Genomic DNA, 454,246 nt, shown 5'->3' on the forward strand with positions numbered 1-454,246 from the left:
AAAGCGAGTCTGAATAGGGCGCTAAGTTCGACGTATGACGACCCGAAACTAGGTGATCTATCCATGAGCAGGATGAAGGTAAGGTAACACTTACTGGAGGTCCGAACCCGTGAATGTTGAAAAATTCTGGGATGACTTGTGGATAGGGGTGAAAGGCCAATCAAACCTAGACATAGCTGGTTCTCCGCGAAATCTATTTAGGTAGAGCGTCCGACGAATTCCTCAGGGGGTAGAGCACTGGATGGTTGCGGGCTGCGCGAGCGGTACCAATACTAACCAAACTCCGAATACCTGAGAGAACTATCGGGCAGACACACGGCGGGTGCTAACGTCCGTCGTGAAAAGGGAAACAACCCTAACCATCATCTAAGGCCCCCAAGTACTGGCTAAGTGGGAAACGATGTGGGATTGCTTTGACAATCAGGAGGTTGGCTTAGAAGCAGCCATCCTTTAAAGAAAGCGTAACAGCTCACTGATCAAGCGATCCTGCGCGGAAAATGTAACGGGGCTCAAGCCAGTCGCCGAAGATATGGGTTCACGTAAGTGAGCGGTAGCGGAGCGTTCCGTAAGCCGGTGAAGGTCAGGCGTGAGCCTGGCTGGAGGTATCGGAAGTGAGAATGCTGACATGAGTAACGACAAAGAGTGTGAGAGACACTCTCGCCGAAAGACCAAGGGTTCCTGCGTAAAGCTAATCTGCGCAGGGTTAGTCGGCCCCTAAGGCGAGGCTGAAAAGCGTAGTCGATGGGAAGCAGGTAAATATTCCTGCACCAGCTGGAAGTGACGGATGGCGCAACTTGTCAGGGCTTATTGGATTGTCCTGGCAGGGAAGTTGTCCCTGGAAATAACTCCAGCAGAGACCGTACCCGAAACCGACACAGGTGGTCAGGTAGAGCATACCAAGGCGCTTGAGAGAACTGTGCTGAAGGAACTCGGCAAATTGCACGCGTAACTTCGGAATAAGCGTGACTCTGCTAAGGGCAACCTCTGCAGAGTGGCACAAGCCAGGGGGTAGCGACTGTTTAGCAAAAACACAGGGCTCTGCGAAGCAGCAATGCGACGTATAGGGTCTGACGCCTGCCCGGTGCCTGAAGGTTAAAGGGAGATGTGAAAGCGTCGAACTGAAGCCCAGGTAAACGGCGGCCGTAACTATAACGGTCCTAAGGTAGCGAAATTCCTTGTCGGGTAAGTTCCGACCTGCACGAATGGCGTAACGACTTCCCCACTGTCTCCAGCACAGGCTCAGTGAAATTGAATTCCCCGTGAAGATGCGGGGTTCCCGCGGTCAGACGGAAAGACCCTATGAACCTTTACTATAGCTTCGCCTTGGCGTTAGCGACCGTATGTGTAGGATAGGTGGGAGGCTATGAAACCGGGGCGCCAGCACCGGTGGAGCCATCCTTGAAATACCACCCTTACTGTCGTTGACGTCTAACCGAGGGCCGTTATCCGGTCCCGGGACATGGCGTGGTGGGTAGTTTGACTGGGGCGGTCGCCTCCTAAAGTGTAACGGAGGCGCGCGATGGTGGGCTCAGACCGGTCGGAAATCGGTCGTCGAGTGCAATGGCATAAGCCCGCCTGACTGCGAGACTGACAAGTCGAGCAGAGACGAAAGTCGGCCATAGTGATCCGGTGGTCCCGAGTGGAAGGGCCATCGCTCAACGGATAAAAGGTACTCTAGGGATAACAGGCTGATTTTGCCCAAGAGTCCATATCGACGGCAAAGTTTGGCACCTCGATGTCGGCTCATCACATCCTGGGGCTGGAGCAGGTCCCAAGGGTTCGGCTGTTCGCCGATTAAAGTGGTACGTGAGCTGGGTTCAGAACGTCGTGAGACAGTTTGGTCCCTATCTGCCGTGGGTGTTCGAAGCTTGAGAGGATCTGTCCCTAGTACGAGAGGACCGGGATGGACATACCTCTGGTGGACCTGTCATGGCGCCAGCTGTGCAGCAGGGTAGCTAAGTATGGAATAGATAACCGCTGAAAGCATCTAAGCGGGAAACTAACCTCAAAACAAGGCTTCGCTGAGGATCGTGGAAGACTACCACGTTGATAGGCCAGGTGTGGAAGTGCGGCGACGCATGAAGCTTACTGGTACTAATAATCCGATCGGCTTGATCGTTTCTCAGCAAAACTCATTCGATCTTTTGATCACCGACAATGTCTTCTCGACATTCTTCTTTGGCCTCACGCGCGTTCGCGCTGCGCGAGCCCAAGGATCTGCATATCCGCTCGGTTGACCTGGTGGTTATGTCGGAGGTTCCCCACCCGATCCCATCCCGAACTCGGTCGTTAAGCCCTCCAGAGCCAATGGTACTATGTCTCAAGGCATGGGAGAGTAGGTCGCCGCCGGGTCTACCCAGCGGATATGCAGATCAAGAACGAATGCCTCTCTCGAACGTCTTCCTTCACCCTACCGTTCGCCGCGGGATGGAGCAGCCCGGTAGCTCGTCAGGCTCATAACCTGAAGGTCGCAGGTTCAAATCCTGCTCCCGCACCCAAACAACATAAAGCCCCGCCGCCCAGTGCCGCGGGGCTTTCTGTTGCCTGCGACGCGGGGATCCAAGCGAACGTCACGACGCTTCCCCTACCTCATCTCACGCGCCCTGAACGCGCCGGGGCGCAGGCCGTGGCGGCGGAATTTGTCGTAAAGGGTCTTTCGCGGAATCCGCAGGGCCTCGGTGATGGCGACGATGTCGCCGGCGTGGCGATCCAGGGCCTCTTCCAGAACGGCCTTCTCGAACCGTTCGAGCCGTTCGGTCAGTCCTGCCGTACCCTCCTCCACCGATCCCCCGCCCGCCGGTGCGTCGATGTCGAGCGCGATCCGGTCGGCGAAATGGGCCAGCTCGCGCACATTGCCCGGCCAGTTATGCTCCATCAGGGTGCGGCGCACGGCCGTGCTCATCGGCGGCGGCGTGCGCTGATGCTCGCCCGAGGCGCGGGCCAGGAAATGGGCGAACAACAGGGGCACGTCGTCGCGGCGTTCGCGCAAGGGAGGCACCCTGAGCTTCATCACGTTGAGCCGGTAGTAGAGGTCTTCGCGGAAAGCCCCGCGCGAAACGGCTTTCTCCAGATCGATCTTGGACGAAGCCAGAATCCGCAGGTCCAGCTGTTTCGGACCGGAGGCGCCCAAGGGCTGGATCTCGCGTTGTTCCACCACGCGCAGCAGGGCGATCTGCGCCGACATCGGCATGCTCTCAATCTCGTCGAGAAACAGGGTGCCGCGATGGCTCTGTTCGATCAGGCCGACGCGCCGCTTCACCGCGCCGGGGAAGGCGCCGGGCTCATGGCCGAACAGCTCGCTCTCGATCAGGCCGGCGGGCAGGGCGCCGCAGTTGACCGGCACGAAAGGATGCACGCGCCGCCGTCCGCTGTTGTGCAGGGCGCGGGCGACGACCTCCTTGCCGACCCCGGTCTCGCCCTCGATCAGGACGTCCATCCCGGCGTCGGCGACCTGTTCGATGACGGTCCGCAGGCGGGCGATGGAGGGGCTAGAGCCGAGCAGAGGCAGGTCGGGCGTCACCCGCGACACGGCCGCCGACAGGGCGCGGTTGTCGAGCACCAGGCCGCGCTTCTCCAACGCCCGGTTCAGACTGTCGGCGAGGCGGCCGAAGTCGAACGGCTTGGCCACGAAGTCGTAGGCGCCGTTGCGCAGCGCATCGACCGCGTCGGCGATGTCGCCGTGGCCGGTGATCATCACGACCGGCAGACCCTCGTCCAGCGCCTGAAGCCGGGTCAGCAAGCCACGGCCATCCATGCCGGGCATGCGCAGGTCCGAGACCACGACGCCCGGATAGTCGGCGGTCAGCACCTTCAGCGCCGCCTCGGCCGAAGCGAAGGCCTGGACGTCCAGATTCTCGAGCTGAAGCCGTTCCAGAAGGGCGTCGCGGAAATCGTTGTCGTCGTCGATCAGGGTGACGCAGCGGGGGCGGGAGAAGTTCACGACGCGGGCCTCAGGGAGATGACGAACCGGGCGCCGGTCGCGGACGGTCTCAGCGCCAACTCGCCGCCGAAGCCGGCGACGATGTCGCGACAGATGACGAGGCCCAGACCCAGCCCCGCCGACTTTGTGGTGACGAACGGGGTGAACAGCGCGGCGGCGACGGCGGCGTCCACGCCGGGCCCGTTGTCGGCGATGACGATCTCGATCCGGCGACCTTTCCTGGCGATGTCGATGGTCAGGGTCGGGGAGGGCGTGCCGGCCTCCGTCATCGCCTCGAAGGCGTTCTGGACCAGGTTGACGACGACCTGCTCCAGACGGATCGGCTCGGCCTGGACCTTCAGGTCGGGATCGCCGGTCCGCACCAGTTCGACCCCGCCTTCGCGCAACCGCCCGCCGATCAGCAGCAGGGCGCCGTCGATGGCGGCGGCGGGGGAGACAGGGGTGTTTCCTTGCGTGCTCTTGCGGGAAAAGGCGCGGAGTTCGTCGGTGATGACGCCGATTCGGCCAGTGAGTTCGGCGACGCGGACCAGGCTGCGGCGAGCGGCCTCGGGATCATTGCGATCCAGATAGGCGTTGGCGGTGTCGGCGTGGGTGCGGATGGCGGCGACGGGCTGATTGATCTCGTGCGCCACGCCCGCCGCGATCTGGCCCAGCGTCGCCAGTTTGTTGGCCTGGACCAGCTCTTCGCGAAGGATCTCCCGGCTGGCCTCGGCGCGGCGGCGTTCATCGATTTCTCGGCTCAACTGCCCGTTGGCGGCGCGCAGTTCCTGTGTCCGTTCGTCGATGCGTTGCTCAAGCTCGGCGCGCGCCTGTTCCTCCGCGATCGCCCTGGCCATGGCCTGCTGGCGGCGACGCAGCAGGACGCCCGCGCCGACGGCCAGCAGGGTCACCAGAAGGCCCGCCACGGCGCGCGCGCTCATGACATTGGCGACGATGGCTCCGCCGATCGGGTCGAGCAGGTGAAGGGTCCAGCCGGGGGTGTCCGTGGATGTGTGCGAGAGAATCCAGTCGCTGGGCGATCCGCCCGCCGCCGTGCGGACGATGCGCCCGGCGCCCGTCGTCTCGCTGTCGAAGGGCAGGGGCGCCAAGGCCTGGCCGGTCAGGGTCTGGTCCTCCAGGATGGCGGCGCGCTCGGCGGCGGTCAGGGTGCGGCTGCGGCGGAATCGCCATTCGGGGACGCTGGTGACCAGGACGACGCCCCGGGAATCGGTGACATAGGCGGGCTCTCCGGAGCTGCGCCAATCAGCCTCCAGGGCGTCGAATTCGACCTTCACCACCACGACGCCGAGGGGCTGATCGCGCGGGCCGATGCGGCGGGCGAGGTAGAGGCCGGGCCGTCCGCTGACGGTGCCCAGCGCAAAGAACTCCGCCGCCTCGTTCTGCATCGCGCCCCGGAAATAAGGGCGGAAGGCGTAGTCGGAGCCGACGAAGCTCGTGGGCTGGCGCCAGTTGCTGGCCGCCCGCGCGACGCCCGTCCGGTCCAGCACATAGATGGCGGCGGCGCGGGTCTGGCCGGCCAGGGTCTCCAGCTTGGCGCTGACGACGTCGGCGTCACCGCGCCCGGCGCCGGCGAGCAGGGCGACGACCTCGGGGTCCTGCGCCAGGACAACGGGCAGAGACCGGTGCTTCTCCAGTTCGCTGCGCAGGACGGCGGCGTGCAGGGCGGCGGCGGCGTCCGCCTGACGCGCCAGATCGGCTTGGGCGTCGCGACGCGCGATCTCTCCGGCGGCCGCCATCCCCAGAATGGCGACGACCAGCCAGCCGAGGACGAGGGCGATCCACGGCCTCGCCGACGGGTTGGAACCCCGGCCGGCGAGTCGATGCAGGCGTTGTGCGAACATCATTCGAGTATGCGGAAATCCGCACACTTTGGCCATATCGACGGCCGAAACTTCGGACATCGAGAGACGAAAAGTAAGCAAAACGCAGCATAATCAATCATTTGAAATCGACGAAACCTCGCTTTGTCCTCGCTCGCATCGCGGCCAGAATAAGGTTCTGGGACACGGCGTCAGACCGTGGGGAAACCGCGCCACGGGCGCCGGGGAGGTCGAGTGCAGCTTTCGGGCGATCACGGTCATGCGTCGGGCGCGCCGCGCGCCTGGTACCGGCACCTGTATGTCCAGGTCCTGGGCGCGATCTTGCTTGGCGGTCTGATCGGCCACTTCTGGCCCGAGTTCGGCGAGAGCCTGAAGCCGCTGGGCGACGCCTTCATCAAGCTGGTGAAGATGGTCATCGCCCCGGTGATCTTCCTCACCATCGTCACGGGCATCGCCGGAATGCGCGACCTGGGCCGCGTCGGCCGCGTCGCCGCCAAGGCCTTCGCCTACTTCCTGACCTTCTCGACCCTGGCCCTGATCGTGGGCCTGGTGGTCGGCAATCTGATCCAGCCGGGTCGCGGCCTGAACATCGATCCCGCGACGCTCGACGCCGGGGCTGTCGCCCAATATTCGACCGCCGCCCATGAGACGACGATCATCGGCTTCCTCCTGGGCATCATTCCGGACACGGTGGTCAGCGCGTTTTCGACCGGCAACATCCTTCAGGTCCTGTTCGTCTCGGTCCTGTTCGGCATCGCGCTCGCTTCCATCGGCGACATCGGCAAGCCAGTCCTGAACTTCCTGGAATCGGTCAGCGCCGCCTTCTTCAAGCTGGTGGCCATCGTGATGAAGGCCGCGCCCATCGGGGCGTTCGGCGCCTTCGCCTTCACCATCGGCGCCTACGGCATCGAGACGATCGGCAACCTGATCGCCCTGATCGCCACCTTCTATCTGACCGCCGCCATCTTCGTGGTGGGCGTGCTGGGCGCGGTCGGCATCGCCAACGGCTTCTCGGTCTTGAAGCTGATCCGCTATCTGAAGGAAGAGCTGCTGCTGGTGCTCGGCACCTCGTCGTCCGAAGCAGCCCTGCCGAGCCTGCTGCAGAAGATGGAGCGGGCCGGGGCGTCCAAGTCGGTCGTCGGCCTCGTCGTCCCGACCGGTTATTCGTTCAACCTGGACGGCACCAACATCTACATGACCATGGCGGCCCTGTTCATCGCCCAGGCGCTGAACATTCAGCTCACGCTCGAGCAGCAGGTGCTGCTGCTGCTGGTCGCGATGCTGAGCTCCAAGGGGGCCGCGGGCATCACCGGCGCCGGCTTCATCACCCTGGCCGCCACCCTGGCCGTCGTGCCGACCGTGCCGATCGCCGGCATGGCCCTGATCCTCGGCATCGACCGCTTCATGTCGGAGTGCCGGGCCCTGACCAACTTCATCGGCAACGCCGTGGCGACCATCGTCGTGGCGCGCTGGGAGGGCGAGCTGGATCGCGACGCCCTCAAGGACGCCCTGAACGGAACGCCCCGCCCTCTGGCGGCCCAGCCCGACCCCGCCGCCGGACCCGGCGACGACCTGGCCCTCGCCCGCGACTGACCCTTTTCACGTGCCGGAAAACAAAAAAGACTTTGGGAGGATGAACATGAACACCAAGAAGACCGCGATGCTGGCGACCACCGCCGCAGCCGCCCTGCTGAGCCTGGCGCCCGCCGCCTTCGCCCAGACCCAGAGCTCGGGCCAGACGCAACAGACCCCGGCGCCCGTCCCCTCCACGACCCAGCTGTCGCAGGCCTCCCAGGCCATCGCCGACCAGGCCGAACAGGACGGCTCGCAGGTCGACGACATCGTCGTCGTCGGCTCCCAGATCCGGGGCGCGGACGTCACCGCCGCCCTGCCGGTCACGGTGCTGTCGGAAGAGCAGATCCTGGCCACCGGCGCGGTCAACGGCGACGACCTGCTTCGCTCCATCCCCCAGATGGGCGACGTCCTGTTCTCGGCCGCCAACAACCCCCAGACCTCGAACGCGGCGCGCGGCGACGTCAACTCGGTCAACCTGCGCTCGCTGGGCGTCGGCAACACCCTGGTCCTGCTGAACGGCCGCCGCATCGTGCAGCACCCGACCAGCCAGGGCACGACCGACACCGGCACCGTCCCGGTCCTCTCCTACAACTCCAACGCCATCCCGGTGACGGGGCTGGAGCGTCTTGAGGTCCTGCTGGACGGCGCGGCCGCCATCTACGGCGCCGACGCCGTGGCCGGGGTCGTCAACACCGTGCTTCAGGACGACTTCGACGGCCTGAAGATGAATGCCCAGTATGGCGGCGCAGAGGGCACCCATCTGCGCGAGTTCAACCTCGGCATCTTCGCCGGTAAGGACTTCGACCGCGGGAATATCTCGGCCTACATCGACTATACCGACCGCTCGGCGCTGCGGGCCGAGGACCAGGAGTTCACCGCCACCGACAACCTGCGCTTCCTGTTCGCGGGCGACCCGACCTTCGCCTCCAGCCTGACGCCGGACTTCCGCAATACGCGCGGGCCTTGGGCCAACCTCGCCGTTGTCGGCGCCACGACCGCGATCCGGCGCGGCACGACCGCCCTGACCACGGCCGCCGGCGCTTTCCATATCCAGCCCAGCACCCTGACGGGCTGTCTGGCGCCCACGAACGCTGACGCCAGTATCTGCCTGGGTTCCGGCGCGCTTACCTTTAACGGGGCCCAGCGCGACCTGCGCTTCGACACGGCGCCGGGCACCACCATCCAGCCGGACACCCAGCGCCTCAACGTCTTCCTGCAGGGCCACTACGACATCAACGACACGGTCACCGCCTTTGGCGAACTGGGCTACTACACCGCCGACACCCAGCGAATTCAGCCGCCGGTGATCAATCTGAACACCCTGACCATCCCCACGACCAACTACTGGAACCCATTTGGGCCGGTCACCTTCGCCGACGGGCGGGTGAATCCGAACCGCCTCTCGGGGCTGACCAACGTGCCGGTCCAGGGTCTGGCCATCACCCTGAACCAGTACCGCTTCGTCGACGCTGGCTTCCAGAAGGTCGATGTCACCAACTACCAGGCCCGTGCTCTCGGCGGCCTGCGCGGCGAGTGGCGCGGATGGGACTGGGAGACGGCGCTGCTGTATTCGGAAGCCGAGGCGGTCGATAAATCTCTCGCCGTCAACAGCACCGCTCTTCAGGCGTCGCTGGCCCTGTCCACAACGGACGCCTACAACCCCTTCAGTGGCGGCTGCCTGAGCAACACCAGCGTCGGCGATTGCTCGCCCAGTTCCCAGGCCGCCATCGACGCCATCACCTTCACCCTGAAGCGTGAGAGCCGCACCACCCTGACGCAGTACGACTTCAAGGTCTCGCGCGGCGACCTTTTCAGCCTGCCCGCCGGCGACGTCGGCCTCGCTTTCGGCTTCGAGGCCCGCAAGGAAACGCAGAACGACGACCGCGATTCCAATCTGGACGGCTCGAACCCGTTCCGTGACTCGGTCACCGGGGCGACCCAGTTGTCGAACGTCATCGCGGTCAGCCAGAACCCCGACACCCACGGCGAGCGCACCGTGACATCGGCCTATATCGAGTTCGCCGTGCCCGTCGTCTCGCCCGAGATGAACATTCCGCTGGTGCATAATCTGGAGTTCCAGATCGCCGGTCGGGCCGAGCACTATTCGGACTTCGGCGATGTGGCCAAGCCCAAGATCGCCGGCGCCTGGGACATCTTCGACGGCCTGCGGATCCGGGGCTCGTACTCTGAAGGCTTCCGCGCTCCGAACCTGGAACAGACCAACGCCGCCACCTATGGTCGCCTGTCGACCAACCCGGACTACATCCGCTGCGAGGCGGACCTGCGCGCCGGCCGCATCGCCACCTTCGGCGCCTGCTCGCGCTCGATCGGCGCGTCTCTGCTGGTGTCCGGCAATCCGGACCTGCAGCCGGAAGAGAGCAAGAACCAGTCCTACGGCGTGGTCTTCCAACCCCAGTTCATTCCCGCCGAGTGGGGCGACTTCACCTTCACCGTCGATCGCTGGCGGATCCAGCAGGAACAGATCGTCGGTCTGTTTGGCGGTCCGAACGCCGTCATCCTCGACTACGCAGAGCGCGTGCAGGGACGCTCCAACCCGCTGGTCACGCGTGCGGCTGTAAACGCCGACGACATCGCCACTTTCGCTGGCACCGGCATCACACCGGTCGGCGTCATCACCTCGATCTCGGACCGGTTCGTCAACCTGCTGCCGCAGGACGTCGAGGGGCTGGACATCGGCTTCAACTGGCGGCTTCGGAACACGCCGCTGGGCAGCTTCCGCGTCAACATCGACGCCGCCAAGCTGATCAAGTTCTCACGCGAGGCCGGCCCCCAGGTCGACGCCCTCTACGCCGCCCGCGCTGCCGGCGTCATCAATGCCGCGACCCCTCTGCCGGAATCATCGAGCCTGCTGGCGCAGAACGGCCGCCCGGAATGGCGTGTGTCAGGCTCCCTGACCTGGAGCCAAGGCCCCTGGCAGGTCGGCGCCTTCACCCAGTACATTTCAGCCGTGGACGAGACCGGCTTCCTCGATACGGCCGGCAACCCATGGGAGGTCGAAAGCCAGGTCACCGGCAACCTCTATGGCCAATATGAGTGGGAAGAGAACAACGGCTTCATCTCCAACAGCCGTATCCGCTTCGGCGCTCGCAACATCACCAACGAGCGTCCGCCCTTGGCGTCGACTGGCTATCTGGGTTCGCTCTATCGCCCGTACGGCCGCTACTGGTACGTGTCGATGGCCAAGGAGTTCTGATCGACTTGCGACGGAGAGGGACGATGCGTTCAGTCATTTCGATCTTGACCCTCGCGGGCGCGATCTGGGCCGGGGCGGGCTTCCATGACCTCGTTTCGGCTCAGAGCGAGTCACTGACAATCTCCCCGGAACCCGCCGATTGTCCCGACAGCCTGCCCCAGGGCACGGTCTGTCATTCGGGGCGGTCGGCGGATGGGGCCTGGTTCTGGACGGCCTATCCGCGCGACTGGAACGGCACCCTGATCGTCCACGCCCACGGCGGCCCGCGCACCGCCGAGCCCCAGCGCAACGATCCGGTCGAGGATCTCGAACGCTTCTCCGTCATGGTGTCGGAGGGCTACGCCTGGGCCGGCTCGACCTACCGCCGTGGCGGCTACGGCGTGCGCATGGCCGCGGCTGACACCGATGCGCTCCGCCAGATCGTCTGGGACGCTTTCGGCAAGCCCAAACGCACGATCCTTCACGGCCAATCCTGGGGCGGCAACGTCGCCGCCAAGGCTGCCGAACTCTACGCCGTCTCCGCCAACGGCGAACGCAACTACGACGGCGTCATCCTGACCAGCGGCCTGTTGGCCGGCGGGTCACAGGGTTACGGCTTCCGCGCCGACCTGCGCGCCGTTTACCAATTCTACTGTCACAACCATCCCCGCGCGACTGAGACCCAGTACCCGCTGTGGCAGGGCCTACCCGAGGGCGCCGCCATGACCCGCGCCGAACTGACCGCTCGTGTCGAGGAATGCACCGGCCTGAGCCTTGCGCCCGAGGCCCGCAGCCGCGCCCAGGCCGATGCGCTCCGGAATATCCTTTCGGTGGTCGGCGTCACCCAGGACAATCTGGTCTCCCACCTCGCCTGGGGCACCAACCTGTTCCAGGACATGGTGTGGAAGCGTCTCGACGGTCGCAATCCGTTCTCCAACGCTCACACCACCTACCAGGGCTCCGACGACGACGTCGCCCTGAACCAGGGCGTCGAGCGCTTCGAGGCCGACCCCGCCGCCGTCGCCGCCCTGGCCTATGACGCGGACCTGACAGGCAACATCGTGCTGCCGACCCTGACGATGCACGCCCGCTACGATCCCACCGTCTTCGTCTCGCATGAGGCGGCCTACGCCCGCACGGTCGCCGACGCCGGCCGCTCGAATCTGCTGAGCCAGGTCTTCACCACCGAGGCCCTGCACAGCCAGCTCAGCCTTCCCCAGTACGCCGGCATGCTGATCGCCATGACCCACTGGCTGGATACGGGGGAAAAGCCGGACGCGGACGACGTTCTGGCGGCCTGCCGCACGCGGGCGCAGACCTATGGCCAGCCCTGCCTCATCGATCCGGAGTTCGTGCCCCAATAACCCTCTCCCGCTAGGGGAGGGTCTAGAACACGAATTTATTCCTCTAAGCGGTTTGCGCCGACGGCATCACGCCGCCACGTCCCGCATCCGGTCTTTGACCGTCAGCCCATTTCACGACCCGGCGGTTTCCCCGGACTCTGTTTTTCGAGTCCCGACTAACCGACCGACCCGCCCCGGTTCTTCACCAGATCATCGACCACCGACGGATCGGCCAGCGTCGACGTATCCCCCAGCGAGCCCAGATCGTTCTCCGCGATCTTCCTCAGGATCCGCCGCATGATCTTGCCGGACCGGGTCTTGGGCAGACCCGGCGCCCACTGGATGACGTCGGGCGCGGCGATCGGCCCGATCTCGTGGCGGACCTGGGCGACCAGCGCCTTCTTCAGGTCGTCCGTCGGCTCCACACCCCTGTTCAGGGTGACGTAGGCATAGATCCCCTGACCCTTGATCTCGTGCGGGAAGCCGACGACGGCGGCCTCGGCCACATCCTCATGCAGGACCAGGGCGCTCTCGACCTCGGCGGTCCCCATCCGGTGGCCCGAGACGTTGATGACGTCGTCCACCCGGCCGGTGATCCAGTAGTAGCCGTCCTCGTCCCGACGGCAGCCGTCGCCGGTGAAATACTTGCCTGGATAGGTCGAGAAATAGGTGTCGAAGAACCGCTGGTGATCGCCCCAGACCGTCCGCATCTGACCCGGCCAGCTGTCGGTGATGCACAGGTTGCCGGACACAGCCCCCTCCAGCACCCCGCCTTCGGCGTCGACCAGTTGCAACTCCACGCCCGGCAGAGGCTTGGTCGCCGACCCTGGCTTTAGTTCGGTCGCGCCGGGCAGGGGGGCGATCAGGGCGCCACCCGTCTCGGTCTGCCACCAGGTGTCGATGATAGGCAGGCGGCCCTCGCCGACCACCTCGTGATACCAGCGCCAAGCCTCGGGATTGATCGGCTCGCCGACCGTGCCCAGCAGCCGCAGCGACTTGCGGCTGGAGCTTTTCACCGGCTCATCCCCGTCCCGCATCAGGGCTCGCAGCGCCGTCGGCGCCGTGTAGAAGATCTCGACCTGATGCTTGTCCACCACCTGCCAGAAGCGGCGGTTGTCCGGATAGTTGGGCGCCCCCTCGAACATCAGCGTCGTCGCTGCGTTCGCCAGCGCGCCATAGACGACATAGCTGTGCCCGGTCACCCAGCCCACATCAGCCGTGCACCAGAAGACCTCGCCCGGCCGGTAGTCGAACACCAACTCATGGGTCCACGACACCCAGAACAGATAGCCGCCGGTGGTGTGCAGCACGCCCTTCGGCTTTCCCGTCGAGCCCGAGGTGTAGAGGATGAACAGCGGATCCTCGGCATTCATCGCCTCGCACGGACAGTCATCCGACACTTTCGCCACCGCCTCTTCGAACCGCACGTCCCGGCCCTCGACGATGGGCACATCCGCCCCGGTATGGGCGATGAGCAGAACCTTCTCCACGGAGACCTTGGTCAGGGCTTCGTCGACATTGGCCTTCAGCGGGATGGTCTTTCCGGCCCTCAGGCCCTGATCCGCCGTGATGACGACCTTCGACCCGCAATCCTCGATCCGGCCGGCGATGCTGTCGGGGCTGAAGCCGCCGAAGACCACCGAATGCACCGCTCCGATCCGTGCGCAGGCCAGCATGGCCACCGCCGCCGCCGGGATCATCGGCAGATAGATGGTCACCCGGTCGCCCTTCGCGACGCCGAGACCCTTCAGCACGTTGGCCATGCGACAGACCTGCCGGTGCAGCTCCGCGTAGGTGATCGCGCCGGACACCGATGGATCGTCCCCCTCGAACAGGATCGCCGTCTGGCCGGCGCGCTCGGCCAGATGCCGATCAATGCAGTTGTACGCGACGTTCAGCACCCCGTCGGCGAACCAGCGGATGCGGAAGTCGTCCTTGTCGAAGGACACGTCCTTGATGACCGTCGGCGGCGTCGTCCAGTCCAGCCGCTTCGCCTGCTCGGCCCAGAAGGCGTCGGGCGTCTCCCGCGCCGCGCGCCGGGCGGCCTCGTAGCCGGCGGCGTCCATATGGGCGCGGTCGGCCCAGTCGGCGGGGACGGGATACAGGTTTTGATCGGTCATGCTCGGTCTCCTGCGTCGACCCTATCGAAGCGGCATGGTCCGCGCCAAGGCGCAAGGGAGCCAATCCCGCAGAACGGAGTTAACCTTGAGCATTCACCGGGGATCGACATGAGCCTGAATCGCCTTCTCGCCGCCGCCGTCATCGGCGCGATGTCCGTGTCCGCCTGCACCCGCGAGGCCGAGGCGCCCGCCGAGCCGGTGAACCAGACACCCCCCGTCGCCCAGCCCACGCCGACCGCGCCCGCGATCGGCTACGCCTGTGAGAGCGGCCAGACGGTGACGGTCCAGTATCCCGACACGGCCACGGCCAGCGTCGTCTACAAGGGCCAGACTTATGCCCTGCGGCTCGTTCCGTCCGGCTCGGGAGCCCGCTATTCCGGCTCGGGCCTGGAGTGGTGGATCGCCGCGCGCGAGGGCCAGGAGAATGCGACCCTCAGCCGTCTCGGCCCCAACGACGACGTTGGCGTCGCCGTGCTCGAGCGCTGCAGCCGCCCGTCCGCCAACCCGAACCTCCCCGTTCCCGGCCAGCCGACGACGCCCCAGCCCACGCCGGGCGGGGTCCTGCCCGCCTCCACTCCCTGCCGCGCGGCCAATCTGCGTCTGAGCACCGATACGGCCGATGCCGGCATGGGCGGCCGGACCCAGGTCCTCGCCTTGACCAATGCCGGAACCACGCCGTGCAGCGTGTCGGGCTATCCGTCGGTCAGCCTGCTGGACAGCCAGGGGCGCGGGCTGACCGCCGTCCGATCGGATCAGAACCCCAACACCGCGATGCCGGTGAACATCCCGGCGGGCGGCAAGGCCTATTTCGACATCCACTGGTCGGTGATCCCGAATGAGGGCGCGGGCGAGCGGACCTGTCCGACGGCGGCGCGGGTGCGGGTCCTGATCCCGGGAGACACGGCGGCCCTGGCCGTTCCGCTCGGCCTGACCGCGTGCGGGGGCCGCATTCGCGTCAATCCGTTCCGGGCTGGCGTCGAGCCCGGCGCGGCGCCCGCTGCGGTTCCGGCGGCTTCGTCCACCTGACCGTCGCAGAGGTGGAAACCGTCTTCGAAAGGGCGTAGTCCGCCGCCATGCAAACGACAGCCTTCCACGACCGCGTCGCGGCCGAGCTTTCCGACATCGACGCCCAGGGGCTGACCAAGCCCGAGCGTGTGATCGAATCCCGCCAGGGCCCGGTGATCGAGGTTGGGGGCCGCAGGGTTCTGAACTTCTGCGCCAACAACTATCTGGGGCTCGGCGGCGACGACCGCGTCGTCGCGGCGGCCAACGCGGCGGCGGAGAGCCGGGGCGCCGGGACCGCATCGGTTCGTTTCATCTGCGGCACGCTCGACATCCACAAGCAGCTGGAACGGGCCATCGCCGACTATCTCGGCTTCGAGGATTCGATTCTGTTCGCCGCGGCCTTCGACGCCAACGGCGGCCTGTTCGAGCCCCTTTTCGGGGCCGAGGACGCCATCGTCTCCGACAGCCTGAACCACGCCTCGATCATCGACGGTGTCCGCCTCTGCAAGGCCAAGCGCTACCGGTTCGCCAACTCGGACATGGCCGATCTGGAAGCCCAGCTGAAACAGGCTCGGGCCGACGGCGCGCGCGACATCATCATCGCCACCGACGGCGCCTTCTCGATGGACGGCTATATCGCCAAGCTCGATGAAGTCCGGACCCTGGCCGACCGATACGGAGCCCTGATCATGGTCGACGATTGCCATGCGACCGGCTTCCTCGGTCCGCAGGGGCGCGGCTCCTACGCCCACCATGGGGTCAAGGTCGACTTCGTCACCGGCACCTTCGGCAAGGCCCTGGGCGGCGCCATGGGCGGCTTCATCTGCGCCACCGCCCCGGTGGTGCAGCTGCTGAAGCAGCGGGCGCGGCCCTATCTCTTCTCCAACGCCATCGCGCCCTCGGTCTGCGGCGCCTCTCTGGAAGCCATCCGCATCGCCCAGGGCGAAGAGGGCGACAGACTCCGGACCCAGCTGTTCGCCAACGCCGCCCGCTTCCGGGCTGCGATGACCGAGGCCGGATTCGACCTCCTGCCCGGCGAGCATCCGATCGTCCCGGTCATGCTGGGCGACGCCAAACTGGCCCAGACCATGGCCGCGCGGATGCTGGAGCTCGGCGTCTACGTCATTGGCTTCAGCTTCCCGGTCGTGCCGCGCGGCCAGGCCCGCATCCGCACGCAGATGTCGGCAGCGCACACCTTCGAACACATTGATCAAGCGGTCGCGGCGTTCACGACGGCCGGCAAGGAATTGGGAGTGATCAAATAATGACCGACACCATGAAGGCGCTGGCCAAGACCCAGCCCGGCATCGGCCTCGAGCTGATCGATGCGCCGATCCCCGTGGCCGGACCGGAAGACGTTTTGATCAAGGTGCATCGCACGGCCGTCTGCGGCACCGATATCCACATCTGGAACTGGGACGAGTGGTCCCAGAAGAACGTGCCGACCCCGATGATCACCGGCCACGAATTCTCCGGCGAGATCGTCGCCATCGGCTCGGAAGTGAACCGCCCCCTGAAGATCGGCCAGCGCGTCTCGGCCGAGGGTCACGTCATCGACCTCAACTCCGAAGCGGCCCGCGCCGGCCACTTCCACCTCGACCCGCACACGCGCGGCATCGGCGTGAACCGTCAGGGCGCCTTCGCCGAGTTCGTTGTGGCCCCGGCCTTCAACGTGATCGAGTTGCCCGACGACGTCTCGTACGAGGTCGCCTCGATGCTGGATCCGTTCGGCAATGCCGTTCACACGGCCCAGCAGTTCGACCTCCTGGGCGAGGACGTGCTGGTCACTGGCGCCGGCCCCATCGGCATGATGGCGGCGGCCGTTGCTCGTCACGCGGGCGCGCGGACGGTGGTCCTGACGGACATCAACGACTTCCGTCTGGAGCTGGCCCAGAAGGTCGCCCCGGGCGTCCGCACCGTGAACACGATGAACGAGGACCTTCGCGACGTCATGAAGGAGCTGGGCCTCAAGGTCGGCTTCGACGTGGCGCTGGAGATGTCGGGTTCGCCCGTGGCGTTCAAGCAATGCGTCGACACCCTGATCATGGGCGGCGGCATGGCTCTGCTGGGCATTCCGTCCAAGCCGATGGAGACCGACTGGGGCTCGATCATCCTCAAGGCCCTGACCATCAAGGGCGTCTACGGCCGCGAGATGTTCACCACCTGGCGCAAGATGCTGGGCCTGTTGAAGGCCGGGCTGGACCTGGAGCCCCTGATCACGCACCGTCTGGCTTACGACCGTTACCGCGAGGGATTCGACGCCATGAAGTCGGGTCAATCGGGCAAGGTCATCCTCGACTGGGACAAGGCTGCATAAGAGGGGGGCCGCCAGAGCTGAGCGGCCATAGGGGCTGAATGAGCGCGCTCGTCGACTTCCTGAAGGGTGCGGGAACCGACGGCGCGGGCCGCACGGTCTTCGAGGTCGTGGCCATGAGCGACCGGGACATCGAAGAGAACCACGACTTCATCCAGTGGCTGTTTCCCCTGACCGAGCCGTCCGGGGCCAACCGGCGTGCGCCGGTGCTGACCGCCGAGGACGTGGCGGAAGTCCATGCCTCGGGGCTGGCCCAGATCGCTCTGGCGGCGGGCACCGACCGCATGGCCTTCTTCTACCAGCGCAACAGCCACTGGCTGACGGCCTACGACCACAATCATCTGCGGATCACCCGCATCATCAAGTCGCTGAGGCTCTTGCGCGGGCCGGGGGAGGCCGACGATTTCCGCCGGATCGTGCTGAGGCGCGACGAAGAGGCCGGCAAACCGATCAGCGCCGGCAGCCGCCAGCACTGGATCGAGGCCTAGCCTTTCAGCACCTTGATCAGGGCGGGCTCGAACCCCTTGGTGTCCGAGCCCGGAAGGACCTCGCCGATCTTGCCGCTCTCATAGAGTTCGAACACCGCCGGGTGGACATAGGAGCTCCGGCACACCGTAGGCGTATTGCCCAACAGTCCCGCCACGGCCTTGACGCAGACCGTGATCTTCCGTTTCGCATCGGTGGGCGAGGTCGGCGCCTCCATATCCCGAAGCGCCCGCGCCGCTGACACCGTCCCGGCCCAGGTGCGAAAGTCCTTGGCCGAGAACTGTTCGCCCATGGCGTCGCGGATGTAAGCGTTCACATCGTCGGAGGTGATGGGACAAAGGTCGCCGTCCGCGTCGCGATACTTAAACAGATGTTGGCCGGGCAACTCTCGCAGCGAGCGGACGACGGTGGCGAGGCGACGGTCCCGAACATTGACCTTGTGGTCCACGCCGCTCTTGCCGCGAAACGAAAAGCTGAGCGCAGCGCCGTCGATGTCGAGGTGGCGCTTGTGCAGCGTCGTCAGGCCATAGCTGCGGTTCTGTTTCGCATACTGGGCGTTGCCGACGCGGATCAGCGTGATCTCGAGAAGTCGAACAGCGGTGGCCAGGACCTTGTCCCGCGTAACGCCCCGCTTGCCCAAATCCGCCTCGACCCTTGCGCGCAGGCGCGGGAGGGCCTTGGCGAAGGCCGACATCTTGTCGAACTTGTTGCCGGACCGATGGGTGCTCCAGTCGTTGTGGTAACGGTACTGCTTGCGGCCCTTCACGTCCCGGCCGGTGGCCTGGATGTGCCCGGTGGCCTGAGGGCAGATCCAGACGTCGGTCCAGGCCGGCGGAATGGCCAGCATGCGGATGCGGTCCAGGACCTTGGCGTCCTTCACGACCTTTCCGTGGGCGTCGCGGATCGAGAAGCCTTTGCCGGCCTTGACGCGGGTCAGGCCGGGGTGGGCGTCGCTGCAGTAGGTCAGGCCCTGCGGGACCTCGTGCTCTGCGACGAAGGCGTGGCTGCCGTCAGGCATCGGTCTTCTCGAGCTTGGCGTGAAGGCCCTCGACCCATGATCGACCCGCATCGCCGCCCCACAGCAGCCAGGCGATATAACCGGCCGAGGGCTTTTCCTTGTCCGCCCAGTTCTTCCCGCGCTTGTCGACGTCGTGGCGCGCGAAATAGGAGTACATCGACTTGATGTCGCGTTGGGAGACGGCCTCGCGGTTCTTCAGTTGGTTGGCGCGGCGACGACCGACCTCGGTCCCGCCCCGGCCATGCTGCTCGCGCAGTTTCAGACCCTTTTCCGCCTCCTTGGCGACGGCCGCCGGAGGCGTACGCTGCTTTTCCGTCAGGGACGAGGCGCTCACCTCAGGGCACCAGACCGGTCTGCGGACCCACGCCGTTTTCAGGGATGTTGTCTTCGTCCGGGATGGTCCCGTCGCGTTCGGCTCGCTCCTCGAGGGCGTCCGCCTCGTCTTCCAGCGTCTCGATTTCTTCAGGGGTCGGCGTGTTCGTGTCGGGCATGATCGTCTCCAGTCTGGATGCTGAAGTCGTGGGCGGGGCAGGGCGTTCCCTCTTGACCCGCACTGTCTGGAAGGACACGGGACGACATGAACTATCGCCACAGCTTCCACGCCGGAAATTTCGCCGATCTGGTCAAGCATGCGCTCGTCCTGTGGCTGCTGAAGACGCGGCAGGCGGCCGGGCCGGTGGTCGTGCTGGACACCCACGCGGGGGCGGGGCTCTACGACCTGACCGGCGACGCGACGCGGTCGCGCGAGGCCGAGGCCGGGGTCGAACGACTGATGGCGGCAAGCCGTCGACCGACCTTGATCGAGGCCTTGGCGGCCGAGGTCGCGGCGCTGAACCCGGGCGGCGGGGTGCGCTTCTATCCCGGCTCGCCGGTGCTGGTCTCCCGCCTGCTGACGGCCGCCGACGCCTACGTCGGTTTCGAACTCCGCGAGGAAGTCGCCGGCTTGCTGCGCCAAAGCCTGTCGGGCTTCGCCAGCGCGCGGGGTGAGATTGGCGACGGCTATGAGCTGGTGCTGGCCGAGGCAAAGCAGGCGCGCGGATCGCTGGTGCTGATCGATCCGCCGTTCGAGCGGCCCGACGATTATCTGCGCGCGGCGGACACGGGCGCAGCGATCGTGAGGGCCGATCCGTCAGCGGTCGTCGCCATCTGGACGCCGCTGAAGGATCTGGAGACCTTCGACGGCTTCCTGCGTCGGCTGGCGTCTAGCACGAAGGCTCCGACCCTGGTGGCCGAGGCGCGGCTCAGGCCGCTGACCGATCCGATGAAGATGAACGGCTGCGCCATGGTGGTGGTCAATCCTCCCGACGGCGCGGACGCGGCGGCGACGGAAATCTGCGGCTGGGTCGCCGACACGCTGGGCGACGACGGCGCGAAGGCCGAGGTCTGGCGGGCGTGACCTACTCGATCACCTCGCCGGCCTCGTAGAGATTCGGCTCGAATGTGGCGATGGCCATGATCGGCAACATGGCGTTGGAGACGGCGTCGGTGCGCGTCATGGCCTTCCAGTCCTCGACCGAGCGCCAGACCGCCTGATTGACGACCGTCTTGCCGTTGAGGCCGCGATGGAGGGTCGCCGACACGAAGCCGGGCAGGCCGACCTGGGCGCGGGTCAGGGCCGCCAGAAGCTCCAGCAACTCGTCCTGCTTGTCGGGCTGCACCTTGAAGGTGTTGATCAGCACCACCGGGGCGTTGTCGTCATCGCTCATGGGCGGCGCTGTAGCTTGTTTGCCCTTGTCCCGCCATCTCAGTCCGGTCCCTATGGCCGGATGAAACCGATCGCGATCCTGGAAACCGGCAAGCCGCCCGAGGCGCTGAAGGATGCGTTCGACGACTATCCGGCGCGGTTCCGGGCCCTGCTGGGCGAAAGCGTCAAGACGGTGCGGTTCGACGTCCAGGCCGGACGGCTGCCCGACGACCCGGGGACGTTTCAGGGCGCCATCGTCACGGGGTCAGCGGCGGGCGTCTACGACGACTTGCCGTGGATCGCGCGCCTGATCGACTGGCTGCGTTCGGCGCGCGGCAAGACGCGGTTGGTCGGCATCTGTTTCGGCCATCAGGTGATGGCTCAGGCCTTCGGCGGCCATGTCGCCAAGTCCGACAAAGGCTGGGGCGTCGGCCTGCATCGCTATCAGGTGATGAGCGAGGAGCCGTGGATGTTCCCGCGCGCGTCCAGCATCGCCATCCCGGTCTCGCACCAGGATCAGGTGCTGGTCCCGCCCGCAGACGCCCGGATCATCGCCGCCAGCGATTTCACACCGTTCGCGGGCCTGGCCTGGGACGACGCGATGTCGTTCCAGTGCCACCCGGAGTTCCAGCCGGAGTACGCCGCCGCCCTGGTCGAGAGCCGGCGGGGAACGCGCATTCCCGAGGCTCTGGCGGACGAAGCCTTGGCCAGTCTGGCGAAGTCCAACGACCGCGCTGTTCTGACGGCGTGGATCCGCGCCTTCCTGATGCTGACGCCACCGCCGGTCGAGGGCGAGGGCAGCGGGATTTAGGTCCCTCGTCATCTCTCCATCGCGCCAGGCGAGGGAGAGGTGACGTTACCCGCCTAAGGCCACTTCACCACCGGCGGCATCGAGCTGAGGATGGAATCGACGTTGCCGCCGGTCTTCAGGCCGAACATCGTGCCGCGGTCGTAGAGCAGGTTGAACTCGACGTAGCGGCCGCGACGGACCAGCTGTTCCTCCCGCTCTTCCGGCGTCCAGGCCTCGGTCATGCGGCGGGCGACGATGTCGCTGTAGGTTTGAAGAAAGGTCTCGCCGACATCGCGGGTGAAGGCGAAGTCCTTCTCGTAGTCGCCCGAGTCATGATGGTCGTAGAAGATGCCGCCCGTGCCGCGCGGCTCGTTCCGGTGCGGCAGGAAGAAATAGTCGTCGCACCAGGCCTTGAATTTCGGATGCCAGGTCGGGTCATGGCGGTCGCAGGCGGCCTTCATTCCGGCGTGGAAGGCGATCGTATCCGGCGCGTCCTGGGTGCGGTCGACGTCGAGCACCGGCGTCAGGTCGCCGCCGCCGCCAAACCAGCTCTTGGTCGTGGCGATGAAGCGGGTGTTCATGTGTACGGCCGGAATGCGCGGACTGACCGGGTGGCAGATCAGGCTGATGCCGGTGGCGAAGAAACGCGGGTCTTCCTCGGCGCCGGGGACCGTCCGCGCATAGTCGGCTGGGAACTCGCCGTAGACGGTGGAGACGTGGACACCGACCTTCTCGAACAGGCGGCCGTGCATCATGCCCATGACGCCGCCGCCGCCCGCCGGCCGGTCCCAAGCCGTGCGCACAAAGCGGCCCGGCTCGCCGGGGAATAGGTCGGCGGGGGCCGCGTCCTCCAGCGCCTCGAACCGCGCGTGGATACGGTCGCGCAGGGCCTCGAACCAGGCTCGGGCCTCGACCTTCTTCAGGTCCAGGGGGGAAGGAGTCGTCGCGTCGCTCATGGCGCGGCTTGAAGCATATCCGGCGCCCCGTCGCCATCTGCGGATGAACCCCAAACGGCGGGGGCCGTTTGCACTGCAAGCTGTTGGAGAGTTTGCGATGCGATCCATATTGATCCCCACACTGACGGTCGGCCTGCTGACCGCCGGAACCACATCGGCGCAGGAGACGAGCGTCTTCCGGGAGGCCGACTCGGGCCTGACTTGTGCGCAGATCGGCGACGAGGCGGCGCAACTGAGCCAGGCCATGGGCGATGCGACGCCCCAGGGCGGCTGGCTGAGTTCTCTCGGCAATCTGGCAAAGACCGGCGCGTCTTTGATCATTCCCGGGGCGGGGTTGGCGGTCGCCGGCGCCGACGCCGTGCGGCAGCCGGGTCGAGAGCGCGCGGAGGCCGAACAGGCCGCGATCCAGAACCGCTGGTACTATCTGAACGGCCTGCACGCCGGGCGGGGCTGCCGCGAGCAGGCCGCTGCGGAGCCCGCCGCCATGCAGGCCCCGGCTCCGGGCCCGGGGCCTGGCGTTCAGACGCCCGACCTAAGCGCTCCGGTCCGCAGCGACCGCTAGACGGCGACGGATCGCCGCTTTTCCTCCAGAGCCGGCGTCTGCCACTGTAGGCGCTCACCCTTCGGAGGCCGTCCATGATCCGCTCCTGCCTGCTCGCCGCATCCCTGCTGGCCCTGACCCCGCCGGCCGCCGTCCAGGCCCAGACGGATGACGGCTTGGCGAGGGTGGGCGAGATCCTGCGGGCCACGCCGCTGATCGACGGCCACAACGACCTGCCCTGGGCCCTGCGTCAGGGGTTCGGCAACGACCCGCGCGCGGTGGATCTGGCGACCGATCTGGATGCCTCCACGCCCCTTCACACCGACATTCCGCGCCTGCGGGCCGGGGGCGTAGGCGGACAGTTCTGGTCCGTCTATGTGCCCGCGACCCTGCCTCCCACCGAGGCCGCGCGCGAGACCTTCGAACAGATCGACACCGTCCGCCGCATCGTCGCCGCCCATCCCGACGTCTTCGAACTGGCCGCCACGGCCGACGACGTCGAGCGCATCCACAGGGCCGGCAAGATCGCCTCCCTGATCGGCATGGAGGGAGGCTACTCGATCGACGATTCGCTGGGCCTGCTGCGCGAGTTCCATCAGGCGGGCGCTCGCTACATGACCCTTACGCACTCTAAGACAACGACCTGGGCCGACAGCGCGACCGACGCGCCGAAATGGGGCGGGCTGTCTCCGTTCGGTGAGGCGGTGGTCCGCGAGATGAACCGCATCGGCATGATGGTCGACCTCAGCCACGTCTCCGAAGAAACCATGGTCGACGCCATCCGGGTGTCGGAGGCGCCGGTGATCTTTTCCCACTCCTCGGCGAGGGCGGTGACGGACCATCCTCGCAACGTCCCCGACAGCGTCCTGGCTGCCATGGCGGACGATGGCGGCGTGGTGATGGTCACTTTCGTGCCGGGCTTCATTTCAGAGGCGGTGCGGAACTGGAACGCGGATCGGGCGGCGGAGGCGGCGCGGCTTCTGGCCCTGAACCCTGGCGACCCGGCGGCGGTGACCTCGGGCACGGCGGCCTGGGACACGGCCCACCCCCAGCCGACGGCCGGGATCGACGACGTCGTCGCCCACATCCAGCACGTGCGCGAGGTGGCGGGCATCGACCACGTCGGCCTGGGTGGAGATTTCGACGGCGTGACCAGCCTGCCGACCGGCGTGGACGGCGTCGACGCCTATCCGCGCATCCTGTCGGCCCTGATGGCGGCCGGCTGGACCGAGGCCGATATCCGCAAGCTGGCCGGCGAGAACGTCCTGCGCGTCATGCGGGCGGTCGAGGCCGTGGCGGCGTCGAAGGCCGGCGAGCGGCCTTCGCTGGCCATGATTGCGACAGCCGCTTCGCCGGATTAGGGTTCAGCCGCGCGTGGCTGACCCCGCCCCGCCGGTCTGTCTCAGCCCCTCGAACAGGCCGATCCCCGCGCTGACCGACAGATTCAGCGACCGCGCCTCCGGCAGGATCGGGATGAAGACCCGCGCATCGGCCGCTGCGTGGACGAAGTCGGGCGCCCCCGAACTTTCCGATCCGAACAGAAGCGTGTCGTCCGGCCGAAAGACGAACTCCGTCAGCGGCGTCGCCCCCTTCGTCGTGAACAGACAGAGCCTTCCCGGCCCCCGCGCGGTCTGAAACGACGCCCAATCCCCATGACGCGTCATGTGCGACAGGGGGCCGTAGTCGAGCGCCGCGCGCTTCATCGCCCGGTCGTCGAACAGGAAGCCCGTGGGCTCGACAATGTGCAGCTCGACCCCGAAACATGCGGATAGCCTGATGCAGGCGCCCACGTTCTGGGGAATGGCCGGTTGAAAAAGGGCGAGACGCATTCTAAGGCCCTCCATACGCGCGGGCAGGGGTCTTGTCGCGGTCAGTGTTGCGAGCGGTTCTCAAGTAACCTCAGCACCTTGTGGCGATCCGCCGCAAATCCTGACCGGGCCGAAATCTCTTCATCGCGCTAAGGACATTTCCTCGATAGCGGGCCGTCTTCCCACGGGCCGCGATGCGAGTTTTACAGAGGTGAGACGTGGCCGAATCGGTCGTGACTGAACATCCCGAGGGCGACGCCACTCGCCGGGACTTCATCCATATCGCGGCCGGCGCCGCGGCCGCGGGCGCCGGCGTCATGGTGGTGTGGCCGCTGGTCAACTCCATGAACCCGGCCGCCGACACCCTGGCGCTGTCGACCGTCGAGTTCGACACGTCGAAGGTCGCCGAGGGAATGCAGATCGTCATCACCTGGCAGGGCAAGCCGGTGTTCGTGCGCAACCGCACTCCCGCTGAGCTGCAGCGCGTGATCGCCGACAACAACGCCTCGGACCTTAAGGAACCGCAGACAGACCAGGAACGCACCAAGGAGGGCCATGAGCCCATGCTGGTCGTGATCGGCTCCTGCACCCACCTGGGCTGCATCCCCACCTTCGGTTCGGGCGACTTCGGCGGCTGGTTCTGCCCCTGCCACGGTTCGCACTACGACGCCTCGGGCCGCATCCGTAAGGGTCCGGCGCCGAAGAACCTGGTGGTGCCGGAATACGAATTCACCGCCGGCTCCACCATCCGGATCGGGTAAGAGACACCATGAGCGGACACGAATCCACCTACGTTCCCAAAACCGGCATCGAGAAATGGCTCGACACCCGGCTTCCGATCGTGCGCTTCGGCGCTGACTACCTGTCGCTGCCGACGCCCAAGAATCTGAATTACTGGTACACCTTCGGCGGCATTCTGACGCTCTGCCTGGTCGTGCAGATCGCCTCGGGCATCTTCCTGGCGATGAACTACACGCCGAACACGGCCCTCGCCTTCGCCTCGGTCGAGCGCATCATGCGCGACGTCAACGGCGGCTGGCTGATCCGCTACGTCCACGCCAACGGGGCGTCGATGTTCTTCATCGCCGTCTACATCCACATGCTGCGCGGCCTCTACTACGGCTCCTACAAGGCGCCGCGGGAGATGATCTGGATCCTGGGCTGCGTGATCTTCTTCCTGATGATCGCCACGGCCTTCCTGGGTTACGTCCTGCCGTGGGGCCAGATGTCCTACTGGGGCGCCGAGGTCATCACCAACCTGATCGGGGCCATCCCGGTTGTCGGCGAGCCGGTCCTGATCTGGCTGCGCGGCGGCCCGGCCATCGACAACGCCACGCTGAACCGCTTCTTCTCGCTGCACTATCTGCTGCCGTTCGTGATCTTCGGCGTCGTGGTGCTGCACCTGTGGGCCCTGCACACGGCCGGCCAGAACAACCCCGTCGGGATCCTGATCCCCAAGGAGCGTGAGGCCAAGGACACCATCCCGTTCCACCCCTACTACACGGTCAAGGACGGTTTCGCGGTCATCCTGTTCCTGATGCTGTTCGCCGTCTTCGTCTTCTTCATGCCGAACGCCCTGGGCCACGCCGACAACTACATTCCGGCCAACCCGCTGCAGACTCCGGCCCACATCGTGCCCGAGTGGTACATGCTGCCCTTCTACGCGATCCTGCGCGCCATCCCGGACAAGTTCGGCGGCGTGGTGGCGATGTTCGGCGCCATCGGCGTCCTGTTCATCCTGCCCTGGCTGGACACCTCCAAGGTTCGCTCGATGCGCTATCGCCCGACGATGAAGGTCTTCTTCCTGATCTTCGTGGCGGTAGGCCTGATCCTGGGCTGGTGCGGCGCCCAGCTGCCCGACGCCCCGGTGGTTCCCGGCATGCCGAGCTTCACCCTGATCGACGGCAAGCTGAACAGCTATCTGTGGCTGACCCGTCTGGCCACGCTCTACTACTTCGCCTTCTTCTTCGTCATCATGCCCTTCGTGGGCCTGAAAGAGACGCCGTTGAAGATCCCGGCCTCGATCTCCGAGCCGGTCCTCTCGGGGCCGGCCGTGATGAGCGGCGCCGTTCCTGCCGACGCCGAAAAGAAGGGCTGATCGCGATGTCGATTTCTATTCGCAACCTGGCCCTGTCGCTGGCCGCCGTCGCGGCGGTCGGCGTGGCCTCCCCGGCCCTGGCCGAGGGCGGCGCCCATCACCCGCGTTCGGGCGGTTTCTCGTTCGAAGGTCCGTTCGGCACCTTCGATCAGGGCCAGCTGCAGCGCGGCTACAAGGTCTATCGCGAGGTCTGCGCGGCCTGCCACTCGATGGACCTGATGCACTTCCGCACCCTGGGCGAAAAGGGCGGTCCCTTCTACGACCCGCACGCCGAAAACCCGGCCCAGAACCGCTACGTGCGCGCCCTGGCCGCGGAGATCGAGGTCGCGGACATCGACACCGAAACCGGAGAGGCGATCCGTCGCCCGGCGACCGCGGCGGACAAGTTCCCCAACCCCTATCCGAACCGCACGGCCGCGGCCGCCGCGAACGGCGGGGCGGCTCCGCCCGATCTGTCGGTCATGGCCAAGGCCCGTCACGGCGGCGCCGACTACATCTACTCGCTGCTGTCGGGCTACGAAGCCCCGCCGGCCGGCCTGCGGATGACGGCGACCCAGCACTACAACCCATATATGGCGGGCGACATGACCCCGTTCTGGGACGGCGACCCCGAGCACGTTCCGGCCGGCGGCTTCATCGCCATGCCCGCGCCGCTGACCTCCACGGGTCAGGTCACCTACGACGACGGCACCGAGGCCACGGTCGACCAGATGGCCAAGGACGTCGCCGCCTTCATCGCCTGGTCCTCGGACCCCAAGGCGACCGAGCGGAAACAGTCGGGCATCGGCGTCCTGGCCTTCCTGGCCATCTTCGCCGGCATCACCTACGCCAGCTACCGCCGCATCTGGAAGGGCGTCGCCCACTAGGGTTTCGCGCTCCTCTGCGAACGAGAGCAGCCCGCCGGGTCCGCCCGGCGGGCTTTTTCGTGCGCACAGGGGGGCCTTGCCAACCCGGCCGAAGCGAAGCGAAGAGCCGGGACGGGACCTAACCACGGCATCCCGGCCCCGGAGCGCGCAGCTCATCCGGGGCATTGGCTGGGCTCTCTCCATCTCCCCTGTTCAGCCCAGCGGGCTGACCGCGACGAAATCGGTCAAGGCCGAGCGTCCCCGATCTCCGCTTCGCTTCGTCGGGGATGAAAAGGTGATCCTCGGCACAACCAGGATTCCTGTCGAAGATAAAAATCAATTCGACAGTCGCAAGCACGGCCCTGTCTGCTCCAGATGCCTGTTTCGACCGACTTGTTAGCCCTGGTGTCCGGGCGCCCTCCAATGGCGACTTCGGTTCGCGCAGAGAGCGGACACCGGTGTGTTTCGTCCTTTTCGTCACCTTTCGTCACGTTGCGCGCGTCATGACGAACCGGACGAACCAGCCCGTCTCACGGAAGAGGAGACACGATTGACGACGTTCTCCGAAAGTGCTTTGTAACGCAAAGTATATTGGGAGACCGCCATGACTGTTCCTACCGCCGCTGCCTTCGCCGCCTTGTCCTTGGCTTTCACGGCTGCGCCGGCCCTGGCGCAACAGACCGATCCCGCCGTCGTCGCCGCCCAGCGCCAGCACCTCTCGCAACTGGACTGGATGAACGGCGAGTGGACCGGGACCGCCGAGGTCATGGTCGGCATGGGCCAGACCCGCACGCTGCGCCACACCGAACGGATCGGCCCGATGCTGGACGGGGTCATCAAGGTCATCGAGGGCCACAGCTACGAAGCCGACGGCTCGACGGGCTTCAACGCCTTCGCCGTCCTGTCCTGGAATCAGGAACACGACCGCTACACGATGCGCTCCTATACCGGCGGCATGGCGGGCGACTTCCCCTTGGAGATCACCCCGACCGGGTGGCGCTGGTCCACTCCCGCGCGCGGGGGCGAGATGCTCTACGAGACGGTCCATACTCCCGACAGCTGGGTCGAGACCGGCGACTTCATCATGCCGGGCCGCGAGCCGATGCGGGTCATCACCCTGCGCCTGACCCGCAAGGGCGACACCGACTGGCCCGCCGGCGGAGCCGTAGCGCCCGGCGAATGAGCGCTGCACACTCTCGCCCATGACCGAGACGCCCAAGCTGGAAATGGCCCGCAGGCTCGACGCCTTCGTCGACGCCGCCTTCGCCTTCGCCATCACCCTGCTGGTCGCGGGCGGCGGCGACCCGCCGACGACCCTGGTCGAGATGCGGACGATGTTCCTGAGCGCGCCCTCCTATCTCGCCAGCTTCGCCCTGATCGTGATGTTCTGGCTCAGCTACCGTGACCTCGGCCGGCTCTGGCCGCATCGCGACGGCTTCTCGACAGCGCTAAGCCTCGGCGTCGTGTTCGTGGTCCTGCTCTACGTGTTCCCGCTCAGGCTGATGATGGCCTCGGCGCTTCACGCCATGTCGGGCGGAGCCCTACCCGGCGGCGATCTCATCGAGACGACCGACGACCTTCGCTTCCTCTACGTTGCCTATGGCGGCGGATGCCTGACCCTCTCCATGCTGTTCGCGGGGCTCTACCGCCACCACCTGAAACAGGGCGAGGCCAGCCCGACCCAGGCGGTCAGCGCGCGCATCTGGATCCAGAACTGGATCATCCTGTCCCTCGCATCGTTGGCCTCGATCCTCATCGCCTTGACCGCGCCGGAAGGAATCGCCGACTGGGGCGGCGGCCTCGTCTACATGAGCGTGCCGGTGATGATCGGGATCGCGTCGGTCTTGCATGCGCGCGCCATGTCGCGGGCGGCTGTGATCGACAGCAGGGCCACCGGCCCCTAACCTTCGCCGACATTCGTTCAGTCGAGGGTTCCATGCGTACGTTCACCGCCGCCGCCGCGCTCGTCGCGGGCTTGTCCCTGACCCCCATCGCCTGGGCTCAGGATCACACCGCGTTCGATGCAGCCCGTCTGTCCGAACATATCCAGACACTGTCCGGCGACGCCTTCGAAGGGCGCGGCATCGCCACCCCGGCCGAACAGAAGGTCATTGACTACGTCTCGCAGCAGTTCCAGGCGGCGGGGCTGGAGCCCGGCGGCGACAGCGGGGGCTGGACCCAGGCCGTGGCGCTGAACCGCTTCACCGCCTCGGAGATTCGGGCCCAACTGACGGTCGGCGACTGGACTCAGCCCCTGGCCCAGGGCGAGCAGATCGTGATCTCCAGCCGCCGCCCGGGCGAAAGCCATGTGATGCTGATGGACGCGCCCCTGGTCTTCGTCGGCTACGGCATCCACGCACCCGAGCGAAACTGGGACGACTTCAAGGGCCAGGACATGACCGGCAAGATCCTGGTCGTTCTGGTCAACGACGCGGACTTCGAGGAGCCCGCCCTGAACACCTTCGGCGGCCGGGCGATGACCTACTACGGTCGCTGGACCTACAAATATGAGGAGGCGGCGCGACGGGGCGCGGCGGGCGTGATCATCGTCCACGAGACCGAGCCGGCCTCCTACGGCTGGACCACGGTGAAGAACAGCTGGTCGGGCGCTCAGTTCGATATCGTCCGCGCCGATGCCGACGAGCGCGTTCCGATGGAAAGCTGGATCCAGCGCGATGTCGCCGTCCAGTTGTTCCAGCAGGCCGGCCTCGACTTCGAAGCTATGAAGGTTCAGGCGCGCAGCCGCGACTTTCAGCCGGTGCCGCTCGAAGGCGCCGAGATGGACGTCATGTTTGACGTAGCCTCCGAGCGGGTCGAGACCCACAACATCATCGGCCGCCTGCCCGGCGCGACGCACCCGGACGAGACCTTCCTCTACACAGCGCACTGGGATCACATCGGCGTCGGGACGCCGGACGCCAACGGCGACGCCATCTTCAACGGGGCCATCGACAACGCTTCGGGCATCGCCGGCCTGATCGAACTGGCGCGCGTCTATGCGGCGGGTGAGCGGCCGGAGCGGTCGATCGTCTTCATCGGCTTCGCGGCCGAGGAGAGCGGTCTTCTGGGCTCCGAATACTACGCCGCCAACCCGATCTATCCTCTGGCGACCACGGTCGGCGGGGTGAACATGGACTCGGCCAACGTCTATGGCCGCACGGCCGCCTTCGGCGTCGTCGGCTACGGCCAGTCCGACTTCGACGAGCGGATGGCCGCCATCGTCGAGGCGCAGCGGCGCGTGATACAGCCCGACGGCAACCCGGCCTCGGGCACCTATTTCCGCTCCGATCACTTCCCCCTGGCCAAGCGCGGCGTGCCGATGGCCTACGCCAAATCGGCCGGCGACTTCGTCGAGGAGCCGATCGCCGACCGTTTGGCCGCCCGCGCCGCCTACACCGCCAACCGCTATCACCAGGCGGACGATGAGTGGTCGGCCGATTGGGACTATTCGGGCCAGATCCAGGATCTCGAGGTGTACTGGTCGCTGGGTCACACCTTGGCCAACAGCCGTGACTGGCCGGAGTGGAAGGAAGGCTCGGAGTTCGGACCCGCACGGGCGGAGAGCGCGGCGGAAAGAGACTGACCCCTCTTTCCAGACCGGGGGCCTTCATGACGAATCCGTAATGAGCGCCCTTGGGCGGTCGCTTCTATGGTCCCGCGCAAATGGCGAGGAGAGCCCTGATGTTGCGTGCGTTGTTCGGTGGTGCGGCCGCCATGACCCTGATCCTGTCGGCCGGTCTGGCCCAGGCTCAGGACTTCTCCGCCGAGCGGATATCCGATGAGATCCGCCACATCTCGTCCGACGGCTTCCAAGGTCGCTATCCGGGCACCGAAGGCGAGCGGATGACCTTGGCCTGGCTTCAGGCCCAGTATGAGGCAATGGGCCTCGAGCCCGGCGGCCCGAATGGTCAATGGCTGCAAGACGTTGTTCTGAACCGGTTCACTCCGGTCGCGGGCTCAGCTTCGGCCAGCTGGACTGGACCCGACGGAACCGCACATCCGATGACGATCGGCACAGACATCTTGCTGCGGTCCGCCACCAATGACGGCAAGGCGGATGTGGAAAACGCCGGCCTCGTCTTCGTCGGCTACGGCATTCATGCGCCGGAACGGAACTGGGATGACTGGGGCGACATCGACGTGCGCGGCAAGGTCGTCATCGTCATCGCCGGAGAGCCCAACACGCCCGCCGTCGCCGAACGCTTCAACGGCGCCTATCCGACCGCCTACTCGAACGGCTGGTACAAGAACGACGAGGCGTTCAAGCGCGGCGCCGTGGGCGTCATCACCTTGAACATGGTTCCGGCCACCGACGCGGGCTGGCTGCGCGGCGCCCAGTTCGCCAACCGCCAGCGCACCCTGACGCCGGGCGCGGCGGATCTGGAGTTCACCGGCTCGATCAACCACGACGTCGCCTTGGCCTGGGCCCAGGCGGCCGGTCTCGACATGGCGGCTATGGCCAACGTCGACAGCGGAGACTTCGAGGCTGTGGCCCTGACTGGCGTCACTCTGTCGGTCGCCAACGAGGAGGCCATGGATACATTGGTCACTCACAACCTGCTGGCCAAGATCCCCGGTACGGAACGCCCGAACGAGACCATCATCTATTCGGCGCACTGGGACCACGTCGGCGTCGGCGCGGACCACGTCAGCCCGGTCTCGACGACCGAGGACAACATCTACAACGGCGCCTGGGACAACGCCTCGGGCACCATCGGCATCCTGGAGATGGCGCGCCAGATCAAGGCCGCTCCGCGTCCAGAACGCACCATCGTCTTCGCTCATATGGCGGCCGAGGAAATGGGCCTGCTCGGCTCCTACGGCTACGCCGCCAACCCGGTCTATCCGCTGGAGACCACCGTCGCCGACATCAACATCGACATGCTGCCCTTGTCGCCTCCGACCCGCGATGTCGCCATCTTCGGCAAGGGCCAGAACACGCTCGAGGACGATCTGGCGGTGCTGGCGGCGGCCGAAGGTCGGGTGATCACCGACGACCGCCAACCGGAGCAGGGCTTCTACACACGCTCGGACCACTTCCCCTTCGTCCGCATGGGCGTCCCGGCTCTGATGACCTGGCACGGCGTGGACTGGGACGAGGGCGGCGTCGAGGCTGGCCAGGCCGCCTGGGACGCCAAGTTCGGCGCGGACTATCACAAGCCGTCGGACGAATGGTCGGCGGACTGGGATTTGCGCTCGGCTGTCGAGAACCTGACTTTGCTGTACCGTCTGGGCCTGCAACTGGCCAACAGCGACGAGTGGCCTACGTGGAAGCCGACTTCGGAGTTCGGCGAGCGCCGCGCGGCGAGCAACAGCGCCCGCCGCTAGGTCCAACCCCGGGACGCTGGAGGGGTGGCGATGACGGGATCGCCGCCCTTCTTCATGTCAAGAACCTTGGCCGTGTTTTGGGCGTTGGGTTCAGATGACTCCGATCTTCCGCACCTTCGCCCTTACGGCCTGCGCGCTGGGACTGTCCGCCTGTGGTGAGAGCGGTCCCGTTAATCCGCCCACCGAGCCGGCGGCCCCGGTCGCGGGCCAGGATCCCTCCGCCGTGCCCGCCGCAGGTCAGACCTCGATGCTGCCGGGACGCGGTCCGACCAGCTTTGTCGGGCGCTGGGCGGCGAACGTCAGCTGGTGTGCGACCCCGCAAGGCGAACGGCGGCCGATCGAAATCAGTTCGACCCGGTTTGAGGGCTACGAGAACTCGTGCGAGATCGCGGCGGTCGAAGAGGTGGCCGACGGCTACGTCGCCACCCTGGCCTGTGTGGCCGAGGGTGCGGCCAACTCCGAACGCGTCCGGTTCCAGGTCATCGGGAATGACATGCGCATGACCTACCTCGATCGCGCGGGCGACCCGGTCGAACTGCACAAGTGCACGACGCTCACGGACACGGCGGTGAAGCCTCCCGCCGTTCCGTGAGGGGATCTAGTTGAAGAGGAAGTTCATCACGTCGCCGTCCTTGACGACATAGGACTTGCCTTCGGCCCGCAGCTTGCCGGCCTCGCGGGCCTTGGCCTCGCCCTTGAAGGCGACATAGTCGTCGTAGGCGATGGTCTCGGCGCGGATGAAGCCCTTCTCGAAATCGGTATGGATGACGCCGGCCGCTTGCGGGGCCGTGTCGCCGATGTGGATGGTCCAGGCTCGAGCCTCCTTTGGCCCCACCGTGAAGTAGGATTGCAGGCCCAGCAGGGCATAGGCCTCGCGGATCAGGCGGTTCAGGCCCGGCTCTTCGAGCCCGAGGCCTTCCAGGAACTCGGCCTGCTCCTCGGCGTCGAGGACGGCCAGTTCGGAATCGATCTTGGCCGAGATGACCACCGACTTGGCGTTGTCAGCCGCGGCGCGCTGCGCGACCAGATCCGACAACTCATTGCCCTTGTCGGCCGAGCCCTCGTCGACATTCGAGACGTAGAGGGCCGGAAGCGACGTCAGGAGCTGGAGCATGGCCCAGGGCTTCTGGTCCTCCTTGGAGATTTCGGCGGTACGCGCGGGCTTGCCGGCGCGCAGCTTCTCCAGCGCCAGATTGATCAGGCGGAGCGTCACCTGCATGTCCTTGTCGCCGGTCTTGGCGCGCTTCTCGACGTTGGCGTAGCGCTTCTCGAGGCTTTCCAGGTCGGCCAGCATCAGTTCGGTCTCGATGATCTCCAGGTCCGAGATCGGATCGATGCGGTTCTCGACGTGGGTGATGTCGTCATCCACGAAGCAGCGCGCCACGAAGGCCACGGCGTCACAGTCGCGGATGTTGGCCAGGAACTGGTTGCCCAGACCCTCGCCCTTCGACGCGCCGCGCACCAGGCCGGCGATGTCCACGAAGGTGATGCGCGAGGGGATGATCTCCTTGGAGCCGGCGATCTCGGCCAGGACGTCCAGACGCGGCTCCGGCACGGCCACGTCGCCGGTGTTCGGCTCGATGGTGCAGAACGGATAGTTGGCGGCCTGGGCCGCCGCCGTCTTGGTCAGGGCGTTGAACAGGGTGGACTTGCCGACGTTGGGCAGGCCGACGATCGCGACTTTAAGGGCCATGGGTCTCGGGAGCTTTCAATGAGCGCGAGCCTTTAGCCGGTTCGCACCGGTTTGTCAGGCTCGTGCTTCATGGGCGGTCAGGCGGCGGGTTGTCCCACGGTCGCCCTGACCTCGACCGGCGCGGCGTTGGCGAAGGCCAGGGTCAGAGGCACGGTGTCGCCGGTCTTCAGCGGCTCGGTGACACCCATCAGCATGATGTGGTTGCCGCCCGGGGCCAAGGCCACGGCCTGACCGGCCGGAAGGGGCAGACCCGCCTCCAGCTCGCGCATCATCATCATATTGCTCTCCATCCGCATCTCGTGGACCTGCGCCAGGGCGGCGACGGGAGAGCTGACCGACACCAGGGTATCGGCGTCGGGCGCGGTCAGTGTCAGGTAGCAGCCGGTGACCTGGCGGCCCTTCGGCGTCGGGCGGCAGATGGCGTCGGCGACGGCCACCGGTCCGGCGGCCTCCGACTTGCCGGACGAACCGGACTGACCGCAGGCGGCGAGGGTCAGGGCGGCCAGGGTCGCCAGGACGGGAAGGGATTTCATCGAGGCGGTCCTTTCAGGAGGCGAGGCTGCGGGGTCGGTTCAGGAACCAGACCAGTCGATCCAGCCCGACCGCGACGATCAGGCTGAGACCCGTCAGGGGATACAGGATGGCGAGGGGCAGGACGATGGCGAGAACGGCGGCTTTCGCCCGCGGACTGGGCGGGGCGACGGGCGCCGCCAGCCGACCCTTGGGCCGTCGCTTCCACCACATGACCACGGCGCTGATCCCCAGCAGCCATATGGCGAGGCAGCCGCCCAGCATGACGAAGCGGTTGATCTGGCCGTACTGGGTGCCCTGATGGGCGGCGATGCCCCATTCGATCGCCTTCGCGCCCGGGCCGAAGGCGGCGTATCCGATATCGGCCTTCACCGCGCCGGTCGCGCCGTCGATGTAGAGCGACCGGGTGTCCTCGACATGTGAGACCTGGCGCGAGGCAGTGAAGGCCAGGGTGGGATCTGCGGGGATCGAAATCTGATAGGGGCGGGCCAGACCTTCGTGCTCGGCTGCGGCGATCACGGTGGAAAGGCGCGCCGGGGCGGGATGGTCGGCGGCCATGACCATGCCCTCCATCGTCCAGCCAGTTCCCGATGGCGCATCGGCGGGGTGAGCGGCGTGGGCCCAGGGACTGGCGGCGACGGGCGCGGGCGGCCGGCCGAGGCCGCTGGACTTGACCCAGTCCCCGACCTGTTCGCCCCAGACCACCGACCACGGCATGCCGGTCACGGCCAGGAACAGGATGACCCCGCCGGCGTAGAGCCCGGTGACGGCATGCAGGTCGCGCCAGAACGGACGGCGCGCCGTGTCGGTCGTGGACAAGGCCACGACCCCCACCGCCCGGCCGCGCGGCCACCACAGGAAGACGCCGGTCGCCACCAGAATGATGGCCCAGCCGGCCACGATCTCCACCACGACGTTGGCCCAAGACCCGAACAGGACGAGGCTATGCAGCCGTTTCACCGGCTCCATCACCCCGCCGAAGCCGGTCACCCCGGTCACGCGGGCCGTGGCCGGATCGACGAAAACGGTGCGCTTCTGGCCATCCTCGCGGGTGATGCCGACACGGACAGCGCGGTCGGACCGTTCCGGGAGTAGCACGGTCGTCGCCCTCCCGCCTCCGGCTGTCTCTGCCGCAGCGCGCCACTCGTCCGGCGGAGCGTGGGCCGTCGAGGGCGCGACGGCCGCCATCGGCCGGTAGACGGCGTCGTCGATCTCGCCCTTGAACAGATAGAGGGCGCCGGTCAGGGCCATCAGCATCAGCACCGGCAGGACCAGCAGCCCCGCGTAGAAATGCCACCGCCAGACGGTGCGATAGGCGTCCGAGAGAAGGCCGGAAGCGGGCGAAGGCGCCCCCGGTTCGATGCGTCCGGACATCAGTAGGCCACCCGAATGCCGACGAAGCCGGAGCGCCCCTCGCCAGGCCAGAACACCGCCGTCGACGCCGTTCGGGCGTCGGTCACGGCGCTGAAGTTCGAGACATAGCGTTCGTCGGCAAGATTGCGGGCGTCGACGAAGAGATTGATCCGTTCATCCAGTCGCCAGCCGGCGCCCAGATTCACCACCGTATAGCCCGGCGCCCTCAGGGTGTTCATGTAGTCGACCCAGCTGTCGGACGGCGTCCATTCGACCTGCGGGGCCACGAACCAGCCCGCCGGGTTATCATAGCGCAGTTCGGCCCGGTACATGTGCGGTGGAACCAGGGGCAGGTCGCGGTCACCGTAGACCTTGTCTCCATCGAAGTGAAAGTCCGACAACGTATAGGTCTGACGCAGACGCCAACCGGTTGCGAAACGCCAGTCCAGTCCAGCCTCGACGCCCTGATGGACCGTGGGTCCGGCGTTGAAGGTCGCCGCCGGAATGCCCAGCGTCGGGTTGACCACGAAGTTCAGCAGCTCGTTGTCCAGCTCCGCCCGATAGACTGCGACGTCCCACGAGAACGCATCCGTCCGGCCGCGCAAGCCGGCCTCGTAAGTCCAGGCTTCCTGCGCCTCGATCGGGGCGAAGCCGCCGGCGGTGGGCGACACGGAACCGAAGTTCGGCGGCTCGATCGACCGGGTGACGTTGGCAAAGGCCTGAGCGCCCGACGGCCCCTCCCAGAGAATGCCGATGCGTGGAGCGAACCAGTCGTAGTCCTTCTCGCGCGTCAGATCGAAGGTCGAGGCGACGCCCGGCAGAGCGAAGCTCTGATAGTCCCGCTCGGCCCTGCCGAACGTCCCGCCGGCGACCAGGGCGATGTGGTCGGTGACGAACAACCGGCCCTCGGCGAAGACGTCCAGAGCCTTGGCGTTCTGGCGGCTCTTGGCCGTGCGGCGTCCACTCGATCCGATGACGTTGACGAACTGCTGGGCGTCCAGATCCCCCACACGGTACCAGGCCCCGCCGAAAGCGTCTGCGCGCAGGCCGAACAGCGTCCCTTCCCAATCGAACCGGCCGAAGGTGCCGTAGTTGCGGCTCTGCTGGTCGACGACCTGGAAGATGGGGTGATGCAGGTCCTTCCAAGTGCCGTAGACGGCGCCCTCGAACACCAGGCCGTCGTTCAGCCGCCAACGGGTCGAGAGCGTGCTGCGCACGGAGGCGTAGTCGCGCTGATAGGCGCTGGCGACGTTGGCGGCGGCGGCCATGACCGGCGTCGTCAGCGCTTGGGTCAGGGTCAGGGAGCCGGGGATTTCCTGGTGAATATAGGCGCCCTGGACCGTCAGTCGGACTTCGCGGTCGTCGCCGAGCGATCGGCCGACGTTGGCGGTGATGTACTGTTGCTGACCGTCGGACTGCCGGCGCCAGCCCTCGGCCGTCGCGCCGGTCAGACCCAGATAACCGTCCCAGTCGCCCCGGGATCCACCGACCTCGGCATGCAGTCGGGCCGTCTCCCACGAGCCGAAATCGACGCGCGCGCTGGCGGTCTCGGTGATGTTCGAGCCATTGGGGGTCACCAGGTTGACCGCTCCGCCCAACAGCGAGCCGCCGAAGCGAAGCGCATTGCCGCCCTTGTAGACCTCGGTGAACCGAGCCAGCAGGGGATCGACCATCTGCACGTCGCCATAGCCGTCGGCCTCGTTGAACGGAATTCCGTCCTGCGACACGAAGAGGCCGCGCAGGTGGTTGGGATTGCCGATGCCGGAGCCCCGGATCGAGATGCGAACATCGCCGCCCCACTTCTTCTGGGCGTAAACGCCAGGCACGTCGCGCAGCACGTCTGCGATGTTGGGGGCGAAGCGGGTTTCGAGGCTTTCGGCGGAGACGACCGCGACGGCGCCCGGCGTGCGGGACAGGCGACGCCGGGCCTCGGCGACCGAAGGGGCGTCTTCCGGGTTCGGGGCGGCGGTGACGATGACTTCGCCAAGGTCGACCGAATCCTGTGGAGTGGTCTGGGCGAAGGCTGGGGCGCTCGCGCCGGCGAGCAGCAGCGCCAGCGGCGCCGCGGTGATCTTCAACATGGGATTTCCTGAACAGTGACAGGCGAGCGCGGCCCTGGTCAGGGGCGCGCAGGCGAAGGATCGGTCTGGTTCAGGCGTGGGGAGGAGCGGTTGAAGGCGGACGGGGGGGACCGCGCGCGGGCGGCGGCGCGGCTTCGTGCTGGGCGACGAACACCGTGGCCGGGCGGACGGTCGCGCCGCGCAGAGGCGTGAGGCGCGGCGGATCGGGCAGGGCGGCGGCGAAGGCCAGGACGCAGGCGGCGCATTTGGCTCCGACCATCCCCTTGCCGGAGTCTTGACCATCCATGCCGATGGAGATGGTCTGAGGCCCCTCGGTGGAGCAGATGACCATGGGGCGGCCCGGCGTCGAGGCCGCCAGCGCCGCGAACGGCATCAGGCTTCCGAACACGATGGCGAACGTCGCGGCCAGGAAGGCCAGCGAGCGCAGGGTCGACCAGGATTCGGCCTGCGGACGGGTCACGGGGCGGCGATAGCCGACGTCTGGTCTGCTGGAAAGCCTATTCGCCTTTCGCCGCGTGCGCGGCCTGTCGCGGACTGAATTTCGGCGCGGGGGCCAGGCGCATGACCTCGCCCTGATAGCGTTCGTCGTCGCCCCTGACCGCGAAGGGCAGGGCGTCGGCGCAGGCGTTCAGCATCGCCTCCAGCCACGGCTGCTCGGCCTTGTGGAAGTCGCCCAGCACGTGGGGCATGACCAGGTGCGGCTCTCCGGGGTGGCCGATGCCCATGCGGGCGCGGCGGAAGTCGGCGCCGAGTTGGCTGATCAGGCTACGGACCCCGTTCTGGCCGGCCGCCCCGCCGCCCGTCTTCATGCGGAAGCGGCCGGGGGCCAGGTCGATCTCGTCGTGGAAGACGATGATGTCTTTTGGCGGGATTTTGTAGAAGCGCGCCGCCTCTCCGACGGCGCTGCCGGAGTTGTTCATGAAGGTCTGAGGCTTCATCAGGAGAATCTTCTGACCCTCGATCTCGCCTTCGCAGATCACCGACTGGAACTTCGCCCGCTCCGAGCCGAAGCGCCACCGGCGCGCGATCTCGTCCACGGCCAAGAAGCCGACGTTATGGCGGTTCTTCTCGTATTTGGGCCCGGGATTGCCGAGGCCGGCGATGATCAGCATGGCGCTATCCGCAAATGAAAACGGCCCCGTCCGTCGCCGGAGGGGCCGTTTCCGAAATCAATGATCCGAAGATCAGCCTTCCGACTTGTCGCCGTCTTCCGAGGCGTCTTCGTCGCCCTGTTCGGTGGCGGGAACTTCGTCCGCAGCGGCTTCTTCAGCGGCGGCGGCCTGTTCCTCGGCGATCGCTTCTTCGATCTCGTCAGCGGCCTTGGCGGCCGAGGAGGTCTTGATCGAGGCGATCACGAAGTCGCGGTCGGTGATGGTGGCGTCGACGTCCGAGGGGACCTTGACATCCGACCAGCGGATGATGTCGCCCAGCTTGTGGCCGGCCAGATCGACGATCAGGTCTTCCGGGATGTGGTTGGCCTTGACCATGATCTCGACCGAGTGACGGACGATCTCCAGCGAGCCGCCCTGACGGAAGGCCTTGCACTGGTCTTCGTTGATGAAGTGGATCGGCACTTCGATCTTGATCGTCTGGTTCTCGTCGACGCGCATCAGGTCGAAGTGCAGCGGACGATCGGTGACTGGGTCGAATTGCACGTCCTTGGCGATGACCGGCTGGCTCTCGTCGCCGTATTTCAGGGTCACCAGATGGCCCAGCAGCTTGCCGGTATAAAGATTTTTGCGGAAGTCCTTCTCGTTGACCGAGATGGCGACCGGGGCCTTGTCGCCGCCGTACAGGATGCCCGGGACCGAGCCGGCGCGACGGGCCGCACGAGCGCCGCCGGTGCCCACGCCTTCACGGACGTCCACGTTCAGAATGATCTCGGCCATCTGGCTCGCCTCAACAACAAAAACGCCTGCGCCAACCCTGTGGCTCGCGCGGCGGGGTCACGGACCCTCGAATTCAAGAGCGCGGGTCATTACACGCAAGCGCCCGCGTGTGCAACCGGCCTTGAACGCGAGTTTCAGTTGGTTGCGGGCGCGGTCGCCGTCAGGGATGCGCTGGTCGCCTCGACCGCCACCGGACTGACCACGGCGGTGGCCGTGACCGGGGTCGCCGGAACCGGAACCGTCGCCGCTGTCGCGCAGGTGGCCAGGTCGCGGATGACGTGGCGGCCCAGACAGAACATGTCCTCATAGCTGGGGCGCGCGGCCGCCAGACACTGGAAAAGGTTCAGCTTCGACATGTCCAGACAGAACTGGGCGTTGGTCTCGACCGACAGGGCCTCGGTGTTGGCGCGGGCGTCGTCGCCGGCCGCGCCCATGGCCGCCAGGGCGGCGATGGCCAGGGCATTGACCACGGCGGGCGTGTAGGGCGGGGCGTTGCGGGCGGCGGGCAGATTCAGGCCCGTACCGCTGTTGGCGGCGGTGAACAGCCGCATCGATTCCTCGGCTGAGGGCAGCATCTGGCCGGCGGAGATGCTCTTGATCGATTCCAGGCGAACTTCGCGGCTGGCGATCGGGGTCGTGGCCCAGCGGCGGCGCGGGTCGCGGCGTTCCTGGATCGTATAGGCGTCCGCTTCCACGCCGTCGGCGATAGCGGTCAGGGAAGCGATGTCCTGGCCCAGGGTCGAGATGATCAGGCCGGCGGCCACGTCGGCTCCGGGCAGGTTCGCCGCATAGGCCGGGTCGCGAATGATGTTGGCGACGACGTCGGCGCGCGCCTGAGGGTCATTGACGTAGCTGCGCACGCCCTGGACGAACTCCGGCGACTGCAGGGCCAGGATGGAGGCATAGGCGATCATGCCGCGCGACAGGGTGGCCGGGTCGTAGGCCGCGCCCTTGCGCATGGCGGCCTGGATCGATTCGGCGTCCTGGAAGCCGCCGGCCTGGATTGTGCCGACGTCGCGGATGAAGGTGACGTAGATCGAGGCGGCCTGGGCCACGCCTTCGTTCAGGGTCACGGCCGGGGGCGGCGGCGGGGGCGGAGGAGGCGGCGGCGGGGGCGCCGGAGGCTCGGGCGTGCTGCATGCAGCCAGAACGGCGGCGGCGGCGACGGAAGCGATGGCGAGGCCGCGGCGCGAAAGGCCCAGACGCATGATGGATTCCCCATAGGACGATAGGGCGCTCTCCGGCGCCGCGTCGGTATGGCGTTATAAGCCTTCGCTAAGGTTTTCCGACCGTTAATCCGCGCCGCGCCGTTCAACTCTCCGGCGCCCAAGTTACAGCCTCAGTTGTTCGGGCCCGAGTTCAGCCTCTGTGTCGGCGACTGCTCCGGCCGTGGGGTGGCGGTGGAGTATCCAGCGGGGGCGGAAGGCGTAATCGGCAAAGGCGTCGGCGTGATGGAGGGCGCGGGCGTCGGCTGCTCTAGGGTCCGAGGCGCGATCGCGGGCGAGCGTTCCGGGGCGGCGCTGCGGCTCTGGGTCGGGTTGCCCACGGTGATGATGGCGGCCGGCAGGGCGGCGCCCCGCGCACAGGTCGACAGGTCGCGGATCACGTGTCGGCCCAGGCAGAACATGTCCTCATAGGTCGGACGGGCGGCCGCCAGACACTGGAACAGGTTCAGCTTGGAGCTGGCCAGACAGTCCTGGCTGGCGCGGTCGTACTGCAGGGCGTCGGTGTTGGCGCGAGCGTTGTCACCGGCCGCGCCCAGGGCGGCCAATGCAGCCATGGCGATGGCGTTGGTCACCGACGGCGCATAGGGCGGGCGGCGCAGGCGGCCGGCCGTGACGCCCAGGCCCGAACCGCTGTTCGAGGCGGCGTACAGGCGGGCCGCCTCCGACCCCGACGGGGCGATGGGGCGGCTCAGGTCCTTGATGGTCTGCAACCGGCCTTCGCGGTCCGCCGGGGTGGCGCGACCCCAGACGTTCCGCTGATCGCCGGTGTACTGAATGTTGTACGCGTCGCTCTCGACGGAGTCGGCGGCGGTCGACAGGGCGACGATGTCGGCTTCCAGCACCGACATGACCAGGCTGGCGGCCGCTTCCGCGCCGGGCAGGGTCGAGGCATAGGAGGGGTTTGCCACGATCCGATCGATGATCTGGCGCCGCGCCTCAGGCTCCGCGCCCGCCTGACGCACGCCCGACACGAACTCCGGCGACTGCAGCGCCAGGATGGAGCCGTAGGCGACCAGGCCGCGCGAAATCTGGTTCGGGTCGTAGGACGCCCCGCGGCGCAAGGCCTCCTGCACCTGAGCCGGGCTGGCGAAGCCGCCCCGGATCGTCGCCATGTCGCGGGTGAAGGTCAGATAGACGGCGGCCGACTGGGCCACACTGTCGTTCAGAGCCACGGGCGGCGGCAGGCGGGCGGCAATGGCGGCCGCTTCCTGGGCCGCGACGATGGCGGCCACGCGCGCTTCCTCGGCCTGCAGTTCGGCGCGACTCGGACCGCAGCTGTTCAGCACGGCCGCGACGGCGATGGCGACCAGGGCCGGGCCCCGGCTACGGAAATTCAGACGCATGGTGGTTCCCCGAAAGCTTCGTTCGACTGAAACGTCCAGTCCGGCGGTTTTGAGGCGGGTCGTCCGACGTTTTCGTGATCAGTCGAACAACTTCGACACCGACTCTTCGTTGGCGATCCGACGGATGGCCTCGCCGATCAGGGGAGCGACCGGCACGGTGCGGATCTTCACGCAGTTCAGGACCTCGTGCGGCTGCTCGATCGAATCGGTGATCACCAGCTCCTTCAGCGGGCCGTCCGTAACGCGCTGCACCGCAGGGCCCGACAGAACGCCGTGACTGATATAGGCGGACACGTCCGTGGCCCCGGCCGCGATCAGGGCCTTGGCCGCGTTCACCAGGGTGCCGCCCGAATCGACGATGTCGTCGAACAGGATGCATTCGCGGCCCGAGACGTCGCCGATGATGTTCATGACCTCCGATTCGCCGGCCTTGGGACGGCGCTTGTCGACGATGGCCAGGTCCACGTTCAGGCGCTCGGCCAGCGAGCGGGCGCGCACCACGCCGCCGACGTCAGGCGACACGATCATCAGATTGCCGCGCTGGTAGTTTTCCTTGACGTCCTGGGCCAAAACCGGCGTCGCCACCAGATTGTCGGTCGGGATGTCGAAGAAGCCCTGAATCTGGCCGGCGTGCAGGTCCATGGTCAGGACACGGTCGGCGCCGGCGCGGGTGATCAGATTGGCGACCAGCTTGGCCGAGATCGGAGTACGACCGCCGGTCTTCCGGTCCTGACGCGCGTAGCCGAAATAGGGAACGACCGCCGTGATCCGACGCGCCGAGGCCCGCACAAGGGCGTCGATGCAGATCAACAGCTCCATCAGGTTGTCGTTGGCCGGATAGGAGGTCGACTGGATGACGAAGACATCCTCGCCGCGGACGTTCTCCTCGATGACCACGAAGACCTCGTTGTCGGCGAAGCGCTTCACCTGGGCCTTGGTCAGCGGCATGTCGAGGTGGTCGGCGATGGCCTGGGCGAGTTGCCGGTTCGAGTTGCCAGCGAGCAGCTTCATCCGGTCATCCTTTCGCCGTCATCGGACCGCCAATGACGTCAGTTCTGTACTGGCGCGCTCTTTAGCAGCGCGTCGGCCCGTATCAAGCCGTGATCGCCCTTATCCGGCGCATGGCGCGTTGCGAGCGCCGATGTTAGAGAACGCGGTCTTGATACCCTGGCGGCCCCTCACGGCGTCCGGGCGGCGTGTGATGAGGTTCCAGGTTGCCGACTTCCTTCCAGTCTTCGTCCGTTCTGCGCCGGGGCGGCGTTCTCCTGATGGCGACCGCCGTCGTGCTGACCATGTCGGCCTGTGCGGGCCAGAAAAATCGCCCCCGCCTGGCCTATGAGGAGCGGCCGGTCGAGCTGCTCTACAATACGGGCTACGAGCGGCTTCAGCGTCACCGCTGGTCCGACGCCGTGGACTATTTCCAGGAAGTGGAGCGTCAGCACCCGTATTCGGAATGGTCGCGTCGCGCGATCCTGATGCAGATCTACGCCTACTACCAGAATGGAAATTACGAGGAATCGATCGCTGCGGCGGACCGGTTCATCCAGCTGTTCCCGGGCAGTCCGTCGGCCGCCTACGCCTTCTACATGCGGGCCACCTGCCACTTCGAGCAGATCGTGGATGTGGGTCGGGACCAGAATCAGGCCGAGCAGGCCTTGGCCGGTCTGCGTGACGTGGCCCGCCGCTATCCCGGGTCGTCCTACGCCACCGACGCGACCGTCAAGATCGACATGGTCAACGACCAGCTGGCCGGCAAGGAAATGAACATCGGTCGATACTACCAGCGCGCCAATCAGCCGCTGGCGGCCATCGGCCGCTACAAGGCCGTCATCGACAACGAGGCCTTCCAGCGCACCTCGCACACGCCCGAAGCCCTGTATCGTCTGGTCGAGGTCTATCTGACGCTCGGCCTCAAGGACGAGGCGGAGCGCAACGGCGCCGTGCTCGGCTACAACTACCCGGGCAGCCCCTGGTATGCCGAGGCCTATGCGCTTCTGACCGAGGGCGGCCGCCAGCCCGAGACCGCCCCGACCGCCCAACGCGAAAGCTGGCTGCGCCGGATCATTCCGGGCTAACCGTTCCCGGCCTGTTCTGGTCTAGAGTGTCGGCGATGCCGAATCGAAGCGCCCCATGCTGACCAGTCTTTCGATCCGCGACGTGGTGCTGGTCGATGTCCTCGATCTGGAGGTCGACGAGGGCCTGACCGTGCTGACCGGGGAGACCGGGGCCGGCAAGTCGATCATCCTTGACGCCTTGGGCCTCGCGCTGGGCGGGCGAGGGGAGGCGGGTCTGGTCCGCTCCGGCGCCAGACAGGCCGTGGCCACCGCCGTCTTCACCGCCCCCGACGACGCGGACCTCCTGGCGCTGATCCGCGAGAAGGGCTTCGACGTCACGCCCGGCGAGGACCTGATCCTGCGCCGGGTCCTGTCCGCCGACGGCCGCAGCCGGGCCTATGTCAACGACCAGACCGCAGGCGTCGCCGCCCTTCGCGAGATCGGCGCCCGCCTCGTCGAGGTGCACGGCCAGCATGAGACCGTGGGCCTGCTGGACTGGAAGACTCATCGCGGCCTGCTCGACGCCTATGGCGGTCTGGCGCCCCAGCTCGGCGGTGTCGCCGCCGCCTCGGACAAGTTGAAAGCGGCTGAGGCGAAGCTGGAAGGCTTGCGCGCCGCCGCCGCCGACGCCGCCGCCCGCACCGAGGAGATCACCCTCAACCTCGCCGACCTCGACGCCCTCGACCCACGCGAAGACGAGGAGACCGAACTGGCCGGCGAGCGCGCCGTCTTGGGCGCTGCGGAAAAGGCCGTCGCCGACCTCGCCGACGCCCGCACGAACCTCGGCGGCGACAAGCTGAGCCAGAAGCTCTCTGCCGCCCTGCGCGCCGTCGAACACGCCCGCCAGCGGGCCAGCCAGGCCGGCGTCGAAGCCGATCACCCTGTCCTGATCCGCCTGACCTCCGCCGCCGAGGCCATCGACCGCACCATGGTCGAGGCCGCCGAGGCCATCGCCGAGGTCGACGCCGCCGCCAACGCCTTCGACTTCGAGCCGGGCCGTCTGGACAAGGCCGAGGAGCGGCTGTTCGCCCTGCGCGCCGCCGCCCGCAAGCTGAACACCACCGTCCACGCCCTGCCGGCGCTGCGCATCTCCCTGCGCGAACAACTCCGGCTGATCGAGGACGGTGCCGAGGCCATGACCGTCGCCGCCCGCGACGTCGCCGTGGCGCGCGAAAACTACGACATCGCCGCCTCCTTGCTCAGCTCGGGCCGCGAAGCCGCCGCCGACCGGCTGGCCAAGGCGGTCATGGAAGAGCTCGGCCCGCTGAAACTGGACCGCGCCCGCTTCCGCGTCGCCCTGGAGCCCGTCGCCGAGGGCCGTCGCGGTCCTCTGGGGGTCGAGACCGCTCGGTTCGAGATCGCCACCAATGCCGGCACGCCCTTCGGGCCACTGGACGCTATCGCCTCGGGCGGCGAACTGGCCCGTTTCGCCCTGGCCATGAAGGCGGCTCTGGCGGGCCGCGAGGACCAGCGCCAGCCCGTCATGATCTTCGACGAGGTCGATCAGGGCGTCGGCGGCGCCGTGGCTGAGGCCGTGGGCCAGCGCCTGAAACGCCTCTCGACCGGCGCCCAGGTCCTTGTCGTCACCCACAGCCCCCAGGTCGCCGCGCGCGGTCACGCCCACTGGAAGGTGCGCAAGGCCGACGCCGCTGGGGTCACCACGACCACCGTGGATGCGCTCTCGGACGCCCAGCGCCAGGAAGAGATCGCCCGTATGCTGTCGGGCGCGACCATCACCGAGGAAGCCCGCGCGGCCGCCCGATCCCTGATCGGCTAGTCCCGGTTCGCCTTGATGAAGTCCACGAAGGCGCGCAGCGGCGCCGGGACATGGCGTCGGCCGGGATAATAGAGAAACGGCCCCGAAAACTCCTGCCACCAGTCCGCCAGGACCGGCTCAAGGATTCCGCTGTCCAGATGCGGCCTCAGCCAGTCCTCGAACAGGAAGATCACGCCGGTTCCGGCGAGCGCGGCCTGGACGGTCACCTCCGTCCCGGCGCCCAGATTGACGATCAGCGGGCCCGGCGGGTCGATCATGACGATCTCGCCCTCGCGTTCGAATTCCCACGGCAGCAGAGCCCCGCTGGAGCCCCGGCCGCGAAGACAGTCGTGCTGCAACAGGTCGCGCGGATGCTCGGGTCGTCCGCGCCGATCAAGATAGGCGGGCGCGGCGGCGGCGGCGAACCTCTGGCGGCGCGGACCTATGGGGACCGCGATCATGTCCTGCTCCAGCCTTTCCTCGTAGCGGATGCCCGCATCGCAGCCCGCCGCCAGGACATCGACGAACCGCTCGTCCACCACCAGCTCCAGAACGATGTCCGGATAGGCCTCCAGGAAGGCGGGCACGATCCGGGGCAGGACCATGAGAGCCGCCGAGACCGGCACGTTCAGCTTCAGCGTCCCCGCCGGCCGGTCGCCAAGTCCCTTCACGGTATCCAGCGCCGCCTGGACCTCGCCCAGCGCAGGCGTCAGCCGGTCCAGTAGCCTCTGCCCGGCCTCGGTCGGCGCCACGCTGCGGGTCGTGCGGTTCAGCAGACGCACGCCGAGCCGATCCTCCAGCCGCCGCACCGTCTCGCTTAGGGCCGAGGCGCTGAGCCCCGTGGCCCGGCCCGCCTGTCGAAAGCCGCCCGCCCGCGCCACGGCGACGAAGGCGTTCAGGTCGCCCAGATCCGCAGCCATCGTTCGCTTTTCCGCACGGCCTGTTTCGATTGTATCGGCTTATCGCACGGAAGGGACGGGCGCACATAGGCCTGAACCAAGGAGACCGATCATGACCGACATCTCGAAAGCCGGAACCTTCACCCTGGGCGACCGCACCGTCCGCCGCATGGGCTATGGCGCGATGCAACTTGCCGGACCCGGCGTCTTCGGTCCGCCGCGCGACCGTCAAGCCGCCGTTGCCGTCCTGCGCGCCGCCGTCGACGCCGGGGTCAACCACATCGACACCAGCGACTTCTACGGCCCCCACGTCACCAACCAGATCATCCGCGAAGCCCTCCATCCCTATGGCGACGACCTGACGATCGTCACCAAGATCGGCGCCCGCCGCGACGGGACCGGAGCCTGGCTGCCCGCCATGTCCCCCGCCGAACTGACCAGGGCCGTCCACGACAACCTGCGCAATCTCGGCCTGAAAGCCTTGGACGTCGTCAACCTCCGCATCATGGGTGCGGCGGACGGCCACGGCCCGGCCGAAGGCTCCATCGCCGAACAGTTGGGAACGGTGGTCGAGCTCCAGGCGCAAGGCCTGATCCGTCACATAGGCCTGTCGACCGTCACCCCGACCCAGATCGCCGAGGCGCGCGGCATGGCCGAGATCGTCTGCGTCCAGAACCTCTACAATGTCGCCCACCAAGAGGACGACGCCATGGTCACGGATCTGGCCGAGGCCGGCATCGCCTACGTCCCCTACTTCCCGCTGGGCGGCTTCACCCCGCTACAGTCCGACGCCCTGTCAGAGGTCGCGGCCGAACTGGGCGCCACGCCGATGCAGGTCGCCCTGGCCTGGCTGCTCCAGCGGTCGCCCAACCTCCTCCTGATCCCCGGCACCTCGTCGGTCGGGCATCTGCGCGAAAACCTGGCGGCCGCCGACCTCGCCCTGCCGCCCGAGGCCGTCGCCCGTCTGGACCGGATCGGCGTCCGACGGCCGGATTTCAAACTTTGACTTGCGAAGGCGGGGCGACGGCGCTTTGTGTGGGGCCTGCTTCTGGCGTCCGGGTGTCGTTGTCTTGCTTTCCCTCCGATTGAACCGCGGCCTTCAGCCGGACAGCTATCGCCCCGTCTTCAAGAGCCATCGCCGCCTGCATATCCCCGGCATCCTCGACGCCGCCTCCGCCGCCGCCCTTCACGCCCTGGTCGCCGGACCGAACGAATGGACCCGCTCGGTGCATCTGGCGGCGGGCCAGGACGTCGACATTCTGGTCTCCGAACTGGAGGCCCTGACCCCCGAGCAGCGGGCGGAGTTCGAACGGTCCCTGGTCGATTCCAGCTCCGAGAGCCTGAAATACGTCTTCGACACCGTGCGGATCTCGTCGGAGCTGGACGGCGGCCGGCCGGTCTCGGCGCCGATGCGGTCCCTGCACGACTTCGTCAACGGCCCGGCCTTTCTGGACTTCTTCAGGCGGCTGACCGGAGACGACCGCGTGGCCTTCGCCGACGTCATGGCGACCCGCTATCTGCCGGGCCATTTCGCCGGCGCGCATGGCGACCACATCCCGGGGCAGCATCGCCTCTATGCCTATGTGCTGAACCTGACGCCGGACTGGCGCGCCGACTGGGGCGGGGTCCTGATGTTCCAGGACGAGGACGGCCATATCGCCGAGGGCTATACGCCGAAGTTCAACGCACTGAACGTCTTCGCCGTACCCCAGACCCACGCCGTCTCGATGGTCACCCGCCTGGCCCGCGCGCCCCGCCTGTCGGTGACCGGCTGGATCCACGCACGAGACTGAGGGGCCGCTCAGACCCCCAGGATCCAGCCTTCTTCGTTCTCGACCTGGGCGATCAGGGCCTCGTCGGCTCCCTTCTTCGGACCGAAGGCGGCGGACAGTTCGCCGCGCTCGTCCATCAGGGCGAAATGCTCGGCCGTGGCCCGGACCTGGGCCTGGTCCTTGAACTCGCCTTCGGCCACGGTAATGGGCCACATCGACGGCCAGACTTCGGCGATCAGGACCGACAGGGGCTCGACGTCTACGGCGTCCAGCGCCCGCCAGCCGGTGCCAAGCGGCCAGACGGCGCCCGACGGCCCCAGGCTCTCAAGCAGACGACGCACCATCGGGATGCCGACCAGGGTCTGCCCCCCGACCGCGCCCGCACCGTGCATCTGCCAGTTCGACTTGGGCTGCAACTTGCCCCTGCGCACGGCGCTCTCGGTCGCGCGGTATTCGGGGATGTCGCCCGAGCCCTGCGGCGGCTTGGTCGTGGTCAGCCAGCGCTGCGCCTGCTTGGTCGGCGCGCCCCAAAGCGGCCAGGCCTCGTCGGTCATCAGCCGGTTCATCTTGGCCGCGACCTGATAGCGGTTGTTGGTGTTGTCGGCCTTGTCGACGATGTTGGACGCGACGAATTTCCACATCGCGGTCCAGGCCGGCGTGCCCGTCAGTTGCAGGCGCGCGGCCGTCCCGACCGGATAGCCCAGCGAGAAGTCGAAGCCGAGGAAGACCTTGTCGCCGCGCTTCTTGTGATCGGCCAGGATCGACTGAATCAGGGCCTCGCCCTCGGCCCGCGTCGCGACATTGTGGGTCTCGGTGTAGAGGCGGAAGCGCACGTCGCGCTTGGCCACGCCGATCCACACCGAGTTTTCGCCCAGCTTCTTGCCCTCGGCGGCGGTCCAGTCGGCGATGACATAGGCGTCGAACAGGCGGGCCACGGCGGGCTCCTTCTAAGAGATACGCGAAACAGAGGTGAGGGCTTCTAGCGCCGGGCGGCGCTCGCCGAAAGGGCGATCAGCCTTTCAGCAACGCCTCGAGGTGGCTCAGCCACCGCCGGCCCAGCCGCATGGCCTCGGGCGGAGAGCCTGCATGGCCCGGCGCCATGGCGTTCCACAGCGCCAGTTCGAACTCCGGATAGCGCGCATCCGCGAACAGCAGCCGCAGCGTCACCAGTTCCGCATCGGGCGCCATGACATCCAGCGCCTTCCTCTGCTCGCCGCGCCGGACCCGCGCCACCACATGGCCGTCGACGATGATCTCCCCGCCCTCGACCTCGTCAAAACTGTAGACCAACCCGTGCGCCCCGCGATCCCACAGGACGGCGATCTGGCCGCCTTCGAAATCCAGAGCCGCAGCCCGACCCTCGTGCGCCGAAATCGCCTCGGCTTCGGCCACGGCGCCCAGTGACTTCAGCATGGCGCGACGCAGGCGGCGCTCCGGCTCCATCCACCAGTTCAGCGTCAGGGCGGCGGTGGTCAGGGCGGCGGCGGCCAGCGAAACCAGCAGGATGACGCGCAGCGCCTCGCCCATCTCAGTCGGCCAGCTCGATCACGACCGGCACGTGGTCGGAGGGCTTCTCCATATCGCGCGCGTCACGATGGGTCTCGACGCTGACGAACCGGTCGGCCGCCTGGGGCGACAGCAGGTGGAAGTCGATGCGGATGCCGTGGTCCCTTTGCCAGGCGCCGGCCTGATAGTCCCAGAAGGTATAGGTCCCCGGAGGCTGTTTGCCGAGTTCGCCCGCCTCGTACAGGCCCAGCCCTTTCAGCGCCCGGAAGGCGGCGCGGCTTTCGGGCTGGAACAGGGCGTCGTTGACCCAGGCGGATGGGTTCTTCGCGTCCTCGGGCAGGGGAATGACGTTGTAGTCGCCGCACAGGGTGAAGGCTTCTTCCAGCGCGAGCAGCGAGCGGGCATGGGCGTTCAGCCGCGCCATCCAGCGCATCTTGTAGTCGAACTTCTCGGTCCCGATCGGATTGCCGTTGGGCAGGTAGAGGCCGCCGACGCGGACCGGTCGGGGCCCTTCGATCACCGCCTCGATATACCGGGCCTGATCCTCGGCGCCTTCGGTCAGCAGGTCCTCGCCCGGCAGGCCGCGCCGCACGTCGGAGACCGGATATTTCGAAAGCAGGGCCACGCCGTTGTACGACTTCTGCCCATGGACCTCGACATTGTAGCCGAGGCTCTCGAACGGCTCCCTCGGGAACTTCTCGTCGACCGTCTTGATCTCCTGGAAACAGACGACGTCGGGCTGAGCCGCCCCCAGCCATGCGAGCACGGTCTCCAGGCGGGCGTTGACGGAGTTGACGTTCCAGGTGGCGATGCGCATCGCGCGGACGCTAAGCGGCGTCGGTCACCTCGGCAAGACGGTGCGGACTACTGAGGCGCAGCCGCCACCGTCGTCAGCCGGCACCCGCCGCCGATGCGCTGCGCCTGTTCGCAGGGATAGATGTTCAGCGGCTCGAAGCGGGGGGAGAACAGGACGACGAACCCGTTGCCCGCGCCGCATTTGGCCTCATAGACCCGGTTGCCGCCGGTGGAGCCCATGTAGCGGCTCGCCGCCACGTCGCAGGCCGAGGCCGCACTGCCCGCCAGCCGCGCCTTGAGAGTCGCGGCGGCCTCCTCAGGCGTCGAGAATCGGCAGGTCGAGTTCTGGCTGGCGACGATGGCGCATTCGGTGGTGGACCAGCCCGTCGCGGTCTTCTCGATGCGGTAGCCGTCCAGGCCGTCGCAGCCGACCTCGTACATCAGGGTGTTCTCGGCGGTCCGGCCGATCGCGGCGCCTTCGTCGACCGTGCAGGTGATGCCGGCCTCGGCGGCATAGGCGGACACGGCCCGGGCGACATCCCTGTTCTGGGGGATGACGCATTGGACGCCGACATCGGCGTTGGGATCGGCGGCGCGGTTCGCCTCGGCCTGCCCGGCCAGAAGGATGCAGTCGCGCACCTCGGGCGGCACGGAGTTTACGAAGATGTAGCCGGGGCCGGCAGCGCAGGCGACCTCATAGGTGATGCGCTGTCGGTCGGTGGTTTGGCCGATGACATTGGCCTCGGTCACGCGACAGGGATTTCCGGCGGCGGTCGCGATCCGCTGCGCCACGGCGATGGCGCCGGGGCCGGACATCGCCAGCGGCGGGGCCCGGTTGGGCGTTTCGGGCGCGACGGGCGCCGCCCCTGGGTCCTGCGGCATAGGGCTGCCCGCGTCCTGGGCGAAAGCCGGGAACGCCGTTGTGGCGAGGCCGATGACGGCGGCGAGGGCGGCGATGAAGGAGGGTTTCAACACGGCTGCAAGTCCTGATGGCAGGAAAAAAGACCGGCGAGCCGAAAGCCCGCCGGTCTGACGTTCAGCTTACTGCTGCGCCGCCGGAGCGGGCTCGACGGCCGGGGCGTCCGGCACGATGGTCAGGCGGCAGCCCCCGCCGATGCGCTGAGCGGTCTCGCAGGGATAGACCTGCTGTACGGCGTACTGCGGGTTGAAGCGCACGATGACGCCGTTGCCCTCGCCGCACTTGGCTTCCCAGAAGGCGCCGTTGGCGTTTGAGCCCATGTAGCGGCCCTCGGTCACGTCGCACGCGGCGGCTTCGGAGCCGACCAGACGGCTTTTGAAGGTGGCGACCTGTTCGGCGACCGTCGAGAAGCGGCAGGTGGCGCTTTCGGTGGTGACGATGGCGCATTCGGTGGCCTTCCAACCGGTTGGCAGCTTTTCGATCCAGTAGCCGTCCAGGCCGTTGCAGCCGACTTCATAGATCAGGTTGCCCGCGCCCGACTTGCCGATCGAGGCGGCCTGGTCGACCGCGCAGGGCACCCCGGCCTCGGTCGCATAGGCCGAGATGACGCGGACGACGTCGGTGTTCTGGGGGATGACGCACTGGGTGCCGACGTCGGCGGCGGGATCGCGGGCGCGATCAACCTCGGCCTGACCGGCCAGGAGGACGCAGTCCACGGCCATCGGCGGGGTCGTGCTGATCAGGATATAGCCCGGGCCGGTGGCGCAGGCGGCTTCATACGACTTGGCGCCTTCGGCGGTCTGGCCGAGGAAGTTCGCCTGGCTGACCTGGCACGCGACGGAGGCCGAGGTCGCTATGGCCTGGGCCGCCTGGATGTTTTCTTCGGGGGTCGGCTCGGCCGGGCGGCTGTTGCGGTTGGGACGCTGGACGCGGCCGGTGCGTCCGCCGATTTCCGGTTGGACCTGGCGGTCCCGAAGACCGTCGCGGGTCGCGTCACTCGCGTCCTGCTGCTGGTTTTGTTGCTGATCCTGGGCATGGGCCGGCGCGACCACGGCGGTCGAAAGGGCGAACACCGCGCCGAGGGCGGCGATCAGGGGCGATTTGAACACGACTGGTCTCCTGGACCGCTATTGCGATGCCAGAGCCTTGGCGAGGTGTCGGTGCGAGGTCAAGGCCGTCGCGTGGCGGAAGCTGGACGCGCGACGTGTTCGCGGCCTATGGTGGCGCGTTGCATTTGGAGACGGACTTGGCGGACGGCGTCATCACCTTGGAGGGCGAGATCGAGCCCGGCGCCGACACCCTGCGCGGCCTGACCTATCCGCTCGGCGCGCCTCCGGCCCCCGGTGAGGCCATCCAGGCGGCGCCCGGCGTCCTGTGGCTGCGCCTGCCCCTGCCGATGCAGCTCAATCACATCAACGTCTATGCGATCGAGGACGGCGACGGCTGGGCCGTGATCGACACGGGCATTCGCACGCCCGACTGCATCGAGGCCTGGGAGACGGCGCTGGCGGGTCCGCTCGGCGGGAAGCGGATCACCCGGGTGATCTGCACCCATATGCACCCCGACCACATCGGCTTGGCCGGCTGGCTGTGCGAGCGGTTCGACGCGCCGTTGCTGATGACCCAGCTGGAATACATCACCGGCCGGATGCTGGTCGCCGACACCGGCCCGGCCCCTGAAAGCGGCGCGGTCTTCTGGAAGGCGTCCGGCTGGACCGAAGCCCAGGTGGAAAACTACCGCGCGAGCTACGGCCGCTTCACCAAGGGCGTCTGGCCCATGCCCATGAGCTATCAGCGCGTGCGGGAGGGCGATGTCCTCTCCATCGGCGGCGAGGACTGGACCATTGTCGTCGGCAACGGCCACAGCCCCGAGCACGCCTGCCTGTGGAGGAAATCGGACGGCGTCTTCCTCTCGGGCGACCAGATCCTGCCGCGCATCTCGTCCAACATCTCCGTCTGGCCGACCGAGCCCCTGGCCGATCCGCTCGACGACTGGATGCGGTCGCTCGACAAGCTCGGCGACCTTCTTCCGGCCGACCTGCTGGTCCTGCCCGGCCACGGCGAGCCGTTCACCGGCGTCCTGCCGCGCATCGAAGCCCTGAAGCGCGGTCACGCCGTCTCGCTCAAACGCCTCGAACGGACCCTGCGCGAGCCCAGGCGCGCCGTCGACATCTTCGCGTCCCTGTTCGCCCGCCCCGTGAGCGACGGCATCCTGGGCATGGCCACGGGCGAGGCGATCGCCCACCTCAACTATCTGGCCGGTCAGGGCCGCGTGCGCCGCGAACGCGACGCCGACGGCGTGGACTGGTGGACCCTCAACGAACCGGAGCCCGCCGCATGAGCGACCCCATCCGCACCGACCTCGCCGACGGCGTCCTGACGGTCACCTTCGCCCGCGCGGACAAGAAGAACGCCATCACCCAGGCCATGTATGCCCTGCTGGCCGAGGCGACGAACCGCGCCCGCACCGACGACGCCGTCCGCGTCCTGCTGTTCAAGGCCGAGGGCGATAGCTTCTCGGCCGGCAACGATATCGCCGACTTCATCTCCATCGCCCAGTCCGGCGGCGGCCAGGTCACCGACGCCCCGGTCTTCCAGTTCCTCAAATCCCTCGCCGAGATGGACAAGCCGGTGGTCGCCGCCGTGCGCGGCCGCGCCGTCGGCATCGGCCTGACCCTTCTGCTTCATTGTGACATGGTCGTCGTGGCCGAGGACGCCCTGCTGTCGGCGCCCTTCATCAACCTCGCCCTCGCGCCCGAGGCCGCGTCATCCCTGCTGCTGCCCATGACCATCGGCCACCAGCGCGCCTTTGAGATCTTCGCCCTCGGCGAGCCCATCGACGGCAGGACCGCGCTGGCCTGGGGCCTCGCCAGCCGCGCCGTGCCTGCCGCCGAGGTCGATGCCGCCGCCGACGGCCTGGCCGCCAAGCTCGCCGCCCGCGCCCCCAACTCACTGAAGAAGACCAAGCGTCTGATGCGCGACGCCGAACAGCTCTGGACCCTGATGCAGCGAGAGGGCCAGGCCTTCGGCTCCCAGATGACCAGCCCCGAGGCCATGGAAGCCTTCATGGCCTTCACACAAAAGCGGGCCCCGAACTTCGCGCCGTAAAGCTGTGCCTTGATCCGGCCCCGCATTGGCCCTATCGGCCCGCGCCATGAGCGCCGAGCCCATCCCGTCCACCTTCCGGATCCTTCCGGAGACCGACGCCGACCGTGAAGAGGTCGACGCCTTGGTCATGGCCGCCTTCGGCCCGGGCCGGTTTGCCAAGACCGCCGAGCGCATTCGCGAGACCGCCCGCATGACCGCCGCCTTCGTCGCGCGCGAGGATGGCCGGATGATCGGCTCGGTGCGGCTATGGGCGATCACGATTGACGGCCTCGACGCCCTCTTCCTCGGCCCCATCACGGTGGCGAAGGACGTCCGCAGCGGCGGCCTCGGCGCCGATCTGGTCGGTGCCTGCATCGGAGAGGCCCAGAACCGGGGCGTCGCGGGCATCCTCCTCGTCGGTGACCCGCCCTATTTCCAGCGTTTCGGATTCCAGCCCGCCCCGGACGTGACCCTGCCGGGTCCGGCCGACCCGCGCCGTGTCCTGTGGCTGCCGATCGCCAGCTCGGCGCCGTCGGGGCTGACTGTGGCGGCCTGAGCTCCACATCCGTGCACCCCAGCGATGGCTGGGGTTTAGATCACGGGGCCAGACGGTTCGGACGACCCACCGGGACCGCATCGTCGCCGTCGGAGTTTTCCATCTGGACCCCAGCCTTCGCTGGGGTGCACGGTGAAGAGTATGACCGAGGAATCGAGCAAAGGCCTCGCCGGCATCACCGCCGCCGCCAAACAGGCGCCCGGTCGCGGTCTGCCGCCCGTTCACCTGTGGCGCCCGGCCCATTGCGGCGACATCGACATCGTCATCCGGCGTGACGGCGTCTGGATGCACGAGAACTCGCCCATCGGACGGGCCGAGCTGGTGCGGCTTTTCTCCACCGTTCTGCGCAAGGACCCCGACGGCTATCACCTCGTCACGCCGGTCGAGAAGATGCGCATCGAAGTCGAGGACTTGCCGTTCCGCGCCGTGACGATGACCCGCGACGGCGACGACCTCGTCTTCACCACCGACGTCGGCGACGAGACCCGCGCCGGGCCCGATCACCCTATCATCGTCGAGACTGACCCCGCGACCGGCGAACCCGCCCCCCGCGTCCACGTCCGCGCCGACCTGGAGGCACGCATCGCCCGCACGGTCTTCTACGATCTGGTCGAGATGGCCGAGGTCCGCGACGGACAACTCGCCGTCCAGTCTGGCGGCGTCTGGTTCCCGCTCGGCCCGCCGGGAGCCGGCGTCGAATGAGCCATCAGACCCTGAAGGACCGCCTGACCGAACGCCTCGCGCCGGTGCACGACTGGCGAGCGGAGACCCGCGCCGTCCGCTCCGACTTCGACCTCAACCCCGGCATGACCTCTTGGGCGAAGGGCCCGCTGAAGCCCGCCGCCGTCCTGATTCCGATCATCGCCAATCCGAACGGCGCCTGCGTCCTCCTGACCCGCCGCGCCGACAGCCTGGCGCATCACACGGGTCAGGTCGCCTTCCCGGGCGGCCGCCTCGACCCCGGCGAGACCGCCGTCGAGGCGGCGCTTCGCGAGGCGAGGGAGGAGGTCGATCTCGACCCCGCCGCCGTCACCGTGCTCGGCCTGTCAGACGCCTACGAGACGGGCACCGGCTATCTGGTCACGCCGGTGATCGGCTGGATCGACGCCCTGCCGCCGCTGAAGGCCTCGCCGGACGAGGTGGCCGAAATCTTCCAGGCGCCATGGGACTTCCTCATGGACCCGGCCAACCACACCCGCGACCATCTGGATGCGCCCGAGGGCGTCAAACGCTGGTTCTGGTCCATGACCTGGGGCGAGCAATACATCTGGGGCGCCACCGCCGGCATCATCCGGGCGCTGCGCACGCGCCTGTACGGCGACGAGGCCAACGTGCCGGCCTCGGCCGCCGAGGACGCCGCGTGACCCGGCTGGAGGGTCAGGATTGGCTGACCAGTCCGGCCACCGCCGCCGTCTTCGATGCGCTGGAGGCGGTTGGCGGCCCCGACTGCGCCCGCTTCGTCGGCGGCAGCGTGCGCAACGCCTTGGTCGGTCGCCCCGTCGACGACTTCGACATCGCCACCCGGCTTAGGCCCGAGGACTCCATGGCCGCCCTCAAGGCCGCCGGCATCAAGGTCGTCCCCACCGGCCTCGCGCACGGCACGGTCACCGCCGTCTCGGAAAAACGACCCTACGAGGTCACCACCCTGCGCAAGGACGTGGAGACCGACGGCCGCCACGCCGTCGTCGCCTTCACCGACGACTGGGCCGAGGACGCCGCCCGGCGCGACTTCCGCCTGAACGCCCTCTACGCCGACCGCACTGGCGCGATCTTTGACCCGACCGGGCAGGGGGTTGAGGACGCACTGGCCGGTCGCGTCGTCTTCGTCGGCGATCCGAACACTCGCATCGAAGAGGACTACCTTCGCATCCTCCGCTTCTTCCGCTTCTTCGCCTGGTATGGCCGATCGGAGCCCGACCCGGAGGGCCTCGCCGCCTGCGCCGCCCATGCCGAGGGCCTGACACGACTGTCGGCCGAGCGAGTGTCCAAGGAACTGTTGAAACTGCTCGCCGCCCCCGATCCGCGGCCAGCGGTCCATGCCATGGCCGAGGCTGGGGTGCTGATCCGCCTCTTCCCCGCTGTCCCCGACCTGGCCCCCTTTGACGCCCTCTGCGGGGCGAGCGACGACCCGGTCCTGCGCCTGTCCGCCCTGCTGCCTGACGACCCGGCCGCCGTCGCCGAAATCGCGCGCGTGCTTCGCCTGCCCAAGGCCGTCGAACGCCGCCTCGCCGAGGCCGCCGTCGGGCCGCTTGATCCGGCGACCGACCCGTGCACCCTCCGCGCCCTGATCTATCGCGAGGGCGCCCAGGCGGTTCATGACCGCATCCAGCGGGGCGCGGCCGTTCGTCCTGGCTCGAACGCCGCCCCCGCCCTGACCCTGATCCAAACCTGGCCCGCGCCCCGCTTGCCCGTCGGCGGCCGTGATTTGACGAAACTCGGCATCGACCCCGGCCCCGAGCACGGCCGCATCCTGAACGCCTTCGAGGCCGAATGGATCGCCGACGACTTCCCCGCCGACGGCCACGCGGCAAGGCTCAGCCGGCTGGCGCGGCCCTGACGAAGCGGGTGATCACCGGCCGGTGGTCCGACCCCGTCGGCCGCCCCAGCCTGCGATCGACGACCGCCAGTTCCGGCGAGCGATAGACCTGGTCGATCGTCATCCCGGCAAAGGCGGGCAGGGGGCTCGGCCAGGTCCCCGGCCAGCCCGGCGCAGGGATCAGGCCGCCGTCGATCCGGATGATCTTGCCGATCCGGGCGCCCGCCACGCTGTTGAAATCCCCCGCCGCGATCACCGGCCCCTCGACCGAGGCCGCCCAGTTTGACAGCCCCTCGGCCTGACGGATCTGCTCCCACTGCACCTGATAAGGCCAGGGCCGAGTGAAGTGGACCCCCGCGATGGTCACCGGCCCCAGCGGCGTCTCCGCCACCGCCCCCACGACGTGCAGCACCGGAATTCTCAGCTCGATATCCCGCAACGGCCGTCGCGACGCGATCAGCGACAGCGCCGGCCCGTCCGGTCGGTCCAGCCGCCCGGTCACGACCCGATACGGATATCCAACCAGGATCCTGTCGATCGCCGCCCTGGGCGCGTTCCCGACCTCGACCAGCACGACGACATCGGCGTCGGCAGCGGCGATGGAGGCGGCCATCGCCGCCACATCGATGTTCCGGACATAGAGGTTGGCCGAATAGAGGGTGAAGCCCGGCGATCCGGCCTCGGCCTTTCCTCGCGGCGGCGCCCACTGGCTCCACCCCGCCGCCAGCGTTAGGACGCAGACCCCTGCCGCCGCCACGATCAGTCCGCGCACCCGCACCAACGCCGCTGCCGCCAGTCCCACGATGGCCGCGGCCAGCGCCGGTCCCGTGAACTGGGCGAGGATGTCCACCCAACGGTGACCGATCCCGCTCAATCCCGCCAGCGCGATTCCCAGCGGGGCCAGCAAGGCCAGCCCCACGACCCCGGCCGCGAACAATCGCACAGGCGACACTCTGTCAGACACGAAGACTTGCTATCCTGGGTGAACGCGGGTCGATGTGGGGCGTTGACCACTCGCTTGGAGGGCGAAATGGCGAAACGGTCGATCGGGGATATCGAGAAGATCTGGTCCAATGTCGAGGGCGTCAAGAAGCTCTCCGACCGGGCCATCGGCCTGGGCCCATTTGGCATCGGCATGGACGGCCTGCTGACCTGGATTCCCGTCGTCGGCACCGTCTATTCGGTCGGCGCGGGCGGCTGGCTGCTGATGCAAGCGGTGCGCGCCAAGGCGACGCCCTACACCCTCGCTCGCATGGCTGGATATCTGGGTACGGACGCCGTGACCGGAAGCGTGCCGGTGGCCGGCAGCGTCGTCGACTTCTTCTTCCCCGGTCACCTGATGGCGGCCAAGGCGCTGCAGAAGGACATCGAGACCACCCATTGGGTCGAGGCCAACGAGCGCGAGGCCCGCGCCTCCGGCGATCACGACCGCCACGTCGCGGCGATGAAGGCCGACCCTAAGAAGCGACGGATCGTCTACCTGCACGACTAACGGTCCTGTTTTGCTTGACGGATTAGCCGGGGCCACGCCAAGTCAGCCGACCGACACCGCGCCCGGACTTGCCCGATGACCCCCATGCTGACGCGAGACGAACTGGCCGCGGCCCTCGGCGAAGCGGGCGGCGGCGACCGCGCCGCCTTCAAAAAGGTCTATGAGGCGACCTCGGCGAAACTGTTGGGAGTCTGCCTGCGTATCTTGTCCGACCGCCAGTTGGCCGAGGACGTCTTGCAGGACACCTATCTCACAGTCTGGAGGAAGGCCTCGACCTTCGACCCCTCGCGCGCCAGCCCGATCACCTGGCTCGTGACGATCGCGCGCAACCGGTCGATCGACCGCCTCCGCTCGGGCGCCCCCATGCGCAAGACCACGCCGGTCGAGGAAGCCTACGGTCTGGCCGACGCCGCTCCCCTGGCCTCGGACGTCGTCGAGACGACCGACGAGGTGGGTCGCCTGAACCGCTGCCTCGACACCCTGGAGGACAAGGTGCGCGGCGTGATCCGCACCGCCTTCATGGAGGGCGTGACCTACGACGCCCTGGCGACGCGCGAGAACGTGCCGCTGGGCACGATGAAGAGCTGGATCCGGCGGGGGCTGTTGCGGCTCAGGAGCTGCCTCGAATCATGACCGACCCCATCGCCCCCGAAGAGGAAGACCGCGCGCTCGCCGGCGAGCTTGCCCTGCGCGTCCTGCCGCCCGCCGAAGAGGCCGCCGCCCAGGCCCGCGAGGCCTCCGACCCCGCCTTCGCCCGCGAGGTCGAGGTCTGGAACGAGCACTTGGCCGGCTTCATCGCCGAAATCCCCTCGGTCCAGCCCTCGCCCCAGGTCTGGCCCCGTGTCGATGCGGGCATCTCCACGCCCGCCGCTGCCCCCATGGCTGCGAACGACAATCGCGCCAGCTTCTGGCGCGCCTGGGCCCTCGGCTCGACGGGCCTTCTGGCCGCCAGCCTCGTGGCCGTCGCCATTCTCGTCGCTCGTCCGGCCCCCCTGCCGGTGATTGAGCCGGCCCCCGTGGTCGGCGTCACCCGCGTCGCCACCATCGCCATGACCGACGGCGGCACGCCCGTAGTCGCCCTGGCCTACGACACCGCTACTGGCCGTCTGTTCGTCGCCCCCATGGGCCAGATGGGCGCCGGCGCGGCCGTCCCGCACCTCTGGCTGGTCAAGCCTGACGAGGCCGGGGTCCAACTGATCGGCGCCATCGACGGCTCGGCCGCCTCCCAGCATCAGCTGGACGCCGTCCTGGCCTCCACAGCGGGTCAGGCGGTCGCCGTCGCCATCTCCATGGAGACGCCCGGCCACACGCCCGCCTCCGACAAGCCCGACGGCCCTGTCGTCGCGGCCGGCGAGCTGAAAGCGCTTTAGAAACTGCATCCAACCTCGCGCCGCCTTCGTAACTCGATGCGATCGGGTCGGCATCGCCGCCGCCTTGCGCGACGTCGTGGGTCCTGACAGCCGCGACCCGGTCAGCGGGGAGACCGCCCAGCCCTTCCAATGGTCTCCCCGCACCCCGTATGGGCCGATACCCATCAACGGATCGCCCTAGGACCTCAATGAAAACAACGGTCGGCATTATTTAAAGCCATTATCCGCGCCCCCCTCCGGAGCGCCCGCACACTGATCTCCGCTTTCACACGGAGATCGAAATGCCCTCGAACCAGAGCGCGCGCCTGGACCTGCCCTATCTCGCGGCGGGCCAGCTTCAGAAGCACGTCACCCTAAACCAGGCCCTGACCCGGCTGGACGCCCTGGCCCAGACGGCCGTGGTCAGCCGCAGTCTCGCGGCCCAACCTGCAGCCCCCGAAGACGGCGACCTCTACATCCTGCCCGCCGGCCCCACCGGCGCCGTCTGGTCCGCCTGGGCCGAGGGCGACCTCGTTCGCGCCGAGCTCGGGGGCTGGACCCGCGTCCCGGCGCCGGAGGGCGCGCTCGCCGTCGTGCTCGACGAAGGCGGCCTGGTCGTGCGCGGCGAGGACGGCTGGAGCCCGTTCCCGGCCCGGCTCCAGTCTCTCGAACGGCTCGGCCTCAACACCGCGGCCGACGCCGACAATCCCTTCGCCGCCAAGCTGAACAAGGCGCTGTGGACCGCGCGCTCGACCGGCGACGGCGGCGACGGGAGCTTGCGCTTCACCTTCAACAAGGACACGGCGTCTGACGTTCTGTCCCTGCTGTTCCAGAGCGGCTACGGCGGCCGGGCCGAACTGGGCCTGATCGGCGACGACGACCTCCGCCTCAAGGTCAGCTCTGACGGCGGGACCTGGCGCGAAGCCCTGCGCATCGACAAGGACGACGCCCGCGTCTGGTTCGCCAACGGCGCTGTCCGCGCCGAGACCGTCCGTCTGACCGCGAGCGGCGACTTCATCCCGCCCGATTGGGCCCGCCTGCTGATCGTCACCGCTGTCGGCGGCGGAGGCGGCGGCGGCGTCGGAGCCTTCGGGGCCGGCGGCGTGCGTCAGGGCGGCGGCGGGGGCGGTGGCGGCGGCCTGTCCCAGGCGATCTGGCGGGTCGAGGACCTGCCCGGCGACCTGACCGTCAGCCTCGGCTCCGGCGGAGCTTCCGCCGCGGCCGGCGGGGACACCACCATCACCGCGTCCGGCGCGACCCTCCTGACCGCGCGCGGCGGCCAGCCCGGCGCGAACGGCTCGGCGGGCGGAGCAGGGGGCGCCTCGGGCGCCGGCCTCGACGGCGGCAATCCCGGCGGCGCGGCCTCGACCACGGCCACGGCCGCGACGGGCGCCAGCCTGACCAGCCCCGGCGCGTCCGGCGGCGGCGGGGGCGGCGGCGGCCTCGACGCAGGCGGCGTGGCCCGCGCGGGCGGACCCGGCGGCGACGGCGGCGTCCTGGCCTCTCCCGCTCCGGGGGGCGCCGGCGGAAGCTCGGCCGCCGGCTCGGTGGGATCGACGCCCGCGACTCTCGGCTCGGTCTCGGGTGGCGGGGGAGGGGGCGCGGGGGCGGTCACGTCAGGCGCGGGCCTGTCCGGCGGAGCGGCGGGCGGCCATGGCGCGGGCGGCGGCGGGGGCGGCGCGGGCGTGTCCGCGGGCGGGGCGGGCGGCGCCGGTTCGGCCGGTGTGGTCGTCATCCTGATCCAGGGCTGAGGCCGATGCTGCATCCGCCCCAGCCCCACGCCCCCGATCCCTTCTTCGACGGCGACGAGCCGCTGCTGGATTTCGACGCCGTCGAAGACGCGTTCGCCGCGCCGCGCCGCCTGTCCCGCGAGGAGAGCCGTGTCGCCATCGGCCCGGACTGGGCCTGGACCCACCTGACTTCCGACGAGGAGACCGCCGATGACTGACGACAATCCCCAGACCCCACCGCCGCTTGCGGAAGCCAAATGGCTGTGGCGCAGGCTCTATGTCTTCGCCGCCAGCTTCGCATTGTGGCGAACACTGTCCGCCATCGTGGATCGCACCCAGCCCGTCGCCCTCCCGGCCGTGGCGTCCGGCCTGATGTCGCTGCTGGCCCTGACGCTGGTCCTCTATCTGGTGGCCCCCACGGCCCAGCAGCTCGCCGCCCTTCTGGCCGATCTGCGTCTGCGTCTTGGAGGCCTGAAATGAGCTTCCGCCTTTCCGCCCGCTCGCGCGGCCGGCTCAAGGGCGTGCATCCCGCCCTCGTCGGCGTGATCGAGGCGGCCATTCTGACCACTCCGGTCGATTTCATGGTCACCGAGGGTCTGCGCTCGAAGGACCGTCAGGCCGGCCTCGTCCGCGCGGGCGCCAGCCGCACCCTGAACTCGCGCCACCTGACCGGCCACGCCGTTGATGTCGCCGCCGTCGTCGACGGCGCCATCCGCTGGGACTGGCCGCTGTATCCCCGCATCGCCGAGGCCATCAAGGCGGCGGCGAAGGCCAGGAGCGTGGCCCTGGTCTGGGGCGGCGACTGGCCCCGCCTTCGCGACGGCCCCCATTTCGAGCTCGACCGCAGGGTGTTCCCGTGACGCCCCCATTCCTGAAGACCCTGACGCCGCTGGGCTGGCTGGCCGTCGGCGTCGCCGGCCTCGCCGCAGCCGCCGTCGTCCTGGGCGGCCTCGGCTTTCGCTGGGATCCGTTCGATCTGAACCGACGGCGGCTCGACCGAGCCGAACAGGTCGCCGCCTCAGCCTTGGCCGAGGCCGCCGCCCGATCCGCCGAGGCCGAGGGGCAGGCGGGTCAGGTCGCCCGGCTCGACGCCGCTGTCCGCTCCACCGTGGCGCTCGAACGCGTCACCGCCCACTCCATCCAGATCGCGAGAAGCGCCGATGACTCTTCCATTCCCTTGCCGAACGATCGTGCTGATCGCCTGCGCGCTCATGACCGCGAACTGTGCCGGCTCGCCCCCGACCTCGTCGGCTGCCCTGCCGCGCCTGACCCTGCCGACCCGGGCGAGCCGCCCGTGTGAGCTGCACCGCCTGCCCGAGGGCCCGACCCTGGGCGACCTCGAAGCCGGTTACATGACGCGCGGGCGCCAGATCGCCGACTGTGACACCGCCCGTCGCCTGGCCGTCGAGACGCTGCTGGCGGAGCGGGCGGCGGGGGAGGCGGCGCGCGTGCAACGACGCTGACTTCGTCCGTCTCGTCATGGAGTCTTTTGTCCGGACGAGGCGGACCACCCGGCAAAACCTGCCGGGCGCCCGGCACTTCCTGCCGTCCGGTGCTGGAAGCGGCAAAACCTGCCGGGTGTTGAGCGTGGTTAAGGCAAGGTAACGCAACGATTTCAAGACGATGGCTGCGTGTCGAAATAACGGCGGTTGGCCCGACGATTGCTTCTGAGGCCTCCGAGCAAAACGCTCCCGTCTGCCAAAATGGCGGCCGGAACCTTGAAAATAAGGACTTTCGTCATGGCGCTGAACAGCGTGAACACGAACTCGGGCGCTCTGGTCGCCCTGCAGAACCTGCAAAACACCAACGCCGAGCTGGCCACCGTCCAGTCGCGCATCAACACCGGCAAGAAGGTGAACTCGGCCAAGGACAACGGCGCCATCTGGGCTATCGCCCAGGGTCAGCGTTCGGAAATCTCGGCCATGAACGCCGTCAAGGACAGCCTGGATCGTGGATCTTCCGCCATCGACGTCGGTCTTGCCGCTGGTGAGTCCGTTTCGGACCTGCTCGTTCAACTGAAGGAAAAGGCCCTGGCCGCGACCGATAAGTCGCTGTCGACGGCTTCGCGCAAGGCCCTGAACGAAGACTTCAAGGCCATCCGCGATCAGATCACCACGGTGGTCAACAACGCCTCGTTCAACGGCGTGAACATGATCAAGGACGCGACGACCAGCGCCGCCTTCAAGGCGCTGTCGAACACTTCGGGCACCACCATCGACGTCAAGGCTCAAAACCTGGCTCTCGGCGGCGCGAACGTGACCGTCACGGCTGCGATGACCATCGGCACCTCGACCCTGGCGACGACCGCTCTGGCCGCCGTCAACGCCTCCATCGACAACGTGTCGTCCGCCCTGGCTCGCCTGGGCACCGGCGCCAAGTCGCTCGACACGCACCGCGCCTTCGTCGGCAAGCTCTCCGACGCCCTGGAAAATGGTGTGGGCAACCTGGTTGACGCGGATCTGGCGAAGGAAAGCGCTCGACTGCAGTCCCTGCAAACCAAGCAACAGCTGGGCGTGCAGGCTCTGTCGATCGCCAACCAGTCGACCTCGATCCTGCTCGGCCTGTTCCGATAAGCCAATGGAAGGGCGGGACTTCGGTCCCGCCCGACCGTTCCCAAGGGACGCCGGCGATCCCGGCGTGAGGAGCCATGGACACGAATGCAAAACCCGTAACCCTGACTGTTGTCCCCGTCGCCGCCGTTCCGGTCGTCGCCGAACAGTCCGAGATCGCCGTCCCGCCCGTCGCGGTTTCGGTCGACACGGGCAGGACGTCGGACAAGAGCCGCGCTCAGCAACAGGCCGAAGACGCCGCTCGCTATCGCCTGGTCATCGAGGAAGGGCCGACACAAGGGACCTTCGTCTACAAGACCCTGGACTCGACGACCGGTGAGATCGTCCGCCAGTTCCCGCGAGAGCAGGTCATGCGAATGGCTGAAAGCGGAAGCTACTCGGCCGGGGGCCTGATCGACACCAGCGCCTGATTTATCGGCCGCCGGCTGAACCCTGGAACCGCTCGGGCTGGCCCGACGCGGTTAATCGTCGTGGTTTATCGCCGTTAACCATACGGGAACCGTTACAGCCCTAGCCTCTCGGCGAACATCCCGGGGCTAGAAGACCTATGACGACGAACAGCGTTCACACCAATGCCGCCGCCGCAGTCGCGCTGCAGAACCTGTCCCGCACCAACGACAATCTGACCGGGGTCCAGAACCGCGTCTCCACGGGCCTGAAGGTCCAGGGGGCCAAGGACAACGCCGCCATCTGGGCTATCGCCCAGGGCCAGCGCGCCGATCTCGGGGCCTTGTCGGCCGTCAAACAGAGCCTCGACCGCGCCACCTCCATCGCCGACGTGGCCATGGCCGCCGGCGAATCGATCTCCGACCTCCTGAACCAGCTCAAGGAAAAGGTCGTCGCGGCCAAGGACGTCTCCCTGAAGACCCAGTCGCGTCAGCTTCTGGACGCCGACTTCAAGGCCCTGCTGCGCGCCATCAAGTCGGCCGTCGACAACGCCTCCTTCGACGGCGGCAACATCCTGAACGGCTCCCTGACCAACGGCCTGAAGTTCCTGGCCAATGCCGGCGCGACCCAGTTCGTGACCCTGTCGAGCAAAAATCTTTCGCTCTCGGGTTCGATCATTTCGCTCAGCCTGACCGACAGCCTGCTGACGGTGACGGGTTCGACCCAAGCCCTGACGCGGCTCGACGCCTCGATCACCAACCTGAACAAGTCGCTGGGCGACATCGGGGCCCAGGCCAAGCAGATCTCGGCCCACAACACCTTCGTGTCCAAACTCACCGACACGATCGAGTCGGGCATCGGCAATCTGGTCGACGCCGACCTGGCCAAGGAAAGCGCGCGCCTGCAGGCCTTGCAGGTGCAGCAGCAGCTGGGCGCTCAGGCTCTGTCGATCGCCAACCAGGCGCCGCAGATCATCCTCAGCCTCTTCCAGGGCTAGCCTTAAGAGCGGCCGGCGCTGGTGTGGTGGCCGATCACGACGGGGGCAGGGCGGCGGCGCTGAAGGTGTGAGCGGTCTCCGAACCCGTACAGGGCCAGCAGGGACTGAATAAGCGACTTCGGGAAGATCATGGCCTCGCTCCTGTCTGGACGAGAGCACAACACGATTCGCATTCCATCGTTCCCTGCCCGGACGTTAATCTCTTGAGGCGTTAATCTCGCATTGAGCCCGCCGGCCTACTGTCCCGCCCGGAGGATTGTGCGTGGCCGCGATCAACAACAGCTATCTTCTGGGTCTGTACGGCGGGTCATACGACGCCTCGTCGTCGTCCGCCCTGACGACGGCGCTGGCCAAGAAGGCCCAGCCGACCGCGCCCTGGACCTCCGCCGCCCAGGCCACGGCGCCCAAGCCCGACGCCCTCGTGCGCGCCGCGCTTGGAGGCCGGCCGTTCGTCAATGAAGACGCTGCCCAGCTGGACGTGAAGGGCGCGTCGGCCGACTACAGGAAACTGTTCGCGCTCTACCAGGGCCTCGAGACGCTCAACGCCCTGGCCAACCGCGCTTCGGTGAAGGGCTTGACCTCCACCGACCTCGCCCTGACGCAGAAACGCTTCGCCTCGGGCCTGGCCGAGATCGCCGCCTATCTCGGCACGGCTGATTTCGACGCCTTGCGCCTGGTTCAGGGTACGTCGTCGGTCACCTCCAAGACCACGGCCGCCGTGCCGCGCGACAGCTCCAACTCCGTCACCGGCGCCGTCCACGAAGGCTCGCTGGACACCCCCGTCGCCGCCTTCCAGGGCGACACGAGGTTCAACATCACCATCAACGTCCCGGTCGGTCTGTCGACCCAGACCACCGCCGTGCCGATCGACCTCGCCGAGATGGGCTCGACGCCCCGGACGATGGACAACGTGACCGGCTTCATCAACGGCAAGCTGGAGGCCGCGGGCTTCCAGACACGCATCGGCCGCGACCAAATCAGGTCCACGCCCCAGACGGTTCAGGTCGCGGGCAAACCCGTCACCCTCCCAGCCGGCCCCGACAAATGGGCCTTGGCCATCCGTGGCGTCTCGACCGAGACCGTCGGCTTCACCGCGCCCGACACCTCCGACGCCGTCTATGTCGTCCAGTCGGCGGGCGCTCCGGCCACGACCGTGACGACGACCGTCAACGGCGTGACCACGACCAGGACCACGGTCGCCGCCACCACCACCAACCAGATCCTGAAGTTCCAGAGCGACGGCGGCGCGGCCGCCGAGCCCACGGGCGGCAACGTCGGCGAGACCCAGTGGGTCGAGGGCCGCCTGTCGCAAGAAAAGATGCCCGAAGGCGTCTCGGCCGTCCGCGCCAGCGCGGTCGGACCGGACGGCTCCCTGTGGATCGTCGGCGACGTCACCACCGGCGGCGACCACCAGCCGATCAAGGGCCTCCAGGACGTCGCCCTGATGAAGTACGATTCCGCCGGCCGCCTGGTTGCGACCCGCACCTTGGGCGCGGCCTCGACCGCCAGCGGTTACGCGATCGCCATCGACGACAACGGCGACGTCGCCGTCGCGGGCTCCGTCACCGGCGCGCTGAACACCTCGACCACGGACGCGGGCAAGACCGGAGAGGTCGCCGACGTCGCCGACAGCTTCGTGACCGTCTTCAACAAGGACGCCGAAGAGCTCTGGACCCAGCGTCGCGGCGCCCGCGCGGCCGACGAGGCGACCAGCGTGACCTTCGGCGAAGACGGCCTCGTCTACGTCGGCGGCCGGTCCAAGTCGGCAATGACAGGCGCGGTCTCCATCGGCGGCTGGGACGGCTATGTTCAGGCCTTCAAGGCGGGCGAGCCCTATCCGACCGCCGGCATACAGGCCAAGGCCGTGGGCCAGACCCAGTTCGGCACGGGCGCCGACGACACCGTCGACGCCATCGCCATCGACGGTTCCAACCTCTACACGGCGGGCGTCGAAGACGGCCGCGCCGTCGTGCGTCGCTTCACCCTGGACGCGGCGGGCGTCCCGACCTTGGCCGCGACCCGCGACCTGGGCGTGATCTCGGGCGACATCGCCGGCCTGTCGATCTCCAACGGCAAGGTCATCCTGACCGGGACCAGCCGCGACAGCGGCCTCAGCGCCGGCGCCACGACTACGGCCCACTCCGGCGGCACGGACGTGTTCGTCGCGGCGCTCTCCACCGACCTGACCGCCGCCGGGACCGACCGTCTCAGCTGGTACGGCGACGCGGGCGACGACACGGCCGCCGACGTGAAGGTCCACGACGGCAAGGTCTGGATCACCGGCATCGCCAACCGCGATCCGGGCGCGCTCGCCACCGATCCGACCAAGGCCTATCTGACCCGGCTCGATCCCCTGACGGGCGCGGTCGAATACACCCGCACCTGGTCCGGCGACGGCGATCAGGCCAAGCCCATAACCCTGGCGGTCGCCTCGGGCGGCGCCAGCGTGCTCGACCGGCTGGGCCTGCCCCAGGGCGAGATCGACCAGAGCGACTCCAAGCGGCTGGTCGACGCCACCTCGCTGCGCGCTGGCGATCGGTTCTATGTGCAGTCCGCCGCCGGCGGCCGGGCTCAGGCCGTGACCATCGAGGCCAAGGACACCCTGGCGACCCTGGCGCGAAAGATCAGCGTCGCCTCGGGCGGCCGGCTGAAGGTCACTGTCTCCTCGGAAGGCGGCGCGGTCACTGGCAAGGACGGCGAGACCACCACCACGACCGGCGGCTTCCAGAAGCTGTCGATCATGGCCAAGGACGGCAAGACAGGCGCCGTCATCACCTCGGGCGAGACGGGCAGGGACGCGCTCCTCGGTCTCGGCATGTCGGCGGGCTACGTCGGCATGGCGGCCTCGGACACCAGCGTGAAGACGTTCGGACTGGGCCTGCCCAGCAATCTGACGCTCAACGGCGCGGCCGCGATCACGGCCGCCGGCGAGAAGATCCAGAACGCCCTGAAGGTGATCCGTGACGCCTATCGCGGCCTTGCGCCCGAGGACAAGTCGTCGTCCGCCTCTGGTCCGGTCCCGGCCTATCTGACCAATCAGCTCGCCAACTACCAGGCGGCCCTGGCGCGGCTGACCGGATAACCGGGCGCCGATTTCGCTTGGCGGTTGACGCCTTGGGGCCGTGCGGGGTTATTGAGCCCATCAAGGCCCGACGCCGCGCGAGCTCCGCTTCATGCAACTGCCCAACGACAATCGCGTCATCATAGCCATCGGCGTCGGCCTCGCCGTGCTGGCGGCCGTGGTGCTGGCCCTGATGTTCAGCGGCGGCCGCGAGCCCGCCGCGCCCAAGACCCCCGAAACCGACGAAGGCCCCGGCGCGCTCCAGGTCGATCTGGCCGATGCGCCGTCGCTGGAGCCGACGCGCGAACTGCGCTGCTTCGTCGACGGCCAGTTCATCGGCATGGCGACCCTGGCCGACTGCGCCCAGCGTAACGGCCTGGCCACCGACGCCCTGGATGTCGGTCTGGACGAGAGCGGCAATCTCGCCGCCGCGCCGACCGCCTCCTTCGCCCCGCCGCCGACCGTTCCGACGGCCATCGAGACGGCGGATGGCGACTTCGACAACGCCCCCTTGCCCGAAAAGCCCCAAACCCAGCCTGAGCCGCGCGTCGAGCGGGCGTCCGGCGCGCCCTGCCTGCGCTACACGGGTTCGGACTGGCGCGAACTGGGCCGAATGAGCCTGAGCCAATGCGTCAACGCCCTCTACTCGGGCGTCTGCGTGCGTCCTGGCGACGCCCAGTACGGCCGACATGGCAATCTGACCTTGCGTCTGGTGCCCCGTCGCGTCGAACAGTCCAACGACAACACCAGCTTCCGCATCCTGGCCGACCAGGATCGCAGCTGCCAGTTCCCGAGCCTGAACTGATGATCCGTCCGCTTATGATCGCCGCCGCCCTGGCCCTCCCGGTCCTGGCCGGTTGCAACGGCTCGGTGAAGGCGCCCACCGACACCGGCGTCTGCTACGCCGTCGAGACGCCGGAAGGCGAGCCGACCTTCAACGTCGTCGCCCGTGACCAGGCCCAGATCGAGATGTGCGCCGCGCGCCTCGAGGAGATGCGCCTGCGCTTCCGCGGCCTCGGCTCGACGCGCCAGGAAGTCACCGGCGCCTACCAGGGCCAGTTCATCTTCGTCGATCGTCGGGGGGTGTCGTTCGCGCGCACCTTGACCGGCGCGCGGTTCTTCGCCCTGGCGCGGACCGGGGACGGTCGTCTGGCGGTGCCGGGCGCCATCGAGCGCGAGGCGGGCACCAAACTGGGCACTGTCATCGAGGAACGGCCGGCGCCGACCTTCCCGGGACAGTAGAACAAAGTCGGAACATGTGTTAACGGTTTCGCGGGCCTCGCCCGCGGGCCGGGATTTCAGGCCCCGCTCGCAAAGCGGCCGGGCGCTATTCAGAGAGAGAATTTCATCATGGCGGGCAGCGTCAACAAGGTCATCCTCATCGGTAATCTGGGTCGCGATCCGGAGATCCGTTCCATGCCGAACGGCGACCGCATCGCCAATCTGTCGATCGCCACCTCGGAGCAATGGCGCGACAAGGCCTCGGGCGAGCGCAAGGAAAAGACCGAGTGGCACCGGGTCGTCATCTTCAACGACAACATCGTAAAGGTCGTTGAAAATTATGTAAAAAAAGGCACCACTGTCTACATCGAAGGCGCGCTCCAGACGCGCAAATGGACCGACCAGCAGGGCGTCGAGAAATACTCGACCGAGATCGTGGTCGGCCGCTTCAAAGGCGAACTGACCCTTCTGGGCGGGCGCGGCGACGGCGCGGGCCAGGGCGGCGGCTACGGCGGTTCGGGTGGTCGCTCGAACGACGACGACTACTCGTCGGGCTTCTCCACCGGCGGGGCCAACAAGCCCTCGGGTCCCAAGGAATCCTACGACCTGAACGACGACATTCCGTTCTGACGAAACGCCTGCAAGGACGCCGTCAGTCCCAGACGGCGTCCTTGAAGTGGGCGCGGATCTTTTCGTCGCTAGTCACCAGCTTTGTCCGGTCGGCCATAGCGTTTGCGACGATCAGTCGGTCGAACGGGTCACGCGTCCATCCGATGGTCAGCGACTTTGCGACAATGTCGGACAGGCTGGCTTGTGACTGGATGACAGGGCCGAAACTCTCGGCGATCTCGCTTATCACAGCATCCAGATCGGGTGCATCTACGCGCCCTCGCTCAATTAGCATGTCGATTTCCATTGCGACCAGCGGGCTGATGCAGAGTGATGGACTGCGACTGATGGCGGCGGCGGCGCGCTTCGACAGGCGATGACCCGAGCCGTTGAAGATCCAGACCACGATCTGGGTGTCCAAGTGGATCAAGGCTTGAGAAGGTCCTTGAACTTCTTCTCGGGATCCCACTCCCAGTGGCTGGTGTCTGAGGGATCGTAGTTGGAGTTTTCCGCGCCTTGACGTGGCCCCTTGGCCATCCAACGATCGAACCGCTCTTGGGGAGTCATGTCCGCCGCCGACTTTCCAGCAGTGGCGGGTTTGAGCGTGATGCTCCGACCCCGTCGAGACACGCGCAAGGACTCGCCGGTCCTCTCCACCCGATCCAGGATGTTGAACAGGTCTTTCCTGAGGTCCGTGGCGGTGACTTCGATCATGCGTACATATTCTGCCTCCGATATGTACATGTCAACGGAAACGCCCCGTCACCGACTGTGACGCGCGCCCGTCGCCCAACCGTGCGATAGACCCCGCGTGCCCATGACCTCCGACAAGCCCCACAGCCCGCTGAGCCTAATGGAGATCGGCGCGATCGCTGCGATCGTCATCATCTGGGGCGCCAACAACGCGGCGGCCAAGGTGGCGACCGAGGTCATGCCGCCTCTGCTGGTCGGGACCCTGCGCTTCGCCATCGCCGCGGTCTGTCTGATCCCCTTCGTGCGGCCGCCCTTTCCGAACTGGAAGAGCCTGTTGCTGATCGTGACCCTGGGCGGGCCCATTCACTACGGACTTCTGTACCTGGGTTTCTCGCTGGCCCAGGACGTCAGTCCGGCCGCCGTCGCCTCCCAGTTGTGGATCCCGTTCACAGCCCTGTTCGCCTTCCTCCTGCTCGGCGAACGGCTGTCGATCCACGCGATGATCGGGCTGGCCGTCGCCTTTCTGGGAGTCGTCTGGATGTCGGCGGACCCGCATGCCTTTCATGACTGGCCGGCCATCCTTCTGGTCGCCGCGGCCTCGGCCTTCTGGGCCATCACCACCGTGATCGCACGCCGCACCACCTCCATTCCGCCGCTGAAGATGCAGGGCCTTCTCGCCTTCGTCGCCCTGCCGACCCTGGCCTTCGCCTCGGCCATGTTCGAGACCGGCCAGGTCGAGGCCGTGCGATCCGCCACCCCCCTGATCTGGGTCTGCCTTCTCTGGGCCGGTGTGGTGTCCTCGGTCTTCGCCACCTCCATGGTCTTCTGGCTGGTGCAGAAGCGCGAGGCCGGACGGGTGACGCCCTATTTCCTCGTGACGCCGGTCGTCTCCATGGCCATCGGCTGGGGCTTCATGGGCGATGTCCTGACCGTCCAGATCCTGACCGGCGCGGCCCTGACCATGGGCGGCGTCGCCGTCGTGGCCCTGGCCGAGCGCGGTCTCAGGGCAGGGGCGGCCAAGGCCTGACCCGCTTCAAGTCGCGCGACCCCGCGCGATTGGCGACTAGGAAGCCAGCGCGCCCTCGTTCTGGCGCCGGACCACCTCCGCCGCCTCGTCGTGCATGAAGGGCAGGAAGGCGAAGCGTTCGCCGCGCGTCACCGCCGTCGCCTCGTGCAGCACCGAACAGGAGAAGACGCAGGCCCCGCCCGGCGGCGGGCGATAGGTCCTCGGCCCGAACTCGGGAAATCTCAGGTCGCCGCCCTCGTAGTCGTCGTTCAGATTGATCGAGACCGCGAACCGCCGGTGCTTCGTGGCGGCCGTGGTGTTGTCCCGGTGCGGTCGAAAGAAGCCGCCGGTCTCGGCGTCGTAGCGCGCGACCAGATAGCGTTCGATCCGCGTCGGGGCGAACGCGAAGGCCTTCTCGATCTGCGGCGCCAGTCTTCGCGCCAGCCGCGCCACCACCGCCTGCTTCAGGCCCGCGTCCTCGAGGATGACATCGCTGCGCCGCTTGAAGTCCGGGCTCATCACCAGCCGGGTCTGATCGCCGACCTGACGCATCACCCCCGACGGCTCGCCGCCTTTCTGGCGATAGGCCTCGATCAGCATCTGACAGAACTCGGGCTCGAAGATGCGCGGCGTCATCAACACCGGCGCGTGGGCTTCGAACCCGCCGTGCGAGCGCGGGGGCGGCAGGCCCGCGACCTGATCCGCGATCCATCCGGCCTGGTCCGCGCGTGCGATCGCCATCAGATGCAGCGCCGGGTCGATCAGGAACCAACGGTCCTCCGCTCCCGAGCCATAGAGAGCGGCGACCGCCCCGTCGGCATCGAAAAGGTGCCTCAGGCCGGGGATGCGGTCGCGCCGCGCCTCCCGCTCCGGATCGTCCCCGATCACCACGATGAAGGCGCTGCCCTGTACGTCGTCGAACGCGCCTCCACGCGCCCTCACTACCGCCGCCGCCGCCGCCGTGCTCTCGGACCGGACGAAGGCGACCAACAGGTACCGCCCTGCGGCGCTGTCGAAGGTGAAGCGCGGCGTGCTGACCCCGGGCAGGGTGAATTTCGGAACCGGATCGCCGGGAAGAAGCGCCATCGCCGCACGATGGACGACGGCGCTCCCCTCGATCAAGGGCTTCGGCGCGGTTCTACTGGCCGGTAACCGTGGCCGGCGCCTCGAACACGCCGCAGGCGATGCGGTCACCGGCCCCGCCGATCGGCTGCGAGACATGGTCGTCGCGGTTGGCATGGACCAGGAAGGAGGTCCCGTCTCCGCCCAGCAGGGTCAGCTCTCTCGTCGGCGCATAGACCTCGGCCCGCACCTTGCCGTCGGCGTCGGCGTGGACATTCTGCAGGTCGCCCAGGTCAGGACCGCCTTCAGCGTTCAGCAGGCCATGCTTCAGCTTGTTCGGATCGGCGTGGTTCTCGTGAGCACCGGCCGAGGTGAAGCCCGGGCCCTCGCAGGTCCCCACGGCGTGCAGATGGACGCCGTGCCAGCCCTCGGGCCAGTCCTCGCCCTCGACGGAGAACAGATAGCCGGACGGCCCCTCATAGGCCGCGACGACGCCCAGGTTCACGCGCTCCGGCGACCACAGGGTGGCTACGGCGACGATCGGAGGCGGCGGTGCGGGGGCGGGCGGGGCCGCCGGCGCGGCCGTCTGGGCAATGGCGCAACCGGCGCTCAGCAATGAACCGGCGATCAAGGCGAAGGCGAGGGGCGAGGAACGCATATTCAGTCCTTTCACGGATCGCGTCGCGGCCAGCGTTAACTTTGCCTCCCGACGCCTCGGATGCTAGAAAACCGGACAGCGGATCACGTTCCGATTCCGGCCATCTAAAGCCCAGATTCCTTGACCGACGACAGCTACGACAACGCCGCACCCCCTCCGGTCGGCGGCTCGGACATTTCGACCATCACGATCGAGGACGAGCTGAAGCGCTCCTACCTCGATTACGCCATGAGCGTGATCGTCAGCCGTGCGCTGCCAGACGCCCGTGACGGCCTGAAGCCCGTTCATCGCCGCATCCTCTATTCGATGCACGACCTGAACATGACGCCCGAGCGGTCGTATTCGAAGTGCGCCCGCGTCGTCGGCGACGTTCTGGGCCGCTTCCACCCGCACGGCGACGCCTCGGTCTATATGGCCCTGGTCCGTATGGCCCAGCCCTTCTCTATGGGTCTGATGCTGGTCGACGGTCAGGGCAATTTCGGCTCGGTCGACGGCGATATGCCGGCCTCGATGCGATACACGGAGGCGCGCATGGCGCCGGCGGCCGTGGCTCTGCTCGCCGACATCGACAAGGACACGGTCGATTTCCAGCCGAACTACGACGAGAAGGAGCTGGAGCCGGTCGTCCTGCCGTCTCGCATCCCGAACCTGCTGGTCAACGGCGCGGGCGGCATCGCCGTCGGCATGGCGACCAACATCCCGCCGCATAACCTCGGCGAGGTCGTCGACGCGGCCGTGGCCCTGCTGGACGATCCGAACATCTCCGATGACGCCATCCTGGACATCGTGCCGGGACCGGACTTCCCTACGGGCGGCGAGATCCTGGGTCGCACCGCGCCCCGCAACGCCCTGCGCGAAGGGCGCGGCTCCGTCGTGGTGCGCGGCATCGCCTCGGTCGAGACCATCCGCAAGGACCGCGAAGCCATCGTGGTCACCGAGCTGCCGTTCCAGGTCAACAAACAGACCCTGATCGAACGCATCGCCGAGATGGTCCGCGAGAAACGCCTCGAAGGCATCTCCGACGTCCGCGACGAATCCGACCGTTCGGGCATGCGGATCGTCATCGAGCTGAAGCGCGACGCGTCCGGCGACGTCATCCTGAACCAGCTGTGGCGCTACACCGCCATGCAGTCGTCGTTCGGCGTCAACATGCTGGCCCTGAACCACGGCCGCCCGGAGCAGATGGGCCTCAGGAAACTGCTCGAGGTCTTCCTCGACTTCCGCGAAGAGGTCGTGGTCCGCCGCGTCAAGTTCGAACTGGCCAAGGCCCGCGACCGCGGCCACGTCCTGGTCGGTCTGGCCGTCGCCGTCGCCAACATCGACGAGGTCATCCACATCATCCGCTCCTCGGCCGATCCGGCCGAGGCTCGCGAGCGCCTGCAGGCCAAGGCCTGGCCCGTCGGCGACATGATGGCCCTGGTCGAGCTGATCGCCGACCCACGCACCGTCCTGGTCGAGGGCGACAAGATCAAGCTGACCGACGAACAGGCCCGCGCCATCCTGGGCCTGACGCTCAGCCGGCTGACCGGCCTCGGCCGTGACGACATCTTCGGCGAGGCGAGGGGATTGGCCGACACCATCCAGGGCCATCTGACCATCCTGTCGGACCGAGCCAACATCCTGGCCATCATCCGCGAGGACCTGCTGAAGGTCCGCGAAGAGTTCGCCGTCCCCCGCCGCACCCAGATCGGCGAGGGCGACTACGAGCTGGAAGACGAGGACCTGATCCCGCGCGAGGACATGGTCGTCACCGTGACCCACGGCGGCTACGTCAAGCGCGTGGCGCTGAACGCCTATCGGACCCAGCATCGCGGCGGCAAGGGCAAGTCGGGCATGACGATGAAGGACGAGGACGCCGTCGTCGGCGTCTTCTCCGCCTCGACCCACACGCCGGTGCTGTTCTTCGCCACCAACGGCAAGGCCTACAAGCTCAAGGTCTGGCGCCTGCCGCTGGGCGCCCCGACGTCGCGCGGCAAGGCCTTCGTCAACCTGCTGCCGATCGAGCCGGGCGACTCGATCATGAACGTCCTGCCCCTGCCCGAGGACGAGACGACCTGGGGCGACTACGACATCATGTTCGCCACCCGCTCGGGCGACGTGCGCCGCAACAAGCTCAGCGACTTCGCCACGGTCAACCGCGCCGGCAAGATGGCGATGAAGCTGGAAGACGGCGACCACATGGTCGGCGTGGCGCTCTGCACCGGCGAGGATGACGTTCTTCTGACCACGGCGCTCGGCCGCGCCATCCGCTTCAAGGCCGACGACGTCCGCGTCTTCAAGGGGCGGGACTCCACTGGCGTGCGCGGCGTCCGTCTTCAGGACGGCGACGAGGTCATCTCCATGGCCGTGCTGAGCCGCGTCGACGCAACGCCGGAAGAACGCGCCGCCTACGTCAAGCATGCCAACGCCATGCGTCGCGCCACGGAAGGCGAAGACGACACCGCCGTGGTCGAGACGGACGATGAGGGCGAAGGCTCGGGCGACGCCGCCCTGTCGATCGAACGCATCGCCGAACTGGGCGCGTCGGAGCAGTTCATCCTCACCGTCACCGAGACGGGTTTCGGCAAGCGGTCCTCCGCCTACGAATATCGCCGCACGGGTCGTGGCGGTCAGGGTCTGACGGCTCATGGCCTCGGCGGTCGCGCCGGCACGCGCCTCGCCGCCGCCTTCCCGGTGGAAGAAACCGACGACCTGCTGCTCGTTACCTCCAGCGGCCAGATGATCCGCACCCGCGTGGGCCAGGTCCGGATCGTCGGCCGCTCCTCGCAGGGCGTGACCATCTTCAAAACGGCCGCCGGCGAGAAGGTCGTGTCGGTGGAACGTCTGGCTGACAGCGGCGGTGATGACGCCGCTGAGGTCGAGAACACGAACGGCGACGAGGGTGGCGAGGACTGATCCTTCCTACACCCACAGGGAGAGGGAAGGATGACCGACCTCCTCATCGACGGCCTTCCGCCGACCGACGACGACCTTCGCTATCTGGCCTTGGTCAACTACGGCGCCTACACCTCCTTCCGCGTGGAGGAGGGCGGCGCTCGCGGCCTCGACCTGCATCTGGCCCGCCTGACCGCCAACGCCGTCGAACTGTTCGGCCACGCCCCTGACGAGTCCGACCTCCGCGGCCTCGTGCGCACTGCCCTTGGCGACCGTCGCGACGCCTGGCTCCGCATCAGCCTGTTCTCGCCCGAAATCTGGGCCCGCCTTCCGTCCGCCCGCGTCCAGCCGAAGGTGATGACCGCCGTCTCGCCCCCGCCGCCGCCTTTGGCGACCCGCCTCCGCGTCCAGCTCCAGACCTATGTCCGCGACGCCGCCCATATCAAGCACACGGCGACCTTTCCCCTCATCAGAGCCCGCCGTCTGGCCCAGGACGCGGGCTTCGACGACGCCCTCTTCGCCGACGCCGACGGCCTGATCTCGGAGGGCAGCCTCTGGAACCTCGGCTTCGCCTCCGGCGACACGGTCGTCTGGCCGGAGGCGCCGATGCTCCAAGGCGTGGCCCAGGCCCTGATCTCCAGCGGTCTCTCCGATACCGGCCTGAAACAGCGCAGCGTCCGCATTCACTTCGCCGACCTCGCCGCCTTCGACGCCGCCTTCCTCTGCAACAGCGCCACGCCTGCCTGTCCGATCACCGCCATCGGGGATCGTGTTTTCGCGACCTCGCCCGAGCACATCGACCGCATCGCCGCCGCCTGGGCGTCGAACCCGGTCCAAATCATCTGATCTCCCTCGCCCTAGGCGAAGGTGGTCGGAGCGAAGCGGAGACCGCGTGGGCCGGCAAGGCAGGACCGCACAGACAGGTCGTCGCTTGGTCGCCCGTCCGCCCCACCCCGTCGCTTCGCGACGACCCTCGCCCAAGTGGGAGGGAGAAGACATCGCGAACGACCGCTGCTAATCACACCGCACAGGCGGGGAGAAATCGCTTTGCGCATCGGGCTCTACCCGGGGACTTTCGACCCCGTCACCAATGGCCACATGGACATCATCGGCCGGGCCGTGAAGCTGGTCGACCGGCTGGTCATCGGCGTGGCCCAGAACGACGACAAGGGTCCGCTCTTCTCGACCGCCGAGCGCGTCGAGATGGTCAAGGCCGAGGTCGCCCGCCTGAACGCCGACATCGAGGTCCACCCCTTCTCGACCCTCCTCATGCATTTCGCCGAGAGCTTGGAGGCGAACGTCATCGTGCGCGGCCTGCGCGCTGTGGCCGACTTCGAATACGAGTTCCAGATGACGGCGATGAACCAGCGCCTCAATGACGACATCGAGACCGTGTTCCTGATGGCTGATCCGCGCCACCAGGCGATCGCCTCGCGACTGGTCAAGGAAATCGCCCGGCTGGACGGAAACATCGACAGCTTCGTCAGCCCCGCCGTCGCCGCCGCCGTGCGGAACCGCGTCAAACGCTAGAACCGGACTCTCTCGTTGAAGATCACGCCTCTCGTCCTCGCCGCCGCCCTGTCGGTTCTGGCGCCCGTCGCCTCCGCCCAAAGTGCTGCAAGTCCGGCCGCCGCCGCGGCTCCGGCTGCGTCCGACTGGCGCACCATCGCGCCCCAGAATCTGCTGGTCATCGACACCTCGAAGGGTCGCATCCTGGTCGAGATGGAGCCCCGCGCCGCCCCGCTCCACGTCGAACGCCTGACCACCCTGGCCAACCAGGGCTTTTACGACGGCCTCAAGTTCCACCGCGTCGTCACCGGCTTCATGGCCCAGACGGGCGATCCGCAAGGGACGGGGCAGGGCGGTTCGGACCTGCCCGACCTGGCGCCCGAGTTCGGCTTCCGTCGCGGCCGGGACGCCCAGTTTGCTCCGGTCCAGGGGGGCGCGCCCAACGGCATCGTGGGTCTGGTCGGCTCTCTGCCGGTCGCGACCCAGCCGGACGCCCAGATGATGGTGACGGCGGACTTCAAGGTCGACGCCGTGGGCCTGTTCTGCACGGGCGTGGCGGGCATGGCCCGCGCCGGCGCGCCCAACAGCGCCAACTCCCAGTTCTATCTGATGATGGCCACCAATCCGGTGCTGAACGGCCAGTACACGCCCTGGGGCCGGATCGTGTCGGGGCTCGAGGTCCTCAGCGCCCTGAAGGCCGGTCCCGACGGCGGCGTGATCGTTGATCCCGACACCATGACCCACGTCCGCACTGCCTCGGCGATGCCGGAAGGCGAGCGTCCGACGGTGCGCGTTCTGGACGCCCGCTCGGCCGCCTTCGCGGCCCATGTCGAACAGGTCCGCGCCGCGAGCGGCGCACAGTTCTCGGTCTGCGACGTTCAGCCGGTGGCGGAGGTTTCGGGGGGATGACGATGCGGTTGAAAGCTCTGACGATCGGTCTGGTTCTGGCGGCCGCGCCCGCCGCCCAGGCCCAGGAAACGGCGGCCACCGCCCCGGTCGCCGCTCCGGCCCAGGCCCCGGCCCAGGCCTCTGCGGACTGGCGCACCGTCCCGGCCGACAACCTGATGATCATCGACACCAACCGGGGGCGGATCCTGGTTGAACTGGCGCCCGAGGCCGCGCCGCTGCACGTCGAGCGGATGCGGCTTCTGACCCGCCGTAACTTCTTCGACGGCATCACCTTCCACCGCGTCATCGACGGCTTCATGGCCCAGACCGGCGATCCGCTCGGCAATGGCGAAGGCCAGAGCCCCTATCCCGACATCAAGGGCGAGTTCACCTTCCGGCGCGGGCCGGAGACGCCCTTCACCCCCGTCGCCTCGCCCGCCGGCGCCATGCTGGGCTTCATGAACAGCCTGCCGATCCAGACCCAGCCGACCTCGCTGATGGCCACGACCGGCGATCACAAGGTTCACGGCTGGGGCGCCTATTGTCCGGGCGTCGCCGGCATGGCCCGCGACGACAACCCCGACAGCGCCAACTCCCAATTCTTCCTGATGCGCCAGCCCTATCCGGCGCTGGACAAGCGCTACACCGTCTGGGGCAATGTGGTGTCCGGCCTCGACGTCGTGCGCGCCATCAAGGTGGGCGACGGCGACAACGGCGCGGTCACGGCCGATCCGGATCGCATGATCCGCGTCCGCATCGCCTCGGACCTGCCCGAAGCAGAGCGACCGGTGGTTCAGGTGCTGGACCCGGCATCGGCCGCCTTCCGCACCCTGGCCGACGGCGTGCGCGAGGCGAGGGGCGCCGACTTCTCCATCTGCGACATCGTCCTGCCGGTTCAGGTCTCCGGAGCGCCCGCCCCGGCGCTCTGACCGCGGCCGCGACCACGCCCCCGCCGCCGCTTCTGAGGCTTCCGGGCCTCGCGCATCTGCTGCAGCAAGAGGCCTTCTCGCAGACCCCGGTCGGCGACCCGCACCCGCTCTGAGGGCCAGGCTCGCTGCACGGCGTCCAGGATCGCGGCCCCCGCCAGAACGAGATCGGCCCGGTCCGGCCCGATACAGGCCTCCGCCGCCCGTCCCTTGGGCCCCATGGCCTTCAGCCGATCCGCCGCCGCGTCGCACTCGGCCCGCGTCATCCACAGCCCGTCGACCCGATCCCGTTGATAGCGCCGAAGGTTCAGGTGCACCCCCGCCAGACTGGTGATCGCCCCGGACGTTCCGACCAGATGCCCCCGGTTCGCAGCGAACAGCCGTCGGAACTCCGCATCGTCGAACTGACCCGCCGCCAGGGCCGCGCCCATGTCCGCGACCATCGCCTCGTACCAGTCTTCTCCCGAGCCCTCCGGCTCCGGATGCCGCTCGGCCAGGGTCACGACGCCCAGCGGCGCGGACATCCAGGCCACGGTCTTCATCTCCGTCCCCGACTTCCTCAGCCAGGACAACTCCGTCGAACCCCCGCCGACGTCGATGACCAGCACGGCCTCGGCCCTCGGGTCGAACAAATTCAGGCAGCCTTCGACCGACAGCCGGGCCTCTTCCGCGGGGTCGATGATCCGCAGACGCAGACCCGTGCCCTTGCGCACCCGGTCGATGAATTCCTGACCGTTCTCGGCCTGACGACAGGCCTGGGTCGCCACCGCGCTCAGGCGGACCGAATCGACGCCGCGCCGCACGACCCGCTCGGCGCAAAGCGCCAGGGCGTCATAGGCCCGGTCCATCGCCGCGTCGTCCAGCCGCCCGGTCCGCGACAAACCTTCGCCCAGCCGGACGATGCGGCTGAAGCTGTCGACCACGCGGAAACCGGCTCGCGCCGGACGCGCGATCAGGAGCCGGCAATTGTTGGTCCCCAGATCCAGTGCGCCGAACACGGGCGCGTCGCGACCCGACGCATCCCGATTAGACGCCCGTTGAACCCGGGACCGCTCGTCGCGCCGCCTTGGCGCGCCGTCGGGGTCCGGCATGGGCCGTGCTTTCATGTGGGCGCAACCGAGACGGGCGCCCGTCCTGATCAACCTAGCCTTGGAAGTCCATCCGCGCCAAGCCTGTCTGACACGAAGATGAACGAAACCACGGGCATATTGCTCAGCCTACGGGTCGTATCTTTCCGGCATGACTCGTTCCCACACCGCGAAATTCGGCCTCGGCCAGATCGTGCGTCACCGCGAGGCGTCCTTCCGCGGCGTCATCGTCGACGTCGACGCCGCCTATGCCGGTCCGGACGGAGAGCCCGGACCGGACGACCGCGATCAGCCCTTCTATCGCGTCCTGGCCATGGGCGAGAGCGCCGGCTTCCTGATCTACGCCGCCGAGGACGTGCTGGAGCACGACCCCGACATCGCTCCCCTGTCGGAGGATGAACAGGCGCGCTGGTTCGCCATGGACGGTCTCGGCCACATCGCGCCCCGCGCCCAGCCGATCCACTAGCCCCCGACGCGGCCCGCCTCTAGACTGGCGCTCAAGGAGCCCGTCATGTCTGATTTCGAACACGTCTTTGAATCCCCGCCCGAAGGCGCGGCCGCCGACTGGACGATTTCTCAGAACTGGCGCGCCTATACCGAGGTCGAGCATGACACCTGGGACACGCTCTACGCCCGCCAGATGGAGATCCTGCCCGGCCGCGCCTCCAACGCCTTCATGAAGGGCTTGCAGGCGCTCGACCTCAACACCGGCGGCATCCCCGACTTCGCCATCCTGAACCCGAAGCTGAAGGCCCTGACCGGCTGGACCGTGGTCTGCGTGCCGGGCCTCGTTCCCGACGAGGTCTTCTTCGACCACCTGGCCAACCGCCGCTTCCCTTCGGGCCAGTTCATCCGGAAGCCGGACCAGCTGGACTACCTCCAGGAGCCGGACATCTTCCACGACGTCTTCGGCCACGTCCCGATGCTGACCGACCCCGATTTCGCCGACTACATGCAGGCCTACGGCAAGGGCGGCCAGCGCGCCCAGAGCCTGGGCATGCTCAAGAATCTCGCGCGCCTGTATTGGTACACAGTCGAGTTCGGCCTGATGGACGAGGGCGAGGGCCTGCGCATCTACGGCGCCGGCATCGTCTCCTCGGCGACCGAGAGCGTCTTCTCGCTCGAGGATCCGTCGCCCAACCGCATCGCCTTCGACCTGGAGCGGATCATGCGGACCGACTACCGCATCGACGACTTCCAGCAGGTCTATTTCGTCATCCCCTCGATCGAGGCCCTGAACGACGCCACGCTCGAGGACTTCGGCCCCATCTACGAGCGTCTGAAAGGCGCGTCGGACATCGGCATCGAAACCATCCTGCCCTACGACCGGGTCATCACCCACGGCACCCAGGCCTATGCCCACAAGGGCGGAAGGTTCGCGGCATGACGCGCATCTTGACCCTCGTCCTGATCGCCTGGGTGGGAATCGCTGCCACCGCCTGCACGGAATCCAAGCGCGCCCGCAACGCCGCGACCTGGGGCGACAAGCCCGCCGACATCACCTGCTGGACCTACGGGACCGAGACTTTCTCAGGCCGTTCGACCGGCAAGGTCGAATACAGCGACGAGGGTCGCCTGGCCTTCGTCGATGCCTCGAACGGCCGCTATACCACCGTCGATGGCGAATGCCGCGTGGTCTATCTGAACGAGGGCGACGAGGCAGCTCCGACCGCACCGGCGGCTGCGCCCGCAGCGCCCGCGCCAGCGACCCCCGCCAACTAGAGGGTCTGGTTCCAGATCGGGGCGATCTTGACGAGCGTCAGGACGACCAGCAGTCCCCATTGCAGCCGCCGTGCGCTTGCGAAGATCAGGGCTGCGCAAATCGCGACCGGCGCCAGCGTCATCAGGACTTGGGCCCAGTGCTCGAGCATCAACCGCATCGTCAGACCGTATCCGACCCCCAGGTAGATCCAATGGATCAGATAGGACGCATGGAACAGGGCCATCACGGTCCAGATGTAGCCATGCGACCGCGCGTAGTAGGCCGTCAGATCCCAGCCGCCCGGTTCCGAAAGCTCGCTCTCGTCTGGGAGGCAAGCCGCCGCTGCCAGGAACAGCAGAAACATCTCGATCAGCAGCGTCAGGTAGAACAGGAACCCGCCGGTCCCCGTGAAATCGCGCAGCGACCAGATATTGTACCAAATCCAGACCATGGTGACGGCCGCGAAGGCTGCGGTAGCCATCGCTAGACCATCCCACCGGACACGGCTGCGGTGCTTGATCAGGCGGTGCAGGCTGATGGCGATATCGGCGAGGCCGAGACCGACGATGAGGGACACCAGGCCGATCAGATATTCGAACCGGTCCATCTCAATCCTCTGCGATCAGGCTTCTCGACTTGGTATCCCGCATCAGGACATAGGTGATCAGCGACACCCCGATCATCCCGGTGACGTACCAGAAATACAGGCTCTCGCGCCCGTCCAGCTTGAACCACAGGGCGACGTATTCCGCCGTCCCGCCGAACGCAGCATTGGCGATGGCGTAGGGCAGGGCGACGCCAAGTGCGCGGATATGAGCGGGGAACAACTCGGCCTTCACCACGGCGTTGATCGAGGTGTACCCGCTGACGATCACCAGGGCCAAAAGCGACAGGCCGAACGCCGCCGTCGGATGGGTCGTCACCGCCAGGGTCGACATGATCGGCACGGTCAGCAACAGCCCCAGCACCCCGAACGCGATCATCACCGGCTTCCTGCCGATCCTGTCCGACAGCGCCCCCACCAACGGCTGCAGCAGCATGAAGATGAACAGGGCCGCCGCCGAGATCTCGGTCGCCTGGGCCTTGGAGAAGCCCGAGGTGTTGGTCAGAAATTTCTGCAGATAGGTCGTGTAGGTATAGAAGGCGAGCGTCCCCCCGGCCGTCAGGCCGATGACGATCAGCGCCTCCTTCGGGTGCCTCAGCACCAGCTCCAGCGCGCTGGATTTCGGCGCCGCCCGCGTCTCCTCCGCCTGGAAGGCCCGCGTCTCGTCCAGCCTGCGACGCAGCCAGAAGACGATCACCGCCAGCGCCGCCCCGACGAAGAAGGGAATGCGCCACGCCCATTCCGACAAGGCCGCTTCGCCCAGCGTCCGCTGCAACACGATCAGCAACGCCAGCGCCAGCAGCTGCCCCGAGATCAGCGTCACATACTGGAAGCTGGACCAGAAGCCGCGATGCTTCGCCGTCGCCATTTCCGACAGATAGGTGGCGCTGGATCCGTATTCTCCGCCGACGCTCAACCCCTGCATCATCCGCGCGATGAGGAGCAGGGCAGGGGCCGCGATGCCGATGGTCGCATATCCGGGCGTGCAGGCGATGATCAGCGACCCCGCGCACATCAGGCTGACCGACAGGGTCAGCCCGGCCTTGCGCCCCTTCCGGTCCGCATAGACCCCCATGACCCAGGCCCCCACGGGCCGCATCAGGAAGCCGACCGCGAAGATGGCCGCCGTCGCCAGCAACTGCGCCGTGTCGTCGCCCTCAGGGAAGAAGACCGGCGCGAAATACAGGGTGAAGGCCGCATAGGCGTACCAATCGAACCACTCGACCAGATTGCCGGCCGACCCGCCGATGATGTTCCGCAGGCGGCGGCCCGGGCTCATTGGGGGTGGGGTCATCTCGGCGGTCGCTTCGGTCATGACCTTTGCGTATCAGTCGATGATCGACTTGCCCATGCGGACGAGCGGCACAGGCGCCCCGCCGCGATCGTCCTCGAACCGCTCGATCTCTTGATATCCGGCGGTGAGATACAGCGGCTCCCCGCCCAGGGTCGCCACCAGCTCGACCCGGTCGTAGCCCTCGGCCCGCGCCGCCGCCTCGCAAAGGTCCAGGATCATCCGGCCGATACCGCGTCTGATAAAGTCGGGATGCGTGTACATGGCCCGCACGCGTGCCGCATCGACGCCGGGCGTCAGCGGCTCGGGCGCGCGTCCCGGCGTGTGATCGCCCCCATAGGTCGTAATCCGCCGGCTCCAGCCGCCGCAGGCGGCCGGCGCCCCGTCCGCCTCGACGATGAAATAGGTCCGGTCCGCGATGATCTGGCTGTCCAGCCCCATCAGTACCCGGCTGGCGGCGATCTGCTCGGGCGACAGGAATTTCGCCAGCGGCCCGGAGATGGCGAGGTCCATCAAGGCGACCAGCGCCGGAATGTCGGCTTCGGTGGCGATACGATGCGTCAGCACGGTCATGGCCCTTGGGTATCAGCCCGATCACCCCTTGCCCATGGCGGGATCGCGGCGTTTACGCTATCGCAATCGACCTAAGGTTGTATGAGGTCCGGCTGCACAGGGCGGTCGCAGGATCGCTCCGTGACCGATATCGATCAGACCTTCGCCGCCACCCAGGCTCCTCCCAGCCTGCGGCGCGACGCCGTCTCGGCCTGGTGGCGCACCGGCATGGCCGCGCGTCTGAAGCGCCGCCGCATCGAGATCATGGGCCGTCATCTGGGCGTCGATTTCTTCGACGGCCCCGGCCTGTCGATCATTGATGTAGGCTGCGGTTCGGGCAAGGACTTCATCCGCCCGCTCGCCGGCACGCCCCACCGCCTGACGGGGGTGGATATCGTCGACGTCGACCTGCACCAGCCGAACTTCAACTTCATCCAGTCCGACGCCGCCCGCATCGACGTTCCCGACGGCCTCTACGACCTTGCCGTCAGCTTCGGCGTCCTCGAACACATCGAGCCGATGGAGCATCTGTGCGAGGTCGTCTCCGAAATCCGCCGCATCTCGAAACGGTTCGCAGTGGTCGTCCCCTGCGTCTCCACCCGGCTGGAGCCCCACGTCCTCAAGTTCGGCTGGCCGCTCCAGCCGGTGCGCGAACGCATCGACATCAACTACCTCTCCGACCAGGCCTGGCTGAAGTTCGCAGGCTTCTCGCAGGCCAGGACCCACCGCTTCGACTACGTCCCCGGCCTGATCACCAACCTGATGATCGTGGGCTGAGCCTGATCCAGAAAGGTGTCGGCGGTTCTCCGACAAGATGAGGCTCGAATATCAAGTTCGCTGGAACGGATAGAACCCGGACCCCAGTCCCAGAATGCCGGTCAGCTCATCCAGCGCGCCCCGGCTCTCGTCGATCAGGGCCGGATCGGCCAGGTCCTTCGGCGCCAGGACGTCGCGATACCAGGTCGCCGCCCAGATGCTCAGCGCCCCGTGCAGTTCCTCGGTCAACCGCATCTCCGCATGGGTGGCCGCCAACTCCTCATCCGTCAGCACGACCCGCAGCCTCAGACACGCCGGCCCGCCGCCGTTCCGCATCGACTGGCGCACATCGACATACTCGACCCGCCCGATGGGCCCGTTCGACGCGATCAGTCCCTGCGCCACCGCATGGCTTCGCGCATTGTCCCGGGTCTCCGTCGGACAGATCAGCGTCAGCCGATCCTCGCCCGGCAGGCTGACCAGCATGGAGTTGAACAGATAGCTCGAGATCGCATCAGCCAGCGGCAGGTCCGCCTCCGACACCTCCACGAAAACGGGCTCGAACCCCTTCGCCGCCACCCGGATCGCCGCATGGGTCCCGGCCGTATCCTCGAAAGCCAGCTCATGATGGAACAGGGTGTCCAGCGCGCCCACGCAGACCACGTCGTTGTGGAAGGTCCCGCCGGCGATCGCCGCCCGCGACTGCTGGCTCAGCACCGCCCCCGCCGCCCCATGCCGCCGCGCGATCGCCTCCGACGCCTGCCGCGTCTGCCGGGCCGGGTAGGGGCCGTCCCACGGCTCAAAGGCGTCCCGCCCCCAGACCAGCAGGTTCACCCCCTCCGCCCCATGCTCGGCGCACAGCCGCACATGATTGGCCGCCCCCTCGTCCGCCAGATGCGCCACCGGCCACAGGGCGTCATGCACGGCGAAGCGGGTCGGATCGGGGAACAGCGCATCCAGCGCCCGCTTCGTCTGCCGATGCTCCAGCGACCGATGCAGGTTCGTATGCAGGTTCGCCGGCGTGAAATGCACCCGCCCGTCGGCGCTGTCCGCTGACGGCGTCACGGTCGCCGCATTCGCCGCCCACATCGGCGAGGCCGAACAGGCCGCCGCCGCGAAGGTCGGCGCGTCCTTCCAGGCTTTCTCCAGCACGGCGGCGTCCGAGCCCGTGATCCCCAGCCCCCTCAGGAACGGGATGTCCGGCCGCTCGTGCGGCGGCAGGACGAACTGCGGCAGGCCCAGGTCCGCCAGACGCTTCATCTTGTCGAGGCCCTGCAGCACGGCCGCGCGTGGATTCGACGCCTGCCCCGCGTTCAGGCTCGCCGCCAGATTCCCCGGGCTCAGCCCCGCATAGGAATGCGTCGGCCCGATCAGCCCGTCGGCATTGGCCTCGACGGCGCTCAACGAAGCCCCCGAATTTCGCCCTCGATGTTCTTCACCGCGCCCGCCTCGAAACTGGCGACCGGATAGGCGCAGTAGTCGGCGGCGTACCAGGCGCTCGGCCGGTGGTTGCCGCTGTCGCCCAGCCCCCCGAACGGCATGTCGCCCGCCGCCCCGGTCGTCGGCCGATTGAAGTTCACCACCCCCGCCCGGATCCGCCGGATGAACACGTCCCAGTTCTTCGGATCATCGCTGACCAGCCCCGCCGACAGCCCGTACCGCGTCGCATTGGCCTCTTCGATCGCATCCTCGAACGAGCCCACCCGCGTCACCGACAGGAAGGGCGCGAACATCTCTTCGTCCGGCACGTCGACGCCGGTCACGTCGATGATGGCCGGCTTCACGAAGGCTCCCGGCAGATTCCCTACCGGCCCCGACCCCCGGATCACCCTGGCCCCCCGATCGATCCGCTGCTGCAGCGCCGCCAGCGCCTGCTCCGCCGCCCGCTGCGAGATCAGCGGCCCGCCGTACGGCTCCGGCGTCTGGTCCCAGGCCCCGAAGATCAGCCGGTCCACCAGCGCATCCACCGCCGCCACGATGGCGTCGCCCTGAGCCCCTTCCGGCACGATCAACCGCCGCGCGCACGAACACCGCTGCCCCGTCGTCACGAAGGCCGACTGCACCACGATCCCGGCCACGGCCTCTGCGTCCGCTGCATCCCAGACCACCAGCGGATTGTTGCCGCCCAGCTCCAGCGCCAGGATCACATGCGGATTGTCGGCGAACTTGCGTCGGAAATGCGCGCCTGCCGCGCCCGACCCGGTGAACATCAGCGCATCGATCGGCTGGTCCAGCAGGGCCGCGCCGAGGTCGCGTCCGCCCTGCACCAGGTTGAACACCCCGGCCGGCAGCCCCGCCTCCTCGAAGCATTCCGCCATCAGCTGACCCGTATGCGGCGTCTCCTCCGACGGCTTGAACACGACCGTGTCCCCCGCCAGCAGGGCCGGCACGATATGGCCGTTCGGCAGATGGCCCGGAAAGTTGAACGGTCCCAGCACCGCAGCCACCCCGTGCGGCCGATGCCTCAGCGTCGCCGACCCGAACGCCGTCTCCGCCGTCCGTTCGCCGGTCCGCTCGTCATAGGCGCGGATAGAGATGTCGACCTTGCCCGCCATCGACCCCAGCTCGGCGGTGGTCTCCCACAGCGCCTTGCCGGTCTCGCGGCTGATCGCTTCGGCCATCGCCGGCGCCCGCTCTTTCAAGACGGCCTGATACCGTTTCATTGCCGCGATCCGCTCGGCGCGCGGTCGGTCGGCCCAGTCTGGGAAGGCGGCCCGCGCCGCCTCGACCGCCGCCGCCACCTGCGCTCCCGACGCCTCGTTCCCGCGCCAGACCCGCGCCTCGGTCGCCGGATCGAAGGAGGCGAACCCGTCGCCCCCGCCCTCGACCCAGGCGCCGTTCAGATAGAGTTTGCCGTCGCTCATGACTTCACCCGCACCACATCGCCGTCCCGCACCTTCAGCGCCGCCGCCGTCTCGGGCGACAGATGCACGGTCTCCCCCTCGATCAGCGCCTTGGCCCTGACGGCCCGGAAGGCCTCCACGCTGTCGGTCGAGACCAGCGCCGGCAGCTCCGCCTCGAACTCTTCCGTCACCACGACCTCCAGCCGCCGCGCATCCCGCACTGTCCGGATGTGATCCCGGGGACAGGTCACCGTCGGCCCGGCGTCGAAGATGTCCACCAGCCCGTTCGGCCGGAACCCTTCGCTTTCCAGCAGCGCCATCGCCGCCACCCCTTGCGGATGCACCTTGCCGATCACCGCCCGCGCCGGCTCGGGCAACAGATCGACATAGATCGGATGGCGCGGCGCCAAATCCAGGATGAATTGCTTGTCCGTCGACCCCGTCATCATGTCCGCCTGGTCGAAGGGCATGGGGAAGAATTTGTGCGCCACATGATCCCAGAACGGACAGGCGCCGTCCGGCGTGAACACCCCCCGCAGCTCGGCCAGCACCGTCTCGGCGAAGAGCGCAGGCTCGGCCCCGATCAGCATGTAGCGCGACTGCGACAGCAACCGCCCAGCGCCGCCCTTGCGCCGATCCGCCTTCAGGAACAGCGACCCCACCTCGGTCCATCCAGAGCACTCGTTGACCAGCGTCAGCGTCTGGTGATCCAGCCGGATTCCCAGCGACGGCGACTGCGCCGGATTGTTCGAGATCCGGAACGAGAAGAACGGCCGCTTCAGCCCGACCGTCGCCTTGACGCTGGCGATCCCGTCGACGTCGCCGGTGTCGGTCTCCTCCATCATCAGGGTGAACCAGCGCTCCTGCACGGGCAGGCCGCCGGTGAAGCTGTCGCGGCTGACGTCCAGCCGCTCCGACAACTGGTCCGGATCTTCGGGCAGGCTGGTGAACCCCGGCCCCGACAGGATGGCCAGTTCCAGCAGATGATCGAGGTCGGCGGGGCCGGCGGGACGAACGACGAGCATGCTTACAGGGTCTCCAGACGCAGCCGTTTCAGCCGCTCCGCATCGATCTCGCCCGACGCGATCTTGCACAGCATCAGACAGGACAACGACGCCCGCTCGACGAAGCTGTCGGGCCAGGCGAACTCTTCCGACGAATGGATCAGCCCGCCGCGCACGCCCAGCGTATCGATGTTGGGCAGGCCCGCCGCATGCAGATTGTTGCCCTCGCACACCCCGCCCGACGGGGACCAGGCGATGGCCTGACCCAGCAGCGCGCCGGTCTCCCGCACCGCCTCGAACAGGGCCGTCTGCGACGCATCCATCGGCTTGGGCGCCCGCGTCATCCCGCCGTGCAGGTTCAGGCTCAGCCCCTCGAACGGCGGCGCGGCGACGATCTCCTGGATCGCATCGACGACCCAGGCCGCGCTCTGCGCATCAGGAACCCGCACATTGAAACGCACGACCGCATTGTCGGCCACGACGTTCAGAGGCCCGCCGCCGGCGATGCGCGCCACATTGACCGTCACCCCCTCGCGCCGCCCATTGAGCCCGTGCAGGGCCGCCGCGATCATCGCCGCGCCCGCGACCGCATTCGCCCCCTCGTGGAAGGCCCGGCCCGCATGGGCCGCCTTGCCAGTGACGATCAGGTGGAAATTCCCGCTGCCCTTACGCGCCCCCGCCAGGGTCCCGTCCGCCAGCGCCGGCTCATAGGTCATCCCCACATGCCCGCGCGCGCCGAGTTCGGCCAGCAGCGGCGCCGAGGCCGGCGACCCGATCTCCTCGTCCGGCGAAAGCAGCACGGTCCAGCCGACCCGCTCGCGTTCCGGATGGGTCTCGAACGCCGCCAACGCCCCCAGCATCACCGAAATCCCGCCCTTCATGTCGGCGATCCCCGGCCCGTTCAGGGCCCCGTCGGGCCGCGTCGCCACGCTCTGAAACGCGCTGTCCGCCGAATAGACGGTGTCATAGTGCCCGGTCAGCACGACCTGGATCGGCGCCTCCGGCCGCGCCGTGATCTTCAGCGCATCGGCCCGCGCCTGAGGCTTTACCGCCCCGTCGTCACCGACCGTCGAGAACCCCTGCGTCGGAATGCGCCGGACCTCGGCCGGCAGTGTCGCCGCCTCGGCCTCCAGCAGTCCCAGCATGGTCTGGAGCCCATCCGCATGATCGCTGCCGGAGTTGACGTTCGCCCACCGCACCGCGCGGTCGATCAGATCGGCCTCGCCCCGCCCGACCAGGTCGAGGGCGGCCTGATCCTGTGGGAGAATCCGCATCCCGGGATGTTTAGCCGTGCCGGGCGGAAAGGTGAAGCGGTCACCCTCCCGGCGGGAGAGGGTTGTCTGCGCCATACCCATCAACGGACACCCGAATTCGACCAACGAATTCAACGCCCGGCTCTGATTAAGGCCTTTATCGCAGGCGCCCTGGATTCCTCCGTTACACTGCTCGCATCCCGTCGTTGGGGAAGGCGTCCTGGGCCCAGGACCCGGACGTGCGGCGGGGCCGATCGTAGCGGGTAGTAGTGGAGGGAGCCAACGATTTGGCTCCCGAAGCGAATGTCCGAGGGGCGTGAAACCTCGGAGCCCGGCGGGCCTGAGCCCGCCGCCCGTCGCGGGCCTATCGCCTGAGGGTCCAAAGGACCCGGGACCTGTGCCGACCTTCGCCGAGGCGGAGAGACCGGCCCTCCCGGGGTGTCCGTACACCCGCTGGGGGACGCTCGCGGACCCGGTCGGGGACGGAGCCTCGGCGCGAGCCGAAAAACATTTCATCGGTCCCCGTAACGCGAAAGCAGGGGGCCACCTCGGTTCCGGGCGACCGCCCAGGCTCCGTCGACTTCCCCAACCCGTTCGCAGCGGAGGAGCGATGAGGCGTGTCTGAACATCAGTATCTCCCTCCCCCTCGGGGGAGGGTGGCCGGAGCGGAGCGGAGGTCGGGTGGGGACGGCAAGGCAAGGCTCACGTACAGCCCGTCGCCGCGTGACCCTTTCGCCCCCACCCCCTCGCTGCGCGAGGACCCTCCCCGCCGTGGGGAAGGGAGAAGGATCGAACCGTCGCAGTTGCACACGCCTTCCACCCATGTAAAACTCACTTGTCATCTTGGAGGAACGACACATGAGCTGGCTGAAAGCGATGAACCCCTCGACCCCGATCACGACCGAGGCCGAGGCCGAACGCGCGGCGAAGGCCAGCGCGATCTCGATCATGATCGGCGTCGTCGTCGGCCTGGTCGGCCTGGCCTGGACCTTCGCCAATCCGCAGATCATGCAGGACGCCATGGCCAACGCCGGCGGCGGCGAACTGGGCCAGGCCCAGATGCAGGCCGCCAGTCAGATCGCCATGTACACGGCCGGCTTCATGGTCCTGCTTCAGGTGATCTTCGGCTTCGTCCAGTGGCGCCGTCCGGGCAAGTTCATCGCCATCCTGTTCCTGGTCCTTCTGGCCTACGGGATCGTCTCGACCGCCGCGACGCCGCTTCTGGCCGGCTCCATGCCGAACATGCCGCACATCCCGGCCTGGCAGATCGCCCTGTCGCTGGTGATCATGGTCATCCAGGTCGTGCTTCACGTCACCGGCCTGAAGGGCATCAAGGCGCTGGACCGCATCCAGATGGAGCAGGCGCGCTAGTCGGCATCCTGATCTGACCGATTGGGCCGTCGGTCCTGTGCGCCCGTGCCGGGCACGCGGGATTGGCGGCGCCAGCGGATCGACAAGGTGGCGTCGCCCTGTCCGCCGAACTCGGAGCTGATGGCCAGGTTCCTGCGGACCTGCCACTCCACGTTCACCGCCGCCCCGCCTTCGCCGCCGCCGATGATCTCCAGGTAGACGTCGTCGGTGATGTAGCGCCCGCCGGCCACCGTCAGGGCCGAGGCCTCGCCCCCGAACGACAGCCGGTCCAGGCCGGCCAGTTCGCGCAAGTTTCCGATCACATCGAACCCGCCGCCGCCCGCCAGGGACGCGACGCCCGCCGCCAGCTGAGCCGCCTCGAAAGGCGACAGCTGGGACGCCGAGCGGCCGAACAGCACCTGCGACAGGATCTCGTCCTGGGGCAGGGCAGGGGTCGAGGTCAGCAGGATTTCGGGCCGCGCCGCCGTCCCGGTCACCCGGATCGTCGCCGTCAGGGCCGGATCCTCGCGCACCGCCGACAGGTTCAGCCGGATACGGTTCGGATCGGTCGACAGCGAGACCGAGCCCCGGTCGTCGAAGACGAACCGCTTGCCGGCGAACTCGTAGTCGCCGCGCACCACATTGGCGGTCCCGGTCAGTTGCGGCTGGGCGATCGTGCCCCGGACCCGGGCGTTCACATTGAGGAGGACATTCAGGCCCCGACCCGCGACCTGCACATTGCCGCCCCGCGACCGCAGGCGGATGTCCATGCCGATCTGCGGCCCTCGACTGCGGCTGTTGTCTTCGGCCTCGACCGGATCGCCGCCTGGGCGGTTGATCTCGACGACGTCCATGCCGACGATGCCGCTCGACCCCGGCGGATTGGCCTCGATCCGGGCCTCGTCGATGACGATCTCGCCGGCCAGCTGAATGTTGCCGTCGGCGGCGCGGACCACGGTCAACGGACCCGACGCCCGACCTTCGGCGATGTCGTTGTCGATGATCTTGAAGCGCGTCAGGGCCAGCTCGAAATTCGACCCCGACCCTTCGCGCAGTCCGATCCGGCCGTCGCCCGACACCGTCCCGCCCGACCCGTCGGTGGCGGTGAAGGTCTGGATCAGGGCCGTCGTGTCGTCGAACCGGCTGTTCAACGTCATGTCGTCGAGCGTCAGCCCAACCCCGTTGTCGCGGAACCGTCCGTTCTCCAGGTTCAGCCGCCCGTTGATGAGGGGCGCGGCCAGGGTCCCGCCCAGCGTCGCCGACCCGTCGACCTGTCCGGCCAGGGTCCGCTCGCCGCCGAAGAAGACGTCCCAGATCGGCTGGATCTGGCCCTGCACATCGACCTCGCCCGACATGGGCCGGGTTCGGGCGATGGCCAGCCGCAGCGGCGCGGCCGACGCCTCGACCGGCAGGGTGACATCGGCCGTGGCCCTGACCGCATCGGTCCCGGCCGCATTGGCCTGGATCCGCAGCGTGTCGTTGACCAGGGTCGCGGTGACCGCGCCATCGACCGACAGCCCTCTCGGCGCATCCACGCTGCGCAACTGGGCCAGGTTGACGTTTGCCGACCCCGACAGGTCGTCGCCCGACCCCCGCAGCGAGATGCGGCCGGTGACCCGCCCCCTCAGGTCCGGCGCGATGGAGCCCAGTTCGACGCTGGTCAGGTCGGCCTGGATCACGGCGGCGTCGGAATCCTGACGCACCTCGCCCATCAGCACGCCGCCTCCGACCGACAGGTCCAAACGGGCCACCCGTCCGTCTCCGGCCAGGGCGATCACCGCCGGATTACGGGTGGAGAAGGCGACGTCCCGCACCTTGCCGGCCCCGCTCAGGGTCACGCTCTGGGCCTCGCCCCGGCGCGAGTAGACGCCGGATCCGTCGAACGACACCGGGGTTCCGCCGCCCACATCGGCCTTCACCGTGAACGGCAGCCGGTTCAGCGTGCCGCGGCCGTCCAGCTCAATCGTCCGGATCACGTAGGTCGATCCGGCCAGGCGGATGTTCGAGCCGGTCACATCGACGATGGCCGTGTCGCCCGCCCCCTCCGTCAACCGGATGCGCCCATCCGCCGTCCCTGAGGCCAGGAAGGCGCCCGGTCTGGCGGTGAAGGTCAGGTCGGCGCTCGACGGCGTATTGTTCGCCAACGCCAGTGCTCCCTGCGCCGTCACGCCACCGGCGTTCAGGTCCACATCCGAAAGCCGGATCTGGTTGCCGCCGAGGAAGAAGTTCCCTGCCGCCCGGGCCGGTCCGTAGTTCGACCCGGCGGTCATCACGACCCGCCCGTCCGAGGCGTCGGCGCCCTTGCGGAAGCTCAGCACCAGGTCGGCGTCGGTCAGGGTCAGCGGCCCCGCCTTCACGCTGCCGAAGGCTGCGGTCAGGTCGATACGCGGCTGAGCGAGGGTGCCGGTCAGGGCGCCTTCGCCGGTCATGGCCCCGTCGATGGCCACCGGCCCGACGCCGAAGGGACCGCGGGCGTTCCAGTCCAGGGCCAGCCTCAGACGCCCCTGCGGCTCGATCAGTCCCCGGGCCGAGGCCGTGCCCGCCGCTCCCGTCAGGACGCCCTGCTCGATCGCGATCTTGCCGCCGTCGAGGTTACCCGCGAGCTGCAACCGGGGCGTGGCGCCCAGCAGCCGGTCCAACTCAGCCATGCCGGTGGCCAGCCGTCCGCCTCGCCCGTCGAAGGTCAGGACCCAGGGCGCGCCGCTGCGAGCCGAGGACGCCTGGATCGGTCCGCCGAAGGTCCCACGGGCTCCAGGCCGGATGCGACCCACGTCGGTGATCTCGGCCCGTCCCCGGAAGCCTAGCCCGCCGGTCAGTCCGCGTCCGCCGGAGCCGTTCAGGATCAGGGCCTGACCCTTCACATCGATCTTCCGCAAGAGGATCGCGCCGTCCGTCAGGCGCGACGCCTCGAACGCGAGGCGCGGCGCGGCCCCGAGGAGAGCGCCCACGATGCCCTCGCTCCGACCGCCCGCGACGCTCAGATCGCCCGCCAGCCCGATCCGGCCCCGGTCGGCGGAGATGTCGAGCGGCCCCGCGATCGCTCCGGCGACGTAGCTGGCGAGGTTGGCGTTCGCGATTCGGACGTCGCCGTCCAGCTTCCACCGCGCGGCGTCGCCGGTGAAAACGCCGGCATAGATCGCCGCCCCGCCGCTGGTCGCGCCGACCAGCCGGGTGACCGACCCGGTCGAGACCGACAAGGCCACGCCGTCGGGCGCACTGCGGTCGGTCATGTCGATCAGGCCCTGGGCGGTCGACTGCAGGTTCTCGGACGTCAGCTGCCACGCCATGCCCTGAACGCCTTTGCGGTCGGAGGCCGGGATCGTAGCGAAGCCGAACCGGGCCGTGCGACCGATGCGCTCGACGAACGGCGCGAGTAGATCCGAGCCGCTGAAATCGAAATAGCCCGAGATGCGCGACCCTTCCGGGCCATAGCGACCCCGGACAGTCAGGGGCGTGAACTCGCCCGTCCGCACCACGGCGTTGACGATGTCGCCGTTGACCAGGGCCGAGGCGAAGAAGGGCCGGTCGGGCGAATAGCCAAGTGATCCCGCCAGCGGCCCGCCCTGGGCCTCGCTGGCCCGCAGGTTCAGACGCAGGTCTTCCGGCTTGGCGCCCAGGGTCGCGGCCACCCGCAGGAAGTCGCCGGGCCGATTCAGGCTGTAGGCGCTGACGTTGACGCCCTTGTTCCCGGCGCGGGGGACCAGGGCGTCGCCGGTCAGCCGCCAGCGGCCGTACTCCTTGGAGAAGCCTTCCAGCAGTTCGATGTCGGCGGTGAACCGGTCGATGTCGATGCTGATCGGCATCGGCTGGGGCGGCTTGCCGTCCGGCGGTTCGACCTCGGGGCGGCGGATCAAACGGATCGACTTCGCCGTGATCTCGCTGGCGTGGAACCGGCGCGTGACCAGCGGCCAGTAGCTCCAGTCGACACGGACGTCGCGGGCCTCCAGCCAGACGCCCTTTTCATCGGTGATCGTGACGCGGCGCAGTGTGAAGTCGTCGAACAGATCGCCCTGCAGACCTTCGACATTGATGCGGCCATAGCGGCTGATCTTCTTGCCGGCGACGAAGCTGGTGACCAGTTCGCGCCCTGGTCCGGAGACCAGATACATCCGCCCCCCGAACACCAGAACCAGTGTCAGCACCAGCAGCCCGATAAGGGCGAAGCCGCCGAAGAAGGCCACGGCCTGCAGCCTTGTGGGACGGCGCTTCTCGGCCTTAGCGGGTGTCTCGATCCCGGCGGCGATTTCCTCAGGCGCGATGATCTCGACCGGCTTCTTCTTGCGGACCGACGGCAGTCGCCGGGGGGGCTTGGGGGTCGGATCGGTCAAAACGCCTGGCCGATGCTGACATAGACCTGAAAGTTGGAATCGCCCTCGCGCTTGTCGAGCGGGAAGGCGATGTCGGCGCGGATCGGGCCGAAGGACAGGTTGTACCGGGCCCCGATGCCCACGGCGTAACGCAGGTTGGAGAAGTCCGGCGTCTCGGCGAACCCGATGGCGCCGGCATCGACGAATCCGACCACGCCGAAGCCCTTGCCAAGGTCGTGGCGCACCTCGCCCGAGACCTCGAACAGGGAGATGCCGCCGCGTGGCGTATTGTCAGGCAGGCGTGGGCCGACGCCCTGATACTGGTAGCCGCGCACCGAACCGCCGCCGCCCGAATAGAAGAGGCGATCCGACGGCACGCTGAGCTCGCCACCGCCGATGATCGAGCCCAGCCGCATCCGACCGGCCAAGACCGTGCGGGCGTTGTCTTGCACCGGCATGTAGGCGGTCCCTTGAGCCTCGGCGCGGAGGAACAGGATGGTGTCCTCGCCGGTCACCGCTGTCGGCTGGACATTGACCGTCACCCGCCAGCCGGTGGTCGGGTTCAACGGGTCGTTCGACTGGTCGATATAGGCGCTGCCCCGGCCGGTCAGGATGGCGAGGTCGCGGTCGAAGCTGATCGGCGCCTGGGTGATCGGATCGAACCGGTTCTCGCTGTAGCGGCCCGCGTCGAGACCCAGGCCATAACTGTAGTACGAGGTCTTGCCGATGCGCTGGCGCAGGTCGGCGGACAGGACGCCGGCGGTGCGGATGTAGGCGTCTGTGTCCTCGTTCACAACGGCGGCGGACAGGGCCAGGGTTTCGCCGGGCGTCCGCCAGTGCGGCAGGCTGAGATCGGCGCCGATGCGGCTGTCGATGGTCGCCAGACGGGCCTCGAACCGCAGGGTGTCGGCGCGGCCGAAACGGTTGTACCAGGTCCACAGCCCGTTCACGCCGGACCCGTCGGCGGTCGAGAAGGTGGCGCCCGCTTCAAGGATGCGGCGCGGCCGGTCGGTCAGGGTTACGACGACGGGGCGGTTGCCCTCGGGCGTCGTCTGGTCCGCCGGCGTCAGAGCCACGGCGACGCCGTCGTAGACGCCGGTCTCCAGCAGCCGCCGTTCCAACTCGGCCACCTGTTCGGGATCGTAGCGCTGGCCCTTATGCCAGGGCGCGAGACCCATGACCCACTGCGGATTGGTCGGGCCGCGCGTCTCGACGTGGACCCCGTCCAGGCGGACCAGAGGGCCGGAGTTGATATTGAAGGTTGGGGCGACGGTCAGGGCGGCGTGATCGACGACGACCCGACGCGGCTGAGTCACGGCGTCGGGATAGCCTTCCCGCGCCAGGCTGGCGATGATCCGGCCCTCGCCGGCGATGACATCGGCCGCGCGTCCGGGATCGCCGGGCTCAAGCTTGAGTTCGGCCTGGGCGGTGCGGATGACGTCGGGTTCCGGTTCCGGCGCGACCCACTGGATCGTCGGGGCCGTGAGGACGAAGCGAGGCCCGGGCGTGATCTCGACGATGGCGACAGGGTTCTCATCGCCCTCGACGATATCGGTCAGGATCGGCTGGTAGTAGCCCTCCGACCGCAACAGGGCTTCAGCCGAGGTCACGGCGGCGCGGGCGCGTCTGCGGGCGTCGAAACCGTTGGTCGGTGGCCCGTCCGTCTCGCCGATGGCTCTGACGAGGGCCGTGCGCAGGTCGGCGTCGAGGTCGCCCCGGATTTGGGCGCGCGGGTCCGCCGAGGCAGCACTCGCCGCGCCGACGGCGAGGGCCGCCGCGGCGAGCGCGGGCGGGATGCGGTGGAAGGGAATGAGCCTCGACGTCAATATTCAACCCTGATCGGCGATACGGTCCCGGCTGGACCGGGCTCGCCTGAGGCCCCCCTCAAACAGCGAATCGGGACGGCCTTGCGGCCGCGTCTCAGTAGAACAGGGTTTCGCTTTCGGGCTGAACCGTCTGTTCGGACGACCGATTCTCGGGCGGCAGCGTGTTGGCCGGCGGCGTGTCCGTGGGGGCTGCGGTGTCGGCGGCTGGAACGCCCTGATCGGCGGCGGCGGGCGCGACGGGCTCTTCCATCGGCGGCGGCGCGGTTTCGACTTGCTGCTGATCAGGCTCCTCGCAGCCGGCGACGGCCATGGCCATGGCCAGGGCCGCGGCGCCGAGGGCCGCCAGTACGATCGAACGCTTCATTTCAGGTCTCCCCCGGAGTGCGGCGGCGAAACGCGCCGTGGACAGGCCTGTTCCATAGCCGGTCACATCTCACCGGTCACGTCATCACAGCGTTCTAGCAACCAATCCTTCGTCTATTGCCGCGACAATCCGTCCAACGGGAGGGCTCACGAATGACGGCGAACGGCTACGCCATGATCGCCCAGGTGCGGTTTCGCGAACTAAAGACGCGGATCGGCCTGGCGGCGTTCATCGCCGTGACGACCTGGTTTCTGACGCACACAGTCTGGCCGGCTGTCTGGTTCGGCGCCGTCGTGGCCACCCAGGCCCTGGACTGGATCGCGTTCGGGCCCCTGCGCCGGCAGCCCGAAGTCGCACCCTCGACCGCCTACAAGGCCGTCCTGTGCGCCACAGCCTCGATCAATGTGATCGTCTATTCCGCAATCGCCGCCTATCTTTGGACGGCGGGCGGCGACGCCGGCCGGCTGTTCGCCATCATCCAGGTGGCCGGCGGCCTGCTGCATGTCAGCCTGCACATGCATCACGTCCGGCCGCTGCTGTTCGCGGCGGTGGTTCCGCACAGCCTCTATTTCCTCGGCATGCCCATCGTCGGAGCGATCGTGGACGGCAAACCGCAGGAGATGCTGATCGCGGTCGGCGGCGTGCTCTACATGATGCACCTGATCGTGGCCGTGCGTCAGAGCTCGATGACCACCAAGGCCTTGCAGGCCGCCAATGCCGAGGCCCTGGCGGAGCGTGAGAAGGCCGAGATCGCCAGCGCGGCCAAGTCGGAGTTCCTGGCCGTCATCAGCCACGAGATCCGCACCCCCATGAACGCCGTCATCTCGGCAGCCAACCTGCTGCGGCGAACGCGACTGGACCGGGAGCAGCGCGAGCACGTCTCGATGCTGCTGGACGGCGGCGACGTTCTCGTCAGCCTGCTCAACGATGTGCTGGACCTGTCGAAGATCGAGGCCGGCAAGATGCAGCTTGAATCCTCGGTCATGGACCTGCGCGAAAAGCTGGGATCGCTGGGCCGGCTGTGGGAGCCCAAGGCGGCCGCCAACGGGGTCCGCCTGAAGATAGAGATCGACCCGGGCGTGCCTGACTGCGTCCGGACCGACCCGCTGCGGTTGCAGCAGATGCTGTTCAATCTGCTGTCCAATGCAGTGAAGTTCACCGACGACGGATCGATCACGGTCTCGGTGGATTGGCGGGCGGAAGACCGGCGCCTGATCATGGCGGTCAGCGACACCGGGGTGGGCATTCCGGCCGACCGGCTGGCCCGCATCTTCGACAGCTTCGAACAGGTCGACGCGGGGACCACGCGGAAATACGGCGGCACGGGCCTGGGGCTGGCGATCAGCCGACGTCTGGCCGAGATCATGGGCGGCCGCCTGACCGCCGAGAGCGTCGTCGGCGAGGGGTCGACCTTCGTGCTGAGCCTTCCGATGGAGCCGGTGGCCAAGCCCGCGGCGGAGACGCGGCGTCGTTCGGTCCAGCAGGCCGGCCTGGAGGGCAAGGTCATCCTGGCCGCCGACGACCACGCCGTGAACCGCCGCATCCTGTCGCTGCTGCTGGAGCCGCACGGCTGCGAAATCATTCTGGTCGAGAACGGGGCCGAGGCCGTCGAGGCGGCGAAGAGCCAGCGGTTCGACGCCATCCTGATGGACATGCAGATGCCGGTCATGGACGGGCTGGAGGCTTCGGCGCAGATCCGGGCCGGCGGACTCAACCGGAAGACGCCGCTCATCGCCCTGACCGCCAACGCCATGGATGTGCACCGGGCGGCGTGGGACGCGACGGGGGTTCACGCCTTCCTGACCAAGCCGATCGATCCGGTCCTCTTGGCCGCGACCCTGGCCGAAGCCTGCGCCCAGCCCGTCGAGGACGAGGCGGCGCGGGTGGCCTAACCCCAGCGCGTCAGGGCTTCGTCGAGCGACAGCGATCCCGCCGGTTCGATCGGGGCGACCTGGCCGTCGAAGCGTGGCGCGGGCCTGGGCTGGAGCGGCGATCCGGCGAGGGTGCCGCGATCCCGGTTGTGCGGATGGTCGGCGGCCTCGGCGAAGCTCAGGACCGGGGTGACGCAGGCTTCGGTCCCGGCGAAATGGGCGGCCCAGTCGTCGCGGGTTCGGCTGGCGAAGAGGGCGGCGAATTTCGACTCCAGCACCGGCCACTGGCTGACCGGCATCTGGGGCGCTTCGACCGGATCGAGGCCGAGACCGGCGAGGAGGGCGGCGTAGAAGCGGGGCTCCAGGGCGCCGACGGCGACGAACTTCCCGTCCGAACAGGCGTAGCAGCGATAGAAGGGCGCGGCCCCGTCCAGCAGGTTCGAGCCGCGCTCGCCCCAGTGGCCGCCGGCCGCCATCGAGAAGAAGAGGGCGGACAGGAGCGCCGCGCCGTCGGTCATGGCGGCGTCGACGACGCGGCCCTTGCCGGTGGTGCGGGCCTCGATCACCCCGGCGAGGACGCCCGCGACCAGCAGCATGGCCCCGGCGCCGTAGTCGCCGACGAGGTTCAGCGGCGGGACGGGCGGACGACCGGCCTCGCCCATGGCGTGGAGCGCCCCGGTCAGGCCGATGTAGTTGATGTCGTGGCCGACGGTCTGGGACAGAGGCCCGGTCTGGCCCCAACCGGTGACCCGGCCGAAGACCAGTTTCGGATTGCGGGCGGCGCAATCTTCGGGGCCGAGACCCAGCCGCTCCAGCACGCCGGGGCGAAAGCCTTCGATGACGGCGTCGGCGGTCGCGATCAGGTCGAGGACGCGGTCGCGGTCCTCGGGCGATTTCAGATCGACCACCACGGCGTTGCGGGCCCTGTGCATCACGTCGTTGCCGACGTCGCCGAAGGCGCCGGCCGCGGCGCGGCTGAGACGCAGCACATCGGCCCCCAGATCGGCCAGGACCATGCCGGCGAAGGTCACGGGACCCAGGCCGTCGAACTCGATGATACGCACGCCGGAAAGAGGTTTCATGGGGGCTTGCTAGCGCCCGTCGCGGCCTTGGTCGAGTTCACCCGAGGGAAGGTCTCGCGCCGACAGGAGCGGGAAAACGATGGTACGTCCTCTCGGGCTCGAACCGAGGACCCTCTGATTAAAAGTCAGATGCTCTAACCAACTGAGCTAAGGACGCACATCGCTGTCGCAAACGGCTGGGCCGTTTCGCGGTTGCGCCTTCTGGTTCATCGGACCGTTCGGGTCAAGGGCTGCGGAGCGCCTTCCTTTCCTGATCTTGCGGTTTCGCTTCGTGGACTCCCGAGGAAGCCCCGGTATGGTGCCGCATCATCGAGAGGGGACGGGCATGCGGAACATCGGGATCATGGCGGCTTCGGTCGCGGTCATCGGGCTGACGGCCTGCACCCAGCCTGAGGGCGGTACGACCGCCGCACCGGTCACGGCGGCCCTGGCAGGGCCGCAACCCAGCGAGACGATGGCCCAGACCTTCAGGGGCTGCACCTGGGGCGAGGTGACGGGCGGGGGCCTGTCGGTTTGGAGCTATGACTGCCCCGCCGCCTCGGGCGATTTCCGAATGGCGTATGACGCCAACCTTCCCGGCTTCGTCATGACCGGAAACTCGGATGGAGAAGCCTGGCGGAATGCGGCGATCGTGATCTTCAAGAAGGCCGCCGAGGCGCCGATCGATTCCATCCTGGCCGAGGTCCGGGCCAAGTCGCCGGGACCGCATTCGGCGACCTGCGTGCTTTCCACCATCCCGAGCCCCGAGGGCGATGTCGCAGGCTTCGAGCCGACCGGATCGGTGAAGACCCAGTGGGACGCCTTCGCATCCGGCGCGGAGGGCGCCGAGCCGATGGATGCGCCGTGTGGCGACATGGGTCCGCAGATGTCGGGCGACCGGGGCTTCCGCGTGCTGGCCGACGATCCGACGACGGTGGTGTTCATCGAGTACGGCAGCGAGATTCAGCCGTTCGATCCCGCGACGGTCCGCAAGGCCGGCTGAGGCGCGTTTCAGGTGGTGTTGCGTGGCGTACTGATCCTTTCGTGTCTAGCCCTCGTGGGCGGCTGTTCGGCTGCCCGGCAGGTGGGCGCGGGGCTCGGCGATGCGGCGACGCAGCCGCTGGTCGATCTGAATGTGCGACGGGACCAGATCCCGACGGTGCTGTTGCAGGCCCAGGCCAATCCGTACGACCGGAGGAATCTGAACCAGTGCACGACCATCGGGGCCGAGGTGGCCCGTCTGGACGAGGCGCTGGGGCCGGACCGGGACGAGCCGCCGGCGCCGAACAGCCCGACACTGAATGAACGGGCCCAGGAGGCGATCGCCGAGGCCATGCTGGATGCGATCCGGGACGCGGCGACAGACTTCATTCCCTATCGCAGCTGGGTGCGGCGACTGACGGGGGCGCAGGCGCGGTCGAAGACGGTGCAGGACGCGGTCGAGGCGGGGCGGTTGCGGCGAGCCTTTCTGAAGGGGCTGGGGATGCGGGCGAACTGTGCGCCGCCGGCGTCTCCGGCGTGGTTCCGACCGACGGGGAGGTCGCAGAGCTAGCGGCGGGGAAAAGTGCATCACGGCGAGCACGGCGGCGGTACGGAGGACACGGCGGGACCGAGCGGACGGCGAGAGCATCGATCACGGCACTCAGCGGCAGGGCGGATCGCGGCTGCGCCGCATGGAAGTCGGGCAACGCGTCCGGCCTTAAGCTCGGGTCGCTCCGAGGGTAGGCGAGCTTTCCGTTTGCTCGGTCTCTCCGTGCCCTCCGTGTCGTCGCTGTGCTCGCCGTGATGATCAGCTTCGGGCGTCAGTTGGACGTGTGGCGGGCGTGGAAGTCGCGGCGGAATTGTTCGAAGCGGCCGTGGGCGATGGCGTCGCGCATGGCGGCGGTCAGGGCCTGGAAGAAGGCGATGTTGTGCCAGCTGAGCAGGATCTTGCCGAGGATTTCGTCGGCCCGGATCAGATGATGCAGATACGCCTTTGAATAGGTCGAGGATGGGCCTTCGATGGCCGGATCGAGCGGGTCCTGGTCCTCGGCGAAGCGGGCGTTCTTGAGGTTGATGGGGCCGTCCCAGGTCCAGGCCTGGCCGTGGCGGCCGGCCCGTGTGGGCAGGACACAGTCGAACATGTCGACGCCGCGATAGACCGCCTCGACCAGGTCGATCGGCTTGCCGACCCCCATCAGATAGCGGGGACGGTCGGCGGGCAGCATTTCGGGAGCGTAGTCCAGCACCTCGCACATGGCCTGATGGCCCTCGCCCACGGCCAGGCCGCCGATGGCGTAGCCGTCGAAGCCGATCTCCTGAAGCTGTTCGGACGACTGGCGGCGCAGGTCCTCGAAGGTCGAGCCCTGCTGGATGCCGAACAGGGCCTGGGTCTCGCGGGTCCCGAAGGCGGCCTTAGAGCGGGCCCCCCAGCGGATGGAGAGGTCCATGGCCTTCTTCGCCGCGTCCTTTTCGGCCGGATAAGCGACGCACTGGTCGAGCTGCATCGAGATGTCGGCGCCGATGCGATCGGCCTGGATCTGGATCGAACGCTCGGGCGACAGGACGTGCTTGGAGCCGTCGATGTGGCTGGAGAAGGTGACGGCCTCTTCCTTAACCTTGGAGATGCCGGCCAGGGACATGACCTGGAAGCCGCCCGAGTCGGTCAGGATGGGTTTGTCCCAGCCCATGAACTTGTGAAGGCCGCCCAGCGTCTCCATCCGCTCCGGGCCCGGGCGCAGCATCAGGTGGTAGGTGTTGCCCAGGATGATGTCGGCGCCGGTTTGTTTGACCTGATCCACCGTCATCGCCTTGACCGTGGCGGCGGTGCCGACGGGCATGAAGGCGGGGGTGCGGATGTCGCCGCGCGGGGTCTTCAGGACGCCGGTGCGGGCGCGGCCTTCGGTGGCGTGGATGTCGAACGGGAAGGGCAAGGGCGGGGTCTCGGAAAGGGGAGGGCGGCCTATAGGCCCGCGGGCCCGTCGTGGCCAGACATGGGGGCACGCTCCTCCGCTGCGAACGGGTTGGGGAAGTCGACGGAGCCTGGGCGGTCGCCCGGAACCAGGTGGCCCCCTGCTTTCGCGTTACGGGGACCGATGAAATGTTTTTCGGCTCGCGCCGAGGCTCCGTCCCCGACCGGGTCCGCGAGCGTCGCCCAGCGGGTGTACGGACACCCCGGGAGGGCCGGTCTCTCCGCCTCGGCGAAGGTCGGCACAGGTCCCGGGTCCTTTGGACCCTCAGGCGATAGGCCCGCGACGGGCGGCGGGCTCAGGCCCGCCGGGCTCCGAGGTTTCACGCCCCTCGGACAACCCCGCTACGATCGGCCCCGCCGCACGTCCGGGTCCTGGGCCCAGGACGCCTTCCCCAACGACGGGATGCGAGTAGTGTAACGGAGGAATCCAGGGCGCCTGCGATAATGGGCTTAATCGGAGCCGGGCGTTGAATTCGTTGGGCGAATTCGGGTGTCCATTGATGGGTATCGACCAAAATCGCCCCGTGCACCCCAGCAATGGCTGAGGTCCAGGTCGCGGCTTGAGGCGGCTGGGATGGTCGCAACGGTGGAATCCTCCCTCCGGACCCCTGCCTTCGCTGGGGTGCACGGAGAGGGCGGCGGACGCCCCGCAGGCCCTCTCCGACACGGGGAGAGGGATTTCGAGGGATGCCTCGAAATCGTCGGCCACCCACTCTATATGCGCGCGATGACGCTCATTGAGCCCCACTGCGCGATCCCGGACATCGCCCCCCTGTCGTCTCCGGCCGAGCTGGATGCGGCGGTGGAAAGCGCGCGGCTGGCGGTCGGGCTGCCGGTCGGATCGCGAGTGGTCGCGGCGATGTCGGGCGGGGTGGACTCTACCGTGGTGGCGGCCTTGCTGCACAAGGCCGGGTACGATGTCGTCGGCGTGACGCTGCAGCTCTACGACCACGGGGCGGCGCTGAAGAAGAAGGGCGCCTGCTGCGCGGGGCAGGACATCCACGACGCGCGGCTGGCCGCCGAGATGTTGGGCATTCCGCACTATGTCCTCGATTACGAGAGCCGGTTCCGGGACGCGGTGATCGACCAGTTCGCCGACAGCTATCTGAAGGGTCAGACGCCGGTTCCTTGCATCCGCTGCAATCAGACGGTGAAGTTCCGCGACCTGCTGGATGTGGCGCGCGACCTGGGCGCCGCGGCCATGGCGACGGGCCACTATGTCGGCCGCGCCGTGGGCGACGACGGCCGGGCGCAGATGAGAAAGGCCATCGATCCGTCGCGCGACCAGTCCTATTTCCTGTTCGCCACGACGCGCGATCAGCTTGACTATCTGCGCTTCCCGCTGGCGGGGCTGGAGAAGCCGGCGGTGCGGGGCATGGCCCAGTCGCTGGGTCTGAGAATCGCGACCAAGCCCGACAGCCAGGACATCTGTTTCGTGCCCTCCGGCGACTATCGCACCCTGATCGACCGGCTGCGGCCGCAGGGACGCGAGGCGGGCGAGATCGTGCACATGGACGGGCGGGTGCTGGGTCAGCATGCCGGCATCACCGACTACACCATCGGCCAGCGCCGGGGGCTGAACGTCGCGGTGGGCGAGCCGCTGTTCGTGACGAAGCTGGACCCCGACAATCGCCGCGTGATCGTGGGGCCGCGCGAGGCCCTGCTGACCGCGTCGCTGACGCTGGACGAGACCAACTGGCTGGGCGACGAGGCCTCGATCCAGACGGCGGCGCAAGCCGGGGCGCCGGTGCTGGCGCGGGTGCGGTCGACGCGGCCGCCGTCACTGGCGCGTCTGGCGATGGCGGACGGCGTCGTGTCGGTGGTGTTCGCGGAAGGCGAGGAGGGCGTGGCGCCGGGTCAGGCGTGCGCGCTGTACGATCCCGCCGATCCGGATCGCCTGCTGGGCGGAGGCTTCATCGCCACGACGACGGCGGTCGCCCTTGTCTGACCATCTGCACGCCCGGTCGGGCCTGCCTCAGGACTACCGCTATCTGGTTCAGGCGCTGCCGCGCGAGCGGTGGCACGGGGCGGAAGTGGCGGCCATGGCGCGGTTCTGGCTGCAGATGCACTCCGGGTTCCGACGCGAGGTCGCGGCGATGGATGCGCTGACCGGTCAGTGGCGTTCGGGCGGACTGGCCTTGCCGGACCTGCACCGTCGCCTGATCCCGACGCTGCAGCAGTTCCTCCAGCACCTGGACGGGCACCACAATATCGAAACCCACCACTATTTCCCGACCATGCGTCAGGTGGAGCCGAGGATCGGGGCGGGGATCGACCTGCTGGACCGGGATCATGACGTTATCCACGGGCATCTTGACGCCCTGTTCCAGACGGGGTTGGCCTTCCATCAGGGCGTGGCGGGGAATGGGCCCGGCGCGGCGGATGCGGCGTCGCGGCTGGCCGATGCGCTGGATGCGGCGGGACCTGCGCTGGGGCGGCACCTGGAGGACGAGGAAGACATCGTCGTGCCCCTGATCACGCGGCACGCGGATGTGTTCAAAGGCTGAGGCCTAGACGGGCGACATCGGTCCGCGCATGGCCCGGCCGCCGTCGTGTGAGCGTTCGGCCAGGATGTAGCCGTGCTCGGCCATCACGGCGGGCTGGTCGGCGAGCCGGGTGGTCATGAAGGCGAGGGCGACCGCGTTCAGCCGCTTCATCGGGGTGTCGGTCTCGACCCGGTTCAGCCAGACGGCCAGCTTCGGCCAGCGGGCGGCGTCGATCTCGGTCCCGACGACGCGGGCGTTGAGGAAGGCGGGGGCGAGGCTGAAATCGGCCAGGCCCGGCGAGGCGCCGAACAGGTAGCCCTCGGTCGGCATCAGCGTCTCGAGGTAGTCGAAGGTCTCGGGGATCTCGACGGCCTTGGCGTGCTCGACGGCGTCGCGGTCCATCGGCTCCTTGAGGATGCGGGGCTTGATGGCGATCTGGAAGAACAGCTTCCAGCCGAGGACGTCGAACAGGCGGGTGTCGGCGTATTCCTCGATCCAGCGGGCGCGGGCGCGGTCCTTGGGATCGGCGGGCAGGATGGACGGTTGGGGCCGGGTGTCCTCGATATACTGGGCGATGATCGAGCTGTCGCAGAGGGTGACGCCGTCCTCGATCCAGACGGGGATGCGGCGCAGGGGGCTGATGGCCGAAAAGGCGTCGTCGCCGCGGAAGGGGGTGATCGGGTCGATGGCGACCTCGATCCCTTTCATCGCGCAGATCGCCAGGATCTTGCGGACGTAGGGCGAGACCGGATTGCCGATGACGGTGACCGGCGGGGTGGTCACGCGGCCTCTTCGGAAGCGGCTTCCTTGGGCAGGATCTCGGCGACGGTCGGGCGGTTCTTGTGGAAATGGATCTCGGTGTCGCGGCGCTTCACGATCTCGCCGCAGCAGGAGCAGGCGACGCGAGGCTTGAGCTCGGCGCCGCAGGTCTTGTGGGTGAAGGTGACGCCGGAATCGGCGTCGCCGTACAGATGCTGAGAGCCCCAGCCGTGCATGACGATCAGGACGTCGGACAGGGCGCGGCCCTTGGCGGTCAGGACGTATTCGTTGCGGGGCGGGCGTTCGGAGTAGAGCATGGGCTCCAGCACGCCGTGCTGGACCAGGGTCTTCAGACGGGCGGCCAGGACGTTGCGGGCGACGCCCAGCCGCTCCTGCCACTGTTCGAAGCGCTTCACGCCTTGAAAGGCGTCGCGGATGACCAGCAGCGTCCACGGATCGCCGATGACCTCGAGCGTCGCGGCGATGGAGCAACTTTGTTTGGAGTAGTCGGCTGTGCGTCCCATGGTGTGAAAGTGACCTTGCGTCAGCAGTTTGGCAAGAGGGTTGCCAAAAGGAACGCAGTCAGTCAGTCTTGTTTGGCTACGGACAAGGCGAGCAGCCCTCGCGGCGTTCCTGCATTCCCAGACTTTGCGGGCGGGGGCGGCGCTTCCGCCCGTTTCTTTGAAGTGTCAGAAGACCCGGCATGATCGAACAGACCATCGAACAGGCGCTGACGCTGACGCCGGGCCGGAACGGCGAGCTGATCGCGGACCTGCACGGGGATTTTTCCAACGGGCCGCTGAACGCGCCGCCGGAGCGGGGCTTTCCGTTCGGCGGGCTGATCGCGGCGCTGAGCGCGTCGGCGATGCAGCAGGGGCTGGAGATCACGGCGCCGCTGCGGAGCCTGTCGGTGCAGTATATGGCGGCCGCCCGGTTCGGGCAGACGCTGGCCTTTCGGCCCCGGATGCTGCGCGGCGGGCGCGGGGCGAGTTTCGCCCAAGTCGATGTGATCCAGGGCGACCGGCTGACCAGCCACGCCAGCGCGACCTTCGGCGATGATGCGACGGGGCCGGCGATGACGCCCCTGATCGCGACGCCGCCTCTGGCGGTGCTGGAGACCGGGCGGAACATGGAGGGGCCGCTGGCGCCGCGGTTCAGCCAGCATGTCGATTATCGGTTCGACGCGGACGGGCCCTACATCCTGAAGCCCGTCGAGGGACGGGCGGCGATGGAGCGGTGCTGGATGAAGATCCGGGGCGACCGGCCGCTGGACGCGATCGGGCTGAGCTATCTGCTGGATGCGCTGTATCCGCCGGTGTGGACCGCGCTGGAGCGGGCGATGGGGATGGCCACGGTCGATCTGCGCTACGACATCCTGACCGATCCGACGCCGGAGCTGTGCCCGGACGGCTGGGCCTTCTTCGAGTTCCGGATGCTGGATTTCGGGGCCGGCTGGACTGTGGACGAGGCGACGGTCTGGGGCGCGGACGGCACGCCGTTGGCCTTGGCGCGCCAACGCAGAAAGCTGGCGCCGGTGCGGCCAGAGCGCGCTCCGCGATAGCCCAAACAACAACGGCCGCTCCTGCGAAGGAGCGGCCGTCGTCTGCGTCTCGGGAGGGGAGACTTAGGAGCGGTAGTTCTGGATGCGCGTGGTGCGCAGGCCCTGCATGCCCCATTTGTCGATCGCCTTCTGCCAGGCCAGGAACTCCTCGGCCGTCAGACGGTAGCGCAGCAGCGCGTCGTCCAGGCTGAGCAGGCCGCCGCGAACGGCCGCGACCACCTCGGCCTTGCGGCGGATGACCCAGCGGTCGGTGTTTTCGGGCGGCAGGTCGCGCATCGTCAGGGGCGTGCCCGTCGGACCGACGACATATTGTTCGCCCTGCTTGTTCACTCGACGTTCTTGCAACATGGGCTTTTGCCTCATTCACCACCACCAATTGATCGTGAATGTAACGAGGCGCCGCTAAAGCCGAGTTTAGCGTCGTGGTGTACGAATGGATAAAATCCGCTCCGTCCCCGAACGCCGCTTCGGCGAGTTGTTGGGTAAGTCTTCATCTAGTTGAACGCCGCGTTACCTGAGGATCAGCGTTTGATGCTGATGAGTTCGGCCAACATCTCATCTGCAGTGGTGATGATCTTGGACGAGGCGGAATAGGCGCGCTGGGTCGTGATCAGGCCGGTGAACTCCATCGACAGGTCGACCGTGGAGGCCTCCAGCTGGGAGGCGCCGATGAGGCCCGCCCCGCCGCCGCCGGGAGCCTTGAGGTTGTAGGTGCCGGAGCCCTGGCTGACGCGATAGGCATTGGCGTTGGCCACCGTCAGGCTGTCAGGGCTGACGAAGGTGGCCAGGGCCACCTGGGCGACGCGGCGGGTGACGCCGTTGTCGAAGTTGGCCGTGACATAGCCTTCCTCGTCGATCTTGATGTCCGACAGATTACCGAAGGCCGTGCCATTGGTCGTGACGGCCTGGACGATGGAGTCCGAGTCGTACTGGGTCAGGCCGCCGGCCGAGGCCGAGAGATCGAAGGTGATCGTCTGGTCGTCGATGCCGAGGCTGTCGCGCCACTGCGGAGCGGCGGCGGTGCCGACCGAGGCGGGGTTCGAGGCGCCCAGGGTGATGGAGGCCGCCGAGGGGTCCGCAAACAGCATGGAGCCCGGGGTAGCGACTTCGCGCGCCTTCATGGCGTCGACGTCGAGCCGGCCGTCCTGGGTGAACAGGATCAGGCCCGACTTCAGGATTCCGTTGGCGGGGGCCGAACCGTTCTCGACATCCGTGGCCGGAATGACGTGGACCTCGGCGAGCCATTCGTTCGGGTTAGCGGTCTTGAGGAAGGAGTAGGCGATGGTGCGCTGGCCGCCCTTGGAATCCGAGGCCGGGATGGTGATCTGGAAATCGGGCTTGAAGCCCGTACCGGCCTCGGGGTCGTACATCGACATCGACTTGGTCGCGGTGCTGTAGGTCGCGATGTCGGCCGAGACCGGCTGCGAGGAGCGCAGGTTGGCGTTGAGCTGGGCGCGGGTGGTGGCCTCGGCCGTGCCGCCGACGGAGCCGACGTTGATCGACTGCAGCTTGTTCAGGTCCGACGGGTCGCGATTGATATTGCCGTTGGAATCAACCGGCCAGCCCTGGAGGTACAGACCGGCGGTGTTCTTCAGATAGCCGTACTCATCGACGCGGAAGGCGCCGGCGCGGGTGAACAGGCGGGCGTCGCCGGCGTCCAGGCCCTCGGCCTTTTCGGTCGTGACGAAGAAGCCCTGGCCGGCGATGCCGAGATCGGTCGAGGACGTCGTGCGCTGGAGCTGGCCCGACTGGGAGATGTAGTTGCGGGTGTTGGCCAGGACGCCGCCGGCCGAATAGCCCGTGCCCTGGCTCTGGGCGTTGACGACGGTCGAGAACTCGGCGGCGGTGCGCTTGTAGCCGACCGTGTTCACGTTCGCGATGTTTTGCGAGATCGCGGCCAGGGCGGCGGAGTTCGCGGTCAGGCCGGACACGCCGGCCAGAAGGGCGGAATTGATGCTCACGGCGTGGGCTCCTTAGGAAATCAGTTTGAGGGGGTTCAGGGCGGAGGCGATCCGGGCGGCGAGGCTGGCCTCGCCATCGTCGGTGGCGGTTTCGGTGGCGGCGTGCTCTTCCAGTCCGATCACGCTGGACACGGGCACGATGGAGTTGCCGATCGTCAGGTAGGGAACGCCGTCGTACATCTCGACGCCGGTGACCCGGCCGCGGGTCAGCACCTGGGACTCGACGGGGCTGGTTCCGTTCTTGGCCGTGACCTTCAGCGAGTAGACGCCGCCGTCGGGCAACTGACCGCCGGCGGTGGTCTTGCCGTCCCAGACGAAGTCGTGGGTCCCGCTGGTGCGGTCTGGCGCGGCGCCGGTCCAGACGACCTTGCCCGACGAGTCCAGCACCTGCAGCGTGGCTTCCGAGGCCGAGGCGCCGAGTTCGTAGGACCAGGTGGCCGCGCCGTCTTCCAGCTTCGTGACGGCCCAGGCGGCGGTGGCGTCCTTGCCGATGTAGTTGGCGGCGCCGTTCAGACCCGCGCCCTGCTGGGCGGCCAGGAGACTGGTCAGCAGGTCGTTGGTCAACAGCTGCTGCTCCACGCCCGTCATCTGGGTCAGCTGGGCCGTGAATTCGTTGGAATCGAGCGGCGACAACGGATCCTGGTTCTTCAGCTGAGCGGTCAGCAGGCTGAGGAAGGTCTCGAAGTTCGAGACCAGGCTGGCGCGGCTCGTGCCGGTCCGGCTGGCGGCGTCTGTGGCGCTGATGGCGTCGACCATGGGGTCAGACCTTCATATCGACGCGGTCGGGCGTCAGGGTGAGAGGGATCCATCGGCTCGCCACGGCCCTGTCGGCGTCGGCGGAGAGCCGCGCGCCGACGCCGAAGGCGCGGGCGTTGCGGGGGTCGGGCCGGCGGTCGAAGGCGGAGCCGCCCTGCTGGCCGGCCGAGGCGTCGCGTTCGGCGAAGGACAGGGCGTCGTCGGCGACGGTGAAGCCGGCGTCCTGAAGCTGGCGGCGGAGCTCGTCCACGCGGCCGCGCAGCTCGGTGGCGGCCAGCGGATTGTCGAAAGCCAGGCGGGCGACCAGCTTGTTGTCGGCGTCGATGTCCAGGCTGACGTCGACCTGGCCGAGGCCGTCGGGGGCCAGGGCCATTTCGAAGCGGGTCGACCTGCCTTCCAGCTTCTTGACGATCTGGGCGGCGATTTGGGCCGTGGTCTCGATCGTGGCGTGGGAGACGGTGGACAGGGCCAGGGAGACGGCGGTCTCGACAGGGCGGGCTTCGACCAGGACGGCGGCGGCGGCCAGCGGGGCCGTGGCCCGAGTTTCGATCTCGGCTGGGATCGGGGCGGCGGCCAGCGGGGCGGCCGTGGCCGGGCGCGGCGTGGCGGTGGGGGCGGAGCCGGCGGTCGGGGCGGCTTCGAGCGCGGCTTGCGACGCCGAGGCTTCGGGAGCGGCGGCGAAGGCCTGGGCGTCGGCGCGGACCGGGTGGGCGCGCTCGATGATGTCGCGGGGGCGCGGGGCGTCGGGCGGGGCGGCAGGGACGGCGGGCGCCGGGGCGGCGACCGGAGCGTCTTCTGTGGGCGCGACCTCGGCGGAGGTCGAGGCTTCGCCAGGGATCGAGACTTCGACGGCGGCGTTGGCCGGGCGCGGCGCGGGCGGCGCGACGCCGACAACCGCAGCGGCGGCTGCGGCGGTGGAGGGGGCGGCGATCGGGGCCGGAGCGGCGGCCCTGGCCTGTTCGGCCTGTTTTGCGGCGAGATCCAGCACCTCGGCCGGTTCGGGCGCCTGAGCCAAGCTCGGTCCAGTGATCGGGGCGGCGGAGGTTGTCGGGGCAGGCAGACGGGCGTCGGGCGCAGGCGCGGCGTCGTTCGCGGCGACGGGTGCGGTAGGGGGCGCCGATGGAGCGGCGGCTTCGGCGCCGGCATCCCCCTGGGGCGCCGGGGCTTGCGGCGAGGCGATCGCTCCAGCGGGCGCCGGCGAGGCCTCGGCCATTGGAGCTTCTGCGACGGGCGGAGCGGGGGCGGCTTCGGTCGGGGCGACCCCGGCGGCGCCGGGCGGAAACGGCGCGGGGACGATCAGCGGGGCCGGGGCGGCGAGAACGACGTCATTGGCGACGGGCGCGGCGTCCGGGGCAGCCTCGGGGGCGGCGTCTTCGGTCGGGGCGTCTTCGGCGGCGGCGGCGGTCTCCGGCGCGTTTCTCGAGGCTGCGGGCGCGGGGGCTTTGACCGGCGCTTCCGGCGCGGCGGCGTCGTCCAGGACGGACGCGAAGTCGGCGTCATTCGTCGTCGCGGCGCGCCGGGGAGCGGCGACGGGACCCGGGGAGGGCGCGACAGCGAGGGCGAAGACGGGGAGGGACATGCGGGTGCAGGCGACTTCGTGACTGAGGACTGGAAGGCGGAGGCGCCTGCTGCGCCGGAAACATTCGGTCACCCCTCCGCAAGGCTCGGGCCAAGGGCGAGTGCAGACGTCAAGTGTCCGAAAACACGAGGAAAAAGCGCGCAGACGCCGGAAGGTCGACGGCGCGGGTCACGACGTTTCTTGCCGCGCGACGTCGCTTTTTGCCCGGCGCCTTTCCAAGACCTTTCCGAGGGGATCGGCGATTGGCCCGGCGCTTGCGCGCCTCGTCGACCATGATCCAGTCGCGTTCAGTGATGTTCAAGAAAAACAAGGCGTTGCCTGCGCCGTGTATGCGCGCGGCTGGGCAATACGCGCAGCCTGCCGGGCAGGGCTTGCCGGGCGGAGGGTTAATCGGATGAGCCTGAACACCATCCTGAACATCGCCAACTCCGGGCTGCAGGCGGCTCAGACCCAGTTGCGCGTGGTCTCCGACAACGTCTCCAACGTCAATACGCCCGGGTATGTCCGCAAGGTCGCCGAGCAGGTGTCGCTGACGACCCAAGGCGTCGGCACCGGCGTCGAGGTGGCGCGCGTCCGCCTCGCCACCGACCGGTTCCTGCAGGCCGCGTCGCTGAGCGCCGGAGCCGAGGCCAGCCGCCAGGGCGTGCGCTACGAACTGTTCGACCGCATCCAGTCGCTGTTCGGGGATCCGGGCGGAGACACCGGCTTCTTCTCCCAGATCGACGACGTCTTTTCGTCCTTCGCCGTGGCGGCCGAGGATGCGGTGTCCGGCCCCCGCCGCCAGGACGCCCTGTTCAAAACCCAAGCGATCTTCGACGAGGCGACGCGCATCTCGAACCAGATCCAGGCCGTGCGCGAGGACGCCGACGGCCGCATCCAGAGCGCGGTCGAGAAGGCCAACAGCCTGCTCCAGCAGATCGAGACGCTGAACATAGACATCGCCAAGGCCACGGTGCTGAACGGCGACGCCTCCGGCGCCCAGACCCAGCAGGCGCGGCTGATCGACGAACTGTCCAGCCTGATGGACGTTCAGGTGTCCCAGCGTTCGGTCGGCGGAGTGTCGATCCGCACCGCCGCCGGCGTGCAGCTGGCGGGCGCGGGCGCGGCGACCCTGCAGTACAATCGCGCGGGCACGGTCAATGCCGAGACCAGCTTCAACGAAATCTGGATCACCGAGCCCGGGGGAACCCGGCGCGCCTTTGCGGACGGTCTCAAGTCGGGCGAGATCAAGGGTCTGCTGGAGCTGCGAGACGTCGATGCGCCTCAGACGGCCCAGCGTCTGGCCGAACTGGTGGCCCATGTCGCAGACGAGCTGAACCGGGCGCACAACGCCAACTCCGCCGTGCCGCCGCCCACGAGCCTGACCGGCAAGACTGTGGGGCAGGATCTGACGACGGCCCTGACCGGCTTCACCGGCGGGACGACGGTCGCCGTGGTCAATCCGTCGACGGGCGTGATCGCCACGCGGCTGGACCTGGTCTTCTCGGGCTCGACCTTCACGATCAACGGCGGCGCGGCCCAGCCGATGTCTAACTTCCTGGCCGGCGTGAACGCGGCGCTGGGCGGGTCGGCGACGGCCAGCTTCGTCGACGGCAAGCTGAGCTTCGCCTCATCGACCTCGAACGGCATCGCCATCGCGGACAGCGCCACGTCGCCGAGTTCGAAGGCTGGTCGCGGCTTCTCCCACTATTTCGGCCTGAACGACCTGGTCTCGAGCGACCGGCCGGCGGTCTATGACCTCGGGCTGACCGCGACCTCGAACCACGGCTTCACGGCCGGGGAGACGCTGACGTTCCGCTTCACCGGAGAGAGCGGGGCGAAGATCCGCGACATCGAGGTTGCGGTTCCGGCGGGGGGAACGGTCGGCGACCTGCTGACGGCCCTGAACAGCCCCATCACGGGCGTGGGCCGGTACGGCTCCTTCGCCCTGGATGCCAGCGGTGAGATGAAGTTCACGGCGTTCGGCGATCCGGCGCCGCGCATGAGCGTGGTGGAAGACAAGACGACCCAGGTCCCCTCGGGCGTGTCGGCGACCGAGCTGTTCGGGCTGGGCGGCGGGGTTCGGGCCTCGCGCTCGGACGGGTTCAAGGTGCGGACCGACATCCAGCAAAGCCCATCGAAACTGGCGCTGGCGCAGCTGAACCTGGCGGCGGCGACGGGGACGGCGGCCCTGAGTTCCGGCGACGGACGCGGCGCCCTCTTGCTGGCCGACGCGGGCCAGAAGACGGTCCGGTTCTCGGCGGCCGGGGAAAGCCCCGGCGGCAATCTGTCGGTGTCGCGCTATGCATCCGAACTCTCGGGCGAGATCGGCGGGCGGGCCCAGGCGGCCAAGTCGCGCCAGGAAAGCGCCCAGGCCCTGTCGACCGAGGCCGATGCGCGCCAGGCCAACTACGAGGGCGTGAACCTGGATGAGGAGCTGGTCCTGATGACCACCTATCAGCAGGCCTTCAACGCCTCCGCCCGGATGATTCAGGCGGCCAAGGACATGTACGACACGCTTCTGGGGATGATCTGATGAGCCGCGTCTCGACGAACGGAAACTATCAGTCCGCCCTGCTGAACCTGATGCAGGCGCAGCAGAGCCAGAACCAGGCGGGCGAGCGGGTGCAGACCGGCAAGGTCGCCACCGACATGACCGGCTTCGGGCGCGGGTCCGAGACGCTGACGGCCCTGAAGGGCGCGGCGGCGCGCGTTCAGGGCTTCCTCGATACCGGCGAGGCCGTGGCCGCGCGGCTGGACGCCCAGGACCTGTCCCTGAACGTGGTGGTCGACGGCCTGGCCGGAGCGCGGGAGGCGATCGGCAGCGTGCTGGCGTCGGGATCGGCGGCCAACCTGATGCTGGACCTGGAAGGCCAGTACCAGTCGGTGGTCAACGGCCTGAACTATCGCCACCAGGGCGGCTATCTGTACTCGGGCGCCAACACGACCAATCCGCCGGTGACGGCCGGAAACCTGGCGCAATTGGTCGCTGCGCCGACGGTGGCCGACGTGTTCGACAACGACCAGATCAAGTCCGCCTCGCGGATCGCGGAGGGGACGACGGTGGAGACCGGCTACCTGGCCGACGGGTTCAAGTTCACCGAGGCCGACGGGGTCACGCAAAACCACATTTTCCAGATTTTCCGGGACATCAAGGCCTACAATGACGACCCGGCGACCGGTCCCCTGACCGGCAAGCCGACCGAAGCGCAGAAGACGTTCCTGACCGCACAGCTGAAGCGTCTGGATGCGGCCTCCTCGGCGGCGATCGACGCGACCGCCCGGAACGGGGCCCTGGCCAAGCGGGTGGAACAGGTCTCAACCAGCCACAAGGCCCAGCAGATGTCGCTGGACGACCTGGTGGCGAAACGCACCAACGTCGACCCGTTGCAGGCCGTGACCGAGCTGCAGCTCAGTCAGGTGGCGGTCCAGGCCTCGGCGCAGGTGGTGGCGCAGCTTAGCGAAGTCTCCCTGCTCAACTATCTGAGATAAGTCGGACAACCGACTCGCCCACGGCCACGCTGGACCCTGTTCGCAACAGGGAACATAATGGCAACATGGCTCAGCTGGATCTCAGAAGGAAGCTGTCGGTTCTGGCCGATGCGGCGAAATACGACGCCTCGTGTTCGTCGTCGGGGACGTCCAAGCGCGACAGCCGGGGCGGCAAGGGGATCGGATCCACCGAGGGAATGGGAATCTGTCACGCCTATACCCCGGACGGGCGGTGCGTTTCCTTGCTGAAGATCCTGCTGACGAACTTCTGCATCTACGATTGCGTCTACTGCATCAACCGCGTGTCCTCGAACGTGCAGCGGGCGCGGTTCAGCGTGGACGAGGTGGTCGAGCTGACGCTCAACTTCTATCGCCGCAACTATATCGAGGGCCTGTTCCTGTCGTCGGGGATCATCCGGAGCGGCGATTATACGATGGAGCAGATGGTCTTGGTGGCCAAGAAGCTGCGCGAGGAGCACGACTTTCGCGGCTACATCCATCTCAAGCTGATCCCCGAGGCCGATCCGAATCTGGTGGAGGAGGCGGGGCTTTATGCCGATCGGCTATCGGCCAACATCGAACTGCCGCGCGATGAGGCCATGGGCCGGTTCGCGCCGCAGAAGGACGTCGGCGTCATCAAGCAGGCGATGGCGAACGTCCGGCTGAAGGTCGAGGCGGCCAAGCCTCAGAAAAAGGATCGCGTCAAGCCGCCGAAATTTGCACCGGGCGGGCAGTCGACGCAGCTGATCGTCGGTGCGGACGGGGCTCCGGACACGGAGATTCTGGACCGGTCGGCATCGCTGTACGGCGGGTATGGGTTGAGGCGGGTCTATTATTCGGCCTTCTCGCCGATCCCGGATTCGAGCTCGGCCCTGCCGCTGTCGAAGCCGCCCTTGATGCGGGAGCACCGCTTGTATCAGGCAGACTGGCTGATGCGGTTCTACGGGTTTTCGGCTCCGGAGATTTCTGAGGCCTCGACCGGCGGGATGCTGGATCTGGCGATCGACCCGAAACTGGCCTGGGCGCTGAATCAGAGGGCGCAGTTTCCGGTCGATGTGAACACCGCGCCGCGCGAGATGCTTTTGCGCGTGCCGGGGCTGGGCGTGAAGTCGGTGAACCGGATGATCTCGGTGCGCCGGTATCGGACGCTGAGGCTGGAAGATGTGGCGCGGCTGTGCCGGGGGATCGACAAGGTGCGGCCGTTCATCACGACGCTGGACTGGACGCCGGGCGGGCTGACGGACGCGGTCGATCTGCGCGAGCGGCTGGTGGGGCAGCCGAAGGTCGAGCAGCTGAGCCTGTTCTGATGCCGACGGCGGAGCTGGCGCACGAGATCGATTTCGAGGGGTGGCGCAAGGCTGCGCGAGCGTTCCGGCTGTCCGGGGTGGAGCCGGCGGACGCGCGGTTCGTGGTGGCGGGGGGGGAGGGGACCGGGTCGCTGTTCGATACCGCTCATGCCGGCGAAAGCGAGCGCCCGGCGCTTTCGCGAGAGACGGCGTCGGGGACCGAGGTCAATGTTGAATCCGGTGTGGATGGCGGCTCTAGAGAACCGGGTCCCCGCACTCGCGGGGAGGAGCGGAAGGAAGAACGTTTTTCCGTCCCCAAGGCGTTCGTCGACATCGCGCAGGAGGTGATCCTGCATCGGTCGCCGGACCGGTTCGATCTGATGTATCGGCTGCTGTGGCGGCTGAGGGACGAGCCGGACCTGATGAAGGTGGTGTCGGATCGCGACGTGGCCGACGCGATGGAGCGGGCGAAGAACGTCTCCAGAGCCGCACACAAGATGAAGGCCTTCGTGCGTTTTCGTCTCGTCGAGGAAGCCGAAGTCGAGACCTATGTCGCCTGGTTCGAGCCGGCGCATAGGGTTCTGGAAAAGACCTCCGGCTTCTTCGCCCGGCGGTTCACGACCATGCGGTGGTCGATCCTGACGCCGGACGGGTCGTGCTTCTGGGACGGGAAGACCTTGACCTTCGGGCCGCCGGCGAGCGCCGAGGATGCGCCGAAGGACGACGAGGTCGAGGAGTTCTGGAAGACCTACTACGCCTCGACCTTCAATCCGGCGCGGCTGAAGACCCAGACCATGCAGGGGGAAATGCCCAAGCGGTACTGGAAGAACCTGCCGGAGGCGTCGCTGATCCCGGAACTGGTCGCGGCCTCGCACGCGCGCACCGAGACCATGGTCTCCGCCCAGCCCTCCGAACCGAACGCCCGCCTGGCCAAGGCCATCGCCCGGTCGGTGCGTGACGGGTCGTGGGAGGAGGGGTTCGTGGCCTCCGATCTGGAGGAGTTGGGGCACGGGGTTCAGGCGTGCCGTCGGTGCCCGCTTTATCGGGACGCGACGCAGGGCGTGTGCGGCGAGGGACCGGGCAGGACGGCGAAGCTGATGATCGTCGGCGAACAGCCGGGAGATCACGAGGATCTGGCCGGTCGGCCCTTCGTGGGACCTGCGGGGCAGGTGCTGGACGCGGCCCTGGCCGAGGCGGGCATAGACCGCAGCGAGGTCTACGTCACCAACGCAGTGAAGCATTTCAAGCACGAACCGCGCGGCAAGAGGCGGCTGCACAAGACGCCGAACCAGTCCGAGGTCAGCGCGTGTCGCTGGTGGCTGGATCAGGAGCGTCGGCTAGTGCGGCCGAAGGTCACCTTGGCGTTGGGCGGGACGGCGGCGTTGGGCGTGCTGGGCCGCAAGGTGGCGGTGACTCAGGAGCGCGGGGAACCTTTGCCGTTGTCAGACGGTTCCACGGCCATGATCACCGTTCACCCCTCCTATCTGCTGAGGCTCCCCGAGGAAGACGCCAGGGCGAGGGAGCGTCTGGCGTTCATCCGGGATCTCAAGCGCGTCCGCGATCGGCTCTGATCCGTTCTTGCCTCTGTTGCCCAATGATAACGACGGTCGCCTGATGCGCGTATTGTCCGCGTACGGGCCATGTTCGATTCGTGACGGCTCGGCTAAGGACGAGGCATGAAGACGGCCGACTTCCAGATCGAGGACGCCAAGGGCGACGCGACCGTGCTCAAGCTCACGGGCGATTGGACGACCATGTCGCTGGGCAAGGCGGCGATACGACTGGGCGACAGTCTGGAAGGCCACAGCATCGAGCGCGTCGATCTGTCGGAACTCGGCAAGTTCGACACCGCCGGCGCCCTGGCCCTGGTTCAGGGCTCCAACTTCGCCATGCCGGCCGACGCCTTCGCCAGCCGGCCGGAAGCCGGTCGCATCTATGCGATGGTGGAGACGCTGGAGCGACGGAGCGCGGAGCCGCCGAAGCGCCCGTCACCCTTCATCCGCATCTTCGCCCGCATGGGCCACGGCGTCCACGACGCGGCCGCCGAACTGATGCTGTCGATGGCCTTCCTCGGGCGGCTGATGGGGGCGACCGGCTATGCCCTGCGCAGACCGGGCGCGATCCGCTGGCCCGCCTGGGTCAGTCAGGCGGAGCGGTCGGGGCTGGACGCCCTGCCGATCATCGCGGTGACCAACTTCTTCATCGGCGCGGTCATCGCCTTCCTGGGCGCGAACCTGCTGACCCAGTTCGGGGCCGGGGTGTTCACGGTGCAACTGGTCGCCGTGGCCGTGCTGCGCGAACTGGCCGTGCTGATCACCGCCATCCTGCTGGCCGGGCGGTCGGCGTCTTCGTTCGCGGCCGAGATCGGTTCGATGCGAATGAACCAGGAGGTCGACGCCATGCAGGTCATGGGCGTCAACCCGTTCCAGGCCCTGGTGATCCCGCGCCTGGCGGCCATGCTGGTGATGATGCCGCTGTTGACCTTCGTCGGCATGCTGGCGGGCTTCATCGGCGGCGGTCTGGTGACCTGGAGTCAGCTGGACTACGGCCCCGCCTTCTTCATCCAGCGGGTCAGCGAGGACCCGATGATGGGGACCCACCTGATGGTCGGCCTGGTCAAGGCGCCGGTCTTCGCCGTCGTGATCGCCGCCATCGGCTGCCGCCAGGGGATGGCGGTCGCCGGAGATGTGGAGAGCCTGGGCCGTCGGGTGACCGCCGCCGTGGTGCAGGCCATCTTCGCCATCATCTCTCTGGACGCCGTGTTCGCCCTGATCTTCCTGGAGCTGAACCTGTGACGGCGCCCGCGAACGAAGCCGAGACGACGTCCGAAAATCTCATCGAGGTGCGCGGCCTGCTGAGCCAGTTCGGGGATCAGGTGATCCACCGCGATCTGGATCTGGATGTCGTGCGCGGCGAGGTGCTGGGCGTCGTCGGCGGATCGGGGACGGGCAAGACGGTTCTGTTGAACTCCATCATCGGGCTGAAGGAGCCCGAGGGCGGGACGATCAAGATCTTCGGTCACGACGTGGGCGGGGCGACCGATGCAGAGCGCGCCGACATCGAACGCCGGACCGGCGTGCTGTTCCAGCAGGGCGCCCTGTTCAGCTCGCTGACGGTATTGGAAAACGTGGCCGCGCCCATGGTCGAGCACACCAGCCTGCCCCGGGACACGATCCGCGAGCTGGCCGAGATGAAGATCGCCATGGTCGGTCTGAAGCCCGAGAGCCATCACCAGAAGCCGGCCGAGCTGTCGGGCGGGATGAGAAAGCGGGTCGGCCTGGCCCGCGCCCTTTCGCTGGACCCGGAGCTGATCTTCCTCGACGAGCCGACGGCGGGACTGGACCCGATCGGGGCGGCCGCGTTCGACGATCTGATCCGCAAGCTGTCCGACGACCTGGGCCTGACCGTCTTCATGATCACCCACGACCTCGATAGCCTCTACGCGATCTGCGACAAGGTGGCGGTGCTGGCGGACAAACATGTGATCGAAAAGGCCACGGTGCAGGAGCTGGAGAAATCCGATCACCCGTGGATCAAGGAATACTTCCTGGGGCCGCGCGGTCGCGCTGCCCACGGTTCGGACAAGTCCGAACCGGAAGATGTTAAATGAACGCGCGACGGGCGACGAAACCGGCGACCACTTCCGCCTGTCGCGCGTTCGAGGCGGCTTAGGACGAGACCGAGATGGAAAGAGACGCACATTACGCCGCCGTGGGCATAGCCACCGTCGCCCTGCTGGCGGCGCTGGCGGTGTTCGCCATCTGGCTGGCCCGACTGCAGTTCAACGACGACTACGACATCTACGACATCGTCTTCTACGGACCGGTGCGCGGGCTGTCGGAGGGCGGCGAGGTGCACTTCAACGGTATCCGAGTGGGCGAGGTCACCGATCTGAACCTGGATCCCGCCAAGGGCGACCAGGTCATCGCGCGGGTTCGCCTGAACGGCACGACGCCGGTGCGGGTCACCTCGCGCGCCCAGCTGGAGCCGCAGGGCATCACGGGCCTCAACTACATCCAGATCACGGCCGGCACCGACGGCAGCGCCCTGCTGAAGACCCAGTACCCGGACAATGTGGTGCCGGTGATCCAGTCGCAGCCGTCGCCGATCGCGGAACTGCTCAGCGGCTCCGGCACGGTGCTGGCCCAGACCGTGGACGCATTGAACCGGATCAACCGGGTCCTGTCCGACGACAACATCCGCAGCTTCTCGACCAGCGTGAAGAACGTCGAGGCCCTGTCCACCGAACTGGAGGCCCGCAAGGGCATGTTCGAGGACCTGGAGAAGGCGCTGGAGAACGCCAACGGAGCCATCGCCGAATACCGGGCCCTGGGTGTCGATGCGCGTCGTCTGGTCAACACCGACGGCCAGCAGGCCATCGCCAACATCAACGCCGCCACTGCCGACGCCCGCACGGCCATCGCCTCGATCAACCGCACGGCCAACGCCATCGAGGGACCGGCTGGGGAGTTCGCCACGACGGGCGTGCCTCAACTGCTGGAAGCCATCCAGGGTCTGCAGGAGGCGACGCAATCCCTGCAGGGACTGGTGGACGACGTCCGCTCCAGCCCGCGCGACTTCATCGGACGGCCGCCGTCCCAGGAACTGGAGGTCCAGCCGTGATCCGTTCGCTCGTTCTCGCCGCCGTCGCCGCCGTCTCCCTGTCGGGGTGCGCCCTGCTGTCGTCGCCGGACCCGATCCAGCTCTACCGTTTCGGCGATCCGACGGGGATGGCCACGACCGCCGTCGCCGAGCCGGTGCAGGTCAAGCTGAGGACCGTGGAAATGCCGCAGGCGTCGCAGGGCGACCGTCTGCTGGGCGTGACCGGGGCAGAGGCGGCCTACATCAAGGGCGCACGTTGGGTCTCGCCGGCCATGATGCTGTATTCGGACGCGCTGGAGGCTTCGTTCGCTTCGCAGGCGCGGGCGGTGCGGCTGATCGGACGGCGCGAGCTGACGCCGACGACGCGGCTGCTGGACGTCGACCTGCGGGCGTTCGAGACGCGGTACGACTATGAGGGCGCGGCGCCGGCGGTGGTGATCACGGCGCGGGCGCGGCTGCTGCGCTTCCCCGAACGGACAGTGGTGGCGGAACGGACCTTCACCGTCAGCCAGCCGGCCGGCGAGAACCGGGTCTCGGCCATCGTCGCGGCCTATGATCAGGCGACGCGGGACCTGAACACCCAGATCGTAGGCTGGACCGACGCCAACGCGGTCGGCGACTAGGCGGCGAGCGACACGTTCGCGCGGGCCTGAGTCGTCCGGGCCTCGAGCTCGGCGCGGCGCGCCTGGGCCGCCGCCAACTCGCGGTTTGCGGACTGAATTCGGTCGGTCAGGGCGGTCGAGGCTTCGGACAAGCGAACTCCGTCGGGTCGGATCGTCTTCGGCCGCTTGACGGCCAGTCCCAGGGCGTCCTGCCAGTCGATGCGCCAGGCCTCGATTCCGTCGCAGATGTGTTTGAGCGCGGCCGGGACGCGGGAATCGGCGTTCTGAGCCGCCCGCAGCAGGGGCAGGCGGCCGATGGCCGTGGCGCTGACGGCCTCCAGCGCGGCGAGACGGGTCGCCAGCGGATGGGGCAGGGTGGCGACCGGCGTGGGTTGCGGGGCCGGTGCTGCGGAGACTGCGACGACCTCGTCTTCGGCGGGCGGCGTCGCCTGCGCCTCGACGGCGTCAGGCCCGGTTTCGACAGGCGCAGCGTCTTCGGCGGGAACGGAGGCGACCTCGGATTCAACCTCAGCTGCGGGCAGATCGACCGGTTCCGCCTCGCTCGTCGGCTCAATGATCTCCCCCTCGGCGGTCGCCTCAGGATCGGCGGCGGCCTCGACGGGAGTCGGGTCCTCGTCGGCCGCCGAGGGGGTTTCTTCGACCGGTTCCGGCGCGTCGATAGCGACGACCGTCGCAGCGGCGACCTCGTTGGCCAGCCAGCCGCGGGCGGCTGCGATGTGTGCGTCGAGTTCGGCGATGGCGTCGCGGGTCTCCGACCACAGGGTTTCCAGCGCCACGCCCTTGCGCGACAACGCGCCGGCGCGGTCGCCGATGTCGGCGGCCGACTGGGCCACGGCGGCGGCGGCCGAGGCATAGGCCGCGCGGAAGGTCTTCAGCCGCTTGCTTCGGCTGTCGAAGAGGCCGGCGAGGCCTGTGCGGGGCTGGAGCCGAGCCGGGTCGAGGCCGGCCACCCGGTCGTGGACGTGGTCCAGCAAGAGGCTGCACTCGCCGAGGTCGCCGGTGCGCGTCTCGGCCAGGGTGCGTTCGTTGAGCGAAGCGAGGTTGGCGCGAATGCTCTCCCCGAAGGCGGCGCAGGTCTCGGGCTCGTCCACGATGGTGTAGCGGATCGTGGCCACGCGCTCGGGATCCGGCTTCGGCGCGCCGCCCGGCGGACTGATCGATCCCGCAACGCCCATGTCAGCCCTCCGTCGCGGCCTCGTCAGGCCCCTTCGGGTTAACTATGCCGCAGCTTTCAGGGATTGGGAAACGGTGTAGCTGGCCTCAGTCTTCTCGGCGACTTCCTCCAGCGTGACGCCATCGGCCAGTTCGATCAGCTCCAGGCCCGCGCCGTCCGCCTTGACGTCGAAGACGGCGAGGTCGGTGATAATCCGACTGACGACGCCGGCGGCCGTGAGGGGCAGGGTGCAGGACTTCAGGACCTTGGACTGGCCGTGCTTGTTGGCGTGTTCCATGACGACGACGACGCGCTTCACGCCCGCGACCAGGTCCATCGCGCCACCCATACCCTTCACCAGCTTGCCCGGGATCATCCAGTTGGCGATGTCGCCGTTCTCGGCCACTTCCATGGCGCCCAGGATGGACAGGTTGATGTGGCCGCCGCGGATCATGGCGAAGCTGTCGGCCGAGCTGAAGTAGGACGACTCCGGGATCTCGGTGATCGTCTGCTTGCCGGCGTTGATCAGGTCGGGGTCGACGTCCTCGTCATAGGGGAAGGGGCCCATGCCGAGCATGCCGTTCTCGGACTGGAGGGTGACCTCCATCCCGGCCGGAATGTAGTTGGCGACCAGGGTCGGGATGCCGATGCCCAGGTTCACATAGAAGCCGTCCTGAAGCTCCTTGGCGGCGCGTTCGGCGAGCTGTTCGCGGGTGCGGGGCATCAGTTTTCTCCGGAAGTGGGCAGGGGGCTGACGCCCCGTTCGGCGAAGACGCGTTTGGCGACGCGCATGGCGTTGGTGGCGGCAGGGAAGCCCGCATAGATGGCGACCTGCATCAGGGCCTCGACGATCTCGCGCGGCGTGACGCCGACCGAGAGGGCGCCGTTGATGTGGCCCTTCAGCTGATCGACGGGATGGCCGAGGGCGGCCAGCGCCCCGAGGGTGACGAACTGGCGGCTCTTGGGGTCGAGGCCCGGGCGGCTCATCATCTCGCCGTAGCCGAACTCCACCATCATGTCGGCGAATTCAGGGGCGATGGGAGCCATGCCCTTGCGCAGGGCGGCTTCGAGGCCGGGGTCCAGGGTCGCCATATAGGCCGCGCCGCGTTCGGCGCGTTCGTTCGACACCTCAGGCGTCCGCGTGCTGGCGGATGGTGCGTTGTTCGATGCGTTTCTCGAACGTGCCGACGAACAGGCGGTCGACATAGACGCCAGGGGTGTGGATCTGGTCGGGGTCCAGCGAGCCGGTCGGGACGATCTCCTCGACCTCCACGACGGTGACCTTGCCGGCCGTGGCCATCATCGGGTTGAAGTTGCGGGCCGTCTTGCGGAAGACCAGATTGCCGCGCTCGTCGGCCTTCCACGCCTTGACGATCGACAGGTCCGCGACGAGGCCGGTTTCCATGACGTAGTCGCGGCCGTCGAAATTGCGCACCTCCTTGCCCTCGGCGACCAGGGTGCCGACGCCGGTGGCGGTGAAGAAGGCCGGGATGCCGGCGCCGCCCGCGCGGATGCGCTCGGCCAGGGTGCCCTGCGGGTTGAACTCCAGCTGCAGCTCGCCGGCCAGGTACTGGCGCTCGAACTCCTTGTTCTCGCCGACGTAGGACGAGATCATTTTCGCGATCTGGCGCGTCTCCAGAAGCTGGCCGAGGCCGAAGCCGTCCACTCCCGCGTTGTTGGAGATGACCGTCAGGCCTGTCACGCCAGAAGCCTTGAGCCCGGCGATCAGGTTCTCGGGGATGCCGCAGAGGCCGAAGCCGCCGGACATGACGGTCATGCCGTCGAAGGTCAGGCCTTCGAGCGCCGCAGTGGCGTCGGCGTAGATCTTGCGCATCGCTTCCTCGCTTATTTCACCGATGGATGAATATCGGCGTGTTTGACCGCTGCATACGGCGGTCGGGACGCGAGGGCAAGTTAGCGGGGCTCAGCGCGATGCGCCAACAGTAACAGGATGGGACGGCGGCTTGTCGCGCTCGCGGTATTTCGCGCCCTTCAGCATGCCTTTCGCCGCCTCCCAGTGGATTCCCCACATGACCTTCCACGTCAGGAGGGGATGGGTGATCCAGGCGCGAAGCAGTTCTGGGTCGGTCAGGGGGCGGCGCCGGCCGGCAAAGGAGGCGGTGAGGATGGGCTGGTCGCCACGGCGGACGGCGACGACGACGGAGACGGCCTCGCCCGGCGGCCGGACGGTGAAGTCGTAGGTCAGGTCCATGTCCATGAACGGGGAGACGAAGAAGGTCTTTTCCGTCGTCTGGCGGATGGGTCCGGGACCGGGCTCCGAGGGCAGGGCGACGAGGTAGGAGTGGCGCTCGTGGAAGGTGTTCGTGACTTCGTAGAGCAAGGCGGCCAGCGTCCCGTCGACGTGGCGGCAGAAATAGACGCTCAGCGGATTGAAGCCGTAGCCGAGAATGCGCGGCATGGTCATGAGCGAGATGGGGCCGCCGTGCAGGTCGATGCCGGCGGCGGCGAGGTGGATATCGATCTGCTGGCGGAGGGGGGTGGTCGAGCGGTCGCCGTGGTCGCGCGGCGAATAGCTCATCAGGCCGAAGCGGCCGCTCGTCAGCCAGCGCAGGGGGCGGATGCGGGCCTCTGCGGCGTCGATGTCGAGCAGCAGCATGTAGAGGCGGTAGCGCAGGGTATGGTCGAAACCGTAGACGCGGCGGTGGGTGACCTCGCCGACGTAGAGGGCTGAGGCGTCGGCCCTCGTCACGCCGCCTCGGAAAGCGGCGCGGTCGCAACTGGACCGACGACGATCCGGCCGCTTTCGTTCTCGACGGACCAGGGACGACGGACGCCGCCGAGATGTTCCGCGACGGCGAGGCCGGCTTGCAATCCGTCCTCGTGGAAACCCGATCCGAACCAGGCGCCGGCGAACCAGACGCCGCCCTCGCCCTGAAGGGACCAGAGCTCGGACTGGGCGCGGACGGCGGCGACGTCGAAGACCGGGTGCTCGTAGTCCCACTCGCCGAGAATCAGGGACGGGTCGGGCTCGCGCGCGGGGTTGAGGCTGACGAACAGGGGCGGGCCGGACAGGGACTGAAGCTCGTTCATCCAGTAGGTGACGCCGCCTTCGCCCGCGCGGTCGGAGTAGCCCTGGTGCGTCCAGGCGGCCCAGGCCTTGCGCCGCTTGGGCATCAGAGCGACGTCGCGGTGGAGGACCGCGCGGTTGGGACGGTAGCGGATGGCGCCGAGAAGGCGCTCTTCGTCCGAGGTCGGTTGTTCGAGAAGGCGCAAGGCTTGATCCGAATGGGTGGCGAGGACGACCGCGTCGAACCGCTCGATACGACCATCGTCGAAGCGGATGGCGGCGCCCAGCGGGTCGCGGGCGACGCCATGGATGGCGGCGGCCAGGACCGTGCGACCGGCGAAGTCGGCGTGGAGGCGTGTCACATACTCGCGACTGCCGCCGTCGACCGTGCGCCAGGTCGGCTCCAGGTCGTAGGTCAGGAGGTTGTGGTTCATGTAGAACCGCACGAAGGAGGCGGCCGGGTAGCCGGTCATCTGATCGAGCGTCGAGGACCAGATGGCGGCGGCCTGGGGCAACAGGTGGGCGTCGCGGAACAGGCGGCCGTAGCGGTTGCGATCGAGGTATTCGACCAGGGTCTCGCCGGTGCGCTCCATCTCGGCGAGGTCGCGCGGGGCCTGTTTCTGGAAGCGCAGGATGTCGGCGATCATCCGCCAGAACTTCGGGCTCGCCCAGTTTCGGCGCTGGGCGAACAGGGCGGGGATGCCGTGGGTCGAATATTCGAACGCGCCGTCGTCCAGCGTCACCGCGAAGGACATGTGGGCGGGCTTGGTCGGGACCGACAGGTGATCGAACAGAGCGACCAGGTTCGGATAGTTCGGCGGGTTGTAGACGATGAAGCCGGTATCCACCGCGACAGGGGCGGATGGGGTCGGGGCCTGGACGGTATTGGAGTGGCCGCCGATACGGCTGTCGGCCTCGAACAGGGTGACGTCATGCGCCTTCGACAACAGCCAGGCGCACGACAGGCCCGCGATGCCAGAACCGACGACGGCGATGCGCTTCCCGTGAGCCGGATGCGAGGCGACGAGGTGGGCAGACATTCGAGCTCCGACTCAGCGTTATGTGGCTCAGCTACGGGGCGTTGTGTCGACTGGATGACTCATCCAAGGCAAGGCTTGGGACGTATTTGAGACGCACAGCTCAGGATCGCTCCAATGAATCTCGCCAATGTCGCCATCCGCCATCTGCAGGACGCGCCGTTTCCGGACTTCGTGACGCGACCGGCGATCGCCAGCCTGGTGACCGAGGCGCGCAAGAAGCTGGATCGCGAGGGGCCGCACGACAGCGCAGCCTTCGCGCGCGAGATGGCGGAGCGGGCGATCGCCGAGCATACGGATGCCGCCAACGATCAACATTACGAGCTGCCGCCCGAGTTCTTCCGCATTTGCCTGGGGGAGCGGTTGAAATATTCGTGCTGCCTCTATCCGACGGCGATAACGACGCTGGACGAGGCTGAGGAGCTGGCGCTGGCGGAGACGTGCGAGCACGCGGGTCTGGTCGACGGTCAGACGATCCTGGAGTTGGGTTGCGGCTGGGGGTCGCTGAGCCTGTGGATGGCGGAGCGATATCCGAACAGCCGCATCACAGCGGTGTCGAACAGCCATGGGCAGCGCGGCCATATCGAGGCGCAGGCGAAGGCGCGGGGGCTGACCAATCTGCTGGTCATCACCTGCGACATGAACGACTTCCGCCCGCCGATGGCGAACGGGGAGAAGTTCGACCGGATCGTCTCGGTGGAGATGTTCGAGCACATGGCCAACTGGCGGGCGCTGCTGACGCGGGCGCGCAGCTGGCTGAAGGACGACGGACGGATGTTCGTCCACATCTTCACGCACCGGGACGCGCCTTATCGCTTCGACCACAACGACAACGGCGACTTCATCGCCCAGCATTTCTTCACCGGCGGCGTGATGCCCAGCCGAGGACTGATGCGGGAGTTTCCGGACCTTTTCGCGGTCGAGCAGGAGTGGACCTGGAACGGCGAGAACTACGCCCGGACGGCCGAGGACTGGCTGGCGAACATGGACGAGAACGAAGACCGGGTTTTGGAGTTGATGCGCCAGACCTATGGCGACGCCAACGCGAAACTGTGGGTGCGTCGCTGGCGCCGGTTCTATCTGGCGACGGCGGGTCTGTTCGGAAACGACGGCGGCCGGACCTGGGCCGTCAGCCACTATCGCCTGAAGCCGGTTTGAGGATCGCCAAATGCTGAAATGGATCGCCGCCTATGTCGGCTCGGGCGTGGCCTTCGCGGCCGTGGATTTCGTCTGGCTGTCGACCATGACCGACCGGCTCTACAAGCCGGTGATCGGGCCGATCATGAGCCCGAAGCCCGACATGTTCGCTGCGGTCGCCTTCTATCTGATCATGATCGGCGGGATCGTCTTCCTGGCCATCGCGCCGGCGCTGAGGGAAGGCGCCTGGACGCGGGCGGCGCTGAACGGGGCGGTCCTGGGCTTCGTGGCCTATGCGACCTATGACCTGACCAACCAGGCGACCTTGGCGGCTTGGGATGTGAAGCTGACGATCCTGGACCTGATCTGGGGGACCTTCCTCACAACGGTCGCTGCGTCGGCAGGATATTTCGCGGCGGTCGCGGTCGCGGGACGCGCGGCCTGACGATTTCCGACGACCGGTTGTCTTCGCCGGATCGATGATCTCCTATGCCTGCGAAAGCGAGGGGCTTTCGGGGGGACTTTGAAATGCGGATCATTCTGGCGCTGGGCGCACTGGCGATCGTCGGCCTGTCGGGCTGCGTCGAGGACCCCTACGGCTATGGCTACGGACCGGGGTCGGCCTATGGCGGGGGATCATACAGCGGCGGCTACGGCGCGCCCGACCCGAGCGCGCGAGCCAACTACGGCGAGGAATATCTGAGCTCAGGCTTCGACGACGATCCCCGCACGGTGTCGCTGACATCGGGCGGAGAGCTGGACGCCGCCAGCCTGGGCGGCGACTGTGTCGGGATGATCTCGCGGGCGCCCGACTTCCAGCTGACCTACGACGCCGGCGACCTGCCGCTGACATTCGGGGTGTCGAGCTATGAAGATGCGACCCTGGTTATCAACGGGCCCGACGGGCGCTGGTACTGCGACGACGATTCCGGGGGCGGGACCGATCCTGAGGTGACCTTCAACCGTCCGCAGTCTGGGGTGTACGACATCTGGGTCGGAGCCTACGATGGCGAGTCGGGCGACGCTGACCTGTTCATCACCGAACGGAGATAGGCCTGACGGTTGTCTTTCGCGAAGCCTTGATATCTCATTGCCGAGGCGGGCGTCCTCATTCGTCTTGATGACGCGCCGTCACGGGGGTCAGGGCAGGGTCGCGTCCCTGAGTGGAGCGCGACCTATCGAGGAGTGGGACGATGAAGACCGGTTTCGGCTTGGCGATGATGGCGTGCGGCGCTCTGGCGCTGACGGGCGAGGCGGCGTTGGCGGAGTCTGCGGGCGTGCAGAAGGGCGGCCAGAAGAACCAGACGCCGACGGTCGACATCAGCCAGAACGCCACCTTCGGTTCGGTCAGCCTGAGCTCGGGCTTCACGCCGGACCCTTACCGCGTGGACATGTACTCGGGCGGGGACGTGGACGCGACAACCATCGCGGACGGCTGCGTCGGCATGGTGGCGCGGGCGCCGGACTTCCAGCTGACCTACAACGCCGGCAGCCTGCCGCTGATCTTCGGCGTGACCAGCGAGAACGACACGACCCTGGTCATCAACGGGCCGAACGGTCGCTGGTACTGCGACGACGACTCGGGCGACGGCACAAATCCGCTGATGTCGATCCCGGAGCCGCAGTCGGGCGTCTATGACGTGTTCGTCGGCGCATACGGCGGCAACGGCGCGGCGGCGCAGCTCTACGTGACCGAGCTCAACAGCAACGCCTCGGGCGGGGGCGATAGCCAGAGCAACTATGCCGGGGCGGTGGATCCGTTCGAGGCGGCCAACTATGGCACGGTGACTCTCAGCGCGGGCTTCACGCCCGATCCGACCCGGATCAACATGCGCGCGGGCGGCTCGATCGACGCCCAGAACATCGCTTCGCATTGCCGCGGGTTCGTGACCCGGGCGCCGGATGTCGAGCTCAGCTACTCGGCCGGCAGCCTGCCGCTGATCCTGAGCGTGGATAGCTCCAGCGACACCACTCTGGTCGTCAACGGGCCAGACGGACGCTGGTACTGCGACGACGACGGAGGTAACGGCAGCCTGAACCCGGCGCTGCATATCACCAATCCGATGAGCGGGACTTACGACATCTGGGTCGGGACCTACAGCGCCGGCCAGAGCCAGCCGGCGCGTCTGGACATCAGCGAGCTCTACTCCGATTAACCTTTACGCTCGTGCGTGGCGCGTACGCCATGGCGGGGAGGGTTGCGGTCGCGCTATGTCCGAGGCTTGAACTTGCCGGGTCGGGGTGGAGCGTTTGCGCGCGGGTATCAATGCAGTAACGGCGGCTCTGGTCGTCGGGGTCGTGATCGGGCTCGCGCTGACGCCGGACGGTCGCGGCTGGCTGCGTCATCCGACCCTGATGCTGGGTGGTGTGGCCAGCGCCGCGGCGTCGCCTGAGCCGATCGCGCCCGCCGCCGTTCCTGTCGCCGCAGCGCCGGTCGCCCCCACGCTGACCCCGCTGGCCGAGCGGGCCGCGCGGGGACAGCTGAGGATCGGAGTGTTTGGGGACTCCATGGCCGACGGCCTGTGGACCGGCCTCTATCGCGAGATGCGCGGCCATCCGGGCGTGACGGTGACCAAGTTCAGCGAGGTCTCCACCGGCCTGAGCCGCTACGACTACGTCGATATCCAGGCCAAGACGGCGCGCCAGATCGCCGAACAGCCGGTGGATGCGGCGGTGATCCTGTTCGGCACCAACGACGCCCAGGGCATCAGCCTCGACGGCGAGATCCACGACTTCGGCACCGAAGGCTGGAAGGCCGCCTACGCCAAGCGGGTCGACGACCTGGTGGCCCTGCTGCGGGACCAGAACATCGCCGTCTACTGGGTCGGGCTGCCGACGATGAAGCGGGCGAGCTTCGACGCCAAGATGACCCTGATCAACGAGGTCGTGTCGGCGCGGATGGCGGCCCTCGGCGTGCCCTATCTCGAGACCGAGACGATCACGCGGAACGCCGAGGGCGAATACGACGCCTACCTGCCGGAGACGGGTACGGGACGGCGCAGGCTGATGCGGGCCAATGACGGGATTCACATGTCGACGGCCGGCTATCTGCGGATCACCGAACCGGTGGCGGCGCGGCTGAAGCGGGACGCGGGGCTGACGGCTCCGGTCGCAGACCCGGCGGCGTGATCCGGGCGCTGGCCCTCGTCGTCGGATTCGCGCTGGCGGGCTCGGCCGCTGCGCAGGAACGGCCCTACGTCGCCCTGCCGTCGCCGGTGAGCGCGACCTGTCCGGGGGGCCTATGCCAGCCGAACGGTCTGCAAGCCTTCTTCGGCGCCTTGCATCGACGCGGCCCGGTCGAGATCGTGCAGTTCGGCGACAGCCACACGGCGGGGGGTGACATCGCTCGTTCCCTTCTTTGGCGATTGCAGGCGCGCTTCCAGGGGCTTTCGATAAATCTGCATCTGCATGGCGTTGTCGGCGCGACGCTCAACGATCTGGCTGAACGCCAGCCGTTGTTCGATCCAGGGGAGGAAAGCCCGGACCTGGTCGTGATCGCCTATGGCACCAACGAGGGGTTCGACGACCGCGTGACCCCTCGCGCTTACGAAGCGATGCTGCGAGATCAGATCGCTCGGGTCCGAGCGACGGCGCCCACGGCCTCCATCCTGATTCTCGGCGCACCCGAGGCGATGCGGGGCGACGGGGGCGGGCGCTGCCCGGGCGACGCCGATCATCGCTGGAAGGCGCCCGACATGCTGGGCGTGGTGCGGGATGTGCAGCACCGGGTCGCGGCCGAGAATGGCGTCGCGTTCTGGGACTGGAAGGGTCGCATGGGGGGAGACTGTTCGGCCTTCGCCCTGACGCAGGGGGATCAGCCCCTGATGCGCGGCGACCATGTGCATTTCACCTTCGCGGGCGGCGACTGGATCGGGTCGCTGCTGGCCGCAGACCTGATCGCTGCCTACGACCGACGCAGGGACTGACAGGTGTTGTTCCCGACGCTGGCGTTCGGCGTGTTCTTCCTGTTCGTCTATTTCACCGCCTGGTCGCTGGATCGAGAGAACGGGCGGCGCAAGCTGTTCCTCTTGCTGGCCAGCTGGTTCTTCTACGCCCAGTGGGACTGGCGGTTCGTCGGTCTGCTGATCGCCTCGGCCGTGCTGAACTGGGGTGTGGCGGTCCTGATCAACCGCTCGGATGAGCAGGCCAAGCGCAAGTGGCTGGTGGGGCTCGGCGTCGCCTGCAACCTGCTGATCCTGGGCTTCTTCAAATACTACGGCTTCTTCGTCGAACAGGCGGGGGACTTGCTGACCCGGTTCGGGTGGGAGCGCGACCTGCCGCTGCTCCAGATCGTACTCCCGGTGGGGATTTCCTTCTTCACCTTCCAGGGCATTTCGTACGTCGTCGACGTTCATCGCGGCAAGACGCCGGTCGCGAGGTCGCTGCTGGACGTCATGCTGCTGATGAGCTTCTTCCCGCATCTGGTGGCAGGGCCCATCGTGCGGGCCTCGGACCTGTTGCCGCAGTTCGACCGGGCGCCGCGCCTGACGCGGGAGATGGCGACGCACGGCCTGCTGCTGATCTGCTGGGGGCTGTTCAAGAAGACGGTGATCGCGTCGGAGCTGTCGGTGGGGCTGGTCGATCCGGTCTTCTTCGATCCGTCGTCGTACGGGACGCTGGATCTTCTGGCGGCGGTCTATGGCTATGCGGTCCAGATCTATTGCGACTTCTCGGCCTATTCGGACATGGCGATCGGGATCGCGGCCTTGCTCGGCTATTCGTTCCCGCGGAATTTCGACCAGCCTTATCGCGCCAGTTCGATGCAGGACTTCTGGCGGCGCTGGCATATCAGCCTGTCGAGTTGGCTGCGGGACTACCTCTATGTGCCGCTGGGCGGCGGCAAGAAGGGGCTGGTCCGGTCGTGCCTGAACGTCTTCATCACCATGCTGCTGGGCGGGCTGTGGCATGGGGCGGCCTGGACCTTCGTCGCCTGGGGCGCGCTGCATGGCGGGGTGCAGGTTGTGGAGCGGATCGGTAGATCGATCATGGGAACTGAACGGGGTTTGCCGGTCTGGATCACGACGCTCGTCACCTTCCATATCGTCTGCCTGGGCTGGATCCTGTTCCGGGCCGAGACCTTCCCGATGGCGATGGAGGTGCTGATTGGTCTGGGGCGGTTCGAGCCTGCGACGCTCGTGACGCCCTTCCTGCTGGCCCTGATCGTCGGCGGGCTGGCCATGCACTGGCTGCCGCCGCGCGCCGTCGAGGGGATCGCGACCTGGATGAAGCCGGCGCCGTCGCTGACGATGGGGCTGCTGATCGGGGCGGCCATCCTGCTGGTCGAGGCCGTGCGTCCGGACGGCGTCGCCCCCTTCATCTATTTCCAGTTCTAAGCGGGGCGAGATGAGCGACCACCCCGACGAACCGGACATCCCGCTGGCGCCCTTCCCGACGGCGATCCCGACCAATCCCTTCCCGCCGCTGGAGGGAGAGGCGGCCGAGCCCTGGCTGGACGACCCGGTCGAGGACGTGACCCAGGATCCGCCCAGCGACTGGATCGAGGCGGCGGACGCGCACGACCTCCCTACGGCTTCGCCGGAGTCCGTGAATCCGCTGCTGGCTCTGGGCCGGTTCGCCTTCCCGCCCGGAGAGCCGCCGGATGAGGAGGGCGTGGCCGCGCGCGACCGCCGCTGGACCAGCCGGATCATCGTGGTGGCGACGGTCTTCCTGCTGATCTTCAACGCCGCCTCGATCCAGAACTGGTCGCGGCAGCAGGCGCCGGGCTGGGTGACCACGACCGTGCGCCGTCTGGCCGACGTCTGGTCCGAACAGATGGCGCAGCTGGGCGCGGACCAGCCTCGTCAGACCGTGCGGGACGGCTACGAAGCCGCGCGCGACGCGGACTGGCCGGGCGAGGCTATAGGAAGCCCAGACCCCGGCTGACCATGTTCTTCAGGTTGGGGAAGATGAGGTCGAGGTTGGTTTCCGACACCCCCAGCCAACGGCCCATTGTGGCGGCGTACTGATCCACGGAGGTCGTCGGAATGAAGTAGGACGAGGTCATGTCCGGGTTCTTGAAGCCCGTCTGGTCCATGCCGATGGTCGGGAACTGGCCGTAGATGTCGCCGCCCTTCACCGCTCCGCCCATCACCAGATGGTGGCCGCCCCAGGCGTGGTCGGTGCCGTCGCCGTTGGTGGTGAAGGTGCGCGAGAAGTCCGAGGCCGTGAAGGTGGTCACAGCCTCGCGCATGTTCACCCCGCCGAGGTTGGCCAAGGCCTCGTCGAAATAGGCCAGGGCGGTCGCGACCTTCGAAAGGTTGTTGGGCTGGGCGACGTTCTGGACGTCGTGGCTATCGTAGCCGCCGATGGCGACGAAGAAGACCTGACGCTTGACGCCCAGGGTCGGGGCGGAGGCGATCATCCTGGCGACAGTCTGCAGCTGGACGGCCAGGGAGTTGGTCTCGGTCGCTCCGGTGATCGGGTTGCGATAGGCGGGCGCGGCCAGGACGCCTGTCACGCCGGGAGAGGCGAAGGCGGCGTTCAAACTGGTCGCCGCGCCGATCGAGCGGCTAGTGGTGGTCGCATAGTCGGAGGCGAACAGGCTGGCGGCGGAGGTGTCGCGCACGATCTCGCGCACGCGGCCGGGGGCGGTGGCGGAGCCGAACAGGCTGGTCCCGGCCTGGCCGTTGATGACGACGGCGGGCTGGGCGCCCGTGCTCATCTGGTACTGGACGACGTCCTTGCCGGACAGGAAGACGGCGTTGCCCGAGGTGGAGACGGCGGTGAACAGGGCGCTGGTCCCGTTCATCCCAGTCAGAAGATCGCCGAACGCGCCGCCCCAGCCGGTCTGGGCGCCCTCGGTGCGGCCCGCCTGCCAGGTCGACTGCTGGTCGTTGTGCGAGAACAGATTGGTCGGCAGGGCGACGCTGCGGGCCTCGTACTGGGCGCGGGTCACCGGGCGGACCAGAGTGCCGATGTTGGCGACCACGGCCAGGCGACCAGCGTCGAACAGGGTCTTGGCCGGTCCCATGTGCGGGTGCAGGCCGAAGGTGCGGGTGCCGGAGCCGGTGGGAATGGTCTGTATGGTGCGCGGAACGATGGGCAGGACGCCGCCCCAGGCCTCGGGGCGGGCGGCGGCCGAGACGCGGCCGGTCAGGGTGTTGGTCGCGCCGATGGGCGTCGGCGCCATCCCGGCGGGCATCAGGGCGATGGGGTCGGCCCCGGTGTTGCGGGCGGTGAAGTAGCGGTTCCAGCTGTCGGTGTCGGTCGCCAGCACCATGTTGTTGGCGTCATTGCCGCCCAGCATGAAGACGCAGACCAGAGCCTTGTAGTCCGGCGCGCTCTGTCCCACGGCCGAACCGGCGGCGGCGAGCTGGGCGGCGAAGGGCGCGGCCGCGCCGAGCATCGACAAGCCGCCGCCGATCCGCAGCAGCTGGCGGCGAGTGTGGGTTCCGTGGCTCATCGCTGCACCAGATATTCGGGCGAGACCATCGTCATGTAGATGGCGAGCTTCGCGCGGTTGAGTTTGGCCGTGGCGATGGTCGCCTGGTTCGTCGCGGTGGGCTTCGGGATCACCACGCCGTTCAGGCTGTCGATGATGCGGACGCGGAGCGCGTCGCTCATCTGGCCCGAGAGAAGCAGGAGATTCATGCGGTCTACCAGAGCATTGGCATCGTCGGCGATGGCGACCTCGTTCACATAGGCCGAGCGCACGTCGGACCCCGAGCCGATGCCCGAACCGATGACCGTCTGCATGGTGTTGGCATAGCCGGCGACCGTGACCTCGTCGACGATCTGGAACTCCGGCGCGGTCAGGTTCTGGTCGCCCAGGCGCGTATTGGGCGGGACGTAGCCGGGGCGGTAGAAGTTGAACACCGACGGCGAGCTGAGCGGCGACTGGCCCAGGGAGGTGTTCGCACTGGTCGAGGTGATCAGATAATTGCCGCTGATCGAGGCGGCGCCGAAGGCCCGCATCCAGTTCGTCACCCGGATCAGGGGCTCGCGCAATTTGCCGTAGGTCGGAGTGGCGGCGAGGGCCGAGTTGCGCGCCTCCGGATCTAGCAGGATGGCCTTGACCACGGCCTTAAGGTCGCCGCGCACGCCCGCGCCGTTGTTGATGAAGGCGGCCGAGCAGCGGCTGATGTAGCCCGGCGTCGGGTTAGATGTGACAAGCCGCTGGATCAGCCGCTGGCACATGAACGGCGGCACATTGGGATGGTTGAAGATCGTATCCAGGGCGGTCTTCAGATCGTTCGGACCGTTGGCGGCGCCGGCCGGAAGGGTTACGCCGAGGAAGGTCTTCTCGCTGATCGAATGGTAATTCGCGTAGTATATCATCGGCCGGACGGCGGCGTCGACGTTGCGGTTACCGCCGGCGAAGGTGGTGTTGGTCGGCGTCGGACTGTACCAGCTGTAGCCGGTGAAAACCTTGGCCAGGTTCGAGATGTCGGAGGCGGTGTAGCTGGGCAGGGGCTGGCCTGAGCCGTCGCGCCGGATCGTGCCGTCGTCGTTCAGCATATAGGTGCCGATCGACATCAGCTGCAGCACTTCGCGGGCGAAGTTTTCGTCGGGCTTGCGCCCCGAGGCCGTGTCTTCCTTCTGGTTGCCCAGGTGGGTCAGATAGCGGCCCATCTGGGGATGCAGGGAGACCTGTTCGAGAAGGTTGCGGTAGTTGCCGAAGGCGTTGTCGCCCAGCATGTCGTAGTAGGAGGCCGCGCCTCGCGCATCGATGGCGCTGTCCAGCAGGGAAATGACGAAGATCTCCGACAGAGCCAGCTTCATCCGCTCACGCAGCTGCGCCTGACCCGTCGCCGCGTAGAGCCAGTAGCTTTCGTAGAACTGGTTGGCGCCGACGGTCGCCGACGGATTGGTCAGCTTCATCTGGGCCAAACGATTGTCCATGTAGGCCAGATGCGAGGCGGAGACGGCGCTGAGCTGTCGATCCAGATAGGCCTCATAGCCGATGGCCAGCACAGTCTTAATGTCGGCGTCTGTGGGCCCGAAGGTGGCCTGGGTCAGGAAGCGCGCCGCTGTCTGCGCATTAGCGGGCGTCGTGTCGAGCGGGGTCGTGCCCTCGTGCGATCCACCCAGCCCGGCGAAGACCTGTCCGTCACCGCACGACGACAGGCCGACCGCAAGCGCGACGGACAGGGCAAGAAACCGCAGTTTCTTTATCATGATCTCGTTCACGCCAGGTCCCCCGACCAGCTTCACTATACTTTGGTGAAACGCTGCTTGCTGAGAGGTTTACACCGACACGGTGAATTGTTCCCTCGGAGTGACTTCACGAGTTCGTGCGCGGCTTGGCTGTGAGGGGCGGCTCTCGCCAAAGCGCGGCCACCTGCCTACACATGTGGGCGCCGAGTGTTGGGGGATGTCGAATGTTGATCCGTGTCGTGTTGAGCGCCGTCGTGGGCTTGTCCGCGGCGAACACAGGGTGGGCCCAGACGGCCGCGCCGCCCGCGCCCGCCGTCACCGCCGCCGCCGCCCCGACCGAGGCCGACGAGGCGCCGAAGTGGGACGTGCAGAACCCGCCGGGTCCGTCGACCGAGGCGGCGATCGACGTCACCGAAGGCACCTGGATGGCGCTGGACGTCAGTCCGGACGGACGCGAGATCGTCTTCGACCTGCTGGGCGACATCTATGTCATGCCGAGCGGCGGCGGGCAGGCGCGGGCCATTGCTTCTGGGGTCGCCTGGGACATGCAGCCGAAATACTCGCCGGACGGGACGAAGATCGCTTTCACCTCCGACCGCGACGGCGGCGACAACATCTGGGTCATGGACCGCGACGGCTCGAACCCGACGCAGGTGTCGGACGAGAGCTTCCGCCTCTTGAACTCGCCCGACTGGTCGCCGGACGGCGAGTTCATCGTAGGTCGCAAACACTTCACCTCGTCCCGGTCGCTGGGGGCCGGCGAGATGTGGATGTATCACCGCAGCGGCGGAGGCGGCGTGCAACTGACCACGCGCCGGACGCCGCAGAAGGATTCGGGCGAGCCCGCCTTCTCGCCGGACGGCCGCTATCTGTATTTCTCCGACGACAACACGCCGGGCGACACCTTCCAGTATTCCAAGGACGTCAACGGCGAGATCTACGTCATCCAGCGGCTGGATCGCGAGACGGGCGAGGTCGAGGAGTTCCTGGGCGGGCCGGGCGGATCGATCCGGCCGACACCCTCGCCGGACGGCAAGTCCCTGGCCTTCATCCGGCGCGTTCGCTACCAGTCGACCCTGTTCGTGATGGACATCGAGAGCGGGCGCGAGACGGCGATCTATTCCGGTCTCGACCGCGACATGCAGGAGACCTGGGCGATCCACGGCGTCTATCCAGCCATGAGCTGGACGCCGGACAACCGCTCGATCGTCTTCTGGGCCGGCGGGCACATCAACCGCATCGACGTGACCTCGCGCGAGGTCACGAATATCCCGTTTCACGTCGCCGACACCCGCCGCGTGACCGAGGCCGTGCGGTTCCCGGTCGACGTCGCGCCCGACACCTTCGACGTGAAGATGGTGCGCTGGGCCCGGACCTCGCCGGACGGTTCGCGCGTCGTCTATGAGGCGCTGGGCAATCTGTGGATCAAGGATCTGCCCGATGGGACGCCACGTCGCCTGACGCGCCAGACCGATCATTTCGAGCTCTATCCCAACTGGTCGCGGGACGGCCGATCGATCGTCTACACCACCTGGGACGACCAGGACCTGGGGACCGTGCGGGTCATCCCGGCCGGCGGCGGCGAGGGGCGGGTCGTGACCCGCAACCCCGGGCACTATATCGAGCCGAGCTTCTCTCCGGACGGCCGGACCATTGTCTATCGCACGGTCGCCGACGGAACCCTGACCTCGGGCCTGTGGAGCCGCGAGCCGGGCATCTATCGCATCCCGGCGGCGGGCGGGGAGGCGACCTTCGTCACCGACGACGGAACGACGCCCCAGTTCGGCGCCTCGAACGACCGCATCTATTTCACCGGCCGCGAGGACGGGAAGGCGGCGCTGAAGTCGTCGGACCTGAACGGCCATGACGAACGCACCCACCTGCTCAGCGAATGGGCGGCGGACTTCGTTTTGTCGCCGGACGAGCACTGGATCGCCTGGACCGAGCGGTTCAACGCCTATGTCGCGCCGTTTACGCGCACGGGGCGGCCGGTGACCCTGTCGGCGGACGGCAAGGCCTTGCCGCAGACGCGCTTCACCCGCGACGCCGGGGACTGGCTGACCTGGTCGGGCGACAGCTCCAGCCTGAGCTGGTCGCTGGGGCCGCAGCTGTTCAGCCGCCCGCTGAACCAGGGCTTCGCCTTCGTCGAGGGCGCGCCGGACGACCTGCCCAAGCCGCCGGAGACGGGGATCAACCTCGGCTTCACTCAGGCCGCCGATCGTCCCGAGGGTCGTCTGGCCCTGACCGGCGCGCGCATCGTCACCATGAACGGCGACCGCGTCATCGAGGACGGGATCATCGTCACCAACGGCAACCGCATCGAGGCCATCGGTCCGCGTAGCGAGGTGACGGTCCCGGCCGGCGCCGTCGTCGTGGACGTGGCCGGCAAGACCATCATCCCCGGCATCGTCGACGCCCACTGGCACGGCTCCATGGGGTCGGACGAGATCATCCCTCAACAGAGTTGGGTCGACTACGCGGCCCTGGCGTTCGGCGTGACCACGATCCACGATCCGTCGAACGACACGTCGGAGATCTTCGCTCACTCCGAACTGGCCCGCGCCGGTCGGGTCGTGGCGCCGCGCATCTTCTCGACGGGAACCATCCTGTATGGCGCCAACACGCCGTTCACGGCGGTGGTCAACGATCTGGACGACGCCCTGTCGGCCCTGCGCCGCCAGCAGGCGGTCGGCGCCTGGAGCGTCAAGAGCTACAACCAGCCGCGCCGCGACCAGCGCCAGCAGATCATCGAGGCGGCGCGCCAGCTGCACATGAACGTCGTGCCCGAGGGCGGGTCCCTCTACCAGCACAACATGACGATGATCGTGGACGGTCATACGACGATCGAACATTCGATCCCGGTGGCCCACCTGTACGACGACGTCCGCGACCTCTGGCGTCAGTCGCAGACCGCCTACAACCCGACTCTGGTCGTGGCCTATGGGGGGTCGTCGGGCGAGAATTACTGGTACCAGGAGAGCGAGGTCTGGAACCATCCGATCCTGACCCAATATGTGCCGCGTCGTCTGCTGGACGCCCGCGCGCGACGCCCGGTGACCCAGCCGGCCAACGAGTGGAACCACATTCAGATCGCCGAACAGGCCAAGGCGCTGAACGACCTCGGCGTCGTCGTCGAGATCGGCGCCCACGGCCAGCGCGAGGGGCTGGGCGCGCACTGGGAAATGTGGATGCTGCAACAGGGCGGCTTCACCCCGATGGAGGCTTTGCGCGCCGCGACCCTGAACGGCGCGCGCGCCCTAGGAATGGATCGCGACGTGGGCTCGCTGGAGGTCGGGAAGCTCGCCGATCTCGTGGTGCTCGACGCCAATCCCCTGGAGAGCATCCGCAACACGACGTCGATCCGCTACACCCTGGCCAATGGACGCCTCTACGACACTCGCATGAACGAGGTCGGGCTGCGCGAGCGGGCCCGGAAGCCGTTCTGGTTCGAGAACGAGAGCGACCAGGGCTTCGCGGTCGGGGCGACCGACGCCGAAGGGCACGGGCACGGGGGCGACTGAGGCAGCGAATGAGATATGAACAATCACGTCATTTGACGCCCGTTCCGAACGCCGCGACCGCGTCGGCCGAGGACGGTCAGCGGATCGTCCTGCCCAGCCGGAGGCGCCGGCGAACACCGTCATCGCGGCCGCCGGGCGCCGGTCTGACAAGCGGAACCGTTGGCCACGCCCGGACTTATCTTCGGGATCGAACGTCGCCGACGGAGCCCTTGATGCCTCGCTATTTCTTCCGCCTCAGCAACGGCGACGTGCTGCGGGACGAAGATGGCGAGGAACTGCCGGATAACGGTGCGGCCTGCGCGGCGGCCCTGGACGTGTTCGCCGAGACTATCCCGTCGAAACAAACGGATTTGATGGACGGCGGGGAGTACGAAGTCATGGTCACCGACGCGGACGACCGTCAGATCTACAGCATCACCGCCCAGGGACGTCGCTTCGTATGAGCGTTTCGGACAGGGATCCCGACGGGAATCGGCTGTGGGCGCAGATGTCGGCCGACGACAAGGCGGCGTTGCGCCCGTTCATGACCTTGAGGCACCTGCCCCAGGGCGACGTCGTCACGCAGACGGGAGAAGAGGTGAAGGTCGTCTATCTGCCCGTGTCGGCGGACGTGGCCAACGTCATCAGTTTCGAGGACGGGCGATCGGGCATGGCCACCAATGTCGGGCGCGAGGGCGTGACGGGCCTGGCCGCCTTTCTCGCCGACGAACCGTGCGGCTGGGACGTGGAGGTCCAGATCGCGGGCGACGCCTGGGCTCTGCCGGCCAGCGCTCTGAAGGCCCGCGTCATGGACAGTCCTCCCCTGCTGCGGCTGCTGATGCGTCTGACCCACAACAACCAGATCGAGGCGGCTCAGAACGCGGTCTGCAACGCCGTGCACACGGTGACGCCGCGACTGGCGCGCTGGCTATTGACCATCCAGGATCGGACGGGGCGAGACGAGTTCCACCTGACCCAGGACGATCTGGCCACGACGATGAGCGTGCGGCGCACCACGGTGAATGCCTCCTGGCAGGAGCTCAGCAAGCTTGGCGGAATCAAGAGTCGACGCGGCGTCGTGAAGATCGTCAGCCGAGACATTCTCGGGCATGCGTCCTGCGAATGCTACGCCGCGCTGCGACAGCGAACTGCGCCCATGGACTAAGACGCCGCGATCGTGCGCTCAGATCCGGCCCCCCCTCGCTCCGCCGGGCGTTTCAAATGCTTCAGCGATGCGCTGCCGAGCCCATCGGCGACAAGCGGTCGGATTTTGGCATGCGTCATCAAGGGCTGGCCCACGACCGCCGGCTCGAGAGAGAGCCTGCGTGGGCTAGACAGAGAGGCGATCGCGAGGAATCCGCAAGGTCACGGTCAGCCCCTCGACGTCCCAGTCGTATTCCGCAGCGCCTGAAAACTGATGTTTGAGAATGCGATCCAGGAGTCCGCTGCCGAACCCGCGGGTCGGGCTCGGCCTGCAAACAGGCGGACCCCCGCGCTCAATCCAGACGATCTCCACAACCTCGTCCTGGAGCTGGCTCGAGACATCGAGCAGCCCGGTGTCGGATGACAGGGCGCCGTATTTGACCGAGTTGGTGGCCAGTTCGTGCAGGACGAGAGCGAGGTTTGTCGCCGCCGTTTCGCCGATGGTCAGGCGTGGAACGGCGACGCGGACCCGTCCCTGGAATGCGCCGGTCGCGTCGTACGGTGTCAGCAGAACCGAAAGCAGATCGCCGAGGAGGGCGCTGGTCTGGGGCTCGCCGGCTCTCGGGCGGACAAGATCGTGGGCCCGTCCGAGCGCTGCGAGACGCTGGGTCAACTCGCGGGCCATGTCCTCGGTGGACGCCGTGGACTTCGAGGTCATGGACGCGAGCGCGCCCGCGATGGCGATCAGGTTCTTGACCCGATGGCTCATTTCTCCGGCAAGAAGCTCATGAGCCTCCTCGGCCCGCTTGCGGCCTGTGACGTCGAGGAAGACGCCGAACATGACGCGGCCGACGATGCCTTCGTCGTCGCCTCGACCTCTCGCCGAAACCCAGTGGATGTCGTCGGAAATCATGATCCGGAAGTCGATTTCGTAGGGACCGACGATCCCGCGCGTCGCGGTGAAGGCGGTGCGCACCCGGTCCCTGTCAGCGGGGTGGATCCGTTCCGACAGATCCTCGAATGAAACCTCGTCCTCTGTTTCGAGACCCCACAGACGGTAACCGATGTCGTCCATGGTCAGCCGATCCGTGTCGACGTTCCAGGACCACAGGGCGATGCCTGCAGCCTTGACGGCAAGGCGAAGGTGGATCTCGTTCCAGACAGGCGCGACGGGTTGGGTCTCGACGGGGCTCAACGCAAACTCACCCAAACAGCAGAACAGGCGCAACAGTATGAGCCGGGGACGATAGCTTACAAGAAAGTTCACCGTCAGTCGTGAACCGGACCTGACGGATCGAGTTGTGGGGTGATGCGGACCTCAACCATGCCCTACGCCCTGGCGGTCGACGATGACGCCATCATCAGGCTGGACGCGTGCCAGATACTCGAGGCCGCCGGGTTCAGGTGCGTTGACGCGGGATCCGGCGACGAGGCCCTTGGGGTTCTCTCTGCGGATCCGGATCGTTTCACTGTGCTTTGCACCGATGTCGAGATGCCGGGCTCGACGGACGGCTTCGCCTTGGCTCGGCGCGTCGCTCAGCATTGGCCGCATATCGAGATCGTGGTCTCCAGCGGTCGCGCCAAACCCACGCCGGAATGCCTGCCGAGCAAGGCGGTCTTCATTCCGAAGCCTTTTTCAGCTGAGATCGTCCACAGCGAGCTGCGTCGACTTCTGCCGGACGGGAAAAAGCCGACACCTTTGTGAAACCCGGTCTGACGCTGCCGCGGCTCCGCGCTTTCCTCGGCTCCCGCGGTTCTTTCACTCGGGCGAGGTCATCGCGATCGCGATCTCCGCTGTGGTCGCCTAGCGGTCACCCGCCGCTCGCCAGCCGTTCTTGATCGTCATCGGGATTCAGCTCTCCAGATGCTTTTGTTCGAACCTACGACCCGCTGATTGTGAGCTCTGCCGTAACGGAGTTGGCGCAGAGGCTAGCCCGCGGAATCGCGGACCCGCGCATCTGGATGCGTTAAGGCCACGGATAGTGACCGTTTGTCAGCCTTGGCCTGAGTCTCGTCGAGATGCAGATGTTAGCGAGGCTTATGTGACCGTCGTCCCGCAGAACCGGATATGGCCCACCCATGCTCGAGGGGATGACCTGCGGTCGATGCGCAAGCTGAGCCAATCTTCCATTCCGCCAGACGGATTGTCGCTGTGAGGTTATTCGGAAGCGTCGATGTGGTATGGATGCTGCGGCAAAACCGAGACGCGCCGGTCCCCCGGGCGCTAGGTTGATGCGGAGGTCCGACGGATGACCCCCCTAACCATGAAGCTGGAGCAGTGCACGGCTTTGAGCGAGGCCGAGCGTCGCCGTCTCGATCGATTGTCCGAGTTTCCCGCAAAGCATTTCGACGCCGGTGACGTGATCCTCGCGGAAGGCCAACGGGTGGATCGAATCCATCTTGTGACCGATGGCTTCGCCGCACGGGTGAAGTCGCTGCCTGACGGGTTGAGACAGATCGTCGCCTTCATGATCCCGGGTGACCTCTGCGACCTGGAAGTGTTCGTGCTCGAGCGTATGGATCACGACATCATCGCCATGGCTCCGACCCGGTGCGCCCTGATCCCCATGCAGGAAATCACCGAACTGCTGACTGAGGTCACGACCCTGACCAAGGCCCTGTGGTGGTCAACCATGACGGACCTTGCCGTGCTTAGAAATCGCATCGTCGATCAGGGGCGACGTGAGGCGCCGGAGCGTCTCGCGCACCTCTTCTACGAACTGTTGATCCGCTATCGCATGATCGGAATGGCGGCGGACAATTCCTACCCCCTGCCGCTTTCCCAGACCGGTCTGGCCGATGCGGCGGGAATCTCTCCGGTCCATGCAAACCGCAGCCTGAGCCTGCTCCGCGCTGAACGACTGGTCGAGCTCGATCGGGGGGTGGTGACCGTCCTGAATCCAGCCGGGCTCAAGCGCATCGCCGGCTTCGAGGCCGGCTACCTTCATATGGCGCGCACCGAGCACCCGACGAATGTCTCTCACCGGGCGGAGGACCTGATCTAGATCGGGAACCAGAACAAGGCGCGGATGGGGCTGCTTAACATAGTATAATGCGACCTTCACCGTTATCCGCCAACGCCGAGGCATGGTTGGAAGGTCTAAGGCCGGTGAGTCGGCGTCTACAGCGGAGCTGCGTTTTGGCGAGTTCCTGCAGCTGACGACAGAGGCGCGTGAGTTCCTCGCCAATCTGTTCGGGCCGCCGCAAAGCCTGGCTCGACAGCATGTGCTGCGGCATGACGGAGACCCGCCCACCCACCTTTACCTGCTGGTGGAGGGATGGGTCTCAGCCTCGCTTGCGGTGACATCTGGCAAGCAGCAGACGGTCAAAATTCATCTTCCCGGAGACGTTCTCGGTGCGCCGAGCCTGCCGGTCGCACGGGCGGCGGAGGCGCTGACGGCCCTGACTCCGGTCGTGGTGCGCTCTGTCTCGCGCGCCGACTTCATGACGGCCGTTGCGCGATGTCCGCGCTTCGCCGTGTCGGTGTTCCTGAGCGCGCAAAAGGAGAGGCTTGCGCTGATGAGCACGCTGGCGCTGGTGGGGCAGACTGAGGGCGGTTCGCGCATCGCCGGGATGTTGATCGATCTCTACGACCGTCTGACGGTGTTGGGCCGGACGGAAGGCGGCCACATGCCTCTGCCGCTGACCCAGCATCAGATCGGGGAGCTGGTCGGACTCAGCCCCGTCCACGTGAACCGGAAGATTCGCGAGTTCGAGCAGGCGGGTCTGATCCTGCGGGAAACGCGGACGGTCCAGTTGCTGGACATCGACAAGTTGCGCGAGATGGCGGGCCTCACCGCGCATGAGTATCTGCGCGACCCGGAATGGATTTCCCTTCCGTGAGCGCCGGCCAGAGCAAATGGTCAGGCCTTGGCGAGCATGGCCGACGGCTCGCGCACCGTGATCCGGCTGCGGGAATAGGCGATCTGCTTCTCTCGCTTCATCTCCTTCATCACCGCGCAGACGGTGGTGCGCTGCAGGCCGGTCAGACGCGCGATATCGGCTTGAGTGATCTGAAGGGGCGACTGACCCGTCTGCATGTCGCCGAGGCGAGAGAGCAGCCACTGGACACGTTTCGCGGCGCTATCCTGCAGATTGGCGATGGCGCGGTCGCGGGTTTCTTCTACGGTCTGGACGAGCCAGGACATGACCGCGCCCGAGAAGTCGTGGGAACGCGCGAGCAGCGCGGTGACGAAGGCGCGCTGGACGAGGAAGGCGCGGCCCGGAACCTCGATGATCCATGTCGCAGGCCTGACTTCCTCGTTGACCGTCTCGAACAGCCCGACGACCCCGCGCCGGTCGACCCACCCGCCCAGCAGGCCGGAAGCGCGGCATTCCATCCGCACCACAGCGCACAGCGGGAACCAGAGAAGCCCGTCGGACGGATCCAGGAGATCGCCCGCACTGAGCACCACCGTCTTGCCCGGCAAAAGATCGGCGCCCGCCGCCGCGAGGAGGATGTTCGGCGATGGCGGGGTGATCGGCAGCGCGCCGTCGGAGCTCACGACCGGTCTCCTTCGCGACCGAGCATGGCGACTTCCTTCTCGTCGAGATAGATGCGCGCCGCGCGCGCGCTGGCGTGATCTCTCAGAAGGCGCTGCGCCTGCGCCTTGGCGTCCTCAACAGACGCCACGTCCAGCGGCTCCATATGCGGCGTGCTAGACCCCGCCAGCTCGATAAAACAGAAATAGGTCACACGACCTCCCGGTCCATTCAGGCGGGAGTGTACGGCGTGCGGCGCCGATTTCTTCCAATGATGTGCGCCTGACAGCTTAGCACGTGATCAAAGAAGACTAGCAGCTACAGCAGCGCTGTCGTTATCATATGTTGTCCTTGTGAGAATGAGTTGTGTAATGCAAAGCTTGTCGCCGGGCGGGTCAAGCATCCCAGCTAAGCTTGAAATGCGAGGGAAGTAGAGCTTGGTCGTGAATGGAGAACTCACATTATCGCATCCGCGACGGGCGCTTCCCCCGCGCGTTCTTGTGGATTGAAGCTGCGGAGCGTTGAACCCGCGAGATCGAATCTCAACAGCGCTCCACTCACACAGTGGAGCTTCGCCACTTAAGCGCCGCGTAGCATTCGCAGACCTGATCCTGCAGCCTGTCCCGATCGATGATTGTGATCACGCCGCGGGAGTGTCGGATGGCGCCTGCATCTCGCAGGCTCTGCCAGGCGGCGTTCACAGTCGTCCGCCTAGCGCTCACGAGGACCGCGACATCCTCCTGTGTCACCGCGAAGGCGTCGCCGCCGGTCCGGTCTTGTAGAGTCAGGAGCCAGCGCGCGATCCGGGGAACGATCATGTGACTGGTGTTGCACACGGCGTTCTGGGCCGCCTCGATCTGATTGAAATGGGTCAGGCCGAGCAGGAGGCGGAGAAGCGGCTGGCTGGCCTTGATCTGACGGCGCAGGACCCTGCTTTCCAACGCCCATGCCGCTCCTTCGATTTGAACTTGGATGTCCCATCCGCAGGGCTCATCGGCGAGGAAGGCGGCAAGGCCGGAGACGCCCTCGCGCCCGACGTTCGTCGCCATACCCGAGCGTCCGTCGCTGAAGCGAATGACGTTGGCCAAATCGGCCGTCACAGGGAAGTAGACGATCTCGACCGGCTGCCCGGCTTCCGTGACCACATCCCTGAGGGGGAGGTGGCGGAGTTTCATCGATGGACGGAGCGCGGCCTGGTCGTCCGGCCGCATCGTCGCCCACAGCCGGTTGTTCTCCAGAGCCGTCGTGTCGGAAATCGCTGTCACAGCCGTCGGCCTTGAGCAGTGACGCTGAATAGCGGCGTTTCATCCTCTCTCAGGACCATCACCTCGTAGTCGCCTCCTTTGCCAAGGTGGTCGGCCTTACCCCCAACCGTTTCGGCGAACACCTCTACGGCGGTCTGGCGCGCACGGCCGTCGTCGGCAAGTTCCTCACCCTCGTGATCCGGCACGACGCTCCCGTCCCTCAGGCGAAAATAGTATCGCGGCATCGGAATCCCTCATTCAGGTCACCCGGTCGATCAAGGCGAGCGACCCGCCCCGCTCACCGGATCCGCGACGCGGTCGCCCGCAATGCGATACGGTTGTTCAACCGTTTCCAACCGCCGGGCGACCGGCTCGTTCCTGAGTCGCAAGGGTGACAAAGGACCCCTCGTCAGGCCGCTGCCAGCTCCACGAGGATCGCTTCGATGAAGGCCTGGTCGTGGGGTTCGGAGTCATTGGCTTCGACGATCAGCCGATCGTTAGACCAGCGTCGATCCGGCGAGGCTGCGGCGGCTTCGCCAAGCGCCTTGGCCGCCGCAGGGGTGACCGAGAATGCGGTCGCCTTGGGCCCGGAGGTGACTTCCGTAACACCGGCGGCGAGGGCCAGGGCAGTCATCCGGGCGCTCGACATCAGGGTGGCAGCGTCCTCTGGAAGAGGACCGAACCGATCCTCGACCTCTTCGCTAAAGGCATCGATGTCTTCAAGAGTCACGAGGCGCGCCAGACGAGCGTACAGATTGATCCGCGTGGCGGCGTCCGGGACATACTCCGAGGGCAGGCTGCCGCCGGTCGCCAGGGCGAACTTCGGAGGTACGGGATCGCCGGCGTCCTCGCCGCGCGCCACCTTCAGCGCCCGCGCTAGAACGCGCTGATACAGGCTGGCCCCGATCAGGCGGATGTGACCCGCCTGTTCCTCGCCCACCAGATCTCCGCCACCGCGAAGATCGAGATCGCGCGCACTGATGGCGAAGCCGGAGCCGAGGCGGTCCAGGGCCTCCAGCGTATGCAGTCGCGAGAGCGTGTTCTCCGAGAGCGGGGCGTCGGGGTCGCTGAGCAGATAGGCGTAGCCCTGACGACGTCCGCGCCCGACACGACCGCGCAGCTGGTGGAGCTGGGCCAGTCCGAACCGGTCCGGTCGCCAGACCAGCATGGTGTTGGCGCGGGGCACGTCCAGACCGTTCTCGATGATGTTTGTGGCCAGCAGGATGTCGCCGTCGCCGGCCGCGAAGCCGGTCATCACCGCGTCCATGTCGTCGGACGCCAGTTCGCCGTGGGCGATGACCACCTTCAGCTCGGGGACGAGTTTGGCGAGCTTCACCTGAAGCGATACCAGGTCCTCGATACGCGGCGCGACGACGAAGCTTTGCCCACCCCGCGACGCCTCGCGCATCAGGGCGATCCGGACGGAGCCGGGATCGAAGTCGGTCAGGAAAGTGCGGATCGGTCGCCGCCGCGCGGGCGGGCTGGCGATGACGCTGACGTCCTGGATCCCGACCATGGCGCTCTGCAGCGTGCGGGGGATGGGCGTCGCCGAGAGGCTGAGGACATGCGGGGCGCGGTCGGCCAGGTCAGCTTTCATCCTGGCGCCGAACCGGTGCTCCTCGTCGATCACGACCAGGGCAAGGTCTGCGAAGGACACGCTGGTTGAAGCCAGGGCCTGGGTGCCGACAACGACCAAGAGCGACCCATCGGCCAGACAGGCCTTGACCCGCTTGGCCTCAGCCGTGTCCGTGATGCGAGATAGATGACCAACCTCGATGCCGGCCTCTGCGAACCTTCGCTGGAACAGCTCGAAATGCTGCCGCGCCAGGACCGTTGTGGGCGCGACGATCATCACCTGACGGCCCGCCAGCGCGACGGCCGCCGCAGCGCGCAGGGCCACCTCGGTCTTGCCGAAGCCCACGTCGCCGCACACCAGCCGGTTCATCGGAGCACCGGAGCCAAGGTCGGCCATGACAGCGTCGATCGCTGCGCCCTGGTCGATGGATTCCGGGAAGGGAAAGCCGGCGGCGAACCGCTCGTAGGCGGCGCGGGGAGGACTTATGGCCGGGGTGGTGACGGCGGCGCGGGCCCGCGCCTGTTCGACCATGGCGGCGGCCGTGGCGTCGATCTGCGCGCTGACTTCGGCGCGTCGCTTGATCCAACCCGAGGTGTTCAGGCGATCGAGGGTCACGGCGCCGGCTTCAGATCCGTATCGCCAAATGCGGGCGAACTCCTCGACCGGCGCCAGGACGGTGGCGCCGCCATGGTATTCAAGTCGAAGCACATCGCGCGCCACGCCGTCGGCCTCGATCGACTCCAGCGCCTGGAGCACCCCCAGGCCGTGTTCCTCATGGATGACGACGTCGCCGACCCGCAGTTCTGTCTCGCCAAACGGATTGGCGGAGGCGGACGTGCTCCGGGCGATCCGTCCGCCAGTCACATCGGAGGGTGTGATCACCGTGACGTCCGCTATCCCGTCGGTGAAGCCGGCGTCGAGGTCGGCGGTGAAGGTCGCAAGATCGCCCGTCTCGGCGTCTCGCACGTCGCGCCAGGCCGCGAGCGATCGCGCCGGCTCGACGCCCCCGCGTTTCAACATGCGGGCGACGACCCGCTGCTCGTGGGGCTGACCGGTGAGAACCACCCGTCGGCCGGCCTGACGTTCGGTTGCGATGAAGGTCTTGAGTGCGCGGCCCGGCGCGCTCTCACGCGCAAACCTCGGCGTCGGCGAGAGGTCCGTCGTATCCACGGTCCGCGCTTCGGTCAGGCGGCCGGTCCACTCGTCCTGTGAAAGATAGAGCGCCTCGGGACGAGATGGGCGCCAGCCGTCGACATCGCCGAACGTCTTGCGGGCCTCGAACGCCTCCTGGATCTGGCGGGTGAGTTTGCGGGCTCTCTGCGGAACCTCGGCGTCCTGCAGAATGGCGGCCGCGGGAAGGTAGTCGAACAGGCTGGCCAGGGCTTCGTACCGTTCGGCCAGCCGATGCTCGGCGCCGGTTGCGTCGGAAGCGTCGCCTTCCGAGGCCGCGCGTTCGGTCGCCGGCCCGAGACGCAAGGTCGCGACCTCCTCGCCGCTTCTCTGGGTGACGGCGTCGAACGTCTTGATCGAGGTGACCTCATCGTCCTCGCCCAGGATGATCCGGAACGGGCCGGACGCGGCCGGCGGATAGACGTCGACGACTTCGCCCATGATGGCGATCTCACCAGGCTCGTCGATCCGGTCATCGGTGACGTAGCCCCATGTCGTCGCAAAGGCGTCGAGGGCTGCGCGGTCGAGAGCCTGACCGACGGAGACGCCAAAGCCGGCGCCCACGACATCCCTGGGAGGTACGCGCTGGATCGCCGCGTCGGGGCAAGTGATCACCCATCGGCCGGCGGCGGACGCCGGCCTCGACAAGGCTTCCAGAACGGCCATCCGTCGCCCCATGCTCTCGCGTGAGGGCGCGGCGCGGTCATAGGGCAAACAGTCCCAGGGTGGCATGACCAACACCTCCGGACCGTTGACATCGCGGAGGGCGCCGAGGGCGGCCGCGATCTCGTCGGCGCGTCGCTCGCTAGCGGCGACGAAGAGAACCGTCTCGCCCTTCTTGAGGCGGCGGGCGATCAGACGCGCGGCGATACCGGCCGGAGGCGCCTTTCGCGGGGGTGACGAGTCCGCCGGTATCGGGCCTTCAACGAGAGACAGCTCTCCAGTGATCGTCGGGGTCGGCTTGCGCGCCATTCTGTCTCACAGCTTCGGAGGGGTGGATGCCCGCAGCCGAACGGGCCGACGCGCCGACCGGCACGCGGCCGCGCGGGCAGCGAGTAGGGGTATGCTCCCGGCTCCGGGATCACTTGTCATGCTGGCCAAGAAGCTTCGGCTGCCGTCGCCGGTTCCTATGACGCCTAGGTGACAGAGATCGAGGCAGGCGATGCGCGCACCTCGCCTGTCTCGATCAGCGAACCCGTGCGCTGTTTCTTGAACGTCTCGCCGATCACGGACGGCCGGGGTCGTCTCGCGCCTGCCGACGGCCTTCACCGCCTTCGATGATATCGCCGGATCCGGTTTGCCGCCGGGGTTCGCGCCGTTGGCCTCTCGGCCGTCGCTCTGTTTGTCAGCCTTATTCGGTCTCCGGTGGCGCGGGGGCCGAGGCCGCCCCTGACGTGAACGGAGCCGGCTCGGCGTAACGTCGCATGACAACTCTCCCAATAATCGCTCTCGAGAGCGTGCTGGGCTGCTCGTCTGAAGCGCCAGTTTCTAAGTCATGTTGCCGACTTATTGTCCCCGCCCTGTAGACAACAACAATCAACGGCCGACTGCCAAAGTCACCTTCACGACAGTCTGGGATATATTGAATAACTTCGGAACGAAGGCGGTGGGGTGATCTTATGTCGGGGCAACAAGACGAAGTCAGGATCGCATCATGTTCATGCACAACAAGAAGCTTATGTATACCGTCCGGGTGGCCGAGCCGAACCCCGGCCTCGCTACCCTCATGCTCGAACAGTTCGGGGGGCCGCAGGGTGAGCTCGCCGCCGCCATGCGCTACTTCACCCAGGCGCTGGCGGACGAGGATCCGGGCCGCAAGGACATGCTGCTGGACATCGCCACGGAAGAGCTCAGCCACCTGGAGGTGATCGGTTCGATCGTCTCGATGCTGAATCGGGGCGTCAAAGGCGAGCTGGCCGAAGGCGCGCTGGAAGAGGCCGATCTCTACATGTCGCTGAACGACGGTGGCGAAAGCCACACGACCTCGATCCTCTACGGCGGCGCACCGGCTCTGGTGAACTCCGCGGGCGTGCCATGGACGGCGGCCTATATCGACTCGATCGGCGATCCGGCCTGCGATCTACGCTCGAACATCGCGGCGGAATCGCGCGCCAAGATCGTCTACGAGCGGTTGATCAACGTCACCGACGACGCGGGCATCAAGGACGCTCTGACCTTCCTGATGACTCGAGAGATCGCGCACCAGAAGTCGTTCGAGAAGGCGCTCTATGCGATGCAGCCGAACTTCCCGGCCGGCAAGCTGCCCGGTCACCCAGACTTCGCCGACAAATACTACAGCCTGTCCCAAGGCGACGGCGAGGCGCGCGGTCCCTGGAACGAGGGCGAGCAGTGGGAATATGTCGACGACCGCGCCGAGCAGGCGGCGGTCGATGGCGGCGACGGCACGGCCCAGGTCGTCCTGTCGGCGGACGAGCTGGAGACCGTCGAGGCCCTCGCGGCGCGGACGGCGTCCGATCCCCAAGCGAACCCGGTCACGGGAGCGGACCTCGGCGCGGGCCCCGGCGCCGGCAAGACCACGACCCTGGTGGAATAGCACTTCCGGGACGCGCAGCCGCAGGCGGCGCGTCCCGATCCGCCGCGACGCCCATGCCGCTTTTCCAAATGACAATCTTCAGGGGTGCGACCGCCGTCTCGACAGAGTCTGTGCGCGCCGTAACGGCCGAGCAAGCCCGGACACATCTGCGGCTCCGACTTGCTCGATGCCAGCCTGGCGAGACCGTGGTGCTCTCACGGGATGGCCTTGAGCTGGGTCGGATAGGCCCAAGGCGCGTTTGACCCTGACACGTTTCCCGAAGGAACACTGATGGCCGCTGTCCCCCACCATCCCAACGAAGAGGGCGCCTGGACGCGGCTGGAGGGCGCTGTCGGCGTGGCTCTGTGGCAGCGCGAGCGGACCACCTTCGCCCCAGTCACCATGTACTATGTGATCGCCCCGCCCCGGCAGACGGAGATCCTCTACGACCTGGCCAAGGCGCGGGAGCGGTATGAGATCCTCGCGGCCGGACGATAAGGCATACGAAATGCAAGGCCCGCCGGCGATCTCGCCGGCGGGCCTTATCGTGCAGGCGATCAAACCACGCCCACCGTCAAAGGGCGCCCGCTGCGGTGTCGGTCTTGGTCGCACGCGATGCAGCAGCGGTCGGACGGGGCATCTTGCGATAGGTCGCCAGCGCCTGACCCACGACCTGGTCCATGTTGTAGTAGCGGTAGGTCGCCAGACGTCCGGCGAACACGACGTCGCTGCGACCGGCGGCGAGTGTTTCGTACTGTTTGAACAGCGCCTGATTTTCCGGCCGGGGGATCGGATAATAGGGGTCGCCCTCGGCGGTCGGAAACTCATAGGTGACGCTGGTCTTGGGATGCGTCTGGCCCGTCAGGTGCTTGTACTCGGTGACCCGGGTGTAGGGCGTCGCCTCATCGGGCGAGTTGACCGTCGCCACCGACTGGAACCGTTCCTGATCGAGCGTCTCGTGCTGAAAGCGCAGCGAGCGGTAGGGCAGGGGACCGTGGCAGTGGTCGAAGAACTCGTCGATCGGGCCGGTGTAGATCAGCTGGTCGAAGGTCACCTCGTCGACGATGTCGCGATAGTCCACACCGGTCTCGACGCGGATGTTCTCGTGGTTGAGCATCCGTTCGAACATCTTGGTGTAGCCCTCCAGCGGCATCGCTTGGAAGGTGTCGGTGAAGTAGCGGTCGTCGGTGTTGGTCCGGGTCGGCACGCGGGACGTCACCGACTTGTCGAGCTCCGACGGATCGAGACCCCACTGCTTGCGGGTATAGCCCTGGAAGAAGGTCTCGTAGAGCTCGCGACCGACGGCGGAGACGACGACATCCTCGCTGGTCCGCACCTTTTCGACCGGTTCCGCGCGCGCGGCGAGAAACTCGGCGGCGTCCTCGTCGGTCTGCAGGTCCAGATCGTAGAGCGTGTTCAGCGTCGTGCGGTTGATCGGCATCGGCACCAGTTTGTCGCCGACCTCGGCCAGGACGCGGTGTTCGTAGGGCCGCCAGCGGGTGAAGCGCGAGAGATAGGCGAACACGTCAGCCGAGTTGGTGTGGAAAATGTGTGGCCCGTACTCGTGGATCAGCACGCCGGCGTCGTCGAGACGATCATAGGCGTTGCCGCCGATGTGGGGGCGACGATCGACCACCAGCACGGTCAGGCCCGCATCGGCCGCCAGCCGCTCCGCCAGCACCGCGCCGGCGAACCCTGCGCCGACGACCAGAGCGTCATAGTGGGGCCTGCGGCCGCCGCGCGGCTTGCGCGAGGGTGCGGCGGCCTTGCGGGCGGTCGCAGCGCGATCGACCAGGGTGTTCATGCGGACATGGGTCTGGTCCCAGGACAGATCGGCCAGAGCTTTGTCAGCCTCGGTCAGCCATGACCCGCCCGGGTCGGCTGCAAGAGCCAAGGCGGCGTCGCAGGCGGCGACGAAGGCATCGGCGTCCGGGGCGATGGCCACCGCCTCCAACGCGCCGTAGTGGCGAACCACGTCGCGGATCGGGGTGGAGACGACCGGTCGTCCGCCGGCCAAATATTCCGGTGTCTTGGTCGGGCTGATGAACTGGGTGGAGTCATTGATGGCGAACGGCATCAGGGCGACGCGCCAGCGACCGAGCTCTCCGGGCAGCTCATCGTAGGAGCGCGCGCCGAGATACTGGATATTCGCGCGGCGCGGCAGGTCGTCTTCGGAAATCTTCACCACAGGGCCGACCATGACGATCGTCCAGTCCGGCCGCGCATCGGCGACGGCGGCGATGAGCTCGAGGTCCATGCGCTCGTCGATCACGCCGTAGAAACCTAGCGTGGGCGCATTGTCCGGCGCGATCTGGCGGGCCTTGGCGAAATGGGCGCGATCGACGCTGGACGGGAAGGGATGGATGTTGGCGTGCAGGTGCGCCTTGGCCTCGTACAGGCTGTAGCCCCCCGTGAAGACCACATCGGCCGTGGCGATCAGTTCCTGCTCCAGCGGTCGCAGCTCAGGCGGCGCAAAGCGGAAGTTCGCCAACTCGTCCATGCAATCGTAGATGACGGCGGCGGCTTCCAGATGCCGGGAGAACGGCAGCATCATCGGTGTGTAATACCAGAGCACAGGACTTGTGACGGCGTGCTCCGAGAGCAGATCATCAAGCAGTGACTTGAGGGACGCCGCCTTTTCGCCGTCGGACAGACCATGCGGCAAACGCGGCGTCGCGATGATCACGCCGCTGACCGGGCAGGCGCGCGTCTGGACCCACGAGAGCTGGCCGTCGTCTGGCAGGGGCTCTTCGAAATAGATCACCGTTCGCGACTGGGCGAAGCGCGTCATCAGGTGTTGCGGGCGCTGGAACACGAAGTCCCAACGCAGGTGCGAGAAACAAACCACCGGATCGCGCGGACTCGCGGCTGCAAGGTCGATGACCTTTGCAGGCAGGGCTTTCGGTTCAGCGGGGATCGTGGCCACGGGCGTTCCTTCCGGTCGGGTGCACCGAGCAGACGTCAGGCCTGCGTGTGTTCCCGGGTGTTGCAGTTGACAGCGCTTCTGCGCCTTGGGTTCGGGCCGAGCCTGATCGGGTCATGCGGCCAAAGGCGCATTCGCGGCATCCCCCCGCTCGGGATGGAAGCACCGACGATCGTCTCTGGACCACCACCCGTCGCCAGAGGGCGCGCCGTCCTTGTCGCTCCGCCGATCCGCCAGACCTTTCAGCCAGGTTGCGAACTCTCTAGCGACCGGAGCGCCCGACGAGATATCGAAAGCGCCCGGCTCGTAGTGGTCCTGTCGACATGTCAGAAGGCTGTCCCAATCGACCGCGCCCAGCAGAGACCAGGCCGTGACCGCCTCGACCGGCACGCCTTCTTCGGTCAGGTCGCAGACCGCTCGCCAGCATTCGTCGAACCACCGGATCTGTTCGTGAGGATCGGACCCCAGGTGGCATTCGGTGACAGCGAGGGGCAGGCGATACCGCGACCAGAGCGTGGTGAGATGGTCGCGCCACCCTCCGAGACGGTGTTCCATCGCCCGGACCGCCTCGACGTCGGCGTAAGCCATCTCGCCGTTCGAGCCGTGCGTATGCTCCGGGTATCGCTCCAGCCGGTGGTCGAGGAACCGGTCGCTGGTGACATAGTGGTTCATCCCGATCACGTCGGGCGGGCACGGATCGGCCGCTATGACAGCCAACCTCTCCTCGAAGCCCAGTCCGGCAAGGCGTTCGAACAGGGCGTGGCCCGGCCGAACCCGGCCGCACAGGAGATCCCAGGTCATCAGACGTCGGTCGTTCTCGAACCGCGCCTGCGATGCGCAAGCGTCGGTGCCGTAGGTCGCGCCGAAGTCCTCGGTCTGGATCAGGCGTGCGTTAGGCACGACCGATCGTATGGCTCGCATCGACAGCCGTGTGGCGTCGATCTGGTTCAGCAGGGCCAGCCAGAAGTCATGCTCATCGCGCAGATGCGGATACCAGTGGCCATACAGGGCGCTGAAGCGGGCGGTGGTCAGCGGCTCGTTGACCGGCGTCCAGTCGCGGACCCACGGATAGCGTTCCGCCGTGCGCCGGGCGTGTTCGGCCAGACCCTCCGCGAAGCCGGGGTCAAGCAGGTCGGTCCAGGCAGGACCGGAGCCGTGATGGATCAAGCCGATGATCGGTCGAAGGCCCAGGGTGCGCAGTCGGATCAGCCGCAAGTCCGACCACGTCCAGTCCCATTGGCCGCGCGTCGTCTCCGTGCGCTCCCACAGCACTGGATAGCGAATGGCTTGAAGACCCAGGTCGGCGAAGCGATCGATGTCGTAGATGCGATCATGGTGACCCGTCAGCCGCGTCTGGTCGCTCCAGACGTCGCCGATCCGGTTCACGGTGCATTCATGCCCGCCCCACAGCACCGGCCGGGGCGCGCTCATGCCGCAGCCGGCAGCGTGGTGATGCCGCCGAAACGTCGGTTCAGTCTCCATGCCACCGCCGTGTCGACGATGGTCTGAAAGTCGGAAATCTCTGGCTTCCAGGTCAATCTCTTCATCGCGCGTGCGGGATCGGCGACCAGGATCGGCGGATCTCCGGCACGGCGGTCCCCAACCGAGTAGACAGGAGGCCGGCCGCACGCCTGTCCAACGGCCTCGATGACCTCCAGCACCGACGTGCCCTGTCCCCGACCCAGGTTCATCGCCTCGAAGCCCTGATCCACGGTGGATAGGCCCAGCGCCAGGACGTGCGCCCGCGCCAGGTCCGCCACGTGGATGTAGTCCCGCACGCAGGATCCGTCGTCCGTCGGGAAGTCTCGCCCGAACACCGTCAGCGGACGGGAGCCGGTAAGCGCCGCCTCTATGGCCAGAGGGATCAGGTGCGTCTCGGGATCGTGCGCCTCGCCGAGTTCACCGTCAGGATCGGCCCCAGAGGCGTTGAAGTATCTCAGCGCGACCGCCTCCATGCCGAAGGCGGCGCAGTTGGCGGCGATCATCCGCTCGCCCGCCAGCTTGCTGTCGCCATAGGGATTGATCGGGTTCAGCACGTCGGTTTCGGACAGGGCCGAAAGGCCGGCGGGCGTTCCATAGACCGCCGCCGTCGACGAGAAGATCAGCCGAGCCACGCCGTTGTCCCGCATGGCGGACAGCACGGCCGCGACGCCGTTGACGTTGTGATCCCAATACAAGTCAGGACGGTGCATCGACCGTCCGACCTCGATCAGCCCGGCGAAATGGATGACCCCGACGACCTTGTGGTCGCTCATCGTCCTGGCCAGCCGCTCCCGGTCCCGAACATCGCCCTGGACCAGCGGACCCCATTTCACGGCCTGGGCGTGACCATTGCTGAGGTCGTCATAGACAACGGGTTCGAGCCCGGCCTGGGCCAAGGCCTTGCAGGTATGGGAGCCGATATAGCCGGCGCCGCCCGTCACGAGGATTGTATCGCCCACCGTGTCAGCTCCAGCCGCAGGTGGAGGGGGTCGAGGGGGAACCCAGCGGACGACACTCCAGGATGGCTCGCCTGGACATCAGCCCACGTACCGCTGGTATTCTTCGGCATAGCGCAGCGTCAGTCTTTCCTGATCCTCGGCCTTCTCGCGCAGCTCCAGGAACCAGCCTGATTCTTCTTCATACATGTGGGTCAGGACCGCACCCTCGATATGCTCCCACTTGTCGAGCCAGGCTTCGTCCGACGGAGGAATACGCTCCAACTCGGCCATCTGGTTCTTGGCAACGGTCTGTTCGAGATACGCCTGCGCCGCGTGAGCCTTTTCGTCAGCGTGGCCGAGGGCGGGATACAGGACGATCTCTTCGGCGAGCGAATGCCCGTTGAGCACGAGAGCCAACGTCTTCATGGCCGCAGTCCGGTCGGCGGCGCGCTTGGCGAGCTTGCCAGTCGTGAAGGCCTCGCGGATTTGGTCGTGGTGATCGATGACAAGGCTCAACCAGTCGCCCGGCGCCGCCGCGGCGCGCGCTTCCGCCGTCGCTTCCGCCCGCTTGTCTTCGTCGGGTTGGGGCGTGACGGCGGCGGCGATCTTGTCGATGATGGACATGGATTTTTCCGATGAGCTGAGGCCGAGAGAAGCCCGCGGAACCACGATCGTTCCTCTGTCACGGAGCCGACTTTGTGCGCTGCAGCGCCGCTGTGGCGACTGCCCGACCTGAGGCTTGGGCAGCGTGGACGGGGCTTGATGGCCTGTCGGAACTTTGGCTCATCCAGCTGCCCGTGGCGGCTGTGTCGACCTCGAGACTTAGGAACGGCGCTGTCGCCCGCCTCGTTGTTCGCGTGGAAGGAGACACTCATGTCAGACGACAAGACCCGCTCGGGCGGCCTGGATCGAAAACTCATCAGCCTTTCGGAGGATTATGAGGTCCGGGACTGGGCCGCCAAATTCGGAGTAACCGAAAAAGCGCTTCGGGATGCGGTCGCGCGCGTCGGCGCCCGGGCCGAGGACGTCCAGCGCGAGCTCGGAGGGGGGCGCTGATGGACGGGGCATGGGAGGCTTGGCCCTGGGGCCTCGTCATCATTGGCGGTCCCCTCCTGCTTGGCGGGGTGCTGGCCTGGGTCAAGCTGCGAAGCGCCAAGGCTCCGGACGCGGACCCCGGCACCCCGTCGAACGATCCCTCCAAGGGGATGACCGGACATGACTAACCCTCGTGACCAAGGCGGCCCCCAAGGCGACCCCGGCGAGGCCAACCGAGGCATCGGCCAGGAGAGGGTCGGGGAACCGTCTCCCTCTCCGCGTCAGCGCGCGACGCTCGCTGGGACGGCCGGGGGGCCGGGCTCAGGGGCCGGAGAAACCCGCGCGCCTGACGACGACGGGGCTCCGGCTACGGAGGAGGAGCGCGCGGTTCGGGATCACGGTCGACCCTAGAACGCCTGAACCGTCGCCACCAGCAGCATGAAGGCAGTTTTGAAGGAGGCTTCGATGAGCGTTGCCGACCCCGGCAAAAATCGGATCTCAAACTCAGGCCAAGTCTCGATTACGCCTGAGCGGTGGTCTGAAACCGCCCGAACTAAAGGGGCGTCCGCGCCTCGCGAGGAGCGATCGTTCGCGCCGAATATCGACCTTGGGCGCAAACCTGTCCCTAAGAGCGAATGTCTTTCGCAGATGCGGCGTCGAGGGACCGCCTGATGGTCTCCTTGGCCCGCAAACGATGACCCATCCCATCAGCCCGCCGCAGGCGCGAGGTCCCCGCAACGGCGACCTGCCGGCCTATGTCGGCAACGGCCTGGTGGGACTTCGCGTCCGAGAGCAGCCCTTGCAGGCGGGAATGATGATCGTGAGCGGCTTCGCGGGCGAGCATCCGGAACGGCGGATCGAGGCCGCGGCTCCGGCGCCCTACCCACTGGCCGGGGATCTAGCCCTCGACGGCGTCTGGCTCAGCGACCAGCCGACCGGCGTATCCGACCTGCGCCAGAGTTACGACTTCGCCACCGGCGAACTCACCAGCAGCTTCCGCTTCGAGGCGGCCGGAACGACGGCCGAGGTGACTGTCCTGACCTTTGCCAGTCGCACCGCGCCGTCGATCGTTCTGCAGGAGGTCTCCGTGCAGCCCGATAGGCCTTGCGATGTCGAGCTCCGAGCGGTGATCGAAACGGCGGGCGTGCGAGGCGGGGTCGTCCGCCGTCGGACCGATACCCCGGGGGAGCCGGACCCCGTTTGCGACGGGTCCATGCTCTGGGCGTCGGAGGGCGGCCTGAGCAGCTGCGGCCTCGCCCTCGTCACGCAGATTCTTGGCGGCGAGGCCGAACGGAGCGTGCGGACCTGGGATGTGACGGGTCCGATCCGCACCGACTATCGGGTGCGCGGGCGCTCGGACCGCCCGATCCGGCTCCGCCAAATGGCGGGTGTGGCGCCCTCGGTTATCCATGAACGCCCGGACGAAGAGGCCGTGCGGCGTGTCGCCCGAGCCAGGGCGACCGGGTTCGACTGTCTCAGAGAACGCAACCGCGCGGCCTGGGCGGACCTCTGGGACGGTCGGATCGTCGTCCACGGGGCGACGGCCGAACATCAGGCGATCATCGATGCGGCCGTCTTCTATCTGAACTGTTCGACCCACCCGGCGTCACCGGCCGCGACGTCGATCTTCGGCCTCGCGACCTGGCACGACTACACATACTATTTTGGGCACGTGATGTGGGACATCGACGCCTTCTGCGTCCCGCCCCTGCTTTTCCTCCAGCCGGAGGCGGCGCGGGCCATGCTGGACTTCCGGACGCGGGGTCTGGAGGCGGCGAGGGGCAACGCGCGCCTGTCGGGCCGTCGGGGACTGCAGTTTCCGTGGGAGGCCGCCCCTCTGTCAGGGGAAGAGGCCTCGCCGGGCGGCGGCGACGGGGCGGCGCACGAGGATCATGGCTCCTTGCACACCGCGCGAGCCTTTGGTCTCTACGCCGATGTGACGGGCGACCCCGCCTTCCTGGACGAAGACGCCTGGCCGGTTCTGTCGGGCGTGGCGGACTGGATCGTCAGCCGTGTTACGCGCACCGACCGGGGTTTCGAGCTTCTGAGGGCGACCGGGCCTGCCGAGGTGCCGGAACCACCGGACAACGACGCCTTCACCCTGATGGCCGCCGGATGTGTCCTCCGCCGCGCTATCCGGGCCGCCGAACAGACGGGACGGGCGGCGCCCGAAGCCTGGCGTCGGGTCGAAGAGGCGCTCTACTTGCCCGTGCGCTCGGACGGCGTCATCGCCGCGCATGACGGGTTCAGGATCTCCGAGCCCAAGGGAGCGACGCCGTCGCCGCTGGCGGGTCTCTTCCCCTATGACCATCCGGCCGGCAGTCGTGAGAGTCAAAGCACGCTCGACTTCTATCTGGAGCATTGGTCCGAATATGTGGGCGCCCCGATGTTCCCAGCCTTCTACGCCACCTGGGCCGCAATGGCGGGCGATCGCGACCTGGCGCTTAAACTCTTCGAAGAAGGATACGCGGCCTACGATCAGGGCCGGTTTCACCAGTGTCTGGAGTACCGGCCGGACCATCCGGACAGCGCGGTCAGGGCCGGGCCCTTCTTCGCCAATCTGGGCGGGATGCTGATGGGCCTGATGTTCGGCCTGCCGGGCATCCGCGTCGACGACGGCGATCCCCGCGAATGGGCGCACCGCCCCGTCGTCCTGCCTCGCGGCTGGACCGCCATCGAGATCGGTCGCGTGTGGATCCGGGGCAGGCCGATGCGCCTCGTCGCCCGGGACGGGGCGGACCGCGCGGAGCTGATCCCGCTTTGATGCCGTGGCTCATTGGCCCGAACCCCGAATAGCAATCGGCGATCAACCGAGGCGGAGGCAAGGCCAGACAAATGCGCTCACGGCCATGTCGTTCTTTCAGTCGGACGACTGGGTTTTGGGGCCGTCGCCGACTGCGACGGTCTTTTCTGCTCCTGCCCATTTCCCGGCGAGACCGGGCACTTCCTCAAGCTGGCGCACCTCGTCAAATCGACCGCGCTCCTCGCGATACCGCACGATCTCGAAGCCATGGCCCTGGAGCTCAGGAACGGAGTCCAGATCGGCGGCGCTGGCGGTGTTTAGATCGATCATTTCTTTTGATCCCTGTCTGTGGTTCAGCCCCGAAAAATGGTTGGAAGAAAGCGCTTCAGCGACGTCATGTTCCTTGGGGACCTTCGTCGCCGACGATGGCGCTGCGACGCCAACAACGTGAACCCGCCGCGATTGAGCGAGTTTCAGGAGGATGGCCATGCTCGATCCCCAGACCTGTCGACGCGCCCTGCGGGAGATTGGCGAGATCGCCGCCGTGGCGGTCCTGGACGGCAGCCAGATGACCGAGCAGGAGGCGCTTCAGACGATCGCCGCGATCGCCGAGTGGGTGCGGGAAGAGGCGCCGGTGGACGGGGCCCCGTGCACCGAGACCGTGCGTTCGCTCAACGCCCTGACCGTCTCCCGCGATTTTGACACCATGAGCGATTGGGAAGCGATGAAGCTGTTCGGCGCCGTGCTGGACGCTCTGCATCAATCGGATGCAACGGCTATGCCCGCAGCCGTCTGACCCTTCGTCGGTCAGGCCTGCGAAAGGTCCGCGACGGCCGGACGCAGGGCGGCGATCACGTGGGGTGCGAGATTGCGGGCGATGATCTCGATGCCGCGCGCATTGGGGTGGATCCGGTCCGCCAGGCTGAGCATCGGGTTCAAAGCCACACCCTCAAGCAGGAAGGGATAGAGCGCCACGCCATGTGCGCGGGCGGCGTCGTGAAAGACGGCGTCGAAGGCTTGGGCCCGGGCGCCGAGCCAGGGCGGAGCACGCATTCCGCACAGTAGCACGGGGATCGACCGAGCGCGGAGGCGGGCGAGAATGGCGTCGAGGTCCGCTCGCATTCGCTCGAGCGGGATCGACTGCATCAGATCGTTCGCGCCGAGCGCCACGACGCACAGCGTGGTCTCTTTGGCCACGGATCGATCCAGCCGCCTCAAGCCGTCGCGTATCGCATCGCCGGAGACGCCGGCCCCGACGACCTTGATGTCCACACCGCACGCCGCCACCGCCGCCTGCAGTCTGACGGGCAGGGCCTCGCTCGCGCGAAGCCCGTAGCCCGCGGAGATGGAATCGCCGAGGAGGGTGACGATAGGGCGAGTCATGACTGCGCTGGGCTCACGAACGCACGACTGAGGTAGGGCGAGCTCGGCCGGCCGAACCGCCACGGGGTCGCTGCGCCGTGCCGGATGCCGATGCGAGGTCCGCTCACGACAGGCTCCCGCGCGCCCGAGGTCAGGGAGAAGGGCGGTTCGTCGATCGGCAGTCCGTTCAGCGCGCTGGTGACGCCGAGCGCCTGACACAGACGTCCGGGGCCGGCGCAGAGCTGGTTGGTTGGGCGACTGCCTCGGCGCTCCAGCATCATCTCCAGTCCCTGAAGGGGCTGGAGGGCGCGGATCAGGACAGCGCTGCCAGCCGCCTTGGAATTGCAGACGATGTTGAGACACCAGTGCAGACCGTAGATCCTGTAGACATAGGCCCGGCCGATCGGGCCGAACATCGGGGCGTTTCGAGGCGTCGGCCCGCGAAAGCTATGGGAGGCCGGATCGAGACGGTCGTAGGCTTCGGTCTCGACGATGATCCCGCCCACCCCGTCCACGAGAAGGGTCGCGCCGATCAGGTCGCGCGCCGCCTGCGGGGCCGGCTTCGCCAGGACATCGGACAGGCTTTTCACCACCTCTAGTCGGCCGCCTCGATCGTGGCGCAGATTCGCGCCAGAACGATCGGCAACTGGTCCGGAAGCTCTCGCGCCAGAAAGCCGAGTGGAGCCCCGGCGGCGGCCAGTGCGGCCCCGGCCTCTGCATGAAGGACGACGCCCCAGAGGGCGGCGACGACCGGAGCCGCGCCGCGCGCCAGAAGGCCGCCCACGGCCCCTGCCAGGACATCGCCGGATCCGGACGTTCCAAGGCCCGCGACACCGCCTTCATGACGCCACGCGGTCCCATCCGGAGAGATGACGTAGGTGGTCGCCCCTTTCATCACCATGACCGACTGGAACATCGAGGCCGACTCTCGACCTGCGGCCAAAGGGTCGGCTTTGATGGCTTCCTTGTCGCATCCGAGCATCGACGCCATCTCGCCGGCGTGCGGCGTCAGGACGATGCGGCCCCTGGCGATCCCGGCGAAACGCCCGGCTTCGCGCCGGACGGGCAATGCGCCGGCATCGACGACGGCGGGCACGTCGCCAGCGTGACTCAGAAGGCGGACGGCCAACCGCCTTTCAGCGTCGCCGGTGTCCATGCCCGGGCCCAGCACCAGAGCGGAGGCGGAGGCGGCAGGCGTCATCAAGGGGGCGGCTATCCTCGACGCGGAGACGACAATCCTCGCTTCCGGGACCGTCGTCGCCATGGCCGCAGCGGCTGTGCGATCGGCTCGAATCTGAAGCTTGCCGGCCCCGACGCGCAGGGCCGAGACGCCCGCCAGGATGGAGGCGCCGGCCATGACCATGTCCCCGCCGACCACAAATACGGCCCCCCGATCCTCCTTGTCGCCGGCGACCGGCAGCCGGGGGAGGGGATGAGCGGCCAAGGCGGCGATGTCGAGGACGGCGGTCACCGGGCAGCCACCTTGGCGTCCGGAGCCGTCGTCACCGGCGCGCCCTCCTGCACCAAGGGCGCGACGAAATTGTAGCCTTCGAGTTCAAGCCCGCCGTCGGGCTTGCGGGCATAGGTGGTGACGCCGCAGTTGGCGACGTCGCCTTCGGCGTCGATGGCGAGAATCTGGGCCTCGGTCAGTCCCTCCAGCAGATAGCGGAGGCACAGGACCACCACCTGATGGCCGACGATGAGAACCCTCTCGTCGCGATGGTGCAGGCTCAATGTATCGAGTGCGGCCCGCAGACGAAGGATGACGTCACACCAGCTCTCTCCGCCCGGCGGACGATGGTAGAACTTCCCCAGTCGCCGTCGCGCTTCGGCCTGCTCGGGATAGCGCGCTTCGATGCCGGCGGTGGTCAGGCGATCGAGGATGCCGAACTCGCGTTCCCGCAGACGTTCGTCGATGCAGAAGGCGAGGTCGTCGCGGGCCAGACCGCCGGCCTCGGCGATGGCGGTCGCCGTCTGTTGGGCGCGCAGATAGGTCGAGGTCAGGACGACGGTCGGACGTTCGTCGCGAGGCAGGCCAGCGAACCATTTGCCAAGCGCCTCCGACTGTTCGTGGCCGAGGTCGCTGAGGGGAACATCGACGTCCCGGATGTCGAGATCGATCTCTCCAAGCCCGGCCGCATGGGCGCGGTCTCGGGCGACGTTGCCGGCGCTTTGTCCGTGGCGGACAATCCAGAGGCGATCAGGCCAGGGTGAGGTCATCTCAGGCGCTCCCGACAGCAAGACCAGACCAACGCTCGCGGACTCACTTCGAGCCGTGGCCAGAGGCCGGCGGCCTCTGCGCGCCGTCGCCGGGAACACCGGAGTCCCCTCCAGCCCTAACGTCGTGTTCTATTCGCCCGGCCTCGACCTCGGCACGCGAGAACACCTCTTCCTGGCCGTCCTCAAGCAGTTCGTCGTCGACGCCGCTTAATCCGCCTACCACGAGACCAGAAGATGCAGGTGTTTTGTCAGCCATGGAGAGCAAACACGCTTGGCGCGTCCGGGGTCCAATGTCGCTTTCGGAACAGACCAAAGAGCCCAAGCCGCTGTCATCCAAGGCCAAGCTAGAACGGCAAGCGTGTTCTGAAACCGAAGAAGCTTTTGGAGATCAAAGGGACGATGGTGGGTGATGTAGGGTTCGAACCTACGACCCGCTGATTAAGAGTCAGCTGCTCTACCAACTGAGCTAATCACCCGTACCATCGTCGCGCGGGCGTCAGGGACGTCCGGCGAAGGGGGCGGAGATAGAGACATCGGCTGTGGGATGCAAGGCTTTTCCGCCCGGTGTTTCGGATCGTCGCAGGGCGGTCTAGGGTTCGCCCGGAATCGGCCCGGCAAGGGTCATCGGGGAGCGAGTGAATGGCCTTCTGGAACCGGCGCAAGTCGATCGATGCGATGCACCAGCCTTCGGACGGGCCAAGGCTGAAGGCGACGCTCAGCTGGCCCCACCTGCTGGCATTGGGCGTCGGGGCCATCGTGGGGACCGGCATCCTGACCCTCATCGGCGTCGGCGCCGGACTGGCCGGACCGGCAGTGCTGATCTCCTTCGCACTGGCGGGTCTGGTCTGCGCCTGCGCGGCCTTGGCCTATGCCGAGCTGTCGACCATGATGCCGCAGGCGGGCAGCGCCTACACCTACTCCTACGCCGTGCTGGGCGAACTGATCGCCTGGGTCGTGGGGTGGAGCCTGATCCTCGAATACTCGCTGGTGGTGTCGGCCGTGGCCGTGGGCTGGTCGGGGTATGCGGTCGGCTTCCTGACCGGCTTGGGTATCGACCTGCCGATGGCGCTAACGACCGGACCTCATGTCGAGGGCGGGCTGATCAATCTGCCGGCCGTGGCGATCATCGGCGTGGTGACCGGTCTGTTGCTGCTGGGCACCCGAGAGAGCGCGACGCTCAATGCGGTGCTGGTGGTGATCAAGGTCGTGGCCTTGATCGTCTTCGTGGCCATCGCGCTTCCGGCGTTCGATCCGGCTCACTTCACCCCCTTCATGCCCAACGGCTTCGGGTCTCCGACCCTGCCGTTCCAGGAGGCCCTGACCGGCCAGCCGGTGGTGCAGACCGGCGTCATGGCGGCGGCGGCGATCATCTTCTTCGCCTTCTACGGCTTCGACGCCATCTCGACGGCGGCGGAAGAGACCAAGAAGCCCGAGCGCGACCTGGCCATCGGCATCGTCGGTTCGATGCTGATCTGCACGGCCCTCTATCTGGTCGTGGCGGCCGCGGCGATCGGCGCGCGTCCGGTTGAAAGCTTTGCGGCCAGCCCCGAACCTCTGGCTCTCATTCTGCGCGAGATGGGGCAGGGAACGGCGGCGCAGTGGATCGCCGCGAGCGCGGTGATCGCCCTGCCGACCGTGTTGCTGGCCTTCCTGTTCGGCCAGAGCCGCATCTTCCTGGGCATGGCGCGCGACGGCCTGTTGCCGACCTCACTGGCCAAGATCTCGTCGCGTGGCGTGCCGGCGGTGGTGACGGTCTTCACCGCCATCGTGGTGGCGGCGCTGGCGGGAGTGATGCGTCTGGACGAGCTGGCGTCGCTGGCCAATGCCGGGACACTGGCGGCCTTTGCGGCGGTAGGGGTCAGCCTGATCGTCCTGCGCCTGCGCGAGCCGAACCGGGTGCGGACCTTCCGGGCGCCGGTCTGGTGGCTGGTCGGAGCGATCACGGTGATCGGCTGCATCGTCTTCTTCTTCAGCCTGCAGCCCAGGACCCAGTTGTATTTCCTGTATTGGAACCTCGGCGGCCTGCTGGTCTATTTCCTGTGGTCGGCGCGGAATGCGCGTTTGGCCAAGAACCCTGACCAGGCCGCCTGATGTCCCGTCGCGACCTGTCGGGCGCTGTCGACTTCGCCGTGCTGGACGCGGTGACCGGCGGCGACGACGGGGTCGCGGAGGAGATCCTCGGCCTGTTCGTGCAGCAGGCCGAGATGTGGTCGCAGATGCTGGACGCCCGGATCGAGGGCTGGCGCGACGCCGTGCACACGATTCGGGGCGCGGCGGCGGGGATCGGGGCCGGACGGCTGGCGGAGGTCTGCGCCGACGCCGAGGCGGCGGAGAATGCCGTGGCGCCGGCCAAGTTGGATCACGTTAGGGACGCGATGGATCAGGCACTCGCCGATGTGGCGGCCTGGCGGCACGAGCTCATGCTACGGAGCCTGAAAGGCTAGGACTGGAACCCGTCGACCAGAAAGACGCGCGACGTCGAGGCGGCTTCGCGAATCCGGAGAGCGGCCTGGTATTCGGGCGAGGCGCGCCAGGCGACGGCCGTCTGTCGATCCGGGAACTCAAGAATGACCACGCGGGCGGCCGGGGCTTCTCCGGCGATGGCCGTCCCGTTGCCGCCGCGCACGATGTAGCGGCCACCGTGGGCAGCGACCGTCGGAGCCGCCAGTTTGGCGTATTCGGCGTAGGCCTCCGGATCGGAGACGACGATTTCGTGGACTTCGTAGGCGAGGGGCATGGCGGACCTCAGCTGCGCGTGCGGTCGTAGACCGAGAACTCATGGGCGATGCAGCGGTCGATCAAGAGGCGCCAGACCGGCTCGGCGATGTCGGGCGACAGGTGGTGGGCCTCGGCGCTGACCAGCACTTTCGAGACCACGTCCTCGATGCGGGCCTGATCGTGGACGGCGTCGCGGTTGGGTTTGATGCGGGCGGCGGCGTCCATGTAGCGCTGGCGCTCGGCGAGCAGGGCGACGAGGGCGCGGTCCAGGGCGTCGACGCCCTGACGGACCTCGACCATGGTGGTGCAGGCGGCGGGATCGACACGGGCGTCGACGGCCACGATCTGGGGGTGGTGTTCAGCCGACAAAGGCGCGCTCCAGAACATAGTCGCCGGGCTCTGCGTTCGAGCCCTCTTTCAGGCCGAAGCCTTCGAGCAGTTCGGCGGTATCCTTGATCATGGCCATGGAGCCGCACAGCATGACCCGGTCGCGCTCTGGCGAGAAGCCGTGGGGCAGGCCGAGGTCGGTGAAGATCGCACCGGACGCGATGCGGTCGGTAATCCGGCCGGGCGTCTCGAAGTCCTCGCGGGTGACGGTCGGATAGTAGGTCAGCTGAGCCTTCGCCTCGTCGCCGATCAGGGGATCGTCGTGGATGCCCGAGGTCAGGAAGTCGCGGTAGGAGAGGTCGGCGATGTTGCGGACCGTGTGGCAGACGATGACGCGGGCGAAGCGGCTGTAGGTGTCGGGGTCGCGGGCGACGCTGAGCCAGGGGGCCAGACCCGTGCCGGTCCCGATCAGCCACAGGGTCTCGCCGCCGGTCAGGGCGTCCAGCACCAGTGTGCCGGTCGGCTTCTTGCCCATCAGGACCTTGTCGCCGGGCTGGATGTTCACCAGACGCGAAGTCAGGGGGCCGTCGGGCACGGCGATCGACAGGAACTCCAGTTCCTCGTCCCACGACGGGCTGGCGATGGAATAGGCGCGCAGCACCGGCTTGCCGCCAGCTTCGCCCGGCAGGCCGATCATCACGAACTCGCCGGAGCGGAAGCGGAAATCCTCTGGGCGGGCGACGCGGAAGCTGAACAGCTGATCGGTCCAGCGATGGACCCACTGAACCTCGAGCTCGTGGAAGGCGGAGGGCTTGGGAGGCGGCGGGGAGAGGGCGGCGTCGGTCATTGCGGGGTGTAATAGGGGCTCGGCGGGGTTCGCGAAAGGCGGTGCGACGTCGGGGGATGACGGCGCCGATTTCTGAGACTAGCGTCCGCGCCCATGCGCACAGTTCTTCTTGCTTCCGTCTTCGCCCTGACGGCCGGTTCGGCCTACGCTCAAGCCAATCCCGCCGTGCTCACGCCGGAGCGGGTGTTCGCCAATCCCAGCCTGAACGGCCCGGTGGCCCAAGGGGTCAGCCTGTCACCGGATGGAGAGCTGGTCGCCTTCCTGAGAGCGCGCGACGACGACGTCTCGGTGCTGGACCTGTGGGCCGCGCCTACGGGGCAGGGGGAGCCGTTCAAGCTGATCGACGCGCGCGCCCTCGTGCCCGACGCCGGCGAGCTGTCGGAGGCCGAGAAGGCCCGGCGCGAGCGGATGCGGATTTCGCAGCGCGGCGTGGTCGAATATTCGTGGGACGAACAGGGGCGCTACATCCTCGCGCCGCTGGAGGGCGACATCTTCCTGGCCAACCGGGAAGATGGCTCGGTGCGCCGCCTGACCGAAACCGAGGCCGACGAGATCGACGCCAAGGTCAGCCCCGAAGGCAACTACGTCAGCTTCGTGCGGGATCAGGATCTGGTGGTGATGAACCTGAGCTCGGGCGACGAGCAGGCGGTCACCACGGACGGCGACGGCCTGATCACCTGGGCGACGGCCGAGTTCATCGCTCAGGAAGAAATGGATCGCGACACCGGCTACTGGTGGAGCCCGGACGAAAAATACATCGCCCTGCAGCGCACGGACGAGAGCCCCGTCGACGTCATACCGCGCCTGGACATCACCGGCGGCGGGGCCAGCGTGGTCGAGCAGCGCTACCCGCGCGCGGGCCGGCCGAACGCCATCGTCGACCTGTATGTGCAGGACGTCGCCGCGGGACGTCGGGTCAAGGTCGACCTGGGGACCGATACCGACATCTATCTGGGCCGGGTGAACTGGTCGTCGGACGGGAAGATTCTCTACGTTCAGCGCGAGAGCCGCGATCAGCAGACGCTGGACCTGCTGCGCGTCGATCCGGCGACGGGCGCCTCGCGCGTGATCGCGACCCAGACGTCGGAGGCCTGGGTCGATCTGACCGACGACTTCCGCGCGCTTTCGGACGGCCGGTTCATCTGGTCGGACGAAAGCACCGGATGGCGACACCTGTATCTGTACAATGCCGACGGGACGAAGGTCCGGGCGATCACCTCGGGCGACTGGCCGGTCAAGGCGCTGAACGGCGTCAACGAGCGGACGGGCGAGGTGTTCTTCACCGCCTCGATGCGCGACGCCCGCGAGCTGCCGATCGAGCAGCAGCTGTTCCGCACCAACATGAACCGGGCGACGACCCCTGTGGCGATCACTCCGGCCGGCGGCTGGTGGAGCGCCTCGGTGAACCGGACGGCGACGGCCTATGTCGGCGACTACTCCGACCCGACCACCCCGCCGCAGTCGGCGCTCTACCGCATCGACGGGACGCGGGTGCGCTGGATCGAGGAGAACCGGCTGGTCGAGGGGCACCCCTTCTTCCCGTTCGTGTCGCGGATGCGCGAGCCGGAGTTCGGCACCTTGCAGAGCCACGGGGAGACCCTGGTCTGGCGCATGCAGACGCCGCCCGACTTCGATCCGACGAAGACCTATCCGGTCGTGATGCAGGTCTATGGCGGTCCGAGCACCGGCGCGGGCGTCAAGCGCGGCTGGCAATCGACGACCAATCAACTGTTGACCGAGGCCGGATACATCGTCTTCCGCCTCGACAACCGGGGCGAGGGCGACCGCTCGGCGGCGTTCAAGCAAAGCCTCTATCGCCAGATGGGTGTCGTTGAGATCGAGGATCAGGTGTTGGCAGCCAACTATCTGAGGTCGCTCCCCTATGTGGACGACAGCCGTATCGCTATGATGGGCTGGTCCTACGGCGGGTTCATGAGTCTGAGGGCCATCACGGAGCCCGCGATGGGTCTCGCTTCGGCCGCTGTGGGGGCGCCGCCGACGGAGTGGAGCCTCTACGACACCCACTACACCGAGCGCTTCATGTCGACGCCGCAGGACAATCCGGAAGGCTATGCCCAGGCCGACGCCATCCCGCGCCTGGACAACCTGACCGGCCGGATGCTGTTGATGCACGGCATGGCGGACGACAACGTCATCCTGGAGAACTCGACGCGGGTCATCGACGCGCTCCAGGCCAAATCCATTCCGTTCGAACTGATGCTCTATCCCGGCCAGAGGCACGGGGTGCGGGGCAACGAAAGGCAGCTGCAACAATGGCGCATGTATCTCGACTTCCTCGATCGCACGATCGGATCGCGGGCGCCGTCGGCGGACTGATCCTCGCCGGACTGTCGGCGCCGGCGTTCGCACAGGACACGGCGCCGATGCTGGCGGAGCAGGCGGCCGGTGCGGAGGCGCGTTGCGCTCACCTGACGATCATCGAGGGGCCCGCCGCTCGAGATACAGGGGCCATGATGCTGAACTGCCAGGCGGATGCTGCGTGGACGCATTCGGTGATCCGATGGGCTACGTCGACCGACGTCGCCGCCTATGTGGCGAGTGGGGCCGAGGGCCTGCCGATCTTTTTGAAGGACAACATCGAGACCGCCGAGATGCCGACGACGGCGGGTTCGCTGGCCTTGGCCGAAAACGCACCGGGACGCGATGCGCCCTTGGTGACAAGGCTGCGCGAAGCCGGCTTCTTCATCATGGGCAAGACCAATCTGTCGGAGTGGGCGAACATCCGCTCGACCCGGTCGATCAGCGGATGGAGCGCGGTCGGCGGCCTGACGCCCAACCCGCATGACACCACGCGGACGGCCTGTGGGTCGTCATCGGGCAGCGCGGTCGCGGTCTCAACGGGGTATGCGCCTGTCGCCATCGGGACGGAGACCAACGGCTCCATCGTCTGCCCGGCTTCGGTCAACGGCGTGGTCGGGTTCAAGCCCACCGTGGGTTTGGTCAGCCGCACCCATATCGTCCCGATCAGCCATTCGCAGGACACCGCCGGGCCGATCGCCGATACGGTCGAGCACGCGGCGCGGGTGATGAACGCCATCGCCGGGTCGGACCCCGCCGACGCCGCGACGGCCGAGGCGGATGCGCGCAAGGTCGACTATGTCGCCGCGCTGGATGCAAACTCGCTGCGCGGCGCGCGGATCGGGGTGATGCGGTTCCTGGCGAACAACTTCTCCGACGATACGAAGGCGGCGTTCGAAACCTCGCTGCAGGCCATGCGCGACGCCGGCGCCGAGCTGGTGGAGGTCGCCGAAGGGCCCGACATGCGCGCGATCGGCGGCGGCCAACTGCTGGTTCTGCTGACCGAGCTCAAGGCAGATCTGAACGCCTATTTGGCCTCGACCGACCCGACGCAGGTGCCGACCCGAACCCTCGCCGACGTCATCGCCTTCAACGCCGCCGAGCCGCGAGAGACAGTCCTGTTCGGACAGGAGCTGTTCGAGCGCGCCGAAGCGACCAAGGGACTGGACGATCCAGAGTATGTGGAGGCGCGCGACCGGATCCAGCGTCTGGCCGGGCCCGAGGGCATAGACCGGATGATGGCCGCCAACAATGTCGTGGCCCTGGTGTCGCCGACGACCTCACGCGCGTGGACCAACGACCGCGACGACGACGATGAGGGGCAGGGCTCGTCCAGCACCCTGGCCGCCGTGGCCGGCTATCCGCACCTGACCGTGCCGATGGGAATGGATCGCGGGATGCCGGTCGGGATCAGCTTCATCGCCGGCAAGTGGCAGGACGCCACGGTCCTGTCGCTGGGCTATGCGTTCGAGCAGCGGCGGGCGCGGGCCAACTGACAGGTCGTCGCAGGTGTGAAGGCCACGCTTGCAGAGCCACTCGGGTCGCGCGACAGTCAACCTGTGGTAGAGGATGGTGCTCATGCGGGTGTTGTTGATCGTGCCGGCGCTGCTAGTGCTCGGGGCCTGCGCCTCGACCGATCGAGCCTCCACGTCGGGGCGGCATATGGCCTGTCTCGATCAGGCGCGGACCGGGGCCGTCGAAGCGCGCCCCGGGAGCCAGGCCTTCGCCGCCAACGCCCCGTCGGCGCTGGCGGGACAGGACCCGAGCGCGGGTCTGAACCGTCTGGCCACGGCCGGCCGGGCTCAGTCGTCCGTCTATGATCGCTGCATGGCGGCCGCGGGCTACGTCAGCTAAGCGACACCAGGAACCGGCCCCAAGCGGCGCCGTTTGGCCCGCATGGAAAAGCTGTTCGTCCGGTTCGCCACGCTGACCGCCAAGGTGGCGGGCAAGCCTTGGACCTTCATCGCCTGCGTCGGGATCGTACTGGTCTGGGCGGTGTCGGGGCCGGTGTTCAAGTTCAACGAGACCTGGCAGCTGGTGATCAACACCGGGACGACCATCATCACCTTCCTGATGGTCTTCCTGATCCAGAATACCCAGAACCGCGACGGAGCGGCGATGCAGGCCAAGCTGGATGAGCTGGTCTACGCCGTGAAACAGGCGGACAGCCGGTTCATCGGCATCGAACACCTGACCGAGGCGGAGCTGGACGCCATCCTGGAGGAGGTCGAGAAGCGCGGCCTCGCCGTGCAGGCCGGCAAGCCGGCTCGGCCGATCAAGGGCAAGCCCGGCTTGCGGGCCGAAGACCTCGAGGCCGATGCGCCGAAGAAGGCCTCGCCGTCCCGGGCTCAGGCGAAATGAGCGACCTGGCGGCCAATGTCGTCGGCACCGCCGCGGCGGCCTGTTCGATCGTCAGCTTCGCCCCGCAGATGATCAAGATCTGGAAGGAGCGCGACGCCTCGTCCGTGTCGCTGAAGACCTATTCCCTGACCGTGACCTGTTTCATCCTGTGGGTCGTCTACGGCGTGCTGAGCGGGGCGTGGCCGATCATCGTCGCCAACGCCTGCGCCCTGGTCATGGCCAGCGGGGTGCTGGTTATGAAGTGGCGGTTCCGAGACGGCGATCCCGGCTAAATCGCCAGACTGTTCAGCCAGTCCTCGAGATGGGTATAGCCGTCTCCGTCCTTGTCCGCCGCGCCGTCAGAGACGGCGGGGTCCAGGCCGTGAGCGGTCTCCCAGTCATCGGGCATGCCGTCGCCATCGGTGTCGATCCAGGGCGTACCGGGCGCGAGGTCGGGCCAGCCGCCGACGTCGGTCTGGGAGTTGATGATCCGGCCCGTGCCGTCCGCGACCCCGGCCAGGATGCGCGTGTCCACCGCGTCGCGGGCGCGCGAGGCGCCGGCCTTGGCGAGCACCGACACCCAGGCCCGGTCCGCCGTCTCGGTCGCGCCCATGGCCCAGGCGGGCAGGGCGCTCAGGCGGTAGCCGGGCGTGTCGTCGCCGGTCACCGGGGCCCAAGGATCGGCGGGCGTGACGCCGTCGATGCTATTGCCCTCGAACCAGGCGCGGGCGGCCGAGGACTCCTCCTCGAAGATCACGCCGCCGGTTGAATCCGGGCCGCGCCTGTAGGCGTTTCCGGCGAAGACATAGGTCGACACGGTCGCGGGGTCCTTGTCGGAATTGTACCCGGCGTGCCCCTGACCCCAGTCGTAGAAGACGTTGTTCGTGAACTCGAAATAGGGGCCGACCGGATCGACGTCGGGCGTCACATAGTTGCCCGGCCGGGGCATGCGGGCGCGGTGCTGGGCCCACAGATTGTGGTGGAAGGTGAAGCGGGCGCCGCGGTTGCCGCGCACGAGGGAGCCGTAGCCGTGGTCGCCCTTCGAATGGGTCGACAGGTTCAGGCTCTCGGCGATGATCGACCACTGGACGGTGACGGCGTCGATCACCCGGTCGCGGCTGCCGATCGACAGGGTCTCGTCCACCGACCATGAGGCCGAGACGTGGTCGAGGATGATGCGGCTTCCTCGGTCGATGGTGACGGCGTCGGTCTCCACCCCCTCCTCGTCGCCGAGGCGTGAGCGGATGTAGCGGACCACCACGTCGTCCGCCGAGATCAGCAGGGGCTGGCCGCGCAGGGTGATCCCGCCCCCCGGCGCCGTCTGTCCGGCGATGGTGATGCGCGGCTCGCGGATGCGCAGCGGCGTGGCCAGTCGGATAGTCCCGCCGATGTCGAAGACCACGGTCCGGGGGCCGTCGGTCTCGACCGCCGCGCGCAGACTGCCGGGACCCGAATCGTTCAGGTTGGTGACGCGCAGAGCCGCGCCGCCCCTGCCGCCCGGGGTCAGGCGGCCGGCGCCTTCCGCTCCGGGAAAGGCGACGACCTCGGCCGGATCGGCAATCCCTGAGGGCGCTGCGCTGGCGCAACCGGCGGCTGTGACCAGAAAGACAACCGTGGCCGTTGTGTGAACGAGACGGCTTGCAAGATCGGTCTTCATCAGGCTAGGGTCCTTGTTGATACCGGTGTCAGGGCAGTTTTCGGCCGCGAATGATACCGGTGTCAATCGGTCACGGGGAAGGCTCCGGACTGGCAATAACAGATCGGCGGCAAGCCGGCGTCATGACATTCCTTGGGAGGAGGCACTATGTTTCAGTATCGCCAGGGGCGCCCGTGCGCGCTCCGTAACGGGCTCGTGTCCGGAGTTTCCGGTCTCGCCATTGCTCTGACCCTGGGGGTCGCGAGCGCTTCCGCCCAGACCGCTCCGGCTCAGGACGACGACGCCACCCAGGTCGACGAGATCGTGGTCACCGGCTTCCGCGCCTCGCTCGACGCCGCGCTCGGCATCAAGCGCCGCGAGGCGGGCGTCGTGGACGCCATCGTCGCCGAGGACATCGCCGACTTCCCCGACCTGAACCTGGCGGAAGCCGTCCAGCGCATTCCGGGCGTCTCGATCGACCGCGACGCCGGCGAGGGCCGCTCGATCACCGTTCGCGGCCTGTCCTCGGACTTCACCCGCACCCGCATCAACGGCATGGAAGCCCAGGCCACCACAGGCGGGTCTGATTCCTCGGGCGGCGCCAACCGCGGCCGCGGGTTCGACTTCAACGTCTTCGCCTCGGAACTCTTCAACTCGATCACGGTGCGCAAGACCGCCGCGGCCGAGACCGAAGAGGGCTCGCTGGGCGCGACCATCGACCTGCAGGCCACGCGTCCGTTCGACTATGACGGCTTCACCCTCGCGGCTTCGGTCCAGGGCGGCTACAACGACCTGTCGGAGACGACCAACCCGCGCGGCGCGCTTCTGCTGTCCAACACCTGGAACGACGGCATGTTCGGCGCCCTGGTGTCGGTCGCCTATTCCGAGCGCGACCTGTGGGAAGAGGGCTTCTCTTCGGTGCGCTGGGCTCCGGCGGCGGCGCCGGGTGCGACCAACTCCGGCGGTTTCTGCTCGCCGGTCGGGGTCACGCCCCAGAACCCTTCCAACAGCACCGCCAACGGCACGACGGCCGCCAACTGCGCCGCCGGCGTGGCGCGCCCGGCCAACACGGCGTCGAATATCGCGGCCTATAACACCGCCAACCAGGCGGGCGTGTTCATCCCGCGCCTGCCGCGCTACGGCCGCCTGACCCACCACCAGGAACGCCTGGGCGTCACCGGCGCCTTCCAGTTCAAGCCCGACGACCAGACCGTCGCCAGCCTGGACATCCTGTATTCGAAGCTCGACTCGACCCGTCAGGAAGACTTCCTGGAATCGCTGTCGTTCAGCCGTAACGCGGCCGCCGGCGGCCAGACCCAGATCGGCGTGCGCGAAGCCGTCGTCGAGAACAACGCCCTGGTCTACGGCGTGTTCGACAACGTCGATGTTCGCTCCGAGCAACGCTACGACGAGCTGACGACCGAGTTCACCCAGGTGAACTTCACCCTGGAGCGCGAGTTTACCGACACCTTGCGCGGCAAGTTCTACATCGGCCGTGCGGAATCCGAGTTCGCCAACCCGATCCAGACGACCGTCACCCTGGATCGCCAGAACACCCAGGGCTACTCGTTCGACTTCCGCAACAATCCGAACACCCCGGTCATCAACTACGGCTTCGACGTCGCCAACCCGGCGAATTGGTCGTGGCGCGACGTCAGCCTGGGCACAAGCCTGGCCAGCCTGCCGCGCTCGGAAATCCGCCTGCGTCCGAACGGCGTGAACACGGTGTTCGAAGCCGTGTCCGGCGACGTGGAATGGGACGCCAACGACTGGCTGACCCTGAAGTTCGGCCTGAACGGCAAAACCTATCTGTCGGACTCGTACGAGTTCCGCCGGACGGACGAAACGGTGGTTCCGGCCCTGCCGGCCGGCGCCACGGTGGCCTCGATCTCGAATCTGCTGACCGGCTTCGGCGCGAACCTGATCCCCGGAGGCACGGCTTCGTCGTGGGTTCGTCCCGACCTCAACGCCATCGCCAGCCTGTTCAACATCTACTGCAACTGCAACACCGGCGTGGCGGGCGGGGATTTCTCCCTGACCAGCATCACCAACGGCAACGCCCGCGGCGGCAACCGCACGATCGAAGAGAACGACTTCGCCTACTACGTCCAGGCGGACTTCAACTTCGATGTCGGCAATATCCCGGTTCGCGGCAACGTCGGCGTGCGCAAGGCCTATACCGAGCTGATCGCGGAGGGTTACTCCTCGACCGGCGGCGGCACGCGCGTGCGGGGCGAGAACCAGTATGACGACACCCTGCCGTCGCTGAACCTGGCCATCGAGCCGATGGAAGACCTGATCGTCCGCTTCGGCGCCGCCAAGGTCATGGCGCGTCCGCAGATCGGCAACACCCTGGCCGGCACCAACTATCTGGTCCCGACCACCTCGCTGTCGACGACGGGCCCGAACTTCACCGCCTCGATCGGCAACGTGAATCTGGAGCCGTTCCGCGCCAAGACCTACGACTTCACCGTCGAATGGTATTTCGCCCCGGAAGCCCTGGTGTCGTTCGCCTACTTCTACAAGGACATCGACACCTACATTCAGATCATCCGTCAGGACCTGCCGTACACGGCCCTGACCGGACTGAACCCTTCGGCCTTCGATCCGTCGCTGTGCACGGGCGCCTGCTCGCCCACGACCGTCTTCCAGCTGACCAGCGCGGTGAACACCGAGGGCGGTCCGCTGAAGGGCTTCGAGATCAGCTACCAGCAGCCCTTCCGCTTCCTGCCGGGCTTCCTCGAAAACACGGGCGTGCAGCTGAACTACACCCACGTCGAATCCGAGATCGACTACTGCAACGACGCCCTGTGCGCGACGTTCGTGACCGACGATCTGATCAACCTGTCGCCGGAAGCCTACAACGGCACCCTCTACTATGAGGACGACCGGATGTCGGCGCGGGTCTCGGCCTCGTACCGTCAGGCCTATCTGCAGAACGTGCCCGGCCGGAACGGCAATCTGGTCGAAGGCAAGAACGACACCCTGAACTGGGACGTCTCGGCCTCGTACAACCTGACCGAACAGATCAGCCTGACCTTCGAAGGGCTGAACCTGACGGACGAGGAGAACCATCAGTACGTCGGCGACGACAGCCGCCAGTCGACCTCGGTCTACCACCACACAGGTCGTCAGATGTACGTGGGCGCCCGCTATCGCTTCTAAGGAATTCGTTCTCTCCTGAACGACACCTGGGGCCGGGGAAGGGAAACCTTCTCCGGCCTTTTCTTGTCTGGCCTGAAGGGGCAAGGCATCGTCGCCGCCGCGGAGGTTCAGACATGACGCCCACCATCACCGCCTTCCAGAACTCGCCGGACCGGGGCCGGGGCTTGGCGCGCGACACGCGCGTCAGGTGGGCTCTGGAAGAGGTGGGTCAACCCTATGACGTGCGCCTGCGCACCTTCGCCGAACTGAAGGCGCCGGAACATCTGGCGCTCAACCCCTTCGGACAGATCCCGACCTGGGAGGACGGCGAGGTGGCGCTGTTTGAATCCGGGGCCATCATCCTGCGCATCGCCGAGGCGCACGGCGGCTTGTTGCCGCCGGATCCCGCAGGACGGGCGCGCGCGATCATGTGGATGTTCGCCGCCCTCAACACGGTCGAGCCGCTGATCGTGGATCGCACCATGGTCTCCCTGTTCGAACGGGATCAACCCTGGTTCGAGGCGCGGCTGACGGCGGTGGAGACCCAGTGCCGACGCCGGCTGGACCAGTTGTCGGCTTATCTGGGCCAAGCGGACTGGCTGGACGGTGACTTCAGCGCCGGAGACCTGATGATGATCTCGGTCCTGCAGCGGCTGGGATCGTCGGGGATGCTCGAGGACTATCCGAACCTCGCCGCCTATGTCGCCCGGGGCGAAGCGCGCCCGGCTTACCAAAGGGCCTTCGCGGCCCAGAAGGCGGTGTTCGAGGCTGCGCAGACAGCGGTTTAGCCAGCCGCGCGCCTGCGGCCTGTGACGACGACATCGACCGCGCGGTCGCGGCGTACGCGGGCGATGCGGCTGTCCAGCGCCTGAGTCACGTCGCCGACCGTCACGGTGGTGACGACGCGAAAATGGTCGGAGGTGAAGCCGGTCCCGGGCAGGCTGGGCGCGCCCTCGGTCGAGAGGTCCGCCGGCATCAGGAAACCGCGACGGTTGCGCGCCTCGATCAGTTTTCCGGCGGCCTCGGGGTCTTTGGTCATGAGCGACAGCAGAGGCAGGCCGACCGTGTTCAGATTGATCGTGGCCTCCTCCGGCAGGAGGACGACCCAAGGCGCCAGTTTGTCGAGGTCGGCGCGCGGCACGCCCGCCGCCACGATCAGGCTGTCGTCACTCAAGGGGCCGGCGACACGGACGACGGTGGCGATCCGGATCAGGCTGGCGGGCTCGACACCGAGTTGGGCGCCGATGGCCTGGAACAGGGCGATGGGCGCGCTCTCGCCGGAGTGCATGCTGTTGAGATTGAAGCGGGACTGGTCGTCCGCGATGGACAGGGCGAAGCGGCCGCCGGGGACGGCGATCTCCTGCTGCCCAAGCTTGGCCCAGTCTTCCGACAGATTGTCCGTCCCGGCGGCGACCAGGGCGTCGCGGCGCAGGGTGGTGATGGCGGACAGCTCGCCCGCGCGGGCGTAGGCATTGGCCTGGGCCGCGTCTCGCAGGCGGGTGGAACGCTGGACCTCGATGTCCTGGGTCGAGACCATAATCAGGACCGCGACGCTGGCGACGGCCAGCACCAGCAGGACATTCAGCAGGATCATGCCCTCGCGTCGGGTCAGCCGGGGTCTCATGGCTGGCCCTGAGGAACGGCCGGGGGCGGGACCATCAGCGGGACGGAGGCGACCCGCCGCAGGGTGGCGGTCGGCTGGCCATCGACGCCGTTCAGCGTGAGGTCGAGGGCGACGGCGGTGACACCCTCGTCCGGCATGGGCTCTGTGACCGGCCGGGTTCCGTCGGGATTGGGGACCGGTGGAAGGGCCGACGCCATCGGCTGAGGCCATGTCTCCAGCCAGTCGCCGCGCCGACGGTGGAAGGTCCACCGCACGGCCGACACCTGGGTCAGCAGGGTCTGGACCCGCTCGCCGCCGGGACCGGTCACGGTGCGGGTCATGGCGTCTCCGGCCAGGTCGTAGCGCACGTTGACGACGTTTCCTGAGATGTCGGCCTTCTGCAGGGACAGGGACGTCGCGCCGCCGCCGAGCGAGCCCGTGATCTGGTCGAGATCGGAGGAGACGACCAGCATGGCGCGCTGGATCTCCGCCAGCCGGCCGAGGCGGGTGTCGGTGGCGTCCTGGGTGCGCAGCACGCTGTTCAGAAGGATGAAGCCCGCCACGCCGATCAGGGCGAAGAGGCCCAGTGCGAGCAGCACCTCGATCAGGGTGAAACCTTTGCGACGGCGCTTCGCATCCCCCATCGGCGTGTTATCTCCGGGCGAACGGAGAGACGCCGATGCTGAAGGTCTGGAGGACGCGCGAGGGCGAAAGCGGCCGGGCCGGGGGCGCATTTCAGTTCGAGCGCCTGACGGTGAAGGTGACCCGCTGGCGCGTCGTCCTGGGCGGGGTGGCGGTCGGGGCATATGCGCTGGCCCTGATCGCCATGGCGCCGGCCGAGATCATCGTGGCGCGCTCTTCCAACGGCGAACGCCAGGCGGTCGGGACGATCTGGGCTGGGGAGCGGGCCATGCCCGGCGGCTTCGGGGCGCGCTGGACGGTCATGCCGTTTAGTTCCATCGCCCATCTGTCGGGCGCACTGCGCTTCGGCCTGCGCGGACCGGACACGGCGGCGACGGGACAGGCCCTCGTGCGGCCGGGGCGGGTCTCGATCAGCGACCTGAACGGGACAGGCTCGATGCGATTGCTGAACGCGGCGGCGCCGGGCCTGCCGTTCGCCTGTTCGTCGGTGATGCGGTTCGACGTGGCGCGGCTGACGATCAAGGGAACGCCCGAGAGCGTGGGCTCCATCGCCGTGTCGCCGGGCGACTGCGCCCCGACCACGGGCGGACCGGCGACGCCGTTGCCGGCGCTGACCGGATCGGTGCGGTCGGACGAGGCGGACTCGACCATCGTCTTCGCACGGGCTGACAGCAATGCCGAGGTGATGAAGGCGCGGGTGCAAGCGGACGGCGGGCTGACCGCCTCGGTCGAGGCGGGCGGCGTCGGCCTGTTGCCGGGCGTCGGAGCGCCGGTGTCGATCGAGACGTCTCTGTAGGTCTGGGTGCTCACAGTCCGGCGAGGTTGTTGAGGTTCACGATCGGCATCAGGATCGCCAGCACCATCAGGAGCACGATCCCGCCCATCACCAGAAGCACGCCGGGCTCTACCAACGAGACCAGGGCCTGGACGAGCGAGTCCAACTCCTGCTCCAGATCCTGGGCGGCGCGTTCGAGACCCTGGCCCAGTTTCCCCGACTGTTCGCCCGCCGCCACGATGGCCAGCAGCAGGGGCGGAAAGACGTCGGCGTCGGCCATGGCGCGGCGCAGCGACGAACCCTCACGCACCCGGGCGGCGACCAGAAGCGCGCGCTCCCGGGCGAAACGGTTCGGCGTGACGGCGGCCGAGGCTTGAAGCGCCTCGACCAGCGGCACGTCGGAGCGGACGAGGGTCGCCAGCGACCCGGCGAACCGGGCGGCGTTCAGGTGCTGGACGAAGCCGGCGAAGGGCGGGGTCTTCAGCAGGAATTCGGCGAAGCGGCGCGCGTTGGTGGGCACGGCCTGCCAGCGGTTCCAGGCGGTGCCCGCGACCGCAAGCGCGATCAGCACATAGATGCCGAAGGTCTGGACGAAGGCAGACAGGGCGATCAGGGCGCGGGTCAGGAAGGGCAGTTCGGCGCCGCGCGACACGAACACCTTCACGATGTCCGGCACGACATAGATCATCATCAGGGTGATCATCAGCAGGGACACGCCTGCCAGCAGCGCCGGATAGAGCAGGGCCAGCTGGATCTTGCGGCGGGCCTTTTCCTGATTGCCGACGAACTCGGTCAGGTGGGCGAGCACGGTCGACAGCTTGCCCGACTGTTCGCCGGCCGCGATCGAGGCGCGGTAGAACTCCGGGAAGACCTTGGGGTGGCGGGCCAGGGCGGCGGCGAAGCTGCGGCCCTCGAGGATGGCGGAACGGACGTCAGTCAGGACGACGCCGATGGGCTGGCCTTCCGTCTGCTGGGCGGCGATGCGCAGCGCCTCCTCGATTCGGATGTCCGAACCAATCAGCGTGGAGAGCTGGCGGGTGATGGCCGAGAGGGTCTTGGAGCTGATCTTCGGCTGGAAGAGCGTAATGCCCTTCGACAGGCCGCCGGCCTTGCGCTCGCCGGCGAGGGCGACCGAGGTCGGCAACAGGCCCCGGTCGCGGACCAGCTGGCGCGCGCCGACGTCGGAGGCGGCCTCGATAGTCCCCCTGTGCGGCTTGCCCTCCGCATCGACGGCCTGGAAGGCGAAGATGGGCATCAGACGTCCTCGCGGACCACGCGGGCGACTTCCTGCACGGAGGTCTCGCCAGCCATGGCCTTGGCCGCGCCGTCCTCCAGCAGGCTGGGGCCGCGCTTCCGCGCCAGTTTCAGCAGGTCGGCCTCGGCCGCGCCGTCGTGGATGGCGGACTGCATTTCGCTATCGATCTCGATGACCTCATAGACGCCGACCCGGCCCTTGTAGCCTTCGCCCCGGCACTCGGGGCAGCCGACCGGACGGAAGACGCGGGCGCCGACCGGGACCGCGCCGCCGGTCATTTCGCTGTCGGCGGCGTTGGCGACGTCCTCGCGGCGGCAGTGCGGGCAGAGACGACGCACCAGACGCTGGGCGATCAGGCCCGCCAGCATCGGCGCCAGCAGATAGCGTTCGACGCCCATGTCGATCAGCCGGGTCACGCTGCCGACCGCCGTATTGGTGTGCAGCGTCGACAGCATGAGGTGGCCGGTCATGGAGGCGCGGACGGCGACCTCGGCCGTCTCGTGGTCGCGGATCTCGCCGACCATGATGACGTCGGGATCCTGACGCAGGATGGCGCGCAGGCCCCGGGCGAAGGTCAGGTCGATCCGTGCGTTGACCTGCATCTGGCCGATGCCGTCGAGCGCGTACTCGATCGGGTCCTCGACCGTCATGATATTGCGGCGGCGGTCGTTGAGGCGCGTCAGGGCGGAATAGAGGGTCGTCGTCTTGCCGGAGCCGGTCGGGCCGGTGACCAGGATGACGCCGTGCGGCTTGGTGATCATCCGCTCGAAGGTTTCGAGGTCGCGCGGGCTCATGCCCAGTTGCGCGAGATCGAGCGAGGTCGAGCCGCGATCCAGCAGACGCAGGACCACCCTCTCGCCATGCTGGGATGGGATGGTGGAGACGCGGACGTCGACGTCCAGCCCGCCGATGCGCAGGGTCACCCGGCCATCGTGAGGGACGCGCTTCTCAGCGATGTCGAGCCGGGCCATGACCTTGATGCGGCTGACCAGAAGCGGGGCGAGGGCGCGGGCGGGCTGGAGGACTTCCTTCAAAACGCCGTCGACGCGGAAGCGGACGACCAGCCGCTTCTCTTCGGCCTCGATATGGATGTCGGAGGCGCCGTCGCGGATGGCCTGAAGCAGCAGGGCGTTGATCAGGCGGACGACCGGCGCGTCGTCGCGGCTGTCCAGCAGGTCGTCGACGGCGGCGGCGTCCTCCGCCAGGGCGGCCAGATCCTCGTCGGCGGCGGCGTAGTCGGCGGCGGGAGCGGCTTCAGAGCCTGTCTGTTCGCGCAGCAGGGCGTCGAAACGGTCGTCGTCCACGGCCTCGAAGGCGATGTCGGCGCCGGCCACGCGGCGGACTTCCAGCAGGGTCTCCAAGGTGGCGCTGCGGCGGTGCAGGCAAAGGGGCGGGCCGTCGGCGCGAAGGATCATGGCGCCCCGCCGACGGGCGAAGCCGTAGGCGAGGGAGGCGACCGGGACCTTCGTGTCTTCGGAGAGGCTCATTGCGTCACGCTCAGGGTCACGTCGACGACCCCCTCCGAGGCGCTGCGCCGGATGTTGACGGCCGACAGGGTCGCGCCGGACGCCTCCAGCGACGCCAACCACGGGATGACAGCGTCATAGCGGGCGCCGGTGACGGAGACCTCGGCCGTCGCGTCGTCGCCGGTCATGGTCGGGACTATGCCGAAGGCGGCGGCGTGGGTCGGGATGGCCATCTGCAAGGGGCCGGATAGGGCCGAGTTCGAGACCGGGATCGCGCCCCCGGCCGTGCGGACATCGACCATGACCTGTTCGTAGGCGGCGATGCGGCCGATGGCGGTCTGACGCGCTTCCAGGAGGGGACGCAGGATCAGAAGCCAGAGGACGGCGATCAGCACCAGCCCCGCGAGGAAGGCGATCATCACCTGTTCGCGACGCGAGCGCCCGGCCATCCAGACGGTGGCGCTGTCGAGGGCGGGGGACCTCATCCGGCGCCTCCCGGAGTGATCTGGATGGTGGCATTCAGCCCGTTGGTCGCCTGGGCCGCGTCGACGGCGGCGGGGGCGCCCGTCGCGGTCAGGCCCGAGGCGTTCAGGGCCGAGACGGCGCGGTCCAGGGTCGCAGCGTCCGAGACCGCCACGGCCAGCGCCAGCGAACCGGGCGTATAGGTCGCGGTGTTAAAGGCCACGGCGCCCGCGCCCGGCATCGCGCCCGAGGTCTGGGCCAGCAGGCGGGTGAAGGGCTTCACGCCGCCGGTCGAGGGGGCGATGCGGGCGGCGGCGGCGATGAGGTCGTCCTCGGCCGCGATCTGGGGGGCGACGGACTGGAGCAGGGCGCGGGCCTCCGCCTCCTTCTTCTCCGCCATGTTGTGCAGCAGAAGCGTATCGACACCGAGGAGGACCAGATGGGCGACGACGCCGATCCCGGCGACCAGGGCGATGGTCTTCGCCGCATCCGGCGCCCCGGCCCGGATCGCGGCATAGGCGCCCTGACGCAGGTCGAGCGGCGGCAGGACGGCGACGGTATCGCCGCCGAGGCTGAACAGGGCCGCTTCGTGCTCAACGCCGTCGGCAAGGGCCTCTGGCAGGGGGTCGCCGACGGTCTGCAGGCGCGGTTTGCCGGCGGCGGCCCAGGCGGTGTCGAGCATGGCGGTCGGGGCCGCGAAGCCCGCGCCGTTGTCGGTGCGAACCAGCGCCCGGTCGCCGTCCGCCTTGACCACCCAGGCGCCCGGCGACGGCATGGGCAGTGTCAGGGCGTCGGGCAGGAGGATGGCGGGCTCGAGTTCAGCCTCGTCCAGCAACGCTATCCACGACGCCATGCGCGTGTGGCGCACGACCCCGGCGATGTGGCGACGCGGGGCGACCTCCATGCCGAGGGCGAAATGAAGGGTGGCCAGCGGCTCGCCGACGGCGTCCTCCAGCGCATAGGCCAGGTTGGCCAGACGCGCTGCCCGCGTGGGGAAGGGCAGATCGACCGTCAGGGTCAGGACGTCTTCCGAAGGGACCAGAACCGTCGTCGGACCAGCATAGGACCGATCGACTGCTATGATTCTGTCATCAACGATGCGCCATAAGCCCCTGCTCGGAAGGTTCGATCTGGCGGGTCGACCGAGCATTGGCGAAACTCAAGAGAAGGGCGTGGCCGGAGGCGATGACGCGGTCTATAGCAGCGAAAACAAGCCTGTCGCCACTGGCTGCGCCGTTGAGAAAAAGTGTCATGATTACTTTGTCCAAGCGTCACAAGCAGAGCCGTCGTCTTGATACGCGGCGCGCGGGTCTGACCCTGGTCGAGATGATCGTTGTCCTGGCAATCATTGCGGTCGTGGCCGTTCTGATCGTGCCTAATGTCATCGGCCGCCCGGACGAGGCGCGGGTGACGGTGGCCAAGACCGACCTGAAGACCATCGCCACGGCGCTGCGCATGTATCGTCTCGACAACGGCGATTATCCGACGACGCAACAGGGGCTGGAGGCGCTGGCGTCGCGTCCCACGGTGGCGCCCGAGCCGCGCGCCTATCCCGCCGAACCCTATCTGACCGAGGTGCCGACGGATCCGTGGGGCAAGCCCTACGTCTATCGCAGCCCCGGCGCGGGCGGCGCCTACGACCTGTTGTCCTACGGCAAGGACGGCAAGGAGGGCGGTGAGAAGCTCGACGCCGACCTGACCGAACGAACACGCTGACATGACGCGTGTCGGGGGACACATCTTCAAGCGGCGATCGGGGATGACCCTGGTCGAGATCCTGGTGGTGCTGGCCATCGTCGGGGTGATGGCGGGCGTTGTGACGCTCGGCGTCGGCGCGGCGGATCGCGGCATGGGCGTCGAGACCGAGGCCAACCGACTGGCCGACCGGCTGAGGCTCGCGGCCGACGACGTCTTGGTGACGCGCCGACCCCTGAGCCTGTCGTTCGACGGCGAGGGCTATGTCTTCACACGCGGCGATGAGGCGGCGACCGGCGTGGTCGATGCGCTGGGCGAGCGGCATACGCTGCCGGCCGGCGTCCGCCTCATCGGGCTGGGCGTCGCCTCGCCGTTGGCGATCGACCCGGACGGCGCCCAGCCGGTCGCGGCCTTCGGCCTGGCCAAGGGCGACCGTCGCTGGCGCGTGACCTTCGACGGGCTGAACGCCCTGGTCGAGCCGGTGACCGAGGGGATCCCGAGGTGAGGGCGGGCTACTCCCTGATGGAGGCGCTGGTCGCCCTGTTCATCCTGGCCATCGCCACGGTCGGTCTGACGCGCGCGACCCAGGCCCATGTCGACGGCGTGCGCGGACTGGAACAGCGGGTCGTGGCCCAGTGGGTGGCCGAAAACCGGCTGGTCGAACTCAATCTGGAAGGCCCGGTGCAGACGCCGGACGTCTCCGTCGTCCGCATGATGGATCGCGACTGGGACGTGCGGGTCCAGCGGCGCAACACCGACGATCCGGATCTGGTCGCCGTGGACGTCGCCGTGTCGCCGGCCGGCGGTCGCGAGGCGGTGCGTCTGTCGGGCTTCGTCGATCGGGGAGCGAACGCATGACCCCCGAACGCAGGGACGAGATCGCGGTGAGGGTCGTCAGCGTCGTGGTGGTCGGATCGTTGGCTCTGGCGCTGGCCGGACTGACGTGGCGACTGACGGGTTGGGACGACGGACGACACGAAGTCGCCGTGGCGAACAGCCTGCCGCCGCTCGGCGCGGCCGCCGCGCCCGGGGCGGATGCCGATGTCGCCCGTATCGTGTCGCTGGCGCCGTTCGGCGGGGCGACGGCGTCGGTCGGCGGCCTGCCAGCATCGACTCTGGGGCTCGTCCTGAAGGGAATCATCTCGGCCTACCCGCCCAGCGCTTCGACCGCCCTGATCTCGGTCGGCGACGGACCTGCGACCATCTATGGCGTCGGACAGACCCCGGTCGGAGACGCGGTGATCGAACAGATCGAGGTCGACCATGTCATCCTGACCTCGGGCGGGACGCGCCAGCGCCTGGACTTCCCCATGCCCGTCGTCGCCGATCCGGCCGCCGTGGCCGCGCCGACCACGCCGGGCGCCGGGATCACGGTGACGCCCGCGGCTCCGACCGCTATGCCGTCGCCAGTGTATCCCGCTCCGGCCGCCGGCGTCGCTCCTGCAAGTCAGCGCGGGGCCGCCGCCGCTCCCGCCGCCAATGTCGCGGCCGCCGCCGTCGGCGCGGGCGTCACCGCCACTGCTTCCGGCTATCGCATCGGCCCCAACCCCTCCGCCGAGATCCGCCGCTTCGGCCTCCAGCCGGGCGATGTGATCGAGACCCTGAATGGCGAGGCGGTCGGCGACGCGGGTCTGGACGCCGCCCTCATCGAACGCGCCCGCGCCGCGGGTCAGGCGCGCGTCGTCATTCTTCGGGAAGGCCGCCGCCTGACCGTCAACCTCCCTCTCGCCAGGAGCCCGGCGTGAAGAAATTCCTCCGCCTGACCACCACCAGCGTCCTGGCCCTCGGCCTCGCCGCCGGCCCCGTGGGGTCCGCCTCGTTCGCCCAGACCGTCGCCCCGCCGCCCGCCGCCATGCAGGACGTGGTGATCAACATGCGCGGCGCCGACATCAAGGACGTGGCCGAACAGGTCAGCCGCATCACCGGCCGCACCCTGGTGCTCGATCCGCAGGTGCAGGGTCAGGTCAATGTGGTCTCGGCCGAGCCCTTGAGCCGTAACGGGGTGTGGGAGCTGTTCCTGTCGGTGCTGCGGACCTCGGGCTTCGCGGCCGTGCGCAGCGGCAATGTCTGGCGCGTCGTGCCCCAGGCGACGGTGGTCCAGAGCGGGGCGTCCGAGACCGGCGCCGCCAGCTCGAACCAGCAGATCGTGACCCGCCTGGTCCGCTTGCGGAACCTGCCCTCGGATCAAGCCGTCCGCGCCCTGCGTCCGCTGGTGTCGTCGTTCGGCGCCATCGAGGCCCTGACCGAGCCGAACGCCGTGGTCGTCACCGACTACGCCGAGAACATCCGCCGTGTTCAGCAGCTGGCCGCGTCGCTGGACCAAGGCGGCGGGACCTCGTTCGACAGCATCGCCCTGCGTCACGCCTCGGCGACCGAGGTCGCGGCCTCGGTCAGCGCCTTGCTGGGCTCCGAAGCCGGCGGCCCGCGCGTGACGGCGGACGAGCGCTCCAACGTCCTTCTGATCCGGGGCGACGCCGCCGACCTGGCCCAGGCCCGGTCGATCGTTCAGGCGCTGGATACGCCGGGCGGAGCGACGCCGGTGACACGGGTCGTGCGCCTGAGGAACTCCGACGCCGAATCTATCACCGAGATCGTGCGCGGCCTGCTGGGCGGCGAGCCCTCGGCGACCAACCCCGTGGCCCGTTCGCTGCGCAGCACGACGGGTCTGGCCAGCCTCAGCGCCTCCAACCGCGATACGGCGGGCCAGACGGCCGCCGCCCTGACCTCGGGCGAAGCAGGCGCGACGGCCGTCGCCGGATCCACCCCCGCCGCTCGACCCGACGGCTTCACCCTGGACGGGGTGACGGTCCAGGCCTCCCCGGAACTCAACGCCGTGGTCATGCGCGGCCCGCCCGCCAAGGTCGCCATGCTGGAAGAGGTCATCGACCAGCTCGACCTGCGTCGCGCCCAGGTGAAGATCGAGGTCGCCATCGTCGAGATCACCGGCGAACTCGGCGAACAGATCGGCGTGCAACTGGGCCTAGGCGGCGCTGTTCCGGCCGACGGGGTCGTCGGCGGCACCGGCTTCTCCAATGCGGGTTCGGACCTCGGCACTGTCCTGAGCGCGCTCGGCTACCCGGCCGGACGTCTACTCGGCGCCGGCCTGTCGCTGGCGGCGGGGTCGGAGGGCGATTTCGGCCTTTTGCTCCAGGCCGTGGGCACCAACAGCGCCGCCAACCTGCTGTCCTCGCCCTCGATCACGGTGTTGGATAACGAGGCCGCCGAGATCGTGGTCGGCCAGAACGTGCCGTTCCGGACCGGCAGCTTCGCCACAGACGGCAACTCCACCAACCCTTTCACGACGATCAGTCGCGAGGATGTCGGCCTGACCCTGCGCGTCGTACCGCGCGTGCATGAGGGTGGCGTGGTGCGTCTGGAAGTGGCCCAGGAGATTTCGTCACTCGTCCCGACCACCGTCATCGGCGCCGCCGACCTGATCACGAACCGCCGCAGCCTTCAGACCTCGGCCTTGGCCGATGACGGCGAAACCATCGTGCTCGGCGGTCTCGTCACCGACGATCGCAACAGCACCAACAGCCGCGTGCCGGGTCTCGGCAGCCTTCCGGTCATCGGTAACGCCTTCCGCTCGCGCCGCGACAGCCAGACGCGCCGGACCCTTTTCATCTTCCTCAAGCCGACGATCCTGCGCGACAGCGCGGCGACGGCCGCCGATGCCCAGCAAGCTTACGACCGGCTGCGCTCCTCGGAGCCGGCCCGGTTCGACCCGACCCGGCCCGAACCCATCGCCCGCGATCCCCGCCTCCAGCCCGAGGTGGACGAGGTCTTCTAGCTGCGTCGCTCGTCAAATGTGGGGATGACCAGTTCTGGGTCGGCTTCTGCGCCCTCGGGCGGCCGGGCGACCGGCTGGCGCTGGTCGGTGATCCGCAAGACAGGCGGCGCGATCCGCGCCCGCGCCTCCGCTCGGCGATAGACGGTCTGGCCGCCGAACAGGGCCGCAGCCCCTGCCAGTGCGCCGCCGAAGAAGAGCAGGAGGCCCGCGAAGGCACCGTCCCACCAGCGGTGCTTGCCGTAGACGGCCGTCGCGGCGGCGACGGCGGCGGGCACTGGCGGACGCGCCGTCACCGGCTCGGCCAGGGTCATCAGCGTCCCGCCCCGCGCCATTAGCATAGGTACGTTCGCACGCGGCACGACGGCATAGGCGCCCGCGCCGGTCCGCATCAGGGCTATGTCCTGATCCAGCAGGGCCGCGCCGAAATCCTTCAGCAAGGCGTCGGACGAATACCAGCCGTCGGCGCGGAAGCTGACGATCCCGCCGTCCACCGCCGGATCGACGGTCAACTCATAGGCCAGAGCCCCGCCGACCACGTCCTGGGCCGCCTCGGCGACGGGGGTGTCGGTGAAGCTGAAGACGTAGAACTGCAGCGGCTCGGCTGCGACCGGGACCGGCGCGGTCGCAGGCGCCTGCGCCACGACGGGCGAGGCCAGCAGGGCAAATGCGAACAGTGCAGGGCGCAGGAAACGCATCACAGGTCTCAATACCACGGCGTCGTCATGCGCGCCCAAGACGACAGGACGATGAAATCGCGGCCTGTGTCGGCTAGAGTGCTCCCACGCAGGGCGGCCCGCCCGATTCAGGAGACCGACGTGGTCCAGGTTCCCGGCGCCGCCCGACGCGCCGCCGCTTTCCGCCGCATGCGCGACGCCCGCTCCAGCGAGGTGGCGGAGGACTATGTCGAACTGGTCGGCGACCTGATCGCGGAGACGGGCTCGGCGCGGCTGACGGATCTGGCCGACTGCCTTGGCGTCGCCCCGGCCACGGCGGCCAAGGCCCTGCAGCGGCTGCAACGGGACGGGCTGGTCGAGACCCGGCCCTATCGCTCCATCACCCTGACCCCGGCGGGGGAGGCGATCGCCGCCGCCTCGCGCGAACGGCATCGGATCGTACATGAGTTCCTGATCGCGCTGGGCGTCAGCGAAGAGACGGCCGAGGGCGACACCGAGGGCATCGAGCACCACGTCAGCCCCGAGACCCTGACCCTGTTCGAAGCCATGACGAAACGGCTTAACACGGGCGGCTGAATTCGCTCGCATCCTGCGACAATCTAGCGTGTATAGCGATTCAGCCTTAGCTGAATTCTCGGCGGGCAGAGGATCGCGATGACCGACGCCGACCAAGCCCGCTCCCTGCCCGAGGCGCACCGGACCATCCCGGTCTGGCAGTCGGGCGGCGTGGCGCGCCCGTGGTGGAGACGGATGCTGGCCTTCTCCGGCCCCGGCTTCCTGGTCGCCGTCGGCTATATGGACCCCGGCAACTGGGGCACCGATCTCGCGGGCGGAAGCCGGTTCGGCTACGCCCTGCTGTGGGTCATCCTGGCCTCCAATCTGATGGCCATCTTCCTTCAGGTCCTGTGCGCTCGGCTCGGCCTTGTCCGGGGGCAGGACCTGGCTCAGGCCTGCCGCGACACCTATTCCAAACCGACCTCCATCGCGCTTTGGCTGCTGTGCGAGATCGCCATCATCGCCTGTGATCTGGCCGAGCTGGTGGGAGCGGCGGTGGCGCTGAACCTGCTGTTCGGCATTCCGCTGGTCTGGGGCGTGTTGATCACCGGATTCGACGTCCTGTTCCTGCTGATGCTGGTCAACGTCGGCTTCCGCTGGCTGGAGGCCATCGTCATCGCCCTGGTGACGACCATCGGCGCCTGTTTCGCCTATTCGATCTTCCTGGCTCAACCCGACTGGGCGGCGGCGGCGCAGGGAGCCTTCGTGCCGAGCCTGCCGGGAGGAGGGGCGCTCCTGATCTCGCTGGGCATCCTCGGTGCGACCGTGATGCCGCATAACCTCTATCTGCATTCCTCCATCGTGCAGACGCGCGCGCATGGGCGGGGCCTGACCGACCTGAAGGCCGCCATCGGCCACAACACGGTCGACACCATCGTGGCCCTGGGCGCGGCCTTCTTCGTCAATGCGTCCATCCTCGTCCTGGCCGCGGCCGTCTTCCAGAAGGCCGGGATCCAGGTCGACGACCTGCGTCAGGCGCACGAGCTCCTGACCCCGGCGCTTGGCGGCGCGGCGGCCACGGCCTTTGCGATCGCCTTGCTGTGCTCGGGCCAGTCCTCGACGATCACGGGGACCCTGGCCGGCCAGATCGTCATGGAGGGCTTCCTCCGCATCCGCATCACGCCTTGGGTCCGGCGACTGATCACACGATGCATCGCCATCGTCCCGGCCCTGATGATCGTCTCGGCGACAGGGGGGCGCGATACGGTCCAGCTGCTGGTCGTCAGCCAGGTCGTCCTGTCCATGCAGCTCCCGTTCGCCATCTTCCCCCTGATGATGCTGACGTCGGACAAGGCGAAGATGGGCGCGTTCGCCAACGGGCCGGTCGTCAAGATCGTCGGCTATTCGATCTGCGCGGTGATCGCGGCGCTAAACGTCTATCTGCTGTGGAGCGTCATTGGGCCGTTGTGGCTGGGCCTGCTGGTCGCGGTCATGGTCGGCTTCGCGGCCTGGGTCCGGTTCGGCTATCGCGCGCCCGCTATTTGACGAAGGCCGACGGCCGGATGGCGCCCGTATCGAGATCGATGCGGAAGCTCATGCCCTGAAAGCTGTCGGCGATGGCCACGCCGTCCTCGACCCGCAGGGCCACGAACGCGTCCTGACCCTCGCCTTTCGGCGGATGCGCGATCCAGCGACGACGGCCGGACGAGTGCAATCGCGCGACCGTTCCACGCTCGGCCTCGGGCGCGGACAGGCCGTGCAGGATCAGGCGGTCGCCGCCGGGCAGGTCGATGCGCGTCATGGCAGGGGAATGGGGTCGGAGAAGCTCTCGGCCGGGATCAGTTCCAGCAACTGCACCTGTCGCCCGCCGCCGGGCTGATCGAAGGCCGGGGCCGCGATGCCGATCTTCATCAGGGTCCCGGCGGGCACGGTCACCACTGAATAGAATTCGGCCGTGTTCTGGGGCGGCAGGGCCATCTCGGCCTTCACCGCTGCGGAGGAGGCGGGTAGGGTCGCCGACATCCAGGCCCCCAGCCGGTTCGCTCCGCCGCCATAGGCCCGATACAGGGTCATGACGCGGTCGCTGCGGATTTCATCGACCGGCCCGGCCCAGGCCTCGACCACCACGGCGGGCGCTGCGACGCCATAAACGGACGGGGCGGCGGCGGGCGTCGCGCACCCGGCCAGACCCAGCGTCAGGGCCGCCATCCCCAGCATCACCGGCGTCAGCAGCCAGTGCCAAATGCGTGTCTTCGTCATGGTCGCCCCCCCGGTCCCGAGGGAGACGCTACACCCGCGTCGTCGCCGCCGCCTAGTAGACGTCGCGGCGGTAGCGGCCGGCCTCGACGAGGTCGCGCAGCGCCTCGGCGCCCAGCACGGTCTCGAGCGCCGCGTTCACCCCGCCCGCCATGCCTTCCAGACTGCCGCAGACGTAGATGGCCGCGCCCCTCGCCACCCAGTCGCGGACCGTCTCCGCCTCGGCCGCGATCACGGCCTGAACGTAGCGACCGTCGTCCGCGTCGCGCGAGAAGGTCCGGTCCAACCGGGTCAAAGTCCCGTCCGCCAGCCACCCCTGCAGCTCGGCGTCATGGAAGCTGTCGTGGGCCGAGGTCCGCTCGCCGAACATCAGCCAGGCCCCGCCGGCCGCGCCGACCCGCGCCTTCAGATGCGACCTCAGGCCGGCGATGCCCGTGCCGTTGCCGATCAGGATCATCGGCGTCGCGGCGTCCGGGCCATGGAAGGCGCGGTTGGCGCGCAGCCGCATCGGCGCGATCTCCCCGACCTGCAACGTCTGGGTCAGCCATCCGGACGCCAGCCCGGGCCTCCCGTCCGGCCGCTTCATCTGCCGGATCAGGAACTCGGCCCGGCCATCGGCGGGCAGGGAGGCGACGGAATATTCGCGGTGCGCCAGACCGCCCTCGGGCGACGGCACGCCGACCTCGGCGATATCTCCGGCCGTCCATTGCAGTACGCCGTCCACCGGTTCGAACGCCAGATGCCAGGCGCCCTCGCCGGGGCTGCCGGGGTTCAGCAGGCGACGCTCGACCAGACGCCAGTCGCCATAGGCCGGCGGGGCCCAGTCCGGCGCGGCGACCGACCCGGTCAGCCGGCGGAGTTCGCCCTGCCAGTGGCGGACGGCGGCGGCGTCGCCGTTGTCCACCTCGACCGCATCGAACAGCGCTGTCGCCCCCGCCGACTTCAGCCAGCAGTCCAGCGCCCGCCCGAAACCGCAGAACTCCGCATAGGTCCGATCGCCCAGAGACAGCAGGCCGTAGCTCACGCCGGACAGATCCGCCTGCCCCGTCATCACCTTGCGCACAAAGCCCGAGGCGCTGTCGGGCGCATCGCCCTCGCCGGTGGTCGAGGCGATGAACAGGACGCGGGCGGCCGTGGTCAGGTCGTGGGGCTCGAGCTCGGCGAACGACCTCACCTGGACGGACTGTCCGGCGTCGGCGAAGGCGCTGGCGGTCATCTGTGCCAGTTCGTCGCCGAAGCCGGTCTGGCTGGCGACGGCGATCAGGGTCGCGCCGGGCTGCGCAGCCACAGTAGGCCTGGCGCGAAACCGCCAGACCGTCCAGCCGGTGAAGACCAGCCAGAGGACCACCGTCAGGGCCGCCCAGGCCAACCGGACGGGATCGTCGATCAAGCGTCCTCGTCCATCATGGCCAGGAAGGCGGGGGTCAGGCGCTCGATCACGCCCTCCGGAGTGCGCGCGACGATCTGCGCGGCCAGACCATAGGCCTCGGCCAGACCCGCGCCCTCGTCCACGCCCAGAACGGTCAGGGCGCTGGCCCAGGCGTCGGCCATCATCGTGCTGGCGTGGAAGACGGTGACGGAGGTCACGCCATTGTCGATCGGTCGACCGGTCCGGCCGTCGATGGTGTGCGGATAGAGGCGGCCCTCGTGCTCGAAGGCGCGGCGCCAGTCGCCGGACGTCGCGACCGCGATATCCACAAGCGCGGCGACCGTGCGGGTCGAGGGCGCGCCGGGCGGTTCCTCCAGACCGATCCACCAGGGCTGGCCGTCCGGCTTCACGCCCCGGCCGCGCATCTCGCCGCCGATCTCGACCAGATGGGACGTTGCGCCGAGCCGGGTCAGGGCCTCAGACACCCGGTCCACCGCGTAACCTTTGGCTATGCCGGAGAAGTCCAGCTTCATCCCGCCCGGCTGCAGGGCCCCGCGCGCGTCGCTGTTCATCCTCAGCTTCTGCCAGCCGCTGACGGACAGGGCCGCGGCGATATCCTCGTCGGAGGGGATGGGCGAACCGATCCGCGGTCCCGGCGGGCCGAAGCCCCAGAGATCGACCAGGGCGCCCAGCGTCGGGTCGACGGCGCCGTCCGTGTCGTCGGCCAGGTTCATCGACGCCTCGAGCACGCTCCAGAACGTCTGCGACAAAGCCCAGACGCCTTGGGGTGCGGCGTTGAAGCGGGAGATTTCGCTGGTCCGCTCCCACGGGCTGAAGACGGCGATCACCGCCTTCAACTCGGCCTCGACGGCGGCGTTCAGGATGGCGTCGCCGACCTCGGCCGGGGCGACGGCTCGCACCGACCAGGTCGTGCCCATGCTCTCGCCATCCAGCCGCCGGACGACGTCGCCGGGCGGCCGGGACGGCGGAGCGTCCATCGGCGGAATCAGGACGCGGTCCGCCGACCGCTCGTCCGCCGGGCGGAGATCGAGCGGCGGCGGCGCGCCGCGCGAGCCTCGCAGGGTCAGGGCAGGACCTGCAGGACGGCGGTGTATTGAGCCGAGTTCGCCGGCGGACCATTGCGGCCGCCGCCGGCCGGCGCCGATGGATCGCGCCACGAGGTGTTGACCCAGTACATGCCCGCTTCCGGCCAGGAGATGGAGACCTTGCCCTCAGCATCCGTCGTCACGGTCTGCTCTTCCGGATTGTCGCGGTACTGCAGGCCGCCGCGCGCCACGATGACGTCGGCGTTGGCGTAAGGAGCTCCGTCGCGAAGGAACTGGAAGGTCCCGGCCTCGCCCGCGACCAGGTCGTTCGGGTGGGTGATGGGGATCATCTCGATGCCCACGCCGGTCGGGGTGAACACGGTCTCGGTCGGATTGCCGAGCGTCACGAAGGTCTCCAGGCGGTTGGCGCTGAAGGCCGAGACGATGTCGGTGGCGCCGGCCGGGATGTTGGCGGCCATTTCGGCCTCAGGCCCCCGCCAGCGGCCCTGTTCGCCGTTCAGCATCCAGGAGGCGTTCATGCCGGCCGAGGCATTGGCGATCTTCCACGTGCCGGGCTTGTTGATCTCGACGTCGAAGGTCGTGCGATAGGCGCCCTGCATCAGATTGGCGGCCGCGCCGGCCGAGCCGTCCGGCGCGGTGATCTGCAGCGACTGCGGGGTCAGACGCAGCGGCGCGTGGTCGGCGATGAAGACGCCGTTCGAGGCGCCGGCGTCGAACGACACCCAGAAGCTGTCGCCCGACAGGACGGTGTGCGACGGCATCAGCCAGCCACGGTGCGCGCTGGCCGACATCGGCGCGGCGACGGCGGCCAGGACCGCCAGGGCAGGGAGGATGTATTTCTTCATGCGACTGATCCTTAGCGGGTCACGGCGACGGTGACGGCGCCCAGTTCGGAGGTTCCGGACGCCGAGGCGGTATTGGCGGCGCCGCCCCAGGTGAAAGGCACGCGGACCAGTTCGCGGCCGCCCTGTTCGCGGGCTGCCTCGACGACGACCTCATACTGGCCGGCGGGCAGGGCGTTCATCCGGGCGACCGGGGCGGTGATGGTGTGGCGGCCCGGCGCGCGCGTGGGTCCGGTCGCGCCCGAGATCGGCAGGGTGGTGGCCCGGCCGCCCTTGCGCCACCAGCTGCGCAGGTCCTTCAGATACTGCTCGCCGGTGCCTTCGCCGCGCGCGGTGTCGCCCGCCTCGTACCACAGGCCGATGGTGTGCATCGGCACATCGTCGGCGGCCCGCTCGATCCACACGGCCACATAGGGGCGGTGGTAGGCGGCCGTGGAAATCGACGGCACGCTGATCGTCACGTTCAGGTCGGCGGCGACGGCCGGGGCGGCGGCCGAGACGGCGCCGGCGGCGAGGATCAGGGCTGTGGGACGCATGGTTCGGAACTCGTCAGTGGATGAAGATGAGGGCGATGATGACGGGGATGGCGATCCCCAGGCCGACCAGCGGCCAGGTGGAGGCGCGGTTCTTCGCGTGCAGCCACAACAGGGTCAGGCCGGTGACCGTGAAGACGATGCAGGCCACGGCGAAGACGTCGATGAACCAGTACCAGACCGGTCCAGTGTCCCGACCCTTGTGCAGATCGTTGATGTAGGCGACCCAGCCCCGCGTCGTGGTCTCTTTCAGCGCCTCGCCCGTGGCCCGGTCGATGGTGACCCAGCCGTCCTTGCCCGGGCCTTTCAGAGCGACATAGACCTCGTCGGCTTCGGTCTCCGTCGGCTTGCCCGCGATGGCGACGTCGAGTTCGGACGAGACCCAGCGGGCGATGGCGTCGGGGACCGGATCGGTCGTCTGGTCGGGGAAGTCGCCGAGCCGCGCCAGCAGGGGCGCGGGCAGGGTGGCGGTCGCTTCCACGGTGTGCGGCTCGGCCTTGATCTGGCCGGCGTGGTTCAGGGTGATGCCGGTGATGGCGAACAGCAGCATCCCGGCCAGCGACAGCCCCGCCGAGATCCAGTGCCAGCGGTGCAGCTCCTTCAGCCAGAAGGCGCGCGCGCCGTTCATCGAACGCGCATTGGGCGCGGCCTTGGCGACAGGTTTTGCAGCGGCGTCGGTCACGCACGGCCTGTGCCAAGTTTGAGAATGATTTGCAAGTGGCGAAGTCCGCCTAGCGCCGTCGCAGTCGCTTGGGCGACAGGGCGAATCCCCGCTGATAGGGTCCCTAAAGCGACGAGGGAGCGTTCGAATGCGGCGTATCGGTGTGGCGGCGGTGATGGCGATCTGTCTGGCGGGGCCGGGCTGGGCGCAGTCCGGTGATCCGGTCGAGGCCGTGGACGTCTTCATCGGTACGGCGGGCAAGGGCCACACCTTCCCCGGCCCTGTCGCCCCCTTTGGCATGGTGCAGCTAAGCCCCGACACCGACTACCGTTACTTCCGGCAGTCCTACGACTGGGCCTCGGGTTATCGCAGCGACGACCCAACCATCATGGGCTTCTCCCACACGCATTTCTCCGGCACCGGCCACTCCGATCTGGGCGACGTCCTCATTACGCCTCAGACGGGCGAGACCATCCGCTGGGACGTCGGCGACGTCGCCACGCCCGGCTCGGGCTATCGCTCCCGCTACGACAAGGCGTCCGAGACCGCCGAGCCCGGCTACTATTCGGTCCAGCTGACCGACACGCCCGTCCGCGCCGAGCTGACCACGGGCGTCCGCACGGGCCTGCATCGCTACACCTTCGCGCAAGGCGAGCGGGCGCGGATCCTGCTCGACCTCCGCAACTCCATCTACGACTACCCGGGCAAGGTCCTGTGGTCGCGCATCCGCGTGCATCCGGACGGCACGGTCACGGGCTTCCGCGAACTGCGCGGCTGGGCGCCAGGGCGTCAGCTCTATTTCGCCATGCGGTTCTCGGCGCCCATCGTCGGCCACGAGATCCAGAACCGCGAGAGCGACATTCCCTATAACGGCTTCCGCCAGCCGGGCCGCGCGCTCGATGACCGGCAACAGGTCCAGGGCCGCGCCCTCGAGGCCGCCTTCGATTTCGGCGAACTGTCAGGCCCGCTGCTGGTCAAGGTCGCCATCTCCTCGGTCGACGAGGCCGGCGCCATCGCCAATCTGGAGTCGGAAGGGCAGGGCTTCGGCTTCGACGCCCAGCGCGCCACGACCCGCGCCGCCTGGAACGAGGCCTTGGGCGCCGTCGACATCGACGCCGAGCCGGAAATGCGGACGACCCTCTACACCGCCCTCTACCACGCCCTGATCGCCCCCTCGGTCCACTCCGATGCGGACGGCCGCTGGCGCGGGCCGGACAATGCGGTGCACAGGTCCGACTTCACCGTCCACTCGACCTTCAGCCTCTGGGACACCTTCCGCGCCGAGCATCCGCTGCTGACCCTTCTCGCCCCGGCAGAGCGCAACGCCGACATGGTCAACTCCCTGATCGCGGCCCAGCAGGTCAGCCCCTATGGCATCCTGCCGGTCTGGTCCTTCCACGGTCAGGAGACCTGGACCATGATCGGCTATCACGCCGTGCCGGTCATCGCCGACGCCTACCTGAAGGGCATCCCCGGCATCGACGGCGAGGCGGCGCTGACCGCCATGGTCGCCTCGGCCACCTACCGGCCCTACGGCGGTCTCGGAGACTATATGGACCTCGGCTACGTCCCCATCGACCGGGAGCCGGAGGCGGCGTCCAAGACCGTCGAATACGCCTATGACGACTGGACCATCGCGCGAATGGCAGAGCGTCTAGGCCGCACAGACGTCGAGACCGAGTTCGACCGCCGCGCCGGCTTCTGGCGCAACACCTGGGATCAGGAGACCCGCTTCGTCCGCGCCCGCCTGGCCGACGGCTCCTTCCGCGAGCCCTTCGACCCGGTCGCGATCAACTATGGCTCGGACTACACCGAGGGCAATGCCTGGCAGTATTCGTGGTTCGTGCCTCAGGACATGGCCGCCCTCGTCGACGTCATGGGCGGAGACGCAGCCACGGTCGCCAAGCTCGACGCCATGTTCGACTACGACAACTCCGGCCTCGACTATTCCCACGCTGAGGACATCGCCGGCCTGATCGGCCAGTACATCCACGGCAACGAGCCCAGCCACCACTCGGCCTACGCCTATGTCTACGCCGGCCAGCCGTGGCGGACGCAGGAGCGGCTGAAGCAGATCGTCGAGAGCCAATACCACTCCCGTCCCGACGGCCTCGCCGGCAACGACGACGTCGGCCAGATGTCGGCCTGGCTGATGTTCACGGCCATGGGCTTCTATCCGGTGACGCCGGGTTCGAACCAGTATGTCATCGGCCGCCCCTTCACCGAGCGCACGACCCTGAACCTGCCGAACGGGAGGAAGTTCACGATCTCCACGGCGGGCCTGCGCGACGCCAACCGCCACATCCAGTCGGTCACCCTGAACGGCCGCCCGCTGGACCGCACCTGGATCACGCACGAGGAGATCACCGCCGGTGGCGAGCTGCACTTCGTCATGGGGGCCCGTCCGAACCGCACCTGGGGCGCGAGCGAGGCGGCGCGGCCGTATTCGATGAGCGCCGTGCAATGACGCGTCCGGCGTGCGAGTGAAGGCGTAGCTGGCGCCATGCTTCTGTTCCTGATCGCCTACCTCGCGGGGGGGCTGACCATCGTCAGCCCCTGCATCCTGCCGGTCCTGCCGTTCGTCTTTGCGCGCGCGGAACAACCCTTCATCAAGAGCGGCCTGCCGCTGCTGATCGGCATGGCCCTGACCTTCGCGGGCGTCGCGACCCTCGCGGCCGTCGGCGGCGGATGGGCGGTGCAGGCCAATGCGGTGGGGCGCTGGATTGCCCTGGCGGTCATGGCGGTGCTGGGGCTGACGCTCGTCTTTCCGTCGCTGGCCGACCGCCTGACCCGGCCGCTGGTCGCCCTCGGCTCGAAGCTCACCGAGCGGGCCAGCGTCGCCCAGGCCGCCGGCCGCTCCTCCATCGGCCACTCTTTCCTGCTTGGCGTGGCGACGGGTCTGCTCTGGGCGCCGTGCGCGGGCCCCATCCTCGGCCTGATCTTGACCGGCGCGGCGCTCCAGGGCGCTTCGGCCAACACGACACTGCTGCTGGTCGCCTATGCGGCGGGGGCGGCGACCTCGCTGGCGTTGGCCCTTCTGGTCGGCGGCAAGGTCTTCCAGACGATGAAGAAGTCGCTGGGCGTTGGCGAATGGGTGCGGAAAAGTCTGGGCGTCCTCGTCCTGATCGGCGTCGCCGCCATCGCCCTCGGCCTCGACACTGGCCTCCTGACCCGCCTGTCGGCCGGCGGCGTCAACAGGATCGAACAGAGCTTGCTGCACCGCGCCGGCGTCGGGAACGCCCCGGCCACCGAACGCGAGGTCGATCTCGCCAACCTGCCCGATTTCGGCCCGGCGCCCGGCTTCGAGGGTGGCGGGACCTGGATCAACTCCACCCCGCTCGACATCGAATCCCTGCGCGGCAAGGTCGTGGTCGTCGACTTCTGGACCTACTCCTGCATCAACTGCGTGCGGACCTTCCCCTACGTCCGCGGCTGGGCCGAGAAGTACGAGGACGCCGGTCTCGTCGTCGTCGGCGTCCATACGCCCGAGTTCGCCTTCGAAAAGGTCGAGGGCAATGTCCGCGACGCCGTGCGCCGCTTCGGCCTGCCGTATCCGGTGGTGATGGACAACGACTTCGCCATCTGGCGCGCCTATTCCAATCGCTACTGGCCCGCCCACTATTTCATCGATGCGCGCGGCCACATCCGCCACGTCCATTTCGGCGAGGGCGATTACGACCAGTCCGAACAGATCATCCGCCAGCTGTTGCGCGAGGCCGGTCGCGATCCCGGCGCCGACATGGCCGCGACCCGCAGCTCCGGCGCCGAGATGGCCGGCGGCGGCGAGGTCGGCTCGCCCGAGACCTATGTCGGCTACGGCCGCACGCGCGGATTCGCCTCGCCCGAGACGCCGCTCCGCGATGCGGTCCAGACCTATTCCATCCCCGCCCTGACGCTGAACCAGTGGGGCTTCTCCGGCGCCTGGACCGTGCGTCCCGAACATGCCGACGCCTCCGCCGGCGGCAAGCTCGGCTTCCGCTTCAAGGCGCGTGACCTGCATCTGGTCATGGCCTCGGCCGAGGGTCGCCCCGTCCGCTTCCGCGTCACCATCGACGGCCGCGCGCCCGGCGCCGACGCCGGGACCGATATCGACGCCACGGGCGCCGGGACCATCGACGGCCAGCGCCTCTACCAGCTGCTGCGCCGGTCGAACGGCTCAGGCGAACACCTGTTCGAGATCGAGTTCCTCGACCCCGGCGCCCAGGTCTTCGCCTTCACCTTCGGATAGGCCTCTAGCCTCAAGACACGGAATCCGGGCACCCCCTCCGCTCACGGCCGCTGAGTCTGCGTCCGGAATGGCGTGGGAGTGTGCGAGTGGCGGGCAGGCGGACGTGGAAGACCTTTCGGGTCGCGGTCCTCTTCGTGGTCCTGGCCGTGGCTGGGGTGCTGGCCGTGCTCGCCGTCGTCGGCTCGGCCATCGATGTCCACCAGCGCGAGAAGGAAGAGACGCTCGTCGAGCTGCGCCTCGCCCGGGCGCTGAAAAGCGTCGGCGAGGATCTGACCGCCAACGCCGTATGGGACGAAGCCGTCATCCGACTGTCCGGTCCCCGCGATCTGGACTGGATCGACCATCACGAAGGCCCTTTCTTCGCCGCCCAGAGCGGACACGTGGCGACCACCGTCTATGACGGCGAAGGCCGCCTGCTGCGCGTCAGCCTGAACGGACAGGCGACCGGCGACGATCCGGCCGAGCCCCACGTCGTCGCCCTCGCGCCCCTGGTCGCCGATGTCCGCGCGATATCCGCCGCGCGCGACCGCACCGCCGTCGCCATGGCGGCCGTGCGCATCGCCACCGGAGTCGTCCAAGTGGGCGGCCGCACCTTCCTCGCCGCCGCCTCGACCGTCGTCCGCCACACCGACGACGGCCCGATCCGCTCCGCCGACCCGGTCGTCGCCTCGATGAAGCCGCTCGAGACCATGATCGCCCCGCTCGGACCGGAGCTCGGCCTGACGGCGGCGATCTACCGCGCGGGCGCCGAGCCCCATCTGCTGGGCCGCCAGACCGCCGTCGCCGTCCATGGGCTGGACGACCGGACGCTGGGCTGGATCGTCTGGACGCCGGAGACGCCGGGAGCGGCCATCCTGCGTCAGGCCGTGCCCCTGATGCTGGCTCTCTTGGCCGCCACCCTGCTGGTTGCGACCCTCCTGTTCCGCCGCGTCGCCGACGACGTCCGCCGCCTCGGCGAGAGCGAACAGGCCCTGGCCGCCGCCCTGCAGAAGGCCGAGGCCGCGAACGCCGCCAAGTCCCGCTTCCTGTCGAACATCAGCCACGAACTGCGCACGCCCCTGAATGGCGTCCTCGGCATGGCCCAGGTCATCGAGCGCGACCTCCTGACCCCGCAGCAGCAGGACCGGATGGTGCTGCTGAAGGAATCCGGCAAGGCGCAGCTGCGGCTGATCGAGAACCTGCTCGTCGCCATGCGGCTCCAGAACGAGGCCGTGACCGTGACGCCCTCGGCCTTCGTCCCCGACCAGATGCTGAAGCGCGCGGCGGCCGACTACCGCGCCACGGCCGCCTCGAAGGGTCTGAAGTTCCGCGTCGAGGCCCGCACCCCTACGCGCCGTCTGGGCGACGAAGAACAGATCGCGCGTTTGATCGAGCCGATCCTCGACAACGCCATCCGCTTCACCTCTTCGGGCTCCGTCACCGTCCGCTCGCGCGAAACAGCCGACGATGTCGTGATCGAGGTCGTCGACACCGGGCCGGGCATGACGTCGGAGGTCATCGACGACCTGTTCACCGCCTTCAGCCAGGGCGACGAGACCTCCACCCGCGCCAAGGACGGGGCGGGTTTGGGCCTGTCGATCAGCCACGGTTTGGCGACGCTGATGGACGGCCGGATCGAGGTCGAGAGCGCGCCGGGCAAGGGCAGCCTGTTCCGTGTGACCCTGCCGCTGCCGGCCGCCGAATAGGCGAATGCTGTCGAACGAATATTTTCATTCGACATCGAAATTCCGCTCTGGTCAGTGGTGGCGGGACTCGCACCCTTGCGAACGCACCTTGGTCTGAAACGGGTGTAGAGTCCTGGATCACCGGTCGCGGAGAGGGCGGCCCCGGGATTTCGTCCGTTTCGTCACGTTTCGTCCCGTTTCGTCATGTTGCTCTCGTCATGACGGACGGACGAAACCCTGAAGCACATTGGCCTCGGTCGACAGGACCAGCCGGTCGATGTCGATCCGCTTCGGCTCGGCGAACATGACGTAGTAATATTTCATCTGCTCGGACCACCAGTAGCCGGGGCAGTTGTCGCCCTGGGTCATCGGCCGGGTCGAGATGTCGCGCAGCGCCGTGTAACCGAACGCCGCCTTCGAGCTCGACTTCATGTTGCGATAGTGGGTCGCGGCGATGACGCGATAGCGGTCGTTCCGGTCGTGCTGCCACAGGTTCAGGCAGGCGTCGGCCACCTCGGGCCGCAGCCCGGTGCGCAGGGTGCGGGGCATGGCGGTGGTGACGTCGGTGGACTCAGGAACGATCAGATACCGCTCCTGCATCGTCTCATAGGTCTTCAGGAAGTCGTCGCCCTCGGCCTTGAACCCGGCCTGGCCGAACAGCCCGGCCAGATAGGCGCCCAGCACCGTCTGCGACGTGCCCGTCACCTCGCCGGTCTGGAAGTCCACCATCGGGAACCACAGCAGGCCCTCGTAGCGCTTGCCCTGATGGTCGATCATGGCCTGCAGGCATTCCTGCGCCGCGACCTTCAGCTCATCGTCGCCGAACAGCTCCCAGGCGTCCCACAGGTATTCGTAGAAGCTGTCGGCATAGACGTCGATCGAGGCGTTGCGGCTGATGAACTGCCCCGTCTCCGCATGGATGTTGGCCGCCATCAGCCCAATGGGCGAGCGCATGTTTAGGGCGTGCATCATCGCCTTCTTGGCGGCGGCGTAGTACCGCTCATCCCCGGTCAGTTCGCCCAGCACCCCGAACTCGGTGATGTAGGTGCCGATCTCCGCGAGGTTGGTCTCGGGATCCCGCACCGCCCCCGTCTTCAGGTTCACATAGCGGTAGGGCAGGCCGTGGGGCGAGGCGTCGAACGCCTTCAGCAGCCGATCCGCCAGATCCTGCGCCTTCTCCAGCAGCACCGGATCCTCGCAGGCCAGGAAGGCCGACAGCAGTCCGCCGACCAGCCGGATATTGGTCTCGAACACCTGGGCGTCGCCGTCGATGTCGAAGTTCAGATTGGCCTTCACCCAGTCGACCCCGGCCTGGAACTCCTCGTCCAGGTCCATGATCCACAGGGTGTCCAGCGCCTCGACCAGCGACAGACCCAGGTCGTGACCCTCGATGAAGAAGGACTGCGACGTCCCCGACACCGGATTGATCTCGTCCTTGCCCCAGGCCTTCTCGACATAGTGGTCCCAGGCCCATTTGAACTCGGCCTTCACATCGGCCCCCAGCGCCGCCCAGTCCTCGGACTTCGCGAGGGCGGGCAGGGGAGCGAGACCGGCGAACAGACCGCCTCCAGCCAGAGCCAGGGCCGAACGACGGTGCAGGGACAGGGTTCTCATCGCCGGGCTCTCCGATTCACCAAGGGGGCATCCTGCCGCCGCCCGGACACCTCTGACAATGGCCGCTGACAAGCCCGGCCTGTTCCTGCCATGCCGCCGAGAATGGGGACGCCGTCGACATCCACGCCTGACGGGCGTCAGCCCCCCGTCGGCGCACCGCTGAAGTCGAACTGCGGGTCCTGCTGACGTCGAGGCCCGCCGCCGAAGGTCCAGGTCAGGCCGATATAGGCGGCGCGGCCCGAGAACAGACGCTCGGTCCGGTCGCGGAAGGTCGGGGTGTCGTAGGTCGTGACGTCGCCGAAGTCGTTCAGCAGGTCCCGGACCGTCATCTGGAAGGCGACGGTCGGGGTCAGGGTGCGGCGGTAGCCCAGGTTCAACACCCCGCCGCCCTCGCGCACGCCCTGAGCCAGCAGGGTCTCGCCGTTCCACTGGCCTGACACCTGGATGAAATCCTCGGCCGTGGGTTGCCAGTTCAGGGCAAGGCGGCCGGAGACCTGGGTTGCAGAGCGGCTGGTCGCGCCGGGGATGCCGGTCGCGTCGATGTCCTGGCGGAAGACGTTGACGCTGGCGTTGTAGCGCAGGGTCGGGTGCAGGCGGCCGTTGGCCACGAACTCGACGCCAGTGTCAGTGCGCCCGCCCAGGTTCTCGGGCCGGGTCAGCAGGACCCCGCCGCCCAGGTCCGAGGCCACCTCGGTGAAGGCTTTGGTCGTGTCGCGATAATAGGCCGTCGCCTGATAGAAGGTCTGTCCCGCCCGCATTTGCCACTGCAGCTCGAAGGCGTCGGTCTCCTGCGGCTGCAGGTTCGGATTGCCGGAACGCAGGTTCAGCGGATCGAGGAACGACACGAACGGGTTCAACTGGAACGGCGCGGGCCGCTGGATTCGCTTCGAATAGCTGCCGCGCAGGGTCTGGCTTTCGGCGAGCTGATACTGCAGGTGCATCGTCGGATAGGCGCGGAAATAGTCCTGCGTCGCGCGGACGCCGGCCGAGATCTGATTGACTTCGATGTCCGCCTGTTCGAGGCGCAGGCCGAACTGGGCCGACAGCTTCTCGGTCAGCGGACGCTCGTAGGTGGCGTAGAGCGCGTGAACCGTCTGCTCGGCGTCGAAGCTGTTGGTCAGGCCCGCGACGGGCAGCAGTGTCCCCGCGGTCGAGCCGCGCAGGACGGTGTTGGCCTGGTCCGGCTGGCGGATTTCCAACTCGTAGCCGAGGCGCAGCTTGCCGGTCTCGCCCATCGGCCGGACGTAGGCGCTGGTGAAGGCCATGACGGTGAAGCCGCCCTCCTGGTCAACCCGTTCATAGCTGTTGGGGCCGGCCGGAATGGTCGGGGTCGCGGCGGTGGTGAGGAGGAGGCCGTTCTCGCCCTCATCCACCCGGAACTCGTTGGTCCACTCGTGCCCGGCGTCGTCGAAGCGGTGCAGCAGGCGCGCGGTAATGCCGGCGGCGGAGAAGGTCTGGTCCACCGTCGTGTCGCGGCGATAGGCGGAGGTGATCGCGCCCGAGGCGTTGCGGCCCTCGAAGAACTCCACGCCCGCGCCGGTGTTCTCGAAGTCGTTGAAGCGCCCCTCGACGGTCAGCGATGTCTTTTCGGTCAGCCGGTATTCGAGGCCCAGGCGGCCGTAGACGCCGTCGGAATCGAAATCGATGTCCTGGGTCTGGCGGCTGGGCAGGAACAAGCCGGAAGCCGTGTCCAGCCGCTCGCGGTCGCGAGTCACTTCTTGATGGACCGTATCGTGGCGCAAGCTGATGTCGCCGGACAGGGTGAGCGGCCCGTCGGTGCGCGACCCGCTGAAGCCCAGGTTCCAGCGGCCGTCGTCGCCCACGTTGGCGCGGATCGACCCGGTGGAGACCGCACCGGGCCGGGGCTGGTTCGGCTTGGTGATCAGGTTGATCACGCCGCCCGAACCCTCGGGACTGTAGGCGGCGGATGGGTTGGTCATCACCTCGATGCGGGCGTATCGATCCGCCTGCATCTGCAGCAGGGCCTGGGCTCGGCCTTCACCGGAGAGGACGCCCGACGGGCGGCCGTCGACCAGGATGGTGACGTTGCCGTCGCCGCGCAGGGAGACGTTGCCCTGCGGGTCCACATCCACCGACGGCACGTTCCGCAGCGCATCGGCCAGGCTGCCGGTCCGAGCCTGAAGGTCGTCGGCGAGGCTGTAGCTGGTCGAATCGATCGAGGTGCGCACGTCGGTCTGGCGTGCGGTGACGGTGACTTCCTCGACGGTCGTCGTTTCATCCTCGGTTGTCTGCGGGGGCGTCGCGGGCGCCGCTGGGCGGGGTGCGGGGGCGGTCTGGGCCAAGGCCGCGCCCGGCACGGCGAGCGCCGTCGCGGCGAGCAGAAGCAGTTTGAAAGGCGTCATGATCCGAACCCCATCGACCGATACTCGGGCGCTCACGCGCGACTTTCGTGCGTCCGGCGGCTCTCCCGATGAACCGAGCATCGGTCATCGTGGGGTGAGCCCCATGAGCGCTTCCTGAGGCCTTGCTGAAAAGCCCTCAGGCGAAGGTCGGAATTCGAGAAGAAAGCCCGTTGCGCCGTGGGTATCAGCCGTTTCGGGCAACCGACAGTTACTTCGACGTCATGACGTCGGCGTTATTTCTGTGGCGCGATTTGGACAGGCGCGACCTAGCCGTAGCGGGCGGCCAGACGCTGCGCCACCTCGCCGATCAGGTCGATCGGCAGCGAAGCCTTATGCGGAAAGATCAGGTTGCCCTTCGGCCCGCGGTACGGCGTCAGCCGCTCCAACAATTCCTGAGGTTCGTGCAGGGGCGGGTACACGCCGATGTGTTTCTTGAAGCCCGCGAAATAGAAGAAGATTCGCCTCAACCGATAGGCAGGCATCTTGTAGCCGATGCAGCGTTCGGCCGCCGGGACGCGACGTTCGATCTCCGCCTGTTTGGCTTTGAGACGGTCGCGCACCCCGGCTCCCAGGCGGCGAAACACGGCTCGTGGATCGTTTCGGTCATGCTCGGCCTCCTCGCGGCCGGCCAGCCGGCGCGACGCCAGCCAGGTATTAGATATGACACCCAGTTCCAGGTATCAAAATCATCGCAAAACGAATACGGGTTTGCGTTCCGTTAACTAACCTTGTTGGTTGTATCGGGGTGCTTTGATGAACGGGCTCGAACAACTCACGACGCGCGAACGACAGTGCCTGGTGGGTGTCGCACGGCACCGCCAGTCGAAGGAGATCGCGCGCGATCTCGGCATCTCCTCCAAGACTGTCGACAAGCACATCGAGACCGCCTGCAGGAAGCTGGGGGTCGCGTCGCGCCGCGACGCGGCGCTTCTGATGATCGGCGCCGGACTACGGAACGGACCCGTAGGGGAACCGTCCCGAGTGGCGGAAATGGCTTCGGGCGGCGCCTTCTCGTCGGCGAAAGGAGGCCCCATTGACCCTCACATCGCCGACCTGGAACTGGGACTATCTGGAGACCGTCTTCGAGGATCTGGCGCAGACGCCGGCCGAGAAGGCCGCGGTGCTGCATCTGGTTTCGGTGACCCGGGAGATGAGCCCATATCTCTCGAAGCTCGATCTGCTGCGCGAGATTATCTGCATCGGGCTCGTACTGTTGCCCGAGCACGATCGGCCGCCGAGCGTCGAACACCTGAGATCCTCGACCTCCGCCGTATCGGGCGGGACCTGTTGATGGTTCTCGTCCTGACCTGCGGCATAGCCTTCCTGCTGGCCGGCGCAGTCGGGGCGACCCTGATGATCCAGCATCTTCTGCAGGACGCCGACCGGCCCCAGCAGAGCCGCTAGCCGCCTTTCGCAAATCAAATCTGCCACAACCCCCGCCTCGCGGGAGAAAGATGACCCATGCAACGTCGTGAGTACGGCCAGAAGCTGGCCACCGCCCTGTTCGAAACTGAAGACGCCATCGACGCGGCGCTTGAAAAGGCCGCCTATCTGATCGCCGCCATGTCCTCTGTGCGCCGCGAGAAAGGCCTTTCCGCCGTGCTCGGCAATGACGCCATGACCGGCGTGACCGGCTCGGTCCGCGCCCTCGGAGAGGCCCGCGACCAGATCGTCGCCGCCCACCACGCCCTGTCCTCCGCCGCGCCACAGGTCGGCCTCGGCAACGTCGTCATGCAGGGCACGGGCGTCGGCAAGCCCGAGGAAGACCGTCCGCGTCCGACGGGTCTCAAGGTCGCGGCTTGATGCTATGCTCGCGGTGCGCCGCGTTGGCGCACCGCGAGTTTCTGCATGTTCGATGACGGCATCCTGTTCCTGGCCACGGCGGCCCAGATCGGCGGCATGATTCTGAATGTCGTCGTGTGCGGCGCGGCCATCCTTTGGGGCGCGCGTACGGAGCGGCTCGCAGCCATCTCGATCGTGATCGCCTCCGTCCTATCGATGCTGCTGCAGAACTGGTCGGACGAGACTTCGCCCCAGTGGAATGTCCTGATCATCGATGCCGCGAACCTGGCGGTCTTCCTCTACCTCCTGGTCAGAAAACACCGTGTCTGGCTGCTGTTCGCCTGTGCGTTCCAGCTTCTGGCCGTGCTCAGCCACATGGGCATGCTGATCGACCCCAGCATCATGGCGCGGGCCTACATCTCGACGCTGTATGTGATGTTCTACGGTCTCATGATCGCATTGGCCTTCGGAATCTGGGAAGGTCGTTCGCGTGAGGAGCGAGTGCGAGTTGCGTCGGCCGAAGGTAATATTATAGCGTCGCCTTATGACCTCCCCGACGCCTAACCCCATCGACATCGCTGTCGGCCAACGCATCCGAGCCGTGCGCGAACTGCGCGGACTCACCCAGACCGACCTCGCCAAGGCCGCCGGCGTGACCTTCCAGCAGGTTCAGAAATACGAGCGGGGCACCAACCGTGTCTCCGCCTCGCGCCTGATGCTGATCTCCCACGCCTTGGGCCAACCGGTCAGCGCCTTCTTCGACGCGGTCGAGCCGGGCGATCAGGACGGGCTGGACCTATTCGCGGTCAGCGGTTCGAAAGCCCTGCTCGAGGCCTATGGGCGGATCGAGACGCCGGACCAGCGTCGGATCGTGGTGGCCCTGGCCCGCTCCCTCGCGGGCGGCGAAGCCTAACCTAATCTTTTGAACTAAGAAAATATTCTCGCCGCCCCGTCCTGGTCGGGGCGGCGAGACCATGTGCGGCAAGGTCTCTGAATACCCAGGCACTCTTTCGGCGCCGCAAGGCTCGCGGCAAGCTGAGAGCGCCCCTGTCAGCCGATTGAACCCGGCAGTGAGGTCCCAGAGACCCCATTTGAACTCACCGTGACTCTGTACGCCCGCAGATCGCGCGCTCGCCGACTGGAAACTTCGATGGCCAAGCTTTACCCATCGACGACGGGTGGAAATCGCTTTGGAGACCAGTGCGTGGCAAGCGAGAAGAAGCGCGTAGGGATGGGCGGCCAGCCGGCGCAGCCGACGCGCAAGCGCAAGACCGCCCCCGCGACCGGACGCAGCAAGGCTGAGTCGCGCGCCCTGATGGTCGAGAACATCCTCGACGGCGCCGAATACCTGTTCTCGAAGAGGGGACTGGACGGCGTCACCCTGCGGGACGTGGCCGAGCGGGTCGGCATCCACGTCACCCTGCTGAACTACTATTTCAAGGACAAGGTGAACCTGTTCGAGGCCGTCTTCGCCAGGCGCGCCGGGGTGACCAGCGGCCGGCGTATGGTCGCTCTGGAACAGTACGAGGCCGAGAGCGCAGGCAAGCCGACGGTCGAGGGCGCATTGCGCGCCTTCCTCGATACCGACTTCGACCTCTACTATCAGGGCGGGGAGGGCTGGATGAACTACGCCGCCTTCTGCGCCAGGGTCAGCAACACGCCCGAGGGCGCGCTTCTGATGGACGAGCATTTCGATCCCGTGGTGCTGAAGCTGGTCGAGATCCTGAAGAAGGCGCTCCCCGATTATTCCGACGAGGAAATCTTCTGGGGCTATCACTTCGTGTCGGGATCGCTGATGAACACCCTGGCGCGGACGGGCCGGATCGACCGGCTGTCCGGCGGGGTCTGCCACTCAGACGACTATCCGGCGATCAAGAAGCGGATGGCCCGCTTCATGGCCGCCGGCTTCCTGTCGCTGAAGCGCTAGTCGTCAGGGGCAGGCAGCCGAGGGCGGCAGAACCGGCGAGTTGAGCCCGACGTTCCAGTACCAGCCCAGATTACCCGCCACGCGCTTGCGACAGACCGCGCTCTCGTGGACGGCGAAGGCGCCCGGATGCAGGTCGCGCTCCAGCACCGGAACATCCCGGAAGGCCATGAATGGACCACCGGCGGCGCCGAACGCCGACCAGGCCGGGCCGTGGTCGCTCTGCGGCCGACCGGAACGGGCGAAGCTGGTCCAGTAGTCGATCATGGCGTCCGAGATACGGGTCTCGACGGCCGTATCCGGGATAACGGGCCAGTTCGGCGGCGTCGTCCTCAGTGTGCCGAACAGATAGGGCAGTTCCGACGCATGGAAGGCGTGCAGCCCCGCCTCGTCCATGGCCGGATAGCCGTGGTCGAACATGTAGAGGTAGGACGGCTGGCCGATGGCGGCCTGTGACCGCGTAAGCCGCTCGGCCGTCCAGCCATAGAAGGCGTCGCGCGTGCTGGCCAGGATGCTCTCGTCCATCGTCGCTGCCGGATAGAGCCGCAGATACTCGTCGGCCAGATCGCCGTAGCGCTCGCGGATCGCTTGGTCGTAGGCGCCGGCGCTGGCCGGAGCGGCTGGGGCAAGAACGCGCAACGAGCGGATCTCGCCGCTGTTGAACCCGGCCAGGATCGGCACCGGAGCCTGTTCGCCGCGATTGAAGACGTCGAGCATCTCTTCGCGCAGCACGACCCCATCGATGATCCCGGCCGGGAAGAAGCCGGCCAGGGCCGCGCCGTCGGTCAGGGTCTGCGGGTCCATGTTTCGCAGCGCAGCGACGTCGGCGGCCTGCAGGGCGGACGCGATCGCCGCGCCGCGCTGTTCCGCCGAGGGCGCGCCGTGGACGCTGTCGCGCAGCGCGGACATCGACATGAAGTAGGAGCTCTGGGCGATGGCCTTGTCGAACAGGCCACGCGCGCCGGGCGCGGTGAGCAGATACAGGATGCTGAGGCCGCCGGCGGACTCGCCCGCAACGGTGACGTTGTCGGGGTCGCCGCCGAACGCCGCGATGTTTCGCTGGACCCACTCCAGGGCGGCGATCTGATCCATGACCCCGTAGTTGCCGGAGGTGCGGGTGGGAGATTCCCGGCTCAGTCCCGGGTGCGCCAGATAGCCCAGGACGCCGAGGCGGTAGTTGATCGAGACGACCACCACGCCTTCTTCCGCCAGGGTAGCGCCATCGTACATCGGCTCCTTTGACGATCCGGCGACCAGGGATCCGCCATGGATCCAGACGATGACCGGGGCCTTGCCGGCCGTATTCGGCGACCAGACGTTGAGCGATAGGCAGTTCTCACTCGTAGACCCAAGGTCCTGCGAATAGATGGTCGAAACGCGCGGGGTCGGCTGGATACAGGCGGGGCCGAAGTCGACGGCGCGCCGCACTCGTGTCCAAGGCTCCATCGGCAGAGGCGGCCGCCAGCGGTTCAATCCCACCGGGGGTTGGGCATAGGGGATGCCTCGAAAGACCGAGACGTCGCCCTCGCGGACGCCTTCGACCGGACCTGCGGCGGCTTGAACGACGGGGCCTTGCCCCGGCGCCGCAGCTTCCGGCATGGACGCGCAGGCCGCCAGAAAGGCGACAAGGCCGGCCCCGAGCAGAAACGGTCTCATGCCTGGCCTCCGACACGCGAGGTCGTTCTGCCCAGCACCCGCGCCAGCGCGAAGAACAGGGCGATGGCGACGAGGTAGACCGGGATCAGGGTATAGAGCGCGATCTGCAGCGAGTTTTCCGGATGGGCGGCGTGGAAATAATCGCTGGCGGCGCCGACGTAGGTCGGACCCACGCCCATGCCGATGAAGTTCATCACGAGCAGCAGCAGCGCCCCGGACATGACGCGTTGGTTGGGTCGCACCTCTTCCTGCACCAGCGCTACGGAGGACGACAGGTAGAAGTAGTTGAGGAAGTTCGGCCCCAGCATGAGCAGCAGCGCAAGCGGCCAGGTCGGCGCCCAGACGAAGGCGATGTAGAGCGGCAGGCACAGCGACAGGGAGATGGCCGGCAGCAGGGCGTAGGCCTTGCGCGTGACCTTGGCGTAGCGGTCGATCAGGAAGCCGGACGCGAATATCCCGCCTCCCATGCCAATGGCCACGACGAGCGCGTACCAGACGGCGACGTCGCTCAGTTGCATGCCCTTCTCGCGCATCAGGAACAGCACGGCGAAATTGCCCAGGCCATAGGTAACGATCTGGGTCACCCCGCTGCCCAGAGCCGCGAGTACAAGGACGGGGTTCGAGAAGAACATCTTCGCCGTTCCCCAGAAAGGCGGCTTCGCAGGGGCGGTCGCTGAGGTGGCGGCGCTGGAAGCGTCCAGCCCGCCCCGCCGGGGCTCCTTGACCACAAACGGCGTGATCAGGGCGACCAGAAGGCCGATCACGCCGATGGCGATGAAGGCGTCACGCCAGCTGAAGGCAGCAGCGACCGAGGCGCCGAACGCGATGCCCAGCGCCGCACCGACCGGCGGCCCCAGATTGAAGATGCCCAGAGCCATGCCGCGCCGGCCCGGCGGGAAGTAATCGGTGATGATCGCGTACGACGGCGGTACGCCTCCGGCCTCGCCAAACCCGACCGTCATGCGCGCTGCGGCCAACTGACCGAAGTTCCGCGACAGGCCGCAGGCGATCGTGGCCGCGCTCCAGATTCCGCACGCGACCGAGACGACCCACACCCGGTTGGTGCGGTCCGCCAGCCAGCCGACCGGGATGGCGATGAAGCAGTAGAAGAATGCGAAATAGAGACCGCCCAGCAGGCCGAGCTGGCTATCGCTGATATGCAGGGCGTCCTGGATCGGTTTGGCCAGGATGGAAAGGAGCTGGCGGTCGAGGAAGTTTAGCACATAGACGAACCACAGCATGCCGAGGGCGACCCAGGCGCCTTTCCGGACGGGCTGAGCGCGTGCCGCATCTTGGGCGGGGGTGTCGGTCATGGTGCTCCTCCCGGGAGACTGGCTTGTCTTCGACGTTCCCGTTTTCGGGTTATGCGCCGCCGTAGGTCGTTCTGAGTTCAGTCTTGTTGATCTTGCCCGTCGCCGCCAGAGGCATGGCCGGAATCTGGATGATGCGGTCGGGCAGCCACCAGTCGGCGATTCGACCCTTCAGGCTGGCGACGAGGTCGGCGTCGTCGACGGTCTGACCCTGGGCCGGCTCGACGATCATCACGGGACGCTCGCCCCATCTGGGATGGTTGGCGCCGATGACCGCGACGAGCGCGATCGCAGGCAGGGCGCCGACGATCTCCTCGATCTCGACGGGATTGATCCATTCGCCGCCCGACTTGATCAGATCCTTTGAGCGGCCGGCGAGATGCAGGTTGCCGTCGTCGTCGATGCTGGCCAGGTCGCCGGTATCGAACCAGCCGTCGGCGTCCAGAACGGAGTCTTCCGCTCCGTAGTACTGTCGCACCACGCTGTGGCCCTTGACCTTCAGGCGTCCGACCGTGTTGCGCTGGTCGGGCAGCGGATCGCCCGCCTCGTCGGTGAGCAGAAGATCGACACCCATCGGTGGCCGACCCGCGCCGCGTGCGGCCATCGGCTTATGCGAGGGGGCGGAGATCACGCCTTGCGGTGAGAGCTCCGTCATTCCCCAGCTCGCCTGGACGGTCGCGCCGAACCGCTCCTCCATCCGCCGGATCAGGCTCTCCGGGCAGCTGGATCCGCCGATCATGATGCGTTTCACGCTCGGGGTCTCGGCGCCGGTCGCGTCCATATGATCGAGCAGGCCGATCCAGACCGTGGGAACACCGACCGCGACCGTAACACCGTGGTCGTTGATCAGCCTCAGCAGGGTCGCGCCGTCGAGGTCGCGACCGGGAAGGACGAGCCTCGCGCCGACCGCCGGCGCCGCGAACGGCAGGCCCCAGGCGCTGGCGTGGAACATGGGCACGGCGACGAGAACGGCATCCTCGGCGGTCAGAGCCATGGCGTCGCCCTGCAGAGAACGGATGGTGTGAAGGTAGTTGGACCGATGGGTGTAGGCCACGCCCTTGGGTGCGCCGGTCGTTCCGGACGTGAAGCAGAGGCCCGCCAGCGAACGCTCGTCGAAATCGCCCCAGACCACGGGCCGCCCCCTGGTCGCCAGCAGATCCTCAAACGCAAATTCGTCAAAGGACTCGCCCATAGAAGACTGGCGATCCTGGTCATCCAGCAGGATGAGCCGCTCCAGACAGGGGCAGGCAGCCATGAGGGCTCGCCCCATATCTGCGAGGCCCAGACCGACGGCGAGGACGCGATCTTCCGCCTGAACGATCATCGCGGCCAGCTGCGCCAGCGTCAGTCTGGGGTTCAGGGTGTGACAGACAAGGCCGACGCCCATGGCTCCGTACCAGGTCTCGACATGGTGCTGGGTGTTCCAGGCGAGGGTGGCGATCCGGTCGCCAGGGACCAGCCCGAGATCGAGCAGGGCGCCGGACAGACGGTTGGCGCGCTCGCGTAGCGTCGCATAGTCGATGATGCTGTCGGCGTTGGCCGCCCCAGAGGTGACCACCCGCGCGCGGCCATGCCATTTCGCGCCGTGATCGAGGAAGCGATCGACGGTCAGGGCGTAGTCCTGCATCGGTTCGAAGGAGGGGCGGATCATGTCTTGAAAGGGCGCAAGGCGACTACAGGTCCTGGAGCGACGCAGGGGAAAAGGTCGGGGCGACGGCGAGCCGCCGCCCCGAGGTTGCTCCGGCTAGAAGGTCTTGGTCAGGACCACGCCGTATTGGCGTGGAGGACCGGCATAGCGCAGGCCCGAGTTGACGGCCGCGATATAGGTCTGGTCCGTCAGGTTCGTTGAGAAGGCGGACAGGATCCAGTCGTCCTTGGCGAAGGTGACCGTGGCGTTGACGATGTCACGCTCTTGCAGAAGGTCGCCCAAGGCCGCGTTGTTGAAGATCGAGGTGTAGGCCTCGCCGATGTGCGCATAGTCGATGCGAGGGGTCAGGCTGGCGCCGCCGCCCAGGTCGAAGGCGTACTGGACGCCGACGTTGAAGGTGAACTCCGGCGCATAGCTCTGGCGATTGCCGGAGATGTTGCGGCAGTTGGCGCTGGCGGGCCCCGTGATGGGATTGCAGACGCCCGTCCGGCCGAGGCGCGGATCGGCGCCGAAGAAGTCGCCCAGCTCCGAGCTCGAAACCGACGCCGCCACGTTGAGGGACAGCGGGCCGAAGAAGGCCTGGGCCGATCCTTCCAGGCCCATCAGGACCGTATCGCCCTGGACGTTCTGGACCCGGCTGATCTGCGGATACTGCGGGTCGCCGATGTTGACCTGGAAGTCGTTGTAGACGGTGTAGTAGGCGCCGACCTGGGTGCGGATGCGGCCGTCCGCCATCGTCGACTTCCAGCCCAATTCGTAATCGATCAGGTCTTCCGATCCGAACGTCTGCGCCGGCTGGTATAGGTTGGGAGCGTTCAGCCCGCCCGTCTTGTGGCCGGTGGCGATGAAGCCGTAAACGAAGTTGTTGTCGTCGAGCTTCCAGTTCAGCGTCAGCTTGCCGGTCAGCTTCTCATCTTCCAGTTCCTGATCCTGGAACAGGACGATCCCGAACTGGGGATAGGTCGTATAGACGTCGTCGTTGGTCACCGTGGTGTGGGCGTAGCGCGCGCCAACCTGGACCTGGAGGCGATCGGAAAGGTCGTAGCTGACCTGGCCGAAGACGGCCGCCGTCTCCTTGGGCGTGTCGCCCCAAAGGTAGATGTCGACGACGTTCTCGGGGAAGCCGATGCGATATTCGGCCGTCGGGAAGGTCTTGGCCGGGAAGGTGGCCATGTCATTCTGGTAGTAGAGGCCCAGGAGCCAGGTCAGACGCTGCTGATCCGGCGAGATCAGGTTGAACTCCTGGGAGAAGACTTCCTCGTCCAGCTGGTCGTAGAAGGTGTTGTTCCCTACCGACGTGCCGTCCAGGTCGGTCGAGAACCGCGACACGCCGTTCTGATAGCCGGTGATGGAGCGTAAGGTCACGCCGTTGTCGAAGGCATAGCTGATGTTCAGCGACGAGCGGACGAACTCGTCGTGCGCCTCGTTGGGACCGTTGGCAGTGATCTTGAACGGATCGTTGGTCGCCAGCACGGGGTCGGCCGGATAGCCGCCCAAATTGATGTTGTTGTAGTCGGTCTTGAACAGAACACGCAGTTCCGGGGTCGGCGTCCAGAGCACGCTGGCGCGGACGCTGTTGGAATCGACCTCGCCCGGATTGCCGCGATAGGGGCCGGTGATCTCGTGGAAGCTGCCGCGCGTCTCGTGATTGCCGGCGAGGCGGACGGCCAAGGTGTCCGAGAGCGGGAAGTTGATGGCACCCTGGACCTTCACCTGATCGTAGTTGCCGAGCTGGGCGGCGGCGTAGCCGTTGATGCTGTTGAAGTCGGGGTTGCGCGCGGTGATGAAGACCGCGCCGCCCGTGGCGTTGGCGCCGGCGAAAGTCCCCTGCGGGCCGCGCAGCAGCTCAAGGCTGGCGATGTCGTAGTAGGGCTCGGTCTGAAAGTAGGCGGGAAAGGCGGCGACGCCGTCGCGATAGGTGATCACGCCCACGCCGATGGCCGTGGTGGCTTCCGACTTGCCGATGCCCCGAACGTTGAAGAAGTTGCCCTGGCCGAAGTCCTGGACCGTCGTCGACGGGGCGGCGAACTGCAGTTGGTTCAGCGAGGTCACGCCGCGGTTCTGAAGATCCTGGCCACTGAGCACTGTCGCGGCGACGGCGGTGGTCTGCAGGTTCGAGGTGCGGCGCTCGGCCGTCACGACGACCTCTTCCAGCTGGGCCTCGTCCTGCGAGTCGCGGGCGGGTTGTTGGTCCTGAGCCTGGGCCATGCCGGCCCACAGCAGGGCGACGGCGGACGTGGTCAGCCAGATGCTACGTGTCACGATGTTTCCTTCCCCAAATCGTCGACGTTCTGACGACGCCGTTTGACGAAGCTCTCACCGATCAGAGCGTGCGTCAATGTTAACTCTCGCGAGAGTGAACATTATTGCTTGCGATGGCCTGGACCTCTCAGCGGCGCACGTCCGGAGCGGGGCGGCGAGACAAATGCGGCGAACCTCGATAGGCTGTTCTCAGATGCTCAAAGGCGTGAGGTAGTCGTGGCCGGCGGTGCATGCGGAGAATGATGCAGGCGACGGGCACGCAGGAGGCGACAGCCTCGCCTTGGAGGTCCGGCATTTTCCGGTCGATCTGGATCGCCAATCTCGCCTCGAATTTCGGCGGCCTGATCCAGACCGTCGGCGCCGCCTGGATGATGACCGCGCTCGGCGCTTCGTCCCAGTTGATCGCCCTCGTCCAGACCGCCACCGCCTTGCCGCTTGTTCTGCTGTCGCTTCCAGCCGGGGCGCTCGCAGACAGCCATGATCGGCGTGTGATCATGCTGGTTGCACAGATCTTCATGCTGGCGGTTTCGCTGGCTCTGGCGATCTGCGCCGCGCTGGGCGTGCTGACGCCATGGCTATTGCTGGGCTTCACCTTCCTGATCGGGTGCGGCACATCGCTGAAGAATCCGGCCTGGCAGGCCTCGGTCGGAGACATGGTGCCGCGACCGGCCCTGCCGGCGGCAGTGGCCATGAACAGCATGGGATTCAACATCGCCCGTAGTCTCGGCCCGGCCATCGGCGGCGTGATCGTGGCGGCCACGGGTGCGGCGACGGCTTTCGCGGTCAACGCCCTCAGCTACATCGGGCTGATCGCGGTGCTGGCGGGGTGGAAGCAGTCGCCATCGCCACGCCTCTTGCCGCCCGAACGTCTGGCGGTCGCGATCGAGGCCGGGCTCCGTTATGTGGCCATGTCGCCGAACCTGAAAATCGTTCTGATCCGAGCGACGGCGTTCGGCGTCGGCGCCAGCGCCGCTCCCGCGTTGATGCCGTTGATCGCGCGAGACATCGTGGACGGCGGGGCGCTGGTCTACGGCCTGCTGCTCGGCGCATTCGGCGTCGGGGCTGTCGCCGGCGCTTTCGGTCGCAACCGGCTGCGGGCCTTTCTGTCAAACGAGGTGATCGTTCAGGCCTCCGGCGTGGCGCTGGCGGTCGGGGTCGGCGTCTCGGCGATCAGTCCGTCTGTCGTCGTGACCCTGCCGGCGCTCGGCCTTGCCGGAGCGGGTTGGGTTCTGGCCCTCTCGACCTTCAATGTCTCCGTTCAACTGTCTTCGCCGCGCTGGGTCGTTGCGCGGACGCTGTCGATTTATCAGATGGCGGTCTTCGGCGGCATGGCTGGGGGCAGCGCCTTGTTCGGCTGGCTCGCCGATAGCCATGGAGCCGCCGCCGGCCTCATGATCGCAGGCGGGCTCCAGCTCGCCGCGGCAGGGCTGGGGTTCTTGCTGCCACTTCCCAACGCTGAGGCGCTGGACCTCGACCCGCTGGATCGGTTCAAGGAACCGGAGACCAGCGTGCCGATCGAACCCCGAAGCGGACCCATCGTCGTCACGGTCGAGTACCGGATCGCGGAGGATCGGACCGTCGCCTTTCTGACCGCCATGTCGGAACGCCGCCGCATCCGCCGTCGGGACGGCGCGCATGGGTGGCGTCTGATGCGCGATCTCGGAGAGCCCAACCTGTGGGTGGAGCGGTATCATGTCGCGACCTGGCTGGACTATGTGCGGCACAATACCCGACGCACCCGGGCCGACATGGCCAACATCGATCTGCTGCATCAGCTCCAGGATGAGCGCGAACCAATCCGCGTGCACCGCATGATCGAGCGTCAGCCAAGCGTGCTGCCGTGGGCGCGAGCGGCTGAAGCGCGTGAGTTCTCGGTCAACGACCCGACCGGACACGTGTAATAGCCAGCGACAGCATCCTAGGGTAAGGGCGATTGACGGATTGGTCAGGCCAAAATAACTCTAGGCGGTCGTTTTCTGTGCCGGAGCCCCATCGTGAAAACCGGTATCGCCATTCTGACGCTGATCCTGCTGTTCGCCATTCCGGCGCAAGCTCAGGACTATGCGATCTTCAGCCCTCGCATGGCTGCGGCTCTCACGTCGGCGGCCACCTCCGAAGAAGGCAGGGCGACGATCGCGAGAGCTGATGCCGCGCTCATGCGGACGCCAGGCCCGCTGCCGGTCGTGCACACCGAGGGCACGCTCCCTGGGCAGGGCGTACGTGACGAAAGCCTGATCGCGCGGCGCGACCTGCCGGCCATGCTGGATTTGGCGCTCGCCTACCGCATCACGGGCGAGCCGAGATACCTAGCCGCGGCCGACCGATTCCTGCGGGCCTGGGCGCGGACTTACCTGGTGTCCCTCAATCCCATCGACGAGACCAATTTTGACGCCATGATCCTGGCGTACGACCTGACCGAGGCGGATCTGACGCCGGAAACTCAGGCATCGGTGAACGCTTTCCTGCGCGATCTGGCCGAGGGGTATCTCGACGCCATGGACGGAGCGCCCCGTCATTTCTACACCAACTGGCAGAGTCATCGGATCAAGATCGCCTCGCTGGCTGCATTCCAACTCGGCGATCCCCGCCTGATCGAGCGAACCTTCGAGGATTATCAGAAACATGTGGCCGGCAACATCCTGGCCGACGGGACGGTGTTCGACTTCCACGAACGCGATGCCATCCATTACGTGCTCTACAACGTCGATCCGATGATGATGGCGGGCCTGGCGGCTCAGGAGCATGGCCTGGACTGGTTCGACTGGAAGAATGCGTCCGGGACCGCCGTACCCTCCGTCATCGACTGGCTTATGCCCTTTGTGCAAGGGATCAAGACCCACGAGGAGTTCGTCCATTCGCGGATCGCGTTCGACGCCCAGCGTCTGGCGGCGGGACAAACGGAGTATGCGGGGCCCTGGCGACCGGAGCGGGCCGTAAACACCTTGGCGCTCGCGACCCTTCTCGACGAACGCTACGCCCCGGCGCTGGACGATCTCCTTGCAGCCACCGATCGACGTCCGGCTCCCTGGATACGCCTGTATCGCGAAGCGAGCGTTCGCTAGCGGCGGTCGCCTAGCCAGAGATGGCAGGCCAATTTTAAAAGTGGCTTGACCAATTGGGAGAACGTCGTACGGTGCAGCTCAGCCGTCGATCGAGAACGGCGTGGGGTTGGAAACATGATCAGACAACGGACGCTCCTTCTGGGCGCGGCGAGCGCGTTCGCGCTGGGCGGCTCCATCCTCTGCGCCGGCGTCGCCGCAGCGCAGACGTCGGCCGCGACATCGTCTCAAACCGAGGCTCAGGACGACACGCTGGACGAAGTCGTCGTCACCGGGTTCCGCGGGGCCTATGCCAGCGCCCTAGCGACCAAACGCAACTCGGATCAGATCACGGATTCGATCTCATCTGATGGTCTAGGACGGTTCCCCGACCTGAACGTCGGCGAGGCGATCCAGCGGCTGCCGGGGGTGCAGATCAACCGCGAAGCCGACAGCCGCAACGCCACGATCAGCCTGCGCGGCCTGCCGGGTTCCTTTGCGCGCACGACACTGAACGGCTCCGGGTTCGCCGATCCGATCCTGTCGACCTCGACCAACATGGGATCGACGCCGCTGGGCGCGTTCAACTCCGACATTTTCTCCGGGATCACCATCATCAAGTCGCCCGACGCCTCGAACGTCGCCGGCGGCCTGTCCGGCATTATCGACCTCAGGATCGCGCCGGCCCTGTCACGTCGCGACGGCGGTTTCGTAAAAGCGGCGTACGAATACAACGACCTGGGAAGCCAGGGGTCGCCGTCCTACACGGTGGCTTACAACACCCATCTCAGCGAAGACTTCGCGGTCTTCGGGACCTTGGCCTTCAAGGAAGAAAACTTCCGCCGCGACTCGATCACGGTCAACAGCTGGGCCAATCGCCTCGGCTCGATCCAGGTGGGCAACCAGGCCGCGCCGGGCGCTAACCCGATCTATGACGCCCTGATCGCGGCCAACCCGGGCGGGGTCTACTACCCCAGCCAGATGCGCCAATTCGTGCGCCAGAACCGAGGCGACGTCTTCACCGGCGCCGGCGGGTTCGAATGGCAAGCGACCGACCAGGTGCGCTTCGGCCTGACCAGCTTCTACACCAAGCGCCAGCTGGACGAGGGCACGAACCACCTTCTCTACATCGAGAACGGCGCGGGCCAGAACACCAACACCGCTCTGAACGCGACCTCGGCCGTCACTCACTTCACCAGCTTGGGCACGCCCTATGTCGCAGCCGACGGGCGGGCCTACATCAACACCTTCACCTCCGAGAACGCCCAGACCTTCGACTCCATCCGCTCCGAACCGGTGACCCAGCGGGTCTGGGCCGTCAATCCGACGGTGACCTTCGAGAACGACGACTGGCAGGCCACGCTGGAGGGCACGATTTCGCGCGCCGAGGCGCGATCGGACCAGATCGAACTCGACATCGTCCAGAACGCCTATCGCAATCTGGGGCCGGCAGGTCTGAACGGCATCACGTCGTCGGTCTTTACGGGCGGGAACGACCTGTCCCGGTTCCGGATCCTGCTGAACACGCCGAACGCGACCCATATCCCTGTCAGCGGCTACACCATACCCGTGGCGGCCAACTCGGTGACCCAGGTCAGCGCGGTCATGCCGGGACAACTCGCGACGGTGGCGGGCGACCGTTTTGGTGTCACGGGTACGAATGGCCGAGCCCTGACGGAACTTGACGCCGTTCAGTTCGACCTGACGCGGACGCTGAACGGGCCGATCCTGACGTCGCTGACGGGCGGGCTTCGCTTCGAATCCGCGTCCTTCGCCTCCACGGGTTCGCGCAACAGCGCCATGGGCATCAATCTGGCAGGGCTGACCCAGTCGATCTCCGAGGTGAATCCCTACGCCGGCGATTTCTTCGGGGGCGAGGCGGGGGGCTACACCTCCAACTGGCGCAATGTGAACGTACGCCAGGTCCTGGCCGCCATCACGCCGGTGAACACCGCCCTGCGGACCGCCGCCAACCCGAACGGTCTGACCAACCAGTTCCTCCTGGACCCGTCGACCGGGGTGTTCCTGACCACCTATGGTCTGGTGAACAACTATTGGGATCCGAACTACTGGAACAATAACTTCACAAATTCCAACGACACCTTCTCCGCCTACGGCATGGCGAAGTTCGACACCGAGGTGTTCGGCTTCCGGGCGCAGGGCAACGTCGGGCTGCGCTACGAGAAGTTGGACACCTCAATCGTCGCTCTGGACTGCCAGGGGTGCTCGTCGGTGCGCGCGACCGCGGCCGGCGCGGTGAACCACTTCGTCACCGAGCGCACCTACGGCAGCGACAACGATTACTGGCTGCCGTCGGCGATGGCCAAGATCGACCTGACGGACGATCTGGTCCTGCGCGCCGCCTACTACAGGACCTATGTCCGGCCCCAGCCGCGCGACAACGTGCCGATCACCTCGGTGCTGACGCCGGACCCGGCGGTCGTGAACTCGCCCTATACGATCACTATCGGTGCGACCAACCTGTCGCCCTATACCTCCGACGCCTACGACCTTGCGCTGGAATGGTACAACCGGCCGGGCGGGGTGTTCGCCGTGTCCCTGTATCAGAAGGATGTGGAGGGCTATATCGGGCCGATCGTCGATCCGACCCGGCTGTGCCCGTCGAACGGCCTGATCAACGGCGTCGATTTCGGCCTGGGCCCGCTGACGATTTCCGGCACCAACTGCCTGACCGCCGCCGGCGTGCAGGTGCAGGCCAGCGGCAGCACCAACCAGGACCCGATCACGGTGCGTGGCGCCGAACTGGCGGTGCAGCAGAACCTCGACTTCCTGCCAGGCTGGCTGTCGCACTTCGGCGGCGCGGCCAACTTCACCTACATCGATATCGAGGGCACGACGGGCGCCGGCGTCCCGATCACCCTGCCCAGCGTGTCGCGCAAGAACGTCAACCTGATCGGCTACTATGAGACCGACGACTTCGGCATCCGCCTGACCTGGAACTGGCGTGGAGACTACGATCTGGCCGCCGGCAACAGCTTCGTCGGCGACGCCCGCACGGTGAAGTCGCGGTCCCAGCTCGATGCGTCGGCGTCCTACAACGTCAACGACCGGATCACAATTTCGGCGGACGCCTTCAACCTGACGGATGCGACGCGGTCGGAATACCAGTCCGACCCGATGCTGCCGCGCCGGATCGACTATGACGGACGAACCTACCAGCTGACGCTTCGCGCCACATTCTGACGACGATACTCCCCGAAACTGGGCATGGAGGGCGGCCTTGGTCGTCCTCCATCTTTTTCCTCCCGGACTAGCTGATGAATTTCCACGACCGAACGACCGATCTAAAGGCCGGCCTCACAGGGCATTCGCCCAGTTTGGAGCCTATCGCGAAGGTCCAGGTCATCATCACCTGCCCGGGGCGCAATTTCGTCACTCTGAAGATCACCACTGAAAGCGGCGTCACGGGTCTGGGAGACGCGACGCTGAACGGGCGAGAACAGGCGGTCGTCGCCTATCTTGAAGAGCATATCGCGCCCTTGCTGATCGGCCGCGACGCGCACCGGATCGAGGACAGTTGGAACACGCTCCACAGGGGCGCTTACTGGCGCGGCGGCCCGGTGGACATGACGGCGCTGGCAGCGGTCGATGTGGCCCTTTGGGACATCAAGGCCAAGCTGGCGGGCCTGCCCCTGTATCAGCTTCTCGGCGGTGCGAGCCGGAGCGGGGTGACCGTCTATGGCCACGCCAATGGCGAGACGATCGAGGACACCATCGCCGAGGCCCGGAAATACGTCGCCATGGGCTACAAGGCTGTGCGCCTCCAGTCCGGCGTGCCCGGGCTCGGCAGCACTTACGGGGTGTCCAAGGACAAGATGTTCTACGAGCCGGCGGACGGGACCCTGCCGACCGAAAACCTCTGGTCGACCTCGCGCTACATGAAGAGCGTGCCGGACCTGTTCGCCGCGGCCCGAGACGCCTTGGGCTGGGACGTCGAGCTGTTGCACGACGTGCATCATCGGCTGACGCCGATCCAGGCCGGGCGGCTGGGTAATGACTTGGAGCCATACCGCCTGTTCTGGCTGGAGGACGCGGTGCCGGCCGACAATCAAGCCGCCTTCCGCACCATCCGTGCGCACACGACCACGCCGCTGGCGGTGGGCGAAATCTTCTCCTCGATCTGGTCGTGCAAGACCCTGATCGAGGAAGGGCTGATCGATTATATCCGGGCCACCGTGGTCCACGCGGGCGGGATCAGCCATCTGCGCAAGATCGCGACCCTTGCCGAGATCCATCACGTGAAGACCGGGTGTCACGGGGCGACCGACCTGTCGCCGGTGACGATGGCGGCGGCGCTCCATTTCGGCCTGTCGGTGTCGAACTTCGGGCTGCAGGAATACATGCGTCATACGGCCGAGACGGACGCCGTGTTCCCGCACGCCTACACCTTCTCCGAGGGGATGATGCACCCCGGCGATGCGCCGGGTCTGGGGGTGGAGCTCGACGAAACGCTTGCCGCGACCTTCCCCTACAAGCGCGCCTATCTGCCGGTGAACCGGCTCGAGGACGGTACGGCCTTCTACTGGTGAGGCCTCGTCGACTTCAGAGATAGGTGCGCAGGAACTCGGTCAGGGCGACGATGGCCAGGGCCTGGCCGTAGGGCATCGATGTCACCGGGATGTCCTTGTAGAACTGCATGTCCCGACCCATCGCGGTGCCGAAGCTGACCTGTTGCAGCTCACCGGACGGGGCGATGTTGTCAAGCACGGCCTGCACCGCCTTCAGGCCGACGGCCTCGTACTGGCGCGGCAAATAGCCTTTTCGCACGGACTTCAGGATGCCGTAGGCGAAGCCCGCGGTCGCCGAGGCCTCCAGATAGCTGGACGGATCGACCAGCAGGGTATGCCAAAGGCCGCTGTCGTCCTGATGCTTGGCGAGGGTCGCGACCTGCTGTTCAAGGGCGTCGATCAGGAAGGTGCGGAGGGCGTCGCCGGGCTGGAGGTCCAGCATCTCGATGAACTCAGGGATGGCGATGGTGACCCAACAATTCCCGCGCGCCCAAAGGGCCCCGGCGAAGTGGTGGCGGCCGTCGAAGGTCCAGCCGTGGTACCACAGGCCGGTCTGGCGATCGGTCAGGTATTTGATGTGCAGCAGATACTGGCGCTTGGCCTCCTCGACATAGTCGGGGCGGTCGAGCAGCAGGCCGATTTTGGCCAGCGGCAGGACCGACATCATCAGGGTGTCGTCCCACAGCTGCTGGTAGTTCACCGTGTCGTAGGTGATGTGCTGGAAGCCGCCTTCCTCCGTCTTCGGCAGGCCGTCGTCGGCCATCAGATATTCGGCCCAGGCTTCCAGATACGGCCGGTAGGAGGGCTCCCCCGTGTCCTCGTAGAGGTAGGCGAGGGCCAGCATCGGCGACATGGTGTTGATGTTCTTGGTCGGGGTGCCGATGGCGAACCGGTCCTCGAACCACTGGGTCATGACCCGGAACGCCTCGGCGTCGCCCGTCTGTTCATAGAGCCGCCAAAGGCCGAACAGGCCCACGCCATGGGTCCATTCCCAGTCGTTCCAGCCCTTGGTGTCGATGACGCGGCCGTCTTCCAGCGTCATCAGGAACTCGCCGGTCTCGTCCTTGATGTTGATTAGGTTGTCGATCAGCCGGGCGATGGCGTCGGTGACCTGGGCGCGAGGGACCTGATGGGTGAGGGCGGCCATGGGTTACTCCTGAACAGGTCGGGCGGTCAGCGGCGGGCGACGGGGTTGGCGCCCCACAGGCGATCGTACTTCCAGCCCGACAAATCCTCGACGATCTGCTGGTGGTTCGGATCGGACGGGGTGCGTTCGCCGGAGCGGAAGTGCTCGATCTCCTCCAGCAGGATCGCATGGGTTTCGGGGTTCAGCTTGAATCGGGTCGAGACCAAGACGCCGAAGACGAGGACCGTCAGGGTGCCGAGGCCGAGGACCGCGACGATGGCGGTGATGGCCTGGGGGCTCTGGATGTCGGCGCCGGAGACGAATCCGGCGGCCTGCATCACCTGACCGACCAGCATAACGGCGCCGGCCTGGCTCATCTTGCGGACGAAGGTCATGACCCCGGCGAAGGCGCCTTCGCGACGGCGGCCGGTGACGATCTCATCCACGTCGGCCATGTAGTTGTAAGTCGCCCAGGGCACATAGTAGAGGGCGCCGCGACCGAGGCCGGCGACCACGACCGGCAGCCAGAGCAGTACCGAGGCGGCGTTGTAGCCGGCGAAATACATGCCGATGAAGATCACCACCCCGACGCCGAAGCAGAGGGCCGCGAACCGGTAGGCGGCTGCCGGCGACAGGCGGATGGCGAAGTTTATGGCCAGCACGACCGAGACCAACTGCACCAGTGAGGTCACGCCGACGAGGCCCGCAACGATGGCCGCCGATCCGCTGAGGGCGAAGACGACGAAATAGGTGAAGGCGGCGTTGTAGATGTCCTGGCTGATATAACCGCCCAGATACATGCCCAGGTGCAGGCGGAAGGCCCGGATGCGCAGGGTCGAGAACAGGTTGCGGTAGAGGGCGCCCATGTGGGTCAGGAGGCTGGGACGGGCGCGCAGCTCGGCTTCTTCCAGCTCGGGCGGGCGCTGCCGCTCCCAGCTGAAGGCGTAGAGCAGGCCGGCGACCAGCATGAACAGGCCCGCGAAGACGATGCCCATGTAGAGGTAGGTGTTGGGATCGTCGGGACCCAGCTGGGTGATCAGCCAGCCCGGCAGGAAGGCCGCGCCGGCGGAGGCCAGCTGGCCGCACAGGATGCGCGCGCCGGCCATCTGGGCCTTGGTCTTGTAGTCGGTGGCCATCTCCGAGGCGAGGGTCTCGTACGGGATGATCTCCATCGCATAGACCATCTCGAACAGGACGTAGGTGATCAGGTAGTACCAGAAGGTCTGGCCCGGCACCCACATGAAGGCGAAGCTGGGCAGCAGCGGGATCGCCGCCAGGATGAAGAAGCGCCGCCGCCCAAAGGTTCGGGCCAGCCACCCCCGGCCGAGGTTGTCGGAGATGTGGCCGATCACGGGGCTGACCACCGCGTCGATGATGCGCGCCACGCCGAAGATCATCGTCGCTTGCGCGACCGAGAGGCCGCAGAAGGTGGTGTAAAAGAACAGGATCCAGGTGCCAATGACGGTCATGGACCCGCCGCCCAGGACGTCGTTCAGCCCGTAGGCAGCCATATTGTACCAGCGCACCGGACGGGTCGGGTGCGTCGGCATCGCGGGCGTTGCGGCGATGGGGTCGGTCACGGGCGGTCCTCCTGCTGCCCCGGTCGATGCCGGGGAAGTCGTTCTTCGGCTGCGCGGCGATGGGGCGTGCCGCGCGTCACGCTCAGCTCATGGTCGGGATCACGAAGGCGTCGGCGAGGTCGCCCTCAGCCAGCCCATCGGGCCAGCGCTGGGTCACGGTCTTCATTCGGGTCCAGAAGCGGACGCCCTCCATGCCGTGCTGGTTGTGGTCGCCGAAGCCCGACCGCTTCCACCCGCCGAAGGAGTGATAGGCGACCGGCACCGGAATGGGGACGTTGATCCCCACCATCCCGACCTGGACGCGGGCGGCGAACTCGCGCGCCGCGTGGCCGTTGCGGGTGAAGATGGCGACGCCGTTGCCGTACTGATGGTCGTCGGCGAGGGCGAGGGCGCTCTCGAAGTCCGGGGCGCGGACTATCTGTAAGACCGGACCGAAGATCTCTTCCTTGTAGGACTCCATCGTCGGGGTGACGTGGTCGAACAGGGAGGGACCGACGAAGAAGCCGTTCTCGTGGCCCTGGAGAGTGAAGTTCCGGCCGTCGATCACCAGTTCGGCGCCTTCATCGACGCCGGTCTGGATCCAGCCTTCGATGCGCTTCTTGTGGATGGCGGTGACGACGGGGCCGTAGTGAGCCTCCGCATCATTGGAGACGCCGACGCGCAGGGCCTCGATGGCGGGGACGAGGCGTTCGCGCAGGGCCTCGGCGGTCGACTGGCCGACGGGAACGACGACGGGAAGGGCCATGCAACGCTCTCCGGCCGAGCCGAAGGCGGCGCCGCAGAGGTCGGCGACGACCTGTTCCAGATCGGCGTCGGGCATGACGATGCCATGGTTCTTGGCGCCGCCCATGGCCTGGACCCGCTTACCGGCGGCGGCGCCCCGGGCGTAGACATATTGGGCGATATCGGAGGAGCCGACGAAGCTGACCGCGCCGATCGAGGGGTGGTCGAGGATGGCGTCGACCATCTCCTTGTCGCCGTGGACGACCTGTAGGATGCCTTCGGGCAGGCCGGCCTCCAGCATCAGTTCGCACAGACGGTTGGGGACCGATGGGTCGCGCTCCGACGGTTTCAGGATGAAGGCGTTGCCGCAGACGATGGCCGGGCCGAACATCCACATCGGGATCATGGCCGGGAAGTTGAACGGGGTGATGCCCGCGCCGATGCCGACCGGCTGGCGCATGGAATAGACGTCGATGCCGGGCCCGGCGCCTTGGGTGTATTCGCCCTTCAGCGCATGGGGGATGCCGCAGGAGAATTCGATCACCTCGAGGCCGCGCTGGATGTCGCCCTTGGCGTCGGCGACGACCTTGCCGTGCTCGCTGGACAAGAGCTCGGCGAGTTCCTGCATGTTGGCCTCAATCAGCTCCTTGAAGCGGAACATGACGCGGGCGCGGCGCTGCGGATTGGTGCGGGCCCAGCTGGGCTGGGCGGCCTTGGCGGCGGCGACCGCGCGGTCCAGATCGGATGCGGCGCCCAGGCTGACGCGGGCCTGAACCTCGCCGACGCTGGGGTTGAAGACCTCGCCGTGGCGCGAGGCGGAGCCGGCGGCGTCGCCGGCGATCATGTGGTGAACCTGTCTCATGGGAATGCCTATCGCCGCACGATCCAGTCGTGGGCGGGATCGTTGTGGAAGACCCACTTGCGAACCGGGCCGGCCATCACGTTGAGGTAATAGAGGTCGTAGCCGTGCGGGGCGCCGACCGGATGGTAGCCGCGCGGGACCAGAACGACGTCGCCGTCCTGGACCGCCATGGTCTCGTCCAGGTCGCGGGCGTCTGTGTAGACGCGCTGGAAGGCGAAGCCCTGGGGCGGGGAGAGCCGGTGGTAGTAGGTCTCTTCCAGCAAGGTCTCTTCAGGGACGGCGTCGCGGTCGTGCTTGTGCGGAGGATAGGAGGACCAGTTGCCGCCGGGCGTGATCACCTCGACGACCAGCAGGCTCTCAGCGATGTCATCGGCGTCCGACAGGATGTTCCTGACATGGCGGGTGTTGGTCCCCTGACCGCGCACCTCGACCGCGTCCGATCTCAGCACGCGGACGGCGCCCGCGCCCGTACCTGGGGCGGTACAGACGGCAATCTCGGCGTCCCTCTCGGCCGTGATGGCATAGGGCGCCTCGGCGGGCAGGTAGACGGAGGTCGCGGGACCGTCGAAGACGTCGCGACGTTCGCCCAGATTGGCATAGACCTCTCCGCCGGCCTCGATCGAAACCGTGCCGGATAGGATGACGAGGCAGGCTTCGCGTCTGGCCTCGGCGCCGCTGTAGGACTGGCCGGCGGCCAGCTTCAGGACGCGGAAGCCGACGTAGGTCCAGCCCGCGCTTTCGGGCGTCACCTCGGTGACGACGCCGTCGGCCGTCGGCCCATGGGGGCGGACCAGAAGCGACATCAGACCAGTCCCGCTTCGGCGGCGAGACGCTTCAGGGTATCGAGACCCGCCTGGTTGTAGATGCGCGGGTTGGCGACCGCGGGGTCCTGTTCGGCCTCGATGACGATCCAGCCGGAGTAGTCCATGCTCTTCAGAGCGCGCATCAGGGGGGCGAAGTCGTAGTCGCCGTCTCCGGGGGTGGTGAACATGCCGCCGACCACGCCGTTCAGGAAGCTCTGGCCATCGGCGTGGAACTGGGTGTGACGGCTGGTGCGGACGTCCTTGCAGTGGACATGGTTGACGCGCTCGGGACGGGTCTTGACCACCTCGACCGGGTCGATGCCGCCGTAGGTGGCGTGGCCGCTGTCGAGCACCAGGCCGACGTGGTCGCCCGTGACGCCGAAGAAGCGGTCCAACTCGGCCTGGGTCTCGACCGCCGTGCCGAGGTGGTGGTGGTAGGCGAAGCGCAGGCCCTGCTTGTTCACATACGCGGCGACGGCGTTCAGCCGCTCGCCGAAGAGGGCCCACTGGTCGTCGGTCAGGATCGGATGGGTGTCGAGCCGTCCGCCGTCGCGGTCGCCGTGGGTCGCGTTGGAGGTCTCGGCCAGGACGAAGATGGTCGAACCCATGGCCTTCAGCAGGATCATGTGATCGGCCATGGCCGCGATCTCTGCGTCGGCGTCGCGGACCAGAAGGTTCGAGGAATACCAGCCGCCGATGATTTCGACGCCGTAGCTTTCCATGATCGGCTTCAGGATGGCGGCGTCGCGGGGAAACTTGTTGCCCAGTTCGACGCCTTCGAAGCCGATCTCCTTCACATCGGTGAGGAGGGCGTCCAGCGTGGTGTCGCCGCCCAGTTCGGGCATGTCGTCATTGGCCCAGGCAATGGGGCTGACCCCCCAGCGGATGGTCATCGGTCGTCTCCGGTAAGCTTGGACTCATAGGCGCGGCGGGCGGCCTGGACCTCGGCGCGAGCCGAGACCTCGGGGACGGCGACGTCCCACCAACAGCCGCCCTCGGGCGTGGTGATCATTGGATCGGTGTCGATGACGATGACGTAGGATCGGTCGCTGGCGGCGGCGCGGGCCAAAGCCTGTTCCAGCTCGGCGACGCCCGTGACCTTCTCCGAGGCCGCGCCCAGGCTCCGGGCATGGGCGGCGAAGTCGATGTCGGGCATCGCGTCGTGACGCGCATCGTCCAGCAGGTTGTTGAAGGGGCGTCCGCCCGTCGCCTGTTGCAGCCGGTTGATGCAGCCGTAGCCCCGGTTGTCGAGCAGGACGACGGTGATCTTGAGCCCGAGCATGACCGAGGTCGCCAGCTCTGAGTTCAGCATCAGATAGGAGCCGTCCCCGACCAAGACGAACACGTCGCGAGAGGGGTCGGCCATCTTGACGCCGAGACCGCCCGCGACCTCGTAACCCATGCAGGAAAAGCCGTACTCGACGTGGTAGCCGCCGGGGCGGTGGCTACGCCACAGCTTGTGCAGTTCGCCAGGCAGCCCGCCCGCGGCGCAGACGACGACCGCGTCGTCGGAGGCCTGACGCCAGACGGCGCCGATGACCTGGGCGTCGGAGGGCAGGGCGTCGGAAGGGGTGGTGGCGCGGTCCCAGGCGGCGTTCCATTCGGCGACGTTGCTGGAACAGGCGTCACGCCAGTCCGACGAGACGGTCCAGCCGCCGAGCGCGTCGGACAGTTCGGTCAGCACCTCGCGCGCGTCGCCGACGACCGGATGGGCGTCGTGCTTGCCCGCGTCGTGGAGGGCGACGTTGATCTGGAACAGCCGCTTGCCCGTGAACAGGGTACGCGAGCCGGTGGTGAAATCCTGAAGTCGCGTGCCGACGGCGACGATCAGGTCGGCGGCCTCGGCGGCGGCGTTGGCGGCGCTGGTCCCCGTGACGCCGATGGAGCCGAGAGCCTGCGGGTGATCCCAGACGAGAGCGCCCTTGCCGCCTTGGGTTTCCGCGACCGGAATGCCGGTGCGGGCGGCGAGGTCGGCGAGAACGACCTCCGCGTCGGAATAGAGGACGCCGCCGCCGGCGACGATCAGCGGGGCTTTGGCCGTGTTCAGGGCGTCGATGAGATCGGCCAGTTCCTGACGGTCCGGACGCTGGCGACGGGTGCGCCAGACGCGAGGTGCGAAGAAGCTTTCGGGGTAGTCGAAAGCCTCGGCCTGGACGTCCTGACACAGGGCCAGGGTCGCGGGGCCGCAGGTCGCCGGATCGGTCATGATCCCCATGGCGCGGGGCATGGCGTCGAGGATCTGTTCCGGACGGGTGATGCGGTCGAAATAGCGGGAGACCGAACGGAAGCCGTCGTTGGCGCTGACCGTCGCGTCGGCGAAGTCCTCGATCTGTTGCAGGACCGGGTCGGGGCGGCGGGAGGCGTAAACGTCGCCTGGCAGGAACAGGACCGGCAGACGGTTCACATGGGCCAGGGCGGCGGCCGTGATCATGTTGGTTGCGCCGGGCCCGATCGAGGTGGTGCAGGCCATGGCGCGGCGGCGGCGCGATTGCTTGGCGAAGGCGATGGCGGCGTGAGCCATGCCCTGTTCGTTGTGGGCGCGGTAGGTCGGGAGGACTTCTTCGATTCCGGCCAGGGCCTCGCCCATGCCGGCGACATTACCGTGGCCGAAGATGGCCCAGACGCCCGCGAAATAGGGAACGACCGTTCCATCGACCTCGACCTGCTGGACGCTCATCCAGCGGGTCAGGGCCTGGGCCATGGTCAGGCGGACAGTGCGGCTCATGCGGCGGCCCCAGCCATGTTCCTGGCGTCGCGGGCGGCGCGCCAGCCGTCGGCGAGGACGCGCAGGTTGGCGGTCAGCTGACCCACCGCCCCGTCGTCGTCGATCTCCTGACGCAGCCAGCGGGCGGCCACGTCCTGGAAGATGGTGCGGCCGACGGCGAAGCCCTTCACCAGCGGGAAGGGGGCGGCGGCGGCGATACCGGCCAGGATCTCCTCCTGCGGCGCCGACAGACCCAGAAGGACGATGCCCCGACAGCGCGGATCGTGGCGCAGGACGGCGGCCTGGCTGGCGGCCCAGGCCTGGGGGTCGCTGGTGGGTTCCAGCTTCCACCAGTCGGGATAGACGCCGAGGCCGTAAACATGATCGATCACGCGAGCGATCGTATCACTGCCCACCGGCCCGTGCTTGGAGGCGATGATCTCCAGCAGGAACTCGTGGCGGGTCGTGCGGCAGGCATCGAACAGGCGCAGGATCTGTCGGTCCTGACGCGCGCGCATCTCGGCGTCGTCGTCGGGATGGTAGAAGACCAGACATTTGACGACGTGGTTGGTCGGCCATTCGCGCAGGGTGACGGCCACGTCAGGCGAGCCCTCGAAGGCGATGGGACGCGAGCCCGGTTCTTCGATCGGACGTCCGATCCAGTAGGGCAGGTCGGCGGCGGTCTCGAGCGCACGGGCGCCGAAACGCCCGTCCAGCAGAAGGCCGTAGCGGCGGTCACCCTGAGCAATCCGGTCGACCGCCTGGAGCGCCAGGTTCTTGAAATGAGCAACGGCCTGGGCGTCGCCGACGCCGAGTTCGGTGATCAGGTCCTCGAACTGGCTGCGGTGGTCGATGGCGAGAACCGTGAGGTCGTCGTGGTCGAGATGGCGGTTAGACGACCAGTGCAACTGTTCCAGTTCAGCGCTGTCGCGCAGGCGGTACGGCCAGGTCCCGGCCAGGAAGACCTGGAGCTCGTCCCACGAGGCCATGGCCGGGGCGCAGCCGTGACGCGAGACGACCAGCGCTCCGCAGGCATTGGCGAACTCGCAGCAGGTCTCCAGCGGCAGATCGCGCAGCCAGCCGCGCAGGAAGCCGGCCATGAAGGCGTCGCCGGCGCCGAGCACATTGAAGACCTCGATCGGGAAGCCGCGACCGACCACGCCGTCGTCCAAGGAATGGGGAACACTCCCCGGGAATGCGACGCAGCCGTCCGCGCCGCGCTTGCAGACCAACAGGGCCTGCGTCCGGGCGCGAATGGCGCGGAGGGCGGCGACCGTATCGGTCGTGCCGCCCAGAATGTGGATCTCCTCCTCGGTGCCGACGATCAGGTCGCACAGGGGCAGGACGCGCTGGAGCTCCTCGGTCACGCGGGCGCTGGCCACGAACCGGTCCTCGCCATTGGCTTTGGAGGCCAGGCCCCAGAGGACGGGGCGATAGTCGATGTCGAAGACGACGCGGCCGCCCTTGGCTTTCATCAGCTCGGCCGCCTTGAGGCTGGCGGCGAACACGCCAGGCTGCGACAGATGGGTGCCGTTGACGAGCAGGGCGCCCGAGCGAGCGATCAGGGCAGGGTCGATGTCGTCGGCGGTCAGCGCCATGTCGGCGCAGTTCTCGCGGAAGAAGATCAGGGGGAAGGTGTCGGGATCGCGGATGCCGAGCACGGCCAGCGCTGTCAGCCGGTCCGGATCGACGATCATGCCCGAGGTCTCGACGCCCTCCCGCGCCAGTTCTTCGATCAGGAAGCGGCCGAAATGGTCATGACCCACGCGGGTGATCAGGGCGGTGTTCAGCCCAAGGCGCGCGCCGCCGACAGCCGTGTTGGTCGGGCTGCCGCCCACGTATTTGGCGAAACTCGCCATGTCTTCCAGCCGCCCGCCGATCTGCTCGCCATAGAGGTCGATGCCGGCGCGGCCGAGTGTGATCAGGTCCAGACTACGCCGGCTTTCCGATCGGTTGTTCTGTTCGGCCATGTGTTCTGGACCACTCCCCGTCGTCCAAAACAGCTATTCCATTCGCTCCGGTATCGCAATAGCTGTTTCAGAAAGTCCGGCCTCGGAAGGTTCGTTCCATTTCCGACTTCAGGCCTTCGGGGCTCGTGTGCGGCGGCCTTTGTCTTTGGAGGCCTCGAAGGCGAAGTTGATTACCAGGGCCTGGGCGAGACACATGGACGCGGACAGGGAGCGGAATTTCCGCACTTCCGATTCGCGGGTCTGAAGCACGAGGTCGGCGGGTTTGGCGACCGGGCTGACCAGGCTGTCGCTGATAGCGAGGACCTTGGCGCCGTTCTCGCGCGCCGCCTCGACGATGGCGACGGTCTCACCGGCATAGGGGTGGTAGCTGACGGCGATCAACAAGTCCTGCGGGCCGATGGCCTGGACCTGGGCCATGGCCAGCCCCGCGACGCCGTCGACGAAGACGGCACGCTTGCCGGCCTGTAGCAGGGAGTAGACAAGGTACGAAGCGACGGGGAACGAGCGGCGAAAGCCGACGACGTGCACCGTATGGGCCTTGGCGATCAGATCGACGGCGGAGCGGATTTCGGCCCGGCTGACGGTCTGCAGCAGGTTCTGCAACGCCAGGATATTGCCTTCGACGAACTCAGCCAGCAGATCGGCGGGCCTGGCCTTGTCCGAACTTGTCGTCTCGTTCAGCTGGCGAACCCGCTCGGAATAGCCCAGGGCCATGTTGTTCGAGAGCAGACCGTCGCGAAACAGTCGTTGCATCTGGCTGGCGCCCTCGAAGCCGAAGCTCTTGGCGAACCGGACGATGGTCGAGGGCTGAACGTCGCAGCGTGAGGCGATCACCGCCAGGGTTTCCAAGGCGATGTCGTTCGGTTCGTCGAGGATGTAGCGCGCGATCTGCTTGAGTCGCTTGCTGAGGCTTTCGTAGCGAAGAACGATCTCGGCGCAGAGCTCGTCTGCGGTGGCAGGCGCGACCGGCGCATTCGGCATACGGACACCTCTCAGGTTATATAAACGGAATATCCGTTCGATTTTTGGAACGCAACTATCGCGCCGGGTCGGAGAGACCGCTAAGGTGTCTGCATTCCAAACGTGAACCATCAAGAATTTTTGTTACAAGGGGAAAGCATGCACGGGATCGCTTTGATCGGGGCCGGCCGGATCGGACGGATCCACGCGGCCAACATCGCCGCCAACGCGCGATTGAATCTGGTGAGCGTTGTCGATCCCACCGACGCGGCGGCGGAACTGGCCGGTGAGTACGGCGCCGCCGTCTCGACGATGGACGCGGTGCTGGCGGATCCGGCCATCCATGGCGTGGTCATCGCCAGTTCGACCGACACCCATCTGGACTACAGCCTGGCGGCGGCTCGGGCGGGCAAGATCGTCTTCTGCGAAAAGCCTCTGGATCAGGATCTGGAGAGGGCGCGAGCCGCCGGCGAGAGCCTGGCGGTGCTCGGGGCCAAGGTCTTCCTCGCCTTCAACCGGCGGTTCGACGCCAACTTCGCCGCCCTGCAGGCCAGAATTGCGGCGGGCGAGGTCGGGGCGCTGGAGACCCTGCACATCATCAGCCACGATCCGGCGCCGCCGCCCGCGACCTACGTCGCCACCTCGGGCGGCATCTTCAAGGACATGGTGATCCATGACTTCGACATGGCCCGCTGGTTGTTGGCCGAGCCGGTGACCGAGGTCTTCTCCACGGCGTCGGTGCTGATCGATCCGGCCATCGGCGAGGCCGGCGATGTCGATACGGCCAAGACCATACTCAAGACCGCGTCCGGCAAGATCTGCGTCATCTCCTCCAGCCGTCGAAGCGGCTACGGCTACGACCAGCGGATCGAGGCCTATGGATCAAAGGGAATGATCCGGGCGCAGAACCAGCTCGAGAGCACGGTGGAGACCTGGGGCGAGGGCGGAGCGTCCGCCGACCGATTCCAGAACTTCTTCCTGGATCGCTACGCCGTCGCCTATGCGCGCGAGGTCGCCCACTTCGCCGACATGCTGGACGGGGCGCTGCCGCTCATCGATCAGACGGACGGAATCGCGGCGCTCGAGCTCGCCGAAGCCGCGCAAAAGTCAGCCCGTGAGGCAGTCGTCGTCCGCCTGTAGTCGTTTCATTCCGACCGTCGAAAGGCCGCGCCAGGCATATGGCGCGGCCTTCTTCGTTTGAAATTCCAAACGCATCCTGTTCCAAAAAATGAAATAGAAAGGACACGATTGACACCATATGAAAAACCTATTCTAACTTCGCCACGAACAAATCACGCTCGGAAAAGAGCGGATGGGGAGGTAGATCGATATGGCTATTCGCTCGCGCAATCGCGTCCTGTTGTCCGTGCTGCTCGGAGCCACCGCGCTGGCCGGCACGCCGGTCCTCGCTCAGACGGAGCCGTCGCAGGACGATGCCGCCGATCAAGTGGATGAGATCGTCGTCACAGGTTTCCGACGCGCTCAGGCCAATGCCATCGCCGCAAAGCGCGATGAGGTTTCGATCACCGACGGCATTTCCGCCGACGGTCTCGGCCGCTTTCCCGACCTGAACGTCGGAGAGGCGCTGCAGCGCGTGCCGGGCGTCCAGTTGAACCGCGAGGCCGAGGGCCGCAACGCCACGATCAACCTGCGCGGCCTGCCGGGCGAATACTCGCGTCTTACGCTGAATGGCGTGGCCTTCGCCGAGCCGATCCTGCGGGAATCGGCGCCGCTCGGAGCCTTCAACTCCGACATCTTCAGCGGCATCTCGGTGAACAAGTCGCCGCTGGCGGACGCCCAAAGCGGAGGGCTGTCCGGCAACGTGGACCTGCAGATCGGAGGGGCGCTGGCCCGAACGGACGGCGGCGCCACCAAGGTAGCCTATGAGTACAACGAGTTGGGAGAAACCGGCTCGCCGGCGGCGACCGTCAGCTACAACCACCACTTCAGCGACGACTTCGCCGTGTTTGGCGTGCTGGCCTACCGCGAGGAAAACTTCCGCCGCGACTCAATTCTGTTCAACAGCTACGCCGCCTTCACCCCGGCCCAGGCCCAGGCGAACGCGGCCCTCCTCGGAACCTACTACGCGCGCTCGACCGATTGCCCGTCCTGCACCGGCACGACCTCGACCGCCGGCGTCCTGTATGACGCCCAACACCGCCAGTATGTGCGCCTGAACGAAGGCGACCTGACGACCGGCGCGGTCGGGGCGGAATGGCGTGTCAGCAACGAGGGCAAGATCGGGATCACCGGCTTCTATTCGAACCGCGATCTGCCCAATACGGCCCAGTATCTGCTGATCACGTCCAACAACCTGACCAGCCGCCTGACCGCCAACACCGCGCCGACCCGGCTCGACGACGGCCGCTATGTGGTCGAGGACTTCAGCTTCTCGAACCCGGACATGACATCGTCCAGCCGCGCCTTCAGCCAGCATCAGCAGGTCTATGGCGTCAACCTGACCGGCGACTGGGAGAACGACGACTGGCGCATCCACGGGATCGCGGCCCTGTCAAAGGCCGAGAACGATTCGATCGAGACCAGTGTCGATTTCCAGACGCTTCAGACGGTCGCCGGCAACGGCGTGTCCGGAAGACTGGTGACCGGCGGGGACGACATCGATCGCCACATCCAGATCCTGACGCCCAATCCCGTCTTCACCACGGCCGGCATCAACACCGGCGTCTGGGGCGGCATCTCCAACTCCGGCGCCTTCTTCGACAACGCCAACGCCGCCCTGCGCCGCAACCGCTTCAACTTCCAGGGCACCCAAACCTTTGGCACCAACGAACTGTTCGCCAGCCGGGTCGATGTCGAGCGCACGTTGGACTTTGGCATCATCAGCGCGCTGCAGGGCGGCATCGGCTACGAGACGAGCGAGTTCACGGCCGAAGGCTATCGGATCATGGCCTTCGGCATCCCGATCCAGAACGTGACGCCGGACTTCCTGATCTCGGCTCCGTTCGCCGGCGACTTCATGGGCGGCCACGGCGGGGCTCCGACGCAGAACTGGCAGATCGTGGACCTGAACCGCGCCATCTCCGCACTGCGCCCGGTGACGGTCTATCCTGGGGGCGCCTTGTCGCCGTCCGGCTACAACATCAACTACGCCAACAACGCCTACCAGCTGGACAACTTCACCAACCGTACGGACATCCTGTCCGGCTATGGGCAGGTGAAGTATGATTTCGATCTCGGCAACATCCGCCTGCGCGGCAACGCCGGTCTCCGCTACGAACAGGCGACCAACGAGATCGACGCCCTGACGCGTGTCACCCTGACCGGGGTTATCGGCGCGCCGGGCGACTTCCGTCAGCGGACCTATAGCCAGGACTACGACAAGTGGCTGCCGTCCTTCATCCTGCTGGCCGACGTCACCGAAGACATCGTCGTGCGTGCAGCGGCCTACAAGAGCTATGTCCGGCCTCAGCCGCTGCAGTTCTCGCCAAGCACGGTGGTCAGCGCGCCGACCAACGGCGTCTATTCGGTCACTCTCGGCAACCCGAACCTGCAGCCCTATGAGGCCGACTCGTTCGACATCTCGGCCGAGTGGTACAACCGCGCCGACAGCATCATCTCCTTGGCCGGCTTCCAGAAGGAGATAACGGGCCTGATCGCCACCATCACCGACCCGCGCGTCCTTTGCCCGGCGGACGGGGGCGGTCTCGGCATCGGCACCCTGCGCGTGAACGGCGACCGTTGCGAAAGCAGCCTGACCTATCAGGACGTCGGCGGGGTGACCCAGCCCTACATCGTGGCGGCCTCCGGCTTCACCAACCAGCCCAACCCGATCACGGTGCGCGGCGTCGAGCTGAACGTGCAGCAGTCTCTGGACTTCCTGCCCGGCCTGTGGAGCCACTTCGGCGGCGGCTTCAACTATGCCTACACCACCATCAGCGGGAAGACCCTGACGGGCGCTACCGCCACCCTCCCGGGCGTGTCCAAGCATAACGTCAACCTGATCGGCTTCTACGAAACCGACCAGTTTGGAATCCGCATGGTCTACAACTGGCGCAACGCCTACGACTTGGCCTCGACGGCCAGCTTCACCGGCGCGGCGCGCTCGGTCCGGTCACGTGGCCAGCTCGATCTGTCGGCCTCGTATAACATCACCGACTGGGCCACGATCGGCTTCGACGCCTACAACCTGACCAACTCCATCCGCGTCGAGTACGAGAACCAGCTGAACCTGCCGCGCAAGGCCGACTATGACGGTCGGACCTACACGGTGACCTTGCGCACCACTTTCTGATCCTCCCCGGGGCGAATCCGGCCGGTGTCGCGTCTCCGTGCGGCGCCGGCCGGGACCTGAGGACTGCAAAAGAGTTCGCCCGACGGGGTCGGGCCGAGGAGTAGACCATGCTTCGACGCACCTTCCTGACCGGGACGGCCACGGCCATGGCCGTCGGAGCCAGCGGACTTGTCCCGGCCCTGGCGGCCCAGGCGGGGGCGAAGGACACGGCGACCCTCGCCCTGCTGACGACTGCGGCGGATGGACTGGCGGAAGCGGCTCTGGCGCCCTCGGCCGGCGGCGGCGGATACGGCGGCGCGCGCGGCGTCCTGCGTCAGATGCGTCGACTGGTGACGGTCTTCATCTGGCCCCAGTCGCGCTATTTCCAGAGCGAGGCTCTGGTCCAGCCAATCGAGGATCTGCTGGCCCGGGTCGAAGCGGCCCAGCATGACGACGGCACCTTCAGCGGCGGGAACCGCCACTCCCCGCCCGACTCGTCCTTCCTGATCGAGGACATGGCGACCGTCCTGGGCGCGTTGAAGACCAGTCGCCAGCCCATTGCCGAAGACATGTCGGCGCGCCTGATCGCGATGATGAAGAAGGCCGGGCCACCGCTGCGCACCGGCGGCATCCACACGCCAAACCATCGCTGGGAGCTGTCGGCCGCTCTGTCCAAGATCGACAAGGTTGACCCGCACCCCGCCTATATCGCTCGCGTCGATGAGTGGCTCGCCGAGGGGGTCGATATCAATGCCGAGGGCTTCTATTCCGAACAGAGTTCCAACTACGCCCAGGCGGTCAGCAACCCGTCGCTGCTGAGGTTGGCGAATCTGCCTGGCCGCGAAGGGCTGCGGGCGCTGGTGCGACGCAATCTTGAGGCGACCATCGACCTGTCCGAGGGCTTCTACGGCGACGTCGAGACCATTCTGTCGCGGCGTCAGGATCAGGCCCAGACCAAGCAGACGCTGCATACCTATTACCTTCAGTTCCGTGAACTGGCGCAGCGGGACAACGACGCCCGCTTCGCCGGGGTCGTGCGCTGGATCGAGCGGAACGACCCGAGCCAGCTCGGCGACTTCCTGACCGACTTCATGGATCAGCCGTCGCTGGCCGGGCCGTTGCCGGCGCCGACCAATCCGTTCGTGGACCTGCAGCGCAAGTTCGAGACTGTGAACCTGGTGCGAGAGCGCCGGGGTGAGACGACGGCCAGCTTCTGGGCCGGCAGCGACTGGTTCGTCGACGGCGAACCTTCGGAATTCTACAACCGCATCGGCTCCGGCATCGCGACCAATCCGACGCTTATGCGCCTCTGGAAGGGCGGGCTGGTCATTGAAGCCATTCGCCTGACCCCCAACTTCTTCAGCATGGGCCACTGGCGGCCGTCTGCGGTCACGGTGGACGAGGCGGGCGTTGTGCGCCTCAGCGGCGAGATGCGGGTGCCCTATTATCTGCCCATGCCCGCGGCTCAACGGAATCCGGACGGCGCATACGCCCTCAGCCGCTCGGTGGACGGTCGCTTCAACAGCGCGTTGGACTTCAGCCACCGTCCGGCCCAGTTCCGCGTGCTGTCGCTCGGCATGACGGCCACGCCCGACGGCGAGGGCTATCTTCTGACTTTCGAGGCCGGCGGCGAGGACGAGGTTGAAGTGTCGATCGAGATCACCCTGCGTGACGGCGGGACGCTGGAAGGCGGGGTGGCGCTCGAGGACGGCGGCGTCCATCTGGTCGATGGCCAGGCGACCTACGTGGCGGGCGACGAGCGGCTGACGGTCGGTCCCGGCAATGGAAACGTCCCCGTGATGATGTCGTCGGGCGAGCAGTACTCCTGGGCGCGGGGGCAGCTTGCCCTGCCGGGCAAACGGCTCTACGTCACCGGCCGTACGCCCCTGCGCTACGACATGAGGCTGGCCTTCGGCTGAGTTGCGAGATGCACGGCCAGGGATGCGATCCTGATCAGGACGCGGGTATTCGTCATCGACGACATCGGGACCGAACCCTGTCACTTTGCGCCTTCGCGCTGACCGTCCGTTCTGACGCGTCGTTCGCGCTCGAACCAGCGATCATCCATCGCAGCGCGCTTCGGTCAGAACTCTGGGTTCGTGAGGCCGGTGGCGGTGCGGTCAGTCCCGAGCGAACTTGTCTCCGTGTCCAGAACTGTTTGCCGCAGAGATGCCGATCAAAATGGCCGCCTGTTCTGCCGCACCCGACGCCAGAAGACATGGGGCACCGCCCGACGCCAGCGCGTTGGGCAGGCCCAACCAGGCTTCCAGCGAGAGGTAGCCGCCGCTGGGATCGCCCCACAGAGTCACAGCCTCAAGCCTGGACCGCGCCCGATCCCGTGCGTGGACTCCAACGGTGATGGACGGCGCTGAGGGGAAAGAAAGTTTGGCCCAGGGCGGCGCGCCTGTCGTCTTGAGCGCGATCACCTCGAAGGTCTGGATTGTGTCGACGGCGGCAGGACGCGCCAACCGGGTGAACTCGACGGAACCGCCGGTGGGGCGACCTGCGGGGTCGAGAGGCACGCGTCGAGTGGTGTTGGACGTGAGGACGGCATTCGCGGCGAGCCGGAAGGTGGCGTGATTCCCCAGGACGAAGGGCATGGGGGTGGTATTGGTTTCGGCCGCCTGAATGTCGTGATCGAGGGTCAGGCCGTCGTCGGCGAGGGCGTAGGTCAGGGTGTGTCGAAAGCCGAAGGGGTAGAAGGCGCGGGTCTGTTCGCTGTCGGTCAGGACGAGGCGGAGACTGGACGGCGTTTGCTCTTCGACCTGCCAAGGTAGGGACCGGGCGAAACCGTGCATGGGCATAGGGTAGTCGACGCCGTCGACGGCCCAGCCGAGGGGCGCCTGTTTGAAGGTTTCGGCGGTGGGTTCGGGACCGGGCGCGAAGGTGCGGCCGATGGCGGGCCAGAGGATGGGGGCGCGACCGGTCCAGCCGGGGGTCGGGCGGAAGTCGCGGCCGCGCCAGAGGAGTTCGCGACCCTCCCATTCCAGACCGCAGAGCTCGGCGCCCCGCTCCGGCGCAATCCAAACCGAGAGCCGACCGTCGGGCGAGGTCAGGTGGATCAGGGCGGGGGCCTCGGTCACGCCGCGCCGACGCCCGGATAGGAGAGGAGGAGGCCGTCGATGGCCTCGGTGACGACCATGCCCAGCGTGCCGGACGGGTCGAAGGCGAGGTTGGTCGGCTTGGCGGCGGGGGCGGGCCAGGTGCGCAGAATCTGTCCGTCTTCGTCGATGGCCTGGATCAGGCCCGAGCCATAGAGGGCAAGATAGAGGAGGCCGTCGGGGGCGTAGGCCATGCCGTCGGGACCTAGCGGGGCGCCGCCGACATCCACCCAGGGGCGGGGGGCTGTCCAGGTGCGGGTCTCGGCATCCCAGCCGCCGCGCCACAGGCGCTGGCCCAGGGTCTCGGCGACGATCAGATCCCGACCGTCGGGGGTGAGGGTCAGGCCGTTGGGGAAATGCATGGCCTTGGCGACGAGGGTGATCCGGCCATCAGGAGCGCGGACCCAGACAGTGCCCATGGGACCGGCCTTGGAGTCGCCGGGGCAGGTGAAGATCATGTTGCCCAGAGGGTCGAAGATCAGGTCGTTGGGGGCGGTGAGGGCGCGGCCGGGAGCGCTTTCGGCGACGGGCTCGATGCGGACCGGGGCGTCCCAGTCGGACGCGAGGCGGAAGACGGCGTCGCGGGCGTTGTCGCAGAAGAAGACCTGGCCCCGATGGATGGCGAGGCCGTTCGGCTTGCCGCCGACCTGGAGCCGGGTCAGGGTCCCCTCGGCCCAGCGGAACAGGCCGCCGGCGTTCATCTCCACGCCCCAGAGCGCGCCGTCGTGGGCGAAGGCGGGCCCCTCTGGGAAGAGGAGGCCGTCGGCCAGAAGGCGGGGCGCGATGTCGATGTGGTCGGGCATGGCGACTCCGTTGTCCAGCTTATCGGATATGCTATCGGTCGGAGGTTGGAAAGGAGTGATCATGGGCGCGAGCGACAGGGACAGGACCGGGGTGGATCGTGCGAGCGTCCATCCGCTGGGCCAGCGCAGCGCGGCCGAGATGACCATCGCGGAGTTCGCCACCCGCTGGGTCATGCAGGTCGCCGACGTGGCGGAGATCGGTCGCTATGCCGCCGACAACGATCGGCTGGCCGCCTTGCCGAAGCCGGATCGGCGGGTGGTTTTCCTGGGCGATTCCATCACCGAGTTCTGGGGCGATCTGCAGGTGCTGGCGCCGGACGGGCCGCAACTTGTGAACCGGGGCATCTCGGGGCAGGGGACGGTGCAGATGCTGCTGCGGATCCAAGAGGATGTCGTGGCGTTGAGGCCGGACGCCATGGTCCTGACGGCGGGAGCGAATGATATCCGGGCCTTCGTCGGCGATGTGCGCTCGGCGGGGGAGGCGGCGGTGATCCGGATCCTGAGGAACATCGCCTCGATAACCGACATCGCGCGGGCGCATGGGATGGCGGTGACGATCGGGTCGATGACGCCCATTTGCGACAAGGCCAGAGCGCCCCAGACCCTGCATCGCGATCCGGGCCGGATCCGGGAGTTGAACGAGGGGCTGAAGGCGTTCGCCGAGCGATCGAGGTTTGGCTTCCTTGATTATCACGCGGCGCTGGTCGGGGAGGACGGGCTGATGCGACCCGAGTTCACCGAGGACGGGCTGCACCCCAATCTGGCCGGCTATCAGCGGATGACCCTGGTGCTGAAGGCGTCGGGCGTGCTGGAGGTCTAGCGGCCCTTCCGCTCGGCCAGAACGGCGTCGACCGTCGGCATGGCGGCGCGAAAATGCAGGTGCATGGCGGCGACGGCGGCTTCGGGATCGCGGGCGGCGATAGCCTCGACCAGCATACGGTGGCGCGGCAGGGTCATCTCGTCCCGCCCTTGGGTCTTGGCGCGCAGGACCGAGATGGTCTCGGCCATGGAATCCGACAGGGCGTCGATCAGGAAGGCGACGAGGGAGTTCCGCGACATGTGGGCGATCAGCCGGTGGAAGGCGATGTCGGCGACGACGCATTTGTCCTGGTCGGGGAAGTCGGCTTCCAGGGTCGCCATGGCCTCGCGCAGGCGGGCGATGTCCTCGTCCGTGGCCAGTTCGGCGGCGCGGCGGACCGCATAGGTCTCCAGCGCCCGGCGTAGTTCGACTGCGTCGCGCAAGCCGTCCGGATTGATGTGCAGGGCGAAGCGCAGCATCTGGCGAACCGGCTCGGGGGCCAGGCGGCCGACCGTGGTCTGTTTGCCCTGTTTGATGTCGACGATGCCGAGGGCCGACAGCTTGCGGATGGCCTCGCGCACGACAGGCTTGGACACGCCCAGCCGTTTGCCGATGTCGCTCTCGGACGGCAGCGAATCGCCCGGCATCATGGCGCGGCCGATGATCTGCTGGGTGAGGGACTGGGCCACCGTGTCGGACAGCAGGGGCCGATCGTTTCCGATCGGGTTCATCTCGTCCATCGCCACCGGGTCCTCAAGCTCACGCGTCGTCAAATCTCAGTCTCCATCAACCGTCGCGTGTCGGCAAACGACGCGCAGTCGATCCCACATTCGCGCCCTATTGCGCAACTGATCAGATATGTTCTAACCTCATATGTAGGCGAGCTAAGCATAAGGCTGAAAACCAGCCATGTCGCCATGGGGAGATGCAATGATTGTCAGGTCGTTGAAGTCGCGCGTGCTGATGGGTTCCGCCCTCGCCGCTGTCCTGTTCGCGGCGCCGTCCGCGTTCGCCCAGACCGCCGACGGAAGCCAGGTCGCCGATCCGCAAGAAGCCGATCAGGTCGACGAGATCGTCGTCACCGGCATTCGCGGCAGCCTTCGCGCGTCGATCGAGCAGAAGCGCGACGCCGACAACATCGTCGAGGTCATCACCGCGACCGACATCGGCAAGCTGCCCGACGAGAACGTGGCCGATTCGCTGCAGCGCGTGACCGGCGTCCAGATTAGCCGCGAAGGCGGGGAGGGCCGCAGCGCCAACATCCGCGGTCTGGCCGCGACCACCTATATCAACGGCCGCTCGGCCGCGTCGCCGGGTCGTACGCGCGACTTCGACCTGCGCAACCTGACCGCCGACTTCTTCGAGGCCGTCGAGGTCTCCAAATCGGTGCTGGCTTCGCAGCCGGAGGGCACGCTGGGCGGCTCGATCAATCTGGTGACGCGGAAGCCTCTGAGCTTCTCTGATCGCACGCTGTCGGCGGGGCTGGAAGCGACCTATTCGGACTACAGCGAACAATGGGATCCGCGCGGGACCTTCTTCATCGCCGACCGGATCACGGACAATTTCGGCGCCTCGTTCGGCGTGTCCTACAGCCGCCGTTCGATCCGTCAGGACGCCGCCTTCAACCAGGGCGGCATGCAGATCGGCATCGCGCCGGGCGTGACCGGGTTCGACTTCAACCGCGACGGCGTCCGCAACGACTACATCCGGCCAAACGACTATCGCTTCAGCACCCAGCTGACGGAGCGCGAGCGGATCGGCGGGGACATCACCCTGCAATGGCGTCCGACCGACGACGTGACCCTGCGTCTGGACGGGACGGCGGCGCGTCTGGTCAATGACACGACCTCGGCCTTCATGAGCGTGGCCAACGGCTTCGCCACGGCCAATGCGTCGAACATCGTGCTGGACTCGAACGGCTTCCTGCAGAGCGGCACCTTCCGCAACTCGGCGGTCAACGTGGACGGCCGCTATGCGCCGGAGGTGCTGAACACCCACACGTTCGGCTTCAACGGGCAGTGGACGCCGGGCAACTGGACGGTGACCCTGGACGCCTCGACCTCGGCCGGGGACTATCAGGAGGTCGCCCAGATCCTGCGCTTCGGCGGGCCTCTGGCGACGGTCAATGTCCGGCCGACGGGCGACAGCTCGCCCTACAATGTCGAGATCCTGACGGCGGCGGGCGCGCCCTACGACTTCTTCCTGGAGACGCAGTTCCTGCCCAACCTCACCTTCGACCGGGTGACCCTGGCGCGCCAGCGGAACAACATCGTCACCCTGGACGGGATGTACCAGTTCGACGACGGCTTCTTCGACAATGTGAAGTTCGGGGTGCGAGCCAGCGACTTCCTGTTCACCGCCTCGGAAGCCAATATCGGCAACGAGTTCAACGACACGACGAACCCGGCCTTCTATCGAAACGGCGTCCGGCTGAATGCGTCGCAGAGCCCGTTCAGCGGCATCGTCACGCGCAACTTCCCGTCGGAAGGCGGCTTCTTCGCCGGCGAGAGCGGAAGCTTCCCGCGCGAGTGGCTTACCACGGTCTACACGGGCCAGAACGTAGAGGCCGGGTCGCGCAACTGGCGCAACCTGCTGAACTTCAACACGCGCCGGGCGGTCCTTCCGCTGAGCGTCGCGCGGGTCGAGGAACAGACGCAAGGCATCTGGGCGACGACCGACATCGACACCGAACTATTCGGCCTGCGCGTGCGGGCCAACGTCGGGGTGCGGGTGGTGCAGACCGACCTCACCTCCTCGGGCTTCGACGCCCAGTCGCGGCCGATCTCGGTGGAAAACTCCTACACCGACACCCTGCCGGCCGGTAACGTCCGCATCGATCTGTCGGAAGATCTGGTGTTCCGCTTCGCGGCGGCCAAGATCCTGCAGCGCGCCGACCTGGCCGACCTAACAACGAGCTTCAACGTCATCCCCGGCGGCGGCACGGCCTCGATCGGCAACCCGAACCTGCTGCCGTACGAGGCGACCAACTACGACGCCGCACTGGAATGGTATTTCTCGGAAGACGGCCTGCTGTCCGGCACCATCTTCTACAAGGACGTGACCAATTTCTTGATCTCCCAGACGACCCTGGCCGAGATCCCCGGCTATGTGCCGTTGAACCGTCCGCCGGGCGATCCGCTGGGCAACCAGTTCTTCATCACCCAGCGCATCAACGGCTCGGGCGCGACCATCCAGGGCATCGAGCTGAGCTATCAGCAGCCCTTCACCTTCCTGCCCGTCGAAGGGTTCGGCACGGTGCTGAACTACACCTATTCGGACGCCGAGACGACGACGGGGGCGCCATATGAGGGCCTGTCGGAGCACACCTTCAACGTCATCGCCTACTATGAGAACGGCCCGGTCAACGCCCGTCTCGCCTACAACTACAAGAGCGAGTCGGCCCAGACGGTGGGTCTGAACATCAACTCCAACAGCCTGGGGTCCGGCGTCGCCGCCGACGGTCGTCCGATCGGTCTCTATCAGTACCTGATCCCGCAGGGCTTCCTGGACGCTTCGTTCAGCTACCAGATCAACGACGACGTCCGCTTCGTGGTCGAGGGCATCAATCTGACCGACCAGCAGTCGGTCCTCTACGTCAACGACCGCTCGACCGTGAACGAGGTCATCAAGACCGATCGCCGGGTGACCGTCGGCGTCAAGATGACCTTCTGACCGTGCGTTTTTCCGCCTCCTGAAGCGGCCTGCCGGCTCGACCGCGAAAGCGGTCGGGCCGGGTCTTTTCCGGAGACCAGTTTCTTCCCCGAGGCGACCGGCTGGACCGGCGCCGAATGCCGCCAGGAGCCCTTGAATGTCCGCCGATCAACTCCGTGCCGAAGTCGGCATGATGAAGCTGGAGAAGCTTATCGAAGCGCGGGAGACCGTCAGCGACGCGGTCCTGTCTATCCCTGAGAAGGAGCTGATCGCCCGCTACGAGAAGCTCTACACCGGCCTGGTGTCGGATGTGATGCGCGAGTTCGCCCTGCTGGACCAGGCCGTGCCCGGTTCGATCCAGGCTCTGCGGCCGGGACCGGTCGTGGCCGGCTTCGCCTTCACCGTGAAGAGCGCGCCGAACGTCAAGATCACCGGCGAGATGAGCTTCCGCGCCCAGATGCTGGAGGAGATGGGCGAGGATCACTTCGTGATGTGGGACGCCTCGAACGACGAGCGCGGGACCATGTGGGGCGGGGTCATGACCGCGACCGCCAAGAAGATGGGCGTCAAGGGCGCCTGTATCGACGGCGGCATCCGCGACACCGCCCAGATCATTCCGGCCGAGTTCCCGGTCTTCTACAAATACCGCAGCCCGAACGGGTCGCTGGGCCGCTGCCTGATCACCCACTACCAGATCCCGATCAAGATCGGCGACGTGACCATCAAGCCGGGCGACCTGGTCGTCGGCGACGGCGACGGGGTGGTGGTGGTTCCGCGCGACATCTGCGTCGATGTCCTGCTGCGCGCCGAGGAGATGCACGCGGGCGAGATGAAGATTTTCTCGTGGGTCGAGCAGGGAGACTCGATCTCCGACATCACGGGCAAGGGCGGCTACTTCTAGAAGCGGCCCGGGCACCGGGAGCAAGGAGGGGCGGACCGGGAGACCGGTCCGCCCCTTTCGTTTGTCAGGCGCCCTGGTGAGGGCGCAGCGGCCGGATCATGGTGGCGATGAACAGGACGACGCCGGCGATCAGAGCGGCGCCGGCCAGCATCTGCATGCCGCCTTCGAGGCCGTACTGGGCCTTCATCGAGCCCATGATGGCGGGCGAGGCCGCGCCGATCAGGAAGCCCGACGCCAGCACGATGCCCAGCACCGTGGCGCGCAGGCGATCCTCCACCACGTCGAAGACGGCGGCGAAGATGCCCGCATCGTACATGCCGCGCATGACGCCGAAGGCGGCCAGGGCGACGTAGATGTGGACCAGCGACTGGGTCCCGGCGGCCCACCAGATGAAGGGCGCGCTCGCGACGAGGCCGAAGGCCATGACCCACAGGCGGATGCGCGGGATGGACGGGATCAGACGATCGGTCAGCCAGCTCGCGCCCAGCACGCCCACATAGGCACCCATGAAGTGGTAGAAGGTGGCCGAGAAGCCGGCGTCGGCCAGCGTCAGTCCGAACCGCTCGAACAGAAGAGTCGGGGTCCAGGTCAAGAAGCCGACCGAGACGAAGATCAGGCCGCCGAAGGCCAGCATCTGGCCGATCAGAGCTGGGGTGGTGGCGATCAGCTTCAGCGCCTCTCCGAACAGGGCGCGCTGGGCTCCGGGCTCGCGCGTCACGGGGGCGGGGATGTCGTAGCGCTTGGTGCGGAAGAAGAAGATCAGACCCCAGGCCAGACCCATGACGCCATAGATGATGAAGGCCGAGCGCCAGCCGTAGGTCTGGCCCGCCCAGCCGGCGAGAAGGCTGCCCAGGACCGTGCCGGTGTAGTTGGCCGTCTGGTGGATCGACAGGGCGCGAGCGCGCGTCTTCTGGTGGGCGCTGCCGATCAGGGAGCCGGCGGCGGGGGCGTAGAAGGCCTCGCCCGCGCCGGTGGCGACGCCCCGGAAGAGAAGCAGCAACAAGAAGCTGGAGGCGAAGCCGGTCAGGAGGGTGCCGGTCGAGAATATCAGGAGGCTGATCAGGACGACGCGGCGCCGGTCGATGATGTCGCCCGCGATCCCGGCGAAGGGCACCAACAGGCCGAAGACGACGGTGAACGTGGTGGCGACCAGACCCAGCATCTGGTCCGTCAGCTGCAGGTCCGACCGGATCAGGGGCAGGACGACGTTGAAGACCTGACGGTCCGCCTGGTTGAGGAAGAAGGCTCCCCACAGGAGCAGGATCAGCTCCCATCTGTATTTTTCGGGCGGGATCAAACGCGATCCGGCGGTCCCCTCTACGCTTGCCATGGTCGTCTCAACTCCCTAGTTATCAGATATGTTATGACGTTGGCGGCGAGGGTCGTCCAGCCTGCATTCTCGGCCTTTCGAACGGGGCGTCGAGGTGCTGCAATGCGCCTGACGGGGAGGGCCCGACCTGTGGTCAAGCTGACGATGATGATCCTGCCGACGGTCGATCGGCGCTGGGCGCTGGCGCGCCAAATGGGGGTCACCGAGGCCATCGCGAAACTGGCGCCCGAACTGACGGGCAAGCCCGCGCCGTATGACTACGACGCGCTGAGGTCCGAGGTGGACCGCTATGCCGAGGCGGGGTTCCGGATCGGCGGGCTGGAGGGCGATCAGTTCGACATGCGTCGGATCAAACTGGGTCTGCCCGGGCGCGACGAGGACATCGAACACTACAAGCGGATGCTGCAGAACATGGGCCGCTGCGGCATCGACCTGCTGTGCTACAATTTCATGCCGTTGGGGTGGCTCAGGAACCGGGTGAACATCGAGGAGCGGGGCGGCGCCCTGGTCACCGGCTATCGGCATGATCCCGACGATGTCGGCGACGGGACCGTCGTCCCGGCCGAGAAGATCTGGGAGAACTACGAATACTTTCTGCGGCGGGTGATCCCGGCGGCCGAGGACGCCGAGGTCCGGATGGGGCTGCATCCCGACGATCCGCCGGCCCCGGTGGTGCGCGGGATCGGGCGGATCTTCATCAATGCCGAGGCCTCGCAGCGGGCGCTCGATCTGGTCGACAGCCCGTCCAACATGCTGACCTTCTGCCAAGGCTCCTACCGGACCATGGGCGAGGATGTGACGTCGCTGATCCACCGGTTCGGGGCGCAGAAGAAGATCGCCTTCGTCCATATCCGCGACGTGAAGGGGACCTGGGACGACTTCGTCGAGACCTTTCCGGAGACGGGCACGACCGACATGGCAGCGGCGTTCGCGGCCTATAAGGCGATCGGGTTCGACGGCTATATGCGGCCCGATCACGCGCCGACCATGGCGGGGTCGGACGCCGAGGGCGCGTTCAGCGGAGGGACCGGGTCGGGCTACGAGGCCGAGGGTATGATCTACACCGTGGGCTATATCAAAGGCCTGATGCAGGCGACCGGGATGCGCTGGCAATGAGTTTCGCCGATTTCGACCTGAGCGGCCGGCGGGCCCTGATCACCGGCTCAACCGACGGCATCGGCCTGGCCATCGCGCTGAGGCTGGCGCAGGCGGGGGCGGCGGTGGTGCTGCATTCCCTGCCGGACGATCCGACCGGGCAGACGGCGCTGGAGGCGGCCTGGGCGACGGGGGCGGTCGCGGACCTGATCACCGGCGACCTCGCCGAGCCGGGCGCGGCGGCGGCCCTGCTGGAAGAGGCCGGGCCGGTCGACATCCTGGTGTCCAATGTCGCGATCCAGATTCGCCAGCCGCTCGACCAGATGGACGTGCCGACGATGGAGAAGCATTTCGCGGCCAACATCGTCGCAGCGCTTCAACTGGTGCAGGGCGTCCTGCCGCACATGAAGGCGCAGGGCTGGGGCCGGATCGTCAACATCGGCAGCATTCAGCAGGTCAAGCCGCATTCCGAGCTGATGACCTATGCCGCGTTGAAGGCGGGTCAGAAGAACATGGTCGAGAACCTGGCGCGTCAGGTGGCGGCTGACGGGATCACGGTGAACACCGTGGCGCCCGGCGTGGTGCTGACGGCGCGGAACCGGCCGGTGCTGTCGGACCCGGTCTACGCCGAGCGGGTCATGGCCCAGGTGCCGATGCGGTCGTTCGGAGAGCCGGAGGATATGGCGGGCGCGGTCCTCCTGTTGTGCTCGCAGGCCGGACGCTACATCACCGGGGCGAACATCCCCGTCGACGGCGGCATGCACCTTTAGGAGTTCCCCATGCAGTTTCTGATCATCGGCCGCGACGGCACGGACGCCGAGGCACCGGCCCGTCGCGCTGCGACCCGACCCGCCCATATCAAGGGGCTGAATGCGCGGAACGCCGCGGGCGAGATCGTCAAGGTCGGCGCGCTTCTGGACGAGGCGGGCAATGCGGTCGGCTCGGCCATGATCGGCGAGTTCGCCGACCGCGCGGCGGCGGAGGCCTATGTCGCCGAAGAGCCCTATACGAAGGCGGGCGTCTGGGTGAAGACCGAGATCACGCCGCTGCGGCTGCTGAGCTTCGACTAGGCGCCGCGATCCTCGATGCCCTCGGGCGTCCAGCGGTAGCGGTTGACGAAGCCGAGTTCGGCCTTGGCGCGGACGGGGGAGAAGAGGGCGGCGCGGCCCCCCACCGCCGTGGCGTCGCGGTCGGGATACCACTGTCGAACCAGTGCGTTCGCGTCGTCTTTTGAGAAGACCTCATCGGCGGCGATATTGAAGACTCGGAAACCCCGGACCGTGGCGGCGAGGGCGAGGGCGACACTGCGGCCGGCGTCGCGGGCGTCGATATAGGCCCACTGCGACCTGGCGCCCTGCTGCGGATTGTCGAGGCGGCGGCGGGTGGCTTCGGCGAACTCGGCCGGGTCCCAGATGGCCGGGAAGCGCAGGGCGGCGACGTCGGTGCCGTCGCGGCGGGCGGCCATCTCGAACAGGGATTCCGTCGCCTGTTTGGAGACGCCGTAGATCTCTTCCGGCGCACACGGATGGTCTTCGGTGACGGGCAGGGCGAGGGGCGAGCGGACGACCGGCGCCCAGGCGAGGCCCAGGGCGCTCTGGCTGGAGGCGAGGACGATGTTCTTGACCCCCGCCTCGCGTGCGGCCTCGACGGCGGCGTTGGCGAGCTGGAGGTTGACCTCGAAGGTGACGAAGGCGGTGTCGCGGCTCGGGTCGGGGATGGCGGCGAGATGGACCAAAGCGTCGTGCCCCTTCAGCGCCGCGCCCAGCACATAGGGGTCGCCGGCGTCGTCTACGATCACGCGGTCGGCGGCGCGGTCGGCGGGCGCCGTCAGGTCGATGCCGGTGGTCAGCCAGCCGGCCTCGCGCAGGGCCTCGACCACGAACCGCCCGAGGCGGCCCGACGAGCCCGTGACCAGCACGCGTCCGGGGGCGGCCATCAGAAGCGTCCGTGCTTCTTGTAGAGGTCGATCAGCTTGCCGCCTTCGCCGATGGCGGTGCGGATGTCGTCCTCGGTGGTCTTGACGGTTTCGGCCTTCTCCAGGACCTCGAGCGTCAGGTCGCGCGGGATGACGACCACCCCGTCCTGATCGCCGAAGATGTAGTCGCCGGGGTAGACGCGGACCCCGCCGACCGTGACCGGCGTCTGGTGGTCGATAACGGTGAACCGACCGACGGCGTCGGCCGGACTGCGGAATCGGTGGAAGATGGGAAAGCCGATGGCCTTGATCAGGGCGCTGTCGCGGATGCCGCCGTCGACGATGGCGCCGACGCAGCCCATGCGCTGGGCGCCCGCGCTCCACAGCTCGCCCCAGACGCCGGTGTGGGTCTCTCCACTGGTGTCATAGACGGCCACGACCTGCGGCTCGAAGCTGTCGATCACGCGCGGACCCATGCGGGTCGAGGTGTCGAGGTTGGCGTCGGCGCGGCCCAGGATGGTGAAGGCGGGGCCTGCGACCTTGTCGTCGGCCTCCAGCGCGATCAGGCCCGGCGTCATGAACTGGTGGCGCAGACCGTAGCCATCCAGCACGTCGCAGACGGCGGGCGTGTAGAGGGCCTTGAACCGGGCGGCGACGGCGGCCCAGTCGAGGTCGGCGTGGAGGCTGGAAACGGTGGTCATCGGGCTCACCAGGCGGGCATGGACGGATACCAGCCGGGGCGGGCGGTATCGGCGAGAGCAGGGTTCATGAAGCGGTCGGTCCCGGCGCCCGAGGCGGCGACGGCGCGGTACTTTTCGACCTTAGCCTCGTCGATGGCGACGCCGAGACCTGGGCCGTCCGGCGGCGTCAGGCGACCGTCCTTCGGCGTGATCTTGCCGCCGACGATGATGTCGTCGACCAGGTGCAGGTTCATGCAGTCGATCGCCGAGCCGAGGTTGGGCATGGCGGCGGCGGTGTGGATGATGGCGGCGTTGCCGACGCCCAGTTCGGCGCTGGAGTGGGCGCTGACGCCGATGCCGGCGGCGTGGCACATCTTGTCGACGATGACGGTGTTGCGCGGGCCGCCCCAGTACCAGAGGTCGGTCAGGACGACGTCGATCGCTTTCACCGCGACGGCCGGGTGGAACTCCTCGAACTGGGTCACGCACATGTTGGTGGCGAGCGGAGTCCGCAGGTGATCGCGGATGCGCGCCATCGCCGCCTGACCCCAGACGGGGTCCTCCAGATACTCGAGGTCTAAGGCTTCCAGCTTCTTGCCCGCGCTGACGGCGGTGGTCGGTGTCCAGGACCCTTGCGGGTCGATGCGCAGCTTCGCGTTCGGAAAGGCGTCGCGCAGGGCGGCGATGGAGGCGATGTCCACCTCGGGCGAATAGTAGCCGCCTTTCAGCTTGAAGCTCTCGAAGCCGTAGGCGGCGTGTTGGGCTTTCGCGAAAGCGACGGCGTCGTCGGGCGTCCGGATTTCCCCTTCACCCGCCGCATTGGCGTGGCGGAAGAAGATGTAGGAGGCGACGGGAACGGAGGTGTGGCTCTTGCCGCCGAGCAGACGGTAGACGGGTTCGCCGATGGCCTTTCCCTGGGCGTCCAGGCAGGCGATCTCGAAGGCCCCCATGACCGGTTCGGGTTTGACGAACGGATAGTAGTTCCAGTGCTTGATGCGCTGGGCGATGTAGTTGGTCTCCCAGATGGAGACGCCCCGGAACAGCTGGCGATAGGGCTCCAGCATGGCGGGGGTGTAGCGGCTGGCGATCTCGCCCCAGCCGACGACGCCAGCCTCGGTCGTCAGCTTGATCAGGGTGCGGCTGTAGTTCGCCAGCGAGCCGTAGCAGGTCAGGATCGGCGCCTCGATCGGCAGCGACAGGGGGATGAATTCAATCTCCTCGATCTTCATCGGGCGTCCTCCCGGATGTCGCCGAAGTAGCGGTTCATGGCGGCGTCGAGCAGGGACTGCATCAGGGCGCGGGCGAGGTCGGCGTCCTTCTCCTGAAGGGCGTCGAGGATGGCGCGACGGCGGGCAACGACCTCCAGTCGGTGTTCGCGCGTGGTGGCCCGGTTGCGGATCACCCGCCAGCTTTCGGAAGCGCGCAGGTCCCACAGTTCTCGGACCAGTTCGGCCAGGATGCGGTTGCCCGAGAAGGCCGCCAACTGGACATGGAAGGTGTAGTCGGACGCGTCGGCGAGGTCGCCGCGATTGAAGGCTCCCTCCGAGCGATCCACGGCGTCGCGCAGCAGGGCCAGTTCGGCGGGCTTGATCAGGGTCGCGGCCATGGCGGCCAAGGCCGGCTCCAGCGTGCGGCGGGCCTGGAACTGTTCCAGCACGCCCGGCTCGTCGCCCTTCAGCGCGCCGGGGCGGCCGGCGGGATCGGTGATGAAGGTCCCGTCGCCGGTGCGGACCTCGATCAGGCCGGCGCCTTCCAGGGCGATCATGGCCTCGCGCACCGAGGGGCGGCTGACGGCGAACATGACGGCCATGTCGCGCTCTGAAGGCAGGCGGTCGCCGGCCTTCAGCCCGCCGGAGCGGATGTAGGCTTTGATCTGCTCGGCGATCTGTTGGTAGAGGCGCGTGGTCTGGATGGCGCGAAAGCCGACGGGCTCTGCGGTCTTGGGGCCCGGCATCAGGCGTCTCCGGTCTTGGGTTTGAGGCGCCACGACAGGATCAGCAGTCCGGCGGCGGGGATCAGGAAGGCGACGATCACGAGGAGGGCGCGGTGCAGGCCCCCGGCCAGACCGAGTTCGGCCTGGAAGTGGCTGGAGAGACCGCCCGCCAGCGTCGGGCCGATGGCCAGGCCGATCAGGTTCATCATCATGAAGAGGACGGCGGTGGCCATGGCGCGCGAGCCCTCCGGCGCCTTGTTCTGGAACAAGGCGAAGATCGGGCCCGACGACATCGAATAGAGAATGGTCGGGATCAGGAGGACCGTAGCCGACAGGATCGCGTCGTTGATCGACAGAGCCAGCCAATAGAGAGGGGCGGCCAGGATGTAGCCGATGGCCGGGATGTCGACATAGGCCGAGGGCCAGCGCGGGGCGAAGCGGTGGACGAGGGCGCCGCCGAGCGCCGTGCCGACCCCGGTCGCCCCGCCCAGCACGATGGCGGCGAACCACGACACCTCCAGCGGCGAGAGGTCGTATTGGCGGATGAAGTAGGCCGGGCCCCAGAGAACCGAGCAGTAGCTGACCATAGTGCCCATGCCGACGCCGATGGAGGCGACCAGCAGGGTCGGCTGTTTCAGGATGCCGACGATCAGCCGGATCATCTGGGTCAGGGAGAAGCGGGGTTTGGACTGATCGATGACACGACGATCCTTGATGGTCAGGAAGATGATGACGGCCAGGACAACGCCCGGCAGGCCGGCGGCGTAAAAGGCCACGCGCCAGCCGAACTCCTGCGCCACCCAGGCCCCGCCGATGACGCCGAGCGCCGTGCCTAGCGGGGCGCCGAGACCCCAGAGGCTGAGGGCGCGGGCGCGCTCGTGCGGGGCAAAGATGTCGGAGAGCAGAGACTGGGACCCGGGTGAACCGCCGGCCTCGCCGAGCCCCACGCCGAACCGGGCGGCCAGCAGGCTCCAGGCGTTCCACGCCAGGCCGCAGGCGGCGGTCATCAGGCTCCAAAAGCCGAGCGCGACAGCCACGACGCGGGCGCGGTTGGCGTTCTCGGTGAAGGCGGCGACGAACAGGCTGAGGGTGCAATAGATCAGGGCGAACCCGACCCCGACGATCACGCCGAGCTGCCAGTCCTCGAGGTGGAACTCATGCCGGATGGGCTCCAGCAGGATGCCCATGATCTGCCGGTCGAGGAAGTTCAGCGTGTAGGCCAGCATGAGCAGGACCAGCACGTACCAGCGGTAACTCTTTGACAGCGCCTCGGGCTGTTGCGTCATGATCGTTTCCCCGCCCCGCCGTTGGCTCGGCGTGTGACAGGCGAGCCTATAGCTGGGTATGGTCGGGTGGTCTAGTGGCCTTACCGCTGGAGGTTCCGTCGTTATCCATGTGGCGACCCGTCAATGACCTGTTTCGGTCAGCAAAAACCTGATGATGAGCGCGGCAGACGGGACAACCTTAGACGGAGGCGCGAGCGGCTTGGGCAGCAATAGGCCGGCGTGCTAGCGTTGTGGAAGCCGGGGCATTACGACGGCCGCCCGTTCGGGGTGAATAGCGGTGCTGTTACTCCGCGAACGGGAAGCGCCGTTTCGCGGAATGGCGCTTAGGCGCAAAGTCAGCTCGAAGGAGGCGTCTTGATCGGCAAGCGCTTGCCCGGTGCGGTGCCTGCATTACGGTTTGGTAATGCCGACAAAACCCGAGCGACAAAACCCGTTTTGGCCGGCGGTGCCCCGGGCACGTAGTAGCGGTCCGCGGATTCTGGCGGTGATCGCCGTTGTGGTTAGGCTCTGGTGACGGCGAGATTTGCCGCTCGTATTCTCTTGGGTTGACGACAAGTCGGGCAGGGGAGGGAGTGTCTGCTTCTGACTCGAAGCGGACATCCAAGACGTCCGCTTCGAGAACGGTGCCCGGCGCCAATGAGAGAATCGAAAAGCAGGGTCTGCTGCGTCGTCTCAGCGGTCCCTCGCGAGTATTCGGTGACCACGGGGCGGTATTTCCAACATCAAGCAGTTTCGCATTAAATCATTGTCCGACAACTTCTTACGCCGACGTCACGGAACAACGACGGGGGAGCCCGGTTCAACCTCCATGGACGATTGCAGCATCCCCGGCCCGGTTGTCCTCGTCGTCGATGACGAAGCCCTGATCCGCCTGAACGCGACCGAGGCACTCAACGACGCTGGTTGCCGGACCTTCGAGGCCGGCGAGGCGGTCGAGGCGATGGCCATGATCGCGGATCACCCCGAGATTTCGGTCCTGTTCACCGACATCAACATGCCGGGCGAGGCCAACGGTCTGCAGTTGGCCGGTCAGGTCCATGCCGTCCGCCCGGATATTCAGCTGATCGTCACCTCGGGACGCGAGCGCCCGTCGCCGGCCGAGATTCCCGACGACGGCCAGTTCATCGCCAAGCCCTACGACATGGATGTGATTTCGGAGATCGTCCGGGCGCATCCGCGAACCCGAACCCCCTCGACCGACTAACGGCTGCGGGCTGTTTGCTCTGCGCACCGAGGCGGGACGGCTGGCCTCGGATGTGGCCTCAGCGCTGTGGGTTACGCCTCGTCCTCTGAACCTGACGCAGGTCGATCGGACGCGATCGGCAAGGGCGGCGACGGCAGGGTCGGCATGGTGAGGATGAAGCGCGTCTCGGCAGCGTCGGATACGGCTCTGAGCGTCCCTTCATGAGCCCGTGCGATCTCCGAGGCGATATGCAGACCGAGGCCGAGGCCCTGCTGGTTGGCGCGTACCTCGCCCCGGAAGAAGGGCTGGAACAGGCGATCCAGGGCGGCGGGCGGAATGGCGTCCCCGGCGTTGGCCACGGAAATCTCCAGCACCCCTTCGGCCGTCCGCGCGCTCAGCCGGATCGGCTGGCGGGGATCGCCGTGGACCAGGGCGTTGCCGAGAAGGTTCGACACCAGCTGCGCCATCCGGCCCGGGTCGAAGCTGACGGGATCCGGCAGGTCGAAGGCGCAGACCAGGGTGCGGCTGGGCTCGTCGACCTCGAGTTCCCGCACGACCTGGCGCAGCACCGGCTCCAGCGGTTCGATCGACCTGTGGAGATCGATGCCACTTCCCAGACGGCTGCGCGCGAAGTCCATGACGTCGTCGATGAGACCCGCCATCCGGTCGACGCTTGTCTCCATGAGTCGCAGGACGCCGAGCGCCTTCTCGTTCGGGGCCTCCCGCTTGAGCAGCCTCGCCGCGCCCACGATCGAGGCCAGGGGGTTGCGCAGGTCGTGGCCCAGGACGGCGATGAACTGTTCACGCAGTTCCGCCGTCGAGCGTTCGTCGTCGAGCCGCCCGCGGAGGTTTCGCTCGACGCTGCGCCGCTCGCTGGCGCGGAAGACCGCGACGCGTATTCCCACGACCTCGCCGGATGCGTCCCTCTGCTCGGTGGCGTTGACCAGGACGGGAAGCGTCTCGCCGGCCTCGGTCAGGAGATCGAGCACCACCTCCTCGATCCGGCCGCGCAGGCGCAGGCGCGGCAGGACATTGGTCTCATAGTAGATGCGGCCCGGCAGGCTCAGGAGGTCGCGCAGCCTGCGGCCGACCAGCTCCTTCGACGGCTTGCCGATCCAGCCGCAGACGGTCGCGTTCGCGCGAGTGATGACCCCGTCCGCGCCGAGGATCAGATAACCGCAGGGCGCGTCCTCGAAGAGGACCTCGAAGTTGGTCGGCGGGATCGTCATGTCGATCCGGGGCTCAGACAAAGGCGCGGATCGCGGCGATGACCTCGGCCGGCGCGCTGAGGTTGGGGCAGTGCCCGGTCGCGTCGAGCATGACGAACGTGCTGCCGGGAATGCTGGCGTGGACATGGCGTCCCACGGCTTCCGGGGCGATGATGTCGTCGCGGCATTGCAGGATCAGGGCAGGGGTGGTCACCAGAGGCAGGTCCGCCCGATTGTCCGAGGTGAAGGTGGTGCGTGCAAAGGCCTCGGCGATCACAGGATCGACCCGGCAGAAGCTCTCGGTCAGTTCCTCGCCGAGCTCCGGGCGATCGGCATTGCCCATGATGGCGGGCGCCATGGCCTCCGACCAGGCCATCGGGCTCTCGGCAAGGAAGGCCAGGAGCTCCTCGATCTGATCGGCGGCGAACCCGCCGACATAGTCGCCGTCGTCGATGTAGCGCGGCGAGGGGCCGACCAGGATCAGCTGGGAGAAGAGGTCGGGCGCGCGGATAGAGGCCAGGACCCCGATCATGCTGCTGACCGAGTGCCCGACGAAGACGACCTGGCTCAGGTCGAGCTCGCGGAGGATCTCGATCAGGTCGTCGGCGTAGCCTACAAGGCTGGCGTATTTGACGGGATTGTAGGCCTTGAGGTCCGAGCCGCCCGCCCCGACGTTATCGAACAGGAGGGTCCGGAAGTCCGTCTCGAACGACGGCGCCACATGCCGCCACATGGCCTGGTCGCAGCCGAAGCCGTGGGCGAAGACCATCACCCGGTCGCCGTCGCCCCGCACGCGCACATTGCTTCGTTGAACAGCCGACATCAGGCGCCCCCAGGCTCCCTTCAGCTTGGCTTTCCAACATCTTATCGCGGGCCACGCCCCCGGACAATCGGGTGTTTCCAAGGTCGAACCGGCAACCGATCAGGCGGCGGACGGTTAGGGCTGGCAAGTCTTCACCAGGAAATCCCCATGTCCGACGCCGCCATCGCCGCCACCAAACGCTTCGGCGAGATCGTCAACACCGGGGCGCTCGACGCCTTTCCGGAGGTCGTGGCCGAGGGCTGCGTCGACAATGATCCGGCTCCCGGACAGGGCGGCGGCCCCGAAGGGTTCAAGACCTTCTTCACCGGCATGCGGGCGGCCTTCCCCGACATGAAGGTGGAGCCCCAGACCATGGTCAGCGAGGGCGACCAGGTCGCCTTCGCCTACACCCTGACCGGGACCCACCAGGGCGACTTTCTCGGCGTCGCCGCCACCGGCAAGCCCATCGAGGTCCGGGGCATGCAGATCGGCCGGTTCGAGAACGGCAAGATGGTGGAGCGCTGGGGCTCGTCGGACGAGCTCGGCATTCTCAAGCAGATCGGCGCGGCGCCGGTCTGAGGCGAGCCGGTGCTCAAGCCTGCGGCCTGCGACGTCGCGGTCATCGGCGCCGGCTCGGCGGGTCTGGCCGCCTATCATGCGGCGAAGGCCACGGGCGCCAAGGTTCTGCTGATCGAGGCCGGGCCCGGCGGCACGACCTGCGCTCGATACGGCTGCATGCCGTCCAAGCTGCTTCTGGCGGCCGCGCGTGCGGCGCGTGACGCCAGAGAGGCCGCGACGTTCGGCATCTGCGTCGGAGATTTCGCGATCGACGGCACGGCGGTCATGACCCGGGTGCAGCGTGAACGCGATCACTTCGTCGCGGGCGTGCTGGAGGAAGTCGCCGCCATCCCGCCATCGGACAGGCTGCACGGCCGGGCGCGGTTCGCCGGCCCCGACACCCTGACGGTCGACGACCACACGCGCGTCTCGGCACGGTCCATCGTCATCGCCACCGGCGCGCGACCGGTTGTCCCCACGGATCTGGCCGAGACCTGCCAGGAGCGGGTCGTCACGCACGAGACGGTCTTCGACCTGGAGACATTGCCGCGCGCGCTGGCCGTGATCGGCGCGGGCCCGCTCGGTCTGGAGCTGGCCCTGGCCTTCGTCCGGCTGGGCGTGAAAACGACGATCTTCGACGAGGGGGACAGTATCGGGGCGGTCCGGGATCCGGTCGTCGCCGAGGCCGTGGCCGATCAGCTGAAGCGCGAGCTCATCTTCGAGCTCGGAGTGACGGTCGAGGCGAAGCGCAAGGCGGACGGCGACATCCTGCTTCACTGGACAGAGGCCGGCGGCAAGGCGCGACGCGGGACCTTCGACTACGTCCTCGTCGCGACGGGGCGGACGCCCGCGCTCGACGGGCTGGATCTCAACCTCGCCGGCCTGGACTGCGACGAGGACGGCGTGCCCGTCTTCGACCCGGACACCCTCCGCTGCGGGCGGTCGAACATCTTCATCGCCGGCGATGCCAACGACGACCGGCCCGTGCTTCACGAGGCGTCGCTTCAGGGGGAGCTCGCCAGCCGCAACGCCGCGCACGCGCCGAAGCTGGAGAAGCGGACGCCCATGCCGCAGATGGCGGTGGTCTATTCCGACCCCGACATCGCCACGGTCGGCCCGGGCTGGGACAAGGACGCGGCCGAGGGCTGGATCATCGGCTGCAGCGACGACGTCGGACGGGCGCGGGTCGACGGCAGGCCATCGGGAATCTTGCGCATCTATGCCGGGGCGGGCGACGGCGTGCTTCTTGGCGGCGAATTGTTCGGGCCCGACGTCGAGCATCTCGCCCATCTCCTGGCCTGGGCGGTGCAGCTGAAGATGACGGCCAGGGACGTGCTCGCGCTGCCCTTCTACCATCCGACGATGGAAGAGAGTTTGCGGACCGCCCTGCGCAACCTGGCCGATCAGCAGAAGGGCTGACCTCAGCCGCCGTCGCGGAAGTCCGGATAGAGGCTCATGCCGCCGTCGACGAAGAGGGTGGTCCCGACCACATAGTCGGCCGCGTCCGAGGCCAGCCAGACCGCGCTTTGCGCGATGTCCTCGACCTCGCCGATCCGGCCGTAGGGGATCAACTTCAACAGCTTTCTCGCCGCGGCCGGCGTGTCCCACGCGGCGGTGTTGATCGGCGTCCTGATCGCCCCCGGGGCGATGGCGTTGACGCGGATCTTCTGGTCGGCGAGCTCCTGGGCCATCGTCTCCATCAGCATCCTCACCCCGCCCTTGGCCGCCGCATAGTTGGCGTGACCCGCCCAAGGGATGCGTTGGTGGACCGAGGTGACGAACAGCACCTTGCCGAGCGCCCTGGATCGATTGGGCTCCAGCCCCTGACGCCGGAAACGCCTGGCCGCCTCCTGGGCGCAGAGGAAGGCGCCGGTCAGGTCGAGGTCGATGACCTTGCGCCAGTCCTCTAGCTTCATCTCAAGAAAGGGAGCGTCAGACTGGGCGCCGGCGTTGGCGACGAGGATGTCAACGCCGCCAAAATGGGCGTCGGCCGCATCGAAGAGCTTCTGGACATCGCGCGGTTTGGAGACGTCGCCCCGGACCGAGACCGCCCGGCCCTCTTTCTCGAGGATCTCGGCGGTCACGGCCTTGCCCGCCTCGGCATCGCTGTGATGGTTGACGACAACGGCAGCCCCCGCCTCGGCGAAGGCCAGAGCGATGGCCTTGCCGATGCCGGAGCTGGCGCCAGTGACGATGGCGCGCTGGCCGGCGAGAGGTTTCTGGCTCATGCGGCGCGCTCCTCGGCGGGGGTGACGGATCCTGAGATGACGCCGCCGTCGCCTCGGCTGACGCGGCAGTCGAACCTTTGGTCGCCGACGGTCAGGCCCAGGATCTCCAGCCGGGCGACGCCTGTCGGCAGCAAGGGGTTGTCCAGCACCGGCCCTGACGGACCGGGGCGCAGACCGAGCAGTTCGGTCAGCAGATAGGGCGCCGCTCCGGCCGACCAAGCCTGCAGGGGCTCCGCGAACGGGCACCGTGCGGGAAACAGTCCGGGTTCGCGGTCGAATCCAATGAAGAACTCCGGCAGCCGGCCTATGGCGAAATGCTCCGACACATCGATCAGGGCGTCGAACAGGGCGACTGCGGGCGCGTCGAGACCATGACCCTTCATGCCGGCCGCGATCAGAGCGTTGTCGAACGGCCAGACGCTGCCGAGGTGATAGTTGAGGGGATTGTAGGCCGCCGCGTCCGCCGACAGGGTGCGCACCCCCCAGCCGCAGTTCATGTCGGGCCGCATCATCCGCTCGGCGGTGCGGCTCGCCTTGTCGGTGTCGGCGATGCCCGACCACAACACCTGGCCGGCGTTGGAGCTGACGACATCGAGCTGGCGCCCGCCGTCCTCCAGGCCCAGAACGAAACAACCCTCGGCCTCCATCCAGAAGTCCGCGTTGAAGTGCTCGCGCAGGGCGTCTGCCGTGGCGTCGAGGCTGGCCGCAACCGCATCCTCGCCCGCCCTCCGGCAGGCTGCGGCCATCAGGCGTCGCGCGAGCCAGGCGTAGCCCTGGACTTCGCTGAGCGCGATCGAACCGTCGGACGGGCCGCCGTCGGCGCGCGGCACGCCGGTCTTGGAGTCCTTCCAACCCTGATGGATCACGCCGTCTTCGTTTTGGCGGTCGTAGGTCAGATAGCCCTTGGGATCGGCCGCGCTCCGCTCCGTCATCCACGCCAGGGCCGCGTCGACGCTGGTCCGGAGCTCGTCGAACAGGGCATGCGATCCCGTCCACTCCGCATGGCGTCCGATGAGGATGAGGAACAGCGGCGTCGCGTCGATCGACAGATAGCTCGGCCGATGCGGGACCTCTCCCAGGTTGGCCATGGCGCCCACGCGGAGTTCATGCGGGATCTTGCCCCGCTCCTCCCCCGTCTCAGCGTCATTCTTTCGACCCTGGTGGCGGGCGAAGAGGCGCAGCACCCCTTCGGCCGGTCGGGGATCGAACGGCAGGCTCTGCAGGGCCGCGATCAAACTGTCCCGACCGAAGGGGGCGACGAACCAGGGCAGGCCGCCGGCGATGAAGGGCTCCTCGAGCTCGGTCAGCAGCATCGCCAGGTCCTGGAACGACCGATCGAGCAGGCGGTCGAAGACGGGGTTGTCGCTGGAGACCGAGACGCCGTCGAACACTGCAGGCGCCGGCGGTATGGCGTGGGCGGGCGCGCCGACCTCCTCCACCTCGAAACGAATCTTGAGCGCTTCCGTCTGCTGCGCGTCGATTTCCAGGTCGAAGGCGAGCCGGCGGGCGCTGCCGTGGACCGTTATTGTGGGCGCGCCATCCAGCAGCATGGTCAGGCGCCGTTCGACCGCGTCGGCTCCGACGTAGCGGAAGGTCAGTCCATCGTCCCGGGTCTCGACGGAGCGCAGGGGGCCGCGCGATTTGGCCTCGGCGCCGCGCAGTTCGAAGATGTCCTCGAACAGGGCGTCGATCGTCAGGGCCAGTTCGAACCGGATCGGCTCCAGGGCGAAGTTGCGGATCTCGATCCGGTCGGCGAGGCCGAGGCCGTCGCCGGTGACCGTACGGCCGAGGCGCAGACCGAAGCACTGGGCCGCCATCGGCTTGCCGTCGGTCTGGACGATCTCGTCATTGGTCAGCTGGTGGACCGCCTCGAACCGGCGGGCCGCGCTCGACATCAGCACCAGGGGCTCACGGCCGCCGAGGGTGAGCTCGTAGCGGCTCAGGTAGCGGGTATCGCGGTGGAAGAGGCCGAAGCCGGCGTCGGTGCCGCCGGGTATCCATCCGTTCGGGCAGGTCCCAAGGAACAGGGCGCCGTCCTTGATCAGGATGGGCTGGGTGACTTCCGTCATAAAGGGGGTGTCGCTCAAGTCCGGCTCCCAGTTCACGCAAGCCAGGCCAGCGAAGTCTAACAACGCGCCAGACGGCCGGTCGCTTCACTCCCAAGCAATTCAGAACGATGGAAACGCCGCGGATGACGGGGCGTTGAGGCGGACCAGCCCGCCCGCACCGCGCGGCCGTTCACAGCCACAGGATTCTCCGATGACCGACCGCATGACGATGCAGGACCCCCGCGAACAATACCCCAGGCCGCCCTTCCCGAAACAGCCGCAGCCGGTTCCCGGCCTTGCCGCGAAGATGGATCCCGAGCCCGATCACGGCGAGACCAGCTACAAGGGCTCGGGGAAGCTGACGGGCCGCAAGGCGCTCATCACCGGCGGCGATTCCGGCATCGGTCGCGCCGCCGCCATCGCCTATGCGCGCGAAGGCGCGGACGTCGCCATCGCCTATCTGCCGAGCGAACGGACCGACGCCGACGAAGTCATCGCCCTGATCGAGGCCGAGGGTCGCAAGGCCGTGGCCCTGCCCGGCGAGATCACCAACGAGGCCTGGTGCAGACAGCTCGTGGCCAATGCGATCGAGGGGCTGGGCGGACTCGACATCCTCGTCATCAACGCCGGCCACCAGCAGGCGCGTGAGTCGATCGCCGAGGTCACCTCGAAGGATTTCGACGTGACGATGAAGACCAATCTCTACGCCATGCACTGGATCACCCAGGCGGCGGTCCCGCATCTGAAGCCCGGCTCGGCCGTCATCACCACGGCCTCGGTTCAAGCCTATGATCCGTCCGCTATCCTGCTCGACTACGCCACGACCAAGGCGGGCATCGTCGCCTACACCAAGGCGCTGGCGAAGCAGCTGATCGAGAAGGGCGTGCGCGCCAATGTCGTGGCGCCGGGGCCGTTCTGGACCGCGCTGCAGTCCAGCGGCGGTCAGCCGCAGGAGAAGGTCATGACCTTCGGTGAGCAGAGCGCCTTCGGCCGTCCGGGTCAACCGGTGGAGATTGCGCCTGTTTACGTCCTGCTGGCGTCACAGGAAGCGAGCTTCACGACCGGCGAGGTCTATGGGGTCACGGGCGGGGCGGGCATCGGCTAGCTCGCCAGCGTCTGGACCGCAGCTCGGCCACGTCCAATACCTGCTCTTTGAATACCCGGAGTGTCCGCTTTTTGATGGTCGACCAATGTCTGGTTCTTGGGCAAAGCGGAGAAACTAGACTGCGCATCGACGTCGTAACAAACTGGCAGTTCAAGATTGGGCTCGTGAGAACAACCCTGTGCTGAAACAATCAATCGCCGCTGTCATTTTTGCGGTCTTGCTGGGCGCCGCGAGTCAGGACGGTGGGACTAGTCCGTGGTTCGGGACGTGGGCGCTCAGGGCGCAGGACGCTGGCGACCGCCCCGAGACGTTGATCTACAGCGATGCCGGCGCCGGCGCGATGCGAATGGAGTCGGTGGAAGCCCAGAGCGTCATCGTTACCCATTTCGATGGAGAGCCCATGGTCGATATCGGTCCCAATAGCTCCAGCAGTGCACTGGCTGTGACCGCGACTTCGCCGACAAGCTATGCCTGGACCTTTTGGAAGGATGGCCAGCCATTTGTGCAAGGCCTTAACACCCTCGCCGCTGATCGACAGTCTTTCACCGAAGTCAGTTGGCTGGCAGACGAACCCGAAAACAGGGTCACGCTGATTTACGAACGGCGTTGACTGTCTGCGCGCTGAAGCGTCGCTCTGAATGTCCGCCTTGCGAGCCGAACTCGATGTCGGCTCTTGGCGCATCTGCGCCGTTTGAGGCGTATTTTGAGGAAGGGGCGTCGATCGTGGGAGGTGGCAATGAGCCAGCCCGATCTCTTCCGTTTACCTCGCAAACCCTGGAACGCTGGCCGAATGACCGGAGCTAAGGCACCGCTCAAGCCGAAGCACATCTGGGCGATCCGACAGCATCTCAAGTCGGTCGGATCGGTCCGAGATCTGGCGATGTTCAACATCGCATTGGACGCCAAGCTGCGGGGCTGTGATCTCGTAAAGCTCCGGCTCGGTGATATCGCTCAAGGCGGCGTCGTTCGGCAGCGATCGACAATTGTTCAGCAGAAGACCGGTCGACCGGTCCCATTCGAAATCACGGAGGCTGCAAGGGACGCTTTGGCGCACTGGCTCGAACGCCGAGGGCGGCGCCGTGACGACTGGTTGTTTCCTAGCCGCAGCCGAGATGGAGCGCATATCGGTACTCGGCAGTATGCTCGCTTGGTCGACGCCTGGGTGGGAATGATCGATTTGGATCCCAGCGCATACGGCACCCACAGCCTCCGACGGACAAAGGTGGCCATGATCTACAAGAAGACCGGCAACTTGCGAGCCTGCCAACTGCTGCTCGGCCACGGAAAGCTGGAGAGCACCGTCAGATATCTCGGCATCGAAGTCGACGACGCGCTGGAGATCTCGGAGCAGATCGACCTCTGAACCGGCTTGGGGCGGCCCGCCACAAAGCGGACTGCCCCAATGTCTTAGAAGGTGGGAAGCAGACATAGCCTCCCACCCGTTGGCGCGTCAGCCGATCACGAACCTGTCCCGGTGCGCATCAATGAATGCGTCGAGCGAGGTCAGCGGCACGCCCCAGTTCCGGACGGCGTTGAGGTCGACCTTGTAGCCTTCGACATTGTTCCAGATTTCGTGCTTGTAACCCAGCTCACCGTAGGGCTTCGCGAGTGACTGTTCCTTAGTCAGCGTCACCGCCGTAACCGTCTTTCCGGTGGCTCTCGATATGAGAGCCGCCACCTCGGGCAAGGTCGCGTTTGTTGCGGCGAGGTCGATCTCGTGTCCGTGGAACCGCGCCGGATCGGCGAACGCCGCCGCCGCGAACGCGCCGATGTCCGTCGCTGCGATCCAGTCGATGCCGGTATCGGCGGCGACCGCTGTCTCGAAGCGGCCCTGTTCACGGATGCTGGGCCACATGGCCTCCACCATCGGCGGCACGAGATTTTCCATGATCATGGCCGGCTTCAGGATCGTCCAATGGCGGAAGCCTTGCGCCTTGACCATGTCGATCACAGCGGACTTGTTGTTCCAGTAAAGCGGCTCCCACCGTCCGTCGTCCCAACCGATGAAGTTGGCCTGATCGCCTGCGCGGGCGACGGAGGTGTGGACGACGGTCTCCACACCCGCTCGACCGGCAGCCTCGATCAAGGCTCTGCCGGTTACGACTTCGGTGTCCGGGTCACCTGGATGCGATCCCATCTGCATCGAGAATAGACCGCTCACGCCATCTAGAGCGGCGTCGAGGCTAGCGGGAACGTTGAAGTCGCCCTGCACGACCTCCACACCCTGCGCCGCCAACGACCGAGCCGCTGACGAGCGGGTGTCGCGGGTCATCGCGCGAACGGAGCGTCCATCCCGCAACAGTGCGCGCACGACCGCGCCGCCCTGCTTGCCCGTGGCGCCAGTGACAAGGATCGGGCGCTGATCAGCCTGCGCGTTCGTCATAGGAAACTCTCTCTTTGCTGTGGGCGCTTCGGGCGCTCTGGAAAGCCCATCTGGCCCTAGCTAATACGAAACGCAAGAGTTCCGGTTTGATTGAGTTTCGTAATGTCCCTATCTTGTCGCGATGGACCAGACAGCGGATCGACATCAGCGCCGCCTTCCCCCAGCAGCCCGTGGGCGAACTCAGGACAGAACTCGCGATGACCGGCTGATCAGCGCGACCCTCGAGCTGCTTGCCGAGCGCGGCTATCATGGGCTTACGATGACCGATGTCGCGACCCGAGCGGGCGCGTCCAAGGCGACCCTCTATCGGCGGTGGACGACAAAAGCCGACCTCGTCGCCGATGCCGTAGATACGATTAGTCCAGCCGTCTCGCCTGCATATCCGGGCACCTCGTTGCGAGATGACCTTCTCGCACTGCTGGAACAGGCTGGAACCTGTGATGGCCGATCAGAGGTCGTGACCGCTACTATGGACATGGCTCGGCTGGACCCCGACCTCTATCGAACACTGGCGGGACGTTTCTCGACCTTCATCCGCAGTGAGTTGGGCGAGCTTGCTCGACGGGCAGTGGAAGAGGGACACGCGCCGCTTGCTGATCTCGATCTGGACGCAATGAGTGACGTGGTGGTCGCCCATTTGGCGCATGACGCGGGCCCCGCTGGTGTATCGGTTCCGCGTGAGAGGCTCGCCCGGTTGGTGGACCATGTGCTGCTTGTCCTCCTCACAGGTGTGCGTACGCGCTGATCTTCCATCGCGCTCGATGCCGTGTGTTGAACGTCCGCTATGGGTCGACAGCGGTCAAAGGCATCTGACCGAAAAGCGGACGTTCCGAGGCCCAAACAGCGTGGCTGAATGTCGTGTTTTCGGCGCTAGGCCAATGTCCGCTCCTGGCGCAGAGCTGACATTCCTCCCCCATCAGGCGATCAGTTGCTCTGGCTTCACCTTTAACGCCTTCGCCATCCGCTCGAGCACGGTAACCGTGGGGTTCCGCACGCCACGCTCCACGCCTGAGACATAGGTTCTATGCATGTCCGCCTCGAAGGCGAACAGCTCCTGCGACAGGCCTGCTTCGGTCCTGAACCTCTTCACGTTCTCACCGACACGCTTGCGGATATCCATGCCCGGAGAGGGCAGGCGCGCATCCCATCGGTCGACAGATTATGAGTCACATCAGACTTGACTGCCGCGCTTTGTCGAGCTGTCCATGTCGTCCTTGGTGACTCATAGGATGCATGATTTGGAAGCGGCATTTATCGGACTTTGCGTGGCGATCGGCCTCGGCCTGATCCCGGCCTCGATCGCCCATGCCAAGGGGTACGACTTCGGGCTATTCTGGGTTTATGGCATCCTTGTACTAATCGTCGCACTACCGCACGCGATCACCCTGACGCCCGACCGCCGCCGCCTGGATCAGCGCAAGGCCCGCGAAGGGTACGGCCACTGCCCCTCCTGCGCCGAGCTCGTGCGGAAGCAGGCGATCCGTTGCCCTCATTGCCAGTCGGGTCTCGTCGCGCATGATTGACGATCAACCGGACCAAGCCGAGGCGCCCCGCCCACGCAGCTTGATCGTCGATGTCGCCGGCGCGAACTCAAGGGCACCGGTTGTACCTAAGCCGGACTCTAAACGCCCGAAGCTCAAGACGCAGACCTGGGCATTCTTCTTTGCCGCGGGGGCGGTTTTGGTGGTCGGCTTGATTGGTATGGAGATTGTGAGAGATCGCGCCGGCTCCGGAGGCGCTGCCATTGGCAGCTGTCAGGACGTAGACGGAGCCGTGGCGGCTATTCGTACGACCGTCGACACCTATGCCCGCACGGAGACTGAAGCCCTGCAGTTTCGGCAGCGCCACATCAGCCGTGAGGTGAGCACCGCCCGGGGCTGCACAATCTCGGTCTACGGTGAGCTCCGCGTCACTTGGCCGGACGGCATGACGACCAACGAAGCATTTGATGCCAGTGCCATGCCGGCCCGCAATGGCAGCCAACGCTGGATCGTGGATGGCCCGTTCTTCTACGATCAGGCCGACGATGACGTTATACAGTAGCTGGCCACCCTGTCTCACCCGATTGGGTCCCGGTCGCTTCCGGGCCACGCAGAAGGCAAGCCCGCGTCCGGGTCCATATCTATCGCCGGTAGCGGATTTCAGAGAAGGTCGTCTACCGCCTGCTCTAGTCGGTCCCGCCAGGCGAGCTTGTCGAGCCAGGAATAGGGTATTCCACCAGCTCCGCCCAAGGCGCCGGCCAACTGCCCGGTAATGGCTGCGGTTGTGTCCGCGTCCTGACCCAGATTGGCCGCCAGCAGCACGGCGTCTGCGAAGCCAGCGCTCCGTCCGACAGACCAGAGAGAGGCTTCCAGGCTGTGAGCGACATACCCCGTGGCCCGGATCTCGGCCCGCCGTTTGCCGCGCCAGGAGCCAGTGGCGATTCTGTCGATGGCGCCGGCCCAGTTGCTGGACCGGCCACGCAGCACCTCCGACCTGCTGGCGCCCTCGATCGCGTCTGCCAGGGTTTCGGCGTAGATGACACAGGCATCGACCGCCTCTGCCGCGGCGTGGGTGGTCTTCGACTGCCGCGCTGCCGCATCCCGCAAGCTCTCCCGGTTGCCGAAATAGCGGATCGCCACCGGCGCAAGTCGCATCAGCGATCCATTGCCAGCCGAGTACGCGTCTGTGGAGCCGCAATGATCGCCCTTGGTGCGCCTCCAGCGCGACAAAGCCTGTTGCGTCGTCGCCCCGATGTCGAAGCAGTGGCCCGTGCAGGAGTAGGCGCCCGTCGCCCACCATTCGGAGAACCGGCCCAACAGGTCCTGTTCGTTCAAGCCGCCGCAGGCGTTCAAGCTGTCGGCCAGCGCCAGCGCCATGGCTGTGTCATCCGTCCACTGGCCAGGCTTCAGGCCAAAGGGGCCACCGCCAACCATGTCGGTGAGCGGCGGGTAGCTGTCGCGGGCTTTGAACTCCAGGGTCGTGCCGACAGCGTCGCCGACCGCGAGCCCCAAAAGGGCGCCGTTCGCCCGCTCGCGGATCGCATCGGCCGCGGTCGAGGGCTGGCGCTCGGCGACCGCGCGTGTGCCCAGCACATGGGCTTCCTGGGCGGTGGTTTCGATCGCGCCTGGGCGGACGCGCCGTACGTCCTCGATAGCTTTCGCGGGCTCAACGCCAAGCTCCACCATCAGGCGGGCGGCGATCATGCCGGCGCGGCCCAGCCCGCCCTTGCAATGGATCACAACGTCGAAGCCTGCGCGCAGGCGATCGCGTAGCCCTTCGCCGATCGTTTTCCAAACGGCTTCGAACTCGGGGCCCGGAACCGAGACGTCGGGGATCGGGGCATGGAGCCAGTTCATTTGCATCCGCCGGGCGGATGCGCCCAGACCTTCGACCTTCAGCGCCTTGAGCTCGTGGGCTTCGACCAGGGTGAGGACTGCTGCGGCGCCCCAGTCGGCGATGGCCGCCACATCAAGCTCGAGGTCCCGGTTCCAGCCGCCGGTGGCGGCTGAGGGTTGTACCTTGCCCGGGCAGAAGGTGATGCCGACACGGCCCAGATCTGGCCCGGGGTGAACCGACGCGATCTGGAGAGGGTGGGTGAGGGAGGTGCGGGTCATGGACGGCGCATTCGCTCCACGGCCTTAAGAAGTCCAGTCGATCGACCGAACTACTCGGGCTCGTCCTCGAAGAAGCCGTTTTTGCGCAGAGCAGCGGACAGGATATCGACGACCGGATCGTCGGAGAGCACGGTCTGCTTTTTCCAGCGGCGCTGACGGGCCTCGATCACGTCGAAAATCTTGACCGCGCCCTGGGTCGTCTTGGCTTCCCCGGTGACCGCTTCTCGCACCATCTTCCTGACGATGGCTTTCCGGGCTGTCACGCTCTCGCCATCCGTCGTAAACGCGATCGCCTCTTCAAGGGCGGCTTCAAGCTCTTCTGCCAAGCTCTTGGGCTTATTGCGGCTACCGCGTGGGCGACCAGGATTGCCGGGCTTGAACTGGTGTTCGGGAGGCGGGCGGCCGTAGCCGACGCCCGGCTGCGGCTGCGGCTGCGGCTGCAGCTCCGGCTGCTGCTGCGGCTCAGGACTGAAACCCATCTCCTGTGCGTCAGTAGGGTCGTTCATGACTGAGGCGCCTGCAGCAGCTTCATATCGGCGATCGGGGAGCACACGCCCAGGCGCTCCGCCTCGACCTCCTCGAAGGTCTGGCCCGTTGCCTGCAGATAGACCTCGCCGCCGGTGAGGCCCTGGTAGCGGCGAACGATCACATCAACGTAAAGCGGATCGAGCTCCAGCACGCGAGCGACGCGGCCGGCCTTATGGGCCGCGATCAGGGTCGAGCCGGAGCCGCCGAACGGATCCAGCACGAGGTCGCCACGGTTCGACACGTCCATGATCGCGTCCATAACCATGACGACCGGCTTGGCGGTTGGGTGGAGCGCCAGGTCGTTCATACGGTCCGAGTGGAAGCCCGAGGCGCCCGGGTACTGCCAGAGATTGGTGCGATAGCGCACCGAACCTAGGCCGAAGTTGTTGACGTGATCGCCTTCCCCTTTGCGGAACACGAACACCAGTTCGTGCTGGCTCCGGTAGAAGGCGCCCATGCCGGCGTTGGACTTGGCCCAGACGCAGACGTTGGCGAGCTCGTCGAAGGCCGCATCGCCTGATTCGATCATCTCGTACATATGGCGCCAGTCCATGCAGACGAAGGCGACCGCGCGGTCCATCAGATTGTCGGCGCTGCAGCACATCGATTGCAGAAGGAACTCGGTGAACTCCTCGACAGACATCTCGCCGGACGCCATCGGGAACTCGCGACGGTCGATGCCGCGTCCGGCCACGAAACCCGAGATCTTGAGGTTATAGGGCGGGTCCGTGAACATCATCCGCGCCTTCTCGCCGGGGGCCATCAGCGCATCGTAGGCTTCGGCGGTCGTTGCGTCGCCGCAGGCCAGGCGGTGGTCGCCCAGAAGCCACACATCGCCCGGACGCGTGATGGGCAGCGAATCCGGGCCAGGCGGCGGGTCACTTGGCCCGTCGCCGCTGAACCCGATCGAGAGGGCCTTGTCGACCTCGGCCTGGCTGAAACCGAGGTCCCACAGGGAGGCTTTCAGTTCCAGCGGCGCGAGAAACTGCAGTTCCAGCTTCAATGCGCCATCGTCCCAGCTGGACAGTTGGCTGAGTTTGTTATCGGCCAGCATGAAGGCGCGCTGGTCTTCCTCGGACAGGTGGGCCTGTGAGACAACGGGCACTTCGTCGAGGCCGAGTTGGATGGCTGCCTCGAGGCGGGCATGGCCAGCCAGCACCTGGTTGTTGGAGCCGACGACGATCGGGAGCGCGAAGCCGTACGCCCGCATATTGGCGGCCAGCTTCCGGATCTGTTCAGGCGGACGAACGCGCGACTTGTTAGCGTGCGGCTTTAGCAGGTTGACCGGCAGCAGGCGAACCTTCGCGGCGAGAAGGATGATCTGGGGCAGGTTTGGGATAGGCGGTTCTTGAGGCATGAACGGCTCCTGTAACTGGGAGCTGTACAAAGAGACCTTGGAACCCGGGCGGGCGATCAGATGGTTTTGACCCTAGGCCGCCTTGCGCTCTCTGGCGGCGAGACGACGGCCTTTAAGATGCTGCTCCATCAGGCTTGCGACACTGGTCTGGCGGATGGCGGGGGCGATGATCTGGACTGCGGCGGACACGAAACGCCCGGCCGCGGAATGGGCGTGGCCGGTGTACTCGGTCCGGAGCTTGGGGTTGTGGGTGGCCTTGAGGCCGGTGCCCGTTTCCCAGGCATCCACCAGCTCGGCGATCAGGCGCCGTTCGGCCGGGCTGGCGGGGAGGGGGCCGCGGCTGTCCGTCCGGCACTGCATAAGGGCGTATTCGATCAGGTCCAACGACATCTCGCTGACCGACAGGTCGATGCTGTCCGGCTTACGCAGGCCGATGGCGTGAAGAAGCCGGAAAGCCAAATCGTCGTCTGAGGCGAGATACAGCTCCTCCAACGTGCCTCGTGCCCGGTCGGTCGGATCGCTGCGTGCTTTCCCGACCCAGTCGAGCATGATCGCGATGGAGCCGTTCTGCTCCCCCTTGGAGGCCTTGCCAGCGTCCTCCTGGGCGAAGTCGCGGTAGTAGCTGTTCGCAATCGTCTCAAGACGGGCCGTATCCTTGGCATTGACGCTGTCGAGCCGCGTCAATGCCTGTCGCTGATCTTCGGTCACGCGGCTCACGACGCGACCGGCGGCCACATCCTCCGGGCTGCCGTCGATCATGACAACGCCGTCCCGACCCAATGAAATTTTTCTGCGAGCTGGCATGGGGGGGCGATGTCTTGATTCTCGTGTCGCAGTGAAGATTACAGTCGCATTTTATTCGAAAGGACGCATTTATGTCGGTCATGAATGCTCAAGCTGTTCCTTCTGATGTCGATGCGTTGTTCGACGCGCTGATAGAACAGCTTGAGCATGCAGTCGATCTTTCGAGCCGTCCGAATAGAGACGAGCGGCTTGGGGACATCCAGGCCTGCTGCATCGAAGCCGCTCGTCTGGCCGGTGAGGCCATGGCCAGCCCGGTCTGACGCCGCATCATCCCGTCTTTTCGCCCGCCTTGCGGGCTCGGGTCGGTACTGGCGGGCCGTTCCGCCTGAAGGAGCCGACTATGACCCCAAACCGAAACAAGCCGACAGCGACCGGCGCTCAAACCCGTGCGCCTCAGGCGCCGTCTAGCCCGCCGTTAGAGCAACTTGATCTAGCTTCGTCGCGAGCGTCCCGCGTGACTAAGACGGCCGCCGTCATCGCTCTTTTGCAGCGACCTGAAGGCGCTACACTGGATCAGATCGTCGATGCGACGGACTGGCAGCGCCACTCCGCTCGCGGCGCGCTTGCAGGTGCGATCCGTAAGAAACTGGGCGCACCGGTCAGCTCGGAAGTCATTGAGGGCCAGCGGCGTTACCGCGCGCCGAAGGCCGGCGCGTGAGCCCGAGCGAGGCAGAGAAGGCCGTGATCGCGTTGGAAGGCATGGACGTGGCTGCGTTGCGTAAACGCTGGAGTGAAGTTTACATCCAGCCGCCGCCCTCCATGCGGTCACCGTACCTTCTGAGGCTGCTGTTGGCCTGGCGAATCCAGACGCAGGCCTTCGGCGGTCTGGACGCCGCCACCCGGCGGACGGTGCTGTCGAAGGCCAAGCCTCATGTGGGGCCCAAGCTTTCAGCCGGGACGCGCATCACCCGCGAGTGGCGGGGGCGCACCCATGATGTCGAAGTGATCGAAGGCGGCTTCCTCTACAGTGATCGACGCTTCGCGAGCCTCTCGGAAGTGGCCCGCGAGATCACCGGGGTTCGCTGGAACGGTCCTCGCTTCTTTGGGCTCCGGAAGGCCAAGGCGGCATGACGACCAAGCCCGCTAAGCTGCGCTGCGCCGTCTACACGAGGAAGAGCAGCGACGAGGGGCTCGATCAGGCTTTCAACAGCCTGCATGCCCAGCGCGAGGCCTGCGAAGCCTATGTTAAAAGCCAGGCGGGGGAGGGGTGGGTTCTCCTGCCCACGCTGTACGACGACGGCGGCCTGTCGGGTGGGACCATGGAGCGACCCGCGCTGAAGCAACTGCTCGCCGACATCGAGCATGGGATCGTCGACATCGTCGTGGTCTATAAGGTCGATCGCCTGACCCGATCGCTCATGGATTTTGCACGCATTGTCGAGCGCTTTGATCAGCATCAGGTCTCGTTCGTCTCCGTGACCCAAGCGTTCAACACCACAAACTCCATGGGGCGCCTGACACTGAATGTCCTTCTGTCGTTCGCCCAGTTCGAGCGCGAAGTGACCGGCGAACGGATCCGCGACAAGATCGCCGCCTCCAAGGCCAAGGGGATGTGGATGGGCGGTACACCGCCCCTCGGCTACGCGCCGCCTATCGATCCAACGACCAGGGCCCTGGTCGTGATCCCGGATGACGCGGACAGGGTACGCGACCTATTCGAGCGCTATGTGGCGCTCGGATCGGTGCATGCTCTGAAACAGGAGCTCGACGCGGCCGGCGAGATGACTCGCGTGCACGTCTCGCGGAACGGCAATGCGCGAGGCGGCGCAGCTTGGGGAAGGGGAGCCCTGTTCCATCTGCTGCGTAACCGGGTCTATCGTGGTGAGATCGTCCATGGCTCGAAGACCTACCCTGGAGCGCACCCTGCCATCATTGCGCAGGAGTTGTTCGACCGGGTCCAGGCGTCGTTGGACGCCAATGGGGCCGAGCGGCGCGACCGGGCTGTGAAGCCGGGCGGATCGCCGCTGACCGGGCTGATCCAGGATGCCGACGGCCTGCCGATGACCCCCGCGATCGCCTACGGAAAGCTGGGCCGCAAGTACCGTTACTATGTTTCTCGCCCACTGCAGGAAGGGCGGGCCTCTTCACTGGATCGGAGCCAGGTTCGTCGCGTGCCGGCCGGGGCGATCGAGGACTGGGTGATAGACGCCCTGACTGGGGCCGGCCTCGTGGCAGACGAGGCGACATGGTCGGACAACCGCGAGCGTTTGGTAAGCGTGCGTCTCCACCAGGATCGGATAACGATCACGGCCAGGGCTCATGATCTTGATGCGGCGGCCATCTCGTTCGCGCAGTCGCGTCTGGGGCCTGATCAGGTCATGCGCATCAAGCCTGGCAAGGTCCGGTTGATCGAGATGGATCTGCTTCGCCGTCCGCAGTTCCGCGGCGGGCGAACCTGGGCGACCTCAAAGGCCGGTGGATCGGTCGGTCATTCGACACAAGGCGAAGACGCTATGCTGACCAAGCTCCGGCGCGCTCATGCCATCGTGAACCGGCACGGCGCTTCGCCGCTGGCGACATCGTTCGATGAGGCCCGAGGCATTGACGACTCATTCGAGCGTCGGATCGCCGCCCTGGCCTTCCTCGCGCCAGACGTTCAGAAGGCGATCGCGGAAGGCCAAACGCCGATCGACCTCACCAAGGCTCAGCTACAGTCCTTGCGCCTTCCTCTGTCATGGTCTGAGCAGCGCAAGATGCTCGGACTTGCATCCCACGCCGACTAGCTGCATCGCTGCTTCTCAGTGGATCGGGCCCTCTAGAGCCTAGGCGCTTTCCCGTACTTTTCCCGTATTTACGGGAAACCGGAGTCGATCGCCAAGGCCCGGAGACAAAGCCTAGAATTGGGCGCGAGGCGTGCGGGAATAAGCCGCTGAGAGCTCCGGCGACAGCCTGTTGGGAGCTGAAAATCTCTTGTATTTCAGAGGGATGTCGCTAGCCAACCTGTCGGAGATAGGTCGCTAGAAATGGCTGGCGGAGAGGGTGGGACTGTCCCCAACCCAGCTCTAACTACTGAAACATATAAGCTTTTTCTGAGGCGGATGTAACGCTTGGAGCTACCGCCTGTAACGCTTCTTGGCGCTCTAGCCAATAGGAAGTCCTTGATTGATCGGGCAACGACGGCAATCCTACAGGCTGGATCAGCTCAAGCCCAAAATGCCTCACCGGGTCATCCATGCGGGAGCCAGTTATGCCTGCCTCCTGGCACCTACTTGACGGCCGGCGCTCAACCCCTAAGTGCATAGCTAAAGCTCAGCTTCACCTCGGGTTCGTTTCGGGAAAAACCATGTCGTTTGATGCAAAAGTCTTCAAGATCTTGATAGCCAGCCCAGGCGACGTGGATGAGGAACGTCAAGCAATCCCGGAAGTCATTGCTCGATGGAACAATGCTAATGCTGAGGCCAATGGAGTGGTACTTCTCCCGGTCAAATGGGAGACCCATTCCGCTCCACTAATGGGAGACCGGGCCCAGGGTGTGATAAACGATCAAGTAGTTAACAGCTGCGACATGGCCATTGGCGTTTTCTGGACGCGATTAGGCTCTCCCACCGGTGTCAGCGAAAGCGGCACCGCCGAAGAAATCGAGTGGTTCATAAGAACCAGAAACCTGTAATGGTTTACTTCTCATCGAGAAGCATAGATCCCACAAAGTTGGACCTGGAGCAGTACAAGGCACTGAAAGACTTTGAAAAAAGAATGCAGAAGATAGGGCTAACTGGCGCTTACAACAATCTTACAGACTTCCGTGAGCAGCTATTCAATCAACTATCTATAAATGTACGCAACCTCATTGATGGGAAGCCGGTAGTTGCCCCTACCGCCAAAGAGGCAAAGGCTAAAGTCAGCTCGATTGTGAAGATTGCGAAGGCTGGTAAGGTCCATATGGAGGACTATGAGAAAGATGGTGTCGTGAAAGCCTTTGTTGTAAAAGGTGATACGAAACCTATCAAGGAAGGGCTCAAAGGGCTGGGCGGTCGGTGGAACGGAACACTAGAGGGCTGGATCTTCCCGAAATCCCGAGAGCTAGAAATCGCAGAGTTCCTCAAAGCTCAGGCCGCTATTTGACGGCGAACGGGCCAGCCCAAACTGGCGTGTTGATCTAGGCGGATCGCCCGACCCCCAGGCCGGTAGCCGAAGGGAGTGCATCGAGCTCACCCACGGCGTCCTGCATCACCAGTGTCAACACAATCTCCCGGGGATATCCGGTAACAGCGCTCAACGAGTGGTGGCAGTTGCCGGGAACCCACCTTACCCTATGGCCATGCTTGGATTTTTCTCCGACACTTTCGGTGTCCCCGAACAAACGCTCGCTGACTATGGCGCTCTCGACGTTTCGTTGATCGCGGACCTCCCGCTCTTCATCGATCCGTTTTTGCTATTCACTAGCCCGAAGCCAGAATATCAACAGCTTCATGCCGACATTGTTAAATATCTCAAGTTCTTGAAGGCCAAGAGCGACGCGGGAGCCGTAACAAGTGGTCTGCTGCGAGAATGGTATTGCTTCAAAGAAGTCAAGCAGAATTGGATGGGGTATTGCGAACTTGGCAACGAGGGCGCGGGTCTGGGTATCGAGTTCGCGCGTTCGCTCAACCGAAATCTTTCTATTATTCTCCAAGATTTCGGCAGCGAGTTAAGTACGGCTGGAACTCACCTGGAAAAGGTATGCCTAATCAAAGATGGCGTGGGTAAAGACAACGTAAGTGACTTTGCTACTAATTTAATCAAACACTATCTTTTGAAGTTCACTCAGGAATTTGCTGTCGAGCAAGTCCCGAAGGAAATGTTGCGGAAGGTGGTCGTGGATCGCGCCCGATTTGACTACGGGATGGAAGTGTGGGTGCGTGAGGCATATACGCTTCCCTATTTCAATGGTGACTTCATCCTTCTGACGCCCACGGATATGCTCACTAAAGATGAGAACTGGATAAATCAGCGGGATATGGTGGATCGTTTCCGGTCGATCCCTGCTGCGGTGTCGGATCCACAGATACGATCTCAGGTGTCTAACTATTTTGAAAAGCTATTATGGGAGGACGTCGAGGAAGAACCTACGGCTGATGACTTTCGTGAAGCTGCCCTTGAGACTGTGAGAAAGTTCCCCTTCCTATTAGATGTTTACATCAAGATGAAGGAAGAAACGGGCGATCAAGCTTTGAGTTTCAGTGATGAGAAGGTGCTTTTTGCGCAGCTTGTATTTAACTCTGCTGTTCGCGGCATATCAGAACTACTGCCTGAAGATTTCTACGCGTCGCCTCCTGTTGGCACTTATCAAGAGGCCCAGGATCGCCTTCGCTACCTAAAGCACGTCATTGAAGATCAAGGCGGACATCGCTTTTTCTACCAAGACGGCATACCTATAAGGCGGGAGAAAGACCTGCACGTTCTTTATCGACTTGTCTGGTTTGGAACAAAGTCAGATTTTGGCGCTGAGGCTGATGACGGGCGAGGCCCTGTTGATTTCAAAATCTCATACGGCGCAAAGGATAAAACGCTCGTTGAGTTCAAGCTAGCAGGTAGTTCATCTCTGAAGAACAACCTGAAGAAGCAGCTTCCGATATACCAGATAGCAAGCGACGCTCCGAAGGGGATTAAGGCAATCGTGTACTTCACGGAGAGAGAGTTCGAACGCGCCGAAGGAATAGTAGCTGAACTTGGCATGACGGGCAGCCCAAATATTGTTTTCATTGATGCCCGTTCGGACAACAAGCCATCAGGCTCCAAGGCCAAGTAGCGGCCCAAATCCGGCTTAGCTATGCGAGGGCCGACCTCCAATCCTAAGAGAGCAGTTGCTCCCCCGGTACCCCTCCCGGCTGGCCGCAGAATAGTAATCCCGCCATGGCATTGCCTGTCGCCCCGTGCCCGCCAATCGTCTCCAGAAACAGCTGTCTCGCTTGGCTATACCGCTGCGAGACGTCTCACTGGTTCTATCGACTGCCGCGATTGTGCGTCTCATAATATGTCTTGCAATGGGCGGGTCGTAGGTCTAGACCTTTCGAGACGGACGCGATGAGCGTCGGATTGAAGGTGTCGAGATGGCATTAGTTGGATATGCGCGAGTTTCCTCAACGGGGCAGTCTCTGGAGGTTCAGCTAGAGAAGCTCACGGAGGCAGGTTGTGAGGAGATATTTGCAGAGAAGCGTTCCGGTACAACCAGGGCTGAACGGGTGGAACTGGAGGCCGCCTTGCGGTTCGTTCGGAAAGGCGATGTGTTGCTAGTCTCGAAGCTCGACAGGCTGGCGCGATCCGTCAATGACCTGTCGTCTATCGTCGCAGACCTCGACAGGCGCGGGGTGGGCTTCAAAGTTATGGATCAGGCTATAGACACGACAACGTCCAACGGCCGATTGATGCTGAACATGCTCGCAGCCTTCGCCGAGTTTGAGACGGACCTGCGGGCCGAACGCCAACGAGATGGGATTGAGAAGGCTAAGGCTGAAGGGCGCTACACGGGCCGCCCCGCGACGATCAAACGGGACGCCGTCAGGTCGCTCAGGGCTGAGGGGCTGGGGCCAAGCGAGATTGCCAAGCGCCTTGGGATAGGCCGGGCGTCGGTCTATCGCCTTTTGGAGATCGTGGACTAAAGCTGCGCCGCCGAACAGCGCCGGGAGAGCCATTTTCCTGGCCGCTGCGTGGCCCTGTTTGTGTCTCGCTTGTACGGAGGCGGAGAAAGGTGGGCTGGGCCTCGGTGGTGCTAGCCCCGGACCTCACGACCGTCACGATTTTTGTGGCGGTGACATTGTCGCCCGATCCCAATCTCTCACCCGAGGGTCGCCAGTTTGGTGAAACTGCCGGACAAGACCGACGATTTCGCGGAAGTCAGCATTCTCCTCCGCCAACCGGCTGCAGTTAGCCCAGTCAACTGTCTCGCGTTGTCGAGCTGGGATGAGAACTTGGCTCTCAGGTGGGTTGTCAGCGTCGAGCTTTATGACCCCGATACCGTGCAGCGCTGAGAGCATCCGAAGTTCTCTGATCGTCTCTGCTCCCTGGATTGTCGTGGCAACGAGATATCCAAAGTTTGCCCACGAGGAGTTCGAGACAGCTTGGAAATAGGCGGCTCTCACGTTGGATCGATTGAGCAGGAGCTTGACCTCGAATGACCACAGCCGCGCTTTCTGGCCAGAGGCCTCATTCACAAGCTGCTTAACTTCAATCTGCCAGTCGCGCGTGAGATCCTCCATGCCGACCAAATCTGGGAAAAGCCACTGATTGCCCTGTGGTCCTCTCGCATTTGACGAGCGCTTTTCATCGACGCGGCGGCTGAGAACTCCAAATTCGGAAGCCAAGAAGACCGACAACAAGGGGTAGAGGTCATGCTCTCGACGGCTTGTTTCTTCGCTGTCGGCCGGCGTTGTTGGCTCGGCTAGAGGCCCCTCGGCCTGTCTAACTTCTGCTTCATCCGAAGTATCGGACCAATAATATAAGCGAGGCCTGTCTTCGGTCGTCTTGATCTGAGAATGGCGCTGCTGAATGGCCGGGCGGTTAGCCCCAATCTCGGCTACTAGCTGCTGCCGAAGGTCTTCCTCGGTCTGGAGAACGGAGCTGCGGCGAAGCTTGTCCGACGTGGCTTCTGGATAGGTGGCGATGATCCACTGCGCGATCTCTCGCGCTTTGAACCTCTGACCTGGATTGTCCCTCAGGCATTGAGCGACGGCTTGATTGAGTTTCATCAGTTTCCCGAACAGGTGAACGCTGCCCGATTGCCCAGGCCAACTCATGAGAGGGTCGATATCGGCCCTTGTGTACGCGATGCTTAAACAGACCTCTCTCGAATGAGAAGGATGGTTTCCTACCGCGTTCGCGTCCGTTCGTTTTTCCACCGTCCCATGTTTTGATACCCTCTCGCATAGAGGCATCTCGCTATCTCTGCCGTCCGCTTTGCGGGGGCTTACGTAAAGGCCATGATCGCGAGACGGAGCAATCCTGAGGGAGCTCGGCAATAGCCGGGTCGCGATCACCGGGTACACTCACCAGACGCGCGATCTTCTCAAGGTCAGGTTTCTCAAGGTGTCCGGCTCATCGCTGCATCTATTTCCGAGGAGATAGGAAGCAGGGAGCCGGGCAGCCTACCGACAACACATCAAACTCAGGTCAGATATGGGCAGGGGTAGGGGGCTTGGTGAGGACTGTGGGGAACGGTGCCGACCGTCGATGCGGCACCAGCGGAGCGTTAGACAACCTCAGAGCCAACCCTAGTGACCAGCCTACCCCAGGAGCGAAAGCTGTCAGGCCACAGGGGCCATCCCCTCGGTATCCATAAGGCCTCTCTCCCGAGTTTTAGATAGATAGAGTGAAAAGGCTCCCTCAAAAAACAATCTGTCCGTGTCGCTGAAGGTAGACGCTCTGGCTGTTTCTAGTGACTGCAGTAGGCCCCCCAGCGCAAAGAACAGCGCGTCTTCTTGCTCCGATCCAGAACTTGCTTGGTCCAGTCCGTCGGTCAGGGCTCCGATTGCCAAGCTGAAGTTGGAAGGCTTAGGTCTGCCTCGGCCTGCGACAACGTCGGGAATGTCTCTCCAGAGCTTTGCAACAAGCGCGTTGGAGAGCATCGCTGCGTCGAGGCTCCGTCCGGGTATGATTGTTCTTTCGATGGAGTTCTGCACCATCACCGCGACTGTGCTTCGACGGAAAAACATAAGGCTACCTGCTCAATCCCAAGCTGACGATCACAGCTAGCGGAATTAAAGCAGCCTATTATTGGGTCGTAAATGCCGTGGCCGCAAAGGCCGCATGCTCAGACACATTCCTCATGTCGAGGGTATCCGGGGCAAGTGACGAAACTGGAGCGCTACAGCGCATCGGCTCGGTCATTCGCGAATGCCGTCGCGAGACGCATCTGTCTCAGGAGGCGCTAGCCGATGCCGCTGGGATCGACCGTTCGCATATGGGCAAGATCGAGCGGGGGGAGCGAAACGTGACCCTGCTTAACCTTATTCGGATCGCCGGGGCGCTGGGCCGTCTCCCGTCCACCTTGATGGCGCAGGCGGATTTGTAGCGGGCGCGGACCTGACGACCGGTGGGATTTTTTTGGCCGCTGGGGCGGCTTGTTCGGCTCTGGGTAGCCCACCCCCGGCAGGGGCGTTTGGAGCCCTGAGCGGCCCGAAAACGGGGCTCCGCGTAGGCCGTTAGCTTCGTCCGGTAGCAAAGACGCGAGATGCCCTGCTGACGTCACGTCTCAAACCGAGGTATTTTTTCGAGCTGAGCCGATAAATAAGGCATTTCCCGTTCGCCGTAGCTGCGGCCTTCCGTGCCGTCAGCATGGCCTGGGAATGCATCGCGGGCCTCCTCCTTCATGCCATGGGTACGGCCGAGTGTTTTGAAGAGATGCCTCCAGCCGTGGTTCGGCTGAACGTTAGGGTCCGTCACACCGACTTCGCGCACCCACTTCGCCAGACGCTCACCGACCTTCTTAGAGTGTGGATTTGCGGCTGATCCTCCCCGTGAGAGAGCAGGGTTATAGAAGATGGGCGCATCAGCCGCTGCCTTTGCGACGGCCGGGAAGCCTTGCTCCACAAGGTGGGAATGCAAGGGCACCATACGCGCCTCATTCCCTTTCTGGCTCCCGGCCTCAGGCGTGATCCGCAAAGTCCAAATCGCTCCGACCAAGGTGACGTCCCTTCCCCTAAGCTGAGCGATTTCGCCCACTCTTGCGCCGGTATAAGCGCAGAGCCACGGCACCCATCTTCGAGCTAACGCATGGTGTGTACTGATCTTAGACCCCGAGCCCGAAAGGGTCGCGCTGAGGATCATCTTTGCCTCGGCTGGCGTGAGGCTCTTCCCTCGCAGCTTCGGCGGCTTAGGAACACGCACCTTAACGGTGGTGATGGGATTAGCGGTGATCCGGCCCTCTTCAAGAGCCCAACTAAACGTCGCTTTTACAGCAGCGAGATAAACGTCTTTGATCGTGCGGGGACTTAGCGCGCCGTTTTCGCGCCCTCCATCGCTCAAGCCGCGCCGCCAAGATCGTACGCTCTCCGCATCAACTTTTGTCGCGTCGTCGTGGCCGAGATGTGCAACGAAGTCGCGGATCACCGCTTGCCAACGCTTGATCGTCGCTGGCTTCAGCCCGGCGTCATTGGCGTAGCCCTGGAAGAGCGAAGTGATGGAAGGATGTGAGGGCAAGCCGACAAGGAGCGCCTTCACATAGCCCGAACTCTGTAAGGCTCCCTGATCCCAGTCTGCCTGCCTAGCAGTGGCCCTTCTCTGCTTGATTTCAGGACTGCCGAACTCTTCGTCAGGTATCAAATCCCGCAGCGCCGCCTCGGCACGTGACAGCTGATCGCGCGGCCCGCGAAGCCGGTTGAGGATTGTTTCTCGATCCCTTTCGCGATCCTGTACCGCGCAGTCTTCATAGAAGCTTTGGAGTTCCCGCGCGCGCATATCATGTAGGTCAGCCTCAAACCGCTCCTCCTCCGCGTTAGTAGAAGGGATCAAAGCAGGCGGCTTGCCATCGTCGAAAAGCGCCTGAGCTTCCCTTATCGCGTTGTCAGTTTCTACGGCCTTCCGATGGCAGCGGGTCTTCGCTTCGGCCCTGTCCTTGGTACCTAAGGAAAAGCGCCATTCGGTTCGCGGCTTGCCGGTGGCCGTACGAAAATACGGCCGCAAATGCTCAGGCACAGATCGCCGGAACGCATAGACGGCGCGGTCTGAGTTCAGGTAGCTGCACATAAAGCCTCCAGTGTTACGATCGTAACACCCAGCTGAGAAATGCGCTTGTTTTCTTTGGCTTTCCTAGGTCGATCAATGACCTAGAAGACGGTGGCGGAGAGGGTGGGATTCGAACCCACGGTACCCGTAAAGGCACGCCGCATTTCGAGTGCGGTACATTCGACCACTCTGCCACCTCTCCGCGGGGCCGTAGTGCGCTTGGTCGACAGCGAGCGGCTTCTCTAATGGGGTGAGGCCCGCGCCGCAAGCGGGTCTGGACGATTTTCCGTCTAGCGAAGCGCAGGCAGGGCGAGGCCCGGGGCCTGGCCGTCGCGGGGGCCGGCGCCGGTGAAGCGGAACAGCTCCGCCGGCCGGCCCCCGGTGCCGGTGGAGAGGCGGCCGGTGGGCTCGACAAGGCCCGTTCGTTCGACGCCGCGGCGGAAGTTCTGCTTGTGCAGGTTCAGGCCCACGACGGCCTCCGCGGCGGCCTGGAGGGCGGAGAGGGTGAAGGTGTCCGGTGTCAGCTCGAACAGGACAGGGCGATAGCGCAGCTTGCTGCGGAGGCGGCCCAAGCCGGTCGCCAGGATGCGACGGTGGTCGGAGGCCATGGGACGATCCGACAGGTCGAGCGGCGCGGCGTCGTCGCGGTCGCGGGCGGCCTCGGCGACCAGACCGGCTTCGTAGAGCAACTCGTAGCGTTCCAGGACGCGGGTCTCGTCCCAGCGGGCCGAAGGCGACGTGGCGAACAGGGCTTCGATGCGTTCGACACGACGCGGGTCGCCGTCGGCCCAGGCGGTCAGGGCTTCGACGATCGGGGCGGCCGCCGCAACGCGGCGGTCCTCCCAGGGGAAGATTTCGAGCGCCGGGGTCCAGCGGGCGCCGGGCGGGGCCATGTCGACGGCGTCGGCGGTCAGGGCGAGGTAGCCGACCGAGACCTCGCGCTGGCGATCAGGTCCTGGGGTGGGACGCGGCGCGGCGCGGCCCGCGTCGCCGAAGGTGTAAAGCTGTTCGACGAATCCGAGGCCGAAGCCGGTCTGGGCCGTCACGAAGGATCGCAGGGCGCGTTCGAATGTGCGATCCTCGGCGGGGTCGAACGGGCCGAAGGGCAAAGCCAATTCGTGCTCGGGGGTCTCGGTGGTGAGGACGCACAGGCGGCCGGAGCGCAGGGCCATGACGACGGCGGACAGGCCGATCCGGACCCCATGCTCTCCGCCCCAACGCATGCCGCTATTCCGTGTGCCAGGCGTCGGCGGCGGGCAGGATGCCCACAGCCTCGGCGAGGATGCGATAGCGCTCGAGGTAGCGCTGCTGGGCGATCGGGGGGGGCAGGGGATCGATGACGAGGTCGTAGCCGGGGGGCGGGGCGCCGAAGAAGCCGAGCGCTTCGGTTTCGCTGAAGCCGGCCAGCTGAGTGGCTTCGAAGAAGGCGCAGGCCCGGTCGGCGCTCTTGATCAGCTTCTTGATCGGCTGGGGCGTCTTGGGCGGCAGGCCGAAGCGCACGTGGATGGCGTCTTCCAGCCGAGCCTCGAAGGATTTGTAGCTGACGCCCAGGGCCGCCTTGAAGGGCGAGATCATGTCGCCGATGACGTACTCCGAGGCGTCGTGGAGCAGGGCGGCGAGACGCCATTTGGGCTCCAGTCCCGGCTTGATGTGGGCGGCGATCTCCTCGACGACGCAGGAGTGCTGGGCGACCGAGAAGGCGTGCTCGCCGAGGGTCTGGCCGTTCCAGCGGGCCACGCGGGCCAGGCCGTGTGCGATGTCCTCGATCTCGATGTCGAACGGCGAGGGATCCAGCAGATCGAGGCGTCGGCCCGAGAGCATCCGCTGCCAGGCCCGGGGAGCGGGTGTCTTGGAAGCGCGAGGGGAGGGGGCAGAGGCCAAGGCGGTGATCCAGACGGCGAACGGCAGGTCAGGTGACCCATCCCGGCGGCCGGATCAAGCGTCAGTGCGCCTATTCGCCGACGTTCAGGGTCACCAGATCCTTGGCGGAATCGAAGACCCCGTCCGAGTTGCGGTCCTTTGCGCGGACGGTGGCGATGACGATGGGGCCGCCGACCGGACCCCGCGCCTCGTAGCCGACCAGGCGCCAGCCGTCGTCGGCGGGGCGGGAATCGGTCAGCATATAGGTGCGGCGGGTGGCCTCGCCGGGAGCGCGTGTGCGGATCTCGGCGGCGTTGTCATGGGCCTGGATGCTGACGCTCTCGTCGGAGGAGGCCATTTCGACATTCTGGCTGCTGTCGTCGGCATTGATGTGGAAGCCGGCGATGTTGACGCTGGCCTTGTCGCCGTCGGCGTCGATGCGGACGCCGGGGAGGCGGACGCGGGCCCGGTCGCCATCGGCCTGGATGTTTACGCCGGGGGCGCTGACCGAGGCGCGGTCGCCGGCGGCGTCCGCGGCGGCGGCGGCGGTGTCAGCCTCTGTCGCGGCGATATCGGCCTGGACCTGGGCGTTGTCGGCGGCGGTCTGGGCGGCGGCCGCATCGGCGGAGGCGCGGAGTTCGGCCGTGGTGTGCGGCATGTCGGCGGACAGGGTGCTCTCGAACCGCTGCAGGACGGCGTCCACGGTCTGGTCGCTGACGGTGATCAGCTGCAGCGAGACCTCGGCGCCGCGCGGGCCGCTGTAGAGGCAGGTCGCGCCGCCGGCGTGAGCGGTGCCCTTGCGGGTGAGGACGCCGATCGCCTCAGGGCATTGCAGGGTGTTGACGACCTTCAGGATGCCCTTGGCGTCCGTATCGGTCGTGGTCGACGAGATCCGCACGGAATCGCCGTCGCAGGCCGCCGTCATCAGGCAGGCTGTGCAGATGGAGGCGAGAAGCAGTCGCATCAACAGGGTTCCTCTTCAGGCCTTCATCTTGAACAGCATCCGATACTATTCCAGTGAAATCGCGGTAATCGATCTGACGATATCTGTCCGCCGAATGACGCGATTGCGTCTTTTCTCAAACTCCGGGGCGCGAGCCTTCGCGACGATTGAGGAAGGCCAGGCGCTCGAACAGGTGGACGTCCTGTTCGTTCTTGAGAAGGGCGCCGTGGAGGGGAGGGATCAGCTTGTTGGGGCTGGTCTCACGCAGGGTTTCGGGCTGAACATCGTCGACCATCAGCAGCTTCAGCCAGTCCAGCAGTTCGGAGGTGGACGGCTTCTTCTTCAGGCCCGGCGTGTCGCGGATCTCGTAGAAGGTCTTGAGCGCCTCGGAGACCAGGCGCGGTTTGATGCCCGGGAAGTGGACCTCGACGATCGCCTTCATCGTCTCGTCGTCGGGGAAGCGGATGTAGTGGAAGAAGCAGCGGCGCAGGAAGGCGTCGGGCAGCTCCTTCTCGTTGTTCGAGGTGATGACGACGATGGGGCGGACGGCGGCGCGGATCGTCTCGTCGGTCTCGTGGACGTAGAACTCCATACGGTCGAGCTCCTGGAGGAGGTCGTTGGGGAACTCGATATCGGCCTTGTCGATCTCGTCGATCAGCAGGATGGGGCGGACATCGGAGGTGAAGGCCTCCCACAGCTTGCCGGGCTTGAGGTAGTTGCGGACGTCGTGGACCCGCTCCTCGCCGAGTTGCGAGTCGCGCAGACGGCTGACGGCGTCGTATTCGTAGAGACCGTTGTGGGCCTTGGTCGTCGATTTGATGTGCCAGGTGATCAGGGGAGCGTTCAGCGCCCGCGCCATCTCATAGGCGAGGACGGTCTTGCCGGTGCCGGGCTCGCCCTTGATCAGCAGAGGCCGCTCGAGGGCGACGGCGGCGTTGACCGCGATCTTAAGGTCCTGGGTGGCGATATAGTTCGAGGTGCCCTCGAACCGGTCTTGCGGCCGCGACATCGGATGCTCCGTGGTTTCGAGAACCACGACTACCGAGGGCGCGGCCGGTTAACAACGATCAGTTTCAGGTGATCCGCTTGGCCGACACCGGGTCCGAGGCGGGGAAGGTCTCGTCGATGCCCTCATCGATCAGAGCTTCCTGACGGTCTTCGGCGTCGCCGTGCTTTTCGTTCAACTGGTCGGGCTTGCCTTCCAGACGGTCCGCGCGACGGGCGTGCGGGGTGTCGACGTCGTGGTCCGGATCGCGCGGCTTGCCGGTGGGTTGGGTCGAGTCAGTCATTTTTCCTCTCCTTCCGGGCCGTAGCCCAGGTCTTCGATGTCGTCGTCCGACAGGGTCTTGGCCTCCCAGTGAGCGGCCGAGGCCTGGGCCCCGCGCGCGTCTTCCATCAGGCCGGAATAGACGAGTTCGACTTCGCCCTCGCCGGGCTCGTCGGCGCCGAGATCGAGTTCATTGATGCGGGCGCCGTCCGCGCCGTACAGGGCGTCGGCGTCGGGTTCGACCCCGTCCGCGCTGAGCGTATCGTCGAGGTCCTGATCGTCCTCGTCGAACTCATCCTCGTCGGCGTCGCCGTCGGCGGTGGTGACGTCGAGCACGTCAGGCATTTCCTCGAAAGTCTTGAACTCGTTGGTGACGCCGCCGGTTTCGGAGGCGTCGTTGTTGTCCTCGTCGAACGCTTCGGACTGGTCGATATCGGGCATGGGAGCCTCCCTGTTGTGAAGGTTCAACGTCGGGGCGGGGAGGGGCGTTCCGGGTGTCGGACAGCGGACATCGCTCCTCCGCTGCGAACGGGTTGGGGAAGTCGACGGAGCCTGGGCGGTCGCCCGGAACCGAGATGGCCCCCTGCTTTCGCGTTACGGGGACCGATGAATGTTTTTCGGCTCGCGCCGAAGGCTCCGTCCCCGACCGGGTCCGCGAGCGTCGCCCAGCGGGTGTACGGACACCCCGGGAGGGGTCCGCATCATCGCCTCGGCGAGGATTGACCACAGGTCCCGGGTCCTTTGGACCCTCAGGCGATAGGCCCGCGACGGGCGGCGGGCTCAGGCCCGCCGGGCTCCGAGGTTTCACGCCCCTCGGACAACCCCGCTACGATCGGCCCGCCGCACGTCCGGGTCCTGGGCCCAGGACGCCTTCCCCAACGACGGGATGGGAAAGAGTGTACGCCCGGTTTGAGGGGCGCCTGCGATAATGGGCTTAAATGGAGCCGGGCGTTGAATTCGCTGGACGAATTCGGGCATTCGTTGATGGGTATCGACGCTTGGACCCTCTCCCGGCGGGAGAGGGCTTGAGGTTCGGAGAGCGGAGCGATCCGCAAACCCGAAAGGGTGAGGGGCTGGTGTCGAAGTCGGCGTGAGCCGTGGCAGTGCGACGGCTTACGCCGAAGGACAGGTTGACCCCTCACCCTTTCGCGCAAGTCTGAGCGCCTGACGGCTCTCAGAGGGTTACTTAATCTCCGCCTCCAGCGCGGCCCTGACCTCCGCGATGGCTCTCGGCCAGCCGTCGAAGCCGCCGGTCGCGAAGGTGCGGACGCGGGGGTAGAAGGGATAGTGGTCGGTGTTCAGGAGGTGCCAGTCGTCGGGCGCATGGATGAGCCAGGTGCGGGCGCCTGAGGCGGCGGCCATGTTGGTGCCGGCGATGCCCGGGCCGATGACCAGGTCGAGCGCATTGGACAGGGCGGCGAGGTCGTCCAGGTCGTCCTTCAGGTTCATCGGCGGGGTCCAGATCTTCACCCCGGCGGCCTCGGCGGCGGCGAGGTCCTCGGTGACATCGCCGCACTGAAGGTTGACCATGACGCAGCCGGGCGCGGTCAGGACCGGCTTCCAGCGTTCGAAGCTGGAGAAGTAGCGGGCGCGGACGCCGGTCAGGACCAGCGACTTCCAGTGCAGGCCGACCTTGAGGCCGGGGCCGAGGCCCTCGAGTTCCGACTTCCAGCGGGCGACCTTGGCCGGGTCGGGAACCAGGTAGCCGTCGCGGTCGGGGAAGTCGGAAATGTCCTGGCGGTAGACGGTGCAGAGGCTGGCCATCGGGATCCAGCAGTCGGCCTTACCCTCCGTCTCGCCGATCTCCTCCATGAAGGGGCAGTAGCGGGTCAGGCGGCCTTCGAGGCGGACGGCGCGGTGGCCGCCGACGACGGCGGTCGGGAAGCTGCGCTGGTAGAGGTCGACGAGGCGGGGTTCGACGGCGATGAAGACCTTGCCGTCCGGACCCACGGCGTCGATGACATCGGGCAGGCAGGCGCCGAAGACCATCTCGTCGGCGATGCCCTGTTCGCCGACGACCAGCAGGCGTTTGCCACGGATCTCTTCGGTCTCCGGATCCCAGCGCGGGGCGTCGACGACGACGTGCATCGCCTCGGGCATTTCGGGGTCGAGGCGGACCTCGTATTCCTCGAAGCCTTCCTTGAGTCGGCCCATGCCCATCAGGGTCATGGCCTTGGCCATGCGCATCATGGCGTGTTCGTAGGGGGTCTCGGCGCCCTTCAGGGCCTCGTTGAGGTCGTCCAGCGCCCGGGCGGGCTCGCCCAGAGGCTGGAGGGCGTTGGCGCGGTTGTAGCGGGCCTTGGCGAAGGTCGGATCGAGACGCAGGGACTCGTTGAAGAAGGTCAGGGATTCGCGCATCTGGCCCTGGTCGCTGAGGACGGTGCCCAGGGTGTTCCAGAGGGTCGGATTGGTCTGTTCGATCTGGATCAGGTCGCGCAGGGCGTCGATCGCCTCCTGATAACGTTTCTGGTCGCGCAGGACGCAGGCGAGGTTGTTGGTGCCCTCGATATGGCCGGGCTCCACGGCCAGGAATTTGCGTAGCAGCTTCTCGGCGATGTCGAGATGGCCCAGGCGCTGGGCCAGACGGGCCAGGTCGTGGGCGATGTTGGCGTCCTCGGGCAGGATGCGCAGGGCGGCGTCGTAGGCGTTCAGCGCCTCCGACAGATGGCCCGACTTCTCGCGACAGATGGCCAGGACGTGCCAGGCGAGGCCGTTCTGTTCGTCGACCTGAAGGATGGCCAGGGCGCGACGGGCGCCCGCGTCATAGTCGCCGACGCGGATGGAGGCGACAGCGGCCTTCAGCTGTTCGAGGGTCTTCTTCTGCGCCTTGAGGTTGGGACCCTTCCTGTCGGCGAGGGCGTGCGACAGGCGACGGATCGCGGCGGGGGAGGCGGCGTCTCCGGCCGCCCCCTGAGCCATCGGCATGTGGCCGAGCGCCAGTTCGGAAGGGGTGGAATCGACGACGGGCATGCGGGGTCTCGAACGAGAATGAGGGCGCGTTAAGGGTGAATACGGCCATGCTCCAGAACACATGGTTAACCACGGCTGTTTAGGCTGCGTCAGTCACCGCTCGGCTATGTCAGGCCCAGCCGGACGCCAGGGAGGGCGCTCATGCCGTTGAAGCTGTCTTTGAAGCCGGGGGAGAAGTTCGTCCTGAACGGCGCCGTCGTGCAGAACGGCGACCGCCGCGGCGTGTTGATCCTGCAGAACAAGGCCTCGGTCCTGCGCGAGAAGGACATCATGCAGGTCGAGGAGGTCACGACCCCGGCCAAGCGCATCTATTTCCCGGTCATGATGATGTACCTGGACGAGAGCGCCGCGCCCAAGGTCTATGACGAGTTCGTCACCCGCCTGACCGAGTTCATGAGCGCGACGCGCAACCCCGAGATCATGATGGAGTGCGTGCAGACGTCCAAACACGTCATGTCGCGCGAATACTACAAGGCGCTGATGAGCGCGCGGAAGATCGTCGACTACGAGGAAAGCCTGACCTGATGCTGAAGGCCTACGCCCAGACGTCGAACCGGACCGAGACGCCGCGCGAGATGGAGTACCGGCTGTTCGGCCAGGTCACGCGCGCCCTGATGCACGCCGCGACCGTCGACAAGTCGGACGTGAAGACCCGGATCGACGCTTTGGACTGGAACCGCCGCCTCTGGTCGGTGCTGGCCACCGACTGCTCGGACAGCGACAACCAGCTGAACAATCCGCTGAAGGCGCAGATCATCTCGATCAGCTTGTTCGTCGGACGCCACTCCTCGGCCGTGATGCGCGGCGAGGAAGATTTCGAGACCCTGATCGACATCAACCGCTCGATCATGCAGGGCCTGGCGCCCCAGGGTCAGCAGGCGGCCTGAGACCGCCCTCAGTGGGCAAAGTGCGGCGCTGACCGGCGAGAAATTGCCGAGCGCCGCCGCCGCCAGAGAACTTTCTCCATTCTTTCAATCTGATCGGCCCGGCGCGGTCCTTGCGAGACCGCGCGCAGGACCAGAACCGGTTCATCGGCCAGAAGGCCGTCACCCCGACCAGAATGGAAGGAATTCACCATGGCCAACTCGGTCAACACCAACCTCGGCGCGATGGTCGCGCTGCAAAACCTGAACGCCACCAACGCCGATCTGGCGATGACCCAGACCCGCATCAACACCGGGAAAAAGGTCTCCAACGCCAAGGACAACGGGGCCATCTGGGCGATCGCCCAGGGCCAACGAGCCGATATCGGTGCGTTGAACGCGGTCAAAACCTCGCTCGACCGCGGTATTTCGGCGGTGGACGTGAGCCTGGCGGCCGGCGAGAGCATCTCTGATCTCTTGCTGCAACTGAAGGAGAAGGCACTGGCGGCGACCGACAAGTCGCTGTCGACGGCATCGAGGAAAGCGCTGAACGAAGACTTCAAAGCCATCCGCGACCAGATCAACACGGTTGCCGCAAACGCCGACTTCAACGGGGTCAACCTTCTGAAGACGGGCGCGACCGGCTTCCAGGCTCTGGCCAATGCGGCGGGCACCGCCTCCATGACGGTCACCCCCGAGGTGCTGTCGCTGGGGTCGACGAACGTCACCGTCGCCGCGACCACGACCATCGGGACCTCGACCCTGGCCACCACGGCCCTGGGTCTGGTGAACGCCTCCATCGACAACGTGTCCTCCGCGCTGGCGCGTCTGGGTACGAAGTCGAAGGCCCTGGAGACCCATCGCACCTTCGTCGGCAAGCTGACGGACGCGCTGGAATCGGGGGTCGGCAATCTGGTGGACGCCGATCTGGCGAAGGAAAGCGCCAAGCTCCAGTCGCTGCAGACGAAGCAGCAGCTGGGCGTGCAGGCGCTGGGCATCGCCAACCAGTCGCCGCAGATCCTTCTGTCGCTGTTCCGCTCGTAAGAGCGACGCCGGGGAGCCAAGGCTCCCCGGCGTTCTTGTTCGTCGAAGAGCGCTACCGCTCGACGCGCGGCGTCTCGCGCCTGAGCGCGGGATCACGAAATGCGGAGGGGGCCTTTGCGGAAGGGCCGAAGCGACCCTACCTTGAAGGTCCTGTTCAACAGTCGAAAGGAGGTGATCAAGTGATCTCATTGTCCCAAACCCGTACGGTGACCGAAGCTTGGTCCTCCCACGAGGTCCGGGCCTGATTACTTCCTTTGCGCGCTGACGCCCCTTCGGGCTGCCTGAGCGCAGAGTCAGGCTGAGTTATCGGTCAGGCCGTACGCGGTCCGACAATGGGGCCCGCCGGAGCAATCCGGCGGGCCTTTTTGCTTGAGGGCGCTACCGCTCGGCTCGCGGAGCCTCGCTGCTTGAGCGCGAACTACGAGAACAGCCCCTGCACCCAGTGGCCGGCCTGGACGAACCAGTCGGCGCTGGCGAGAAAGAGGCGGGAGATCAGCTCCCAAGCGGCCCAGACGAAGATGCAGAACCCGGCGACCCCGACCCAGGCGGCGCCGATCAGGACGCCGTCGCGCTGCATCAGGCCGAAGCCGAACAGGGCGACGAAAAGCGACGGGAACAGGTTGCCGCCGAAGATGGGCAGCATGACGATGACGGTCAGAAGGCTGGAGACGACGCCGATCAGAACCTCCGCGACCTCGCCGCTCAGGAAGCTGAAGCGGGGTCTGGACAGCCGCTCGATGAACAGCAGGGGTTTCCTCACCTTGCCGATCGTGGCGCGGTAGTTGTCGCGCGGCAGGCTCGAGTTTAGAGCCCACCTCGGCATCCAGAGCTGGTCGCGGCGGATGACCAGCTGAAGGCAGATCAGCAGCATCGGCGCGCCCAGGATGGTGGTCGATCCTGGTATGGGGGAGGCGATGGCGTTGATCAGACCGAAGAAGACCATCATGGCCCCGAAGCCGCGTTCCCCGAACGCATTGACCAGCTCGCCCAGATAGAGCTTCGGGTCTGCCTTGGCGCCGATGTCGTCCAGCACCTGGGAGAAGGGCCGCGTGTCGCTCTGATAGTCGTAGTCTGGCATCAGGCACGGGCTCGGCGAGGTGTGAAAGCCATCTAGCCACGACCCTGCGTCGCCGCCACTTAACAATGCGACAGAACTAGAAAATCCCGGTGATCCAGCCGAACCCGGCGCTGAAACCGGCGACGACCAGTTTCCAGGCGAGGATCAAAACCGCCACTGTCACGCCCGTCATGATCCAGCCCAGCAGGACGGCCAGACCGTCGCGCTGCATGATGCCGAGCGAGAAGAAGCCGATCGCTATGGCCGGAATCAGGTTGCCGCCGAAGACCGGAAGAACGAGGACGGCGGAGAGGATCAGACAGGCCAGGCCGATCAGACCCTGACCCAGGCGGCCGGTGAGGAAATAGAGGCGCGGGCGCGACAGGGCCTCGGAGAACCGGATGACCTTCATCAAACGGCCGCTGAGGGTTCGAAAGGTTTCGCGTTTGACCGAGGCGCGGGCCAGCCAGTTCGGAAGCCAGAGACTGTCGCGGCCCCAGGCCAGTTCGGCGGACACGAACAGAAGCGGCGCGCCGGTCAGGGTGGTGCCCCCGGGCGGCCAGGGGAGCAGGTTGACGACGGCGAACAGGAGCATGACGGCGCCGAACGCCCGGTCCCCGAACGCCTGCACGATCTCGCCGAGGTAGAGCTTTTCGCCGCCATGGGCTCCCAGCCGCTCCAGGGTGTCGGAGAAGCGGCGGGGACGACCGGTCGAGGTCTCCGTGAAGCTCACGGCGCGAGCCTGGAGCGGAACCGCGTCGGTTTCGAGTGGATCAATCCTCGACGTGCTCGGGCTTGCCCTTGCGCTTGGTATGGGCGAAGTCCTCGAGCTGCTTCTCAGTCATGGACTCCGCCATCTGTTTCGAGGCGCCCTTGAGCTTCGACTTGGGCGTGTCGCCTCGCTTGGCGGACAGGGCGGACAGGGCGGCCCCGGCGGCTTTCTGCTGGGCTGCGGATTTGGCGGGCATGGTTCAGTCTCCTTCCGGAGTTCCAACCGTTCGCCGCCGAGGGGGTTCCTACGACCCCAGCAGCTCCCGCCCGATCAGGAAGCGGCGGATCTCGTTGGTGCCGGCTCCGATGTCGTAAAGCTTGGCGTCGCGGACGAGGCGTTCGACGGGCCACTCCTTGGTGTAGCCCGCGCCGCCGAGGGCCTGGACGGCTTCCAACGAGACCTTCACGGCGTTCTCGGAGGCCAGAAGAATCGCGCCGGCGGCGTCGTAGCGGGTGGTCTTGCCGGCGTCGCAGGCCTTGGCCACGGCGTAGACGTAGGTGCGGGCGGAGTTGAGGGCGACGTACATGTCGGCGACCTTGGCCTGCATTAGCTGGAAGGAGCCGATGGCCTTGCCGAACTGCTTGCGCTCACGGACGTAGGGCAGGACGACGTCGAGGGCCGCCTGCATGATGCCCAAGGGACCGCCCGACAGGACGGTGCGCTCGTAGTCGAGCCCCGACATGAGGACGCCGGCGCCGCCGCCTACAGGACCCATGACGTTCTCTTCCGGGACCTCGCAGTCTTCGAACACCAGTTCGGCCGTGTCGGAGCCGCGCATGCCCATCTTGTCGAGCTTCTTGGAGACGCTGAAGCCCTTCATTCCCTTCTCGATCAGGAAGGTGGTGACGCCGCCGTTGCCTTCGCCCGTGCGGGCATAGACGACCAGGGTGTCGGCGGTCGGGGAGTTGGTGATCCAGAATTTGGTCCCGTTCAGGACGTAGCGGTCGCCCTTCTTCTCGGCCCGGGTCCGCATGGACATGACGTCGGAGCCGGAGCCGGCCTCGGACATGGCGAGCGAGCCCAGGTGTTCGCCGGAGATCAGTTTGGGCAGGTATTTCTGCTTCTGCTCAGGGTTGCCCCAACGGCGGATCTGGTTGACGCACAGGTTGGAGTGGGCGCCGTAGGAGAGACCGATCGAGGCGGAGGCGCGGGAAACTTCTTCCATCGCCACGACGTGTTCGAGATAGCCCATGCCGAGGCCGCCGTACTCTTCCTCGACCGTGATGCCGTGCAGGCCCAGTTCGCCCATCTCGGGCCACAGGTCGCGGGCGAAGGTGTTGGTCTCGTCGATCTCGGCGGCGCGCGGGGCCAAGCGGTCGGCGGCCCAGCGGGCGGTGGTCTCGCGGATCATGTCGGCGTTCTCGCCGAGGCCGAAATCCATCGATTGGGGTGCGTTCGGAATGCTCATGGCGAGCGAGGTAGCACGATCCCCTGTCGGCTGGGGAGGGGTGTCAGTCCCCGCCCGGCAGGCCGAACTTGCGGTACAGGTTCACCGAGGAGACGCCGACGCAGGCCAGGCCGATCAGGGCCAGGACCCAGCCGATGATGGTCAGGTCGCCGCCGCCCGACTGTTCCGCCGCACGGCGGAAGGCCGCCATCGAGGCGCCGAAGGACACCAGGCCCACGCCGCCCATGAAGATGAAGGGTCCGGTCTCGCTCCAGTCGAACTTGGCCGGGGCTTCGAACTCGATCTCGTGGCGCAAAATCGATCCTCCCCCGGTCAGGGTCAGGTCCTCGCCGAAGAGGTTGTTCTCTGAGCCGTCGGGTTCGTCGCGCGGCTCGGGAGTCCACAAGGGACGTTCGAAGGCGGGCTCGGGCGCGTCCTCCAGCGGGGTCAGGACCAGTTCGGCGATCGGCGCCGCGTCGACCTGGGCGGCGAAGTAGGGCGGGCGTTCGATGCGGAGGGGCTCCACCCAGGTCTCGACCTCGGTCGGGGCGGCCTCGGCGAAGACGGGGGCGGTCTCCGTTTCGAAAGCGGCGCCTTCGCTGGGCGCCGGTTCGACCTCCGGCGGCGGGGCGGCCTCCGGTTCAGGCAGGGCGACTTCGGCCACGGCGTGGGCGATCGAGACGGGGTCGGGCTGGATCGGCTCCTCGACGGGCGTCGCCGGACGCAGATAGGGGAGGGGACCCACCATGACCGAGTTGTACGGCGCATACCGTGCGGCGGCCCAGGCGGAGCCTTCGACCGGTGCAGGCGGAGCGGGCGGCAGGGCGTCTTCCGCGACGACCTCTGGGGCCGAGTCGTCGGTCGCTTCGTCAGCAGGCGTCGTTTCGGCGACGACGGCTTCATCGTCGGCTTCCGGCGAGGGCTGATCGGCCTTGGCGGTGACACCCTCTTCGGGCGCTAGGGCGGCCTCTTCGAACGCAGGAGCCTCGGCGGGCGGATTGTCGTTGGACGGCGAGGGCGCCTCGACCGTCCCGGGCGCGATCGTCTCGGCGTCGGCCAACGAGGTCTCGCCCTGAACGAGGCGGGCGGGGGCTTCGCCGAGCAGGGCCGCGACGGCGGCGCCGCGCACGTCCATCGGCTCCGCATGGGCGGCGGAAGTTTCGGCTACAGGCTGGAAGGCGATCTCGACCGCCGGCTTGTCGGCGGTCGCCTCGAGGGGCTGGCCGACGCCGGGCGGGGGCAGGGGGGCGCTGAGGAGGTCGGACAGGGCGACGGGCGCGCCCGGATTGGCCACGAACAGGGCGCGCTCAGCGGCGCGACGGCGCAGGGCCGTTTCCGGCAGGGCAGGCTCGGGCCAACCCATCATGGCGTCGGCGGCCTCGCCCGGCGATCCGGCGTTCAGGCGCCTGCAAACGTCGGACGCGACGAACTCGTCGACCCCGACCGAGAAGGCGAAGCTGACCAGGGCGTCGAACTGATGCTGGTTCAGCGCGGCGGGGACGGTCTCGTTCACCGACTTCTCGACCGGCAGGAGATCGTAGCGCAGCAGGAGTTCGGCGTCGGCTTCCGACACCGTGGCGCCTTCGCGCGCGGAGACAGTGTGGCCGTAGCCGATGACCCAGCCGCCCTCCTCGCGCTGGATCGCTCGGGGGCGGAAACCCTCGAAACTCTTGATCAGGACGATCCCCTCGCGGGAGACCTTCAGGTTCTGTCTGGCGGCGTCGGACAACGGAAATGACCCAAATCGAGACAGGGCGCGGTCGCCCCACAGGGGAGCGAGCAAACACCGCGCCGGTCGAACTCGTTTCTACAGCAGGACGAGGGTCGCGAGGCCGAGGAAGATGAGGAACCCAAAGAAATCCGTCGTCGCCGTGACGAAGACGGCCGAGGAAACGGCCGGGTCGAACTTCAGCTTGGACAGGGTCAGAGGGGTCAGCACCCCAACGGTGGCGGCCACGATCAGGTTCAGAACCATGGCGGTCCCGATGACCAGACCGATCTTCCAGTTCTCGTCCCGGAACCAGAGGGCCGTCGCCAGGCCGATCAGGGGGGCCAGGATCAGGCCGTTGGCCATGCCGACGACCAGTTCGCGCACGAAGGTGCGGGGCGCGTTCGAACTGTTCAACTCGCGGGTGGCGAGGGCGCGCACGGTGACGGTCAGGGCCTGGGTGCCCGCGTTGCCGCCGATGGCCGAGACGATCGGCATCAGGATGGCCAAGGCGACGATCTGCTGGATCGTGCCTTCAAACCAGCCGATGACGCTGGCGCCGATGACGGCGGTGAACAGATTGATGGCCAGCCAAGGCACGCGGCCGCGCACGATTTCGGGCACCGAAGAGCCGCGGTCCTCGTCGGAGACGCCGGCGAGGCGCAGGATGTCCTCGCGGTTCTCTTCCTGGATGATGTTGACGATGTCATCGACCGTGATCTGGCCGACTAGCCGTCCGGCCGCGTCGATGACGGGCGCCGAGATCAGGTGGTATTTCTCGAAGACGTAGGCGACCTCTTCCTGATCGGTGTCGGCGGCGATTTCGTTGACCGGCTCCATCAGGTCCAGGAGCTTCACCGAACGGGCGGCGCGCAGAAGACCCGAGATTGGGATCCCGCCGACGGGGCGGTTCAGCGGATCGACGACATAGATGTCGAAGAAGAGTTCGGGCAGGTCCTCGCCTTGGGCGCGGACGTGGTCGATGGTGTCGCCGACGGTCCAGAACTGGGGCGCGGCCATGACCTCGCGCTGCATCAGGCGGCCGGCGGTGTCCTCGGCGTAGCCCAGGGAGCTCTCGATGGCGGCGCGGTCGGTCGCCGGCATGGCGGCCAGAACCTGTTCGCGCTGATCGTCTTCCAGGTCCTCGACCACAGCGGCGGCGTCGTCGGAATCCAGTTCCTGAAGCGCCTCGGCCAAGGTGGCGTTGGGGACGCGCTCCAGCACTTCCTCACGGATGCCGTCGTCGAGTTCGGGCAGGGTGTCGGCCAGTAGCTCGGGCGGCAGCCACAAGACCACCACGGCGCGATGCTCGGCCGTCAGGAAGCCCATCAGATCGGCGACATCTGCGGGATGCAGATCTTCGAGCAGGGACCGAAGGCGAATGCCGTCGCCGTCGTCGGCGGCGTCGACCACCTTCTCGACGAAGGACGCCGTCAGGACATAGTCCTCGTCGAGCGCTTCGTGGTCTTCGATGACGTCGGGATCGAGAGCAGCGGTGCGTTCGCTCATGGAGTCGCCCCCCTCTCTCGATGTGAATCAGCCGATCGCGCCGATTGTATCCCTTGTGCAGGATTGGTCAGCCCAATCCCGATTTTTGTTTTCACGCACCGGGAAGGCAGGGCCGGTAGTGCTCCGCCGGGTGCGTGAACAATGGTGCGGTCGAGAAGACTCGAACTTCCACGGGTTGCCCCACAGCGACCTCAACGCTGCGCGTCTACCAATTCCGCCACGACCGCTCGCATCGGAGGCGCGCTGATAGCGGAGTGTGACGGGGAAGGGAAGGGGCTTAGGCGGCGCCGGCCATGAAGTCGTAGACATCGGCGGGGCGCGTCACGGTGATGGCGATGCGGTCCTCGCGGATTTCGATCTGGCCGCGGGCGACGGGGTGGTTGTTGGCGAGGATCCAGACTTCGTCGTGCTCGGAGGCGTTCAGCGGAATCACGGCGCCGCGACCCATCTTCAGAAGCTGGGACATGGGCAGCACGGAGCGACCCAGGACGACCGACAATTCGACGTCTACGGCTTCGATCTGGCTCAAGGTCTCTCCGGATACGCTGGAGGGCACAGACGACTGGTCTTGCATTGGCGGCCCTCGGGGACACATTGGGGCGATCATGCTTGCCGACCCGTTAAGCCCTGCCGTTTCCCCGCTGATTCGCAGCGACGGCCGCCCCGTCGAATGGGTCGTGGCGCCCGGTTACGTGCCCTACGAAGAGGCCGTGGCCGAGATGGAGGCGAGGGTGGCCCGGATCGCGGCCGGCGAGGCCGCCGAGCGGGTGTGGTTGCTGGAACATCCGCCGCTCTACACCGCCGGCGTCTCGGCCAAGGACGACGACCTGATCGACGCGGGTCGGTTCCCGGTGCACCGGACGGGGCGGGGCGGGCAGTTCACCTATCACGGGCCGGGCCAGCGGGTGGCCTATGTCATGCTGGACCTGAACCGGCGCGGCAAGGACGTGCGCGGCTTCGTGCGCGGGCTGGAGCAGTGGCTGATCGGGGCGCTGGACCAGTTCGGGGTCGAGGCGGACGTCCGCGACGGCAGGGTCGGCGTCTGGGTCGAGCGCAAGGGTTCGGGTTGGTCGCGCGAAGACAAGATCGCAGCGATCGGCGTCAAGGTGCGGAAGTGGGTCAGCTTTCACGGCGTCAGCCTGAACGTCGAACCCGATCTCGACCATTTCGGCGGCATCGTGCCGTGCGGCATCGCCGAGCACGGCGTCACCAGTCTGCTCGATCTCGGCGTCACGGCGACGATGGACGAGGCGGACGCCGCCCTGAAGGCCAGCTTCCTGCGCGTTTTTGGCGCAGCGGCGAATCTGGCGCCTACGAAATAGAGACTTAAGGCCTGTACTGTACGGTTTCGTGCAGTTGGCCACTGAGTCGAGGGTTTGTGTCATGGACGGATCGAGGGCAGCGCTCGCTGCACAGACCCCGATCGCGTCTTCGGCCTCCAGCGACCTGACGACCTTCTTCGACGTCTCCCTGGACATGCTGGTCATCCGCGCGCTGGACGGCACGGTGGTCCGCGCGAGCCGGTCGTGGCAGACCCACCTGGGATGGCGGCCGGACGAGATGGAGGGGCGGCGTCTGCTGGACTTCGTCCATCCCGACGATCTGGCCGAGACCCTGGCGAGCGCGCGGGAGGTCGAGACGCGGGGCGCCGGGGCGCCGGTGCGGGGGCAGATCAATCGCTACCGCCACAAGAACGGCGGCTATCGCACCGTCGAATGGCGCGCCCATCGCTTCGGCGACCGCATCTATGGCGTGGCGCGCGACGTCAGCGACCGCGTCGCGGCCGACCGGGCCCTGCTCGAGGCCAAGGCGGCGGCGGAGGAGGCCAGCAAGGCCAAGACCGATTTCCTGGCCAATATGAGCCATGAGATCCGTACGCCGCTGAACGGGGTGATTGGCATCGTCGACAGCCTGCGACGCACCGAACTGACGCCGGAACAGCGCGAGATGGTCGACCTGATCCAGAACGCCGGGGTCACGCTGGAGCGACTGGTCTCCGACATTCTGGACGTTTCCAAGATCGAGGCCGGGCGGCTGGATTTCGAATCCCGCCCGTTCGACCTGGGCGAGGCCCTGGCCGGGATCATCGACCTGTCGCACAGCCGCGCCGCCGAAAAGGGGCTGATGTTCGAGGAGCGTCAGGGTCCGGGCGCGCGCGGCGTCTTCATGGGCGACAGCACCCGGATCGGACAGATCGTCGGCAACCTCTTGTCCAATGCGGTGAAGTTCACGTCCGAGGGCACGGTCACGGTCGACTGGGACGTGGCCGGCGAGGGGGTGGGCGAGGGCGTCCTGACCTTCGCGGTATCGGACACCGGGGTCGGCTTCGACGCGGCCACGGGGGCGACCCTGTTCCAGCGGTTCAATCAGGCGGATACGTCGATCACGCGGCGGTTCGGGGGCACGGGACTGGGGCTGTCGATCTGCCGGTCTCTCGCCGAGCTGATGGGGGGATCGGTCGGGGCGCGGTCGACACCGGGGCAAGGCTCGGTCTTCACCCTGACCCTGCCGTTGCAAAGGGTCGTGGCGCTTGAGGAATACGACGGCCTGGCGCCGCCGACGGCGACCGGGCCTGTCCCGCTCATCATGCCCGAACGGTCGCTGCGCATCCTGCTGGCCGAGGATCATCCGACGAACCAGCGGGTGGTTCAACTGATCCTGGGCTCGGCGGGAGCCGAGGTGGTGACGGTCGAGAACGGCGCCCTGGCCGTCGAGGCGGCCGGGCGATCGCGCTTCGACGTGATCCTGATGGACATGCAGATGCCGGTCATGGACGGCCTGTCCGCCACGCGCGCGATCCGGGCCGCCGAACGCGTGGGAATGCGTACGCCGATCATCATGCTGAGCGCCAACGCCATGGCCGAGCACCGCTACGAGGCGCTGGCCGCCGGCGCGGACCTGCACGTCGCCAAGCCTGTGACGGCGGCCAGCCTGTTGGCGGGGATCGCGCAGGCGGTGATGGATTAGGGCGAGAAGCGGATGTTCAGCAGGTCAGCCAGGGTTGGTTAGCGGACATGCAGACGGCCCCGTCGTCGCTGGCGGGGCCGTCCAAATTTCAGGCTTCAATCGTTAGGCAATGAGGCGGCGACGCTGGATGTAGAGCGCAGCGCCCGCCGCGAGAATCGTCCCAAACGCGAACAGGGCCCATTCCGACAGTGTTGGAACAGGCTGGGGCGCGGCAGCAATGAATTGTCCGAAGGCGTGCGGCTGATTCCCCACGGGAACCGACGTGGTGACGGTATTTGTGGCTGTATTGATGACCGCCACAGCGTTGGCGTCTCGACGAGCGACGTAAGCTCGACTTCCGTCCGGGGTAATAGACACCCCGAGAGGTGCGCTCGGCACCGGCACTGTTGCGATGAGCGCCCCAGTGGCGGCATTCAGGACCGACACCGTATTACCGTTGAGGTTCGATACATACAGGCGAGACCCGTCTGGTGTGATCGCAAGCGCGATAGGGCTGGTCCCGACGGTATAGGTCGAGGTTAGCGTTCCAGCCGCAACGTTGACGACTGACACCGTTCCGGCGCCGATGTTGGCGGTATATGCCGTGCTGCCATCGGCGCTGACAACGAGGCCGAATGGGTTGTTTCCAACCGGAACATTGCCGACCACACCATTGGTGGCGGTGTCGATGATCGTCACCGAACTTGTGTTATCGATGGACACGAGGACCCGACCGCCATTCGGGGTGACGGCGACGCCGACGGGTCGACCGCCTAGTGCGATCGTCGCAATCAACGACCTCGTGCCGGTGTCGATAACCGAGAGAGTCTGTCCATTGTAGTTTGCGACGTAGGCGCGTGATCCCGACGGATTGAAAGCCGCGCTGACAGGGAAAGCGCCCACACCGATCGTGGCCAAGACAGTCTTTGTCGACGTATCGATCACAGAGACGGTATTGCCGCCAGAGTTGGTGATATAAACCGAGGCAGCGTCCGGACTGATCGCGACGCCGTAGGGGTTCGCGCCTACGGTGACGGTCTGCGTCACCGTGTTGGTGACCGTGTTGATCACAGATACGGTGTTGGCCCCGTTGTTCGTTATGTAGGCAGTTTGGGCCGCTGCTGCGCTGGTCCATCCCAGCACAATCAGCCCGGCTAACAGTGCGCGAAATCTCGTGAGCATGATGTCCCCCCTTGTAAGAATGGGGCTGCCCCATCACTATGATGTAACGTCGATTTTTTCTCGATTTGTCAATGGCATCGGGCTGCGGCGACTGACTTTTGGCGCTGCCGCATGTAGGATGGCATACCGGGTCGGCCTTTGCTGATCCCCTAGCCGCCTGTGGCGGACCGCGCGGGCTGATCCATACTGAGAAGCCCTTTCCGTGGCTCCGGAGACGACGAGGGGCCGCAACGGGTCGAAAGCGATCTTGCGGTAGTCGTCCAGAACGGGACATCGCGATCTCGAACCGACGTCGAAGATCCGCTGAAACCCATCAACGGATCGGCTCAGGAGCTGAATGAGAAGAAGGGCCGGCTCAATTTACAGGCGGCGGGTGACGCACGCGGGGGCGTTCGGGGCGCTGGAGAAGTTGATGGCGATCGGGGCCGAGGACGATGGAGGCCTGTCGCTGGATCCGGCGGACGCGCTGGTTTGGCCTGTCTCGTCTGTGATGCTGGAGGGCGGGCGAGAGGGGCGCAGGGCGCGCGCGCTCTAGGCGAACTCCACCAGGACGTCGTCGGCCGCGACCGGGTCGCCGGCCTTGGCGCCGACGCCTTTGACGACGCCGTCGCGTTCGGCCTTGAGGATGTTCTGCATCTTCATGGCTTCGATGACGGCGACGGTTTCGCCGGCCTTGACCTCCTGACCCGGCGTCACGGCAATGGAGACGACGAGGCCGGGCATGGGGGACTGGATCAGCTTGGAGGTGTCGGCGGCCTGTTTCTCGGGCAGACGGGCGAACAGTTCGGCCATGCGGGGCGTCAGGACGCGGACGCGGGCCTTCACGGCGCCCGAGCGGATCTGGAAGCCGTCGGCGACGCGGGCGACCTCGGCGGTGAAGGGGATGTCGTCGAGGACCGCGCGGAACTGGGCCAGACCCGGGCGCCAGTCGATGTCGGAGAGGTGCAGGGCGCGGTCCTCACCGGCGAGGTCGAGCGTCAGGGCCTCATCCTCGTCATAGCCGAGCGACACGCCGTGGGCGTCGCGGTCGATCAGGACGATCCAGTCGGTGCGGTCGCTCGGGTCGCCGGACTGTTCGGTCAGGATCTCGTTCATCGCGGCGGCGGCGGCGATCAGGATATCGGTGCGGCGGCGGTCCGGCGCGGCGCCTTTGAAGCCGTCGGGGAACTCGTCCTTGATGTAGCTGGTCGACAGGGCGCCCGAGCGAAACCGCTCCTGATCCATGACGGCGGCGAGGAAGGGCACGTTGTGGCCGACGCCCTGCAGATGGGTGTCTTCCAGCGCCCGGGCCATGCCCTCGACCGCCTCGATCCGGGTCGGGGCCCAGGTGTTCAGCTTGGCGATCATGGGATCGTAGAACATGGAGATCTCGTCGCCCTCGCGGACACCCGAGTCGTTCCGGACGACGTAGCCGTCGTGCTCGCCTTCCTCGGGCTGGTCGTAGCGAACTAGGCGGCCGATGGACGGCAGGAAGCCGCGATAGGGGTCCTCGGCGTAGATGCGGCTCTCGATGGCCCAGCCGTTGATGGAGAGCTGGTCCTGGCTGAAGGGCAGGGTCTCGCCCGCGGCCGAGCGGATCATCTGTTCGACCAGATCGACGCCGGTGATCAGTTCGGTGACGGGGTGTTCGACCTGGAGCCGGGTGTTCATTTCCAGGAAGTAGAAGCTGCGGTCCTGACCGGCGACGAACTCCACCGTGCCGGCCGAATCGTAGTTCACGGCGCGGGCCAGGGCGACGGCCTGTTCGGACATGGCCTTGCGGGTGGCGTCGTCCAGCAGCGGGGAGGGGGCCTCCTCGATGACCTTCTGGTTGCGGCGCTGGATGGAGCACTCGCGGTCGAACAGGCTGACGATGTTGCCGTGCTTGTCGCCCAGGACCTGGATTTCGATGTGGCGCGGGTCGACGATGAATTTCTCGAGGAAGACGCGGTCGTCGCCGAAGGCGGTGAGGGCCTCGGCCTTCACGGCGGCGAAGCCCTCGGCCATGTCGGCGTCGGAGTGGGCGACGCGGATGCCCTTGCCGCCGCCGCCGGCCGAGGCCTTGATCATCACCGGGTAGCCGATCTCGCGGGCGATCTGGACGGCGTGTTCGGAGGTGTCGATCAGGCCCATGTGGCCGGGCACGGTCGAGACGCCGGCCTCTGCGGCGAACTTCTTGGACGTGATCTTGTCGCCCATGGCCTCGATGGCGTGGGGGTTGGGGCCGATGAAGGCGATGCCCTCGGCCTCCAGCCGCCGGGCGAAGACGGGGTTCTCGCTGAGGAAGCCGAAACCGGGGTGGATGGCCTCGGCGCCGGTCTGGCGAACGGCTGCGATGATCTTGTCCTGGACCAGATAGCTCTCGGCCGCGGGCGAGCCGCCGATGTGGACGGCTTCATCCGCCATCTCCACCGCCATGGAGCCGGCGTCGGCGTCGGAATAGACGACCACCGTCTGGATGCCCATGCGGCGGGCCGTCTTGATGATCCGGACGGCGATCTCGCCCCGGTTCGCGATCAGGATCTTCTTGAACATGAGGGACGGATAGGCGGGCGTCGCGGGCGTGTAAACGGCGGGCGTCATGCTCGCCCGAGGGACGAACGGTCACACGGGCGCCGTTCTCGCTTGGCAAGATCAGGGTTCATCGGCTTTAACTCGCGGCCGAGCCATTCGCATCCCCCGCCTGGAGTTCGCTATGATCCGCCTTCTGACCGCCGTTTCGGCGGCCGCCTGCATGCTGACGAGCACCGCCGCCGTCGCGCAGGACTTCCGCGCCCTGGCCCGGACCGACCTCCAGGCCGCGCACGATGCGCTCCGCGACAACCACCCTGCCGCCGTCATCCCCGGCGCGCCGGGCGACACCTTCCGCAGCTGGCTCGACGCCGGTCTGGCGGACGCCAACGGCCGCATCGGTCAAGTCAATTCGGGCGACGCCCACGCCTATCTGATGCGTTACTACGCCGGCGGCTTCCGCGATTCGAACATCGCCATCACCCCGTCGTTCGAAGGCATGGGCCCTTATTTCGGCACCAGCTGGCCCGGCATCGCCACCGGCTGGCGCAACGGCCAGTATGTCGTCACCTATGTGAAGCCAGGCACGCGCAACGCGCCGCGCCTCGGCGAGATCGTGGTCAGCTGCAACCTGACGCCCATCGAAGAGTACGCCCGCGCCAAGCTCGATCGCTGGGAAGGCAACCTCGACACCGAGGCCGGCCGCGTGACCTCGGCGCCCTATCTGCTGTGGAACCGCAACAACCCGTTCGCCGCCGGCACGCCGTCGACCTGCGAGTTCAAGCGCGACGCCCGCGCCCGGCCCCGCGCCGTCGAACTGCGGCCCGTGCCGCTGGTCGCCGGCGATCTGGAAGCCGCCTATCGCGCCACCGTCTACATGCCGGGCGCGACCCCGCTGAACATCGAGACGGTCAACGGTCGTCCGTGGGTCCACGTCCACTCCTTCGCCGACTCGGCGGGCTGGGACGCCTTCAACTCGCAGGTCGAAGGCCAGGCGGCCGCCTTGCGAGGGCCGCAAGGCTTCGTGCTGGACCTGCGCGCCGCCTCGGGCGCCTCGGCCTATACGTCGACGGCGCGCGGCTATGGCCTGGCCAACCGCATCTGGACGCCGGAGTTCACCGTCAGCCGCCAGCCGGCCGCCGGCGCCATCACCTATCGCGCCACTCCGGGCAACCGCACCTGGTACGCCGACACGCTCGGCCGGATGCAGGCCGATCCGCGCTTCGTCCAGGAAGCCGGTCCGGTGATCACGCAGACCCAGGAGATCGTCGCCGCCTTCGACGCCGCCATCGCCGCCGGTCAGCAGACCTTCACCCTGCCGGGACGCGCCGCCGTCGCCGACACGGGCGCCGCCAACCCGGTTCAGGGTCCGGTCATCGTCCTGGTGGACGCCGGCTGCTCGGGCGGCTGCCTGGATACGCTGGACCTGCTGTCCAAGCTGCCGAACGTCCGCATCGCGGGATCGACGACGGCGACCGACACCATCTTCATCGAGCCGACGCAGATCCGTCTGCCGTCGAACTATTCGGACCTGAGCTACGGCCACAAGGCCTGGACCAGCCGCGAACGCGCCAACAACCAGCCGTTCACCCCGGCCCAGGGCCTGGTCTATACAGGCAACCCGGCGGACGAGACCGCCGTGCGCACGTGGGTCGGCACGCTGTTCGGCGGCTGAACATCCTTGATGCGCTAACGCCGACGACGCGGTCGTCGGCTGCTTGAGCGCAGAGATCGGGCCGGGCGGGGGAGACCTCGCCCGGCCTTTTTCTTTGGCCTGTGCTTTGGCCTAGACCGTCCCAGTGAAAGGCGATCGATCCGCTAGCGGTACTGCCGGGCTGTCGCGTCCAGGCGCCGGTCACCCTCGCGGACGTCCGAAATCGAACCCGGGACCTGCTGAGCCAGATACTGGCATCGCGTTTTCAGGCGCGGGAACATCTCGCGCAGGTGGCGCCGCGCCTGCTGGGGCGTCACGCCGGATGCGTCCATGACCACACCGACTTCGGCACGTTCCAAGTCGCGCCCTTGGCTATAGAGGCGGTTCAAACGTCCGTCGGCCCATCCCGCCTCCTGCGTTCGCCGCTCGAAATCGTCGGCGAGGCGGTGGCCCACGGCGAGGTCCGTGCCGTAATAGGGCGCGCACAATGCAAACAATGTTGAGAATCTGCCCAGCCGGATTCCCTCTTCGGTGAGCGCATCAACCTCCGCTTCGGGCGCCGGATCAATGTGCGGAGGGCACGTCGGTACAGTGTCTTCGGATTTCCTGAGACTTCCAATCACAACCTGGATCACCGGCTCCGGCCAGTGCTCGAAGTTGGCCATCCCAGGCGGCACGGTGCAGACGGACGTGGCCTCTGGGCCCTGTGCCTGACCTCCTGCAAAGCGGACCACGAAGCCCGAGTAAGCAAGCCCTTCGGAGTGGCTGTTCTCGACCTTCAGTATTGAGCCGACGTCCTGGTTGGCGTGCAGGCTGAAACGAAGGGTCCCGGCCTCCGCTTCGTTTATGGTGGCCGTTGAACCCGCCGCCGGAGGCATAACGTCGCCGATCTGGATGCGATCGACACCTATCAGATCGTATGTTCCGTCAGCATTCGCGCGAAGGGTGGCTCGCTCACCAATCGCAATGTTCAAGGTGCCCTGAATGAATGCGGACTGGCGGTCAGGGAAACGCTGTGGGGTTGGCGGGTAAGCGGGGGGCGGGTCCTGAAGAGCAAGTGCCGAGACGAGGGCGATAAACAGCACGACACGCTCCGATTGTGGAATGGAGAGGTGGCGCTCTTTCGCAACCCTTGGTCAAGCTGAGCCGCTTGTGAAAAGATAGTTTTGCATCTCAAACGTCCTCAGCAGGTCGGAAGTGACCTTAAGCTCGACGCCTGGCGGCAGACTTTCGAGCCCTTGGAACTTCGCCGATCCCGCCCCACTTTCCTCTCCATGACCGACATCACCGACTCCCGCCCGAACCTGTCCGCCGCCGGATATGACCTGACGCCGCCGTCCGAGGGGCAGAGGGTGGCGCTGGAGGCGGATCTGAACGCGGAAGAGAAGCGGGTCCTGCTGTCGCACGGCACCGAGGCGCCGTTCTGCGGCGTGCTGCTGGGCGAGAAGCGGGCCGGCGTCTTCTGCTGCCGGGAGTGCGGCCTGCCGCTGTTCCGGGCGACCACCAAGTTCGAGAGCGGCACGGGTTGGCCCAGCTTCACCCAACCGGTGTCCGAGGACCACGTCACGGCCATCGAGGATCGCGCCTATGGCATGGTGCGGACCGAGACGACCTGCGCCCGCTGCGGGAGCCATCAGGGGCATGTCTTCCCGGACGGGCCGCCGCCGACCGGGCTGCGCTACTGCATCAACTCCGTGGCGCTGCAATTCGTCGAGGAGGGGCGGCCTCTGCCCGATCCTTTGGGTCGCGGCGACGGGGTCGCGTGACGCGCATGAAAAGATCGCATCACGGTCCGGCCTCAATCCGGGTTAGGATGATCGCCAGTCCGGAGTCTCGCCCATGCTGATCGCCCTCGCGCTCGCTTCCGTCCTTGTCCATGAGGACCCTGACGGCGTGGTCGCGACCGCTCCGCGAATCGGCGAAGGCGCGGTTCTGGTGGGGGCCGAGGCGCCGACGACGGACGCCCGGCCCGAAGCGGCCCAGGTCGTCGCCGCTACGCCGCACAACCTGACGACCCGCGAGCAGATCCAGCGCTGGATTTCCGCGAGGGCGGAGCGCGCCACCCCGTTCGCCGAAGCGACTGGCCCCGAGGACGACCGCGAGATGCATGGCTTCGTCAGCGCCGGCATCGGCACCCATGACTACAGTTCGGTTTCGGTGGGAGTCTCGCTGCCGGTCGGTGATAACGGTCGTCTCGACCTGGCCTATAGCCAGACCAAGAACGGCCTCGGCTATCCGGGCTTCGGATACGGCGCCTTCGGGTATCCGGGCGACTTCGGCGCCGGCGGACTGCTGCCGATCGGGCGCTCAAGGTCGTTCGGCGTCAACGACCCCTTCTACGCGGGGTCTGGTCGATCCCGGTTCCTTTCCCTGGGCTTCAGCTGGGATAAGGATCGGTTGCGCGACGACGATGACCGCCGCCGCGTCTCGGGGCGTCCAGCCGAGGACTGAGCGGCCCGGAAGCCTGTATGTCGCGGCGATTCCCGATCCCTTGACCGCGCGTCCCGCGCGTGAGAGCCGTCCAGCGTGAACGGAGCTTAAGCCATGAAACGATTGATTGCGTTTGGATGCAGCGCGGGCCTGGTGTTGTTGGCCGGAGGCGCGGCTGCGCAGACCGCAGATATCGGGCTTGCCATGACCGATGGCGTGACGTCGGTCACGGCCGGCGGCGCGACCACCTATACGATTGTGATGACGAACGACGGTCCGGACGCCGCGAGCGGCGTGGCCTTCGTCGACACCCTGCCCGCCAGGCTGACGTTCACATCCCTCGTCACACCTGGCGGCTGGACCTGCACAACGCCTGCCGTCGGCGCCTCGGGCCAGGTACAATGCTCGTCCGGCACGGTCGCCGTCGGGACGAACTCGAACTTCGCGCTGACCGTCGGTGTCGATGCCGCCGCTCCGGGCGGCTCCACCGTGTCGAACACGGTCGCGTTTACCGCCAGCGACGCTTTCGATCCGAATGCGAGCAATAATTCGGCGACGGACATCGACACGGTGATCGCCGTTCCACCCCCGGCGCCGGTCCCGACGATGACCGAGTGGGCGATGATCCTTTTGACCGGCGTGCTCGCGATCAGCGGCCTGTCGATGGCCAGCCGGCGGCGCGTTCAGCCGGCGCGCTGACGACGGCTGCTGCAGTCCCGGAAAGCAAAAGGCCCGGTCTCGCGACCGGGCCTTACTCGTTTCGGGATGGTGCCGCCGGGGGGAATCGAACCCACGACCTCAGCCTTACCAAGGATGCGCTCTACCACTGAGCTACGGCGGCCCGTTCCGAGGAAGCGGCCGTATAGCCACTCAACTGCCGGGGGGGAAGCCCGTTTTTCCTTGCTCCGAAACTTTTCCCGGGGCTGACTGATTGCATGACCGAACCGATCGACGTTCCGCCGTCCAAACCCCCGGAAGGGACCCCGGCTGCCGCGCCGAACGAGGTGCAGCGCGCCAGGGCCGAACGGGCGACGCGGCTGGCCAAGGCGCTGCGGGACAATCTGCGGCGGCGCAAGGCGGTCCAGCCGAAGCCTGTGAAGGCGGAGAATTAGAATCGCTCTTTCTGTCCCTGGAGGGGAGAGAGGCGTTCGTCATCGAAGTTGAGCGACCTCGGCCCTTTCGCAACACCCGCCGCCCGCGCTAGAGAACCGGATCGCCGGGACGGTCGCTCCTTGCGGCTTCAAGGACGACATGGACAGCATCACGGTTCACGGCAACGGCCCGCTTCACGGCTCGATTCCGGTCAGCGGGGCCAAGAACTCGGCCATCAAGCTGATGGCGGCCTCGATCCTGACCGATCAAACGCTGCTGCTGACCAATATGCCGCGTCTGGCGGACACCAAATTCCTCGGCCGGCTGCTGCAACAGTTCGGCATCGCCGTGGACGAGCGTGACGGTCACGACGGGCAGGAGACGCTGTTCGACGCCAGGGAGATCCGGTCGACCTTCGCCCCCTACGATCTGGTTCGCCAGATGCGGGCGAGCTTCAACGTGCTGGGACCGCTGCTAGCGCGCACCGGTCACGCCAAGGTCTCGCTGCCGGGCGGCTGCACCATCGGGGCGCGGCCGGTCGACCTGCACATCGACGCCCTGACGCGTCTGGGCGCGCTGATCGAGCTGGAGGAGGGCTATGTCTCAGCCACGGCTCCGAAAGGGCTGATCGGGGCCGAGATCGAGTTCCCGTTCGTCTCCGTCGGGGCGACCGAACACACCCTGATGGCGGCCACCCTGGCCAAGGGTACGACGGTGCTGAAGCGCGCCGCCCGCGAGCCGGAGATCGGCGACCTCGCCCGGTGCCTGGTCATGATGGGCGCGAAGATCAAGGGGATCGACACCGACACCCTGGTGATCGAAGGCGTCGGCTCTCTGAGCGGCGGCGAGTGGTCGGTGATTCCCGACCGGATCGAGATGGGGTCCTACGCCTGCGCCGCCGCCATGGCGGGGGGCGAGGTGCGGCTGACCAAGGCGCGGGCCGAGCTGATCACCTCGCTGACCGACAGGATGATCGAGGCCGGCGTGGAGATCATCCCGACCGAGGACGGGGTGATCGTGAAGCGCGACCCCTCGCAGCGTCTGAAGGCGGTGAATGTGGCGACCGAGGTCTATCCGGGCTTCCCCACCGACCTGCAGGCCCAGTTCATGACCCTGATGACGACCGCGGAGGGCGTCAGCGTCATCCACGAGAACATCTTCGAGAACCGCTTCATGCATGCGCCGGAGCTGGCGCGGCTGGGGGCCGAGATATCGGTCCACGCCGGCGAGGCTCACGTGACCGGCGTCGAAAGGCTGAAGGGCGCGCCGGTGATGGCGACCGACCTTCGGGCCTCGGTCAGCCTGGTGATCGCGGGTCTGGTCGCCGAGGGCGAGACCAATATCGGCCGGGTCTATCATCTGGATCGCGGTTTCGAGCGTTTGGAGGAGAAGCTCGGCGCATGCGGAGCCGATATCCGGCGGGTCAAGGGCCCGCCCGTCGAAGGACCGGGTGATGACCACTGAGGTTTTGGAGCAGGAAGAGCAGGAGGCGATCCGCGCGGTCGGCGGCGCGAACGAGCCCCTGCGCCTGCTGGCCGAGGACGGCGAGGATCTGGCGATCATCTCGGCGGCGCTGCAGGACGCGATCCTGAGGCCGGCGGACATCGTCTGGGAGAAGGCGGCGCGCCGCCTGACCATCCAGCTGAGCCGGTTCTGCTGGGAATGCGGCGGCACCCGCGTGCGAGCGGCGATGCAGTTCGGCGACGTGATCGCGGTCAAGAGCCGGGGCTTGCCGCGGCTGCCGGACACGCCGCTGGAGCTTCTGGCCATCCATTTCTTCGAGGGCGAGGCGCCGGGCGGCAAGGCCATCCTGATGTTCGCCGGCGGCGGGGACCTGAGGGTCGACGTCGAATGCCTTGACGCGGTGGTCACCGATCTGTCGGAGCGCTGGCCCGCCCGGGTCGCGCCGACCCATCTGGACACTTCTCCTAAGGGGGCGAAAGCTTGAGCGATCACCGGCTGGCGTCCGTCGATCTGGACGAGGCGACCCTGCCATCGGCCACGGCCGAGATCGAGCACGAGCGCCGGGTCGCGATCTTCGACCTGATCGAGAAGAACTCCTTCCAACCGGAGGGTTCGGAGGGCGGGCCGTATGGGCTGAAGCTGTCGCTGCAGGACAACCGGCTGGTCTTCGACATCACCGGCGTGGACTACACGCGGACCTATGCGCTGAGCCTGACGCCGCTGAAGAGCGTGCTGAAGGACTATCTGCTGATCTGCGACAGCTACTACGAGGCGCTGCGCGGGTCGTCGGCGAGCCAGATCGAGGCCGTGGATATGGGGCGGCGGGGCCTGCACAACGAAGGCGCCGAACAGCTGAAGGCGCGGCTGGAGGGCAAGGTCGCCATCGACCACGAGACGGCGCGGCGGCTCTTTACGCTGGTCTGCGCGCTGTATCGACGAGGCTGAACTCGACTTTCAGCGTCATCTGGTGCATTAGCGCCGACTTCTTACGGCTCGCGCTTTCGTCCGGCGCGGGCCTTGATTCGTATTCGCATGGACGCGAGAGGCCGCATGGCTAAGGAAGAACTGCTCGAGTTTCCCGGTACGGTCAGCGAACTGCTGCCGAACGCCACGTTCCGCGTGACGCTCGAGAACGATCACGAGATCATCGCCCACACCGCCGGCAAGATGCGCAAGAACCGCATCCGCGTGCTGGCCGGGGACAAGGTCCTGGTCGAGATGACCCCCTATGACCTGACCAAGGGTCGCATCACCTATCGCTTCAAGTAAGGCTTGGTGACCGCCAAGCCTGAATTGGTGCTGGCCTCGGCCAGCCCGCGCCGCATCGAACTGCTGGCGCTGATCGGGATCACCCCCGATCGCATCGATCCCGCCGACATCGACGAGACCCCGCTGAAAGACGAGACGCCGCCGCGCCTCGCCGTTCGGCTGGCCCGCGCCAAGGCCCGGACGATCGCAGACCGGTCGCCGGGCGCGGTCGTCCTGGCCGCCGACACGGTGGTGGCCGTGGGGCGTCGATTGCTGGAGAAGCCGGCCGATGCGGCGGAGGCCGAGACATTCCTGCGCCTGCTGTCCGGAAGGAATCACCGCGTCTTCACCGGGGTGGCCGTGGCCTCGGGCGAAAGCGTGCGGCATCGCGCCGTGGAAACGCGGGTCGCCTTCAAGCGCCTGTCGGACGCCGAGATCGCCGACTACGTCACAGGGGGCGACTGGAAGGGCAAGGCCGGCGGGTATGGGATCCAGGGTCCGGCGGCGGCCTTCGTCTTGAAAATCGTGGGCAGCCACCCGGCCGTGATGGGCCTCCCCTTGCCAGAGACAGTCAACCTGCTGGCGGGCGCCGGCTGGCGAAAATGAGCGAAGTCGAGGTCTTCCTGGACGACACGCCCGGCGAGGTCCGGGGCGTCGTGTCGCGGGACGGCCGGTTCGAACGCCTGATCATCCAGCGCGAGGACGATCCGCCCGAACATCGGCTGGGCGCGCGGCTGACAGGCCGGGTGATGGAGCCGGATGTGGCCTTCAGGGCGGCCTTCGTCGACCTCGGCGGGGCCGGCAAGCCCGGCTTCCTGCCTCTGGGCAAACGCGAGGCGATCCGGACCGGCGACATCATCGAGGTCGAGGTGACGGCCGAGCCGCGTGAAGCCAAGGGGCCGGTCCTGAAGCGGCTGGGGGCAGGGCAGGGCAGGCCCCGCCTGCTCGCGCCGGGACCGGATGTCGCCGCGCGGCTGCGGGCTCTCGCGCCGGGGGTGGAGCCGATCACGGGCGTCCCCGCCATCCAGTCGAGCCGGGATGCGGAAGAGGAGGCGCTGGCCGCCAGCGATTTCTTCGCGGAGTGGGCGCTGGACGTGGCGGTGCAGCGGACCCGGGCCCTGATCGCCGTCGACATAGACTATATGCATATTGCCGGCCGCGACGCGCGCAAGGGCCGGGCGACGGCGAATCGGCAGGGGCTGGTTCAGGCCGCGCGTCTCATCCGACTGAAAGGGTGGGGCGGTCTGGTGGCCGTGGACCTGGTCGGGACGGCGCTGGATCCGAGCCAGATCGCGGACATGGCCAAAACGGCATTCGCCGGCGACGACGCCAGTTTCGGGCCGCTGAGTCGGTTCGGTCTGCTGCAACTGGCCCTGCCGTGGAGGACCCGGCCGGTCGAAGAGACGCTGAACGAACCGGGCGGGAGGCGGTCGGCGACCACGCGGGCCATCGATGTCGCCCGCCATCTGAAGCACGCCCTGCTCAGCGACACGACGATTCCGCGCCTCGTCGCCCGCTGCGCGCCGGACGAAAGCGCCGGAGCCGCGCCGCTGGTCGCGCGCCTGGGACCGCGTGCCGGGCTGAAGGCGGACCCGACGCTGCAGGCCGGGCGTTTCGTGATCGAGGAGGGTTGAAGCCCATGGCGACGCAAGAGGCGATGTGCCCCGTCTGCAAGCGCAATCCGAAGGTGGAGGCCTACAAGCCCTTTTGCTCCAAGCGCTGCGCCGATGTCGACCTGCAGCGGTGGCTGGTGGGGTCCTATGTCCTGCCGGAGACGGACGAGGCGGTCCCGGACAACGATCCTGAAAACGACGACTGAACCCGCTGGACACCCCGGATCGGCTCGCCTATAGACCCGCCTCTCGCGTTTCGGCGCGGGCGCCTGGATAGCTCAGCTGGTAGAGCAATGGATTGAAAATCCATGTGTCGGTGGTTCGAACCCGCCTCCAGGCACCACTCTTTCTTTTCCCCATGAAAATCGATGTCCGACCCGGGCCCTTCGCGGTCCTCGTGCGCGGGGCGCCGGCGTGATCGGCCGGGCGTCGGCGCGAGCCGTTTCGCGTCCGCGTCGCGTCATTCCCAAACGTAAGCCTGGGCTGCCGCGTCGGTGTCGACGAGCCCGTTAACCTAACGGCGAAATGCAGCAGTGGTAAGACATTGCGGGGATTCGACCTTGGCGCTCGCTCCGGGGGCGAAAAGCACCTCAGAAGCCTTGACGCTCTGTTATCGGTTCGCCAAAGGAGCTTGACCGCTTCCTTTGCGTGAGCGGCCGAAGCCTGTCTGACACCCGTGTCATTCGGGCCTCGACCAACCCGCCGATGGGCGCCCTCGGGCAACCGGATGCGACAGAAGGCGTTCCGCCGTTGGCCACCTCGGCCGATGGCGGGACAACACCGATTTCATAAAGAGGGCGGGGCGCCCCTGACGCGCTCCGATCCTTTGGGTTCCACGAGTCAGACCAAAAAAGCAGGAACTGGCGACACATGATCAAGACCAACACCCTTCTCGCCCTGGCCGGCGCCGCCGTCCTGATGGCGGGCTCGCCGGCTCTGGCGCAAGCCCCGGCAGCCCCTGACGCGACCGCGGCCACCACCGCCGCTCCGACCGCCGCCACCCCGGCCGCTCCGGCCGCCGACACCGCCGCCCCGGCCGCTGAAACCGATCCGGAATCGGTCGGCGACGCCGTCGGCGGTTCGGGCCACGGCGACATCACGCCGATCTCCATGTTCATGGAAGCCGGCATCGTCGTTAAGATCGTCATGATCGGCCTGCTGCTGGCCTCGATCTTCTCCTGGACCCTGCTGCTCATCAAACTGCTCGAGTTCGGCGGTCTGAACCGCAAGACCGACCAGTTCCTGGAAGCCTTCCGCGGCGCCCGCACCATCGCCGACATGCGCCGCGTCGCTTCGTCGGACGAGTTCGACGGCAACCCGCTGGCCGACATGGCCGCCGCGGCCACCGAAGAAATCGAACTGTCGCGCCAGGCCGGCCTGAACGTTCACGGCGACCACGCCGACTCGGCCCTGCTGCGCGCTCAGCAAGCCGTCTCGGCCGTGCAAGCCGGCCTCGCCGCCCGTCTGTCGGGTGGCCAGACCTTCCTCGCCTCGGTCGGTTCGACCGGTCCGTTCGTCGGTCTGTTCGGCACCGTCTACGGCATCATGAACTCCTTCATCGGTATCGCCCAGTCGAACACGACCAACCTGGCCGTCGTCGCCCCGGGTATCGCTGAAGCCCTGCTCGCCACCGGTATCGGCCTGTTCGCCGCTATTCCGGCCGTTATCTTCTACAACTACTTCAACACCCGCATCTCGGCGTACGGCACCCGTTCGGACGGCTTCTCGGCTGAGCTGATCAACGCCATCTCGCGTCAACTCGACAAGGGAGCGTAAGACGGATGGCCGCCAAACTTTCAGGCGGCGGCGGCGGGAAGTACAACGTCGAGCAGAACAGCGAAATCAACGTCACGCCCTTCGTTGATATCATGCTGGTCCTCCTCATCATCTTCATGGTGGCGGCCCCGCTCGCCACCGTGTCGGTGGAGGTGAAGCTCCCCACCGCAGTCGCACCGCCCCAGGAGAATCCGCCGAAGCCGGTGTTCATCTCCATCCAGAACGACGGCGACGTGTTCATCGGTGACGGACGCAGCAGCCCCGAACAGCTTGGGGACGACCTGCGGCGCCTGATCCGGACGCGGAACCCGGAAGAAGAGCGTATCTTCATCCGCGGCGACCAGCAGACCCGCTACGGCGACTTCATGCAGGTCATGAACGCCCTGCAGGACAACGGCTTCTACTCCGTGGCCCTGGTCGGCGAAGACAATTCGCCCCAGTCGACAGGAGGCTGAGCATGACTGACGCTCCCGTTGAGTATCACCGCAGTCGCTATGACGCCCCTCGCAAGAAGGGCTTCATGGGGGTCGCGCCGCACATCTGGCTGATCGCCCTGGGCGTCGTGACCGTGCTGTTCGCGATCATGATCTTCTACCTCCAGAAGACCCGGTTCGAATTGCGCATGCAGGAGTATTCGGACGACGCCGTGGACGTCGAGATCGTCGAACCGATCCCGCCGCCTCCGCCGCCGCCTCCGCCGCCTCCGCCTCCGCCGGACACCCCGCCGCCGCCGAAGCTGCAGGTCCGTCCGCCGGTCATCAACACCCAGGCGCCTCCGCCGCCGATCACCCTGCCGATCGAGCCGACGAAGAAGGAAGACCGGGTCGAATACACGGGTCCGCCCGTCATCGTCCCCGGACCTCCGCCGCCGCCGGCCCCGCCGGCTCCGGTTCGCCCGCCTGTGATCACGAACCCGAGCTGGGCCTCTCAGCCCCGCCCGACCTACCCGGATCGCGCTCTCGAGCGTGGCCTCTCGGGCAGCGCCGATCTGAGCTGCACCGTCAATCCGAACGGCAGCGTCTCCGGATGCTCGGTCGTCTCGGAAACGCCGTCGGGCGCCGGCTTCGGTCGCGCCGCCCTGGCTGCAGCCCGCAGCGCCCGCCTGTCGCCCCGTTCGGTCGATGGCGTGGCCACCGGGGGCACGGTTCGCTTCACCGTCAGGTTCAACCTGCCGGACTGAGGATCGGCCCGAACGCGGACCAAGGAATGCGCCCCGAGGGAAACCTCGGGGCGTTTTTCGTTCGAGCTTCGCCAAGCGGGACCAGACGGGCGGAAACCAGGCCGGCAGGGGAGAGCGATGTTTTTCTTCGCCAGATCGACCAGAGGGCTCCGACTGGCCTTGATCGTCGCACGCGGCGCCGCTAGAGAACGCGGCTCGCGTCGCCCCCTTGGGGCGCTGTGCCACCTTAGCTCAGTTGGTTAGAGCGCCGGTTTGTGGAACCGGAGGTCCTCAGTTCAAGCCTGAGAGGTGGTACCATTCCTTCCCCCATGGACATCGACACCGGCCCTGCGCTTGCGGCGTGAGGGCCAGCGCGTCCGATATCAGGGCGGTCAGTCCGCGGGCGCCGTCCATGGCTGCGGCGGCAACGTCGGGCTCTAACCTCAGACGGCGCGGGGGCGTCAGGCCGCGTCGATTCCGGCGGCGCCCTGGTCCAGCGGCGAGGCGGTGACGTCGGGCCGTTGGCGAAGGGTCTCGATGGGGCCGTCCAGTTCGGAGAGGGCCGTGACAGCCGCGGCATGCCCGGCCTCGACCACGGGCTCGTAGACCTTCCAGTCGCGGATATCGGAGCCCTCGGGTTCGGGCAGGATCAGCAGATCCGCCTCGGCCCGCGAGGCCTCCAGGTCGGCGTCCGTGGTGATGGTCGCCGAACGCATCAGGACCGAGACGATCGGCGGGCCCTTCTTCCAGGCTCCTGTGGCGATCCAGCGCCACCAGGACGGCGGATTGGCGAGGGTCGCCGGATCGACGCCCCGCGTCTGGGACATGTCCACGCCGACGATGGGGCCGGAGTTCATCTGGCGCATGACCTCGGTCGGGAAATTCTTCAGCACCGCCCCGTCGACCAGGACCTGGCCGTCAATCACTACGGGCGGCATGACTCCGGGGATGGAGATGGAGGCGCGCATGGCCCGGCGCAGAAGGCCCCGGCGATGCACCTCGATCCGACCGCTCGTCAGATTTGACGAACAGGCGAAGAAGGGCAGGGGCATGTCGGCGATGTCGATCTCGCCATAGGCGTCCTGCAGCAGTCCCGCGACCTTGCCGGCGCGGGTCATGGCGATGATCGGGAAGGCGAGATCCGACAGGGGATCCGAGCGCACGAAGGCGGTGCGAATGCGGGCGTCGAGCTCCTCGTCGGTCCAGCCCAGCGCCGGGCCGGCGGCGATCACGGCCCCCATGGAGGATCCGCCCAGAAAGTCGAACCTGACGCCCGCCTCGTGCAGGGCGCGCACGGCGCCGATGTGGGCATAGGCCCTGGCCCCGCCGCCCGACAAGACCAGACCGATAGCCGTGCCGGTGACGATGCGGGCCATGCGGGAGGCGTCGGCGGCGTCGCCCTCGATGGCGTGGAACCAGCGGCCGGGATTGACCTGGTTCAGCCAGACCGATGTGTTGGCCGGGCGGCGCATGCGCCGGTCGCGCAGCAGGATCAAATCGGTGAACTGCTGCAGGCCGTGGGCTGTGCGGATGGGGATGTTGGACGGCGGGACCGTCAGGGCATCGCCGACCAGGAACAGCCGGTCGACCTGACGGGCGCAGAGGTTGGCCCAGGAGGGTTCGTCCAGTTCGGCGACGTAGAGGACGAAATCATGGGTGTCCTCCATGCGGGAGAACCACTCCGAGACCGAAGACAGGGCCGAATGGTCGATGACCTGGCAAGTCTTGCCCTGGGCTTCCACGGCGGCGGCGACGCGGTCGACGAAGGGGCGGATGGGACGGCCGCGCACGGAGATAAAGCCAAAGACGCTGGGTTCGGTCACGCCCGGGGCGCGTTCGCGGGCGCGGTGCAGCATCAGGCGCGACAGCTCGATCATGACGTCGGGCTGGGTGCGGACGGCCTCGAAGAAGACCTCGCGCGGAAGGGCGAGGATCTCGGAATCGCGGAGCGCCACGACGCTGGCGGAATGGGGCGTGCCGGCGATCAGGGCCATCTCGCCGACGGGTTCTCCCGGCTTGATGACGCCGAGGAACTGGGGCGGCTGGTCCTCGTCCTGACGGAAGACGCCGAGCCGGCCCGAGCGAACCAGATAGAGGCTGTCCGGCTCGTCCCCGGCCGAGAACAGGAGCTCGCCGCCGGTCAGGGCGAACCAGCTGGCCTTGGTGTTCTGATCCTGGAAAACCCGCGCCAGAGCCGCTTCGAGATTGTCGTGGCGGGAGTGGCTCATGCTGGGGTGGATTTAGCGACGGGACAGGGCGGGGGGCAAGGGGTGGAGACCGTCCTCTCCCCTTGCGGGAGAAGGTGGCTGAGCGAAGCGAAGTCGGATGAGGGGCTCGGCGCTGGTGGCGTAGGCGGCCTTTCGTTGGACGCTTGAGTGACCCCTCACCCGATCGCGCCAGGACGACGGCTGCGCCGTCGTGCGCGATGTCCCTCTCCCGCAAGGGGAGAGGGAGGCGATCAGCGCCTTCTCGCCGTGTACAGGTCCCCAAGTCGGTCCGGCGTGCCTTCGATGCGCTCCAGGTGGGGGTATTTCAGGCCCTCGTGGTAGTCGAAGACGACCGTGCGGTAGTGGCTGTTGTCGCGGACGATCAGCTCGATCTTCTCGTCCGTGCCCTTGGCGGCCGTGATGGCGGCGCGGAGGTTGGCGGCGGAGGCGGCCTCCCCGTTGACGGCGATGATCTGCATGCCCACGGCCAGCTCCTGCTGGAAGGCCGGGCTGTTCCACAGGACGCTGCCGATGGTGTTGTCGGCCCCGGTGACGATGCCCAGCGAATAGGTGAAGTCGTTGCGGCCGTAGTTGCCGTACAGCGTCTTCTGATAGTCGCTCATGGTGTCGGTGTAGACGAGGCGGTAGCCGCCGCGCGTGAGGCCGTCGAGCGGGGCGCCCGGGCCGTGGCCGTCCAGGCGAGTGCGCAGGAAGGTCGCCCAGTCGTATTCCACGACGCCGTTCAGGGTCTCGACGACGGTCTCGAACGAGTAGGGGGCCTCGTCGTAGGCGCCGTCGTTGAGGCCGAAGAAGGCGCGGGCGAAGTCGTCGAGGGACTTGCGACCATTGGTGCGCTCGCGGATCAGGGTGTCGGCGTCGAGCCAGATCAGCTGGCCCTCGACATAGTAGTCTTCGCTGCGCTGCCAGGAGCGCCAGCCGATCGGTCGGCGCTGGGTGATGATGGGGTCGTTGACCGTGTCCTGCATCGCCCGCCATTCGCGGCCGACGGTGTTGTCATAGGTCGCGGCGTCCAGAGCGAGGGCGTCCAGCGCCTGCTGGCGGCTGTGCAGGCCCGAACGGGCGGCGAGGACCTTGCCCCAGAACTGGGTCTGGCCCTCGTAGACCCAGAGCAGTTCGTTCTGCAGCGGGACGTTGTAGTTGGCGACGTCCTGACCGGCGGGGCGCCGGTATTTGCCGTCCCAAGAGTGGGTGTATTCGTGGCTGAGGAGGTCGCGGTCGCCGAGCTGGCTCTCCCATTCGGTGAAGAAGGCCGGGTCGACGCTGTTCTCCGAACTGCGGTGATGCTCCAGGCCGATGCCGCCTATGCGGTCGGTCATGGCGACGAGGAAGTCGTAGTGGTCGTAGTGGCGGGCGCCGAACAGGCGGTCGGCCTGCTGGACCATGGAGCGCAGGATGCCGATCTGGTCGTCGGTGGGGGCGATGTGGCTTTCGGCGTCGGCGACGATGTTGAGCATCACCGGCGAGCGGCCGCCGGGGTCGAGGTCGATCTGGCGATAGTGCTCGCCCGCGAACATCGGGCTGTCGACGAGGACGTCGAGCGGCACGGGCTGGAAGGTGGTCGTATCCCCGGTCGCCGCGCCGGCGGGACGAAGGGCCGTGCCGTATTTCCAACCCTCGGGCAGGGTGACCGAGGCCTGCATGGTGATGTTCCGGTGATAGCGACCGGCGGGATAGAGCAGCATCTTCTCCCACTGGATGTTCAGCATCTCGCCGGTCATCGTGATGCGCCCTTGGGCGCCGGTCGTCGGCGACAGGTGCTGGAACTCGGCGACCAGTTCGGTGGCGCCGGCGGGGACGACGACGTGGAAGGCCCAGGGCTGGAGCGCGTCACGCACCCATTCGACGCGCTGGCCGTTGGCGGTGAAGATCAGGCCGCCCAGCTGATTGATCGGGCCGGTGGGGCCATGCTCGCCGGGGAGCCACTGCGGGAAGAAGAGGGTGAGGGGGCCGGGGCCCTCGACCGGAATGGTCTCGCGGACGCGATAGATGCGGCGGTTGAGGTCGGTGGCGTCGACGTCGAGATGGATGACGCCGGGCCAGGCGCGATCGACGGCGGCGGGGATGGTCTGGGGCGTCGGCGGGACCACGGGGGCGGTCTGGGCCAAGGCCGGGGCGGACGCGAACAGGAGAACCGCGAGGGAGGCGGAGACGGCGAGACGCTTCATGGAGGGCACCGGGAAATGAACAGGCGCGCAGACAGCGCCGGGTGCGACATTTCGTCAAGTCAAAGCGCGTCCTTCTCCCCTTGCGGGAGACGGTGGCCGAGCGGTGCGAGGTCGGATGAGGGGTTACGCCGACGGCCGGAGCCGGCGCCCGCTCAGCCTGCACGGACCGCCGGTGCGACCTCTCACCCGACCGCACAAGGACGACGGATCTCGCCGCCGTATGCGGCTTCCCTCTCCCGCAAGGGGAGAGGGATGATAGGCTTACTTCACTTCCAGAAGTTCGACCTTGAACAGCAGGGTCGAGTTGGGCGGGAGTTCGTCGCCGCCGACCCAGCGGTCGCCGTAGCCGAGCGAGGCGGGGATGGCGAAGTAGAAGGTTTCGCCGACGTGCATGAGGGCGACGCCTTCGGTCCAGCCCTTGATGACGCGGTTCAGGGGGAACTCGGCCGGCTCGCCCCGGTCATAGGATGAGTCGAACTTGCGGCCGTCGATGAAGGTCCCCTCGTAGTGGACGCGGACGGTGTCGGTCTCGGTCGGCTGGCGGCCCTCGGGATGGGCGCGGCCTTCGCGGCGGTATTGCAGGCCCGACTCGGTGGTGGTCCAGCCGCGACCGGCGCCGTTCCAGGACAGGTAGGCGGCCTGACCGGCCTCGTATTCGGCTGGCGTCGAATGAGCGTTCGGATCGACGACGGGCGCGGGCTCAGGGGCGGTGGCGCAGGCGGCGAGAGCCAGCGCCGACAGGGATGCGGCCACGAAGGTGGGGATGATTTTCATGCCCGGACGCTAGCCGAAGAAAAACCGCTTGCGAAGTCGGCGGAAATCGTATGCGGGCCTTTATTTCGCCGGAGAAGCGCGTATATGTCCGCTCTCCGCAACAGCTCAGATGAGTCTGCGCGAAAGCGCCGAGGCCCGGTCCGTCGCCCTCCGACCGAGCGAAGGCGTGGCTCCTTCCCCAGGGAGCTTCTCAGATTTCAGGCCTCCTGACCGCTCCGGCGCGTCGAGGGTGGAGGCCGAAACCGATTGTCACGGCATGCTCCGCTCGCATGGCCGTGGCTGCTGCATTTCACGCCCGTCTCCCCGGACGAGCGCCATGGGAAAACAGAATGACTGACGTCCTGAACGGTCTCGCCATCAACGGTCAGATCGCTTCCGCCACGACCTTCACCGGCAAGAAGCGCATCCGCAAATCCTTCGGGCGCATCCCCGAGGCGGTCGAGATGCCGAACCTGATCGAGGTTCAGCGCGCCTCCTACGAACAGTTCCTGCAGCGCGAGGTCCGTCCGGGCCAACGCCGCGACCAGGGCATCGAGGCGGTCTTCAAGTCGGTCTTCCCGATCAAGGACTTCAACGAACGCGCCGTGCTGGAATACGTGTCCTACGAGTTCGAGGACCCGAAGTACGATGTCGAGGAGTGCATCCAGCGCGACATGACCTATGCCGCGCCGCTGAAGGTCAAGCTGCGCCTGATCGTCTTCGAGGCGGATGAGGAGACGGGCGCGCGCTCGGTCAAGGACATCAAGGAGCAGGACGTCTACATGGGGGACATCCCCCTGATGACCGACAAGGGGACCTTCATCGTCAACGGCACCGAGCGGGTGATCGTTTCGCAGATGCACCGTTCGCCGGGCGTCTTCTTCGACCACGACAAGGGCAAGACCCACTCGTCGGGCAAGCTGCTGTTCGCCGCCCGCGTGATCCCGTACCGCGGCTCTTGGCTGGACTTCGAGTTCGACGCCAAGGACGTGGTGTTCGTGCGTATCGACCGTCGCCGCAAGTTGCCGGCGACCACCTTCCTCTATGCCCTGGGCATGGACGGCGAGGAGATCCTGCGCACCTTCTACGAGACCGTTCCCTACGAGAAGCGCGGCGAAGGCTGGGTCACGCCGTACAAGGCCGAACGCTGGAGAGGCGTGAAGCCGGAGTTCGATCTGATCGACGCCGACACGGGTGAAGTCGTCGCCTCGGCCGGCCAGAAGATCTCGGCCCGCGCCGCCAAGAAGCTGGGCGACACGACCAAGTCGCTGTCGCTGGCCGCCGACGCCCTGGTGACCCGCTACCTGGCCGCCGACGCCGTGAACTACGAGACCGGCGAAATCTACGCCGAGGCCGGCGACGAGCTGGACGCCCCGACGATCGAACTGCTGGAGTCCAAGGGCTTCACCACCATCGACGTGCTGGACATCGACCACGTCACGGTCGGCGCCTACATGCGCAACACCCTGCGCGTGGACAAGAACACCGGCCGCGAGGACGCCCTGTTCGACGTCTATCGCGTGATGCGTCCGGGCGAGCCGCCGACCCCGGAAGCCGCCGAGGCCATGTTCAACTCGCTGTTCTTCGACAGCGAGCGCTACGACCTGTCGGCCGTGGGCCGGGTCAAGATGAACATGCGTCTGGAGACCCCCGAGGTTTCGGACGAAATCCGCGTCCTGCAGAAAGACGACGTGCTGAAGGTCCTGCAGATCCTCGTCGGCCTGAAGGACGGCCGCGGCGAGATCGACGACATCGACAACCTGGGCAACCGCCGGGTCCGTTCGGTCGGCGAGCTGCTGGAAAACCAGTACCGCGTGGGCCTGCTGCGCATGGAGCGCGCGATCAAGGAGCGCATGTCGTCGGTCGATATCGACACGGTGATGCCGCACGACCTGATCAACGCCAAGCCGGCCGCCGCCTCGGTGCGCGAATTCTTCGGCTCGTCGCAGCTGTCGCAGTTCATGGACCAGACGAACCCGCTGTCGGAGATCACCCACAAGCGCCGCCTTTCGGCGCTTGGCCCGGGCGGTCTGACCCGTGAGCGCGCCGGCTTCGAGGTCCGCGACGTTCACCCGACCCACTATGGCCGCATCTGCCCGATCGAGACGCCGGAAGGCCCGAACATCGGCCTGATCAACTCGCTGGCGACCCACGCCCGCGTGAACAAGTACGGCTTCATCGAGAGCCCCTACCGGCGTGTGAAGGACGGCAAGGCCCAGGGCGAGGTGGTCTACATCTCGGCCATGGAGGAGTCGAAGTACACGATCGCCCAGGCGAACATCGAGCTGAAGGACGGCCAGATCGTCGAGGACCTGGTCCCCGGCCGGATCAACGGCGAATCCCAGCTGCTGACCAAGGCCGACGTCGACATGATGGACGTGTCGCCGAAGCAGGTCGTTTCGGTCGCCGCCGCCCTGATCCCGTTCCTGGAAAACGACGACGCCAACCGCGCACTGATGGGCGCGAACATGCAGCGTCAGGCCGTGCCTCTGGTCCAGTCGGACGCGCCGCTGGTCGGCACCGGCATGGAGGCCGTGGTCGCCCGTGACTCGGGCGCCGTGGTCGTGGCTCGCCGCGACGGCGTGGTCGAGCAGATCGACGGCACCCGCATCGTGGTTCGCGCCACGAACGAGCAGGACGCCGGCCGTTCGGGCGTCGACATCTATCGCCTGTCGAAGTTCCAGCGTTCGAACCAGTCGACCTGCATCAACCAGCGCCCGATCGTGCGCGTGGGCGATGAGGTGAAGGCCGGCGACGTGATCGCCGACGGCCCATCGACGGACCTGGGCGAACTGGCCCTGGGCCGGAACGCGCTCGTCGCCTTCATGCCCTGGAACGGCTACAACTTCGAGGACTCCATCCTGATCTCGGAGCGCATCGTGCGCGACGACGTCTTCACCTCCATCCACCTCGAGGAATTCGAAGTGATGGCGCGGGATACGAAGCTCGGGCCGGAAGAAATCACCCGCGACATCCCGAACGTCGGCGAGGAAGCCCTGCGCAACCTCGACGAGGCCGGCATCGTGGCCATCGGCGCCGAAGTCCAGCCGGGTGACATCCTGGTCGGCAAGGTGACGCCGAAGGGCGAAAGCCCGATGACCCCGGAAGAGAAGCTGCTGCGCGCCATCTTCGGCGAGAAGGCTTCGGACGTCCGCGACACCTCCCTGCGCCTGCCGCCCGGCGTCGCCGGCACCATCGTCGACGTGCGCGTGTTCAACCGCCACGGCGTCGACAAGGACGAGCGCGCCATGTCGATCGAGCGCGACGAGATCGAACGTCTGGGCAAGGACCGGGACGACGAACTCGCGATCCTGGAGCGCAACGTCTACGGTCGCCTGCGTCCGCTGCTGACCGGCAAGAACGCCGTCTCGGGTCCGAAGGGCCTGGGTCGCGGTGAAGTCACCGAAGCCAAGCTGGGCGAACTGTCGCGCGGCCTGTGGTGGCAGATCGCGCTGGACGACGAGAAGGCCATGGGCGAGCTGGAGGCCATGAAGAAGGCCTTCGAGGACCAGCGCAAGGCTCTGGATCGTCGCTTCGAAGACAAGGTCGAGAAGCTGCAACGCGGCGATGAACTGCCGCCGGGCGTGATGAAGATGGTCAAGGTCTTCGTGGCCGTGAAGCGCAAGCTTCAGCCCGGCGACAAGATGGCCGGCCGTCACGGCAACAAGGGCGTCATCTCCAAGATCCTGCCGATCGAGGACATGCCGCACCTGGAAGACGGGACCTCGGTCGACGTCGTTCTGAACCCGCTGGGCGTGCCGTCGCGCATGAACATCGGCCAGATCTTCGAGACCCACCTGGGTTGGGCCTCCGCCGGCCTGGGTCGTCAGATCCAGGGCCTGCTGGAAGCCTGGCAGGGCGGCGGCCAGAAGCAGGCGCTGATCGACCATCTCTCGGGCATCTACGGCGCGGACACCCCGCTGCCGCAGGACGAAGAGGATCTGGTCGAGCTGGCGCAGAACCTGTCCAAGGGCGTTCCGTTCGCCACCCCGGTGTTCGACGGCGCGCACATCTCGGACATCGAGGACCTGCTGGAGAAGGCCGGTCTGGAGCGGTCGGGCCAGTCGATCGTCTATGACGGTCAGACCGGCGAGCAGTTCAAGCGTCCGGTCACGGTCGGCTACATCTACATGCTGAAGCTGCACCACCTGGTCGACGACAAGATCCACGCCCGCTCCATCGGCCCGTACTCGCTGGTCACCCAGCAGCCGTTGGGCGGCAAGGCGCAGTTCGGCGGTCAGCGCTTCGGGGAGATGGAGGTGTGGGCTCTGGAAGCCTACGGCGCCGCCTACACCCTGCAGGAGATGCTGACGGTGAAGTCCGATGACGTGGCCGGCCGGACCAAGGTCTACGAGGCCATCGTCCGCGGCGACGACAGCTTCGAGGCCGGCATTCCCGAGAGCTTCAACGTTCTCATCAAGGAAATGCGTTCGCTGGGTCTGAACGTGGAGCTGGAGAACAGCTGACCGGTCTAGCCCTCCCCGCCAAGGCGGGGAGGGGGCCCTCGCTCTCTCCACTTTTCGATATTTTTCGCGGCCCCCGCCGCAGAAGGAAAACAAGATGAACCAGGAAGTCCTGAACATCTTCAACGCGGTCCCGGTCACCCCGACCTTCGACCAGATCAAGATCGCTCTCGCGTCTCCCGAAAAGATCCGCTCGTGGTCGTTCGGCGAGATCAAGAAGCCCGAGACCATCAACTACCGCACGTTCAAGCCCGAGCGTGACGGCCTGTTCTGCGCCCGTATCTTTGGCCCGACCAAGGACTACGAATGCTTGTGCGGCAAGTACAAGCGCATGAAATACAAGGGCATCATCTGCGAGAAGTGCGGCGTCGAGGTCACCCTGGCCCGCGTTCGGCGCGAGCGGATGGGTCACATCGAACTGGCCTCGCCGGTCGCCCACATCTGGTTCCTGAAGTCGCTGCCGTCGCGCATCTCGCTGATGCTGGACATGGCGCTGAAGGACGTCGAGCGCGTGCTCTACTTCGAGAACTACATCGTCACCGAGCCGGGCCTGACCCCGCTGAAGCAGAACCAGCTGCTGACGGAAGACGAGTTCTACCGCTACCAGGACGAGTTCGGCGATGACGGCTTCACCGCCGAGATCGGCGCCGAGGCCGTGCGCAACCTGCTGATGGGCATCGACCTGCACGCGGAAGCCGAAAAGCACCGCGGCGAACTCGCCGACAGCCCTTCGGAAATGAAGGCCAAGAAGGCCTCCAAGCGCCTGAAGCTGATCGAGGCCTTCCTCGAGAGCGGCAACAAGCCCGAGTGGATGATCCTGACGGTCGTCCCGGTCATCCCGCCGGAGCTGCGTCCGCTGGTGCCGCTGGACGGCGGCCGCTTCGCCACGTCCGACCTGAACGACCTGTATCGCCGGGTCATCAACCGGAACAACCGCCTGAAGCGCCTGATCGAGCTGCGCGCGCCGGACATCATCATCCGCAACGAAAAGCGGATGCTGCAGGAATCCGTCGACGCCCTGTTCGACAACGGCCGCCGCGGCCGCGTGATCACGGGCGCCAACAAGCGTCCGCTGAAGTCGCTGGCCGACATGCTGAAGGGCAAGCAGGGTCGCTTCCGTCAGAACCTGCTCGGCAAGCGCGTGGACTACTCGGGTCGTTCGGTCATCGTCGTGGGTCCGGACCTGAAGCTGCACGAGTGCGGTCTGCCCAAGAAGATGGCGCTCGAGCTGTTCAAGCCATTCATCTATGCGCGTCTGGACGCCAAGGGCCTGTCGGGCACCGTCAAGCAGTCCAAGCGCATGGTCGAGCGTGAACAGCCGCAGGTGTGGGACATCCTCGAAGAGGTGATCCGCGAGCACCCGGTCATGCTGAACCGCGCGCCGACGCTCCACCGTCTGGGCATCCAGGCGTTCGAGCCGAAGCTGATCGAGGGCAAGGCCATCCAGCTGCACCCGCTGGTCTGCGCCGCGTTCAACGCCGACTTCGACGGCGACCAGATGGCCGTGCACGTCCCGCTGAGTCTCGAGGCCCAGCTGGAAGCGCGCGTCCTGATGATGTCGACGAACAACATCCTCTCGCCCGCCAACGGCAAGCCGATCATCGTGCCGTCGCAGGACATCGTCCTGGGGCTGTACTACATCTCGCTGGTCAAGGACGGTGAGCCGGGCGAAGGCAAGCTGTTCGCCAACATGGGCGAGATCGACGCCGCGCTCGACGCCGGCGTGGTGACCCTGCACACGCGGATCAAGGCCCGCTGGACCGAGCTGAATGCTGCTGGTGAGGAGGTGACCAAGGTCATCGACTCGACGCCGGGCCGCATGAAGCTGGGCGCCCTGCTGCCGAAGAACCCGAACGTGGGCTACCGCCTGCTCGAGAAGAACCTGACCAAGAAGGAAATCGGCAACCTGATCGACGTGGTCTATCGCCACTGCGGTCAGAAGGCGACGGTCATCTTCGCCGACCAGATGATGGGTTTGGGCTTCAAGGAGGCCGCCAAGGCCGGCATTTCGTTCGGCAAGGACGACATCGTGATCCCGGCCAAGAAGACCGAGATCGTCGACGCCACCCGCACCCTGGTCGAGGAATACGAGCAGCAGTACGCCGACGGCCTGATCACCAAGGGCGAGAAGTACAACAAGGTCGTCGACGCCTGGGCCAAGGCCACGGACCGGGTCGCCGACGAGATGATGGGCGAGATCGCGCAGCCGCGCGTCCTAGCCTCGGGTCGTACCGCCGAGATCAACTCGGTCTACATGATGGCCAACTCCGGCGCCCGCGGTTCGCAGGCCCAGATGAAGCAACTCGGCGGGATGCGCGGCCTGATGGCCAAGCCGTCCGGCGAGATCATCGAGACCCCTATCGTCTCGAACTTCAAGGAAGGCCTGACCGTTCTGGAGTACTTCAACTCCACCCACGGCGCCCGCAAGGGCCTGGCCGACACCGCGCTGAAGACCGCCAACTCGGGTTACCTGACCCGCCGTCTGGTGGACGTGGCGCAGGACTCGATCGTCACCGAGGACAACTGCGGTTCCACGCGGGGCATCACCCTGCGCGCCGTGGTCGAGGGCGGCGACGTCCTGGTCTCGTTGGGTCAACGCGTCCTGGGTCGCTACAACGCCGAGGACATCAAGGCTCCGGGCACCGACACCGTCCTGTTCCCGGCCGACACCTATCTGGTGGAGGACGTGGTCGAGGTCATCGACCGCGAGGGCGTCCAGTCGGTCAAGGTCCGTTCGGCCCTGACCTGTGAGGCCGAAGCCGGCATCTGCGGCATGTGCTATGGCCGCGACCTGGCGCGCGGCACCAACGTCAACATCGGCGAAGCGGTCGGCGTCATCGCCGCCCAGTCGATCGGCGAGCCGGGCACCCAGCTGACGATGCGGACCTTCCACATCGGCGGTACGGCCCAGGTGGCGGAAACCTCGTTCTACGAGGCGACCAACGCCGGCGTGATCAAGGTCGCGGGCCCCACCGTCACCGGCGCCCACGGCGACCTGGTGTCGATGAGCCGCAACGTAGTCGTCACCATCGCCGTCGATGGCAAGGACCGCGAGTCGTACAAGATCCCGTACGGCGGCCGCATCCGCGTCAAGGAGGGCGACACCGTCGCCAAGAACCAGCGTCTGGCCGAGTGGGACCCATACACCACCCCGATCATCACCGAAGTGGGCGGCGTCGTCCGCTTCGAGGACTTGACCGAGGGCCTGTCGTTCCGCGAGGAAACCGACGAAGCGACGGGCATCGCCCAGCGCGTCGTCATCGACTGGCGCGCCTCGCCGCGTGGTTCGGACCTGCGTCCGGCCATGGGCATCACGACCGGCGACACCTACGCCAAGCTGGCCTCGGGCTCCGACGCCCGTTACCTGCTGCCGGTGGGGGCCATTCTGTCGGTCGCCAACGGCGACGAGGTGAAGCCCGGCGAGATCCTGGCCCGTATCCCGACCGAAGGCGCCAAGACGCGCGACATCACCGGCGGTCTGCCGCGGGTGGCCGAGCTGTTCGAAGCCCGTCGTCCGAAGGACTGCGCGGTCATCGCCGAGATGGATGGCCGCGTCGAATTCGGCCGCGACTACAAGAACAAGCGTCGCATCAAGATCACGCCGGAGCCGGATGCCGATGGCAACCAGGGCGAACCGGTCGAGTTCCTGATCCCCAAGGGCAAGCACATCTCCGTCCACGACGGCGATCTGATCCAGAAGGGCGACTACATCATCGACGGCAACCCGGATCCGCACGATCTGCTGCGCATCCAGGGCGTCGAGGCGCTGGCCGAGTACCTCGTCAACGAAGTGCAGGAGGTCTACCGACTGCAGGGCGTGCCGATCAACGACAAGCACATCGAGGTGATCGTTCGCCAGATGCTGCAGAAGGTCGAGATCATCGACTCGGGCGAGACGACCCTGATCCGTGGCGACACGGTCGAGGTCGCCGAGGCCCAGCTCGAGAACGACAAGGTCGAGAAGCGCGGCGGCCGGATCGCCACCACGCAGCCGGTCCTGCTCGGCATCACCAAGGCGTCGCTGCAGACCCGCAGCTTCATCTCGGCGGCGTCGTTCCAGGAGACCACCCGCGTCCTCACCGACGCCTCGGTCAACGGCAAGAAGGACACGCTGGAAGGCTTGAAGGAAAACGTCATCGTCGGCCGCCTGATCCCGGCCGGTACGGGCGCCTACCTGCGGTCGCTGCAGAAGATCGCCAACGAGCGTGACGCTGTGCTGACCAACAACCGCGAAGCGGCGGTCGAGCCCCTGCCGGCCGACCTGCAGCTGGAGCTGGCCGAGAGCGAGTGATCGCTTTCATCAGCTGAAGACTGAAGAGGGCCCGGAGCGATCCGGGCCCTTTTTGTCTGGAGTGCGGACGTCACGTCCGCACGCACACCTTTGCCGTGCAACGGAGGGAGCGGCCGCACGAGCAGGATACGGATGCGACGGGCGCATGGATCGCCCTGAGCCTCGTCGCGGCAGCCACTCTCTAGGCGACCGCCAATACCTGTGCGACGGAGCGGGCCGCGACGGCGCATGACGCCTTCTGTCCGGACCATGGATGGGCCGTGACGCGGGCCTGATCCGCTACTCCATCTTGCGGTTGTTGCGCAGCCGTTCGTCGGTCATCTCGAAACCTGGGCGCAGGTGAGCGCCGGCGCAGCTGCCGCGCAGGTTGCCGCCCGGGCAGTCCGGGCTGGCCAGGGTGATGCCGGGACCGGCGCGACCGCCACGCAGGGAATCGTGGGCCGCCAGGGCCGCGGCGCCGTCCTGAGCGAACTGGGCCTCACGCCGCTGTTCCGAAGGCGTCAGGGTGCGGGGACCCAGCGGCCCCGCCGCGCCGGCCGCCGCGTTGAAGCGGTCATCGCAGAGCCGTTGTTCCGAGGCCGAGAGACGGCCGTCCATCATCCGGCAGCCGCCCGCGCCTGTGCGCATGGAGCGGCCGACGGCGGCCGCCATACCCTCGGGCCGGACCTGCCACGGGTCGGCGGAGGCGGGGGGCGGATCGACCAGGGGGCTGGAGCCTATGCGGGGGACGGGCGGAGTGGGACGGTCCTCCTCGTCCTCTTCGCGGCGCGTATCGGGTCGGGCGACCGTGGGCAGAGCCTCATCCAGCGCAGGGCTCTGTTCGCGGGCGGCCAGGCTGGCGGGCGCGGGTTCGCGCGCGATCTCGCCCTGGAGCAGGGGGCGGGGCTCCATCTCGACGAAGATCGGGGGCTCAGGATCCTCGACGAAGACGGGGCGATCGCCGCCCAGCAGGCCGATGGCCATGGGGGTGATGACCGCGAGGTGGAACAGGATCGACCCCGCCAGCAGGGCGGCGCGTCGGCGATCCTTCGGCCCGAAGCGATGCGGGCGCGCGAAACTCATACTGGCGTCGACCACGCTACCTCCCCGTCGGCATGGCCAAGCTGACGAGCGACCGTGGCCGGATCAGGGCCGGATTCAGTCGACGCTTGTCCACGGCGTCAGGGGGCGGACGGTGGCGCAGGCGGGCGTGCCGTCCTTGTCGCGACCGGGCAGGGTGACGGCGATCACCGCGCCGGGCTTCAACAAGACGGCGGGGATGTCGTGGACGTCGATCTTGGCGCGGCGAGAGACGACGGGCAGCCCCGGCATGGCGCCGCCGATGGCGATATAGACGAAGCGGCGGTCCTTGCCCTCGCGACGGACCCAGGTCCCGCCGAGCTTGCCGTCGGGCCGCAGGTCGACCGGCGTGTCGAAAGTCAGGGGCGCCTCGGTCGACAGACGGATGTCGTGGGGCGCGTTCCTGGCGTCCTGGCGCCAGTAGTGCAGGCCCGGCACGGGGTCGGCGATGGTCAGGCGCAGGGTGACGGTCTCAATCATGGCTCACCACATGGGCGCCGCGCACCATGCGGACGAAGGGCAGCGGGCGGTCGGGGGCGTGGAGGCGTTCGGCGACCTCGCCGAGGACGAACCGGGTGATGGCGGGCAGGTCCAGGGCGCGGGCGTCCGCAAGCGGAAGCCAGGCGATCTCGTCAAGTTCGCCGGAACCGGCCGTGGGCTCGGGCGCCAGCAGGGCGGAGGCGTCAGCCATGAAGAACCGGGCGTCGAAGCGCCGCGTGCGACCCGGCGGGGTGATGGCGCGGGCGACATAGGAAAGGGCGGCCAGGTCGGGCAGGGCCCCCGCCTTGCGGAACTCTCGCCAGGGCCCGGCGACGGAGGCCGGCGGAGCGGCGCGGCCGAGGATCAGGCCGGTCTCCTCGAAGGTCTCGCGGACGGCGGTCAGGCACAGGGCGCGGGCGCGACGGGCGGTCACTTCGGCTTCGAGACGGGCGCGGGTTTCGGCGGCCGGGTCGCTGCAGGCGGCTGCGGTGAAGTCGGCGCGGTCGATGCGGCCGCCGGGAAAGACCCATTTCGACGCCATGAAGACGTGGCCGGGGGCGCGGCGGCCCATCAGGACTTCAGGACTCTTGTCGTCTCGGACGAGGATCAAGGTGGCGGCGTCCTTCGGCCTTTGTCGCGGCCCCGTGGCGCGCGGAGCGTCGCGGAGATCCTGGGCGGCGTCGAAGGGCTGGAACGGGGAAGTCGGCACGGCGAAAGACTAGCACTCCGCCGTGCGGGATGAGGGCGAAAATCGGCGAGAATGGTCCCGGCGTCGCCAGTCGGCGGCGAGGACCACCGTGGCCGCGGCGCCGGCTGCCGTTTCGCCACCGCCTCCCAGCGAGAGCAGAAGCTCTCGCTGGGAGGCGTTCAGGACGTAGAGCCGGGCGCCTGTCGACCTGATCTAGCGCCGCTTGCCCTTCCGGACGCCCTTGAGGCCGCCGGAGGGCTTGCTTCCGTTGCGAGGCTTCGGACCGCCGGGACGATTCTTGCCGCGCGAGGGAGGGCCGTCGCCGCCGCGTCCGCGCATGCCCAGGCGCGGGGCCGGGGCGTTGGGGTCGCGGGATTCGGGGTCGGAGAGCATCTCGAAGAGGAGTCCGCCGGTGATGGGCGTGGCTTCCTTGAGCTTGACCTCGACCATGCGGCCCAGGGTGTAGCGCTGGCCCGAGCGTTCGCCGACGAGGGCGTGGGCGCGGTCGTCGTGGGTGAAATACTCATTGCCCAGCGAGCCCACGGGAACGAGACCATCGGCGCCCGTCTCCTCCAGCCGGACGAACAGACCGAAGCGGGTCACGCCGGTGATGCGGCCGGTGAAGGTCGCGCCGACGCGGTCCGAAAGGATGGCGGCGATGTAGCGATCCATGGCGTCGCGCTCGGCGGCCATAGAGCGGCGCTCGGTCTGGGTCACCTGATCGGCGATGGCCGGCAGTTCGGCGATCTCGCGGTCGGTCAGCCCGTCCTTGCCGAGGTTGAGGGCGCGGATCAGGCCCCGGTGCACGATCAGGTCGGAATAGCGCCGGATCGGCGAGGTGAAGTGGGCGTAGCGGTCGAGATTCAGGCCGAAGTGGCCGAGGTTCTCGGGCGAATAGATGGCCTGCATCTGGCTGCGCAGGACGACCTCGTTGACCACCTCGGCGTGGGGGCCGTCGCGGGTCTCGTCCAGCAGTTTGTTGAACCGCTTGGTGGTCGGGGCCTCGCCCTTGTTCCACGGCTTGCCGATGGTCGACAGGAAGTCGGCGAGGTTGAACACCTTCTCCTGGCTCGGCGCCTCGTGGACGCGGAAGATGAGCGGGGTCTTCTTCTGCTCCAGGGTCTCGGCGGCGCAGACGTTGGCCTGGACCATCATTTCCTCGATCAGCCGGTGGGCTTCGAGGGAGACGCGTTTCTCGATCGAGGCGATGCCGCCGTCGGGCGACATGCGGATGCGGCGTTCGGCCGAGTCGATCTGCAACGGGGCGCGCTTCAGGCGGCCCTTCAGCATGGTGTGGTAGGCGTTCCACAGCGGATACAGGATGGTGTCCATGATCGGACCGGTGGCGTCATCGGTACCGCCGCCTTTGTCCGGGCCATCGATCGCGGCCTGGGCCTGCTCGTAGCTGAGCTTGGCGTGGCTGCGCATCAGGCCGCGGTGGAAGCGATGGCCCGTCTTTCGGCCATCCTTGTCGAAGACCATGCGGACGGCCAGGGTCGCGCGGTTCTCGCCTTCCTTCAGGCTGCACAGACCGTTCGAGAGGCGCTCGGGCAGCATGGGCTCGACGCGGTCGGGGAAGTAGGTCGAGTTGCCCTTGGCGCGGGCTTCGCGGTCGAGGGCCGTGCCGGGCCGGACGTAGGCGGCGACGTCGGCGATGGCCACCCAGACGATCCAGCCGCCCTCGTTCTTCGGATCGTCGTCGCGTTGAGCGTAGACGGCGTCATCGTGGTCGCGGGCGTCGGCGGGGTCGATGGTGATGAAGGGAATGTCGCGCAGGTCGTCGCGGCCCTTCAACGTCGGCAGGTCCTGATTCTCGGCCTCCTGCTCGACCGCTTCGGAGAAGCCCATCGGGACGTTGTGGGTGTGGATGGCGATCAGGGAGGCGGCGCGAGGGTCGTCCTCCTTGCCGATGGTCTCCAGGATCTTGCCGCGCTTGGGACCGTAGCGGTGATCGCCCTTTTCAATGGATGCCAGCACCAGGTCGCCGTCGCGCAGATCGGCCGCCTGGACGGCGGGGACGATCAGGACGTCCTTGGAGCGGCGGTCGACGGGCTCGACGCGGGTCTCCTTGTTGGACTTCCTGATGACACCGAGGACGCGGTTGGTGCCGGTATCGAGCACCTTGATGAGGCGCGCTTCCCAGCCGTTCGGGCCATGCTCGAACTTGGCGAGGACGCGGGCGCCGAGGCCGGGAGCGGTCTTGGTCTTGTCGGGGACGAGGAGGGCGCGCGGGGCGTCGGCCGAGGCCTCGACCAGGCGGACGTAGAGGTCGCCGTCGTTGTCGCGCTCGACCACGTCGGCGACGCCGACGGGGGGCAGGGCGCCGGCTTCGGTGAAGCCCTTGCGGCCGCGCTTGCCGAGCTTGCCGGAGGCCTCGAGGCCCCGGATCATTTCGCGCAGGCGTCTGCGGTCTTCGCCCTTGAGGCCGAAGTGTCGGGCGATGTCGCCCTTTTCCGCCGAGCCGGCTTCGCGCAGGAAGGCCAGCAAAGTGGCTTCATCCGGCAGTCCGGCCGCGGGTTTCTTGGGTTGGTTGGTCATTCAGTCTTTCGGTTCGCCGGACGCATCCGCGTCGGCGGGATTGAGATGGTCTACGCCCAATGCGGCGGCGGCGCGCGCCATGCCGTGATCGAGCGTGAGAAGGGTTGCGCCGAGGCGGTGGGCCGCAGCGAGGTGGATGGCGTCCGGAGCGCGGAGGCTGACGCCAGGGCGGCGGACGAAGGCGGTGGCCTTTTCGATATCTCCCTGATCGACAGCGAGACGATCAGATGAGGATGAGACCCAGACATCGAGATCTCTGAACAGAACATCCGCCTCGTCCAGCGTCCGGTGACCGATCCGGACCAGGCGGGCGATGGCCGAGGAGGATTCGGCGACGCAGAAATCACTGACGAGAGGCGGATCGCTCCGTTGAAGAACGTCATCGATCTGATGGCTTGTCGGTTCGCGGGTGATCAGGGCGACCAGCGCGCTGGCGTCGAGCCAAAGCCTCACTCAGGGTCTCCGTCGCGCATGGCGCGCACCAGTTCGGCGGCGGACATGCCCAAGGGTGGTCGCTCATCCCGGCGACGAGCAAACTCTTTCATGAAAGCCAGTCGCTCCTCGCCGCTCAGACGTGCCGGAACGGCGACGCGTGACAACTCAGCGATCGGCTTGCCGTGCTTGGTGATGGTGATCCGCTCCCCCTCCTGCACGCGATCGAGCAGGTGGGTGAAGTTGTTCTTCGCCTCGGCGACGCCGTAGCTGGCCATGACCGGAACTCTCCAAATCTGGCCATAAGTATAGCCATTTTTGCCCCGGTTCGCAATTCGGACCCAGACGACCTAGATCGGGAGCCAGACGAATCCGATGGAGTCGAACGCCCATGTCCCTGTCCCAACACCCGACCCTGAGCGCGCCGACCGGTTCGCTGCTGGACCTGATCGGCAGGACGCCGATGGTGGAGGTGACGAAGATCGACACGGGCCCCTGCCGCCTGTTCCTGAAACTGGAAGCGCAGAACCCCGGCGGGTCGATCAAGGACCGGATCGCGGTCTCGATGATCGAGGCGGCGGAGCGGGAAGGGTGGTTGAAGCCCGGCGGCACCATCGTCGAGGCGACGGCCGGCAACACGGGCCTAGCGCTGACGCTGGTGGGGCAGGCCAAGGGATATAAGGTGTTGCTGGTCATCCCGGACAAGATGTCCAAGGAAAAAATCCAGCATCTGCGGGCCATGGGCGCTGATGTGCGCCTGACGCGGTCGGACGTCGCGCACGGTCACCCTGAGTACTACACCGACATGGCCGAGCGGCTGGCGCAGCAGATTCCGGGCGGGTTCTTCGTCAACCAGTTCGCGAACCATGCCAACTCCGAAGCCCATGTGAAGACGACGGGGCCGGAAATCTGGGAACAGATGGGCCATGACGTCGACGCTTATGTGGCCGGGATCGGCTCGGGCGGCACGATCACGGGCGTCGCCCAGTATTTGAAGAGCATCGGAGCGAAGACCGAGATCATCCTGGCCGATCCGGTCGGGTCGGTGCTGGCGGGAATCGTCAACGAGGGCGTGCCGGGGCCGGAAGGCTCCTACACCGTCGAGGGGATCGGCCAGAATTTCGTGCCCGAGACGGCGGACATGAGCCTGATCGACAAGGCCTATTCCATTCCGGACGCCGAGGCGGTGGCGACGGTGCGCGAACTGCTGCTGAAGGAAGGCATTCTGGCCGGGTCGTCGTCGGGGACGCTGATCGCGGCGGCCCTGCGCTGGTGCCGCGAGCAGACCGAGCCGAAGCGGGTCGTGACCTTCGTCTGCGACACCGGGGCCAAGTATCTGTCCAAGGTTTACAACGACGCCTGGCTGGCCGATCAGGGTCTGGGCGAGCGCGAGATCCATGGCGACCTGTCGGACCTGATCACGCGGAAATACGCCAAGGGCGACGTGGTTACGGCGGGGCCGGAGGACACGCTGGACACCGCCTTCAAGCGGATGCGTGGGGCCGATGTCTCGCAGCTGCCGATCATCCAAGACGGCCGTCTGGTCGGCATTCTGGACGAGAGCGACATCGTCCACATCATGAACACCGACGAGATCACCCGTAAGGAGCGGTTCGCCAAGCCGGTGTCCTCGGCCATGACGCGCGATCTGGACACGGTCCAGGTGACGGAGCCGCTGGACGCCCTGATCCCCCTATTCGACCGCGACCGGGTGGCGATCGTGCTGGACGGCGAGACCTTCGTCGGGCTGATCGCCCGCGTCGACCTGATCAACCACCTCAGCCTGAATCGGTAAATCCATGGCAGACCTGAAGAACAGCCAGGGTTTCTCGACCCGAGCCATCCATGCCGGCCAGCGGCCGGACCCGACGACGGGTGCGGTCATGACTCCGATCTACGCCACCTCGACCTACGCCCAAGAAAGCCCGGGCGTGAACAAGGGCTATGAGTACGCCCGGGGCAAGAACCCGACGCGCGAGGCCTTCGAGGCCTGCATCAACGATCTGGAGGGCGGGGTTCAGGCTTTCGGCTTCGGCTCGGGCATGGCGGCGACCTCGACGGCGCTGGAACTGCTGGACGCCGGGTCGCACATCGTCACCGGGGACGACCTCTACGGCGGATCGTGGCGGCTGTTTGAGCGGGTGCGGCGCCGGTCGATGGGGCTGGACTTCGCCTATGTCGACATGGCGGATCTGAGCGCCGTCGAGGCGGCGATCACGCCGAAGACCAGGATGATCTGGGCCGAGACGCCCACCAATCCCCTGATGAAGCTGGCGGATATCGCCGGCCTGTCGGGGATCGCGAAGCGGCACGGTCTGCTGCTGGTGGTGGACAACACCTTCGCCACGCCGTGGAGCCAACAGCCGCTGAAGCTGGGCGCCGACGTGGTCATGCATTCAGCGACCAAATACCTGAACGGCCATTCCGACATCATCGGCGGAGTTCTGGTGGCGGGCTCCGAAGAGATCGCCAGGGAGCTGAAGTTCCTTCAGAACTCCATTGGCGGGGTCATGGGGCCGTTCGACGCCTTCCTGGCCAACCGGGGTCTCAAGACGCTGGGCCTGCGCATGAAGGCGCACAACGAGAATGCGCTGGCCATAGCGCGCTGGCTTGAGGCGCGCATCGGCAAGCCGAGCGGCGGGGTGGCCAAGGTTCTCTATCCCGGCCTGATCAGCCACCCGCAGCACGAACTGGCCACACACCAGATGAACGGCCGGTATGGCGGCATGGTCACGGTCTTCATCGACGGCGACCTGTCGCGCACCAAACAGGTGCTGGAGCGGGTGCAGGTCTTCACCCTGGCGGAATCGCTGGGCGGGGTCGAAAGCCTGGTGAACCACCCGGCCATCATGACCCACGCTTCCGTGCCGAAAGAGGTGCGCGAGGCCGGCGGGGTGACCGAAAACCTGATCCGGCTGTCGGTCGGGGTCGAGGATCTAGACGACCTGATCGCCGACCTGGAGCAGGCGCTGAGCTAGCCCTCAGAAGTAGGTCGTGACGCTGGCGACCAGGGCCTTGGCGTACTGGGGATTCGATGCGTCGGCGTCGGTGTCGTGATAACGGACGTCGACGTCGAGCGACGGGGTCAGGGCGTAGCGCAGGCCCGCGTTCCAGCCGGTGTAGTCCGGCGCGGCGTCCTGTTCACGGCGACCCACGGCGACCGTGCCTTCCAGCCGGTCGGTGAAGTCCCAGCCCATGCGGCCCTCGACCCAGGTCCAGGCCTTGGTCGTTCCCGAGCCGTCCGGCGAATGCTGAACCTGAAGCCGGGTCCCGAGCGGTCCGATGTCGCGCGAGACATTGGCCGTGAACTCCCAGCTCGCGTCGTCCGAGCCGGGGGCAGCGTCCACCAGCCATTTGTGCTCGACGTTCAGATCGACCTCGAAGCCCATGACTTCCGGACGCACCCCGGCGAGCAGGGACACCTCCAGATCGGATCCGGTCGAGGACCGGATCGTCTCGAATGCGGGGCCGGCGTAGAACAGGCCGTCGGCGGTCGACCACTCGGCCAGGCCGGAAATCGAAGGATCGCCCGCCGATTTCGATGCGTCCTTGGACCGGTTGTCGGTGGTGGCGCCGAGGGCGAAAGACCAGTCGCCCGACGTCTGGGCCTGGGCGAGGGTCGGCGTCAGGACGACGAGGGCGAGGGCGGCGAGGCTAAGCGGACGGATCATCCGGCCACGGTTTAGGCGACGCCGACCTTCTTGGCGAATTCATCCGTGGCCTGCGCATATTCGTCGCGGAGGCGCTGGACCAGCTGGGCGGCCGGCAGAACGTCGTGGATCGTGCCCGCGCCCTGTCCGGCGGACCAGACCGTCTTCCAGGCTTTGGCCTCGTCGCCCATGTCGAGCTTGTGTTCGGGCAGGGCCTTCGGGTCGATGCCGTTGGCCTCGAGCGACTTGGTCATGAAGTTGGCGGGGATGCCCGAGACGGCCGGGGTGTGGACGATGTCGGTCGCGCCACTGTCGATGATCATGTCCTTGTAGCCGTCTGGGGCCATGGCCTCGGTCGTGTTGATGAAGCGGGTGCCCATGTAGGCGAAATCGGCCCCCATCATCAGGGCGGCCGCTACGTCGCCGCCGTTCGACAGGCAGCCGGACAGGATGATCGTGCCCTTGAAGAACTCGCGCACCTCATTGACCAGGGCGAAGGGGTTGATGATGCCGGCGTGACCGCCGGCGCCGTTGGCGACCAGGATCAGGCCGTCGACGCCGGATTCGGCGGCCTTCTTCGCGTGGCGGACGTTGGCGATGTCGTGGAAGACCACGCCGCCGTAGCCGTGAACCGCATCGACGACGTCGCGCACGGCGCCCAGGGAGGTGATGATCAGGGGGACCTGCTGCTCCACCGAGACCATGACGTCGGCCATCAGGCGCGGGTTGGTCGGGTGGACGATGTGGTTGACCCCAAAGGCGGCGGCGTCGGGCCTCAGGCGCGACTTGATGTCGATCAGCCACTCCCGATAGCCCTCGGTCGTGCGGGCGTTCAGCGAGGGGAAGGTGCCGATCACCCCTGCGTTGCAGCACTCGACCACCAGGTCCGGGCCGGAGACGAGGAACATCGGCGCCTCGATGACCGGCAGCTTGAGGCCCTTCTGGAGGGAGGCGGGGATGGCCATGGCGATTCCTGTGTCTCTCTGGGGACGTTTCGTTTGGCTACGCATAGCGGGGTGTCGCTGCGGAATGCAAATGGCCGGCGGGCGCCCGTGGCTTGGACTCAGGGAGAGCCGAGTCCAGAGAGTCCAGATCCGAGACGTCGCAGCAGGAAAGCCCGGCAGATCATTGATTCATCTCCCCTCTGTCTGTCGAAGATCCTTGGACTCGAGTCCACACCCGACCGCGCCTGACCGGCCTGACGTGCAGATCGTCGCGAGGCTGCGTCGGGCGGAGGCCGAGGCCCACTGGCGCCGCGCCTTTCGCTGCGCAGGCGGAGGCGCTAAATCCCCGCGATGACCACAGACACCTCCGGCCTGAGCCAGCTCGGCCAGCATATCGTCCAGCCCGCATCACCCGAAGAGGCGGTGCTGGAGCGGGTTCCCAATCCGCACAACGACACCCTCTATCTGGCCCGGTTCACGGCGCCGGAGTTCACGTCGCTGTGCCCGGTGACGGGCCAGCCGGACTTCGCCCACATCGTCATCGACTATGCGCCGGGCGACTGGCTGGTCGAGTCCAAGTCGCTGAAGATGTACCTGACCGCGTTCAGGAACCACGGCGCCTTCCACGAGGACTGCACCGTGGCCATCGGCAAGCGGCTGGCCGACCTGTTGCAGCCGAAATGGCTGAGGATCGGCGGTTACTGGTATCCGCGCGGCGGCATTCCGATCGACGTGTTCTGGCAGACAGGGGCCCCGCCGGAAGGTCTGTGGTTGCCCGACCAGGGCGTGCCGACCTATCGCGGACGGGGCTGAGCCTCCCTAGCGTCTCCTCCCGACCAGGCTGACCAGCGTCGGCAGGACGAAGAGGGTCAGGATCGTCGCGGTCGTCAGGCCGCCGATGACGACGGTGGCGAGGGGTTTCTGGACCTCCGCGCCGGCGCCCGAGGCGAAGGCCATGGGGACGAAGCCGAGGACCGCCACGAGCGCCGTCGTCATGATGGCGCGCAGGCGTGAGACCGCGCCCTCGAAGGCGGCGTCGGACGGCGAGGCGCCGGCGGCGGTGCGTTCACGGATGGCCTGCATCAGGACGAGGCCGTTCAGGGTGGCGACGCCCGAGACGGCGATGAAGCCGACCGCCGCCGAGATCGACAGGGGCATGCCTCGGGCCGCGAGCGCCAGGACCCCGCCGACGAGGGCGAGGGGGACGCCGGCGAAGACCATGGCCGCGTCCTTCCACGAGCGGAGCGCCATCCACAGGAGGCCGCCGATAGTCAAAAAGACGATCGGGACGATCAAGCCGAGGCGAGCGGAGGCGCGCTGGAGGTTCTCGAACTGGCCGCCCCAGTCGATCCAGCCGGAGGGCGGAGGCGTGACCTCGGCGGCGACTCTGCTCTGCGCCTCGGCGACGAAGCTGCCGAGGTCGCGGCCGCGGACGTTGGCCTGGACAATCATGCGGCGCTTGCCGTCCGAGCGGCTGATCTGGTTCGGCCCTTCAGCGACGTCGAAGCGGGCGACCGACGACAGGGAGACGGTTGGGGCGCCGGCCTGAGCGTTCTCGGGCATGACCGGCAACTGTTCCATGATGGTCGGATCGTTGCGGAACTCGTCGCCGAGGCGGACGACGACGTCGAAGCGCCGGTCGCCTTCGTTGACCTGACCGGCGGACCGACCGGCCAGGGCGATGGCCAAGGCGTCGGCGGCGTCAGAGGCGTGAACCCCTTGAGCCGCCGCCGCCGTGCGGTCGACGGTGGCCGTGATGGTCGGCTGACCCGAGACCTGTTCGACGCGGACGTCGGCCGAGCCGTCGATGCCGTTCAGAATCGTCGCGACCTGTTGCGCCGTCCGCTCCATCGCGGGGAAGTCGTCGCCGTAGATCATGACCGCGACGTCGGACCGGACCCCGGCGATCAGTTCGTTGAACCGCATCTCGATCGGCTGAGTGAACTCGTAGTTGTTACCGAGCAGACGGGAGAGGCCTTCCTCCATCCGCTCGACGACGGCGGCCTTGGGTTCGCCCGGGTCCGGCCAGTCCTTACGGTCCTTCAGCATGACGAAGGTGTCGGAGATGGACGGCGGCATGGGGTCGGACGCCACCTCGGCCGTGCCGGTGCGGGTGAAGACGCGTTCGACCTCCGGCATGGCCTTCAGGGTGGTCTCGACGCGGAACTGCATGGCCTGGCTCTGTTCGAGCGAGGTCGAGGGGACGCGCAGGGCCTGGACCAGGACGTCGCCCTCGTCGAGCTGGGGCACGAACTCGCGGCCCAGGGTGGCGAAGGCGATAACGCCGGCCAGAAGGGCGACGCCGGCGCCGATCAGGACCGCGCGGGGACGGTCGATGGCAGTGCGCAGCAGGGGGGCGTAGCGGGCCTTGGCCGCGCGGGTCAGCTGGGTCTCCTCATGGTCGGCCTTCGGTTCCTTCACGATCAGAGCGGCCATGGCCGGGACGAAGGTGAAGCTGAGGACGAAGGCGGCCAAAAGGGCCAGCATGACGGTCGCGGCCATGGGGCCGAACATCTTGCCCTCCACGCCTTCGAACATGAGGAGGGGGGCGTAGACGAGCAGGATGATGGCCTGACCGAAGGCGGCGGGACGGGCCATTTCGCGCGCCGAGGCGGCGGCGATGGACAGGCGCTCGGCGACGGTCAGGGGGCGGCCTGCCTCGTGCCGGGCGAGGCCGAGGCGACGCAGGGTGTTCTCGATCACCACCACGGCCCCGTCGACGATCAGGCCGAAGTCGAGCGCGCCGAGGCTGAGGAGGTTGGCGCTGATGCCGAAGCGGTTCATCGCCGAGGCTGCGAACAGGAAGCTCAAGGGGATGACCAGGGCCGTGATCACCGCCGCCCGGACGTTGCCGAGGGCGAAGAACAGCACCGCGATGACCAGAAGGGCGCCGAGGGCGAGGTTGTGCTCGACCGTGGCGATGGTCGCTTCGACGAGGTCGGTGCGGTCCAGTTCGGGTCGGAGGGCGACGCCGGGCGGCAGGCTCGATTTGATCTCTTCAAGGCGTTGGCCGACGCGGCGGGCGACCTCGCGGGAGTTCTCGCCCTGGAGCATCAGGGCGGTGCCGATCACGGTCTCGCGGCCGTCGGCGCTGGCGGAGCCGAGGCGAGGGGCGCGGCCGATCTCGACCACGGCGACGTCGGAGACGCGAATGACCTGCCCGCCGCGGTTGAGGATCGGGGTCTGGGCGAGGTCGTCGAGGCTCTTCAGACGGGCGTCGGCGCGGACGATATAGGCCTCGCCCGCGCGGTTGACGTAGCCGGCGCCGGCGATGCGGTTGGCGTGCTCCAGCGCCTCGACCAGTTGCACCAGGCCGACGCCGTAGGCGGCGAGGCGGCCGGGGTCGGGGTGGACGGCGTATTCCTTGACGTACCCGCCCAGCACGTCGACGCCGGCGACGCCCGGCACGGTCTTGAGCTGGGGCGCGACGATCCAGTCCTGAACCGTGCGGAGATAGGTGGCCTTCTCCGGATCGGTGACGAGGCGCTCGCCCTCGGGCGTGACATAGGCGACGCCGGAACGGGCGGCCGGGCCGGTGAAGTCCAACGTCCAGATGTAGACCTCGCCGAGGCCCGTCACGACCGGGCCCATGGAGGGCGACAGGCCCTCGGGCAGGTCCTCGCGCGCGGCCTGGAGCCGTTCGTTGACGAGGGTGCGGGCGAAATAGATGTCGGTGGCGTCGGTGAAGACGGCCGTGATCTGGGAGAAGCCGTGGCGCGACAGGGAGCGGGTCTCGATCAGGCCGGGCAGGCCGGCCAGTTCGGTCTCCAGCGGGAAGGTGACCTGGCGCTCGACCTCCTCCGGCCCCAGGGCGGGGGCGACGGTGGTGATCTGGACCTGTCGGTTGGTGATGTCGGGGACGGCGTCGATGGGCAGGCGCAGAAGTTCCCGCCCGCCGAGGACGGCGAGGACGACGGCGAGGCCCACGACGAGCCAGCGGAAACGTACGGAGGCGTCGATGATGCGGTCCAGCATGATCAGTGACCGTGCTCGGCTTCGCCCTTGGCCAGTTCGGCCTTGAGCAGGAAGGCGCCGGCGCCGGCGATGCGTTCGGATCCGTCGAGGCCCGAGACGATCTCGATGCGGCCGTCGGAGGTGCGGCCGGTGACGACGGGGCGGGCGCGGAAGCCGCTGGCCTCGGCGACGAAGACGGACGGGACGCCCTCGATCGTCTGGACGGCGTCGAGCGGGACGACGAAGGCGCCGGTCCCTGCGCCGGCGGTGATGCGAGCGGAGAGGACGGAGCCGGCGGGCGGGACGGTTCCGTCAGGGCGGGCGCGGACGATGACGACGCCGGCCTCGTTGGCGGGAGCGATGGCGGTGACGACGCCGGAGACGGCGCTGGAACCGGCCAGCGTGCTTTCCAGCCGGTCGCCGATGCGGATGAGGGCGGCGGCCGAGGGCGGGGCTTCAAAGACCAGTTCGACGCGGCCCGGATCGGCGACGGCCGCGACCTGGAGCGCCTCCTCGTGCAGGACTTGGCCGGGAGCGGCGCTGATGCGGGTGACGACGCCGGCGATCGGGCTGCGGACCACGGTCAGGCCGTCCGAGCCGGGCGTCCCGAAGGCGCCGACACGGGCGCGGGCGGCGCGAAGCTGGGCCTCGGCGCGGCGGGCCTCAGCGGCCGTGATGTCCAGCCGGGCCTGTGAGACCCAGCCTTGATCAAACAGGCGGCGGTCGCGATCCACGGCCGCGCGGGCGGCGTCGGCGGAGGCGGATGCGGCGTCCGCCTCCGCGCGGGAGGCGGCGCCGTCGGGGCTTCGGACCGTGACGAGGGGCGAACCCGCCGAGACGCTGTCCCCGAGGCCGACATGGACGCGGGTGACGGCGCCGCCAAGGGGTGCGTCGACGGCGGCCTCGGCGCCCGGCGCGAAGTCGACGCGACCGGGTAACTTCAGCTCCGACCCGCCGCCGCGTTGAAGGGCGACGAGGGTGACGCCGGCCTCGGCGGCCTCGGCTGGGGACAGGGCGACGACGGCCGCTTCGCCTTCCCCGTCGGAATGGGCCTCTTCCGCGTGGGCGGCCTCGGGGGCGGGGCGGTTCATCAGCTGGGCGGCGCCGAAGCCCACGCCCAGGGCGGCGAAGACGGCGGCGCCGGTCATCAGCCAGTGTTTCTGCGATTGCATATCGGATCCTCGCCCGGCGCATGACCGGGCACAGAGTTCAGGACGCGCGACAGCGAGGCCGCGCGAGGTTCTGCACGGACCGGGATCGGACCCGGTCGAGGATCAGAGGCGTGGAGGGCGTTCGGGTCCGGCGGGCCGGGCCAGAGGCGGGGCCGCCTCATGCATCCAGAGCTCGGCCGTGCGCGTGGCAAGGCGGGTGGGAGACGGCGCGAACACGTCCGGCGCGGTCGCCGCATGCTGGGCGTGGCAGCATCCGTTGGCGCAGGCCGGGCCGCAGTCGGGGCAGGGCGCGCCGTTGTCGGGGGCGACCTCGAAGGCGGTGCGCGTCGAGGCGGCACAGTCGGTATCGATGCAGATTTCGACCGCGAAGGCGGGCGCGGCGAAGGCCAGGCTCAGCAGCAGGGCGCCGGCCAGGCTCATGCGGGCGATCATCTTGCGCAGGAGGCGAAGCATCGCCGTCGCCTTATCACGGTTCGCACAAACCGCCATGAGGCGCGGCGAAGGGCGACCCTTCGCCGCGCATGCCGGTCAGGCCCAGGCGCCGGTGGCGATCTCGGGGCGGAAGTCGAAGTCCCCGTCGGTCGACAGGGTCAGGTCCTTCCAGGCGTCGAGCTCGGCCTGCAGGCTGTCGATCTTCGACTGGACGATCTTGAAGCCGTCCGACCCGGCGGCCCAGCGGACGGGCTGCTGCGGCGCGTTGGTCAGGGCGACAAGGGCGAGGCCGAGCTTGGCCGGATCGCCCGCCTGATTGCGGCTGCGGCCGTCGTAGAAGGTCTTCAGCGCTTCGGCGGCCTCGGCATAGTCGGCGATGGGCTGCGACCCATGCTTGACCGAGGTCGGCTCCAGGAAGTCGGTGCGGAAGAAGCCGGGCTCGACGATGGTCACCTGGATGCCGAAGCGGGCGACCTCCTGGGCGAGGCTCTCCGAGAAGCCCTCGACCGCGAATTTGGAGGCGCAGTACAGGGTCCCGCTCTCGCCGCCGGCGATGCCGCCGATGGACGAGACGTTGAAGATTCGGCCCGAGCGGTTGGCCCGCATCGACGGCAGGACGGCGCGGGTCACGGCCATGAGGCCGAAGACATTGGTGTCGTACTGGGCCTGAACGTCGGCGGCGGTGGATTCCTCGAACAGGCTGAGGTTGCCGTAGCCGGCGTTGTTCACCAGCACATCGATGCGGCCGAAGCGTTCAAGGGCCACGTCGACGGCGGGCTGGGCCGCGGTCAGGTCGGAGACGTCGAGCGTCAGGGACAGGACGCGGTCGCTGTCTTCGCCGAAGACCTTGACCAGGGCGTCGCGGTTGCGGCCGGCGACGACGATGCGGTCGCCGGCGTTCAGGGCGGCCTGTGCGATGGCCGTGCCGAGGCCGCGAGCGGCGCCGGTGATGAACCAGGTGCGGGGAGTGGTGGTCATGAGATGGCTCCTCTGGATGAGGACCGCTGTATGCGCCCCGGCCCGATCGGGGCGTAGACGGATGGCGCCAGTCTCTTGCACGATCCTGCCAAGCCGTCGGGTTCCGCTTGCCTGAGTGCGTTGTGAGGCGTTGAGTATCCCCATGGACCGCTTGCACGAACTCTCCGAGATCATCCGCCGGCACGCGGGCGCGACCGCGATGACGGTGGGCGGGCCGGACGCCATGCTGATCACCGCCGAGACGGTCACCCCGGCGCAGCAGATTGTCTACGAGCCGATGCTGTGCGTCATCCTGGCCGGGGCCAAGCGGACGACGCTGGGCAGCCGGACGTTCGACTATCATGCGGGCGACTATCTGGTGGTCTCGGCCGATCTGCCGGTTTCGGGACAGGTCCTGGAGGCGCCCTATGCGGCGGTCGGAATCGCTCTGGACCCGGCGGTGATCACCGAACTGATGCAGGAGGCCGGCGATGGCGTCGACGAGGCGGCCGCCCCGGCCCTAGCGGTCAGCCGAATGGACGAGGGTCTGCTCGACGCTGTCGGCCGCCTGGTCGCGCTGCTGGACCGACCCGCCGACATCCCGGTGCTGGCGCCGATGATCCGGAGGGAGATCGTCTGGCGGCTGCTGGTCGGGGAGAACGGCGCCATGGTACGCCAGATCGGGGCCAAGGACGGCCGGCTAGGGCGGGTGCAGCGGGTGATCCGCCAGCTTCGCGAGCGCTATGCCGAGCCGGTGCGGATCGAGGACCTGGCCGAACTGGCGGGGATGAGCGAGACCTCGCTGCACAGGCATTTCAAGGCGGTGACCTCGATGAGCCCGCTCCAGTACCAGAAGCAGGTGCGGCTGCAGGAGGCGCGAAATCGGCTGCTGTCGGACGGCCACGACATCGCGGGGGTTGGATTCGCCGTCGGCTATGACAGCCCGAGCCAGTTCAGCCGCGAATACAGCCGTCAATTCGGCCAGCCGCCGGGGCGGGACCTGCAGCGGCTGCGGGCCGAGCCCATGGCCGCGGCCGTGCTCTAGGGCGATTTCGCCGAAAGCTCAGGAATCGCTCATGCGCGGTTCGGCGGCGCGATCTAGGCTGGTGTCATGATCGCTCCGTCTCGTCTGCCGCTCGAAGCCTGGGGTCGTCGCGCGCTGGCGGCGGCGGACGCCTGGGCCGCGCCGTCGGCGTGGCGGCGGGCGCTGCTGGAATTCCTGTGGTTCGGGCTGAAGCAGGCCTACGCCTGCCTGTTCGGCGGAGCGATGCTGGGGCTGATCCTCGCCACCTTCCTGCTGTGGCCCGACGATAGTCCGATCTCGCGATACGACTTCCTCGTGGTCGGGGCGGTCCTGATCCAGGCGGCCATGCTGTGCCTGAAGCTGGAGACCTGGGCCGAGGCGCGGGTGATCCTGCTGTTCCATATCGCCGGGACGATCATGGAGCTGTTCAAGACGGCGCACGGGTCGTGGGTCTATCCGGAGGACAGCGTGCTCAGGATCGGGGCGGTGCCGCTGTTCTCGGGCTTCATGTATGCGGCAGTGGGGTCTTACATCGCGCGGGTGCAGCGGATCTTCCACATCCGGGTGCGCGGCTATCCGCCGATCTGGACGACCTGGGCGCTGGCGGCGGCGATCTACGTCAACTTCTTCGTCCACCACTGGCTGCCGGACATTCGGCTCGGATTGTTCGTGGCTGCGGCCCTGCTGTTCGGGCGAGGGTGGTTTTGGTTCACGGCGGACCGGATGCGGCTGAGGATGCCCCTGTTGCTCGGCTATTTCCTGGTCGCGCTGTTCATCTGGTTCGCGGAGAACCTGGGCACCCTGGGTCGCGCCTGGGCCTATCCGGCGCAGGAGCACCGATGGGAGATGGTGTCGCTGGCCAAGCTGGGCAGCTGGTATCTGCTGATGATCATTTCGGTGGTGATGGTCTCGATCGTCCATCGCCCGGAGGAGGAGCCGCGATGAGCGACGGATGGACGGAATCGGCAGACGCCTGGGTCGCATCGCAGGGCGAGGAGGGCGACTTCGGTCGGCGCTGGGTGATGGATGCGCCGATGCTGCAGCGGGTGCGGCTGAGACCCTACAGGCGCGCTCTCGACGTCGGATGTGGCGAAGGACGGTTCTGTCGCATGCTGAGGGCCGAGGGGATCGAGGCGGTCGGGATCGACTCGACCGAGGCCCTGGTCGACCACGCGCGACGGCTCGATCCCAGCGGCGATTATCGCCCCGAGGCGGCTGAGGCGCTGGGGTTCGAGGATGGTTCGTTCGATCTGGTGGTCAGCTATCTGTCGCTGATCGACATTCCCGACGTCAGGTCCGCGATCGCCGAGATGGCGCGGGTGCTGGCTCCGGGCGGGCGGCTGCTGATCGCCAATCTCGCGAGCTACAACTCCGCCGGCGACGCCAACGACCTGGGCTGGACGACCCTTCCGGACGGACGGCGGGCGCATGCGATGGACCACTATCTGGAGGAGAAGGCCAACTGGATCGCGTGGAAGGGCATCCGCATCCGGAACTGGCACAGGCCGCTGTCGACCTACATGACCCTGCTGCTGGATCAGGGGCTCATGCTGACGCATTTCGACGAGCCGCGCGCCCATGGCGGCGACCCGGCGCGTCAGGCCCACTACGACCGCGCGCCATGGTTCATGCTTATGGAGTGGGCGAAGCCCTAGGGAAGGGTGCTGGTCAAGGCGGCGACATCCGGCCGGTCGCGCTCCAGCAGCGGCTCGGCCGGCGTGCCCAGGTGGATGAAGCCGGCGACCTTCTCGCCCTCCGTCACGCCGAACAGGGGCAGGGCGTCGACGTCGTAGCTGTACCAGTCGGTGATCCAGCTGGAGGCGAAACCGAAGGCCGAGGCCGCGTGCTCCAGGTTCATGCAGACGGCGCCGGCCGACAGCTCCTGTTCCCACACAGGCTTGGCGCCCGGGGCGGCGGTCGAGACGACGAGGACGCAGACGGGCGAGGCGACGAGCTTGGCCAGCACGGCCTGGGCCTTGCTGGGCAGGCCCTTTTGTACGGCCATGGTCCGCAGACGGTCGGCGATCTCTGCACGGCTCTGCGGACCCATGACGACGAACCGCCAGGGGGTCATCTTGCCGTGATCCGGCGAGCGGGCGGCGAGCGTGAGAATTTCGGCCATCTGGGCCGCGTCGGGCCCGGGCGCCGTCAGGCCCTGGGCCGGAGCGGAACGGCGCACAGCCAGCCGGTTCACAAGTTCGGCGGACGGAACGGGCGAGGGCAGAGGGGCGCCGAGGTCGACGGGCGGGGGCAGGGTCATACGCCGTAGCTAGGCGTTCGACCTCTGCGGCGCCATATGCGGCGGATGATGGACTCCCGCGACGACTTCGACGCCAACCGCCCCGTGCCCGTCTGGGACCAGAACCCGCCCGCGCGGCCGACCTGGAAGAGCGACGGCGAGACCACGGTGTTCGAGAACCCGTGGATGCGGGTCACCTCTCACCCGGCCACGGCTCCGACCGGCGCGCCGGCGACCTATGTCGTCATGCGACCCCAGAATCTGGCGGCGGGGGTGCTGCCGATCCATGCCGACGGGACGGTGACCCTGGTCGGCCAGGCGCGGTTCCCGCTGGCCAACTATTCCTGGGAGATGCCTGAAGGCGGGGCGCCCTACGACGAGGACCCGCTGGAGGGGGCCAAGCGCGAACTGGCCGAGGAAGCGGGGCTGGCGGCCGGAACCTGGCGTGAGGTGCTGCGGATGGAGCTGTCCAACTCGGTGACCGACGAACGATGCATCTGCTGGCTGGCCTGGGACCTCGCGGAGGTGGATAAGGCGCCGGATCCGACCGAGGTGATCGCCCTGGCGCGCGTGCCCTTCATGACCCTCATGCGCGAGATCGACCGGGGCGCGGTTCGCGATTCCCTGACCGTGGCGACGGCCCTGCGCGCCTACCATATGGCGAAGGAGGCCCTGATCCCCGGCTGGCTGGCGCACGCCATGCTGACGCGGGTATGATGGGCGAATGGAGCCGGTGATGCACAAGCTTGAAGTCGTCGCGTCGCAGGACACGGTGTGGACGCAGCTGCGCGCCTCCGCCGAGGAAGCCGCGCGCGAGGAACCGCATCTGGCCTCGCTGGTGAACGCGGTGATCCTGTCGCACCACGACCTGTCGGCGGCCCTGAGTTTCCAGATCGCGAGGAAGCTGGGCGACGAAGAACTGCGCGCGATGACGGTGCGCGAGGTCTGCCTCTCGGCCTTCCACGCGGACCCCACCATCGTGGCGGCGGCGGAAGCGGACCTTCAGGCCGTGGCCGAGCGGGATCCGGCGATCAAGACGCTGTTGCAGCCGTTTCTCTACTTCAAGGGCTTCCAGGCGCTGCAGGCGTCGCGGGTGGCCCACTGGCTGTGGACCCAGGGGCGCGAGACCCTGGCCTTCCATTTCCAGAGCCGGATTTCCGAGTTGTTCCAGATCGACATCCACCCGGGCGCGCGAATGGGTTCCGGCCTGTTCCTGGACCACGGAACAGGGATCGTTATCGGAGAGACGGCGGTGGTCGGGGACGAGGTCTCCATGTTGCACGGCGTGACCCTGGGCGGGACGGGCGCCGAGCGCGGCGACCGCCATCCGAAGATCGGCAAGGGCGTGCTACTGGGCGCCGGGGCGAAGGTCCTGGGGAACATCGTCGTCGGCGACTACGCCAAGGTGGCCTCGGGGTCGGTGGTGCTGAAGCCGGTGCCGCCGGGCTGCACGGTGGCGGGCGTGCCGGCGCGGCTCGTCAACTGTCCGACGGACGCGACGCCGGCCCGGACGATGGACCATACCCTGGCCGACATCGTGTACGACTTCGTGATCTGACGCGTCGGGCTTCCCTTGGGGGAGCCGCTTCTCTAGGGTCCGCGCCTTCATTCCCGACCACCGAGGCCCCCGTGACCAACGAAGACATGAAGCGCATCGAGACGCACCTGAAGCGCACCTTCAACACCGGCGGCATCATCGTGAAGGCCCGGGCCAAGGTGAACGACTCGGCCGAGGTCTATGTCGGCGACGAGTTCATCGGCGTCGTCTTCGAGGACGAGGACGAGGACGGCAGCTTCATGTTCGAGATGGCGATCCTGGCCGAAGACCTGCCCGCCGACTGATCCCGCCGGGTTCCAGACACGAAAACGCCGGGCGGTGCGAACCGCCCGGCGTTTGTCGTTTCAAGCCGCTGTTTTCAGCGCTTGCCGAAGATCGCGTCGGCCAGCTTGTCGAAGAAGCCCTTCTTCGGCGCCGGAGCGGCGGACTTCGGGGCCGGGGCAGGCGCTGCGGCGGCCGGAGCCGCAGTAACAGCGGGCTTCGGAGCCGGAGCCGGGGCGGCGGTCACGGCCGGCTTCGGCGCGGGCGTGGCGGCGGGCTTGGCGGCCGGAGCAGGGGCGACAGCGGGCTTGGCGGCCGGAGCGGCCTTCGCGGCCGGTTTGGCGGCGGCTTTCGGGGCCGCCTTGGCGGCGGGCTTCGCCGCAGGCTTGGCAACGGCCTTCGAAGCGGCTTTGGCGGCGGGCTGGGCGGCGGCCTTGGTTGGGGCCTTGGCGGCGGCCTTCGGAGCGCCGGCCTTGACCGTGGTCTTCGGAGCGGCGGCCTTGGCGGCTGGAGCCTTCGCAGCCGCCGGCTTGGCGGCGGGCGTCGCGGCAGCCTTCGGAGCCGACTTCGCCGCCGGTGCGGCCTTCACGTCAGCGGGCTTGGCAGCGGTCGGCTTCGCGGCTGCAGCGGGCTTCGCCGTTTTCGCAGTCGACTTCGCGGCTGGTTTAGGCTTGGAAGCGGCGGGCGCCTTGGGCGACGCAGTAGACGGTGACTTGGCCATGTATTCCCCGACCCCTCGGTTGGAACGATCGCGTCCGTTGCGGGAGAGCAAAGGCGCAAACTCAACAGTATCGATTCGCAATGATACCGGCGTTTGAACAAATGTCCCATAATCCCGTACAGATAATCGCTCACGGCTCCAGAGCCGCCGCCGAAGCCGCAGCCGCCGACATCGATTCCGACGTCCTGCTGGAAGGCGCGACCTATTCCATACTGGAGGAAGACGAGGATCGCGGCATCTGGCGTATCGACGCCTTCCCGACGTCGCAGGAAGAGGTCGACATCCTGACCGCGCGCCTCGCCCAGCATCCGGATGTGACCGTAAAGATAGAGACCCTGGCCGACGCCGACTGGCTGGCCATGTCGCTTTCTGGCCTGCCGCCCGTGGAGGCGGGGCGGTTCTTCGTCTATGGCGCTCATGACCAGGGTCGGGTGCCGCCGAACCGGGTGAACCTCAAGATCGACGCCGGGGCCGCCTTCGGCACCGGCCACCACGGCACGACGGTGGGCTGCCTGATCGCCTATGACGATCTGTTGAAGCGCGAGCGGTTCGATCGGGTGCTGGACGTCGGCTGCGGCACGGGCGTGCTGGCCATCGCGGCGGCGCGGACCGGATCGACCGTGGCCATCGGCACCGACATCGACGAACCCTCGGTCCGGATCGCCAACGAGAACGCCAAGCTCAATCAGGCCAATGCGCGCTTCGTCCACGCCTCGGGCCTGAATGACATGAAGGTGCGGGCTGCCGCGCCTTACGACCTCGTGTTCGCCAACATCCTGGCCCCGCCGCTGGTCGCCCTGTCGCAGGACATCAAGATGTCGCTCCGGATCGGCGGGGTGGCGATCCTGTCGGGCCTGTTGCGGACGCAGGAGCGCCGCGTGTCGGCGGCCTATCTGTCACGCGGCTTCAAACTGGAGCGGCGCATCCACCGCGACGCGTGGAGCGCGCTGGTGCTGAGGCGAGTGGCGTAAGCGGAACCGTCCGCAAGCGGCGCCGTTTTGCTGGCTCAATGGAGGGTAAGCCGTGAGCCAGTACGATCCGAACATCGACCCGAACGCGACCATCGAGCGCGTGGTCGTGACCGAGCCTGTCTATACCGAGACGGTGGTCGTCCGCCGCGAATCCAGCACCGGCTGGTGGATCGCGGGCGGCCTGGCCGCTGCGGTCCTGATCGCTGTGCTGTGGATCCTGTCGTCGCGAGGGCGGGACGACGAGACCGAACTTGCGCTCGCGCAGGCTCAGGCGGATGCGGCCGCAGCGCAGGCGCGCGCCGATCAGGCCGTGGTCCAGAGTCAGATCGCCGGAGCCCAGCAGAGCGTCGATATCGCCCGCATGAACGCCGCCCGCGCCCAGGCCGACGCCGCCCGCGCCACCAGCGAAGCCCGCGCCGAGATGGCCCGCGCCGCCACCTCCACACCGGCTCCGGTCGTCATCACCGTCCCGGCTGCGCCCGCACAACCCGCCGGCGGCGCGGCGGTGATCACCTCGACCACGCCGCAGAACTAGATCCGCGCCTTCGCCCCCTCCCAATCGCCGGGAGGGGGCGCTATGGCTGCGTCATGCGCCAGTCCTTCGACGAAACCACCTCGCCGTCCTTCGGGGCGAAGCACCTTCCGCTCGTGCGCGCCGCCATGGCGCAACAGGGATTGGACGGCTTCCTGGTCCCGCACGAGGACGAGCATCAGAACGAATATCTGCCCGCCGCCAACGACCGGCTGGCCTGGCTGAGCGGCTTCACCGGCTCGGCCGGCGCGGGCGTGGTGATGAAGGATCGGGCCGCCGTCTTCGCCGACGGTCGCTACACGGTTCAGGTCCGGGCCCAGGTCGATGCGAACCAGTTCGAAATCCTCGATCTCGTCGAGGGCGGCGTGCCCGCCTATCTGGAGAAGGTCCCGAGCGGCGCCGTCATCGGCTATGACCCGCGCCTGCACAGCCCCGATGCGCTCGCCACCCTGAAGCGTGCGGCGGCGAAGGCGGGGGCCAGCCTGAAGGCCGTCGACGGCAACCCCGTCGATCAAGCCTGGGCCGAGGCCCGTCCCGGCCAGCCGCAGGCCCCCGTCGTGCCGCACGAAGATCGCTATGCGGGCGAGACGAGCGCCTCCAAGCGCAAGCGGATCGGCGAGGCCGTCGCCGCCGCCGGAGCCGACGCCGTCGTCCTGACCGCGCCCTCGTCGATCGCCTGGCTGTTCAATGTGCGGGGCGGCGACGTGATCCGCTCACCCCTGCCGCTGGCCCAGGCCATCGTCGCGGCGAACGGGACGGCCATGCTGTTCCTCGACCCGGCGAAGGTCACCAACGAATTGCCGGGCTGGCTCGGCGACGACGTGACCCTGATGAACCCCGCCGAACTGGGCCAGGCGCTGGAGGGGATGAAGGGCTTGAAGGTCCTGATCGACCCGGCGCAATCCTCTGCCTGGTATTTCGACCGGCTGGAGCTGGTCGGGGCGACCGTGGTGCGCGGCATGGACCCCTGCGCCCTGCCGCGCGCGGCCAAGAACCCGGTCGAGATCGAGGGTTCGCGTCAGGCCCACATCCGCGACGGCGCGGCGCTGGCGCGCTTCCTGCATTGGGTCGATACGGTCGCCCAGGTCGAACTGCCCGACGAGCGCGGCGTCGTCGAGGCGCTGGAGCGGTTCCGCGAGGAGACCGGCGCCCTGAAGGACCTCAGCTTCGACACCATCGCCGGGGTCGGGCCGAACGCCGCCCTGCCGCACTACAAGCCGGTGACCCGCACCATCCGCAAGATGGAGAAGGGCTCCCTGCTGCTGGTGGACGGCGGCGGTCAGTATCTGGACGGCACCACCGACGTGACGCGCACCCTGGCCATCGGCGAGCCCTCGGCGGATCAGCGCCGCATGTTCACCTTGGTGCTGAAAGCCCACATCGCCATGGCCGTGATCCGCTTCCCGGTCGGCACCTCGGGGCATCAGCTGGACGCGCTGGCCCGCGCGCCGATGTGGATGGCGGGCTTCGACTACGACCACGGCACCGGCCACGGCGTAGGGTCGTATCTGGGCGTCCACGAGGGGCCGCAGCGGATCGCCAAGGCGGTGAACTCGCAGCCCCTGCTGACCGGCATGATCCTGTCGAACGAGCCCGGCTACTACCGCGAAGGCCATTGGGGCATCCGTATCGAGACGCTGCAGGTCGTGACGGCGCCCGAGCCGATCCCCGGCGGCGAGCGGCCGATGCACGGCTTCGAGCAGCTGACCTTCGCGCCGCTAGACCGGAAGCTGATCGACGTCAGCCTATTGACCGCCGACGAGCGCGCCTATGTGGACGCCTATCACGCGGAGACCTGGGCCAAGGTCGGGCCGCTGCTGGACGGCGAGGCGAAGGCCTGGCTGGAAAGCCAGTGCAAGCCGCTCTGACGACCTTGCGCGTTGCGAGGTGAGATCCAATTTCAGGGTCTCACCCATTGCAGGAGATCGCCCCATGAAGACCCGTCGTCTCGGACCGAGCGGTCCCGAAGTTTCGGCCATCGGCCTGGGGTGCATGGGGATGGCGTCCTTCTACGGCACGCCGTCGGACGAGGCGCAGGCGACGGCGGTGATTCACCGCGCGCTGGAGCTGGGCGTCACCTTCTTCGACACGGCCGAGATGTACGGCCCGCACACGAACGAGATCCAGGTCGGGAAGGCGCTGGCCGATCGGCGGGACAAGGCCTTCGTCGCCACCAAGTTCGGGATCGGCTGGAACGAGGACCGGACCGCGCTGAAGGTGGACGGATCGCCCGCCAATGTCCGCCGCGCCATCGAGGGCAGTTTGACCCGCCTCGGCATGGACCATGTCGATCTCTACTACCTGCACCGCGTCGATCCGGACACGCCGATCGAGGAGACGGTCGGGGCGATGGGCGAACTGGTGAAGGAGGGCAAGGTCCGCTTCCTCGGCCTGTCCGAGGCGGCCCCGGAAACGATCCGCCGCGCCCACGCGACCCATCCGATCACGGCGCTGCAGACGGAGTATTCGCTATGGTCGCGCGAGCCGGAGGACGAAATCCTGGCGACCGTGCGCGAACTGGGTATCGGCTTCGTGCCCTACAGTCCTCTGGGGCGCGGCTTCCTGTCTGGCGACATCAAGTCCATCGACGACCTGGAGGAGGGTGATTTCCGACGCTCGAACCCGCGTTTCATGGGCGAGAATTTCCAGAAGAACTTGGACTTGGTCGAGGCGGTGAAGGCCATCGCCCATGATCGCGGCGTCACGGCGGCCCAGCTGGCCCTGGCCTGGGTGCTGGCCCAGGGCGACCACTTGGTCCCGATCCCTGGCACGCGCCGGATCGCCACCCTGGAGCAGAACGCGGCGGCGACGGACATCACCCTGACGGCAGAGGACGTCGAAGCCATCGAGACGGTCTTCCCGAAAGACGCCGCCTCAGGTCATCGCTATGCGCCTGCAGCCCAGAGCGCGCTGAACCGCTAGTTCAGCGCAACTCCGCCTGTGTGCGCCGAGCTTGTCTCAGCGCACCCGCGTCCAAGTCTGGGTGCGGCAGAGCGGCGCCACGACGCAGCCGCGCAGATTGAGCGTGTTGGCGTTCGTCATCGTGATGGTCCCGCGATAGGTGCGGCCGTCGGCGGGATTGTAGACCGACCCGCCGCGCCACTCCGTCGGCCCGCCGGTGAAGCCGGTGAGCATGGGCAGGTTGCGCAGCGTCCGGGTCCGCAGAGCGCGGTTGGAGTTGTTCTCGTCCAGCGCGGTGGGATCACGGCGGATATGGTCCGAGGTCACCAGCGTTCCGCACAGGGCCTGGCCGCAGCGGGCGATGCGGACCTGTCCGCCGTTGGTCGGGGTCTGCCACAGACCCGTCGGATCGGCCTGCTGGGCCGAGGCGGGGGCGGCGAGGGCTGTGGCCGCCAGAGCGGCGAGGGCGAGGGTGCGGATCATGAGACGCTTACTCCGATTGGGTCTCGTTTGGTGAACGCCGATCAGGCGCTTTTCGTGGCGCCGCTCAGCCGCCGATGAGCGCCAGCCATTCGTCCTCGGTCAGGACGGCGACGCCGTGCTTCTGGGCGTCGGCCAGCTTGGACCCGGCGCCCGGGCCGGCGACCAGATAGTCGGTCTTCCTGGACACGGAACCCGACACCTTGGCGCCCAGGCTTTCGGCCCGGGCCTTGGCCTCATCGCGGGTGAAGCGTTCCAGCGCTCCGGTGAAGACGACGGTCTTGCCGGCGACGGGGGTGTCGGATTTGGGACGCTCAGCGTCCTCGATCGTGTCGAGCTGTTCAATCAGGTTGGCGACGACCGCCTGGTTATGCGGTTCGTGGAAGAACTCGGCGATCGCACGGGCGGCGACGGGACCGACGCCCGAGACGCCGGCGATCTCGCCAAGGGTCGCTGAGGGGCCGTCTTCGCGCGCGATTCGGGCCATTTCGACGATGCTGGTCCAGTCGGTGGTCAGCTCGGCGAGCGCCCGGCGGGCAGGGGCGGCCACGCCGGGGAAGGCGAGGGCCAGCTTCTGGTCCAACGGGGCCTCGGGCCAGGGATCGGCGAGCGACAGCTCGGCCGCCGCCATGACCGACAGGGTGCGGGCCGAGACGCCGTGGCCCTCGGCCAGTTGTGTCCATTCGGGGGAGGGGATGCCGGAAGCGGCCTCCAGGGCGGCGGCGTGGAAGCTTTTCCAGTCGCCGAAATGGCGGGCCAGCAACAGCGACGTCTGGTCGCCGATGTCGCGGATGCCGAGGCCGAACAGCAGGCGTTCCAGCGCGATCGTGCGGCGGGCGTCGATGCCGGCGACGAGGTTCCTTACGCTCGTCTCGCCGTAACCGTCTTCCTCGCGCAGGGCGTCGAGCTTCTCGCTATCGCGGGCCAGGCGGAAGATGTCGGCCGGCTCGTGGATCCAGCCGCGCTCGTGGAAGGCGATGAGCTGTTTCTCGCCCAGACCCTCGATGTCGAAGGCGCGGCGGCTGACGAAATGCTTGAGCCGTTCGACCAGCTGGGCGGCGCAGATCAGTCCGCCGGTGCAGCGTCTCCGCACCTCACCCTCGGGCCGCACGGCCTCGGAGCCGCAGACCGGGCAGTGGGTCGGGAAGACGTAAGGCACGGCGTCGGCGGGGCGCTTGTCCGACACCACCGAGACGATCTGCGGGATGACGTCGCCGGCGCGCTGCAGGATGACGGTGTCGCCGATACGGACGTCCTTACGCTCGATCTCGTCCTCGTTGTGCAGGGTGGCGTTGCGGACGACGACGCCGCCAACGGTCACGGGGGCCAGACGAGCGACAGGGGTCAGGGAGCCCGTGCGACCGACCTGGATGTCGATGCCTTCCACCACGGTCGTCGCCTGCTGGGCCGGAAACTTGTGCGCGATGGCCCAGCGGGGGCTGCGGGAGACGAATCCGAGGCGGTTCTGCCAGTCCAGCCGGTCGACCTTGTAGACCACGCCGTCGATGTCGTAGCCGAGGCCCGCCCGGTCGGTCTCGAGCCCGTGGTAGATGGCGACCAAGCCCTCCGCGCCCTCGACGCGGGTCGAACGCGGATTGACCGGGAAGCCCCAGCTTTCGAACTTCTCCAGCGCCTCGGCTTGCGTCGTGGCGAACGGCTCCGAGGTCTCGCCCCAAGCGTAGGCGAAGAAGCTCAAGGGACGCTGGGCGGTCACAGTCGGGTCGATCTGACGAAGAGATCCGGCGGCGAAATTGCGGGGATTAGCATAGGTCCGTCGCCCCGCCGCCTCGGCCTCCGCGTTGAAGGCCGCGAAGGCGTCGTTCGGTGCATAGACCTCGCCGCGCACCTCGATCACGGCGGGCCAGCCGGAGCCTTTCAGCCTGTGGGGAATGTCCTTCAGCGTCTTCAGGTTGGCGGTGATGTCCTCGCCCGCCCGACCGTCGCCGCGGGTCGCACCCTGGACCAGAATTCCATTTTCATAGCGCAGATTGGCGGAAAGCCCGTCGATCTTGGGTTCGGCGACGAAGGCCACGACCTCGTCCGCCGGCAGGTTGAGAAAGCGCCGGATGCGGGCGACGAAATCCGTGACGTCGCCGTCGTCGAAAGCGTTGTCCAGCGACAGCATAGGCACGCCGTGGCGGACCTCGGCGAACTGGCTGTTGCGCGGCGCCCCGACCTTGTTCGACGGCGAATCCTCGCGGACCAGGGCCGGGAAACGCGCCTCGATGGCGAGGTTGCGGGCGCGCAGGGCGTCGTAGTCGGCGTCGCTGATCTCGGGCGCGGCCTCGGCGTAGAGGGCGTCGTGGCGCGCCATCTCGGCAGCCAGCCGGGCCAATTCGGCCTGGGCCTCGGTTTCGCTCAGGGATTCGACGGAGGGATCGGCCATGACGACGGTTTAAGCACTCGCGACGCGGCGGGCCAGCGGAGCGGTCGCGCTTGATGACACGAATTTAATCGGACCCGCCGCTGACGGACGGCTATTCAAACGGGACAACGTTTCGAGAATCCGCATGTCCCGCACCCTTCGCGCCGCTTCGCTGGCCTCCGTCGCCCTCCTGGTCCTCGCCGGCTGCGCGGGAACGGGGGAGACGCCGCCGGTCGCCGAGACCCCTTCGGCCGAAGCCTCAGCGACCCCGCCGGCCGACTACACCCAGTTGATGGCCGATGTGCGCATCCTGTCGGCAGACGACATGGAGGGACGCGGCACCGGGACGCCGGGCGGCGAACGGGCGCGGGCCTATATCGTCTCACGTCTGGAAGCCCTGGGCGTCGGCGCGCCGCCGGTCGGCCGCCTCCAGCCATTCGAGGCGCAGGGCCGCACCCGCGAGGGCATGAAGACCTTCAACGGCGTCAACATCCTCGGCCTGATCGAGGGGACGCGCGTGCCCGACCGCTATATCGTCGTGACCGCCCACTACGACCATGTCGGAACGAACGGCGGCCAGATCTACAACGGCGCCGACGACAACGCCTCGGGCGTCGCCACCATGCTGGAGATCGCCGCCCGGCTTCAGGCGGCCAAGCCCGAGCACAGCGTCATCTTCGTCGGCTTCGACGGCGAGGAGCGGGGCCTGCTCGGCGCCAAGCATTTCGTCCAGGCGCCGCCGGTGCCCCTGTCGTCGATCACGATGAACCTGAACTTCGACATGATCGCGCGGGCCGAGACCGACGGCTTCCTGTGGGTCACGGGCACCTATCAGAACCCGACCTTCCGCCCCATCCTGGCCGGCATCCCGGCCAATGGCGCGGTCTCCCTGGCCTTCGGCAAGGACACGCCCCAGGACACGGGCGAGAACAACTGGGTCGACGCCTCGGACCAGGGGCCGTTTCACGACGCCAACGTGCCGTTCCTGTATCTGGGCGTGAACTACCACCCCGACTACCACCGCCCGTCCGACGACTTCGACAAGATCACGCCGTCGGTGTTCCAGAGCGCGGTGGAGCTGTCGTGGGCGTCGTTCCAGGCCCTGGACAAGGCCCTGGACCGGTGATCGCGGTCGAGTTTCAGTTGCAAAGATAGGCCTTGCGTCCGGTCCGGGATCGGCGTTTGGGTCAGGGCTGCTGATCCAGAGCCGCGGAACGACCCATGACGACTGCGACCCCCGAGACGTTCGACCTCCAGCGCATTCAGAAAATCCGGAAGTGGGCCATTGGGCTCTGCCTCCTGGCGGTCGTCATGCTGGCACTGTTCACCACCACCTGGGGAGGGGACGGCGAGGCCCACGAGGCGGTCGAGGCCGTCGGCTTGGGGGCCATCGTCATCAGCATCGTCGGACGCGCCTGGTGCTCGCTCTACATCGGCGGTCGCAAGAAGGCCGAGGTGGTCGCTACGGGGCCCTATTCCCTGAGCCGTAATCCGCTCTACGTCTTCAGCTATGCCGGAGCGTTCGGGGTCGGCGCACAGACGGGCAGCATCACGATCGCAGCCCTGTTCGTTCTCATCGCCGTCGTAGTGTTCCACTTTACCATCGCCAAGGAAGAAGCCTGGCTGACCGCGGAGTTCGGAGAAGCCTATCGCGACTACATGGCGCGCACGCCGCGTTGCGGCCCGGACTTCTCGAAATGGCGCGACACCGACGAGCTCAGCATCAAGCCACGGTTCTTCCTCACGACGATCCGGGACGGCCTGGTCTTCCTCCTCGCCATTCCGATCTTTGAGGGCGTGGACTGGGCGCAGGCGGCGGGTTGGCTGCCGGTGCTGATGCGTCTGCCCTGACGGACGAAACCTGATCGCTCAGGTTCTCGAGTGGACCGGGACGCCGGCGCGTGGTCCTGTCCGAAGGAAAAGGGGAGCCCATGATGCGAACGATCATCCTGCTGACGACGACGGCGCTCGTGCTGGGCGGCTGCGATATGTTCAACGCGCCCGCGAACGGCGAGAGGGCGAGCTCGGGACCCGGCGCAACCTCCGCGCCTGCGCCCGCCGCCGGCGCCTTCTCCCACAGCCAGAGCGAGGACCTGTCGGGCTACTACATGGCCGGGGAGGCCCAGGTCGGGCCGGGCGACTTCTCCCTGACGCACCTGTTCGTGGGTCAGGCGCAGGAGTTCGGGGACTGGGAGGCGGGCGAACGCTCGGCGACGTTCGCGCCGGTGATGCTGGAGTTCCTGGCGCCCGGCGAGACGACCGAGCGGGTCCTGCCGACCAGCTATTCGGTCAGCGACGACCGCATCCGCATGACCGGGACCAACGCGAACGGCGACCGGATCGCCTTCGACGGCCAGCTGAACGCCGGGACTCTGGCCACCGCGCGCCGCAATCTGGGCGGATCGGAAGAGCCGGCGATCACGGCCACGATCCGGATCGGCGACCAGAGCTATTCAGGCGTGAAGTTGAACTGGTACGGCGGCGACTGACCCGCAAAGAAAAAGGGCGGCCCGCAAAGGCCACCCTGTTCCGCTTTAGTTGACCGTCGCCTTGACGATCTTGCCGGGGGCGCGGGGCGGCTCGCCCTTCGGCAGGGCGTCGACGTTCTCCATGCCTTCGATCACCTGGCCCCAGACCGTGTACTGGCGGTCCAGGAAGGTCGCGTCGTCGAAGCAGATGAAGAACTGCGAGTTGGCGCTGTCCGGGTTGGACGTGCGGGCCATCGAGCAGACGCCGCGCACATGCGGCTCCGACGAGAACTCCTGCTTCAGGTTCGGTTTGGACGATCCCGAGGTTCCGGTGCCGGTCGGGTCGCCGCCCTGGGCCATGAAGCCCGGGATCACGCGGTGGAAGACCACGCCGTCGTAGAACCCCTCATTGGCCAGCTCGGTGATGCGCTCGACGTGCTTGGGCGCCAGGTCGGGGCGCAGCTTGATGACGACGTCACCGGTGTCGAGGGTCAGGGTCAGGGTCTGGTCGGCCATGGGGCGCTTCCTTTTCGGATGATGGGCGGGGGTCATAGCCGCTGAGGGCCGTCGGCGCTATGTGAGGGCGATGAGTGAAGACGACAAGCCCGCACCCGCCCCCTCTCAACCGGCAAGACGCAAGATGGTTCGCCCGCCGACCGGCGGCACGGCGGCCGGCCGGGGCATGGGCACCCAGATCAAGACGGCCGACAAGAAATCGATGTCGTCCATCCAGTGGATCAAGCGCCAGCTGGCCGATCCCTGGTCGGAGAAAGCGCGCGCCGAGGGCTGGCGCAGCCGGGCGGCGTTCAAATTCTCGGAGATCGACGACAAATTCCATCTGGTGAAGAAGGGCTCGCGGGTCATCGATCTGGGCGCGGCGCCGGGCGGCTGGGTGCAGGTCTGCGTCAACCGGGGCGCGGCGGCGGTGGTCGGGGTGGACCTCTTACCCATCGAGCCGATTCCGGGCTCGACGCTGGTGCAGGCGGACTTCACCGATCCGGGGGTGGATCAGCAACTGATCGACCTCCTCGGCGGCGCGCCGGATCTGGTCATCTCGGACATGGCCCACAACACGGTGGGACACCGCCAGACGGACCACCTGAAGATCATCGCGCTCATTGAAATCGCGGCGGATTTCGCGATCCGGACCCTGCGTCCCGGCGGGCATTTCGTGACCAAGAATTTCCAGGGCGGGGATGCAGGCACCGTGCTGGCCGACCTGCGCGCCAACTTCCAGGACGTGAAATACGTCAAGCCCGCCGCCAGCCGGAAGGGCTCGTCGGAGGTCTATCTGGTGGCTTTGAACAAGCGGTGAGCGAGGTTGAGGTCCGGGCCGCCTTCGCCAAACAGGCGGCCATCTGCACGACGTCGGGCGCGCCTTTCACCGGCCGGGTCTGCGGCCTGATCGGGGAGCGGCTGGACCGATCGTCGGCGATCGGGCGGCGGGTGCTGGACTGGCCGGGCAATCCCTCGCACGAGGGCGACGCGCTGCCGCTGCGGCTGGCGGGCGGATTGCACGCTCTGGCGCGATCAGACGCTGATGCGGCCCTGAGCGCGCTCTATCCGCCGAACGCGGCCCCGGATGAAGACGCGCAGATCTGGGAAATCCTGGCGGGATCTCTCGTTTCCAACGCGGCGCAGTTGGACCCATGGCTCGACGGCCCGCCCCAGACTAACGAGGTCGGACGCTCCGGGGGGCTGATGGCCGGGCTGCTGGTGCTGGCCGAGCGGTTCGGCCTCCCGTTGGCCCTCTATGAGCTGGGCGCCAGCGCGGGGCTGAACTCGCGGCTGGATCGCTATGCCTATCGCCTCGGCGAGACGGATGCCGGGGACGCGGGATCGGCCGTGCGGCTGACGCCGGAATGGCGGGGCGAGGGGTCTCCGCCGGCCGCCGAGGTCCGCGTGCTTCGGCGCAGTGGCGTGGATCGGCATCCGCTCGATCCTACCGATCCGGCGACGCGAGAGACGCTCAGCGCCTATGTCTGGGCCGACCAGCGCGAGCGGCTGGCGCGGCTGGAGGCGGCGCTGGCGATCGCGGCGGCGACCCCCGCGCGGATCGACACCGGCGACGCGGCCGACTGGCTGGAGGCGGAACTGGCCGTCGAGCCCAAGCCCGGCCTGTGCCGCGTGGTGATGCACACAATCGCCTTCCAGTATTTCCCGCCGGATGTTCAGGCGCGGGTCCGGGCGCGGATCGAGGCCGCCGGCGCGCAGGCGACCGATGACGCTCCGGTCGCGTGGTTGACCTACGAAGCCGAGGGGGCGGGCTTCGAACGCTGGCCGATGCTGCGGCTGCGGGCCTGGCCCGACGGGCGGGACATCGCCTTGGCGCGCGGCCACCCGCACGGCGCCTGGTACGAGTGGTTCAGCGCACCACCGGCGTCAGGCTGAGCTCCATCCGGTCCAGCTCTTCCTCGAGCTGGAAGTAGGCCGCGTCGCTGATCCGGCCCGACATGCGAAGGTCGACCAGGGCCTCGCGCTTGGCCTCGAGCACGGCGCCCAGCAGCCGGTCCTGCTCGCTGAAGATGCGACCGTCCTCCGGCGAGGCCTTTTCGAGCGCCGTCATCCGTTCCGCATAGTCGGCGCGCAGGCGAGCGGCGATGGCCCCTTCGGTCTTGCTGACGTGGCCCAGTCCGGCGTCCAGCACGGTCTTTCGGGCAAGATGGACTTCGCGGGCCAGCTGCCCGTCGTCGCGGATCTTCAGCAGGCGGATCAGTGGGCCCAGCGTCAGCCCCTGGATCGACAAGGTGCCCAGCACCACCGCGAAGGTGGCCAGGAGAATCAGGTCGCGATGCGGAAAATTGTCGGGGAGGGCGTAGGCAGTGGCCAGGCTGACCACGCCGCGCATGCCGGACCAGCCAACGACCAATCCCGTCTTCAGCGTCGGCGGCGCCTGTCCGCCGGGCGGGTTGGCGCCGACTGTGCGGTTCTTGATCTGGGCGGCGACATTGTACGTCATGACCCAGGCCAGGCGGGCGGCGACCGCGACCCCCAGGATGATCAGGGCGAAGACGGCGTATTCACTGCGCTGGCCCGGTTCCAGCGCGCGCCAGATGGGACCGATCTGCAGGCCTACGATGGCGAAGGCCGTGGCGTTGAGGGCAAAGACCGCCGTCTCCCACACCGCATAGGAGGGCACGCGCAGGGCCGCCGAGCTCCGTCGGGCGCTGAGGCGGGCGGCCACCAGGCCGTAGACCACCACGGTGATGATGGCCGAGACCTGCACCTGCTCGGCGATGAGCCAGACCCCGAAGGTGAAGATGAACTGGGTCAGGATGGCCAGGGGCGCGTCTTCGATCCGACCGTTGATCTGGCTGGCCAGCCATCCGGCGGCCACGCCCAGGATCACGCTGCCGATCACCATCCAGACCAGCATGGCGACAAGGGGCCAGCCGACGACCAACCCTGCGGTCGCCGCCGTGACAGCAAGGCGATAGGTCAACAGTGAGGTAGCGTCGTTGAACAGGCTCTCGCCCTCCAGCACGACCCGGACCCGGTGCGGCACAGGGACGGCCCGCAGGACCGAAGTGGCGGCGGCCGCATCCGGAGGAGCGACGATGGCGCCCAACGCAATCGCGACCGGCCAGGCCATCGACGGCTCCAGCGCCCGCGCCGCCAGGGCGACGGCTACGACGGTGACGCCGACCGCGACGATGGTCAGGAAGATAATCGGGACCGCGTTGCGTTTGAGATCCCTCGGCGAACTGTCGAAGGCGGCATCCAGCAGCACCGGCGCCACGAACAGGGCCAGCACCAGTTCCGGATCGAGGGTCAGCTCGGGAGCCCACGGCAGGAAGGCGACGGCCGCGCCGCCCAGGGCCAGGAAGGGCGGGAAGGGGGCGTTGAGCCTGCGCGCCAGCAGCGAGAGCAGGACCGCGCCGATCAGGATCAGAAGCAGGGCTTCGAAGGCGTGCATGGATGAAGCCTACAGCCCCAAGGCTCCGCGACAAGCCGCCGCGGACGGCGTTCAGGCGGGCTGGGGTGCGCGGCGCGCCTCCCGGGCGGCCCAGATGCGGTCGTGGACGGCGAAGAAGACCATCTGCACCAGGGGCTCGGCGATGCCGATGGTCAGGGCCGCACGCCAGTCCCGCGTGATGGCGAAGGCGACCGTCACGGCGACGCAGAAATGCATGACGCCATAGGTCAGCGTCTTGACGGCGATCTTCTTCAGCGACGGCAGCCCATGCGGATGGCCATGGTGGGCGCGGGTCCGGGCCTGCTCCTCGGCGTCCATGACGTCGAGGCGGGCGGTGAAGGCCTCGGCCGTCTCCTCGATGGGCGTGCCCGCGCGACGGCGCTCGATCCGATGCCAGATGCGGTCGTGGAAGGAGTAGGCGACGGTCTGGAAGAAGGGCTCGACCACCCCGATGGCCAGGGCCATGCGCCAATCACGCGTGATGACCAGGGCGACCAGCATGGCGACGATCAGGTGCATCACGCCGTAGGAGGCGATCTTGAGCGCAAGGCTCCGCACGGACCGGGCGAGAGTGACGACCATCTGCAGGGGAGAATGTTAGCCCGGGCTGAAAGTTTCAAGTCCGACTGAAAACTTACGTGACCGGCCGTCCGCCTCGGACCGGTTGACTTCACATCCGCGAAAGAGGATAGGCGGCCCGCAAAACGGAGACTCCCATGGAGATTCGCGAAGGGCTCACCTTCGACGATGTTTTGCTTGAACCCGGTCCGTCAGAGATCATGCCCGCCGACGCGGACGTCTCGACCCGGCTCACCCGCGACATCCGACTGAACATTCCGCTGACCTCGTCCGCCATGGACACGGTCACCGAAAGCCGGCTGGCCATCGCCATGGCCCAGGCCGGCGGTCTGGGCGTGCTTCACCGCAACATGACGGTGCAGCAGCAGGCCGATCAGGTCCGCGAGGTGAAGCGGTTCGAGAGCGGCATGGTCATCAACCCGGTGACGATCCGCCCCGAGACGACGCTGGGCGAGGTTCGCGAGATCGTGGCGGCCCGCAAGATCTCCGGCTTCCCGGTGGTCGATGCAAACGGCAAGCTGGTCGGCATACTGACCAACCGCGACATGCGGTTCGACACCGATCCGAACCACACCGCGGCACAGCTGATGACCACGGGCGATCTGGTCACCGTGCGCGAGGGCGCCGGCAAGGACGAGGCGCGCGAGCTTCTGCGCACCCGCAAGATCGAACGCGTCATCGTGGTCGACGAGGACTATCGCGCCACCGGCCTGATCACGATGAAGGACATCGAAAAGGCCCAGGCCCACCCGAACGCGGCCAAGGACGAGCAGGGTCGCCTGCTGGTCGGCGCGGCCTCGACCGTTGGCGACGCGGGCTTCGAGCGCGCCATGGCCCTGGCCGACGCCGGCTGCGACGTGGTCGTCATCGACACCGCCCATGGCCACTCGGCCCAGGTCGCCCGTGTGGTCGAGCGCATCAAGCGCGAGAACAACCGGCTGCAGATCGTCGCCGGCAACATCGCCACCTATGACGCGGCCAGGGCGCTGATCGACGCCGGCGCCGATGCGGTGAAGGTCGGCATCGGCCCCGGCTCCATCTGCACCACCCGCATCGTCGCCGGCGTCGGCGTGCCTCAGCTGACGGCGGTCATGGAAGCCGCGCGCGCCGCCAAGGGCTCCGGCGCTCCGGTCATCGCCGACGGCGGCATCAAATACTCGGGCGACCTGGCCAAGGCCATCGCGGCCGGCGCCTCGGTCGCCATGATGGGCTCGATGTTCGCGGGCACGGACGAAAGCCCCGGCGAGGTCTTCCTGTACCAGGGCCGCAGCTACAAGTCGTACCGGGGCATGGGCTCGGTCGGGGCGATGGGGGCGGGCAGCGCCGACCGCTATTTCCAGAAGGAAGTCTCGGACACCCAGAAGCTGGTGCCCGAGGGCATCGAGGGGCAGACACCGTACAAGGGCCCGATTGCGCCTGTGCTGCACCAGATGGTCGGGGGCCTTCGCGCCGCCATGGGCTATGTCGGCGCCGCCACCATCGCGGACCTTCAGGACCGGGCGCGGTTCGTGCGCATCACCGGCGCGGGCCTGCGCGAAAGCCATGTCCACGACGTGATGATCACGCGCGAGGCGCCCAACTATCGGCAGGGGTAGACGATGTTCAACATGACGCCGGAACTGACCTATGCGGCCCTGACGATCCTGCTGGCGGTGGTGCAGATCTTCCTGCCCGCCACCGGCCGGACCCTGCAGCACGGCGCCAAATGGAACGCCGGGCCGCGCGACGCGGCCGTGCCGCCGTCGAACGTCGTCACCGGTCGTCTCGAGCGGGCCCAGGCCAATCTCTACGAGACCCTGCCCCTGTTCTTCGCGGCGGTGCTGATCGCCCACATCGCGGGCGAGGACGGATTTCTGACGTACTGGGGCGCCACCCTCTATTTCTGGGCTCGCGTCGCCTATGTGCCGCTCTATGCGTTCGGCGTGACCGGCGTGCGCAGCCTGGCCTTCCTCATATCGCTCGCCGGTCTTCTGATGATCGTCGCCGCCCTGTTCGTCTGAAAGCCTAAGTGACCCCAGCCGCTCGTCTCGCCGCCGCCGCCTCCGTCCTCGACAGCATCGCCCAGGGACGCCAGCCGGCCGAGGCCGTCCTCAAGGCCTGGGGAGCCGCCAACCGGTACGCCGGGTCCAAGGACCGCCGCGCCATCGCCGATCAGGTCTACAAGATCCTGCGCGCGCGCGGCCGTCTGGTCTGGGCCATGGGCGGGCGCGAGGACGGGCGAGCGCTGGTCATCGGCTCGTTGAGCCTTATCGACGGCCTGTCGCTGGAAGAGATCGAGGCTCTGCACTCGGGCGACGGCTACGGCCCCAAGCCCCTGTCGAAGCAGGAACGCGCCCGCATCAGCCTGACTGACGACGGCGCCCCGGCATGGGCGCTCGCCGGCCTGCCCGAGTTCGTGGTCGAGGACTTCAAGAACACCTTCGGCGACCGCTGGGCCGAGGAGGCGGCTGCATTGATGCAGCCGCGGGCGCCGATCGATCTGCGCGTCAATCTGGCGAAGGCGTCGGTGAAGGAGGTCGAGGCCGAACTTCGCGCCGAGGGCCTGTCGCCCGATCGCACGCCGTGGTCGGCCGCCGGCCTGCGTCTCGCCGCCGAGCCGCCGCCGAACGTCCAGGCGCTGGAGGCCTTCAAACAGGGCCGCATGGAAATCCAGGACGAAGGCAGCCAGATCACCTGCTGGCTGGCCGGCGTCCAGCCCGGCATGACCGTCGTCGACTATTGCGCCGGGGGCGGGGGCAAGACCCTGGGCCTGGCGATGCAGGGTCTGGCCGTCGGCGCCTCGCGTACTGAAGCCGCGCCTCCCGAGGATGACAAGGTCTGGAGCCCGACCGGTTGGGTCGATGCGCCGAAAACGAAGGCCAAGCCAGCCACGATCGCCAAGGCTGAGGGCCGTCTGATCGCCTGCGACGTGGTCCAGAAGCGGCTCGACAACATCCGGCCCCGGCTGGCCCGCGCGGGCGTGGAGGCGGAGCTGATCCACCTTGGCCCCAACGGCGGCGGCGTCGAGGACATCATCGGTCAGGCGGACGTCGTGTTCGTCGATGCGCCCTGCACCGGATCCGGCACCTGGCGGCGCAAGCCCGAGGACGCCTGGCGCCTGAGCGTCGAGGACGTCGACCGGATGCACTCGCTGCAGAAGGCGATCCTCGCCCGGGCCGCCAAGCTGGTGAAGCCGGGTGGCCGTCTGGTCTATGTGACCTGTTCCATGCTGCGTCAGGAGAACGAGGCCAGCGTAGACGCCTTCGAGGAGGATCACGACGACTTCGTCCCGGTCGCCATCTCCGATGCGTTGAATAACCCAGCTGTCACCGATGCAGGCCGCGCGAAGTTGGCCGAGATCGCCGAAGGTCACCGCCTGCGCATGTCGCCGGCCGCCACCGGCACCGACGGCTTCTTCGCCGCCGTCTATGAGCGCGTGGCGTGAGCCGGACCTTTGAACTCACTCAATTCGGGCCGCTGACGGCCCTGTGCGTCATGGCCGCCGAGCTCGAATACGGCCCGGCCCTGAAGGCGCGCATCAAGCCCCTGATCACCGGCGTCGGCCCGGTCGAGGCCGCTGTCGGCACGACCGAGGCCCTGGCCCTGCTGGAACGGGACGGCGCCCTGCCGGACCTGATCATTTCCCTGGGCTCTGCGGGGTCGCAGACCCTGGATCACGGCCGCGTCTATTGGGTCGACGAGGTCAGCTATCGCGACATGGACGCCTCCGCGATCGGCTTCGCCAAGGGCGTGACCCCCTTCCTCGACGAAGAGCCGGTCCTCACCCTCGCCAGCGGTCCGGCGGGCCAGCCCTATGCGCGCCTCGCCACCGGGGCCAGCGTCGTGTCGGGCGAGGCCTATGACGATATCGACGCCGAGATGGTGGACATGGAAACCTATGCCGTCGTCCGCGCCGCCGCGAAATTCGGCGTCCCGGTCATGGGTCTGCGCGGAATCAGTGACGGCAAGGCCGACCTGACCGTGCTGGAAGACTGGACCAACACCCTGTCGGTGATCGACGAAGGCCTCGCCGAGGCCCTGGACCTTCTGAAAGCCGAGTTTGAACGCCTGACCGCCGAAGCGGGGGAGGGCGCATGATCGCCCTCATCGCCGCCCTGACGATGATCCAGACCGATCCCGAGATCCAGGCCCGGATGTCGCACTTCCATGTCCAGTGCATGGCGAGCGCCAGCAATCAGGAACGCCGACTGGCCTGTCTGATGGACGAGACCTGGCGTCAGGATGACCAGCTGAACGCCACTTATCAGCGGATGCGGGCGCGGACGACCGCCGCCAACTGGACCAATATGCGCGATACCCAGCGGGCGTGGATCCGGGTGCGCGACGACTATTGCGCGACCGCCCGGCGGACGGCGGGCGGCGGCATCCGGGCGTCGCTGGCCTTCGCCGACTGCTATCTGACCGAGACCGTCGAGCGGCGGATATGGCTCGAGAATCAGGAGAATCGATAATGACCGCGACCGACCACCAGAAGGTTCTCATCGTCGATTTCGGCAGCCAGGTGACCCAGCTGATCGCGCGCCGCCTGCGCGAGGCCAGTGTCTATTGCGAGATTCATCCCTACGCCAAGGCCGAGGCTGCGATGGCGGCGATGAAGCCCGCGGCCATCATCCTTTCGGGCGGCCCGGAAAGCGTCCACGAAGAGGGCAGTCCCCGCGCCCCCCATTCCGTGTTCGAGGCGGGCGTGCCGGTCCTGGGCATCTGCTACGGCGAGATGACCCTGTGCGAACAGCTGGGCGGCAAGGTCGAGGGCGGCCACACCCGCGAATTCGGCCGCGCGGCCATCACGGTCCGCAAGGAGTCGCCCCTGCTGGCCGGTCTCGCGCCGGTCGGTGAGGATGAAGAGGTGTGGATGAGCCACGGCGACAAGATCGTCGCCATCCCCGACGGCTTCGACGTCGTCGCCACCTCGTCGGGTTCGCCCTATGCCGTCATCGCCGACGAGACCCGCCGCTTCTACGGCGTCCAGTTTCACCCCGAGGTGATGCACACCCCGCGTGGCCACCAGATGCTGAAGAACTTCACCCACGGCATCGCCGGGCTGAAGGGCGACTGGACCATGGCCGCCTATCGCGACGAGAAGATCGCCCAGATCCGCGAGCAGGTCGGCTCGGCCAAGGTCATCTGCGGCCTGTCGGGCGGCGTCGACTCGTCCGTCGCGGCGGTGCTGATCCACGAGGCCATCGGCGACCAGCTGACCTGCGTCTTCGTCGACACCGGGCTGCTGCGCAAGGACGAGGCGAAACAGGTCACGACCCTGTTCCGCGAGCACTACAACATCCCCCTGATCCACGTTGATGCGTCGAAGGAATTCCTCGGCGAACTGGCCGGTCAGTCGGATCCGGAGACCAAGCGCAAGACCATCGGCCGCGTCTTCATCGAGATCTTCGACCGCGAGGCTTCCAAGATCGAAGGCGCCGAGTTCCTCGCCCAGGGCACCCTCTACCCCGACGTGATCGAGAGCGTGTCGTCCTCGTCCGGCAAGGCCCACGTCATCAAGAGCCACCACAACGTCGGCGGTCTGCCCGACTATATGAAGCTCAAGCTTGTCGAGCCCCTGCGCGAGCTGTTCAAGGACGAGGTCCGGGCGCTGGGCCGCGAACTCGGCCTGACCGACGTCTTCGTGGGTCGCCACCCCTTCCCCGGACCGGGCCTGGCCATCCGCATTCCCGGCGAGATCACGCCCGACGCAGTGGAGACCCTGCAACAGGCCGACGCCATCTATCTGGAAGAGATCCGCAAGGCCGGTCTCTACGACAGGATCTGGCAGGCCTTCGCCGTCCTGCTGCCGGTCAAGACCGTCGGCGTCATGGGCGACGCCCGAACCTACGAGAAGGTGCTGGCCCTGCGCGCCGTATCCTCTACCGACGGCATGACGGCGGACTTCTTCGAGTTCCCGTGGGACGTCCTGGGCAAATGCGCCACGCGAATCGTCAACGGAGTTCGGGGCGTGAACCGCGTCGTCTATGACGTGACCTCAAAGCCCCCCGGCACGATCGAGTGGGAGTGAAGGGCGGCGGGCGTGCGGGTGCGGCCTCTGGCGAGAGGATTTGATCGATGACGGAAGGACTTCAGCGGCTGGCTTGGGTCGTGGCGATGCGCAGCCCTACCGTCGTAGCGCTTAGCGAAGAGGCTGGCTTGCGGGCGTCTCGATCAATCGGTCACGGTGTCGCCGTTGCAATCGACGGCGAACAGAGATCCTGAAGCGCTCTCGACGCGGATCCGATGGCAGTCTGGATGCTTCGCGAGCAGGGATTGGATCAGGTCGAGGACCTCTGCGGCGCGTCGCTCTTCGATCGCTTCCGTCGGACCGGCGCTCCCTTTGTGGAAGACCAGTAGTCTGTAACCCAACATAGGCAGTGTCCTGACCCGCTGTTGAGGTCGACCGAGCCCTCCTAATGACCGATAGCGGACCTTGGCTCCATCCAAAGTCAGATTTCGCGCTTGTGTCGCCCGGTCGGCTAAGGGACCTGACCCGCCGTGTCGGAGAACCCGACCAAGCCCGCCTCGCAACCGAGGGCGATGGCCGCCGTCGTCGGCATGCCGAGCTTGTCGCAGATGTGGGCCCTGTGCATCTCCACGGTGCGTGCGCTGATGCCGAGCCTGTGAGCGATGACTTTGCTGGGCGCGCCGGTCGCGAGGTTCTGAAGGACCTGTCTTTCTCGATCGCTCAGTCGGGAGATGGCTTCGGTCCGCCGCCGCTTTTCGAGAAGGGCGGTCAGTCGCTCGACCGCCCGATCGAGCGAGGCGACCAGATCGGCGCGGCGGATCGGCTTGGACAGGAAATCGACCGCGCCCCGCCGCATGGCCTCTACCGCCAGGGGTATGCTGGCTTGCCCCGTGAGAAAAACCACTTCGACCGGGATCGCACGCGTGCACAGTTTGGCGTGTAGGGCCGAGCCGTCCATGCCGGGGAGCGCCATATCGATCAGGGCGACCCCGGGCGCGAGGTCGTCGGCCACAGCGAGGAGAGCCTCGGCCGTTTGAAAGGTCCGGGTCTCGAAGCGCCCTCCGAGCGTCGCCTGCAGCGAGGCGAGAACCAGCGGGTCATCATCGACTAGGTAAACGTACATGGTTCCCAATCCGATAGACCTTCACCATGAGCGAGCCGTTAAGCTCGTCCAGCGGGCTAGACCTGCAGAGGTACGTAGTTTCCCCGGCTTGCGTCCCATGCGGAACCCACCACCCTCGGCATCCGATCAGGAGGCGCACGACCAATCTTGGACCAGCTCGACCTCCGCCAGGCCTTCTTTCACGCTCACCCCGATCCGATGTGGATCTACGACGTCGAGACGTTGGCGTTTCTGGACGTGAACGCTGCGGCGGAGAGGAAATACGGCTGGTCGCGCGCCGAGTTTCTCAAGATGTCGCTGGCGGATATCCGTCCCGCGGAAGAGGTCGAGACGCTCAAGGCCCAGATCGGCGGGACCAAGGAGGCGATCGACACCTCGGGCGTCTGGCGGCATCTGACGCGGGCGGGGCGGACCCTCTTCGTGGACGTTGCCTCGCATGAGGTCCGCTTTCAGGCGCGCGCGGCCCGGTTTGTCTCGGCGCGCGACGTCACCCGGCTGGTGGAACTGGAGCGCGAACGGACCGCGATGCTGGACAGCATCAGCGACGGCTTCTTCACCCTGGACGCCGAGGGTCGCTTCACCTTCCTGAACGGGCAGGCTGAAACCTATCTGGATCGGTCACGCACGGAACTTCTCGGTCGGAATGTCTGGGAGGCATTTCCCGAGGCGCGTGACAAGGCGTTCAAGGTGGCGGTGGAGACAGCCGTCGAACACGGACAGACGCAGCATTTCACCGAATATCTCGATCCGCCCGGCCGGTGGTTTCGCTCCTTCGTGCATCCTGCGGAGGCCGGCGGCGTCAGTGTTTACTTCAGGGACGTGACTTCGGAGCGGGCGGCTGAGACACAGCTGAGGCTGTTGGAGCAGGCGGTGTCCCATCTCAGGGATGTCGTGCTGATCACCGAGGCGCATCCGATCGACGAGGCGTCTGGGGGCCCGCGGGTCGTCTACGTCAACGACGCCTTCCCCCGTATGACGGGTTACAGCAGGGAAGAGATCATCGGACGCACCCCACGCTTTCTGCAGGGGCCGGACACCTCGCGAGATGAACTCGATCGAATCCGGGACGCCCTGACGCGGGGAGAGGCTGTCAGCGCTGAACTCGTCAACTACACGCGAACCGGCGGGCGCTTCCTTGTCGAGATGGACATTGTTCCCATCGCGCTGGACGGCGAAACCCACACTCATTTCGTCTCCGTCCAACGGGACATCACGGAGCGGCGGGCGGCGCAGGAGGCGATGCGGCTGGGGGAGGAGCGCTTCCAACTTATGGCGCGGGCCACCAACGACGTGGTTTGGGACTGGGACATCTCGCGTGACGCCCTTTGGTGGAACAGCAACCTGCAGACCCTGTTCGGCTACACGCCAACGGACAGCCAGACGCCCCTCGACTTCTGGCTGCGCCATGTTCATCCTGACGACCGCGACCGGGTTCATTCCAGCTTTTCCGACGCGCTGGCGGGAGCGGACACCATATGGCGCGCCGAGTATCGCTTCGAGAAGGCTGATGGTCGTTACGCCGCCGTGGCGGACAGGGGCTTCATCATCCGCGACGACGAGGGGCGTCCCACGCGCGCTGTCGGATCGATGCTCGATGTCACCGAGCGCCGCGAACTGGAGGACAGCGTCCGCCAATCGCAGAAACTGGAGGCCGTCGGCCAGCTCACCGGTGGTGTGGCGCACGACTTCAACAACCTCCTGACCGTGATCCTGAACAATGCCGAGGGGCTGGAGGAGGCGCTCGCCGCCCAGCCTCCGCTCAGGGATCTGGCCAGCATGACCATTCAGGCGGCCGAGCGGGGCGCCGAGCTCACCAGCCGTCTGCTGGCCGTGGCGCGTCGTCAGGCGTTGAGCCCGACCGTTCTCGATCTGGGCGCGCTGGTCCGGAACCTGCGGCCGCTGCTGCGTCGGACGCTGGCCGAGGATATCGAGATCAAGATCGTCGCCCCGGCCAATCTCTGGATGGTCGAGGCGGATGCGGGGCAGGTCGAGGTCGCTCTTCTCAACCTCGCCATCAATGCGCGCGACGCCATGCCCGATGGCGGCAAGCTGGTCATCCGGCTCGACAACGTTTCGGAGAGCAAGGCCCCGCCCACGGGCGACCTCGGGCTTCGAAGATCCTGCGTTCGGCTGGCGGTCTCGGATACGGGCCAGGGGATGCCGAAGGCGGTCGTAAGCCGCGCCTTCGAGCCCTTTTCACCACCAAGCCGGTAGGCAAGGGCAGCGGCCTCGGGTTGTCGATGGTCTACGGCTTCATCAAACAGACCGGAGGCGAGGCCAAAATCCGCTCGGCGCCCGGTAAAGGCACGACGGTCGAACTGTTCTTCCCCAGTCTTGCTCAGGGCGCCGCAGCGACTCCAATCCCCGCGCGGCTGGGCGTGGGGCAGGGGGGGCGCGAGCACATCATGGTCGTGGAGGACGACCCCTTCGTCCGGGAAAATCTGACCACGCAACTGCGGGCGCTCGGCTATCGCGTGACCACGGCGGAGGGCGCCGCAGAGGCATTGGCGCGATTGCCGGAGGATGTCGATCTTCTCTTCACCGATGTGGTCATGCCGGGCGGCATGAACGGTCGGGACCTGGCGACCCAGGCCCTCACCCTGCGTCCGGGCCTGCGCGTGTTGTTTACCTCGGGCTATTCGAGGGACGCCCTCTTGACCGAAGGACGGTTGCCGCCCGGGGTGCAGCTTCTGGGCAAACCGTACCGCCGGCACGAGCTGGCGGCCAAGGTGCGGGAAGTGCTCGACGCGCCGCCCGGTCCTCTACCGTAGAATTCCCATCTGGCGGCTCGACGCCCAAAGCTTCACCATTTCTCATATCAGGACGCGTGTGTTCCTGGAGCGAAGTGATGCGTTCAAGCCTCCTCATCGGCGTTTCTCACGCTACCCTCCTGCAAAGGGCGGCGAACCGTGGATAAAGCGTCAGCCGACCGGCATATCCTGATCATCGAGGATGACCGACCGCTGCTTCTGGGCATGGCGCGCGCCTTCGCTCAGGCAGGCGCGCGGGTCGTTCTGGCGGCCGACGGCGCCGAAGGGTTGAGGCGCTTCATGTCCGGTTCGCCCGATCTGGTCGTCACCGATATCATCATGCCGGAGCGCGAAGGCATCGAAACCATCCTGGCCATGAAGGCCGCCCGGCCCGAGGTGCCTATCCTCGCCGTCTCGGGCGGTGGTCAGACCCCGGCCGGCGAGTTCCTGAGCCTGGCCAAGCGCCTCGGCGCCGACGCCGTGCTCGCAAAACCTTTTCGCGCCAGGCAACTGCTCGACGCCGCTCGTCTCCTGATCGACCTCCCGCCCACCCATGCCGCAGCCTGACTTGCCGACCTTTCGACATGAACTGAACAATCACCTCGCCCGGGTCATCGCCCAGGCCGAGGCCCTGATGGACCATGTGCCCCAGGACGGGGCGGCCTTTCGTGCGGCCGACACCCTGATCGTGCTGGTCGAGGAGACAGCGGCCCTGGTCAGCCGGACGCTGGACCCGTGCAGTTAGCCGCCAGCCTCTCGACCTCCGTCTGGGAGATGCTGCGAAATGCCGGCGCCGCTCAGGCCGCCGAGCGCGGGCAGGTTCACGTCATCTCCGTCGCTGCGATCCGGGACGCCGTCGGCGCACGCTGGACCCGGCATCAGGATTTGGTCGAGGACTTCGTTCTTCGAGCCTTCAAAAGGGCCGCGCGCGACGACGACTTCATCGTCCGGGTCAACGACGCCGATTTCATCCTGATCCAGCCGGGCCGCCCGGCGGTCGGGGCGCTGAGCCGGGCGTCCCAGCTCATGCGCGAGACGCTCAGCTACTTCCTGGGCGCCGTGAAGGCGGAGGACGTTCGCATCGCCATCGTCGACCGGCTCCAGGGCGACGGCGTCGAGGCGACGGCGGTGTCGGCCGATCAGCTCGAGCGCGCGGCGGCCGACCGGCCTCGCGACCTGAGCGACAGTCTGGACGGTTCGGCTCCGTGGGAGCGTTTCGGGGTTGCTTCGCCGGTCCGCAAGACGCTGCTGATCGAGCGGCCCAATGCTGCGAACCTGCGGGTCCTGTTTTACCTCGAACCCGTCTGGAATCTCCGGCAGGGCGCGGTCGCGGCGTTCCGGATCCGATCGGTGGTTCTCCAAGAGGCTGTGGACGGCGAAGTCCTGCCTATCGAACCTGAGGACCTGACGCCGAGGTGTCAGCAGGAGCTGGCGCTTCGCCGCATCGGCTTCGCGGCGGAAGTCTGGGACAACGCCTCGGGCCCGCCGCCCGCCCTGCACCTTCCGGTGGCCTTCCACGGACTGACGCATTCGAGCGCCCGTACGGCCTTCATCGCGCGCCTCGCGGCGCTGAAAGAGGCGGGCCGGCAGCGGCTCATGATCCTCGAACTGACGGATGTTCCGGCTGGTCTGCCGGCTGTGATCCTGAGCGGATTGATCACACAGGTGAAGCCTTTCTGCCGGGGTCTGCTGGCTCATGCTGAGGACCTTGGAGATATTGGTCGATGGCGCGACACGGGTCTGTGCGGGGTCGTCCGCTCTTTGTCCGGAGAGAACCCGCCGACCTTGGATCATCTCAAGCGCTTTGCGGCGACGGCGCGGGATGTCGGTATGGCCGCCGCCTATTACGATGTCGGCACGCACAGCCAGTTCATGCAGGCATGGGCCGCAGGCTATTCCCATCTGTCGGGAGAGCTCATCTCGCGAAATTTCGGTGAACCGGCCGTCCCGCAGCGGTTCGCAGCGCGCGATCTTTACGCGTCAGGCTGACTGAGGCGGCAGCCCTATCGGGCGCCCGGAGCAGGATGACGCCGGACGTCCATCAAGGGCGCCGAGGGCGAAGCCAGCGTGAGCAGCCGGACGGCTTCGACCATGGTGCGCACGCCAAGCCGTCGGATTGCGCGTTCACGATGGACTTCGATCGTCCGGATGCTGAGATCAAGGTCGAATGCGATAGCTTTCGTCGTCGTCCCACCGGCGACGAGCAGGAGCACCTGGTGTTCGCGCGGCGACAGGGATGCGACACGGCTGGCCGCCTCCAGCGCCTCTGCATTGCCGTCTGTCAGATGGCTCTCGATGACCGACCAGTGATTTTGCTGCTTGGCGAGCGCGACCTCATGGGCGCGAACGACATCGAAGACATCGCCCGCCTTGCAGGCCCAAAGCGGGTAGGTGCAAAGCAGTGAGATCGGTCGGTCCGCGATGACTTCATTGAGATAATTCTCGTAATCCATGAAGGCCTGCCAATCCCGCTGTTGCAGCCAGCAGGTGTGGCCCGTGGCGGACAAGCCGCAGTGATTTTCGGCGATGGCCTGGGCGAGTTTCTCGTTCCAGAAGGCCACCATGGGCCCGCCCTCGAAAGCGCCTCCCTGCAGATACGCATCGTCGGCGCAATGGAGTTCGACCCCGGCCTTCGCCAGAGCATCGGTGTCCGCGCCGTCGGGCATCACCCAGAGACAGAGGTCGCCCCTCCGCGCGCCAGCCGCGCAGAACTGGGTGACGAGGTCCAGCAGGTCCTCATCGGTCTCGTAAAACGCGCAGATATGGGCGCCATGGCGAATGGCGCCGAGCACAGCATCGTAGGGCGGTTGGGCGCCGATGGGTTGTCGATCGTGGCTCTGCGGCATCGACGTTCCCATCCTTCAGGCGGGGGTCGCACATGGCGCGACAAACTGTCCTAACACAGTTCGGCGTCTGAGCCTTGCGTTTTCCTCTGCAAGTCTGAGCGTACGTGACGGGTCGGGTCAAAGGCCGCTCCGATCTCCATCAACTGGAATCGGTCGCCGGAGGACGGCGGTCCAGCGCATCGGACTGCTGCAGCCTGTGCCAGCGCTCAAAGCGCTGGTCCGGGATCAACCACATGCACGACACCCCGATGTAGAGCGCGATGGCGATCCAGGGCGACAGGAAGGCCGCCGGGACGCCGAGGCCGTAGAGCGCGAAGCTGACCCATTCCTTCTCGCGCGAGCCGACCACGGCTCGAACGCAGGAGTCCTCACTTTCGGTCAGGATCAGCTCATGCTCCAGCCACATGTAGCCGAACGCGGCCATCACGGTGACCACGCCGTAGGCGGCGACGGGCTGAGGCGTCACGCCGGCGAGGCCGATCCATCGGATCACGAACGGCATCAGCGTCAGCCAGAACAGGAGAAACAGATTGGCCCAGAGCGCGCGTCCGTTCACTTTGCGCGCGGTCGCGACCATATGGTGGTGGTTGGTCCAGAAGATGCCAATGTTGATGAAGGCCAAGGCATAGGCGATCAGCACCGGGACGGCGGGCTGAATGGCCTCCCAATGACTGGCCGTGGGCACGTGAAGATCGATGACCATGATGGTGATCGCGATCGCAAGCACCCCGTCGGTGAACGCCATCAGTCGGTCGGTCTTCATGGTCTGGGGTCCTGCGCCGATCCGGCCGAATGGCTCTGTTCCGAGCGCGTCCGGTCTTCAGCGTTGAGTGTGGTTGCCGGCGCGGAGACACGCATTGACGACCGTCAATTGCGCTCCGGGTAACCGCGACCGCCCGCTCGGTTACGGACACGCCCTGTAGTGAAATCCACAAATGGCCGCGGTCTCGCCCCCCGCCCAAACTGAGCCACCGAACAAAGTGGATGGGCGTCATGCAGCAGAAGATCGAGCGCGCCGGGTTTTCGGGGGCTGAGCGAGGGTCCAGGACATGGCTAGGCGGGTCCGACGTCAGCGCCGCCGTGATTGGGGCAGGGCGCGAGACCCGGTGGCGGAAGAACCAGGCTTGCGACGCCGTCGTCGCGCGGGGCGCCGTGGCCTGCGTCCTGTCCGGCGCGGTCCGCAAGTTCGCGCTTCGGCCCAACGGCCAGCGGCAGATCATCGATCTGATGATCATCGGGGACTCCGTGGGGTTCGCGCCCGTCGATCCAAACTTCTTCTTGGAGGCCGTCCTGGACGACACCCGGATCGTTTCGTTCGCGCGAGAGGAGATCGATGGCCTCGTGGCCCGTTTTCCCGGAGTGGCCGCAGTGATGCACGAGTGCGCAGGCGAGGTCATTCGTCGGCTCGAGCATCACCTCCTCGTGCAAGGCCGCATGTCGGCTCGGGAAAAGGTCGGGGCTTATCTGGCGGAGTTGGCGCGCCGGGTGGCCCCTGGAGGCGCCGCTACGATCGTGTTGCCGATCACGCGCTACGACATCGCCGACCATCTCGGCATTGCGGTCGAGACGGTGAGCCGCACCATGACTTTTCTATGCCGCTGCGGATCGATCGCGCTGAAGACACCGCGGGACGTCGAGATCCGTGACGTAGCGATGCTCGCGAACACCCGGCGGTGAAAAAAGCCGCCGCCTCGTGCGCGCACGACGCGATGTCGCTTTCAGCCGCGATCGACACCGCGACCCTGAAGGCCAGGGGCGCGTTGTAAGGCTGCCGGTCCCGTGACCGGCGTTCGTTTTCAACCAGGAGGTCAAGATGACCAAGCTCGCTCTTTACGTGCCGTTGAAGGCCAGGCCCGGCAAGGAAGGCGATGTCGCCGACTTCCTGCGATCGGCGCTTCCTCTCGTTGAACAGGAGCCAGGGACGGTGACCTGGTACGCGATCGAGGAGGGGCCCGGACAGTACGCCATCTTCGACACCTTCGAGACCGAAGCCGATCGGCAGGCCCACCTCGACGGCAAGGTCGCCGCAGCCCTGATGGAAAAGGCGGGCGACCTGTTCTCTGAACCGCCGCAGATCCACAAGCTGACGCTGCTCGCCGCAAAGTAAAACTGCCCGACAGCCTGTCGCCCATCTGGGCTCTCCGATCTCGGTCGGAGGGCCCTTTTTCTTGCAATCCGCCCAAGATGCTGACGGTCGTCAGGGTCGGTGCTCGGCCCGACCTCTAACTTTGGCGCTCCACAAGAAAAAGGAAACGCCATGATTACCGACACTGACATCAAGCGCGACGTGGAAGCGGCGCTGCGCTGGAACCCAGACATCGACGCGACCGATATCGGCGTGGCCGTCAAGGACGGCGTCGTCGCCCTGACCGGCTTCGTCCGCAGCTACGGCCAGAAGTACGAAGCCGAACGCGAGGCCAAGAAGGTCAAGGGCGTCCGCGGCCTCGCCAATGACATCGAGGTCAAGCTGCCTTCGCTGAAGGAGCATGCCGACCCCGAGATTGCGCGCCACGCCGCAGAGGCGCTCAAGCGCGAGCTTCCCTATTCGTCGGAGCATATCAAGGTCACCGTGCGCAACGGCATGATCACGCTCGAAGGCGACGTCGAATGGAAGTTCCAGAGCGAGCGCGCCGAAGCGGCCGTGCGCCGGATCGAGGGTCTGAAGGGCGTGATCAACCTGGTCCAGATCAAGCCTCGCACCTCGCCCGTCGAGGTCAAATCCAGAATCGAGGACGCCTTGAAGCGCTCCGCCGCAATCGACGCGCAGCGGATCACGGTCGAGACCAACGGCGGCGAGGTCATCCTGCGCGGAACCGTGCGCTCTTGGGCCGAACGGCAGGACGCTGAACGTGCGGCCTGGCGTGCGCCCGGCGTGTCCCGTGTCGACAACCGGATCACCATCGTCGTCCCGTAGCAGCCCGACCATCGCCGACCGCCCATCGGAAAAAGGACACTGCAATGGCCACGCATCATGCCCGGCCTTACGATCCGGCCTGGCGAAACCCACGCATTGCCGATTTCCGGTGGGCGACAGCGCTCAGCGACATTGGCGCGATCGTGCTAGGCAGGCCCCCAAGAATGAGAGTCCGTGCGAGGCGAAACTGACGCCTTGCGCGGCAGGCTGCGGGTCGGCGTCCGGTCGCGCTTATGCAACCGAATGACGCCGATGGGGCTACCACAGGTCAGGATCTGCACATGCAAGCTGCCACGGCCCCGGGTTTCGTCCGCGTCAGGGGCGCGCGCGAGCACAATCTCAAGAACGTCGACGTCGACATCCCGCGCGACGCCCTGGTCGTTTTCACCGGCGTGTCGGGATCCGGCAAGTCTTCGCTGGCCTTCTCCACCCTTTATGCCGAAGCGCAGCGGCGCTATCTGGAATCGGTCTCGCCCTACGCCCGCCGCCTGTTCCACCAGATGGAGACGCCCGAGGTCGACCTGATCGAGGGCCTGCCGCCGGCGGTGGCGCTCCAGCAGCAGCGCGGTTCGCCGACCACCCGATCTTCGGTCGGCAGCGTCACGACCCTCTCCAACCTTCTGCGCATGCTCTATTCGCGCGCCGGAGACTACCCGCAGGGACAGCCGCATCTCGAAGCCGAAGCCTTCTCGCCCAATACGCCCGAAGGCGCCTGTCCCCGCTGCCACGGCCTCGGCCGGATCCACGAGGTCACCGAGGCCTCGATGGTGCCCGATCCTTCGAAGACGATCCGCGAGCGCGCCGTCGCCGCCTGGCCCCTGGCCTGGGGCGGCCAGAATTTGCGCGACATCCTGATCAGCCTCGGCGTCGACGTCGACAAGCCCTGGCGCGACCTGCCCAAGAAGACGCGCGACTGGATCCTGTTCACCGAGGAGCAGCCCCAGGTCCCTGTCTATCCCGGATGGACCCACGAGGAGATCCAGCGGGCGATCAAACGCAAGACCGAGCCCGCCTATATGGGCACCTTCTCGAGCGCCCGGCGGCATGTGACCCACAGCTTCGCCACCACCCAGAGCGCGATGATGAAAGCCCGCGCCGCACGCTTCATGATCGGTGGGCCTTGCCCGGTCTGTGACGGCAAGAGACTCCGGCGCGAATCCCTGTCGGTCCGCTTCGAAGGCCTCGATCTGGCTGAGATGAGCCGCCTGCCGATGGCGCGCTTCTCGAAGATCTTCGCGCCCTATGCCGAGGCGAAGGCCGACAAGCTGAAGACGCTGCGCAAGTCGTATCCGGAGAAGGCCCTGGTGGTCGAGCGCATCGCCGGCGACCTGTGCCGTCGGCTGTCCGTTCTGCTCGACCTCGGCCTCGGCTATCTGACGCTGGAGCGCAGCACGCCGACCCTGTCGCCGGGCGAACTGCAGCGCCTGCGGCTTGCCACCCAGGTCGTCTCCAACCTGTTCGGGGTCGTCTATGTCATGGACGAGCCGTCGGCAGGGCTCCATCCGGCCGACACCGAGGCGTTGCTCCGGGCGCTCGACGGCCTCAAGGCGGTCGGCAACTCGCTGTTCGTGGTCGAGCACGAGATGGACGTTATCCGCCGCGCCGACTGGATCGTCGACGTGGGCCCCGCCGCTGGCGAGCATGGCGGCCAGATCCTCTACAGCGGTCCCATCGAGGGGCTCGCCGAGGTCGCCGCGTCGGAGACGCGGCGACACCTGTTCGAGGAGGGCGTCGGCGTCACGAGCCGGATGCGCGAGCCTGCTGGTCGGCTGCGGCTGGAAGGCGTGTCGCGCAATAACCTGAAGCAGGTCGATTGCGAGATTCCGCTCGGCGTGATGACCACGGTCACCGGCATCTCCGGCTCCGGGAAATCCAGCCTGATCAGCCAGGCGCTGGTCGAGCTGGTCGCCGGCGCGCTCGGGGCCGCACCTGCTGGAAAGGACGACGCGGATGTCCAAGCCGCATTCGAGGATGCCCCGGCCGCCGCCACCGAGGGTCGGATCGTCGGCGGGCTGGAAGGCGTTCGGCGGCTGATCGAGGTCGACCAGAAGCCCATCGGCCGCACGCCTCGCTCGAACCTCGCCACCTACACGGGCCTGTTCGACCACGTCCGCGCCCTGTTCGCGGCGACGCCCGAAGCCCGAAAGCGTCGCTACGACGCCGGCCGGTTCTCCTTCAACGTCGCCAAGGGCCGGTGTCCGCGATGCGAAGGGGAGGGGTTCGTCATGGTCGAGCTGCTCTTCCTGCCCAGCGTCTACGCCCCATGTCCGGCCTGTCATGGCGCCCGGTACAATCCGAAGACGCTCGAGATCACCTACAACGGCAAGACCATCGCCGAGGTGCTGGCGCTCACGGTCGAGCAGGCCTGGGGTTTCTTCAGCGACGCCCCCAATGTCTGCCGGTCCCTCAAGGTGCTGCGCGAGGTCGGGCTCAACTATCTCCGCCTCGGACAGCCCGCGACCGAGTTCTCGGGCGGCGAGGCGCAAAGGGTGAAGCTGGCGACGGAGCTTCAGCGCGCCCAGCGCGGCGGCGCCCTCTATGTGCTCGACGAGCCGACCACGGGCCTGCACCCGACCGACGTCGAACGCCTGCTGGGCCAGCTCAACGCCCTGGTCGACGCCGGCAACACTGTCATCCTGGTCGACCACGACATGAAGGTGGCGGCGGCCAGCGACTGGGTGATCGACATCGGCCCTGGGGCCGGCGACGAGGGCGGTCGGATCGTCGCCAGCGGTCCGCCGGCGAAGGTTGCTGAATCCCGGTCCGGCCGCACGGCGCCCTACCTGGCACGCGCGCTTGGCGGGCCAGCTGAAACGGCCCAATTGTGAAACAACTGCCTGATCCACTTCATGTAATCGAGCGAGAATGAGGGGCGCGATCCCCTATACTTGCGTTCGGCCGATTGCAGGCGACGCTGGACGTGAACATTTGAAAATTGGGGCCGCGCGGATGGGGCTGTTCTCGCGCCGCTGACCAGCCGGGGACCTAGAAGAGTCCGATCGGGAGACCGATCAGCCCCGCCGACTGCAGGTGCTCGATCCCTTCCATGACCGGTATCGCCGCGAGGAAGGTCAGGCCGTCGCGCAGCGTGCGGAGAAAGAAGGCCGGGCGAATGGTCAGCTCCTCGGTGTCGCGCCAGCGGGCGGGGTTCGGCCAGAACCGCGGGGTTCGCGCGCAATAGGCCGCATAAGGCGCGCCGAAATGCTCCGCCAGCCAGGCCTCCTCCCGCCCGACCGTCCGCAGGAAGACCAAGACGGCGGCGAAGGCGAAGACCGCGCCGATGACCAGACTGCCGGTCTGGGCGCCGATGCCGAACGCGCCGATGAAGCTGAAGACATAGAGCGGGTTTCGGGTGATGGAATAGGGGCCGCGATCGACGATTTCGGCCTTCTTGCGCCCGCCGATATAGAGCGAGCACCAGCCGCGGCCGACGATGGCGACGACGATCAGCGCCAGGCCCAGCGCTTCCACATCATCGTGCCAGTCGCCGCCGAAGGCCGTGACGGAGCGCACGCTGGCCGTGAGACCGAGAAGCGCCACGAGCACGAGGCCCGCGAACCATTTGCGGCGCCGCTGGACGATGTCCAATGACAGGGCGACGGGCGGATGCGCGCTCATGCCTCGACCTCTCAGTGGTGCTGCTGGGCGCGGGCGAGCAGGGCGCGGGCCTCGGCCTTGCGACCGCGGTCGGCGACAGCGCGGCCCGGTCGGGCCGGCGCATCGATCGCGCGCAGGAGATATCGGGCGGCGCCGTCCCAATCGTGCTCTCTGACCAGCAGATCGCCCATGAAGAAGTTGGCGTCGATGTCGGCCGGCGCCATGGTCAGACCCCTTTGCAGATAGTCCCGGGCGCGCTGACGGTTGCCGAAACCGATCGGAGCGCCGGGCACCTGGGCGTAGAGCGATCCGAGGCTGACATAGGCGGCCCCGTTGAGGGCGCGCGGGTTGAGCGCCGCCGCTCGCTCCAGCTCGGATCGCGCATCGCGCACCAGACCCAAGGCGCCTATCCCTCCGCGCAGGCCTGCTTCGGAGGCGGTGATGATGGCGTCCCAGATGAGCGGTTCGGCCCGGCTGGGACATTGGGCGACGACGGCGTCAGCCTGGGTGTTCAGGCGCGCCATCTCGGCGGCGCGAACGCCTTGCGGCACTTCGAAATTGACGTGGTCCCAGGATTGCTGGAGGCCATGAACACGATCGTCGCAGGCGTCGGCGTGTGCGGCCGACGTGGCCATCATCGGCGCGGCCAGAAGGGCGAGGGCGAGCAGGGTGGGTTTCATGACGAGTTTCTCCGTTTGGGTTCAGCCGGCGAACAGGGCGCGGGCTTTCAGGTCATTGGATTTCAGGGCGCCGTCGATCAGACTGGGCGACAGGGCGTTGAGCCGGACGAACAGGCTCTCGGGGAAGCCGAGATAGACATCGCGCCGGTTCTTGCGGATCGCGCTTGCGATGCGGCGGGCGATGCGATCGGGATCGTCGACGGCCATGCCCGTCAACCGCGCGAACTCGTTGACCCGGTCCGAGTTGAAGGGCGTCGCCACCGCGCGCGGGGCTACATAGGTGACGTCGACGCCCGTGCCGGACAACTCGCGGCGGAGGGACTGGCTCAGCGCCCGCATCCCCGCCTTGGCGCTGGAGTATGTCGCGAAATGGGCGAAGTTGATGGAGCCGAAGATCGAGCCCACGTTGGCGATCTGGCCGCGCCCGCGAGACTTCATGCCGGGCAAAACCGCCTGCGCCAGCCGCGCCGGGGCGATGAGGTTGACCATGTAGCTGGCCAGCAAATGCTCGGGCGTCTGATGCTCGAGCGGGCCGAAATGCTGGATCCCGGCGATGTTGACCAGAAGATCCCAGGGGCGTTCGGCGACTTCAGCGGCCACCGCCTCCAAGCCGTGCTCCGTCGAGAGGTCGCCGACGAGTGTCGCCTGACCGGTCATCGGCGCTCGGGCGATGACGGTCACGCGGCCGCCCTCCCGCTTCATCTGCTCCACGACGCGGCCACCCAGAGCGCCCGATCCGCCGGTGACGAGGATGTCGCGATCCTTAAACCGCATCGGCCGTCTCCCGCGGGGCGACGTGGGGGATCGAGGCGAAGACTCCGCCGAACAGACCGAACATCACCTTGGCCATATGAAAGATGGCCGCGCGGTCGTCGGGGTCGCAGACTCCGTCCAGCAACTGCTTGAGGAACAGGATGTGGTCCTGGTCCAGCGCGCCGTGGGAGACCAGATACGAAAAGGCGGCAGGCGGCAGGCCGAGGCTTCGCTGCACCGCTTCGGCCCCGACGCTGGCCAGTTGGATGCTCGTGCCCTCCAGCACATAGACCATGCCGAAGAAGGCCATCGGATTGATCCGCTGGATGGTGTCATAGGCGTAGGCGACCATCAGCTCGGTCGCGACATTGGGGCCGTCGCGGACGGTCTTGTCGGGGTCACCGCCGGCGGCGCGGATATCGTTGAGGATCCACTTCTCGTGCCCCGTCTCCTCGGCGATGTAGTCGTCCAGCGCAGTCTTGAAGACGGCGTGATCGTCGTCGAGCCGGCCGCGGGCGGCCTGCATCAGCGGGACGGTGTGGCTGACGTGGTGATAGGCCTGGGCCAGATAGGCGACATAGGTGTCGCGGCTGATGCGGCCCGCGAGACCATCGCGGATTTGCGGGATGGCGGCGAAGGCCGCGCGTTCAGCGGCGGTCGCGGCGACCAGGTCGTCGAAAAAGGACATGCGGACTCTCAGGCGGCTCGGGAGGGGGAGGGATAGGCGCTGCGAAGGACGGCCCGGCGAGGACGGCCATTGGCGGTCACCTGACCAGCGGCGGGGTCGAACGGCGGGACGAGACGCCAGTCGCCGACATGGGCGTAGTCCGGCAGGCGCATGTTGGCGCGGGCCACGGCGGCCTCGACCTGGCCCGCATCGACGCCCGGCATCGGCACGATCAGGGCGGACAGGGAGGCCTGCGCCTCGCCCATCACCATGGCTTGCAGGATCTGCGGCTCGGCCAGAAGTTCGCTCTCGACCCATTCCGGGGCGACGTTGCGACCAAAGGCGGTGATCAGGGTATTGGCCTTGCGCCCCTCGATCCTGAGGCGGCCGTCGGCGTAGAAGGCGCCGAGATCGCCCGTGCGAAGCACCTCGGCGGCCTGATCGCCGCCGACATAGCCGAGGAAGGGATGGGGCGAGACCAGGATTTCACCATCGTCGGCCAGGGCGACCGTCAGATGGGGCAGAGGGCGGCCCACGACGCCCGGCCGGGCGTCGTCCGGGGTGTTCAGGGCCACGACCGACGCGCATTCGCTGAGGCCATAGCCTTCGACGACGGGCAGGCCGGCTGCGGCGGCGGCCTCCAGAAGGGCAGGGGACACACGGGCGCCGCCGACGGCGATCATCTCCAGCCGATGATCCAGACGCATCGCGCCTTGGGCGGCGATGAGACCGCGCAGCAACTCGGGCACCAGGATCAGGGTCGTGGCGCCGGTCTGGGCCACGCGGCTCATCAGGCGCGGGAAGTCAGGCCGAAAGGCTTCGCCCATTCCCGCCTCGGCCAGGCTGGCCGCATGGTATCGGCCGCCGGCCAGAAGGGAGGCGTACAGGCCGGCGACATTCTCGAGCAGCACCGCGAGCGAGAGGACAGGCATATGCAGGCCGGCCCGATCCTGGCCCAGCACTGCGACGAGAGAGCCGGCGACCGCCTCCATCTGATCCTGCGACAGACACACGCCCTTGGGCGCGCCGGTCGAGCCCGAGGTGTAGGTGATCTTGGCCGTGCCGGGATGCAGCAGCCGCGGAGACAGGCCGGTCGGCGAAAGGCGCAGGCCAACATCGGCGAAAACCGTGTCCTCGGGGCCGCCCGGCGTGATCAGGAGCCCCGCGCCGGCGTCCGCCAGGGCGTGTTCACGCTGTGCGGCGGTGAAGAAGGGCGGGATCGGGACGCTGGGCCGGCGCGCTGCGATCAGAGCCAGGTCGACCACCACCCAACCCGGTCCATTGTCGAGCAGAACGCCGACGGGGGAGGGATCTCCGGCGAGAATGCCCGACAGCCTTTCGACCTCGGCCAGCAGTTGGGCGGCCGTCAGCGATCCGCCGCCCCAACTGACGACGGGGTCGAGCGGCGTCGCCTGCGCTCGACGTGACAGGGCGTCCAGAACGGCGCTCATGCGCGATCCTCGTAGTGCAGGCGGGTTCTCACCGCGCGACCGACGGGGGCCGTTCGGGAGAAGTGGTCCAGCGGCGCGGTGGCGGCCTCGATCGATCCGGCCAGCACCACGGGATCGGTCTGGTAATAGGCGCCCCAGCTGCCGCCGCCGTCCTCCAGTCTCCGGGGATCGGCCTTTGCGATCTGAAGAGCGCCCAGGCCGGCCTTGTGAAAAATGCGCTGCAGTTCTTCGGTGGCGGTCGCGACGGCGAACCTCAGACCCTCCTTCTGGAGGTGATGGGCCATCGCCGCGAACAGGAAGACGGTCGCGCCTTGGCCGCTGGACGCGAGGCCGCCGATCTCGACCACATGGGTCCGATCGACGCGTGCGCCGATCGCCTGACCCAGAACGCCTTCGACCGGACCCTCCAGATACTGTTCGAGATAGAGGGGCGCTTCTGCGGCGTGCCGAAATCCGACGGCGGCATAGAGGATGCCCGCCTCGTCCTGCACGCTCATCAGCGTGGGATAGTGGGCGTGGATCTGGCCGCCGTAGGCCTCGGCGTAGGCGTCTTCGACAAACCGCTCCACCCTGCGTCGTTCGTCCTTGCAGGGGTCGTCGAAGCGGATGATGCGGGACGACAGGGTGCGCCGCGGCCGATACGACGGCGTTTCGGATTCCTGGGGCGGACGGTGTGGAAACATGCGGGCCTCGGACCTGGGGTCTGTGGGCCTGAGACGACGCCGACCGACGCCCCCCACAAAAAAATCTCGAGGACTGCAAACCCGGTTGCCCCAGGCGGCGGTGCGACCCACGATGAGACGGTGAATCCGCCCCTCGGCTCGATGCAGGACGACCCGCCCGCCAGCGCACGACAGGCCCTGGCGGACGTGTGGCTGGACGTCAGGCCGGCCCTTGTCCGCTTCCTCACGGCTCGGACCGGATCGTCCGCCGCGGCCGAGGATCTGGCGCAGGACGTTTGGCTGCGCGTTCAGGGCCTCACCGAGGAGGCCGCGGCCGAGGTGCGCCATCCCCAAGCCTTCCTCTATCGCATGGCGGCCAACCTGGCGCTGGACAGTTCGAAGGCGCAGCGGCGCGCGGGCGCGCGGGATCTGGAATGGCGGCGCGCGCATGTCGCCGGCGAGGGCGGCGACGCCGACAATGCCCCGTCCGCCGAAGACGCGGTCTGGGCCCGGCTGAAGCTCGAGAAGGTCGCGGCGGCGATCAGCCAGATGCCGCCCAAGGCTGCCGAAGCCTTCCGCCTGCACAAGATGGAAGGGCTGAGCCAGAGCGAGGTCGCAGACCGAATGGGCGTGTCTCGCAGCGCCGTCGAGAAATACATCGCGGCCAGCCTGAAGACGCTGCTGCTGAAGGTCGGTTGGCCATGACGACGCGATTTCGCCTTTTTTCATTGAGGATGCGCCGCGACCGCGTCGTCTCTTCCTCGAAGCCCGACCGGGCCCGGACCGGATCATGACCCAGGACGCCGTCATCAAGGACGAGGAGATCGCCGCCCAGGCCGCCGCCTGGGTCGTGCGTCTGCGCGCCGACGACGGCACGAGCGAGGACTGGGCCGCGGCGACGGCCTGGCTCGATGCGGACCCGGCGCACCGACATGCCTTTGACGAGGCGGAGGGCCTGTGGACGGCGGTTAACGAGCTCGCGACGCTTGGATCCGCGCCTGTGGTCGACCTGGCGGCCCGTCGCGAGCGCCGCAAGGGCCACGGTCGCCAATGGCTGCTTGCGGCGCCGGCTATGGCAGCGGCCGTCGCCGCGGCCGTCGTGTTGGCCCCGTCGCTCCGGTCCGTGCCCACGGAGGTCTATCGCACCGCCCCGGGAGAGACCCGAACGGTGGCGCTGGACGACGGGTCGAAAATCCAGATGAACGGAGGGTCGAGCCTGTCGGTGAAGATGGAGCGCGGCCGTCGGCTCGTTCGGATGGATCAGGCGGAGGCCGTGTTCGACGTCGCGCACGACGCAGACCGACCCTTCCTCGTCGATGTCGGCGAAAGCCAGGTCCGTGTGGTCGGTACGGCCTTCAACATCCGCCGCTCGCCGCAGGCTACGGAGGTCTCGGTGCTGCGCGGCGTGGTGGAGGTGTCCGACCTAGATCGGCCTGCCCGCAAGGTTCGCCTGACGGTCGGACAGGCCGTCCGTCGCGCCGACGCCGACGACCGGATGGCCGTGACGCCCGTGGATGTCCGCACGGCCGCCGCCTGGACGCAGGGACGGCGCGCCTATGACGACCGGCCGCTGAGGGAAATCGCCGCCGACCTCAGCCGGGCGTTCTCTACCCCGGTGACGGTGGCGCCGGATGCGGCGGACCTGCGCTTCTCCGGAGTGCTGTTATTGGATGACGAGGCGGCGGTGATCGGGCGTCTGGAGCGCTTCCTGCCGATCAAGGCCACTCGCGGCCCACAGGGGGTTTGTCTAGAACGACGCTGAACCTGCTTCGGACGTCGCCTTTGGTTAAAGCCTTCCTCAGAGCCCTGGTCGCCGTTCTGGGAACGGCGGCGCCCATGGCGGCCCACGCTCAGGATCGACCGGTCGAGGTGTCGATCGCGTCGCAGCCGCTGCGGACCGCCGTGCTCGACTTCGGGCTTCAGGCGGGCGTCACCATCGATGCGGCGGGAAGCGAGCGGTGCGGACCCAGCCGCGGGGTTCACGGGCGGCTGTCTGTCGACGCGGCGCTATCCCGATTGACGCTCGGCACGCATTGCACGGCAAGCCGCGTGGGCGCCGGGGTCTGGCGGATCGTTCGGCTCGCTCCGACGGCGCCCGCCGCGACGCGCTCCCGCCCGGCGCCTGAGCCGTCCGTCCCGACGCTGCTCGACGAGGTGGTCGTGACAGCCGCCCGGTCGGATCGCCTGCTGCTTTCGCGCGCGCCCTACGGTCTCTCGTCTCTGGATGGACTGACGCTGGAGCGCGCGGGTGTCACCGACCTGGAGGGGGTGTCCGCGCGGGTCGCGGGCCTGACCGTCACCAACCTCGGACCGGGCCGGGACAAGCTGTTCATCCGCGGCATGGCGGAGGGGCCGGTGGCGGGACAGGCGCAGGCCCTCATCGGGCTCTATCTCGATGATGTCCGGTTGACCTACGACGCACCCGATCCGTCGCTGCGGCTGGCCGACATCGAACGGGTCGAAGTGCTGCGGGGCCCCCAGGGCGCGCTTTACGGGGCGGGATCCATGGGCGGCGTGGTGCAGGTGGTCACACGCGCACCGGACCTGACGGGCTTCTACGGGCGCGCCACGGCGGAGGCTGGCCGGACGGCCGGGGGCTCGTCCGGCCAGGCCGCTGAATTGATGATCAACCTGCCCCTGCTGCAAAACCGTCTCGCGGCGCGTCTGATCGGCTATGACGAGACCGTCGGCGGCTATGTCGATGACACCGCGCTGGACCTGAAGAACAGCGGCGACATGCGCCGTCAGGGGCTGAGGCTCTCCGCCTTGTGGCGCGTCGCCCAGGCCTGGACCTTGCGGACTGGCATTCTCGCCCAGACCATCGATGTCGACGACAGCCAGTATGCGACCCTGGGGCCGAACGCCCCCTATGAGCGCCGCCGCGGTTTGAGCGAGCCCAGCCGCAACGACCTGGACGGCGCCTGGATTTCGGTCGACGGCGATCTCGGCTGGGCGCGCTTGCGCGCATCCTCGAGCGTCCAGTCTCACGGCCTCGACGTCCGTTACGACGCTACCCCGTCGGCAGCCGTGTTCGGCCTGACCGGCGCGGCCGCGCTGGATCAGGCCGACGATCTCTCGGCCGCAGTGCACGAGATGCGTCTGAACGGCGATATTGGCGATCGGCTTAGCTGGAGCGCCGGTCTGTTCTTTTCCGAATACACCCACAACCGGACCATCGCTGTATCGGACGGGCAGGGCGGCCCGCCGGTTCTGCTGCAGCATAGGCGCGATCACGTCGATGAAGCCGCGTTGTTCGGCGACGCCGTCTACGCCCTGGGCGACAATCTGAAGATCACCGCGGGCGCGCGACTGTTCCGCGTCGGCGTGGAGCATCGCAGCGAGACCAGCGGCGCGCCTGGATCGTTCGAGGGCGACGATGATCTGATCGGCGTCGCGCCGCGTCTGGTCGTGGAATATGATCGTGGGCCTTTGGTCTTCTACGCGCTGGCGACGGAAGGCTATCGCGGGCCGGGCTTCAACGCCGGGACTGTCGGCGCCGGCGCGCGGCAGCCGTTCCGCGCCGTGCGCTCCGACGAGATCGTCGCGGGCGAGGTCGGCGTTCGCTTCAGTCTTCTCGACGGCCGTCTGCGCGGACGCGGGGCGGCGTTTCTGGACCGCTGGCGCGACATCCAGTCCGACCGGTTCGACGAACGCGGCCTGCCTTTCACGGCCAATCTCGGCGACGGCCGGAACCGCGGGATCGAAGGTGAAGTGGAGTGGCGTGTCGGGAGCTGGACCCTGGACGGCCACGCGGTCGTGAACGATCCCGAACTCACGCATCCAGATCCTGGTTTCGCCCTCGGATCGGACAGCCGGCTGCCTGCCGTAGCGGATTTCAGCGTGCAGGGCGGCCTAGCGCACGAAGCGCGGCTGGCGCAGGCCACGGTCCGTTCGGAACTGCGCCTGGGCTACGTCGGTCCGACCGACATCGCCCTGTCTCCGACCTCGATCGCGGCCTCCGCCGGCTACCTGACCAGCCAGATGGTCGTCGACGCGGAGTTTGGGCGCTGGGGCGTGCGGGCGTCGGTCGACAACCTGTTCAATCGCGACGACGACACCTTCAGCTTCGGCAATCCCTTCTATGCCTCGGGCGACATCAGCACCCCCCAGCGGCCAATCACCGGGCGCGTGGCGCTGACGGCTCGGTTCTGATCAGGCGGCCACGCCGAACAGCCGGCCTACTCCGGCGGTGATGGCCATGGCGAGCGCGCCCCAGAAGGCCACCCGCACGACGGATCGTCCGATCGGCGCGCCCCCGGTCCGGGCGCCCAGCACACCGAGCACCACCAGACCAATCAAGGCCGAACCGGCGACCCACAGGGCCAGACCCGCCAACGGCGCGACCGCCGCAACGATCAGGGGCAGTGCCGCGCCGGCCGAGAACGTCACAGCCGAGGTCAGCGCCGCCTGGATGGGGCGCGCCGTGGTGATCTCGGAGATGCCGAGTTCGTCACGCGCATGGGCTCCCAGAGCATCGTGCGCCATCATCTGTCGCGCCACCTCCGCCGCCAGGTTGGGGGCGACGCCGCGTCCGACGTAGATGCCGGCCAGTTCCCGCATCTCCGCATCATGGTCGCCGGCCAGTTCGGAGGCTTCCCGCGCCAGGTCGGCCTTTTCGGTGTCGGACTGCGAACTGACCGAAACATACTCGCCGGCGGCCATCGACATGGCGCCGGCGGCGAGCCCCGCGACGCCGGCGACGAGAATGGATCCATGATCGGCCGCCGCCGCAGCCACCCCGACGACCAGGCTGGCGGTCGACACCAGACCGTCATTGGCGCCGAGCACCGCGGCCCTTAGCCAGCCGATCCGATCGACCCGGTGAGTTTCCCTGTGCGCCATGGTGTGTTGCTCCCCATTCCACCCGGTGCTGAAGACGCCATGCTCGGTTGGCCAGAGCAAGGGCGCTCATGGGATCCACATGGTCTTATCCAGTGGGCAATCGAGCGGGAATGGGTCACGCAGGGCTTTTCCGATCCGTTGCCGTCAGGCTTAACTTGCTCTGCGAGACCTTGGGGGAATGCGCTTGGAAACCATCGGCCGCGACCTTGAAGAGATGCAGCGCACGCCTCTGACGGCGGCGCACGTCGAGGCGATGCACGCCATTGGGGAGGTCGTGACCTACGACGCGGGCGCCTTCATCGTTCAGCCCGGCGATCTGGTCGACCGCTTCGTCTATCTGCTGGGCGGCGAGATCGAGGTCGTGAATCCGTTCTCCGACGAGCGGGCGACAGGATCCACCCTGGGTCCGACCCAGTTCATGGGCGAGATTTCCTTCCTCAATGGGGGGACCTGGTCGATGCCGATGCGCGCCGTCAGCCCGACCCGCGTGCTGGAGATCCCGCGTCCGGCCATGCTGCGGCTGATGTCCGAAATCCCGGAGATGTCGGACATCATCATCACCGTCCTGGCCGCGCGGCGGCGCAAGCAGCTGGAGACGCGGTTCAGTCCATTGGTCCTGATCGGCGAGGACCGGGACCGCGACGTCCGCCGCATCGCCGATTTCGTCAGCCGCAACCGTCTGCCCTACGCCTCCTATGAGCCCGGCAGCCCGGAGGCGATGGAGGTGGCGACGAGCTGCTTCATCTCGCCCGACCAGCCCGCCGTCATCTTCGGTCGCGGCCATGTGGTCGAGGACCCGACGCCGGAGAAGATCGCCCGTCTGCTCGGCGTCGACTACGACCTCGAAGACGATACGCCGTTCGACGTGCTTATCGTCGGCGGCGGGCCGGCCGGCGTCGCCGCCGCCGTCTACGCCGGAGCCGAAGGCCTCAGCGCCCTTGTGATCGAAGACACCGCCATCGGCGGTCAGGCGGGCACGTCCAGCCGCATCGAGAACTACATGGGATTTCCGACCGGCATCTCGGGCGCGGACCTGGTCTGGCGCGGCGAGGTCCAGGCCATGAAGTTCGGCACACGCTTCCTGATGCCGCGCCGGGTCGTCGGGCTCGAGCATCAGGAGAACGGTCGCTTCTGCGCCTGTTTCGACAACGGCCGGCGCATCTCGGCCGGCGCCGTCGTCGTGGCCACCGGCGTCCAGTACAAGCGCCTGCCGATCGATCGTCTGGCGGACTACGAAGGTGCCGGGGTCTATTACGCGGCCACCGAGAACGAGGCGCGCTACTGCCGCGACACGGCCGCCGTCATCATCGGCGGCGGCAATTCGGCGGGTCAGGCCGCCATGTATCTGAGCCGGTCGGCGGAGCGGGTGCATCTCATCGTGCGCGGCCGGTCGCTGGCCGCCTCCATGTCCAGCTATCTCTCCAGTCGCCTGGAAGCCGACCCCCGCATCACCATCGAGTACGAGGCGGAGGTCATCGCCGTCGCCGGTGCGGGCAAGCTCGAGACGGTCGTCATCCGCAACCGCGCCGACGGCGTCCAGCGCGAGGTCTCGACATGCGCCCTGTTCGTCATGGTCGGCGCGGAGCCGAATACCGAATGGCTGTCGGGTCTCGTCGCCCTCGACGACAAGGGCTTCGTCCTGACCGGCGAGGCGGCGGGGGCCTCATCCCCCTATGCGACGTCGGAGCCCGGCATCTTCGCCGTCGGCGACGTGCGGGCCGGGTCGGTGAAGCGTGTCGCGTCCTCGGTCGGCGAGGGCTCGGTGGTCATCTCCAGGGTCTGGAGTCACCTCAACGGGTGAGGCCGCCCCATTTCGTCCATTTCGTTTGCGCATGATCGGGGCAGAGGCGACAGTGATCGCCTTCTTCCAGGCCGAGCCATGACAACGACGCACCTGCCGCCCCGCCACTATCCGACGCCGCGCGCCAAATGCGCCGATCTGGTCGTGCATATTGCGGGTCTCGCCTTCGCCCTGTTCGGCGGCGGCGTGCTTCTGGGCCTGTCGGTGGCCCGCGGCGACACCGGACTGGTCGCCGCCGTCGGCGTCTATGCCCTGGGCATGCTGGCCATGCTCGGCTTCTCGACGGCCTATAACTTCGCCAAGCCCCAGTGGCGGCCTCTCCTGCGGCGACTGGATCACGCGGGCATCTTCCTGATGATCGCGGGCTCCTACACCCCGTTCACGACGCACAATCTGGAAGGCGTTTGGGCCTGGGCAATGACCGGCGCAGTCTGGGGCCTGGCGACGCTGGGCGCTCTGGGCAAGCTGTTCCTGCCCGGCATCGGCAAGGGGTTGTGGGTCGCCGTCTATATGGCGCTGGGCTGGCTGGTCGTGATCGCCTTCCAGCCGATGGTGGCCCACGGATCGTGGATCGCGCTTCTGCTGCTGGCCATCGGCGGGGTCCTCTACATGACGGGCGCGGTCTTCTACATCCGCAAGAAGCTGAAGTGGTTCCGGGCGATATGGCACGGCCATGTCGTCGCGGCCGCCAGCGTCCACTGGGCCGCCGTCCTCGTCGGCGTGGTGCTGGCCGCCAACCACTAACCCCGGCGCCTCAGGGCCTCGATCAGCAGGGTGAAGGCCGGGGTCGGCTGGCGGCGGCTGGGGTAGTAGAGGTGATAGCCGGCGAAGGGGGGCGACCAGTCCTCCAGCACCTGGACCAGACGCCCCTCGGCGATATCGTCCACCACCTGGTCGTCCATCAGGATGGCCAGACCCAGCCCGCACTGCGCGCCCTTCAACATCAGGTCCATGTCGTTGACGATGACCGGCCCGTCGACGCGAATGTTCAGCGGCCGCCCGTCCTTCTCGAACTCCCAAACATAGAGGCCGCCCCGCGTCGGCAGGCGCAGGTTGATGCAGGCGTGGCCTGTCAAGTCCTGCGGCGTCACCGGCGCCGGATGGGCGGCCAGATAGGCGGGTGATCCGACCACCACCATCCGCTTCTCCGGGCTGATCGGCACGGCGATCATGTCGTCTGGGAGGTTCTCGCCCAGCCGGATGCCCGCATCGAACCGCCCCTCGGCCAGATCGACCAGCCGATAGTCGGTGGCGATCTCCACCCGAATGTCGGGATATTGGGGCAGCAAGGTCTCCAGCGCGGGCCACAGGATGGTCCGGGCCGCATGCTCGCCGCAGGTGATGCGGATGGTCCCCGCCGGCCGATCGCGCAGTTCGCTCAGCGCATCGATCCGGGCCGTGATGCCGTCGAAGGCGGGACGCAGCGACTCGGCCAGCCGCTCACCGGCCTCGGTCGGCGCCACGCTACGCGTCGTGCGCAGCAGAAGGCGGATGCCCAGACGCGCCTCCAGCCGCCGGATCGTATGGCTCAGCGCCGACTGCGACAGGCCGATCTTGGCCGCCGCCCGGGTGAAGCTGCGCTCCTCGGCCACCGCCAGGAAGGCCGCCAGGTCGCCGAGCTCGTCCCGCTTCATTCATGACCTCCGTTCATAGGATCATGCCGATCATAGCGGGTAATCGCCTGTACGGTCGCGGCCTATCTTGCCGGCATCGACGGGGAGGGCGGCAAGCTTTCTCCGCTTCCGCCGTTTGAAGGATCGCCCCATGAAGACCATCGGTTACGCCGCCCACTCCACGACCTCGCCGCTGGCCCCGTGGGAGTTCGACCGGCGCGAGCTGCGCGCCAACGATGTCGCCCTCGAAATCCTCTACAGCGGCGTCTGCCACTCCGACCTGCACCAGGCGCGCAACGACTGGGGCTGGTCGTCCTATCCGGTCGTGCCGGGCCACGAGATAATCGGCGTCGTGACCGCCGTCGGTCCCGAGGTGACCAAGTTCAAGGAAGGCGACCGCGTCGGCGTCGGCTGCATGGTCGACAGCTGCCAGCATTGTGATCAGTGCCACAAGGGCGAGGAGCAGCTCTGCCGCCACGGCAACACCCAGACCTACAACGGCAAGGACCGGATCACGGGCGAGCCGACCTACGGCGGCTATTCCAAGCATCTGGTGGTGCGCGAGGAGTTCGTGCTGTCGGTGCCGGACGCGCTCGACATCACCAAGGCGGCGCCGCTGCTCTGCGCCGGCATCACCACCTGGTCGCCGCTGAAGACCTGGGGCGTAAAGGAAGGGAGCCGCGTCGGCGTCATCGGCCTGGGCGGTCTCGGCCACATGGCGGTCAAGCTGGCCGTGGGTCTGGGCGCCCATGTCGTGGTTCTGAGCCGCACGGCCGACAAGGAGGCCGACGCCAAGGAACTGGGCGCGCATGAACTGCTGGTCTCGTCCGACAAGGCGGCGATGAAGGCGGCGGCGAACAGCCTGGACCTCATCATCGACACCGTGCCGGTGAAGCACGACCTCAATCCTTACATGCCTCTGCTCGACATCGACGGCACCCTGGTCATCGTCGGCCAGCTCGGTCCGATGGAAGAGATGTCGACCCTGCCTCTGCTGATGGCCCGTCGTCGCGTGTCCGGCTCGCCCATCGGCGGCATCCGCGAGACGCAGGAGATGCTCGATTTCTGCGCCGAGAAGGACATCCTGCCCGACGTCGAGATGATCCGCATGGACGAGATCAACCACGCCTTCGACCGGATGGAGAAGTCGGACGTCCGCTATCGGTTCGTCATCGACATGGCGTCGCTGGACGCCCCCGCCGTCTGATCCAACGCCTGTCCAAAGCTTCATCTTCGCCGCCCCAATCCCGCCTCAATCCGCTACAAATGTAACGCTACAAATGTAGCGCCAAAGCGGGGGTGCGGGCGATGATCGAGGGGCTGCCGAGGCGGGAGCGAGAGGTGTTCGAACTCCTCTGTCGGCTTGAGGTCGCCACCGCCGCCGCCGTGCGCGCGGCCCTGCCCGATGCATTGAGCGATTCCGCCGTCCGCACCCTGCTGAAGCGGCTGGAAGACCGCGGGCTGGTGTCGCGGGCGTCGGGCGGGGACGGGTTCGAGTATCGGCCCGTACCCCGCACCGAAAGCGTCGCCGCCGGCGCTCTGCAGCGGATGGTCGACACCTTCTTCGCCGGCTCCGCCGCCAGCGCCGCCACGGCGCTCCTGGGCATGAGCCAGCCGCTGAAGGCCGATGAGATCGCCGCGCTTGAAAAGCTGCTCGACGCCGCGCGGGAGCGGGACCAGTGAGCGCCGCCCTTTTGTTCGCCCTGATGGCCAAGTCGGCGGTCGTCGCCGGTCTGGGCCTCGGCCTGTCCCACACCGTCGCTCGTCGCGCCTCGGACCGGGTCGACGTGCTGCGGGCCACGGTCTGCATCCTTCTGGCCCTGCCGCTGCTGATGGCCTTCGGCCCGGCGCTGAGCCTCGCCCTTCTGCCCGCAACGCCCGTGGCGCCGCCGCCGCCCCCCCTGTGGAGCGGCGACCTGCATCCGACGGCGGGCGTGACCGTCTCCGGTTCTCTCCTGCTGCCGTCCTTGGGCCAGACGCTGGCCCTGGTGTGGACTGTCGGGGCCTTGATCGTCGGCGGCCGGTTCGCCCTGGGGGTCTGGACCCTGTCGCGCTGGACCGAGGCCGGACGCCCGGTGAAGGCCGACGCCTGGACCCAGACGCTCAGCGCCCTCGCGCCCGCCGCCCGGCCTCAGCTCAAGTCCAGCGACCGCGTCGCCGGTCCGCTCAGCTGGGGCCTGCATCCGGGCTCGGTGCTGATCGACCCGGCAACTCTGTCGCGGCCCCAGACGGCCGCCGCCGTCATGGCCCATGAGATGGCCCATATCGTCCGCCGCGACTGGGTTTTCCTGGTGCTGTCGCGGCTGGTCCTGGCCCTGTTCTGGTTCAATCCCCTGATCTGGATCCTGCATCGCAGCCTGATCGAACGCTCCGAGGAGGCGGCCGACGCCGTCGCCGTCGGACAGGTGGATCGTCACGCCTACGCCCGCGCCCTGATCGGCCTCGCCGCCGCTCCGGGGACCCCTCCCATGGCCGCGACCGCGATGACGGGCGACGGCCGCTCCCTGAAACGAAGGATCGCTACGCTCATGACCGACAAGACCCCCGCCCGTCGTCCGGCCGTCATCCTGACCGCCGTCGCCGCCCTGGCCGCCGTGGCCACCCCGATCGCCGCGCTGGAGGTGCACAGCCGCGCGCCCCAGGTCCTGCCCGCCGCCCTGGCGCTTCCTGCCGCGGGCTCCGTCGGGGCCTCGGCCGCCGCGCTCGCCGCTCCGGCCGCACGGCCTGCGCCCCAGACCGCCGCCGCCCCGGCCGCTGAGCCTCGTCGCGGCTTCCTCAATCTGGCCGCCTTCGGCTTCGCCCCTCCGCCCCCGCCCGCGCCCCCGGCGCCGCCGGCCCCTGCGATGATCGCGCCGCCTGCGCCTCCGGCTCCGCCCGCGCCCTACAGCATGATCGCGCCGCCTGCGCCTCCGGCTCCCCCGGCCCCGCCTGCGCCGCAGGCCGGAAGCTACACCACCAGCCACACCTACAGCCGCACCACCTATAACGGCCGCGACTGGGAAGACCTGACGCCCGAGGAGCGCCAGCAAGTCGAAGAGGCCCGTCAGGCCGCTGTCGAAGCCCGCCAAGCCGCGACCGAGGCCCGTCTGGAGGCCGACCAGCACCGTCGTACCGCCGAGATCGCCCGGCGTCAGGCGGACCAGGATCGCAGACAGGCCGATCTGGCCCGTCAACAGGCCGACGTCGCCCGCCGGCAGGCCGACGCCGCCCGGGTCGCCGCCGACCACGCCCGCGTCGCCGGCGAGCATGCCCGTCAGGCCGGTCTGGCCCAAGCCGTTGAAGCCCGCCGCGTCGCCGCGAGCGCCCGCGCCGACGCCCGCATCAACATGCGGATGGGGGCCGAAAACATGCGTCGCGGCGCCGAACAGCTGAGGCAGGAGAGCCGCCGTCTGGAGGACCCGACCTATCGCGCCCGCCAGATCCGCGAGAACGCCCAGCGCGGCAACACCATCACCGACGCCCAGTTGCAGGCGGCCGGCCGCCGCATGCCGGGTCAGGCCGCGGAGATGGAACGCCGCGCCGACGAACTGGAAGCCCGCTCGAACGACGCCTGAGCCTGATCCGGGGCGATCCGGCCCGATGGTCGGGCCGGATCACCTCCGCTAGGGTCCTTCGGGAATCGCAAGAGACCCGAATGGCCCGCACTCCGAACACGCCCGGCGCGACCCCGCGTCCCCGCAAGCCCCGCGCGATCAAGGCGGCTCCGGGCGTCGCCGTTCCGGACGCCGTCGGGCCGCCGCCGCCCCCTCCCGCCAAGAAGCCGATCTGGACCCACCTGTATGTCCAGGTCCTGGCCGCCATCGGCCTGGGCGCCCTGATCGGGCACTTCTGGCCCGCGTTCGGCGAGAGCCTGAAACCCCTCGGCGACGCCTTCATCAAGCTGGTGAAGATGATCATCGCTCCGGTGATCTTCCTGACCGTCGCGTTGGGCATCGCCCACCTGAAAGACCTCGGCAAGGTCGGGATCGTGGCGGCCAAGGCCTTCGCCTACTTCCTGACCTTCTCGACCCTGGCCCTGGTCGTCGGCCTGATCGTCGCCAATGTCGTGCGGCCGGGCTCCGGCATGAACGTCGATCCAGCGACATTGGATCAGGGTCTGGTCTCCGGCTACTCCCAGGCCGCCCACGACAGCACCATCGTCGGCTTCCTGATGAACATCATCCCCGACACGGTGGTCAGCGCCTTCACCACCGGCAACATCCTTCAGGTCCTGTTCTTCGCCATCCTGTTCGGCATCTCCCTGGCCGCCATCGGCGAGCGGGCCAGGCCGGTGATGACCCTGCTGGAAAGCACGTCCGAGGCCTTCTTCAAGCTGGTGGCCATCCTGATGAGGGCCGCGCCCGTCGGTGCGTTCGGCGCCTTCGCCTTCACCATCGGTCGCTACGGGATCGAGTCGGTGATCAGCCTCGCGGCCCTCGTCGCGACCTTCTACATCACCTCGGCCCTGTTCGTGGTCGTGGTGCTGGGGCTGGTGGCGCGCGCCAACGGCTTCTCGATCTTCAAACTCATCCGCTACCTGAAGGAAGAGCTGCTGCTCGTCCTCGGCACGTCCTCATCTGAAGCGGCTCTGCCGAGCCTGATCGACAAGATGGAGAAGGCCGGTTGCGACAAGCCCGTCGTCGGTCTGGTCGTGCCTCTCGGTTATTCCTTCAATCTGGACGGCACCAACATCTACATGACGCTGGCCGCCCTGTTCATCGCCCAGGCCTGCGGCATAGACCTGACCCTGGGCCAGCAGATCCTGCTGCTGGCCGTGGCCATGCTGTCGTCCAAAGGGGCGGCGGGCGTGACGGGCGCCGGCTTCATCACCCTGGCCGCCACCCTCGCCGTGGTGCCCAGCGTGCCCATCGCGGGCATCGCCCTGATCCTCGGCGTCGACCGTTTCATGAGCGAGTGCCGCGCCCTGACCAACTTCATCGGCAATGCGGTGGCGACGATCGTCGTCTCGCGCTGGCAGGGCGGGCTGGATCGGGACCGGCTGGCGGCGGCGCTGGCCGGCTCAGGCGGGGTGTTGGCAATCGGATCGCGCGAAGGCGACGCGGACTAACCCATCCACAACGCACCCCAGCGAAGGCCGGGGTGCACGGATGATCCAGCGATCAACGGAGACAATCTTCCTAGGCGAGGCTTGTGTCGGACACCGGCCGCCCCCACGTCGCTCAGAGGTCTTTGACACGTCGCAACCCGTCCGAAATTCCGACTTAACGGACTATCCCGACTCCAGACTCAGGGAGTCTGATCGTCCGACTATGCGACTTAACGGACTATCCTGACTGCATCCGCCGGAGTCTGATTAGTCGATCAGCGCCGCCCGCTCCTCGGCCGTCAGCATCCGCCAGGCCCCCTCGGGCAGGTTGTTCAGGCGGATCGGCCCGATCCGTATGCGCAGCAGATCCGTCACCTCCAGATCGGCATGTTCGCACATCCGCCGGATTTGCCGGTTGCGCCCCTCGGTCAGGATGAACCTCAGCCGGTGCGGTTCCATCCGCGTCACTCGCGCAGGCTTCAATTGCCGCCCGTCCAGCATGATTCCGTGACGCAGAAGGCTCAGCTTCTTCTCGGTCACGTCGCCGGTGACCCGGACCAGATATTCCTTGTCCAGCTTCGACACCGGCCCGATTACCGCCTTCGCCACTACGCCGTCCGACGACAGCATCAGCAGCCCACGCGAATCCTCGTCCAGTCGTCCGATGGGAGGCAGGGAGGCGTCGGCCGCCGGAACCGCGCCTTCGCCGATCCGCCGCGCCTCGGTCAGTAGCCGCACCGCCGGGACCTTGCCCGGCTCCGGCTGCCCCGACACGTAGCCGACCGGCTTGTGCATCACGACCGTCACGCCCGCCGCCAGCGCCGTTTCGGCCCGGTCGGACAGGGTCAGGGTCTGGCCCGCCTCGATCTTGCGACCTGCGTCGGTGACCACCACGCCGTCGATGGACACAAGTCCGTCGGCGATCAGGGCGTCGGCCTCGCGCCGGGAACAGACGCCCGACTGGCCCAGCCATTTGTTAATCCGGCTCGGCTCGGCGCCGTCGTAGGTCCGCGAAAACGCCAAGGCCTATTCCGCCACGAGGGCGGCGGCCGCGATAGTCGCATCCTCGGCCGCCGAGGCCCCCGACACGCCGATCGCCCCCACGATCCGGCCGCCTACGACGATCGGAATGCCGCCGGCGATCGGCAGGCTGTCGTCATTGGCCAGGGTCACGGTCCGCCCCGCCAGGGTCCGCTCCTCCATCGTCGCCGTGGCCAGACGATAGCGGGCGGCGGTCCAGGCCTTGCGCTGCGCCACCCGAATCGAACCGTACTGGGTGTCGTCCATGCGCACGAAGGCCACCAGCTCGCCGTTGGGCTCCACGACGGCCACGGCCATGCGGTGCCCGGCGGCGCGGGCGGCCCGAACCGCGCGATCCAGGATGAGCTGAGCATCGGCCAGGGGAATCGGTTCGCCGTAGGAAGGCGCGGCGGCCTGTTTCGAGGCTCCCTGGGCCTGGGCCAAAGCGCCGGGCGCGACGGCCGTGAGGGCCAGGGCGAGGATCAGGGCCTTCATCGTCAATCTCCGGTCAGGCGAGGCGAAAGAGGAGCATCAGATTGTTGGCCGGCATCTCGACGCGGCGGGTCAGATGCAGCCGGTGGATCTTGGCCAGGGCCGTCACCGCGTCCAGCTCCCGCAGGCCCCAGGCCGGGTCCCGCGCCTTGAGGCTGGCGTCGAAGGCGGCGTTGGACGGGGCCAGCGGCACGTCGCTCTCGCGGTACGGGCCGTAGAGGACCAGCAGGCCGCCGGGATCTGGCAGGATGCGCGCCGCGCCGGCCAGCAAGCCCTCCGTCGCCGCCCAGGGGCTGATGTGGGTCATATTGGCGCAAAAGATGACCTGGACATCGACCTCGGGCCAGGCCTCTGCCGAGGCATCGATCTCCAGCGGCGGCTCGAGGTTGGGCAGGCCGGCCTCGGCCCGCCAGGCGGCGATGCTGGCGCGGGCTTCGGGCGACGGATCGCTGGGTGTCCAGGTCGTGGCCCGCAGGGCCCGGGCGAAGGCCAAGGCGTGTTCGCCCGAGCCGGACGCGATCTCCAGCACGCGGGCCCGCGCGGGCAGGTGGGCGCGCAGGACCTCGAGGATCGGCGCGGTGTTCCTGGCCACCGCCGGGGAGGTGAGGGCGCCCTCGGGCGCGGCATTCTGAATGGAATCGAGCGTCTGCACAGGAGCCAAATACAGCCGCCGGATCGTCCGCGCGACCGGATTCCGCCCGACGCGGTGCGCCGTCGCGACGCCAAGGGGCGAAATCGTGCAGCGGTTGACGTGGCGTCGCCTGAGGTGTCTTTGCGGCTGTTACAGCCCGTGAGGCGCTGTAACAATCGGGAGGGGCCACGGCGGCGACAGACCAGCCGGGCCTGCATCAGGAGAGTTCGCGTGGATTCCAGCATCGCCGTACCGGGCCTTCGTCCGGCGCCGACCCGTCACCAGGGCCTGATCGACTGGGTCGAGCAGATCGCCGCCCTGACCAAACCCGCCCGGGTCCACTGGTGCGACGGCTCGGAGGCCGAGAAAGCCGAGATCATCGCGGACCTGATCGCCAAGGGCACGCTGAAGGCTCTGGACCAGACCAAGCGTCCGGGCGGCTATTACGCCGCCTCCGATCCGCGCGACGTCGCCCGCGTCGAGAGCCGTACCTTCATCTGCTCGGCGGATGAACAGGACGCCGGCCCAACCAACAACTGGGCCGATCCGGTAGAGATGCGCGAGCGCATGAACGGCCTATTCGAGGGCTGCATGGCCGGGCGCACCATGTACGTCGTGCCTTTCTCGATGGGACCGCTGGGCTCCAAGATCAGCGCCCTCGGCGTCGAGATTACCGACAGCGGCTATGTCGCCGTGTCGATGGGCGTCATGACCCGGATGGGCCAGCCGGCGCTGGACGTCTTGGGCGACGACGGCGTCTTCGTGCCAGCCGTGCATACGCTGGGCGCGCCTCTGGGCGAGGGCCAGGCCGATGTCGCCTGGCCGTGCAACGAGGACAAGTGGATCGTCCACTATCCCGAGACGCGCGAGATCTGGTCCTACGGGTCCGGCTACGGCGGCAACGCGCTACTGGGCAAGAAATGCTATGCGCTCCGCATCGCCTCGGTCATGGCCCGGGACGAGGGCTGGCTGGCCGAGCACATGCTCATCCTGAAGCTGACCAACCCAGAGGGTCAGGCCAAATACATGGCCGCCGCCTTCCCGTCGGCCTGCGGCAAGACCAACCTGGCGATGCTGCAGCCCTCGATACCCGGCTGGACGGCCGAGACCATCGGCGACGACATCGCCTGGATGCGCTTCGGCGACGACGGCCGTCTGTACGCCGTGAACCCGGAAGCCGGCTTCTTCGGCGTCGCCCCGGGCACCAGCCGCAACACCAACCAGAACGCGCTCGCGACCTTGGCCACCAACACCGTCTTCACCAACACGGCCCTGACGGCCGATGGCGACGTCTGGTGGGAAGGCCTGACCAAGGAAGCGCCCGAAGGCCTGACGAACTGGAAGGGTCAGCCGCACGATCCGGCCTCGGGCGAGCCCGCCGCCCACCCGAACGCCCGTTTCGCCGCGCCTGCCTCGCAGTGCCCGACCATCGCGCCGGAATGGGAGGACCCGAAGGGCGTGCCGATCGACGCCATCCTGTTCGGCGGCCGCCGCGCTTCGGCCGTGCCTCTGGTGACCGAGGCCTTCGATTGGGAGCATGGGGTCTTCATGGGCTCGACCGTGGCTTCGGAAGGCACGGCGGCGGCGGAGAACGCCATTGGGACCCTGCGCCGCGACCCGTTCGCGATGCTGCCCTTCTGCGGCTACAACATGGGCGACTATTTCGCGCATTGGCTCAGCCTCGGTGAAAAGGCCGATCCGGCGAAACTACCGGGCGTCTACTTTGTCAACTGGTTCCGCAAGGACGAGGACGGCAAGTTCGTATGGCCGGGCTTCGGCGACAACGCCCGCGTCCTGAAGTGGATCGCCGAGCGTCTCGACGGCAAGACCGAAGCCGTGGACACTGCGGTCGGCCGGGTGCCGACGCGCGAAGCCCTGGACCTGTCCGGCCTGGACCTCACCGATGCGGCCCTGTCGACCTTGCTGGATGTCGACCTTGACGTCTGGTCGGAAGAGGCGGCGCTGATCCCCGATTTCTACGCCCAATTCGCTGACCGCCTGCCGACGGCTCTATGGCGTCAGCATGACGCTCTGGTGGACCGCCTGGACGCGGCCCGCGATCTGCGGTCGGCTGGGCTCGCTGCGGAGTAGGGCTTGAAATCCCCGCCCGGCCAGTCGAAGGACCGGCCGTGGCGGACATCTCCTGTGACATCGTGGTTATCGGGGCCGGCGTGCTGGGCCTGTCGGTCGCCGCCGAGTTGACGGCGCGCGGGCATGACGTCCGCGTGATCGATCCGGGCCGAACCAACGCCTCGGCGGTGGCGGCCGGGATGATCGCTCCGGCGTTCGAGTCGGTGCTGGATGGCGTGAATGCGGAGCGGGCGCTCCTGCTCAGGGACGCTGCGGCGCTGTGGCCAGACTTCGCGCGGCGGGTCCGGATCCGGCTGGATGAGACGCCTGCGGAGTGGCGCGGGGCGGATGCGGAGGAGGCCGCGGAGACGCTGAGGGCGCTGGGCTTTGAAGTCGAGCCTGGCGCGGTGCGTGTCGCGACCGACGTGCGGCTGAACGCCGCCGCCGCTCTTTATGCGCTGAAGGCGAGCCTGACCTCGCCGGTGATCAAGGATCACGCGGAGGCCGTCGAACCGACCGCCGATGGATGGCGCGTGAGCACGACGGAGGGAGCGGTGTTGGGAAACCAGTTGGTCGTCGCCACGGGCGCCTATGCCGCGCTCCCAGGACTGCCCGGTGGGACGACGACGCTCATCGACGGCGTTCAACCGATCGCCGGGCAGATCGGCCGGGTCGCCGCGCCGTTATCGGATCGGGTCGTTCGCGGCCGGGAAGCTTACGTCGCGCCCGGGGCGGGCGGCGCCCTGATCGGGGCGACGATGGTGTTCGGGAGTCGGGACTTGACGCCCGATCCAGAGGCGTCCGAGCGGCTGGCGACAGCGGCGGGCGCCCTGCTGGGGACCGACGCGCCAGCCGACATCGAGTGGCGGGCCGGGGTGCGCGGGGCGACGCCGGACGGGCTGCCGCTGGCGGGACCGGTCGGGGACGGGCTGCATTTGGCGCTGGCGCCGAGACGGAACGGCTGGCTGCTGGGGCCGCTGGTCGGGCGCGTGGTGGCGGATGGAATCGAAGGGCGGCCGAGTGGCCCGCACGCGGCCGCCCTTGACCCGCTGAGGCCTACTCTTCCGGCAGGTTGAAGCGGATGCCGATGGTCACCTGAGCGCCGTCGATCGCTTGGCCGTCGACCGTCTGCGGGCTCATGCGGAAGTAGCGGGACAGCTGCTGGGCCGAGCGGCCGAAGCCGTAGCCGCCGGGGGTTTCCGAGACGACCAAGCAGCCGGTCACCGTGCCTGCAGCCTGGACGCGACAACTGAGGCTGGCCGAGCCTTCGACGCCGCCGTTGAGGGCGCGCGAGGGGTAGGCGCGGGTCAGCTGGTCGCCGTTGGGGCGGCTGATCCACTGGGGCGAGCGGATCATCGGCGGACCGCGCGGGGTCTCGACGACGGGCTCAGAGGCCGTGCCCGTAGCGGTCTCAGGCGGCACTATGTTCGTGGTGTTGATCACAGGCCCGACGACCGGGCTCGGATGGTCGGAGATGACGGTTTCCAAGGTCTCGACGTTGGCCGGGGGAGCTTCGGTGCGGTGGATCGGCGGGTTTGGAGCTGGCGGGTCCATGGTGATCACCGGAGGGGGCGGGGGCTTGCGCTCCAGCCGGGCGACCACGCCTTCTATGGCGCGTTGCTCGGTCGTCGGCAGCATCTTCAGCTCGAAGCGCTGATAGTAGAGCGCCGTCCCGACCGCGATGTGGGCCAGGGCGACGACGCCGATGGCGATCACGGTGGCGCGCGGCGGGGGTTTGCGGCGTTGGCCGAAGTCGATGGGGCTGACCAATCCCGGGCCGCCCGCAGTCTTTATCATCATGGCCGTCACTCCCTCTTAGAAGCCGCTCCCCAGCAACCCTTGAGAGAATGACGCGCGCGGCCTGTGGCGGGATTTGGCGCAGAAAACGCCCTATTTCTGGCTGACCGTTGATCACCTATCGGTGTGACATCGAAGCGGCGCTGTTAATGGACATTAATGCTCGATTAACCATGATCTACGAGCCTTTACCTATGAGCGTCGGAGCGATTCCAGCGTCGGGTGGAGTGGAGGCCGCGATCCGTCGCGCGTCCAACAGCACCGGCGTGGACTACGACTTCCTGATGCGGACGGCGCGGCGGGAGAGTGCCTTCAACCCCAATGCGAAGGCGCCGACGTCGTCCGCCTCGGGCCTTTTCCAGTTCATCGAGCAGACCTGGCTGGCGACGGTCAAACAGCACGGGGCCAAGCACGGCTACGGCCAGTACGCCGACCTGATCCATCGCGGGTCCGACGGGCGCTGGCGGGTCGAGGGTTCGGCCCGGAACGTGGTGCTGGATCTGAGGTTCGATCCGCAGGCGGCCTCGACCATGGCGGGGGAGCTGACGGCGTCGAACGCCGCCTATCTGCGTGGGCGGACGGGGCAGGAGCCGGGAGCCGGCGACCTGTATGCGGCGCACTTCCTGGGACCGGCGGGCGCCGCCCAGATCATGGAGGCGATGCAGACCCGACCGGGATCGAGCGCCGTGGCCATGTTCCCGCAGGCGGCGGCGGCCAACCGATCGATCTTCTATCGCGACGGCCGGCCGGCGACGGTGGCCGAGGTGCACGCCAACCTGCAGCGCACAGCGGGCGAGGGCGGGGCGGTGGCTCCGGTCGGGCCGCAGGCGCCGCTGCTCAGCGAACAGGATCAGGCCCTGGCCCTGCGTCTGGATCGGCTGAAGCAGGACCAGAGCCTGCTGGCTCTGCTGCTGGGCCAGGACGGCGACGGCAAGGGTGGCGGCTTCGGCGGGGCCTTTTCGCCGGAGCCGACTTCGGGCGTCTGAGGCCCATAGTAAACCGGGCGTTAAGCCTGCAGGCTCACCTTATGGCCGTTCCGCCGCGACTCGCCCGATAGAGCCCCATGACCGCCCACCGCGCCCGTCTGACCGAGTTCGACATTCGTCGCCTGATCAAGGCGACCGACGACGACGAGCGCGCCTCGGCCGCGCACAAGCTGTGCCGCAGCATCGACCGGGTCGACCTGTCGGACGAGGACCGAGAAGCGGCGCAGAAGATCCTGCGTGTCTTGGCCAACGACGCCGCCGAACTGGTGCGCCGGGCGCTGGCGGTGACGTTGAAGAGCTCCGACCTCCTGCCGCGCGATGTGGCGCGCATCCTGGCCTCGGACGTCGATTCCATCGCCCTGCCGCTGATCGGGGCCTCGCCCGTGTTCACGGACGAGGACCTGATCGAGATCGTGCGCGCCGGATCGGCCGTGCGTCAGGTGGCCATCGCCGCCCGGCCGACCGTGTCGCGCGATGTGGCCGATGTGCTGAGCTCGGACGGCTGCGAGACGGCCGTGCGGACCCTGGCGTCGAACGACAACGCCGACCTCTCCGAAGGGGCGATGGGCAAGGTCGTCGACCGGTTCGGACAGAGCCCGGAAGTCGTCGCCGCCCTGGCCTATCGCCAGGTCCTGCCGCTGGACATCACCGAACGACTGGTGGCGCTGGCGTCGGATGCGGTGCGTGAACACCTGATCACCCGCCACGCCGTGGCGCCCGAGACCGCCATCCGCCTGTCGAACTTCGCGCGGGAGCGGGCGACGGTCGACCTGATCGATCAGGCGGGAGCCGGCGCCGATCTGGCGACTTTCGTGGCCCAGCTTAATGCGAGGAAGGCCCTGACGGCGTCGCTGCTGTTGCGCGCCCTGGCGCGGGGCAAGATGACCCTGTTCGAGTACGGGATCGCCGAACTGTCCTCCACGCCGCACCAGCGGGCCTGGCTGATGGTGCACGATGCGGGGCCGCTGGGCCTGAAGGCCATCTACGACCGGGCCGGCCTGCCGCCGCGTCTGTTCCAGGCGTTCCGCGCCGGCGTCGACACCTGGCGTCAGCTGTCGGCAGAGGGCAAGGACACCTCCGGCGAGGCCTTCCGCGACCAGATGCTGGAGCGGTTCCTGACCCAGCGCCCGAACGCGCCGAGGGATGATCTGGCGTATCTGATGGAACGGCTGGACCAGCCGGCCGTCAGCCCGAACCGGATGACGGCGGCCAACGCCGCCTAAAGTTTCTAGTGCGCTGTCGCTCGTGACGCGGTCGCTCGTTGATTGAGCGCGGGTTTCGTCCGTTTCGTCATGACACGGTTTCGGGTGACGAAACGTGACCAAACGGGACGAAGCGGACGAAATCGGGGTGGATCACCTGGGTTGTCAAAGACCGGGTGAAGACAGTGTACGCCCGTTTTCGGAGCCGCCTGCGATAAAGCTCTTAAATAAGGCCGGGCGTTGGAATCGTTGGGATTCTGGGCCGATCCGTTGATGGGGTGCAGCAAAAAACCCTCTCCCGGAGGGAGTGGGCTTGAGCACCTGAGAGCCCGTCAGACCGATCAGGCTTGGGCGAAAGGGCAAGGGGTTACGGTGCGTCCGGGTGAGAGCGTAACCCCTCACCCTTTCGGCTAAGACGCATCGCTGCGCTCTGCGAGCCTCAAGCCCTCCCTCTGGGAGAGGGATCAGCCCGCGCGGTGCGCCGCGACCTTGGCTTCCAGGGTTTCCGACAGGACGCGGCCCGTGGGGTGGTCGTCGGTCTGGATCTGGTCGCGGACGACGGCGCGAATGGCGTCGATGTGGGCGTCGATCAGCACCATCGGGGCGTCCAGACGCTTGGTCGGGTCGTCCAGCAGCTTGCACAGCGAACCGGCGAGACGGGTCACCAGCGGATATTGGTAGGTGGCGCCGAGACCCTTCAGGTCGTGGGCGCGAAAATACAGGCCCTCGGCGGTCTGGGCGTTGTAGCCCTGGGTCCGGATGGCGGCCTGGGCGGCGTCCAGCTTGGTGATTTCGTCCTGCAGCCACTGGCCGAACTGGCTCGACATGGCCTTCAGGGCCTCTTCGGCCTTGGCGATGGCGTCGGCGTTGATGCCGCCGAAGCCGCCGCCGACCTTGGCGCGGAGCATGTTGGGCGGACGGATGACCTGAGCCGGGTTGCTCACGATGAACTCCTGAGGACTAACGACCTCAGGATGCACAGCCCCTCTTAAGAAGCCGTGACTCAGGATCGCGCATGGCTACGTCCGCCTTCTGGCGCCGCCGCAAGGGCGGACCTGGAGGTCTGCGCTGCTCTCTGAGCGCTACCCCGTGAACTGCTCCGCCAGGACCCGTTCCTCGAAAGAGCGCCCGGCGTCGAACAGCATGGTCAGGCCCACGTCGCGGCGCTCCTTGACCGCGACCTTGACCACCCGGCGGATCTCCAGCCCGTCGGCCACGGCGCTGACCGGGCGTTTTTCGGCCTCCAGCACCTCGAACTCGACTCTGGCTCGGTGGGAGAGCAAGGCGCCGCGCCAGCGACGGGGACGGAAGGCGCTGATGGGCGTCAGGGCCAGCATGCGAGCGTCCAGCGGGATGATCGGACCGTGGGCGGACAGGTTGTAGGCGGTCGAACCGGCCGGGGTCGCGACCATGCAGCCGTCGCAGGCCAACTCCTCCAGCCGCACCTTGCCGTCGACGCTGATGCGGAGCTTGGCCGACTGGCGCGTCTGGCGCAGCAGGGAGACCTCGTTGATGGCGAGACCGGTGTGGACGGCTCCGCTCTCGGCCCAGGCGTCCATCTGCAGTGGATGGATGACGGCGCGGCCGGCGGCGGCGATCCGCTGGGGCAGGCCGTCCTCGTCGTAGTCGTTCATCAGAAAACCGACCGAGCCTCGGTTCATGCCGTAGACCGGTATCTTGCGCATGAGATTGGCGTGCATCGTCTCCAGCATGAAGCCGTCGCCACCAAGGGCGACGATGACGTCGGCCTCGGACTCCGGGACATGGCCATAGCGTGCGGCGAGTCCCTCACGGGCAAGCTGGGCCTCCGGCCGGTCGCTGGCGCAGAAGGCGATCTTCAGAGATGCGGGGTCGATGCTCACCCGACCACGAGAAGCCGAGCCGGGCAGGGAAGTCAAACGGCCAGACCAATCAGCCGCCGATATGACCCATCAGGGCGCGGAACTCGCGCATCGCGGCCGAGGGCGGCAGGCTCATGCGGCCGTGGAAGCCCTCATCGCCGTCGCCGGGCCAGCCGCCATTCAGTTTGCGGATTTCCTCCAGCATGGCCGGGAAGACGGCTCGGTCGATGCCGACAGCGGCGCAGGCCAGGAAGAGGGCGTCGGGGCTGGGCCGCACGATGGCGGCGCGGATGTGACTGACCGGGAAGCCGCCCAGGGCCGAAAGACCGTGCTCGAACAGGCTGAGGCGCTTCTCGCGGACGGCGCGGATCAGGAAGCCGGCGCGGAGCTGGCCGGCGCTCTGAAGCTTGGCGACGAGACGGCGTTCCATCTCTTCGGGATCGACGACTTCGGCGGCGGCCTCCATGCCCAACGGTTCGGCGCCGGGCGGCGGGGCGGGCCGGGTGACGGCGTCGATGGCTTCAGCGAGTTTCGACTCATCGACGCGAAACCGTTCGCTGATGGCCTCGCGCAGCGACTGGCCGACCCACTGATAAAGCTGGGTGGCGAGGGCGTCGTTGAGGCGCGGGTGACGGGTGAGGGGCGCGCGGAGGGCGGCGATCCGGCGCGAATGTTCGATCAGGCGGCCCAGCGAGTCTTCGGAGACTTCGGCGGTGCGGTTGCCGGCGAGCGCCGTCAGGCTGGCGGGTTCGCCCCGATCGATGATGGCGTCGGCGACGCGCCCCGAGATACGAGGACGCCGGGCGACTTCGATCTGATGCTCGATCGTGGCCTCGACCAGGACGCGGAGCAGGTCCTGATCCTTCAAAAGCGGGCTGTTGGCGATCACGGGGCGGGCGATCTCGATCTCGTCGAGAGCCAGCATGGCGATCAGGGCGGGCGGCGCCCATTCGGCCGAGGCGAGGCTGTCGGACAGGGCCTTTCGGATGTCGCGCTCCGCCTGGCGAGCGATGACCATGAAGATCTCGCCGAGGATGGGGGAGGCCTCGGCGCCAGGCGGGGTCGCGTCGCACAGGGCGGCGATGCCGAGGAGGAGGCGGCGGCGGTCGTCGACCCCTTTGGAGCGGGCCAGCTCGAGCAGATGCTGCGCCGAGGATATGGTCTCGGCGTTCGGGAGGCGATGGGACTGAAGCTGGACGACAGCGGTCACGGCGAACTCCGACCGGACGTCAGCCGCCGGCAGGGTTCAGCTTGGCCGGACAGGGTGAAAACTCGGTTAACGGGTCCTGAACGTCGATCACCTTGACCCAACCCTGCGTTGGGGCGACGGTGGATCGTTGCCCGTGAAGAGGCGATGGAGGACGACATGGCCGACGGCGCCGCTCAATCGCTGAAATCGCGGGTCTCCGCCGAGGAGTGGCAGGTCCGCGTCGATCTGGCCGCGCTCTACAGGCTCGTCGCCTTGCACGGGTGGGACGACATGATCTTCACCCATATCTCGGCGCGGGTTCCGGGGCCGGAGCACCACTTCCTGATCAACCCCTACGGCTTCTATTTCGAGGAGATCACGGCGTCGTCGCTGGTGAAGGTCGATTTGGAGGGGAACATCGTCCAGGAGACGCAGAACTTCATCAATCCTGCCGGCTTCACCATTCATTCGGCGATCCACGGCGCGCGCGAGGATGCTCACTTCGTCATCCACCTGCACACGGTGGCGGGCGTGGGCGTGGCGGCGCAGGCGGAGGGGTTGCTGCCGATCGGCCAGAACGCCTGCCTGCTGCAGCATCAGGTCGCCTATCACGGCTATGAGGGGCTGGCGCTGAATCATGACGAGCGCGAGCGGCTGGTGGCGGATCTGGGCGACAAGCCGCTGATGCTGCTGAGGAACCATGGGACGCTGGCGGTCGGTCAGACGGCGGCGGCGGCCTGGGTCGGGATGTTCTTCCTCGAGCGCGCTTGCGCCCAGCAGATCGCGGCGCTCTCGGGTGGACGCGAGCATGTGCTGATCGCGCCCGACGCGGCCCAGGCCGAGACGAAGGAGCAGGGGCGGGGGATCGGCTTCATCTCCGCGCTGGCCTGGCCGGGGGCGCTGCGGATGCTGGATCGGAAATCCCCCGGCTACGACGCCTGATGTTCTATCGCTGCCTCGCGGGTCTGGCGCTCGCGTTGGCGGCCACGTCTGCGTCCGCCAACGCCTGGACCCAGGCCAAGGGCAGGGGGCAGATCATCGTCAAGGGCGAGGCGATGCGGGCGACCGAGGGATTCGACCCGACGGGCGAGCGGCGGCCTCTGGGCGAGGCGCGGGAGGACCGGTCCGGGGGCCTGTTCGCCGAATACGGCCTGACGGATACGCTGACCGTGCAGTTCAAGGGCGACTGGCAGTCGGGCGAGGACCGGTTTGTCGACTATGAGGGGCGGGGGCCGCTGGAACTGGGCCTGACCTGGCAGGCGTATCGGGACCAGCGGAACGCGGTCAGCCTCTACGCCGGCTATTCGGTTTCGGGCGATGGGCGGAACGCCGGCTACGCCGCGCCGGGCGTGGGGGAGCGGGACTGGGAGGTGCGGGTCTCGGCCGGGCGGTCGCTGGGCGGGACCGGGCGCGAATGGGCGCCGGACCGGTCGTTCGTCGAGGTGCAGGCGGCGCGGCGGATGCGCGACGGCTTGCCGGACGAGACGCGCGCGGACTTCACCGTTGGAAGCCATTTCGGCGAGACGTGGATGGTGCTGGGCCAGGCCTTCGGCGGGATGGCCGATGGCGATGGCGCTCGCTGGCTGTCGGTCGAGACGTCGGTGGTGCGAAATCTCGGGGACTGGAGCATCCAGGCCGGGTGGCGACGGACGGTCGCAGGGCGGGAGACGCCCTTGGCCGAAGGCGCCGTGATCGCGCTGTGGCGGCGTTTCTGAGAAAGCTCGGCGCCTGCGGATTTCCGCGACGGAAACCGGAACGGCGGACGTTACAAAGTCTTTAGGTTGCCTCGCGGGACGGAATGGTTATTCCGGGCCGCCCGCTTGCTTGCAGAGATCGTTCCGCGTGATCAGACGTCATTTGTTCCTCGTCATCGCCGCTGTCGTGCTGGGGCTGATGATCGTCGCCGTCCTGCTGAAGGTCGCCTTCGCGGGCGACGAGGGCGGCGCCGCCGGACCGGGCGGCGGACGCGGCGGTCCCGGCGGCGGGCGCGGCCAGACGGTGTCCGAAGCGGTGGTGACGCTGAGACCCTTCAGCGATCAGATCAATGTGCTGGGCGTGGCGCGGGGTCGCCGGTCGGTGAACATCACCTCGAATACGTCCGAACTGATCACGGCCGTCATGTTCTCTGACGGGCAGCGCGTGGCGGCGGGCGCCCCGCTCGTTCAGCTTCAGGCGCGCGAAGAGGACGCCTCCATCATTCAGGCCCGAGCCGAACTCAACCAGGCCCAGCGCGAGTACGAGCGCTATCGCGAACTGGCGGAACGGGGCGTGGCGCCCCGCGTGACCGCCGAGCAGGCGGAGACGGCTCTCGCCACGGCCCGCGCGACGGTCGCCGCAGCAGAGGCGCGTCGAGGCGACCGGGTCATCCGGGCGCCGTTCGCGGGAACGCTCGGTCTGACGACCGTGACGCCGGGCACGCTGATCAGTCCCGGCGCCGTCATCGCCACCCTCGATGACACCGCGGTGATCCGCGTCGATTTCCCGGTGCCGGAGCGATACCTCGGCGTGTTGCGCTCGGGACTGCCGATCGTCGCGACCGCCGATGCCTATGGCTCGGAGCAGTTCGCCGGGCGGATCGCCCTGATCGACACGCGGATCAACGAAACGACCCGCGCCGTGACGGCGCGCGCCGAGTTTCCCAATCCCGGCGGACGCATCCGCCCCGGCATGCTGATGCGGGTCGGTATTCAGCAAGGCCAGCGTCAAAGCGCCTCGGTTCCCGAGGCCGCCATCCAGTATGAAGGCGACGGGGCCTTCGTCTATCGCATCGCGAAGGGTGAGCAGGGGTCGACCGCCCAGCGGGTGACGGTGGAGACCGGCGCGGTCGAGAACGGCTTCGTCGAAATCCTGTCGGGCCTTTCGGCCAATGACCGCGTCGTCGGTTCCGGCCTGAACCGCATCCAGCCGAATGCCCCCGTGCGGGTCGCGGGAGCCGGTGGCGGTGGCGGTGGCGGGGGCCAGGGCGCCACGCGCGCCGGAGCCGCTTCACAGGCGGCCACGCGATGATGCTTTCCGACGTTTCGGTCCGGAGGCCGGTATTCGCGGCTGTGGCCGCGATTGTGCTCTGCGTGATCGGGGCGGCGGCCTTCTTCTTCCTGCCGGTGCGGGAACTGCCGGACGTCGACCCGCCGGTGGTCTCGGTCTCGACCAGTTACGCAGGGGCCTCAGCCGAGGTCATCGAGAACCGCATCACCGAGCCGATCGAGCAACAGGTCGCCGGCATCCAGGGCATCGAACGGATCACGTCTTCGAGCCGTGACGGCCGGTCGAACGTGACGCTGGAGTTCGCTCTGGATCGCGACATCGACGTCGCCGCTTCCGACGTACGCGACCGCGTCAGCCGCGTTCAGGGCCGCCTGCCGGATCAGGCCGATCCGCCGGAAGTGTCCAAGGCGGACTCGGACTCGGCGCCCATCATGATCCTGTTCCTGCGGTCGTCTTCGATGAACCGGCTCGAGCTGACCGATTACGCCGACCGAAACCTGCTGGATCGTCTGGCGACGGTGCCGGGCGTCGCTCAGGCCCAGATCTATGGCGAGCAGCGCTACGCTATGCGCATCTGGCTGGATGCGGCCGCCTTGGGCGCGCGCGGCCTGACCGTGTCGGACGTCGAGCAGGCTCTGACCAGCCAGAACGTCGAACTGCCGGCCGGCGCGCTGGAGTCGACGGACAAGGACTACACCGTCCGTGTCGCCCGGACCTACGCCCGGCCTCAGGACTTCGCCCAGCTGCCCATCGGCACGGCGGGATCGGCCTCCATCGGATCGTCGGGCGCCTCGGGCGCGGTCTCGACCGGCGCCATCCCGAACGGATCGGGCGCGACCGGGGCCCTGCAGGCCCGCGCGACCTATGTCACGCGTTTAGGTGACATCGCCCGGGTCGAGGAGGCGCCCGAGGAGTCGCGGCGTCTGTTCCGCGGCAATGGGCTGGATCAGATCGGTCTGGCCGTCACGCGCCAGGCCCAGTCGAACGACCTGGAAATCTCCAAGGGCGTCACCGCCCTTGTGGAGGACCTGCAGGGGACCCTGCCGCCTGGCACCGAACTGGTCGTCGGCTCCGACAACTCGGTCTTCACCTCCCACGCCATCGACGAGGTGTGGATCACCATCGGCATCTCGATGGTGCTGGTGGCTCTGGTGAACTTCATCTTCCTGGGCAGCTTCCGGGCGGCCCTGATTCCATCGATCGTGGCCCCGATCTGCCTGCTGTCGACCTTCATCGTCCTGGCGCCGATGGGCTTCTCGCTGAACCTTCTGACGCTTCTGGCGCTCGTGCTGGCCATCGGCCTGGTGGTCGACGACGCCATCGTCGTGACCGAGAACATCCAGCGGCGTCTGGATCACGGCGAGCCGCCGCTCGTCGCCGCCGAACGCGGCACGCGGCAGGTCTTCTTCGCCGTCATCGCCACCACCATCACCCTGCTGTCGGTGTTCGCGCCTCTATTGTTCCTGCCGGGGTACGTCGGGCGGCTGTTCGTCGAGCTGGCGGCAGCCATCGCGGCGGCCGTGGCCTTCTCCGCCTTCCTGGCGCTGAGCCTGTCGCCGATGCTGGCGTCCAAAATCCTGAAACCCGCCGCCGGCTCCGGCTGGCTGGCGCGGAATGTCGACAAGGCGATGGACGGTCTGAAGACCTCCTACGCCCACTCGCTGGACGCCATGGTCGGCAAGCGGTTCGCCGTGATCGGCATCGTTGGTCTGATCCTGCTCGTCGGCGGCGGGGCGGCCCTGATGTTCGTCACCCTGCCGGACGAACTGGTGCCGCCCGAGGACCGTGGCCGGGTGCAGGTGCGCGTTCAGGGGCCGGAAGGCGCCGGCTTCGACTACACACGCCAGATCATGCTGGGGCTGGAACCCATCCTCGCCGAGTACAAGCAGAATGGTGAAGTCGACAGCTATCTGATCTCGTCGCCCGGTTTTGGGGGCGGCAGTTTCAACTCAGGCAACGCCTCCCTGATCCTGAAGGATTGGTCGGCACGCGAGCGGTCGGCCGACGAGATCGCTCAGGAACTGAACGGCAAGCTGCGCGGCCAGACCGGCGCCCAGGTCAACGCCTCGGTGCCCGGCGCCTTCCAGCGCGGCGGTGGCGGAGGGGGCGGCAACTCGATCGAGATGATCGCGACCGGCCAGGAATACGAAGAGATCTACAACTGGCTGCAGCCCATTCTGGCGGCGGCGCAGGAAAATCCCGGCTTCTCGCGACCTCGCCTGAACTACGAGCCCAATGCGCCGCGCCTGCTGGTCGATGTCGATCCGGAAAAGGCGGCCGCGCTCGGCGTGTCGTCGCAGGAGATCGGACGCACGCTGGAGACCATGTTCGGATCGCGGCGGGCCACTACTTACATCCGGGGCGGCCAGGAGTATGACGTCATCCTTCAGACCGAGCGGGCCAACCGCGCCTCCCTGGCCGATCTGGAGACCCTGTATGTCGGGGCCGGCTCCGGCGCCCTGGTGCCGCTGTCCTCGGTGGTGACGACGCAGACCAGTGGCGACACGCCGGACCGCCGCCGTCTGGATCGCCAGCGGGCGATCACGATCAGCGCCGACCTGAACCCCGGCATGACCATCGCCGACGCCGTCGAGTTCATGGAGGCCGAGGTCGCCAAGCAGCCCCAAGGGGTGGTCAACATCCAGTACGGCGGCGCGGCCCGCGACCAGCAAGAAGCCGGCGGCGCCGTGGCCTGGGCCTTCGGCCTGGCGCTTTTGCTCGTCTTCCTGGTGCTGGCCGCCCAGTTCGAGAGCTGGATCACCCCGGCGGTCATCATGCTGACCGTGCCCCTGGCGGCGGCGGGCGGGCTGTTCGGCCTGTTGATGGCCGGGTCCAGCCTGAACATCTACTCGCAGATCGGGCTGATCATCCTGATCGGGATCGCAGCCAAGAACGGCATCCTGATCGTGGAGTTCGCCAACCAGCTGCGCGATCAGGGACGGTCGATCAAGGAGGCCATTGTCGAATCGTCGTCGCTGCGCCTGCGTCCGATCATCATGACCTCGATCGCCACGGCCTTCGGCGCCCTGCCTCTGGTGCTCTGGCAAGGGGCCGGGGCCGGCAGCCGCCAGACGATCGGGGTGGTCATCTTCGCCGGCGCCATGTTCTCCACGCTTCTGACCCTGTTCGTCGTGCCGGTGATCTATGGGGCCCTGGCCCGCTTCACCAAGTCGCCCGAATACACCGCCCGCAAGATCGAGGAGTGGGAGGCGCAGGAGGCGACCGCCAACGATCCGGTCCCGGCCGCGGCGGAATAAAGCGTCGCACTGGACGAGAGGCCGTCGCTTCTGATAGGCGTTCGCAGGTAACGGACCGTCGCCGGGGGCGGGCGATCCGCAGCCTGTGAGCGCGTTCAATGTCCAACGTCATCAAGCTCAGCGACGCCCGGGTGGGTGATCGCGGGGTCATCGTCACCGTCGGATCTCACTGCCATCATCAGGCGGAAGAGGTCGAACTGGAGCGCCGGCTGCTCGAGCTCGGACTGGTGGAGGGCGCGAGCGTCGAACTGCTGCACGAGGGCCTGTTCGGACGGGATCCGATCGCGCTCAAGGTCGACGACATGCGTGTGGCCCTGCGCCGCAAGGAAGCCGCCAGCCTGAAGGTGGAGCTGATGGCCGAGGCCGCCGAATAATGGATGTCGCCGTCAGGCCCTTGCGGGTCGCTCTGGTCGGAAACCCCAACTCGGGCAAGACCGCCCTGTTCAACGCCCTGACCGGCGCGCACCAGAAGGTCGCCAACTACGCCGGCGTCACGGTCGAGCGGAAAGAGGGGCGAATCCAGTCCGCGACCGGCCGGTCGATGTCGGCGCTGGACCTGCCGGGGACCTATTCGCTGCGCGCCCGCAGCCCGGACGAGGAGGTCACGCGGGACGCCGTCCTGGGCCGGTTGCAGGGCGAGACGCCGCCGGATGTCATCGTGGCCGTGGCCGATGCGACCAACCTGCGCCTGGTGCTGCGTCTGATCCTGGAGCTGAAGGCCGTGGGACGGCCGATGGTTCTAGCGCTCAACATGTACGACATCGCCCAGCGTCAGGGTTTGAGGATCGATCTGGAAAAGCTGCGCGCCGAGCTGGGCGTGCCGATCGTGACCACGGTGGCGACGCGCAAGCGCGGGATCGACGACCTGGTCGCCGAGATCGAGACGGCCGCCGGGCAGGGCTGGGTCGCCGAGGGACAGATCTGGGAAGCGCCGGACGCCGCCGCGATCCGTACCGCCCATCGCCGCGCCGAGGAGATTATGCGGGCGGCGGTGCGCCCGCCCGAACGACCGGACACCCTGACCGGCAAGATCGACGGGGTGCTGCTGCATCCGGTGGCCGGGCTGGTCATTCTGTTCGCCCTGCTGTTCGTGATGTTCCAGGCGGTGTTCGCCTGGGCCACCCCGGCGATGGACGGGATCGAGGCGGGCTTCGGCCTGCTCGGCCAGGGCGTCGCGGCGATCGTGCCGGATAGCGGGCCGATATGGCCGCTGGTCGAGAGCCTGATTGTCGACGGGATCATCGCGGGGGTGGGGGGCGTGCTCGTCTTCCTGCCGCAGATCGTGATCCTGTTCGCCTTCATCATCCTGCTGGAAGACTTCGGCTACATGGCGCGGGCGGCGTTCCTCATGGACCGGATCATGGGCGGGGCGGGCCTGCACGGGCGGGCCTTCATTCCGCTGTTGTCCTCCTTCGCCTGCGCCATTCCGGGCGTGATGGCGGCCAGGGTCATCGACGCCAAGCGCGACCGGCTCACGACCATCATGGTCGCGCCCCTGATGACCTGTTCGGCGCGCATCCCGGTCTACACCCTGATCATCGGCGCCTTCATTCCGCAGGAGACGGTCTGGGGCTTCGCCAACCTGCAGGGGCTCGTGATGTTCGGCCTTTATGCGGCGGGAATCGTGTCGGCGCTGGTCGTGTCCTTCGTGATCCGCAAGGTGTTCTGGCGGGGGGCGGTGGAGCCGTTCATGATGGAGCTGCCGGCCTACAAGACGCCGGACGCCAAGTCGGTGCTGCTGAACCTGTGGCTGCGGGCCAGGATCTTCATGGAGCGGGCGGCGCGGATCATCCTGCCGCTGATGATCCTGGTCTGGGCCGCCTCGACCTTCCCCTATCCGCCGGAGGGGGCGACCCTGCCGGCCATCGACTATTCCTTCGCCGGGATGATCGGGCACGCGCTGGAGCCGATCTTCGCGCCCATCGGCTTCAACTGGCAGATGGTCGTGGCCCTGGTGCCCGGAATGGCGGCGCGCGAGGTCGCGGTGGCTGCGCTGGGCACCGTCTATTCCATCGCCGACGCGGAGAGCGCGGGCAGCCTTCTGGGCGCGACCCTGGCGGCGCAGTGGTCGCTGGCGACGGGGCTGGCCTTCCTGGCCTGGTACGTCTTCGCGCCTCAGTGCGTGGCGACGCTGGGCGTGGTGAAGCGCGAGCTGAACAGCTGGAAATGGATGTGGGTCATGGTCGTCTACATGTTCGCCCTGGCCTATCTGGCTTCGTTCGCCACCTACCGGATCGCGGTGGCGCTGGGCGGCGGGTGACGGCATAGACGGGGAACATGTCCCCAATCGTCTTCGCCACCGTCATGGGCCTGCTGGGCCTGATCTTCGGCAGTTTCATCGCCGCGGTGACCGTGCGCCTGCCGAGGGACGAGGAGATCGTCGTCACGCCGTCGCACTGCATGAGTTGCGGCGAGACGCTGAAGCCATGGCAACTGGTTCCCGTGTTCAGCTGGCTGGTGCAGCGGGGCCGGTGCGCGATGTGCGGGGCGGCGGTATCGCCGCGCTATATGCTGATCGAGTGCGGGGCGGCGGGCATCGGCGTCTGGGCGGCGCTGGCCGGGCACCAGGCGGGTTGGGTCTTCGTGGCGGCGACGGCGGTTCTGGGATGGCAGCTCTTGCTGATCGCCCTGATCGACGCCGAGAATTTCTGGCTGCCGGACGAACTGACCCTGCCGCTGATCGGGACGGGGGTGATCGCGGGCGCCGTGATCGTCAGAGGATGGCCGGTCCCGCAGCTGATCGGCGCCGTGGCCGGGTTCGGCATTCTGTGGCTATTGGCCGAACTCTATCGCCGGGTGCGCGGCCGGCAGGGGCTGGGCGGCGGCGATCCCATCCTGTTCGCGGGAGCAGGGGCCTGGGTCGGGTGGGCCGGGTTGCCGACGGTGCTGCTGTGGGCCTGCGCGGCGGGGTTCAGCATCGTGCTGACGCTGCTGATCACGCGCCGGAAGGTGGAAATGACCCAGAAGCTGCCGTTCGGGACCTTTCTGGCGATCGGGATCTGGCTGACCTGGCTGTATGGGCCGTTCGGGATCTAGTCACAGACGTTTTCCCTCGCCCTCGGGGGAGGGCACGCGGGAAGCGCCGGGTGGGGGCGGCAAGGCGAGGCCCCGCAGATCTTCGATGGAGCGCCTGGCCGCCCCCACCCGGTCTTCGCTTCGCTACGACCACCCTCCCCCGAGGGGGAGGGAGAGGGGATCAGCGCCCCGTCACCAGCTTCACGACGATATGCGCTGTGGTGTCGATGATTGCGTCGGGCGGGGTATCGCCGCGTCGCATCAGTTCGAAGCCGGCGGCAACCGATTCGACCAGGTTGGCGACCTCGTAGGAGGTCAGGCGCGGGTCCAGGCCGGGGGCGTGGTAACCGGTCGCGTGGGCCACGGCGATGCGACGCTCCAGCGACAGGTGGACCCGACGCAGGCGGCGGATGCGCGCCTCGACGAAGCCGTCCTCGCCCTTGTCGGCCAGCATGTGCTCGATGCGCAGGACCGGGCCGTGGTCGCGCCAGATCAGCAGCACGTCCATGACGTAGGCGCGGGCGGCGGCGAAGGCGTTCTCGGTCGACCAGTCCCCTTCGAGATGGCGCGACAGGGGCGCGAAATCGACGGCGGCCGCTTCGCAGAGCGCCAGAACCGGCTCCTCCACCGTCTTGAAATAGGTGTAGAAGTTGGATGGAGACACCCCGGCCTCAAGCGCCACGTCGGCGACCCTGATCTCTCCCAGATGCTGGCGATCCAGCAGGCGTCGGGTGGCGTCCAGGATCGCCGCGCGCGTCTTTCCGCCACGCGCGCCGATGCGGTGTCCGAGCTTGTTGATCGCGCGTTCGGCCATGGGGAGAGGCCCGAAAGAGGTGGTGCCGGCTGCAGGAATCGAACCCGCGACATCCAGTTTACAAAACTGGCGCTCTACCAACTGAGCTAAGCCGGCGTCTTGATCGGGCTTTAGCTGGCGTTCGGGGCGGCGCGCAAGCTATCTGAGGCCATGCCCAATCCATCCTACATCCTGCCCATCCTGATGCTGGTGGCGTCGAACGTCTTCATGACCTTCGCCTGGTACGGGCATCTGAAGTTCGGATCGAAGCCGCTGTGGATCGTGGTGATCGTCAGCTGGGGCATCGCCTTTTTCGAATACTGCTTGGCGGTGCCGGCGAACCGGATCGGCCACACCGTCTATTCGGCGGCCGAGCTGAAGACGATGCAGGAGGTGATCACCCTGCTGGTGTTCGCCGTCTTCTCGGTGACCGTGCTGGGGGAGAAGCTGACCCTTAATCACGGGGTCGGGTTCGGCTTCATCTTCCTGGGCGCGTGGTTCGTGTTCCGGGGGCCGTTCTAGTCCAGGGCAGCGGCGATCTTCGCGGCGGTCGCCTTGAGTTCGTCGACATCGGCCATGGCGCCCTGGGCGTGGCCCTTCACGTCGCGGCCGGCCCACCGCGGGATGATATGAAAATGCAGGTGGAAGACGGTCTGGCCGCCGGCCTCGCCGTTGAACTGCATGATGGAGAAACCGTCGGGCTTCAGAGCCTTTTCACTTGCGCGGGCGGTGCGCTGGGTGGCGGCGGCGAGGGTGGAGAGGACTTCGGGCTCGATCTCCAGAAGGGTGCGGGCGGTCGAGGTCTTGGAGATGATGAGGACGTGGCCCTCCGACTGGGGAAAGACGTCCATGAACGCGAGAACGGCGTCGTCCTCCCACACGGTGACCTTGGGGATCTCGTCGCGGAGAATCTTGGCGAAGATGTTCGACGGGTCGTAGGGGGCGTGGAGGGTCATGGGGCGATCATACCGTTTCCCTCTCCCGGCGGGAGAGGGAAGTGGTTTGCCCCATTCCGCGACGCCCGCTAGGACAGCCGCTTCTCCCGCCTTCCCAAAAGACCGCGCCATGCACGATATCCGAGCCATTCGAGACAACCCCGAGCGTTTCGTCGCGGGCTGGCTGTCGCGCGGGGTGGCGGAGGCGGGCGGGCTGGTCGCCGACATCCTGCGTCTGGATGGCGAACTACGGCGCGCGCAGACGACGGGGCAGGACGCGCTGGCCAAGCGGAATGCGGCCTCCAAGCTGATCGGCGCCGCCATGGGCCGCAAGGACATGGAAGAGGCCGATCGCCTCAAGGCGGAAGTCGAGGCGCTGAAGGGCGACATCGCCGCGGCCGCCGAGGTCGAGGCCACGGTCGGCAAGGAGTTGCGCGGCATTCTGGCGGCGCAGAAGAACCTGGCGGCCGACGACGTGCCGGACGGCGAGGACGAGGCTGGCAATGTCGAGACCGCGCGCTGGGGCACGCCGAGGGCGGGGGCGCCGGCCAAGGATCACGCCGATCTGGGCGAGGCCATGGGTCTGCTGGACTTCGAGGCGGCAGCGAAGATGTCGGGCGCGCGGTTCGCCGTGCTGAAGGGCGGGCTGGCGCGGCTGGAACGCGCCGTCGGCCAGTTCATGCTCGACGTGCAGACGACCGAGCACGGCTATCTGGAGGTCAATCCGCCGTATCTGGTGCGGGATGAGGCGATGTTCGGCACGGGGCAGTTGCCGAAGTTCGCAACTGACTTGTTTTCCGCCGGTGCCTTGAGAGAGATATACCCCACGGGGCCTACCGACGTTCTGGCTGAACTGACCGGCTTTTCGACAGCGGATGGCGATGTCGTTGGTCTCGACGGCCAAGGCTACCGCCCGATCACCGACGCTCGCTGGCTCATCCCTACCGCCGAAGTCTCCCTGACCAACCTCGTGCGCGAGATGATCACGCCGGAGGAGGAACTGCCGCTGCGGCTGACCGCCCTCACGCCGTGCTTCCGGGCCGAGGCGGGGTCGGCGGGGCGCGATACGCGCGGGCTGATCCGCCAGCACCAGTTCCACAAGGTCGAGCTGGTCTCCATCACCACGCCGGACAAGTCCGACGAGGAGCACGAGCGGATGACGACCTGCGCCGAGGCCGTGCTGCGGAAACTGGAGCTGCCCTATCGCCGGATGCTGCTGTGCAAGGGCGACATGGGCTTTTCGGCGAAGAAGACCTTCGACCTGGAGGTCTGGCTGCCGAGCCAGGCTGCCTATCGCGAAATCAGTTCGGTCTCGAACTGCGGGGACTTTCAGGCGCGGCGCATGGACGCGCGGTTCAAGCGCAAGGAAGGCAAGCCGGAGTTCGTGCACACGCTGAACGGCTCCGGCCTGGCGGTCGGCCGGACGCTGGTGGCGATCATGGAGAACTACCAGGACGAGGGCGGGCGGATCGCCGTGCCGGCGGCCCTGCTGCCGTACATGGGCGGGGCGACGCACGTCGGCTGAGGGGTTCGCTCACCGGCATTGTGATCGGGCGTAAGGTGGATCGGGGATCGGCGGCGTCCTATCTTCGTTGCATCCGAGAACGCCCGCGCCTCGTCCTCCGCGAGGTCGCTCGAACAGGAGACGCCCATGAGCCTGATCGCCGCCGCCTTCGCCCTTTCGCTGACCGCAGCCCCGGCCGCCGAGCCGACCCCGATGACCTTCGAGGGATGGATCAACTTCTCGGGCGAGGAATTCCAGCTGGTCGAGAGCGAGAACCGCTATCGCGCGGGGACGCGCCGGCCCTGCGTTTCCGGCTCCCTGCCGCGAGACCTGCAGCGGATGTCGGCCTCGACCATCGGTCGTCAGAAGGTCCGCGTCACCGGGACGGCGATGGAATGGTCGGAGGACCTGCCGGGGCACCGCTATGAGTATGAGGGCTCGGTGCTGCGCAACGAGTGCGATGGCGCCTTCGTGATCCTGGGGACCGACATCTCGGTCATCCAGTAGCCGGTCGCAGGGTGCGCGAGGGCGTCGAGTCGGTTATTTGAGGCGACTCATCGAAGGCGTCCCGATTTGCGCATCCTGCTGACCAACGACGACGGCATCGAGGCCGAGGGCCTGGCCTGCCTGGAGCGGATCGCGCACACGCTGTCCGACGACGTGTGGATCGTCGCGCCGCACGAGGAGCAGTCGGGCAAGGGGCGGGGGATCACCCTGACCGAGCCCTTGCGGGTCAACCGGTTCGGGGACAAGCGGTTCTCGGTGACGGGGACGCCGACCGACTGTGTGGTGCTGGCGGTCAACGACCTGATGGATGTGAAGCCCGATCTGGTGCTGTCGGGCGTCAATCGCGGGCACAATGTCGGAGAGGACTGCTCCTACTCCGGCACGGTTGCGGGGGCGCTGCAGGGGATGGCGTTCGGGATCCGTTCGATCGCCCTATCGCAATCGCTGGAGCGGTTCCACAACGAGGTGACGGCACACTGGGAGACGACCGAGGCCTATGCCCCGCCGATCATAAGCCGCCTCTTGGCCGAGACCTGGCAGGGCGGGGTGGTGATGAACCTGAACTTCCCCGCGCGGCCGCCCGAGGCGGTGACCGAGGTCGAGGTGACGGTGCAGGGTTTCCGCCAGGCCGGGGAGATGCATGCGGTCAAACGCACCGACCTGCGCGGTCGCGACTACTACTGGATGAGCTTCCGGGGGGCGAAGCAGGACCACGCGCCGGGCACGGACCTGCGGGCCATGGATGACGGCAAGATCTCGGTCACGCCGCTGCACATCGACCTGACGCACCGGGCCAGCGTCCACGACCTGAAGGGCGTGCTGGGCGGGGCGCCGCCGAAGAGTCTGTTGGGATGAACCTGAAGGACGATCGGGCGGGAAGGCTGATCCTGTCGCTGCGGCAGCAGGGGGTCACCGATCCCAGGGTGCTGGCGGCGATGGAATCGATCGACCGCGCCGTGTTCGTGCACGAGAAATTCCTCGATCAGGCCTGGGAGGATCAGGCCCTGCCGATCGACTGCGCTCAGACGATCAGTCAGCCCTATATCGTCGGATTGATGACCCAGGCCCTGGACGTCCAGCCGCGTCACCGGGTGCTGGAGATCGGCACGGGCAGCGGATACCAGTGCGCCGTCCTGTCGCGGCTGGCCCGTTACGTCTACTCGGTGGAGCGGTATCGCAGCCTGCTGGTCGAGGCCGAGGCGAAGCTGCGGCTCCTTCAGATCGACAACGTCATCACCCAGCATTCCGACGGCGGCCTGGGTTGGCCCAAGCAGGCGCCGTTCGACCGGATCATGGTGACGGCGGCGTCGCCGAACGAGCCAACGGAACTGCTGAAGCAACTCAAGCCGGGCGGGGTGCTGGTCGCGCCCGTGGGACGGACATCGGTGCAGATGCTGCATCGTTACACCGGGCAGGAGGACGGCTCGTTCCGCCGCGAAAGCCTGTGCGAGGTGCGGTTCGTGCCGTTGGTCGAAGGGACGGCGAAGGAGGGGTGACGCGATGCCGCGTTAACCTCTCCGCCCCACTTTCGCGCGCTTTGGCGGGTTGGCTTATCGGCTTCGACGGGGCATGTCGGGCAGGATGAACGGGGAGCCGCGAATGCGTTTTGCAAACTGGATCAGGGCCGGCGCCATCGCGCTGGCGGGACTGGCGGCCACGGCCTGCGCCTCCTATCCGACCGAGCCGGTCTATTCGACGCGACCGATGCCGGGGTATGGCGGAAACCAGCCGGTCCAGCCCGGCTACGGCACGCCGCCGGCGTACAATCCGCCCGCCTACACGCCGCCGGGCGTCCAGCCGCCGACCTACGAATCGCCGCCGCCGATCGCCGCGCCGACCGAGCGGATCGAAGGCGGGGCCCTGCCGCCGCCGTCGTCGGGATCGAACAATTATCCGCCGCCGGCCTACAACCCGCCCTCGTACAACCCGCCAGCTCCGGCGACGTCGCCGTCCTATGCGACGCCCAGCGCGCCGATGAGTGTCAGCGCGGGCGCGGCCTATGTCATCCAGCCCGGGGATACGATCTCCGGCGTCGGGCGGCGTTTCCAGACCCCGGTGCAGAACCTGATCGACCTGAACGGCCTGGGGCCGCGCGGGGCGATCACCGTGGGGCAGTCGATCATCCTGCCCGACAGCGCGCTAGACACCGGGCGCGATCCCTATGCCACCGGGCCTGCGCCCGTCGGGGTCCGGGTGCCGGAAAACGGAATGATCCCCCCGCCGCCGCCGCCGCCCTCGGGCAATCCGGCCGCGCCGCCTCCGTCGCGCGAGCCGGCCGCGACCGCTCAGACGAGTGTGGCTCCGGCCGGTTCGACAGTGTTCCAGTGGCCCGTGCGGGGCGACATCCTGCGCCGGTTCGGCCCGGTCGGGATGGGCGAGCGCAACAACGGAATCAATATCGGCGCGGCGGCCGGAGCGGCCGTGGGCGCGGCGGCCGGGGGCCGGGTCTCCTACATCGGCGACGATCTGCCGGGGCAGGGGCTGACGGTATTGATCACCCACCGCGACGGATGGCGCACGGTCTATGGCCATCTGGGCTCCGCGACGGTGCGAGACGGCGACGACGTGCGGGCGGGCCAGCAGATCGGCACCGTGGGTCTGACGGCCGGCGACGGGCGCCCCTCGATCCATTTCGAGACCCGCCGGATGCAGGGCGATCAGCCCACCGCGATCGATCCTTTGACCGTTTTGCCACGGTAGAGCCGCCGAACCATCACGTCGCGTTGCAATCGCCGGGGCTCGGCCCTAGGTTCCGCGCCTTGTTTTAAACGGGCGCCCGAAAGCGGCTGCCTCGCCTTCGGGGAAGACCTCCATGCCTGCAACCGCTGACGGCGGCATTGTCGCCGCGATCGTGCAGTTCCTGCCGTTCATCGCGATCTTCGTCCTGTTCTACTTCCTGCTGATCCGCCCGCAGCAGAAGCGCGCCAAGGAACACGCGGCGACCATCGGCGCCGTGAAGCGGGGCGACACGGTCGTTCTGTCCTCGGGCATGATCGGCAAGGTCACCCGCGTCGAGGAAGCGGAGGTCAACGTCGAGATCGCCCCCAGCGTCAATGTACGCGTGGTCAAGGGCATGATCGCCGAGGTGCGCAACCGCACCGCCATCGCCGCCAACGATTCCAAGGGCTGAGCTTCGGCTCGCTGAACGAAAGCCCCGTCCATGATTCAGCTCTCACGCTGGAAAGTCATCCTTGTCGCCGCGTCGCTGTTCTTCGGCGTCCTGCTGGCGCTGCCCAACATGTTGTCGGACGCTCAGCGCGAAGCGCTGCCGGCCTTCATGCCCAAGAACAAGCTGAACCTGGGCCTCGACCTGCAGGGCGGATCGTATCTGCTGCTGGAAGTCGACGTCGAGGCGATGCGCGCCAAGCGGGTCGAGACCATGGCCGAGGACGTCCGGCAGACCCTGCGGGAAGACCGGATCCCGATCGTCAGCGTGCGCCCCGAAGCCGGCGGCGTGGTCGTCACCGTGCCCGAAGCCCAGGCCGAGCTCGCCGCCACGGCGCTGCGGAAACTGGTTCAGGCCACGCCCGGCGGCGTCGCCGATCGGGCGGTGACGCCCCAGGCCGGCGGCGCGATCCGGTACGGCTACACCGAGACGGGCCTGCGCAACCTCGGCCCCACGGCCGTCGACCAATCGATCGAAGTCGTGCGTCGCCGGATCGATTCGCTCGGCACCCGCGAGCCCTCGATCACCCGCCAGGGCGCGGACCGGATCGTCGTCCAGGCGCCGGGCGAAAGCGACCCGGCGGCGCTGGAGCGCGTCATCGGCCAGACCGCCCAGCTGACCTTCCAGATGGTCGATGTCGAAAACTCGCAAAGCGCCTTCCAGACCGGGATCATTCCGCCGGACGCGCAACTGCTTCAAGGCGAAGACGGCACCCCCTATCTGGTCAAGAAGCGGGTCATCGTCTCGGGCGAAAGCCTGGTGCCGGATCGCACGAACGTGACGACCGACCAGTCGGGCCGTCCGGCCATCGGCTTCGCCTTCAACGGCGCGGGCGCTACCCGCTTCGGGCAGGCGACCACCCAGAATATTGGCAAGCCCTTCGCCATCATCCTGGACGGGAAGGTGATCTCGGCCCCGACGATCAACAGCCCCATCCTGGGCGGCTCGGGCATTATCGAAGGCGGCTTCTCGATCGCCCAGGCCTCCGAGATGGTGAACCTGCTGAAGGGCGGCGCCCTGCCGGCCCCGCTGAAGGTCGAGGAACGCCGCACCGTGACCGCGGAGCTCGGCGCCGACGCCGTCAAGGCCGGCGCCCTGTCGACCGCGATCGGCTTCGTCATCATCGTGCTGTTCATGCTGCTGGCCTACGGCTTCCTGTTCGGCGGCGTATCGGTGGTCGGGCTGATCCTGAACGGCATCCTGATCGTGGCGGCCATGTCCCTGACCCAGGCGACGCTGACCCTGCCCGGTATCGCGGGTCTGATCCTGACCTTCGCGGTGGCCGTGGACGCGAACGTGCTGATCTATGAGCGGATGCGCGACGAGGCGCGGGCCGGACGGTCCGTCATCGCCTCGATGGACGCCGGCTTCAACAAGGCCATGGGGACGATCATTGACGCCAACCTGACGACCTTGGTGGCTGCGGCCATCATGTTCATCTTCGGCGCCGGCCCCGTGCGCGGCTTCGCTTGGACGCTGTCGATCGGGGTGTTCACCTCGGTCTTCTCGTCGGTCCTGGTCGCCCAGGTCCTGCTCGCCTACTGGCTGAAGACCGCCAGACCCAAGACCCTGCCGATCGCGGAGACCGTCAAATGACCTGGTGGCCCCTCATCAAGGTCCTCCCGCAGAAGACCAATTTCCACTTCGTCAAATACGCCCGCTACGCCGCCGTCCTGTCGGTCGTGCTGTGCGTGGCGTCCATCGTGGCTTGCTTCGTACCCGGCCTGAACATGGGCATCGACTTCCGGGGGGGCGCCTCGATGGAGGTCGCCAAGCCCGCGGGTCAGACCATCGATCTCGAGGCCGTGCGCGGCTCCGTGGCCGAACTGAACCTCGGCGACGTCGGGGTGCAGGGCATCGCCCGCCGCGACACCAACGTCCAGGACGGCTCCACCGCCGTGCTGCGCTTCCAGGTGCCGGAAGGCCGCGACCAGACCGCCGTCGTCAATCAGGTCGAGAGCGCCATCACGGCGGCCGTCGGCGAGGTGACCTATTCGGGAGTCAGCGTCGTCGGCTCCAAGGTGTCGGGCGAGCTGTTCACCTCGGGCCTCTTGGCGCTCGGCGTCGCCATCGCCCTGATGTTCGCCTACATCTGGTTCCGGTTCGAACCCCAGTTCGGTTTCGGCGCCGTGGCCGGCCTGCTTCACGACGTGATCCTGACGTTCGGCCTGATCGTGCTGTTCAAGCTGGAGTTCAGCCTGAACATGGTGGCCGCCATCCTGACCGTCATCGGCTATTCGATGAACGACACGGTGGTGGTGTTCGACCGCCTCCGCGAGAACCTGCGCAAGTACAAGACCATGCCGCTGCGCGAGGTGATCGACCTGTCGCTGAACGAGACGCTGTCGCGGACCATCATCACCGGCGTCACCGCCGTCATGGTGCTGGCGGCCCTGGCCGTCTTCGGCGGCGAGGCCCTGTTCGGCTTCTCGATCGCCCTGATGTTCGGGATCATCGTGGGCACCTATTCCTCGATCTACGTGGGTGCGCCGATCATCCTGCTGTGGGGCGTGAAGCGCGGCGAACTGACCGAGGACGCCAAGCCGGTCAAGCTGGGCATGGCGTCGCGGCCCTGAGCCACGGGTCGCTTGCCTGACGCCTCTTCCAGTCTCGACGATCAGGTCCGCGCGGCCGATCCCGACCGTTGGCTGTCCAGCCGGTTCGTCGGCGACGCCCAGGCGCGCGCGGACCTGATCGTCCTCTACGCCCTCGAGGCGGAGTTGATGAGCATTCCGACGCGGGTGACCCAGCCCCTGCTGGCGGAGATGCGCTATGCCTGGTGGCGCGAGCAGATGGGCGGGGTCTTCTCAGGCATGGCGCGCAAGGGCCATCCGGTGCTGGAGGCCCTGACCGACGTGGTCGCGCGTCGCAGCCTGCCCCGCGAACCGTTCGACGCCCTGATCGATGCCCATATCGACCGCGTGCACGGCGAACCCCACGACCTGAACGCCTTCTACGTCGGGCCCATGCAGACGGCGGTCCGGATCCTGATCGGGCACGGCCATGAGCGGGCCGTCGCCGAGGCCGGCCAGGTCTGGGGCCTGATGCAGGTCGGGCGGGCCGAGACGGCGGTGACGGTCCGGGCCGACGCGAACCGGGCGCTGCGCAAGCTACCGGCCGCGGCGTTCCCGGCCGTGGCCCACGCCGCGCTGAAGCCGGATGCGCCGGAGCCGATGAAGCGGCTCACGCTGACCTGGGCGACGCTGAGAGGGCGGATCTGATGGCCGTGACCCGGACCGATGTCGTCATCCTCGGCGGGGGACACAACGGGCTGGTCTGCGCCTTCTATCTGGCGCGGCGGGGGCTGAAGGTCACGGTGCTGGAGCGGCGCGGCGTCGTCGGCGGGGCGGCCGTGACGGAGCCCTTCCACCCGGGTTTTCGCAACTCGACCGCCAGCTACACCGTCAGCCTGCTGAACCCGAAGATCATCGCCGATCTGGAGTTGGCCCGGCACGGACTGCGCGTCGTCGAACGTCGGATGTCGAACTTCCTGCCGCTGGACGGGGACTATCTCGCCGCCGGGGAGGGTCAGACGCAGGCCCAGCTAGCGCGGTTCTCAGGCCGCGATGCGGAGCGGTTGCCCGAGTACGAGGCGCGGCTGGAGGCGGTGGCGGCGGTGCTGCGGGCGCTGGTGCTGGAGACGCCGCCCAACCTGCCGACGGGAGGATGGCTGCAGGCCCTGCCGGAGATGCTGAGGTCGGCAGCGGTGGCGAAGCGGCTCGGCGGACTGGACCTGACCGGACGGCGCGACGTGCTGGACCTGTTCGCCAAGTCGGCGGGCGACTGGCTGGACGGCTGGTTCGAGAGCGATCCGATCAAGGCCCTGTTCGGCTTCGACAGCGTCGTCGGCAACTATGCCTCGCCCTATACGCCGGGGTCCGCCTACGTCCTACTGCACCATGTCTTCGGCGAGGTGAACGGCAAGAAGGGCGTCTGGGGGCACGCCATCGGCGGCATGGGCGCGATCACCCAAGCCATGGCGGCGGCCTGTCTCGAGCAGGGCGTCGAGATCCGGCTTGAGACCGAGGTCGCCGCGGTCCTGACCGAGAAGGGCAAGGCGGTAGGGGCGGTGACGACTTCGGGCGACACGGTGCGCGGCCGGGCTGTGGTCTCGAACCTGCATCCACGCCTGCTGTTCGACCGGCTGGTCGATCCGGCCATGGTTCCGGCGGACTTCGCCGAGCGGATGAGCCGCTATACGTCCGGGTCGGGGACGTTCCGGATGAACGTGGCCCTTTCGGAGTTGCCGCGCTTCACGGTCCTGCCGGAGCCGGGCGATCACCATACGGCGGGCATCCTCATCGCGCCGAGCCTCGCTTACATGGACCGGGCCCACGCCGAGGCGCGGCTGAACGGATGGTCGTCGAAGCCGATCGTTGAGATGCTGGTCCCCTCGACGCTGGACGATACGCTGGCGCCGCCCGGACAGCATGTGGCCAGCCTTTTCTGCCAGCATGTCGATCCGATGCTGGGGGACGAGCATCGCGAGACCGTCGCGGACCTGATGATCGAGACGGTCGACTCCCATGCGCCGGGCTTCAAGGCCTCGGTGCTGGGACGGCTGGCGCTGGGGCCGCGCGATCTGGAGCGGCGGTTCGGTCTGGTCGGCGGCGACATCTTCCACGGGCGGCTGACGCTGGACCAGCTGTTCAGCGCCCGGCCAACGCTGGGCCATGCGGATCACCGGATGCCTGTGCCGGGCCTCTATCTGTGCGGATCAGGGGCGCATCCGGGCGGCGGGGTCACCGGCGCGCCGGGGCACAATGCGGCCAAGGCGATCCTGCGGGATATCTAGGCTTCCGCGACGCCCAAGGCGCTATAGAGCGCGGACTTTACGGCTTCCTCGGTGAAGGGCTTCTGGATCGTCGGCTGGCCGCGCCAGTGGTCGGGCAGGCCGCCTTCGCCGTAGCCGGTGGAGAAGACGAACGGCACGCCCTTGGCCTTCAGCGCCTCAGCGACCGGGAAGACCTCCTTGCCGGCGACGTTCACGTCCAGAAGGGCGGCGTCCAGCAGCGGATCGTCGGCCACGACTTCCAGCGCCTCGTCCACCGTCGAGATCGCCCCCACCGGCACGGCGCCCATGTCTTCCAGGATAGTCTCCAGCAGCATGGCGACCAGAGATTCGTCCTCGACCACGAGGATGCGGCGACCCGACAGACCGTCAGCCATGCTGTTGAGAATCCCTATCAAGCGGAACTGACAATTCCGCGATAAAACCGTCGCTTGCGTAGCTGAGTTTGGCCTCGCCCGCCAGATCGTGACGCACGTTCCTTTCGATCAGACGACTGCCGAACCCCTTGCGGTTCGGAGGGCTCACTGTCGGGCCGCCGACCTCGCGCCATGTCATCGTCAGAGTGCGATTGGTTTGGTCGGCGATGCTCCAGTCGACGAACACACGACCGTCAGGCGTCGATAGAGCGCCGTATTTGGCGGCGTTGGTCGCCAGTTCGTGGAAGATCATGCCGAGCGACAGGGCCGCCGCTGGACCGAGCGGCAGGGGCGGGCCGTTGAGCACGATGCGGCTGGGGCCGTGGGCCGCGGTTTCATGCTCCAGCACAGCGCGCAGGTCCGCGCCCTCCCAGTGGCTGCGGGTCAGCAGGTCGTGGGTGTGCGACAGGCTCAGAAGTCTGGCCTGGAAGCTCTCGGCGAAGGACCTGGGGTCCGTGTGCGACCGGGCGGTCTGCATGGCGATCGACTGGACCGTGGCCAGGGTGTTCTTCACCCGGTGGTTCAGTTCGTCGATCATCAGGCGCTGACGCTGGGCGGCGCGAACCGTGTCGGTGACGTCGTGACCCTGGACGAAGATCCCGACCACCGCGCCCCCGTTGTCACGGATGGGCTGGTAGATGAAATCGACGTTGCGGCTGATCTCCTGATTGGAACCCTCGGGACGGAAGGTGACCAGCGCCCCCTTGCCCTCGTAGGGTTCGCCCGTCGCGAACACCGAATCGAGAAGTTCGTAATAGCCCTGGCCCGCAAGGTCCGGCAGCGCCTCGCGTATCGACAGTCCAACCACGTCCGACCGGCCGATGATCCGCGCGTAAGCCTCGTTGTGCATCTGGAAGACATGGTCCGGGCCGGACAGAATGGCGACGAAGCCGGGCGCCGACATGAACATCTCGACCAGGCGATTGCGTTCGATCTCGAGACGTCGGTTGTCCTCCTGAACGGCCCGAGCACGGTTCATCACGCCGCCGCCCAGGATCATGTCAAGGGCGCTGATAGCCGGACTGTCGTCGCGCTCTCGCCGCAAGCGCTCCAGTTCCGTGATGTCGGACGTGTGCTGGAGGATCAGGACGATCCGGCCATCGGCGTCATGAAGGGGCGTGTGGGTGGCGCTCCAATAGCGATCTTCGAGCGTCGTCCGTCCATCGGCGTCGGTCACGGGGATCGCGAAATGAATGAGAGCGAGGTGGTCCCGCGCGCCGGTCGCGAGCACCTTGTCGAACGAGGCGCGCAGTTGACGAGCGTTCTCGGCGCCTTCTTCCGTGTCGCCGCCCGTGAAGATGTCGAACAGCGGCTTGCCGATCAGCTCATCGCGCGTCTTGCCGACGACCGCCAGATAGGCGGCGTTCATGCCCGCGTAGCGCAGGTCCGGGGTCAGCAGCATATAGGGGTTGGTCGACGCCTCGAAGGCGGCCGCCAAATCTATCGCCTGATCAAGTGCACGCACGCGTACCGTCTCCCCCGATCCGGGCCAGCGCGCGGCATGGCGAAAGGTTCCCGCGCAATGTGAAGTTTGTTTCGTCGCATCGCCCGGCTAAGGATCGACGCATGTTTTTCGCAAGTCTCGCCTTGGCCGCCCAGATGACCCTGTCGCCCGTTCCGCCGGTCAATCCCCAGGTTCAGGTGGCGCAGGGGAGGCTGGTGGGACGCCAGGCGGGGGACGTGGACTCCTTCAAGGGCGTCCCGTTCGCCGCCCCGCCGATCTGGGCCCTGCGCTGGCGTCCGCCGCAGGCTCCGGCACTCTGGACGGGCGAGCGGGATGCGGGCCAAGTCGGGGCGATCTGCATCCAGGCGCCGTCCAACGGCGATCCGGGGGTGGGGCCGGGGGCGCCGAGCGAGGACTGTCTGACGCTGAACGTCTGGCGACCGGCAGGGCAGGGCGAGGGCCTGCCCGTCATGGTCTGGATCCATGGCGGTGGCTACAATAACGGCTCGGGCACGCCGCCTCTGTATGACGGGGCAAATCTGGCGCGGCGCGGCGTCGTGGTGGTGACGATCAACTACCGGCTCGGGCGGCTGGGGTTCTTCGATCATCCGGCGCTGGCGTTCGAGCGCGACCCGGCCGAGCCCGCCGGAAACTATGGCGTGATGGACCAGATCGCGGCCCTGCGATGGGTTCGCGACAACATCGGGGCCTTCGGCGGCGATCCGCAGCAGATCACGATCTTTGGTGAGTCGGCGGGCGGGGCGGCGGTCATGCAGTTGATGGTCGCGCCGGCCGCGCGCGACCTGTTCCAGGCCGCGGTGGTCCAGTCCGGACTGGGGCGGCAAAGGTCCGCTCTGCTGGCCGAAGACCGACCGGGGCGGCCCTCGGCCCAGTCGCTCGGCGTGGCCTTCGCCAAGTCCGTGGGCCTGCCCAATGCGACAGCGGACGACCTGAGAGCTCTGCCCGCCGAGCGACTGCTGTCGCCCATGCCGGCCTTCTACAGCGACAATCTGGTGGTCGACGGACAGGTGGTCCCCGAAGACGTGATCGAAGCCTTCGCGGCCGGGCGTCAGGCGGCCGTGCCCATGATGATCGGAACGAACAGCGCCGAGTTCTGGTGGATCCGCCCGACGGACGCCGGGGCCTATGGCCGCACCGACGACGTAATGACGGACGCGGAATACGACGCCCTTGTCGCCGCTTACGAGGGACCGCCGGGGTACGACGCCCATGTCGTCTCCGATCTGATCTTCAACGAACCGGCGCGGCAACTCGCGCGGCTGCATGCCCGGGCAGGGAATGCGACCTACCTGTACCGCTTCGATATTGTGCCGGACTCGAATCCGGAGCCCAGCGGCGGGGCGACCCATGCGTCGGAGCGGCCCTATGTCTTCGACAACCTCGACACCGTCGGGCGGCCGATGGGTGAGCGGGACGAACGGGCGGCGACGGCGATGGCCGACTACTGGACGACCTTCGCGAAGAGGCATGACCCAAACGGCGCCGACCGCCCCGTCTGGCCCGAATTCGGCGCAGCGCCGGACCAGCTGCTGGAGTTCACCAACGACGGACCCGTGGCCAAGCCGGTGCCGTTCCCGGAGCGGCTGGACCTGATCGAGCGGTTCTACGATCGGGTCAGACCCTAGAGGCAGGCCCCATTCGTCTGGATGATCTCGGCATAGAGATAACCGCTGTCCTTGATCGTCCGCTCCTGGGTCAGGAAGTTGACGTGGGTGATGCCGAACCGCTTCGAATAGCCCAGCGACCACTCGAGATTGTCGAGCAGCGACCAGGCCATGTAGCCCTCGATCTTCACGCCCTTGCCGATGGCGTCGTGGACGGCTCTGACGTGGTTGCGCAGGTAGTCGACGCGCATCGGGTCGTGGATGCGGCCGTCGATGGCCTGGGGCGGGTCGTACCAGGCCGAGCCGTTCTCGGTGACCATCAGGGGCAGGCCGTTCGTCTGCTCGTACAGCCAGACCAGGGTGTCGGTGAAGGCGGGAGGGTAGACTTCCCAGCCCGTCTCGGTGTGGGGATGTTGGACCTGTTTCACCGGCCGGGCGCGGACGGGCCATGCGTCAGGCGCGTTCTCGGGCACCGCGCGGGTGTACCAGTTCAGACCCATCCAGTCGGTCGGCGTGGCAATCAGGTCGTAGTCCTCGGCCGGGAAATCGCGCATCGCGTCGCTGTAGACGTCGTGCAGTTCGGCCGGGTAGCCGCGGCCCATCAGGGGGTCGAGGAACCAGCGGTTCATCTGGGCCTCGGCGCGCTTGCGGGCGGCTTCGTCCTCGGGTCTGTCGCTGGCCGGGTATTTGGGCTCGATGTTGAGGACGATGCCAATTCGACCTTCACCGACCTCGCGGAAGCGGCGGACGGCGGCGCCGTGAGCGCGCAGGACGTTGTGGCCGGCGATGACGGCCTCGTAGTGGGACCGGTGGCCGGGGGCGAGCACGCCGTGCAGATAGCCGCCGTCGATGATGACCCAGGGCTCGTTGATCGTGCCCCAGGTCTTTACCCGGCCTCTGAACCGTTCGAACAGGACCTGGCCATAATCGGCGAACCAGTCGGCGATGTCGGGGTTCAGCCAACCGCCGCGATCGTCCAGCGCGGCGGGCAGGTCCCAGTGATAGAGGGTGCAGAGCGGCTCGATCCCCGCCTCGATCAAGGCGTCGATCAGATCGTCGTAGAACTTCAGACCCGCCTCGTTCAGCCGGCCCGTGCCGTCCGGCATGACCCGGCTCCAACTCACGGAGAATCGGTAGGCTTTCAAACCCAGCCGTTGCATCAGATCGACGTCCTCGCGCCAGCGGTTGTAGTGGTCGCAGGCGACATCACCGGTATCGCCGCCCTTCATGTTGCCGGGAATGTGGCAGAACCGGTCCCAGATCGACTCGCCCGCCCCATCCGCCAGGGACGAACCCTCGATCTGATAGGCCGCCGTCGCCGCGCCCCACAGGAAACCATCGGGAAACTGGTACTTGGCGCTCATGGGCAGGCTTTCGTTCGGGGAGGCGGAAACGCCGTCACGGCGGGAAAGGAACCGTTGCAGCAGAGACAACGTGGATCGAAAAGTCCGGTGTGGCCAAACTACGGCACTTGCGGGGCCTATTACCAGTGTGTCATGTAACCGCTTACAAGATTGTGTCGACGGACCTTCGATAAAAGAGGGCCGGGACGACGGGGACGTTCAGGACAGACTGCGTGCAGCGCATCCGCACCCACAGCTCAGACGGCCGTGCGCCGGTCGGACGCGCCAAATGAAGGCGGCGACGATTCGTGACGTGGCCGAACGCGCCCAGGTCTCGGTGGCCTCGGTATCGCGCGTGCTGACAGGCGCGGGGGCGGTGACCGAACCGACCCGGTTGAAGGTGCTGGAGGCGGTCGAGGCCCTGGCCTATGTGCCGCACTCGGGCGCCCGCAGCCTGTCGACGAGCCGCACCGATACGGTGGGCGTCATCCTGCCCGACCTGTTCGGCGAGTTCTTCTCGGAGCTGATCCGGGGCATGGATGTGGCCGCGCGCGCCAACGGCCTGCATCTGATCGTATCCAGCTCCCACGACGACGCCTCGGAGGCGGCCGCCGCCATCCGCTCGATGCGCGGTCGCGTCGACGGGCTGATCGTTCTGTCGCCCCATCTCGATTCGGCCCACCTGGCGCAAAGCCTCGCGGGTCGCCTTCCCGTCCTGCTGATGAACGGCGGCGCCAATGACGAGGGCCGGCCCTCGATCGTCGTCGACAACGTCGGCGGCGCGGTCGCGGCGGTCGAGCATCTGCTGGGACACGGCCGTGTGCGGATCGCCCACATCGGCGGCCCTTCGGGCAACCTGGAAGCGCGCGAGCGTCAGGCCGGCTACGTCCAGGCCGTCGCCGCCGCCGGGCGCCAGCCCCAGATCGTGGCCGGAGACTTCACCCAGGCGTCCGGCCATGTCGCGACCACGGCCCTGCTGGCCGAGGGCGTGCGTCCCGACGCCATTTTCGCCGCCAACGACATGATGGCGGTGGGCGCGCTGCTGGCTCTGCAGGAAGCCGGCGTCCGCTGCCCCGAGGATATCGCCGTGGTCGGCTTCGATGACGTGCCGATTGCGGCTCTGGTTCGGCCCGCGCTGACGACCCTGCGTATCGAGATCGCCGAGACGGGCCGTCGCGCCATGGATCGGCTGGTGGCCTTGATCGCCGCCTCCAACGACCCGCAGGCGACGCCCGACGCCGCCTGCGAGACCATCCGACCCCAACTCGTCGTCCGCCAGTCTTGCGGCCGCACCCATTCCAGCACTGCCTTCAACGGAGAGACCCAATGACCCGCATGACCCTGCGCAACCGCGCGCTGGGCGCCGCCTCGGCCTTGGCCGTGGCGACCCTGCTGGCGGCCGGCGCCGCCTCGGCCCAGACCACCAACGCCACCATCCGGGGCACGGTGTATGAGGGCGACGCCCCCGAATCCGGCGGCGAGATCGTCGCCCGCGAAACCTCGACGGGCTTCTCGTACCGCGCCCGCATCAACGCCGACGGCTCCTACGCCCTGGTCGGCGTGCGCCCGGGGTCCTACGAGATCACCGCGACGACCGGCGACGGCCAGGTCGCCTCGGACGTCGTGTCGGTCGGCGTGGCCCAGGCCGCCAGCCTGGACCTGAGCGTCGCCAGCTCGGCCGCCGTCGCCGCTGACGCCACCGACGTCGGCGACATCGTCGTGACCGGCCGTCGCCTGGTCGAGGTCCGCACGCCGGAGAACGCGACCAACGTCACGATCCAGCAGATCCAGACCCTGCCTCAGATCAACCGCAACTTCCTCAACTTCGCCGCCCTGGCTCCGGGCGTGCGCGTCTCGACCAACGAGCAGGAAGTCACCATCAGCGCCGGCGGCCAGCGGGCCGAAGCCATCAACGCCTTCATCGACGGCGCCAGCCTGAAGTCGAACATCATCTCGGGCGGCATCCAGGGCCAGGACGACAGCCGCGGCAACCCGTTCCCGCAAGCCGCCATCGGCGAGTTCCGGATCATCACCCAGAACTTCAAGGCCGAGTACGAACAGGCGTCCTCGGCCATTATCACGGCCGTGACCCGCTCGGGCACCAACGAGTTCCACGGCGAGGTCTTCGGTTCGTATCGCGACCAGGAGTTCATCGCGCCCGACGTCTTCACGCGTCGTCGCGGCGGGACCCAGCCGGATCTGGAAGTCCAGCAGTACGGCGCCGCCCTTGGCGGTCCGATCATCCAGGACCGCCTGCACTTCTTCGGCAGCTACGAGCACAAGCAGGAAAATCGTGCGGCCGTCGTCAACCTGGGCCGCCAGAACCCGGCCTATGTGACCCAGTTCGCCCAGTACATCGGCACCTTCGCCACGCCGTTCGAGGAAGACCTGTTCTTCGGCAAGCTGAGCTTCCAGCCCGCCGAAGGCCATCTGCTGGATCTGAGCGTCACCTATCGCGATGAGGCCGACACCACCGGCGTCGGCGGCGCCAACTCGTTCGAGCGCGCCTCGGGCCTGCAGCAGACCACCAAGAGCGCCCAGCTGCGCTATCAGTGGCAGGGCGACGGTTTCGTCAACGAAGCCTCGATCGACTACCGCAACTACAACTACATGCCGACCGCGTCGAACTTCGACACCCGCGGGTCCAGCTACCGCATCTTCGAGACTGGCTACGACCCCTTCGGCGGCGTGCCGATCCTGAACATCGGCGGTTCGGGCAGCCGTCAGGACATCACCGACAAGACCCTGACGTTCCGCGACGACCTGACCTTCACCGACCTGGAGTTCAACGGCTCCCACACCCTCAAGATGGGCTTCAAATTCTCGGCCCAGAACTATGTCGTCGACAAGGAGTTCGGCCGGAACCCGGAGTTCTTCTTCGACCTGAACGGCACGGCCTCGGGCAGCGCCGCGGTGCCGTACCGCGTGCAGCTGGGCAACCGCTTCCCGACCGTCGATCTCGATAACAACGTCTTCGGCGTCTATGTCCAGGACGACTGGCAGCTCACCGACAAGCTGGAGATCAACCTCGGCATCCGCTGGGACTACGAGGACAACGCCAACAACGTCGACTACGTCACGCCCGCCAACGTTCTGACAGGCCTGAACCAGTGGATCGCGTCGACCGACGGCGGCAAGGCGGCCGGCTACAAGCCCAGCTGGTTCAACGTCAACGACTACATCTCGACCGGCAACAACCGTGACGCCTTCACCGGCGCCTTCCAGCCGCGCATCGGTTTCTCCTACGATGTCTTCGGCGATCGCGAGACGGTCGTCTTCGGCGGCGCCGGTCGCTACTACGACCGCGTCAACTTCAACTTCGCCTTCGACGAAGTGGCGAAGGGCGGCGATTTCACCCGCAACGCCTTCTTCTCGACCACCGGCCGTCCGGCAGGCGTGGCGAACGGCGGCCCGACGGATCCGATCCTGTGGAACGCCAGCTACTTCACCGCTGCGGGCCTGGATCCCGTCCTGAACAACATTCCGGCGCGCGGCGAAGCCTTCCTGTTGAAGAACGACTTCGACGCTCCGTTCACCGACCAGTTCAACCTGGGCCTGCGTCAGCGTTTCGGTGACTGGCAGACCGAGTTCACCCTGGCCTACGGCAAGTCCGAGAACGAGTTCACCTGGCAGTACCTCAACCGCTGCCGCGAGCCCAACGCTCCAAACGACGGCGACGGCTTCGGCGACAACGGCGGCTTCTGCTCGCCAGGCGGCACCAACCCCTACCGCACCTATCTGGTCAGCGATCACAACAAGGAGCGCGAGTTCACCGCCCTCTACGTCAAGCTGGACAAGAACTACACGCGTGAAAGCGGCTGGGGCCTGAACATCGCCTACACCTGGTCCGACTCGCAGCAGAACGGCGGCGACGACAACTTCTGCTTCGACTGCTTCAGCGTGGCCACCTCGCCGATGCGCAACTCGCCCAACAACGAGCATCACCGCATCGTCGCCAACGGCATCCTGGACCTCGGGGCCGGCTTCCAGCTGTCGGGCATCCTGACCCTGGGTTCTGGCACGCCGTTCAACGTCTTCGACGGCACCGGCTCGCGCTTCTACTACCGTCCGTCGGGCGCCTATCCGGATCGTGAGAACTTCATCATCCCGGACGCCTTCGCCTACCGGAACCTGGACCTGCGTCTGACCAAGTCGATCGACCTGTGGGATGCCGGCGAGGTGCAGCTGTACGTGGACGCGATCAACGTCTTCAACTTCGACAACTACTCCGGGTTCAACGGCGACAAGGGCACGCCCAACTTCGGCAACCCGTCGTCGGTGCTGTTCCCGACCCAGACCTTCCAGTTTGGCGCACGCTACAGCTTCTGATCCCACTCTCCTGAGACTGGCCGCCCCCTGCGACAAAGGGGGCGGCCATCTTTTTTCGGGCGACGCGGGGGCGTTGGCGTAGGATAGAATGAGTATGGATCGTCGCCGCTTTCTCCTGGCCTCTACGGCCGCCGCCGGACTGATCGCTGTGG

Annotated in this window: 424 protein-coding genes, 9 tRNA genes, 2 rRNA genes and 1 pseudogene (2 of these 436 running past the window's edge); 242 read left to right on the forward strand and 194 right to left on the reverse strand. The window is 67.3% G+C overall.

The window, feature by feature from the left end:
• The 3 genes from O5O43_RS02860 to O5O43_RS02870 form a co-directional block, all read left to right on the forward strand.
• Positions 1-2,119, forward strand: a 23S ribosomal RNA gene (locus O5O43_RS02860) (it extends 664 nt beyond the left edge of the window).
• A 118-nt stretch (positions 2,120-2,237) separates the two neighbouring features.
• Positions 2,238-2,352, forward strand: a 5S ribosomal RNA gene (rrf, locus tag O5O43_RS02865).
• A gap of 69 nt (positions 2,353-2,421) precedes the next feature.
• A tRNA-Met gene (locus O5O43_RS02870) sits at positions 2,422-2,498 on the forward strand.
• An 86-nt stretch (positions 2,499-2,584) separates the two neighbouring features.
• On the opposite strand, the gene O5O43_RS02875 is transcribed toward O5O43_RS02870, so the two are convergent.
• Complete coding sequence (locus O5O43_RS02875) at positions 2,585-3,940, reverse strand: sigma-54 dependent transcriptional regulator (protein ID WP_271085413.1); 1,356 nt, start codon at positions 3,938-3,940, stop codon at positions 2,585-2,587.
• Positions 3,937-5,784 (reverse strand): ATP-binding protein, encoded by a 1,848-nt coding sequence (locus tag O5O43_RS02880; protein WP_271085414.1) that lies wholly within the window; start codon positions 5,782-5,784, stop codon positions 3,937-3,939. Before O5O43_RS02880 ends, O5O43_RS02875 begins: the two co-directional genes overlap by 4 nt.
• Positions 5,785-5,994: 210 nt before the next feature.
• On the opposite strand from O5O43_RS02880, the gene O5O43_RS02885 reads away from it, so the two are divergent.
• Genes O5O43_RS02885 through O5O43_RS02895 form a run of 3 tightly spaced genes read left to right on the forward strand, consistent with a single transcriptional unit; the run spans position 5,995 to position 11,892 of the window.
• The gene (locus O5O43_RS02885) at positions 5,995-7,353 is read left to right on the forward strand and encodes a dicarboxylate/amino acid:cation symporter (RefSeq protein WP_271085415.1); all 1,359 of its coding nucleotides are present in this window, start codon (positions 5,995-5,997) and stop codon (positions 7,351-7,353) included.
• A gap of 46 nt (positions 7,354-7,399) precedes the next feature.
• A complete protein-coding gene (locus tag O5O43_RS02890) occupies positions 7,400-10,549 on the forward strand; it encodes a TonB-dependent receptor (RefSeq protein ID WP_271085416.1) in 3,150 nt (1,049 codons plus the stop codon).
• 23 nt (positions 10,550-10,572) lie between these two features.
• Positions 10,573-11,892, forward strand: a complete 1,320-nt coding sequence (locus O5O43_RS02895) for a hypothetical protein (RefSeq protein ID WP_271085417.1) — start codon at positions 10,573-10,575, stop codon at positions 11,890-11,892.
• 155 nt (positions 11,893-12,047) lie between these two features.
• On the opposite strand, the gene acs is transcribed toward O5O43_RS02895, so the two are convergent.
• Positions 12,048-13,991, reverse strand: coding sequence for an acetate--CoA ligase (gene acs / locus O5O43_RS02900; protein ID WP_271085418.1), 1,944 nt, complete (start codon positions 13,989-13,991; stop codon positions 12,048-12,050).
• Between the two features lie 108 nt (positions 13,992-14,099).
• On the opposite strand from acs, the gene O5O43_RS02905 reads away from it, so the two are divergent.
• From O5O43_RS02905 to O5O43_RS02920, 4 genes are read left to right on the forward strand one after another with little or no spacing between them, the layout of a single operon-like run.
• Positions 14,100-15,017 (forward strand): DUF4232 domain-containing protein, encoded by a 918-nt coding sequence (locus O5O43_RS02905; protein WP_271085419.1) that lies wholly within the window; start codon positions 14,100-14,102, stop codon positions 15,015-15,017.
• A gap of 47 nt (positions 15,018-15,064) precedes the next feature.
• A complete protein-coding gene (locus O5O43_RS02910; protein WP_271085420.1) occupies positions 15,065-16,261 on the forward strand; it encodes a glycine C-acetyltransferase in 1,197 nt (398 codons plus the stop codon).
• A gap of 11 nt (positions 16,262-16,272) precedes the next feature.
• Positions 16,273-17,313 carry an L-threonine 3-dehydrogenase gene (gene tdh, locus O5O43_RS02915; RefSeq protein WP_348637156.1) on the forward strand — a complete coding sequence of 347 codons (1,041 nt, stop codon included), beginning with the start codon at positions 16,273-16,275 and terminating at the stop codon, positions 17,311-17,313.
• 38 nt (positions 17,314-17,351) lie between these two features.
• A complete protein-coding gene (locus O5O43_RS02920; RefSeq protein WP_271085422.1) occupies positions 17,352-17,798 on the forward strand; it encodes an opioid growth factor receptor-related protein in 447 nt (148 codons plus the stop codon).
• Here O5O43_RS02920 and O5O43_RS02925 read toward each other — a convergent pair.
• Genes O5O43_RS02925 through O5O43_RS02935 form a run of 3 tightly spaced genes read right to left on the reverse strand, consistent with a single transcriptional unit; the run spans position 17,795 to position 19,305 of the window.
• Entirely contained in the window at positions 17,795-18,814 is a 1,020-nt protein-coding gene (locus O5O43_RS02925; protein ID WP_271085423.1) for a DNA topoisomerase IB, read from the reverse strand. The genes O5O43_RS02920 and O5O43_RS02925 overlap by 4 nt on opposite strands.
• The gene (locus O5O43_RS02930) at positions 18,807-19,148 is read right to left on the reverse strand and encodes a hypothetical protein (RefSeq protein WP_271085424.1); all 342 of its coding nucleotides are present in this window, start codon (positions 19,146-19,148) and stop codon (positions 18,807-18,809) included. Before O5O43_RS02930 ends, O5O43_RS02925 begins: the two co-directional genes overlap by 8 nt.
• A gap of 1 nt (position 19,149) precedes the next feature.
• Entirely contained in the window at positions 19,150-19,305 is a 156-nt protein-coding gene (locus O5O43_RS02935) for a hypothetical protein (protein WP_271085425.1), read from the reverse strand.
• A gap of 86 nt (positions 19,306-19,391) precedes the next feature.
• Between O5O43_RS02935 and rlmJ the strand changes: the two genes are divergently transcribed.
• Entirely contained in the window at positions 19,392-20,210 is an 819-nt protein-coding gene (rlmJ, locus tag O5O43_RS02940) for a 23S rRNA (adenine(2030)-N(6))-methyltransferase RlmJ (protein ID WP_271085426.1), read from the forward strand.
• Position 20,211: 1 nt separating this feature from the next.
• Here rlmJ and O5O43_RS02945 read toward each other — a convergent pair whose 3' ends face one another.
• Entirely contained in the window at positions 20,212-20,520 is a 309-nt protein-coding gene (locus O5O43_RS02945) for an antibiotic biosynthesis monooxygenase family protein (protein WP_271085427.1), read from the reverse strand.
• Between the two features lie 60 nt (positions 20,521-20,580).
• Here O5O43_RS02945 and O5O43_RS02950 point away from each other — a divergent pair, with 60 nt between their 5' ends.
• On the forward strand, positions 20,581-21,309 hold the full coding sequence (locus tag O5O43_RS02950; protein WP_271085428.1) for a type 1 glutamine amidotransferase: 729 nt from the start codon (positions 20,581-20,583) through the stop codon (positions 21,307-21,309).
• A gap of 53 nt (positions 21,310-21,362) precedes the next feature.
• On the opposite strand, the gene hemF is transcribed toward O5O43_RS02950, so the two are convergent.
• On the reverse strand, positions 21,363-22,244 hold the full coding sequence (hemF, locus tag O5O43_RS02955; protein ID WP_271085429.1) for an oxygen-dependent coproporphyrinogen oxidase: 882 nt from the start codon (positions 22,242-22,244) through the stop codon (positions 21,363-21,365).
• Positions 22,245-22,353: 109 nt separating this feature from the next.
• Between hemF and O5O43_RS02960 the strand changes: the two genes are divergently transcribed.
• Positions 22,354-22,806, forward strand: a complete 453-nt coding sequence (locus O5O43_RS02960; RefSeq protein ID WP_271085430.1) for a hypothetical protein — start codon at positions 22,354-22,356, stop codon at positions 22,804-22,806.
• Positions 22,807-22,880: 74 nt separating this feature from the next.
• Positions 22,881-24,146: a dipeptidase gene (locus tag O5O43_RS02965; protein WP_271085431.1), complete on the forward strand. Its 1,266-nt coding sequence runs from the start codon at positions 22,881-22,883 to the stop codon at positions 24,144-24,146.
• Between the two features lie 3 nt (positions 24,147-24,149).
• Here the strand turns inward: O5O43_RS02965 and O5O43_RS02970 are convergent, their stop codons facing one another.
• On the reverse strand, positions 24,150-24,614 hold the full coding sequence (locus tag O5O43_RS02970; protein ID WP_271085432.1) for a tRNA (cytidine(34)-2'-O)-methyltransferase: 465 nt from the start codon (positions 24,612-24,614) through the stop codon (positions 24,150-24,152).
• Positions 24,615-24,811: 197 nt separating this feature from the next.
• On the opposite strand from O5O43_RS02970, the gene petA reads away from it, so the two are divergent.
• The 8 genes from petA (at position 24,812) to O5O43_RS03010 (ending at position 33,456) form a co-directional block, all read left to right on the forward strand.
• On the forward strand, positions 24,812-25,354 hold the full coding sequence (gene petA / locus O5O43_RS02975; protein ID WP_271085433.1) for a ubiquinol-cytochrome c reductase iron-sulfur subunit: 543 nt from the start codon (positions 24,812-24,814) through the stop codon (positions 25,352-25,354).
• A gap of 8 nt (positions 25,355-25,362) precedes the next feature.
• Positions 25,363-26,691 (forward strand): cytochrome b N-terminal domain-containing protein, encoded by a 1,329-nt coding sequence (locus tag O5O43_RS02980; protein WP_271085434.1) that lies wholly within the window; start codon positions 25,363-25,365, stop codon positions 26,689-26,691.
• Between the two features lie 5 nt (positions 26,692-26,696).
• Positions 26,697-27,557, forward strand: coding sequence for a cytochrome c1 (locus O5O43_RS02985; protein ID WP_271085435.1), 861 nt, complete (start codon positions 26,697-26,699; stop codon positions 27,555-27,557).
• Between the two features lie 583 nt (positions 27,558-28,140).
• Positions 28,141-28,719 (forward strand): DUF1579 domain-containing protein, encoded by a 579-nt coding sequence (locus O5O43_RS02990; RefSeq protein ID WP_271085436.1) that lies wholly within the window; start codon positions 28,141-28,143, stop codon positions 28,717-28,719.
• A gap of 19 nt (positions 28,720-28,738) precedes the next feature.
• Positions 28,739-29,440, forward strand: a complete 702-nt coding sequence (locus tag O5O43_RS02995; RefSeq protein ID WP_271085437.1) for a TMEM175 family protein — start codon at positions 28,739-28,741, stop codon at positions 29,438-29,440.
• Between the two features lie 32 nt (positions 29,441-29,472).
• Complete coding sequence (locus tag O5O43_RS03000; protein WP_271085438.1) at positions 29,473-31,119, forward strand: M28 family peptidase; 1,647 nt, start codon at positions 29,473-29,475, stop codon at positions 31,117-31,119.
• 98 nt (positions 31,120-31,217) lie between these two features.
• Entirely contained in the window at positions 31,218-32,864 is a 1,647-nt protein-coding gene (locus O5O43_RS03005; RefSeq protein WP_271085439.1) for a M28 family peptidase, read from the forward strand.
• A gap of 94 nt (positions 32,865-32,958) precedes the next feature.
• Positions 32,959-33,456 (forward strand): hypothetical protein, encoded by a 498-nt coding sequence (locus O5O43_RS03010; RefSeq protein ID WP_271085440.1) that lies wholly within the window; start codon positions 32,959-32,961, stop codon positions 33,454-33,456.
• Between the two features lie 6 nt (positions 33,457-33,462).
• Here the strand turns inward: O5O43_RS03010 and ychF are convergent, their stop codons facing one another.
• The 10 genes and pseudogenes from ychF to O5O43_RS03060 all read right to left on the reverse strand — a co-directional run bounded on the left by ychF (position 33,463) and on the right by O5O43_RS03060 (position 43,991).
• Positions 33,463-34,557 (reverse strand): redox-regulated ATPase YchF, encoded by a 1,095-nt coding sequence (ychF, locus tag O5O43_RS03015; RefSeq protein WP_271085441.1) that lies wholly within the window; start codon positions 34,555-34,557, stop codon positions 33,463-33,465.
• A 77-nt stretch (positions 34,558-34,634) separates the two neighbouring features.
• Entirely contained in the window at positions 34,635-35,090 is a 456-nt protein-coding gene (locus O5O43_RS03020) for a copper chaperone PCu(A)C (protein ID WP_271085442.1), read from the reverse strand.
• A 13-nt stretch (positions 35,091-35,103) separates the two neighbouring features.
• Entirely contained in the window at positions 35,104-36,462 is a 1,359-nt protein-coding gene (locus O5O43_RS03025) for a PepSY domain-containing protein (protein ID WP_271085443.1), read from the reverse strand.
• Positions 36,462-38,522: a TonB-dependent receptor gene (locus O5O43_RS03030; protein ID WP_271085444.1), complete on the reverse strand. Its 2,061-nt coding sequence runs from the start codon at positions 38,520-38,522 to the stop codon at positions 36,462-36,464. Before O5O43_RS03030 ends, O5O43_RS03025 begins: the two co-directional genes overlap by 1 nt.
• A 70-nt stretch (positions 38,523-38,592) precedes the next feature.
• Positions 38,593-38,982, reverse strand: a complete 390-nt coding sequence (locus O5O43_RS03035; protein WP_271085445.1) for a DUF2946 family protein — start codon at positions 38,980-38,982, stop codon at positions 38,593-38,595.
• A 37-nt stretch (positions 38,983-39,019) separates the two neighbouring features.
• On the reverse strand, positions 39,020-39,634 hold the full coding sequence (gene pth / locus O5O43_RS03040; protein WP_271085446.1) for an aminoacyl-tRNA hydrolase: 615 nt from the start codon (positions 39,632-39,634) through the stop codon (positions 39,020-39,022).
• Between the two features lie 207 nt (positions 39,635-39,841).
• Positions 39,842-40,411 (reverse strand): annotated as a pseudogene (locus O5O43_RS03045) (50S ribosomal protein L25/general stress protein Ctc); the annotation flags it as partial.
• A gap of 134 nt (positions 40,412-40,545) precedes the next feature.
• Positions 40,546-41,619 carry a hypothetical protein gene (locus O5O43_RS03050; RefSeq protein ID WP_271085447.1) on the reverse strand — a complete coding sequence of 358 codons (1,074 nt, stop codon included), beginning with the start codon at positions 41,617-41,619 and terminating at the stop codon, positions 40,546-40,548.
• Positions 41,620-41,750: 131 nt separating this feature from the next.
• The gene (locus tag O5O43_RS03055; RefSeq protein ID WP_271085448.1) at positions 41,751-42,980 is read right to left on the reverse strand and encodes a hypothetical protein; all 1,230 of its coding nucleotides are present in this window, start codon (positions 42,978-42,980) and stop codon (positions 41,751-41,753) included.
• A gap of 78 nt (positions 42,981-43,058) precedes the next feature.
• The gene (locus O5O43_RS03060) at positions 43,059-43,991 is read right to left on the reverse strand and encodes a ribose-phosphate pyrophosphokinase (RefSeq protein WP_271085449.1); all 933 of its coding nucleotides are present in this window, start codon (positions 43,989-43,991) and stop codon (positions 43,059-43,061) included.
• Positions 43,992-44,248: 257 nt separating this feature from the next.
• On the opposite strand from O5O43_RS03060, the gene O5O43_RS03065 reads away from it, so the two are divergent.
• Both O5O43_RS03065 and recN read left to right on the forward strand, forming a co-directional pair.
• Positions 44,249-45,055, forward strand: coding sequence for an outer membrane protein assembly factor BamD (locus O5O43_RS03065; RefSeq protein WP_271085450.1), 807 nt, complete (start codon positions 44,249-44,251; stop codon positions 45,053-45,055).
• Between the two features lie 55 nt (positions 45,056-45,110).
• A complete protein-coding gene (gene recN, locus O5O43_RS03070; protein WP_271085451.1) occupies positions 45,111-46,811 on the forward strand; it encodes a DNA repair protein RecN in 1,701 nt (566 codons plus the stop codon).
• Here the strand turns inward: recN and O5O43_RS03075 are convergent.
• A complete protein-coding gene (locus O5O43_RS03075) occupies positions 46,808-47,710 on the reverse strand; it encodes a LysR family transcriptional regulator (protein ID WP_271085452.1) in 903 nt (300 codons plus the stop codon). The two genes, recN and O5O43_RS03075, sit on opposite strands and share 4 nt — an antisense overlap.
• Before the next feature lie 91 nt (positions 47,711-47,801).
• Here O5O43_RS03075 and O5O43_RS03080 point away from each other — a divergent pair, with 91 nt between their 5' ends.
• Both O5O43_RS03080 and O5O43_RS03085 read left to right on the forward strand, forming a co-directional pair.
• Positions 47,802-48,695, forward strand: coding sequence for an aldo/keto reductase family oxidoreductase (locus O5O43_RS03080; RefSeq protein ID WP_271085453.1), 894 nt, complete (start codon positions 47,802-47,804; stop codon positions 48,693-48,695).
• Between the two features lie 64 nt (positions 48,696-48,759).
• Positions 48,760-49,482, forward strand: coding sequence for a 2OG-Fe(II) oxygenase family protein (locus O5O43_RS03085; RefSeq protein ID WP_271085454.1), 723 nt, complete (start codon positions 48,760-48,762; stop codon positions 49,480-49,482).
• 8 nt (positions 49,483-49,490) lie between these two features.
• Here O5O43_RS03085 and O5O43_RS03090 read toward each other — a convergent pair whose 3' ends face one another.
• The 5 genes from O5O43_RS03090 to O5O43_RS03110 form a co-directional block, all read right to left on the reverse strand.
• Entirely contained in the window at positions 49,491-50,396 is a 906-nt protein-coding gene (locus tag O5O43_RS03090) for a cobalamin biosynthesis protein CbiG (RefSeq protein WP_271085455.1), read from the reverse strand.
• 76 nt (positions 50,397-50,472) lie between these two features.
• The gene (locus O5O43_RS03095) at positions 50,473-50,988 is read right to left on the reverse strand and encodes a hypothetical protein (protein WP_271085456.1); all 516 of its coding nucleotides are present in this window, start codon (positions 50,986-50,988) and stop codon (positions 50,473-50,475) included.
• Between the two features lies 1 nt (position 50,989).
• Positions 50,990-51,784, reverse strand: coding sequence for an exodeoxyribonuclease III (gene xth / locus O5O43_RS03100; protein WP_271085457.1), 795 nt, complete (start codon positions 51,782-51,784; stop codon positions 50,990-50,992).
• Between the two features lie 47 nt (positions 51,785-51,831).
• On the reverse strand, positions 51,832-52,737 hold the full coding sequence (locus O5O43_RS03105; protein ID WP_271085458.1) for a hypothetical protein: 906 nt from the start codon (positions 52,735-52,737) through the stop codon (positions 51,832-51,834).
• Between the two features lie 66 nt (positions 52,738-52,803).
• Positions 52,804-53,790 carry a hypothetical protein gene (locus O5O43_RS03110; protein WP_271085459.1) on the reverse strand — a complete coding sequence of 329 codons (987 nt, stop codon included), beginning with the start codon at positions 53,788-53,790 and terminating at the stop codon, positions 52,804-52,806.
• A gap of 137 nt (positions 53,791-53,927) precedes the next feature.
• Between O5O43_RS03110 and O5O43_RS03115 the strand changes: the two genes are divergently transcribed.
• From O5O43_RS03115 to O5O43_RS03140, 6 genes are all read left to right on the forward strand, one after another.
• Positions 53,928-55,022: an MBL fold metallo-hydrolase gene (locus tag O5O43_RS03115; RefSeq protein ID WP_271085460.1), complete on the forward strand. Its 1,095-nt coding sequence runs from the start codon at positions 53,928-53,930 to the stop codon at positions 55,020-55,022.
• Positions 55,019-55,789: an enoyl-CoA hydratase gene (locus O5O43_RS03120; protein WP_271085461.1), complete on the forward strand. Its 771-nt coding sequence runs from the start codon at positions 55,019-55,021 to the stop codon at positions 55,787-55,789. The genes O5O43_RS03115 and O5O43_RS03120 overlap by 4 nt, the downstream gene beginning before the upstream one ends.
• A 46-nt stretch (positions 55,790-55,835) precedes the next feature.
• Positions 55,836-56,324 carry an N-acetyltransferase gene (locus O5O43_RS03125; RefSeq protein WP_271085462.1) on the forward strand — a complete coding sequence of 163 codons (489 nt, stop codon included), beginning with the start codon at positions 55,836-55,838 and terminating at the stop codon, positions 56,322-56,324.
• Between the two features lie 141 nt (positions 56,325-56,465).
• On the forward strand, positions 56,466-57,026 hold the full coding sequence (locus O5O43_RS03130) for a DUF1285 domain-containing protein (RefSeq protein WP_271085463.1): 561 nt from the start codon (positions 56,466-56,468) through the stop codon (positions 57,024-57,026).
• Positions 57,023-57,688 carry a CoA pyrophosphatase gene (locus O5O43_RS03135; protein ID WP_271085464.1) on the forward strand — a complete coding sequence of 222 codons (666 nt, stop codon included), beginning with the start codon at positions 57,023-57,025 and terminating at the stop codon, positions 57,686-57,688. The genes O5O43_RS03130 and O5O43_RS03135 overlap by 4 nt, the downstream gene beginning before the upstream one ends.
• Positions 57,685-58,881: a CCA tRNA nucleotidyltransferase gene (locus O5O43_RS03140; protein WP_271085465.1), complete on the forward strand. Its 1,197-nt coding sequence runs from the start codon at positions 57,685-57,687 to the stop codon at positions 58,879-58,881. Before O5O43_RS03135 ends, O5O43_RS03140 begins: the two co-directional genes overlap by 4 nt.
• On the opposite strand, the gene O5O43_RS03145 is transcribed toward O5O43_RS03140, so the two are convergent.
• Positions 58,859-59,824, reverse strand: coding sequence for an endonuclease/exonuclease/phosphatase family protein (locus O5O43_RS03145; protein ID WP_271085466.1), 966 nt, complete (start codon positions 59,822-59,824; stop codon positions 58,859-58,861). The genes O5O43_RS03140 and O5O43_RS03145 overlap by 23 nt on opposite strands.
• 66 nt (positions 59,825-59,890) lie before the next feature.
• Here O5O43_RS03145 and O5O43_RS03150 point away from each other — a divergent pair, with 66 nt between their 5' ends.
• From O5O43_RS03150 to ssb, 15 genes are all read left to right on the forward strand, one after another.
• Positions 59,891-60,352 (forward strand): DUF4112 domain-containing protein, encoded by a 462-nt coding sequence (locus tag O5O43_RS03150; protein ID WP_271085467.1) that lies wholly within the window; start codon positions 59,891-59,893, stop codon positions 60,350-60,352.
• 75 nt (positions 60,353-60,427) lie between these two features.
• Entirely contained in the window at positions 60,428-60,985 is a 558-nt protein-coding gene (locus O5O43_RS03155; RefSeq protein WP_271085468.1) for a sigma-70 family RNA polymerase sigma factor, read from the forward strand.
• Positions 60,982-61,722 carry an anti-sigma factor gene (locus tag O5O43_RS03160; RefSeq protein ID WP_271085469.1) on the forward strand — a complete coding sequence of 247 codons (741 nt, stop codon included), beginning with the start codon at positions 60,982-60,984 and terminating at the stop codon, positions 61,720-61,722. Before O5O43_RS03155 ends, O5O43_RS03160 begins: the two co-directional genes overlap by 4 nt.
• Positions 61,723-62,003: 281 nt before the next feature.
• Complete coding sequence (locus tag O5O43_RS03165) at positions 62,004-63,452, forward strand: DUF2793 domain-containing protein (RefSeq protein ID WP_271085470.1); 1,449 nt, start codon at positions 62,004-62,006, stop codon at positions 63,450-63,452.
• A gap of 5 nt (positions 63,453-63,457) precedes the next feature.
• On the forward strand, positions 63,458-63,649 hold the full coding sequence (locus O5O43_RS03170) for a hypothetical protein (protein ID WP_271085471.1): 192 nt from the start codon (positions 63,458-63,460) through the stop codon (positions 63,647-63,649).
• Positions 63,642-63,911, forward strand: a complete 270-nt coding sequence (locus tag O5O43_RS03175; RefSeq protein WP_271085472.1) for a hypothetical protein — start codon at positions 63,642-63,644, stop codon at positions 63,909-63,911. Before O5O43_RS03170 ends, O5O43_RS03175 begins: the two co-directional genes overlap by 8 nt.
• Positions 63,908-64,291 carry a M15 family metallopeptidase gene (locus O5O43_RS03180; RefSeq protein ID WP_271085473.1) on the forward strand — a complete coding sequence of 128 codons (384 nt, stop codon included), beginning with the start codon at positions 63,908-63,910 and terminating at the stop codon, positions 64,289-64,291. The genes O5O43_RS03175 and O5O43_RS03180 overlap by 4 nt, the downstream gene beginning before the upstream one ends.
• Positions 64,288-64,731 carry a hypothetical protein gene (locus O5O43_RS03185; protein WP_271085474.1) on the forward strand — a complete coding sequence of 148 codons (444 nt, stop codon included), beginning with the start codon at positions 64,288-64,290 and terminating at the stop codon, positions 64,729-64,731. The genes O5O43_RS03180 and O5O43_RS03185 overlap by 4 nt, the downstream gene beginning before the upstream one ends.
• A gap of 439 nt (positions 64,732-65,170) precedes the next feature.
• Complete coding sequence (locus O5O43_RS03190) at positions 65,171-66,004, forward strand: flagellin (protein WP_271085475.1); 834 nt, start codon at positions 65,171-65,173, stop codon at positions 66,002-66,004.
• A 74-nt stretch (positions 66,005-66,078) separates the two neighbouring features.
• On the forward strand, positions 66,079-66,411 hold the full coding sequence (locus O5O43_RS03195) for a flagellar protein FlaG (protein WP_271085476.1): 333 nt from the start codon (positions 66,079-66,081) through the stop codon (positions 66,409-66,411).
• Between the two features lie 137 nt (positions 66,412-66,548).
• Positions 66,549-67,385, forward strand: coding sequence for a flagellin (locus O5O43_RS03200; protein ID WP_271085477.1), 837 nt, complete (start codon positions 66,549-66,551; stop codon positions 67,383-67,385).
• 262 nt (positions 67,386-67,647) lie between these two features.
• Entirely contained in the window at positions 67,648-70,467 is a 2,820-nt protein-coding gene (locus O5O43_RS03205; protein WP_271085478.1) for a transcriptional regulator, read from the forward strand.
• Between the two features lie 91 nt (positions 70,468-70,558).
• A complete protein-coding gene (locus O5O43_RS03210; RefSeq protein ID WP_271085479.1) occupies positions 70,559-71,251 on the forward strand; it encodes a hypothetical protein in 693 nt (230 codons plus the stop codon).
• Positions 71,251-71,688 carry a hypothetical protein gene (locus tag O5O43_RS03215; RefSeq protein ID WP_271085480.1) on the forward strand — a complete coding sequence of 146 codons (438 nt, stop codon included), beginning with the start codon at positions 71,251-71,253 and terminating at the stop codon, positions 71,686-71,688. Before O5O43_RS03210 ends, O5O43_RS03215 begins: the two co-directional genes overlap by 1 nt.
• A gap of 108 nt (positions 71,689-71,796) precedes the next feature.
• Complete coding sequence (gene ssb, locus O5O43_RS03220) at positions 71,797-72,297, forward strand: single-stranded DNA-binding protein (RefSeq protein ID WP_271085481.1); 501 nt, start codon at positions 71,797-71,799, stop codon at positions 72,295-72,297.
• A 22-nt stretch (positions 72,298-72,319) separates the two neighbouring features.
• On the opposite strand, the gene O5O43_RS03225 is transcribed toward ssb, so the two are convergent.
• Together O5O43_RS03225 and O5O43_RS03230 are read right to left on the reverse strand one after the other, a co-directional pair.
• Positions 72,320-72,697 carry a PIN domain-containing protein gene (locus tag O5O43_RS03225; RefSeq protein ID WP_271085482.1) on the reverse strand — a complete coding sequence of 126 codons (378 nt, stop codon included), beginning with the start codon at positions 72,695-72,697 and terminating at the stop codon, positions 72,320-72,322.
• 5 nt (positions 72,698-72,702) lie between these two features.
• Positions 72,703-72,990, reverse strand: coding sequence for a type II toxin-antitoxin system prevent-host-death family antitoxin (locus tag O5O43_RS03230; RefSeq protein WP_271085483.1), 288 nt, complete (start codon positions 72,988-72,990; stop codon positions 72,703-72,705).
• A gap of 103 nt (positions 72,991-73,093) precedes the next feature.
• Between O5O43_RS03230 and O5O43_RS03235 the strand changes: the two genes are divergently transcribed.
• Entirely contained in the window at positions 73,094-73,996 is a 903-nt protein-coding gene (locus O5O43_RS03235; RefSeq protein WP_271086374.1) for a DMT family transporter, read from the forward strand.
• Between the two features lie 36 nt (positions 73,997-74,032).
• Here the strand turns inward: O5O43_RS03235 and O5O43_RS03240 are convergent, their stop codons facing one another.
• Positions 74,033-75,061: a 2OG-Fe(II) oxygenase gene (locus O5O43_RS03240; RefSeq protein ID WP_271085484.1), complete on the reverse strand. Its 1,029-nt coding sequence runs from the start codon at positions 75,059-75,061 to the stop codon at positions 74,033-74,035.
• Between the two features lie 52 nt (positions 75,062-75,113).
• Positions 75,114-75,695 (reverse strand): superoxide dismutase family protein, encoded by a 582-nt coding sequence (locus O5O43_RS03245; RefSeq protein WP_271085485.1) that lies wholly within the window; start codon positions 75,693-75,695, stop codon positions 75,114-75,116.
• A gap of 120 nt (positions 75,696-75,815) precedes the next feature.
• Between O5O43_RS03245 and gyrA the strand changes: the two genes are divergently transcribed.
• From gyrA to O5O43_RS03270, 5 genes are all read left to right on the forward strand, one after another.
• Positions 75,816-78,590, forward strand: coding sequence for a DNA gyrase subunit A (gene gyrA, locus O5O43_RS03250; protein ID WP_271085486.1), 2,775 nt, complete (start codon positions 75,816-75,818; stop codon positions 78,588-78,590).
• A 30-nt stretch (positions 78,591-78,620) separates the two neighbouring features.
• Positions 78,621-79,415: an aminotransferase class IV gene (locus O5O43_RS03255; RefSeq protein ID WP_271085487.1), complete on the forward strand. Its 795-nt coding sequence runs from the start codon at positions 78,621-78,623 to the stop codon at positions 79,413-79,415.
• 201 nt (positions 79,416-79,616) lie between these two features.
• Positions 79,617-80,099 (forward strand): pantetheine-phosphate adenylyltransferase, encoded by a 483-nt coding sequence (coaD, locus tag O5O43_RS03260; RefSeq protein WP_271085488.1) that lies wholly within the window; start codon positions 79,617-79,619, stop codon positions 80,097-80,099.
• 15 nt (positions 80,100-80,114) lie between these two features.
• Positions 80,115-80,987, forward strand: coding sequence for a peptidylprolyl isomerase (locus tag O5O43_RS03265; RefSeq protein WP_271085489.1), 873 nt, complete (start codon positions 80,115-80,117; stop codon positions 80,985-80,987).
• A 2-nt stretch (positions 80,988-80,989) separates the two neighbouring features.
• On the forward strand, positions 80,990-81,895 hold the full coding sequence (locus O5O43_RS03270) for a peptidylprolyl isomerase (RefSeq protein ID WP_271085490.1): 906 nt from the start codon (positions 80,990-80,992) through the stop codon (positions 81,893-81,895).
• Here the strand turns inward: O5O43_RS03270 and O5O43_RS03275 are convergent.
• Complete coding sequence (locus O5O43_RS03275) at positions 81,862-82,983, reverse strand: Ppx/GppA phosphatase family protein (protein WP_271085491.1); 1,122 nt, start codon at positions 82,981-82,983, stop codon at positions 81,862-81,864. The two genes, O5O43_RS03270 and O5O43_RS03275, sit on opposite strands and share 34 nt — an antisense overlap.
• Positions 82,984-83,131: 148 nt before the next feature.
• Between O5O43_RS03275 and hspQ the strand changes: the two genes are divergently transcribed.
• The 3 genes from hspQ to O5O43_RS03290 are packed head-to-tail and all read left to right on the forward strand — an operon-like array spanning position 83,132 to position 84,702.
• Positions 83,132-83,446 carry a heat shock protein HspQ gene (gene hspQ, locus O5O43_RS03280; protein ID WP_271085492.1) on the forward strand — a complete coding sequence of 105 codons (315 nt, stop codon included), beginning with the start codon at positions 83,132-83,134 and terminating at the stop codon, positions 83,444-83,446.
• A gap of 45 nt (positions 83,447-83,491) precedes the next feature.
• Entirely contained in the window at positions 83,492-84,367 is an 876-nt protein-coding gene (gene phhA / locus O5O43_RS03285; protein WP_271085493.1) for a phenylalanine 4-monooxygenase, read from the forward strand.
• Positions 84,364-84,702, forward strand: a complete 339-nt coding sequence (locus tag O5O43_RS03290) for a hypothetical protein (protein ID WP_271085494.1) — start codon at positions 84,364-84,366, stop codon at positions 84,700-84,702. The genes phhA and O5O43_RS03290 overlap by 4 nt, the downstream gene beginning before the upstream one ends.
• Here O5O43_RS03290 and O5O43_RS03295 read toward each other — a convergent pair.
• From O5O43_RS03295 to O5O43_RS03305, 3 genes are read right to left on the reverse strand one after another with little or no spacing between them, the layout of a single operon-like run.
• On the reverse strand, positions 84,699-85,289 hold the full coding sequence (locus tag O5O43_RS03295) for a hypothetical protein (protein WP_271085495.1): 591 nt from the start codon (positions 85,287-85,289) through the stop codon (positions 84,699-84,701). The two genes, O5O43_RS03290 and O5O43_RS03295, sit on opposite strands and share 4 nt — an antisense overlap.
• Position 85,290: 1 nt before the next feature.
• The gene (locus O5O43_RS03300) at positions 85,291-86,601 is read right to left on the reverse strand and encodes an MFS transporter (protein WP_271085496.1); all 1,311 of its coding nucleotides are present in this window, start codon (positions 86,599-86,601) and stop codon (positions 85,291-85,293) included.
• Between the two features lie 12 nt (positions 86,602-86,613).
• On the reverse strand, positions 86,614-87,144 hold the full coding sequence (locus O5O43_RS03305) for a GNAT family N-acetyltransferase (protein ID WP_348637150.1): 531 nt from the start codon (positions 87,142-87,144) through the stop codon (positions 86,614-86,616).
• Between the two features lie 126 nt (positions 87,145-87,270).
• Between O5O43_RS03305 and O5O43_RS03310 the strand changes: the two genes are divergently transcribed.
• The gene (locus O5O43_RS03310; protein ID WP_271085497.1) at positions 87,271-87,906 is read left to right on the forward strand and encodes a class I SAM-dependent methyltransferase; all 636 of its coding nucleotides are present in this window, start codon (positions 87,271-87,273) and stop codon (positions 87,904-87,906) included.
• Between the two features lie 51 nt (positions 87,907-87,957).
• Here O5O43_RS03310 and astB read toward each other — a convergent pair whose 3' ends face one another.
• The 4 genes from astB to O5O43_RS03330 are packed head-to-tail and all read right to left on the reverse strand — an operon-like array spanning position 87,958 to position 93,006.
• The gene (gene astB / locus O5O43_RS03315) at positions 87,958-89,289 is read right to left on the reverse strand and encodes an N-succinylarginine dihydrolase (protein ID WP_271085498.1); all 1,332 of its coding nucleotides are present in this window, start codon (positions 89,287-89,289) and stop codon (positions 87,958-87,960) included.
• Entirely contained in the window at positions 89,286-90,749 is a 1,464-nt protein-coding gene (astD, locus tag O5O43_RS03320) for a succinylglutamate-semialdehyde dehydrogenase (RefSeq protein ID WP_271085499.1), read from the reverse strand. Before astD ends, astB begins: the two co-directional genes overlap by 4 nt.
• A complete protein-coding gene (locus tag O5O43_RS03325; protein WP_271085500.1) occupies positions 90,746-91,753 on the reverse strand; it encodes an arginine N-succinyltransferase in 1,008 nt (335 codons plus the stop codon). The genes astD and O5O43_RS03325 overlap by 4 nt, the downstream gene beginning before the upstream one ends.
• Before the next feature lie 2 nt (positions 91,754-91,755).
• Positions 91,756-93,006 (reverse strand): hydrolase, encoded by a 1,251-nt coding sequence (locus tag O5O43_RS03330; RefSeq protein ID WP_271085501.1) that lies wholly within the window; start codon positions 93,004-93,006, stop codon positions 91,756-91,758.
• 837 nt (positions 93,007-93,843) lie between these two features.
• Here O5O43_RS03330 and O5O43_RS03335 point away from each other — a divergent pair.
• Positions 93,844-94,356, forward strand: a complete 513-nt coding sequence (locus O5O43_RS03335; RefSeq protein ID WP_271085502.1) for a hypothetical protein — start codon at positions 93,844-93,846, stop codon at positions 94,354-94,356.
• Here the strand turns inward: O5O43_RS03335 and O5O43_RS03340 are convergent.
• From O5O43_RS03340 to O5O43_RS03350, 3 genes are all read right to left on the reverse strand, one after another.
• Positions 94,353-98,663 carry a translocation/assembly module TamB domain-containing protein gene (locus O5O43_RS03340; protein WP_271085503.1) on the reverse strand — a complete coding sequence of 1,437 codons (4,311 nt, stop codon included), beginning with the start codon at positions 98,661-98,663 and terminating at the stop codon, positions 94,353-94,355. The two genes, O5O43_RS03335 and O5O43_RS03340, sit on opposite strands and share 4 nt — an antisense overlap.
• The gene (locus O5O43_RS03345) at positions 98,660-100,468 is read right to left on the reverse strand and encodes an autotransporter assembly complex family protein (protein ID WP_271085504.1); all 1,809 of its coding nucleotides are present in this window, start codon (positions 100,466-100,468) and stop codon (positions 98,660-98,662) included. Before O5O43_RS03345 ends, O5O43_RS03340 begins: the two co-directional genes overlap by 4 nt.
• A 94-nt stretch (positions 100,469-100,562) precedes the next feature.
• Positions 100,563-100,832, reverse strand: coding sequence for a hypothetical protein (locus O5O43_RS03350; protein WP_271085505.1), 270 nt, complete (start codon positions 100,830-100,832; stop codon positions 100,563-100,565).
• Between the two features lie 152 nt (positions 100,833-100,984).
• Between O5O43_RS03350 and O5O43_RS03355 the strand changes: the two genes are divergently transcribed.
• On the forward strand, positions 100,985-102,724 hold the full coding sequence (locus tag O5O43_RS03355) for an ATP-binding protein (RefSeq protein ID WP_271085506.1): 1,740 nt from the start codon (positions 100,985-100,987) through the stop codon (positions 102,722-102,724).
• Here O5O43_RS03355 and O5O43_RS03360 read toward each other — a convergent pair.
• Entirely contained in the window at positions 102,721-103,785 is a 1,065-nt protein-coding gene (locus O5O43_RS03360; RefSeq protein WP_271085507.1) for a CaiB/BaiF CoA-transferase family protein, read from the reverse strand. The genes O5O43_RS03355 and O5O43_RS03360 overlap by 4 nt on opposite strands.
• An 80-nt stretch (positions 103,786-103,865) precedes the next feature.
• Positions 103,866-103,942, reverse strand: a tRNA-Lys gene (locus O5O43_RS03365).
• A gap of 168 nt (positions 103,943-104,110) precedes the next feature.
• On the opposite strand from O5O43_RS03365, the gene O5O43_RS03370 reads away from it, so the two are divergent.
• Together O5O43_RS03370 and O5O43_RS03375 are read left to right on the forward strand one after the other, a co-directional pair.
• Entirely contained in the window at positions 104,111-104,767 is a 657-nt protein-coding gene (locus O5O43_RS03370) for a hypothetical protein (protein ID WP_271085508.1), read from the forward strand.
• Positions 104,768-104,785: 18 nt separating this feature from the next.
• Positions 104,786-105,316 carry a hypothetical protein gene (locus O5O43_RS03375; RefSeq protein WP_271085509.1) on the forward strand — a complete coding sequence of 177 codons (531 nt, stop codon included), beginning with the start codon at positions 104,786-104,788 and terminating at the stop codon, positions 105,314-105,316.
• Between the two features lie 250 nt (positions 105,317-105,566).
• Here the strand turns inward: O5O43_RS03375 and tgt are convergent, their stop codons facing one another.
• Entirely contained in the window at positions 105,567-106,676 is a 1,110-nt protein-coding gene (tgt, locus tag O5O43_RS03380; RefSeq protein ID WP_271085510.1) for a tRNA guanosine(34) transglycosylase Tgt, read from the reverse strand.
• Positions 106,677-107,432: 756 nt separating this feature from the next.
• Here tgt and mnmA point away from each other — a divergent pair.
• Positions 107,433-108,662, forward strand: a complete 1,230-nt coding sequence (gene mnmA / locus O5O43_RS03385; protein ID WP_271085511.1) for a tRNA 2-thiouridine(34) synthase MnmA — start codon at positions 107,433-107,435, stop codon at positions 108,660-108,662.
• Positions 108,655-109,221 (forward strand): hemerythrin domain-containing protein, encoded by a 567-nt coding sequence (locus O5O43_RS03390; RefSeq protein ID WP_271085512.1) that lies wholly within the window; start codon positions 108,655-108,657, stop codon positions 109,219-109,221. Before mnmA ends, O5O43_RS03390 begins: the two co-directional genes overlap by 8 nt.
• Positions 109,222-109,224: 3 nt before the next feature.
• Here O5O43_RS03390 and O5O43_RS03395 read toward each other — a convergent pair whose 3' ends face one another.
• Complete coding sequence (locus O5O43_RS03395) at positions 109,225-109,983, reverse strand: glutathione S-transferase family protein (RefSeq protein WP_271085513.1); 759 nt, start codon at positions 109,981-109,983, stop codon at positions 109,225-109,227.
• Positions 109,980-110,483 carry a helix-turn-helix domain-containing protein gene (locus O5O43_RS03400; protein WP_271085514.1) on the reverse strand — a complete coding sequence of 168 codons (504 nt, stop codon included), beginning with the start codon at positions 110,481-110,483 and terminating at the stop codon, positions 109,980-109,982. Before O5O43_RS03400 ends, O5O43_RS03395 begins: the two co-directional genes overlap by 4 nt.
• Before the next feature lie 179 nt (positions 110,484-110,662).
• Between O5O43_RS03400 and O5O43_RS03405 the strand changes: the two genes are divergently transcribed.
• The gene (locus O5O43_RS03405) at positions 110,663-111,520 is read left to right on the forward strand and encodes a thioesterase family protein (RefSeq protein ID WP_271085515.1); all 858 of its coding nucleotides are present in this window, start codon (positions 110,663-110,665) and stop codon (positions 111,518-111,520) included.
• A 63-nt stretch (positions 111,521-111,583) separates the two neighbouring features.
• Here O5O43_RS03405 and O5O43_RS03410 read toward each other — a convergent pair whose 3' ends face one another.
• The 4 genes from O5O43_RS03410 to O5O43_RS03425 form a co-directional block, all read right to left on the reverse strand.
• On the reverse strand, positions 111,584-111,868 hold the full coding sequence (locus tag O5O43_RS03410) for a DUF1153 domain-containing protein (RefSeq protein ID WP_271085516.1): 285 nt from the start codon (positions 111,866-111,868) through the stop codon (positions 111,584-111,586).
• A 173-nt stretch (positions 111,869-112,041) separates the two neighbouring features.
• The gene (locus tag O5O43_RS03415) at positions 112,042-113,481 is read right to left on the reverse strand and encodes a flagellar hook-basal body complex protein (RefSeq protein WP_271085517.1); all 1,440 of its coding nucleotides are present in this window, start codon (positions 113,479-113,481) and stop codon (positions 112,042-112,044) included.
• Between the two features lie 12 nt (positions 113,482-113,493).
• Positions 113,494-114,237, reverse strand: coding sequence for a flagellar hook assembly protein FlgD (locus tag O5O43_RS03420; RefSeq protein WP_271085518.1), 744 nt, complete (start codon positions 114,235-114,237; stop codon positions 113,494-113,496).
• Between the two features lie 4 nt (positions 114,238-114,241).
• Positions 114,242-115,816: a flagellar hook-length control protein FliK gene (locus tag O5O43_RS03425; RefSeq protein ID WP_271085519.1), complete on the reverse strand. Its 1,575-nt coding sequence runs from the start codon at positions 115,814-115,816 to the stop codon at positions 114,242-114,244.
• Positions 115,817-116,210: 394 nt separating this feature from the next.
• Between O5O43_RS03425 and flgK the strand changes: the two genes are divergently transcribed.
• The 8 genes from flgK to O5O43_RS03465 all read left to right on the forward strand — a co-directional run bounded on the left by flgK (position 116,211) and on the right by O5O43_RS03465 (position 125,798).
• Positions 116,211-118,331 carry a flagellar hook-associated protein FlgK gene (gene flgK, locus O5O43_RS03430; protein WP_271085520.1) on the forward strand — a complete coding sequence of 707 codons (2,121 nt, stop codon included), beginning with the start codon at positions 116,211-116,213 and terminating at the stop codon, positions 118,329-118,331.
• Complete coding sequence (locus O5O43_RS03435) at positions 118,331-119,287, forward strand: flagellin (RefSeq protein WP_271085521.1); 957 nt, start codon at positions 118,331-118,333, stop codon at positions 119,285-119,287. Before flgK ends, O5O43_RS03435 begins: the two co-directional genes overlap by 1 nt.
• A gap of 65 nt (positions 119,288-119,352) precedes the next feature.
• Complete coding sequence (locus O5O43_RS03440) at positions 119,353-120,594, forward strand: putative DNA modification/repair radical SAM protein (protein WP_271085522.1); 1,242 nt, start codon at positions 119,353-119,355, stop codon at positions 120,592-120,594.
• Complete coding sequence (locus O5O43_RS03445) at positions 120,594-122,144, forward strand: UdgX family uracil-DNA binding protein (RefSeq protein WP_271085523.1); 1,551 nt, start codon at positions 120,594-120,596, stop codon at positions 122,142-122,144. The genes O5O43_RS03440 and O5O43_RS03445 overlap by 1 nt, the downstream gene beginning before the upstream one ends.
• A gap of 105 nt (positions 122,145-122,249) precedes the next feature.
• Positions 122,250-123,368, forward strand: coding sequence for an ABC transporter permease (locus O5O43_RS03450; protein WP_271085524.1), 1,119 nt, complete (start codon positions 122,250-122,252; stop codon positions 123,366-123,368).
• A complete protein-coding gene (locus O5O43_RS03455; protein ID WP_271085525.1) occupies positions 123,365-124,183 on the forward strand; it encodes an ABC transporter ATP-binding protein in 819 nt (272 codons plus the stop codon). The genes O5O43_RS03450 and O5O43_RS03455 overlap by 4 nt, the downstream gene beginning before the upstream one ends.
• A 74-nt stretch (positions 124,184-124,257) precedes the next feature.
• Entirely contained in the window at positions 124,258-125,196 is a 939-nt protein-coding gene (locus O5O43_RS03460) for an MlaD family protein (protein ID WP_271085526.1), read from the forward strand.
• A complete protein-coding gene (locus O5O43_RS03465) occupies positions 125,193-125,798 on the forward strand; it encodes an ABC-type transport auxiliary lipoprotein family protein (RefSeq protein ID WP_271085527.1) in 606 nt (201 codons plus the stop codon). The genes O5O43_RS03460 and O5O43_RS03465 overlap by 4 nt, the downstream gene beginning before the upstream one ends.
• On the opposite strand, the gene O5O43_RS03470 is transcribed toward O5O43_RS03465, so the two are convergent.
• The 6 genes from O5O43_RS03470 to O5O43_RS03495 all read right to left on the reverse strand — a co-directional run bounded on the left by O5O43_RS03470 (position 125,795) and on the right by O5O43_RS03495 (position 131,019).
• Complete coding sequence (locus O5O43_RS03470) at positions 125,795-126,973, reverse strand: toxic anion resistance protein (RefSeq protein WP_271085528.1); 1,179 nt, start codon at positions 126,971-126,973, stop codon at positions 125,795-125,797. The two genes, O5O43_RS03465 and O5O43_RS03470, sit on opposite strands and share 4 nt — an antisense overlap.
• Before the next feature lie 42 nt (positions 126,974-127,015).
• Positions 127,016-127,675, reverse strand: coding sequence for a 3-oxoacid CoA-transferase subunit B (locus O5O43_RS03475; RefSeq protein ID WP_271085529.1), 660 nt, complete (start codon positions 127,673-127,675; stop codon positions 127,016-127,018).
• Positions 127,675-128,079 carry a carboxymuconolactone decarboxylase family protein gene (locus O5O43_RS03480; RefSeq protein ID WP_271085530.1) on the reverse strand — a complete coding sequence of 135 codons (405 nt, stop codon included), beginning with the start codon at positions 128,077-128,079 and terminating at the stop codon, positions 127,675-127,677. The genes O5O43_RS03475 and O5O43_RS03480 overlap by 1 nt, the downstream gene beginning before the upstream one ends.
• Before the next feature lies 1 nt (position 128,080).
• Positions 128,081-128,785 carry a CoA transferase subunit A gene (locus O5O43_RS03485; protein ID WP_271085531.1) on the reverse strand — a complete coding sequence of 235 codons (705 nt, stop codon included), beginning with the start codon at positions 128,783-128,785 and terminating at the stop codon, positions 128,081-128,083.
• A 90-nt stretch (positions 128,786-128,875) separates the two neighbouring features.
• Positions 128,876-129,661, reverse strand: a complete 786-nt coding sequence (locus tag O5O43_RS03490) for a DUF1365 domain-containing protein (protein ID WP_271085532.1) — start codon at positions 129,659-129,661, stop codon at positions 128,876-128,878.
• A complete protein-coding gene (locus O5O43_RS03495) occupies positions 129,658-131,019 on the reverse strand; it encodes an FAD-dependent oxidoreductase (protein WP_271085533.1) in 1,362 nt (453 codons plus the stop codon). Before O5O43_RS03495 ends, O5O43_RS03490 begins: the two co-directional genes overlap by 4 nt.
• A 114-nt stretch (positions 131,020-131,133) precedes the next feature.
• On the opposite strand from O5O43_RS03495, the gene O5O43_RS03500 reads away from it, so the two are divergent.
• From O5O43_RS03500 to O5O43_RS03535, 8 genes are all read left to right on the forward strand, one after another.
• Complete coding sequence (locus O5O43_RS03500; protein ID WP_271085534.1) at positions 131,134-132,174, forward strand: cyclopropane-fatty-acyl-phospholipid synthase family protein; 1,041 nt, start codon at positions 131,134-131,136, stop codon at positions 132,172-132,174.
• 10 nt (positions 132,175-132,184) lie between these two features.
• On the forward strand, positions 132,185-132,598 hold the full coding sequence (locus O5O43_RS03505; RefSeq protein WP_271085535.1) for a DUF2177 family protein: 414 nt from the start codon (positions 132,185-132,187) through the stop codon (positions 132,596-132,598).
• An 83-nt stretch (positions 132,599-132,681) separates the two neighbouring features.
• On the forward strand, positions 132,682-133,206 hold the full coding sequence (locus O5O43_RS03510) for a peptidase S1 (protein ID WP_271085536.1): 525 nt from the start codon (positions 132,682-132,684) through the stop codon (positions 133,204-133,206).
• A gap of 140 nt (positions 133,207-133,346) precedes the next feature.
• Complete coding sequence (locus O5O43_RS03515; protein ID WP_271085537.1) at positions 133,347-134,309, forward strand: peptidase; 963 nt, start codon at positions 133,347-133,349, stop codon at positions 134,307-134,309.
• A gap of 94 nt (positions 134,310-134,403) precedes the next feature.
• Entirely contained in the window at positions 134,404-135,282 is an 879-nt protein-coding gene (locus O5O43_RS03520; protein ID WP_271085538.1) for a DUF459 domain-containing protein, read from the forward strand.
• Positions 135,279-136,079: a GDSL-type esterase/lipase family protein gene (locus O5O43_RS03525; protein ID WP_271085539.1), complete on the forward strand. Its 801-nt coding sequence runs from the start codon at positions 135,279-135,281 to the stop codon at positions 136,077-136,079. The genes O5O43_RS03520 and O5O43_RS03525 overlap by 4 nt, the downstream gene beginning before the upstream one ends.
• Positions 136,080-136,082: 3 nt before the next feature.
• On the forward strand, positions 136,083-137,486 hold the full coding sequence (locus tag O5O43_RS03530; RefSeq protein WP_271085540.1) for an MBOAT family protein: 1,404 nt from the start codon (positions 136,083-136,085) through the stop codon (positions 137,484-137,486).
• A 10-nt stretch (positions 137,487-137,496) separates the two neighbouring features.
• The gene (locus O5O43_RS03535) at positions 137,497-138,036 is read left to right on the forward strand and encodes a hypothetical protein (protein WP_271085541.1); all 540 of its coding nucleotides are present in this window, start codon (positions 137,497-137,499) and stop codon (positions 138,034-138,036) included.
• On the opposite strand, the gene O5O43_RS03540 is transcribed toward O5O43_RS03535, so the two are convergent.
• Together O5O43_RS03540 and O5O43_RS03545 are read right to left on the reverse strand one after the other, a co-directional pair.
• A complete protein-coding gene (locus tag O5O43_RS03540; protein WP_271085542.1) occupies positions 138,011-139,555 on the reverse strand; it encodes a DUF1501 domain-containing protein in 1,545 nt (514 codons plus the stop codon). The genes O5O43_RS03535 and O5O43_RS03540 overlap by 26 nt on opposite strands.
• Positions 139,552-141,270 (reverse strand): DUF1800 domain-containing protein, encoded by a 1,719-nt coding sequence (locus tag O5O43_RS03545; protein ID WP_271085543.1) that lies wholly within the window; start codon positions 141,268-141,270, stop codon positions 139,552-139,554. Before O5O43_RS03545 ends, O5O43_RS03540 begins: the two co-directional genes overlap by 4 nt.
• 203 nt (positions 141,271-141,473) lie before the next feature.
• Here O5O43_RS03545 and O5O43_RS03550 point away from each other — a divergent pair, with 203 nt between their 5' ends.
• From O5O43_RS03550 to O5O43_RS03560, 3 genes are all read left to right on the forward strand, one after another.
• Positions 141,474-144,770: an amidohydrolase family protein gene (locus O5O43_RS03550; protein WP_271085544.1), complete on the forward strand. Its 3,297-nt coding sequence runs from the start codon at positions 141,474-141,476 to the stop codon at positions 144,768-144,770.
• A gap of 212 nt (positions 144,771-144,982) precedes the next feature.
• Positions 144,983-145,213, forward strand: coding sequence for a hypothetical protein (locus O5O43_RS03555; RefSeq protein WP_271085545.1), 231 nt, complete (start codon positions 144,983-144,985; stop codon positions 145,211-145,213).
• The gene (locus O5O43_RS03560; RefSeq protein ID WP_271085546.1) at positions 145,210-145,914 is read left to right on the forward strand and encodes a Crp/Fnr family transcriptional regulator; all 705 of its coding nucleotides are present in this window, start codon (positions 145,210-145,212) and stop codon (positions 145,912-145,914) included. The genes O5O43_RS03555 and O5O43_RS03560 overlap by 4 nt, the downstream gene beginning before the upstream one ends.
• 165 nt (positions 145,915-146,079) lie before the next feature.
• On the opposite strand, the gene O5O43_RS03565 is transcribed toward O5O43_RS03560, so the two are convergent.
• Positions 146,080-147,087 (reverse strand): HWE histidine kinase domain-containing protein, encoded by a 1,008-nt coding sequence (locus O5O43_RS03565; RefSeq protein ID WP_271085547.1) that lies wholly within the window; start codon positions 147,085-147,087, stop codon positions 146,080-146,082.
• A 129-nt stretch (positions 147,088-147,216) separates the two neighbouring features.
• Here O5O43_RS03565 and O5O43_RS03570 point away from each other — a divergent pair, with 129 nt between their 5' ends.
• The 3 genes from O5O43_RS03570 to O5O43_RS03580 all read left to right on the forward strand — a co-directional run bounded on the left by O5O43_RS03570 (position 147,217) and on the right by O5O43_RS03580 (position 149,735).
• On the forward strand, positions 147,217-147,597 hold the full coding sequence (locus tag O5O43_RS03570) for a response regulator (protein ID WP_271085548.1): 381 nt from the start codon (positions 147,217-147,219) through the stop codon (positions 147,595-147,597).
• 544 nt (positions 147,598-148,141) lie between these two features.
• The gene (locus O5O43_RS03575; RefSeq protein WP_271085549.1) at positions 148,142-148,897 is read left to right on the forward strand and encodes a Crp/Fnr family transcriptional regulator; all 756 of its coding nucleotides are present in this window, start codon (positions 148,142-148,144) and stop codon (positions 148,895-148,897) included.
• Positions 148,898-148,979: 82 nt separating this feature from the next.
• Positions 148,980-149,735 carry a Crp/Fnr family transcriptional regulator gene (locus O5O43_RS03580; protein WP_271085550.1) on the forward strand — a complete coding sequence of 252 codons (756 nt, stop codon included), beginning with the start codon at positions 148,980-148,982 and terminating at the stop codon, positions 149,733-149,735.
• A 20-nt stretch (positions 149,736-149,755) separates the two neighbouring features.
• Here the strand turns inward: O5O43_RS03580 and O5O43_RS03585 are convergent, their stop codons facing one another.
• The 5 genes from O5O43_RS03585 to O5O43_RS03605 form a co-directional block, all read right to left on the reverse strand.
• Positions 149,756-150,397: a helix-turn-helix domain-containing protein gene (locus tag O5O43_RS03585; RefSeq protein ID WP_271085551.1), complete on the reverse strand. Its 642-nt coding sequence runs from the start codon at positions 150,395-150,397 to the stop codon at positions 149,756-149,758.
• Complete coding sequence (locus O5O43_RS03590; RefSeq protein ID WP_271085552.1) at positions 150,394-150,588, reverse strand: hypothetical protein; 195 nt, start codon at positions 150,586-150,588, stop codon at positions 150,394-150,396. Before O5O43_RS03590 ends, O5O43_RS03585 begins: the two co-directional genes overlap by 4 nt.
• Before the next feature lie 343 nt (positions 150,589-150,931).
• Positions 150,932-151,585 (reverse strand): Crp/Fnr family transcriptional regulator, encoded by a 654-nt coding sequence (locus O5O43_RS03595; RefSeq protein ID WP_271085553.1) that lies wholly within the window; start codon positions 151,583-151,585, stop codon positions 150,932-150,934.
• A gap of 50 nt (positions 151,586-151,635) precedes the next feature.
• Positions 151,636-151,824 carry a hypothetical protein gene (locus O5O43_RS03600; RefSeq protein ID WP_271085554.1) on the reverse strand — a complete coding sequence of 63 codons (189 nt, stop codon included), beginning with the start codon at positions 151,822-151,824 and terminating at the stop codon, positions 151,636-151,638.
• Between the two features lie 203 nt (positions 151,825-152,027).
• Positions 152,028-155,336 carry a helicase-related protein gene (locus tag O5O43_RS03605; RefSeq protein ID WP_271085555.1) on the reverse strand — a complete coding sequence of 1,103 codons (3,309 nt, stop codon included), beginning with the start codon at positions 155,334-155,336 and terminating at the stop codon, positions 152,028-152,030.
• A 682-nt stretch (positions 155,337-156,018) separates the two neighbouring features.
• Between O5O43_RS03605 and O5O43_RS03610 the strand changes: the two genes are divergently transcribed.
• On the forward strand, positions 156,019-156,918 hold the full coding sequence (locus O5O43_RS03610; RefSeq protein ID WP_271085556.1) for a manganese catalase family protein: 900 nt from the start codon (positions 156,019-156,021) through the stop codon (positions 156,916-156,918).
• Between the two features lie 270 nt (positions 156,919-157,188).
• Positions 157,189-157,395 (forward strand): hypothetical protein, encoded by a 207-nt coding sequence (locus tag O5O43_RS03615; protein ID WP_271085557.1) that lies wholly within the window; start codon positions 157,189-157,191, stop codon positions 157,393-157,395.
• Positions 157,396-157,471: 76 nt separating this feature from the next.
• Here O5O43_RS03615 and glf read toward each other — a convergent pair whose 3' ends face one another.
• From glf to O5O43_RS03635, 4 genes are all read right to left on the reverse strand, one after another.
• Positions 157,472-159,823: a UDP-galactopyranose mutase gene (gene glf / locus O5O43_RS03620; RefSeq protein ID WP_271085558.1), complete on the reverse strand. Its 2,352-nt coding sequence runs from the start codon at positions 159,821-159,823 to the stop codon at positions 157,472-157,474.
• A gap of 111 nt (positions 159,824-159,934) precedes the next feature.
• Entirely contained in the window at positions 159,935-161,251 is a 1,317-nt protein-coding gene (locus O5O43_RS03625) for a hypothetical protein (RefSeq protein WP_271085559.1), read from the reverse strand.
• Positions 161,248-162,261: a UDP-glucose 4-epimerase GalE gene (galE, locus tag O5O43_RS03630; RefSeq protein ID WP_271085560.1), complete on the reverse strand. Its 1,014-nt coding sequence runs from the start codon at positions 162,259-162,261 to the stop codon at positions 161,248-161,250. The genes O5O43_RS03625 and galE overlap by 4 nt, the downstream gene beginning before the upstream one ends.
• A gap of 78 nt (positions 162,262-162,339) precedes the next feature.
• The gene (locus tag O5O43_RS03635; protein ID WP_271085561.1) at positions 162,340-162,864 is read right to left on the reverse strand and encodes a hemerythrin domain-containing protein; all 525 of its coding nucleotides are present in this window, start codon (positions 162,862-162,864) and stop codon (positions 162,340-162,342) included.
• Positions 162,865-163,113: 249 nt separating this feature from the next.
• On the opposite strand from O5O43_RS03635, the gene O5O43_RS03640 reads away from it, so the two are divergent.
• The 3 genes from O5O43_RS03640 (at position 163,114) to O5O43_RS03650 (ending at position 166,039) form a co-directional block, all read left to right on the forward strand.
• On the forward strand, positions 163,114-163,296 hold the full coding sequence (locus O5O43_RS03640) for a DUF3606 domain-containing protein (RefSeq protein WP_271085562.1): 183 nt from the start codon (positions 163,114-163,116) through the stop codon (positions 163,294-163,296).
• Positions 163,296-163,463: a hypothetical protein gene (locus O5O43_RS03645; RefSeq protein ID WP_271085563.1), complete on the forward strand. Its 168-nt coding sequence runs from the start codon at positions 163,296-163,298 to the stop codon at positions 163,461-163,463. The genes O5O43_RS03640 and O5O43_RS03645 overlap by 1 nt, the downstream gene beginning before the upstream one ends.
• Positions 163,464-163,969: 506 nt before the next feature.
• Entirely contained in the window at positions 163,970-166,039 is a 2,070-nt protein-coding gene (locus O5O43_RS03650) for a glycoside hydrolase family 65 protein (RefSeq protein WP_271085564.1), read from the forward strand.
• 96 nt (positions 166,040-166,135) lie between these two features.
• On the opposite strand, the gene O5O43_RS03655 is transcribed toward O5O43_RS03650, so the two are convergent.
• Positions 166,136-166,507: a helix-hairpin-helix domain-containing protein gene (locus O5O43_RS03655; protein ID WP_271085565.1), complete on the reverse strand. Its 372-nt coding sequence runs from the start codon at positions 166,505-166,507 to the stop codon at positions 166,136-166,138.
• On the opposite strand from O5O43_RS03655, the gene O5O43_RS03660 reads away from it, so the two are divergent.
• Positions 166,506-166,814 (forward strand): hypothetical protein, encoded by a 309-nt coding sequence (locus O5O43_RS03660; protein ID WP_271085566.1) that lies wholly within the window; start codon positions 166,506-166,508, stop codon positions 166,812-166,814. The two genes, O5O43_RS03655 and O5O43_RS03660, sit on opposite strands and share 2 nt — an antisense overlap.
• Positions 166,815-166,825: 11 nt before the next feature.
• Here O5O43_RS03660 and O5O43_RS03665 read toward each other — a convergent pair whose 3' ends face one another.
• The 4 genes from O5O43_RS03665 to O5O43_RS03680 are packed head-to-tail and all read right to left on the reverse strand — an operon-like array spanning position 166,826 to position 169,600.
• Positions 166,826-167,401: an arylesterase gene (locus O5O43_RS03665; protein ID WP_271085567.1), complete on the reverse strand. Its 576-nt coding sequence runs from the start codon at positions 167,399-167,401 to the stop codon at positions 166,826-166,828.
• Complete coding sequence (locus O5O43_RS03670; RefSeq protein ID WP_271085568.1) at positions 167,398-167,970, reverse strand: DNA-3-methyladenine glycosylase; 573 nt, start codon at positions 167,968-167,970, stop codon at positions 167,398-167,400. Before O5O43_RS03670 ends, O5O43_RS03665 begins: the two co-directional genes overlap by 4 nt.
• Positions 167,971-167,975: 5 nt before the next feature.
• The gene (locus O5O43_RS03675) at positions 167,976-168,851 is read right to left on the reverse strand and encodes an NAD(P)H-hydrate dehydratase (protein ID WP_271085569.1); all 876 of its coding nucleotides are present in this window, start codon (positions 168,849-168,851) and stop codon (positions 167,976-167,978) included.
• Positions 168,848-169,600: a histidine phosphatase family protein gene (locus O5O43_RS03680; RefSeq protein WP_271085570.1), complete on the reverse strand. Its 753-nt coding sequence runs from the start codon at positions 169,598-169,600 to the stop codon at positions 168,848-168,850. The genes O5O43_RS03675 and O5O43_RS03680 overlap by 4 nt, the downstream gene beginning before the upstream one ends.
• 55 nt (positions 169,601-169,655) lie before the next feature.
• On the opposite strand from O5O43_RS03680, the gene O5O43_RS03685 reads away from it, so the two are divergent.
• Positions 169,656-169,811, forward strand: a complete 156-nt coding sequence (locus O5O43_RS03685) for a hypothetical protein (protein WP_271085571.1) — start codon at positions 169,656-169,658, stop codon at positions 169,809-169,811.
• Positions 169,812-170,000: 189 nt separating this feature from the next.
• On the opposite strand, the gene O5O43_RS03690 is transcribed toward O5O43_RS03685, so the two are convergent.
• A tRNA-Lys gene (locus tag O5O43_RS03690) sits at positions 170,001-170,076 on the reverse strand.
• A gap of 163 nt (positions 170,077-170,239) precedes the next feature.
• Here O5O43_RS03690 and O5O43_RS03695 point away from each other — a divergent pair.
• On the forward strand, positions 170,240-171,691 hold the full coding sequence (locus O5O43_RS03695; protein WP_271085572.1) for an amino acid permease: 1,452 nt from the start codon (positions 170,240-170,242) through the stop codon (positions 171,689-171,691).
• The gene (locus O5O43_RS03700; RefSeq protein WP_271085573.1) at positions 171,691-172,044 is read left to right on the forward strand and encodes an Hpt domain-containing protein; all 354 of its coding nucleotides are present in this window, start codon (positions 171,691-171,693) and stop codon (positions 172,042-172,044) included. Before O5O43_RS03695 ends, O5O43_RS03700 begins: the two co-directional genes overlap by 1 nt.
• Here the strand turns inward: O5O43_RS03700 and O5O43_RS03705 are convergent.
• Genes O5O43_RS03705 through O5O43_RS03715 form a run of 3 tightly spaced genes read right to left on the reverse strand, consistent with a single transcriptional unit; the run spans position 172,041 to position 173,492 of the window.
• Positions 172,041-172,337 (reverse strand): DUF1330 domain-containing protein, encoded by a 297-nt coding sequence (locus tag O5O43_RS03705; protein ID WP_271085574.1) that lies wholly within the window; start codon positions 172,335-172,337, stop codon positions 172,041-172,043. The genes O5O43_RS03700 and O5O43_RS03705 overlap by 4 nt on opposite strands.
• Before the next feature lie 8 nt (positions 172,338-172,345).
• Positions 172,346-172,705: a chorismate mutase gene (locus tag O5O43_RS03710; RefSeq protein WP_271085575.1), complete on the reverse strand. Its 360-nt coding sequence runs from the start codon at positions 172,703-172,705 to the stop codon at positions 172,346-172,348.
• Positions 172,677-173,492: a ferredoxin--NADP reductase gene (locus tag O5O43_RS03715; protein ID WP_271085576.1), complete on the reverse strand. Its 816-nt coding sequence runs from the start codon at positions 173,490-173,492 to the stop codon at positions 172,677-172,679. The genes O5O43_RS03710 and O5O43_RS03715 overlap by 29 nt, the downstream gene beginning before the upstream one ends.
• Positions 173,493-173,585: 93 nt before the next feature.
• Here O5O43_RS03715 and O5O43_RS03720 point away from each other — a divergent pair, with 93 nt between their 5' ends.
• From O5O43_RS03720 to O5O43_RS03740, 5 genes are all read left to right on the forward strand, one after another.
• The gene (locus O5O43_RS03720; RefSeq protein ID WP_271085577.1) at positions 173,586-175,829 is read left to right on the forward strand and encodes a S9 family peptidase; all 2,244 of its coding nucleotides are present in this window, start codon (positions 173,586-173,588) and stop codon (positions 175,827-175,829) included.
• Entirely contained in the window at positions 175,766-177,307 is a 1,542-nt protein-coding gene (locus O5O43_RS03725; RefSeq protein ID WP_271085578.1) for an amidase, read from the forward strand. The genes O5O43_RS03720 and O5O43_RS03725 overlap by 64 nt, the downstream gene beginning before the upstream one ends.
• A gap of 82 nt (positions 177,308-177,389) precedes the next feature.
• On the forward strand, positions 177,390-177,665 hold the full coding sequence (locus O5O43_RS03730) for a hypothetical protein (protein ID WP_271085579.1): 276 nt from the start codon (positions 177,390-177,392) through the stop codon (positions 177,663-177,665).
• A 42-nt stretch (positions 177,666-177,707) separates the two neighbouring features.
• Positions 177,708-178,172, forward strand: a complete 465-nt coding sequence (locus tag O5O43_RS03735; protein WP_271086376.1) for a low affinity iron permease family protein — start codon at positions 177,708-177,710, stop codon at positions 178,170-178,172.
• Entirely contained in the window at positions 178,169-178,444 is a 276-nt protein-coding gene (locus tag O5O43_RS03740) for a SemiSWEET transporter (protein WP_271085580.1), read from the forward strand. The genes O5O43_RS03735 and O5O43_RS03740 overlap by 4 nt, the downstream gene beginning before the upstream one ends.
• Here O5O43_RS03740 and O5O43_RS03745 read toward each other — a convergent pair.
• A complete protein-coding gene (locus O5O43_RS03745; protein WP_271085581.1) occupies positions 178,441-179,808 on the reverse strand; it encodes a pectate lyase in 1,368 nt (455 codons plus the stop codon). The two genes, O5O43_RS03740 and O5O43_RS03745, sit on opposite strands and share 4 nt — an antisense overlap.
• 195 nt (positions 179,809-180,003) lie before the next feature.
• Here O5O43_RS03745 and O5O43_RS03750 point away from each other — a divergent pair, with 195 nt between their 5' ends.
• Both O5O43_RS03750 and O5O43_RS03755 read left to right on the forward strand, forming a co-directional pair.
• A complete protein-coding gene (locus O5O43_RS03750; RefSeq protein ID WP_271085582.1) occupies positions 180,004-182,952 on the forward strand; it encodes a TonB-dependent receptor in 2,949 nt (982 codons plus the stop codon).
• Positions 182,953-183,065: 113 nt separating this feature from the next.
• A complete protein-coding gene (locus O5O43_RS03755) occupies positions 183,066-183,719 on the forward strand; it encodes a glutathione S-transferase family protein (protein ID WP_271085583.1) in 654 nt (217 codons plus the stop codon).
• Here the strand turns inward: O5O43_RS03755 and O5O43_RS03760 are convergent.
• Together O5O43_RS03760 and O5O43_RS03765 are read right to left on the reverse strand one after the other, a co-directional pair.
• Positions 183,716-184,555, reverse strand: a complete 840-nt coding sequence (locus O5O43_RS03760; RefSeq protein WP_271085584.1) for a type II secretion system protein GspK — start codon at positions 184,553-184,555, stop codon at positions 183,716-183,718. The genes O5O43_RS03755 and O5O43_RS03760 overlap by 4 nt on opposite strands.
• Complete coding sequence (locus O5O43_RS03765; RefSeq protein WP_271085585.1) at positions 184,552-185,178, reverse strand: prepilin-type N-terminal cleavage/methylation domain-containing protein; 627 nt, start codon at positions 185,176-185,178, stop codon at positions 184,552-184,554. Before O5O43_RS03765 ends, O5O43_RS03760 begins: the two co-directional genes overlap by 4 nt.
• Before the next feature lie 35 nt (positions 185,179-185,213).
• Here O5O43_RS03765 and O5O43_RS03770 point away from each other — a divergent pair, with 35 nt between their 5' ends.
• Complete coding sequence (locus O5O43_RS03770; protein ID WP_271085586.1) at positions 185,214-185,972, forward strand: hypothetical protein; 759 nt, start codon at positions 185,214-185,216, stop codon at positions 185,970-185,972.
• Positions 185,973-185,982: 10 nt separating this feature from the next.
• On the opposite strand, the gene O5O43_RS03775 is transcribed toward O5O43_RS03770, so the two are convergent.
• Genes O5O43_RS03775 through gspL form a run of 4 tightly spaced genes read right to left on the reverse strand, consistent with a single transcriptional unit; the run spans position 185,983 to position 190,284 of the window.
• Positions 185,983-187,206, reverse strand: a complete 1,224-nt coding sequence (locus O5O43_RS03775; protein WP_271085587.1) for a type II secretion system F family protein — start codon at positions 187,204-187,206, stop codon at positions 185,983-185,985.
• On the reverse strand, positions 187,206-188,693 hold the full coding sequence (gspE, locus tag O5O43_RS03780) for a type II secretion system ATPase GspE (RefSeq protein ID WP_271085588.1): 1,488 nt from the start codon (positions 188,691-188,693) through the stop codon (positions 187,206-187,208). Before gspE ends, O5O43_RS03775 begins: the two co-directional genes overlap by 1 nt.
• A complete protein-coding gene (gene gspM / locus O5O43_RS03785; protein WP_271085589.1) occupies positions 188,690-189,157 on the reverse strand; it encodes a type II secretion system protein GspM in 468 nt (155 codons plus the stop codon). Before gspM ends, gspE begins: the two co-directional genes overlap by 4 nt.
• On the reverse strand, positions 189,154-190,284 hold the full coding sequence (gene gspL / locus O5O43_RS03790; RefSeq protein ID WP_271085590.1) for a type II secretion system protein GspL: 1,131 nt from the start codon (positions 190,282-190,284) through the stop codon (positions 189,154-189,156). Before gspL ends, gspM begins: the two co-directional genes overlap by 4 nt.
• A 101-nt stretch (positions 190,285-190,385) precedes the next feature.
• On the opposite strand from gspL, the gene gspG reads away from it, so the two are divergent.
• The 5 genes from gspG to gspD are packed head-to-tail and all read left to right on the forward strand — an operon-like array spanning position 190,386 to position 194,619.
• Entirely contained in the window at positions 190,386-190,850 is a 465-nt protein-coding gene (gene gspG, locus O5O43_RS03795) for a type II secretion system major pseudopilin GspG (protein WP_271085591.1), read from the forward strand.
• Between the two features lies 1 nt (position 190,851).
• On the forward strand, positions 190,852-191,334 hold the full coding sequence (locus O5O43_RS03800; protein WP_271085592.1) for a prepilin-type N-terminal cleavage/methylation domain-containing protein: 483 nt from the start codon (positions 190,852-190,854) through the stop codon (positions 191,332-191,334).
• Positions 191,331-191,687: a type II secretion system minor pseudopilin GspI gene (gspI, locus tag O5O43_RS03805; RefSeq protein ID WP_271085593.1), complete on the forward strand. Its 357-nt coding sequence runs from the start codon at positions 191,331-191,333 to the stop codon at positions 191,685-191,687. Before O5O43_RS03800 ends, gspI begins: the two co-directional genes overlap by 4 nt.
• Positions 191,684-192,574 (forward strand): type II secretion system protein N, encoded by an 891-nt coding sequence (locus tag O5O43_RS03810; RefSeq protein ID WP_271085594.1) that lies wholly within the window; start codon positions 191,684-191,686, stop codon positions 192,572-192,574. The genes gspI and O5O43_RS03810 overlap by 4 nt, the downstream gene beginning before the upstream one ends.
• Positions 192,571-194,619, forward strand: a complete 2,049-nt coding sequence (gene gspD, locus O5O43_RS03815; protein WP_271085595.1) for a type II secretion system secretin GspD — start codon at positions 192,571-192,573, stop codon at positions 194,617-194,619. Before O5O43_RS03810 ends, gspD begins: the two co-directional genes overlap by 4 nt.
• On the opposite strand, the gene O5O43_RS03820 is transcribed toward gspD, so the two are convergent.
• A complete protein-coding gene (locus O5O43_RS03820) occupies positions 194,616-195,314 on the reverse strand; it encodes a hypothetical protein (RefSeq protein ID WP_271085596.1) in 699 nt (232 codons plus the stop codon). The genes gspD and O5O43_RS03820 overlap by 4 nt on opposite strands.
• A 120-nt stretch (positions 195,315-195,434) precedes the next feature.
• On the opposite strand from O5O43_RS03820, the gene mntR reads away from it, so the two are divergent.
• Positions 195,435-195,869, forward strand: coding sequence for a manganese-binding transcriptional regulator MntR (mntR, locus tag O5O43_RS03825; RefSeq protein ID WP_271085597.1), 435 nt, complete (start codon positions 195,435-195,437; stop codon positions 195,867-195,869).
• 78 nt (positions 195,870-195,947) lie between these two features.
• Positions 195,948-197,333: an Nramp family divalent metal transporter gene (locus O5O43_RS03830; protein WP_271085598.1), complete on the forward strand. Its 1,386-nt coding sequence runs from the start codon at positions 195,948-195,950 to the stop codon at positions 197,331-197,333.
• Here the strand turns inward: O5O43_RS03830 and O5O43_RS03835 are convergent.
• From O5O43_RS03835 to O5O43_RS03865, 7 genes are all read right to left on the reverse strand, one after another.
• The gene (locus tag O5O43_RS03835; protein WP_271085599.1) at positions 197,326-197,589 is read right to left on the reverse strand and encodes a hypothetical protein; all 264 of its coding nucleotides are present in this window, start codon (positions 197,587-197,589) and stop codon (positions 197,326-197,328) included. The two genes, O5O43_RS03830 and O5O43_RS03835, sit on opposite strands and share 8 nt — an antisense overlap.
• Positions 197,586-198,047, reverse strand: coding sequence for a glycohydrolase toxin TNT-related protein (locus O5O43_RS03840; protein WP_271085600.1), 462 nt, complete (start codon positions 198,045-198,047; stop codon positions 197,586-197,588). The genes O5O43_RS03835 and O5O43_RS03840 overlap by 4 nt, the downstream gene beginning before the upstream one ends.
• Before the next feature lie 52 nt (positions 198,048-198,099).
• Positions 198,100-199,434 carry a sulfite reductase subunit alpha gene (locus O5O43_RS03845; RefSeq protein ID WP_271085601.1) on the reverse strand — a complete coding sequence of 445 codons (1,335 nt, stop codon included), beginning with the start codon at positions 199,432-199,434 and terminating at the stop codon, positions 198,100-198,102.
• Positions 199,431-200,411 carry an FAD:protein FMN transferase gene (locus O5O43_RS03850; RefSeq protein ID WP_271085602.1) on the reverse strand — a complete coding sequence of 327 codons (981 nt, stop codon included), beginning with the start codon at positions 200,409-200,411 and terminating at the stop codon, positions 199,431-199,433. Before O5O43_RS03850 ends, O5O43_RS03845 begins: the two co-directional genes overlap by 4 nt.
• 86 nt (positions 200,412-200,497) lie before the next feature.
• Positions 200,498-201,325, reverse strand: a complete 828-nt coding sequence (locus O5O43_RS03855; protein WP_271085603.1) for a DUF4198 domain-containing protein — start codon at positions 201,323-201,325, stop codon at positions 200,498-200,500.
• Positions 201,326-201,336: 11 nt separating this feature from the next.
• A complete protein-coding gene (locus O5O43_RS03860) occupies positions 201,337-201,858 on the reverse strand; it encodes a DUF2271 domain-containing protein (RefSeq protein WP_271085604.1) in 522 nt (173 codons plus the stop codon).
• Positions 201,859-201,871: 13 nt separating this feature from the next.
• Positions 201,872-202,537: a PepSY-associated TM helix domain-containing protein gene (locus O5O43_RS03865; protein ID WP_271085605.1), complete on the reverse strand. Its 666-nt coding sequence runs from the start codon at positions 202,535-202,537 to the stop codon at positions 201,872-201,874.
• A gap of 127 nt (positions 202,538-202,664) precedes the next feature.
• Between O5O43_RS03865 and O5O43_RS03870 the strand changes: the two genes are divergently transcribed.
• The 3 genes from O5O43_RS03870 (at position 202,665) to O5O43_RS03880 (ending at position 208,429) form a co-directional block, all read left to right on the forward strand.
• Positions 202,665-204,983: a GH92 family glycosyl hydrolase gene (locus tag O5O43_RS03870; RefSeq protein ID WP_271085606.1), complete on the forward strand. Its 2,319-nt coding sequence runs from the start codon at positions 202,665-202,667 to the stop codon at positions 204,981-204,983.
• 36 nt (positions 204,984-205,019) lie between these two features.
• On the forward strand, positions 205,020-206,744 hold the full coding sequence (locus O5O43_RS03875; RefSeq protein WP_271085607.1) for a cytochrome c biogenesis protein DipZ: 1,725 nt from the start codon (positions 205,020-205,022) through the stop codon (positions 206,742-206,744).
• Between the two features lie 86 nt (positions 206,745-206,830).
• A complete protein-coding gene (locus O5O43_RS03880; RefSeq protein ID WP_271085608.1) occupies positions 206,831-208,429 on the forward strand; it encodes an ATP-binding protein in 1,599 nt (532 codons plus the stop codon).
• 195 nt (positions 208,430-208,624) lie between these two features.
• Here O5O43_RS03880 and O5O43_RS03885 read toward each other — a convergent pair whose 3' ends face one another.
• The 3 genes from O5O43_RS03885 to O5O43_RS03895 all read right to left on the reverse strand — a co-directional run bounded on the left by O5O43_RS03885 (position 208,625) and on the right by O5O43_RS03895 (position 212,945).
• Positions 208,625-210,022, reverse strand: coding sequence for a glycoside hydrolase family 47 protein (locus tag O5O43_RS03885; RefSeq protein WP_271085609.1), 1,398 nt, complete (start codon positions 210,020-210,022; stop codon positions 208,625-208,627).
• A 137-nt stretch (positions 210,023-210,159) separates the two neighbouring features.
• The gene (locus tag O5O43_RS03890; RefSeq protein ID WP_271085610.1) at positions 210,160-212,385 is read right to left on the reverse strand and encodes a TonB-dependent receptor; all 2,226 of its coding nucleotides are present in this window, start codon (positions 212,383-212,385) and stop codon (positions 210,160-210,162) included.
• 266 nt (positions 212,386-212,651) lie between these two features.
• Positions 212,652-212,945: a DUF1801 domain-containing protein gene (locus O5O43_RS03895; RefSeq protein WP_271085611.1), complete on the reverse strand. Its 294-nt coding sequence runs from the start codon at positions 212,943-212,945 to the stop codon at positions 212,652-212,654.
• Between the two features lie 473 nt (positions 212,946-213,418).
• Between O5O43_RS03895 and O5O43_RS03900 the strand changes: the two genes are divergently transcribed.
• From O5O43_RS03900 to O5O43_RS03920, 5 genes are all read left to right on the forward strand, one after another.
• Positions 213,419-213,676: a hypothetical protein gene (locus tag O5O43_RS03900; protein ID WP_271085612.1), complete on the forward strand. Its 258-nt coding sequence runs from the start codon at positions 213,419-213,421 to the stop codon at positions 213,674-213,676.
• Between the two features lie 170 nt (positions 213,677-213,846).
• The gene (locus O5O43_RS03905; protein ID WP_271085613.1) at positions 213,847-214,188 is read left to right on the forward strand and encodes a hypothetical protein; all 342 of its coding nucleotides are present in this window, start codon (positions 213,847-213,849) and stop codon (positions 214,186-214,188) included.
• A 45-nt stretch (positions 214,189-214,233) separates the two neighbouring features.
• A complete protein-coding gene (locus O5O43_RS03910; protein ID WP_271085614.1) occupies positions 214,234-214,731 on the forward strand; it encodes a hypothetical protein in 498 nt (165 codons plus the stop codon).
• Complete coding sequence (locus tag O5O43_RS03915) at positions 214,712-215,080, forward strand: helix-turn-helix transcriptional regulator (RefSeq protein WP_271085615.1); 369 nt, start codon at positions 214,712-214,714, stop codon at positions 215,078-215,080. Before O5O43_RS03910 ends, O5O43_RS03915 begins: the two co-directional genes overlap by 20 nt.
• Positions 215,081-215,482: 402 nt before the next feature.
• Positions 215,483-216,094, forward strand: coding sequence for a TetR/AcrR family transcriptional regulator (locus tag O5O43_RS03920; protein WP_271086377.1), 612 nt, complete (start codon positions 215,483-215,485; stop codon positions 216,092-216,094).
• Positions 216,095-216,097: 3 nt separating this feature from the next.
• Here O5O43_RS03920 and O5O43_RS03925 read toward each other — a convergent pair whose 3' ends face one another.
• The 4 genes from O5O43_RS03925 to O5O43_RS03940 all read right to left on the reverse strand — a co-directional run bounded on the left by O5O43_RS03925 (position 216,098) and on the right by O5O43_RS03940 (position 222,967).
• Positions 216,098-217,747, reverse strand: a complete 1,650-nt coding sequence (locus tag O5O43_RS03925; protein ID WP_271085616.1) for a carboxylesterase family protein — start codon at positions 217,745-217,747, stop codon at positions 216,098-216,100.
• The gene (locus O5O43_RS03930) at positions 217,744-219,060 is read right to left on the reverse strand and encodes an MFS transporter (RefSeq protein ID WP_271085617.1); all 1,317 of its coding nucleotides are present in this window, start codon (positions 219,058-219,060) and stop codon (positions 217,744-217,746) included. The genes O5O43_RS03925 and O5O43_RS03930 overlap by 4 nt, the downstream gene beginning before the upstream one ends.
• Positions 219,061-219,109: 49 nt before the next feature.
• Positions 219,110-220,708, reverse strand: coding sequence for an AMP-binding protein (locus tag O5O43_RS03935; RefSeq protein WP_271085618.1), 1,599 nt, complete (start codon positions 220,706-220,708; stop codon positions 219,110-219,112).
• A gap of 93 nt (positions 220,709-220,801) precedes the next feature.
• Positions 220,802-222,967 carry a TonB-dependent receptor gene (locus tag O5O43_RS03940; protein WP_271085619.1) on the reverse strand — a complete coding sequence of 722 codons (2,166 nt, stop codon included), beginning with the start codon at positions 222,965-222,967 and terminating at the stop codon, positions 220,802-220,804.
• A 239-nt stretch (positions 222,968-223,206) separates the two neighbouring features.
• On the opposite strand from O5O43_RS03940, the gene O5O43_RS03945 reads away from it, so the two are divergent.
• The 4 genes from O5O43_RS03945 to manD all read left to right on the forward strand — a co-directional run bounded on the left by O5O43_RS03945 (position 223,207) and on the right by manD (position 230,555).
• Positions 223,207-224,868, forward strand: coding sequence for an MFS transporter (locus O5O43_RS03945; RefSeq protein WP_271085620.1), 1,662 nt, complete (start codon positions 223,207-223,209; stop codon positions 224,866-224,868).
• 93 nt (positions 224,869-224,961) lie between these two features.
• Positions 224,962-226,029 (forward strand): alginate lyase family protein, encoded by a 1,068-nt coding sequence (locus tag O5O43_RS03950; protein ID WP_271085621.1) that lies wholly within the window; start codon positions 224,962-224,964, stop codon positions 226,027-226,029.
• A gap of 114 nt (positions 226,030-226,143) precedes the next feature.
• The gene (locus O5O43_RS03955) at positions 226,144-229,209 is read left to right on the forward strand and encodes a TonB-dependent receptor (protein WP_271085622.1); all 3,066 of its coding nucleotides are present in this window, start codon (positions 226,144-226,146) and stop codon (positions 229,207-229,209) included.
• A gap of 74 nt (positions 229,210-229,283) precedes the next feature.
• Positions 229,284-230,555 carry a D-mannonate dehydratase ManD gene (manD, locus tag O5O43_RS03960; protein WP_271085623.1) on the forward strand — a complete coding sequence of 424 codons (1,272 nt, stop codon included), beginning with the start codon at positions 229,284-229,286 and terminating at the stop codon, positions 230,553-230,555.
• Positions 230,556-230,568: 13 nt separating this feature from the next.
• Here manD and O5O43_RS03965 read toward each other — a convergent pair whose 3' ends face one another.
• The 8 genes from O5O43_RS03965 to O5O43_RS04000 all read right to left on the reverse strand — a co-directional run bounded on the left by O5O43_RS03965 (position 230,569) and on the right by O5O43_RS04000 (position 241,283).
• Positions 230,569-231,681 carry a glycoside hydrolase family 88 protein gene (locus tag O5O43_RS03965; RefSeq protein ID WP_271085624.1) on the reverse strand — a complete coding sequence of 371 codons (1,113 nt, stop codon included), beginning with the start codon at positions 231,679-231,681 and terminating at the stop codon, positions 230,569-230,571.
• Positions 231,682-231,707: 26 nt separating this feature from the next.
• Positions 231,708-233,240 (reverse strand): MFS transporter, encoded by a 1,533-nt coding sequence (locus O5O43_RS03970; RefSeq protein ID WP_271085625.1) that lies wholly within the window; start codon positions 233,238-233,240, stop codon positions 231,708-231,710.
• 82 nt (positions 233,241-233,322) lie between these two features.
• A complete protein-coding gene (locus O5O43_RS03975; protein ID WP_271085626.1) occupies positions 233,323-234,825 on the reverse strand; it encodes a CoA-acylating methylmalonate-semialdehyde dehydrogenase in 1,503 nt (500 codons plus the stop codon).
• Between the two features lie 8 nt (positions 234,826-234,833).
• Positions 234,834-235,631: a 5-deoxy-glucuronate isomerase gene (iolB, locus tag O5O43_RS03980; protein WP_271086378.1), complete on the reverse strand. Its 798-nt coding sequence runs from the start codon at positions 235,629-235,631 to the stop codon at positions 234,834-234,836.
• Positions 235,628-236,521: a myo-inosose-2 dehydratase gene (iolE, locus tag O5O43_RS03985; RefSeq protein WP_271085627.1), complete on the reverse strand. Its 894-nt coding sequence runs from the start codon at positions 236,519-236,521 to the stop codon at positions 235,628-235,630. Before iolE ends, iolB begins: the two co-directional genes overlap by 4 nt.
• Positions 236,518-238,353 carry a 3D-(3,5/4)-trihydroxycyclohexane-1,2-dione acylhydrolase (decyclizing) gene (gene iolD, locus O5O43_RS03990; RefSeq protein ID WP_271085628.1) on the reverse strand — a complete coding sequence of 612 codons (1,836 nt, stop codon included), beginning with the start codon at positions 238,351-238,353 and terminating at the stop codon, positions 236,518-236,520. The genes iolE and iolD overlap by 4 nt, the downstream gene beginning before the upstream one ends.
• Positions 238,350-240,302: a 5-dehydro-2-deoxygluconokinase gene (iolC, locus tag O5O43_RS03995; protein ID WP_271085629.1), complete on the reverse strand. Its 1,953-nt coding sequence runs from the start codon at positions 240,300-240,302 to the stop codon at positions 238,350-238,352. Before iolC ends, iolD begins: the two co-directional genes overlap by 4 nt.
• 108 nt (positions 240,303-240,410) lie before the next feature.
• Positions 240,411-241,283, reverse strand: a complete 873-nt coding sequence (locus O5O43_RS04000) for a MurR/RpiR family transcriptional regulator (protein ID WP_271085630.1) — start codon at positions 241,281-241,283, stop codon at positions 240,411-240,413.
• A gap of 138 nt (positions 241,284-241,421) precedes the next feature.
• Between O5O43_RS04000 and iolG the strand changes: the two genes are divergently transcribed.
• From iolG to O5O43_RS04015, 3 genes are all read left to right on the forward strand, one after another.
• Positions 241,422-242,402: an inositol 2-dehydrogenase gene (gene iolG / locus O5O43_RS04005; protein WP_271085631.1), complete on the forward strand. Its 981-nt coding sequence runs from the start codon at positions 241,422-241,424 to the stop codon at positions 242,400-242,402.
• 190 nt (positions 242,403-242,592) lie between these two features.
• Positions 242,593-245,514: a TonB-dependent receptor gene (locus tag O5O43_RS04010; RefSeq protein ID WP_271085632.1), complete on the forward strand. Its 2,922-nt coding sequence runs from the start codon at positions 242,593-242,595 to the stop codon at positions 245,512-245,514.
• A gap of 107 nt (positions 245,515-245,621) precedes the next feature.
• On the forward strand, positions 245,622-247,412 hold the full coding sequence (locus tag O5O43_RS04015; protein WP_271085633.1) for a hypothetical protein: 1,791 nt from the start codon (positions 245,622-245,624) through the stop codon (positions 247,410-247,412).
• A 201-nt stretch (positions 247,413-247,613) separates the two neighbouring features.
• Here O5O43_RS04015 and O5O43_RS04020 read toward each other — a convergent pair whose 3' ends face one another.
• Positions 247,614-248,576 (reverse strand): hypothetical protein, encoded by a 963-nt coding sequence (locus O5O43_RS04020; protein ID WP_271085634.1) that lies wholly within the window; start codon positions 248,574-248,576, stop codon positions 247,614-247,616.
• The gene (locus tag O5O43_RS04025) at positions 248,573-249,397 is read right to left on the reverse strand and encodes an SMP-30/gluconolactonase/LRE family protein (RefSeq protein WP_271085635.1); all 825 of its coding nucleotides are present in this window, start codon (positions 249,395-249,397) and stop codon (positions 248,573-248,575) included. The genes O5O43_RS04020 and O5O43_RS04025 overlap by 4 nt, the downstream gene beginning before the upstream one ends.
• 61 nt (positions 249,398-249,458) lie before the next feature.
• Here O5O43_RS04025 and O5O43_RS04030 point away from each other — a divergent pair, with 61 nt between their 5' ends.
• The gene (locus O5O43_RS04030; RefSeq protein ID WP_271085636.1) at positions 249,459-250,217 is read left to right on the forward strand and encodes a GDSL-type esterase/lipase family protein; all 759 of its coding nucleotides are present in this window, start codon (positions 249,459-249,461) and stop codon (positions 250,215-250,217) included.
• On the opposite strand, the gene O5O43_RS04035 is transcribed toward O5O43_RS04030, so the two are convergent.
• Positions 250,214-250,969, reverse strand: coding sequence for a FadR/GntR family transcriptional regulator (locus tag O5O43_RS04035; RefSeq protein WP_271085637.1), 756 nt, complete (start codon positions 250,967-250,969; stop codon positions 250,214-250,216). The genes O5O43_RS04030 and O5O43_RS04035 overlap by 4 nt on opposite strands.
• A gap of 190 nt (positions 250,970-251,159) precedes the next feature.
• Here O5O43_RS04035 and O5O43_RS04040 point away from each other — a divergent pair, with 190 nt between their 5' ends.
• Both O5O43_RS04040 and O5O43_RS04045 read left to right on the forward strand, forming a co-directional pair.
• Positions 251,160-253,868 (forward strand): TonB-dependent receptor, encoded by a 2,709-nt coding sequence (locus O5O43_RS04040; RefSeq protein WP_271086379.1) that lies wholly within the window; start codon positions 251,160-251,162, stop codon positions 253,866-253,868.
• Between the two features lie 136 nt (positions 253,869-254,004).
• On the forward strand, positions 254,005-254,748 hold the full coding sequence (locus tag O5O43_RS04045; protein ID WP_271085638.1) for an RraA family protein: 744 nt from the start codon (positions 254,005-254,007) through the stop codon (positions 254,746-254,748).
• Between the two features lie 64 nt (positions 254,749-254,812).
• Here the strand turns inward: O5O43_RS04045 and O5O43_RS04050 are convergent, their stop codons facing one another.
• On the reverse strand, positions 254,813-256,078 hold the full coding sequence (locus tag O5O43_RS04050; RefSeq protein WP_271085639.1) for an MFS transporter: 1,266 nt from the start codon (positions 256,076-256,078) through the stop codon (positions 254,813-254,815).
• 129 nt (positions 256,079-256,207) lie between these two features.
• On the opposite strand from O5O43_RS04050, the gene O5O43_RS04055 reads away from it, so the two are divergent.
• Genes O5O43_RS04055 through O5O43_RS04065 form a run of 3 tightly spaced genes read left to right on the forward strand, consistent with a single transcriptional unit; the run spans position 256,208 to position 258,243 of the window.
• Entirely contained in the window at positions 256,208-257,194 is a 987-nt protein-coding gene (locus O5O43_RS04055; protein ID WP_271085640.1) for a mannonate dehydratase, read from the forward strand.
• Positions 257,191-257,943, forward strand: coding sequence for an SDR family oxidoreductase (locus O5O43_RS04060; RefSeq protein WP_271085641.1), 753 nt, complete (start codon positions 257,191-257,193; stop codon positions 257,941-257,943). The genes O5O43_RS04055 and O5O43_RS04060 overlap by 4 nt, the downstream gene beginning before the upstream one ends.
• A gap of 9 nt (positions 257,944-257,952) precedes the next feature.
• Complete coding sequence (locus O5O43_RS04065) at positions 257,953-258,243, forward strand: YciI family protein (RefSeq protein ID WP_271085642.1); 291 nt, start codon at positions 257,953-257,955, stop codon at positions 258,241-258,243.
• On the opposite strand, the gene O5O43_RS04070 is transcribed toward O5O43_RS04065, so the two are convergent.
• Genes O5O43_RS04070 through O5O43_RS04090 form a run of 5 tightly spaced genes read right to left on the reverse strand, consistent with a single transcriptional unit; the run spans position 258,240 to position 262,987 of the window.
• On the reverse strand, positions 258,240-259,109 hold the full coding sequence (locus O5O43_RS04070; protein ID WP_271085643.1) for an NAD(P)-dependent oxidoreductase: 870 nt from the start codon (positions 259,107-259,109) through the stop codon (positions 258,240-258,242). The genes O5O43_RS04065 and O5O43_RS04070 overlap by 4 nt on opposite strands.
• Positions 259,109-259,789, reverse strand: coding sequence for an RraA family protein (locus O5O43_RS04075; RefSeq protein WP_271085644.1), 681 nt, complete (start codon positions 259,787-259,789; stop codon positions 259,109-259,111). Before O5O43_RS04075 ends, O5O43_RS04070 begins: the two co-directional genes overlap by 1 nt.
• A 5-nt stretch (positions 259,790-259,794) precedes the next feature.
• Positions 259,795-260,997, reverse strand: a complete 1,203-nt coding sequence (locus O5O43_RS04080) for an enolase C-terminal domain-like protein (protein ID WP_271085645.1) — start codon at positions 260,995-260,997, stop codon at positions 259,795-259,797.
• A complete protein-coding gene (locus O5O43_RS04085) occupies positions 260,994-261,722 on the reverse strand; it encodes a FadR/GntR family transcriptional regulator (RefSeq protein ID WP_271085646.1) in 729 nt (242 codons plus the stop codon). Before O5O43_RS04085 ends, O5O43_RS04080 begins: the two co-directional genes overlap by 4 nt.
• Positions 261,722-262,987: an MFS transporter gene (locus O5O43_RS04090; protein WP_271085647.1), complete on the reverse strand. Its 1,266-nt coding sequence runs from the start codon at positions 262,985-262,987 to the stop codon at positions 261,722-261,724. Before O5O43_RS04090 ends, O5O43_RS04085 begins: the two co-directional genes overlap by 1 nt.
• 808 nt (positions 262,988-263,795) lie before the next feature.
• On the opposite strand from O5O43_RS04090, the gene O5O43_RS04095 reads away from it, so the two are divergent.
• Positions 263,796-264,191 carry a response regulator gene (locus tag O5O43_RS04095; protein ID WP_271085648.1) on the forward strand — a complete coding sequence of 132 codons (396 nt, stop codon included), beginning with the start codon at positions 263,796-263,798 and terminating at the stop codon, positions 264,189-264,191.
• A 71-nt stretch (positions 264,192-264,262) separates the two neighbouring features.
• On the opposite strand, the gene O5O43_RS04100 is transcribed toward O5O43_RS04095, so the two are convergent.
• Together O5O43_RS04100 and O5O43_RS04105 are read right to left on the reverse strand one after the other, a co-directional pair.
• Positions 264,263-265,399: an ATP-binding protein gene (locus tag O5O43_RS04100; protein WP_271085649.1), complete on the reverse strand. Its 1,137-nt coding sequence runs from the start codon at positions 265,397-265,399 to the stop codon at positions 264,263-264,265.
• 13 nt (positions 265,400-265,412) lie between these two features.
• Entirely contained in the window at positions 265,413-266,201 is a 789-nt protein-coding gene (locus O5O43_RS04105; protein WP_271085650.1) for an alpha/beta hydrolase, read from the reverse strand.
• A gap of 147 nt (positions 266,202-266,348) precedes the next feature.
• Between O5O43_RS04105 and O5O43_RS04110 the strand changes: the two genes are divergently transcribed.
• Positions 266,349-266,759: an ester cyclase gene (locus O5O43_RS04110; RefSeq protein WP_271085651.1), complete on the forward strand. Its 411-nt coding sequence runs from the start codon at positions 266,349-266,351 to the stop codon at positions 266,757-266,759.
• Positions 266,760-266,768: 9 nt separating this feature from the next.
• Complete coding sequence (locus O5O43_RS04115; protein WP_271085652.1) at positions 266,769-268,157, forward strand: dihydrolipoyl dehydrogenase; 1,389 nt, start codon at positions 266,769-266,771, stop codon at positions 268,155-268,157.
• Positions 268,158-268,159: 2 nt separating this feature from the next.
• On the opposite strand, the gene O5O43_RS04120 is transcribed toward O5O43_RS04115, so the two are convergent.
• Together O5O43_RS04120 and O5O43_RS04125 are read right to left on the reverse strand one after the other, a co-directional pair.
• Positions 268,160-268,966, reverse strand: coding sequence for a glucose 1-dehydrogenase (locus O5O43_RS04120; protein ID WP_271085653.1), 807 nt, complete (start codon positions 268,964-268,966; stop codon positions 268,160-268,162).
• Positions 268,963-271,053 carry a glycogen debranching N-terminal domain-containing protein gene (locus tag O5O43_RS04125; RefSeq protein ID WP_271085654.1) on the reverse strand — a complete coding sequence of 697 codons (2,091 nt, stop codon included), beginning with the start codon at positions 271,051-271,053 and terminating at the stop codon, positions 268,963-268,965. Before O5O43_RS04125 ends, O5O43_RS04120 begins: the two co-directional genes overlap by 4 nt.
• 172 nt (positions 271,054-271,225) lie before the next feature.
• Here O5O43_RS04125 and O5O43_RS04130 point away from each other — a divergent pair, with 172 nt between their 5' ends.
• From O5O43_RS04130 to O5O43_RS04140, 3 genes are all read left to right on the forward strand, one after another.
• The gene (locus O5O43_RS04130; protein ID WP_271085655.1) at positions 271,226-272,119 is read left to right on the forward strand and encodes an SDR family oxidoreductase; all 894 of its coding nucleotides are present in this window, start codon (positions 271,226-271,228) and stop codon (positions 272,117-272,119) included.
• Between the two features lie 178 nt (positions 272,120-272,297).
• Positions 272,298-272,729: a hypothetical protein gene (locus O5O43_RS04135; RefSeq protein WP_271085656.1), complete on the forward strand. Its 432-nt coding sequence runs from the start codon at positions 272,298-272,300 to the stop codon at positions 272,727-272,729.
• 126 nt (positions 272,730-272,855) lie between these two features.
• The gene (locus O5O43_RS04140; protein ID WP_271085657.1) at positions 272,856-273,482 is read left to right on the forward strand and encodes a tyrosine-type recombinase/integrase; all 627 of its coding nucleotides are present in this window, start codon (positions 272,856-272,858) and stop codon (positions 273,480-273,482) included.
• 87 nt (positions 273,483-273,569) lie between these two features.
• Here the strand turns inward: O5O43_RS04140 and O5O43_RS04145 are convergent, their stop codons facing one another.
• The gene (locus O5O43_RS04145; protein ID WP_271085658.1) at positions 273,570-274,502 is read right to left on the reverse strand and encodes an NmrA/HSCARG family protein; all 933 of its coding nucleotides are present in this window, start codon (positions 274,500-274,502) and stop codon (positions 273,570-273,572) included.
• Between the two features lie 121 nt (positions 274,503-274,623).
• Between O5O43_RS04145 and O5O43_RS04150 the strand changes: the two genes are divergently transcribed.
• Entirely contained in the window at positions 274,624-275,247 is a 624-nt protein-coding gene (locus tag O5O43_RS04150; protein ID WP_271085659.1) for a TetR/AcrR family transcriptional regulator, read from the forward strand.
• Positions 275,248-275,418: 171 nt separating this feature from the next.
• Here the strand turns inward: O5O43_RS04150 and O5O43_RS04155 are convergent, their stop codons facing one another.
• Positions 275,419-275,592: a helix-turn-helix transcriptional regulator gene (locus O5O43_RS04155; protein ID WP_271085660.1), complete on the reverse strand. Its 174-nt coding sequence runs from the start codon at positions 275,590-275,592 to the stop codon at positions 275,419-275,421.
• A 175-nt stretch (positions 275,593-275,767) separates the two neighbouring features.
• Here O5O43_RS04155 and O5O43_RS04160 point away from each other — a divergent pair, with 175 nt between their 5' ends.
• Positions 275,768-276,025, forward strand: a complete 258-nt coding sequence (locus O5O43_RS04160; protein WP_271085661.1) for a hypothetical protein — start codon at positions 275,768-275,770, stop codon at positions 276,023-276,025.
• The gene (locus O5O43_RS04165) at positions 276,018-276,545 is read left to right on the forward strand and encodes a hypothetical protein (RefSeq protein ID WP_271085662.1); all 528 of its coding nucleotides are present in this window, start codon (positions 276,018-276,020) and stop codon (positions 276,543-276,545) included. Before O5O43_RS04160 ends, O5O43_RS04165 begins: the two co-directional genes overlap by 8 nt.
• Before the next feature lie 98 nt (positions 276,546-276,643).
• Here O5O43_RS04165 and O5O43_RS04170 read toward each other — a convergent pair whose 3' ends face one another.
• The 4 genes from O5O43_RS04170 to O5O43_RS04185 all read right to left on the reverse strand — a co-directional run bounded on the left by O5O43_RS04170 (position 276,644) and on the right by O5O43_RS04185 (position 280,742).
• Positions 276,644-278,098 carry an ADP-ribosylglycohydrolase family protein gene (locus O5O43_RS04170; protein WP_271085663.1) on the reverse strand — a complete coding sequence of 485 codons (1,455 nt, stop codon included), beginning with the start codon at positions 278,096-278,098 and terminating at the stop codon, positions 276,644-276,646.
• 50 nt (positions 278,099-278,148) lie between these two features.
• Positions 278,149-278,604: a DUF5681 domain-containing protein gene (locus O5O43_RS04175; RefSeq protein WP_271085664.1), complete on the reverse strand. Its 456-nt coding sequence runs from the start codon at positions 278,602-278,604 to the stop codon at positions 278,149-278,151.
• Entirely contained in the window at positions 278,601-279,983 is a 1,383-nt protein-coding gene (locus tag O5O43_RS04180; RefSeq protein ID WP_271085665.1) for a DNA methyltransferase, read from the reverse strand. The genes O5O43_RS04175 and O5O43_RS04180 overlap by 4 nt, the downstream gene beginning before the upstream one ends.
• Positions 279,984-280,055: 72 nt before the next feature.
• Positions 280,056-280,742, reverse strand: a complete 687-nt coding sequence (locus O5O43_RS04185; RefSeq protein WP_271085666.1) for a hypothetical protein — start codon at positions 280,740-280,742, stop codon at positions 280,056-280,058.
• 116 nt (positions 280,743-280,858) lie between these two features.
• Here O5O43_RS04185 and O5O43_RS04190 point away from each other — a divergent pair, with 116 nt between their 5' ends.
• From O5O43_RS04190 to O5O43_RS04225, 8 genes are all read left to right on the forward strand, one after another.
• Positions 280,859-281,047 (forward strand): hypothetical protein, encoded by a 189-nt coding sequence (locus O5O43_RS04190; RefSeq protein WP_271085667.1) that lies wholly within the window; start codon positions 280,859-280,861, stop codon positions 281,045-281,047.
• 194 nt (positions 281,048-281,241) lie between these two features.
• On the forward strand, positions 281,242-281,445 hold the full coding sequence (locus O5O43_RS04195) for a DUF3489 domain-containing protein (protein WP_271085668.1): 204 nt from the start codon (positions 281,242-281,244) through the stop codon (positions 281,443-281,445).
• A 23-nt stretch (positions 281,446-281,468) separates the two neighbouring features.
• Entirely contained in the window at positions 281,469-281,858 is a 390-nt protein-coding gene (locus tag O5O43_RS04200) for a DUF2924 domain-containing protein (protein ID WP_271085669.1), read from the forward strand.
• Positions 281,855-283,510 carry a recombinase family protein gene (locus O5O43_RS04205; protein ID WP_271085670.1) on the forward strand — a complete coding sequence of 552 codons (1,656 nt, stop codon included), beginning with the start codon at positions 281,855-281,857 and terminating at the stop codon, positions 283,508-283,510. Before O5O43_RS04200 ends, O5O43_RS04205 begins: the two co-directional genes overlap by 4 nt.
• 560 nt (positions 283,511-284,070) lie before the next feature.
• Positions 284,071-284,397 (forward strand): hypothetical protein, encoded by a 327-nt coding sequence (locus O5O43_RS04210; protein ID WP_271085671.1) that lies wholly within the window; start codon positions 284,071-284,073, stop codon positions 284,395-284,397.
• A 38-nt stretch (positions 284,398-284,435) separates the two neighbouring features.
• Positions 284,436-284,849, forward strand: coding sequence for a hypothetical protein (locus O5O43_RS04215; protein WP_271085672.1), 414 nt, complete (start codon positions 284,436-284,438; stop codon positions 284,847-284,849).
• Between the two features lie 190 nt (positions 284,850-285,039).
• Positions 285,040-286,515, forward strand: a complete 1,476-nt coding sequence (locus O5O43_RS04220; protein WP_271085673.1) for a hypothetical protein — start codon at positions 285,040-285,042, stop codon at positions 286,513-286,515.
• A gap of 301 nt (positions 286,516-286,816) precedes the next feature.
• Positions 286,817-287,365, forward strand: a complete 549-nt coding sequence (locus tag O5O43_RS04225) for a recombinase family protein (protein WP_271085674.1) — start codon at positions 286,817-286,819, stop codon at positions 287,363-287,365.
• Between the two features lie 132 nt (positions 287,366-287,497).
• Here O5O43_RS04225 and O5O43_RS04230 read toward each other — a convergent pair whose 3' ends face one another.
• Positions 287,498-288,451 carry a hypothetical protein gene (locus tag O5O43_RS04230; protein WP_271085675.1) on the reverse strand — a complete coding sequence of 318 codons (954 nt, stop codon included), beginning with the start codon at positions 288,449-288,451 and terminating at the stop codon, positions 287,498-287,500.
• A 1,076-nt stretch (positions 288,452-289,527) separates the two neighbouring features.
• Between O5O43_RS04230 and O5O43_RS04235 the strand changes: the two genes are divergently transcribed.
• Positions 289,528-289,773, forward strand: a complete 246-nt coding sequence (locus O5O43_RS04235; protein WP_271085676.1) for a helix-turn-helix transcriptional regulator — start codon at positions 289,528-289,530, stop codon at positions 289,771-289,773.
• 173 nt (positions 289,774-289,946) lie between these two features.
• Here the strand turns inward: O5O43_RS04235 and O5O43_RS04240 are convergent, their stop codons facing one another.
• The 9 genes from O5O43_RS04240 to O5O43_RS04280 all read right to left on the reverse strand — a co-directional run bounded on the left by O5O43_RS04240 (position 289,947) and on the right by O5O43_RS04280 (position 298,465).
• Positions 289,947-291,446 (reverse strand): DUF6538 domain-containing protein, encoded by a 1,500-nt coding sequence (locus O5O43_RS04240; RefSeq protein WP_271085677.1) that lies wholly within the window; start codon positions 291,444-291,446, stop codon positions 289,947-289,949.
• A gap of 91 nt (positions 291,447-291,537) precedes the next feature.
• A tRNA-Ser gene (locus O5O43_RS04245) sits at positions 291,538-291,627 on the reverse strand.
• 88 nt (positions 291,628-291,715) lie between these two features.
• Positions 291,716-292,648, reverse strand: a complete 933-nt coding sequence (locus O5O43_RS04250) for an NAD regulator (protein WP_271085678.1) — start codon at positions 292,646-292,648, stop codon at positions 291,716-291,718.
• 4 nt (positions 292,649-292,652) lie between these two features.
• Positions 292,653-293,246, reverse strand: coding sequence for an HD family hydrolase (locus O5O43_RS04255; protein WP_271086380.1), 594 nt, complete (start codon positions 293,244-293,246; stop codon positions 292,653-292,655).
• 130 nt (positions 293,247-293,376) lie between these two features.
• Entirely contained in the window at positions 293,377-294,249 is an 873-nt protein-coding gene (locus tag O5O43_RS04260; protein WP_271085679.1) for a methyltransferase type 11, read from the reverse strand.
• Positions 294,250-294,364: 115 nt separating this feature from the next.
• Positions 294,365-295,237, reverse strand: coding sequence for a MoxR family ATPase (locus O5O43_RS04265; RefSeq protein WP_271085680.1), 873 nt, complete (start codon positions 295,235-295,237; stop codon positions 294,365-294,367).
• Positions 295,238-295,301: 64 nt separating this feature from the next.
• Positions 295,302-295,517 carry a hypothetical protein gene (locus tag O5O43_RS04270; protein ID WP_271085681.1) on the reverse strand — a complete coding sequence of 72 codons (216 nt, stop codon included), beginning with the start codon at positions 295,515-295,517 and terminating at the stop codon, positions 295,302-295,304.
• Entirely contained in the window at positions 295,514-295,936 is a 423-nt protein-coding gene (locus O5O43_RS04275; protein ID WP_271085682.1) for a hypothetical protein, read from the reverse strand. Before O5O43_RS04275 ends, O5O43_RS04270 begins: the two co-directional genes overlap by 4 nt.
• Positions 295,937-296,677: 741 nt before the next feature.
• Entirely contained in the window at positions 296,678-298,465 is a 1,788-nt protein-coding gene (locus O5O43_RS04280) for a tetratricopeptide repeat protein (RefSeq protein ID WP_271085683.1), read from the reverse strand.
• Between the two features lie 141 nt (positions 298,466-298,606).
• Here O5O43_RS04280 and flbT point away from each other — a divergent pair, with 141 nt between their 5' ends.
• The 3 genes from flbT (at position 298,607) to O5O43_RS04295 (ending at position 300,372) form a co-directional block, all read left to right on the forward strand.
• The gene (gene flbT, locus O5O43_RS04285) at positions 298,607-298,990 is read left to right on the forward strand and encodes a flagellar biosynthesis repressor FlbT (RefSeq protein WP_271085684.1); all 384 of its coding nucleotides are present in this window, start codon (positions 298,607-298,609) and stop codon (positions 298,988-298,990) included.
• Positions 298,987-299,352, forward strand: coding sequence for a flagellar biosynthesis regulator FlaF (gene flaF, locus O5O43_RS04290; RefSeq protein ID WP_271086381.1), 366 nt, complete (start codon positions 298,987-298,989; stop codon positions 299,350-299,352). The genes flbT and flaF overlap by 4 nt, the downstream gene beginning before the upstream one ends.
• 189 nt (positions 299,353-299,541) lie before the next feature.
• Complete coding sequence (locus tag O5O43_RS04295) at positions 299,542-300,372, forward strand: flagellin (RefSeq protein ID WP_271085685.1); 831 nt, start codon at positions 299,542-299,544, stop codon at positions 300,370-300,372.
• A gap of 418 nt (positions 300,373-300,790) precedes the next feature.
• Here O5O43_RS04295 and O5O43_RS04300 read toward each other — a convergent pair whose 3' ends face one another.
• The 8 genes from O5O43_RS04300 to O5O43_RS04335 form a co-directional block, all read right to left on the reverse strand.
• A complete protein-coding gene (locus O5O43_RS04300; RefSeq protein ID WP_271085686.1) occupies positions 300,791-301,450 on the reverse strand; it encodes an exopolysaccharide biosynthesis protein in 660 nt (219 codons plus the stop codon).
• A gap of 76 nt (positions 301,451-301,526) precedes the next feature.
• On the reverse strand, positions 301,527-302,162 hold the full coding sequence (locus O5O43_RS04305) for an exopolysaccharide biosynthesis protein (protein WP_271085687.1): 636 nt from the start codon (positions 302,160-302,162) through the stop codon (positions 301,527-301,529).
• Positions 302,163-302,202: 40 nt separating this feature from the next.
• Entirely contained in the window at positions 302,203-302,397 is a 195-nt protein-coding gene (locus tag O5O43_RS04310) for a DUF3008 family protein (RefSeq protein WP_271085688.1), read from the reverse strand.
• A 48-nt stretch (positions 302,398-302,445) separates the two neighbouring features.
• Positions 302,446-303,609 (reverse strand): isovaleryl-CoA dehydrogenase, encoded by a 1,164-nt coding sequence (locus O5O43_RS04315; protein WP_271085689.1) that lies wholly within the window; start codon positions 303,607-303,609, stop codon positions 302,446-302,448.
• Between the two features lie 43 nt (positions 303,610-303,652).
• Positions 303,653-305,317 carry a glycoside hydrolase family protein gene (locus O5O43_RS04320; RefSeq protein ID WP_271085690.1) on the reverse strand — a complete coding sequence of 555 codons (1,665 nt, stop codon included), beginning with the start codon at positions 305,315-305,317 and terminating at the stop codon, positions 303,653-303,655.
• A gap of 78 nt (positions 305,318-305,395) precedes the next feature.
• Positions 305,396-306,805, reverse strand: a complete 1,410-nt coding sequence (mgtE, locus tag O5O43_RS04325; RefSeq protein WP_271085691.1) for a magnesium transporter — start codon at positions 306,803-306,805, stop codon at positions 305,396-305,398.
• A gap of 142 nt (positions 306,806-306,947) precedes the next feature.
• Positions 306,948-307,032: transfer RNA gene (locus O5O43_RS04330), tRNA-Leu, on the reverse strand.
• 50 nt (positions 307,033-307,082) lie between these two features.
• Entirely contained in the window at positions 307,083-307,334 is a 252-nt protein-coding gene (locus O5O43_RS04335; RefSeq protein WP_271085692.1) for a FliM/FliN family flagellar motor switch protein, read from the reverse strand.
• 76 nt (positions 307,335-307,410) lie between these two features.
• On the opposite strand from O5O43_RS04335, the gene lipB reads away from it, so the two are divergent.
• Both lipB and O5O43_RS04345 read left to right on the forward strand, forming a co-directional pair.
• On the forward strand, positions 307,411-308,127 hold the full coding sequence (gene lipB / locus O5O43_RS04340) for a lipoyl(octanoyl) transferase LipB (RefSeq protein ID WP_271085693.1): 717 nt from the start codon (positions 307,411-307,413) through the stop codon (positions 308,125-308,127).
• A gap of 61 nt (positions 308,128-308,188) precedes the next feature.
• Positions 308,189-309,772, forward strand: a complete 1,584-nt coding sequence (locus O5O43_RS04345) for a PAS domain-containing hybrid sensor histidine kinase/response regulator (RefSeq protein ID WP_271085694.1) — start codon at positions 308,189-308,191, stop codon at positions 309,770-309,772.
• A gap of 102 nt (positions 309,773-309,874) precedes the next feature.
• Here O5O43_RS04345 and O5O43_RS04350 read toward each other — a convergent pair whose 3' ends face one another.
• Positions 309,875-310,933 (reverse strand): IPTL-CTERM sorting domain-containing protein, encoded by a 1,059-nt coding sequence (locus tag O5O43_RS04350; protein ID WP_271085695.1) that lies wholly within the window; start codon positions 310,931-310,933, stop codon positions 309,875-309,877.
• Positions 310,934-311,270: 337 nt separating this feature from the next.
• Here O5O43_RS04350 and O5O43_RS04355 point away from each other — a divergent pair, with 337 nt between their 5' ends.
• On the forward strand, positions 311,271-311,468 hold the full coding sequence (locus tag O5O43_RS04355) for a hypothetical protein (protein ID WP_271085696.1): 198 nt from the start codon (positions 311,271-311,273) through the stop codon (positions 311,466-311,468).
• On the opposite strand, the gene O5O43_RS04360 is transcribed toward O5O43_RS04355, so the two are convergent.
• Complete coding sequence (locus O5O43_RS04360; RefSeq protein WP_271086382.1) at positions 311,465-313,447, reverse strand: acetyl/propionyl/methylcrotonyl-CoA carboxylase subunit alpha; 1,983 nt, start codon at positions 313,445-313,447, stop codon at positions 311,465-311,467. The two genes, O5O43_RS04355 and O5O43_RS04360, sit on opposite strands and share 4 nt — an antisense overlap.
• A 160-nt stretch (positions 313,448-313,607) precedes the next feature.
• On the opposite strand from O5O43_RS04360, the gene O5O43_RS04365 reads away from it, so the two are divergent.
• Positions 313,608-315,098: a hypothetical protein gene (locus O5O43_RS04365; protein ID WP_271085697.1), complete on the forward strand. Its 1,491-nt coding sequence runs from the start codon at positions 313,608-313,610 to the stop codon at positions 315,096-315,098.
• 143 nt (positions 315,099-315,241) lie between these two features.
• Here the strand turns inward: O5O43_RS04365 and O5O43_RS04370 are convergent, their stop codons facing one another.
• A complete protein-coding gene (locus O5O43_RS04370; protein ID WP_271085698.1) occupies positions 315,242-316,162 on the reverse strand; it encodes a hypothetical protein in 921 nt (306 codons plus the stop codon).
• A 198-nt stretch (positions 316,163-316,360) separates the two neighbouring features.
• Between O5O43_RS04370 and msrB the strand changes: the two genes are divergently transcribed.
• The 3 genes from msrB (at position 316,361) to O5O43_RS04385 (ending at position 318,206) form a co-directional block, all read left to right on the forward strand.
• On the forward strand, positions 316,361-316,843 hold the full coding sequence (gene msrB / locus O5O43_RS04375; RefSeq protein ID WP_271086383.1) for a peptide-methionine (R)-S-oxide reductase MsrB: 483 nt from the start codon (positions 316,361-316,363) through the stop codon (positions 316,841-316,843).
• Positions 316,844-316,916: 73 nt separating this feature from the next.
• On the forward strand, positions 316,917-317,528 hold the full coding sequence (locus tag O5O43_RS04380) for a hypothetical protein (RefSeq protein ID WP_271085699.1): 612 nt from the start codon (positions 316,917-316,919) through the stop codon (positions 317,526-317,528).
• A gap of 93 nt (positions 317,529-317,621) precedes the next feature.
• The gene (locus O5O43_RS04385) at positions 317,622-318,206 is read left to right on the forward strand and encodes a DUF11 domain-containing protein (protein WP_271085700.1); all 585 of its coding nucleotides are present in this window, start codon (positions 317,622-317,624) and stop codon (positions 318,204-318,206) included.
• A 67-nt stretch (positions 318,207-318,273) separates the two neighbouring features.
• Here O5O43_RS04385 and O5O43_RS04390 read toward each other — a convergent pair.
• Positions 318,274-318,348: transfer RNA gene (locus tag O5O43_RS04390), tRNA-Thr, on the reverse strand.
• Between the two features lie 94 nt (positions 318,349-318,442).
• On the opposite strand from O5O43_RS04390, the gene O5O43_RS04395 reads away from it, so the two are divergent.
• From O5O43_RS04395 to O5O43_RS04455, 13 genes are all read left to right on the forward strand, one after another.
• On the forward strand, positions 318,443-318,619 hold the full coding sequence (locus O5O43_RS04395) for a hypothetical protein (RefSeq protein WP_271085701.1): 177 nt from the start codon (positions 318,443-318,445) through the stop codon (positions 318,617-318,619).
• A 139-nt stretch (positions 318,620-318,758) separates the two neighbouring features.
• Positions 318,759-320,063 (forward strand): UDP-N-acetylglucosamine 1-carboxyvinyltransferase, encoded by a 1,305-nt coding sequence (murA, locus tag O5O43_RS04400; protein WP_271085702.1) that lies wholly within the window; start codon positions 318,759-318,761, stop codon positions 320,061-320,063.
• The gene (locus tag O5O43_RS04405) at positions 320,053-320,547 is read left to right on the forward strand and encodes a DUF2948 family protein (RefSeq protein ID WP_271085703.1); all 495 of its coding nucleotides are present in this window, start codon (positions 320,053-320,055) and stop codon (positions 320,545-320,547) included. The genes murA and O5O43_RS04405 overlap by 11 nt, the downstream gene beginning before the upstream one ends.
• Positions 320,544-321,008, forward strand: a complete 465-nt coding sequence (locus tag O5O43_RS04410; protein WP_271085704.1) for a UPF0262 family protein — start codon at positions 320,544-320,546, stop codon at positions 321,006-321,008. The genes O5O43_RS04405 and O5O43_RS04410 overlap by 4 nt, the downstream gene beginning before the upstream one ends.
• Before the next feature lie 105 nt (positions 321,009-321,113).
• Positions 321,114-321,332 carry a translation initiation factor IF-1 gene (infA, locus tag O5O43_RS04415; RefSeq protein ID WP_008261544.1) on the forward strand — a complete coding sequence of 73 codons (219 nt, stop codon included), beginning with the start codon at positions 321,114-321,116 and terminating at the stop codon, positions 321,330-321,332.
• Positions 321,333-321,338: 6 nt separating this feature from the next.
• Positions 321,339-321,917, forward strand: a complete 579-nt coding sequence (locus tag O5O43_RS04420; RefSeq protein ID WP_271085705.1) for a Maf family protein — start codon at positions 321,339-321,341, stop codon at positions 321,915-321,917.
• Positions 321,914-322,945 carry an RNA-binding protein gene (locus tag O5O43_RS04425; protein ID WP_271085706.1) on the forward strand — a complete coding sequence of 344 codons (1,032 nt, stop codon included), beginning with the start codon at positions 321,914-321,916 and terminating at the stop codon, positions 322,943-322,945. The genes O5O43_RS04420 and O5O43_RS04425 overlap by 4 nt, the downstream gene beginning before the upstream one ends.
• A 5-nt stretch (positions 322,946-322,950) precedes the next feature.
• Entirely contained in the window at positions 322,951-323,130 is a 180-nt protein-coding gene (gene yacG / locus O5O43_RS04430) for a DNA gyrase inhibitor YacG (RefSeq protein WP_271085707.1), read from the forward strand.
• A gap of 61 nt (positions 323,131-323,191) precedes the next feature.
• Positions 323,192-323,267: transfer RNA gene (locus tag O5O43_RS04435), tRNA-Phe, on the forward strand.
• Between the two features lie 527 nt (positions 323,268-323,794).
• Positions 323,795-324,700: a tonB-system energizer ExbB gene (exbB, locus tag O5O43_RS04440; RefSeq protein ID WP_271085708.1), complete on the forward strand. Its 906-nt coding sequence runs from the start codon at positions 323,795-323,797 to the stop codon at positions 324,698-324,700.
• Positions 324,701-324,705: 5 nt separating this feature from the next.
• Positions 324,706-325,155 carry a biopolymer transporter ExbD gene (locus tag O5O43_RS04445; protein ID WP_271085709.1) on the forward strand — a complete coding sequence of 150 codons (450 nt, stop codon included), beginning with the start codon at positions 324,706-324,708 and terminating at the stop codon, positions 325,153-325,155.
• 2 nt (positions 325,156-325,157) lie between these two features.
• The gene (locus tag O5O43_RS04450) at positions 325,158-325,880 is read left to right on the forward strand and encodes a TonB family protein (protein ID WP_271085710.1); all 723 of its coding nucleotides are present in this window, start codon (positions 325,158-325,160) and stop codon (positions 325,878-325,880) included.
• 220 nt (positions 325,881-326,100) lie between these two features.
• A tRNA-His gene (locus tag O5O43_RS04455) sits at positions 326,101-326,177 on the forward strand.
• A 143-nt stretch (positions 326,178-326,320) separates the two neighbouring features.
• On the opposite strand, the gene O5O43_RS04460 is transcribed toward O5O43_RS04455, so the two are convergent.
• From O5O43_RS04460 to O5O43_RS04470, 3 genes are all read right to left on the reverse strand, one after another.
• The gene (locus tag O5O43_RS04460) at positions 326,321-328,087 is read right to left on the reverse strand and encodes a patatin-like phospholipase family protein (RefSeq protein WP_271085711.1); all 1,767 of its coding nucleotides are present in this window, start codon (positions 328,085-328,087) and stop codon (positions 326,321-326,323) included.
• Positions 328,088-328,317: 230 nt separating this feature from the next.
• A complete protein-coding gene (locus O5O43_RS04465) occupies positions 328,318-330,252 on the reverse strand; it encodes a peptidase M61 (protein ID WP_271085712.1) in 1,935 nt (644 codons plus the stop codon).
• Positions 330,253-330,513: 261 nt separating this feature from the next.
• Complete coding sequence (locus O5O43_RS04470; protein ID WP_271085713.1) at positions 330,514-331,026, reverse strand: FKBP-type peptidyl-prolyl cis-trans isomerase; 513 nt, start codon at positions 331,024-331,026, stop codon at positions 330,514-330,516.
• A gap of 329 nt (positions 331,027-331,355) precedes the next feature.
• On the opposite strand from O5O43_RS04470, the gene rpoB reads away from it, so the two are divergent.
• Both rpoB and rpoC read left to right on the forward strand, forming a co-directional pair.
• Positions 331,356-335,471 (forward strand): DNA-directed RNA polymerase subunit beta, encoded by a 4,116-nt coding sequence (rpoB, locus tag O5O43_RS04475; RefSeq protein WP_271085714.1) that lies wholly within the window; start codon positions 331,356-331,358, stop codon positions 335,469-335,471.
• A 94-nt stretch (positions 335,472-335,565) separates the two neighbouring features.
• On the forward strand, positions 335,566-339,759 hold the full coding sequence (gene rpoC, locus O5O43_RS04480) for a DNA-directed RNA polymerase subunit beta' (RefSeq protein ID WP_271085715.1): 4,194 nt from the start codon (positions 335,566-335,568) through the stop codon (positions 339,757-339,759).
• A gap of 279 nt (positions 339,760-340,038) precedes the next feature.
• On the opposite strand, the gene O5O43_RS04485 is transcribed toward rpoC, so the two are convergent.
• The 6 genes from O5O43_RS04485 to O5O43_RS04510 all read right to left on the reverse strand — a co-directional run bounded on the left by O5O43_RS04485 (position 340,039) and on the right by O5O43_RS04510 (position 345,234).
• A complete protein-coding gene (locus tag O5O43_RS04485) occupies positions 340,039-340,821 on the reverse strand; it encodes a hypothetical protein (protein ID WP_271085716.1) in 783 nt (260 codons plus the stop codon).
• Positions 340,822-340,896: 75 nt separating this feature from the next.
• Positions 340,897-341,298 carry a DUF5990 family protein gene (locus tag O5O43_RS04490; RefSeq protein WP_271085717.1) on the reverse strand — a complete coding sequence of 134 codons (402 nt, stop codon included), beginning with the start codon at positions 341,296-341,298 and terminating at the stop codon, positions 340,897-340,899.
• The gene (locus tag O5O43_RS04495; protein WP_271085718.1) at positions 341,291-342,007 is read right to left on the reverse strand and encodes an NUDIX hydrolase; all 717 of its coding nucleotides are present in this window, start codon (positions 342,005-342,007) and stop codon (positions 341,291-341,293) included. Before O5O43_RS04495 ends, O5O43_RS04490 begins: the two co-directional genes overlap by 8 nt.
• Positions 342,008-342,199: 192 nt before the next feature.
• Positions 342,200-344,524, reverse strand: coding sequence for a ribonuclease R (gene rnr / locus O5O43_RS04500; RefSeq protein ID WP_271085719.1), 2,325 nt, complete (start codon positions 344,522-344,524; stop codon positions 342,200-342,202).
• The gene (locus O5O43_RS04505) at positions 344,525-344,977 is read right to left on the reverse strand and encodes a type II toxin-antitoxin system VapC family toxin (RefSeq protein WP_271085720.1); all 453 of its coding nucleotides are present in this window, start codon (positions 344,975-344,977) and stop codon (positions 344,525-344,527) included.
• Complete coding sequence (locus O5O43_RS04510; RefSeq protein ID WP_271085721.1) at positions 344,974-345,234, reverse strand: type II toxin-antitoxin system Phd/YefM family antitoxin; 261 nt, start codon at positions 345,232-345,234, stop codon at positions 344,974-344,976. The genes O5O43_RS04505 and O5O43_RS04510 overlap by 4 nt, the downstream gene beginning before the upstream one ends.
• A 113-nt stretch (positions 345,235-345,347) precedes the next feature.
• On the opposite strand from O5O43_RS04510, the gene O5O43_RS04515 reads away from it, so the two are divergent.
• Both O5O43_RS04515 and O5O43_RS04520 read left to right on the forward strand, forming a co-directional pair.
• Positions 345,348-346,751, forward strand: a complete 1,404-nt coding sequence (locus O5O43_RS04515; protein WP_271085722.1) for a cystathionine beta-synthase — start codon at positions 345,348-345,350, stop codon at positions 346,749-346,751.
• A gap of 4 nt (positions 346,752-346,755) precedes the next feature.
• Positions 346,756-347,934 (forward strand): PLP-dependent aspartate aminotransferase family protein, encoded by a 1,179-nt coding sequence (locus O5O43_RS04520; RefSeq protein ID WP_271085723.1) that lies wholly within the window; start codon positions 346,756-346,758, stop codon positions 347,932-347,934.
• Positions 347,935-347,937: 3 nt separating this feature from the next.
• Here the strand turns inward: O5O43_RS04520 and O5O43_RS04525 are convergent, their stop codons facing one another.
• Both O5O43_RS04525 and O5O43_RS04530 read right to left on the reverse strand, forming a co-directional pair.
• Complete coding sequence (locus O5O43_RS04525; RefSeq protein ID WP_271085724.1) at positions 347,938-348,627, reverse strand: TorF family putative porin; 690 nt, start codon at positions 348,625-348,627, stop codon at positions 347,938-347,940.
• Positions 348,628-348,638: 11 nt separating this feature from the next.
• The gene (locus O5O43_RS04530; RefSeq protein WP_271085725.1) at positions 348,639-349,571 is read right to left on the reverse strand and encodes a nitronate monooxygenase family protein; all 933 of its coding nucleotides are present in this window, start codon (positions 349,569-349,571) and stop codon (positions 348,639-348,641) included.
• Between the two features lie 330 nt (positions 349,572-349,901).
• Here O5O43_RS04530 and queF point away from each other — a divergent pair, with 330 nt between their 5' ends.
• Positions 349,902-350,363, forward strand: a complete 462-nt coding sequence (gene queF, locus O5O43_RS04535; RefSeq protein WP_271085726.1) for a preQ(1) synthase — start codon at positions 349,902-349,904, stop codon at positions 350,361-350,363.
• A gap of 6 nt (positions 350,364-350,369) precedes the next feature.
• On the opposite strand, the gene O5O43_RS04540 is transcribed toward queF, so the two are convergent.
• The 4 genes from O5O43_RS04540 to O5O43_RS04555 all read right to left on the reverse strand — a co-directional run bounded on the left by O5O43_RS04540 (position 350,370) and on the right by O5O43_RS04555 (position 356,086).
• Positions 350,370-353,525 (reverse strand): CusA/CzcA family heavy metal efflux RND transporter, encoded by a 3,156-nt coding sequence (locus O5O43_RS04540; protein WP_271085727.1) that lies wholly within the window; start codon positions 353,523-353,525, stop codon positions 350,370-350,372.
• 2 nt (positions 353,526-353,527) lie between these two features.
• The gene (locus O5O43_RS04545) at positions 353,528-354,676 is read right to left on the reverse strand and encodes an efflux RND transporter periplasmic adaptor subunit (RefSeq protein WP_271085728.1); all 1,149 of its coding nucleotides are present in this window, start codon (positions 354,674-354,676) and stop codon (positions 353,528-353,530) included.
• Positions 354,677-354,778: 102 nt separating this feature from the next.
• A complete protein-coding gene (locus tag O5O43_RS04550) occupies positions 354,779-355,129 on the reverse strand; it encodes a hypothetical protein (RefSeq protein WP_271085729.1) in 351 nt (116 codons plus the stop codon).
• A gap of 75 nt (positions 355,130-355,204) precedes the next feature.
• A complete protein-coding gene (locus O5O43_RS04555) occupies positions 355,205-356,086 on the reverse strand; it encodes an oxidoreductase (RefSeq protein ID WP_271085730.1) in 882 nt (293 codons plus the stop codon).
• A gap of 142 nt (positions 356,087-356,228) precedes the next feature.
• Here O5O43_RS04555 and O5O43_RS04560 point away from each other — a divergent pair, with 142 nt between their 5' ends.
• The 3 genes from O5O43_RS04560 to O5O43_RS04570 all read left to right on the forward strand — a co-directional run bounded on the left by O5O43_RS04560 (position 356,229) and on the right by O5O43_RS04570 (position 358,744).
• Entirely contained in the window at positions 356,229-357,110 is an 882-nt protein-coding gene (locus O5O43_RS04560) for an AraC family transcriptional regulator (protein ID WP_271085731.1), read from the forward strand.
• 66 nt (positions 357,111-357,176) lie between these two features.
• The gene (locus tag O5O43_RS04565) at positions 357,177-358,034 is read left to right on the forward strand and encodes a DUF817 domain-containing protein (RefSeq protein WP_271085732.1); all 858 of its coding nucleotides are present in this window, start codon (positions 357,177-357,179) and stop codon (positions 358,032-358,034) included.
• The gene (locus O5O43_RS04570) at positions 358,031-358,744 is read left to right on the forward strand and encodes a class I SAM-dependent methyltransferase (protein ID WP_271085733.1); all 714 of its coding nucleotides are present in this window, start codon (positions 358,031-358,033) and stop codon (positions 358,742-358,744) included. The genes O5O43_RS04565 and O5O43_RS04570 overlap by 4 nt, the downstream gene beginning before the upstream one ends.
• On the opposite strand, the gene O5O43_RS04575 is transcribed toward O5O43_RS04570, so the two are convergent.
• Positions 358,741-359,349, reverse strand: a complete 609-nt coding sequence (locus O5O43_RS04575; protein ID WP_271085734.1) for a nitroreductase — start codon at positions 359,347-359,349, stop codon at positions 358,741-358,743. The genes O5O43_RS04570 and O5O43_RS04575 overlap by 4 nt on opposite strands.
• A 45-nt stretch (positions 359,350-359,394) precedes the next feature.
• Here O5O43_RS04575 and O5O43_RS04580 point away from each other — a divergent pair, with 45 nt between their 5' ends.
• From O5O43_RS04580 to O5O43_RS04590, 3 genes are all read left to right on the forward strand, one after another.
• Positions 359,395-360,045 (forward strand): NUDIX hydrolase, encoded by a 651-nt coding sequence (locus tag O5O43_RS04580; RefSeq protein WP_348637151.1) that lies wholly within the window; start codon positions 359,395-359,397, stop codon positions 360,043-360,045.
• 19 nt (positions 360,046-360,064) lie between these two features.
• Positions 360,065-360,886: a serine O-acetyltransferase gene (gene cysE, locus O5O43_RS04585; RefSeq protein WP_271085735.1), complete on the forward strand. Its 822-nt coding sequence runs from the start codon at positions 360,065-360,067 to the stop codon at positions 360,884-360,886.
• A gap of 71 nt (positions 360,887-360,957) precedes the next feature.
• Positions 360,958-361,170, forward strand: coding sequence for a DUF3126 family protein (locus O5O43_RS04590; protein WP_271085736.1), 213 nt, complete (start codon positions 360,958-360,960; stop codon positions 361,168-361,170).
• 74 nt (positions 361,171-361,244) lie between these two features.
• Here O5O43_RS04590 and O5O43_RS04595 read toward each other — a convergent pair whose 3' ends face one another.
• Positions 361,245-361,736, reverse strand: coding sequence for a hypothetical protein (locus O5O43_RS04595; protein WP_271085737.1), 492 nt, complete (start codon positions 361,734-361,736; stop codon positions 361,245-361,247).
• 233 nt (positions 361,737-361,969) lie between these two features.
• Between O5O43_RS04595 and O5O43_RS04600 the strand changes: the two genes are divergently transcribed.
• From O5O43_RS04600 to O5O43_RS04615, 4 genes are all read left to right on the forward strand, one after another.
• Entirely contained in the window at positions 361,970-362,839 is an 870-nt protein-coding gene (locus tag O5O43_RS04600) for a 50S ribosomal protein L11 methyltransferase (protein WP_271085738.1), read from the forward strand.
• Positions 362,840-362,891: 52 nt separating this feature from the next.
• Positions 362,892-363,374, forward strand: a complete 483-nt coding sequence (locus O5O43_RS04605; protein WP_271085739.1) for a hypothetical protein — start codon at positions 362,892-362,894, stop codon at positions 363,372-363,374.
• 53 nt (positions 363,375-363,427) lie between these two features.
• Positions 363,428-365,239 carry an aminopeptidase P family protein gene (locus tag O5O43_RS04610; RefSeq protein WP_271085740.1) on the forward strand — a complete coding sequence of 604 codons (1,812 nt, stop codon included), beginning with the start codon at positions 363,428-363,430 and terminating at the stop codon, positions 365,237-365,239.
• A gap of 64 nt (positions 365,240-365,303) precedes the next feature.
• The gene (locus O5O43_RS04615; RefSeq protein WP_271085741.1) at positions 365,304-366,293 is read left to right on the forward strand and encodes an aldo/keto reductase; all 990 of its coding nucleotides are present in this window, start codon (positions 365,304-365,306) and stop codon (positions 366,291-366,293) included.
• Positions 366,294-366,329: 36 nt separating this feature from the next.
• Here O5O43_RS04615 and O5O43_RS04620 read toward each other — a convergent pair whose 3' ends face one another.
• Together O5O43_RS04620 and ligA are read right to left on the reverse strand one after the other, a co-directional pair.
• Positions 366,330-366,755 carry a DUF2147 domain-containing protein gene (locus O5O43_RS04620; RefSeq protein WP_271085742.1) on the reverse strand — a complete coding sequence of 142 codons (426 nt, stop codon included), beginning with the start codon at positions 366,753-366,755 and terminating at the stop codon, positions 366,330-366,332.
• A gap of 64 nt (positions 366,756-366,819) precedes the next feature.
• Entirely contained in the window at positions 366,820-369,138 is a 2,319-nt protein-coding gene (gene ligA / locus O5O43_RS04625; protein ID WP_271085743.1) for an NAD-dependent DNA ligase LigA, read from the reverse strand.
• A 124-nt stretch (positions 369,139-369,262) separates the two neighbouring features.
• Between ligA and O5O43_RS04630 the strand changes: the two genes are divergently transcribed.
• From O5O43_RS04630 to O5O43_RS04640, 3 genes are all read left to right on the forward strand, one after another.
• A complete protein-coding gene (locus O5O43_RS04630) occupies positions 369,263-370,243 on the forward strand; it encodes a M20/M25/M40 family metallo-hydrolase (RefSeq protein WP_271085744.1) in 981 nt (326 codons plus the stop codon).
• Between the two features lie 95 nt (positions 370,244-370,338).
• Positions 370,339-370,968, forward strand: a complete 630-nt coding sequence (locus O5O43_RS04635) for an isoprenylcysteine carboxylmethyltransferase family protein (protein ID WP_271085745.1) — start codon at positions 370,339-370,341, stop codon at positions 370,966-370,968.
• Positions 370,969-371,051: 83 nt separating this feature from the next.
• Positions 371,052-371,606 (forward strand): hypothetical protein, encoded by a 555-nt coding sequence (locus O5O43_RS04640; protein ID WP_271085746.1) that lies wholly within the window; start codon positions 371,052-371,054, stop codon positions 371,604-371,606.
• A 45-nt stretch (positions 371,607-371,651) separates the two neighbouring features.
• Here O5O43_RS04640 and O5O43_RS04645 read toward each other — a convergent pair whose 3' ends face one another.
• Positions 371,652-372,101, reverse strand: coding sequence for a peptidylprolyl isomerase (locus O5O43_RS04645; protein WP_271085747.1), 450 nt, complete (start codon positions 372,099-372,101; stop codon positions 371,652-371,654).
• 124 nt (positions 372,102-372,225) lie between these two features.
• Here O5O43_RS04645 and O5O43_RS04650 point away from each other — a divergent pair, with 124 nt between their 5' ends.
• Positions 372,226-372,900, forward strand: a complete 675-nt coding sequence (locus tag O5O43_RS04650; protein WP_271085748.1) for an RlmE family RNA methyltransferase — start codon at positions 372,226-372,228, stop codon at positions 372,898-372,900.
• Entirely contained in the window at positions 372,897-373,976 is a 1,080-nt protein-coding gene (locus O5O43_RS04655; RefSeq protein WP_271085749.1) for a DUF2332 family protein, read from the forward strand. Before O5O43_RS04650 ends, O5O43_RS04655 begins: the two co-directional genes overlap by 4 nt.
• Here O5O43_RS04655 and O5O43_RS04660 read toward each other — a convergent pair.
• Positions 373,951-375,501: a sodium:proton antiporter gene (locus O5O43_RS04660; RefSeq protein ID WP_271085750.1), complete on the reverse strand. Its 1,551-nt coding sequence runs from the start codon at positions 375,499-375,501 to the stop codon at positions 373,951-373,953. The two genes, O5O43_RS04655 and O5O43_RS04660, sit on opposite strands and share 26 nt — an antisense overlap.
• A gap of 51 nt (positions 375,502-375,552) precedes the next feature.
• Positions 375,553-376,083: a DUF2061 domain-containing protein gene (locus O5O43_RS04665; RefSeq protein WP_271085751.1), complete on the reverse strand. Its 531-nt coding sequence runs from the start codon at positions 376,081-376,083 to the stop codon at positions 375,553-375,555.
• Positions 376,084-376,217: 134 nt separating this feature from the next.
• Here O5O43_RS04665 and guaB point away from each other — a divergent pair, with 134 nt between their 5' ends.
• Genes guaB through guaA form a run of 6 tightly spaced genes read left to right on the forward strand, consistent with a single transcriptional unit; the run spans position 376,218 to position 382,090 of the window.
• Positions 376,218-377,675 carry an IMP dehydrogenase gene (gene guaB / locus O5O43_RS04670; RefSeq protein WP_271085752.1) on the forward strand — a complete coding sequence of 486 codons (1,458 nt, stop codon included), beginning with the start codon at positions 376,218-376,220 and terminating at the stop codon, positions 377,673-377,675.
• Between the two features lie 3 nt (positions 377,676-377,678).
• A complete protein-coding gene (locus O5O43_RS04675; protein ID WP_271085753.1) occupies positions 377,679-378,080 on the forward strand; it encodes an MAPEG family protein in 402 nt (133 codons plus the stop codon).
• Between the two features lie 8 nt (positions 378,081-378,088).
• Positions 378,089-379,504: an RsmB/NOP family class I SAM-dependent RNA methyltransferase gene (locus O5O43_RS04680; RefSeq protein WP_271085754.1), complete on the forward strand. Its 1,416-nt coding sequence runs from the start codon at positions 378,089-378,091 to the stop codon at positions 379,502-379,504.
• A complete protein-coding gene (locus O5O43_RS04685; protein WP_271085755.1) occupies positions 379,501-380,157 on the forward strand; it encodes a 5'-methylthioadenosine/S-adenosylhomocysteine nucleosidase in 657 nt (218 codons plus the stop codon). The genes O5O43_RS04680 and O5O43_RS04685 overlap by 4 nt, the downstream gene beginning before the upstream one ends.
• Complete coding sequence (locus O5O43_RS04690) at positions 380,154-380,531, forward strand: lysozyme inhibitor LprI family protein (RefSeq protein WP_271085756.1); 378 nt, start codon at positions 380,154-380,156, stop codon at positions 380,529-380,531. Before O5O43_RS04685 ends, O5O43_RS04690 begins: the two co-directional genes overlap by 4 nt.
• Positions 380,528-382,090: a glutamine-hydrolyzing GMP synthase gene (gene guaA / locus O5O43_RS04695; RefSeq protein WP_271086385.1), complete on the forward strand. Its 1,563-nt coding sequence runs from the start codon at positions 380,528-380,530 to the stop codon at positions 382,088-382,090. The genes O5O43_RS04690 and guaA overlap by 4 nt, the downstream gene beginning before the upstream one ends.
• Positions 382,091-382,541: 451 nt before the next feature.
• Here guaA and O5O43_RS04700 read toward each other — a convergent pair whose 3' ends face one another.
• A complete protein-coding gene (locus O5O43_RS04700; RefSeq protein ID WP_271085757.1) occupies positions 382,542-383,153 on the reverse strand; it encodes a response regulator in 612 nt (203 codons plus the stop codon).
• A 147-nt stretch (positions 383,154-383,300) separates the two neighbouring features.
• On the opposite strand from O5O43_RS04700, the gene O5O43_RS04705 reads away from it, so the two are divergent.
• From O5O43_RS04705 to O5O43_RS04725, 5 genes are all read left to right on the forward strand, one after another.
• Positions 383,301-385,367, forward strand: a complete 2,067-nt coding sequence (locus O5O43_RS04705) for a PAS domain S-box protein (protein ID WP_271085758.1) — start codon at positions 383,301-383,303, stop codon at positions 385,365-385,367.
• Between the two features lie 26 nt (positions 385,368-385,393).
• Positions 385,394-385,924, forward strand: coding sequence for a response regulator (locus O5O43_RS04710; protein WP_271085759.1), 531 nt, complete (start codon positions 385,394-385,396; stop codon positions 385,922-385,924).
• Between the two features lie 138 nt (positions 385,925-386,062).
• Complete coding sequence (locus tag O5O43_RS04715; RefSeq protein ID WP_271085760.1) at positions 386,063-386,470, forward strand: response regulator; 408 nt, start codon at positions 386,063-386,065, stop codon at positions 386,468-386,470.
• Positions 386,457-386,648: a hypothetical protein gene (locus O5O43_RS04720; protein WP_271085761.1), complete on the forward strand. Its 192-nt coding sequence runs from the start codon at positions 386,457-386,459 to the stop codon at positions 386,646-386,648. Before O5O43_RS04715 ends, O5O43_RS04720 begins: the two co-directional genes overlap by 14 nt.
• Entirely contained in the window at positions 386,639-387,892 is a 1,254-nt protein-coding gene (locus O5O43_RS04725) for a hypothetical protein (protein ID WP_271085762.1), read from the forward strand. The genes O5O43_RS04720 and O5O43_RS04725 overlap by 10 nt, the downstream gene beginning before the upstream one ends.
• A gap of 14 nt (positions 387,893-387,906) precedes the next feature.
• On the opposite strand, the gene O5O43_RS04730 is transcribed toward O5O43_RS04725, so the two are convergent.
• Entirely contained in the window at positions 387,907-388,749 is an 843-nt protein-coding gene (locus O5O43_RS04730) for an MEDS domain-containing protein (RefSeq protein WP_271085763.1), read from the reverse strand.
• 139 nt (positions 388,750-388,888) lie between these two features.
• Entirely contained in the window at positions 388,889-389,512 is a 624-nt protein-coding gene (locus O5O43_RS04735) for a TMEM175 family protein (RefSeq protein ID WP_271085764.1), read from the reverse strand.
• 230 nt (positions 389,513-389,742) lie between these two features.
• Here O5O43_RS04735 and O5O43_RS04740 point away from each other — a divergent pair, with 230 nt between their 5' ends.
• The 4 genes from O5O43_RS04740 (at position 389,743) to O5O43_RS04755 (ending at position 394,491) form a co-directional block, all read left to right on the forward strand.
• Entirely contained in the window at positions 389,743-390,426 is a 684-nt protein-coding gene (locus O5O43_RS04740) for a helix-turn-helix domain-containing protein (RefSeq protein WP_271085765.1), read from the forward strand.
• A gap of 136 nt (positions 390,427-390,562) precedes the next feature.
• Positions 390,563-390,856 carry an antibiotic biosynthesis monooxygenase gene (locus O5O43_RS04745; protein WP_271085766.1) on the forward strand — a complete coding sequence of 98 codons (294 nt, stop codon included), beginning with the start codon at positions 390,563-390,565 and terminating at the stop codon, positions 390,854-390,856.
• A 150-nt stretch (positions 390,857-391,006) separates the two neighbouring features.
• Complete coding sequence (locus tag O5O43_RS04750) at positions 391,007-391,663, forward strand: BON domain-containing protein (protein ID WP_271085767.1); 657 nt, start codon at positions 391,007-391,009, stop codon at positions 391,661-391,663.
• 281 nt (positions 391,664-391,944) lie between these two features.
• A complete protein-coding gene (locus tag O5O43_RS04755) occupies positions 391,945-394,491 on the forward strand; it encodes an excinuclease ABC subunit UvrA (RefSeq protein WP_271085768.1) in 2,547 nt (848 codons plus the stop codon).
• A gap of 157 nt (positions 394,492-394,648) precedes the next feature.
• On the opposite strand, the gene O5O43_RS04760 is transcribed toward O5O43_RS04755, so the two are convergent.
• From O5O43_RS04760 to O5O43_RS04785, 6 genes are read right to left on the reverse strand one after another with little or no spacing between them, the layout of a single operon-like run.
• Positions 394,649-395,281 (reverse strand): isoprenylcysteine carboxylmethyltransferase family protein, encoded by a 633-nt coding sequence (locus O5O43_RS04760; protein ID WP_271085769.1) that lies wholly within the window; start codon positions 395,279-395,281, stop codon positions 394,649-394,651.
• 11 nt (positions 395,282-395,292) lie between these two features.
• A complete protein-coding gene (locus O5O43_RS04765; protein ID WP_271085770.1) occupies positions 395,293-395,940 on the reverse strand; it encodes a hypothetical protein in 648 nt (215 codons plus the stop codon).
• A 21-nt stretch (positions 395,941-395,961) separates the two neighbouring features.
• Positions 395,962-396,714 carry an SDR family NAD(P)-dependent oxidoreductase gene (locus O5O43_RS04770; protein ID WP_271085771.1) on the reverse strand — a complete coding sequence of 251 codons (753 nt, stop codon included), beginning with the start codon at positions 396,712-396,714 and terminating at the stop codon, positions 395,962-395,964.
• Entirely contained in the window at positions 396,704-397,381 is a 678-nt protein-coding gene (locus tag O5O43_RS04775; RefSeq protein ID WP_271085772.1) for an iron-containing redox enzyme family protein, read from the reverse strand. Before O5O43_RS04775 ends, O5O43_RS04770 begins: the two co-directional genes overlap by 11 nt.
• A gap of 8 nt (positions 397,382-397,389) precedes the next feature.
• Positions 397,390-398,811 (reverse strand): AMP-binding protein, encoded by a 1,422-nt coding sequence (locus O5O43_RS04780; protein ID WP_271085773.1) that lies wholly within the window; start codon positions 398,809-398,811, stop codon positions 397,390-397,392.
• Positions 398,808-399,494, reverse strand: coding sequence for a thermostable hemolysin (locus O5O43_RS04785; protein ID WP_271085774.1), 687 nt, complete (start codon positions 399,492-399,494; stop codon positions 398,808-398,810). Before O5O43_RS04785 ends, O5O43_RS04780 begins: the two co-directional genes overlap by 4 nt.
• Positions 399,495-399,614: 120 nt before the next feature.
• On the opposite strand from O5O43_RS04785, the gene O5O43_RS04790 reads away from it, so the two are divergent.
• From O5O43_RS04790 to O5O43_RS04800, 3 genes are all read left to right on the forward strand, one after another.
• Positions 399,615-400,178 carry a sigma-70 family RNA polymerase sigma factor gene (locus O5O43_RS04790; protein WP_271085775.1) on the forward strand — a complete coding sequence of 188 codons (564 nt, stop codon included), beginning with the start codon at positions 399,615-399,617 and terminating at the stop codon, positions 400,176-400,178.
• Positions 400,179-400,263: 85 nt separating this feature from the next.
• Positions 400,264-401,235: a FecR domain-containing protein gene (locus O5O43_RS04795; RefSeq protein ID WP_271085776.1), complete on the forward strand. Its 972-nt coding sequence runs from the start codon at positions 400,264-400,266 to the stop codon at positions 401,233-401,235.
• Between the two features lie 74 nt (positions 401,236-401,309).
• On the forward strand, positions 401,310-403,625 hold the full coding sequence (locus O5O43_RS04800) for a TonB-dependent receptor (protein ID WP_271085777.1): 2,316 nt from the start codon (positions 401,310-401,312) through the stop codon (positions 403,623-403,625).
• Here O5O43_RS04800 and O5O43_RS04805 read toward each other — a convergent pair whose 3' ends face one another.
• A complete protein-coding gene (locus tag O5O43_RS04805) occupies positions 403,626-404,315 on the reverse strand; it encodes a VIT family protein (protein ID WP_271085778.1) in 690 nt (229 codons plus the stop codon).
• Between the two features lie 178 nt (positions 404,316-404,493).
• Here O5O43_RS04805 and O5O43_RS04810 point away from each other — a divergent pair, with 178 nt between their 5' ends.
• Together O5O43_RS04810 and O5O43_RS04815 are read left to right on the forward strand one after the other, a co-directional pair.
• Entirely contained in the window at positions 404,494-406,116 is a 1,623-nt protein-coding gene (locus O5O43_RS04810) for a cyclic nucleotide-binding domain-containing thioredoxin-disulfide reductase (RefSeq protein ID WP_271085779.1), read from the forward strand.
• Positions 406,117-406,194: 78 nt separating this feature from the next.
• Entirely contained in the window at positions 406,195-406,860 is a 666-nt protein-coding gene (locus tag O5O43_RS04815; protein ID WP_271085780.1) for a hemolysin III family protein, read from the forward strand.
• Here O5O43_RS04815 and O5O43_RS04820 read toward each other — a convergent pair.
• Positions 406,857-407,750, reverse strand: coding sequence for a LysR family transcriptional regulator (locus tag O5O43_RS04820; RefSeq protein ID WP_271085781.1), 894 nt, complete (start codon positions 407,748-407,750; stop codon positions 406,857-406,859). The two genes, O5O43_RS04815 and O5O43_RS04820, sit on opposite strands and share 4 nt — an antisense overlap.
• Positions 407,751-407,880: 130 nt before the next feature.
• On the opposite strand from O5O43_RS04820, the gene O5O43_RS04825 reads away from it, so the two are divergent.
• From O5O43_RS04825 to O5O43_RS04840, 4 genes are all read left to right on the forward strand, one after another.
• Entirely contained in the window at positions 407,881-408,936 is a 1,056-nt protein-coding gene (locus tag O5O43_RS04825; RefSeq protein WP_271085782.1) for an NAD(P)-dependent alcohol dehydrogenase, read from the forward strand.
• Between the two features lie 134 nt (positions 408,937-409,070).
• Positions 409,071-409,412 carry a BlaI/MecI/CopY family transcriptional regulator gene (locus O5O43_RS04830; RefSeq protein WP_271085783.1) on the forward strand — a complete coding sequence of 114 codons (342 nt, stop codon included), beginning with the start codon at positions 409,071-409,073 and terminating at the stop codon, positions 409,410-409,412.
• Positions 409,409-411,283 carry a M56 family metallopeptidase gene (locus O5O43_RS04835; RefSeq protein WP_271085784.1) on the forward strand — a complete coding sequence of 625 codons (1,875 nt, stop codon included), beginning with the start codon at positions 409,409-409,411 and terminating at the stop codon, positions 411,281-411,283. Before O5O43_RS04830 ends, O5O43_RS04835 begins: the two co-directional genes overlap by 4 nt.
• A gap of 80 nt (positions 411,284-411,363) precedes the next feature.
• Entirely contained in the window at positions 411,364-412,776 is a 1,413-nt protein-coding gene (locus O5O43_RS04840; protein WP_271085785.1) for a dicarboxylate/amino acid:cation symporter, read from the forward strand.
• Positions 412,777-413,022: 246 nt separating this feature from the next.
• Here the strand turns inward: O5O43_RS04840 and O5O43_RS04845 are convergent, their stop codons facing one another.
• The 3 genes from O5O43_RS04845 to O5O43_RS04855 are packed head-to-tail and all read right to left on the reverse strand — an operon-like array spanning position 413,023 to position 414,919.
• Positions 413,023-413,778: a pseudouridine synthase gene (locus tag O5O43_RS04845; RefSeq protein ID WP_271085786.1), complete on the reverse strand. Its 756-nt coding sequence runs from the start codon at positions 413,776-413,778 to the stop codon at positions 413,023-413,025.
• Positions 413,779-413,781: 3 nt separating this feature from the next.
• Positions 413,782-414,270: a heme-binding protein gene (locus tag O5O43_RS04850; protein ID WP_271085787.1), complete on the reverse strand. Its 489-nt coding sequence runs from the start codon at positions 414,268-414,270 to the stop codon at positions 413,782-413,784.
• 13 nt (positions 414,271-414,283) lie between these two features.
• Positions 414,284-414,919: a DUF938 domain-containing protein gene (locus tag O5O43_RS04855; RefSeq protein WP_271085788.1), complete on the reverse strand. Its 636-nt coding sequence runs from the start codon at positions 414,917-414,919 to the stop codon at positions 414,284-414,286.
• A gap of 210 nt (positions 414,920-415,129) precedes the next feature.
• Between O5O43_RS04855 and O5O43_RS04860 the strand changes: the two genes are divergently transcribed.
• A complete protein-coding gene (locus O5O43_RS04860) occupies positions 415,130-416,989 on the forward strand; it encodes a phosphoenolpyruvate carboxykinase (GTP) (protein ID WP_271085789.1) in 1,860 nt (619 codons plus the stop codon).
• Positions 416,990-417,027: 38 nt separating this feature from the next.
• Positions 417,028-418,044, forward strand: coding sequence for an FAD-binding oxidoreductase (locus O5O43_RS04865; protein WP_271085790.1), 1,017 nt, complete (start codon positions 417,028-417,030; stop codon positions 418,042-418,044).
• Here the strand turns inward: O5O43_RS04865 and O5O43_RS04870 are convergent.
• Positions 418,025-418,768 carry a TonB family protein gene (locus O5O43_RS04870; RefSeq protein WP_271085791.1) on the reverse strand — a complete coding sequence of 248 codons (744 nt, stop codon included), beginning with the start codon at positions 418,766-418,768 and terminating at the stop codon, positions 418,025-418,027. The two genes, O5O43_RS04865 and O5O43_RS04870, sit on opposite strands and share 20 nt — an antisense overlap.
• 191 nt (positions 418,769-418,959) lie before the next feature.
• On the opposite strand from O5O43_RS04870, the gene O5O43_RS04875 reads away from it, so the two are divergent.
• Together O5O43_RS04875 and O5O43_RS04880 are read left to right on the forward strand one after the other, a co-directional pair.
• On the forward strand, positions 418,960-419,751 hold the full coding sequence (locus O5O43_RS04875) for a transglycosylase SLT domain-containing protein (RefSeq protein ID WP_271085792.1): 792 nt from the start codon (positions 418,960-418,962) through the stop codon (positions 419,749-419,751).
• Positions 419,752-419,828: 77 nt separating this feature from the next.
• Positions 419,829-420,974, forward strand: coding sequence for a DUF2336 domain-containing protein (locus O5O43_RS04880; protein ID WP_271085793.1), 1,146 nt, complete (start codon positions 419,829-419,831; stop codon positions 420,972-420,974).
• A gap of 443 nt (positions 420,975-421,417) precedes the next feature.
• Here O5O43_RS04880 and O5O43_RS04885 read toward each other — a convergent pair whose 3' ends face one another.
• The 3 genes from O5O43_RS04885 to O5O43_RS04895 all read right to left on the reverse strand — a co-directional run bounded on the left by O5O43_RS04885 (position 421,418) and on the right by O5O43_RS04895 (position 424,004).
• Complete coding sequence (locus tag O5O43_RS04885) at positions 421,418-421,897, reverse strand: Hpt domain-containing protein (RefSeq protein ID WP_271085794.1); 480 nt, start codon at positions 421,895-421,897, stop codon at positions 421,418-421,420.
• Positions 421,898-422,035: 138 nt separating this feature from the next.
• The gene (locus O5O43_RS04890) at positions 422,036-422,815 is read right to left on the reverse strand and encodes an NAD kinase (protein ID WP_271085795.1); all 780 of its coding nucleotides are present in this window, start codon (positions 422,813-422,815) and stop codon (positions 422,036-422,038) included.
• 49 nt (positions 422,816-422,864) lie between these two features.
• Positions 422,865-424,004, reverse strand: a complete 1,140-nt coding sequence (locus O5O43_RS04895) for a DUF2336 domain-containing protein (RefSeq protein WP_271085796.1) — start codon at positions 424,002-424,004, stop codon at positions 422,865-422,867.
• Between the two features lie 156 nt (positions 424,005-424,160).
• Here O5O43_RS04895 and O5O43_RS04900 point away from each other — a divergent pair, with 156 nt between their 5' ends.
• The 7 genes from O5O43_RS04900 (at position 424,161) to O5O43_RS04930 (ending at position 433,261) form a co-directional block, all read left to right on the forward strand.
• Positions 424,161-424,925, forward strand: coding sequence for a class II aldolase/adducin family protein (locus tag O5O43_RS04900; protein ID WP_271085797.1), 765 nt, complete (start codon positions 424,161-424,163; stop codon positions 424,923-424,925).
• Complete coding sequence (locus O5O43_RS04905; protein WP_271085798.1) at positions 424,925-425,698, forward strand: hypothetical protein; 774 nt, start codon at positions 424,925-424,927, stop codon at positions 425,696-425,698. Before O5O43_RS04900 ends, O5O43_RS04905 begins: the two co-directional genes overlap by 1 nt.
• A gap of 127 nt (positions 425,699-425,825) precedes the next feature.
• Positions 425,826-426,989 carry an efflux RND transporter periplasmic adaptor subunit gene (locus O5O43_RS04910; protein WP_271085799.1) on the forward strand — a complete coding sequence of 388 codons (1,164 nt, stop codon included), beginning with the start codon at positions 425,826-425,828 and terminating at the stop codon, positions 426,987-426,989.
• Positions 426,989-430,225, forward strand: coding sequence for an efflux RND transporter permease subunit (locus tag O5O43_RS04915; RefSeq protein WP_271086386.1), 3,237 nt, complete (start codon positions 426,989-426,991; stop codon positions 430,223-430,225). The genes O5O43_RS04910 and O5O43_RS04915 overlap by 1 nt, the downstream gene beginning before the upstream one ends.
• Before the next feature lie 98 nt (positions 430,226-430,323).
• On the forward strand, positions 430,324-430,599 hold the full coding sequence (locus O5O43_RS04920) for a FeoA family protein (protein WP_271085800.1): 276 nt from the start codon (positions 430,324-430,326) through the stop codon (positions 430,597-430,599).
• A complete protein-coding gene (locus O5O43_RS04925; protein WP_271085801.1) occupies positions 430,599-432,485 on the forward strand; it encodes a ferrous iron transporter B in 1,887 nt (628 codons plus the stop codon). Before O5O43_RS04920 ends, O5O43_RS04925 begins: the two co-directional genes overlap by 1 nt.
• A 17-nt stretch (positions 432,486-432,502) precedes the next feature.
• The gene (locus O5O43_RS04930; protein WP_271085802.1) at positions 432,503-433,261 is read left to right on the forward strand and encodes an A24 family peptidase; all 759 of its coding nucleotides are present in this window, start codon (positions 432,503-432,505) and stop codon (positions 433,259-433,261) included.
• 160 nt (positions 433,262-433,421) lie between these two features.
• On the opposite strand, the gene O5O43_RS04935 is transcribed toward O5O43_RS04930, so the two are convergent.
• Complete coding sequence (locus tag O5O43_RS04935) at positions 433,422-434,054, reverse strand: TetR/AcrR family transcriptional regulator (protein WP_271085803.1); 633 nt, start codon at positions 434,052-434,054, stop codon at positions 433,422-433,424.
• A 20-nt stretch (positions 434,055-434,074) separates the two neighbouring features.
• Positions 434,075-434,150: transfer RNA gene (locus O5O43_RS04940), tRNA-Thr, on the reverse strand.
• A gap of 54 nt (positions 434,151-434,204) precedes the next feature.
• Here O5O43_RS04940 and O5O43_RS04945 point away from each other — a divergent pair.
• Positions 434,205-434,555, forward strand: a complete 351-nt coding sequence (locus tag O5O43_RS04945; protein ID WP_271085804.1) for a DMT family protein — start codon at positions 434,205-434,207, stop codon at positions 434,553-434,555.
• On the opposite strand, the gene O5O43_RS04950 is transcribed toward O5O43_RS04945, so the two are convergent.
• Positions 434,552-434,989, reverse strand: a complete 438-nt coding sequence (locus tag O5O43_RS04950) for an HIT domain-containing protein (RefSeq protein WP_271085805.1) — start codon at positions 434,987-434,989, stop codon at positions 434,552-434,554. The genes O5O43_RS04945 and O5O43_RS04950 overlap by 4 nt on opposite strands.
• Before the next feature lie 109 nt (positions 434,990-435,098).
• Here O5O43_RS04950 and serS point away from each other — a divergent pair, with 109 nt between their 5' ends.
• The 10 genes from serS (at position 435,099) to O5O43_RS05000 (ending at position 444,940) form a co-directional block, all read left to right on the forward strand.
• A complete protein-coding gene (gene serS / locus O5O43_RS04955; RefSeq protein WP_271085806.1) occupies positions 435,099-436,493 on the forward strand; it encodes a serine--tRNA ligase in 1,395 nt (464 codons plus the stop codon).
• 126 nt (positions 436,494-436,619) lie between these two features.
• Positions 436,620-436,979, forward strand: a complete 360-nt coding sequence (locus tag O5O43_RS04960; RefSeq protein WP_271085807.1) for a hypothetical protein — start codon at positions 436,620-436,622, stop codon at positions 436,977-436,979.
• A gap of 66 nt (positions 436,980-437,045) precedes the next feature.
• Positions 437,046-437,834, forward strand: a complete 789-nt coding sequence (gene surE, locus O5O43_RS04965; protein WP_271085808.1) for a 5'/3'-nucleotidase SurE — start codon at positions 437,046-437,048, stop codon at positions 437,832-437,834.
• Positions 437,831-438,475 carry a protein-L-isoaspartate(D-aspartate) O-methyltransferase gene (locus O5O43_RS04970; RefSeq protein ID WP_271085809.1) on the forward strand — a complete coding sequence of 215 codons (645 nt, stop codon included), beginning with the start codon at positions 437,831-437,833 and terminating at the stop codon, positions 438,473-438,475. The genes surE and O5O43_RS04970 overlap by 4 nt, the downstream gene beginning before the upstream one ends.
• A gap of 103 nt (positions 438,476-438,578) precedes the next feature.
• Complete coding sequence (locus O5O43_RS04975) at positions 438,579-439,679, forward strand: peptidoglycan DD-metalloendopeptidase family protein (RefSeq protein WP_271085810.1); 1,101 nt, start codon at positions 438,579-438,581, stop codon at positions 439,677-439,679.
• 112 nt (positions 439,680-439,791) lie between these two features.
• Positions 439,792-440,109, forward strand: coding sequence for a preprotein translocase subunit YajC (gene yajC, locus O5O43_RS04980; protein ID WP_271085811.1), 318 nt, complete (start codon positions 439,792-439,794; stop codon positions 440,107-440,109).
• Between the two features lie 30 nt (positions 440,110-440,139).
• The gene (secD, locus tag O5O43_RS04985; RefSeq protein WP_271085812.1) at positions 440,140-441,741 is read left to right on the forward strand and encodes a protein translocase subunit SecD; all 1,602 of its coding nucleotides are present in this window, start codon (positions 440,140-440,142) and stop codon (positions 441,739-441,741) included.
• Positions 441,738-442,721: a protein translocase subunit SecF gene (secF, locus tag O5O43_RS04990; protein WP_271085813.1), complete on the forward strand. Its 984-nt coding sequence runs from the start codon at positions 441,738-441,740 to the stop codon at positions 442,719-442,721. The genes secD and secF overlap by 4 nt, the downstream gene beginning before the upstream one ends.
• 12 nt (positions 442,722-442,733) lie before the next feature.
• Positions 442,734-443,366, forward strand: coding sequence for a squalene/phytoene synthase family protein (locus O5O43_RS04995; RefSeq protein ID WP_271085814.1), 633 nt, complete (start codon positions 442,734-442,736; stop codon positions 443,364-443,366).
• The gene (locus O5O43_RS05000) at positions 443,366-444,940 is read left to right on the forward strand and encodes an NAD(P)/FAD-dependent oxidoreductase (protein ID WP_271085815.1); all 1,575 of its coding nucleotides are present in this window, start codon (positions 443,366-443,368) and stop codon (positions 444,938-444,940) included. Before O5O43_RS04995 ends, O5O43_RS05000 begins: the two co-directional genes overlap by 1 nt.
• Here the strand turns inward: O5O43_RS05000 and O5O43_RS05005 are convergent.
• Both O5O43_RS05005 and O5O43_RS05010 read right to left on the reverse strand, forming a co-directional pair.
• On the reverse strand, positions 444,937-445,314 hold the full coding sequence (locus O5O43_RS05005; protein WP_271085816.1) for a response regulator: 378 nt from the start codon (positions 445,312-445,314) through the stop codon (positions 444,937-444,939). The two genes, O5O43_RS05000 and O5O43_RS05005, sit on opposite strands and share 4 nt — an antisense overlap.
• On the reverse strand, positions 445,307-446,818 hold the full coding sequence (locus tag O5O43_RS05010) for an HWE histidine kinase domain-containing protein (protein ID WP_271085817.1): 1,512 nt from the start codon (positions 446,816-446,818) through the stop codon (positions 445,307-445,309). The genes O5O43_RS05005 and O5O43_RS05010 overlap by 8 nt, the downstream gene beginning before the upstream one ends.
• Before the next feature lie 101 nt (positions 446,819-446,919).
• Between O5O43_RS05010 and O5O43_RS05015 the strand changes: the two genes are divergently transcribed.
• The gene (locus O5O43_RS05015) at positions 446,920-448,443 is read left to right on the forward strand and encodes a carboxylesterase family protein (RefSeq protein WP_271085818.1); all 1,524 of its coding nucleotides are present in this window, start codon (positions 446,920-446,922) and stop codon (positions 448,441-448,443) included.
• On the opposite strand, the gene O5O43_RS05020 is transcribed toward O5O43_RS05015, so the two are convergent.
• Positions 448,440-449,786, reverse strand: coding sequence for a GH1 family beta-glucosidase (locus O5O43_RS05020; RefSeq protein ID WP_271085819.1), 1,347 nt, complete (start codon positions 449,784-449,786; stop codon positions 448,440-448,442). The two genes, O5O43_RS05015 and O5O43_RS05020, sit on opposite strands and share 4 nt — an antisense overlap.
• 268 nt (positions 449,787-450,054) lie before the next feature.
• Here O5O43_RS05020 and O5O43_RS05025 point away from each other — a divergent pair, with 268 nt between their 5' ends.
• From O5O43_RS05025 to O5O43_RS05035, 3 genes are all read left to right on the forward strand, one after another.
• Positions 450,055-451,095 (forward strand): LacI family DNA-binding transcriptional regulator, encoded by a 1,041-nt coding sequence (locus tag O5O43_RS05025; protein ID WP_271085820.1) that lies wholly within the window; start codon positions 450,055-450,057, stop codon positions 451,093-451,095.
• On the forward strand, positions 451,092-454,094 hold the full coding sequence (locus O5O43_RS05030) for a carboxypeptidase regulatory-like domain-containing protein (protein ID WP_271085821.1): 3,003 nt from the start codon (positions 451,092-451,094) through the stop codon (positions 454,092-454,094). The genes O5O43_RS05025 and O5O43_RS05030 overlap by 4 nt, the downstream gene beginning before the upstream one ends.
• A 94-nt stretch (positions 454,095-454,188) precedes the next feature.
• A protein-coding gene (locus tag O5O43_RS05035; RefSeq protein WP_271085822.1) for a glucoamylase family protein crosses the window boundary here: on the forward strand, positions 454,189-454,246 show its 5' end (the start). The gene runs 1,376 nt beyond the window's last position; 58 of the gene's 1,434 nt are visible here — the first part of the coding sequence; its start codon is at positions 454,189-454,191; its stop codon lies off the right edge, out of view.

The organism is Brevundimonas sp. NIBR11, from assembly GCF_027912535.1.
Taxonomy (GTDB): Bacteria; Pseudomonadota; Alphaproteobacteria; order Caulobacterales; family Caulobacteraceae; genus Brevundimonas.

What these genes read in the sequence shown, in the direction of transcription:
- O5O43_RS02880 (WP_271085414.1), bottom strand. Translation starts at nt 5,784, where the DNA reads ATGATGTTCGCACAACGCCTGCATCGACTCGCCGGCCGGGGTTCCAAC.
- O5O43_RS02890 (WP_271085416.1), top strand. Translation starts at nt 7,400, where the DNA reads ATGAACACCAAGAAGACCGCGATGCTGGCGACCACCGCCGCAGCCGCC.
- O5O43_RS02895 (WP_271085417.1), top strand. Translation starts at nt 10,573, where the DNA reads ATGCGTTCAGTCATTTCGATCTTGACCCTCGCGGGCGCGATCTGGGCC.
- acs (WP_271085418.1), bottom strand. Translation starts at nt 13,991, where the DNA reads ATGACCGATCAAAACCTGTATCCCGTCCCCGCCGACTGGGCCGACCGC.
- O5O43_RS02905 (WP_271085419.1), top strand. Translation starts at nt 14,100, where the DNA reads ATGAGCCTGAATCGCCTTCTCGCCGCCGCCGTCATCGGCGCGATGTCC.
- O5O43_RS02910 (WP_271085420.1), top strand. Translation starts at nt 15,065, where the DNA reads ATGCAAACGACAGCCTTCCACGACCGCGTCGCGGCCGAGCTTTCCGAC.
- tdh (WP_348637156.1), top strand. Translation starts at nt 16,273, where the DNA reads ATGAAGGCGCTGGCCAAGACCCAGCCCGGCATCGGCCTCGAGCTGATC.
- O5O43_RS02920 (WP_271085422.1), top strand. Translation starts at nt 17,352, where the DNA reads ATGAGCGCGCTCGTCGACTTCCTGAAGGGTGCGGGAACCGACGGCGCG.
- O5O43_RS02925 (WP_271085423.1), bottom strand. Translation starts at nt 18,814, where the DNA reads ATGCCTGACGGCAGCCACGCCTTCGTCGCAGAGCACGAGGTCCCGCAG.
- O5O43_RS02935 (WP_271085425.1), bottom strand. Translation starts at nt 19,305, where the DNA reads ATGCCCGACACGAACACGCCGACCCCTGAAGAAATCGAGACGCTGGAA.
- rlmJ (WP_271085426.1), top strand. Translation starts at nt 19,392, where the DNA reads ATGAACTATCGCCACAGCTTCCACGCCGGAAATTTCGCCGATCTGGTC.
- O5O43_RS02945 (WP_271085427.1), bottom strand. Translation starts at nt 20,520, where the DNA reads ATGAGCGATGACGACAACGCCCCGGTGGTGCTGATCAACACCTTCAAG.
- O5O43_RS02950 (WP_271085428.1), top strand. Translation starts at nt 20,581, where the DNA reads ATGAAACCGATCGCGATCCTGGAAACCGGCAAGCCGCCCGAGGCGCTG.
- hemF (WP_271085429.1), bottom strand. Translation starts at nt 22,244, where the DNA reads ATGAGCGACGCGACGACTCCTTCCCCCCTGGACCTGAAGAAGGTCGAG.
- O5O43_RS02965 (WP_271085431.1), top strand. Translation starts at nt 22,881, where the DNA reads ATGATCCGCTCCTGCCTGCTCGCCGCATCCCTGCTGGCCCTGACCCCG.
- O5O43_RS02970 (WP_271085432.1), bottom strand. Translation starts at nt 24,614, where the DNA reads ATGCGTCTCGCCCTTTTTCAACCGGCCATTCCCCAGAACGTGGGCGCC.
- O5O43_RS02980 (WP_271085434.1), top strand. Translation starts at nt 25,363, where the DNA reads ATGAGCGGACACGAATCCACCTACGTTCCCAAAACCGGCATCGAGAAA.
- O5O43_RS02985 (WP_271085435.1), top strand. Translation starts at nt 26,697, where the DNA reads ATGTCGATTTCTATTCGCAACCTGGCCCTGTCGCTGGCCGCCGTCGCG.
- O5O43_RS02990 (WP_271085436.1), top strand. Translation starts at nt 28,141, where the DNA reads ATGACTGTTCCTACCGCCGCTGCCTTCGCCGCCTTGTCCTTGGCTTTC.
- O5O43_RS02995 (WP_271085437.1), top strand. Translation starts at nt 28,739, where the DNA reads ATGACCGAGACGCCCAAGCTGGAAATGGCCCGCAGGCTCGACGCCTTC.
- O5O43_RS03000 (WP_271085438.1), top strand. Translation starts at nt 29,473, where the DNA reads ATGCGTACGTTCACCGCCGCCGCCGCGCTCGTCGCGGGCTTGTCCCTG.
- O5O43_RS03005 (WP_271085439.1), top strand. Translation starts at nt 31,218, where the DNA reads ATGTTGCGTGCGTTGTTCGGTGGTGCGGCCGCCATGACCCTGATCCTG.
- O5O43_RS03010 (WP_271085440.1), top strand. Translation starts at nt 32,959, where the DNA reads ATGACTCCGATCTTCCGCACCTTCGCCCTTACGGCCTGCGCGCTGGGA.
- ychF (WP_271085441.1), bottom strand. Translation starts at nt 34,557, where the DNA reads ATGGCCCTTAAAGTCGCGATCGTCGGCCTGCCCAACGTCGGCAAGTCC.
- O5O43_RS03020 (WP_271085442.1), bottom strand. Translation starts at nt 35,090, where the DNA reads ATGAAATCCCTTCCCGTCCTGGCGACCCTGGCCGCCCTGACCCTCGCC.
- O5O43_RS03025 (WP_271085443.1), bottom strand. Translation starts at nt 36,462, where the DNA reads ATGTCCGGACGCATCGAACCGGGGGCGCCTTCGCCCGCTTCCGGCCTT.
- O5O43_RS03030 (WP_271085444.1), bottom strand. Translation starts at nt 38,522, where the DNA reads ATGTTGAAGATCACCGCGGCGCCGCTGGCGCTGCTGCTCGCCGGCGCG.
- pth (WP_271085446.1), bottom strand. Translation starts at nt 39,634, where the DNA reads ATGCTGATCATCGCCGGCCTCGGCAATCCCGGGCCCAAATACGAGAAG.
- O5O43_RS03050 (WP_271085447.1), bottom strand. Translation starts at nt 41,619, where the DNA reads ATGCGTCTGGGCCTTTCGCGCCGCGGCCTCGCCATCGCTTCCGTCGCC.
- O5O43_RS03055 (WP_271085448.1), bottom strand. Translation starts at nt 42,980, where the DNA reads ATGCGTCTGAATTTCCGTAGCCGGGGCCCGGCCCTGGTCGCCATCGCC.
- O5O43_RS03060 (WP_271085449.1), bottom strand. Translation starts at nt 43,991, where the DNA reads ATGAAGCTGCTCGCTGGCAACTCGAACCGGCAACTCGCCCAGGCCATC.
- O5O43_RS03065 (WP_271085450.1), top strand. Translation starts at nt 44,249, where the DNA reads ATGGCGACCGCCGTCGTGCTGACCATGTCGGCCTGTGCGGGCCAGAAA.
- recN (WP_271085451.1), top strand. Translation starts at nt 45,111, where the DNA reads ATGCTGACCAGTCTTTCGATCCGCGACGTGGTGCTGGTCGATGTCCTC.
- O5O43_RS03075 (WP_271085452.1), bottom strand. Translation starts at nt 47,710, where the DNA reads ATGGCTGCGGATCTGGGCGACCTGAACGCCTTCGTCGCCGTGGCGCGG.
- O5O43_RS03080 (WP_271085453.1), top strand. Translation starts at nt 47,802, where the DNA reads ATGACCGACATCTCGAAAGCCGGAACCTTCACCCTGGGCGACCGCACC.
- O5O43_RS03095 (WP_271085456.1), bottom strand. Translation starts at nt 50,988, where the DNA reads ATGGGCGAGGCGCTGCGCGTCATCCTGCTGGTTTCGCTGGCCGCCGCC.
- xth (WP_271085457.1), bottom strand. Translation starts at nt 51,784, where the DNA reads ATGCGCATCGCCACCTGGAACGTCAACTCCGTCAACGCCCGCCTGGAG.
- O5O43_RS03120 (WP_271085461.1), top strand. Translation starts at nt 55,019, where the DNA reads ATGAGCGACCCCATCCGCACCGACCTCGCCGACGGCGTCCTGACGGTC.
- O5O43_RS03125 (WP_271085462.1), top strand. Translation starts at nt 55,836, where the DNA reads ATGAGCGCCGAGCCCATCCCGTCCACCTTCCGGATCCTTCCGGAGACC.
- O5O43_RS03130 (WP_271085463.1), top strand. Translation starts at nt 56,466, where the DNA reads ATGACCGAGGAATCGAGCAAAGGCCTCGCCGGCATCACCGCCGCCGCC.
- O5O43_RS03135 (WP_271085464.1), top strand. Translation starts at nt 57,023, where the DNA reads ATGAGCCATCAGACCCTGAAGGACCGCCTGACCGAACGCCTCGCGCCG.
- O5O43_RS03150 (WP_271085467.1), top strand. Translation starts at nt 59,891, where the DNA reads ATGGCGAAACGGTCGATCGGGGATATCGAGAAGATCTGGTCCAATGTC.
- O5O43_RS03155 (WP_271085468.1), top strand. Translation starts at nt 60,428, where the DNA reads ATGACCCCCATGCTGACGCGAGACGAACTGGCCGCGGCCCTCGGCGAA.
- O5O43_RS03160 (WP_271085469.1), top strand. Translation starts at nt 60,982, where the DNA reads ATGACCGACCCCATCGCCCCCGAAGAGGAAGACCGCGCGCTCGCCGGC.
- O5O43_RS03165 (WP_271085470.1), top strand. Translation starts at nt 62,004, where the DNA reads ATGCCCTCGAACCAGAGCGCGCGCCTGGACCTGCCCTATCTCGCGGCG.
- O5O43_RS03170 (WP_271085471.1), top strand. Translation starts at nt 63,458, where the DNA reads ATGCTGCATCCGCCCCAGCCCCACGCCCCCGATCCCTTCTTCGACGGC.
- O5O43_RS03175 (WP_271085472.1), top strand. Translation starts at nt 63,642, where the DNA reads ATGACTGACGACAATCCCCAGACCCCACCGCCGCTTGCGGAAGCCAAA.
- O5O43_RS03180 (WP_271085473.1), top strand. Translation starts at nt 63,908, where the DNA reads ATGAGCTTCCGCCTTTCCGCCCGCTCGCGCGGCCGGCTCAAGGGCGTG.
- O5O43_RS03190 (WP_271085475.1), top strand. Translation starts at nt 65,171, where the DNA reads ATGGCGCTGAACAGCGTGAACACGAACTCGGGCGCTCTGGTCGCCCTG.
- O5O43_RS03195 (WP_271085476.1), top strand. Translation starts at nt 66,079, where the DNA reads ATGGACACGAATGCAAAACCCGTAACCCTGACTGTTGTCCCCGTCGCC.
- O5O43_RS03200 (WP_271085477.1), top strand. Translation starts at nt 66,549, where the DNA reads ATGACGACGAACAGCGTTCACACCAATGCCGCCGCCGCAGTCGCGCTG.
- O5O43_RS03210 (WP_271085479.1), top strand. Translation starts at nt 70,559, where the DNA reads ATGCAACTGCCCAACGACAATCGCGTCATCATAGCCATCGGCGTCGGC.
- O5O43_RS03215 (WP_271085480.1), top strand. Translation starts at nt 71,251, where the DNA reads ATGATCCGTCCGCTTATGATCGCCGCCGCCCTGGCCCTCCCGGTCCTG.
- ssb (WP_271085481.1), top strand. Translation starts at nt 71,797, where the DNA reads ATGGCGGGCAGCGTCAACAAGGTCATCCTCATCGGTAATCTGGGTCGC.
- O5O43_RS03230 (WP_271085483.1), bottom strand. Translation starts at nt 72,990, where the DNA reads ATGATCGAAGTCACCGCCACGGACCTCAGGAAAGACCTGTTCAACATC.
- O5O43_RS03235 (WP_271086374.1), top strand. Translation starts at nt 73,094, where the DNA reads ATGACCTCCGACAAGCCCCACAGCCCGCTGAGCCTAATGGAGATCGGC.
- O5O43_RS03240 (WP_271085484.1), bottom strand. Translation starts at nt 75,061, where the DNA reads ATGGCGCTTCTTCCCGGCGATCCGGTTCCGAAATTCACCCTGCCCGGG.
- O5O43_RS03245 (WP_271085485.1), bottom strand. Translation starts at nt 75,695, where the DNA reads ATGCGTTCCTCGCCCCTCGCCTTCGCCTTGATCGCCGGTTCATTGCTG.
- O5O43_RS03255 (WP_271085487.1), top strand. Translation starts at nt 78,621, where the DNA reads ATGACCGACCTCCTCATCGACGGCCTTCCGCCGACCGACGACGACCTT.
- O5O43_RS03270 (WP_271085490.1), top strand. Translation starts at nt 80,990, where the DNA reads ATGCGGTTGAAAGCTCTGACGATCGGTCTGGTTCTGGCGGCCGCGCCC.
- O5O43_RS03275 (WP_271085491.1), bottom strand. Translation starts at nt 82,983, where the DNA reads ATGCCGGACCCCGACGGCGCGCCAAGGCGGCGCGACGAGCGGTCCCGG.
- hspQ (WP_271085492.1), top strand. Translation starts at nt 83,132, where the DNA reads ATGACTCGTTCCCACACCGCGAAATTCGGCCTCGGCCAGATCGTGCGT.
- phhA (WP_271085493.1), top strand. Translation starts at nt 83,492, where the DNA reads ATGTCTGATTTCGAACACGTCTTTGAATCCCCGCCCGAAGGCGCGGCC.
- O5O43_RS03290 (WP_271085494.1), top strand. Translation starts at nt 84,364, where the DNA reads ATGACGCGCATCTTGACCCTCGTCCTGATCGCCTGGGTGGGAATCGCT.
- O5O43_RS03295 (WP_271085495.1), bottom strand. Translation starts at nt 85,289, where the DNA reads ATGGACCGGTTCGAATATCTGATCGGCCTGGTGTCCCTCATCGTCGGT.
- O5O43_RS03300 (WP_271085496.1), bottom strand. Translation starts at nt 86,601, where the DNA reads ATGACCGAAGCGACCGCCGAGATGACCCCACCCCCAATGAGCCCGGGC.
- astD (WP_271085499.1), bottom strand. Translation starts at nt 90,749, where the DNA reads ATGAGCGACGGCAAACTCTATCTGAACGGCGCCTGGGTCGAGGGCGGG.
- O5O43_RS03325 (WP_271085500.1), bottom strand. Translation starts at nt 91,753, where the DNA reads ATGCTCGTCGTTCGTCCCGCCGGCCCCGCCGACCTCGATCATCTGCTG.
- O5O43_RS03330 (WP_271085501.1), bottom strand. Translation starts at nt 93,006, where the DNA reads ATGCGGATTCTCCCACAGGATCAGGCCGCCCTCGACCTGGTCGGGCGG.
- O5O43_RS03335 (WP_271085502.1), top strand. Translation starts at nt 93,844, where the DNA reads ATGAGCTGGCTGAAAGCGATGAACCCCTCGACCCCGATCACGACCGAG.
- O5O43_RS03350 (WP_271085505.1), bottom strand. Translation starts at nt 100,832, where the DNA reads ATGAAGCGTTCGATCGTACTGGCGGCCCTCGGCGCCGCGGCCCTGGCC.
- O5O43_RS03355 (WP_271085506.1), top strand. Translation starts at nt 100,985, where the DNA reads ATGACGGCGAACGGCTACGCCATGATCGCCCAGGTGCGGTTTCGCGAA.
- O5O43_RS03360 (WP_271085507.1), bottom strand. Translation starts at nt 103,785, where the DNA reads ATGAAACCTCTTTCCGGCGTGCGTATCATCGAGTTCGACGGCCTGGGT.
- O5O43_RS03370 (WP_271085508.1), top strand. Translation starts at nt 104,111, where the DNA reads ATGCGGAACATCGGGATCATGGCGGCTTCGGTCGCGGTCATCGGGCTG.
- mnmA (WP_271085511.1), top strand. Translation starts at nt 107,433, where the DNA reads ATGCGCGCGATGACGCTCATTGAGCCCCACTGCGCGATCCCGGACATC.
- O5O43_RS03400 (WP_271085514.1), bottom strand. Translation starts at nt 110,483, where the DNA reads ATGGGACGCACAGCCGACTACTCCAAACAAAGTTGCTCCATCGCCGCG.
- O5O43_RS03405 (WP_271085515.1), top strand. Translation starts at nt 110,663, where the DNA reads ATGATCGAACAGACCATCGAACAGGCGCTGACGCTGACGCCGGGCCGG.
- O5O43_RS03410 (WP_271085516.1), bottom strand. Translation starts at nt 111,868, where the DNA reads ATGTTGCAAGAACGTCGAGTGAACAAGCAGGGCGAACAATATGTCGTC.
- O5O43_RS03420 (WP_271085518.1), bottom strand. Translation starts at nt 114,237, where the DNA reads ATGGTCGACGCCATCAGCGCCACAGACGCCGCCAGCCGGACCGGCACG.
- O5O43_RS03425 (WP_271085519.1), bottom strand. Translation starts at nt 115,816, where the DNA reads ATGTCCCTCCCCGTCTTCGCCCTCGCTGTCGCGCCCTCCCCGGGTCCC.
- flgK (WP_271085520.1), top strand. Translation starts at nt 116,211, where the DNA reads ATGAGCCTGAACACCATCCTGAACATCGCCAACTCCGGGCTGCAGGCG.
- O5O43_RS03435 (WP_271085521.1), top strand. Translation starts at nt 118,331, where the DNA reads ATGAGCCGCGTCTCGACGAACGGAAACTATCAGTCCGCCCTGCTGAAC.
- O5O43_RS03440 (WP_271085522.1), top strand. Translation starts at nt 119,353, where the DNA reads ATGGCTCAGCTGGATCTCAGAAGGAAGCTGTCGGTTCTGGCCGATGCG.
- O5O43_RS03445 (WP_271085523.1), top strand. Translation starts at nt 120,594, where the DNA reads ATGCCGACGGCGGAGCTGGCGCACGAGATCGATTTCGAGGGGTGGCGC.
- O5O43_RS03450 (WP_271085524.1), top strand. Translation starts at nt 122,250, where the DNA reads ATGAAGACGGCCGACTTCCAGATCGAGGACGCCAAGGGCGACGCGACC.
- O5O43_RS03460 (WP_271085526.1), top strand. Translation starts at nt 124,258, where the DNA reads ATGGAAAGAGACGCACATTACGCCGCCGTGGGCATAGCCACCGTCGCC.
- O5O43_RS03470 (WP_271085528.1), bottom strand. Translation starts at nt 126,973, where the DNA reads ATGGGCGTTGCGGGATCGATCAGTCCGCCGGGCGGCGCGCCGAAGCCG.
- O5O43_RS03475 (WP_271085529.1), bottom strand. Translation starts at nt 127,675, where the DNA reads ATGCCCCGCACCCGCGAACAGCTCGCCGAACGCGCCGCCAAGGAGCTT.
- O5O43_RS03485 (WP_271085531.1), bottom strand. Translation starts at nt 128,785, where the DNA reads ATGCGCAAGATCTACGCCGACGCCACTGCGGCGCTCGAAGGCCTGACC.
- O5O43_RS03495 (WP_271085533.1), bottom strand. Translation starts at nt 131,019, where the DNA reads ATGTCTGCCCACCTCGTCGCCTCGCATCCGGCTCACGGGAAGCGCATC.
- O5O43_RS03500 (WP_271085534.1), top strand. Translation starts at nt 131,134, where the DNA reads ATGAATCTCGCCAATGTCGCCATCCGCCATCTGCAGGACGCGCCGTTT.
- O5O43_RS03505 (WP_271085535.1), top strand. Translation starts at nt 132,185, where the DNA reads ATGCTGAAATGGATCGCCGCCTATGTCGGCTCGGGCGTGGCCTTCGCG.
- O5O43_RS03510 (WP_271085536.1), top strand. Translation starts at nt 132,682, where the DNA reads ATGCGGATCATTCTGGCGCTGGGCGCACTGGCGATCGTCGGCCTGTCG.
- O5O43_RS03515 (WP_271085537.1), top strand. Translation starts at nt 133,347, where the DNA reads ATGAAGACCGGTTTCGGCTTGGCGATGATGGCGTGCGGCGCTCTGGCG.
- O5O43_RS03535 (WP_271085541.1), top strand. Translation starts at nt 137,497, where the DNA reads ATGAGCGACCACCCCGACGAACCGGACATCCCGCTGGCGCCCTTCCCG.
- O5O43_RS03540 (WP_271085542.1), bottom strand. Translation starts at nt 139,555, where the DNA reads ATGAGCCACGGAACCCACACTCGCCGCCAGCTGCTGCGGATCGGCGGC.
- O5O43_RS03545 (WP_271085543.1), bottom strand. Translation starts at nt 141,270, where the DNA reads ATGATAAAGAAACTGCGGTTTCTTGCCCTGTCCGTCGCGCTTGCGGTC.
- O5O43_RS03550 (WP_271085544.1), top strand. Translation starts at nt 141,474, where the DNA reads ATGTTGATCCGTGTCGTGTTGAGCGCCGTCGTGGGCTTGTCCGCGGCG.
- O5O43_RS03555 (WP_271085545.1), top strand. Translation starts at nt 144,983, where the DNA reads ATGCCTCGCTATTTCTTCCGCCTCAGCAACGGCGACGTGCTGCGGGAC.
- O5O43_RS03560 (WP_271085546.1), top strand. Translation starts at nt 145,210, where the DNA reads ATGAGCGTTTCGGACAGGGATCCCGACGGGAATCGGCTGTGGGCGCAG.
- O5O43_RS03570 (WP_271085548.1), top strand. Translation starts at nt 147,217, where the DNA reads ATGCCCTACGCCCTGGCGGTCGACGATGACGCCATCATCAGGCTGGAC.
- O5O43_RS03575 (WP_271085549.1), top strand. Translation starts at nt 148,142, where the DNA reads ATGACCCCCCTAACCATGAAGCTGGAGCAGTGCACGGCTTTGAGCGAG.
- O5O43_RS03580 (WP_271085550.1), top strand. Translation starts at nt 148,980, where the DNA reads ATGGTTGGAAGGTCTAAGGCCGGTGAGTCGGCGTCTACAGCGGAGCTG.
- O5O43_RS03595 (WP_271085553.1), bottom strand. Translation starts at nt 151,585, where the DNA reads ATGCGGCCGGACGACCAGGCCGCGCTCCGTCCATCGATGAAACTCCGC.
- O5O43_RS03605 (WP_271085555.1), bottom strand. Translation starts at nt 155,336, where the DNA reads ATGGCGCGCAAGCCGACCCCGACGATCACTGGAGAGCTGTCTCTCGTT.
- O5O43_RS03610 (WP_271085556.1), top strand. Translation starts at nt 156,019, where the DNA reads ATGTTCATGCACAACAAGAAGCTTATGTATACCGTCCGGGTGGCCGAG.
- O5O43_RS03615 (WP_271085557.1), top strand. Translation starts at nt 157,189, where the DNA reads ATGGCCGCTGTCCCCCACCATCCCAACGAAGAGGGCGCCTGGACGCGG.
- O5O43_RS03625 (WP_271085559.1), bottom strand. Translation starts at nt 161,251, where the DNA reads ATGAGCGCGCCCCGGCCGGTGCTGTGGGGCGGGCATGAATGCACCGTG.
- O5O43_RS03635 (WP_271085561.1), bottom strand. Translation starts at nt 162,864, where the DNA reads ATGTCCATCATCGACAAGATCGCCGCCGCCGTCACGCCCCAACCCGAC.
- O5O43_RS03640 (WP_271085562.1), top strand. Translation starts at nt 163,114, where the DNA reads ATGTCAGACGACAAGACCCGCTCGGGCGGCCTGGATCGAAAACTCATC.
- O5O43_RS03645 (WP_271085563.1), top strand. Translation starts at nt 163,296, where the DNA reads ATGGACGGGGCATGGGAGGCTTGGCCCTGGGGCCTCGTCATCATTGGC.
- O5O43_RS03650 (WP_271085564.1), top strand. Translation starts at nt 163,970, where the DNA reads ATGACCCATCCCATCAGCCCGCCGCAGGCGCGAGGTCCCCGCAACGGC.
- O5O43_RS03660 (WP_271085566.1), top strand. Translation starts at nt 166,506, where the DNA reads ATGCTCGATCCCCAGACCTGTCGACGCGCCCTGCGGGAGATTGGCGAG.
- O5O43_RS03655 (WP_271085565.1), bottom strand. Translation starts at nt 166,507, where the DNA reads ATGGCCATCCTCCTGAAACTCGCTCAATCGCGGCGGGTTCACGTTGTT.
- O5O43_RS03665 (WP_271085567.1), bottom strand. Translation starts at nt 167,401, where the DNA reads ATGACTCGCCCTATCGTCACCCTCCTCGGCGATTCCATCTCCGCGGGC.
- O5O43_RS03680 (WP_271085570.1), bottom strand. Translation starts at nt 169,600, where the DNA reads ATGACCTCACCCTGGCCTGATCGCCTCTGGATTGTCCGCCACGGACAA.
- O5O43_RS03695 (WP_271085572.1), top strand. Translation starts at nt 170,240, where the DNA reads ATGGCCTTCTGGAACCGGCGCAAGTCGATCGATGCGATGCACCAGCCT.
- O5O43_RS03700 (WP_271085573.1), top strand. Translation starts at nt 171,691, where the DNA reads ATGTCCCGTCGCGACCTGTCGGGCGCTGTCGACTTCGCCGTGCTGGAC.
- O5O43_RS03705 (WP_271085574.1), bottom strand. Translation starts at nt 172,337, where the DNA reads ATGCCCCTCGCCTACGAAGTCCACGAAATCGTCGTCTCCGATCCGGAG.
- O5O43_RS03710 (WP_271085575.1), bottom strand. Translation starts at nt 172,705, where the DNA reads ATGTTCTGGAGCGCGCCTTTGTCGGCTGAACACCACCCCCAGATCGTG.
- O5O43_RS03715 (WP_271085576.1), bottom strand. Translation starts at nt 173,492, where the DNA reads ATGACCGACGCCGCCCTCTCCCCGCCGCCTCCCAAGCCCTCCGCCTTC.
- O5O43_RS03720 (WP_271085577.1), top strand. Translation starts at nt 173,586, where the DNA reads ATGCGCACAGTTCTTCTTGCTTCCGTCTTCGCCCTGACGGCCGGTTCG.
- O5O43_RS03725 (WP_271085578.1), top strand. Translation starts at nt 175,766, where the DNA reads ATGGCGCATGTATCTCGACTTCCTCGATCGCACGATCGGATCGCGGGC.
- O5O43_RS03730 (WP_271085579.1), top strand. Translation starts at nt 177,390, where the DNA reads ATGCGGGTGTTGTTGATCGTGCCGGCGCTGCTAGTGCTCGGGGCCTGC.
- O5O43_RS03735 (WP_271086376.1), top strand. Translation starts at nt 177,708, where the DNA reads ATGGAAAAGCTGTTCGTCCGGTTCGCCACGCTGACCGCCAAGGTGGCG.
- O5O43_RS03740 (WP_271085580.1), top strand. Translation starts at nt 178,169, where the DNA reads ATGAGCGACCTGGCGGCCAATGTCGTCGGCACCGCCGCGGCGGCCTGT.
- O5O43_RS03745 (WP_271085581.1), bottom strand. Translation starts at nt 179,808, where the DNA reads ATGAAGACCGATCTTGCAAGCCGTCTCGTTCACACAACGGCCACGGTT.
- O5O43_RS03755 (WP_271085583.1), top strand. Translation starts at nt 183,066, where the DNA reads ATGACGCCCACCATCACCGCCTTCCAGAACTCGCCGGACCGGGGCCGG.
- O5O43_RS03760 (WP_271085584.1), bottom strand. Translation starts at nt 184,555, where the DNA reads ATGAGACCCCGGCTGACCCGACGCGAGGGCATGATCCTGCTGAATGTC.
- O5O43_RS03765 (WP_271085585.1), bottom strand. Translation starts at nt 185,178, where the DNA reads ATGGGGGATGCGAAGCGCCGTCGCAAAGGTTTCACCCTGATCGAGGTG.
- O5O43_RS03770 (WP_271085586.1), top strand. Translation starts at nt 185,214, where the DNA reads ATGCTGAAGGTCTGGAGGACGCGCGAGGGCGAAAGCGGCCGGGCCGGG.
- O5O43_RS03775 (WP_271085587.1), bottom strand. Translation starts at nt 187,206, where the DNA reads ATGCCCATCTTCGCCTTCCAGGCCGTCGATGCGGAGGGCAAGCCGCAC.
- gspE (WP_271085588.1), bottom strand. Translation starts at nt 188,693, where the DNA reads ATGAGCCTCTCCGAAGACACGAAGGTCCCGGTCGCCTCCCTCGCCTAC.
- gspM (WP_271085589.1), bottom strand. Translation starts at nt 189,157, where the DNA reads ATGAGGTCCCCCGCCCTCGACAGCGCCACCGTCTGGATGGCCGGGCGC.
- gspL (WP_271085590.1), bottom strand. Translation starts at nt 190,284, where the DNA reads ATGCTCGGTCGACCCGCCAGATCGAACCTTCCGAGCAGGGGCTTATGG.
- gspG (WP_271085591.1), top strand. Translation starts at nt 190,386, where the DNA reads ATGATTACTTTGTCCAAGCGTCACAAGCAGAGCCGTCGTCTTGATACG.
- O5O43_RS03800 (WP_271085592.1), top strand. Translation starts at nt 190,852, where the DNA reads ATGACGCGTGTCGGGGGACACATCTTCAAGCGGCGATCGGGGATGACC.
- O5O43_RS03810 (WP_271085594.1), top strand. Translation starts at nt 191,684, where the DNA reads ATGACCCCCGAACGCAGGGACGAGATCGCGGTGAGGGTCGTCAGCGTC.
- O5O43_RS03820 (WP_271085596.1), bottom strand. Translation starts at nt 195,314, where the DNA reads ATGCGTTTCCTGCGCCCTGCACTGTTCGCATTTGCCCTGCTGGCCTCG.
- O5O43_RS03830 (WP_271085598.1), top strand. Translation starts at nt 195,948, where the DNA reads ATGACCGACGCCGACCAAGCCCGCTCCCTGCCCGAGGCGCACCGGACC.
- O5O43_RS03835 (WP_271085599.1), bottom strand. Translation starts at nt 197,589, where the DNA reads ATGACGCGCATCGACCTGCCCGGCGGCGACCGCCTGATCCTGCACGGC.
- O5O43_RS03840 (WP_271085600.1), bottom strand. Translation starts at nt 198,047, where the DNA reads ATGACGAAGACACGCATTTGGCACTGGCTGCTGACGCCGGTGATGCTG.
- O5O43_RS03850 (WP_271085602.1), bottom strand. Translation starts at nt 200,411, where the DNA reads ATGGACGCTCCGCCGTCCCGGCCGCCCGGCGACGTCGTCCGGCGGCTG.
- O5O43_RS03855 (WP_271085603.1), bottom strand. Translation starts at nt 201,325, where the DNA reads ATGAAGAAATACATCCTCCCTGCCCTGGCGGTCCTGGCCGCCGTCGCC.
- O5O43_RS03860 (WP_271085604.1), bottom strand. Translation starts at nt 201,858, where the DNA reads ATGCGTCCCACAGCCCTGATCCTCGCCGCCGGCGCCGTCTCGGCCGCC.
- O5O43_RS03870 (WP_271085606.1), top strand. Translation starts at nt 202,665, where the DNA reads ATGCGGCGTATCGGTGTGGCGGCGGTGATGGCGATCTGTCTGGCGGGG.
- O5O43_RS03875 (WP_271085607.1), top strand. Translation starts at nt 205,020, where the DNA reads ATGCTTCTGTTCCTGATCGCCTACCTCGCGGGGGGGCTGACCATCGTC.
- O5O43_RS03885 (WP_271085609.1), bottom strand. Translation starts at nt 210,022, where the DNA reads ATGAGAACCCTGTCCCTGCACCGTCGTTCGGCCCTGGCTCTGGCTGGA.
- O5O43_RS03890 (WP_271085610.1), bottom strand. Translation starts at nt 212,385, where the DNA reads ATGACGCCTTTCAAACTGCTTCTGCTCGCCGCGACGGCGCTCGCCGTG.
- O5O43_RS03905 (WP_271085613.1), top strand. Translation starts at nt 213,847, where the DNA reads ATGCAACGTCGTGAGTACGGCCAGAAGCTGGCCACCGCCCTGTTCGAA.
- O5O43_RS03910 (WP_271085614.1), top strand. Translation starts at nt 214,234, where the DNA reads ATGTTCGATGACGGCATCCTGTTCCTGGCCACGGCGGCCCAGATCGGC.
- O5O43_RS03915 (WP_271085615.1), top strand. Translation starts at nt 214,712, where the DNA reads ATGACCTCCCCGACGCCTAACCCCATCGACATCGCTGTCGGCCAACGC.
- O5O43_RS03920 (WP_271086377.1), top strand. Translation starts at nt 215,483, where the DNA reads ATGGTCGAGAACATCCTCGACGGCGCCGAATACCTGTTCTCGAAGAGG.
- O5O43_RS03925 (WP_271085616.1), bottom strand. Translation starts at nt 217,747, where the DNA reads ATGAGACCGTTTCTGCTCGGGGCCGGCCTTGTCGCCTTTCTGGCGGCC.
- O5O43_RS03930 (WP_271085617.1), bottom strand. Translation starts at nt 219,060, where the DNA reads ATGACCGACACCCCCGCCCAAGATGCGGCACGCGCTCAGCCCGTCCGG.
- O5O43_RS03935 (WP_271085618.1), bottom strand. Translation starts at nt 220,708, where the DNA reads ATGATCCGCCCCTCCTTCGAACCGATGCAGGACTACGCCCTGACCGTC.
- O5O43_RS03945 (WP_271085620.1), top strand. Translation starts at nt 223,207, where the DNA reads ATGATGCAGGCGACGGGCACGCAGGAGGCGACAGCCTCGCCTTGGAGG.
- O5O43_RS03955 (WP_271085622.1), top strand. Translation starts at nt 226,144, where the DNA reads ATGATCAGACAACGGACGCTCCTTCTGGGCGCGGCGAGCGCGTTCGCG.
- manD (WP_271085623.1), top strand. Translation starts at nt 229,284, where the DNA reads ATGAATTTCCACGACCGAACGACCGATCTAAAGGCCGGCCTCACAGGG.
- O5O43_RS03965 (WP_271085624.1), bottom strand. Translation starts at nt 231,681, where the DNA reads ATGGCCGCCCTCACCCATCAGGTCCCTCGCGCCCAGGTCACCGACGCC.
- O5O43_RS03975 (WP_271085626.1), bottom strand. Translation starts at nt 234,825, where the DNA reads ATGAGACAGGTTCACCACATGATCGCCGGCGACGCCGCCGGCTCCGCC.
- iolE (WP_271085627.1), bottom strand. Translation starts at nt 236,521, where the DNA reads ATGACCATCCGCTGGGGGGTCAGCCCCATTGCCTGGGCCAATGACGAC.
- iolD (WP_271085628.1), bottom strand. Translation starts at nt 238,353, where the DNA reads ATGAGCCGCACTGTCCGCCTGACCATGGCCCAGGCCCTGACCCGCTGG.
- iolC (WP_271085629.1), bottom strand. Translation starts at nt 240,302, where the DNA reads ATGGCCGAACAGAACAACCGATCGGAAAGCCGGCGTAGTCTGGACCTG.
- O5O43_RS04000 (WP_271085630.1), bottom strand. Translation starts at nt 241,283, where the DNA reads ATGCCGAATGCGCCGGTCGCGCCTGCCACCGCAGACGAGCTCTGCGCC.
- iolG (WP_271085631.1), top strand. Translation starts at nt 241,422, where the DNA reads ATGCACGGGATCGCTTTGATCGGGGCCGGCCGGATCGGACGGATCCAC.
- O5O43_RS04010 (WP_271085632.1), top strand. Translation starts at nt 242,593, where the DNA reads ATGGCTATTCGCTCGCGCAATCGCGTCCTGTTGTCCGTGCTGCTCGGA.
- O5O43_RS04015 (WP_271085633.1), top strand. Translation starts at nt 245,622, where the DNA reads ATGCTTCGACGCACCTTCCTGACCGGGACGGCCACGGCCATGGCCGTC.
- O5O43_RS04025 (WP_271085635.1), bottom strand. Translation starts at nt 249,397, where the DNA reads ATGCCCGACCACATCGACATCGCGCCCCGCCTTCTGGCCGACGGCCTC.
- O5O43_RS04030 (WP_271085636.1), top strand. Translation starts at nt 249,459, where the DNA reads ATGGGCGCGAGCGACAGGGACAGGACCGGGGTGGATCGTGCGAGCGTC.
- O5O43_RS04040 (WP_271086379.1), top strand. Translation starts at nt 251,160, where the DNA reads ATGGGTTCCGCCCTCGCCGCTGTCCTGTTCGCGGCGCCGTCCGCGTTC.
- O5O43_RS04045 (WP_271085638.1), top strand. Translation starts at nt 254,005, where the DNA reads ATGTCCGCCGATCAACTCCGTGCCGAAGTCGGCATGATGAAGCTGGAG.
- O5O43_RS04050 (WP_271085639.1), bottom strand. Translation starts at nt 256,078, where the DNA reads ATGGCAAGCGTAGAGGGGACCGCCGGATCGCGTTTGATCCCGCCCGAA.
- O5O43_RS04060 (WP_271085641.1), top strand. Translation starts at nt 257,191, where the DNA reads ATGAGTTTCGCCGATTTCGACCTGAGCGGCCGGCGGGCCCTGATCACC.
- O5O43_RS04065 (WP_271085642.1), top strand. Translation starts at nt 257,953, where the DNA reads ATGCAGTTTCTGATCATCGGCCGCGACGGCACGGACGCCGAGGCACCG.
- O5O43_RS04070 (WP_271085643.1), bottom strand. Translation starts at nt 259,109, where the DNA reads ATGGCCGCCCCCGGACGCGTGCTGGTCACGGGCTCGTCGGGCCGCCTC.
- O5O43_RS04075 (WP_271085644.1), bottom strand. Translation starts at nt 259,789, where the DNA reads ATGACCACCGTTTCCAGCCTCCACGCCGACCTCGACTGGGCCGCCGTC.
- O5O43_RS04080 (WP_271085645.1), bottom strand. Translation starts at nt 260,997, where the DNA reads ATGAAGATCGAGGAGATTGAATTCATCCCCCTGTCGCTGCCGATCGAG.
- O5O43_RS04085 (WP_271085646.1), bottom strand. Translation starts at nt 261,722, where the DNA reads ATGCCGGGCCCCAAGACCGCAGAGCCCGTCGGCTTTCGCGCCATCCAG.
- O5O43_RS04090 (WP_271085647.1), bottom strand. Translation starts at nt 262,987, where the DNA reads ATGACGCAACAGCCCGAGGCGCTGTCAAAGAGTTACCGCTGGTACGTG.
- O5O43_RS04095 (WP_271085648.1), top strand. Translation starts at nt 263,796, where the DNA reads ATGGACGATTGCAGCATCCCCGGCCCGGTTGTCCTCGTCGTCGATGAC.
- O5O43_RS04100 (WP_271085649.1), bottom strand. Translation starts at nt 265,399, where the DNA reads ATGACGATCCCGCCGACCAACTTCGAGGTCCTCTTCGAGGACGCGCCC.
- O5O43_RS04105 (WP_271085650.1), bottom strand. Translation starts at nt 266,201, where the DNA reads ATGTCGGCTGTTCAACGAAGCAATGTGCGCGTGCGGGGCGACGGCGAC.
- O5O43_RS04110 (WP_271085651.1), top strand. Translation starts at nt 266,349, where the DNA reads ATGTCCGACGCCGCCATCGCCGCCACCAAACGCTTCGGCGAGATCGTC.
- O5O43_RS04120 (WP_271085653.1), bottom strand. Translation starts at nt 268,966, where the DNA reads ATGAGCCAGAAACCTCTCGCCGGCCAGCGCGCCATCGTCACTGGCGCC.
- O5O43_RS04130 (WP_271085655.1), top strand. Translation starts at nt 271,226, where the DNA reads ATGACCGACCGCATGACGATGCAGGACCCCCGCGAACAATACCCCAGG.
- O5O43_RS04140 (WP_271085657.1), top strand. Translation starts at nt 272,856, where the DNA reads ATGAGCCAGCCCGATCTCTTCCGTTTACCTCGCAAACCCTGGAACGCT.
- O5O43_RS04145 (WP_271085658.1), bottom strand. Translation starts at nt 274,502, where the DNA reads ATGACGAACGCGCAGGCTGATCAGCGCCCGATCCTTGTCACTGGCGCC.
- O5O43_RS04150 (WP_271085659.1), top strand. Translation starts at nt 274,624, where the DNA reads ATGGACCAGACAGCGGATCGACATCAGCGCCGCCTTCCCCCAGCAGCC.
- O5O43_RS04165 (WP_271085662.1), top strand. Translation starts at nt 276,018, where the DNA reads ATGATTGACGATCAACCGGACCAAGCCGAGGCGCCCCGCCCACGCAGC.
- O5O43_RS04170 (WP_271085663.1), bottom strand. Translation starts at nt 278,098, where the DNA reads ATGACCCGCACCTCCCTCACCCACCCTCTCCAGATCGCGTCGGTTCAC.
- O5O43_RS04175 (WP_271085664.1), bottom strand. Translation starts at nt 278,604, where the DNA reads ATGAACGACCCTACTGACGCACAGGAGATGGGTTTCAGTCCTGAGCCG.
- O5O43_RS04180 (WP_271085665.1), bottom strand. Translation starts at nt 279,983, where the DNA reads ATGCCTCAAGAACCGCCTATCCCAAACCTGCCCCAGATCATCCTTCTC.
- O5O43_RS04185 (WP_271085666.1), bottom strand. Translation starts at nt 280,742, where the DNA reads ATGATCGACGGCAGCCCGGAGGATGTGGCCGCCGGTCGCGTCGTGAGC.
- O5O43_RS04190 (WP_271085667.1), top strand. Translation starts at nt 280,859, where the DNA reads ATGTCGGTCATGAATGCTCAAGCTGTTCCTTCTGATGTCGATGCGTTG.
- O5O43_RS04205 (WP_271085670.1), top strand. Translation starts at nt 281,855, where the DNA reads ATGACGACCAAGCCCGCTAAGCTGCGCTGCGCCGTCTACACGAGGAAG.
- O5O43_RS04210 (WP_271085671.1), top strand. Translation starts at nt 284,071, where the DNA reads ATGTCGTTTGATGCAAAAGTCTTCAAGATCTTGATAGCCAGCCCAGGC.
- O5O43_RS04220 (WP_271085673.1), top strand. Translation starts at nt 285,040, where the DNA reads ATGGCCATGCTTGGATTTTTCTCCGACACTTTCGGTGTCCCCGAACAA.
- O5O43_RS04225 (WP_271085674.1), top strand. Translation starts at nt 286,817, where the DNA reads ATGGCATTAGTTGGATATGCGCGAGTTTCCTCAACGGGGCAGTCTCTG.
- O5O43_RS04230 (WP_271085675.1), bottom strand. Translation starts at nt 288,451, where the DNA reads ATGAAACTCAATCAAGCCGTCGCTCAATGCCTGAGGGACAATCCAGGT.
- O5O43_RS04235 (WP_271085676.1), top strand. Translation starts at nt 289,528, where the DNA reads ATGTCGAGGGTATCCGGGGCAAGTGACGAAACTGGAGCGCTACAGCGC.
- O5O43_RS04240 (WP_271085677.1), bottom strand. Translation starts at nt 291,446, where the DNA reads ATGTGCAGCTACCTGAACTCAGACCGCGCCGTCTATGCGTTCCGGCGA.
- O5O43_RS04250 (WP_271085678.1), bottom strand. Translation starts at nt 292,648, where the DNA reads ATGCGTTGGGGCGGAGAGCATGGGGTCCGGATCGGCCTGTCCGCCGTC.
- O5O43_RS04255 (WP_271086380.1), bottom strand. Translation starts at nt 293,246, where the DNA reads ATGCTCTCGGGCCGACGCCTCGATCTGCTGGATCCCTCGCCGTTCGAC.
- O5O43_RS04260 (WP_271085679.1), bottom strand. Translation starts at nt 294,249, where the DNA reads ATGCGACTGCTTCTCGCCTCCATCTGCACAGCCTGCCTGATGACGGCG.
- O5O43_RS04265 (WP_271085680.1), bottom strand. Translation starts at nt 295,237, where the DNA reads ATGTCGCGGCCGCAAGACCGGTTCGAGGGCACCTCGAACTATATCGCC.
- O5O43_RS04270 (WP_271085681.1), bottom strand. Translation starts at nt 295,517, where the DNA reads ATGACTGACTCGACCCAACCCACCGGCAAGCCGCGCGATCCGGACCAC.
- O5O43_RS04275 (WP_271085682.1), bottom strand. Translation starts at nt 295,936, where the DNA reads ATGCCCGATATCGACCAGTCCGAAGCGTTCGACGAGGACAACAACGAC.
- O5O43_RS04280 (WP_271085683.1), bottom strand. Translation starts at nt 298,465, where the DNA reads ATGCCCGTCGTCGATTCCACCCCTTCCGAACTGGCGCTCGGCCACATG.
- flbT (WP_271085684.1), top strand. Translation starts at nt 298,607, where the DNA reads ATGCCGTTGAAGCTGTCTTTGAAGCCGGGGGAGAAGTTCGTCCTGAAC.
- O5O43_RS04295 (WP_271085685.1), top strand. Translation starts at nt 299,542, where the DNA reads ATGGCCAACTCGGTCAACACCAACCTCGGCGCGATGGTCGCGCTGCAA.
- O5O43_RS04300 (WP_271085686.1), bottom strand. Translation starts at nt 301,450, where the DNA reads ATGCCAGACTACGACTATCAGAGCGACACGCGGCCCTTCTCCCAGGTG.
- O5O43_RS04310 (WP_271085688.1), bottom strand. Translation starts at nt 302,397, where the DNA reads ATGCCCGCCAAATCCGCAGCCCAGCAGAAAGCCGCCGGGGCCGCCCTG.
- O5O43_RS04315 (WP_271085689.1), bottom strand. Translation starts at nt 303,609, where the DNA reads ATGAGCATTCCGAACGCACCCCAATCGATGGATTTCGGCCTCGGCGAG.
- mgtE (WP_271085691.1), bottom strand. Translation starts at nt 306,805, where the DNA reads ATGAGCGAACGCACCGCTGCTCTCGATCCCGACGTCATCGAAGACCAC.
- lipB (WP_271085693.1), top strand. Translation starts at nt 307,411, where the DNA reads ATGCTTGCCGACCCGTTAAGCCCTGCCGTTTCCCCGCTGATTCGCAGC.
- O5O43_RS04345 (WP_271085694.1), top strand. Translation starts at nt 308,189, where the DNA reads ATGGACGGATCGAGGGCAGCGCTCGCTGCACAGACCCCGATCGCGTCT.
- O5O43_RS04350 (WP_271085695.1), bottom strand. Translation starts at nt 310,933, where the DNA reads ATGCTCACGAGATTTCGCGCACTGTTAGCCGGGCTGATTGTGCTGGGA.
- O5O43_RS04355 (WP_271085696.1), top strand. Translation starts at nt 311,271, where the DNA reads ATGAGAAGAAGGGCCGGCTCAATTTACAGGCGGCGGGTGACGCACGCG.
- O5O43_RS04360 (WP_271086382.1), bottom strand. Translation starts at nt 313,447, where the DNA reads ATGTTCAAGAAGATCCTGATCGCGAACCGGGGCGAGATCGCCGTCCGG.
- O5O43_RS04365 (WP_271085697.1), top strand. Translation starts at nt 313,608, where the DNA reads ATGATCCGCCTTCTGACCGCCGTTTCGGCGGCCGCCTGCATGCTGACG.
- O5O43_RS04380 (WP_271085699.1), top strand. Translation starts at nt 316,917, where the DNA reads ATGCTGATCGCCCTCGCGCTCGCTTCCGTCCTTGTCCATGAGGACCCT.
- O5O43_RS04385 (WP_271085700.1), top strand. Translation starts at nt 317,622, where the DNA reads ATGAAACGATTGATTGCGTTTGGATGCAGCGCGGGCCTGGTGTTGTTG.
- O5O43_RS04395 (WP_271085701.1), top strand. Translation starts at nt 318,443, where the DNA reads ATGACCGAACCGATCGACGTTCCGCCGTCCAAACCCCCGGAAGGGACC.
- murA (WP_271085702.1), top strand. Translation starts at nt 318,759, where the DNA reads ATGGACAGCATCACGGTTCACGGCAACGGCCCGCTTCACGGCTCGATT.
- O5O43_RS04405 (WP_271085703.1), top strand. Translation starts at nt 320,053, where the DNA reads ATGACCACTGAGGTTTTGGAGCAGGAAGAGCAGGAGGCGATCCGCGCG.
- infA (WP_008261544.1), top strand. Translation starts at nt 321,114, where the DNA reads ATGGCTAAGGAAGAACTGCTCGAGTTTCCCGGTACGGTCAGCGAACTG.
- O5O43_RS04425 (WP_271085706.1), top strand. Translation starts at nt 321,914, where the DNA reads ATGAGCGAAGTCGAGGTCTTCCTGGACGACACGCCCGGCGAGGTCCGG.
- yacG (WP_271085707.1), top strand. Translation starts at nt 322,951, where the DNA reads ATGGCGACGCAAGAGGCGATGTGCCCCGTCTGCAAGCGCAATCCGAAG.
- exbB (WP_271085708.1), top strand. Translation starts at nt 323,795, where the DNA reads ATGATCAAGACCAACACCCTTCTCGCCCTGGCCGGCGCCGCCGTCCTG.
- O5O43_RS04445 (WP_271085709.1), top strand. Translation starts at nt 324,706, where the DNA reads ATGGCCGCCAAACTTTCAGGCGGCGGCGGCGGGAAGTACAACGTCGAG.
- O5O43_RS04450 (WP_271085710.1), top strand. Translation starts at nt 325,158, where the DNA reads ATGACTGACGCTCCCGTTGAGTATCACCGCAGTCGCTATGACGCCCCT.
- O5O43_RS04460 (WP_271085711.1), bottom strand. Translation starts at nt 328,087, where the DNA reads ATGAGCCACTCCCGCCACGACAATCTCGAAGCGGCTCTGGCGCGGGTT.
- O5O43_RS04465 (WP_271085712.1), bottom strand. Translation starts at nt 330,252, where the DNA reads ATGAAGCGTCTCGCCGTCTCCGCCTCCCTCGCGGTTCTCCTGTTCGCG.
- O5O43_RS04470 (WP_271085713.1), bottom strand. Translation starts at nt 331,026, where the DNA reads ATGAAAATCATCCCCACCTTCGTGGCCGCATCCCTGTCGGCGCTGGCT.
- rpoB (WP_271085714.1), top strand. Translation starts at nt 331,356, where the DNA reads ATGACTGACGTCCTGAACGGTCTCGCCATCAACGGTCAGATCGCTTCC.
- rpoC (WP_271085715.1), top strand. Translation starts at nt 335,566, where the DNA reads ATGAACCAGGAAGTCCTGAACATCTTCAACGCGGTCCCGGTCACCCCG.
- O5O43_RS04485 (WP_271085716.1), bottom strand. Translation starts at nt 340,821, where the DNA reads ATGAGTTTCGCGCGCCCGCATCGCTTCGGGCCGAAGGATCGCCGACGC.
- O5O43_RS04490 (WP_271085717.1), bottom strand. Translation starts at nt 341,298, where the DNA reads ATGATTGAGACCGTCACCCTGCGCCTGACCATCGCCGACCCCGTGCCG.
- rnr (WP_271085719.1), bottom strand. Translation starts at nt 344,524, where the DNA reads ATGACCAACCAACCCAAGAAACCCGCGGCCGGACTGCCGGATGAAGCC.
- O5O43_RS04510 (WP_271085721.1), bottom strand. Translation starts at nt 345,234, where the DNA reads ATGGCCAGCTACGGCGTCGCCGAGGCGAAGAACAACTTCACCCACCTG.
- O5O43_RS04515 (WP_271085722.1), top strand. Translation starts at nt 345,348, where the DNA reads ATGTCCCTGTCCCAACACCCGACCCTGAGCGCGCCGACCGGTTCGCTG.
- O5O43_RS04520 (WP_271085723.1), top strand. Translation starts at nt 346,756, where the DNA reads ATGGCAGACCTGAAGAACAGCCAGGGTTTCTCGACCCGAGCCATCCAT.
- O5O43_RS04525 (WP_271085724.1), bottom strand. Translation starts at nt 348,627, where the DNA reads ATGATCCGTCCGCTTAGCCTCGCCGCCCTCGCCCTCGTCGTCCTGACG.
- O5O43_RS04530 (WP_271085725.1), bottom strand. Translation starts at nt 349,571, where the DNA reads ATGGCCATCCCCGCCTCCCTCCAGAAGGGCCTCAAGCTGCCGGTCATC.
- queF (WP_271085726.1), top strand. Translation starts at nt 349,902, where the DNA reads ATGACCACAGACACCTCCGGCCTGAGCCAGCTCGGCCAGCATATCGTC.
- O5O43_RS04540 (WP_271085727.1), bottom strand. Translation starts at nt 353,525, where the DNA reads ATGCTGGACCGCATCATCGACGCCTCCGTACGTTTCCGCTGGCTCGTC.
- O5O43_RS04545 (WP_271085728.1), bottom strand. Translation starts at nt 354,676, where the DNA reads ATGCAATCGCAGAAACACTGGCTGATGACCGGCGCCGCCGTCTTCGCC.
- O5O43_RS04550 (WP_271085729.1), bottom strand. Translation starts at nt 355,129, where the DNA reads ATGCTTCGCCTCCTGCGCAAGATGATCGCCCGCATGAGCCTGGCCGGC.
- O5O43_RS04555 (WP_271085730.1), bottom strand. Translation starts at nt 356,086, where the DNA reads ATGACCACCACTCCCCGCACCTGGTTCATCACCGGCGCCGCTCGCGGC.
- O5O43_RS04560 (WP_271085731.1), top strand. Translation starts at nt 356,229, where the DNA reads ATGGACCGCTTGCACGAACTCTCCGAGATCATCCGCCGGCACGCGGGC.
- O5O43_RS04565 (WP_271085732.1), top strand. Translation starts at nt 357,177, where the DNA reads ATGATCGCTCCGTCTCGTCTGCCGCTCGAAGCCTGGGGTCGTCGCGCG.
- O5O43_RS04570 (WP_271085733.1), top strand. Translation starts at nt 358,031, where the DNA reads ATGAGCGACGGATGGACGGAATCGGCAGACGCCTGGGTCGCATCGCAG.
- O5O43_RS04575 (WP_271085734.1), bottom strand. Translation starts at nt 359,349, where the DNA reads ATGACCCTGCCCCCGCCCGTCGACCTCGGCGCCCCTCTGCCCTCGCCC.
- O5O43_RS04580 (WP_348637151.1), top strand. Translation starts at nt 359,395, where the DNA reads ATGATGGACTCCCGCGACGACTTCGACGCCAACCGCCCCGTGCCCGTC.
- cysE (WP_271085735.1), top strand. Translation starts at nt 360,065, where the DNA reads ATGCACAAGCTTGAAGTCGTCGCGTCGCAGGACACGGTGTGGACGCAG.
- O5O43_RS04600 (WP_271085738.1), top strand. Translation starts at nt 361,970, where the DNA reads ATGTCCCATAATCCCGTACAGATAATCGCTCACGGCTCCAGAGCCGCC.
- O5O43_RS04610 (WP_271085740.1), top strand. Translation starts at nt 363,428, where the DNA reads ATGCGCCAGTCCTTCGACGAAACCACCTCGCCGTCCTTCGGGGCGAAG.
- O5O43_RS04615 (WP_271085741.1), top strand. Translation starts at nt 365,304, where the DNA reads ATGAAGACCCGTCGTCTCGGACCGAGCGGTCCCGAAGTTTCGGCCATC.
- O5O43_RS04620 (WP_271085742.1), bottom strand. Translation starts at nt 366,755, where the DNA reads ATGATCCGCACCCTCGCCCTCGCCGCTCTGGCGGCCACAGCCCTCGCC.
- ligA (WP_271085743.1), bottom strand. Translation starts at nt 369,138, where the DNA reads ATGGCCGATCCCTCCGTCGAATCCCTGAGCGAAACCGAGGCCCAGGCC.
- O5O43_RS04630 (WP_271085744.1), top strand. Translation starts at nt 369,263, where the DNA reads ATGTCCCGCACCCTTCGCGCCGCTTCGCTGGCCTCCGTCGCCCTCCTG.
- O5O43_RS04635 (WP_271085745.1), top strand. Translation starts at nt 370,339, where the DNA reads ATGACGACTGCGACCCCCGAGACGTTCGACCTCCAGCGCATTCAGAAA.
- O5O43_RS04640 (WP_271085746.1), top strand. Translation starts at nt 371,052, where the DNA reads ATGCGAACGATCATCCTGCTGACGACGACGGCGCTCGTGCTGGGCGGC.
- O5O43_RS04645 (WP_271085747.1), bottom strand. Translation starts at nt 372,101, where the DNA reads ATGGCCGACCAGACCCTGACCCTGACCCTCGACACCGGTGACGTCGTC.
- O5O43_RS04650 (WP_271085748.1), top strand. Translation starts at nt 372,226, where the DNA reads ATGGTTCGCCCGCCGACCGGCGGCACGGCGGCCGGCCGGGGCATGGGC.
- O5O43_RS04660 (WP_271085750.1), bottom strand. Translation starts at nt 375,501, where the DNA reads ATGCACGCCTTCGAAGCCCTGCTTCTGATCCTGATCGGCGCGGTCCTG.
- O5O43_RS04665 (WP_271085751.1), bottom strand. Translation starts at nt 376,083, where the DNA reads ATGGTCGTCACTCTCGCCCGGTCCGTGCGGAGCCTTGCGCTCAAGATC.
- guaB (WP_271085752.1), top strand. Translation starts at nt 376,218, where the DNA reads ATGGAGATTCGCGAAGGGCTCACCTTCGACGATGTTTTGCTTGAACCC.
- O5O43_RS04675 (WP_271085753.1), top strand. Translation starts at nt 377,679, where the DNA reads ATGTTCAACATGACGCCGGAACTGACCTATGCGGCCCTGACGATCCTG.
- O5O43_RS04690 (WP_271085756.1), top strand. Translation starts at nt 380,154, where the DNA reads ATGATCGCCCTCATCGCCGCCCTGACGATGATCCAGACCGATCCCGAG.
- O5O43_RS04700 (WP_271085757.1), bottom strand. Translation starts at nt 383,153, where the DNA reads ATGTACGTTTACCTAGTCGATGATGACCCGCTGGTTCTCGCCTCGCTG.
- O5O43_RS04710 (WP_271085759.1), top strand. Translation starts at nt 385,394, where the DNA reads ATGGTCTACGGCTTCATCAAACAGACCGGAGGCGAGGCCAAAATCCGC.
- O5O43_RS04720 (WP_271085761.1), top strand. Translation starts at nt 386,457, where the DNA reads ATGCCGCAGCCTGACTTGCCGACCTTTCGACATGAACTGAACAATCAC.
- O5O43_RS04730 (WP_271085763.1), bottom strand. Translation starts at nt 388,749, where the DNA reads ATGCCGCAGAGCCACGATCGACAACCCATCGGCGCCCAACCGCCCTAC.
- O5O43_RS04735 (WP_271085764.1), bottom strand. Translation starts at nt 389,512, where the DNA reads ATGAAGACCGACCGACTGATGGCGTTCACCGACGGGGTGCTTGCGATC.
- O5O43_RS04740 (WP_271085765.1), top strand. Translation starts at nt 389,743, where the DNA reads ATGCAGCAGAAGATCGAGCGCGCCGGGTTTTCGGGGGCTGAGCGAGGG.
- O5O43_RS04745 (WP_271085766.1), top strand. Translation starts at nt 390,563, where the DNA reads ATGACCAAGCTCGCTCTTTACGTGCCGTTGAAGGCCAGGCCCGGCAAG.
- O5O43_RS04750 (WP_271085767.1), top strand. Translation starts at nt 391,007, where the DNA reads ATGATTACCGACACTGACATCAAGCGCGACGTGGAAGCGGCGCTGCGC.
- O5O43_RS04755 (WP_271085768.1), top strand. Translation starts at nt 391,945, where the DNA reads ATGCAAGCTGCCACGGCCCCGGGTTTCGTCCGCGTCAGGGGCGCGCGC.
- O5O43_RS04760 (WP_271085769.1), bottom strand. Translation starts at nt 395,281, where the DNA reads ATGAGCGCGCATCCGCCCGTCGCCCTGTCATTGGACATCGTCCAGCGG.
- O5O43_RS04765 (WP_271085770.1), bottom strand. Translation starts at nt 395,940, where the DNA reads ATGAAACCCACCCTGCTCGCCCTCGCCCTTCTGGCCGCGCCGATGATG.
- O5O43_RS04770 (WP_271085771.1), bottom strand. Translation starts at nt 396,714, where the DNA reads ATGCGGTTTAAGGATCGCGACATCCTCGTCACCGGCGGATCGGGCGCT.
- O5O43_RS04775 (WP_271085772.1), bottom strand. Translation starts at nt 397,381, where the DNA reads ATGTCCTTTTTCGACGACCTGGTCGCCGCGACCGCCGCTGAACGCGCG.
- O5O43_RS04780 (WP_271085773.1), bottom strand. Translation starts at nt 398,811, where the DNA reads ATGAGCGCCGTTCTGGACGCCCTGTCACGTCGAGCGCAGGCGACGCCG.
- O5O43_RS04785 (WP_271085774.1), bottom strand. Translation starts at nt 399,494, where the DNA reads ATGTTTCCACACCGTCCGCCCCAGGAATCCGAAACGCCGTCGTATCGG.
- O5O43_RS04795 (WP_271085776.1), top strand. Translation starts at nt 400,264, where the DNA reads ATGACCCAGGACGCCGTCATCAAGGACGAGGAGATCGCCGCCCAGGCC.
- O5O43_RS04800 (WP_271085777.1), top strand. Translation starts at nt 401,310, where the DNA reads ATGGCGGCCCACGCTCAGGATCGACCGGTCGAGGTGTCGATCGCGTCG.
- O5O43_RS04805 (WP_271085778.1), bottom strand. Translation starts at nt 404,315, where the DNA reads ATGGCGCACAGGGAAACTCACCGGGTCGATCGGATCGGCTGGCTAAGG.
- O5O43_RS04810 (WP_271085779.1), top strand. Translation starts at nt 404,494, where the DNA reads ATGCGCTTGGAAACCATCGGCCGCGACCTTGAAGAGATGCAGCGCACG.
- O5O43_RS04815 (WP_271085780.1), top strand. Translation starts at nt 406,195, where the DNA reads ATGACAACGACGCACCTGCCGCCCCGCCACTATCCGACGCCGCGCGCC.
- O5O43_RS04820 (WP_271085781.1), bottom strand. Translation starts at nt 407,750, where the DNA reads ATGAAGCGGGACGAGCTCGGCGACCTGGCGGCCTTCCTGGCGGTGGCC.
- O5O43_RS04825 (WP_271085782.1), top strand. Translation starts at nt 407,881, where the DNA reads ATGAAGACCATCGGTTACGCCGCCCACTCCACGACCTCGCCGCTGGCC.
- O5O43_RS04840 (WP_271085785.1), top strand. Translation starts at nt 411,364, where the DNA reads ATGGCCCGCACTCCGAACACGCCCGGCGCGACCCCGCGTCCCCGCAAG.
- O5O43_RS04850 (WP_271085787.1), bottom strand. Translation starts at nt 414,270, where the DNA reads ATGAAGGCCCTGATCCTCGCCCTGGCCCTCACGGCCGTCGCGCCCGGC.
- O5O43_RS04870 (WP_271085791.1), bottom strand. Translation starts at nt 418,768, where the DNA reads ATGATGATAAAGACTGCGGGCGGCCCGGGATTGGTCAGCCCCATCGAC.
- O5O43_RS04875 (WP_271085792.1), top strand. Translation starts at nt 418,960, where the DNA reads ATGAGCGTCGGAGCGATTCCAGCGTCGGGTGGAGTGGAGGCCGCGATC.
- O5O43_RS04880 (WP_271085793.1), top strand. Translation starts at nt 419,829, where the DNA reads ATGACCGCCCACCGCGCCCGTCTGACCGAGTTCGACATTCGTCGCCTG.
- O5O43_RS04900 (WP_271085797.1), top strand. Translation starts at nt 424,161, where the DNA reads ATGGCCGACGGCGCCGCTCAATCGCTGAAATCGCGGGTCTCCGCCGAG.
- O5O43_RS04905 (WP_271085798.1), top strand. Translation starts at nt 424,925, where the DNA reads ATGTTCTATCGCTGCCTCGCGGGTCTGGCGCTCGCGTTGGCGGCCACG.
- O5O43_RS04915 (WP_271086386.1), top strand. Translation starts at nt 426,989, where the DNA reads ATGCTTTCCGACGTTTCGGTCCGGAGGCCGGTATTCGCGGCTGTGGCC.
- O5O43_RS04920 (WP_271085800.1), top strand. Translation starts at nt 430,324, where the DNA reads ATGTCCAACGTCATCAAGCTCAGCGACGCCCGGGTGGGTGATCGCGGG.
- O5O43_RS04925 (WP_271085801.1), top strand. Translation starts at nt 430,599, where the DNA reads ATGGATGTCGCCGTCAGGCCCTTGCGGGTCGCTCTGGTCGGAAACCCC.
- O5O43_RS04930 (WP_271085802.1), top strand. Translation starts at nt 432,503, where the DNA reads ATGTCCCCAATCGTCTTCGCCACCGTCATGGGCCTGCTGGGCCTGATC.
- O5O43_RS04935 (WP_271085803.1), bottom strand. Translation starts at nt 434,054, where the DNA reads ATGGCCGAACGCGCGATCAACAAGCTCGGACACCGCATCGGCGCGCGT.
- O5O43_RS04945 (WP_271085804.1), top strand. Translation starts at nt 434,205, where the DNA reads ATGCCCAATCCATCCTACATCCTGCCCATCCTGATGCTGGTGGCGTCG.
- O5O43_RS04950 (WP_271085805.1), bottom strand. Translation starts at nt 434,989, where the DNA reads ATGACCCTCCACGCCCCCTACGACCCGTCGAACATCTTCGCCAAGATT.
- serS (WP_271085806.1), top strand. Translation starts at nt 435,099, where the DNA reads ATGCACGATATCCGAGCCATTCGAGACAACCCCGAGCGTTTCGTCGCG.
- O5O43_RS04960 (WP_271085807.1), top strand. Translation starts at nt 436,620, where the DNA reads ATGAGCCTGATCGCCGCCGCCTTCGCCCTTTCGCTGACCGCAGCCCCG.
- O5O43_RS04970 (WP_271085809.1), top strand. Translation starts at nt 437,831, where the DNA reads ATGAACCTGAAGGACGATCGGGCGGGAAGGCTGATCCTGTCGCTGCGG.
- O5O43_RS04975 (WP_271085810.1), top strand. Translation starts at nt 438,579, where the DNA reads ATGCGTTTTGCAAACTGGATCAGGGCCGGCGCCATCGCGCTGGCGGGA.
- yajC (WP_271085811.1), top strand. Translation starts at nt 439,792, where the DNA reads ATGCCTGCAACCGCTGACGGCGGCATTGTCGCCGCGATCGTGCAGTTC.
- secD (WP_271085812.1), top strand. Translation starts at nt 440,140, where the DNA reads ATGATTCAGCTCTCACGCTGGAAAGTCATCCTTGTCGCCGCGTCGCTG.
- secF (WP_271085813.1), top strand. Translation starts at nt 441,738, where the DNA reads ATGACCTGGTGGCCCCTCATCAAGGTCCTCCCGCAGAAGACCAATTTC.
- O5O43_RS05000 (WP_271085815.1), top strand. Translation starts at nt 443,366, where the DNA reads ATGGCCGTGACCCGGACCGATGTCGTCATCCTCGGCGGGGGACACAAC.
- O5O43_RS05005 (WP_271085816.1), bottom strand. Translation starts at nt 445,314, where the DNA reads ATGGCTGACGGTCTGTCGGGTCGCCGCATCCTCGTGGTCGAGGACGAA.
- O5O43_RS05015 (WP_271085818.1), top strand. Translation starts at nt 446,920, where the DNA reads ATGTTTTTCGCAAGTCTCGCCTTGGCCGCCCAGATGACCCTGTCGCCC.
- O5O43_RS05020 (WP_271085819.1), bottom strand. Translation starts at nt 449,786, where the DNA reads ATGAGCGCCAAGTACCAGTTTCCCGATGGTTTCCTGTGGGGCGCGGCG.
- O5O43_RS05025 (WP_271085820.1), top strand. Translation starts at nt 450,055, where the DNA reads ATGAAGGCGGCGACGATTCGTGACGTGGCCGAACGCGCCCAGGTCTCG.
- O5O43_RS05030 (WP_271085821.1), top strand. Translation starts at nt 451,092, where the DNA reads ATGACCCGCATGACCCTGCGCAACCGCGCGCTGGGCGCCGCCTCGGCC.